This window comes from Pseudomonas sp. PvP027 (assembly GCF_017833005.1).
In the GTDB taxonomy this organism is placed as follows: Bacteria; Pseudomonadota; Gammaproteobacteria; order Pseudomonadales; family Pseudomonadaceae; genus Aquipseudomonas; species Aquipseudomonas congelans.
Map to the genome: position 1 here is coordinate 230,687 of NZ_JAFIBK010000001.1, position 461,373 is coordinate 692,059.

The following is a 461,373-nucleotide window of genomic DNA, read 5'->3' on the forward strand; positions in this document are numbered from 1 at the left end:
CACGAGCAACACCGGCACCGCCCACGTACAGCTCGCCGATCACGCCTGCCGGTACTGGTTCGCCTTGGGCGTCGAGCAGATAAAGCTGCAGGTCCGGGATGCGTTTGCCGATCGGGCTGGCACCGACGCGCTGGGCGTCTTCAGGCTGCAACGGGTAGTAGGTGACGTGCACGGTGGTTTCGGTGATGCCATACATGTTCACCAGTTGCGTGCCGGCATTCACGTTGCGGGCGTACCACGGCTTGAGCATCGCCGTTTCCAGCGCCTCACCACCAAAGATCACCTGGCGCAGCGAGTGTGCCTGGGTGTTTTCAGCCTGGGCAGCAATCAGTTGACGGAACGCACTTGGCGTCTGGTTGAGCACCGTCACCCCGGCACTGCACAGCAGGTTGTAGAAGTCTTCGGGCGAACGGCTGACCAGTTGCGGGACGATCAACAGACGGCCGCCGTGCAGCAACGCGCCCCAGATTTCCCACACAGAGAAGTCAAAAGCGAAGGAATGGAACAGCGCCCAGACATCCTGTTCATTGAAGCCGAACCAGTCTTCGGTGGCGGAAAACAGCCGTGCCACGTTGCGATGCTCGACCATCACGCCTTTGGGCAGGCCTGTGGAGCCGGAGGTGTAGATCACATAAGCCAGGTGGGTAGGCTTTACCGGCACCTGCGGATTGCAGACGGATTCGTCCTGCAAATCGGCATAGTCAAGACTGATCACCGGCACTTCGGATACCGGCAGGGCTTGCTGCACTGACTGCTGGCTCAACAACGCCACCGGGGCGCTGTCGCCGAGGGTATACGCCAGGCGCTCAAGCGGGTAAGCCGGGTCCAGCGGCACATAACCGGCCCCGGACTTGAGGATCCCCAGCAAGCCGATAATCATCGCCGGGCCGCGTTCGACGCAGATCGCCACCCGATCATCCGGACGAACGCCTTGTGCCAGCAGGCGGTGCGCGACCTGGTTGGCACGCGCGTTGAGTTCGCCGTAGCTCAGGGTCTGCTCTTCGAACACCAGCGCCACGGCGTCTGGCTGTTGTGCAGCGCGGGCTTCGAATTGCAGATGAATCGGTGTCTCGCTTGGGTAGGTATTGCCGGGCTGCTCGCACTGTTCAAGCAACTGCTCGCGCGCGCTGTCCGGCAGTATCGAAATGGCGTGCAACGGAGTCTGCGGTGCCTGCTCCAGCGCGTTGACCAGATTGCTCAAGGTTTGCTGCATGTAGGCGCAGATCCGAGCGGCGTCGATCAGCGGTACAGTCTGCACAGTCAACAGGAAGTCTTCGCCCCGGTCATCGACGTTGAGGGTCAGTGGATAGTTGGTGCGTTCTTCATCGCCCAGCGGCAGCGCATGTATGCCATTCCAGGCGGTCAGCGTCTCATCGGTCACGGCAACGCTGGTGTGGCGATAGTTGAGCAGCGCGCTGAACAACGGCGCTGGTGCGACCACGCCACTGCAACGCTGGGCCAGCGCCAGAGACGCGTGTTCATGCCCGAGTAATGCGGTCAACCGCCGGTGCGTGGCCTTGACCCCGTCACGCACGCCTTGGTCGCCCAGGCCCACACGCAGCGGCAAGGTGTTGATAAACACACCCAGCGCTCGGTCCGAGCCTTCGCCACCGTGCATCCGGCCCAGCAGCACGGTGCCGAACACTACGTCGTCACGCCCCGAGGTCTTGCTCAACAGCTGCGCCCAGGCCAGGTGGACAAGGCTTGCGGCACTGACTCCCAGTTGACGGGCCTGGGCCCGCAAACGACGGCTGAGCTCCAGATCCACCGCCAGACAGTCTTCTTCGATGCCATGACCGTCACCTTGCACTTCCTGCAAACCGAACGGCAGCGTCGCCTCGTCAACGTCACTCAACATGTCGCGGAAGAATACCTCATGTTCCTCCTGGCTCATGCCCAGGCGGACCTGAGCGACATAATTGCGATATGGCGCCGCCAAGCCCAGTTGAGCCCCCTGCCCCAGCAGATAGGCCTGCATCTCATAGCGCACTACGTCCAGCGTGGTATGGTCCATGACCAGATGATGGAACTGCAGCCAACCCAGCCAGCGCTGGTTGGGCTCATCCCAGGCGTGTACAAGACGCATCATCGGCGCCCGACGAATGTCCAGACGCTGGTGGCGGGAGTCGAAACGCTGGTGCAACTGTGCCGCGACGTCGCCGCCTTGCGGGTCTGGGTCAAAGCTTTCACGCAGCAGCAACGCCTGACGCCAGACCACTTGCATCGGTTCGTCCAGCCCCTCCCAGACCAGAGCCGTGCGCAGAATGTCATGGCGCTGGATCACGAACTGCAAGGCGCGGGCAAAGTCGTCGACATGCTTCTGGCTGTCGAAGGCGAACAGCGATTGCAGCAGATACGGATCACCGCGCTCAGCGCTGAGGTGGTGATAGAGGATGCCTTCCTGCAACGGCGCCAGCGGGTAGATGTCCTGCACATTCGCCACGCCGCCCGGCACGCTGGCGACCACCTGGTCGATCTGCGCCTGGGTCAGGTCGGCCAGCGGCAGCAAGTCCGGGGTGATGTGTTCGCAGTGCTCGGAAATCAGGTTTGCGGGCACCACGACTTCTGTGCCACCGCCGACCGCCGCTGCGAGTGCAGCCAGCGTCGGCTGGCCGAACAGCACGCGCACGTCCGAGCTCAAGCCCGACTGACGCATACGCCCGATCAGGCTGACCGCCAGCAGCGAATGACCGCCCAGCTCGAAGAAGTTGTCGTGTCGACCGACCTGGGCAACGCCCAGCAGGTCTTGCCAGATAGCCGCGATCTGCGCTTCGGTTTCGCCTTGTGGGGCTTCATAGCCACGGCTGACCAGTGCATCAATTTCGGGTGCTGGCAGGGCCTTGCGGTCCAGCTTGCCGTTCGGAGTCAGTGGCAGTGCATCCAGTAGCACATAAGCCACCGGGATCATGTAGGCCGGCAATTGTTCCTGCAGCCAGCCGCGCAGGCTGTCGATGTCTACCGGAGCATGTCCTGCGATCAGGGTGTAATAAGCCACCAGACGCTTGTCGCCCGGCACATCTTCGCGAGCTGTCACTACGGCTTCGTGGACGGCCGGGTGTTTGGCCAGGCGTGCATCGATCTCACCGAGCTCGATACGGAAACCGCGGATTTTCACCTGATCGTCGTTACGGCCCAGGTATTCGATATTGCCGTCTGGCAGGTAGCGGCCAAGGTCGCCGGTGCGGTACATGCGTGCCGCTGGGTTTTGGCTGAACGGGTCTTCGAGGAAGCGTTCGGCGGTCAGGTCGTCACGGTTCAGGTAGCCCCGCGCCACGCCGGCACCGCCGATGTAGATTTCACCCGCGACACCCATTGGTACAGGCTGCTGCTGTTCGTCCAGCAGGTAAAACTGCGTGTTGCCAACCGGCTTGCCGATGTGCGCTGCGAAGCCCTCTTCGCGGTCCATGGCCACCCAGCTTGAATAGGTGGTGGTTTCCGAAGGGCCATAGAGGTTGCACAGGCGCTGCACGCCGGTGTTCTCGAACAGGTTTTCCACCAGACTGCGTTTGAGCGCTTCACCGGCGACGTTTACGGTGTGAACCGATTCTGGCAGCCCATCTACGTCCAGCAGTGCTTTCAACGCCGACGGTACGGTGTTGATCAGGCCGATGTCGTGCTCGCCATGTTGCAGTTCCAGCACGTTCTTGACGACTTCGATGCTGCCGCCCGAGGTGAGCGGCGCAAAGCACTCATAGACTGCGAGGTCGAAGTTCAGTGAAGTGGAGAACAGGGTTTTTTCCAGTGCAGAGCCGTCGAAGGCCGTGTGCGCCCAGCTCAGGAAGTTCACGGTATTGCGGTGTTCGATCATCACGCCTTTCGGCAGACCGGTGGAGCCCGAGGTGTAGATCAGGTACGCCAGATGCGCCGAAGTCAGCCCCGCCACTCGCGGATTCTGGACGGATTCGTCCTGCCAGTTGCCCAGGTCAAGATTGATGACTGGCACCGAAACGTCGGCCAGCAAACCCTGGGTAGCGGTTTGAGCCAGAACGGCCGCCGGAGCGCTGTCCTGCAACATATAAGCGATGCGTTCTACCGGATACGCCGGATCCAGCGGCACATACCCGCCGCCTGCCTTGAGAATCGCCAGCAGACCGACGACCATCTCCACGCTGCGTTCTACACAGATACCGACCCGCGAATCCGGCTGCACGCCTTGTTTACGCAGGGCATGGGCCAGGCGGTTGGCCTGCTCGTTAAGCTCGCGATAGGTCAGGCGTTGTTCGCCATGGACGACTGCCACCCCTTCCGGCGTGCGCTCTACCTGCGCTTCGAACATCCCGTGAATGGTCTGTTCGTTGTCGTAATCCAGCGCGGTGTTGTTGAACGCCACCAGCAACTGCTCGCGCTCGGTCGCCGGCAGGATCGCCAAACCTTGCAACGATGTTTCTGGCGTCTGCTCCAGCGCCGTCAACAGGTTTTCCAGTGCCGTGTGCATATAGCCGCATACACGTTGGGCACCGATTGACGAAACCACCAAAGCCGTCAGGCTGAACCCGTCAGCCAGATCATCGACGTTCAAGGTCAGTGGATAGTTGGTGCGTTCTTCGCCGCTGAGGACCGCGATACCCTGCCAGGCCTGCATGGCCTCGTCGGATGCACTGCCGACCCCACTGTGACGATAGTTGAGCAGCGCGCTGAACAGCGGCGCGGGTGCAGCTACACCGCTGCAACGCTGGGCCAACGCCAGCGAAGCATGTTCGTGACCGAGCAAGGCCGTCAGGCGCTTGTGAGTGGCCTTGACCCCGTCGCGTACGCCCTGCTCGCCCACCGACACCCGCAGTGGCAAGGTGTTGATGAACATCCCCAGTGCCCGCTCGGCACCTTCGCCACTCTGCATCCGGCCCATCAGGACGGTGCCGAACACCACGTCCTGCTTGTTTGATACCTTGCCTAACACCTGAGCCCAGGCCAGGTGCACCAGGCTGGCGGCACTCACCCCCTGTTGCCGGGCCTGAGCACGCAGGCGCAGGTTGAGTTGAGGGTCAAGCGCCAGGCTGGCTTCCTCGATGTCGCGACCTTCACCCTGCACATCCAGCAGGCCGAACGGCAGCGTCGGCTCATCGATATCGCCGAGCATGTCGCGGAAAAACGTTTCGTGATCGGCCTGGCTGACACCCAGGCGTGCCTGGGCCACATAGTTGCGATACGGCACGGGCACCGACGCTGCCAGGCTGTCTGCCTCGCCCGCCAGCCAGGCCTGCATTTCATGCTTCACCACTTCCAGCGCCACGTGGTCCAGCGCCATGTGGTGGAACAACAGCAACGCGCAGATGCGCTGGTTGAGCGGGTCTTCGGCATAGGCCACACGCATCAGCGGTGCCTGGCCGACGTTCAGACGGTAATGGCGCGGATCGAAGCGGCTGTGCAGTTGCGCACCGATATCGCCCTCTGCCGGATCAAGCTCAAGCGCGTCAAGGTGCAACCGGGCCTGACGCCAGACCACTTGCACCGGTGAGTCCAGACCGTCCCATACCACGCTGGTGCGCAGAATGTCGTGGCGGTCGATGACCATCTGCAAGGCCTGAACGAAGGCGTTCAGGCGATCGCTGTCAGCGAAGGCGAACTGCGTCTGTAGCACATAGGGGTCACCGACTTCGGCGGCCAGATGGTGATAAAGGATGCCTGCCTGCAACGGCGCCAATGCGTAGATGTCCTGCACATTGGCTACGCCGCCCGGCACAGTTGCTACGACTTGATCGATCTGCGCCTGAGTCAGGTCGGCCAGTGGCAGCAGGTCAGGCGTAATGCGCTGACAGTCCTCGGTGATCAGGTTGGCTGGCACCACGATCTCGGTGCCGCCGCCCACGGCGGCGGCCAGCGCGGCCAGGGTGGGCTGGCTGAACAGCACGCGCACATCGGCACTCAGGCCCAACTGGCGCATACGCCCGGTGAGGCTGACGGCCAGCAGCGAGTGACCGCCGAGTTCGAAGAAGTTGTCGTGACGCCCGACCTGCTCGACGCCCAGCAGGTCTTGCCAGATAACCGCGATCTGCTCTTCGGTTTCGCCTTGCGGTGCTTCGTAGCCACGGCTGATCAGCGCGTCACTGTCCGGTGCTGGCAGCGCCTTGCGATCCAGCTTGCCGTTCGGCGTCAGTGGCATGGCCTCAAGCAGCACATAAATGGCCGGAACCATGTACTCCGGCAACTGTTGCTGCAGGTGACTGCGCAGGGTTTCGATATCGACAGCAGTGTGTTCGGCAGACTGCGTGTAGTAAGCCACAAGGCGTTTGTCACCGGGGATGTCTTCGCGAGCGGTGACCACCGCTTCGTGGACGGCCGGGTGTTTGGCCAACGCGGCCTCGACTTCACCGATTTCGATGCGCAGGCCGCGAATCTTCACCTGGAAGTCATTGCGGCCCAGGTACTCCAGCGCGCCATTGACCAGCCAGCGACCCACGTCGCCGGTTTTGTACAGGCGTGCCTGTGGGTCTTCGGAGAACGGGTCGGCGATGAAACGTTCGGCACTCAGCTCTGGCTGGTTCAGGTAACCCCGTGCCACGCCGATACCGCCAATGTGCAGTTCGCCCGCCACACCCAGCGGTCGCAACTGGCCCAGGGCATCCAGCACGTGCATCTGAATATTGGCAATCGGGCGACCGATGGGCACGCTGTCGCCAGGATCCGTCGGACGACATTCCCACGCAGTCACGTCGATGGCCGCTTCGGTCGGGCCATACAGGTTGTGCAATTCAACACCCTTGAGGTGTTGCTCGAAGCGGCGCTGCAACGCACGAGGCAAGGCCTCGCCGCTGCACAGCACGCGGCGCAGGTGCGGGAAGTCGCGATTCGAACGGTGTTCCAGGAATACATCGAGCATTGAAGGCACGAAGTGCAGCAGGGTAATGCCCGCGTCACTCATTACCTGCGCCAGGTAGTCCGGCTCCTGATGGCCGCCGGGACGTGCCATGACCAGTTCGGCACCGGCCAGCAGCGGCAGGAAAAACTCCCAGACCGACACGTCGAAACCGAAGGGAGTCTTTTGCAGCACGCGATCCTGACTGTTCACTTGATAGGCGTCGCGAGCCCAGAGCAGGCGGTTGACCACGCCCAGGTGTTCGTTCATCACGCCTTTGGGCTGCCCGGTGGAACCCGAGGTGTAGAGCACGTAGGCCAGATGATTCGGCTGCAGACCCAGGGCCCTGGCATCCGGGTTGCTGACCGGCTGTGCGGCAAGCTGGGCGCGGTCGTCACGACTGTCGAGCACCAGCACCGGAATGCCAAGGGCTGGCAGATCTGCCAGCAGATGCTGACTGGTCAGCACCGCATGGGGGGCGCTGTTTTCAAGCATGTAGGCCCGGCGAGCGCTGGGCAGATCCGGGTCGATCGGCACGTAGGCGCCACCGGCCTTGAGGATACCCAACAGCGCCACGACCATTTCCGGGCCGCGACGCAGGCTGACCGCGACACGCGCATCAGGCTCCACGCCCAGCTCGATCAGGCGATGGGCGAGCTGGTTGGCCTGTTGGTTGAGCTTGGCGTAAGTGAGCAACGGTCCGCTGTCGCCACTTACGGCGCAGGCATCCGGACGCTGGGCGGCCTGTTGTTCGATCAGTTGGTGGATCAGAACATCGCGCGGATAAGGATGGGCGGTGTCATTGAAGCCCGCCAGCAACAGCTCGCGCTCATCGTCCGGCAGTATCGCCAGGCTGTTCAGCGCTGCTTGCGGCGTGTGTTCCAGCGCTTCTACCAGGCTGCGCAGTGCAACCTGCATGTACTCGCCGATGCGCGTGGCACTGATTTGCTTGACGGCCTGAATGGTGAGCGTGAAGTCATCGCCCAGGTCATCGACGTTCAGGCACAGCGGATAGTTGGTCCGTTCCTCCATGCTCAGGGTCTGAATGCCCTGCCAGGCCGACAATGTGTCGGTCGAGGCCGCACCGCCGTTGCTGTGGCGGTAGTTGAGCAAGGTACTGAACAGCGGCAGCGAGCTCGGCACGCCGCTGCAGCGCTGGGCCAGCGACAGCGAGGCATGCTCATGCCCCAGCAGGGCCGACAGACGCTGGTGAGTGACCTTGACCGCCGCCAGAGCGCTCTGGCTGCCGACGCTGATGCGCAACGGCAAGGTGTTGATGAACATTCCCAGCGCCCGGTCGGCACCGCTGCCGCCCTGCATGCGGCCCATCAGTACGGTGCCGAACACCACTTCTTCACGGCCCGAGACCCGACCTGCCACCTGAGCCCATGCCAGGTGCGCCAGGCTTGCAGCGCTAACCCCCAACTGCCGCGCAATGCTGCGTATACGGCTGCTCAACTGGCTGTCGAGCACCTGATGCACTTCCTCGATACCGCTGCCATCACCCTGCACGTCCTGTAGGCCGTAAGCGAGGGTCGGTTCATCGATGTCGCCGAGCATGTCGCGGAAAAACGCTTCGTGCTCGGCCTGGCTGATCCCCAGACGCGCCTGTGCCACATGGTTGCGATAAGGCACCGGCGCCGGCAATTGTTCGATCTGCCCCTGCAGGCTGGCCTGCATTTCCTCCACCACTACTTCCAGCGAGGTGTGATCCAGCGCCAGATGGTGGAACAGCAACATGCCGACCAGACGCTGGTGGGTGTTGTCCTCGGCATAGGCGATGCGCATCAGCGGCGCCTGGCCGATGTCCAGGCGATAGTGACGCGGGTCAAAACGCTCGCGCAGTCGTGTCAGCACGTCACCGTCGAGCGGATCGATGGCCACCTCTTCCAGGCTCAGTTTCGCGTTGCGCCAGACCACCTGTACCGGCTGCTCAAGCCCTTCCCAGACCACGCCGGTGCGCAGAATGTCGTGGCGTTCGACCACGCTCTGCAAGGCCGCTGCGAATCCGGCCAGGCACTCGCGATCATCGAACGCGAGGAGCATCTGCAAGACATAGGGGTCACCTTCATCCGTCGCCAGATGGTGATACAGAATGCCTTCCTGCAAGGGGGCCAGGGCGTAGATGTCCTGGATGTTGGCCAGGCCGCCCGGCACGCTGGCGACGACCCGATCAATCGCTGCCTGATCCAGGTCAGCCAGCGGCAGCATTTCAGGGGTAATGCGCTCGCAGCCCGGCACAATCAGGTTATCCGGCACCTGCACGTCGGTGTACCCGCCCACTGCCGCAGCGAGCGCGGCAAGGGTCGGCTGGCTGAACAGCACCCGCACATCGGCCGACAGGTCGATCTGACGCATGCGCTCGATCAGTTTGACGGCCAGCAACGAATGCCCGCCCAGCTCGAAGAAATGATCGTGGCGGCCAACCTGTGGCACTTGCAGCAGAGACTGCCAGATCTGCGCGATGGCGATCTCGACATCGCCCTCGGGCGGCGCGTACTCACGCATTGCCAGTGCCTGCGCATCCGGTGCGGGCAACGCCTTTTGGTCGAGCTTACCGTTGGCGGTCAGCGGGAAACTGTCCATTGCCACAAAAGCACTGGGCACCATGTAGTCGGCCAGAGACAGCAGCAATCGTGCGCGCAAGTCAGCCGCGACGATCTCCTGGCCCGGCGCGGCGATCACATAGGCTACCAGGCGCTTGTCGCCCGGTTGATCCTCGCGGACCAGCACCAGCGCTTCGCGGACCGTGTCGCAAGCGGCCAGCGCAGCCTGGATTTCTCCCAGTTCGATACGGAAACCACGGATCTTGACCTGATCGTCGTTGCGGCCCAGGTAATCGAGACTGCCATCGTCCATCCAGCGACCCAGGTCGCCGGTTCGGTACAGGCGCGCCTGAGGATCCTTGCTGAACGGATTCGCCATGAAACGCTCGGCCGTCAACGCTTCACGATTCAAGTAGCCCCGCGCGACACCGGCGCCGCCGACATACAGCTCGCCGACCACACCCACCGGCACCGGCTCGCGGCGCGCGTCGAGCACATACAACTGCAAATCGGGAATGCGCACACCAATAGGGCTCACGCCCGCACGCTGCGCATCTGCCGCCACCAGGGGGTGATAGGTCACATGCACCGTGGTTTCGGTGATGCCATACATGTTCACCAACTGCGTACCGGCGTTGATCACCCTGGCGTACCACGGCTTGAGGATCCCGGTGTCCAGCGCTTCGCCACCAAAAATCAGCTGGCGCAAGGAGTGCCGCTGATCGCTCTCGCCCTGGGCACTGAGCAACTGGCGGAACGCGCTCGGGGTCTGGTTGAGCACCGTCACTTCGGCGCTGCACAACAGCGCGTAGCAGTCTTGCGGAGAGCGGCTGACCAACTGCGGCACGATCAGCAAACGCCCGCCGTGCAACAGCGCACCCCAGATTTCCCAGACCGAGAAGTCGAACGCGAATGAATGGAACAACGCCCAGACATCCTGCTCATTGAAGCCAAACCAGCTCTGGGTAGCCGAGAACAGCCGGGCCACGTTGCGGTGCTCGACCATTACGCCCTTGGGCAGGCCGGTCGAGCCGGAGGTGTAGATGACATACGCCAGGTGGCGCGAGCTGAGCCCGGTCAGCTGTGGATTGTTACCCGGTTGGGCCTGCAATGCCGGACTGTGCAAATCCACGCGTGGGCCGTCGAACGTGCCCAGCAGCGCCAGCCCCGCAGCATCGGCCAGCACCGCCACCGGGGCGCTGTCCTGCAACTGATAGGCAATACGCTCGGCCGGATAGGCCGGGTCAATCGGTACGTAGCCCGCACCGGACTTGAGCACTCCGAGCAGGCCGACAATCATTTCCAGGCTGCGCTCGACACAGATCGCCACCCGGTCATCCGGCTGCACGCCCAGGCCGATCAGACAATGGGCTACCTGATTGGCGCGGGTGTTCAGCTCGGCGTAGGTCAGTGTGCGGTCTTCATAATGCAGGGCCACGGTATTCGGCTGCGCCACCACCCAGGCTTCGAAGGTACGGTGGATCAGGGCGTCGTCGGCCTGCAGGGCATGCGGGGTGTTCCAGCTTTCCAGCAGCTGCTGGCGCTCGATCGCGGGCAGGATATTCAGCGCTCCCAGCGCAGCGTCCGGGGTCTGTTCCAGTGCTTGCACCAGGTTTTCCAGCACACAGTGCATGTAGGTACACACACGTTTGGCACCGATCTGCCCTTCGGCCATGATGGTCAGGGCGAAACCTTCGCCCAGATCATCCACGCACAGGGTCAGCGGGTAGTTGGTGCGTTCTTCGCCGTGCAGCGCCTGAATGCCTTCCCACGCGACCAGCGCCTGGTCGCTTGCACCGACATCACCGGTGTGGCGGAAGTTGAGCAGCGAGCTGAACAGTGGCGTCGAAGCGGGTACACCACTGCAACGTTGGGCCAGTACCAGCGAGGCATGTTCATGGGCCAGCAGGCCGCTGAGTCGTGCGTGGGTGGCTTTCAGGCCGCTGCGTACGCCCTGCTCGCCCAGCGTGACCCGCAGCGGCAAGGTGTTGATGAACATTCCCAGCGCCCGGTCAGACCCGGCACCACCCTGCAGGCGGCCGAGCAACACGGTGCCGAACACCACGTCATCCTTGCCTGACACTGCGCCCAGAACACGGGCCCAGGCCAGGTGATACAGGCTGGCGGAGCTGACCCCCAGCTGGCGAGCCTGTACGCGCAGGCGGCGACTCAGGTCCATGTCGACCAGCTGGCGCACTTCCTCGATACCGCTTCCGTCGCCCTGCACGTCCTGCAGGCCGAACGGCAGCGTCGGTTCATCGATGTCACCGAGCATGTCGCGGAAAAACGTCTCGTGCTCTTCACGGCTGACGCCGAGCATGGCTTGCGCCACGTAGTTGCGATAAGGCACGGACGGCGGCAGCGAGGCTTGCTGACCCAGCATATAGGCCTCGATTTCGCTGCTCAGAATACGCAGCGAGGTGGCATCGTCCACCAGGTGATGGAACAGCAGCATGCCCAGCCAGCGGTTGTTCACTTCGTCCTGTGCATAGCCGATACGCAGCATCGGCGCCTGACGGATGTCCAGGCGCGTGTGACGAGGGTCCAGGCGCTTGATCAGTTGTTCGGTGATATCGCCATCGGCCGGGTCCAGCAGCTGCTCATCCAGGCCCAGGGTCGCTTCACGCCAGACCACCTGGACGGGGGCGTCGAGACGCTCCCAAAGCACGGCGGTGCGCAGGATATCGTGCCGGGCGATCACGCCTTGCAGGGCCTGGGCAAAACTGTGCAGACGCTCGAGGCTGTCAAAGGCAAACAGGGCGTACTGCAGATAGGGGTCACCCTCGGCTGCGGCAAGGTGGTGATACAAAATCCCCTCCTGCAACGGCGCCAGGGCATAGATGTCCTGCACGTTGGCCAGACCGCCGGGCACATTTTCTACCACTCGGTCGATATCATCCTGGCTGAGCGACACCAGCGGCAGCATGTCCGGGGTGATGCGCTCACAGCCGGCGGGAATAAGGTTGGCGGGTACTTCCACTGCACCCTTGCCGCCCACCGCTGCCGCCAGTGCAGACAGGGTCGGCTGGCTGAACAGCACACGCACGTCGGCAACCAGATCGATCTGGCGCATGCGCTCGATCAGTTTCACGGCCAGCAGCGAGTGGCCGCCCAGTTCGAAGAAGTGGTCATGGCGACCGACCTGCTCCAGTTGCAGCAGGTCTTGCCAGATCCGCGCAATGGCCATCTCGGTGTCGCCTTCGGGCGCTTCATAGCCGCGACTGGCCACCGCCGAGCTGTCGGGTGCTGGCAACGCCTTGCGGTCGAGCTTGCCGTTGGCCGTCAACGGGAAACTTTCCAGGCTGACAAAGGCACTTGGCAGCATGTACTCGGCCAGCGACAGGCGCAGTTGCTCGCGCAATCGGCTAGCGTCCAGTTCGACGCCCGCTGTACCGATGACATAGGCCACCAGACGCTTGTCGCCCGGTTCGTCCTCGCGGACCAGCATCAGTGCATCCTGTACACCCTCACACGCGGCGAGTTGCGCTTCGATCTCGCCCAACTCGATGCGGAAGCCGCGAATCTTGACCTGTTCGTCGTTGCGGCCCAGGTACTCCAGGCTGCCATCAGCCAGCCAGCGTCCCAGGTCACCAGTGCGGTACAGGCGCGCACCCGGCGCCGTACTGAACGGGTTATCGATGAAACGCTCGGCCGTCAGTGCTTCTCGGTTCAGGTAGCCACGTGTCACACCGGCACCGCCCACATACAGCTCGCCGACCACCCCCACCGGCACCGGTTCGCCGCGGGCATCGAGGACATACAACTGCAAGTCAGGAATGCGCCTGCCTATCGGACTGGCGCCAAGACGCTGGGCATCTTCGGGCTGCAACGGGTAATAGGTCACATGCACGGTGGTTTCGGTAATGCCGTACATGTTTACCAGTTGTGTACCGGCATTCACGTTGCGGGCGTACCACGGCTTGAGCATCGCCGTTTCCAGCGCTTCACCACCGAAAATCACCTGGCGCAACGAATGTGCCTGCCCGTTCTCGCCTTGTGCAGCAATCAGTTGGCGGAACGCACTCGGCGTCTGGTTGAGCACCGTCACTCCGGCACTGCATACCAGGTTGTAGACGTCTTCGGGCGAACGGCTGACCAGTTGCGGGACGATCAACAGACGGCCGCCGTGCAGCAATGCGCCCCAGATTTCCCAGACCGAGAAGTCGAAGGCGAACGAATGGAACAGTGCCCAGACATCCTGTTCGCCAAACGCGAACCAGTCTGCGGTGGCCGAAAACAGCCGCGCCACGTTGCGATGCTCAACCATCACGCCTTTGGGCAGACCGGTTGAGCCGGAGGTGTAGATGACGTAGGCCAGACTCGCAGCCGTCAGACCCGGTACCTCGGGGTTGCAGACGGATTCGTCCTGCAAGTCGGGATCGTCGAGACTGATGACGGGTAATTCCGTCACCGGCAAGGCTTGCTGCACTGACTGCTGGCTCAACAAGGCCACCGGTGCGCTGTCGCCGAGGGTGTAGGCCAGGCGCTCAAGGGGGTACGCCGGGTCCAGCGGCACGTAACCGGCGCCGGATTTGAGAATACCCAGCAGGCCGATAATCATTGCCGGGCCACGTTCGACGCAGATCGCCACCCGATCATCCGGGCGAACGCCATGGGCCAGCAGGCGGTGGGCGACCTGGTTGGCGCGGGCGTTGAGTTCGCCGTAGCTCAGGGATTGCGCTTCGAACATCAACGCGACGGCGTCTGGTCGTTCCGCTGCACGGGCTTCGAATTGCAGATGGATCGGTATTTCGTCTGTATCGGTCCTGGCGGGCAGGTTCCAGTGTTCGAGCAACTGCGCACGCTCGCTGGGCGGCAGTATCGAAATGGTGTGCAGCGGGGTTTGCGGTGCCTGTTCCAGCGCATCCACCAGCCCCTCTACGGCCAGTTGCAAATAGTCACACACACGCTGTGCGCCGATGCTCGCCGTTACCAGCGAGGTGAATAGAAAACCTTCACTCGTATCGTCGACGTTGACCGTCAATGGGTAGTTGGTGCGTTCTTCATCGGCCAGCCCCAGCGACTGTATGCCACTCCACGCGGTCAGTGCCTCGTCGGTCACGGCAACGTTGCTGTGGCGATAATTGAGCAAGGCGCTGAACAGCGGGGTCGGTGCAACCACGCCACTGCAGCGCTGGGCCAGTGCAAGCGAGGCGTGTTCATGCCCGAGTAACCCGGTCAAGCGCCGGTGCGTGGCCTTGACCCCGTCACGCACGCCCTGCTCGCCCAGGTCTACCCGTAGCGGCAAGGTATTGATGAACATGCCAAGGGCTCGTTCGGCACCCTGACCGCTCTGCATCCGGCCCATCAGAATGGTGCCGAACACCACCTGTTCACGCCCGCTGAGGTGGCCCAGCATTTGCGCGAACGCCAGGTGGATCAGGCTTGCCGCACTGACCCCGAGTTGCCGCGCCTGAACTCTCAGGCGTTGGTTCAAAGCGCCGTCCAGCTGCAGACGGGCATGATCGAGAGCGCTGCCATCGCCTTGCACATCGTGCAGGCCGAACGGCAGCGTCGGCTCGTCGATGTCGCCGAGCATGTCCTGGAAGAACTGCTCGTGGTCCTGCTCGTTCAGGCCTAGTCGGGCCTGAGCGACATAATTGCGGTAGGGAATGGAGTCACCAAGTTGCCCGGCCTGACCGAGCAGGCAGGCCTGCATTTCATGCTGCACCTGATCCAGGGCGGTGTGGTCAAGGATCATGTGGTGGAACATCAAGGTTGCCAGCCAGCGTTCGTTGCCGCTGTCCAGGGCGCATACCAGGCGCATCAAGGGTGCCTGACGGATGTCCAGACGTACCTGGCTCGGGTCGAGGTGATCCTGCAACTGACGGGTTATCTCACCGAGGCCAGAGTCGAACTCAACCTCTTCGACGCTGAGCTCGACCTGGCGCCAGACCACCTGCAACGGCTCATCGAGGCTTTCCCAGTGCATGGACGTGCGCAGAATGTCATGGCGGTTGATGACCATTTGCAGCGCTTTGGCGAAGGTGTCCACGTGTGCCCGGCTGTCAAAGGCAAACTGCGCCTGCAGCACATAGGGGTCGCCCCGTTCGGCGCTGATGTGGTGATAGAGAATGCCTTCCTGCAACGGCGCCAACGGATAGATGTCCTGCACGTTCGCTGCGCCGCCGGGCACGCAGGCCACCACCTGGTCGATCTGCTCCTGACTGAGGTCGATCAACGGCAGCATTTCCGGAGTGATTCTCTGGCAATCCGCAGGAATGCCATTGGCCGGAATAACCAGATCGTCGACCGCGCCTGCCGCTGCGGCCAGTGCCGCCAGGGTCGGTTGACTGAACAGCGTACGCACGTTGGCACTCAGACCAGCCTGGCGCATGCGTTCGATCAGGCTCACCGCCAGCAACGAATGCCCGCCCAGTTCAAAGAAATGGTCGTGGCGACCGACACGCTCGAGCTTGAGCAAGTCGGCCCAAATCTTCGCCAGAGCGATTTCCACTGCGCCTTGTGGCTCCTCGTAGCCGCCACGGATCAGTGCATCGCCGTCCGGTGCCGGCAGGGCCTTGCGGTCGAGTTTGCCGTTCGGGGTCAGCGGCATTGCGTCGAGACGCACGTAGGCCACAGGGATCATGTAGGCCGGCAGTTGCTCCTGCAGCCAGTCGCGCAGGCTATCTATGTGCGGCTCAGTGTGCGCTGCCTGGATGGTGTAATAAGCCACCAGACGCTTGTCGCCCGGAATGTCCTCGCGCGCGGTGACTACCGCTTCATGGACCGCCGGGTGTTTGGCCAGGCGTGCATCGATCTCGCCCAGTTCGATACGGAAACCACGGATCTTCACCTGATCGTCGTTACGGCCCAGGTATTCGATATTGCCGTCTGGCAGATAGCGACCCAGGTCGCCAGTGCGGTACATACGTGCCGCAGGCTGCTGGCTGAACGGGTCTTTGAGGAAGCGCTCGGCGGTCAGGTCGTCACGGTTCAGGTAGCCACGGGCCACACCGGCGCCGCCGATGTAGATCTCGCCCACAACGCCCAGTGGAACGGGCTGTTGCTGTTCATTCAACAGGTAAAACTGTGTGTTGCCGACCGGTTTGCCGATGTGCGCAGCGAAGCCTTCTTCGCGATCCATCGCCACCCAGCTCGAATAGGTGGTGGTTTCCGAAGGGCCATAGAGGTTGCACAGGCGCTGCACGCTGGTTTTTTCGAAAAGGCTCTCCACCAGGCTGCGTTTCAGCGCTTCACCGGCCACGTTCACAGTGTGCACCGATGCCGGCAGGCCGTTAGCTTCCAGCAGCGCTTTCAGCGCCGACGGTACGGTGTTGATCAGGCCGATGTCGTGCTCGCCGTGTTGCAGCTCCAGCACGTTCTTGACGACTTCGATGCTGCCGCCCGACGTCAGCGGCGCAAAGCATTCGTAGACCGCGAGGTCGAAGTTCAGCGAGGTGGCGAACAGCGTCTTTTCCAGTGCAGAAGCGTCGAATGCACTGTGTGCCCAGCTCAGGAAGTTCACGGTGTTGCGGTGTTCGATCATCACGCCTTTCGGCAGGCCGGTGGAACCCGAGGTGTAGATCAGGTACGCCAGATGCGCCGAAGTCAGCTCCGCCACCTGCGGATTCCGGACGGATTCGTCCTGCCAATCGCTGAGGTCCAGATTGATCACAGGCACCGAAACGTCGGCCAGCAAACCCTGGGTAGCGGTTTGAGCCAGCACGGCCGCCGGCGCGCTGTCCTGCAACATATAAGCGATGCGTTCTACCGGATACGCCGGATCCAGCGGCACATACCCGCCGCCCGCCTTGAGGATAGCCAGCAGACCGACGACCATCTCGGCACTGCGCTCGACACAGATCCCGACGCGGGAATCCGGCTGCACGCCCTGCTTGCGCAAGGCATGGGCCAAGCGGTTGGCCTGCTCGTTAAGCTCGCGATAGGTCAGGCGCTGTTCGCCGTGAACCACCGCTACCGCATCCGGAGTGCGCTCGACCTGTGCTTCGAACAAGCCATGAATGGTCTGTTCGGGCGGGTAATCCAGCGCGGTGTCGTTGAACGCCACCAGCAACTGCTCACGCTCGGCAACAGGCAGGATCGGCAGGCTGTCGAGGGCCGAAGACGGTGACTGTTCCAGCGCATCCACCAGATGCTCCAGCACGGTCTGCATGTAACCGCAGACCCGTTTGGCACCCACGGCGCTGCTGACCAGTACGTTCAGGTTGAAGCCTTCACCGGAGTCATCGACGTTCAAGGTCAATGGATAGTTGGTGCGTTCTTCGCTGTTCAGCGTATGAATACCCTGCCAGGCCTGGGTAGCCCGCTCGGATACGCTGCCAGGCGTACCGTGGCGATAATTGAGCAGCGAACTGAACAGTGGCGTCGGTGCGGTAATGCCGCTGCAACGCTGAGCCAGCGCCAGCGAGGCATGCTCATGACCCAGCAAAGCGGTCAGGCGTTCATGAGTGGCCTTGACCCCGTCACGCACACTCTTGCCGCCCACCGAAACCCGCAGCGGCAAGGTGTTGATGAACATCCCCAATGCCCGCTCGGCGCCTTCGCCGGCCTGCATCCGGCCCATCAGCACGGTGCCGAACACCACGTCCTGCCGGTTTGAAACCTCGCTCAACACCTGAGCCCAGGCCAGGTGCACCAGACTGGCAGCGCTCACGCCCTGTTGTCGGGCCTGAGCGCGCAGTCTCAGGTTCAACCGAGGGGCCAGCGCAAGGTTGGCTTCCTCGATATCAAGGCCATCGCCCTGCACATTCATCAGACCGAACGGCAGCGTCGGTTCGTCCACGTCACCGAGCATGTCGCGGAAAAACGCTTCGTGCTCGGCCCGGCTGACGCCCAGGCGTGCCTGGGCCACATAATTGCGATACGGCACGGGTGCCGACAGGGTTTGCGCTTCGCCCAACAACCAGGCCTGCATTTCATGCTGCACCACGGCCATCGCCATGTTATCGAGGACCATGTGATGGAATAACAACATCGCGCAGATCCGCTCGCTCAGCGGGTCCTCGGCATAGGCCAGGCGCATCAGCGGTGCCTGAGTGACATCAAGACGATGATGACGCGGGTCGAAGCGACTGTGCAGTTGCGCGCCGATATCGCCGGCTGCCGTGTCGATGTGCAGCCTCTCTAGAGGCAACTGCGCGTGGCGCCAGACGACCTGCACAGGTGAGTCCAGACCTTTCCAGAGCATAGCGGTGCGCAGAATGTCGTGACGCTCGATGACTGCCTGCAAAGCCTGAACGAAGGCGTCCAGACTTGCGCGGTCATCGAAAGCGAAATGGGCCTGCAGTACGTAGGGATCGCCCTGCTCCGCAGCGATATGGTGATAGAGGATGCCTTCCTGCAAGGGGGCCAGCGGGTAGATGTCCTGCACATTCGCCACGCCGCCCGGTACGCTGGCGACCACTTGATCGATCTGTGCCTGGGTCAGGTCGGCCAGTGGCAGCAATTCAGGCGTGATGCGTTGGCAATCCTCGGTGATCAGATTGGCTGGCACCACGATGTCCGTGCTACCGCCGACTGCAGCAGCCAGTGCGGCCAGGGTCGGCTGACTGAACAGTACGCGTATATCGGTGCTCAGGCCCAACTGGCGCATACGCCCGATCAGACTCACCGCCAGCAGCGAATGGCCGCCGAGTTCGAAGAAGTTGTCGTGTCGACCGATCCGGGCAACGCCCAGCAGGTCTTGCCAGACAGCTGCAATCTGCGTTTCGATTTCGCCTTGTGGGGCTTCGTATTCGCGGTTAATCAGTGCATCACTGTCTGGTGCCGGCAGGGCCTTGCGGTCGAGTTTGCCGTTCGGTGTCAGCGGCATAGCCTCAAGCCGTACATAAATGGCCGGCACCATGTACTCAGGCAGTTTTTCCTGCAAATGCCTGCGCAGGCTGTCGATGTCGACCACGGCTTGCCCGACCGCCAGGGTGTAATAAGCCACCAGACGCTTGTCGCCCGGCACATCTTCGCGCGCGGTGACCACCGCTTCATGGACCGCCGGGTGTTTGGCAAGACGCGCATCGATCTCGCCGAGTTCGATACGGAAGCCACGGATCTTCACCTGATCATCGTTACGACCGAGGTATTCGATATTGCCATCCGGCAGGTAGCGGCCAAGGTCGCCGGTCCGGTACATGCGCGCCGCTGGGTTTTGGCTGAACGGGTCTTTGAGGAAGCGCTCGGCGGTCAGATCGTCGCGGTTCAGGTAACCACGGGCCACGCCGGCACCGCCAATGTAGATCTCACCGTCTACACCCAGTGGCACAGGCTGCTGTTGCTCGTCCAGCAAGTAAAACTGTGTATTGCCGACCGGCTTGCCGATGTGCGCTGCGAAGCCGTCTTCGCGATCCATGGCCACCCAGCTTGAGTAGGTGGTGGTTTCCGAAGGGCCGTAGAGGTTGCACAGGCGCTGCACACCAGTCTTCTCGAACAGCGACTCGACCAGGCTGCGCTTGAGCGCTTCACCGGCCACGTTCACGGTGTGAACCGATGCCGGCAGACCGTCAACGTCCAGCAGTGCCTTAAGTGCCGACGGTACGGTATTGATCAGGCCGATATCGTGCTCGCCGTGTTGCAGCTCCAGCACGTTCTTGACGACTTCGATACTGCCGCCCGAGGTGAGCGGCGCAAAGCATTCATAGACTGCGAGGTCGAAGTTGAGTGAGGTGGAGAACAGCGTTTTTTCCAGAGCAGAAGCATCGAAAGCACTGTGTGCCCAGCTCAGGAAGTTCACGGTGTTGCGGTGCTCGATCATCACGCCCTTTGGCAGACCGGTCGAGCCCGAGGTGTAGATCAGGTATGCCAGGTGCGCGGAAGTCAGCCCCTGCACCTGCGGATTCTGGACGGATTCGTCCTGCCAGTTGCCCAGGTCAAGATTGATGACTGGCACCGAAACGTCGGCCAATAATGCTTCAGTCGCCGACTGGGCCAGCACCGCTGCCGGAGCGCTGTCCTGCAGCATGTAGGCAATACGTTCTACCGGATACGCCGGATCCAGTGGTACATAACCGCCGCCCGCCTTGAGGATCGCCAGCAAGCCGACGACCATCTCCGCACCGCGCTCAACGCAGATCCCGACGCGGGAATCCGGCTGCACACCCTGTTTACGCAGGGCATGGGCCAGGCGGTTGGCCTGTTCGTTAAGCTCGCCATAGGTCAGGCGCTGTTCGCCGTGAACCACCGCTACCGCATCCGGAGTGCGCTCGACCTGTGCTTCGAACATCCCGTGGATGGTCTGCTGCTGCGGGTAATCCAGCGCGGTGTCGTTGAACGCCACCAGCAACTGCTCACGTTCGACCGCTGGCAGAATCGACAGACTTTGCAGCGACGCTTGTGGCATTAACTCAAGAGCATCCACCAGCTGTTCCAGTGCCGTGTGCATGTAGCCACACACGCGCTGCGCACCGACCGTGGTCGCCGCCAGTGCGGTCAGTTTGAAGCCGTCACCCACGTCATCGACGTTCAAGGTCAACGGATAGTTGGTGCGTTCTTCACTGTTCAGGGCTTGCATACCCTGCCAGGCCTGGGCAGTTCGTTCTGCAGCGCTGCCAACCGCACTGTGGCGGTAATTGAGCAGTGCGCTGAACAGTGGCGTCGGTGCGGCTACACCGCTGCAACGCTGGGCCAACGCCAGTGAGGCATGTTCATGAGCGAGCAACGCGGTAAGTTGCGCGTGTGTTGCCTTGACCCCGGCGCGTACCCCTTGCCCGCCTACGGCGACCCGCAGCGGCAAGGTGTTGATGAACATTCCCAGCGCCCTGTCAGCGCCCTCGCCGGCCTGCATACGGCCCAGCAGTACGGTGCCGAACACCACATCGCGACGATCGGAAACCTTGCCCAGCACCTGAGCCCAGGCCAGATGCACCAGACTCGCTGCACTCACGCCCTGTTGTCGGGCCTGAGCACGCAGGCGCAGGTTCAACTGGCTGTCCACTGCAAGCGCGGCTTCTTCGATATTACGGCCATCGCCCTGCACATCCTGCAGGCCGAAAGGCAGCGTCGGTTCGTCGATATCGCCGAGCATGTCGCGGAAAAACACTTCATGATCGGCCTGGCTGACACCCAGGCGTGCCTGAGCCACGTAATTGCGGTACGGCACAGGTGCCGACAAGGCTTCGGCCTCGCCCAGCAGCCAGGCCTGCATTTCATGCTTCACCACTTCCAGCGCCATATGGTCCAGGGCCATGTGATGGAACAGCAGCATCGCAGTGATTCGCTGGTTGCGCGGGTCCTCGGCATGGACCAGACGCATCAGCGGTGCCTGGCTCATATCGAGGCGATAGTGCCGCGGGTCGAAGCGGCGATGCAGTTGCGCGCCGATCTCACCGTCCGCCGGGTCAAGTTCAAGCCCCTCAAGGTGCAATTTCGCTTGACGCCAGACCACCTGCACGGGGGAGTCCAGACCGTCCCAGACCACACCGGTACGCAGAATATCGTGACGATCGATGACCATCTGCAAGGCCTGAACGAAGGCGTCCAGGCGCTCGAGGTTGTCAAAGGCGAACTGAGTCTGCAGGACATAGGGGTCGCCCTGCTCGGCTGCCATATGGTGATAGAGAATGCCTTCCTGCAACGGTGCCAGCGCGTAGATATCCTGCACATTGGCCACGCCGCCGGGTACGGTGGCGACCACTTGGTCGATCTGCACCTGGGTCAGATTCGCCAGTGGCAACAGTTCCGGGGTGATGCGCTCGCAGCCTTTACCTATCAGGTTGGACGGTACCTTGATGTCATGGCCTGCGCCGACAGCCGCGGCCAGTGCGGCCAGCGTAGGCTGGCTGAACAGCACGCGTACATCGGCGCTCAGACCCGCCTGACGCATGCGTTCGATCAGGCTGACGGCCAGCAGCGAATGCCCGCCGAGCTCAAAGAAGTGATCGTGACGGCCGACGCGTTCAACGTTGAGCAATTCGCACCATAAGCGCGCCAGGGTGACTTCCACTTCACCCTCGGGTGCCTCGAATTCACGGCTGGCGTAGGCGTCGGCGTCCGGTACTGGCAGGGCTCGGCGATCAAGCTTGCCGTTGGCGGTCAGCGGGAACGCATCCAGCACGACAAAAGCGCTCGGCACCATGTATTCGGCCAGCGAAGCTGCCAGTTCACGGCGCAGTCCGACCGCGGTCAAGGCGCTGCTGCCATCGCCGACGACATACGCCACCAGACGTTTTTGCCCAGACTCGTCCTGGCGGGCCAGCACCACGGCCTCTCTGACGCCGGGGCATTCAACCAGACGCGCTTCGATTTCACCCAGTTCGATACGGAAGCCACGGATTTTCACCTGGTCGTCGTTTCGGCCCAGGTACTCGATGACCCCGTCCGCGTTCCAGCGGCCAAGGTCACCGGTGCGGTACAACAGGGCTCCAGCGTCGTCGCTGAAAGGGTTGGCGACAAACTGCGTAGCGTTCAGCTCCGGGCGGTTCAGGTAACCCTTGGCCACGCCCTGCCCGCCGATGTAAAGCTCACCGACCACGCCCACCGCCACCGGTTGGCGCAGGGCGTCGAGCACATAAATCTGGCTGTTGCCAATCGGGCGGCCGACAGGAATACCGCCGTTGCCGACCGAGGTGATCTCATGGGTGGTGGAAAAGGTCGTCGCTTCGGTCGGGCCGTAGCCGTTGAGCAAGTGTCGCGGGGCGCCCTCTTTCAAGACCCGGCCGATCACCGCCGGGTCTAGCACATCACCACCAACGATCAGGTAGCGCAATCTGGCGAAAGCCTCCATCAGGCCGTCGGCGTATTGATGGAACAGGCCCGCAGTCATCCACAGCACGCTGACCGACTGGGACAGCAGCAGCGCGCGGAACTCATCCAGAGACAGCAACACCGACTGCGCCACCACGACCACGCAGCCGCCATTGAGCAGTGGCGCCCATACATCCAGGGTGCTGGCGTCGAAAGCCGGGTTTGAGGCGAACGCTACACGATCCTGCGCATTGAAATCAGCGTAACCGTTGTTGAGCACCAGGCGGCTGACAGCACGGTGCGGCACCAATACGCCTTTGGGCATACCGGTGGAGCCGGACGTATACATGATGTAGGCCGCCGACTCGGCGGACGCTGACGGTACCGGGTTCGGCGTATCGCCTGGCAGTTGCAGCAGGTCGAGGTCAATCCGCTGGATGCCTTCAGGGAGGTCATGGCGGGCCAGCGTCAAGACCTGCCGCGCCCCGCAGTCGTGCAGCATGAATGCCTGACGCTCGGCGGGGGCGTTGATGTCCAGCGGCACATAGGCCGCCCCGCATTTGACAATCGCCAACTGACCGACCAGCAGGTCAAGGGAGCGCTCCAGCAGCAACGCCACCCGCTCCCCCGGTTGCACGCCGAGGTCGGTCAAGTGACGGGCCAGCGCGTTGGCGCGACTGTTGAGTTCACGGTAGGTCAGTTGCTGGTCATCTTGTACAGCAGCCAGTGCATCGGGCTGCGCTGCCACTCGTTGCTCGAACAGCTCTTGCAGGCTGCTGTTGCGTGGGTAGTCGCGTGCCGTGTCATTGAAATCGTGCAGCACTTGCTGGCGTTCGGTTGACGAGAGGATGTTCAAACGCTGCAACGGGGTTTGCGGCTGCTGCTCCAGCGCCTCTACCAGCGCGCCGAGCGCCATCAACATATAGTGGCCGATGCGCTGTGCGCCGATCTGTGCCACGGCTTGAATTGTCAGGTTGAAGCCCTGGCCCAAGTCGTCGATCGACAGCGTGATCGGGTAAGTGCTGCGCATCTCGCTGCCCATGCTCTGCAAGCCTTGCCAGGCCTGGAGCGTCTCTGACGAGGCCACCGGTTCGCTGGCACTGTGGCGATAATTGAGCAGCGAATTGAACAACGGTGCCGGTGCGGATACGCCACTGCAACGCTGGGCCTGGGCCAGGGATGCGTGTTCGTGACCGAGCAAGGCGGTCAGCCGTGCGTGGGTAGTCCTGACCCCTTCGCGCACCGCATGCCCTTCCAGCTTGACCCGCAACGGCAACGTGTTGATGAACATACCCAACGCTCGATCGGCGCCGTCGCCGCCCTGCATCCGGCCCATCAGCACCGTACCGAAAACCACGTCCGACTTGCCTGACAGCGCACCCACCACCCGCGCCCATGCGAGGTGATGCAGGCTCGCGGCACTGACCCCCAGCTGTCGGGCCAGGGTCCGCAGGCGCGCGCTCACCGCGTCATCGACTTGCAGGCGCACATCTTCGATCAATGAGTCGCTGCCCGGCGTTCCGACCACGCCGAACGGCAGTGTTGGCTCATCGATATCGGCCAGCATTTCGCGAAAAAAACCTTCATGAGCATCAGCCCCGACACCCAGTCGGGCATGTGCCACGTAATTGCGATACGGCACTGTCTCAGGCAAGGTATGGCCTTCACCGAGCAGGAAGGCCTGCATCTCGTGTTTCACCAGGTCCATCGCCGCGTGGTCAATGGCAATGTGGTGGTACAGCAGGATAGCGACCCAGCGTGCATTGGCGGTATCTTCAACGCAGACCATGCGCATCAGCGGCGCTTTACGCAGGTCCAGACGGAAATGCCGGGTATCAAAATGCTCGCGCAACCGGGTTTCGATGTCACCGTCGGCGGCGTCCAGTGTCAGCTCATCCACTGCCAGCGTCGCCTCACGCAACACCACTTGCACCGGTTCGTCGAGACCTTCCCAGACCATCGCCGTGCGCAGGATGTCATGGCGTTCGATGACCGCCTGCAGTGCCTCGGCGAAGTCATCGAGACGTTCGCGACTCTCGGCCCCGAACAGCGCCTGCAATACATAGGGATCACCCTGCCCGGCCGTCAGGTGATGGTAGAGAATCCCTTCCTGCAACGGCGCCAGCGGGTAGATGTCCTGCACATTACCAGCCCCTCCCGGTACTGCGTCGACGATCCTGTCAATCGCCTCCTGACTCAGATTGGCCAGCGGCAGCATGTCCGTGGTAATGCGAAACGCCGGACTGAGCCAGTCACCGCCCATTCGAGCTACCAGCGTCAGCAGTTCTGCCTTGTGCACGCTCAGGCTTGCGAGCGTGGCACTGTCCAGCCCCTCGTCGTCTCCGAGAATCACCAGATCATCTTCTTCCTGTTGAAGACGGATCGGATGCGTGGAAAGAACTGCCATCAATTCGCTGAAGTGCATCGAATAACCTGCTGTTTATCATTTCGGAGAGGGTTGACGACTCCGGAACCCGGTGTCGCAAACAGTGTTTCGCACGATAAAAACGGAGGGGCTTCGAAACTCGAAGACAGAACGGGATCCGGGCGCAGGTACGATGGGAGCCGCCGCCATAAAGGGCTGCAGTCCTCTGACACATACACACGAAACGTCCCATTTGCCGTGCATCCCACACGTCGCAAAAATTAGAGCATCCATGGGCGACTGTATGTCGTGGGAAGCTGGGACAAGACTTGAGGGTGACGTCGACGCAGCGATGTGCGAGCGCCTGGCTGAGCAGGCTGGGAGGATGTTGCGAAGGCGCTGCCAAGAGCCTCAGGGTGGACAGCAACCGCCCGATCGTTTGCCGATCGGGCGGGCGATTACCGCAGCTTCAGATACGACGTTTGCGATTGAATGTCGGAATTTTAGTCTGCGGCACCTCCAGCCGCTTGACCTTGCCCACCGAGGCAGCCACCTGAATAAGCGTTGGATGACCGAACAGCACTCGCACATCCGCTTCGAGGTCCGCCTGGCGCATGCGCTCGATCAGGCTCACCGCCAGCAATGAATGCCCGCCCAGTTCGAAGAAATGGTCATGACGCCCGACCTTTTCGACATTGAGCAGATCCGCCCAGAGCGCTGCCAGCTTGATCTCGACGTCACCCACCGGGGCCTCGTAAGCGCGCGAGACAAGCGCGCTGCTGTCCGGCGCCGGCAGGGCCTTGCGATCCAGCTTGCCGTTCGGCGTCAGCGGCCAGGCATCAAGCAGCATATAGGCTGCCGGCAGCATGTAGTCTGGCAGCAGCTCTTGCAGGTGCGTGCGCAGTGCGCTGCTTTCCGGTAACCGTGCAGAATCGGACGCTGTGAAATACGCCACCAGACGGGTTTCGCCGGGTGCGCCCTCACAGGCGACAACCACTGCTTCCTGTACTTCCGGGTGTCTGGCCAGACACGTCTCGATCTCGCCCAGTTCGATACGGAAACCACGGATCTTCACCTGATCGTCGTTACGGCCCAGGTATTCGATGTTGCCATCTGGCAAGTAACGACCCAGGTCGCCGGTGCGGTACATGCGTGCCTCTGGCTGCTGGCTGAACGGGTCCTTGAGGAAACGCTCGGCGGTGAGGTCATCACGGTTCAGGTAGCCCCGCGCCACACCGGCGCCGCCGATGTAGATTTCACCCGCGACCCCCAGTGGTACAGGCTGCTGTTGCTCGTCCAGCAAGTAAAACTGCGTATTGCCGACCGGTTTGCCGATGTGCGCTGCGAAGCCATCTTTGCGGTCCATGGCCACCCAGCTTGAGTAGGTGGTGGTTTCCGAAGGGCCGTAGAGGTTGCACAGGCGCTGCACGCCGGTTTTCTCGAACAGCGATTCCACCAGGCTGCGTTTCAGCGCTTCGCCAGCAACGTTCACGGTGTGAACCGATGCCGGCAGACCGTCAACGTCCAGCAGTGCCTTAAGTGCCGACGGTACGGTATTGATCAGGCCGATATCGTGATCGCCGTGTTGCAGTTCAAGGACGTTTTTCACCATGTGGATGCTGCCGCCCGACGTCAGCGGCGCGAAGCATTCGTAGACCGCAAGATCGAAGTTCAACGAGGTGGAGAACAGCGTTTTCTCCAGGGCGCAGGCGCCGAAAGCGTTATGCGCCCAGGTCAGGAAGTTCACCGTATTGCGGTGCTCGATCATTACGCCTTTCGGCAGACCGGTGGAGCCCGAGGTGTAGATCAGGTACGCCAGGTGCGCCGAGGTCAGCCCCGCCACTTGCGGATTCTGGACGGATTCGACCTGCCAGTTGCTTGTATCAAGATTGATCACCGGCACCGAAACGTCGGCCAGCAAGCCCTGAGTAGCGGTTTGAGCCAGTACGGCAGCAGGTGCGCTGTCGTGCAGCATATAAGCGATGCGTTCCGCCGGGTAAGCCGGGTCGAGCGGCACATAACCGCCACCCGCCTTGAGGATCGCAAGCAAACCGACGACCATCTCCACGCCACGTTCAACACAGATCCCGACGCGGGAATCCGGCTGCACGCCCTGCTTGCGCAAGGCATGCGCCAGGCGGTTGGCCTGCTCGTTAAGCTCGCGATAGGTCAGGCGCTGTTCGCCATGAAGCACTGCCAAAGCATCCGGTGTGCGCGCGACCTGTGCTTCGAACAAGCCATGAATGGTCTGTTCGTGCGGGTAATCCAGCGCAGTGTCGTTGAATCCCACCAGCAACTGCTCGCGCTCGTCGGCAGGCAGGATCGGCAGACTGTCGAGGGCCGAGGACGGTGACTGTTCCAGCGCAACGAGCAGGCTTTCCAGCGCGGTCTGCATATACCCGCAGACTCGCCCGGCACCGATCTTGCCGGACACCAGCACAGACAACCTCAAACCGTCGCTCAGGTCATCGACGTTCAAGGTCAATGGATAGTTGGTGCGTTCTTCACTGTTCAGCGTATGAATGCCCTGCCAGGCCTGGGTAGCCCGCTCGGATATGCTGCCAGGCGCACTGTGCCGGTAATTGAGCAGTGCACTGAACAGTGGCGTCGATGCGGCAACCCCGCTGCAACGCTGAGCCAGGGCCAGCGAAGCATGTTCGTGACCGAGCAGTGCAGTGAGGCGGGCATGGGTCGCCTTGACCCCGTCCCGCACGCCCTGCCCTGCAAGATCAACGCGCAGCGGCAAGGTGTTGATGAACATCCCCAGTGCCCAGTTGGCGCCTTCGCCGACCTGCATCCGGCCCATCAGCACGGTGCCGAACACGACATCCTGGCGGTTTGAAACCCTGCCCAGCACCTGAGCCCAGGCCAGATGCACCAGACTGGCTGCGCTGACGCCCTCGCGTCGGGCCTGAGCACGCAGTCGCAGGTTCAACCGGCTGTCCACTACAAGAGCGGCTTCTTCGATATCACGGCCATCGCCCTGCACATCCTGCAGGCCGAAAGGCAGCGTCGGTTCGTCGATGTCGCCGAGCATGTCGCGGAAAAACACTTCGTGATCGGCCTGGCTGACGCCCAGACGCGCCTGAGCCACGTAATTGCGATAGGGCACGGGCGCCGACAAGGCTTCAGCCTCGCCCAGCAGCCAGGCCTGCATTTCATGCTGCACCACTTCCATAGCCATATGATCCAGGGCCATATGATGGAACAGCAGCATCGCAGTGATTCGCTGGTTGCGCGGATCCTCGGCATGGACCAGGTGCATCAGGGGCGCTTGAGTCATATCGAGGCGGTAGTGCCGCGGATCGAAACGGCTATGCAGTTGCGCGCCGATCTCACCGTCCGCCGGGTCAAGTTCAAGCCCCTCAAGGTGCATCTGCGCCTCGCGCCAAACCACCTGCACGGGTGATTCCAGGCCTTTCCAGACCACGCCTGTGCGCAGGATGTCATGACGCACGATGACCGCCTGCAACGCCTCGACGAAAGCGTCCAGACGCGCACGGTCATCGAAGGCGAACTGCACCTGCAGCACATAGGGGTCGCCCTGCTCGGCAGCAATATGGTGATAGAGAATACCTTCCTGCAAGGGGGCCAGCGGGTAGATATCCTGCACATTCGCTACGCCGCCTGGCACGCTGGCGACCACTTTATCGATCTGTTCCTGGTTCAGGTCGGCCAGTGGCAGCAGGTCCGGGGTGATGTGCTTGCAGTGCTCGGAAATCAGATTGGCGGGCACCACGATCTCGGTGCCGCCGCCGACGGCCGCTGCCAGCGCAGCCAGCGTTGGCTGACCAAACAGCACACGCACATCGACGCTCAGGCCCGACTGACGCATACGCCCGATCAGGCTGACGGCCAGCAGCGAATGACCGCCGAGTTCGAAGAAGTTGTCGTGACGACCAATCCGTTCAACGCCCAGCAGGTCTTGCCAGATAGCCGCGATCTGCATTTCGGTTTCGCCTTGTGGGGCTTCGTATTCGCGGTTGATCAGTGCATCACTGTCCGGTGCTGGCAGGGCCTTGCGGTCGAGTTTGCCGTTCGGGGTCAGGGGCAGCGCTTCGAGACGCACGTAAGCCACAGGGATCATGTAGGCCGGGAGTTGCTCCTGCAGCCAGTCGCGAAGACTGTCGATGCTCGGTTCAGTGTGGGCTGCCTGGACGGTGTAATAAGCCACCAGGCGTTTGTCGCCCGGGCTGTCCTCGCGGGCGGTGACCACCGCTTCATGGACGGTCGGGTGTTTGGCCAAACGTGCATCGATCTCGCCCAGCTCGATACGGAAGCCGCGGATCTTCACCTGATCATCGTTACGGCCCAGGTATTCGATATTGCCGTCAGGCAGGTAGCGGCCAAGGTCGCCGGTGCGGTACATGCGTGCCGCTGGCTGTTGGCTGAACGGGTCTTCGAGGAAGCGCTCGGCGGTCAGATCGTCACGGTTCAGGTAACCCCGTGCCACACCGGCACCGCCAATGTAGATCTCACCGGCAACACCCAGTGGCACAGGCTGCTGTTGCTCGTCCAGCAGGTAAAACTGTGTATTGCCGACCGGCTTGCCGATGTGCGCAGCGAAGCCGTCTTCGCGATCCATGGCCACCCAGCTTGAGTAAGTGGTGGTTTCCGAAGGGCCGTAGAGGTTGCACAGGCGCTGGACGCGAGTCTTCTCGAACAGGTTTTCTACCAGACTGCGTTTCAGCGCTTCACCGGCCACGTTCACGGTGTGCACCGATGCCGGCAGCCCATCAACATCCAACAGTGCTTTCAGCGCAGACGGTACGGTGTTGATCAGGCCGATATCGTGCTCGCCGTGTTGCAGTTCCAGAACATCCTTCACCACATTGATGCTGCCACCCGACGTCAGCGGCGCGAAGCACTCGTAGACCGCGAGGTCGAAGTTCAGCGAAGTGGAGAACAGCGTTTTTTCCAGTGCAGAGCTGTCGAAAGCCTTATGCGCCCAGGTCAGGAAGTTCACGGTGTTGCGGTGTTCGATCATCACGCCCTTTGGCAGACCGGTCGAACCCGAGGTGTAGATCAGGTACGCCAGATGCGCCGAAGTCAGCCCTTTGACCTGCGGATTCTGGACGGATTCGTCCTGCCAGTGGCTCAGATCAAGATTGATCACAGGCACCGAAACGTCGGCCAGCAAGCCCTGAGTAGCGGTTTGAACCAGCACCGCTGCCGGAGCGCTGTCCTGCAACATGTAGGCAATGCGTTCTGCCGGATACGCCGGGTCCAGCGGCACATAACCGCCACCTGCCTTGAGGATCGCCAGCAAACCGACGACCATCTCGGCACTGCGCTCAACACAGATCCCGACGCGGGAATCCGGCTGCACGCCCTGCTTGCGCAAGGCATGCGCCAGGCGGTTGGCCTGCTCGTTGAGCTCGCCATAGGTCAGGCGCTGCTCGCCATGAACCACTGCCAAAGCATCCGGCGTGCGCTCGACCTGTGCTTCAAACATCCCGTGAATGGTCTGCTGCTGCGGGTAATCCAGCACAGTGTCGTTGAACGCCACCAGCAACTGCTCGCACTCGGCCGCCGGCAGAATCGACAAACCGTGCAACGGCGTTTCTGGCGTCTGCTCCAGCGCCGTCAACAGGTTTTCCAGCGCCGTATGCATGTAGCCGCATACACGTTGTGCGCCGATTGACGAAACCACCAAAGCCGTCAGGCTGAACCCGTCGGCCAGATCATCGACGTTCAAGGTCAGCGGGTAGTTGGTGCGTTCCTCGTTGCTCAGGGCATGAATGCCCTGCCAGGCCTGCATGGCCTGCTCGGACACACTACCGACCCCACTGTGGCGATAATTGAGCAGTGCGTTGAACAGTGGTGTCTGTACGGCAACCCCGCTGCAACGCTGGGCCAACGCCAGTGAGGCATATTCGTGACCGAGCAAGGCAGTCAAGCATTTATGAGTGGCTCTGACTCCTTCACGCACGCCCTGCTCGCCCACCGACACCCGCAGCGGCAAGGTGTTGATGAACATTCCCAAAGCCCGATCGGCGCCTTCCCCTGCCTGCATCCGGCCCATCAGCACGGTGCCGAACACGACGTCCTGCCTGTTTGACACCTTGCCCAGAACCTGAGCCCAGGCCAAGTGCACCAGGCTGGCGGCACTCACCCCCTGTTGTCGGGCCTGAGCACGCAGGCGCAGATTGAGTTGAGGATCCAGCATCAGGCTGGCTTCTTCGATATCAAGGTCATCGCCCTGCGCATTCGTCAGGCCGAACGGCAGTGTCGGTTCGTCGATATCGCCGAGCATGTCGCGGAAAAACACTTCGTGATCCGCCTGGCTGACGCCCAGACGTGCCTGGGCCACATAATTGCGGTATGGCACGGGCGCCGACAAGGCTTCGACTTCGCCCAGCAGCCAGGCCTGCATTTCATGCTGCACCACTTCCATGGCCATATGGTCCAGGACCATGTGGTGGAACAGCAGCATCGCAGTGATTCGCTGGTTGCGCGGGTCCTCGGCATGGACCAGGCGCATCAGGGGCGCTTGAGTCATATCGAGACAGTAGTGACGCGGATCGAAGCGGCAGTGCAGTTGCGCGCCGATCTCACCGTCCGCCGGGTCAAGTTCAAGCCCTTCAAGGTGCAATTGCGCCTTGCGCCAAACCACCTGCACCGGCGAGTCCAGACCGTCCCATACCACGCTGGTGCGCAGAATGTCGTGACGATCAATAACCCTTTGCAAGGCCTGGACGAAGGCGTCCAGGCGCTGGCGGTTGTCAAAGGCGAACTGGGTCTGCAGCACATAAAGGTCGCCGGTCTCGGCTGCCATGTGGTGATAGAGAATGCCTTCCTGCAACGGTGCCAGCGCGTAGATATCCTGCACATTGGCCACGCCGCCCGGCACGGTGGCTACGACTTGATCGATCTGCGGCTGGGTCAGGTTGGCCAGTGGCAATAGCTCAGGCGTAATGCGCTGGCAATCCTCGGTGATCAGATTGGCCGGCACCACAATTTCGCTGCCACCCCCGACTGCTGCCGCCAGTGCCGTCAGCGTAGGCTGGCTGAACAGCACGCGTACATCGGCACTCAGGTCTGCCTGACGCATGCGCTCGATCAGGCTGACGGCCAGCAGCGAGTGCCCGCCGAGTTCAAAGAAGTGATCGTGACGGCCGACGCGTTCAACGTTGAGCAATTCGCACCATAAGCGCGCCAGGGCGATTTCCACTTCACCCTCGGGTGCCTCGAATTCACGGCTGGCATAGGCGTCGGCGTCCGGTACCGGCAGGGCTCGGCGATCAAGCTTGCCGTTGGCGGTCAGCGGCAACGCATCCAGCATGACAAAGGCGCTCGGCACCATGTAGTCGGCCAGCGACGCTGCCAGTTCACGGCGCAGTTCGACCGCTGACAAGGCGCTGCTGTCTTCGCCGACGACGTAAGCTACCAAGCGCTTTTGTCCAGGCTCGTCCTGGCGGGCCAGCACGACGGCCTCGCTGACGCCAGGGCATTCGACCAGACGCGCTTCGATTTCACCCGGTTCGATACGGAAACCACGGATTTTCATCTGGTCGTCGTTTCGGCCCAGATACTCGATGACCCCGTCCGCGTTCCAGCGGCCAAGGTCACCGGTGCGGTACAACAGGGCTCCAGCGTCGTCGCTGAAAGGGTTGGCGACAAACTGTGTAGCATTCAGCTCCGGGCGGTTCAGGTAACCCTTGGCCACGCCCTGCCCGCCGATGTAAAGCTCACCGACCACGCCCACCGCCACCGGTTGGCGCAGGGTATCGAGCACATAAACCTGGCTGTTGCCAATCGGGCGGCCGACAGGAATACCGCGGTTGCCGACCGAGGTGATCTCATGGGTCGTGGAAAAGGTCGTCGCTTCGGTCGGGCCGTAGCCGTTGAGCAAGTGTCGCGGGGCGCCTTCTTTCAAGACCCGGCCAATCACCGCCGGGTCCAGCACATCGCCGCCGACGATCAGGTAGCGCAGACGCGAAAAGGCTTCGCTCAGACCCGAAGCGTATTGATGGAACAACCCGGCGGTCATCCATAGCACAGTCACCGATTGTTCCAGCAGCAGGCGCTGGAACTCGCGCGGAGACAACACATCGGTCTGCCCGATCACCACCACGCAGCCGCCATTGAGCAACGGTGCCCAGACATCCAGCGTGCTGGCATCAAACGCAGGATTGGAAGCGAACGCTACACGATCCTGTGCATTGAAATCAGCGTAGCCGTTGTTGATCACCAGACGGCTGATGGCCCTGTGCGGCACCAGCACACCTTTCGGAACACCCGTCGAGCCAGAGGTATACATGATGTAGGCGACGCTTTCGCTGGACTGCGGCAGTGTCAGATCATCGCCACTCAAGCCATCCAGCGTCAGTTGCTCGAGGTCAACACGCTGCGCAGCGGTTGCCAGCGATAGGTGGCTGTGGGTCAGCAATACACGCGCCTGGCTGTCCTCAACCATGAACGCCTGACGTTCGGCCGGTGCATTGACGTCCAGCGGCACATACACCGCCGCGCACTTGAGCACCGCCAACTGGCTGGCGATCAGGTCGAGGCTGCGTTCCAGCAGAATCGCCACGCTGTCACCCGGCTGTACGCCGAGCCCCAGCAGATGCCGCGCCAGACGATTGGCCCGGGTGTTGAGTTGTGCATAGCTCACAGCAACATCGTCGTGGATTGCCGAGCAAGCCTCGGGGGACGAACGTACCTGAGTTTCAAACAGGCTATGCACAGTCTGCTGTTGAGGGTAGTCCAGTGCGGTGTCGTTGAACGCCACCAGCAACTGCTCACGTTCGGCAGCCGGCAGTATCGGCAGGCTGTCGAGGGCCGACGACGGTGACCGCTCCAGCGCATTCACCAGATGCTCCAGCACGGTCTGCATGTAGCCACAGACCCGTTTGGCGCCGATGGTGCTGCTGACCAGTACCGTCAGGTTGAAACCGTTGCCCACGTCATCGATATTCAGGGTCAGCGGGTAGTTGGTATGGTCTTTGGCGCCGAAAGACTCGATCCCGTCCCAGGCTGTGGCGGTTTCTGCGCAAACATCGCTCACCACACTGTGCCGATAGTTGAGCAACGCACTGAACAGTGGCGCCGGGGCATCCACGCCGCTGCAACGCTGGGCGAGTACCAGTGGCGCGTGTTCGTGGCCCAGCAAGGCCGTCAGTTGCCCGTGGGTCGCTTTCAATCCATCGACCACCGTTGTCGCGCCAATATCGACGCGCAGCGGCAAGGTGTTGATAAACATGCCCAACGAGTGGTCGGCACCCTCGCCGGCCTGCATACGGCCCAGCAGTACCGTGCCGAACACCACCTGTTCACGGGCCGATATACTGCCGAGCACCCGCGCCCAGGCCAGGTGCATCAGGCTCGCGGCGCTGACGCCCGCCTGTCGGGCCTGGGCCCGCAGACGCAGGTTCAGTTCAGCGGGCAGGCTCACGCTCGCCTCTTCGATGTCACCGCCGCCGTCCTGCACATCCTGCAAACCGAACGGCAGCGTCGGCTCGTCGATGTCGCCGAGCATCTCGCGGAAGAACGCTTCGTGCTGCGCCTCGCTGACACCCAGGCGGGCCTGGGCCACGTAGTTGCGATACGGCACGCTCTGACCCAGAGAAGCACCCTGACCAAGCAGGTGCGCCTGCATTTCGTGCAGCACCACGTACAGCGAGGTGGCGTCGTTGACCAGGTGATGGAACAGCAGCATCGCCAGCCAGCGATCGTTGAGCGGATCATGGCTAAAGACAATCTGCATCAAAGGCGCTTGACGCACATCGAGGCGGTAATGCCGGGGATCGAAGCGCTCGTGCAACTGTTCATCAATCGGGCCGTCTGCCGGGTCGAGGCACAACTCGGTGACGCGCATTTCAGCCTGACGCAGCACCACTTGCAGCGGTTCGTCGAGACCTTCCCACAGCACAGCGGTGCGCAGGATATCGTGACGATTGATCACCCCTTGCAAGGCGTGACTGAAATCGTCCAGTCGTGCGCGGTCGCGCAGACTGAACAGCGCTTTCAGGGTGTACGGGTCGCCCTGCTCGGCACTGATGTGGTGATAGAGAATACCTGCCTGCAAAGGCGCCAGCGGGTAAATGTCCTTTACGTTAGTGGCACCGCCTGGCACATGCTTTACCACGCGGTCGATCTGCGCCTGAGTCAGGCTGATCAGCGGCAGCAGGTCCGGGGTGATTTGTTCACAGCGTTCCGGAATCAGATTGGCCGGCACGACGACTTCCGTGCCACCGCCGACCGCTGTCGCCAGTGCCGCCAGCGTAGGCTGGCTGAACAGTACGCGCACATCGGCACTCAGGCCGACCTGACGCATGCGTTCGATCAATTTAACGGCGAGCAGCGAGTGGCCGCCCAGTTCGAAGAAGTGGTCATGGCGACCGACCTGTTCGACCTTGAGTACGTCAGCCCAGATCGATGCCAGCAGGGTCTCGACCTCGCCCTGTGGTGCTGCATAGCCACGACTGATCAGCGATTGCGCATCGGGCATTGGCAGGGCCTTGCGGTCGAGCTTGCCGTTGGCGGTCAGCGGCAGCGCATCGAGCTGTACATAAGCTACCGGCACCATGTAGTCCGGCAATGTACCTTGCAGATGGTTGCGCAGGTGTTCGATATCGAGCACGGTTTCAGGCTGCCGCGTCGTGACATAGGCCACCAGACGCTTCTCGTCAGGCACGTCCTGGCGGCACAGCACCACGGCTTCACGAACCTCGGCGTGTTCGGTCAGGCGCGCTTCGATTTCACCCAGCTCAACGCGTAAGCCGCGGATTTTCACCTGATCATCGTTACGCCCCAGGTAGTCGAGAGTGCCGTCGGCGTTCCAGCGTGCCAGGTCGCCGGTGCGGTACATCCGTGCATCGGCGTGGAACGGATCACGCAGGAAACGCTCGGCGGTCATCTCCGGCCGATTCAGGTAACCCCGCGCCACGCCCGCCCCGGCGACGTACAGCTCGCCCGCCACACCCAGCGGCACCAGTTGCTGATGCTCGTCGAGCAGGTACACGCGGGTATTGGCAATCGGTGTGCCGATGTCGAGGCTGCCGTCGGGCAACAAGCGCCCCGACGTGGCGACCACCGTGGCCTCGGTCGGGCCATAGTTGTTGATGACGGTGAAGCCCGGATCACGCTGGAACTGGCGCAGACGATCACCGCCGATCAATAGCGTACGCAAGGTGGGGTGAGTCAGGCCGCGGCTGAAGGCGTATTCGGCGACCGGCGTCGGCAGGAAAGCCACCTGCAGCGGCTGGGCGATCCACCAGTCGAGCAGCGCATCGATCTGTTCATTGCTCACGTCCGCAGGCGGCAGGTGCAGGGTCGCCCCGGTACACAGCGCCGGCCAGACTTCCCAGGCCATGGCGTCGAAGCCGAAGCCTGCGACGCTGGCGGTATGGCTGCCAGCCTGCAGATCGAAGGTCTGACAATGCCAGTCGATCAGGTTACCGAGGGTGCGGTGCTCGACCATCACGCCCTTTGGCTGACCCGTGGAGCCGGAGGTGTAGATCACGTACGCCAGATGCGTGGCGTTGAGCCCGGCCATCTGCGGGTTGTCCAGGCGTTGCGGCCATTCGGGACGGTCGAAGGCGATGACCGGTACAGCCGTTTCCGGCACGCGGCTCATCAGAGCCTGCTGGGTCAGCAGCACTTTGGGTGCGCTGTCGGCCAGCAGATAGGCAATGCGCTCGTCAGGGTGCGACGGATCGACCGGGACGTAGCCTGCACCAGCCTTGAGGACGGCGAGCATGGCCACCAGCGTGTCCAGCCCGCGACGGGCCATGACCGCCACGCGATCATCAACTCCTACGCCGAGACTGATCAGGTGATGGGCCAATGCGTTGGCGCGATGGTTCATCTCGCCGTAGTGCAGGCACTGCTCGCCCATCTGAGCCGCCACACTTTCAGGCGCGCTGGCCGCCCGGGCTTCGATCATGGCGTGCACGGTCTGCTGCCGCGGGTAGTCCTGCGCGGTGTCGTTGAATGCAAGCAGCAGTTGCTGCCGCTCGGCTTCCGGCACTACCGGCAGGTCGCACACGGCTGAATCCGGGGCGGATTCAAGGGCCTCGACCAGATGACTCAAGGCGGTCTGCATGTAGTCGCAGATGCGCCGCGCATCGATACCCGCCACCGCCTGTGCATTCAGGCTGAAACCGTCGCCAAAGTCATCGACGCTCAAGCTCAGTGGATAATTGGCACGTTCTTCACTGCTCAGAACATGAATACCTTGCCATGCCTGGACCGCCTGTTCGGAAACGCTGGCAGCTGCACTGTGGCGGTAGTTGAGCAAGGCGCTGAAAAGCGGCGTCGGTGCGGCAACGCCGCTGCAACGCTGGGCCAGGGCAAGGGATGCATGTTCGTGACCGAGTAACGCAGTCACGCGCTTATGGGTCGCCTTGACCTCGTCACGCACGCCCTGCTCACCTGCCGAAACCCGCAGCGGCAAGGTGTTGATGAACATGCCCAAAGCGCGTTCGGCGCCCTCACCGGCCTGCATCCGGCCCATCAACACCGTACCGAACACCACGTCGCGCTTGCCCGACACAGTGCCGAGCACCTGGCCCCAGGCCAGATGCACCAGGCTGGCGGCGCTCACGCCTTGCTGCCGGGCCTGAGCCCGCAGGCGCAGATTCAGTTGAGGGTTCAGCGTCAGGCTGGCTTCCTTGACGTGGCGGCCATCGCCCTGCACATCCAGCAGGCCGTACGGCAGGGTCGGCTCGTCGATATCGCCCAGCATGTCGCGGAAGAACGTTTCGTGATCAGCCTGGCTGACACCCTGGCGTGCCTGAACCACATAGTTGCGGTACGGCACGGGCACCGACGCTGCCAAGGCTTCGGCCTCGCCGAGCAAGCCGTTCTGTATTTCGTGCTTCACCACTTCCAGCGCCGTGTGGTCCAGGGCCATGTGGTGAAACAGCAACATCGCGCAAATCCGCTGGTTGCGCGGATCTTCGGCATAGGCCACACGCATCAACGGTGCCTGACCGATGTCCAGACGGTAGTGACGCGGGTCGAAGCGGCTGTGCAGTTGCACGCCGATATCACCGTTCACAGGATCCAGTTCGAGCGCTTCAAGGTGCAATTGCGCCTTACGCCAGACCACCTGCAGCGGGTTCTCAAGGCCTTGCCACACCACACTGGTGCGCAAAATATCGTGACGGTCGATAACCGTTTGCAGCGCTTGAACAAAGGCGTCCATGCGTTCGCGGTTATCAAAGGCTAACTGAGTCTGCAACACATAGGGATCGCCGATTTCGGCGGCCAGGTGGTGATAAAGAATACCTTCCTGCAACGGCGCCAGCGGATAGATGTCCTGCACATTCGCCACGCCACCCGGCACGGTTGCCACGACTTGATCGATCTGCACCTGGGTCAGATCGATCAGCGGCAGCAGCTCGGGTGTAATGCGTTTGCAATCCCCGGTGATCAGATTGGCCGGCACCACCACTCCCGTGCCACCACCGACGGCAGCCGCCAGTGCGGCCAGCGTCGGCTGGCCGAACAGCGCCCGCACATCGGCGCTCAGGCCCAGCTGACGCATATGCCCTATCAGGCTGACGGCCAACAACGAGTGTCCGCCCAGCTCGAAGAAGTTGTCATGTCTGCCGACCTGCTCAATGCCCAGCAAGTCTTGCCAGAGAGCCGCGATCTGCGTTTCGGTTTCACCTATCGGGGCTTCGTAGCCACGGCTGATCAGTGAGTCACTTTCCGGCGCTGGCAGCGCCTTGCGGTCGAGCTTGCCGTTCGGAGTCAGCGGCATTGCGTCGAGACGCACGTAGGCCACAGGGATCATGTAGGCCGGGAGTTGTTCCTGCAGCCAGCCGCGCAAGCTGTCGATGCCCGGTTCCGCTTGCGCGGGCTGGACGCTGTAATAAGCCACCAGACGCTTGTCGCCCGGCACATCTTCGCGCGCGGTGACTACCGCTTCATGGACTGCCGGGTGTTTGGCCAGACGTGCATCGATCTCGCCGAGTTCGATACGGAAGCCACGGATCTTCACCTGATCGTCGTTACGACCGAGGTATTCGATATTGCCATCCGGCAGGTAGCGGCCAAGGTCGCCGGTGCGGTACATGCGTGCCGCTGGGTTTTGGCTGAACGGGTCGTTGAGGAAGCGCTCGGCGGTCAGGTCGTCGCGGTTCAGGTAACCACGGGCCACACCGGCACCGCCAATGTAGATCTCACCGGCTACACCCAGTGGCACAGGCTGCTGTTGATCGTCCAGCAGGTAAAACTGCGTGTTGCCGACCGGTTTGCCGATGTGCGCAGCGAAGCCGTCTTCGCGATCCATGGCCACCCAGCTTGAATAGGTGGTGGTTTCCGAAGGGCCGTAGAGGTTGCACAGGCGCTGCACGCCGGTCTTCTCGAACAGCGACTCGACCAGACTGCGCTTCAGCGCTTCACCGGCCACGTTCACGGTGTGCACCGATGCCGGCAGCCCATCAACATCCAACAGTGCTTTCAGCGCCGACGGTACGGTGTTGATCAGGCCGATATCATGATCGCCGTGTTGCAGCTCCAGCACGTTCTTGACGACTTCGATACTTCCGCCTGAGGTGAGGGGCGCAAAGCATTCATAGACTGCGAGGTCGAAGTTCAATGACGTGGAGAACAGCGTTTTTTCCAGTGCCGAGTTGTCTGTGCCGGCCTCGAAAGCCTTATGCGCCCAGGTCAGGAAGTTCACGGTGTTGCGGTGCTCGATCATCACGCCTTTCGGCAGACCGGTCGAACCCGAGGTGTAGATCAGGTACGCCAGATGCGCGGAAGTCAGCCCCTGCACCTGCGGATTTCGGGCGGATTCGTCCTGCCAGTTGTTCAAATCAAGGTTGATCACTGGCACCGAAACGTCGGCCAGTAACGCCTCGGTCGCCGATTGCGCCAGCACCGCTGCCGGAGCGCTGTCCTGCAGCATATAAGCGATCCGTTCTGCCGGATAAGCTGGGTCCAGCGGCACATACCCGCCGCTTGCCTTGAGAATCGCCAGCAGACCGACGACCATCTCCACGCCGCGTTCAACACATATCCCGACCCGCGAATCCGGCTGCACGCCCTGCTTGCGCAGGGCATGGGCCAGACGGTTGGCCTGTTCGTTAAGCTCGCCATACGTCAGGCGTTGCTCGTCATGAACCACGGCCAGCGCCTGAGGCGTGCGCTCGACCTGTGCTTCGAACAGGCCATGAATGGTCTGCTGTTGCGGGTAATACAGCGCGGTGTCGTTGAAATCCACCAGCAACTGCTCACGCTCGTCGGTCGACAGGATCGGCAGGCTGTTCAACGGTGCCTGCGGCGTCTGCTCCAGTGCCTGGACCAGGCTTTCCAGCGCCGTCTGCACATAGCCGCAAACCCGCCGGGCACCGATACCGGCGACAGCCTGAACAGTCAGGCCGAATCCTTCGCCAAAATCGTCGAGGGATAAAATCAACGGGTAATTGGTGCGTTCTTCGCCGCCCCTCACCTCGATCCCTTCCCAGAGTTGAGCGGCCTGATCGGTCACTTCCTGATCGGGCGCCGCTTCAGCGGAACTGTGGCGATAGTTGAGCAGTGCGCTGAACAGTGGCGTCGGAGCCGATACACCGCTGCAACGCTGGGCCAACGCCAGCGAGGCGTGTTCGTGGCCGAGCAATGCTGTCAAGCGTGCATGGGTGGCCTTGACCCCGCTGCGCACATCCTGCTCACCCACGTCCACCCGCAGCGGCAAGGTATTGATAAACATCCCCAAGGCCCGGCGAACCCCCTCGCCGCCGCGCATACGGCCGATCAGCACCGTGCCGAACACGACATCGTTGCGCCCGCACAGGCGCCCGAGCACCTGTGCCCAGGCAAGGTGATGCAGGCTCGCCGCGCTGACCCCTTGCAGTCGGGCCTGATTTCGCAAGCGCCGACTCAGCGCTACAGGCAGGGTCTGATGCGCTTCTTCGATACCATGACCGTCGCCGCGCACATCGTGCAGGCCTAACGGCAATGTGGGTTCATCGACGTCGCCGAGCATCTCGCGGAAAAAACCTTCGTGCTGCTTGTTCGTGACGCCGAGCCGGGCCTGGGCCACGTAGTTGCGATAAGGCACCGGCTCGCCCAGGGTGTGGGCCTGACCGCCCAGGTGCGCATGGAGTTCATGATGGATCTGGTCCAGCGCCGCATGGTCGATGGCGATGTGGTGAAACAGCAGCATCGCCACCCAGCACTGGTTGGCGACGTCGTGGGTGAAGGCCAGCCGCAGCAAGGGTGCCTGGCTGATATCGAGGCGGTAATGCCGTGGGTCGAAGCGTTGTTGCAACTGCTCGCTGGCGGTGCCGGCGGCAGGCTCAAGGGTGATTTCGCTGAGCACCAGGTCAGCCTTGCGCCACACGACTTGAGCCGGCTCGTCCAGGCCTTCCCATACCACGCCGGTACGCAGGATGTCGTGGCGGTCGATGACCTGCTGCAAGGCCGTGGTGAACGCGTCGAAACGTTCCCGGCTGGCAATCGTAAACTGTGCCTGCAGTACGTAAGGATCGCCTTGTTCGGCGGCGATGTGGTGATAAAGAATGCCTTCCTGCAACGGCGCCAGCGGGTAGATGTCCTGCACATTGCGCACGCCGCCAGGGACGCGGGCAATGATGGTCTCGATGGCTGCCTGGTCGAGCTCGATCAACGGCAACATGTCCGGCGTAATGCGCTCGCAGCCCGGCGCAATCGCCTGGGCAGGAACGTCCACTTCATCGGCCTTGCCGCTGTAATACTCGCCGGCATTGATCAACTCGATCAACGCGGCCTTGTTCTCGCGCAACAGCGCCAGCACGGCTGGCTCCGTGAGGGACTGGCGCTTGCCGCTGACGATCAGTTGGTCGCCCTTGACGGCAAGCTGCACATCTTTCTCTTCCAGTAATGCCAACAGCTCGATCATGCTCACAGAACAATCTCCATTCTTTCCGTTGTTGCTGCGTATTCCATGAGGGTGGGGTGTTTGAACAGCGACTTGACTTCGGCCTCCAAACCTTCCTGACGCATGCGTTCCATCAGGCTGACAGCGAGCAGAGAGTGGCCGCCCAGCTCGAAAAAGTGGTCATGCCGTCCAACCTGCGTGACACCCAGCAAGTCTTGCCAGATCCCGGCGATCAGTATTTCCCTCTCGCCTTGCGGGGCTTCATAGCTACGGCTTGTCAACGCGCCCTCGCCCGGCTCAGGCAGCGCCTTGCGGTCGAGTTTGCCGTTGGGCGTGAGAGGCAATGCGTCGAGACGTACGTAAGCCACCGGGACCATGTAGGCTGGCAACTGCCCCAGCAGCCAGCCGCGCAGGCTGTCGATGACCGGCTCCGTTTGCGCGGACTGGACCGTGTAATACGCCACCAGACGTTTTTCACCGGGGACGTCTTCACGGGCGGTGACTACCGCATCCTGGACGGCAGGATGCCTGGCCAGACACGCGTCGATCTCGCCCAGTTCGATCCGGAAGCCGCGAATCTTCACCTGGTCGTCGTTACGGCCCAGGTATTCGATATTGCCGTCTGGCAGATAGCGGCCAAGGTCGCCGGTGCGGTACATGCGTGCCTGCGGTTGTTGGCTGAACGGATCCGCAAGGAAGCGTTCGGCAGTCAGGTCGTCACGGTTGAGGTAGCCACGCGCCACGCCCGCGCCGCCAATGTAGATCTCCCCCGCAATGCCCAGTGGAACGGGTTGCTGTTGGCTGTCCAGCAGGTAAAACCGGGTGTTGCCGACCGGTTTGCCGATGTGTGCGGCGAAGCCGTGTTCGCGATCCATCGCCACCCAGCTGGAGTAAGTGGTGGTTTCCGACGGGCCATAGAGGTTGCACAGGCGCTGCACGCCGGTCTTCTCGAACAGGTTTTCCACCAGACTGCGTTTGAGCGCTTCACCGGCGACGTTGACGGTATGCACCGACGCTGGCAGCGCGTTGATTTCCAGCAGCGCCTTGAGCGCCGACGGCACGGTGTTGATCAGGCCGATATCGTGCCCGCCGTATTGCAGTTCCAGCACGTTCCTGACCACCTCGATGCTGCCCCCTGAGGTGAGCGGCGCGAAGCACTCGTAGACCGCAAGGTCGAAGTTCAGTGAGGTGGAGAACAGGGTTTTTTCCAGTGCAGAGCCGTCGAATGCCGTGTGCGCCCAACTGAGGAAGTTCACCGTGTTGCGGTGCTCGATCATCACGCCTTTCGGCAAGCCGGTGGAGCCCGAGGTGTAGATCAGGTACGCCAGATGCGCGCAAGTCAGCCCGGGCACCTGTGGGTTCTGGATGGATTCGTCCTGCCAGTTGCCCAGGTCAAGGTTGATGACTGGCACCGAAACGTTGGCCAGTAACGCTTCAGTTGCCGACTGCGTCAGCACGGCAGCCGGTGCGCTGTCCTGCAACATGTAAGCAATACGTTCCGCTGGATAAGCCGGGTCCAGCGGCACGTAACCGCCACCCGCCTTGAGGATTGCCAGCAAGCCGACGACCATTTCCGCGCCGCGTTCTACACAGATCCCGACCCTGGAATCCGGCTGCACACCCTGCTTGCGCAAGGCATGCGCCAGGCGGTTGGCCTGCTCGTTAAGCTCGCGATAGGTCAGGCGCTGTTCGCCGTGGACCACTGCAAGCGCCTGCGGCGTGCGCTCGACCTGCGTTTCGAACAAGCCATGAATGGTCTGCTGCTGCGGGTAATCCATCTCGGTGGCGTTGAACTGCACCAGCAACTGCTCACGCTCGGCAACAGGCAGGATCGGCAGGCTTTCGAGCGCAGCGTCCGGTGACTGCTCCAGCGCAGTAAGCAGATTGTCCAGCGCGGTCTGCATATACCCGCAGACTCGTCCGGCACCGACCTTGCCGGTCACCAGCACTGACAATCTGAAACCGTCGCCCTGATCATCGACGTTCAAGGTCAGCGGGTAGTTGGTGCGTTCCTCGCCATTCTGTACGTCGATACCGCGCCAGGCCTCGATCGACTCGTCGGCGGGTTCTGCCACGCTGCTGTGGCGGTAGTTGAGCAGCGCGCTGAACAACGGCAACGGCGCCGCCACGCCGCTGCAACGCTGCGCCAGCACCAACGGCGCGTGTTCATGGCCGAGCAATGCGGTGAGTCGGGCATGGGTCGCGCGTACGCCGGCCCGTGCACCCTGCCCGGCCAGATCGACGCGCAGCGGCAAGGTATTGATGAACATGCCCAACGCCCGCTCGGCACCTTCGCCACTCTGCATGCGGCCCATCAACACGGTGCCGAATACCACGGTGTGCCTGCCCGATACCTGACTCAGTACCTGAGCCCACGCCAGGTGCATCAGACTCGCGGCGCTTACCCCCAACTGCCGAGCCTGGGCGCGCAGGCGCCTGTTCAACTGCCGGTCCAGTGTCAGGCTGCTTTCTTCAACGTCGCGGCCATCCCCTTGCACATCCAGCAGGCCGAACGGCAGCGTCGGTTCGTCAATGTCAGCGAGCAATTCGCGGAAAAACGCTTCGTGGGCCTCGCGGCTTACACCCAGTCGAGCCTGGGCCACATAGTTGCGATACGGAATGGCGGCTTCGAGTTGGTCAGTCTGTCCCAGCAGGTGCGCCTGCATGTCGTGGAGCACAATCTCCATCGCTGTATGGTCGAGGACCATGTGATGGAACAGCAGGATCGCCGCACAACGCTGGTTGTGCCGGTCTTCGGCGAAGATCAGCCGCAGAAGGGGTGCCTGGCTCATGTCCAGCCGCGAATGGCGAGGGTCGAAGCGCTGTTGCAGCTGCGCCATGATCGGCCCCTCGAGCGGGTCGAGTTCGACCTGTTCCGGCAACAGCCGAGCCTGACGACAGACCACCTGCACCGGCGTTTCCAGGCCTTGCCAAAGCACGGCAGTGCGCAGGATGTCGTGGCGATCAATCACGCTTTGCAGGGCATCGACAAAGGCGTTCAGACGTGTGCGGTCAGCAGTCTCGAATACTGTTTGCAGGACGTACGGGTCGCCTTGTTCGGCAGCCAGGTGGTGGTAGAGAATCCCCTCCTGCAGTGGCGCCAGCGGGTAGATATCCTGCACAGTCGCCACGCCGCCGGGCACATTGGCAACAATGAGGTCGATGGCGGCCTGATCGAGATCGGCCAGCGGCAGCAGCTCCGGCGTGATGCGCGTGCAGTTGTCCGGGATGGCATTTTCCGGAACTGTTATTTCATTTACGCCACCCACCGAAGCAGCCAGCGCGGCCAGCGTCGGCTGTGTGAACAGGGTGCGAATATCGGCATCGAGCCCCTGGCGGCGCATTTGCGCGATCAGGTTGACGGCCAGCAGCGAATGCCCGCCCAGCTCGAAGAAGTGGTCATGACGCCCCACCTGCTCGACGTGCAGCAATGAACTCCAGATCTCGGCCACGGCCGTTTCCACCGGCCCCTGGGGGGCCTCGTAGTCCCGATCCGGAAGCGCCTCGCGATCCGGCATGGGCAGGGCCTTGCGGTCAACCTTGCCATTGGCCGTCAGCGGCCAGGCGTCCAGACGCACAAAGGCGCTGGGCACCATGTAGCCCGGCAGCACTGCCAGCAAGGCAGTGCGCAGTTCGGACACCGGCGTCGACAGCGAAACGTCGCGCTCGATGAAATACGCCGCCAGCCTTGGCTGGCCCGGTTCGTCCTCTCGGGCCAGCACCAGCGCTTCTTCGATACCCGGCAACCGGCTTAGCTGCGCTTCGATCTCGCCCAGTTCGATCCGCGCGCCGCGAATCTTCACCTGATCATCGTTACGTCCCAGGTAGTCGAGAGTGCCGTCGGCGTTCCAGCGTGCCAGGTCGCCGGTGCGGTACATCCTGGCATCGGCGTGGAACGGATCACGCAGGAAACGCTCGGCGGTCATCTCCGGCCGATTCAGGTAACCCCGCGCCACGCCCTCTCCGGCGACGTACAGCTCGCCTGCCACGCCCAATGGCACCAGTTGCTGATGCTCGTCGAGCAGGTACACGCGGGTATTGGCAATCGGTGTGCCGATGTCGAGGCTGCCGTCGGGCAGCAAACGCCCCGACGTGGCGACCACCGTGGCCTCGGTCGGGCCATAGTTGTTGATGACGGCGAAGCCCGGATCGCGCTGGAACTGGCGCAGACGATCACCGCCGATCAACAGCGCGCGCAAGGTGGGGTGAGTCAGGCCGCGGCTGAAGGCGTACTCGGCAACCGGTGTCGGCAGGAAAGCCACCTGCAGCGGCTGGGCGATCCACCAGTCGAGCAGCGCATCGATCTGTTCATTGCTCACGTCCGCAGGCGGCAGGTGCAGGGTCGCCCCGGCACACAGCGCCGGCCAGACTTCCCAGGCCATGGCGTCGAAGCCGAAGCCTGCGACGCTGGCGGTATGGCTGCCAGCCTGGAGCTCGAAGGCCTGACAATGCCAGTCGATCAGGTTGCCTAGGGTGCGGTGCTCGACCATCACACCCTTTGGCTGGCCCGTGGAGCCTGATGTATAGATCACGTACGCCAGATGCGTGGGGTTGAGCCCTGCCACCTGCGGGTTGTCCAGGCGTTGCGGCCATTCGGGACGGTCGAAGGCGATAACCGGTACAGCCGTTTCCGGCACGCGGCTCATCAGGGCCTGCTGGGTCAGCAGCACTTTGGGTGCGCTGTCGGTCAGCAGATAGGCAATGCGCTCGTCAGGGTGCGACGGATCGACCGGGACGTAGCCGGCGCCTGCCTTGAGGACAGCGAGCATGGCCACCAGCGTGTCCAGCCCGCGACGGGCCATGACCGCCACGCGATCATCGACACCTACTCCGAGACTGATCAGGTGATGGGCCAGGGCGTTGGCGCGATGGTTCATTTCGCCGTAGTGCAGGCGATGCTCACCCACCTGAGCCGCGACACTTTCGGGTGCGCTGAATGCCCGGGCTTCGATCAAGGCGTGCACGGTCTGCTCGTCATTTACCTGCGCCAGCGTCGTCGTGTTAAGCGTTTCCAGCAGGTAACGGCGTTCCTCTTCGCCGACCAGCGTGATGCGATCGAGATGCGTCTGCTCATCAGTCGCCAGGGTTTCGAGGATTTGCAGGAAATAGCCGAGATACCGTTGCGCTGTGGTTTCGTCGAACAGCGCCGTGGCGTAGTCCAGCGTACCGACCAGCGTCTCGCTCTGCTCGCTCAGGTTCAGCGAAAGGTCGAATTTGGACACCTGATTGACCTGTTCGACCGGCTCCACTCGCAGGTCACCAAGCGAATCGGTGGCGTGTTGGCCCGGCATCCAGTTCAGCGTGGTCTGGAACAAAGGCGGATGGGCCAGGCTGCGAGTCGGGCGAACGACTTCTACAACCTGCTCGAACGGCAGGTCCTGATGCTCCTGTGCTTCCAGCACGCGGGCCTTGACCCGGGCCAGCAGCGCCTCGCCGCTCGGGCTGCCCGAGGTATCGATGCGCACCGCCAGGGTGTTGACGAACAGGCCGATCAGGTCTTCCAGCTCGGTACGGCCTCGCCCTGCCACCGGGCTGCCAATCACCACTTCGGCCTGACCCGAAAGACGCGTGAGTGTCGTTGCCCAGGCGGCCATCAGCGCCATGTACAGCGTGACGCCCTGGCGTTGTGCCAGTTGTCGCAAATCTGCCGCCAGGCGTGGGTTCAGTTGCACTGCAAGGCTGGCACCGGCGAAGTCCTGCTGCGCCGGACGTGGCCGGTCAGTCGGCAGCGTGAGCAGCGTCGGCGCGCCCTCCAGCGCCTGATGCCAGTAGGCCGCCTGATGTTGCAGGCGTTCACCGGACAGCCAGCGACGTTGCCATACTGCGTAATCGGCGTACTGGAGCGCCAGAGGCGGCAGTGGATCGGGCTGTCCCTGGCAGAACGCCGGGTACAGCGCCATCAGTTCCTGGCTCAGCACGCCCATCGACCAGCCATCGGCGACGATATGGTGCACAGTCATCAGCAGCACATGACGGTCGTCGGCCACTTGCAGCAAATGAGCGCGAATCAGCGGTCCCTCAGCCAGATCGAACGGTGCGACCGCCTCGGCCCGAATGCACTCTTCCAGGCGCTGGGGCGCATGACGAATGTCTTCGACAGACAACCCGACGTCTGCGCAGGAGGGCATGAACAGCACGTGCGCAGCGCCTTCGCGGGTGACGAATCGGCTGCGCAGGGTTTCATGGCGTTCGACGATACGCGCCAGGGCTCGCGTCAGGGCGGTGACGTCGAGCGCACCCCCGAGGCTCAGCGCCATCGGGATGTTATAGGCTTCGTTACCGCCGTCCATCTGTGCCAGGAACCACAACCTTTGCTGGGCGAAGGACAATGGCATCGGCTGATCACGCTTCACCGGCAGGATCGCTGTCAGTTCACTGCGGGCCACGCCATTCAGCGCTGCGGCCACCGCTGCCAGTTCACCGAGCGCAAACAGCTCGCCCAGCGGCAATTCCACGCCCAGTTGCTGGCGCACTTGAGACACCATGCGCATGGCCAGCAGGGAGTGCCCGCCCAGATCGAAAAAGTGATCGTTGCGGCCAACCCGCTCGACCTGCAGCACTTCAGCCCAGATCCCGGCCAGCGCCGCTTCGACCTCGCCTTGCGGTGCTTCGTAACCACGACTGATCAACGATTGCGCATCAGGCACTGGCAGGGCCTTGCGATCAAGCTTGCCGTTGGCGGTCAGCGGCAGCGCATCGAGCTGCACGTAGGCTGCCGGCACCATGTAGTCCGGCAATGTGACTTGCAGGTGGCTGCGCAGGTACTCAATGTCGAGCACGGTTTCGGGCTGCTGCGCCGTGAAATAGGCCACCAGACGCTTGTCTCCGGGCACATCCTGACGGCACAGCACCACGGCTTCGCGGACCTCGGTGTGCTCGGCCAGGCGTGCTTCGATCTCACCCAGTTCAACGCGGAAACCACGGATTTTCACCTGATCGTCATTGCGACCCAGATAGTCCAGATTACCGTCGGCACGCCAGCGAACCAGATCGCCGGTGCGGTACAAGCGCGCTTCAGGGTCGCTGTCGAACGGGTCGGCGACGAATTTCTCAAGGGTCAGTTCATCACGATTCAAATAGCCCCTGGCGACACCCTGTCCGCCGATATACAGCTCGCCGGGCACGCCCAACGGCACCGGCTGGCCTTGGCTGTCGAGCACATACAGGCGGCTGTTGCCCACCGGTTTGCCGATAGGCACCGAGCCATTGCCGGCCGAAGTAATCTCGTAGGTCGCGGAAAAGGTTGTGGCTTCGGTCGGGCCATAGCCGTTGAGCAGATGTTGCGGAGGACTGTTGGCCAACACCCGGCCTATGACGGCAGGGTCCAGCACATCGCCGCCGACAATCAGGTAGCGCAGGCGTGAAAAGGCTTCGCCCAGCCCCGAAGCATATTGATGGAACAACCCGGCGGTCATCCACAAGACAGTCACCGCCTGTTCCAGCAGCAGGCGCTGGAAATTCATCGGCGACAGCAAGTCGCTCTGCCCGATCACCACCACGCAACCGCCATTGAGCAACGGCGCCCAGACATCCAGCGTGCTGGCATCAAATGCCGGGTTGGAAGCGAACGCTACGCGATCCTGAGCATTGAAGTCGGCATAACCGTTGTTGATCACCAGCCGGGTGATGGCCCGATGCGGCACCAGTACACCTTTCGGAATGCCCGTCGAGCCAGAGGTGTACATGATGTAGGCGACGCTTTCGCTGGACTGCGGCAATGCCAGATCAGTGTCTTTCAGACCGTCCAGATCCAGCACGTCGAGATCGACACGCTGGGCAGTGGTTGTCAGTGATACGTGGCTATGGGTCAGCAGGACATGCGCCTGGCTGTCCTCGATCATGAACGCCTGACGTTCGACCGGTGCGTTGATGTCCAGCGGAACGTACACTGCCGCGCATTTGAGCACTGCCAGCTGACTGGCGAGCAAGTCATGGCTGCGCTCCAGCAGAATAGCCACGCTGTCGCCCGGCTGTACGCCAAGGCCCAGCAGATGCCGCGCCAGGCGATTGGCCCGGGCGTTGAGTTCGGCGTAACTCACGGCAACGCCGTCGTGAATCGCCGCGCAAGCTTCGGGGCAGGCCCTTACCCGGGCCTCGAACAGGCTGTGTACGGTCTGTTGCCGCGGGTAATCCCGCGCGGTGTCATTGAACGCTACCAGCAGTTGTCGTTGTTCGGTTTCCGGCACCACCGGCAGGTTGCAAACTGCTGAATCCGGTGCGGATTCAAGGGCCTCCACCAGATGGCTCAAGACGGTCTGCATATAAGCGCAGATCCGCTGGCCATCGAAGCCGGCGGCCACCTGCACGCTCAACAGGAAGCCGTCGCCTTGATCGTCCACCGACAGGCTCAAGGGGTAGTTGGTCCGTTCGCGTACGCCGAGCACCTGGGCACCCGCCCAACGATCGCCACCGCTGGCTTCACGTGCCGGGCTGTGGCGATAGTTGAGCAGCGCGCTGAACAGCGGCGACGCTGCGGACACCGCGCTGCAACGTTGAGCAAGCACCAAAGGCGCATGTTCGTGGCCGAGCAATGCGGTCAAACGGGCATGGGTGCGACGTACCGCCTGACGTACGGCGCAGGTACCGACATCGACCCGCAGCGGCAAGGTATTGATGAACATCCCCAGCGCGCGGTCGGCACCCATGCCGCTTTGCATACGCCCCAGCAACACGGTGCCGAAGACCACGTCTTCGCGTCCGCTGGCGCTGCCCAGCACTCGCGCCCAGGCCAGGTGGTGCAGGCTTGCTGCACTCACTCCCAGTTGCCGCGCCTGAGTGCGCAGACGCTGACACAGATCAGGCGCAAGCGCGTGGCGAACCTCCTTGATGCCCTGCCCGTCACCCTGCACCTCAAACAGACCGAACGGCAGGGTCGGTTCATCGACATCACCGAGCATCTCGCGGAAGAATGCTTCGTGTTGCTCGCCACTCACGCCCAGACGGGCCTGGCCCACGTAATTCCGGTAAGGCATCGCTGCCGGCAGTTGCGCCGCCGTGCCTTGCAAGTGGGCGAGCATTTCTGCGCTCATCACGTCCAGCGCGGTGTGGTCGAGGGCAATATGGTGGAACAGCAGGATCGCCACCCAGCGCTGGTTCTCCGAGTCCTCGGCAAAGGCCAGGTGAATCAGCGGGGCCCGACTGAGGTCGAGACGGCACACACGCGGATCAAAACGGCTTTGCAACTGAGCGACGATATCGCCGCCGTCCGGGGCCAGGGTGATCTGCTCCATCGACAGTTCCACCCGGCGCAAAGCCACTTGCAGCGGCTGTTCCAGGCCTTCCCAGACCAACGCTGTGCGCAGGATGTCATGGCGATCAATCATCGCCTGCAAGCCTTCGGCAAAGCGTCGTACGTGTGCCGGATCGCGCAGTGCGCAGGTCGCTTGCAGCAGATACGGGTCGCCCTGTTCGGCCGCGATATGGTGATAAAGAATGCCTTCCTGCAACGGCGCCAGCGGGTAGATGTCCTGCACGTTCGCCGCGCCACCGGGTACGCTGGCGACAATGCGCTCGATACTCGCCTGGTCCAGCGTGGTGAGCGTCAGCATCTCCGGAGTGATGTGTGTGCAACCCGCAGGAATGCCGTTGGCCGGAACCTCGATCTCGATGCCGCCGCCCACCGCCGCCGCCAGTGCGGCAAGGGTGGGCTGGCCGAACAGGACGCGGACATCGGCGCTCAGGCCAACCTGCCGCATGCGCTCGATCAGCTTCACCGCCAGCAGCGAATGACCGCCCAGCTCGAAGAAATGGTCCTGTCGACCGACCCGTTCCACACTCAGCACTTCGCACCAGAGCGCCGCCAGCGTGGTTTCGGTGTCGCCGCGCGGGGCCTGATAGTCGCGGCTGACGAAGGCATCGGCCGATGGTTGCGGCAACGCACGACGATCAAGCTTGCCATTGGGCGACACCGGCATTTTTTCCAGGTGCACATAGGCTGCCGGGACCATGTAGTCCGGCAGCAGTGCCTGTAAATGCACGCGTATCTGGTCGGCCTCGGGCACAACCTGGCCGGCCTGCACGCTGAAATAAGCCACCAGGCGCTTTTCACCGGGAACGTCTTCGCGGGCCAGCACTGCTGTATCGCGCAGCCCCGGATACTGACCGAGGCGTGCCTCGATTTCCCCCAGTTCGATACGAAAGCCACGAATCTTGATCTGATCGTCGTTACGGCCCAGGTAGACGATCCTGCCGTCCGCCTGCCAGCAGCCCAGGTCGCCGGTCTTGTACAGACGCGTGTATGGGTTGCCGACATCGCTGGCGGCAAACGGATCAGCGATGAAGCGTTCGGCGGTCAGGTCATCGCGGTTCAGGTAACAACGGGCGACGGATGCGCCGCCGATGTACAGTTCACCGGCGATACCCACCGGCACCGGGCGCATGTGTTCGTCAAGCAGGTAGATGCGGGTGTTGGCCACCGGCTGGCCGATGCTCGGCAAGGTCGGCCAGGTCTGAGGGTCGCCGTCGAGGGTCAGCGCCGTGACCACATGGGACTCGGTCGGGCCGTAGTGGTTGTGCAGGCGGGCGTCGCTCAGACGGGCAAAGAACTGCCGCATCGGTTCGGTAATTCGCAGTTGTTCGCCAGCAGTGATCACGTCCTGCAACAGGCACTCAGGCTGTTCGGTCTCGGCCGCCATGGCCTCGGCCAACGCTTGCAGGGCAATGCACGGCATATACAAGCGCTCGATGCGCTGTGCGCAGACATGCTTGAACAGGCGACGGAAATCCAGACGAATATCGCTGTGGATCAGTGACAGTTCGCCGCCTGCGCACAAGGTGCTGAAGATTTCCTGAAAGGCCACATCAAAACCCAGCGCCGCGAACTGCAAGGTGCGTTGCTTTGGGCGACGCTGCTCGACAGTCTGGGTGATCTGCCAATGCAGCAGGTTGACCAGCGGCGCATGGGGCATGGCCACGCCTTTGGGCTGGCCGGTAGAGCCGGAGGTGTAGATCAGGTACGCCAGGTGCTGTGCACCAAGCCCCGCGAGCTGCGGATTGGTTGCCGGCTCACTGTCGATACCGCTCTCGGCGCGGGCGTCAGCTTCCAGCAGGACGATCGGCATGGAAGCCTGCGCAAAGCGCTCGCGCAAGCCGCGCTGGGTCAACAGTATTTTCGGCGCGCTGTCTTCTAGCATGAAGGCCAGGCGTTCGGCAGGATAGGAAGGGTCAAGCGGCACATAGCCGGCACCGGCCTTGAGAATACCCACCAGGCCGGCGATCATTTCCAGACTGCGCTCCACGCAGATCGCCACACGGTCATCAGCGCCGACGCCTGCAGCGATCAACCGGTGGGCAATCTGATTGGCCCACTGATTGAGCTCGGCGTAGCTCAGCCGCTGGCCTTCGTAGGTGACCGCCACCGAATCCGGCTGCGCAGCCGCCTGGGCCTCGAACAGTTGGTGCAGCAAAAGGTCTTGCGGGTAGGCGCTATCGAACGCGTTGAAGTCTTCCAGCAATTGGCGACGCTCGTGCGCGGGCAACCAGTCGAGGCTGTGCAAGGGCGCATCGGGCCGGCTGTCCAGCGCGTCGGCCAGTTGCTCCAGCACGCTATGCATGTAACCGCAGATGCGCCGGGCATCGATTCCGGCCACCGCCTGAACGGTCAGGCCGAAGGATTCGCCGAGGTCGTCCACCGATATCGACAACGGGTAGTTGGTGCGCTCCTCACCGCCGAGTACCTCGACACCGCCCCAGAGTCTGGTCTGCCCCGTCTCTTGAGGTGTCCGGGCACCGACCGCGACATGGCGGTAGTTCATCAGTGCACTGAATAACGGTGTCGGTGCCGCCACGCCACTGCATCCCTGAGCCAGTGACAGCGGTGCATGCTCATGACTGACCAACGCCGCCAACCGTGCGTGGGTGGTTCGCACTGCAGCCTGAATGCCCTGCTCTCCGGCAGCGACGCGCAATGGCAAGGTATTGATAAACATGCCCAAGGCCCGCTCGGCGCCTTGACCACTGAGCAAGCGGCCCATCAGCACAGTACCGAAGACCACGTCCTGACGACCCGACAGGCGCCCGACCACCTGTGCCCACGCCAGGTGATGCAGGCTGGCATTACTGACGCCCAATCGCCGGGCATGGGCGCGCAGACGTCCGGCCAGCTCCGGTTCGACCGGCAGCAGGGCTTCATCGACTCCGCCACCGTCGCCTTGCACGTCTTGCAGGCCGAACGGCAGGGTCGGCTCGTCAACATCTGCGAGCATGTCGCGGAAAAACGCTTCGTGCTCTTCGCGGCTCACGCTCAGTCGCGCCTGCGCCACATGATTTCGGTACGGCACCGACGCGGGCAGATGTTCGCCGCGCCCTTGTCTGAACGCCTCGATCTCTGCGCCGAGCAAAGCCAGCGAGGTGGCGTCGTCGATCAGGTGATGGAACAGCAACACCGCAACCCAGCTCTGGTCGACGGGATCTTCGGCGTAGTGCAGGCGCATCATCGGAGCCTGATGCAGATCCATACGTATCCGCCGTGGATCGAACCGGGCCTGCAACTGGGCCGCGACATCACCCTGGTCCGGGTGCGGTAAAAACGCCTCGACCCGCAGCCGTGCTTCACGCCAGACCACCTGCACCGGCTCGTCGAGTTCTTCCCAGGCCACCGCCGTGCGCAGAATGTCGTGGCGATCGATGACCTGCTGCAAGGCTTCCGTGAAATCCAGCAACTGTTCGAAGCTATTGACCCGCAACAGGCCCCGCAACAGGTACGGATCACCCTCCTCACTCGTCAGATGGTGATAGAGGATGCCTTCCTGCAAAGGCACCAGCCCATAGATATCCTGCACATTGCTTACACCGCCCGGCACGGTGGCGACCACACGGTCGATCTGAGCCTGGGTGAGTCGGGCCAGAGGTAGCATGTCCGGGGTAATGTGCCGACAATCGGCGGAAATCCTGTTGGCGGGTGCTCCAACGTCTGTGGCCTTGCCGCTGGCGGCCGCCAGGGAGGCCAGGGTCGGCTGGCCGAACAGCACGCGGACGTCGGCATTCAGACCGACCTCGCGCATGCGTTCGATCAGTTTCACCGCCAACATCGAATGTCCGCCCAGTTCGAAGAACTGGTCATGACGGCCTACCTGCTCGACGCCCAGTAACTCGGTCCACAACCCGGCCAGCCGGGTTTCCGCCAGGCCTTGCGGTGCCTCGTACTGACGCCGGGCATAGGCCTCGGCAGCAGGCAGCGGCAATGCCTTGCGGTCGAGCTTGCCGTTGGCGGTCAGCGGGAAACGTTCCAGGCTGACAAAAGCGCCTGGCAGCATGTGCTCGGCCAGCGACAGACGCAGCTGTTCACGCAAGTAGGTGGCGTCCAGTTCCTGCCCCGCCGTGCCGATGACATAGGCCACCAGACGCTTATCGCCCGGTTCGTCTTCACGCACCACGACCACAGCGTCACGCACGCCTTCGCAGGCGCTCAATTGGGCCTCGATCTCGCCCAGCTCGATACGGAAACCGCGAATTTTTACCTGTTCATCATTACGGCCCAGGTATTCCAGGCTGCCGTCCGGCAACCAGCGACCCAGATCGCCGGAGCGGTACATTCGCGCGCCGGGCGCCGAGGCAAATGGATCGTCGAGAAAGCGCGTCGCGTTCAATTCATCGCGATTGAGGTAGCCACGGGCCACGCCTGCCCCGCCAACGTACAACTCGCCCACTGCACCCGGTGGCAGCGGATGGCCGTAGGCATCGAGAAGGTACAGCTGCAGGTCGGGAATGCGTTTGCCGATCGGGCTGGCACCAAGGCGCTGGGCGTCTTCGGGCTGCAACGGGTAATAGGTCACGTGCACGGTGGTTTCGGTGATGCCGTACATGTTTACCAGTTGTGTGTCGGCATTCACGTTGCGGGCGTTCCACGGCTTGAGCATCGCCGTTTCCAGCGCTTCACCGCCAAAGATCACCTGACGCAGCGAATGTGCCTGCTCATGCTCGCCCTGGGTCGCAATCAGTTGGCGGAACGCACTTGGCGTCTGGTTGAGCACCGTCACCCCGGCGCTGCATACCAGGTTGTAGAAGTCTTCGGGCGAACGGCTGACCAGTTGCGGGACGATCAACAGACGTCCGCCGTGCAGCAATGCGCCCCAGATTTCCCAGACCGAGAAGTCAAAGGCGAACGAATGGAACAGCGCCCAGACATCCTGTTCATTGAAGCCGAACCAGTCTGCGGTGGCCGAAAACAGCCGCGCCACGTTGCGATGCTCGACCATCACGCCTTTGGGCAGACCTGTGGAGCCGGAGGTGTAGATCACATATGCCAGGTTCGCGGCCGTCAGCCCCGGCACCTGCGGATTGCAGACGGATTCGTCCTGCAGATCGGTATCGTCGAGACTGATCACCGGCACTTCCGACACTGGCAGGGCTTGCCGCACTGACTGCTGGCTCAACAACGCCACCGGTGCGCTGTCGCCAAGGGTGTAGGCCAGACGTTCAAGGGGATACGCGGGATCCAGCGGCACGTAACCGGCGCCGGATTTGAGAATACCCAGCAGGCCGATAATCATTGCCGGGCCGCGTTCGACGCAGATCGCCACCCGATCATCCGGACGAACGCCATGGGCCAGCAGGCGGTGGGCAACCTGGTTGGCGCGGGCGTTGAGTTCGCCGTAGCTCAGGGTCTGCTCTTCGAACACCAGCGCGACGGCGTCCGGGCGCTCTGCGGCGCGGTCTTCGAACTGCTGGTGGATCGTCAGGTTCTCGGTGGAATGTGGCTGAGCGGCATTCCATGCCTGCATCTGGAGGTGGTCGCTCTTGCTGATCAGCGAGAACTCATGCACCGGCCGTTGTTCGTTCGCCAGGCCCTGCGCCATGACATGCTGCAAGCGCTCGGCAAGGGGGGCGATCTCGTCATGCTGAAAAAACGCCTCGTTGTAGATGAAGTGCAGCCACGATTCAGAGTCGCACGTGTTGGTGCGCAGGTGGATGGCCAACGGTGTCTGTTCGTGATTATTCGAACCCTTCACGACGCGGGCGGTTGCCTGGCCGAAGCGCAGCAGATGGTTTTGCCGCTCGTAGGAGAATGTCAGGTCGAACAATTGCGTACGCTCGGTACGGCGTAATTCCAGCAGCCGGTTGAGGTCGCTGACCGGAAACCGCTGGTTGCGGTAATCCTGCTTGACCGCCCGACCGATGCCCTGGACCAATTCGGCGAACGGCAGGTCGTGACTGAATTTAAGGCGTACCGAACTGAGTTGGGTAAAAAGGCCGAGGGTCTTCTTGTAACTGGCATTGGAGCGGTTGAGAATCGGCAAGCCGATGACCAGTTCATCACGCTGGTAGGTACGGGTGAAATACACGTAAAGCACGGCCAGAAAAACGTGGAAAGATGAGGCGTTCAGGCGCAGGGCCAGGTCTTCCATCTGCTGATCCAGCTCACGGGCCAGACCGTAACGGAGGTGGCCGCTGCGGCTCGGTAGCTGATTCTGATCCTCGGCCTGGCGCGGGCGTGGTACCAGCAAGGGCTCGGGGATGTCGCGGTACTTGTCCAGCCAGTAGGCCTGATCGAGGGTAAAACGTCGCGACCCGCGATACTGACAGTCGTCCTCTATGAAATCGATATAGGACGGCGCAGCCAGATCGGGCGTGTGCTGATCGCACAATGCGTTGTAAATATCACTGAGGGACTTGGAGACCCCGTCGATGCTCCAGCCGTCGAGCGCAATGTGATGGGCATAAAACACAAAATAAAAGCGCTGTGCTTCCAGCTTGAGAAAATGCATTCGGAACAGGGGCCCCCCCTCCAGCTTGAACGCTTGTTCAAGCTGAGCCTGGACCCAGTGTTCGGCGGCCTGATGCGGGTCGTCCTGCCCTTGCAAGTCCAGCGGTGTCACGGGCATAGGCATGCTCGTGGCAAAGGTTTGCAGCGGCACGCCCTCCTCGTCACGTTGATCGAGCAGGACCATGCGCAGCGCATCGTGCTTCTCGATCAACAGGCCCATGGCTTGCACGAACAGATCGGAGTCGAGGGGGCCATCGATCTCCATATAGCCGCCGATGTTGTATAACGGCGAGTCGCCCTGGGTCATCTGATCCAGCCAGATATTGCGTTGCGCAGCGGTCAGGGCAAATGCCATACATTTCTTCTCGCAAAGGGTCGGCCTGGCCGCACACAAAAGGCAGCGAAAACCGGTAGTCGGATCAAGGCAGGGAGCGATCTGCTTCATGCAGTTTTGTGAAGGATCGTCCCTGGAAAGTTGAACAGCGCTTCAGTTCAGGCGCGCTTGCCCTGGACCTCGCACTTCACGTCGGAGACGATGCAACCGTCGACCAACTTGATGATGCGATCGGCCAGCTGGAAGTACTGGTCATCGTGAGTGATGATCAGTACCGTCTTGCCGCGCCGTTTGAGGTCTGGCAGCAGTTCCTCGTAGAAGAAACGCTTGAATGGCGGGTCCTGGTCGGCGGCCCATTCGTCCAGCAGGTAAATCGGACGGTCTTCCAGATAGGCGCACACCAGGGCCAGGCGTTTCTGCTGGCCGTATGACAAGGCTTTGGTAGTCGAATAACCGTGTCCTTCGATCTTGACCTTGTCTTCCAGGCCCAGAGTCGACAGGTATTTCTGCGCCTGGTCGGTGCTGGCCTGTTCTTTCTCGTCAGGACCTATCAACCGGTTGAACAGGTGGAAGTCGGAGAACACCGCCGAAAACAGATCGCGATAGTTGCTGCGCGAGTCGTCGGTGATTACCGTACCGTCGAGCAGTAGCTGACCTTCTTTCGGGATGTACAGGCCGCAGAGCACTTTGGCCAGGGTACTTTTGCCACAACCATTGCCGCCGACAATGTAGATCAACTCGCCGGAACGGATTGTCAGGTCGATAGGTCCCAGGGCAAAACCGGAGTTGCTCAGTGGGTCCTTGTAGCTCATGTGTATGTTCTTCAGCTGGATACTGTCCCAGGGCTTCTTATGGTCGAGGAACAGCACATTGTCGGCGTCGCCGGTTTCCGGTTCCGGATGCGCTTCGTTAATGGAAAAACCGAAGTCCGCCAGGCGCGTGCAGGCAATACGTCCCTGGGCCAGCATGGGCATGGCGCTGACCAGCATCACCAGCGGGCCCATGATGTACAGCACTGCCAGCACACTGGCGCTCATGGTCTTGGCATCGATGACAGCGAACATCGGCGCTGCGAACAGCAGGCAACCGACCAGCAGCGACAGGCTCAGTTGGCCAACGTTGTCGGCGGCAGTGAACCAGAGCCGTTCAATGTAGTTGTACTTCGCGACCCGGGCCGAAGACTCCTGGATCGCCGAGCGGCTGAACCAGCGGCGGCGAATACCGTTGAGTTTCAGTTCCTTGAGTCCGAACACCAGCGCGTGCGTGTGTTCATTGAACGCCGTGAACTCGTCGCGCACCTTGTGGCTGAACTTCATGCCGCCCATGAAAAGCACCAGGTACAGTGCAACCCCCAGCATCATAAGAGCGACGGTGATCGCGAACACCACCCAGGACAGGTAGGCAAGGTAGGCAATACCGAACAGAAACACAGCCGACTCCACCAGGATCGTTGGCATCATCAACAACGTAGCGTTGAGTTGCGGAATATCGCTGGTGAGCATCGTCAGGACATTCGGCGCACCGCGGCGGTCGACTTCCTCAAGCGGTGTGCCGAGGATCTTGCGGCACAGGGCAATACGCAGGCGGGTCATGATGCGCATGCTGGCGTAGGCCGGAAACAGCGCCGCACCGTTGCGGAACAGCAGCGCCACCGCGCTCAGACCAACGAACCAGAACAGCGACTGACGCTGAAAGGTCTCCTCGTGAATCGCCTGGTTGATCACATTGACCACGGCAATGGACGCCACGCCGCTGATGAGCCCGGTAACCAGCGTAAAGAACGTCAGCCAGGGATGGCTGCTCCACAACAGACGCATGATCGAGCCCGGTCTGGTCTTCTTCTCTTGCTTGGTTTTCATTGGTTGCTGTCCTTGGATGCTTGGTCCGTGCGGGCGCTGGTGGTTGAAAGCCCTGACGGTATCAATGGATATCGATCATTCAGGCCGGTTGCCAGACATCGCCCCGAGCGGTCATTTCACCCATGGCCACAACGATCAGCCGCGGCTCTTCATAAGGATCACGGGCATGGGCGACGAGCATGTTGTCAAGCATCACCACATCGCCCTTGCGCCAGTCGAAGCGCACCGCGCAAGCCTCGTAGGCATCACCGATCAAGGCCATCACCGAATCTTCGATGGCTGAACCGTCGCCATAACTGACCAGCCGTGGCAGGCGGTCGGGGCCGAACATGTCGAGCAGGTCCTCGCGCAGTTCCTCGCCCATGCAATAGGGGTGATGCAACTGCACTTGATTGAAAAAGCAGCGCTCGCCGGTGAACGGGTGGCTGATCACCGCCGGGCAACGGGTGCGCAGCTGCAGCGTGTCGCCGTCAAGCCATTCGAAGTCTGTGCCCTGTTCGCGGCAACGCTGCTCGATGACGCTGCGCTCAGAGGTGCCGAAGAACGATTCCCAGCTTGGCTCGACTCCGGCAGTGAACGTGCGGCTGTAAAGCAGGCCTTTGCTTTCAAAGCGCTCGACCACCTCTTTGGGCAGGTAGGCAAGCACCTGGCGGATGTCCGCCAGCGGGGTCGCCCCGCCCACTTGCGATGGCTTCTCGCAGAAGAACCATTGCTTGCGAGGCCAGCTTTCCAGGTGCGAACTCTCATTGTGATACAGGATCATTTCGCGCTCGGGATATGGCGTTGAGCGATAGACATTGCGCCCGCCTTCCTTCTTCGGAAGATCGCCGTAGGTGCCGTGCAGGCCAGGCGACAGCGCCTCGGCAAATGCTTCGAAGGCGGCGACCGAAGGCAGGTCGAACCCGCGAAACAACACCGCGCCGTGACGACACAACAATGCCTCAATCGCTTCGCGTCGCGCGCTGGCCCACTGAACCGGGTCCAGTCCGTCAGCACATGGTTCGACGACCATCGGCAAACTGATGCCGGCAGCCAGCAGGGACAACCGCACCGAGCGGTCAGCGGCCCCGTCGGGCCACGTTGGCGCATCCGCTTGCTGTTGCTCAGCGAAAACGGGCGCAGTGTCAGCTTGAAGACTCATGAACAAACTCCTGGACCTCAGCCCTTCACATCCACGTTGTTTGGCGCCAGACCAACACGCTCCGGCACCGCGCAAGAATAAAAACACTGATGGCCCGGGGGCGTCTGTCACCGCAATCCGGGACAGCGGTCGCGCAGAGCGTCAATACGTACTCATTGCGTTCGGCAGGGCTTTGTCCCCATTTCCCTCGACAGACGCCGGCTGGCAGTCGGTGCTGAAATGCGCCAACTGCGGACCGTGCCGGCCCTTCGAACGGATCCTTCAGGCCGCAGGGATGTCTCGAGTGCAGCGGATCTGAACGCTGCACCTGGTTACTACACAGGAGCCTTGGTCATGCCGATTAAGAACACTGACGAATCGCCTTGCGCCGCGTCAGCCCCTCTCAAGCCCGGTGCTTTCCTGCACGAGATATTCAGTGACAGGGCACGTCAATTTCCTGAGCGCACCGCTGTCAGCGATGCGGCCCGGACGTTGAGCTACGCACAGCTCGACGCGCTCTCGACGAAGCTGGCTGCACGTTTACGCGATGAAGGTGTGACCTATGGCACGCGTGTGGGTATGTACCTGCCGCGCAGCGTCGATCTGGTCACCAGCTTGCTGGGTATTCTCAAGGCCGGTGGCACCTATGTGCCGGTCGACCCGCAATACCCCGGCAAACGCGTCGAGCACATCGTGCGCGACAGTGAGTTGAACCTGATCATCGGCGATGCCGCCAACCTGCCGAACATACCGTCTCTGCGTGTATTGGCACTCGACGAGTTGCTGTCCGCACCGGCGCTGCAACCGGCCGCTGAAGACACCCGTATCGACCCGAGCAATTCCACTGCCTACATCATCTACACCTCGGGATCCACCGGTGAGCCCAAGGGTGTGCAGGTTTCCCATGGCAACGTCAGTCGCCTGCTGGAAAGCACCCAGCGCGCCTTTGGCTTCAACGCCCAGGACGTCTGGTCGATGTTCCACTCCATCGGTTTTGACTTCTCGGTCTGGGAAATCTGGGGTGCCCTCGCCCACGGCGGCCAGGTGGCCGTTGTCCCGTATGACGTTTCGCGCTCGCCTGCCAGCCTGCGTCAATGGCTCGCCGATCAGCGCATCACCGTGCTCAGTCAGACGCCATCGGCCTTCCGTGGTCTTGATGAAGCCGACCGTGGCAACACTGCTCCTCTGGCGCTGCGCTACGTGGTGTTTGGTGGCGAAGCGTTGCCCGCCACTGTGCTGCGTCCCTGGGTCGAGCGGCATGGCGACCAGAAACCTGCGCTGATCAACATGTACGGCATCACCGAGGCCACCGTTCACACTACTTTCAAGCGAGTGTTGGCGCAGGACCTGGAGTCAGCGGCCATGGTTTCGCTGGGCAAGCCGCTGGACGGCTGGCGCCTGCACCTGCTTGACGCGAGTCAGGCCCCGGTCGCGCAAGGCACCACTGGCGAGCTGTACATCGAAGGTGCCGGTGTGGCTCAGGGCTATCTGAACCGTGAGGCGCTCAATGTCGAGCGATTCGTCGAATTGCCTGGTGCTGTACGCGCTTACCGTACTGGCGACCTGATGACCCTGGAAAGTAATGGCGAATATCGTTACGCCGGTCGCTGCGACGAGCAATTGAAAATCAGCGGGTTCCGCATCGAGCCCGGCGAGATCGAAGCCGCTCTGCAAGCCAGCCCGAATGTGGCTGCCGCGCATGTCGGTGTACATGATTACGGTGATGGCGACCTGCGCCTGGTGGCTTACGTGGTGCCAGGCCAGGGCGTCGATGCCTGGACCGAGCAGACCCGCAGCGAAGTTGCCGCATTGATGGCCGACAGTTTGCCGGAGTACATGCGCCCTTCGGTGTATGTGCCGCTGGCAGAGTTGCCGGTCACCCACCACGGCAAAATCGACAAGACACAACTGCCCTCGCCTGTCGCCGGGACGACGTCCTTGCGCGCAGCAGACGTCAAGGGCCTCAGTGAGCAGGAGCACTTCGTGCTCAAGGTCTGGAGCGAAGACCTGGGCCTGAAAAACATCGGCGTCAACGATGACTTTTTCGACTTCGGCGGCACTTCTTTGGCACTGATCCGTTCGCTGAGCAAGCTCAAGACGCATTACAAAATCAACCTCGACCCGGGAATCCTGGCGGATGGCGCAACGGCCAAAGTCCTGGCCGACCACATCTCTCGTAGCCTTGTTCAAGCCCATTGACCGAAAAGGAAAAGCTCATGAGCAAAAAATTCGCTTTAACTGCGGAACAGCGTGCCTCGTTCGAGAAAAACGGTTTTATCGGTCCGTTTGACGCCTATTCGCCGGAAGAAATGAAGGAAACCTGGAAGCGCACCCGTCTGCGCCTGCTCGATCGTAGCGCCGCGGCCTACCAGGATCTGGACGCCATTTCCGGTGGCACCAACATCGCCAACTACGACCGCCATCTGGATGATGACTTCCTGGCCAGCCACATCTGCCGCCCGGAAATCTGCGACCGTGTCGAAAGCATTCTGGGTCCTAATGTGCTTTGCTGGCGCACCGAGTTCTTTCCCAAATATCCGGGCGATGAAGGCACCGACTGGCATCAGGCCGATACGTTCGCCAACGCCTCCGGCAAGCCGCAGATCATCTGGCCGGAAAACGAAGAGTTTGGCGGCACCATCACCGTCTGGACCGCGTTCACCGACGCGAACATTGCCAATGGTTGCCTGCAGTTCATTCCGGGCACCCAGAACAGCATGAACTACGACGAAACCAAGCGCATGAGCTATGAACCCGACGCCAACAACTCGGTGGTCAAGGATGGCGTGCGTCGCGGTTTCTTCGGTTATGACTATCGCCAGTTGCAGATCGATGAGAACTGGAAGCCCGACGAGGCCTCTGCCGTGCCCATGCAGATGAAAGCCGGGCAGTTCATCATTTTCTGGTCAACGCTGATGCACGCCTCCTATCCGCACAGCGGCGAATCACCGGAAATGCGCATGGGTTTCGCGTCACGCTACGTACCGTCTTTCGTGCACATCTACCCGGACTCGGATCACATCGAAGAGTACGGCGGTCGCATCAGCCTGGAGAAATACGGCGCGGTGCAGGTGATCGGTGACGAAACACCTGAATACAACCGCCTCGTGACCCACACCACACGCGGCAAGAAATTCGAAGCCGTCTGACCCGCCTGCGGCAGACGACAGTAGCCTCGCGCAACGTACCTGAGAAAAGCGCCCAAAAAGAGTACAGATCCATGACTATTTCCTCCGACGCAGCGATGCGTCTGTGCGAGACGGTGAGGATGCTCAGGCACCTTGCCCTCAATTTGCCCGATCCTGTATGCCTGAGCTTTCTCGTCCGGGACAACGGCTCGCTGCCAGAGCCGGCATGCTCCAGCGTTAGAGCCACAGAGCGGGCGATTAATGCCGCGTTTGCGCGCATCGGTGTGCGCACCCTGCAGTACTTGCATGGTGGCGAGGCGCAACTGTCGTCGTTCGAATACTTTATAAGCCGCAAAATCTGTGAAGCGCTCGACTACAGCTACGAGCACTTCGACGATGCTGCAGACGTCACTGCCTTCAATCGACTGCTCAAGCATTTTGAATTCAGCGGTGCAGTGCCGCACATCGAGACACTGCACCTGACCACCCGTGACAATGCCCCCTTGCTGGTGCATGCCAGTGCCAACCGCGAGCTGCCTCCCGTGGTTCTGGCACTGCCCTGCGGCATTCCGTTCGATCTCTGTCGCGACTGGTTCAATGCCTTGAGCGAGCGTTTTTTTGTCGTGACCTGGGAAACCCGAGGGCTGTTCGGTGACTGCGAGGCATTCGACCAGATTGCGGTGGACACCGATGCCCAGGTCGCCGACATGATCAGCGTGATGAATCACTTCAGGTTGTCGACCGCCCACCTGATGGGCATTTGCGGCGGCGCGGTGATCGCCCTGAGCGCCGCTGCCGAACATGCCGACCGGGTCAACTCCCTGAGCTTGTGGCATGGTGATTACAACCTGGACGACAACGACCTGCGCACCGCCCATCAGCAAAACTTCGAGTGGCTGATGGAAAGCGCTGCTCAGGATCGTGGTGAGGCTGCTGACCTGCAAGCGATGTTCCTCGACCAGGCGACGCTGGCCACCACTCCTGAATCCATCGCCCATGTGGTGCTTTACCCCTACGTCAATCCCGAGTTGTTCTATCGCTATGCGCGCTTGAATGACGCGCTGAACAAGACCGAGCTGGCACCACGACTGACGCGCATCACCGCGCCAACCCTGGTAGTGGCGGGCGATGCCGATTCGACTACGCACATCGGCGGCTCACGGCATATTGCCGCGTCGATCAAGGACGCCACGCTGCACGTAGAGCGCGATGGCAGCCACCTCGCGTTCTTCGCCTCCACCCTGCAATCGAAACAAACCGCCTTCCGCTTCATCGAGGAAGTTCTTCAGCCCGCCGTCGCCTGACAGTCACTCGATACCTCACTGAATAAAAAATGGGGGCTTAGGCCCCCAACTTCGCTCTGCGCCTCGTTCGACAGGCCAATCGAATCGGTCAAGGCGTCTATACCGGCGCAGCCTTGAATCATTGATCCCCCAGCCCGCAAGGCTACCGCGCGCACTTGTCCCAGCTTCCCATGACAGACATCCCCAGGTGGATGCTCTATTTTTTTTTCAATGTTCTTAATCCTCCCGCCGACTGGCAGTCGTCCTGCGCCATGCCGCGCCGCCCTTCGACCGGAGACGAGCCAATTGATTTCGCAAACAGGTGCTTTGAGATGAATTCGTTGATCGACAATCTGTGCACGCAAGAGCAAGAGCCTCTTCCGTTGGCTTCGGTTCAGCAAGGTATCTGGCTTGATCAGCTCGCCTATCCGCACCTGCCTTATTACAACATCGGCATGACTCTGGAGATCAAGGGCGACATCGATATTGCACTGTTCGAGAACGCCATCCAGAGGGTCATCGACAGCCATGACGCGCTGCGTCTGAGTTTCAGTCACGAGAGCGGGATGGGCGGCCAGCGGGTGCTGTCCGAGGCGCCGTTCAAGCTTGAAGTGACCGACTTGCCTGAGGTCGACGGCAACGTCGAGCATGCCATTGCGCATCTGCGCGAGTCCTTCCGCCAACCCTTTGAGTCAATGACCGGACAACTCTGGGAGTCGCGTCTGGTTCGTTGCGGGCCGCAGCTCTATTACTGGTTCAATCGCTTGCACCACCTGGTTGCCGACGGCATCGGTGCAGTGCTGATCGCGCATGCCGTGGACGATGTCTACTCGGGCTTGCTGGAAGGCAAGGAAGTGCTTGTCGAGGGATCTTCTTACCTCTCGTTCCTTGAGGAAGACAAGGCCTACATGACGTCTTCTCGCTACGAGCGTGATCGACTGTTCTGGGAGCAGGCCTACGCGCAACTGCCGCCGGTTCTGCTGCAACGCAAGGCAGATTTCAAGGCGGGCCTTTCCAGCGTTCCAGCCCCCAGTGACCAGGTTCAAGCCATGTTGCCCCGCGCGCTTTATAACGCGCTGACTCGGTTTGCCAGCGAATGCAACTTGTCCGTGGCTCATGTACTGGTCGGCGTGATCAGCACCTATTTCTGCCGCACTGTAGGCGTCGATGAGATCGTTGTCGGTATGCCGGTGCATAACCGTACCAGTGCTCGTCAGAAGGCCACCATCGGCATGTTTTCTTCGGTCAGCCCGATTCGCGTGGGCTTCGACCCGCATGAAACGCTGGTCGACCTGATGAATAACATCGGCACGCAACTACGTCGCACTTACCGCCACCAGCGTTTCCCGATTGCCGAACTCAACCGTAGCCTGCGGCTGGCGCAAACCGGACGCCACCAGTTGTTCGATGTTTCACTGTCATTCGAAAGCTTCGATGGTGACGTCACGTTCGGCTGCGATGACCCTGCGCGGGTGCTGATGCTGGACAACGGTTACGAGCAGACGCCCATGGCGATCTTCGTACGCGATTACCATCCCTCTGAAGACGTCCACCTGGATTTCAACTTCAACACGGCTTACTTCACCTTCGAGGAAGCGCAACGCGTACAGCAGCGCATCTTCGCCATGCTTGAAGCTGTGCTGAATCAACACGACACGCCCTTGGCGCACTTTCCGCTGATGAGCAGGAACGAGCATCAGCAACTGGCCACTTTCAACGAAACCGCCCTCGCCTATCCCCGCGATGTTCTGATTCACCAATTGATCGAACAACAGGTCGCCCAGCGTCCGGATGCCTGCGCGGTGCGCAGCGACAGCGGTCCGTTGCTCACTTACGCCGAACTCAACCAACAGGCCAACCAGCTTGCCCATCGTCTGATCGAACTGGGCGTAGAGCCGGATACACGGGTCGCAGTGAGCCTGCGTCGCGGCCCGGAAATGGTCGTGGCGCTGCTGGGTATCCTCAAGGCTGGTGGCGCCTACGTGCCGATCGACCCTGACCTGCCCAGCGCCCGCCAGGCCTATATGCTTGAGGACAGCTCGCCGCAGGCGCTGCTGACCACTCAGGATCTGCACGACAACCTGCCGGCCCTGGACCTTCCGGTGCTGGTACTCGATGGTCGCGATGACAACGCGCAACTGACCGAGCAGCCAACCGGCAACCCGGATGCCAAGGCCCTGGGCCTGCAGCCGAATCATTTGGCCTACGTGCTCTACACCTCGGGTTCCACCGGGCAGCCCAAGGGCGTGATGAACGAACACCTGGGCGTGGTCAACCGCCTGCTTTGGGCCCGTGACGCCTATCACGTGGACAGCAATGATCGTGTGCTGCAAAAGACCCCGTTCGGCTTCGACGTGTCAGTCTGGGAGTTTTTCCTGCCATTGCTCGCCGGTGCCGAGCTGGTCATGGCACGTCCCGGTGGCCATCAGGAGCCGGATTACCTGGCGCAGGTAATGAGTGACGCGGGCATTACCCTGCTGCACTTTGTGCCCTCGATGCTTGATGTGTTTCTGGAACACCGTTCGAATCGCGACTTCCCGCAACTGCGCCGCGTATTGTGCAGTGGCGAGGCCTTGCCCCGCGCGTTGCAGCGCCGCTTCGAGCAACACCTGAAGGGCGTTGAACTGCACAACCTGTATGGCCCGACCGAAGCGGCCATCGACGTGACTGCCTGGGAGTGCCGTCCGACGGATCCTGGCGAAAGCGTGCCCATCGGCCGTCCGATTGCCAACATTCAGATGCACGTGCTGGATGCCCTGGGCCAGTTGCAACCGCTGGGCGTGGCCGGTGAGCTGCACATTGGCGGCATCGGCGTGGCGCGGGGTTACCTGAACCAGACAGAGTTGAGTGCCGAGCGTTTTATCGCCGACCCGTTTTCCAACGATCCGCAGGCACGTCTGTACAAAACCGGCGACGTGGGTCGCTGGCTGGCCAATGGCGCGCTGGAATACCTGGGCCGCAATGACTTTCAGGTGAAGATTCGCGGCTTGCGTATCGAGATCGGTGAAATCGAGGCCGCCCTGGCCTTGTGCGCCGGTGTGCGTGAAGTGGTAGTGGTTGCCCGCGCAGATGACCCTGCACATCCGGACGACAAGCGTCTGGTGGCCTACTTGTGTGGCGAACCGACACCCGCCGAAAACCTGCGTAAAGAGTTGCTTGAACACCTGCCCGAATACATGGTTCCCAGCGCTTTTGTGCAGATGGACAGCCTGCCCTTGACACCAAACGGCAAGCTGGATCGCAAGGCCCTGCCTGCTCCGGATACGCAATCGCTGATCAGCCGTGGTTACGAAGCGCCGCAAGGCGAAGTGGAAACCCTGCTGGCGTCGATCTGGGCCGACGTGCTCAAGGTCGAGCAGGTCGGTCGTCATGATCACTTCTTCGAACTGGGTGGCCACTCGCTGCTGGCGGTAAAGCTGATCCAACGCATGCGCCAGGTCGGCCTGAGTGCCGATGTGCATGTGCTGTTCGGCCAACCGACCGTGGCGGCATTGGCGGCAGCAGCCGGTGGTGACTCGGAAATCGTGGTGCCGGCCAACCTGATTCCCGAACGTTGCGACCGTATCACCCCGCAGATGTTGCCGCTGATCAACCTCTCTCAGGCGCAGATCGACCACGTGGTGCAGGACGTGCCCGGCGGTGCTGCCAACGTGCAGGACATCTACCCGCTGGCACCGTTGCAGGCGGGGATCCTTTACCACCATATCAGTGCCGAACAGGGCGACCCTTACACCCTGAAAGCACTGTTTGCGCTATCTGACCGGGCGCGACTGGACGATTTCAGCGGCGCTTTGCAAGACGTGATAAACCGCCACGATATCCTGCGCACCGCAGTGCTGTGGGAAGACCTCGACGAACCGGTGCAAGTCGTGCTGCGTCAAGCTGAACTGCAAGTCACCGAGTTGTGCCTCGACCCTGCAGACGGCCCGGTTGACGAGCAATTACACCAGCGCTTCGACCGTCGGCATTACCGCCTTGATGTGCGTAATGCGCCATTGATGCGCATTGTCGTTAGCCATGACCCGGTCAACGACCGCTGGCTGGCGATGTTGCTGTCCCATCACCTGGTCAGCGACGCCACTTCCCTGACCGTGGTACTGCATGAAATTCAGGCGCACCTGCTCGGTCAGGGTAATGCGTTGGGTGAGACAGTGCCGTATCGCAACTATGTCGCCCAGGCTCGCCTGGGTGTCAGCGAGGCACAGCACGAAGCGTTCTTCCGCGAGATGCTCGGCGACGTCGATGAGCCGACGCTGCCGTTCGGTTTGCAGAATGTGCAGGACGGCGGCCGCGACCTCGAAGAGGCCAGCGTGACCCTGGCGGCCGAACTGAACCTGCGTTTGCGGGCTCAGGCCCGGCAGGCAGGCGTCAGCGTCGCGAGCCTGATGCATTTGGCCTGGGCGCGGGTGCTGGGCAATGTCTCCGACCGTGAACAGGTGGTGTTCGGTACGGTACTGCTGGGCCGTATGCAGGCCGGTGATGGCGCCGACCGTGCGTTGGGCATGTTTATCAACACCTTGCCGCTACGCGTCAATATCGACGCGACGACAGTGGCCGAGGGATTGAAGGCGACCCACCAGCGGCTGACCTCTTTGCTCGGACATGAGCATGCTCCGCTGGTACTCGCCCAGCGTTGCAGCGGTGTGGCCGCACCAACGCCGCTATTCAGTGCATTGCTCAACTACCGGCACAGCGTCGTGAGCGATGTTTCGGCAGAAGCTGCCACCGCCTGGGAAGGGATCGAGTCCTTCGGCACCGAAGACCATACCAACTACCCGTTGACCCTGAACGTCGATGACCTGGGCGATGACTTCACGCTCACCATTCAGGCCGTCCAGCAAATTAATGCCCAGCGCATCGGCGAGTACATGCAGGTTGCACTGCGCAGCATCGTGGAAGCGCTGGAACATACGCCGCAAGCTGCGCTGAACAGCCTGTCGATACTGCCGGACGATGAGCGCGAGCTGTTGCTGGCGGGCCTCAATGACACCGCCCACCCTTATCCGCGCGATGTTCTGATCCACCAACTGATCGAACAACAGGTCGACCAGCGTCCGGATGCCTGCGCCGTAAGCGGCGACAGCGGTCCGCTGCTCACCTACGCCGAACTCAACCAACAGGCCAACCAGCTTGCCCATCGTCTGATCGAGCTGGGCGTTGAGCCGGATACGCGTGTCGCGGTCAGCCTGCGTCGCGGCCCGGAAATGGTCGTGGCGCTGTTGGGTATCCTCAAGGCCGGTGGCGCCTATGTGCCGATCGACCCTGACCTGCCGAGCGCCCGCCAGGCCTATATGCTTGAGGACAGCTCGCCGCAGGCGCTGCTGACCACTCAGGATCTGCAAGACAACCTGCCGGACATTACGCTGCCGATACTGGTCCTGAATGACCATCAGGAGAGCGCCCAGCTTGCCGCACAGTCGTCCGCTAACCCGGATGCCAGGGCCCTGGGCCTGCAGCCGAATCATCTGGCCTACGTGCTCTACACCTCGGGCTCAACCGGGCAGCCCAAGGGCGTGATGAATGAACACCTGGGCGTGGTCAACCGCCTGCTCTGGGCCCGTGACGCCTATCACGTGGACAGCAACGATCGTGTGCTGCAAAAGACCCCATTCGGCTTCGACGTTTCGGTCTGGGAGTTTTTCCTGCCGCTGTTGGCCGGTGCCGAGCTGGTCATGGCTCGTCCCGGTGGCCATCAGGACCCTGACTACCTGGCGCAGGTAATGAGTGACGCGGGTATTACCCTGCTGCACTTCGTGCCCTCGATGCTCGATGTGTTTCTGGGACACCGCTCAACCCGCGACTTCCCGCAACTGCGCCGCGTGCTGTGCAGCGGCGAGGCCTTGCCCCGTGCGTTGCAGCGCCGCTTCGAGCAACACCTCAAGGGCGTTGAGCTGCACAACCTGTATGGCCCGACCGAAGCGGCCATCGACGTGACTGCCTGGGAATGCCGTCCGACGGATCCTGGCGAAAGCGTGCCCATCGGCCGTCCGATTGCGAACATTCAGATGCACGTGCTGAATGCCCTGGGCCAGCTGCAACCGCTGGGCGTGGCGGGCGAGCTGCACATTGGCGGCATCGGCGTGGCACGGGGTTACCTGAACCAGCCGGAGCTAAGTGCCGAGCGTTTCATCGCCGACCCGTTTTCCAGCGATCCGCAGGCACGCCTGTACAAAACCGGCGACGTGGGTCGCTGGCTGGCCAATGGCGCGCTGGAATACCTGGGGCGCAATGACTTTCAGGTGAAGATTCGCGGCCTGCGTATCGAGATCGGCGAAATCGAGGCCGCTCTGGCCAAACACCCGGCGGTCCATGAAGCAGTGATCACTGCTCGTGAAGATGTGCCGGGCGATAAACGCCTGGTGGCTTATTACACCCTGATCGCAGAGCATGCTTCGGTAGACATCGACAGCCTGCGCGCCTGGTTGCAGGAACAACTGCCGGCCTACATGATCCCGACGGCCTATGTGCTGCTCGACTCAATGCCGCTGACGCCGAACGGCAAGCTGGATCGCAAGGCGCTGCCAGCCCCGGACGGTGATGCGCTGATCACCCGTGGCTACGAAGCCCCGCAAGGCGAGACCGAAGAGCAGATCGTGGCTATCTGGCAAGACCTGCTGGGTGTCGAGCAGGTCGGGCGTCACGACCATTTCTTCGAACTCGGTGGCCACTCACTGCTGGCCGTCTCTCTGATCGACCGTCTGCGCAAGCAGGGCCTGAATCTCAACGTAAACACTGTATTCACTGCGCCCAGCGTGCGTGAAATGGCCTTGGCCATCAGCCAGGACAAACAAGCCCTGTTCCAGGCTCCGGCCAACCGCATCCCGGCCGACTGCACGCAACTAACGCCAGACATGTTGCCGCTGGTGAAACTGAGCGTTGATGAGATTGAACTGATCACCTCCGCCGTTCCCGGCGGAGCCGCCAATGTCCAGGACATCTACCCGCTGGTGCCGCTTCAGGAAGGCATCCTGTTCCATTACCTGCTGAATCGTGAACGCGACGCCTATCTGGTGCGCTCGACGATCGAGTTCGACAGCCGTGCGCGTCTTGACGCCTTTCTCGAGGGCTTGCAAACGGTTATCGACCGCCATGATGTCCTGCGCAGTTCGGTGCATTGGGTCGGCCTGCCGCAAGCGGTGCAAGTGGTGCACCGCCAGGCGCAGTTGCCGGTACATACTCTCACCCTGACGCCGGATGAAGACGCACTCAGCCAGGTGGATCGTCTCAGTGATCCAGGCCGTCTGCGTATGGATTTGCAACAGGCACCGCTACTACAGGCCTACATTGCTGGCGACCCGAACTCGGAGCGTTGGCTACTGGCGCTGATTGATCACCACATGATCAGCGACCACACCACTCTGGAACTCATACTCGAAGAAATTCGCCTGCTGATGCGCGGCCAGAGCGCAGAACTGCTGCCACCGCAGCCTTATCGGGAGTTTGTCGCACAGACCCTCGCCAGCCCTGCAAGTGCCCATGAAGCCTACTTCACCCGCCGTCTGGCCGATGTTGATTCACCCACCGTGCCGTTCGAACTGGTGGAAGTTCAGGGCGACGGCAACGACGTCGAAGAAGCCGAGCTGGCATTGAGCAGTGACCTCTGCGCAGGTATCCGGACTCAGGCACGGGAACGCGGCATGTCCCCGGCGGTTCTGTTCCATGTCGCCTGGGCTCAGGTGCTGGCCCGTTGTACCGGTCGCGATGATGTGGTGTTCGGCACCGTGGTCACCGGCCGCCTGCAAGGCACGATAGGTGCCGAGCGGGCCATGGGCATGTTCATGAACACCCTGCCGGTTCGCGTGCAACTGGCCACGCAAGGCGCCCAGGAACTGGTCGCGGCCACCCACCGTGATCTCAGCGAGTTACTGAGCCATGAGCAGGCGTCATTGGCCCTGGCTCAGCGTTGCAGTGGCATGGCCACGGCGGTGCCGTTGTTCTCCAGCCTGCTCAACTACCGGCACCAGAGCGAGGACAGCCAGTTGCAATGGCCGGGCCTGCGCTTGCTCGACAGCTCCGAGCGCACCAACTACCCGTTGTGCTTGTCGGTCAACGATTACGGCAGTGACATCGGCCTGTTGATACACGGCGTGCAGCCTGCGGATCCGCAACGCCTGTGCGCCATGATGCAGTGTGCCTTGGAGCAACTGACCGACGTGCTGGCGCACACACCGCAGATGGCCGTTACGCAGCTGGATGTGCTGCCTACCGCCGAGCGCAACCGGCTGCTGGAGACCTTCAACCAGAACCATCAGGACTACCCGAAAGACCTGTGCATTCAGCACCTGTTTGAAGCACAGGCACGGACGCAACCTGATGCCATCGCCGTGGCTTTCCAGGCGCAGCGCTTGAGCTATGCCGAATTGAACCGTCAGGCCAACCGTCTGGCTCATCATCTGATCGGCCTGGGCATTGGCCCGGATGATCGAGTGGCGATCTGCGTCGAGCGCGGCGTGGAAATGATGGTCGGCCTGCTCGGTGTGCTCAAAGCCGGTGCTGCTTACGTGCCACTGGACCCGGCATATCCGGCCGATCGCCTGACTTACATGATCGAAGACAGTACGCCGTCGGCGGTGCTGACACAGCGTCACTTGCAGGAATGTCTGCCGACCCTGACCTTGCCACTGGTGTTGCTCGACAACGATCAGCGCAACACCTTTACCGAGCGCGACGATAACCCGGTGGTGGAAACCCTCGGCGTGCGCAACCTGGCATATGTGATCTACACCTCGGGCTCCACCGGTAATCCCAAAGGGGTGATGATCGAACATCGCGGTCTGGTCAACTACAGCGTCGATGCGGTACGGCTGTTTGCCCTGTCCCAGAGCGACACCGTGCTGCAACAGAACACCTTGAACTTCGATCTGTCTGTGGAGGAGATCTTCCCGGCCTTGCTGGCGGGTGCCACCCTGGCGCCGAGCCGCGAGGTCTTCGGCAGCGAAGGGACTGAAACTCACGGCATTCATCCGACCGTCCTGCACCTGACCGCTGCGCACTGGCATACGCTGGTGGCCGAATGGCACAAGCAGCCGCAGGTCGCTGAGCAACGTCTGCAGCATGTGCGCTTGATCAACGTCACAGGTGACGCACTGTCGGCGCAGAAACTCAAGCTCTGGGATGAGATTCGCCCGACGCATACTCGCCTGATCAATACCTATGGCCCTACCGAGGCCACCGTTTCCTGTACCGCCGCTTACGTCAGCCACGATGCTGTAGCCGGCAGCGAAGGCAGTGGCAACGCGACCATCGGCAAGCCGATGGCCAACACCCGCATCTACCTGCTTGATGGCCACCAGCAGCCGGTGCCGTATGGCGCGGCAGGTGAGATTTTCATCGGCGGCGACGGCGTGGCACGCGGTTACCTGAACCTTGCCGAGGTCAACGCCGAGCGTTTCCTCGCGGATCCGTTCAGCAACGCCCCTGACGCCAGGATGTACAAAACCGGTGATCTGGCGCGCTACATGGCCGACGGTCGGATCGAGTACCTGGGGCGTAACGACTTTCAGGTCAAGGTGCGCGGTTTCCGTATCGAACTGGGTGAAATCGAAGCCCGTCTGGGCAATTGCGCCGGGGTAAAAGAGGCGGTGGTGATCGCTCGGGAAGATAATCCGGGAGACAAACGCCTGGTAGCTTATGTGGTTGCCCAGCCGCAAAGCCAGCTTACAGCCGCTGAGCTGCGCGCCGAACTGGCACCGCAACTGGCCGAGTACATGCTGCCAAGCGCGTTCGTGCTGCTTGATGAACTGCCGTTGACGCCGAACCGCAAGCTTGATCGCAAGGCCTTGCCAGCCCCGGATGCTGATGCGCTGATCAGCCGTGGCTACGAAGCCCCGCAAGGCGAGACCGAAGAGCAGATCGTGGCTATCTGGCAAGACCTGTTGGATGTCGAGCAGGTCGGTCGTCACGATCATTTCTTTGAACTGGGTGGCCACTCACTGTTGGCCGTCTCTCTGATCGAACGTCTGCGCAAGCAGGGCCTGAATCTCAACGTAAAGACTGTATTCACTGCGCCTACCGTGCGTGAAATGGCCTTGGCCATCAGCCAAGACAAACAAACTCTGTTCCAGGCACCGGCCAACCGCATTCCGGCCAACTGCACGCAATTAACCCCAGACATGTTGCCGCTGGTGGAACTGAGCGCCGCTCATATTGAACTGATCACCTCGGCCGTTCCCGGTGGAGCCGCCAATATCCAGGACATCTACCCGCTGGCACCGCTCCAGGAAGGCATCCTGTTCCATTACCTGCTGAATCGTGAACGCGACGCCTACCTGATGCGCTCGATGATCGAGTTCGACTGCCGTGCGCGTCTCGATGCCTTTCTTGAGGGCCTGCAAACGGTTATCGACCGCCATGATGTCCTGCGTAGTTCGGTGCATTGGAACGGCCTGCCGCAAGCGGTGCAAGTGGTGCACCGCCAGGCGCAATTTTCGGTACATACCCTCACCCTGACGCCGGATGAAGACGCACTCAGCCAAGTGGATCGTCTAACTGATCCAAGTCATCTGCGCCTTGACCTGCGACAGGCACCGCTACTGCTGGCCTACGTTGCCGGCGACCCAAACTCGGATCGTTGGCTACTGGCGCTGCTTGATCACCACATGGTCAGCGACCACGTCACCCTGGAGCTCATACTCGAAGAAATTCGCCTGCTGATGCGCGGCCAGGGCGCAGACCTGCTGCCACCGCAGCCTTATCGGGAGTTTGTCGCACAGACCCTCGCCATCCCTTCAAGTGCCCACGAAGCTTACTTTACCCGCCGCCTGGCTGATGTCGACTCACCCACCGTCCCGTTCGACCTGGTGGAAGTTCAGGGCGACGGCAATGACGTCGAAGAGACAGAACTGGCATTGAGCAGTGACCTCTGCGCAGGTATCCGGACTCAGGCCCGGGAACGCGGCATGTCCCCGGCGGTTCTGTTCCATGTCGCCTGGGCTCAGGTGCTGGCCCGTTGCACCGGTCGCGATGATGTGGTGTTCGGCACCGTGGTCACTGGCCGCCTGCAAGGTACGGTCGGCGCCGAGCGGGCCATGGGCATGTTCATGAACACCCTGCCGGTTCGCGTGCAACTGGCCGCGCAAGGCGCGCACGAGCTGGTCATGGCCACCCACCGTGATCTCAGCGAGTTACTGAGCCACGAGCAGGCGTCATTGGCCCTGGCCCAGCGTTGCAGTAGCGTGTCCACGGCGGTGCCGTTGTTCTCCAGCCTGCTCAACTACCGGCACCAGGGTCAGGACAGCCAGTTGCAATGGCCGGGCCTGCGCCTGCTCGACAGCTCCGAGCGCACCAACTACCCGTTGTGCTTGTCGGTCAATGATTACGGTCGTGACCTCGATTTGGTGATACACGGCGTGCAGCCTGCGGATCCGCAACGCCTGTGCGCCATGATGCAGTGTGCCTTGGAACAACTGACCGACGCGCTGGCGCACACACCGCAAATGGCCGTTACGCAGCTGGATGTGCTGCCCGCCGCCGAGCGCAACCGGCTACTGGAGACTTTCAACCAGAACCGCCAGGACTACCCGACGGACCTGTGCATTCAACACCTGTTTGAAGCACAGGTACGGACGCAACCTGATGCCATCGCCGTGGCTTTCCAAGGGCAGCGCCTGAGCTATGCCGAATTGAACCACCAGGCCAACCGTCTGGCTCACCACCTCATCGGTCTGGGCATTGGCCCTGATGATCGGGTGGCGATCTGCGTCGAGCGCGGCGTGGAAATGATGATCGGCCTGCTTGGTGTGCTTAAAGCGGGCGCGGCTTACGTACCTCTTGACCCGGCCTACCCGGCCGAGCGCCTGGCTTACATGATCGAGGACAGTACGCCATCGGCGTTGCTCACTCAGTGTGATCTGCAGATGCGCTTGCCGACACTGAAATTGCCGCTGGTATTGCTCGACGAAGATCAACGCACCACCTTTACCGGGCGTGACGACGACCCGGTGGTGGAAGCCCTTGGCGTGCGCAACCTGGCGTATGTGATCTACACCTCGGGCTCCACCGGTAATCCCAAAGGGGTGATGATCGAACATCGCGGTCTGGTCAACTACAGCGTCGATGCGGTACGGCTGTTTGCCCTGTCCCAGAGCGACACCGTGCTGCAACAGAACACCTTGAACTTCGATCTGTCTGTGGAGGAGATCTTCCCGGCCTTGCTGGCGGGTGCCACCCTGGCGCCGAGCCGCGAGGTCTTCGGCAGCGAAGGGACTGAAACTCACGGCATTCATCCGACCGTCCTGCACCTGACCGCTGCGCACTGGCACACACTGGTGGCCGAATGGCACAAGCAACCGCAGTTGGCGGCTCAGAGCCTGCAACATGTGCGTCTGATCAACGTCACTGGCGATGCGCTGTCGGCACAGAAGCTCAAGCTCTGGGACGAAGTGCGCCCGGCGCACACTCGTCTGATCAATACTTACGGCCCTACCGAAGCGACGGTGTCCTGCACCGCCGCTTACGTCAGCCACGATGCTGTAGCCGGCAGCGAAGGCAGTGGCAACGCGACCATCGGCAAGCCGATGGCCAATACCCGCATCTACCTGCTTGATAGCCACCAGCAGCCGGTGCCGTATGGCGCGGCCGGTGAGATTTTCATCGGTGGCGACGGCGTGGCACGCGGTTACCTGAACCTTGCCGAAGTCAACGCCGAGCGTTTTCTCGCGGATCCGTTCAGCAACGACCCTGACGCCAGGATGTACAAAACCGGTGACCTGGCGCGCTACATGGCCGACGGCCGTATCGAGTACCTGGGCCGTAACGACTTCCAGGTCAAAGTGCGCGGGTTCCGCATCGAGCTGGGCGAAATCGAAGCACGCCTGGGCAATTGCGCCGGAGTCAAGGAGGCGGTGGTGGTCGCCCGTGAAGACAATCCGGGAGACAAACGCCTGGTGGCCTATGTGGTTGCCCAGCCGCAAAGCCAGCTTACAGCCGCTGAGCTGCGCGCCGAACTGGCACCGCAGCTGGCCGAGTACATGCTGCCAAGCGCGTTCGTGCTGCTTGATGAACTGCCGTTGACGCCGAACCGCAAGCTTGATCGCAACGCCTTGCCGGCTCCGCAAGCCAATGCCTATGCCAGCCGCGAACACGTGGAGCCGCAAGGTGAGACCGAGATTGCGCTGGCGCAGATCTGGCAAGACCTGCTCGATCTGGAACAGGTGGGCCGTCATGACCAGTTCTTCGAACTCGGCGGCCACTCCTTGCTGGCGATGCGTTTGATTTCCCAAGTGCGCCATCAATTGGGCGTTGAACTGGGTCTGGCCGCGCTATTCGCCCATCCCGAACTGAGCACCCTGGCCGTGGCCATTACCCAGGCCGGGCGCAGCAACTTGCCGGATATCGTGCCAGTGGCACGCGATCAGGCGTGGCCGTTGTCATTCGGCCAGCAACGTCTGTGGTTTCTTGCCCAGATGGAAGGCGCCAGCGCGGCCTACCACATGCCTGCCGGTCTCAGCCTGCATGGCAAACTGGATCTCGAAGCAATGCAACGGGCGCTGGAGCACCTCGTTGCGCGCCACGAAGGTTTACGCACCACCTTCATGCAGGGCGATGACGGACAGCCTCTGCAACGTATCAGCCCGGCAGATGTCGGCTTCAACCTGCACATCTACGATCTGCAAGGGCTGGCGGATGCCGAGGAAAAACTTCAGGCACTGGCCAGCGAAGAATCGCTGCAAGGCTTCGATCTGCAACAGGGCCCGTTGATTCGTGGCCGCCTGATGCGTATGGCCGAGGACCGTCACGTCCTGCTGCTGACCCTGCACCATATCGTTTCCGATGGCTGGTCGATTGGCGTGCTGACCCGCGAATTGTCCGCGCTCTATGCGGCATTCAGTCAGGGCCGGGACGACCCGCTGGCGCCGCTGGATCTGCAATACCTGGACTACGCAGTTTGGCAACGTCGCTGGCTCAGTGGCGATCTGCTGCAACAGCAAAGTCACTACTGGCAGCAAACCCTGGCAGACGCTCCGGCGCTGCTGATGTTGCCCACCGACCGTGCGCGTCCGGCGCTGCAGGACTATGCCGGCGCAGCACTGCCCATCGTTTTCGACAAAGACCTTACCCAAGGTCTCAAGGCATTGAGCCAACGCCGCGGCAGCACCCTGTTCATGACGGTCATGGCCGCGTGGGCCGGGCTGCTGGGACGCCTGGCGGGCCAGGACGAGGTGGTCATCGGTACGCCAGTGGCCAACCGTACTCGCAGCGAAGTCGAAGGGCTGGTGGGCCTGTTCGTCAACACCCTGGCGATCCGCGTCGACCTCAGTGGCAAGCCCACGGCAGAGACGCTGCTGGCGCGGGTCAAGCAGCAGACGCTGGATGCACAGGCGCATCAGGACTTGCCGTTCGAACAAGTGGTTGAAGTGATCAAGCCGGTACGCAGTCTGTCCCACAGCCCGGTTTTCCAGGCGATGTTGTCGTGGGAGAACAATGAGGCTTCTGATCTGACGCTCGGCGACATGACTCTGAAAAGCATCGAATTGGCCGCTGATACCGCTCAATTCGACCTGACGCTGGACATGGCCGAGGTGGATGAGCAACTGGTCGGCACGCTGGAGTACGCCACAGCGCTGTTCGATGAGAGCACCATGCGACGTTATCTGGGCTACTTCCAGCGTGTGCTGGAGGCCATGGTCGCCGACGACCAGCAGGTGCTGGAGCACGTCACCTTGCTGGGTGCCGACGAACGCGAGCATCTGCTGGCGGGCCTCAACGCAACAGAGGCGCCCTACCCGCAGGACTGCACGATTCATCAACTGTTCGAAGAAAGGGTTCAGGCGCAGCCCGACGCCATAGCCGTGTCCTTCGAGTCGCAACGCTTGAGCTATGCCGAATTGAACCGTCAGGCCAACCGTCTGGCTCATCATCTCATCAGCCTGGGCATCAGCCCGGACGATCGGGTGGCGATCTGCGTCGAACGTGGCGTGGAAATGATGATCGGCGTGCTCGGTGTGCTCAAGGCCGGTGCCGCCTATGTACCACTGGATCCGGCTTACCCGGCCGAGCGCCTGGCCTACATGATCGAAGACAGTGCGCCGTCGGCACTGCTGACCCAGCGTAATGTGCAGGCGCATTTGCCGACGCTGGACTTGCCGCGGGTGCTGCTCGATGACGATCAACGCGACACCTTCGTCGAACGCGACGACAACCCCGTGGTGGAAACCCTCGGCGCGCACAACCTGGCGTATGTGATCTACACCTCGGGCTCCACCGGCGTGCCGAAAGGCGTGATGGTCGAGCATCGCGGATTGCTCGCAGTCAGCGCGGCATGGGCGCAATTTTACGCACTGCACGCGCCACTCAATCACTTGCAGATGGCCGGGTTTTCCTTCGATGTATTCAGCGCCGACCTGATTCGCTCACTGGGTTTCGGCGGCACACTGGTGCTGTGCCCACGCGAGACCTTGATGGACCCGCCTGCGCTTTACCGTCTGATGCGCGAGGCGTCGATCGGTTTTGCGGATTTCGTGCCTGCCGTACTCAATTCGTTGCTGGCCTGGGTGGAAGAAGCGGGTCACGACCTGTCGTTCATGCGCACCGTGGTCTGTGGCTCGGATATCTGGACTGCGCACAGCGCCCGACAACTGCGCAAGCTTTGTGGCGATTACGTGCAGATCGTTCAGGCCTACGGTGTCACTGAGGCCAGCATCGACAGTACTTGTTTCGAGTTCGAGGCAACCAGCCAGGTCGACGGGGTCTTGCCGATTGGCCGGGCATTGGCCAACACGCGGATTTATCTGCTTGATGAGCTTGGCCAACCGGTTCCGCCGGGTGTTGTGGGCGAGCTATATATCGGCGGCGCAGGTATCGCACGCGGCTATCTGAATTTGCCGCAACTGACTGCCGAACGCTTCATGGACAGTCCTTTCGTGGCCGGCGAACGGCTGTACCGCAGCGGCGATATGGCTCGTTACCGGGCTGATGGCAATATCGAATTTCTCGGCCGCAACGACTCACAGGCCAAGCTGCGCGGGCTGCGTCTGGAACTGGGCGAAATCGAAGCACGTCTGGCCGAGGTCGCGGGCGTGCGCGAAAGCCTGGTTGTGATTCGCGAGGACAGCAGCGGAACGCCGAAACTGATCGCGTATCTTGTGGAAGATGCCGCCCGTGAATCTGCCAGCCCTGCCCTGACCCCACGCGCGCTGCGCCAGCAACTGCAACTCAACCTGCCGGAATACATGATCCCGGCAGCGTTCGTGCGCATGGCTGCCTTGCCGCTGAGCGCCAACGGCAAGCTGGATCGCAGAGCGTTGCCCGAGCCGGATGCCGAAGCCTTCGATCAGCATGATTTCGAAGCAGCCGATGGTCCGCTGGAGACGGCAATCGCCGCAATCTGGGCGGATGTGCTGGGCGTCGCACGCGTCGGCCGTCATGATGACTTTTTCGCGCTCGGCGGTCATTCATTGCTGGTCATGCGCGTGCTGGCTCAGGTCCGTCAGCAGTTGAATATGGAGGTTTCACCGTCAGCGTTTTTTGCAGCACCGGTGCTGCGGCAATTCGCCAAGCGGCTGGCCAATACGCAGGGCAACGCTGGTTTGGCGATCACACCTGTGCAACGTTCGGGTGCGCTACCGCTGTCGTTTGCCCAGCAGCGCCTGTGGTTTCTCGCGCAACTGGAAGGTGGCAGCGCCGCTTACCATATTCCGGTGGGACTGCGTCTGCGCGGCAGCCTTGATCAGGCGTCGCTGCAACGCGCACTGGACCGTATCGTGGCCCGCCATGAGGCGCTGCGCACGACCTTTGTAGAAGAGCAAGGACAGCCTCCGGAGCAGCGTATCTCTGCTCCTGAAACAGGTTTCAGACTGCAGTTGCAGGTACTGGCCGGGCAGAGCGATGCCGAAGAACTGTTGCTCGCCATCGCTGCACAAGAGGCCGGCGAGCACTTCGACCTTGTCAATGGACCGCTGGTGCGCGGGCGTCTGGTGCGCATGGCCGATGACGACCATGTGTTGCTGGTGACCATGCACCACATCGTCTCCGATGGCTGGTCAACCGGGATTTTGAACCGCGAGCTGGGCGCTCTCTATGAAGCCTTCCACCAGGGCGCCGAGGACCCATTGCCGGCCTTGCCAGTGCAATACGCCGACTACGCGCTGTGGCAGCGTGACTGGTTGAGTGGCGACGTGCTGCAACAACAGCGTCAGTACTGGCAGCAGGCCCTGGCCGGTGCGCCAGCCCTGCTGACCCTGCCGACCGACCGGCCACGTCCGGCGCAACAGGACTACAGCGGGCAGACGCTGGAACTGGTGCTCGACACACAATTGACCCATGGTCTCAAGGCGTTGAGCCAGCGCCATGGCAGCAGCCTGTTCATGACGGTCATGGCCGCCTGGGCCGCGCTGTTGGCACGTCTGTCCGGTCAGGATGACGTGGTGATCGGTACGCCGGTGGCCAACCGCATGAATGCCGAGGTGGAGAGCCTGATCGGGTTCTTCGTCAACACCCTTGCTGTACGGGTCGACCTCTCGGGCGCGCCGAGCGTCGAAGCGCTGGTGCAGCAAGTCAAACAGCAGACCCTGGCAGCACAGGCAAACCAGGACCTGCCGTTCGAACAAGTGGTTGAAGTGGTTCGCCCGCAACGCAGCCTGTCCCACAGCCCGATTTTTCAGGCGATGCTGTCCTGGCAAAACAACGAGGACACCGCTCTGGTGCTCGGCGACATGACCCTGCAAGGCGTCGCAGTGGCCGGTGATACGGCCAAATTCGACCTGGCGCTGGACATCGGCGAGATGGACGGGCAACTGATCGGCACGCTGGAGTACGCCACGGCGCTGTTCGACGAAAGCACCATGCGTCGTTATCTGGGTTACTTCCAGCGTTTGCTGGAAGCGATGGTGGCCGATGATCGGCAGGTGCTGGAGCAGGTGCCGTTGCTCGACACTGCGGAGCGCGAGTATCTGCTGAAGGATATCAATGCCACAGACCGCGCCTACCCTGCCGGTCAGTTGATGCATCGCTTGTTCGAGGCCCATGCCGAAACTGCACCGCAGGCAATTGCAGTCCGCCAGGGTGAGCGGACACTGACCTACGCCGAACTCGACAGCCGCGCCAACGCCCTGGCTCAGCACCTGCGTCAGCACGGTGTGATGCCTGGAACCCGGGTGGCGATTCTGCTGGATCGTTCGGTGGAATTGCTGGCCAGTATGCTGGCGACCCTCAAGTGCGGCGCGGCCTATCTGGCGCTGGATCGCCTGGCGCCTGAAGAGCGTCTGCGCTTCATGCTCGAGGACAGCGAAGCCATCATGCTGCTGACCCGTAGCGAGCTGACTGCACCTGAAATGACGCCGAGACTGGATCTGGACACACTGCAGCTGCCAGCGCTGAGCCAAGGGCCAGTCGTGCTTGCAGATCAAGTCGCAGGCGAGACCCCCGCGTGCATCATCTACACCTCCGGCTCCACCGGTCTGCCCAAGGGCGTGATCGTGACCCACAACGGCATTGTGCGGCTGGTCCAGGACAACGGCTACTACGAATTCTGCGCCGAGGACCGCGTGGCGTTTTCTTCCAACCCGGCGTTCGACGCCAGCACTCCGGAAATCTGGGGCGCGTTGCTCAATGGTGGCCAGTCGGTGATTATCGAGCCGCAGGTGCTGCTTGAGCCGGTGGCCTTCGCCGCTGTGCTCAAGCGCCACGAAGTGACAGCGATGATCAGCTCGACCGCCCTGTTCAACCTGTATGCAGGGTTGATTCCCGAGGCCCTGGCCGGCTTGCGCATGATCATGTGTGGCGGCGAGCGCGCTGATCCGGCGTCGTTCCGTCGAGTCCGTGAGCACTCGACCCAGGTGCGCCTGTTCAACGGCTATGGCCCGACCGAGGGCACCACTTGTGCCACCAGCTACGAAATCTTCGATGTACTGCCTGACACCCTGAGTCTGCCGATCGGCAAGCCCAACGCCAACGTGCGTGTCTATGTGCTGGACGCCCGGCGCGAGCCGGTGCCGATGGGTGTGGCCGGCGAGATCTACATCGGTGGCACAGGCGTCGCTCTCGGCTACCTGAACCGCCCGGAACTGACCGCCGAACGCTTCAGTGAAGACCCGTTCAGTCAGCAGCCCGGCGCGAGACTTTATCGCACCGGCGATCTGGCGCGCTGGTTGCCGGACGGCAACCTTGAATATCTGGCGCGTAACGATGGGCAGGTAAAGGTCCGCGGCTTCCGCGTCGAACTTGGCGAAATCGAAAGCGTCCTGCACTTGTGCGACGGCGTTCGCAACTCCGTGGTGGTGGCGCACGAAGCCAGCCCGGGTGACACCCGTCTGGTGGCTTATTACACCGTCCATGCAGATGCTGAAGCGCCTGATCCTGAGGACCTGCGTACACAATTGAGTGCCAACCTAGCGGAGTACATGGTTCCGAGTGTGTTCATGCGCCTGGATGCCTTGCCGCTGACGCTCAATGGCAAGGTTGATCAGAAGGCGCTGCCGGTCCCCGACCTGAATGCCATGTTCGAGCGAAGCTACGTTGCGCCGGAAGGCGCCACCGAACAGGCCCTGGCGGAAATATTCCAGGAACTGCTGGGCCTTGAACGAGTGGGTCGTCATGACGGCTTTTTCGAGCTTGGCGGTCACTCGCTGCTGGCTGCGCAACTGGTTTCCCGTGTGCGTCAGCAACTGAACGGCGACATGGCGCTGCGCCAGCTGTTCAATCACCCGACCGTGGCCGAACTGGCGAAGGTGGTCGACGGCCTGCAAGCGGTCGACACCGTCAGTATCGAACCCGTCGAGCGTAACGCGCCGTTGGCGCTGTCCTTCTCACAGCAACGCCTGTGGTTCCTCGACAGGCTCGACTCGGGTGCCAGCAGCGCCTACCACATGCCGATGTCGCTGCTGCTGCGTGGCGAGCTTGATCACCGCGCGCTCAAGGCTGCGCTCGACCGTCTGGTTGCGCGTCACGAAAGCTTGCGCACCACGTTCGAGTTGCACGGCGAACAGCCGGTGCAGGTCATCGCTGCGGCAGACAGCGGTTTCGCCCTGGCAGAGCAGGACTTGCGCTCGCAGCCTTATGAACAGGCCAGCCTCAGCGCTTCACGCATCGCCGACAGCGAGGTCGCTGCACCGTTTGACTTGCGTCAGGGCCCGCTGATTCGGGGCCGTCTGCTGCGCCTGGCGGATGATGTACACATGCTGCTGATCACTCAGCACCACATCATCTCCGACGGCTGGTCGGTAGGCGTGCTGGTCAAGGAATTTACCGCCCTCTACCAGGCGTTCAGTCAGCATCAGCCGGACCCGCTGCCGGCCCTGTCAATCCAGTATGCCGACTACGCCGCCTGGCAACGCCGCACCTTTACCGGCGAGCGCCTTGCCGAGCAGGCCAACTTCTGGCGTGAGCACCTGGGTGGTGCACCGACGCTGCTGTCGCTGCCCACCGACCGGCCGCGTCCGGCGGTGCAAAGCTACCGCGGCGGCGCTGTGCCAGTGACGATCGATGCAGCGCTTCGTCAGCGTCTGGAGCGCTTCTGCCAGACCCACAACGTCACCCTGTTCATGGGCCTGCTCAGTGCATGGTCGGTGCTTATGGCACGTCTGGGCAACGAGCAGGATGTGGTGATAGGCGTGCCGAGCGCCAACCGTGGCCGCACCGAAACCGAGAACCTGATCGGTTTCTTCGTCAACACCTTGGCCCTGCGCGTCGATCTGGCGCAGAACCCGAGCGTGGCGCAACTGCTGGAACAGGTCCGCCAGACCACGCTGGCGGCCCATGAGCGTCAGGATATTCCGTTCGAGCAAGTGATCGAGGCACTGCAGCCGCCACGCTCGATGAGCCATAGCCCGCTGTGTCAGGTCGCCCTGTCGCTGGATAACACCAGCATCGGTGGCGAGTTGCAGCTGCCGGGCCTTAGCCTGCATCCCGTATTACAAGCCCATGAAACCGCACAGTTCGACCTGATGCTGACCCTGGGTAGCGAAAACGGCGCTCTCACCGGGGTCATCGAGTACGCCAGCGACCTCTTCGACCGCTCCACCGTCGAGCGTTTTGCCCAGCATTTCCATACCCTGCTCGAAGCGATGCTCGAGGATGTCGCGCAACCTGTGCTCGGCCTGCCGTTGCTCAGCGCGGCGCAGCGTCTGGCCTCGCCAGCTCTGCTGCAGCCCAAGGCGGTATTCGCATCGGGCCTGATGGTGCATCAGCGCTTCGAACAGTTTGCGGCCGCCCATCCGCAGGGCATCGCACTGGTCTTTGCCGGGCATGAGGTGAGTTACCGGGCGCTCAACCGCCGTGCCAACCGTCTGGCCCGTGAACTGCTCGCCCAAGGCGTGCGTCCCGATGACCGGGTAGCGATCCTCGCAGAACGGGGCACACAGATGATCTGCGCGGTGCTGGCGGTACTCAAGGCCGGTGCGGCCTACGTCCCCCTTGACCCGGCTTACCCTGCCGAGCGTCTCGGCTACCTGCTGACAGACAGCGCGCCTGTGGCGTTACTGGCACAGTCTGCCTGCCTCGACGTGCTGCCAGCGCACAGCGTGCCGTTGCTGACCCTCGGCACGGACAATGACGATGCTGATTTGGCCGATGAATCGCTGGACTGCAACCCTGAGCCTGACGCTCTGGGTCTGTCCCGCGAGCATTTGGCGTATGTCATTTACACTTCCGGGTCCACAGGCCTGCCCAAAGGTGTCCTGGTGGAGCACGGCAACGTGGCACGCCTGTTCGACGCCACCGCCGGGCAATTCAACTTTGGCCGTGAGGATGTCTGGACGCTGTTCCACTCCTTCGCCTTCGATTTCTCCGTATGGGAAATCTGGGGGGCGCTGTGTTACGGCGGCAAACTGGTCATCGTCCCGAGTGAGGTGACGCGTTCGCCGGATGACTTCTATGCGCTGGTCTGCGAGCAGCAGGTCACCGTTCTGAACCAGACGCCAAGCGCTTTCCGCCAGTTCATCCAGGCCCGCGAACGCAGCCCGCAAGAGCATGCGCTGCGTGAAGTGGTGTTCGGTGGTGAAGCTTTGGACTTCCGCAGCCTGCAGCCCTGGACCGCACGCACACCGCTGTCCCGGACCCGTCTGGTGAACATGTACGGGATCACGGAAATCACCGTGCATGCCACTTACTACCCGATCAGCCAGGCGGAAATCGACACGGCCATGCCAAGTCTGATCGGCCCGGCGCTTGATGACCTATGCCTGCGCATTCTCGACGACTACCAGCAACCGGTACCGGTGGGCGTCAATGGCGAGATTTATATCGGCGGTGCCGGGGTCGCCCGGCACTACCTGAACCGCACGGAACTGAATGCCGAACGTTTTATTGCCGACCCTTATGCCGTGCACAGCGGCGCACGCCTCTATCGCACCGGCGACGTTGCGCACTACCGTAGCGACGGTGGCGTGGTCTACGTCGGCCGCAATGACTCGCAAATCAAGATTCGCGGCTTTCGTATCGAGCTGGGTGAGATCGAGGCGCAATTGCTCGCCTGCTCGGAGGTCCGTGAAGCGATGGTCATCGTGCGTGAGGATCGCCCCGGCGACAAACGCCTGGTCGCCTACCTGATTGCCGAGAGCGGCACTGCGCCCGAGTCAGCGCTTCTGCGCAGCCAACTGGCCAGCGTACTGGCTGAACACATGCTGCCAAGCGCCTTTGTGTCCCTTGAGGCCTGGCCGTTGACCACTAACGGCAAGCTGGACCGTGCGGCCCTGCCTGCGCCGGACCAGTTCGCTACAGTGAGTCGCGAATACGAAGCGCCGCTAGGCAGCCTCGAAATAACCCTGGCCGCTGCCTGGCAGGAATTGCTTGGAGTGGAACGTGTCGGTCGCCAGGATCACTTCTTCGAACTTGGCGGTCACTCCTTCCTCGTCATCAGCCTGATAGAGCGCTTGCGTCAGATCGGCTTGCTGCTGGATGTGGGCACGGTGTTCTCGGCGCCGACCCTGCAAGCCATGGCCGCGGTCCTGGCGGGCGGCACTACGGCGGAACGGGTCGCCCCGGCGAACCTGATTCCCGTCGATTGCACGGTGTTGACCCCGGACATGCTGCCGTTGGTGAAACTGACCCAGCAGGAACTGGAGCATATCGTTGCCGATGTGCCAGGCGGCGTCGCCAATGTTCAGGACATCTACCCACTGTCGTCGTTGCAGGAAGGCATCCTGTTTCACCATCTGTTGCAATCAGAAGGCGACGCCTACCTGATGCGCACCATAGCGACCTTCGACAGCCGTGCCTTGCTCGACAAATTCCTCGGCGCGCTGCAAGTGGTGATCAACCGCCACGACATCATGCGCAGCGCCCTGCGCTGGCAAGGTCTGTCGCAACCGGTGCAGGTGGTCCATCGTCACGCACAGCTGCCAGTCATTCAGCTCGACACCGCACCCGGTGAAGACGCCTTGCAGATGCTGCGCGAACGCACCGATACCTACCATATGCGCCTGGACCTGCAACAGGCACCGCTGATCGCCGCGTATATCACTTACGATACCCGGCAGGAAAAGTGGCTGATGGCGTTGCTGGACCATCACCTTATCAGCGACAACGTCACCCTGCGCCTGATCATGGGCGAGATCCAGGCAGTGATGGACGGACGCGCCGATGCCCTGCCGCCATCCCAGCCTTACCGCAACTTCATCGCCCGGGCCGCGTGTGTTTCCCAGGCCGAACATGAAGCCTACTTCCGTCAACTGCTGGGGGATGTCGATACCACCACTGCGCCCTACGGCGTGCTCGATGTGCGTGGCGGCGACGCGGCAATCCTGCGTTCGGTGCAGGATCTGAGCGACGATCTCAGCGCGCGGATCCACAGCAGCGCGCGGGCCCAGGGCGTGCCAACCTCGGTGCTGTTCCACGCGGCATGGGGTTTGGTGGTAGCGGCCACCAGCGGCCGCGACGACGGGATTTTCGGTACCGTGCTTTCGGGACGTTCCCAAGGCACCTCCGGCGCCAACCATGCGCTGGGGATGTTTATCAATACCTTGCCGATGCGTATTCGCCTGCAACAAAACAGCGTGCGCGATATCGTTCAGGACGCCTACCAACAGCTCAGCGGCCTGCTGACCCACGAGCAGGCGCCTCTGGCCCTGGCGCAGCGCTGCAGTGCAGTGGATGCATCGCTGCCGATGTTCACAGTGATCCTCAACTGCCGTCACGGTGATCTGGTGAACACGGCCGGGGAAAACATCGAGGACATGAGCGAGGAGCAGGAAGGTGTTCGTTTCCTGGGCTCCGAAACCCGTACCAACTACCCGATCGAAATTGCCGTAGCCAATGAGGCCAGTGGCTTTTCGCTGACCGCGCAGTCTATCGATGGCATCGACCCGCACCGGATTGCCGCATACCTCGGGCAGGCGGTTGCCGAGCTGGTCAACGCCCTTGAGCAGGATCCGCAGCGCCTGGCAAGCAGCCTGGAAGTGATCCCGCAGGCCGAGCGGCAACTGCTGCTCAACGACTTCAACGACACCGCCCGTGAATTCGCTCCGGCAGTGCCGATTCATGCCTTGTTCGAACACCAGGTCCGCTGCAATCCCGAGGCTGTGGCGCTGGTCTACGAAGACCGTCAACTGAGCTATCGCCAGCTCAATCGCCGCGCGAACCACGTGGCCCGGCAACTGCTGCACCTCGGTGTGCAGCCGGACGAGCGCGTGGCCATCTGCGCCGAACGCAGTCTGGACATGATTGTCGGCCTGCTGGGCGTGCTCAAGTCCGGTGCCGCCTACGTGCCGATCGACCCTGACCACCCGACTGACCGCATGGCCTTCATGCTGCAGGACAGCCAGCCGCGTGCGCTGCTGACCCAGAGCGCACTCAGTCTGCCGGTCGGCGACATACCGCTGATGCTGCTGGACAGCGCTGAATCGCTGCTGGCGGCGGATGATCAGGCGTTCGACGCCAATCCGGTGGTAGACGGCCTGACGGCGGAAAATCTGGCTTACGTAATCTACACCTCAGGCTCCACTGGCCAGTCGAAAGGTGTGATGGTCGAGCACCGTTCGGTGTTCAACTTCTGGAACGTGCTGACCCGCACGACCCATCAGCATTGCCCGACACCGGCCACCGTGGCGCTGAATGCCGGTTTCTTCTTCGACATGTCGATCAAAGGCATCTCGCAATTGTTCTCTGGCCACAAGCTGGTGATCATTCCGCAACTGCTGCGTGCCAACGGCAGCGAACTGCTGGACTTCCTGGAAGCTCATCAGGTTCATGCCTTCGACTCCACGCCGTCGCAGCTCGACACCCTGCTCTCGGCCGGCCTGCTGGAACGCAGCAGCTATCAGCCGGTCAGCGTGCTGCTGGGCGGTGAGGCGATCAACGCCAGCACCTGGGACAAGCTGCGTAACTGCCCGACCATCCGCTTCTACAACATGTATGGTCCGACCGAGTGCACAGTGGACGCGACCATCGATCTGATCCGCGATCTGGGTGAAAAACCAAGCATCGGCCGACCCATCGCCAACGTTCAGGTGCATGTTCTGGATGCGCGTGGCGAGCCGGCACCTCTGGGCGTCGTCGGTGAAATTCACATTGGCGGTCGTGGTGTGGCCCGTGGTTACCTCAACCGTGACGAGCTGAGTGCCGAACGTTTCATCGTCGACCGGTTCTCCGATGTCGCCAATGCGCGTCTTTACAAAACCGGCGACCTGGGTCGCTGGCTGGCAGACGGCACGCTGGAATACATGGGCCGCAACGACTTCCAGGTGAAGGTGCGTGGTTTCCGCATCGAGCTGGGTGAAATCGAAAACGTTCTGCTGGCCATACCCGGTATCCGCGAGGCGGTAGTGATTGCCCGCAACGATAGCCAGGGCGACTCGGAGAGCCAGCGCCTGGTCGCTTATGTCTGTGGCCAATTGGTGGCAGCCGAACACTTGCGCAGCGAATTGCTCAAGCATCTGCCGGAGTACATGGTGCCCAGCGCTTTCGTCCAGCTGGACACCCTGCCGCTGACCGCCAACGGCAAACTCGACCGCCGTGCGCTGCCCGCCCCCGGTCAGGATGCGTTGGCCAGCAAGGCTTACGAGGCGCCGCAAGGCGAAACCGAAGAGGCCATCGCCGAGATATGGAAAGCCTTGCTGCATCTGGATCAGGTGGGCCGCAACGACGGGTTCCTTGAACTGGGGGGGCATTCGTTGCTCGCTGTGCAGCTGCTGTCGCGACTGCGGCGCAAGCTCGGTACACGAATCACCTTGCGTGAACTGTTCGACGCCCCGACCGTGCGTGGCCTGGCTTCGCTGGTCAACGCCGCTGCGCCAGGTGAAGCACAGTCGATTCCGAGGGCCAATCGCTCGGGTCGCCTGCCTCTGTCCTTTTCCCAGCAGCGCCTGTGGTTCCTCGACCATCTGGATCACGCCGCGGGTGCGGCCTATCACCTGCCGATGGCGTTGCGCCTGACAGGGTCACTTGACACGGCTGCCCTGGAGGCAACGCTGGATCGCCTGGTGGCCCGCCACGAAACCCTGCGCACGCGTTTTGAACTGGTGGACGGTGAACCGGTGCAGAAGATCGCCCCGGCGGATAGCCGCTTTCCGCTGTTGAAACAGGATCTGCGTGACCTTTCCAGTGACGAGCGCACTTCAACCCTGGCCCGTCTGGGTCAGGAAAATGCCACGCAACTGTTCGATCTGACCAAGGGCCCGATGCTGCGCGGGCATTTGCTGCAGGTTGCGGATGCCGAGCATGTGCTGTTGATCACGCTGCATCACATCGTCTCCGACGGCTGGTCCAACAGTGTTCTTGCTCAGGAAGTGAGCGTGCTTTACGCCGCCTTCAGTCAAGGTCAAAAAGATCCGCTGCCCGCGCTGCCACTGCAATACGTGGACTACGCCGCCTGGCAGCGGCAATCCCTCGACGGCCCCGCGCTGCAGGCCCAGATCGATTTCTGGCGCAAGCATCTGGAAGGTGCGCCAAGCGTGTTGAATCTGCCACTGGACCGTCCGCGTCCAGCCATCCAGAGCTATACCGGCGGGATGGTCGAGCATGTGTTCTCGCCGGCATTGAGTGCCGACTTGCGTGCCTTCAGCCAGGCTCAGGGCAGCACGCCGTTCATGGTTCTGCTGGCAGGATGGTCGATGCTCATGAGCCACTTGAGCGGGCAGACCGATGTGGTGGTCGGTACGCCCGTTGCCAACCGCCAGCATCCCGAGCTTGAGCCGATGATCGGCTTCTTTGCCAATACGCTGGCATTGCGTGTGCCGACCGAGCGAGAGACGCGTGTGAACGACATGCTCGACCGGATCAAAGACCTCACGCTGGCTGCCTACAATCACCAGGACTTGCCGTTCGAGCAAGTGGTGAGTGCCTTGCAGCCAACCCGCAGCATGAGCCACAGCCCGTTGTTCCAGGTGATGCTGAGCCTGGATAACACGCCGCCTTCGCTGCTGCAATTGCCCGACCTGGAAGTCGAGTTGCTGGACAGCGAGCATCACACCACGCAGTTCGATCTGTCGTTGTCACTGGTGGACTCCAGCGAAAGCCTGAGCGGCGGCCTGCAATACTCCAGCGACCTGTTCGACAAAACCACCGCACAGGCCATCATGCAGCTGTTTGCCAGGGTTCTGGAAAATATGGTGCGCGACGCTCGGCAGTCGATCGGCCAGGTGCTGGACAACACGCCAGTGCTGCCGCATTCGACGCATACCGCGGCTATCGCCGCGACGGTCGAGGAAGAACAGCCTGAAGCCCTGCCTTACGAAGCGCCCGAAGGTGACACCGAGATCGCCCTCGCCAACCTCTGGAAAGAGTTGCTCAAGCTGGACAAGGTCAGTCGCCATGACGACTTCTTCAAGCTGGGCGGTATTTCCCTGATGGCGGTGCAAATGGCCTCGCGCTTGCGCAAGGTGCTCGGCAAACCGATCGCGGTCCGCGATCTGTTCATCGAGCCGACCATTGCCGGTTTTGCCAGAACCCTGGACGGCCAGGCACGCCCCGGCCAGCACAGCAACCTGGTGCCGGTCCGTCGCACAGGCTCGAAAAGACCGCTGTTTCTGGTCCACCCGCTGGGCGGCGAAGTGCAGTACGTTCGCGATCTGGCTGCGGCGATCGACCCGCAGGTTCCGCTCTATGGCTTGGCCGCCAGTGGCCTGGCGGCTGGAGAAACGCCGCTGTTTGAGGTGCCGGCCATGGCTGCGCGTTACCTGGCGGCGATTCGCCAGGTGCAACCGAAAGGACCTTACCGGATCGGCGGCTGGTCTGCGGGTGGGCTTATCGCTTATGAAATGGCCCGCCAGCTGCAGTCCAGCGGTGAACAGCTGGAGTTCCTCGGCATTATCGACACCTCCGCGCGTCTGGATCAGCAAGCGCCGGAGACACTGAGCGAAGGTCAATTCCTGATGGACTGGCTACCCGAGCAGATAGACCCCGAGGTATTCCGGCAGCTCACCGAGCTGGCCGGCTCGGATGACATCGCTGAAATGCTGGCACTGTGCATGGCGCACCAGCTGCTCCCGGAGGAACTGCCGCAGGACGTCGATGCCACCTTGTTACGCAGCCATCTTGCAGTCGCCCATGCGACCCATGTCGCGATCGGTGCCTATGTCACCCCGCCTGCTCCGCTTACGGTGACGCTGTTTACCGCCAGCGCCGAGGAGCGCGACGATCCGCTGCTGGGCTGGACGGCCCTGCTTGACTCTCCGGTGAGCGTTACCGAGCTTCCCGGCACCCACGAAACGCTGGTCAGGGCACCTCATGTCAGTGCGCTGGGCCAGGCAATCTCCCGGGCACTGAACAAGGAGCACGCCCACGAGACCCGCAGAGAAGAGGTTTCACGTTCGATAACAGCACCAGCTGAGTAGTAACCGCCAGGTTGCGCAGGATGTCCCGGTATCCCGTGACAGACTTTTCCTGCGCAACTCAGCTTAATTGGAGCCTAGAGCTGAATCGTTTTTTGTGAAGACGCTTACGCGTGATACCGGATTCGAGTGATGTTGCAGTGCGAAAGCGCTGAGCATCCGCAAGACGGAATTCACAGTCTGGGCGACAGAATTGCACGCAGCTTCTGTTCTGCAGGAATAGACATATGAACCGACAAGCGAACGCCAAAGATGAAGTGAAACCGCACATTTATCTGGAACTCGGAAAGCTGGTGTCCAGCGTCGGGGATGACATGTTCCTGAATAATATGCACCAGTTCATCAACACATCGCTGGCTGTCAGCCGAATCGAGCTGAGCGAGTGGACCGTTGACGACAATCAAACGGTGGTGACCGACGTGCGGTTGCTGGGCTATGCAGGCACTGAGTTGAATCCGCAGATGCAAACAGTGTGTCCGACCCGTGCCAGGCACCACAACGACCACCCACTGGTCAGGCGGGTGCTGGAGGTGGAAGACGGCCTGCTGATTCACCTGAACGCACGGATGAAAAACCAGAAGGGCAATGACGTTCTCGGGACTTCCCACCAGTGCAGCATGATTTCGCGCAAGGCCAATCGCCGTTGTGTGATCTCACTGCACCGCCCGCAAGCCGACAAGGATTACTCGCTGCAAGAACTGTCTTTTTTGAAGTACCTCTCGGAGACCCTGTTGCCGTTGTCGGAACGGCATGCCCGCATGCATCGCCAGTCCGGTAGGAAAAGCGCTGGCGGCACGCTGCCGCATGGTTCGGTTCCCATTGAGCACAAGTACCTGCAACGCGAGTTCAACGAACGCTTGCGTGCCTGCGACGTCTCGCTCTCGGCACGGGAAAAGGAGGCCTGTCTGGAATTTCTCGCGGGCGGCACAGTCCCTGAGATCGCAGAAAAACTCTGCGTCAAAAGCAGCTCCATCGAAACCTACCTCAAACGTTCCGCCGCCAAGCTGGGCATCAGCGGTCGACATGGACTGGCCAAATGGATGATAGGCGCAGAATGAACAGATCCATTGGCCCCTGGCTGTTTGCTGCACTGTCCTTGAGCGGCTGCTCATTGATTCCGGACTATCAGCGCCCGGCAGCCCCGGTCGCCGCACACTACCCACAATCTTCAGCCTATGCGCCAGCACTGCCTGGTCCGCTGGCGGCGGACATGGGCTGGCGTGACCTGTTCCGCGACCCGACACTGCAACAGCTTATCGAAAGCGCCCTGCTCAACAATCGTGACCTGCGCGTGGCAGCGCTTAACGTCGAGGCCTATCAAGCGCAATACCGCATTCAGCGTGCCGATCTGTTTCCCGCGATCAGCGCCACGGGCAGCGGTACCCGGCAGCGCCAGCCCGCCAGTATCACGCAGACCGGCGGTCCGGTGACCAGCGGTACTTATTCGGCGACGCTGGGTATCAGCTCCTACGAGCTGGATTTGTTCGGACGCATACGCAGCCTCAGCGATCAGGCCTCGCTCACCTATTTGTCCAGCGAAGAAGCCCGGCGCAGCACCCAACTCAGCCTGGTAGCGAGTGTCGCCACCGCCTACCTGACCTGGCGTGCCGACCAAGAGCTACTGGCGTTGACCCAGGACACACTGATGTCCTATGAAAAAAGCCTGAAGCTGACCACTCGCAGCCAGCAACTCGGCGCTTCTTCGTCACTGGACCTGGCCCAGTCGCGCACATCGGTGGAGAGCGCACGGGCAAGTCTGGCGACGTTTCAGCGCCAGGTCGCACAGGACCTCAATAATCTGACTTCACTGGTGGGCACGACGGTCTCTGACAGCGCGCCCGATCGCCCGTTGTCTTCGGACTGGCTCGCCGAAGTGCCGGCGGGACTGCCTTCTGACCTGCTGCAACGACGCCCGGACATTCTTGAAGCCGAATACCAGTTGCAGTCGGCCAACGCCAGCATCGGTGCTGCGCGAGCGGCATTTTTCCCGAGCATTACCCTGACGGCCAACGCCGGTACATCCAGCACCGAGCTGTCCGGCCTGTTTAAAGGTGGCTCGGGAGGCTGGGTGTTTTCACCGCAGATCAATATCCCGATTTTCAACGCCGGAAGCCTGCGGGCGAGCCTTGATTATTCGAAGATCCAGAAAGATATAAGCGTTTCAAAGTACGAAAAATCGATACAGACCGCCTTTCAGGAGGTATCCGATGGTCTGGCTGCGCGTCAGACCTACAAGCGTCAGTTGAAGGCGCAGAGCGATCTTGTACAGGCAAACCAGGAGTATTACCGCCTTGCCGAACGCCGCTACCGCATTGGCGTCGACAGCAGCCTGACATTCCTCGATGCGCAACGCTCTTTATTCAGCGCTCAACAAACCCTGATCACCGACCGACTGTCGCAGCTGACCGCCGAAGTCAATCTCTACAAGGCGCTAGGCGGCGGCTGGACGGAGCGTACATCAAAACCCTTGTGAGGAACTGAAGATGGGCACATTCGAATCTGGAGCACATGTACGCCTTCGCTCGGGCGGCAAAATCATGGTGGTCAAGCATGAACCCGCGATCATCCCTCTCCCGGACACTCTGCTGGTGATGTGCGAGTACCGGTCAAAGAATCGCCTGGTGCAGGGCTTTTATTCGCCGCGTGATCTGATCCGTGCGCGCCGCGAGCCAATGCCCAATCATGGCTGAGAGCAACCCGGCTTAGCGGGTCGCGTCGCATCAGGAACCACTTGCGCGTCGGTATTCAGTTAAGGGATTGCAGCCATGGCTGATACGGGCACTCAATGGCGCTGAGCATGCGACCCGGAGGCAATCCAGTGCAGTAAACGACATTGAGATAGGGGCTTGATCAGTTGCTCCTGCGCAATAACGCTCTGGCTGTGCAAGCTGCAGAGTCCGCCCCCGGCTTGGCTGGCCACAACAGAACATCAACGCCTTATCCGGGCGTTTCGGATATGCCCTCGCCACCCTTGCTGCATTTCTCTTCGACGTCCGAATCGCTGCGCAGTTTTGCTACGTTTGCCAGGTGTGGCCTTATGTTGTTGGCGGCCCATATGCGCTGGACGCTGGCCGGCGATATACCGACGAATTTCGCCATGCTTCGACAGCTCCAGCGAGCTTGGCCGATACACGGCTGAGTGACTTGATCGAGGGTTTTTTTCAACGCTTCGGCTGGCAGGGATGACTTGCGGCCTCTTCCAGGCAGATCCACCAGGCCTTGCAGACGCAGCTCGCGAAAACGCTTGCACCAGCGGGTGACCGAAACCACCGATAGCCCGGTCAACCTGGCAGTCTCGTTACGAGAATGCCCTTTTGCAGCGAGCAGAATCACCTGCGCCCGTCGGGCTTCTCTGGGACTTGTCGTGACTGATTTCAGGCGCTGGTTCAACTCGATTTCTTCTTCCTCACTGAGCACGATGTCACGATAGCTCACGTGAAGATTCCAATATTTATTAACCGCATAAGCACAATCAACGTCAGGTACATATTAAAGACAGGGTGTATGAGCGGGCCACTGCCAGGGTCTGTGGGGTCAGGCGAAGATCGCTGTTGCGGCCACGTTATACAACGTCATCACCGCGAACAGTCCGATGACCACTGAAACAAACCGGTTGATTCGATTGCCCGATATTCTCGAGGGTAGTTTTCGGCCGAAAAACGCCCCCAGCGCAGTCCACGCCACTCCGACAGGAATAACGACCAGCGAAAAAATGGCCATGAACGACAAATAACTATCCAGGTGTAAAAACGTTCCGGAGGGGGCTATTAGCGTAGCGAAGAACAGTCCTTTAGGATTATTGAGTGTCGCGAAAAACAACGCCGGGATCGAAATCGGAGAGGGCTTTCCATCGGGCTCCTGATGAATCGAAAACCACAGTTTCAGGGAGATGTAGAACAGAAACAGCACGGCCAGCACCTTGATCGTAATCACCACCCAACCGTAGTGTTCGATCAATGCATCGATGGACATACCCCACGCAGTAATCTGAATCAGATAAGCCGCCCATTCAGCAGCGACCAGCTTCAGCGAATATATGCCCAGCCCACGACTGATCCCGGACTGCAGCAGCAGTGAATTGGTCGGCCCTGGCACCAGCAGCACGGTGAGCATTGCAATTGCAACGTAATACATGGCCATGCCCTCTACTCCCAAACAGATGTGTTTTCCAATTTGCCTGGTTTTCAAATATGAAAACGACTGGCGCATGGGCAAACGCTTATACCTTCAGGAATGCCCTGAAGCTGGCATCGATTGTTAATCTACTGTTGACCTTGTTTCTGAACGTACGCCCACTTCATTCATCAGTCGCTTGCAACGTGCCCGTTAGCGATCTGACATCCGCTTACAACGGCCCTTGATGTCTTATTGTCCAGCACCTTTTAGCCATACCCTCAGACACCTTCCACACCGCCCCGCTCTCCGATGACAACCCTGTCGCCGGCTTTGAGCCCGGAAAGGACTTCGACCCTGACCTGATTATTGATACCCGGCCCTACGTAAGCTGTCCTGACCACGTTGCCTTCACCCAGAACTCTTACGCTGTAAGTACCGTCCTCCCGCCGATCACCAAGCGCGTCCACGGGAATCGTCAACACGCCCTCCTTCGCCTCAAGCACAATTCTGACGTCAGCGGTCATGTTGATATAGAAGCGATTCTCAAGGTTGGGCACATCGAAAAGAGCGTTGTAGAAGACAGCTTTGCTGTTTTCGCCTGTTGCGCCGGACTGGCTTGCAGCAGCCAGGGGGCCCGGCTCGATCGCCTTGAGGGTGGCGTTATAGCGCGTGTCAGGATCGCCCGGGACGCTGAAGTAAACCGCAAGACCGGGTTTGATCTTGAGCACATCGGCTTCGGAAACCTGCGCCTTCACGGTCATGGTGTCGAGTTGCGCCATCTTCAGAATGACCGGTGCCGTTTGGTCTGCGATGACGGTCTGGCCTTCCTGAGTGACAATGGCGAGCACCTGGCCATCCATTGGCGCGAAGATGCGTGTGTAGTCGAGTTTGATGCGTGCGGCTTCTTCCTTCACGTGGGCCGTGTGTAATTGTGCGGTGAGCGAAGCCAGGTTGGCGCGTTGGGACTCCAGCTCGAATCGGGCCTTGTCCTGATCCGCTTTGGAAACCGCTGTCGTGGAGCCCAGTGCCTGGTATCTGCGATCATTCGACTCGGCCAGTTTCAATTTATGCAGCGTCGCGTCCCGCTCGGCCGTGAGCTGTTCGATCCTGACAACGGCCTGCCGCAGAGCATTTCTGGCGGGCAATGGATCGATCTCTGCTAACAGCTGGTTTCTTTTGACCTTGTCACCTGGCTTGACTTTCAGGGACTGCAATTGCCCTGAAACCTGGGCCCCTACGTCCACCTGATTACGACCCTGGAGCACGCCTTGTGCCGTGACGGCGTATTCAATGTCCGCAACTTCCGCTGCAGCGGAGAGAAAAACAGTCTCCTCTTCCCCACTGGCGCCCCTGTAGAAGGCATAGGCAGCCAGCGAGACCATTAGATCGATCAAGACGATCCTCACAAGGACTTTGCGGAAATTCAATTTCCGGAAAAAGCCGACAATGCTCACTGTATTCCCCGCTCAATGGGCGTCACTGATCTCGGATGAATCAACTGCTCGATACTGGAATAAAGGGCGTACATGAGAATCTCTGTTTCGCCACTACAACTGCACTGCGAGGGAGGCGTTCATCCTGCAGCCATGCACTAATGGAAACATCAGGGCCGGTGTGCGTCTGTCCCCGCATTCCGGGACATTTTCGCGGAGACGTTGTCGAGTGCTGTATACGGGGTTCCGGGTATGGCACTGCGGAAGGGGCCGACCACTCGCCGTGCCTGAAACGCAAAAGCGAAATATTTTTTGAGCACACTGCAATGACGCCGGTGGCAATGCATTCGACGCTGTAAAGAACCTTATTTTAGAGGCAACTGGCTCGCGAGATTTTTCGTTATAAAGTCACACCTAGCTAGTTACAGCATGGCCATTTTCCGAAGAAAGCGGCCACTAAAAAAGATCCTTTATTCTGAGACATGGCACGGAATACCCCTCATGGTGTTCCCGGAAGCTATCAAACACTGTTGGACGTGATGAACTGACGTGTAGCGAGACGTTTGTCCCCCTTTTCCCCGACAGACTGGGAATAGCCCCAATGTGTACATTCCTTAATACGCTAGTAATATTGTCCTACAATCTGACATTATTCTCATTGCTAGCCATTGAGAGGGCTGCCCTGTATGCGAGGTTGCTTTTGGTTCGTCTGGAGACTAACGCCATGGGGGCGAATGTGTAATGGAAGCCAATCTACAAATGTCGGGAAATCAGTCGGCCTATTTTCTGGAGCTGGGAAAGTTAATCGCAAGCGTGGGTGATGCAGGATTCGCTTCGAACATGTACCAGATCATAGCCGCCACTGTCCCCATCGACTTCCTCGACCTGAGTGAATGGACGATCGACGAGAACGAAGGAAGCGTTATCAGCATCCAGCCCTTGGGGCGAGAAAACGCAGATCAGAAACCGATGAGTCTGACGGTCTCGCAGAACCAGGAGACGCTGCTCGCGCGAATGCTCAATGTGGACGACTTTCTGCTCGTTCATCTGAAACCACTCTGCAGTATTGGACAGGCGAGTTCTGGTCCGTCAGGTACGTATCACTGCAATCTCGTGTCGCGCAAGTCGAACAGGCGCTGTGTCATTTCCTTGCACCGCGATCATCACCAGCGTGATTTTTCCCTTCACGAATTATCCTTTTTGAAGAATTTCTCAGAGGCCCTGCTGCCCCTGCTGGAGCGACATGCCCAGACAACCCGCACCTTATGCTCTGCGCATGCTGACAACGAGGCCGTTACACAGGGCGGCCAGCAGCTTCAACGTGAATTCAACGAAAAGCTGAGCCAATCGGAGGTCCGGTTGTCATCGCGGGAAAAAGAAATATGCCTTGGCATATTGGCTGGCGCTACGGTTCCAGAACTGGCCGACAAGCTGCACGTCAAGAACAGCTCCATCGAGACCTACCTCAAGCGCGCCGGAGCAAAGCTTGGCGTGAGGGGGCGACACGGCTTGGTCAAGTGGATGACAGGCGTCTCTCAAACAGCCTGAGCCCATACCGCGCCGCTGCGCGTTGTTATCCGTTCGATCATCTCACCGGGCGGACGGCAGGCGTCAATCTGCACCAGGTGCTCGGCGATGCTGCCCGTGCTGCACCGTCAGCCAACCGGCCATCCATCGGCTAAACCGAGTGAGTCTGTGGTTGTGCAGCGAATAGAATTATAAGATACCTGTAGAGAAGCCATCAGAAAATAGATTAAAAACAAGCGGTCCTGGATGACGGGTGTTGTTATGCACACTTACTGTGTACTAACGTGCCAGCGAGTACTTATTCACTTGCTATCCAGCCCGATAACCAGTAAGACACAACCGACCGGAGCCTCCTGCGTTTCTCGGCTGCGCAGCATATCCAGTGATACTGCCTGGAACGACAACCCGGCGTTATAGGCCTTGTCATGTGAGCGCGCTCTTTGATTAAACTTTTTTCATTGCAATTCAGGCGTGAAAGATGAACTATATGGTTAGTATTCGGTCTTAACGGTCAGCTGGACTTTGTTCAAGTTCCTCGTGATCCATATGATCACCTTAATATAAACAAAGCGGTGCTGCACGACCCGTATCGCCACGCCCCGTGCGCGTACGTTGACAACATGGATAGGGATAGGAGTTGATCGTCATGCCAACGTTACTGGATGCTTTTACACGCCCGCTGCACACGGTGCGGCGACTGTCATCAGTCCATTCTCCAGTTATCCAGAGTGATTCGTATTTCCCCGCTCCGCCCACGGTACATAAGACTCAATAAAAATCGATAAAAAAGTTACCACTGTTAAAGAGTGCATTGCTGATGGTTAGCGTTCTCGCGGCTCGTAACATGATTGACTTTTTATTATTGCAAGCTTCCGGGCGCCGTTACCGCTTAACTTTCAGCCAACTGTTCAGTCCCCCTGAATGTTGTATGACGGTCTACATATAACCTGTTTGACCGCAGGATTCGAAGCACTACGAAACAGTTACTTATTCATATGCTGAATCAAGGCTGCGCCTTGGCGTGTCTCTTTATAAACGGAAAAAGGAACCCCGATGAACATGCAACAGCTTTTCCCGCATCTCGGCAAAGTGATCTCCGGTATCGGAAGTCGTCAGTTCGCCCGCTTGCTCCACGAGATGATTACCGCCTCGCTGCCCGTGGACGCTACCCATGTCATTCAGGGGCTCGGTCGATCTACAAGTGAAGTTGCCGGCCCTCATGCTGTTGGTGCATTTGGTGGAAACCTGCACCAAGTGCTCAACCCGGGTATCGATAGCAGACGCCTTGAGCCCGTTATGTTGAGCCCGACAGAGCTGGCAGATACACGTGTCGACAGATCCATCAGGTTTGAGTCCCCCGCGTACAACGCGCAGGAGAAGACAGGTGATCTGCACCCTCATGCATCTCTTCCACAGGTACACCTCGCCTACCCGGGCAAAGGGCAATATGTACTGTCGGTTTATCGATCACCCTCTGCCAAGGCATTCACCAGTCAGGAGCGCGCCCGGCTCAAGGATCTGTCCTGGGTGGTACTGCCCATCGTAAAGCAGCACATCGCGACCGTGACGCCTACTCTTGTTTCGACAAACCCTTCTCTTGTCGCAAAAAGCCTGAAAAACAAAGATGCCATGGAGGGCCTGCGCCAGCGTTTCCTTGGTCGCCTCGAGGCATCGGCGCTGAGCTTGTCTTCGCGCGAAACCGAAGTGTGCGTCGGGCTACTGGCCGGTCTCACGGTGCCTCAGCTGGCGGAAAGGCTTGATCTGAAAGTCAGCACGGTGGAAAGCTACTTCAAGCGTGCGGCGGTAAAAATGGGCATTGCCGGTCGCAGTGCGTTACTTCGTTGGCTGCATGCCGAGCAGCGCGTTCAGCATCCCATCCCGGTAGAGATGTTCCAGGCGGCTGTCTGAGCAGAGGGTCGTTTTATTGTTGTTACACGTTCAGGGATTTTCTCACCATGCAGCGGTACGGTCTGTAGATCGGTTGATAGCCGTCTCGACCGCGACCGCCGCGCCATCCGGGGCAGGCCGTAGATCATCAGCGCATAGGTTGAAAGATCAAATCCTGGGGTAACTGACTATTCTGTTCAGACATGTGCGCATCGCCCCCTTTCTTGCGCCCATAAAAAAACCCGCCGAAGCGGGTCGTTTTTCTATCAATACCATTCCAACATCCTGTCAGCAGCCATCCCGGCAATGGTGATCATCCTTGACCTCCGAAGCGCTTCCTGCGCAACGGTTGATGGGTATAGATTGCTACTTCGCGAACATGCCGTACAGGGCTGATCCACCCCGGCACGTGTAAGCCTTTCGCTATACCTTCAATATGCCGCCCGTGCCTCAGCCCTGATCAAACTCGATCAATACCTTGCCGATGTGCTGTGCAGCGGCGAAATACGCGTAGGCTTCGGGGGCGTCGGCGAATTTGAATGTTTTCGCGACTACCGTTTCAATTCCATTGGCCTCGATGGCCCGAACAAGGTCGACAAACATCTCGCGGCTGCCATTGGCAATGCCTCTGATTGTGACGTTTTTGAGGATCAGCGACAGGTAGTCGGGAATCGGCGAGTGCTGACCTGGCGTCACGCCTATCACGGCAATACGTCCGTTGACGGCAGCCGCCGCGATCGATTGACCCAGAGTGTCCTGGCCCCCGGTCTCGATAATGATGTCGGCACCGGCGTTATCACTGAGTGCCATGACTTGCGCGGCCCAATCCGGATGCGTGCGGTAGTTGATCGTGATATCGGCGCCAAGCTGACGCGCGATATCCAGCTTCTCGTCACTTGATGAGGTGATCGCCACACGAGCGCCGTGAAGCCTGGCCAGTTTCAATGCGGCCAGCGCCACTCCGCCGGTTCCCAGGCACAGGACGAGTTCACCTGGCTTGACCTTGCACACCTCCATCAGCGCGTTCCAGGCGGTCAGGCCTGCAGATGCCAGCGCGGCGACGTCCTTGTCAGCCAATGCGTCCGGTACGTGAATCAAGGCAGCAGCGGGCAGTACGACCTTTTCAGCCAGCCAGCCGTCATGGGTAACACCCACATCGTGGGCGAACACGCTGGTGTGAAATTCGCCTTGCAGCCAATTGGGAAAGTGGCCGCAGATGACCCGGTCGCCCGGTTTGACCTGGCTGACGCCCTCACCTACCGCGATGACTTCACCCACGCCTTCGGACATGGGAATACGTTCCGATAACTGTTTGGGGCCGTAGGTGCCACGCAGGATTTGCACATCCCGGCTGATGAGGCTCACCAGGCGCGGCGCGACGATGGCCTGCCCCGGCCCGGCGATCGGCTCGGGCCGCGTGGTCGCGGTCAGAGCGTCCAGGCCTTGTTGAGATCCGATCTGAAAAGCTTTCATGAAAATAATCCTTGTGCCGTCAGCGCGAAGAGGTCGCTGTATCGCGCCTTGAACAATATCGTGTGGCCCTGTTAGAGCCGCGTGTTTTTCAACGTGTCGCCTACACGATACCTGCTCAGCGCTGAGCATCAAGTCCGGCACTCACACCCCGGCCGCCATTTTCAGCTGCCTGGCACGGGCGTGACGACACGGCGCAGCGTTGCGCCACGGCCGTGCTCACGCCAGGGACACCGAGTTACTGTGGTAGCAGGCACCCTTTTTTCTTCAAGGATTCCAGGACCCAGGAGCGATCGTTTTCTCCTCTGGCGATCTGTTCCAGTTGCTGTTGTTCGGCGTGGTGCTTGGCTGAGGCGCGATCATAGACGTCGGCGACATGCTCGTAGGGTACGCACAGCAAGCCATCCTCATCGCCTATGACCAGATCACCCGGTTCGATCACCATCCCGTCGATCGCAATGGCCACGTTGATCTCACCCGGTCCGTCCTTGTAGGGGCCACGGTGGGAAATGCCCGCTGCGAACATCGGGAATGTTCCGGCAGCAATGCTCCCTGCATCCCGAATCGCGCCGTTGATGACGATGCCTGCCACGCCACGCTTCACTGCATAAGCCACCATCATCTCGCCGATGAGCGCGTTGCTCAGATCTCCCCCCGCATCCACCACGATCACATCGCCAGGCTCGGCGATATCAATGGCGTAATGGAGCATGAGGTTGTCACCGGGCCGGGCTTTCACGGTCAGTGCGGGTCCTGCCAGCACACCTTCACGGTGCATCGGCCGCAGGCGAGCGCCGCCTGCAGTCATTCGATTCATCGAATCGCTGACGTTTGCTACGGGGACGTCGCGATAGCGTGACACCCACTCGGCGCTGACTTTACGGGCTGCTTCGAGGACTCGGAATCCAATCGTCATGGGGCATTTCTCTCTTGAAATTATGGGTTGCCGCCGAAAGGCTGGGTTTTTCTATTTTCAGAATCACATTTCATTTTGGATCAATCAAGAGGTAAAAAAGAATTCACGCACCTTTTTACATCGATAAAAATCTATATAGTGAAATGGCATTTCATTATGGTAGTGTTCGGGCATCGGGTTGAAACTGATGCCCGGCCGCACACCAAACGCGAACGCAAATAAGAACAAGGTACGCATCCATGACCCGCAAGATTTTGCTGACAGGCCCCGCCCTGGCACACGACGCGATGAGCTATGCGAATGATCTGGGCATTCAGATTTTCCCCACCACCCCCTACCTGCCGGCTGAAGAACTCACCGCGCTTATCCGCGATGTGCAGCCCGACGCGATCATCGTCAGGCAAGGCAAGCTGACGCGCGAAATGATCGAAGCGTCGTCCAGGCTCAAGGCGGTCGCCAAGCACGGGGTCGGCTACGACACCATCGATATTCAGGCGGCGGCAGAGAGAGGTGTTCCTGTCATGATCGCCCTCGGGGCGAATGCGCAATCGGTAGCCGAACATGCTTTTGCACTCATGTTCAGCGTGGCTCGGCAAATTGCCTGGCTGGATGCACGTACACGCCAGGGACATTGGGACAAGGCCACCGCCAACGGTATCGAGCTGTTTGGCAAGACATTGGGGCTGGTTGGCCTTGGGGCGATCGGCAGCATCCTGATGGATCTGGTTGCGCCTTTGCAGATGAAGGTCAAGGTGTTCGACCCTTACCTCAAAACGCTACCCGAACGTCCACACGTCGAGCGCGAAACCGATTTTGACCGCCTCATCGAATCCAGCGATATCATCAGTCTGCATTGCCCGCTGACCGACGAAAACCGCAACCTGATCGGTACCGCGCAACTGAACCGCATGCGCTCCAACTGCATCCTGATCAATACTGCCCGTGGCGAACTGGTCGATACCCCGGCGCTTGTTCAGGCGCTGCAAACCAACAGAATCGCAGGCGCGGGACTGGACACGTTCAATCCGGAGCCGCCTTCTGCCGACAGTCCGCTGTGGCAACTGCCGAATCTTGTTGCCACCCCGCATACGGGTGCCAATACCACCGAATCCCGTGATCGCGTCGGGCTGCTGGCTGTTCAACAGATCGTCAAAGTGTGGGACGGCGACGCGCTTGACCCCCGCTGCGTCGTGAATCGCCAATTGCTCGATGGCTGATCCAGCTTTTGCCCCGCTACCGACATGGCGGGGCGAACATCTACCGTTTCTCCACAAAAATAAGCACAGGAGAGCACCATGGCCCGCACCCAACCGACTCAACCGGTCACCGAACTCGAACGCACCACCATGCGCCGAGTTGCATGGCGACTGCTTCCCTTCCTTATCCTTTGTTACCTGATCGCGATCATCGACCGTGGCAATATCGGCATGGCGTCGCTGCAGATGAATCATGACCTGGGCCTTAGCCCGGCGATCTTCGGTTTCGCGAGCAGCCTGTTCTTTGTCTCGTACTTTCTGGTCGAGGTGCCGAGCAACCTGGCCCTGCAGAAATTCGGCGCGCGCATCTGGATTGCACGCATCATGATCACCTGGGGGATCATTTCCGCAGGGACGGCTTTTGTGCAGGGCGCCAACTCGCTGTACGTCATGCGCTTTCTGCTGGGTGCTGCCGAGGCGGGTTTCTTCCCGGGCGTGCTGCTTTACATGACTTACTGGCTGCCGTCGGCCTATCGCGCACGCATGGTGGCGATCTTTATGGTCGCTATTCCAGGTGCAAACTTTCTAGGCTCACCGCTTTCGGGCTACCTGCTGACCCTGGACGGCTGGATGGGCATGAGGGGCTGGCACTGGCTGTTCATTCTTGAGGGTATCCCCGCCGTACTGCTGGGAATCGCCTGCCTTTTCATTCTGACCGATCGCCCGGCTCAGGCTCGTTGGCTGGATGATGAACAACGCACCTGGCTGGTCGACAAACTGGATGAAGAGCGCAAGCTCAAGACCAACATCGGCCATATCTCGCTATGGAAGCTGCTCAAGCACAAGGACATATGGGTCATGGCGCTTATCTATTCAGGCGCGTCTGCGGCAGGCAGCACCATGAGCGTGTGGGCACCCCAGCTGTTGAAAAGCTTTGGCCTGAGCAATCTGGAGATCGGCTTCGTCAATGCCATTCCCTACGGCATTGCATCGGTTGCGATGATCATCTGGGGGCGCAGTTCGGACCGCAGCAATGAACGTCGCTGGCACACCTCCGCCACCTTGTTTTTGATCACTGCGGGTCTGCTGCTGGCACTGGTCACGTCCTCTCTGCCCGCAACTGTCGTGATGCTGACCATGGTGCTCATCGGCGCCTACTCAATGAAAGGTCCGTTCTGGGCACTGGTGTCCAACTGGCTTTCGAGCAGTACGGCCGCCGCCGGACTGGCAGCCATCGGCGCCCTGGCGAATCTGATCGGAGGCGGGATCATGGTCAACGCTTATGGCGCCATCCATCAGGCCACGGGAAGTTATGCGATTGCTCTGCTGCCTCTGGCGGCGCTGTGCACGGCCGGTGCAATCGCCGTGCTTGTCATGGGCAGAAGCCGCAAGCGTGAAGCGCTTGAGGACGCCAAATCTGTAGAGGTCAGCTGAGGCGCGGCAATAACGATTTGAAACGCTGCCTGGCGCAGCGCTTCAAATCGGCTGTTTCTGGAAGTGGGCATGTCTGACTCAGACCGCTTCGTCGACCACCGGGGCGCGGTGTGCGCCCTTCTCCTCGCCGAAGCTTTTCCCTCCAAGGCTGCGCGTCAGGTCGTCAGCCACCTCGATGAAGATAGAGCGGATCGCTTTTGCATAGTCAGCGGTCAGCCGCATGGCCGGGCCCGAAAGCACCAACGCTCCGATGTTTTCATGAAGCGGGCCAAAAATGGGCAACGCCATCGAGGCAGCATGCGGATCGGTCGCACCGCTCGAGTAAAAAGGCTCCAGCCCATCCTTTGCACGGGCATACGGGGTACGTAATGCTTCGGCACTCGCCGCACCGTCCATGGGGCGCATGTCCCCGGGCTGCATATGCAATCGCAGCCGGTGAGGAGAATTTACGCGGTACTGGCACAACCGATAGGCGCCGTGTTTCACATAGAAAGAGGCCGTCTCGCCGGTTTCCCCCGTCAGTTTGTGCAGCCTTGGCAACACATGCCGCTCAAGATCCAGGGCATCCTGGTACACCGCATTAAGGCGCATGACCTCGCTCGCGAGCATATAGCGGCCGTCTGCAAGGCGATTGACAAAGCCATAGGTTTCCAGGGAGACCATCAGACGCATGATCGTGCTTTTGATCAGGCCGGTGCGCTCGACCAGTTCCACAAGGCTCAAGGCCGAGTCCCCTATCTGAAACGAAGACAGAACGGTGAGCACCCTATCCGCTGATGCGACTCCATTCACGGCGGGACGTGGACGCGTTTTGACCATCATTAACTCCTGTGCGGCAGATTGCAGCATGAACCTCGAACTCGCCGCATTATCCGTTAGCTGAAAACGGATAGCCATGAAACCCTTGGTATTCGCCGCGTTGCCCAGGACAAAAAACGCGCCACCGGCTCAACGTCAGGTTTACTGCTTCAAACGCCAGACGCCCTCCACCTGGTGCGCCAGACCTCGCTCGCCCAGCGATTCGATGTATTTCTGCATGCCCTTTTCGCCACGTTTTTGCAGCAGGCGGATGGCTCGTGGCAACAGATTGGGGAACAGCATCGCCAGACTGGACGCCCAGGATTCGCTGGGTTTCGGTGTTCGCTCCAGGCAGGGCTTGTCGAGCATCAGCAACACCTGACGTGCGACATCATCCGGCGACTGCGGCGGCGCGATGAACTGCAAGGCATTGCCGCCTTCGATGGCTTCCTTGCGCAACATTTGTGTGTCTGTCGCAGTGGGCAGGATCGAGCCGACCTTGATGCCCTTCTCTGCCAGATCCAGCCCGATCGACAGCATCGCACCACGCAGGCCGAACTTGCTGGCGCAATAGATGGGAGATTCCGGCGTGGGAAATACACCGCCCAGCGAAACCGTGGATATGATCCGGGCGTCGGCCGAGCGCTTTAGCAATGGGATGGCGAGACGCGTGAGAATCAAGGGTGCAACGAGATTGATATTCAGCTCTCGGCTGATGCTGTCCACCGAGCGTGTATCGAACGCCTCGACCACCGCGATGGCGGCATTATTGATCAGCACGTCCAGTCGGCCAAACTCTGCTTCTATATAAGCCATCAACTGAGCGAGGCTTTGCTGATCGGTCAGATCAACCACATAGGGATGAGCGTCTTCGCCGAGTTTTTCTGCCAGCGAACGCAACTGTTTTTCATCGATATCCGCCATGACCAGCTGCATCCCCCGGCGGATCAGTTGGGCGCAGATTGCCTGGCCTATGCCACCGGCCGCACCGGTGATCAGGACAACCGTTTTCATGAGCACGTCTCCTGAAGGGTGGCCGGTTGCGGGTGCAGCGGCGCAGCCACATATCCGGCGCCTTTACGCAGGCTGCTGTAGTAGCCTTCCTCGACCACTGGCCAGCCCAACTCATGAGACAGCTTGCGCAAGTATTTCTTGAGCGCATGAGCCTCCAGGTACACCTCATGACGTTGGGATTTGACGAACTGGATGCCCCCGGAAAGATCCGGGTCGTCAGACGCAATCAACCGATCAAATTGACCAGCCCTGGTTTTCTGCTGCAATTGGTCGCGCAAGTAACAGGCCACTGCGTGGGCCTCGCTGTCGAACAGTTTGTAGGCACTGGAGTTGGTTTCAACGTACCCGATGCCAAACAGGTTGTAGTGCTCGCGACTGAAAATCGACAGGTACAAACGGGGCCGGCCGCCCTTCCACTCGAAATAGTTCGCGGCGTATTTGCAGCTCCATTTATAACCGGTGGCATAAAGCACCAGATCCAGCGCCTCGCGCGTGCCATCCTTGAACACCACGTGCTGCCCCTCATAGTGCGAGACATCCGGTTTGACCTGAATATCACCGTGCTGCAAACAGTGCAGCAACTGGGTATTGAGCAACGGGTGGCTTTCAAACAGCCTGTGGTCAGGTCTGGGCAAGCCAAAACGGCGTGTGTCGCCATTGATCACGCGCAGAATCGCCTGAAAAATCGGACGCGCGAGCCACATGGGAAGTTGTGGCCCCTTTTCACCGAACTCATCAACCGGCATGCCGAACAGATGCTTGGGGATGAAGTGATAGCCGCGGCGCATGCTGATAAAGGCTTTATCCGCATGCCTGGCGGCGTCACAGGCGATATCTGCACCGGAGTTGCCCGCACCGATGACCATCACCCGTTTGCCCTTGAATTCGTCGGCATGCTTGTAGGTTACCGAGTGCCTGATGGTGCCTTCGAACTGACCTTTCACCTCGGGCATGTTCGGGTCCCAGTTGCATCCAGTGGCGCACACTACTGCGCGATAGCGGCGTCGTTCACCGTTGGCCAGTGTCACCAGCCAGCGTCCGTTTTCTTCCTTTTCGACATCCTCGACGGCGGTGTTGAAGCGGATGTTGCCGTACAGGTCGAACGCCCTCGCGAAGGAGCGAACGTACTCGAAAATCTGGCGATTGCTCGGGTAGTCGGGAAAGTGCGCGGGCATGGGGTAGTCGATGAAGCCTGACTGATCGCGCGAGGAGATAAAGTGCGCCGACTGGTACATCGGCGTTCCGGGGTTATTGATATCCCAGACACCACCCACTTCGCTGTGTCGCTCGAACTGCTCGTAATCGAGTCCCTGGCGCTTGAGTGCCCTGGCCATACAAAGCCCGCCAGGCCCGCTTCCGATAATGCATACCGCGTCGGCGCAATCGTGGATCTTGTTGTCGTTGCTCACTTTGTGTTCCTCGGGTTCTACAGCGAGAACCCTAAGTTAGCCAAGGAGTCGTAGCGCAAGCAGGGGATGCATGGACGTTAAAGGGGGTGATAACGGACTTGTTCGACAGGCACTTCAGGCCGGTGAAAAATGAGCGACCCGAGGGATGTTTCAACTGTTTTTTCAGGCATGCTGTGACTCGATAGAACAAAAATACCTGCATGTGAAAGGTCCGGATCAACATGAAACTCATTGCCGACCCACTGTTCTCCGAAGCCTCTGCCCCACCGCAGGTATCACGCATGCTCCTGCAGTACGCGACCGAGCGTGGCGTCAATACCCAGTGGCTGTGCCGTGGCCTGGGTTTCGCCCCCGATGACTTGAAAAAATCAGGCTATTTGCTGTCGCATCGGCAAAGCAACCTGCTGGTGCGGCGGACCATCTCCGAGCTGGGTGATGGTGGCTTGGGCTTGTCGGTCGGCGAGCGCCAGACGGCAGTCTCATGGGGTATTGTCGGGCTGGGCATGCAAGCCAGCCCGACGCTGGGCGATGCGCTCAATCTGGCGATCCGTTATCAGAAACACACCGGCGCCCTGCTCTCCCATCGTATGGAGTTTCACGAGGGACGCTGCCTGACGTATATCGTGCCGCAGTTCTTTGACCCCGATGTAATCGGTTTCTATCTGGAAGAGGCATTCGCCAGCGAGATGGCGATCGTTCGTCACCTGAGTGGTCGTCATGATCTGGTTCCCAGCCGGGTCGAACTCGAATACCCGGAGCCCGAACACGCGCATCGGTACAGGGAAGTGTTCCGCTGTCCGGTAGTGTTCGCCGGTGCGCATAATCTGATCGAGTTCGACGCCCGGTGGCTGGAAACGCCATTAGTCACGCGTGATGATTTCGTCGCAGCCGAAGTGGCCGAGTTGCTGGACAGCGCGAACTGGGAAGACAAAGGCACGTCTGATCTTGTCGAAACCGTGCAACGTGAAATACGCAAGCGGCTCTGCGCGCCGCCGTCGCTCAATGAACTTGCGCAACAACTCAATATAGGCGAGCGCACCTTGAGACGGCGCCTGGGTGAAGCCGGACAGTCTTATCAAGGCGTCATCGATTCACTGCGCAGGGCAAGGGCACTGTCACTCCTGAGTCACCGCGAAACGAAGCTGATCGACGTGGCCAGCGAGACTGGATTCAGCGATATTCGTGACTTTCGCCGGGCATTCAAGCGCTGGACCGGGGTCACGCCGCGAGAGGCCAGGCATGAGATGCAGCAGTTCCGCAAGGATATCCAGCGGCCGTGATAGCTACGTTCAAGCATGGCTCGACAATCGCCGCGCGTTACAAGAAACTTGGCGGCACCGGTCTGCTCTCGAAGGAGTCCTGCATCGGCACGCAGACCTCCAGCACTCCTGCCCCTCAACACGCTGCAACAGGCGGCGTTCAGCAGGACAAGTTCGAACTCATTACTGCCCGTGCCCTTGACGCAGTTATTCACCTCATCAATATGGTCAACGGAGCACGTTAATGTTTCACGTTATGTTCAGCCTGCCCTGCCTGTACGTCATCGCCCGTTTTCTATGGCCGATGCCTTGGGCGTTATCGGCGAAAATCGCCGTTGCCGTACTGCTTGTCCTTGCCTCGCAATATCATCTGTATTGCCGGTTTTCTTCCGGCAGCGTGTTTTCGCCGGAATTTCCACGCTACGTCGTGATGCTGTTCAACTGGGCGTTCGGCGCAATCCTGTTGCTCGCGGTACTGCAAATCATCGTCGACATCGGCACAGTGCTGACGATGCTGGTACGCCGGCAGACGCTGAGCATTCCGGCCAATCTGCGCTACATCATCGGTGTGGCGGCCCTGGTGCTGGCGGCCATAGGCGTCCAGCAGGCCGTGCGCGTGCCGCCGGTGAAAGACATCCAGATCGCGATTAAAAACCTGCCCCCACAATTCGAGGGCTACAAGGTATTGCAACTGACCGACATGCACATCAGCCGCCTGTTCGACGCGCCCTGGACCCGGGCGGTGGTACAGCAGTCCAATGCGCTGGGGGTGGACCTGATCGTCATCACCGGCGATCTTATTGATGGCTCGCTGAGCGACCGGAAACAGGATATTGAGGCCCTGCGCGATTTGCGTGCGCCGGACGGCGTGTACGTTATCCCCGGCAACCATGAGTACTTTTTCGATAACCAGGCATGGATGCAGCACTTCGTCTCTCTGGGCATGATCCCTCTCGCCAACAGCCACACGATGATCGAGCACGACGGTGCACGCATCGCTCTGGCCGGCGTCACCGACGTCACGGCACCCAAAACCGGCTTTCCCGCCCCAGACGTGCAAAAAGCCATAGCAGGTATCGCGAAAGACACACCGATCATCCTGCTCGACCATCAACCCAGAAACGCCGAGGAAACAGCGACCCACGGCGTAGCGCTGCAACTCTCCGGGCATACCCATGGCGGCATGATCTTCGGTCTTCACCGGCTGCTGGCCCTGGCCAACGGCGGATTTGTGTCGGGGCTTTATGACGTGGGCGGGATGCAACTGTACGTCAACAACGGCACTGCACTCTGGCCAGGGTTTGCCATTCGTCTTGGCAAACCTTCGGAATTGACCCGGATCACGCTCCGGCGGGCGCTTTAGCGGCCCATCAGCACGGCTCAGGCCCTGACCGGCCCCTCAGCCTCCCTCATTGCCAGCAGCTCTCTCACATGGGCCGACGGCAAGGGCCTTCCGAACAGGTAGCCCTGGGCAAAGTCGCACTCATGGGTGGCCAGCCAGTCTGCCAGTTGTTCGTGCTCAACGCCCTCGGCGGTGATTTTCATGCGCAGGCTTTTACCCAGAGCGAGGATGGCCTTGACCATCTCGTTCTGGTTTTCAAGTTTCGTGTCGAAGAACGATCTGTCGATCTTGATCTTGTCGATGGCAAGCTTGGTCAGGTGATACAGCCCTGAATAGCCGGTACCGAAATCGTCTAGAGCGACGCTCACGCCCATCGCGCGCAGACGTTCGAGGTTCAGGCGGGCACTGTCGACATTGGCGACCAGGGCATTTTCCGTCACTTCTACTTCCAGCCGACTCAGCGGGAATCCTCCTTCGCTGGCCAACTGTTCCAGCCAGTCAGGAAAGTCGGGGCTTTCGATCATCAGCGAGGTGACGTTGATCGCCAGCGTGAAGTCGCTAGGCCAATCGCGTGCCTGATCGAAGGCTTGAAGCAAAAGGGTCGCGGTGAGTGGCTTGATCAGCCCCAACTGTTCTGCAGCGGGTATGAAGTCAAGCGGCAGGATGATTCCACGCTCGGGATGCAGCCATCGCGCAAGCAGTTCGAACCCTGCCAGACGCTGCTCGGGAAGGCTGACGATAGGCTGATAGAACGGTTGAATATCTTTCTCTTCGATAGCCAGGGTGAGTTCCCGCGCGAACTGTTCCTGCAGGCGCTGTTCGCGTTCGAAGCTGACTTCATAGAAATGAAACGTCGCTCGGCCACCGGTTTTACCGCGGTACATGGCGCTGTCCGCACGTTGCAGCAAGATGTCGGGGTCTGAGCCGTCCATTGGAGCAACGGCAACGCCGAGGGTCGCGCTAAAGGCCACACCCGGCAAGCCAACGCTGGATGCTGCGATTTTGGCCAGAATGCTTTCGGCGAGCGGCGCCAGTTCGGCGTGACTGAAGTCGCCGCTGACTGCCAGGCCGAACTCGTCGCCACCCAGTCGAGCCACCGAAGCCTGCCACCCGACGGTGGCGTCGCGCAGGCTTTCAGCAACGGCGCAAATAGCCGCGTCTCCTGCCGCATGCCCGTGGGTATCGTTGATCAACTTGAATTTATCCAGGTCGATCAGGAAGACCGCGGTCTGTATCGCTGGCTGCTGCAGGCGCGCAACCAGTTGCTCGTGAAACACACGGCGATTGAGCAAACCGGACAATGGATCGTGACGGGCCAGAGATTCGCTGAGCGCCTGGGACTCGAGCAAGTCGTTGTAGCTGCGGTGGAGTCGTTGCATCAGGCGTTTCAGAAGAACGAACGGAACGATCATCGACAGCACTGCAAAGCCGGTCGAAGTCAGTACAAAACGCCAACGCTCGGCACTTTCGAAGTCCTGATCATAGGGCAAGCCCATCGCGGCCATGGCGAAGGATTCAAGTTCGAATTCCCACGCGACTGCGAACAGGAAAATAGAGAACACATAAAACCACAACAACGTGTAAAGGTACTTACGAACCATGTGTGGGGTGCGCAGAAAAGGCATAGTAAAGAGGCTCGAAAGGACGGCGAGTGCAACGCTTATAAACAGGGTATCGGTAGCCGGATATCAGTCTTGAGGCAGTAAGGCCGTGATGACGATAGTGTGTGACTTGCGCGAGTGCTGTCCCATGGATTTAATAAAACACGCTCATTTAAAACGTCTATAAGCCGGTGGCCCCTGCGAATATCGCTAAACGCTCTTTCCTGTTCACCTGCGCAATGAGTGACTCAGGGCCGTACACCTTTAGTGTCCCCTGAGTCGACCCGACTGTTTGCGCTTAACTGGAGCGTTGGTCCACAAACCGGCTGACTGCCCGCACTACGGTGTTTGCGCCGTGCTGGATTTCCTGAATCACGCGGTCTGCGTCGTTGGCCAATACCAGCGCCTCGGAAGCCTGTTCGGTGCTGCGCACAATTACGCTTACCGCGTCTGAAGCCAGGCTCTGGTTGGTCTTCACGACGTTTACAATTTCTTCCGCCGCTTATGTCGTGCGCGAGGCCAGTTGGCGAACTTCATCGGCCACTACCGCAAACCCCCTGCCCTGTTCACCGGCCCTGGCGGCTTCAATCGCTGCGTTCAGCGCGAGCAGGTTGGTTTGTTCGGCGATGCCGCTAATGGTTTTAATGATGGTTCCAATCACCTGACTTTGCGAGTCCAGTGCTTCGATGCCTCGTGTGGCCTCTTCCATCGAAATGGTCAGTTGGCCAAGCATTTGCAGCGTGTCCTTGATGACTTTGCGGCCCTGCTGTGCGCTGCTGTCAGTATCGATAGACGTTTGATAAGCCATTTCCGATGCTTCAGCGACCGCTTTCTCGCGCTCGACCTGTTCAGTGATAACCGTTGCGAACTTGGCAATTTTATAGAGTTTGCCGTTGGCATCGGTAATAGGGTTGTAAGACGCCTCCAGCCATACATCACGACCGCCTTTATCAACCCGGCGAAAACGATCGACGATAAATTCACCCCGGCGCAGTCTTTCCCAGAATTGGGTATACGCTTCAGAGGTGGACTCTTCAGGCAGACAGAACATCTTGTGATGTTTGCCCTTTATCTGATTCAACTCGTAACCCATTGCCCTCAGAAAGTTTTCATTGGCGCCGATGACAATGCCATCGAGGGTGAAATCGATAACGGCGGTGGAACGTTGCAGCGCATTGACCAGCGCCTCGTTCTCGCGGGAGGCTTCAATCGTTCGCGTCAGAACACTCGAATACAGGGTGATCTGCTCGACGCCGCCGGTTTCATTTTTATAAGGGACGACAATGGTTCTCAGCCACACCCTCGACCCGGTCTTGCTGACCAGACGCAACGTGCCGCTGAAATGCTTGCCATCGCGAATCGCGGTCAATGCGCGTTTCTGGTGAACGTCGCCGCTCAGTTCCGGCGGGCTCAGTTCGGACAGACTGCGTCCGACCAGCTCTGCTTGCGAGTAACTCATCTCCGTCTCGAACAACGCGTTGACGGTCTGTACTTTGCCCGTGCCATCCAGCACAACGGCAACTGTCTCCAGATTGAGGATTTGCCCTGCTTGCTCAAGCATGGCGAGGCGGCGCTCCAATGCCTTATTGGTGTTTTTCAAATGCGAATTGAACATTGCGGCTATCCGGGACAGTTTAGGTTTGCAATCTGCATCGGTCATGGAACCGCAATCTTGAGCGGTGCAAGCGAACTTAATACGAAATGAGCCTGCCTGTTGTCTGATTGCGCCTATGGGATCCAAAAGTTATAACTATTGATCCGTTGGCAGTGGTTATATTCATGAATCAAATCGGCGCACTGTTTCAGACTTTATTGTCACTGCTGACTTCTGCTGCCAGGATTTTCCCCATTCAATCTGTCGAGAAACTCTTTCCTTCTTTTTCTGTCCGCACTCTCTTTGCCAAGCAACTCGGGTAACAGTTCGTTCGCCTGTTGCGGACTCAAAATAAATACCCCGTCATCATCCGCGATGGCGATGTCCCCTGGCTTCACCTCCACATCGCTTATATTGATCAGTCCGTTGAGCTCGCCGCTTTCGCCGAGACTGCGTGTCGTCATTGCGCTGACTCCACGGCTGAACACGGGCAGACGATGTTCGCGCAAGGCGGCGACGTCGGTAACCGCACCCGAGATGATGACGCCGGCAAGGCCCTTGATGAGACCGGCCAGGGTGCGCAGTTCGCCCCAGCAGGCACAATGCTCGTCGCCGACACATTCAATCACCAGCACATCGCCGGGCAGGCTGTTCAGCAGTGCATCGCGCAGAATGCTGCCGTCGGGCAGTTGTAGTTTCACCGTGACAACGTTGCCGACCAGTCTGGCCCCCTCGAACAGCGGTCTGATCCCGCGCAGGTAACCCACGTCGGTCAGGTGGCCGATGGTTGAAGCGGCAATGTCACGGTATTGCTCTATGACGGCGTCGCTGAGCTGTTGCTGGCGGTGTGCGATCTGCTTGTTCATCGACATTTCCTGGGTCTCAGTAACGGACAGGTCGAGCAATACTCGACGGGGTTGCTGGCGTCGTAATAGAAGCAGCAGGTGCGCCGAAAACGGATGCTTTTGCCTTCGGCTTCCAGCACAACCGGTGGGCGGCGGAAGTGTTTGAGCGGGTTGTAGGTCAGGCCGAACAGCGCAGGATCGGCCTGATGCAGCAGCCAGTCGAAATCGGCTTCACAGCGCTGCCGGATCGCCGGGTCTTCAATCTTGTCCATGCGCTTGTCGTACAGCGAATAGACACGTACCGCGGTGTTCTCCCACAGAATGCGTCGGGAAATACCCGTGACACGGTTGAAGGTTTCCCACAATGGCTGAAGCAGGTCGCGGAACAGCGTGCTGACGATCTCATCACGCCATGCATCGCGAGCCCCCGGTGCGTAACCCACAGGAGTTGTATCGAGCAAGGGCATTGAAGAGGTCCAAAGGCCGTCATCGTGCGCGTATTCGATCACGCTGTTGTCCAGCGACAGGGCCAGGCCCTTGTCGTAGACCGACATCGCGTACAGGCAGGCACCGGTGCTCAGGAAGGAAAAGCGCTTGGCCAGCAATGATGCAGTGATTGCTTGGGTCGGAGAACCGATCACCGGCCCCAACACGCCAAGCAATTGCTCGCAGACTGTATCGTCCAGCAGTGCGCGTGCCGGCAGTGCGCGGGGATCTTGCTCACCTGCCGGCCTGAGCCGCAGCACCCCGGAGAGCAACGCCCATTCGGACTCGTTGAACGCCTGCGCCAGACTCATTGCGGCAGTTCCCGGCCAAAGGGAATGCACAACGGCGTACCAAAGAACGGATCGGCGATGATCCGGCAGTTGAGGCCGAAGACCTGCTTGACCAGTGCCTCGCTGAGGATATCGGCCGGACGCCCCTGGGCGAAGGCGCTGCGTTCGTGGACAGCAACCATGTGATCGGCGTAACGGCAGGCCAGATTCAGGTCATGCAGGACCATCACGATGGTCTTGCCCTCTTGCCGATTCAGATCGCGCAACAGGTCCAGCACTTCGATCTGATGAGCCAGATCGAGAAAGGTCGTCGGTTCGTCCAGCAATACGATGTCGGTATCCTGCGCCAGGGTCATGGCGATCCACGCGCGCTGGCGCTGGCCGCCTGACAGGGCATCGACGGGCCTGTCCGCCAGCTCGTGCATGCCGGTCTGCGCCAGAGCCCTTGCGACCATGGCTTCATCCTCGGCGGACCATTGCTGCATCCAGTTCTGATAGGGATAACGCCCCAGCGCAACCAATTGCCGCACGCTGATGCCTTCCGGTGCGCTGGGCATCTGCGGCAGAATCGCCAGTTCACGCGCAACGGTGGCGGTGGACTTCTGATGGATGTCGGCACCGTTGAGCACTACGGTGCCCTGCTGGGGTTTGAGCAGGCGCGCCAGGGATTTGAGCAAGGTGCTTTTGCCGCAACCGTTACTGCCGATCAGCACGGTCACCTGGCCTGCGGGTAACTGCAGATCAAGGCTGTCGATGATCACCTGCCGCTGGTAGCTCAGGGTCAGGTCGTGGGTTGCGATTGACGCCATCCGTAATTCCTTAATGCCGCTGGTTGATCAATAGATACAGAAAGAACGGTGTGCCCAGCACCGCAACAAAAATCCCTGCGGGCAGATCCAGCGGCAGGAACAGCGTGCGTCCGGCCAGATCGGCAAGCATCACCAGATTGGCACCGATCAGCGCCGCCATCAGTGCCTGACCGACGAACCCCGGCGGCGTCAGCCGTTTGGCTATATGCGGCGCAATCAGCCCGACAAAGGCAATCGCCCCGCCCCAGGCAACCGCCAGCCCGGCCAGCGCGACGCTCACCAGCAGCAAACCGGCGCGCAGCCATTGCACGCGCACGCCGATGCCCTGGGCCAGCGCGTCATCCAGTTGCTGCATGCGCACCTGACGGGCGAGCAGCGCCAACAGCGGCAACGTCATCAGCAGCCAGCCGGCCAGCGCGCGTGGCTCCGGCCAACTGGCACCATACACGCTCCCGGTCAGCCAGACGTAAGCCGACAAGGTGGTGGTCAGCGGGCTGAACACCAGAATGAACGTGGTGACCGCAGCCAGCAGGGCCGACACCCCTACCCCGATCAACACCATGCGCAAGGGTGAAGCGCCCTGATTCCAGGCCAGCAGATAAATGACCAGTGCCGCGAGGCCTGCGCCAGAGATCGCCGCCAGGGGCAGAAACTGCGCGCCCAGTGCAGCCGAGAAGAATGACAGGTACAACACGGCTGCCGCGCTGGCACCGCTGGTGATGCCTAACAGATCCGGTGAGGCCAGCGGGTTGCGAATGATGCTTTGCAGGATCAGCCCGGACACCGCCAGGGCCGCGCCGACCAATGCGGCCAGAGCCAGCCGTGGCATGCGCAGTTGTTCGACGATGAATACCAGGCTGGCGTCCGCCTGACCGGCAAAAATACTCAGCAGGGTCGCCGGCGACAGATTGATCTTGCCCAATGCCAGCGAGCTCAGCGCAACCAGCAGCGTCAGCGCCAGTCCCGTAAGCAGGCGCGTGAATACCGTCAGGCTGAACTGCCGGGAAAAACGCCGGTAGCGCACGGTGAAATGCTTATCCATAGCGCGCCCCCCGCCGAACCAGTGCAATAAAGAACGGCGCACCGAACAACGCAGTCATAACACCCACCGGGACTTCCTGAGGGACAATCACCACTCGCGTCAGCGTGTCGGCCAGCAATAACAGCGTCGCGCCCAGCACTGCGCAGCCGGGCAGCAGCCAGCGATGATCAATGGACAGCGTCTTGCGCACCATGTGTGGCACCAGCAGGCCGATGAAGCCGATACTGCCTGCCAGCGCCACGGCACTGCCCGCCAGGGCAATGATCACCACGCTCATCATCAGGCGAATCAGCCCCGTACGCTGGCCCAGAGCCGTCGCGATGGCTTCCCCGGTGTTGAGCACGTTGACCTGCCCCGCCAGCAGCAGAGCTCCGACCAGCCCCACGACCACGCAGACGAGCAACGGCGCGGCGGTGCTCAGTTCGCGCTCCGACAGGGAGCCGGCCAGCCAGAACAGCACGGTGTCCAGCCCGTCCTGATTGACCACCAGCAAGGCCTGACTGAATGCGGTAAACAAGGCGGTGATCGCGGCACCGGCCAACACGATGCGCAATGGATTGAGGCTGCCCTGCCCCCGGTTGCCGATGACCCAGACAATCGTACCCGCCACCGCAGCCCCGATGAACGCGCACCACAGCCATTGGCTCATGGACGACAGCGTGAGCAGCGACGAACAGGCAATAATGGCAAACGTCGCGCCGGCATTGATGCCGAACAGGCCAGGCGACGCCAGCGGATTGCGCGTCAGCGCCTGCATCAGGGCACCGGCCACTGCCAGACTCGAACCCACCGCGACGGCCATCAGGGTACGTGTCAACCGTGTGTCGAGCAGCACATGCTCGATAGCGCTCAGCACATCAGGCTGCCAGACACTTCGCACAATGGCAGCAGGCGATATCCAAGTGGCCCCGGTGGCCAGACTCAATCCCATGCTCGCAACCAGTAGCAACAGCCCCAGGCCCAGTTTTGCCGCAGCCGTCATGAGGCGCGATCCGCCAGCGCCACGCGAGCGATCTCATCGAGCATGCGGTTGGCGCCCAGAATGCCGCCGGACAGGCTCCAGGCGACGGCATCGACGCGCCATACCTGACTGTCCCGTACTGCCCGCAACTGTTGCCAGAACGGGTTCTGCACCAGTTTGTCGTAGGTGTGCTGCGCGGCGTTGCTGTCCGCGCGCTGAAAAACAAAGAACAGGTCGGCATCGACCACAGGCAAACTCTCTTTACTGCTGAGTTTAAGGGACACGCCCGTGGCTTCGCGGGCCGCAGGCGTCCAGGCAAAGCCCAGTTCACTGAGCACCGAGCCGGCAAAGCTGGCCGGCAGATAGCTACGGATATGGTCTTCGCGAATGTCGAGCACCGACACGGTGATCGGCCAGCGCCCGGCGAACTTCGCCTGCAACTGGCCGCGCAGCGCCGCCACACGTTGTTGCCATTGTCCGAGCAGGTCGATGGCCAGCTGTTGACGCTGCATGGCCGCGCCCATCATTGCCAGGGTACGCTTGAACTCGAACACCTCTTCAAGCATAAGCACCGTGCTGATCTGCTCCAGCAGCGGCGCGATGCGTTGATGACGAAAGCGTGAGGCGACGATCAGATCCGGCTTGAGCAGCACGATATCTTCCAGGCTCGGCTGGGTTTCCAGACCGACATGCGGGACCGCCGCCAGCGCCGGGCGCAGGTAGCGGTACATCGGTTTTTCGCTCCACGAATCCACCACGCCGCAAGGCGTCACCCCCAGGGCCACGGCACTGTCGGACGCCCCCTGAAACAGGGTGACGACTCTTAGCGGCGCTGCCCGGGCAATGCCAGGCAGCGCCAGTAAGCCCAGCGAAAGGCGCAACAGGGTGCGCCGCGAAGGATGCAGGGTTCGGTCAGGTTGCACGGCGCAACCTGTGGAACGGGTTGACCACTTCGCCCTTGCCGAACGGCATGCTGCCCGGACCGCCAGCGCGCTCGATCATGGGCGTCAGCAGAAGTTTCTGCGGCCAGTTGGGGGCTTCGAACAGTTGGTGCCTGATCATGCCACGCGCCTCGTCGTCAAATTCGATGGTTGTGATCAGATTATCCAGAACATCGCGCAGTACGGTCCACAGCGCAGTGACCGGCACGTCGTACACCTGCGCCAGAGTATCCATGATTGCCCGCACGTTTACCTGAATACCCAGTGTCTGCAGCCAGAACAGCAAGTCCTCGGGGCGCTCATGATAAAGCGTATTGGCATGACCTTTCTTGATTCGATACTCCGGGTCGTGCATGCCGTTGCGCTCCAGCCAGGGCACGAAAATACGCAACGAGTCGTGGTCACGCAACAGCAGTCCTTGCGCCTGTCCGGCTTTCCAGACCATGACCGCGTTCTGGCCATGCACTTCGCCGAGCATGCCCAGGCGGAACATGCGCAGGTTGATGTCGAAGAAACTGTGGCTCAGCTCGCGAAACAGTGTCAGCACCGAAGCCTGATTGCGCGGCAGGTCGCGGTAGTCCATCCACTCGTCGAAGAAATGCCGATTGCTCCCCGGTAGCGGTGTACCCAGTGCCGCCATCGGCAGCAGGCGGCACTCCGGATCATCCAGCAAGGCTGCCGGATAGCCGCGCACCATCGCCGAAAGATGCCGCGGCCCTTCGTCGAACAGCGTGGCGTGTGGCGGCATGAACGCCCACCATTTGCGTTCGTCGCACAGGTGCAGCGAACGACTCAGGGCTTCATCCTTGTCGACCACCTGACGCAGCAGTTTTTCGCTCAGCCCGCCGTTGATCATTTTGACCGCTGGCAGGTAGCGCGAAGCGCCGAGCGAATAAATGGCCATGGGCAGCTTCAGGTAGTCAGCGCTGTTGAAGCACGGTGTCATCGAACGCAGCGACGAAGTGGCATGGACCTGCGCCTGATTGAAGTCAAGCCGCTGGCAATCACCCTTGGCGAATGCATCACCCAGCTGGACCTGCAGAACATGCTCGAACTGCCACGGGTGAACCGGCAGCGCAACGTGGCTGGCGGCAATGCCACGCGCCTGCATCTCCTGGTCAAGCTCCGCTTGCAGGTTTTCAGGCAGCAGATAGCGGGCTGGAAAGGATGCGTTCAAGTCTCCCACTCCGTCGCCGCATTGCAGCAAGGTCTTGTCGACAGCCACCCAGTTCAGCGCCACCGGCTGGGCGAACTCGGCCTGGTACTGCAGGTATTCCTGCTCGTTCAAGCCTTGTTTGGCCTTGGCCAGCGGGTGATACGGGCGATCACGCAGCGACGCCCACTGCTCCATGGTTCTGAAGAACGTCGCGCCGTCCTGGGCCATCAGGTTCTGCTCGTCGACCTTGTGGTCCAGCGACAGCGCGGTCTGCCAGACACTGATGCGCAACACCTCCAGAAACAGCGCGATACCCTTTTCGTTGTCCTGACGCTCGCTGTCCTGAAGCAGCGTCGCCTTGCCGGCAAACACCCACTTCATGAAGTCTTCCGGTGACAACTGCGTCCAGCGTTCGTCCTGCCGGCCCAGTACCGGCGTACCGGGCACTTTTTCCCATTGCTGGGTAATACCGGGGCGCAACGCGATGCTGATGAAGCGTTGCTCCGAATCATCGCAGCACCATTCCCAGATTTGCTCCGCGCTGCTCTGCTCTACCAGTTGCGGAGCCTGTGGATGACGCAGCTGCCATTGGCTGCTGTCCTGCAGGCGCAACGGCTCGCGACCAAAGAAATCTTCAGCCAGCAGGCAATCGACCAAATCCTGCATGACCAGGTCAGCGGCGAGTGAAGTGAAGTTCATGGTTTATTTTCCTTCTGCTGAATGTTGAGCCAGGCGGGCCTGAAGCGCGCGAAAGGCAATGCCGCGCTCATCCCCGAGGACAAAGGTGTTGACCCCGCGAGCCTGCCAGCGGGCAGCGTCACCGGGTTGACGAGGAATCGCGCAATAGGCGACGCCCGCCGCGTGGGCGGCTTGCCAGGTTGCAAGCAGCGCGTTTTGTACTTCTGGTTGATCGATCTGCCAGGGCATGCCCAGTGACTGCGACAGGTCTGCCGCGCCTTCAAGAATCATGTCCAGCCCCGGCACACCGGCGATCTCGGCGGCGCGTCGCACGCCTTCGGCGCTTTCGATCATCGCCACCACCATGATCTGCTGATTGGCGGCCTCCACGTACTGCGCCAGGATGTGCTTGCCGAACGAGCCGGGACGTCCGGCATTTAGGCTGCGGCGACCCAGCGGGTGGTACTTGCAGGCGGCAATCGCATCCGCCAGCTGCTCGGGGCTCTCGATCATCGGCAAGACAATGCCCTGCGCGCCGCCATCGAGTAGGCGCAGCAGGGTTTTCGGGTTGAGATCGGCGACCCGCACCAGTGGCGTGAGGTTGTAGCTCTCTGCCACGCGGATCATGTTTTCCACGGTTTCCGGGTTGATCAGGACGTGTTCCATGTCGATGATCACGAAGTCGAACCCGGCTTCGGCGATCAACTCGATGGCGGCCGGAGCCGGGATCGAACTGATCACCCCGTGCGCCGGCTGTCCGTCGGCAATTCTGCTTTTGAGTGCATTGGTCCTCAGCATCATTGCGGCCTGTAGGTGTGCAGCGGGTTAGGCACCGAGCGAAAGCGACGCTCGCCATCACCCAGCAGGCGACGTTTGGTCAGTTCTTCCACTTCATACGACGGCGCAAACACGTCAAACAGGCCGAAGCGGTCGCGATGCTGCGGGTGAGCCCGCTGATAATCGAGAATGACGTCGGCGGTCATCTGCCAGAACAGCGCTTCGTCCAGCTGGTATTGCTGGCGCAGGAAAATCGCCATCTCGGCCAGGCAGATGAAGAAGAAGCAGTCACAGGAGAAGTCGCGTACCGCGTTGACGTCATCGGTGACGATGAACGAGTTACGGTTGAGTTTCGCGTGGCTGGCCGGCAGCGGCACCAGCTCCGGGCACAGCTCGGGCCGCCCGAGGTGCGCGGGTGAATAACGCACGCCGTCATGGAAGTCCTTGAGGGCGATGCGCTGCGGCCAGCCCTGCTTGACGATCAGCACGATGTTCTGGCCGTGGGACTCCATGCCGATGCCTTCGGCATAGAGCATGTGAATGATCGGCGGCACCGTGACCTGCAGCAGTTGCCGGGTCCACTCCTTGAGCCCGTACTGGCTGACCCACGCGTCTATGAACGGCGTCTGCTGGCCATCACCGTAACGATTTTCCACATGGCTGAGGCCGTTGAATGGCACCGCCTGCTCGTCGTCCCGGAGGTATTGATGCAGGCTTTCCCGCCAGATGGCACCCAGCGTGCCGTAGGTCTGCGCTGAACGCGATTCCGGCAGATGGCTGTAATCGAAGCTCACCCCCGCCACCTCACCGAGAATCACGAAATCCAGCGCGCGAGCGGTGCTGTCGGTTGCGATCAACCGGTGCAGCCAATCGGTAATGATCGGGCCGTTCAATACCGTGTGACGCGCCAGAATGCGGGTGCTGGAGGTATTGGTCATGCTCATCGCCAGCTTGACGTATGGCCGCTGAGGCTGACTGGCGTTGGCCAGCGTGCGAATCGACTGCTGAGCCTTGTAGCTATCGGTCGAGGTGCCCAGGTAAATCAGCTCGCCGCTGGCCAGTTCCGGGTAGAAGGTCGACACCGTGACGTTGTCCCACTGCCACGGATGCACCGGCATCAGTTGATAGTCGTCGATGGACTTGCCCTGCGCGGCCAGGTCTCGAGTTATTTCCTGCCAGCGTTGCGTACCCAGCTCCTGACGAATGAACGCCTGAAAATCCATGCTTCGCGAATGGCCGACCGAGGCGCTTGATTTCGCCACGGCCAGCCAGACCACCGCGAAAGGCGTGGCGAATTCTGGCCCGTAGTGGCGGTTGTCAGCCAGGGAAAAGCCGATCCGCGACTTGTAACATGGGTGATAGCTGTGGGCATCCATGAAGTGCTGCTCCAGCGCATCGACATCCAGCTGATGCGCTGGCCGTATAGGTTGATAGCCCTGATTGCGGGCCTGCAGATCCTTGAGCTGGGTCTGCTCGATTTCCTGGATAAAGCGCGCCAGGTGCGGGCTGTCCTTGAACGGGCTGAGCAGCTCGGTCAACGCCAGATGCAGATCCGGCACGCTGCGTTCGCCGGCATTATCCACCCGTTCAAGCGTGGCGTGATCCAGGCGGATCAGCTCGAAGCTGGTGCTCAGCAGCCCCTCGCAGCGGTATTCCACGCCGTCGCTGACGGCCACTGCAAAACGATGCCGATGATCATCCAGCGGCTCACAGCGGTAAGGGAGTGCCGCCTCGTACAGCAAGGTTTGCAGCAGTTGGCCGATCACGCGGCGTTGTACTTGCGCATAGCGCTCGGCACTGACGTCGGCGAGCCAGGCACCAGTCCCTGTCGTTGTCGTTGTCGGCGCGGCGTTGCGTTGCAGCGGTAAAGGGGTAGCCATGTTCATACCTCGAACGAAAAATTATCGGGGTTCGACCGCGTCGGGCTGGGCCTCGGCGCGCTCGTCGTTAAGGGGGAAACGCCAGGCACAGGGCAGTGCCAGCAGGATCAGCAGACCGGTGGCGATGAACACTTCGCTGATGGCCGAGGGCGTTGCGGCCGGTCCCGCGGTGTTGAGGCGGAACTCCAGCCACAGCGACGCGATGACGATGGCCAGCGACGCGACCAGACGGCGGGAAATGTTGTTCATCGCAGCGCCCTGAGTGACCATCGGCTCGGGCAAGGCATTGAGCCCCGCGGTGGTCACCGGCATGTAGGAGAGCCCGAGGCCGGCGCCACGAACCATCATCAGGACGAACACCACGCCGATCGCGGCATCGGCCTTGAGCATGCCCAGCGCCAGGGTCGAAACGCCGGTCAACAGCAGGCCGACGGCGACGACGGTGCGCGGACCATGGCGGTCCAGCGCCTTGCCGCCCCACTGGCCGCACAGGCTCGCGAAGCTGGCGGTACACAGCAGCGCCAGGCCGGTCCAGATCGGGTTGTAGCCCAGCACGCTCTGCACCAGCAGCGGCAACAGCACCAGGCACTCGAACATGCCGACCGATTGCACCACGGCGATGATCACGCTCAGGCGATAGCCGCGCAGGTTGAACAGGCGCAGATTGAGCAGCGGTGCCTGGCGATTCAACTCGACCTTGACGAACGCCACCAGGCAGGCCACTGCGATCAGTACCATGGCCTGATTGACCGGGTCGAGCAGCGCCTGAGCATGATGCATACGGCTGATGGCGATCATCAGCAAACCGATGCCCGACGCCACCAGCAGGTAGCCGATCAGGTCGAAAGGCTTGCGCTCGGCAGGCTCGGAGTCCGGCAGCACGCCGACGCCCAGCAACAGTGCCAGCAGGCCGATGGGCACATTCATCAGGAACAGCGAGCGCCAGCTGAACCACTCCAGCATCAGGCTGCCACACAGCGGACCAAGCGCCGGCGCGAGCATTACTGCTGCGCTCCAGAGCCCGGTCACCCTGCCCCGTTCATGCTTTTCATACACCGAGAAGATGATCGCCAGCGACAAGGGGATCATCAGCCCGCTGGCAACGCCCTGCACCATCCGTGCGGTGATCACCAGCGCAATGGAGTCGGCCAGCGCGCCCAGCAGCGAACCGCCGATGAACAGCGCCACACCCCACAGGTACAGGCGTTTGCGTCCGATGCGCTGACTGAGGAAACTGGTCAGCGGCATGGTCATGCCCATGCTGGTCATGAACCCGGCGACGATCCAGGTGGCCAGCAACGGCCCGATCCTGAACGCTTCCATGAAGGTAGGCAGCGCCGGGTTGAGCGAACTGTTGCTCAGGCTGACCGTCAGCGTACCGAGCAGCACGTTGAACACCACCCAGCGGCGTGGGACGTTGAAACTCATTGGCGAACCCGTTCGCCGTTGCGCACAAAGTGCTGTGACGGTCTTGGATGGCAGAGAAAGTCGGCGTGGGAGATGTTGTAGCCATACGCCCCCGCCAGCGGCAGTACCAGCAGATCACCAATGTTTACACCCTTGAGTGGCTGGCGGCGGCTCAGTACATCCTTGGGCGTGCACAGCTGCCCGACAATGGTGTACGCCTGTTCTGACGAGGCAGCGTTCTGCGGCGTATTCGGCAGGTGGATAACCGGATGGTCATGGCTTTGCGCAACCGGCAGGCGAAACTGATGAGTACCGCCCCGGCAGACCAGAAAATGCTCGCCGTGGCTGGTTTTGCTGTCCAGCACCTCGATGGCGTAATAGCCGCAATAGGCGCTGATGAAGCGTCCCGGCTCGAAGCGCAGGATCGGCGCGTCGTGCTGCTCGCCCAGGCGCTTTTCCAGATAACGGCACAGCCGCTGCCAGTCGAACTGCTGACTGTTCAGGTAATCGACGCCAATGCCGCCGCCGACGTTGAAATGGGTCAGCTGGCTCGGGTTGCGGGCCAGTGCTTTCCATTCCTGCCAGCGTTGCAGGTAGAAATCGAGCAACTGCTCATGCCGTTCTACCGACATCTGATGCGACATGGCGTGTACATGGAAGCCCTTGAGCGTCAGATGGCTGGCGTTGTCCACGCGTCTGACCGAATCGGCCAGATCGGCTTCGTCAATGCCGAACGGTGTCGCTGTTCCGGCCATCGCCAGCCTGCTCGACTGCGCAGCGGGCAGTTGCGGGTTGATGCGCAGGAACACCGGCTGCACGCGGCCCGCCTGTTCTGCGAGCTGTTGCAGACGCGCGATTTCGTTGAGGCTTTCCAGGTGGATGGCTTCAACCTTGTTCAGCAACGCCGAGCGCAGATCGGAATCGAGTTTGCCCGGGCCCGAGAACACGTAGGGCTTGCGTGTCGGACAGGCCATCACCCGCTCGATCTCGCCCCCGGAGGAAATCTCAAAGCCACTGACCAGGGGGGCCAGGGTTTCCAGCATCAGCGCTTCACTGTTGGCCTTGATCGCGTAATACAGCTCGACACCGGCAGGCAGCGCCGCCATGACTTCACTGACATGCTGCTGCAACGCGTCCAGGTCGTAGACAAAGGCCGCGAGCGGATCGGTTTCCAGCGCCCGAGCCTCTTTGATGGCCGCCAGTACGGTTTCCGGCACCTTATGCATAACGTGCCTCCGTGGCCCACGGCGACGCAAGACGCACGTAGTTGGCTTCGCGATCGGCCTTGGCAGCGAGCCGGACCTTGAGGTTGGTCTTGCAGGCAATCGACTGGCCTGCGATCAACGCGTCCAGCTCGGGCGCAGGCAGTACCAGTTCGTCACGGATGCGCTGCAATTGCCGCTCGACGCGCTGCCACATCAGCGGTGCCAGGTGCGGGCGCTCCCAGCTCAAGGCCAGCACGGCCTCGGACAGGTTGTTGATCAGCAGGCAATAGGTAATGCGGTTCCAGCCCTGTTCACGGGTGTAAAGCAAAGACTGGCGAATTCTCGGGTGCAGCCCCACCTGAATCGCCTTGATGCCCAGTTCTTCGGTCAGCTTGACGCCTTCAAAGTCGCGCAACAGCAGCTGTTGCGGGCGTCCGTTGTCGTGAATCAGCACCGCGTTCTGCAAATGCGGCTCCATGACGATGCCATGATTGAAGAACAGTGCCATGACCGGGCTCAGCAGCAAGGCCTGGTACTCATCGAACCAGTTCAGCAGGTGCTGATCCTCGAGCTCCCCGCCATTGAAACGCTGGAGGAAGTCGTGCACCAATGGACGTGAACGCAGATCACGAGCGAACAGTGTGCCTGCCATCACGCTGCAATCGGCGCCAGAGCGGCGGCAGAAGTTTTCCCGCAGAATGGCGCCGGTCTGCTCGCGAAACCAGTGGCCATCCGTCTCGCTCGCGCCTTTGGGAGCCCAGCTCATCGAACCGGGTTCGGCGACGGTGGACAGGCCGCCGAGGGTTTCCGGGCGGGTTTGCTGCAGACGCTGGAACAGCTCGTCGATGATCAGCGTGCTTTCCAGTTCATACCACGCGTTTTTCCTCACACAGTTGGTGATGCGCACATTCAGCGAGCCCTTGATGAAGTAGTCGTGCCCCTCGATGTACCAGGTGCGCATCGACGCCGTCGGGCTGGCCAGCAGGCCGCTGGCACCCATGTCCGAGATGTCCCCCAGTTCGAGCAGACGTTGCACGCGACGGTCCTGCATGAACAACTGCGCCTGTACCGGATGCATGCAGATCAGCGCATGCCCGGTGCGTGCCCGCGACTGGTCAGCGAACCCGGACATCACTTCTGCTTCGCTCAAGCCATTGGAGGTGATTCGCAACCCTTCCAGCGGTACTTCGAACAGGTGCAGCGCGGTCTGCGCCTGAAACTCCGGGGCGTAGGTCTCCTGCGCCAGATGCTCGGGCCACAGCCGCGCCTTGGGTGCCGGATGATTGGGATGGCCGAACCACAAACCCTGCTCACTGGCCAGATAGCCGCTGAGTGGCTCCGGGTGCTGGCCGGTCATGTTGTGGGCAACGATGGCGGCAGTCAGGTGCTGACTTTGCAGGACCTGATCCAGCAATTCGTCGTTGCTGGCACGGGTCATGTGCTCACAGGCGGTCAGCAGTTGCCGGGCGAATTCGGCAAATGCCAGGCAGCGCCAGGTGCCCTGCCCCTGACGTGCATACACATCGGAAAGGTAGCGATGGCTGCCCAGGTGGTCGCGGCGGTCCACCAGGACAAAGAACTGTTGCTGATTGGGCAGGCTGATGGTGAGCGGAATGCCCTTCCATTGCCCGCCGTCCACGAAACTGCCAGGCGCTATTCCCTGCATGCCTTCAGGCCAGGTGTAATGCAGGCACTCTTGCGGCAGTGCGAATTCCTTGATCAGGCAATTGAGTAACGCACGAGTGGTTGCCAACTCGCTCACCATGTTTGATAAGACGGTGCGATCGGTATTAGTCATGTCTGCTCCACAGTCGCCTTTGCGCTGACCGTTTAAATGACGTCGCAACAAACGTTGATGTATCGCTTGCGGCACAACCGCCGAGCGGTCGAGGCGTGATAAGTTCGCCCAGCCAGACGTTGTGTGCGAGTGTTGTTTCAATCGTGATGTCAATGTCACGGATGACTTGCTGTTTATGCCCTGCTTATTACAGAACTTTCATTTACGCAGCTGAGCCAGTGCCGCCTTGAGGGCCTGTTCAAAACGCTGAATTACCAATTGGCATTGCTCTTCGGTAATGATCAACGGCGGCAATAAACGAATGACGTTGCCATTGCGACCACCCCGTTCAAGTAACAGCCCCTGTTTGAAACAATGCTGTTGAATGGCAACCGCCAGATCCGGGTCCATCGGCAGGCTGCCGAGGCGGTCCGCCGGTTTGCGCTCATCGACAATCTCGATGCCCAGCATCAGTCCGCGGCCCCGCACATTGCCAATCGCCGGATAGCGTTGCTGCAGCAGACCAAGCTGTTCCTTGAGCCAGTCGCCACGTTTTGCCGCCTGGCCAGCAAGGTTCTGTCGTTGCAGCACTTCAAGGGTCGCCAAGCCGGTGGCCATGGCCATCTGGTTGCCACGAAAGGTGCCTGCATGATTGCCCGGAGACCAGGCGTCGAACTCGCGTTTGAAGCCCAGCACCGCCAACGGCAGACCGCCGCCGACCGCCTTGGACATGACGATGATGTCGGGTTCGATTGCCGCATGTTCGAAGGCAAACATCTTGCCGGTACGGCCAAAGCCGGCCTGCACTTCATCCAGAATCAGCAGAATGCCATGCTTGCGGGTGACTTCGCGAATCTGTTGCAGCCAGGCGGCAGGCGCTGGATTGACACCGCCCTCGCCCTGCACCGCTTCCAGAATCACCGCCGCCGGGAGCGAGACGCCGCTTTCCACGTCTTCGATGAACTGGGTGAAGTAGTAACTCAGCGCTTCGGTACCGGCCTCGCCGCCAATGCCCAGCGGGCAGCGGTATTCATGGGGATACGGCAGGAACTGCACACCGGGCATCAGATTGGCGACGGCGTTTTTTGGCGCGGTGTTGCCGGTCAGCGCCAGGGCACCGTGGGTCATGCCGTGGTACGCACCGGAAAAGCTGATGATGTTATGGCGACCGGTGGCGGTCTTGGCCAGTTTGATCGCGGCTTCTACAGCATCTGCCCCGGACGGACCGCAGAACTGCAGGCAGTAATCGCGTCCCTGTCCAGGCAGCAGACTCAGCAGCGTCTCGCTGAAGGCGTCCTTGACCGCGGTGGTCAGGTCAAGGGTGTGCATGGGCATGCCCGAGGTCAGGAAGCTGTCGAGACTGGCCATGATGGCTTCGTGATTATGACCCAGCGCCAATGTTCCGGCTCCGGCCAGACAGTCCAGGTACGTGGTGCCCTCGACATCCGTGACCCACACGCCATGTGCCTTGGCGATCGCCAATGGCAACTTGCGTGGGTAACTCCTTACATTCGATTCAAACTTGCTCTGCCTGTCCAGATAGTTGGCATTGGTTTTCTGCGACGTAGTAGAGTGCAATAAGCCATTATTCAACATCTGTAAGTCCTCGCTGGATTTCCGGATGCAAATTATTATCATTTACCTGAAAGTGCAACCCATTGTTTCGAAAAAAAAGATGAAATTTAAATGAAGACGATTGCTGGCCCAATAATAAAAAAGGCACGCAGTTATACCGATAGGATTAATCGGTATAACTCAATGTGCCACCATTCAACGTGTGCACTTTTATTCTGGCGACAGGGCAAAAGAGCCTGTTTAAATAACAGACGCTTGTGTCGCCGTATTGAGGTTAATTATTTAATACTGCACACAGGTTATCCCTCGATGAGGACTGCCAGTCGTTCGATATACACGTGAGCCCCTCCCTGGGCGTCACGTATCGACTCAGAAACCGATAGTGGCCGACAACAGATAGGTGCGCGGTGTCGACAGGGTCAGCCCCGGCTCGCTGTCATCCGACGCGCCGGCCGAACTCCAGTAATACTTGTTCATCACGTTCTCGACATTGGCCCGCAAGGTGATGTCCTTCTGATCGACCTTGAAGGCATACCGCGCCCCTACGTCGAAACGCTCCGATGAATCGATGCTTTTGCTGTTCGCCTGATCCAGATACTGCGAACCGGTGTAGATGCCCCGTCCAGTCAGGGTCAGGCCGTTGACGCCCGGGACGTCCCATTCGGCGCCCAGATTGACGTTGTACTTGGGCGTTGCCGGTGCGCGGTTGCCGTCGAATGTGCCGTTGACGGTATTGGTCAGTTCGCTGTCGATGTACATCACCCCGCCGAGCAGACGGAAACCCTTCATCGGCTCACCGAACATGGTCAGTTCGACACCGTCGTTACGGCGCTTGCCGTTGGGGCCGAATACACGCGAGGCGGTATTGGTCTCGTAGGCTGGTTGCTTGATACGGAATACGCTGGCGGTGAAAGCGAATGACCCCAGGTCATACTTGGCGCCGACCTCGACCTGACGGCTGACGAACGGCGGGAAGATCTGGTCTTCGTTCACCGAGGTAGACGGAGCGATCTTGCCCTGACTCAGGCCTTCCATGTAGTTGGCGTACACCGAAAAATCATCGGTGACCTTGTACAGAATGCCGCCTGATGGTGAGACCTTTTCCTCGTCGTACGCGGTGTCGCCCTTCACGTTATCGGTCCAGTCATCAACCTTGACACGCTGCCAGCGCGCGCCGAGTGTCAGCAGCAGGCGGTCCTCGAAGAATCCCAGCGTGTCGGTCAGCGCCACACCGCTGAAGCGGTTCTCGGTATAGACCTTGGAGTCGGCCCGCGTGGGGTTCGAGGGTGTCGGCGTGTCGACCGGGTTGTAGAGATTGCTTGGCGCGGCCGCGTAGCGCGCACCACCGTTTTCAAAGTCCATGTAGAAGTAGCTGGCAGCCAGATTGACCTCGTGGCTGACCGGTCCGGTGTTGAACCAGCTGCGTGCACCGGCAGTGGCTGTGCGAACATTTTCGTCACGGGTGAAATCTCGCGGCTGAACGCTGAAGTCGCCTGCGTCGTTGGTGACCGATACCGCATGGCGCAGGAACTCATGGTTACTTTTACGCGCGCCGACACCGCCGTAGAGCATCACCGAGTCGCTGAGGTCGTATTCGGCATTCACTGCACCGAAAGTATCCTTGGTACGCGCCTTGCTCCAGGACTGCGCATAGTTGTCGCGCACATCGTTGGCGTTGGGCACCTTCGCGTTGGCACCGACCTGCACGCGTTCCTGCGGAGCATCGGTGTCGCGTTCGGTGTGCCCGATGTCCGTCGAAAGACGCAGCCGGTCGCCGCGGAAATCCAGGCCCAGCACAGCCATGTCGCGATCGACGCTCTGGTGATCCCACTCAGTGTCGCCGGACTGCTTCACACCGTTGAAGCGGATCCCGAACTTGTCGTCCTCGCCAAACCGACGGGCGACATCGACTGCGGCACCCACCTGCCCCTTGGAGGCATAGCTGGTAGTGAGCTCGGTGATCGGTTTGTCCGTCGCGCGTTTGGGGACCACGTTGATCCCGCCACCGACACTGCCTCGCGGCGAAATGCCGTTGATCAACTGGCTCGGCCCCTTGAGGATGTCCACCCGTTCGGCCATTTCCATGTCGATCGTGTAAGTGGGCAGGATGCCGTACAGGCCGTTGTAGGAAACGTCACTGTTGAACAGGCTGAAACCGCGAATGGTGAACTGCTCGTAACGTCCACCTGCAGGGTTGGTGGCGCGCACCGACGGGTCACTGGCGATCAGATCGCCAAGGGTGCGGGCCTGCTGGTTCTTCACCGCGTCCTTGGTGTAGGTGGTCATGCTGAATGGTGTTTCCATGAAGTCCCGCGAACCCAGCATGCCTTGCGAGCCTTTGCGCGCTACCTGACCGCCCGCGTATTCCTGACCGTCCGTGAACCCGCTGTCACCAACGATCGACGTGGGCGCGAGTTGCAAACCTGCACTGGCGCTTTCAGGTGCCGGGATCAGCGTGTAAGCCTGCTCTCCGACGGGCATCAGCTGCAGGCCGGAACCTTGCAGCAGGCGCGCAAAACCTTCTTCGACCGCAAATTCGCCGGACAGCCCCGAACTGTTTCGACCGTTCACCAGCGCAGGGTCTACCGACAGATTGACCCCGGCCTGTCCGGCAAAGCGGGTGAGCGCGGCACTCAGGCTGCCGGCCGGCACCTCATAGGCGCGTCTGCCCGCCGTGTCGGCCCAACTGGTCGAGATGAACAACGGGCTGGAACTCAGCGTCAGCAACAGGCTGAAATGCAAAAGTGGACGCAAACGGTAGGAAGACACTGCGGACATAGAGGGAAGCTCTCGTATTTTTTGTGCACTTACCTGGAATGACCAGCGAGACAAAAAAAAGGGACAGCGTTACGCACTATTTTTTGTCGAAATATTTTTTCGAGGCACCAGGGTCACCCAATAGCGGGTGCGCATCTGCACCTCCACCGGCAGACTGGCCGCCAGCAACGACAGCACGCGGTCGGTATTGTCGAGCCTGAAACTGCCGGTCACCCGAAGGTTTTCCAGCGCCGGTTCCCAGCGCAGCAGGCCCGGACGGTAACGACCCAGCTCGCGAAGGAAATCGCCCAACGACTGGTTCTGTGCGGTCAGTACATCGTCGCGCCAGCCAGGCAGCAAGGCGTCGAAGGCACTCACGGGACTGACGCCGCTCTGCTGCAGAGTGACCTGCTGCTGAGCATTCAAGGTCAGCACCGGCCCACGCAAGGGATAAAGCTGCACCGTGCCGCTGACCACCGAGACCCGGCAGTCGCTGGCGTTGAGACGCACACAGACTTCGCTCCGACCGACCACGATGCGCCCGTAAGGACCGTTGATGGTCAGCGGTGCGCTGCCAGGCACCTTGAGGGCTATTTCGCCCCGTACAAGGGTGACTTGCCGCGCGCCCATATCGACGTTCACCGCGCTGTCGGTATTGAGTTGCAAAGTGCTGCCATCGGCCAGCGACAGGCGCTTGTGCTCGCCGACGGCGGTTTGCAGGTCGGCACGCCAGACATCCAGCGGCAACTGACGCCCCAGCAGCCAGACAGCAGGGACGAGTGTCACGGCGCCCAGCGCTCTTTTCAGCGTCGCGCGCCTGGCCTTGTCAGGACGATCCAGCGTCGCCATGGCCAGGTTGGCAGGCAGACCGAAAAAACGCTGACGCAGCTGTTGGGCCTTTTGCCAGGCGCGTTCATGGCTGGCGGAGCTGTCACGCCAGTGTTGCAGCATGGCGTGATCTTCATCGCTGGCACCGCCGGACTCGAGAAGCGCCAGCCACTGCGCCGCTTTGCGTACGACCTCGCGTTCTTCGTTCGAAGGTGCCGGACGAATCACCAGTCCACCAGCAGACAGTGTTCGTAGGCTTGCGCCATATAGCGTTTGACGGTGCGTTCGGAAACGCTCAGGCGTTCGGCGATTTCCCGATAGCCCAGCCCCTCGAGCTGACTCCAGAGAAACGCCCGCCGCACCACTGCCGACAAGCCATCGAGCAGTTCGTCCAGCGCCTGCAGGGTCTCCAGCAGCAGCCAGCGCTGCTCCGGGGACGGCACGCTTTCTTCAGGCAACTGCGCCAGGGCTTCCAGGTAAGCCTGTTCAAGGCTGCGGCGTGTGTAGAAGTTACTGAGCAGGCGCTTGCCCACTGTCAGCAGATAGGCACGCGGCTCCTGCATGTCGGCGATCTGCTGGGAGCTGGAGAGCACGCGCAGGAACGTATCCTGACTCAGGTCCGCAGCATCCCAGGCATTGCCCATGCGTCTGCGCAGCCAGCTTTCCAGCCAGCCATGATGATCGCGGTACAGGGAATGCAAGGTCTGCTGTGATAGCGTCGCTGCTTCAGTCATGTCAAAAGCCTTGAGCGATGGGATGCGCCAAATGAGACTGATTCTAATTAGTGTTATATCCCGAGTCCACGCTCTTTTTTTCAAAAAGCCCATCGCCACTGCGTGAAATCGGGGTTATCAGCCCGCAACACGTTGATCCGCGCTGCATCCGGGTGATTCACCTGGACGGCAAATGAGCGCTGAAAAGGCGCCCTGCGTGTCCTGTTTGTACGTTTTCCGAGACAAAGCCTGCCAGCATCGGAGACGTTACTGTGACGTACACCGCCAATCAAACCCCGCCCACAACCCCAACCCTTCTATCAACTGCCCGCCGGTGCAGCAGCGCGATCAGGCACAAGGCCGTTACCGACAGCCAGACGCTGACCAGCAGCACCGGTTGAGCGTTGTCGCCCGATACCCACTGCGACGCCAGCAGCGGTCCGAAGGCGCAGCCCAGCAGTTGCATGCCCGGAATGAGCCCTGCGATGCGTCCCGATGGATCGATTTGCAGCGCGATGCGCACCTGAAACGGCGTGAGCATCAGGTAGATCAGGGCAAACAATGCGCACAGGCCCAGGAATACGGTTACCCCCTGATCGGCTGTTATGTACATGCCCAATGCAATGCCGGCCAGGAGAAACGCGGCAGCGGCCAACATCGAGTAATCAGGCACCCTGCGTACCAGCAGAATGCCCAGGCAGCCGCCCAGCACCTGCATGAACAACATTGCGGACACCAGCAACTGAGCGGCATGAGCGCCCAGCCCCGCGTGAATACCCAGCGGTTCCAGATACGCCCACAGCCCGCCGACGGCCGAGAGCTGCATGAACACCAGCACCAACAGCAGCACTTGCTTCAGATTCCATTTGAACCCCGTTGTCTCCGGCTGCCTGTCAGGCTGCTGCGGCAAGCGTCCGGGTAACCAGGCAACGAACAGCACTGAGCTTGCGGTCAGTATTCCCAGAAACACGAATCCTGCATGGACACTCCGATCAGGCAGTATCAGGTACGCGAGCGCTGCGGCCATCAGTGCCTGGGCCAGAGTCTGGATGACCATGAACACACCTGCCACCCGGTCTGGCGCAGGCCCTTGAACGATAAGGCTGACGGCGCCCCATAACAGCAGGCCCTCGGCCAGCCCCGCCAGCGCACGTGCGGCGGTCAACGGCCCGTCGCCGCTGACAGTGGCCGTGACCAGATCCATTCCGGCCGCGCACAGGATGGCGATGACCGTCAGCAGGCGCAGGTTGAGCATCGATCGCAGCAGGTCACCCAGCACCACTCCGAGCCCCAACGCGACAATTTCACCCATCGCGACCAGCCCGACACCTTCCAGCGATACGTGGTCTTGCGCCAGTAACTCGCCAAGAAGCAATGGTTGCAGCCCTACCATCAGCACCGCGACAGAGCCCAGTGCCAAGGCGGCACTCAGGTGCCTGCGGGTTACAGCGGACGACGTTTGCATGGCATGCGCCTCTTCGGAAGTTTCAGTAACCGCGGGTTTCGGGTGGAATCCGGCCTTCGGCAAAACAGAGCGCCGCCCGCTTCTCGTCTTTCATCAGCCTTCCGTTGGCCACCAGCACCACCCACCAAGGCAGTAGCGTGAGGTGCGTACCGCATGCCTTGGCCAGCGTGTAGGCCTTGGCGCATTTCTCGAACAACTCTGCGTTGAGGACCATTCGCGCTCCTGTAGTGCCCATGACCACCGGGGTGCTGTCGATCACCGCAGCATTGCCTCCGCGCTTCAACAGGCGCGGCAACGGTTGCACAGAACTGGCGGGCGCAGCCATATGGCCTATATGGCGTGCCTGCTCATCAAATAGAATCGGCAGGACTCCGCCAAAATCCACCAGGCTTTTGGCAAAGGCACCGCCGCCGAGCAGGATGGCGCCGACGTCAGCACGGGCCCGGTAGATCGCCGCGTGCGTCTGGCCATCGCCCGCTGCCGCGTGGTTGCAATCCACAATCTGCGGCGCCAGGTCGTCGAGTTTGCCCAGCCACATGCTCTGCTCGCCCGGCAAGCGCAACGAAACACTGCTGTGCGAGTCCACCTGACCCATCAGGCGTTCACGCAGATCAAACCACTGCTGTCGAAGTGAATCGCGCATGCTGCTCACCTCACACCAGTTGGAAGACAGTGTCGAAGCGTTCGAGCGCATCGTCGATGACGTCGTCGGTGTCAGCCAGGCTGGTGTACAAACGGCTGCCAGCCAGCGTGATCAGACCGTGAGCGGTATACGCGGCGCCCATCTCTTCCATCATGTGCTTGCGGGTCTTGGCTTCATTGCGCGCCCTCAGCAGCTTGAGCGGGTTGCCGGTATCGAGCAGCAGGACGCCGGACGTCTGCAGATGAACAATTGAGCCCATGTTGTAAGCCACATAGGGCAAGCCGCGTCGATTGATGATCTCTTCCAGGCCAGCGCGCATGCGGTCGCCCGCCCTGCCCGCCAGCGCCGGCGCGTTCAGGCGGCGGGCTTCGATCAGCGCGTAATAACCGGCGACGCATGACAACGGATTGGCCGACAGCGTGCCGCCGACGAACGCCCGTCGCGAAGAGGTGCCGATGCCACCGGCAAGCAATTGCATCACGTCCCGGCGGCCGCCAATGGCACCCGCCATGGGATAGCCCCCGGTCAGGCATTTACCCAGTACCGTAATGTCCGGCATGACATTGAAATACGCCTGCGCGCCGCCAAGACCGGCGCGAAACCCGGTCACCACTTCGTCAAAGATAAGCAGGGCATCGAATTCGTTGCACAGCGCCCGCAGTTGCCGGTTGAAGTCCGCGTGTACCGGACGCGTGCCGCTTTCCGGGCCAAAAGGTTCGACCATAATGGCTGCGGTGCCACCACGCAGGCGATTGATTTGCAGCCTGCGGCGCAATGCATCGAGATTGTTGGGCGGGCTCTCCTGAGTGTTCGCGGTGGCGCCTCGCGGGATTCCCACCGCTTCCATGCGGCCGGTACCCGGCAAACGCATGCCATAGACAAGCTGGTCGCTCCAGCCGTGATAGGCGCCGCCGATTTTGATCACCCATTTCTTGCGGGTGTAGGCACGGGCCAGGCGAACCGCGGCCATGACCGCCTCGGTGCCCGAGCCCAGCAAGCGCAGCATGTCGACACCCGGCATCAATTCGCAGACCAGTTCCGCCAGTTTGACCTCGTACTCGTGCAGCAAGCCGGTCACCGGCCCGCATTCATCGAGAATCCGGTCAACCTGTTCGCGAATGGCCGGGTGATTGGAGCCCAGCAACGTCGGGCCACCTGCCTGTAGAAAGTCGGTGTAGCGATTGCCATCGACATCGGTCAGGTGCGCACCGTGGGCCTGGGCGAAGGCCAGCGGAAACGGATAGTTGAACGCCAGGTTGTGTTGCACGCCTCCCGGTATGACCTTTTTGGCAGCCTCGGAAAGCCGCTTCGAGCCCTGGCAGCGCTCGTCGAAATAGCCCATGACCTTGTTCATCGCATCGCGCTTGATCGGGCGAATCGGCTGTTTTACCAGTTCATCGAAGCGGCGATAGAGTGAATCGACATCGGGCCATTGCGATACGGCCGACGCGGGAATGTCAGGGAGGTTGGCAGGATCGAGAGGTCTGTTCATGATTGAGTCTCTGTAAAAGTCTGAGGGCTGAGGGCGTGCGAGCCGGCACTGGTCAACGCGTCGATCAGGCGTGCTATCGCAACGCGTGATTCGGGTTTGCCACGGCTGTTGGCTTTGATCTGGTTGAGAAGATGGTCACGGCAGAATGTTTCCAGGTCTTCCAGGCGCTTCAGGGTGGCTTCTATGTCCGCCCCACAGCAAAGAACGCCGTGATTGCGCATCAGGTAGGCGTTTTGGTCAGGCCGGATGGCCTTTTCCAGCTTGCCCGCCAGCCAGCCGGAACCGGACGGCGCATAACCCACCAACTGAATCCGCCGCCCCAGCGATTGCCATAGCGGCGGGTAAGGTACGTCCAGCGATTTGCCGAACAATGTGCAGGCGCTGGCCAGTGGTTGATGGGTATGGATGCTGCAATTGACGTCCGGGCGACTGCGCAGGACTTTCGCGTGCAGCTCGCTTTCAACCGAGGGCGAACGTTCGCCCGACAGCTGCTTGAGGTCCTTGAGTCGCAATACGCAGACGTCCTCTGGCCGCATGCTGAAGTAGTCGGTGGCCGACGGAGTGACCGCGATGTGCAACGCGTCGATACGCAGCGCAAGGTTGCCGCCGGTTGCGGCAAAGAAGCCGCGGCGTGACAGATGCCGCGACAGGTCGACGATCTGCTGTTGAACATTGCTCATGGTGTCGTCTCCTGCGATGGGTTCAACCTGCGATAGAGCGGCGCCAGGCGTTTGCGGACTTCCTTGAACGTGGCAAAGCGGTCGTCATACAGGTTGCGGGTGGATTCAGAGGGTTCGTACAGCCGATGCTGCCGTTGCAGGGCCGGCAGATCGTTGAACTGCAGTTTTTCGAGGGCTACTGCGGCAATGAAGGCGGCGCCGCGTGCATTGGTCTGAATCGGGTTATGCGGTTGCTGAATGACCCGCCCGCAGACATCAGCCATGATCTGGCACCACACATCCGATTGCGCTCCGCCGCCCGTGGCGACGATGGCTCCGCGCGACTGGCCGATAAACTGCGAGAACGGTTCCAGCATCCAGCGCGTGTTATGCGCAACGCCCTCCATGAACGCCCGGATGATGTCTTCCCGCGAATGCTCGAGTTTCAGGTTGATCAGGCCGGCACGCAGGCTCGGATCACCTACCGGAGAGCGCTCGCCACACAGCCATGGCGTGTAGATCAGCCCCCGCGACCCCGGTGGCACTCGGGCGGCGATGCGGTCCAGCAAGGCATACACATCCGGTTGCTGCTCATCGCTCAACAGCTCGTCCGGGTGATACAGCACCTTGTCGCGCAGAAACGACAGATTGGCGCCCGCAGCCGATTGCATTGCCATCGCCAGATAGCGGCCCTTGACCGCACTGGGTACCGCAGCGATGTGATGACGGACACTGGATTTCTTGAACGGCACGTGAGCGCCGACCCACGACGAGGTGCCCAGATAAAGATGCGGAGCGAAGTCGCGTACGGTGGCACCAACGGCCACGGCCGAGGTGTCCACGGCACCCGCGACCACAGGTGTGGATCGAAGCAGCCCCAGGGCATCGGCGAGCTCGGGCTTCAAGGTGCCGATGACGTCTGTCGAGCCCACCAGTTCAGGCAGTTTGCCTGCGTCGATACCCAGTGCCCTGATCAGGCTGTCGTCGTAACGGATGTGATGAGGATCGCGATTGTCGGTCACCCAGGCGGTCAGCATCGAGTCACCCGTGGCGCAGAAACGCCCCGACAAGCGCATGTTCATATAGTCGAGCACATTCAGAAACTTGTGCGTCTTGTCATACCTTGCCGGGTCGTGGTCAAGGATGTAGGCCATGTGCCCGGCCGAGTCCATGCCGGACAGTGACGCTACACCGCCGGTCAGTCGCAGCGATTTCCAGAGTTTGAGCGGCCCGTAGCCACCCAGATTGCACCAGCCTCCGCCCATGCGTTTTTTGATCGAGTCGGCGCCGCGTTTATCCAGCCACAGCAGCGCCCGGCCGATCGCGGCCCCCTCGCGGTCGACACAGACTGTGCCTTCGCTTTGCGTCGAACAACACACGGCCACGACCTGACGACGCCTGAGCGGGTCGGCTGCCAGCAATTCGTGGGCACCGAGCAGAAACGCGTTCCACCAGTCCTCGGGTTCCTGCTCGGCACTCAGACCACTGACGTGCAACGGCACACCGTGAAACGCCCAGGCGCGGATGTCGCCCTCCATGGAGACCAGAGCGCACTTGCAGCCGGACGTTCCCAGGTCGATCGCGAGGACGAGTTGCTCCAGACCGGTAGCCGCCTCAGGCGTCCGGGAAATGAAAAGCGAAGTCATAAAGGTCTACTCAGAATGTGCGGGAAATCGACGCTACCCAGCGGCTGCCGTCCGTAGTGCGCACATGTCCGTCGTCCTCGGCCATATACAGCTCGCGCGCCCTGGTCCTGGTCGTTACCCAGTCGAGCCCCCAGTCGAAACCCCACCAGTGATGGACCAGACCTGCGCCATAATCGGCAAAGTCGGCCTCGGAGAAGTTTTCGATCTGTTGGTAGCCGGCGTGCAGCTTCAAGTTGGTGTTGATGCCCAGCGCGTATTTGTAGTCGAGGTCATAGAGCATGCTGCCCCGGGAGTTGCGGTCACCCTTGGCATAACAATCGAGGCCTTTGGTCGGGTCATCGCGGAACTGCAGTTGCGCGCCACATACCCCGCCGCTGTTGGCACCCCGATAGTTTTTCGAGAGCACCCGGGCGATTCGCCCTTCGAGCGCGCCGTAACCGATTTCAAGCACGGCGAATTGACTGTTGTAATTTGTCGAGTGCTCTTCACCTGGCGTGAACGTCTCGAAATCGAACCGGTTCGGTGCCTTGAACTGAGCCCCCGGAAACATCTCGGCCGCAAGCCCGACGCCGTAGTGCCAGGCATCCGGATCGCCGAAGCGATAGCCGCCAGCCAGCAGTACACCTGCGCCGTCGCCATCGAGAAACTGCTTCTTGCTGACCGTGGTAAATTCGGCCAGCGCCACCAGGCCTGTTTCATGGGCGACCTGAATGGTCACTTTGGCCCCGGGCCGATTCAGCGAATCGGAAATCCCGCGGGTACGAATGTCCGAGCTGACCTTGGCGGTAACATCCACGGCGTAGCTCGACATTTCATCGGCGATGGCCAGCGTCGGGCCTGCTGCGGAGCACAGGGCTGCAGCCATTACATAACAGGTCGTATAAGTGCGCATGATTCTCTCCCACGCTAAAGGGCCGGATTTACGATTTGCAAACCGGGGCAGGAGGCAGTGTTGCGATTCGCTCGAATTGCTCTGTCTTGCCGAGAACTTCGGTGCCGACAAAAGCCCTTACATTGAGGCGTCCATCCTTGACTCGAACGGCGCCCTTATATTTTTTCTGATCACGGGGGTCGTACACCCAGCCATCGCGCCAGGCGTCCTGGTCGTAGCGGGTCAACTGCAGAATCTGTACGCCGCAGTCACTCGATGTCGAGGCCGCATCCTTGACCCAGACAATCTGCCCGCAGATAGCGCCGGCCTTGTCTGCGCAGTCGTCAAGCCTGACCACTGCATCCTTTTCCGCCGTCAGCCAGAGCCCCTTGGCCTCAAGCGGACCGGCAGCAGCATGAATGCCGGTGGAGCACATTAGAACCGAAGAGAGGAAAAACCACTGCCGTACGTTCATCGCGTCACCTTTTTTATTTTTTTGTTTTGACAGACCGTCACAATAACGACGCTTCAGTTATGATAGTCATCGCTACACGATAGTTATAGCTATCATTTTATCGTGCGGCAACTGTTTTTTTGATCGTCATGCTGGCGCCCCACTCTTCCCGAAAGGTACTTATGGCCAGGCTGAAAACCGACATCCACCCCGAGCAGAGCGCCGGGAAAAGCGGTGAACGCAAGAAGCTGCCCGCGCAGCAACGCGCTACCGAAACCTACGAACGCATTCTGGTCGCCACGGCAAACACTTTGTGCGAGGTCGGCATAGAGCGCTTGTCGACCAACCTGGTATGCGAACGGGCCGGCCTTACGCCGCCCGCGCTGTATCGCTATTTCCCCAACAAGTACGCGTTGCTGACGGTGCTGGGTGAACGCCTGCTCGAGAAACAGAACGAGCGGATCGATCACTGGATCACCCCCGAGCTGATTGCAGGCACGCCGCAGGCGCTGGAACAGGCGCTTGCCGAGCTGATCCTGGATACATACCGGGTCACTGACGCCACACTGGGTGGCATGTGGACGCTCAAGGCGCTGAGGGCGGTTCCCGCTCTGGAACATGTGCGGCTCGACTCGCACCGCAGGGTTTCCCAAGCCCAGGCTGCAATTATTGGCAGTGCTTTTCCGGACGCGGATCCCGAACGCATCGCCATGGTTGCCCGCGTCGCGGTGGAAATGATTCACGCGACCATCGAGTTGTTGTTCGACGAACCGCTGGAGCCAGCGAAAACCTGTGCGATGGTGGCGGCGATGATTGTCAGTCATCTGGATCGTCTGGCGTCCGAGCCCGAGCATGGCGAGCAATGATCGCCATGCAGGTTGACCGTTCTGGCCACTTTAACCGGCCGGATCACCCCTCCATCGGTCGGTCAGAGTGCTATACGGTGACGTGAGCCAGGAAATAGACACACCACTGCTGAAGCGCCTGCTCTTATGGCAGGTTCCATTGCTGTCATGCAGCCACTATAAAAAACAACGCAGCCACAGGAGCAGCGTCATGAATCAACCCGCCAGGGTTCCGCCAGATACGACGTTACACGCTGCCGGGCTAATCGAGCTGTTCGAGGCGCAGCAGGCTGCATTCCGTGCTCAAGGCGCGCCTTCCTACGATCAGCGAATCGCAGACCTCAACGCCGTGCTGCGTATGGTCAGCGATAATCAGGACAGGTTGCTCGAGGCGGTCAGCGCAGACTTCGGCAACCGCTCGTTCGACGAAACCCGGCTCGGTGAATTGATGCCGGTGATCAACGGCATCAAGCACATTCGCTCGCACCTCAAGGCATGGATGCGCCCCTCCCGGCGCAAGGCGGGTATGGTTTTCAGGCCCGCCACGGCGCGGGTGGTTTATCAGCCGCTGGGCGTCGTCGGCATTCTGGCTCCGTGGAACTATCCGCTGACGCTGACGCTGGTGCCCTTGATAGAGGCGCTGGCTGCGGGTAACCGGGTGATGATCAAGCCTTCGGAACTGACACCCCGGACCTCCGGGCTGCTCAAGCAGTTGCTGGGCGAAACGTTCCCCGCCAAGCAGGTTGTCGTGGTCACTGGCGACGCCTCGCTGGCGAGCCAGTTCAGTGAGCTGCCTTTTGATCATCTGCTGTTTACCGGTTCAACCCACGTAGGTCGCCAAGTGATGGCGGCGGCCGCACGCAATCTGACACCGGTCACACTGGAGCTGGGCGGCAAGTCGCCAGTGGTAGTGTGCGACGACTTTTCGATCACCAAAGCCGCGCGGATGATCGCTATCGGCAAACTGTTCAACGCCGGTCAGACCTGCGTAGCGCCTGACTATGTCCTCGTCCCGCGCGAACAGGTGGACAGCTTCGCCAGCGAGTGGCTGGCTGCGGCAAAAAAACTTTACCCGACCCTCGATGGCAATCCGGACTACACCTCGATTATCTCCCAACGCCACTATGACCGGCTTATGGCGATGGCCAGTCAGGCCGTCGCGACGGGGGCCAAGGCGTGGCAACACAATGCGCCTGCAACGGTGGGCGAACGCAAGATCGCACCGATGGCATTCACTCAGGTGTCCCTGAAAGCAGATGTCATGTGCGAAGAGATTTTCGGGCCATTGCTGCCGATCCTCGCGTATGACTCTCTGGATGAAGCCATCGCCTTTATCAACGCTCGTCCGGCACCGCTGGCCCTGTATTGCTTTTCCAACGATCAGCCGTCTGTGGACCGGTTGCTGAACCGCACGCAATCCGGCGGCGTGACCATCAATGGCACCATGCTGCATGCGACTCAGGATGACCTGCCCTTCGGTGGCGTCGGCGACAGCGGCACCGGGGCCTATCACGGCTACGAGGGCTTCGTTCGTCTGTCCCACGCCCGCGGTGTTCTCAAACTTGGTCGTTTCAACATGTCCGACAAGGTCTCAGCACCTTACGGACGGCTTACGCGTCTGGTCACCCGGTTCATGATCGGAAAATAGACGCTATCCGAACAGTATTCCCCGCCATGTCGCGACTTTTACAGGCACATGCGCGGGGATCTTGTTCACTCCTACTTCCCGTAACAACATCAGACAGCACCCCATTAACACTGTTAAGCCTGCCCCCTTCTCCAACCTCCTTGCCCGTCGTCCGACCAACGATAATCACTCTTTCTGATAGTGAAGTATTTAGGTAACCTCAGGACGATACTCTTTGCTGTACTCCACTAGAGATGCTCTAGCGGGCATCTAACGCTGCGCTCGCACCGGACACGCCAACGACCAAGTTGATGTGACCGCGCCGTGCTTACAGCGTCTATGACATTGTCAGCAGTTTTAAACTCATGGATGACTAAATGCCTCATACACTACTTCCGCAGATTGGCAGGGCCATAGCCAGCATCGGTAGCGGGAATTTTTCCAGCATGTTCCACAAGCTCATCGACACTCAGCTTGCGGTAGATGCCACGCACCTTTCCTCCCTGCCACAGCCCTGGCAAAGCCCGCCTGTCTCTGCACCAACGGTCTTTAACGAGACCGTGACGTCTTCACGGGGCACGCTGTTGCTCAGTGACTCGATTCATCTTTACCCTGATCGGGCCTCGGAAAGCTTTAGTTGTAAAATAACCGTATTTCGGGCGCTCCCCGCGCATGAATTTTCAGAAAAGGAACGCCGACAGCTAGGCGACATTTCCCCATTACTGTTTTCGATACTTGAAAAACACGTCAACGCCTTGCAATTGTCAATGCCCGGTATCGAGCATAAAAAGCCGGAAAGCATTGAAAAGCGCTTTCAGGAACGGCTGCGCGAAACAGGACTGACGTTGTCCGAACGCGAAACCCAGGTCTGCGTAGGACTGCTCGCCGGGCATACCGCGCTTGAGCAGGCCGAGCGGCTCGCACTCAAGGTCAATACCGTTGGCAGTTACCAGCGCCGTGCGGCGATCAAACTGGGCATCAGCGGTCGGAATTCACTGATGCGCTGGATGTATGGCTCATCGGTGGGCGTTTTTTCAACCTGCTGACCGCCAGTCGATGCAACGGACGGGGCGATGCTAATCGCCCCTCCCGGATATGCCCTCACCGCCTCCTGTGCAAGACCTCCCCCCGCCTGCAATAACGCTTGATCAAGATCCCCCGACTCATTGCGTCTCCCCCACACCCACTGCCAATCCGTCGTACCACCAGGCCGCGAGACTGTAGACGTCTGGAGCTTTCAGGACGCTGAAGTGGTTGCCAGGCCCCTGCCAGAGCGAAAGTTGCGGCAGCAAATGCTGCCACTGACTTGCACACGCGGCATGTTCTAGTTGATTGTCCAGCGCATCCAGTTGCGGGTCATTCACCAGTACCAGGCTTGCCCTGCCGCTGTAGCCTCCCGGCTCAGGTCGATAGACCGTGCGCAAGGCGCTGGCAAACGTGCGGACAATCCCTTGCAGGGCCTGTGCCGCCAGACGTGGAGGCAATAACCCGGCACGCACCATGGCCTGCTGAAGCAGATGCATTTGCGTGACCGTATCGCTGGCGGCAAATGCCAGCGGATCGAGCTCAAAACTTTTTCCGCTGGACAACTGCAGCGCCTCGATCAGGCGTTCCAGTACGGCGGTGGCGGTATAAGGCTTGCTGCTCAAGCCATCGCCGCCGGGCGCTTCGCTATCGATCAAGGTTAACGAGACAACCTCGCGGCCACGGGCCTGAAGCCGGACCGCCATGGCGTGCGCCGCCCAGCCCCCGAACGAATGCCCGACCAGATGTAAAGGACCGTGCGGATACAGCGCTTCAATAGCCTGCACATGGCTCTGCGCTGCCGCTTCCACGCGGCTGTGCGGAACACTGCGACCGTCCAGGCCGCGCGGTTGCAGACCGTGGATCGGCCAGTCCGGACCCAGTGCCTCGGCCAGGCCGATGAAGCTGGTGACGCTGTCACCGGCACCCGGTACGCAAAACACTGGCGCATGCCCGTCCCGCCCGCTCTGGATGGCCAGCAGTGACTGATGAACCGGTGCTGGCGGTGGCGTGGCAGGCACGCTGTGCAAAGCCTGAACGATGCTCACACCGAGCACGGCCACGTGCGGTGCCTGCATCATCGTCATGTGGTCACCCGGGACATCGACGCACAGCAGTTGATCTCTGGAGAGAATCTCACCCCAGCCGAGGGTCGAACTGCTTCCGATTGGCGCCATTGGACGCTGTTCGGCGCGGAACAGATGAATCGGCAGGTTAAGCGGTTCCAACTGGTAATGTGCCAGGGCCTGACCATGCGCGACTTCCCGGTCCAGGTAATGGTGCAATTGCTGATCGCTCGCCAGCGCCAGTTCCTCGTACAACAGGCCTTCGTCACGGCACAGTTGCAACAGCGTCGCGAAGTCCGGCAGCGGCGCTTGCTCGCTCAATGAGGTCAGACGGGCCAACCTGGCAGCGCCCTCACCCGCCTGGGCTTGCCAGTGCGCAGTGCAATGCGAGAGCAATTGCCGCTCAAGCAAGTCAGGTCCCTGCCAGCGTGCCTTGCCCTGATCCGTCAGGCGTGGCACATAGCTGTCGATCAGGCCGAGGAATGTCACGGCCTCGTCCATGCCCAGCAGTTGGGTGGCCACCTCATAAGCCAGAACCCCGCCGAACGACCAGCCGGCCAACCGATACGGGCCACGCGGCTGGACCTGCCGAATGCGCTCGATCATCCGCGCAGCCAGGCACTCCATGGTGCGCAATTGCTGCTGCCCAAGGCCAATGCCTGGCAAGCCGTAAATCGGAAAGTCACCCTGCAGATGTTGCCCTAGCACTGGGAAATAAGCGTCCAGCCCTGTGAAATCGTGAAGCAGAAACAAGGGTGACTCGCTGCCGCCGGCGCGCACCGTGATCACCTCGCGAGCCTCGTCCGGCGATCCTGGACGCTGATCGAGCAACCCGGCCAGCGCTGCGACGCTGGGGTGCTGGAACAGCTCGGCCAGCGTCAGTGACACGCCTGCCTTTTGCAGCAGGCTGACCAGACGAATGGCCGACAGCGAATGGCCGCCCAGTTCGAAGAAGCTGTCGTGCCTGCCGATTTTTCCGACCTCGAGAACCTCGGCCCACAAGTCTGCCAAACGCTCTTCCAGCGCCGTTGAAGGCGCCTGGTAGGCGAGGTTCGCCAGTGCGGCCAGGTCCGGCGCAGGCAACGCCTTGCGGTCGACCTTGCCATTCTGGGTCAATGGCAGCGCATCAAGGCCTACAAACACCGCAGGCACCATGTATTCCGGGAGCAGTCCCAACAGGTGCGCACGCAAGGCGGCACTGTCGAGCGACGCATCGCGTCGGGTGAAGTAGCCCACCAGACGCAACGAGCCATCGTCCAGACGCTGGGTGGTCACCACCGCTTCGCCGACACCCGGGCATTGCGCCAGGTGTTGTTCGATCTCGCCCGGCTCGATGCGCACGCCACGGATCTTCACCTGATCATCGTTGCGGCCCAGGTATTCAAGCGTCCCGTCGGACAGCCAGCGCACCAGATCGCCGGAGCGATACATACGGGCACCAGGGCTGTCGCTGAACGGATCGTCAAGGAAACGTTCTGCGGTCAGGTCCGCACGGTTCAGGTAGCCGCGAGCCACGCCTGCGCCGCCGATATACAACTCGCCGGGCACTCCGAGTGGCACGGGCTGACCCCGCGAATCCAGTACATACAGTCGGGCATGGGTAACCGGCTTGCCGATGTGCAGCACCTTGCCTGGCTGCATCCGGCCGGAGCTGGCCACCACCGTGGTCTCTGTCGGGCCGTAGTTGTTGACCACGGCGAAACCCGGATCACGGTTGAAATGGCGCAAGCGATCACCACCAATCAACAGGGTCTGCAGCGTCGGATGGTGCAGTTCACGGCTGAAGGCGTATTCGGCCACCGGGGTCGGCAGGAACGCCACCTGCAGCGGCTGGGCCAGCCACCAGTCGAGCAGCACGTCGAGCTGTTCGTTGCCAATCTCCGCAGGCGGCAGGTGCAACACCGCGCCAGCACACAGCGCAGGCCAGACTTCCCAGGCCATGGCGTCGAAACCAAACCCTGCAACGCTGGCGGTGTGACTGCCGGCACGCAGATTGAACGCTTCACAGTGCCAATCCACCAGATTGTTCAGCGTGCGGTGCTCGACCATCACGCCCTTGGGCAGCCCGGTGGACCCCGAGGTGTAAATCACATAAGCCAGATGCTGCGTGGTCATTTCCGGCACGTTTGGGTTGTCCGCGTGCTGCGGCCAGTCCCGGCGGTCAAGCGCGATCACCGGCACCTGCAGTTCGGGCAGACGTGTCAGCAGGTCGAATTGCGCCAACACCACCACGGGTTCACTGTTCTCCAGCAGGTAGCTGATGCGTTCATCCGGGTGTGCCGGATCGACCGGTACGTAGCTCGCCCCGGCTTTCAGCACTGCCAGCAGGCCAGCCAGCGTTTCCAGCCCGCGTCGCGCGACGACCGCCACCCGGTCGTCCGGACGTACGCCCAGTCCGATCAGGTGATGGGCCAGTGCGTTGGCACGGGCATTCAACTCGCCGTAGCTCAAATGCTGGTCGCCCGCCTGTGCGGCCATGGCGTCCGGTTGCTCAAACGCCTGCTGTTCGATACGCCGATGAACGGGCAGCGGGCACTCTGCGGTGAGGCGATCGGCATTGAAGCTGTCGAGCAGCTCAGTTCGCTCGGCACCGGGCAGAATATTCAGTGCTTGAATCGGTTCCGAAGGTGCCTGCTCAAGGGTGTTGACCAGCCCTTCCACGGCGCAGGAGAGATACGCGCAAATACGTCGGGCATCGATGCCTGTCGAGGTCAGCGCCGTTAGGTCGAATGCCTCGCCCAGATCATCGACGCTGAGCGTCAATGGGTAGCTGCTGCGCTCGCCGCTGTGCAACAGCTCGATGCCCTGCCAGGCTTTCCCGGCAGCCTCGTTTGCTGCACCGGGCGCGGAGCTGTGGCGGTAATTCAGCAGCGCACTGAACAACGGTGCGCCCGCAGGCAAGGCGCTGCAGCGCTGAGCGAGTGCCAGAGAAGCGTGTTCGTGGGCAAGCAATCCTGTCAGGCGCCGGTGGGTCTGGGACAGCGCATCGCGTGCAGTCTGATCGGCCAGGTCGATGCGCAGCGGCAAGGTGTTGATGAACACCCCGAGTGTGCGTTCGGCGCCCTCGCTGCCGTTCAAGCGACCCAGCAGTACGGTGCCGAACACCACGCTGTCTCGTCCGGACAATCGGCCCAGTACCTGAGCCCAGGCCAGGTGCATCAGGCTGGCGGGGCTGACACCCAGCTGCCGCACCTGATGGCGTAACCGTCTGCTCAGGTCTGCGTCCAGACGCAGTCGAGCCTCGCCTGCCACCTCCGGCCCTGGCAACCAGGTCTGGGCGTAGGCCAGGGTCGGCTCATCCAGATCGCCCAACTGCTCGCGGAAGAACGTTTCATGCGCGTCGTCACCCGCACCCAGCAAGGTCTGCGCGATGTAGTTGCGGTAAGGCACTGGCTCAGGCAGTTGCGCTGCCTGATCAAGCAGTATCGCCTGCAATTCCTGGCTCAACAGGTCCAGCGCAACGTGGTCCATGATCAGGTGATGGAACAGCAGGACCGCGACGATCCGCCCGTTTTCCGGGTCATCGGCGTGAACCAGACGCAGCAGCGGTGCACGCACAAGTGCCAGCGGTTCGGGATCATCCAGCGCCGCCAGCGGTACCTCGACCACCGGCAGATCGGCATGCCGCCAGACCACTTGGACCGGCGTTTCCAGGCCTTCCCAGCACAGTGAAGTGCGCAAAACGTCGTTACGGGCGATGACCTGCTGCAGCGCCTGGCTGAAAGCCTCCAGCCGCGAGCGGTCGGCAAAGGCAAAGCGTGCCTGCAAGCGATAGGGATCATCCTCAGCGGCGGACAGGTAGTGATAGAAAATACCTGCCTGCAGAGGCCCCAGTGGGTAGATGTCCTGAATATTGCACACACCGCCGGTAACGCTGGCGACAACGCGATCGATCCCTGCCTGGTCCAGTTTCACCAGCGGCAACAGGTCCGGAGTGATTGAAGTGCAATCCGCACCGATCAGGTTGGCCGGAATCTTCACCTGAGCGCCGCTGCCAATGGAGCGCGCCAGAGCGGCCAGGGTCGGCTGGGCAAACAACACGCGAATATCGGCATCCAGGCCACGGCGACGCATGCGAGCGATCAGGGTAACGGCGAGCAGCGAATGGCCGCCGAGTTCGAAGAAGTGATCGTTGCGCCCTACTTGCTCGACTTGCAGCAAGTCGCTCCAGATGTCGGCAAGGGCCATTTCCAGCTCGCCTTGCGGCGGCTCGTATTCACGTCCTGGCAGGGCGTCGCGATCCGGCACCGGCAAGGCACGTCGATCGACCTTGCCATTGGCGGTCAACGGCCAGGCATCAAGGCGCACGAACGCACTCGGCACCATGTAGCCCGGCAGTCGGTCCAGCATGTCGGCACGCAGCCTGGCGATATCAAGCGCCGAGCGCGGGCCTTGTTCGATGAAGTAGGCCACCAGACGTGACTGTCCAGGTTCGTCTTCACGCGCCACAACCAGCGATTCCTCGATACCCGGCAACGAGGTCAGTTGCGCCTCGATTTCGCCCAGTTCGATGCGCATACCGCGGATTTTCACCTGATCGTCGTTACGCCCCAGATAGTCCAGCGTGCCATCGGCATTCCAGCGTGCCAGATCGCCGGTGCGGTACATGCGCGCCTGCGGGTTCTCGCAGAAAGGGTCACTGAGGAAGCGTTCGGCAGTGAGTTGCGGCTGGTTCAGATAACCCCGTGCCACGCCTTCACCGCCGATGTACAACTCGCCGGCAACACCGGTCGGCACCAGTTGCTGCTGCTCATCCAGCAGGTACACGCGGGTGTTGGCGATCGGCTTGCCGATGTCGAGGCTGTCGTCAGGCAAAAGACGGCCGGAGGTGGCGACCACCGTGGTTTCGGTCGGACCATAGTTGTTGATCACGGCAAAACCCGGCTCGCGGTGGAACTGCCGCAGGCGATCGCCCCCGATCAGCAGCGTGTGCAGCGTCGGGTGATACAGCTCGCGGCTGAATGCATATTCGGCCACCGGTGTCGGCAGAAACGCCACGTGCAGCGGCTGCGTGAGCCACCAGTCGAGCAGCAGGTCGAGCTGTTCGTTACTGATCTCGGCTGGCGGGATGTGCAGCGTCGCCCCCGCACACAGGGCGGGCCAGATTTCCCAGGCCATCGCGTCAAAGCCGAAGCCGGCCACAGTGGCCGTATGACTGCCGGCGTGCAGAGCGAACGCCTGGCAATGCCAATGGACGAGATTGGCCAGCGTGCGGTGTTCGACCATCACGCCTTTCGGTTGGCCGGTCGAGCCGGAGGTGTAAATCACATACGCCAGATCGCCAGGCGTCTGGCCCGACACCAGCGGATTTGCCGGTTGCTCAGGCCATTGAGGTCGATCGAGCGCGAGCAGCGGCACCGTCAGTGCAGGCAGGCGCGCCATGAACGCCTGTTCAGCAAGCACCACCACCGGCGTGCTGTCGGTCAACAGATAGTTTATGCGCTCATCGGGGTGCGCCGGATCCACCGGCACATAGCAGGCACCGGACTTGAGCACGGCCAGCAGGCTCACCAGCGTGTCCAGCCCACGGCGCGCGACGACCGCGACACGATCATCCGGGCGCACGCCCAGGCTGATCAGATGATGGGCAAGGCTGTTGGCCTGACGGTTCATCTGCGCGTAGCTCAGTGACTGCTCGCCGACCTTGGCGGCGACGGCTTCGGGCATGCCTTCGGCGCGTGCTTCTATCAGCGCATGAATGGTCTGACCGTGCGGCAGGCTCACCGCGCTGGCGTTGAGGCTTTCGAGCAGATACTCGCGCTCCTGCAGGCCCACCAGCGGAATATCCGCGAGCAGCGCCTGCTGGTTATTCACCAGCGCGCGCAGCAACTGTTCGAAATAACCGCAATAGCGCTGCACCGTCGCCTCATCGAACAGCGCAGTGGCGTAATCCAGCGTACCGAACAAGGCATCACCCTGTTCGCCGAGGTTGAGCGACAGATCAAACTTGGAGACCTGACTCTGCTGCTCGACCGTTGCCAGCGACAGACCGTCCATCTCCGGTAACGTAGTTTCCCCGGCCAGCCAGTTGAGCGTCGTCTGGAACAACGGGCCGTGGGCCAGGCTGCGTGTCGGGCGGACGATTTCCACCACCTGCTCGAACGGCAGGTCCTGGTGATCCTGAGCCTCCAGTACCCGAGTCCTGACCTGCGCCAGCAACGCGTCACCGGTGGGTGCCGATGCCGTGTCGATGCGTATGGCCAGCGTATTGACGAACAAACCGATCAGCCCTTCCAACTCGGCGCGACCACGGCCCGCGATCGGGCTGCCGACCACCACCTCGGCCTGACCGGAAAGACGCGTCAGCAGTGCGCCCCACGCAGTCAGCAAGGTCATGTACAGGGTGACGCCTTGCCGCTGCGCCAGCGCGCGCAGTCCGGCGGTCAGTTGACCATCCAGTCGCACGTTGAGACTTGCACCGGCAAAATCCTGCTGCGCCGGACGCGGCCGGTCGGCAGGCAGTGTCAGCAGTGTCGGTGCGCCTTCCAGCGTCTGCCGCCAATAGGCAGCCTGGTGTTGCAGACGCTCGCCGCTCATCCAGCCCTGCTGCCAGACCGCATAGTCGGCGTATTGAATGCTCAGCGCTGGCAGTGGATCGGCCTCGCCGCTTCGTAGCGCCGGGTACAGCGCAAGCAATTCGCGGGTCAGGACCCCCATCGACCAACCGTCGGAGACGATGTGGTGCACGGTCAGCAACAACACGTGCCGCTCGTTTTCCACCTGCAGCAGGCAGCCGCGGATCAGCGGGCCACGCGTCAGATCGAACGCTGCGGTGGCTTCTGCTGCAACGCGTTCGGCCAGGGTTTGCGGGTTTTGACGCAGGTCTTCGATGTGCAGGAACGACATGGCCGTGGGCGGTGTGAACACGACTTCAGCACCCTCCTCGCGGGCGATGAAGCGGCTGCGCAAGGTTTCATGGCGCTCGACGATCCGCGCTAGCGCGGCTGTCAACGCAGGCACATCCAGCGTTCCTCGCAGACTGAGGGCCAGCGGGATGTTGTAGGCCTGATTGCCGCCCTCCATTTGTGCCAGAAACCACAAGCGCTGCTGGGCGAACGACAGCGGTAACGACTGATCACGCGGCGCAGGCAGGATCAGTGACAGTTCACTGCGTCCAGCACCGGCCAGCGCACTGGCAACGGCTGCCAGCTCGCCCAGTGCAAAGAGTTCGCCCAATGGCAACTCCATGCCCATCTGCTGACGCACCTGCGACACCATGCGCATGGCCAGCAGGGAATGCCCGCCCAGATCGAAAAAGTGATCGTGACGACCGACACGCTCGAGCTGCAGCACTTCAGCCCAGATCTGCGCCAGAGCGATTTCAATCTCGCCCTGCGGTGGCTCATAGGCCAGCCCCAACAGCGACGAGTGATCCGGTTTGGGCAGCGCACGGCTGTCCAGCTTGCCGTTGGCCGTCAACGGCAAAGCGGTCAGCTCGACAAAGGCCCCGGGCACCATGTATTCCGGCAGGTTGGCCTGCAGGTGAGCACGCATGTGCTCCGGTGCAGGTGCCTCGGCGTCGAGTCGGCTGGTGAAATAGGCGACCAGACGCACATGGCCCGACTCATCCTCGCGCGCCAGAACTACAGCTTCCCTGATGCCCGGCAACTGGTGCAGGCAATTGACGATCTCGCCCAGTTCGATACGGAAACCGCGTATTTTGACTTGATCGTCGTTGCGGCCCAGACACTCCAGCTGGCCGTCCTCCAGCCAGCGGCCCAGATCGCCGGTGCGGTACATCATCGCGCCGGGCTGATCGCTGAACGGGTCGGCAATGAACTTCTCTGCAGTCAGGTCCGGGCGATTCAGATACCCCAGCGCCACACCGTCGCCGCCAATATAAAGCTCGCCAATCGCCCCCAACGGCGTCAGGTGCTGATGAGCATCGAGTACATAGACCGTCGTGTTACCGATAGGTGTGCCGATCGGTACCGACTCGGCGTGATCGGCCAGTGCTCGCGCATCACTGGCCGTGGCGAAGGTGGTCGTTTCAGTAGGGCCATACACGTTCAACAGGTGCAGGCCCGGAGCCTGGGCAAGCAGCGTGCGGAAGCTTGCCGTATCGGCGCGCTCACCGCCGGAAAGCAACAGCCGAAGGCCGCTGAGTGCCTCGGGAATCAGTTGCACGTACTGATTGAACAGCGCGCTGGTCAAAAACAGCACGCTGACATTGCCGTGACGCAGGGCTGCGCTGAAACGCATCGGGTCGATCAGCGTGGTGTGCTCGATCACCAACAACTGCCCGCCGTTGAGCAGGGCACCCCAGACTTCCATGGTGCTGGCATCGAACGCCGGGTTGGAAGCAAAGGCGATGCGGTCCTGCTCGTTGAAGTCGGCATAACCGTTGTTCAACACCAGCCTGGCAATGCCGCGATGGGCAACGCGTACGCCTTTCGGGGCGCCCGTCGAACCGGAGGTATACATGACGTAAGCCGCTGTGTCGGACGCCTGTGGCAGGCCCGGGTCGTGCGCAGGCTGGTCATCAAGGTTCAACTGGTCCAGATCGATGCGCTGCACTGTCGAGCCAATCGAGGTGGCGCTCTGTGTCAGCACGCATTTCGCCTGGCAATCATCGAGCATGTAATGCTGGCGTTCGGCAGGCGCGTTGACGTCCAGCGGCACATAGGTCGCTGCACATTTGCCGACCGCCAACTGGCTGATCAGCAGTTCCAGTGAGCGCGGCAGCAGAATCGCCACGTGCTCGTTCGGTCGCACACCTTGTCCCAGCAGGTAGTGAGCCAAGTGGTTGGCGCGTTCGTTCAACTCGCCATACGTGAGTGAGCGACGGCCATGCACGGCCGCCACGGCATGCGGGTGAAGTGCGGCGCGGCGCTCGAACAGCCGGTGCGCGGGCTGCCCGCGTGGGTAGTCACGGCGGGTATCGTTGAACGAGACCAACAGACGCTCGCGTTCTGCCTCCGGCACCACCGACGAGCCAATCAGGGCTGCTGCCGACTGCTGCTCCAGGGCCTGCACCAGATGGACAAGGGCTTGTTGCACGTAGGCGCAAATTCGTTGCGGATCAATACCCGGCGCAGCCTGGGCTGTCAGGCTGAAAGCATCGCCGAAGTCATCGATACTCAAGGTCAGCGGGTAGTTGCTGCGCTCCTCTGCGTGTACAACCTCAATCCCTTGCCATGCGGTGTTGTTCGCTTGGTCATCGACCTCAGGCACAGCGCTGTGGCGGTAATTGAGCAGCGTATTGAACAGTGGCGCGCCAGCCGGCAAGGCACTGCAGCGCTGGGTCAGAGCCAACTGAGCGTGCTCGTGGGCGAGCATCCCGACCAGACGACCATGCAGGTCAAGCACTGCACTGCGCGCGCAATGCCCATTCAGGTCCATGCGCAATGGCAAGGTATTGATGAACACACCCAAGGCGCGTTCGCCCCCTTCACCGCCGCGCAACCGTCCAAGCAGCACGGTGCCGAATACCACGCTGTCACGCCCGGACAACTGCCCCAGTACCTTCGCCCAGGCCAGGTGCATCAACGTGGCTGCGCTGACACTCAACTGCCTTGCCTGATCGCGGATCTGTCGGCACAGGTCGCTGTTCAGCGTGAGTCGGGCCTCGCCGGGAATCTGATCTGCGGATGCCAGTGCCAGGCCGTAAGGCAAGGTCGGCTCATCGATATCGCCCAACTGCTCGCGGAAGAACGCTTCATGGGCTTCATCGCCAGGCCCCTGCACAACGTGGGCGATGTAGTTTCGGTAAGGCACGGGCGCTGCGAGCTGAGCTTCGTTGTCCAGCAGTATGGCCTGCAACTCATGACTCAATACATCAAGGGCGATGTGGTCCATGATCACATGGTGATAGCGCAGCACCGCTGCGATCCTCTTATTGGCCGGATCTTGGGCATAGACCAGCTGCAGCAGCGGCGCCTGAGTCAGGTCCACGCGTGGCGCATTGAACAGGTCCTGCAAGGCGACCTCTTCAACCCGCAGCGGCGCCTGACGCCAGACCACCTGCACCGGCGCTTGCAAACCTTCCCAGAACAACCCGGTGCGCAGAATATCGTTGCGCTCGATCACTCTCTGCAAGGCATGGCAAAAAGCGTTGAGACGCGAGGCGTCGGCGAAGGCGAACTGCGGCTGCAACAGATAAGGATCACTGTCCCCGGCTGTCAGGTGGTGATAAAGAATGCCGGTCTGCAACGGGCCCAGCGGATAGATATCCTGCACATTCGCAGCACCGCCCGGCACCCGCGCCACGATACGATCAATGGCGGGCTGATCCAGCGCTACCAGAGGCAGCAATTCGGGAGTGATGTGCTGGCAGTACGCATCGATCAGGTTGGCCGGCACATTGATTTCAGTGTCGCGGCCGACGGCTTCGGCCAGCGCCGCCAGCGTTGGCTGGACAAACAGAACGCGAATGTCCGCCCGCATGTCCAGACGACGCATACGCGCAATCAGAGTCACGGCCAGCAACGAGTGGCCGCCCAGTTCAAAGAAATTATCCTGACGACCGACCTGCTCCACATGCAGCAGCTCGGCCCACAGGCTGGCCAGGGCGATTTCGGTCGCACCTTGCGGCGCTTCATAGGCCCGGCTGGCGATGCTGTCGCGATCCGGTGCCGGCAGGCTCTTGCGGTCCAGTTTGCCGTTCGCCGTCACCGGCAGGCTGGCCAGCCGTACATAGGCCGCAGGCACCATGTATTCGGGCAGCAGTCCCGACAGCCAGGCACGCAACTGTTCGATATCCAGCCCGGGGTTATCTCCCGCCGAGGTGTAATAGCCAACCAGTCGCTTGTCACCTGGCACATCCTCGCGTGCCACTACCACAGCGTCGAGAACATCTGGGTGATCATTCAGGCGAGCCGCGATCTCACCCAGTTCGATACGGAAACCGCGAATCTTGACCTGTTCGTCGTTACGGCCCATGTATTCCAGACTGCCGTCGGCCATCCAGCGGCCCAGGTCACCGGTACGGTACATCCGCGCATCCGCTGCGTGGCTGAACGGGTTGTCGAGGAACCGTTCGGCCGTCAGTGCTTCACGGTTCAGGTAGCCGCGTGCTACGCCGGCGCCGCCGACATACAGCTCGCCGACCACACCCACCGGCACCGGTTCGCCGCGGGCATCGAGGACATACAGCTGCAAGTCGGGAATGCGCCTGCCGATCGGACTGGCGCCGAGACGCTGGGCATCTTCGGGCTGCAACGGGTAATAGGTCACATGCACCGTGGTTTCAGTGATGCCATACATGTTCACCAGTTGTGTGCCGGCATTCACGTTGCGGGCATACCACGGCTTGAGTATCACTGTGTCCAGCGCTTCACCGCCGAAAATCACCTTGCGCAACGAATGCGCCTGCCCGTTCTCGCCCTGTGCAGCAATCAGTTGACGGAACGCACTCGGCGTCTGGTTGAGCACCGTCACTCCGGCACTGCATACCAGGTTGTAGAAGTCTTCGGGGGAGCGGCTGACCAGTTGCGGCACGATCACCAAATGCCCGCCGTGCAGCAACGCGCCCCAGATTTCCCAGACCGAAAAGTCGAAGGCAAACGAATGGAACAGCGCCCAGACATCCTGCTGGTTGAAACCGAACCATTCTTCGGTGGCCGAGAACAGCCGCGCAACGTTGCGGTGTTCGATCATCACGCCTTTAGGCTTGCCGGTGGAACCCGAGGTGTAGATCACATAGGCCAGGTTGCCGGGTTTCACCGGCACCTGCGGATTGCAGACGGATTCGTCCTGCAAGTCGTCATCGAGACTGATCACCGGCACTTTCGAGACCGGCAAGGTGCCCTGCACTGACCGCTGACTCAACAACGCCACCGGTGCGCTGTCGTCGAGGGTATAAGCCAGACGTTCAAGAGGATAAGCCGGGTCCAGCGGCACGTAGGCGGCACCGGCCTTGAGAATCCCCAGCAGGCCGGCGATCATCTGCAGGCCGCGAGGCGTGCAGATGGCGACACGGTCGTCCGCACCGATGCCCATGCCAATCAGGCGATGTGCGATCCTGTTGGCCTGGGCGTTGAGTGTCGCGTAGCTCCACGACTCCTCTTCATAGCTCACGGCAATCGCATCCGGCGTGCGCTGCGCTTGCGCTTCGAACTGACTGTGCAGCGTCTGCTCTTGCGGATAAACCGCATCGGGTGCATTGAAACCGTCGGTCAACTGCCGACGCTCGGCCTCCGACAACAGCGGAATGTGGCTCACCACCGTCTGGCTGTCAGCAACCATGGCACGCAGGATCGCCTTCAGGTAACCCAGATGGCGTTCGATGGTGCTGTGGTCAAACAGCGCTGTGGCATATTCCACGATGCAGCGGAAATGATCGGGGCCATCGCTGACGCTCAACGCCAGGTCGAATTTCGCAAACGCGGCCTGTTCATCCAACGGCTCAAGCTGCATATCGCCCAGTTGCAGTTCCAGCCCCTGGCTGCCGTCCCAGGTCAGTGATGCCTGGAATAAAGGGCTGTGCGCCAGGCTGCGCGGCGGCCGCAGGCGCTCCACCACTTGTTCGAAAGGCAGGTCCTGATGGTCCTGCGCTTCCACCACGCGGGCCTTGATGCGCTCCAGCAGCGTCACGACGTCCGGCTCGCCCGACGTATCGACCCGCACGGCCAGGGTATTGACGAACAGCCCGATCAAACCTTCGATTTCAGCACGACGGCGGTTGGCAACCGGCATGCCGACGACCACCTCGTCCTGTCCGGACAACCGCGCCAGCAATACCGCCCATGCGCCCATGAACAGCATGAACGGTGTCACCGACTGCGCCTGGCAGAAGGCTCTGATGTCGGTGCTCAGACGCGGATCGAGATCCAGCGCAACGCTGGCCCCGGTGTAGTCCTGATGCGCAGGACGTGGTCGGTCAGTGGGCAAGGTCAGCAATACCGGCGCCCCGGTCAGGGTCTGCTGCCAGTAATCGGCCTGATGGCTCAATCGTTCATCGTCCAGCCAGTTGCGTTGCCACACGGCGTAATCGCCATATTGCAGCGCCAGCGCGGGCAGTGGATCCTCCTGCCCTTGACTGAACGCCTGGTAGAGCGCGGTCAGTTCGCGGGTCAGCACGCCCAGCGACCAGCCGTCGGCAACGATGTGATGCACGGTCAGCAGCAATACGTGACGGTTTTCAGCCAGACACAGCAAACGGCCGCGAATCGGCAGTTCATGCTGCAAGTCGAAGGGCTGAGCCGCCTCTTCCCTGATCACTGCCTGCAGTGCTTGCGGATCCTGATCACGTAAATCCTGCCAGCAGATGCGCGGCACTTCAGTCACAGACGCTGCCTGTACCCAGGCGTTGTCGTCTTCCTGGCTGAAGCGGCTGCGCAGGCTGTCGTGGCGGGCCACGATCCGCTCCAGTGCACGGGTCAAGGCACGGCTGTCCAGCGGACCGCTCAGTTTCAGGCCCAACGAGATGTTGTAGGCGCTGTTGGCATCTTCCATTTGCGCCATGAACCAGATGCGCTGCTGAGCGGAAGACAAGGGTACCGGGCCGTTGCGTGGCTGTACGTCGATGGCCGGCAACTGACTGCGCGCCGCAGCGCTCAGGCAGTGTGCGACCGCGATCAGCGAACTGTCGGCGAAAAGGTCGCCAAGAACCAGCTCCAGTGACAGGCGCTGACGCACCTGAGAAACCATGCGCATGGCCAGCAACGAGTGACCGCCCAGCTCAAAGAAACGGTCATGACGCCCTACTCGCTCGACCTGCAGCAATTCGCTCCAGATCAGCGCCAGTGCGGTTTCCAGATCGCCTTGCGGTGCCTGGTATTCGCCGGTCGACAGCGCGGTGCGGTCGGGTACCGGCAATGCACGGCGGTCGACCTTGCCATTGGCCGTCAGTGGCCAGCTGTCCAGGCGCACCAAGGCGCCGGGCACCATATAACCCGGCAGACGGGCCAGCAGCGCGGTACGCAATTGCTCCACGCTGCTGGCGGCAGCGCCTGCCCGCTCGGTGAAGTAGCCCACCAGCCGTGGTTGCCCCGGTTCGTCTTCACGAGCCAGTACCAGAGCTTCCTCGATACCCGGCAATTGGCTGAACTGGTTTTCGATTTCTCCCAGCTCGATGCGCACCCCGCGAATTTTCACCTGATCGTCGTTACGACCCAGGTATTCCAGGGTGCCATCGGCATTCCAGCGCGCCAGATCCCCGGTGCGGTACATGCGCGCCCGGGGTTGCGCGGCGAACGGGTCATGCACAAAACGCTCTGCCGTCAGTTGCGGCTGATTCAGGTAACCACGGGCCACACTGTCGCCGCCGATATACAGTTCGCCCGGCACCCCGAGCGGAACCAGCTGTTGCCGCTCATCAAGCAGGTAAATCGAGGTGTTGGCGATCGGTTTACCGATGTCCAGGCTGCCATTGGCTAATAAGCGGCCGGAGGTGGCAACCACCGTGGTTTCGGTGGGGCCATAGTTGTTGATCACCGCAAAACCCGGATCGCGATGGAACTGGCGTAGCCGGTCACCACCGATCAGCAGTGTGTGCAGGGTTGGATGACGCAGATCGCGGCTAAAGGCGTATTCGGCCACCGGTGTCGGTAGAAAAGCGACCTGCAATGGCTGGGCGATCCACCAGTCGAGCAGCGCATCGAGCTGCTCATTGCCGATCTCGGCCGGTGGCAGGTGCAGCGTCGCCCCGGCGCACAAGGCCGGCCAGACTTCCCAGGCCATGGCGTCGAAACCGAAGCCCGCGACACTGGCGGTATGACTGCCCGCGTGCAGGTCGAAAGCCTCTCGGTGCCAGTCGATCAGATTGTTCAGCGTGCGGTGTTCGACCATCACGCCCTTGGGCTGGCCGGTCGAGCCCGAGGTGTAGATCACGTAGGCGAGATGGGTCGAATCGAGCGCGTCGATGTGAGGATTGTCTTGCTGCTCCGGCCAGTTGGCCAGATCCAGTTCGATCAGCGGTGTGTTCAAGCCCGGCAAGCCCAACCCTTGCAGGCGTGCGACGAATTCCGGTTGAGTCAACACGGCAACCGGGGCGCTGTCGCCCAGCAGATAGGCAATGCGCTCGTCCGGGTGTGCCGGATCGACCGGTACGTAGCCCGCACCGGCCTTGAGCACCGCCAGCAAGCCGACCAGCGTCTCCAGGCTGCGTCGTGCCACCACCGCCACGCGGTCATCGGGTTGTACGCCAAGACTGATCAGATGATGGGCGAGTGCGTTGGCGCGCGCGTTCAGCTCACGGTAGCTCAGGTGTTGGGCGCCCACCTGTGCGGCAATAGCATCAGGCTGCTGCTCTGCCAACTGCTCGATGCGCTGATGAATCGTCAGCCTGCGTTCGTAGTCGGCACGTTGGTCATTGAAGCCCAGCAACATTTGCGCACGCTCGCTGGCGGGCACGATATCGAGCTGATCGACCGGCATCTGGGGCGCCTGCTCCAGCGCGTCGACCACGCTTTCCATGGTCCATTGCATGTAGGCACAAATGCTTTGCGGGTCGATGCCTGCGGCGGTTTGTGCCGTCAAGCCAAAGGCCTCACCCAAATCATCGACGCTCAGCACCAGCGGATAATTGCTGCGCTCCTGAGCCTGCAGCACTTCGATGCCTTGCCATGTCTCACCGGACGCTTGCGCCGGCGCACTGTGGCGGTAGTTGAGCAACGCGTTGAACAGCGGCGTCGGCGCTTTTACCCCACTGCAGCGCTGCGCCAGTGCCAGCGGTGCGTGTTCGTGGCGCATCAGCGCGGTCAGGCGCTGGTGAGTGGCGCGCACTGCGGCCTGCACGCCCTGCTCGTCCAGATCAAGGCGCAGCGGCAATGTGTTGATGAAGATGCCCAGCGCTCGCTCTGTGGCTTCGGCACCCAGCAAACGCCCCATCAGCACAGTGCCGAATACCACCCGCGATTGCCCGGCAAGGCCTGCCAGCACCCGTGCCCAGCCCAAGTGGAACAGGCTGGCGACACTGATACCGAGGGTTCGCGCCTGAGCACGCAGGCGCTGACACAGCTGCTGATCAAGCGTGACGCTGTGCTCTTCGATCGCGTCGCCCTCACCGCTCAAATCCTGCAGGCCGTAGGCCAGTGTCGGTTCGTCGAGATCACTCAGCATCTCGCGGAAAAACGTTTCATGCTGAGCTTCGCTGACGCCCAGCAGCGCTTGTCCGACATAGTTGCGAAACGGCACCGGTACGCCCAGCAATTCGGCTTGCCCGGACAGACAGGCCTGTATTTCATGGCGCACGACCTCAAGGGCACTGTGGTCCATGGCAATGTGGTGAAACAGCAGCGTAGCCTCGACCCTCTGACCTGCAACAGGTGCATGGCAGACCAGGCGCATCAGCGGTGCCTGGCCCAGATCCATCGTCAGGTCTGCCGCGAGCGGCGAGCTGTCGACCTTGAGTTCAGCGTGGCGCCAGACCACCTGCACCGGGGTTTCCAGCCCCTTCCAGTGTATTGAGGTGCGCAGAATGTCATGCCGGGTGATGACGGTTTGCAGTGCCTCGGCGAACGCATTCAGACGCGCCTGATCAGAAAAGGCGAATTGCACCTGCATGACATAGGGATCGCCGTGGGTGGCGGTAACGTGGTGGTAAAGAATGCCTTGCTGCAGCGGGGCCAGCGGGTAGATGTCCTGGACATTCGCGGCGCCTCCCGGTATCGCGTCCATCAACAGGTCGATAGCCACCTGATCAAGGTCCGCCAGCGTCAACATTCCGGGGGTGATTCGCTCGCAACCCTGTTCGATGCCATTGGCTGGCAATACCGGTGCGCCGCGCTGGCCGTTCTCATAATCGCCCTGCTCGATGAGCTCGATCAGCGCCGGCTTATGCTCACGCAGATGCTCCAGCAGGCCGTTATCAGTCAATGCACGGCGATTGCCCTGCACCACCAATTGACCGTCCTTGACCGTCAGGTGGATATTGTGAGCTTTGAGTGTCGCCAAAAGTTCGTTGATGCTCACAGGGTAATCTCCATGTTCTCTGTGATGGCTGCGTAGCCCGCCAGCGTAGGTTGTTCGAAAAGCGCCCGGACATCGGCCTCGATGCCTTCCTGGCGCAGGCGCGCAGTCAGGCTCACCGCCAGCAGCGAATGACCGCCCAGCTCGAAAAAGTTGTCGTGACGGCCTACCTGCCCGACCCCGAGCAGTTCGCTCCAGAGCCTGGCCAGCAGGGCTTCGGTTTCGCCTTGCGGTGCTTCATAAGGACGGGTCAGGAGCGCATCCTGCCCTGGCGCAGGCAGCGCCTTGCGATCCAGCTTGCCGTTGGGGCTCAGGGGCATGGCGTCCAGGTGCACGAACAGTGCAGGCACCATGTAATCCGGCAACTGCGCACGCAGTACCTCACGCAAGGCCTCGACCGATAACTGTGTGCCGGTGTAATAGGCCACCAGCCGCTGCCCGCCAGGTTGCTCGTCGCGCACCAGAACGATTGCCTGTTCGATACCCGGATGGCTGATCAGGCAGGCCTGGATATCGCCCGGTTCGATTCGTAATCCGTGGATCTTCACCTGATCGTCATTGCGGCCAAGAAACTCGAGGTTGCCGTCTGCCCGCTGGCGTACCAGATCGCCGCTGCGGTACAGGCGGTCGCCTGCAACGAAAGGGCTGTCGATAAAACGTTCGGCATCGGTCTTTGGCAGGTTCAGATAGCCACGCGTCACCCCGGCACCGCCGATATGCAGATGACCGATAACACCTTGAGGTACGGGCTGGTCATGGGCATCGAGCACGTAAAGCCGCGTATTGCTGATCGGGCGTCCGATAGGCAAGGCGCTGTCCGGCACGGCTTCGTCGGGGCGCAGTGTCCAGACGCTGCAATCGACTGTGGTTTCGGTCGGGCCATACACGTTGTGCAGGCGCGCCCCTGGCAAACGTTTGCGTAGCTGTGCGGCCATATCCACGGTCAGCTCACCACCCCCGCAGACAACGTCGGTCAGGCTGCTGCACGCGCTGCTCTGCGGCAGATCGAGGAACTGCTGCAACAGCGCCGGAACGAACTGCACGATGCTGACCTGACGCTCCTGAATCACCTGCGCCAGGTAGGCAGGATCACGCTGGCCATCAGGACGCGCCAGCACCAGCGCAATACCGCTGCTCAGGGGCCAGAAAATCTCCCAGACCGAGGCGTCGAAGCTGATCGGGGTCTTTTGCAGCATGACAGCGCCCGAGGCAGGTGGGCACAACACCGAGCTCCACTGCACCAGGTTGCTGACGTTACGGTGCTCGACCATCACCCCTTTCGGCGTGCCAGTGGAGCCCGAGGTGTAAATCACATACGCCAGATGCTCCGCCGTCAGGCCGGGAACGCGCGGATTCTCATCGCGCTGCGCGTCCCAGGTCACGCTGTCCAGATCGATCCGCAGGGCATGTTCGTCGTCAAGCAGATCGCGGGTGCCTGCCTGTACCAGCAAGGCGACCGGCGTGCTGTCCTTGACCATGTACTGCAAACGCTCGCGCGGGTAGCTCGGATCCAGTGGTACGTAAGCGCCACCGGCCTTGAGGATCGCCAGCAGACCGATCACCATCGACAGGCCGCGCTCGACGCAGATCGCTACCCGTTGATCAGGCCGCACGCCCAGATCGATCAGGTGATGAGCCAGGCAGTTGGCCTGTTCGTTGAGCTGGCGATAGCTCAATTGCGAGCGCCCGGCTCGCAGGGCAATCGCCTGCGGTGTGCGTACCGCCTGGGCTTCGAACAGCCCGTGCAGGGTTTGCTGAAGATCGTGATGGATCGCCGTGGCGTTGAAGTCGACCAGCGAGCGTTGCCGCTCTTCAGCGCCGAGTACCGACAGATGCTGCACCGGCAGATCCGGCTGGCCTTCAAGGGCGTCAAGCATGGCCACCAGCGTCTGCTGCACGTAAGCGCAGATACGTTGCGCCCCTACTCTGGGTGGCACGGTAACGCTCAGGCGCAGGCTGTCGCCCAGATCGTCGACGTTGAGGCTCAACGGGTAGTTGGTGTGCTTCTCGCTGGTCAGAATCTCCAGGCCTTGCCATGCATCAAGCTGCGCATCCTGTCGCGCCTGGCCTGCTGCGTGTCGATAGTTGAGGATTGCACTGAACAACGGCAATGGCGCTGCTACCCCGCTCCAGCGCTGTGCCTGAGCCAGGGATGCGTGCTCATGGCCAAGCAGTGCCGCCAGTCGGGCATGCGTGGCGCGTGCGCCGTCGCGCACGCTGATGTTGTCCAGATCGACGCGCAACGGCAGCGTATTGATGAACATGCCCATGCCACGGTCGGCACCCGCACCGCCCTGCAAGCGCCCCAGCAGCACAGTACCGAATACCACACGGTCATTGCCGGTGGCCGCGCCCAGAACCCGTGCCCACGCCAGATGCAACAGGCTGGCGACACTGATCCCCAGTTGCCGCGCCTGACTGCGCAGACGCTGCAGCAAGGCATCGGGCAGCACCTGCTGTGCTTCCTCGATACAACGGCCGTCCCCCTGCACATCGCGCAGCTCAAACGGCAACGTCGGCTCGTCTATATCGCCCAGTTGCTCGCGGAAATACGCCTCATGCTCTGCTTCGCTGACACCCAGACGTGCCTGGGCCACATAGTTGCGATATGGCACGGCGGGCTGCGTCGGACCCGGCTCGCCGCGCAGATGGGCGAGCATTTCTTCGCGCATCACTTCGAGCGCGGTGGCGTCCACCACAATGTGATGGAAGCGCAGCGTTGCCGACAGGCCCGGGCCAGTAGGGTCCGGACAGTAGGCCAGACGAATCAGCGGCGCACAGCTCAAGTCCATGCTTGCCGAGCCCGCCGGGGTGTCGATCTGCGCCAGCGGCACACGTTCGACAACCAGATCCGCCTGACGCCAGACGACCTGTTGCGGTGTTTCCAGCCCTTCCCAGACGATCGCCGTGCGCAGACTGTCATGCCGGGCAATGACTTTGCGCAAGGCAGCGGCTACCGCCTGCAGACGCTCCGGGCTGTCGACGTTCATGCGCAATTGCAGCAAGTACGGATCGCCCTGCTCGGCAGTCAGGTGGTGATAGAGGATGCCTTCCTGCAGGGGCGCCAGCGGGTAGATTTCCTGAACGTTGGCGGCTCCGCCAGGCACCGTGGCGACAATGCGCTCGATGGTCGGCTGGTCGAGCTGTGACAGGCTCAGCAGGTCCGGCGTGATGTGTGTACAGCCAGCAGGAACGCGATTGAGCGGCGTCGTGATTTCACGCCCCTTGCCCACCGATGCGGCCAGCGCGGCGACAGTCGGCTGGCCGAGCAGGACGCGCACATCGACGCTGAGTCCGGCGTTGCGCAGGCGCTCGACCAGACTGACCGCCAGCAGCGAATGGCCGCCCAGTTCAAAAAAGTTGTCATGACGGCCGACTTTTTCCAAGCCAAGCACGTGCGCCCAGAGATCCGCCATGAGGGCCTCCGTTGCACCCACGGGTGCCTCGTAGGCCTGACTGGTCAGCGCTTCCAGCGCCGGGTCCGGCAAGGCACGGCGGTCAAGCTTGCCATGGCTGGTCAGCGGCAGCGCGTCCAGACGTGTGAAGGCCAGCGGCACCATGTGCGCGGGAAGACGTGCACGCAACGCCTCGCGCAGCGCTTCGGGTTCGACGGGAGCGTTTTCGGTGAACCAGGCCAGCAGACGTTCACCGCGCACCAGCACCACGGCATCCTGCACCTCGGCCTGACTGGCCAGGGCCGACTCGATTTCGCCCAGCTCGATACGCATGCCGCGAATTTTTACCTGGTCGTCATTGCGTCCCAGGTAGTCCAGGCTGCAATCGTCATTCCAGCGCACCAGATCGCCGCTGCGATACAGGCGCGCCTGCGTCGTGGCGCTGAACGGGTCGGCGATAAAACGCTCTTCGGTCATTTGCGGACGATTCAGATACCCGCGGGCAACCCCCGCGCCACCGATATACAGCTCGCCGACGACACCCACCGGCACTGGCTGCAACTGCTCGTCCAGTACGTACACGCGGGTGTTGGCGATCGGGCCGCCGATATGCAACGGCCCGCCTGGCTGCATGGCTCCAGAGGTCGCTACCACGGTGGTTTCAGTCGGACCATAGTTGTTGATCACCGCGAAGCCAGGGTCGCTGTCGAACTGACGCAAGCGGTCGCCGCCGACCAGCAGCGTGCGCAGCGTCGGGTGCTGGCGCGGGCGTCTGAAGGCTTGTTCGGCCACCGGGGTCGGCAGGAAACCGACCTGAAGTGGCTGCTCCAGCCACCAGTCGAGCAGTTCATCGACGTGCTCGTTGCCGACCTCGGCCGGTGGCAGGTGCAGTACCGCACCGGCACACAGCGCCGGCCACACTTCCCAGGCCATTGCGTCGAAGCCGAAACCGGCCACGCTCGCTGTATGACTGCCGGCCTGCAGAGCGAACGCTTGACAATGCCAATGCACCAGATTGACCAGCGTGCGGTGTTCGACCATGACGCCTTTGGGCTGGCCGGTGGAGCCGGAGGTGTAAATGACGTACGCCAGTTTTTGCGCATCAAGGCCCGCAACACAGGGGTTATTGCCGGAGGAAGCAAGCCAGTCCGCCTGCTCGATGTTCACCCGGGCAGTGTCGCTGGCCAGATCGTGGGTCGAGTTTTCAGTCAGAACCACACGCGGCGCACTGTCCTGCAGCAGATAGGCAATACGCTCCGCAGGATAGACCGGGTCTACCGGCACGTAGGCCGCACCGGCCTTGAGCACCGCCAACATGGCAATCAGGCGTTCGGGACCACGGTGCAGGCACAGGGCAATGCGTTCATCGGCTTTGACGCCCAGGCCGATCAAATGATGGGCCAGGCGATTGGCGCGCTCGTTGAGCTGAGCATAGGTCAGGACGTCGCTACCCTGAATCACCGCAGGGCTGTGCGGCTGGCTGGCGGCCTGCGCTTCGATCAACGCATTGACGGTGCAGTCCTGCGGGAACGGCTGTTCAGTGCGATTGAAATCGAGCAACAGATGGTTGCGTTCTGCCGCGTCGAGAATCGGAACGTTTTCCAGCCGCAATGGCAGCGCCTGTTCCAGGGTTTCCAGCAGATGCGCCAGCGTGTTGAGCACCCAGCCAGCGATACGCTCGGCCCCCATACCCTGCTGCGCGAGCACATGCAAGTCGAAGCCTTCGCCCAGATCGTCCACGCAGAGGGTCAACGGATAGTTGCTGCGCACATCACCACCGAGCACCCGCACGCCTTGCCAGAGCCCTTCGCCGTCCAGCGGTTTTACCTCGGCACTGTGGCGATAATTGAGCAAGGCACTGAACAGCGGCGACCCCGAAGCCACCGCACTGCAGCCCTGAGCGAGTACCAGAGAAGCCTGCTCGTGAGCGATCAGCGCAGACAGCTTCGCGTGGACCGCCTTGACTGCCGGACGGGTCTCCAGCGCCGTATCCACACGCAGCGGCAAGGTATTGATAAATACACCGAGTGCCCGATCAGCACCCTCACCGCCCATGCGTCCCAGCAACACAGTGCCGAACACCACGTCGCGACGATTGGATAGCACGCCCAGAACCCGCGCCCACACAACGTGCATCAGGCTTGCAGCGCTCACCCCGAGCTGGCGTGCCTGCTCACGCAGCCGCAGGGCCAGGTCCGGGTCGAGGGCCCGTCGCTCCTCTTCGATACCACTGCCGTCGGCGTGCACGTCTTGTATGCCAAAAGGCAGGGTTGGCTCATCGACGTCACCGAGCATTTCAGTGAAAAACGCTGTGTGGCTTGCGTCGTCATTGGCCAGGCGTACTTGCGCGACGTAGTTGCGATACGGCACCGGCGTCTTCAGGTCATAGCGGTGGCCGAACAGCAACGCTTGCATCTCGCGGCTGACGATCTCCATCGCAGTGTTATCCAGCACCAGGTGATGAAACAGCAGAATCGCGACGGTTTCGCCGCTCGACGACTGCTGGGCATGCACCAGACGCATCAAGGGTGCCTGGGTCAGATCCAGTCGATGATGACGGGCGTCGAACTGGTGTTGCAGACGGTCGATGACGGCATATTCGGAGTCTTCGGCCTCGAACTCGATGGCCTGTACCGTCAGCTCGGCAGTACGCCAGACCACCTGTTGCGGACTTTCCAGACCTTGCCACACCACCGAGGTGCGCAGGATATCGTGGCGGTCGATGACTTCCTGCAAGGCTGCGGCCCAGCTGTACAGACGCTCCGGCGTGTCGAACGCCAGACGCCATTGCAGCAGATAGGGATCGCCCTGTTCTGCGGTCAGGTGGTGGTAGAGAATGCCTTCCTGCAACGGTGCCAGCGGGTAGATCTCCTGCACATTGGCAGCACCGCCCGGCACGCTGGCGACTATACGATCAATGGCTGACTGTTCGAGCGACACCAGACTCAACATGCCCGGAGTGATCTGCTTGCAGCCTGCCGGAATAAGGTTTGCCGGCACCTTGAAGGTGCTGACGTCCGTCTGGCTTGCGGCCAGAGCGGCCAGTGTCGGCTGGCTGAGCAGCACATGCACATCGGCCTTGAGTCCGGCCTTGCGCAGTTGCTCCACCAGACTGACGGCCAGCAGGGAATGGCCGCCCAGCTCGAAAAAGTTGTCATGCCGCCCTACGCGCTCGATGCCCAGCACCTGCGCCCAGATGGATGCCATGGCGATTTCCACTGCGCCCAGCGGTGCTTCGTAAGCATTCCCGAGCAGGTACGTCGGGTCCGGATCGGGCAGCGCACGGCGGTCAAGTTTGCCGTTGGCCGTCAACGGCAGTGCCGTCAGTCGGGTAAAGGCACGCGGCACCATGTAGCCCGGCAGGCGTGCGCGCATTGCCGGTGCCAGCGTGTCGATGTGGACCGTCGAGTGCTCAGTGAACCAGGCCAGCAGATGCAGATCGCGAACCAGCACGACTGCGTCTTTCACGCCGTCCAGACTGGACAGCACCGCCTCGATTTCGCCCAGTTCGATGCGCATGCCACGAATTTTCACCTGGTCGTCGTTACGGCCCAGGTAATCCAGAGTCCCGTCGCCATTCCAGCGCACCAGATCACCGCTGCGGTACATGCGTGCCTGCGCGACCTCGCTGAACGGGTCGGCAACAAAGCGCTCCTCGGTCAGTTGCGGCTGATTCAGGTAGCCCCGCGCGACCCCCTCACCGCCAATGTAAAGCTCACCGGGCACACCGACAGGCATCGCTTGCAAGTGCTCATCCAGTACGTAGACACGAGTGTTGGCGATGGGGCCGCCAATGTGCAGCGAGCCGTTGCCCAGCACCTGACCGGAGGTGGCGACAACGGTGGTTTCGGTCGGGCCATAGTTGTTGACCACGGCATAACGGCGGTTATGAGCGAACTGCCGCAGGCGGTCGCCGCCGATCAGCAGCGTACGCAAAGTCGGATGGTCCTGGCTCTGGCTGAACGCGTACTCGGCCACCGGGGTGGGAAGAAAGCTGACGTCCAGCGGTTGGGCGCGCCACCAGTCGAGCATGGCTTCAATGTCCTCGCCACCGTCCTGGACCGGCGCCACATGCAAGGTCGCGCCAGCGCACAGGGTCGGCCAGACCTCCCAGGCCATCGCATCGAAACCGAAGCCGGCCAGGCATGAGGCATGACTGCCCGCCTTCACATCGAAAGCCTGGCAGTGCCAGTCAACCAGATTGGCCAGGGTTCGATGCTCCACCATCACGCCTTTGGGCTGGCCGGTGGAGCCGGAGGTGTAAATCACGTAGACCAGATTGTCGCTGCCCAATCCCGCTACCTGCGGATTGTTCTCAGCGCCCTGACCGTCGGTGCAATGGTCCAGTTCGATCAGCGGCACTGCCAGCGGCGGCAGACGCTCGATCAGCGAAGACAGGGTCAGCACCACCACCGGCGCGCTGTCACTGAGCAGATAGTGCAGGCGTTCGCGCGGGTGCGACGGATCAATGGGCACATAAGCCGCCCCCGCCTTGAGAATGGCCAGCAGCCCTACCAGGGTTTCCAGACCACGGCGCGAAACGATCGCCACGCGATCGTCAGGGCATACGCCCTGGTAGATCAGACGCTGAGCCAGGGCGTTGGCCTGACGGTTGAGTTGCGCGTAGGTCAGGTGTTGCCCTTGAAAAATCGCCGCCACGGCATAGGGCCGAGTACGGGCCTGCTGTTCGATGCGTCGATGAATCAGTTGCTCGTCGCCAACAGCCGTCTCAGTTTGATTCCAGGCCTGTAGCTGCAATTGCTCGGCGGGTGCTGACAGGTGGAAGTCCTGAATCCTCAGTGCCGGGGTTTCCAGCCCCTGCTCGAGAATGTGCAGCAAACGCCCGGCAATCGCCGGGGCTTCGGCATCTTCGATCCAGGCACGGTGGTGAACCAGGTGCAGGGAGGCATCGTCGTTGCAACTGTTGCTGCGCAAGTGCACGGCCAGCGGCGTCGCCTCGTAGCCATTGGACACCTTTACCGTCTGCGCCTGCGCATCGGCGTAGCAGTAACCATGGTCTTCCAGCTCGTAGGACACCGACACTTCGAACAGTTGCGCCCTTCCCTCACGTGATAATTCGAGGCTGCGATTGAGCTCGCTCAAGGGGAAGCGCTGATGACGGAAGTCACGTTTCAGCGCGTCGCGCACCTCGACTACCAAGGCGGCGAAATCCAGCCCGTCGTCGAAGGCCATACGCACGGCACTGACCTGAGCGAAGTGGCCAAGCGTCGCCTTGAAGCGCGCGCCACTGCGATTGAGCAGCGGCAGCCCGACAATCCACTCGTTGCGTTGCGCAGTACGCGTGAAATAGACATGCAGAACGGCCAGCAATACATGAAACGCAGATGCGTTGTGGCGCTCGGCAAATTGTTTCATGCGCGCATGCAATGTGCCGGGAAGTGGCTGCACCCAGGCGTGGGACGGCGCCGGGTCAGTCGCCCGGCGGTTGTGATAGCGCGACACCAGCAACGGCTCCGGCAAATCGCGGTATTTTTCCAGCCAATAAGCCCTGCCCTGCGAATAGCGTTGCGACGCCTGATACCGGGCGTCATCTGCAATGAAGTTGCTGTACCCCGGTGCAAGCAGTTCGAGGTCTTTACCTGCCACCAACGCGCTATAAAGCTCGCCCAGGGACTTGAACAACTGTCCGAAGCCCCAGCCATCCAGAATCAGATGGTGGGCCTGACCTGCCAGCCAGTGCTGATCGCCTGCCAGGCGGATGAGGCAGAAGTCGAGCAATGGGCTGCCATCGAGCACGTAGGGGCGGCGCATGTTGTCATTGAGTAGTGCCCGCGCTGCCTGCTCGGGCTCGGGATGATCGCTGAAGTCATGCAACGGCAAGGACACCGGCAGGCAAGCCGCGTACGACTGAAGCGGCATGCCATCCGCTCCGGCACCGGGAATCAGGACTGTGCGCAGCGCTTCATGTGCGCAAACCAGTTGCTCCAGCGCCTTGTGCAGGGTCGCCGGGTCGACCGCTCCGGACAGTTGCAGGTAGCCGCCGATGTTATAAAGCGGAGAGTCACCGCGACTGATCTGATCAAGCCAGACGTCGCGCTGAGCAGCGGTCAGTGGGTAGGTTGCGGCGCTGGAGGGGAGCATGGCTCAAGGTCCTTCTTGGCGGGTAGGCAGCGGATTAAGCACTGCCGTCCCAGCTGTGTATGGCCCCTTAAACCCGGACAGTGCCTTACGGCCAAATGCCACTGCAGATCCACTTTCGGCGGATTGCAATCCTGTCCCTGTTTTTTGTTACAGACGCAGGATGAAAGCTTAGGCTGAATACCCGGAGACCAAGTGCCATCATCAGGCTTATCAGTAAGTGCAATCAGTAGTTGCCGCGCAGCAGTCGACATGGTCCGTTTTTGCGCGGTCGGAATCAGGAAAGCTCAAGATGAACACGGCGCAACATTTCGAGTACAACGACGACCCACGCTTCTATCTGCAACTGGCCAAGCTGGTTTCCAGTACGGGTGACGACACCTTTGCCGGGCACATGTTGCAATTGGTGGATTCGCTGGTGCCCATTCACGGGCTTGGCCTCAGTGAATGGACGCTGGACCTGCGCGAGAGCAGTATCAGTCGCATCAATCTGCTCGGCGGTGCCGGCCTGCAGCATGATCCTCCCGGCAGCGAGACCACCGACCATCCTCTGCTATCAAGCATTCTGAACATGCAGGACCCGTTGTTGATCCAGCTCAAGACCCCGCTGAGCGCGCAACATCCCCAGCAAAACACCCACCAGTGCAATCTGGTGTCCAGCCACGGCGAACGTCGACTGATCATCTGTTTTTATCGGCTGACCGCGCTGCGGGCGTTCTCCCTGACAGAATTGTCCTTGCTCAAGAGCCTCTCCGACACGTTGCTGCCGCTGGTCGAGCATCACGCGCAGAGCCTTGCTCAGTCCAGCAGCAATGCCACGCGGCTCGAGCTTGAGCCGGGCTCGCTGGATCAGGCGTTCAGTGGCAGGCTCGCCCAGGACTCGGTCACACTTTCAGCACGCGAGCAGGAAGTCTGCCTGGGCTTGCTGACCGGTGGCACCGTGGCTGAAATGGCGCAGCGCCTCAAGGTCAAGAACAGCTCGGTGGAAACCTACCTCAAGCGCGCCACCGCCAAACTGGGCGTCAGCGGACGACATGGGCTGGCGCGCTGGATGGCGGGTGATTGAAGTTCGTACGCCCGGCTAAATGAACTGCAGCGATACGCGCCCGGAAAAAAGGGCCCCTAAAGGCCCTCCTCGCACAGACGCTGCTGCCGTCAATCAACCCGGAAGGCAATCACGCTGTCGCCCAATGTCGTACCGAGCGATCCGTGACCGCCGGCAGCGATGACCACGTACTGTTTGCCGTCGTTGCCGGTATACGTCGAAGGAATGGATTGGCCACCCGCGGGCAATTCATGTTCCCAGAGCACTTCGCCGTTAGTGACGTCATAGGCACGGAAAAAGTTATCCGCCGTCGCGCCGTGAAAGGCCAATCCGCCTGCCGTCACCATCGGACCGCCATGGGCGACCATGCCCATGGGAAAACCGACCGGAAAACGTTCCTGCATGAAGCTGGTCTTGAGGTTTTTGGTGGTGCCGACACGGCGCATCCATTGGGTCTTGCCGGTCGTCAGATCGACCCCGGCCATGGTTCCCCAAGGTGGCGCCGTGCAAGGGATGCCAAGGCTTGAGGCGAATCTGGAAATACGGATGGCATAGTCACCGTCGAAGTTCTCGTTCCAGTAGGGCTTGCCTTCCTGAGTGAACAGGCGTTTTTCCTGGGCCTGCTCGGGTCGTTTGATCAGGTTGTAGATATACGCCAGACGCACCGGCGCGGCGATCAGCAACTGGCGGTCAGGGTCCACGGCCACCGAGCCCCAGTTGAACACGCCTATATTGCCGGGATAGATCAGCGATCCTGACTCGGTCGCCGGTGTCCAGGGATTGCCGTCATAACGAACTGTGTTGTAAGTGATCCGGCAAGCCATCTGGTCAAAAGGCGTCACGCCCCACATGGACTTCTCGGTCAGCACGGGAGGGATGAAGTTAAGTCGCGACACCGGCTGGGTGGGTGCAAAGCGCTCGCCTTCGACACCGCCCTCGGTGCGCACACTGACCTGATCGACAGGGATGATGGGCTCCCCGGTCAGACGGTCAAGCACGAAAATGTTGCCGACCTTGGTCGGCAACACCACGGCAGGCTGGCGGTTGCCGTCTTTTCCCAGATCAAGCAGTGAGGGCTGCGATGGGTTGTCGCGATCCCAGAGGTCGTTGTTCGAAGTCTGGAATTTCCAGCGCAGCGCACCTGTTTTCAGGTCGAGAGCCACCAGCGCATCGCGAAACTTCTCGGTGTTGCTGTCGGGGTTACGCCGGGTGCCGGTTTCGTCGGGCGAAGCATTGCCGAACGGGACGTACACCAGACCGTTTTTGACATCGGCGCTCAGGGTTGCCCAGGCGACCGGCGTGTCCTGCGGATAGCTCTGATCAGCCGCGATGGGTTGGGTGCTGTCCGGGTTTTGCGGATCGAAATTCCACACCAGCCTGCCGGTGATGACGTCGTAGGCGCGAATCACCCCGGACGGGTTTCCATCGTTATAACCGTTATCCATGATCGAACTGCCGATCACGATCAGTTCGCCGGCAATAAGTGGCGCGGAGGTCTGCATGAGCGCGTGCGGGCGGATGGTGCCCATGTTGACGCTCAAGTCGATCACCCCGCCGCTGCCGAAGTCGCTGCACAGGTTCCCGGTGTCGGCATCCAGCGCTACCAGCCTGGCGTCTGCAGTCGCGGTGACGATGCGTTTCGCGCATTGAGCCGGCTGTTGCGGCTGGCCAGTCGAACTGGAGGCAGAGGAATAGTAGCTGACGCCGCGGCACGTCTGGTGCTGCTGCAGGTACGAGCGCTTTTTCTCGGGGGTGTATTTCCAGGCCAGTTGCCCGGTCTGCGGGTTCAGTGCATGCACTTCGTTATGAGGCGTGCACACATACACCCGGTTGTTGACCTTGAGGGGCGTCGCTTCGAAGGTGTACTCGCCGGCGTCCTTGTCCTCATCACGCAGGTCGCCGGTATGGTATTCCCAGGCCACCGACAGCTTGGCGACGTTGTCCGGGGTGATCTGATCGAGGCTGGAGAAACGCTGGCCGGCGTTGCTTGCGCCATACGCGGCCCAGTCACTGCCCGCCGAGTCGGCGTTGCGGGTGGTCGTCATGTTGTCAATCCGCCCCTGCTGCGGGTACGGATCGTGAAACATCAGCGCAATCACGATCAGCAGCATTATGCCAAGCGTACCGCCGAGCAACGGATGAAAACGACGATTATCGGAACTTGATTGCGCCTGATAAAGCGGGCGTACCACCCAGGGCATGGCCAGCCACAGGCCGATCAGGGCAAACAGATCACCGCGAGGGATCCACTGCCATTTGTCGAGGCCGGCTTCATAGATGATCCAGACCAGAATCCCCCACATCATTACTGCATACAGGGTAACCGCCGATTTCCTTTTCAGGAATACCAGGGTTGCTGTGGCCAGCAAACCCAGGGCAATCACCGAGTAGGCCGGTGAGCCGCCGGCAGCCACCAGTTGTGCGCCCATGAACAGCAGAATGAGGCTGAGTATCGCGATGACGATACCGGTCACTTTGAGAATCATCTTCCTTGCCCTTTATTGTTATCCAATCTTGCGCCGCGACGCGTTCGACCACGGATTTCGCCCGTAGTGTCAGTTTTTGCGCGTCGCGTCATCCAGGGCAAGGATGGTGTGGGCGTTGGTGACGGTGGTTGCCAGGGTATTGATCACGCCTGAGCGCAAGGCACCCAGCGTGGCGGCCGCCTTGGTGTTTTCACTGGCGATGGCCACTACGTCCGGGATACGAAACAATTCCTGTACGGTAAGACCGATCACCCGGCCCTGTATGGCATTGACGGCAGGCTGGCCGTGAATGTCGATGAAGTCATAGCCCATCATGTCGCCCACCGTGCCGGACAGCCTGGCCTGGGCGATTTCCTGCGGAGAGAACCAGCCCATGCGCACCATGTTGCTGTTCTCGCTCATGTCACCAATACCGATCAGCGCCATGTCGGCACGCCGCGCACGATCAAGCGTCGAGCGCACGGTGTCGTTGCTGATCAGAATACTGCGCAGTTCAGGGTTGGCAACCAGTGCCGGGGCGTACAGGCTCTCGCTTTCGCCACCGAAGCGCAGCGCCAGACGGCGACAGATGTGGTCGGGGTTCATGTACTCGCCCGCCTTGAGCGAGCCACCGATGGCACAGACAAATGTGCAGTTGCGCGTCACCGGCAGGAACACGTTGTCCGCCACTGCCCCCACATTGCGCCCCATGCCCACGGCGACGATCATGCCGTCACCCAGGGTCTTGTTCAGGTAGTTGGCAACCAGACTGGCCACCGCCGAGCGCTGAGTATCCGGGTCGCTGTGGTCGACTGCAATCAACGCCCTGTCCAGCTGAAAGCGCTCGACCAGCGCCAGTTCCAGCTCGTTGTTCATCGCCGGGTGCTGCAGCACCCGTACTTCGACAATCCCTTCATCGCGTGCGCGTTTGAGCAGTCGGCTGACTTTTGCGCGCGACAGGTCAAAGCGTTTGGCGATGGCTTCCTGAGTGACGTTCTCAAGGTAATAGAGCATCGCGACTTCAGTCATCAGATCGATGTCGCTGGCCATGCGCTGGGTACTGTCACTCATGTGGACGGGCTTCCGTTTCGGCGTCAAAGGCACATTCTCCCTACTCCCGCCCTGTCCCGTCCACTGACTAATGATGCCCGTCACGCTCTATCGCGTTGATGCGTTCGACCTTGGCACCGGAGCGCGCGGCTTCGAACTCCGACTCCAGAAACGATTTGACGATGCTTTTTGCCAGTTCCGTGCCGATCACCCGTGCACCGACAGAAAGAATTTGCGCATCGTTGCTCTTGCGCGCCCGCTCAGCCGAATAGGTGTCGTGGGCCTGGGCCGCACGAATGCCAAAGACTTTGTTGGCGGAGATGGCCATGCCTATTCCGGTCCCGCAGACCAGCACGCCAAGCCGCTGCTGCCCGGCGTTGATCGCCGTGGCAACGGCCAGAGCGATGTCCGGGTAAAGCACCGGTGCCGTGGAGTGCGTACCGAAATCGGTCACTGGATAACCCAGCGACTCGATATGGCGCTTCAACAATTCCTTGAGTTCATAACCCGCTTCATCACATCCGATAGCCACCGGGAAAGGTGTGTTCATGGCATCAGGCTCCACTGCCGGGGTCTTATTATCTGACCAAATGTTCAATCGGTGAAATTCCGATCAATCATTTCTGAAACATTCGCCCTCTTCTGTCAAGCAAGTTTTCCAGCGAATACTGAAAAAAAGCTCAAGACCGCCGCAGGACTGCCTCTAAGGCGACACTCCAAAACTTTTATATGAAACAGATTGACTGATCAGAATTTCATTTGATACACATATGCTCACTGAGCAACGCATCAGCACCTAATAAGAATTCACAGCACGAGGACACGCCAATGGCCACGCCATTACTGCTCCAGGCTGAACACGTCACCAAGGCTTACGCTGGCATCCCCGCCCTGCGTGACGGGCGTCTCTCATTGCGAGCCGGGAGCGTGCACGCCCTGTGTGGCGGCAATGGTGCGGGCAAGTCCACTTTCCTGAGCATTCTGATGGGCATCACCCAACGCGATGCCGGGACCATCCTGCTCAATGGTGAGCCAGTGCAGTTCAGCCGTCCCGGCGATGCCCTGGCGGCCGGGATTGCGATGATCACCCAAGAGCTGGAACCCATCCCCTTCATGACCGTCGCCGAGAACATCTGGCTGGGCCGCGAGCCACGCCGGGCCGGGTGCATTGTCGACAGCAAGGAACTGAATCGACGCACACGCGCACTGCTGGACGAGCTGGAATTCGATGTTGACGCCACCAGCCCCATGCATTTGCTGAGTGTGGCGCAGATACAACTGGTGGAAATTGCCAAGGCTTTCAGCCATGACTGTTCGGTGATGATCATGGATGAGCCCACCTCGGCCATCGGCGAGCGTGAGGCGCAAACCCTGTTCAAGGCCATCCGCCGGCTTGCCGCCCGGGGTGCTGGCATCATCTACGTCTCCCACCGCCTCAGCGAGCTGGCGCAGATTGCCGACGATTACAGCATTTTTCGCGACGGCGCCTTTGTCGAAAGCGGACGCATGGCTGATATAGACCGGGCACACCTGGTGCGCGGCATTGTCGGCCAGGAGTTGCAGCGTATCGATCACAAGGTCGGCCAGGAGTTGCAGCGTATCGATCACAAGGTCGGCCGCGAATGCGCGGTCGAATGCTGCCTGAATGTCGAGGGCCTGAGCCGTAACGGCGAATTCGAAGACATCAGCCTGCACGTGCGTCATGGTGAAATTCTTGGCATTTACGGGTTGATGGGCTCGGGTCGCAGCGAGTTCCTCAACTGTCTGTACGGCCTGACCATCCCGGACGCCGGCAGCATCACCCTGCAAGGCAAACCGCTGCCGGTCGGTCTGCCCAAGGCCACCATCCGCGCGGGCGTTTCACTGGTCACCGAAGACCGTAAGGACAGCGGCCTGGTACTCAGTGGCAGCATTCTGTCCAACATCGCGCTGTCGGCTTACCGGCAGTTGTCGAACTGGTCGCTGATCGACGCCCGCAAGGAGCACAAGCTGGCCGAAGACATGGTCAAGCGCCTGCAGATCAAGACGACGTCGCTGGATCTGCCCGTCGCGTCGATGAGCGGCGGCAACCAACAGAAGGTCGTCCTCGCCAAATGCCTCTCCACCGAACCGGTGTGCCTGCTCTGCGACGAGCCGACCCGGGGCATCGACGAGGGTGCCAAGCAGGAAATCTATCACCTGCTGGATCAGTTCGTACGCGCTGGCGGGGCCGCCATCGTGGTCTCTTCGGAGGCGCCGGAGCTGCTGCGCCTCAGTGACCGAATCGCCGTGTTCAAAGGTGGCAAGCTGGTGACCATCAGCAGCGATGCCGATCTTTCCCAGGAAGTCCTGTTGAGTCTTGCCTCATGAATGTCAAAACCATTATTGCCCCAGCCTCCGCGTCTCCACGCAGCCGCTTGCGCCTGTCTCTCGACCGTTTCGGCCTGCCGCTGGTGTTCATTCTGTTGTGCCTGGTACTGGCTTTTGCCAGCGAATATTTCATGACCTGGCGCAACTGGATGGACATCCTGCGCCAGACCTCGATCAACGGCATTCTCGCGGTCGGCATGACCTACGTGATCCTGACCAAGGGCATCGACCTTTCTGTCGGCTCGATTCTGGCGTTCGCCGGGTTGTGCAGCGCACTGGTCGCGACGCAAGGCTATGGCCTGCTGGCGGCGGTCAGCGCGGGCATGTTTGCCGGCGCCATGCTTGGCGTGGTCAATGGCTTCATGGTTGCCAATCTGTCGATTCCGCCGTTTGTCGCCACGCTGGGCATGCTCAGTATCGCCCGCGGCATGACCTTCATCCTCAACGACGGCAGCCCGGTGACCGACCTGCCCGAAGAATACCTGGCGCTGGGCATCGGCCGGGTCGGCCCGATTGGTGTGCCGATCATTATCTTCGCGGTGGTCGCGCTGATTTTCTGGATGGTCCTGCGCTACACCACCTACGGCCGTTACGTGTACGCCGTCGGCGGCAATGAAAAGAGCGCACGCACCTCCGGTATCGGCGTACGCAAGGTGATGTTTTCGGTGTACGTGGTTTCCGGGCTGCTCGCCGGACTGGCAGGCGTCGTGCTGTCCGCCAGAACCACCTCCGCCCTGCCCCAGGCCGGCATGTCCTACGAACTGGATGCCATCGCAGCAGTGGTTATCGGCGGCACCAGCCTGTCGGGAGGCACCGGCAGCATCGTCGGCACGCTGTTTGGCGCGCTGCTGATCGGGGTGATCAACAACGGCCTGAACCTGCTCGGCGTGTCCTCTTATTACCAGCAGGTCGCCAAGGGCCTGATCATCGTGTTCGCAGTGTTGATTGATGTGTGGCGCAAGAAAAAACGCTAAACCGGCATGAACGACTGACTACAACAATAACGAGGTTCTCATCATGAAATTCGGTACATCCCTGGCCGCTGTCGCGGCGTTCTCCCTGCTCGCCAGCAGTATCTCCATGGCCGCCGATGGCAAGACCTACAAGATAGGCGCGGCGGTGTATGGCCTCAAGGGTCAGTTCATGCAGAACTGGGTGCGTGAGCTCAAGGAGCATCCGGCGGTCAAGGACGGCACCGTGAAAATCACCGTGTTCGACGGTAACTACGATGCGCTGACCCAGAACAATCAGATAGAGACCATGATTACCCAGCACTACGATGCGATCATTTTCGTGCCCATCGACACCAAGGCCGGCGTCGGCACTGTGGCCAGGGCGATGGAAAACGACATTCCGGTGATCGCATCGAACACCCGGGTTGCCGGCAACAAGGTGCCTTACGTCGGCAACGACGATGTCGAGGGCGGTCGCCTGCAGGCGCAGGCCATGGTCGACAAGCTCAAGGGCAAAGGCAATGTGGTGATCATCCAGGGGCCGATTGGCCAGTCGGCGCAAATCGATCGGGAAAAAGGCGAACTGGAAGTCCTGAGCAAGCACCCGGACATCAAGATCATCGAGAAGAAGACCGCCAACTGGTCAAGGGCCGAAGCCCAGACCCTGACCGAAGACTGGCTCAATGCGCATCAGAACGGCGGCATCTCGGGGATCATTTCGCAGAACGACGACATGGCGCTCGGTGCCCTGCAAGCGGTGAAGTCGCGCAACCTGAAGCCTGCCGATGTGCCGATCACCTCCATCGACGGCATGCCTGACGCCATCCAGGCGGCGAAGAAAAACGAAATCACCACCTTCCTGCAGGACGCCCAGGCCCAATCCCAGGGAGCCCTGGATGTAGCCCTTCGCGCCCTGGCCGGTAAGGATTACAAGCCGCAGTCGGTGATCTGGGAGCGCTACGCCAAGGACGTCAAATGGGGCGACGGCACGGACAAGAACTACATCCTGCCCTGGGTGCCGGTCACCGATGCCAACGCCGATGCGCTGTACAAACAGGTCAGCGGCGGCAAGTAACCGGGGGATTATCGCTACCGCGCTCATGGTTACACATAAGTTCTGACACTCGCGATTCTGCCCGCAGGGCGTGGGAGCGAACCGGGCGACGCTTCGCTTGTTCGCGAAGACGGTATTTCAGACGACGCATTTTCGGCGATCGTACAGGCCCTTTCGCGAACAAGTTCGCTCCCACGGCCTTCGGCCAGAATCAACGACAGAATTGTGTACGAGGCAGCGCGCTCCAGCGTGGTAGCGCCGCTCTGGAAGCGCTGCGTGACGAATCATCAATCAACCAGCGCTACAGCTACAGGAGTCATATTCATGTCTGAATTCTGGAACAAGGCGTTCGATCTCAATGGCCGTTGTGCGGTCATCACCGGCGGCGCAGCGGGGATTGGCTTTGCCTGTGCCAGCCTGCTGGTCGCGCGCGGCGCGCGGGTCGCACTGCTGGACCGTGACCAGGCAGTGGCCGAGGTCGCCGCCGGCCTGGGCAGCGGGCACCTCGGTATTGCGGTCGACCTGCGCCGGGTCGATCAGGTCAACAGTGCCATTGATACCGTCTTCGAGCATTTCAAGCGCATCGACTATCTGGTCAACAGTGCCGGGGTCGCCGTGCTGGACAAGGCTGTCGACGTCAGCGAAGAGGCCTGGGACACGACGCTGGAGATCAACCTCAAGGCCAGTTTCTTCGTCGCCCAGGCCTGCGCGCGACACATGCTCGGTCAAGGCAGCGGACGTATCGTCAACCTGGCCTCGCAGGCCGCGGTCATTGGCCTGGACAGGCACGTCGCCTACTGCGCGAGCAAGGCCGCAGTGGTCGGCATGACCAAAGTGCTGGCCATGGAGTGGGCACCGCATATCAACGTCAACGCCATCTCGCCCACCATCGTCGAGACCGCGCTGGGCAAAAAAGCCTGGGCGGGCGAAGTCGGAGAACGGGCCAAAACGCAGATCCCGGCAGGTCGCTTCGCCCAGCCGGAAGAAATAGCCGGGCTGGCCCTGTACCTGCTCAGCGACGCCGCCAGCATGATCACCGGCGAAAACGTAGTGATCGACGGCGGCTACAGCATCCAGTAACTCATTTTCTGTCGTGAGGTTCATCGTCATGTCCACCGTCACCGAACGCACTGCCGAACAACTTTCACCGGTTATACCGAAAACCATGCAGGCCGTGGTCTGCCACGGTCCGGAAGACTACCGGCTGGAAACCGTGGATGTGCCGACCCCCGGCCCCGACGAAATCCTCACCAAGGTCGAGCTGTGTGGCATCTGCATGGGCGACATCAAGACCTATCGCGGTGCCCCCTCGTTCTGGGGCGATGCCGAGCAGCCGCGCTACGTCAAACCACCGATGATTCCAGGCCATGAATTCGTCTGTCGCGTGGTGGCGCTCGGCCCTGGTGCCGAAAAGCGTGGCGTGAAGATCGGCGACCGGGTGATCTCCGAGCAGATCGTGCCGTGCTGGGGCTGCCGCTTCTGCAACCACGGACAGTACTGGATGTGCCAGAAGCACGACCTTTACGGCTTCCAGAACAACGTGCAGGGGGCCATGGCCCAGTACATGATTTTTACCAAGGAAGGCATCATTCACAAGGTGCCCGATTCGATTGCCCCGGACGAAGCCATTCTCATCGAACCACTGGCCTGCTCGCTGCACGCAGCCGAACGGGCCGATGTCGATTTCGACGACATTGTGGTCGTCGCCGGTGCCGGCACACTGGGCCTCGGGATCATTGGCGCGGTGCGCATGCGTAACCCGAAAAAACTCATCGTTCTCGACATGAAGCCCGAGCGCGCCGCCCTCGCCCTGCGCATGGGTGCCGACGAGGTGTGGAACCCGGCCGAGGTGGACGTGCTGACGAAAATCCGCGAAATAACCGACGGCTACGGTTGCGACATCTATATAGAAGCCACCGGACACCACAAGGCTGTCAATCAGGGCCTGGCGATGCTGCGCAAACTCGGACGCTTTGTGGAGTTCAGCGTATTCAACGATGAGGCCACGGTGGACTGGTCGATCATCGGTGACCGTAAGGAGCTGGACGTGCTCGGCTCTCACCTCGGCCCCTACATGTACCCGCGCGCCATCGATTTTATCGGCAACCGCAAGATCGACATGCGCGACGTCGTCACGCACAAATTCCCCCTGGCGGAGTTCAAGGAGGCGTTTGCCGTCATGGAGCGAGGCGATAAATCATTGAAGGTGGTTCTGGAACCCTGATCCGCCCGATCCTTATAAAAAGAACACAGGAAATCGCGTTATGAACCGAGTGATAAACGATCCGGACCAGGTGGTCGAGGACATGCTGCGCGGCATTCTGGTAGCGCATCCTGAACTGGCGCAAAGTGAAGGTAACCCGCGGGTCATCAGTAAAACCCGACCCTCTGATCAAGGGCGCGTCGGGATCGTCACTGGCGGCGGCTCGGGTCACGAACCGGCCTTTCTCGGCTATGTCGGGCCTGGACTGGTGGATGCTGTAGCGGTCGGCGAGATTTTTTCCTCGCCCACGGCCAAGAGCTTTTTCGACGCTTTCCGCGCGGCCGATCACGGTGCAGGCATCGCCTGCCTATACGGCAACTACGCGGGCGACAACATGAACGTGAAGCTGGCGATGAAAATGGCCGCCAGCAAAGACCTGCAAGTGCGCACCGTGGTGGCCAACGACGATGTGGCCTCGGCACCGAAAGCCGATATCGCCAAGCGGCGCGGAGTGGCCGGGGAAATTTTCATGTGGAAGGTCGGCGGCGCTGCGGCGGCACAGGGTTACGATCTCGACGGCGTGATCCGCGTCGCGCAGAAGGCCGTGGATCACTGTCGATCCATCGGCATCGGCCTGACGCCCTGCACCATCGCGGCGGTCGGCAAGCCCAACTTTCAGATACCCGACGGCAAAATGGAGCTGGGCATCGGCCACCATGGCGAACCGGGTATCGAAGTCATCGACATCGAGTCTGCGGCGGCCATGGCAGAACGCATGCTGGCGCCGATTCTGGCCGACCGGGATTTCAGCCTCGACGACAGCGTAGTCGTGCTGGTTTCAGGCCTCGGTGCGACGCCGGTGATGGAGCTCTACGTGTTCTACGCCGAAGTGGAGCGCCTGCTCAAGGCCCGGGGCATGAGAATCCATCGCTGCTACGTGGGCAATTACTTCACGTCGCTGGAAATGATGGGGGTCACCCTGACGCTGCTGGGCCTGGACGCCGAACTGAAAACCCTGATCGACCACCCTTGCCGTTCCATCGGCATGACCCAGGCGGAGTGAACCATGAGCGCACATCTTTCTACGCATCTCCCTGCGCAACAGGGCACGCCTATCGTTGCCGACCTGGTGAGCGTGATCGTCGCCAACCGCGAATACCTCAGCGAAGTGGATGGCGCGATCGGTGACGGCGACCATGGCATCAACATGGCCAAGGGCTTCGCCCACTGCGGTCGTACCATCGAAGGCCGCCAACTGAGCCTCGCCGAGGCGCTGGATGAGCTGACCCTCAGCCTGATGGAAGGCATCGGCGGTTCCATGGGCCCACTGTATGGCAGCCTGTTTATCGGCATGGCCGATCAGGTGCGCAGCTGCGAGCAGATCGACGCCGCTGCCTTCGCCAGCCTGCTGCGCGGCGGTCTCACCTCGCTGCAGGACATCACCGAAGCCGGAGTCGGCGACAAGTGCCTGATGGATACGCTGATTCCGGCCGTCGAAGCCTTCGAGCAGGCCCACGCCCGGGGTGAATCATTCAGCGCAGCCCTCGATGCGATGAAAAGCGCAGCATCACGAGGGCGCGATTCAACTCGTGATCTGGTGGCGAAGATAGGCCGGGCGAGTCGCCTGGGCGAACGTTCGCTCGGCGTACTGGATGCAGGCGCGGTGTCGTGCTGCCTGATACTGACGCAACTGGCGGATTCAGTGCAGCCGAGGCTGAAAGACAGTTAAAGCACTGCGTCATCAAAGCTCGAATCGAATCCGCCGTTCGCGGCGCTGTGCTTCCGGCAGCGCCTCGCCGCGCCGGACCGCAGCAAGCAGTTGCTCGACGCCCACATGGATCGCATCGGCAGGCACATTGCACGGTTTGAAACCAGCCGCGTTGTCGAGCCCTTCGCGATGCGCCCGAATGATTTTGACGTCCTGCTGAATCACGATGTGCGTGTACAGATGGATGAAAGGACGCAATATCCTCAGCACCCAGGCCGGCATCGGAAAACGATAGGCAATGTAGGTGTAGACGCGCGACTGGCGATCATCGACAGGCGTGATCTGACTCACTATCAGGAAGCCTGAGCGTGCCCCCCAGAGGTAGTCGCAAAAAGTCACATTAGGCGCCAGAAAACGATCCGTATGCACGAGCGGCTCGGCGTCCGGGTTGGTCAACCATTGCATCATCCCGATCTCGTCGACTTCGTCGTGATAGACAACCTCGATGCTCTGCGCCTTGCAGGAGAGCGTCGCTTCCATGACTCGACCGCTGCTTGAGCGAAAAATACCCTCGTGAACGAATACCGTGTGCGGCACATCCAAAAAGTTCTGCACCAGGCTACCGACATCGGCGTCGAACGTGTTGATCATGAAATAGGATTGCCACGGGCGCTCGCCATAGGCAGGCAGCCGGAAAATAGGTGTTTCGCGAGCATCGCGCATGCCGGTGTAAACCCAGACCAGGCCATCCTGTTCGCAGACGGCGAAATGGCGCTGTCTGTAACGATACTCAGGCGACTTCGCTGCGCCCTGCCTGGCGTCTACGCTGGGAATTTGCACCACCTGACCGTTCGCGTCATAGCGCCAGCCATGATATGGGCATACCAGACAATCATCGGTGATTTTGCCAGCTGACAGTCTCGTGCCACGGTGCACACACTGGTCCAGCAGCGCAGCCGGCTGCCCGTTGCGCTGACGAAACAGAACGATATTCAGGCTGAGTATCCTGGCTCGGTATGGCTTGCCTTTGCGCAACTGCTTCTGCGTGCATGCCACATACCACTGCTCAAGCGTGCCGTCGTCATGGCTATCGGTTTCACTGATCAAGGTTGCGGGCATTCAGATTCTTCCGTGATTGCAAGGAGCGCTTCAGCCGTGTCCAGACGGCTGATCAATGCACGTGGCTTGACGTCGCCCGCACGAATGCCGGTCGATTCTGCAGCGCGCTGCAGCAATTCTGCGAGTTTTTGCGCCCCTCCACAGACAAAACGCATACGCACCGGGCCCAACTGACCCAGCGTGCGCGCATGTGCATAGTGAAAGGAGCGCTGCAGGGCCATTTCAATATCGTTGGCCAACGCATTGCGGCAAATGCTTGCCAGTGTCGTTGTTGATGTACACAACAGCAGCACATAATGCGGCAGTGTGCTGTTGGCGTCGGGTATGAGGCATGCGCTGTCGGCTGCGCCTATGCATTGCGCAAGAGCTCGCTCGACCAGTTGCTCATCGAGCTTCTCGCCCACAAGGTCACAGGCGCCGGCGCAGCGCCCGACAAACTCCACTCGCGGCGTCCCGGCGACCTTACCGACTACGCGCACCTGATCACCCAGTGCATACCGGTAAAGACCTGCACCGGTGGTCAGCAGCACTTGCGCGGTTTCACCCATGCGAAGGGAGTGAGCTTCTTTTGGCAGCTGGTCTTCACCAATGAACTCCAGATAATGACTGCCTATCGCCAACGGGCAGCCAGGCCCTTCGCCAAACGGGAGGCTGACCACGCCTTCGGTCGCGAACAATCCTTTGGGTAACCAGCGCGCCTGAGGGAAACGCGCAGCCAGTTGCTGGGCGTATACGCGACTCGGCCCGTCCATCCAGCAACTTACCGCCGCCAGACGAGGCCACAACTCGGTGAATACTCCGTGAGTACGGGCGTGACGCAAGGATTTCTGGCGAGTTGCCGGCAACCTTTCTTCGAGCCAGGCAACTATCTGCCGACTTTCAGGCGATTCAGTGTCGAGCAGTGGCTGTAGCAGGCTGGTCAGAAACGTCGGGCTCCACACGCTGATAAAGCTCAACCCGGCATCTGCAATCAGGGCGAGCAGCGTTCGCCTGCGCCAGTGCGCTACGTCGCTGGCCAGTTCAGGAATCAGCAATGTGCCGGCCAGCCCGGCGATTGCACTGCCTTGCAGATATTGCAGATCGCTGACACTGCCGATCGGTATGCCATTGGCCGTCATTGCCGGCTGCTGCAAGGGAGGCGACATGGACCAATACCCGCTGCCATGGCTGATTTCCGGGACCTGTCGGTACATGTCCGCCAGCCATACCGTCAGGGAACCCTGCAATTGGCCAAGGAATTGCTGCGTATAGGGGATGTGTTTCTGCAGTGCACTATTGCCACTGCTGCGCTCGAAGAACAACGGCGGAATGGCGGTCAGTATCGGCCCTTGTTCATGCTGCGCACGCTCGATCCAGGGTTGCAGCTGGGCATAGGTATGTATCGGTATCCGCTGGCGAAACTCTGCGGCATCGCGGATTCCGGCAAAATCATGGGCTTGTCCGAAGGCGCAGTCACGGTTGGCCGACAGCATACGCAGCAGTAAACGCTGCTGAGATTGCTCGGGTTGCTCGAACAGACTCTGCCAGTGATCAAGCGTGGCGTGAGCACTGTCCATGAACGAACGCCACAAGGCCCTTTTCACATCATCACCCGCCTGCATCAAAAGTAGGTTTTGTCGAGCTGGGTCAGGTCATCGGGCAGTCGCTGCGGAGGCATGAACACCTGCAGCCAGCCGAACCATAGCGGTCGGGTTTCCTTCGGGTTGGATGCCACATGCATATGCTGCCAATGCATCTGTGAATGGCGGTGGTGAGTCAGGTTGTAATTGAAATTGAGGAATGCCCAGCGGACTACGCGCGGCGCGCGCATGTTGTAGGCACCTTCAACGACATCTATCGGGGTGCGCATGTGATAGACCCATTGCAGCGATGACCAGGAAAAACCGAATGCAATATAAGCGATCAGTACCACTTCCCAGGACCAGCCAAACAGGTAGGCACAAATCAGCCAGACGGCAAGGCCTGTGATGACTTCCTTGCGGATGCGCCGAAAGTCGCTGATCGAGAAATCCTTGAATGCCGCTGCGTAAGTGTTGACCTCACCGCTCCGCGACCATCGATCCGCTATACGTGGCGGCAGCAAAGGCAGCAGCAGGCTGCCGACGAACGCCGCCAGCCAGATACCGCCGAGTACCGCAAAGTAGTATTCCAGCCGTTTACGCAGCAGGGACTCACCCGGCATCGCGAAATCGGCAAGCTCGGCACGTGTACGGTTTCGCGAGTGGTGCCCGAGGTGATTGATGTGGATCAGCGTCGCGGACGCCCCGAACAGGGTCGAGGCCCACCACATCATCAGGTAATTGACTGTTTTGTCGCTGTGCGCAAGGCTGTGAAATGCCTCGTGCATCATCGAGAAGACACCCTGCATGACCAGACAGAACGGAATCAGGATCAGCCATTTCCATGGACCTGCGCCGGTGTCGGACAGCCAGGTAAGCGTAGCGCTCCAAAGCAGCGTCTGGAGCGCCAGCACAGCCAGGTTGGCATTGTCGAAACGGCGTGCCGGGTAAATATCCATATATAACTGCGCCTGAATGACCACATTCGAAAGCCCGGAAGTATACCTGCCCGAGCGCCAGTATGGTTATTCGGCAGTTTCAAGACTGCCGGAGTCTGGCACACTATGCACCTTGATATCACGGTAAGCCGAGCACCATGTCGTTCTTCAAACGCATCCTGTCCAGCCGCTCGGCGACCATGCTCTCCCCGCAGGCAATCCCGCATCGTTCAATACGCTTTACCTTCGATGACAGTATCCCGCGCTACTGGCATGACGGCCGGACGCACACCACGCGTTTTTTCGACTGCCTGTCGTTCATGTTTCCCCAGGGAGAAAAAATCTTCATCGAGAGTGTGGTGCACTTTCGCCACAAGATCGACAAAGGCAGCGCTCTGGAGAAGGCCGTCGACGATTTCGTCTATCAGGAAGCGTCGCACATCCGCGAGCACCGCGCCTATAACCTGCTTCTGGGCGCACAAGGCGCGCCGGTCGAAAAACTGGAACGCATGTTGTTGCGGCGTAGAAAGGAAAGCGAGCGATTACCGGCCAGCTTTCGTCTGGCACTGACGGCCAGCCTTGAACACATCACCGCAATACTGTCCGAGCAGATTTTGCGAAACCCGGCATTCATGGCGGGCGCCGACCCGACGATGGCTCGCCTGTGGCGCTGGCACGCAATGGAGGAGATCGAACACAAGGCTGTGGCCTATGATGTGCTGTGCAAGGTAGAACGTAACCCGCTAAGGCGTTACCTGCTTCGCTGGGTGGCGATGACGAGCCTTTCGGTGTACTTCACTTTCGACCTTACTTACTTCACCTATCACCTCGTGCGCGGGGACCGGCAACACCGCAACTGGCGAGAATGGCTGCGCCTGCAGTGGTGGCTGTTCGTCAATCCCGGCCTGCTTTCGCGCATCGTGCCTGCCGGGCTATTCTGGTTCGTGCCTGGCTTCCATCCCGACCGAATCGACACACGCGAGCTGCTAGACAACGCTCGTCAGGCACTTGATGAACAGCGCTGAAGGCAGCTTTCGGGGCCGAATCGCATGAAGACCATCTGGACACCTGATGGCTTCGAGCAGTGGCAAAGACATTTCCCGGCTACCGCTTTCGTACGTCACTCTGCAGAGCTGGACTGGACCGATCTGTTCCTGCAGCGCTGGCAAACGCCCTTGCCCGCCCTGCCAAAGGACATGCTGGTCGTGCTGGTTGCAGGCCTTTACTCGGAATTCATCCTCTACTGCAATCGCGCCTGTGCCCGGTCCCTGACCTCCGCGGGCCACGATGTCCTGCGCATGCCGGTGCGCTCCTCGCGCGGTGTGATTGCGCAAGGCAGGCACATTGCGACTATGCTCGACAGCCGACTCAAGCCAGGGCAGCGTTTTGTGGTGCTGGCCCATAGCAAGGGTGGCCTGGATACGCTGGCGGCGCTGTCACATAACAAGCACCTGCTCGACGCCTGTGACGGCATCGCTCTGGTACAGCCGCCCGCCGGACCATCGCCGATCATCGATGAGTTGCTGAGCCACGGCGCCGCTAATGCTGGCCAAGGTTATCGAATGGACAGGTTCCGCCAGGCGATGATCAACAGCGCACCGCTGGCCGCGGGCACCCGAGACATCAGCAGCCGCCGCGACCCACAGGTTGCTAAAATGCTCTCCGCCCTGCCCGACACCCTGCACTGTCTACATGTCGTCAGTTGGTCCGCTGCGCGGCGCTCACACTTCGATACTCACCATCAGCGCCTGAATGCCTTGCGTCCCGGACATGCACATGACGGTCAGTTCTACATGGAACACCTGGCATTGCCAGGCGTCCCGCAGATCTGCCTGCCGGATCTGGATCATGGTCAGCCGATACTGGGCGGCGCCGGCTTTGACCCGGCGAGATTCTGGCGGACACTGCTCGACGTGCTGCACCAGACACGTGCGCCAGAACGCTACACCAGATAGATTTCGAAGCCTGGAATACTCGCCGCACAAGCCTCTGTAAACTCGACTGCGTGGCTGCCGCAGGGTGCGGTGTAAAGATCCATTGGTAAGGAAAAGGCGTGATAACGATGCATTGCCTTCCACAGCGGGTCTTGGTCGTACAGGCATAATTGCATCAGCGAGTAGTCCTTGCGTACCTGCTTCCAGGCAACATCCAGCAGTGCACAAAACACCTCTGGGTCACGATGGCGAACCTGCAGGTGGGTCAGGTAGATATCCCGTATTGCCTGGCCAGGCGCGGCGATCCCCGGTCGGCCTGCCAAAGGTGCGAACGCATTGTAGCCAAGGCGCACTAACTGCTGCGTAAAGGGCATTTGTTCGACGACGATGCGTTTTATCTTCCCGGCGTCCCAGGGCGCTACGCAGCCGAGCAGGTTGTCGCGGTCATCGACAGCCAGCAGAAAAGAGTCAATGCCGAAATTCGGCCACTGGCTGAGTCTGCGCTCAAATTCCGCCTCGCTGAACACGCAGCCGAACGATTGCCGCGACGATTCGCTGTCGAGAAACGCCCTCAACGCATCCAGATATCGGGGGGATGCCCGTACAATTCTCACCTTGGCGCTCGTGCGGGGAACGCTACTCAAGCCTCGCTGACCGTAAACCGAGACATTACTGTAGCCACGCCAGTGTGCGAATTTCAGCGGGTTTGCTCGTCGTCGCCCCAGCAGCGACTGGGTCGCCAGAGCGTTATTGCGGATGATGCAGCAATAGGCATGCTGTGCGCCTGTTTCACGGGAAAGATCTGCCAGACGTGCCTGCACCTCGGCCATCCATGACCGGGACAGCCTGCGATCGGGCGTCAGTCGCAGATCGCCCAGATACGCGACCGGCTCGATACGACCGTGGAGGTAGCCATCACGTACCACCAGACTGGCCGAGCCGCGTAGTTCACCTTCCGGGCCTTCGGCGATCCAGGTTCGCTGATCGCTGGCATGACAGCGATGCAGGGCGAAGTAGTCCGGGCTACGATCAAAACGCAGCGGCATGCTCCCGCGCATCGTGTGCCGCCGTTGAAAGTCGAGAAGTTGCGAATTGTCCGCCGCACCGGCCTGACGAATCAGCACGTCGAATACTGCTCGGTCATAAACAGCCGTCGAGCCAGCGGTCGCAGGTTTTCGGGGGTAAGACGACACAGGCAGACCAGTTCGTCGCCCTCGGCGTAACCAGGGTTCTTTTGCAGGAAGTACTCGACTTCCGGCAGCTTTGCGTGATTTTCCGAGATCAGTGCAAGCTCCGCGCTGAGGCGCCCCTGCGGCGTCTTGAATGACAGCACGCCGGTGGCCGGGTCGTAGGCATCGCCAAAACGCGTATGTGCCAGGTGATCCATCAAGGCCTGGACACGAGGCGCTGTCGAATGACCCGCACGCGGTGCGTAATCCAGTACCATTGCCCGCAGATAGCGATAGGTTCGATGCCCCTTGCAGATCAGAAACCAGTAAAAGGGAACATCGGGAGCCTGACGCCACAGGTCGCCCACCAGTCGTGACCAGGCGAAGGCGAGTTGCTGGCTGCCCCAGTGTTCAGGGGTGATGATAGTGTCACCGGAAAAAATGAATTTGCAGGGCTGATTATCCCAGTTCATTTCAAACAGTTTCAGCGTTGTGAAGCCCATGATCGTGTCATGGGTGTCGCGCAGAACAACACAATGCGTCTTGTCGTCAAGGTCCTGCTCGAATCGAGCCCGACAGGTATCCTGATAGCAGGCAGAATAAATCTCGAACATCCGATCGATATCGACTGATCGTAAATCGGGGCGCCCAACGGCGGTCGCGCACAAACTCATGGAGGCCTTCGATGTATGGAAACACAATGACCGGATTCTGAATTGCCGGGCCGCCGAGGGCAATCAGTCTCTCGGCACAATGTCCCGATTCTTCTGCAATCATCGCTGCGCACAGTCTGGCCCGCCCGGGTGTTCGCTTGTGCACGTAACGAATGAACCAGGCTTCGCACCCATGCATCCTAATCAATGCGCCACGTCCAGTACTGATCGTCCCGTCACGTGGCTGTTGGCCTACCTGCTGGTCACCGGCCTGCTGTACTTTCTGGTGACACACGTTCCAATGGGCCCAGCAAGGCTCGTCGAGCCAGGTATCGTCGACGCTCATATGCCCTTGCTGCCGTTCACGCTGCCGCTGTATCTCAGCTATACGCTGGTGATGCCGGTGCTCGTTTACATGGGGCGTCAGTCCTCTTGGCTGCTGCCGGTATTTTTCGCCGGCGCCTTGGCCGCCGGGCTGTGCCTGGTCAGCCACCTGTTCTGGCCGACCATGATCCTGCGTCCTGAAAGCGGTTCCGCGTGGCTCGACTGGCTGTACCGGCTCGATGCGCCACTGGCGGCATCACCCAGCGGGCATGTGGCGTTACCCGTTGCAATCAGTGTCGTCATGGGCGGTTTGCGGCTGAGATCGGCCTGGGTATTTGCCCTCTGGAGCGCAGTGCTCATGCTGACGGTGATGACCACCGGGCAGCATGTCTTCACCGACATGGCCTCTGGCGTGTTCATCGGCCTCGCCTGCGGCCTGACGACTTTGGTACTCAGGCGCTGTGCGGTGGACATGCGCACCCTATCGGCTCTGCTACTCGAATGGCTGTGCATACTGGTCACGATTCGTGTCGCGATTTACCTCGCAGACTGGCGCTTTTATCTGCTGGCCGTGCTCATCGTGGCAGCCAAGCAGCACGCGTTGTTCGTGCTGTATCACGATGCAACCCATTACCACCTGACTCGACAGCGCAGTACCAATGACTTCCTGATCAATCTGGCTATCGGTGTTCCAGGCCTGGTGCCGATCGAATTCTACCGCCCTCTGCACCTGGACCATCACCAGCACGCGGGTACCGAACAGGACCCGGAACGACGCTTCCTCTATTACCGCCAGCCCTGGCAGTTCCGACCGTTAACCGCGAAGCTGCTGGCCAGGCAACTGCTGGGAGACTTGCTGCTGATCAATACGCTGCGCAACATTGCCGCCTACAAGGGCGCAGGGGGGAAACCGCCAGCGATCACTCGCCCACTGATTGCGGCAGCGTTGGTCTGGCTGCTGATTGTCGCCGCACTCATCTGGCAATGCTCGGCGCAAACGCTCGGTTTGGTGGCGATGCTGTGGTTCCTGCCTCTGGTTACGGTCGGCACCCTGCTGCAGAAAATTCGCAGCATGGCCGAGCACAGCGGCGGCCCCGGCGTTACACCTGGCTGGCAAGAATGGACATACGCCTGGCGCGTCGGCTGGCTGGGGCGGTTTTTCATCTGGCCCTACAACATCAACCTGCATTTACAGCATCACAGAACCGCCAGCATACCGTGGCATGCCCTGCCCGCTGCAGTTCGAACCGAGGAGCGACTCATGGCATCCCGCTCGCTCGCCTCGCTGCTTTGGTCGAGGCTCAAGCAGAAATACTGATACCTGTGCGATGCGGTCCCAGAATAGTCATTCGCCATTATTGGCCGCGCGGTGGTCACCGACCCTTGCCGGCTTCCACCTCTACTACCCGAGCAGACACCGCGCAGCTCCGCAACAACCGTTCACTGCGCCTGCGCACGCAACCTGGCGGGCTCGCCGTTCTTCTCGGCGTAATGGCGCGCGCGCCGCAAGACATGCTGGGTGGCTCTGCGCGCCTCCTCCTTGTTGAGTTCGACATGGGCTTCCAGCAATTGCTGAGCCTGTCGCGGCCGACGTTGCAGGAGGGCCTTCAGAATGCTGCCGTGCTCTTCGTACGTTGCATCGACTCTGGAGGCGCTGAATTCGAGACGCCGGATGGTTCGGGTCTTCTCGGTGACCTCGTAATGCAGCCTGGCCATTTCCCGGTTACCCACGGCCTCGACCAACGCGCAATGGAACCGTTCGCCCAGCCCGGCGAGGATATCGGTGTCCCTCAATCGCTCGTTTTTCGGCACCAGCCAGGTGCGTATGAGCTCATCGATCAGCGGCTCGACGCTCAGATCCATCAAGCCCAGCCTGGCGAGCGCCGCCAGCTCGAGCACCACCCTAACGTCATACAGCTCCTCGAAGTGACGAGGGTCGAAGGGCCGCACCTGCCAGCCGCTTCGGTAATAAACCTCCACATACCCTTCCTGCTCCAGCCGGAACAATGCCTGCCTGACCGGTGTACGACTGGCCTGAACGCGTTCAGCCACTTCACCTTCAGTAAATCGCTCGCCGGGTAACAGACGAAATTCGGAAATGTCTTCTTTGATCCGGGCGTAAATCCGCTCGGCTATGTTTTCCGGGCGTTCTTTCGACTTTTTGGCACATGCTGTCTGCATGGGTGATTCGTCCTTGTAATCCAGTTACTTAACCTTGGCGCAGGTGATCTGCGGCACTGCCGGACATCCACCAGCGTGGAAAGTCTGCAATCCCTTCAATCACCCCATCCACGTTTTGCCGATGGGCCTCGAACAGCCTCGGATCATATTTTCCGGTACGCACCAGCAGGCTGCTGGCACCAACGGCTTTCGCTCCTGCGCAGTCAGTCAGAACGTCATCGCCCACTACCAGAGTGCGGCTCGCGCAGGTATCGAGTTTGCGCAAGGCAGCCTCGAAGAACATCGGCGACGGCTTGCCCATGACCAGGGCCTGCACCTGCGCTGCGGCCTCAAGCCCGACGATGAAGGCGCCGCAATCGAGACGCTCACCGTCACGATCAAACCAGAACAGGTTTTTTTGCAATGCGATGAGACGAGCACCGCCTCGCAACATACGGAAGCAGCGATTCAGCGTGGCGTAATCGAAGGCGTCGCCGATATCGCTGATGACGACTACGTCCGGGGTCGTATCGTCTGTAACGATGCCGCTGAACGCTGGCCGTATCGAATCGGGGACCAGCAAATGGCACTTGAGGTGCGGATGTTGCTGCAGATAGCCCAGACACGCTGTGGTGGCGGTCTGAATTTCCTCGGGGACGACCTCGATTCCAACGTGGCAAAGCTCCTCTGCCAACGCCTCCGGCATCTTCGCCGTGGTATTGGTCAGCAATTGCAGCTTTAACCCTTGGGTACGCGCGAAACTCAATGCATCGGCGGCGCCAGGCAGAGGCTGCCCCTTGAGCATGAGTGTGCCGTCAATATCGAAAAGCAGGCTGTCAAAGCGCATGGATAAGCTCCCTGTGGCTGAAAAATTATCGACTCAGGTGTCAGGATGTGGTGGCTGTCAGCCAATGGCGAATCGCGGGCAATGTCACTTCAGCGTCGGCAGGACGTGGCAATGGCGTGCTGCTGGCGTCCAGCAACACGCCACGCAACCACGGGTCAGTGGCACATACCGTGTGGTCGCCACCTTTTCGGCTGAGGCGAACCGCTTGTTCTGAACGGGCGGCCAGCAGTCGGGTGCCGCGTGGGGCCTGCCAGTAGCAGCCGCCTGTCCAGCCTTCGGAAAAGACCTGCCCTTCGGAGCATTCGAACATCGTCCATTCATCGCGAAACGGCTGTGCGAGGCTTTTGCGCCAGGCGTCGGTGACTGAGCCAGGGTCGTGTCCGGACAGCGCAAGTCGCGCCGTGTTGAACAGCACCAGACCGTTGTCGGCCGGATGAAAGAGCGCCGCGCTTTTTTGCATATCCGCTATGCCTGACGCGTCATAGACCAGCCAGCCCTGCTGCTCGAAAAAACTGTTGGGATAAAGATCGTGATGGACAGGTGCCATGCCGTGATCAGAGTGGGCGACGCAGCGTACCTCTCCTCCCGCCGCATCGACGCAGCGCAGGATCAGCTCATCGACCCACTCCGATATCTCGTCGAACAGGCGTTGCCCAACCTCCTGCATCAATTCGCTGGCCCATTCTGGCGCGAGGTACTTGAGCAAATGATGTGACAGCAGATCCACTACCGGGTAATAACCGATGACGCGCTGTGCATCACCGGCCCTGACGGCGCCGACAATGTCGTCGCAAAAGCTTTCATGCATCTCCCGCATCAGTTCCAGCAGCAGCCATTCCGCCGCGCCCTGCCCGCCCTCATCCAGCCGCTTGCCCAACTGCCCGGTGCGATACAGCACCGTCAGATCATTGGCCACGTAAGCCTTGCCGGCGTCGCCCTGCAGATCAAGCGCCTGGACCTCGCGGTAACCGAAGCTGATCACACAGACGCGTTTTTCGATGTGCACTGCGCGCAGTGCAATCGCCTTGCACACATTGCCCGGGACCTGCTCCGACAACGGCACATGCACCGTGCTGCCCAGCGGCAATGGGTACGGAGCACGGCCCTGATCCTCTGGCCAGTCGAGCACTGCACCGCCCTGTTGCACGCTGACCCTGGCAACTACATCCAGAGCCTCGATACACAGGCAGCCATCGTTTTCGATGACCTCGGGACGCAGCGAAAAACCCTGATAGACGCAGCTTTGCCCAAGCAATGCGTCACCCAGCCTGTCGGGCTGGACAAAGGGCACGGCACACAGGCGAAAAGTGATGCCCTGGCGCGCCCATTCATCCCAGACCATATCGATGTGGCGCGGCCAGACCTGAAAGGCATCCGCCACCGCCAGGCAGTCCTGCGGCGTCGGCGCAGGCACGAGATAGCCCGTCAAGCCGTGCTCGCTGACCGGTGCGCCGCTGAAGATCGACAACAGCGAGGGCGGGGTCTGGCAATTGGGCGACAGTGGCAGCAAGGGGTAACATGGCCATCCTGCCGAAGGCCGTCCAGGCTGTCGTGCCCGATAACGCTTGACCAGCTCCCACGACAACCCGTCGATCAACAGCCATACCAACGGATCAGCGCCCTTCATGAAGCGATCCGGCGTTGAGAATCGTCCATCGCCCACCGGGCCACCACGGCAACACGCTGCTTCAGCTGCTCGAGCGAACCGCTGTTGGGCAGTACATAATCCGCTTCGATCCGGCGCATCTGCAGATCCAGCGCGCTGTTTTCCACCACACTGATGTCGCCTCGCTGCCCCAGGCGTGTTTGTCTCACGGAAGAATCGGCAAGCACCTTGATCACTTGAAAGCGTTGCGCCTGAAGGTACGGCCAGTCGACGGTGTCGTCGCGCAAGTCATCATTGATGACCACCTGCGCGCAGGACAGGGTCAATCGTCGGGCGAAGTTTGTGACCAGCGACTGGCTGTCCAGATCCCTCAGCTCGCGTGCGATGCACTCCAGCAAACGCTGATTCTGACGGCCGCTCGGTACTTGCACCCCGGCCTGCTCATAGAACATGCCTTGTAACTCATACAGGGGCTGGGCGAGCTTGATGACCTCGACCGACAGCCCGGCCACTTCGAAATACTCACGCAGCAACTCGGCGGTTGTACTCTTCCCGGAACCGCTGGGGGCCACCAGCGCCAGACGCAATTGGGGAGCGTGGTTCATAGGATCTCCTTATCAGGCGCTGATCAGCTCGCGCGTCACACCCACACGGCTTTGCCACTGCACACCGAGCAGCCCGCGGACGATCTGCGGCGGTACGCTGTCGGTAAGCGAACCGGCATCCAGCAAGCCGTGCCAGGTTGAGGTAACGAAACGATGCGGCCACTCGAAGAGTGTGGGTGAGTGGATCTGTTCCAGAATCGCATCGCGGCCCAGTGCCTCGACCCGCAATTTGCCCCGCGCTGCCACGTTGGGCAGGATGACGGTCTCCAGCCAGCCACAGCCTTCCGGGCTGGCCTTGAGTGCGGCGCGCATGGCTTCGGGCTTGCACAGGCGTTTTTCGGTATGCGCAATCGACAAGTCATCGGCCACCGCGGCCAGATCGAGGCGCTTTGCCAGTTCTGGATGTGTACGTAATGTGCCTACACCGACATGCGGATAATCCGGCCAGCCGCGGGCGCGAATCCGGCCGTCGACGCTGTCCAGAAGCAGCTTGTCCCCGGAAAAGTACAGGTACTCATCGGACAGCACCAGGTCGAGCATGGTGGTGGTCTTGCCCGCCCCCTTCGCTCCGCCGATAGCAACGATCCCGCCGTCCGGCCCGACCACCGCCGAGGCATGCATGATCACACTGCCTTTGGCTTGTTCGACCAGCAGCCCGTAATAACGCACCAGCTCGATCAAGTGGATGAAGGCATTTTCGTCGCCATGAAAATCAACCGTGTGACGCGCCCGGTCAATCCGGTAACCGACCCGCGTATCGGCATCCCAGGCGTAGTCGAGCCCAGTCTCCGGGTCATGGCCACGCAACACCCGCAGGGTAAAGCCGGGGGCGTAGGTTTCGCGGATGATGTCGGGCGTCACGCAGAGCCCCATCCACTCCGCGTTGAACGCCGCACTGTCGTGTAGCCGCAGCCTCAGGTCCACGGTGGTCTGACTGTCATCGTTCACTTCGGTAAAGTAAGGCGCGAGGAACACCCGCAGCCGCTGGGCCAGTGCCGAGCCCGAGGTCTGATCGTCCAGTTCAAATCGATAGCGTCCATTGCAAAGATAGCGGCTCATGAGTGCAAGCTCTCCGGGGTGGTGATGAAAGGCGATGGCGAATGCAGAAAGGCAAATCGGTCCGTCAGGGGCCAGCACTCCTGGCGGCGTTCGCTCAGAAATGCCTGCAGGTGCTCCATCAGCCTGCGCAGATCGGATTTGATCGACTGAGGGTCTATCGCCCCGCGGCATTTGAGAAAACGCACTTCACCGCGCGTCGTACTCCCCGCCTGCGAATCAAGCGGCATGCAGGTCTCGAAGGTGATCGCGAAGAGGTTGCCGCTGTCCACGGATTCGCAAGGGGCGCTGAACGCATAACGTCGATATTCACCAAGCGCCTGCAGCGTGCTGTCAATGTTCATGGCCATGGCCTCCAGCGTCGGGGAGCCCAGCGACAGGTGCCTTACGGTGCCGGACAGCTTGCCCGGCGCGCTGCGAAACAGCTGCACGATGGGTTCATTGACCGCCAGTTTGCGTTTGCGGCTGCAGTGCTCGACCCATACATAACCACCGTCTTCCGCCCTGGCGGCGGTTACCTGATGGTCCCAGACCTGAAATTCGTCACCGCACTGACTGGTGAACGGCGCCATTGCCGGGCTGAAACTGGCGTCGAACCAGGCCTCGCCGAGCATTCGGGCATGGCAGTCAGGCGCCAGTTCGAAGGACTCTACGTAGGTCTGTTCGCTGGTGGCGTAGCGACATTCCCAATTGTTGATCGCCAGATGGTTGCGCTCGAACGCATTACGCAGTGCGATCAACAGGTTTTGCGGGACGGCAGGCTGCTCGATTTCAAGCGGCGGCTGTACGAAAAGCGAACGATGTACATCGATGCGATTGAGCAAGTGGCTGATATGCACCTGGTCAGACTGCAAGCGGATGATCGCCAACGGAATGGCGGCACCGGACAGGTTGTGACAGCTTTCATCGCCCAGCGCGCCGTGCGAATCCTCAAGGAGCATCGCCCCGTCTGCGTCCCAGCGGGCCAGCACCCGGTGGCGGCCTCGCAGGTCAGCGACGGCAGTCAGCTCACCCAGCAACGCCGTGTCCGCAGCAATGGCATACAACGTGTGGTCATCACTGCCGAACGGCTCCTGATGGCGGATTTTCCAGCTACCAAAGACAATAGCCGTCTGCGTGATCGTGGATTGCGGCATGGTCATCTCCCCGGCAAAGTGAATTCAGAGCCGACTCGCCTCACGGGCAAAGTCGAGTTTCGAATAGAGATCCTGCTGAAACGGCAGGCGTTGCTCGGCCAGAAAATCGCGCATCACGTTGGATACGGTTTCAAAGTCCTCCTCCACCTCACGCAGCGTATGCAGGGTCCTGCTGCGGCAATATTCGACTTCGACCTGGGCAAACTCGGCGCTTCCGTCGACCATGCGGCAGACATCGAAGTACGCCCCGAAGCCATTACCGGTCCTCAGCGATTCGAAATTGATGTCGATCCGGGTGCGCCTGAACGGCTTGAGCCGACGCAGGTTTGCCGAGGTCATCGAGCGGGCGTGCGTTTCGATATCGGCAAACGCCACCGGCTGATCGGTGTTGAAGTCCTCTCGACGCAATTCCGCATTCTCGAGAAACCATTTGCGCTTGACCGCCATCAGTCCGTCGGCCTGGGGAATGAACGAGATGTAACCGGCTTCGAGGGGGTCGCCAGTCACTTCGAAGATATGCGATTCATAGTCGTAGGTTTGAAAATCGCGGTCGATTTCCAGCACCAGATCCTTGAAAGCGCCCTCTGCGAACGCCTTGTGCATCGCCGTGGACAACTGCCACATGTCGGGTATCTGAAACGAGGTGAATTTACGTTCCAGTTCCATCTCCGGACGCCAGCGCACGTACCAGCAGTCATCGCTAAGCATCGGTTGCGAAACGGCCACACGCGCAGCAGCGGATCTGGCCAAACGTTGCCAGGCCCTCCATGAAGCACGTTCGACCGGTTCGACATCCATCAAATGCAGGAACAAGGCCCCGGCTTCGCCCTCATGGACATAGTGATAGATGCTGCATTTATCGGCGTGATGCATCACCGCCAGGGTGGCCATCAACGCCTGATCGGACGGCCGACGATTGAGCGTCGGATCCAGCATGTGCATGCGCGAACGGCTGTCCTGTGTGCGCTTGCGTTGCCCGGCATTGAAGACCTGAAAGTCGAAGTCCTTCATGGGCATCGGCACATGGGTGTGATGGGCATTGGAAAGCCACTGCGCATGCAGCGTGCCGCTGGGGATGAACAGACCGTTGTCCGAGTGACGGGCTCGCGCGGCCTCGGTGTCGACAATGGCGACCAGCGCACAATCGAGGCTGCCATTGAGGGTGTGCGGATCGAAAAACAACAGTGAAATATCCGTAGTCATTGTAGCTCCCGTACTTCGTTGACAGCGTGAGGCAGCGCCTTCGGGCTCTGGCTGAACGTGATCCGTTGTCCGGCAAGCCCCTGCTGATACAGCGCCTCGGACTCCACGGCGGGAATGCCGTGTTCACGCAGCAGAATGGAAAGATGGCAAAGCATGGACGCCTGCTCGAAGACAAAACCGCGCGCGAACGGCAGCAATGCCGCCAGGGCTGCGTAAGGACGCGGCGAAACCACAATCGCCTGCCCGTCGTGAACACGCAGTTGCCGCTCAAGCTCTTCCAGTTCGGCACCCAGCGAGCTGGAGGAAGGGATCGAATTGATCGACACGGTGGCCGAGATACTCAGTTCTTCCAGTTGTCGACCCGCCGTGACCAGCACCACCGGCCCGTCGGCATAACCTGGCGAAATCAGGCGGATTTCGGTTGAATCCTGCACCTGCACGAACGTCGACAACGGCGAAAAATCGATCAGGTGCAACTGCTGCCCTGCCCTTACCCATTCCAGTTGCACCGAGCCCAGCAGCTCGCCAGCCGCATGCGTGATGCTGTGCAGTTGCTGTGCATCGGCGGGGCCGCCCGGGTCGTTCGTCGCCAGGCGCGCGCGTTGAGTGCCGGCAATGCCGCGATTGATCGCCAGCAAACCTTCCGATGACCACTCACAGGTCGTCGAGCCGTCATCACACGCTTGGGTGATCAGCCCGGTTTCACCTTTCAGAAACTCGCGCAGCACGAAACACACCACCCGCTCATCGCTGAGTTCAAGCAGCCGTTCACGCAGTGCGCCACGCTCGAGGATCTGCTGGCGAACCTGATCGGAAAAGTCCAGTACCACTTGATTGGTCTTGAGCCTGTCCAGCAGAGCCTGGCTCATGGCCGGTTCGAGCAGCCCCTGGCGATTGGCCTTTATCAGCAATGCCTGGCCTGCCGAGACGTCGTGGGTTTGCGCGAACAAGGCCAGCGGACGGCGCTTGCTTCGAAAATACTGCGCAAAGGCAGGCAATGGACGGAAGTCCGTCAGTGCATCGTCACTGGCAAGGTAGAGTTCAGTCCACTCCAGCACCGGCTCCAGGCTGCGCGCCTCGCGCAGGCTGGTGACGGGTCTGGCCTGCAGCAGCCAGAGCTGCCCTTCATCCACCGCCCATTCGATGTCGGCAGGCATCCCCAACGCCGCAGATGCCCTGGAGGCCAGCGCAGCCACCTCCAGCAGCAACGCCGTATGCGGTTCCAACGCAGGGTCACAGTCCAGCAATTGCTGGTCACCTATCCGCGCCGACATGCCTTTCTGCACACCGGAAACCATCGCTTCACCCAGCGATGCGACCGTTTCGATCAGCGTCACGGCCTCGCCAGTCAGCGGATCATGGCTGAACGCAACGCCTGCGAAGCGAGCCTTGACCATGCGCTGCATGATCACCGTCATCTCGACCGGTGTTTCCAGCATCGACGCTCGCAAGCGTTCCAGGATGGCCTGACGGGAAACCCCGGAGCGCCATACATCCAGAATCGCTGCTTTGAGCGCAGGCAACCCGTTGACCGACAGATGCGTGCTGAAGATTCCGGCGAAACTGTGTTGGTTACCGTCCTCGATATTCGCCGAAGAGCGCACGGCAAGTTCGCTGTCGGCGTCAAAGCCTGCCTGCTCGAGCAACGTCTGAAGATGGCTGTCGGCAGCGTCACTCCATTGGAACTCGGCCAGCCGGGCAATTCTGTCCATGTGCTCGTCAAGGAAGGCACCGGCGGTGATCCGCACGGTTTTCAGCATGTCCTCGATGGCCTGTTTGCGGCTGGCAAAGTCCTGCCATAACACGCGGTAATCTGCATCTTGCAGCGCGCTCAGGGCGGGCACCGGCAGATCACCGGCAAGCTGTTTCAAAGTCGAGTATTTACTGGACACGACGGCCTCCTGCTATCAGTGGAATATCGGTGGCCATTCGCCCGGACCTGACCGCCAGCGCATCGGGTGCCGCATCGACCTCTTCCTGGGCTGCTACAACGGGGAATGGCGCGAGGGTGGGCAGCAGCGGCTGCGGACGCGGCGTTTTTTCGAAATCCATGAAGATGCGTGACGCGAAGGCTTCGGTCGCGCCCTGATATTTTCCGGAGTACAGCTCGATATCGCCCTTGACGTTCCAGAACATCATTTGACCGATGTTCATGCCGGGGTAAACCCGAATGCGGTTGAGCGCATACAGCTGCAAGGTCCAGCGCCCGACAAAGCCGATGTCGCCCAGCGGTGCCGACAGATTGATGAACATGCCCAGCCTTGCGATCGAGGACCGAGCCGCATAGGTAGGTACGAAATGGGTGCTGCCCATGGTTTCTATGGTCGAGGCCAGATACAGCTTCATGGGCTGCAATTCATAGCCTTCCGGACCGATTTCGATGGTTCGGGTCGACGCCTCGGCGCGCACATCGATCACATCGTCTTCATAGACCTTCATCTGGTCATGCAGGCGGAAGTTATAGCTGTTGGGATTGACGTTCTCATGGGAAAACGGACTGATGACGATTTCACCCGAACGCACGCGATTTTCGATTTCACTACCGGTCAATATCATGGTCAATCCAGAATGATTTTCGAGGGCACGGTGCTCTTGGAGCCCAAGTAGCGTCCCGCGTAGCAGGTGGTCATGCCGAAGTTCGCCCAGAAGCAGACCTTGGCCACTTTGGTGCCGGCATAAACCCGCACCGGTTGAGTCACAACGATTTCCAGAGTCCAGCTGAAGGCCGCGCCGGTATGACCGAGCGGCGCACTGGTCTGGATGAAAACGCCACAGGACGCCGTGGACACATTGGCGTAAAGCTCGCTGGCAAAATCGATACCGCCGATCTGCTCGGCAGTGGCGCCCAGGTAAAAACGGTTGGGGTACAGCACGAAGCCTTCGGGCGGAATATGGTGCTCGACCACCTCCAGCTCACCGTGAGGATCGATGCGGTCGCTGCGGTACTCCAGAAGCAGATCAGCCAGGTGACAGCCATATGAGTTGACCTCGACATGTACGGGGTCGAACGGCTCGATGACGACACTGCCGACCTCGCGCATCTTCACTATTTCAGAACCGGTCAGCATCATGGGTTCAAGCCTCCTGATCCAGAGAGGCCACGGCACGCGCCCGGCCGTTGGCACCATATAACTCGGCGCGCATGCTGCGTTCCCCCAAGAGATAACCCTGGGTGTTGCAGGCGGCTGCCGAGCCAGGCAGGCGTTGCGCCAGACGTCGGGACAAGGTGCCCAGGTGATAGCTGGGTATCTGTTGAAAAAGGTGATGCTCCCAGTGCCGGTTGATATTGCACGGCGCAAACAGCCCTCGTTCCAGCCAGCCCGGACTGACACTGCGTGCATCGCGCTTCACGCTCTGTGTCGAAAGACCTGCGTGCTCCGACAGGCTGCGAATGCGCAGAATCGGCGGCAGGAAGAACACCAGCGGCGCCAGCCAGTACAGCAGCACACCCGGCCAGGCCTGCAAAGCAGTGATGAGCAGCGCGGCGCAGGCATAGAAGGCCATTGCCTGATAACGCTCGATACGGGTCGACGGCGCGGGGTGAGTGAACAGTCCGATCACGCTGAAGCTGTCCATCGTGCGTAGCGATTGCAGGGTCGACAGCCCACTGATGTCGCGCAGCAGAGCCTGCCAGAACAGTCCGGAACTGGCGGGTGCGAAGGCATCGGCGTAGTCCGGATCGTCCAGCGTGTTGAGGTGCTTGTGGTGGGCAATGTGGTGGGCCCGATAGCGTGACGTGCTCAACGTCAGCGGGAACGTCAGGAACACGTTGGAAATCAGATCGTTGCGCCGCCTGTCACGGCTGATCAGCAAATGCGCCGCATCGTGCATGAGTACCAGCAACGCGTGCTGTCGCGTCGCAATGACCAGTGCCGCGATCAGACACACCAGCATCGAGTCGCTGGCTTCAGCCAGCGTGACTGCGGCGGCGATCACCGCCCACTGCACGCCGATCTGCAAGGCCTGCCGCCAGTTGCTGAGTTGCTTGAGATCTGCGGTCAGTGACAGGTTGTCGCGTGCCAGCATGGCGCGCTCGGAGCGTCGGTCGTAAGCGCCACTGTCCATCGTGTCGAGTTCGATTGTGTCTATCATGTTCCATCTCCCGTTCAATCGTTGAAAGGGCCTGCTAACCGTGCATTGCCGCCGATTTGGCGACGAGCTTGTCCAGGCTGATCCGCGCCTCGGGCGCATGAGCCAGCCAGTAATCCACCGCTTTGGGTAAAAACACTTCCGCGCCGGGTGCCGGGCGCCGCACATTCAACGGTGGCCTGACCAGATCGCTTTCGGCGTACACGCCATAGATTTGCAACAGGCGCTCGAAATAGCGGAAATCCCGGGTCGAAATACCTTCGGGGCGCCATGCGACCAGCGATCGCTTGAGGAACGCCCATTGCCGGCTGCGCAGGATCGGTGCCGGGGTCAAGGGCTCAATACCCGCTTGCTGCCGGGCATGATCGATGCGCGACTCGATGATGCGGATTACCTGCTCATAAGGCAGGCGTGCATCCCCCGCCGAGGCGACGACCTCGCGCGCTTCGCCACCGGCCACGCAATGACTGACCAGGTGGATCAATTCGTCCACCACCCAATCGATAGGCACCAGATCGAACAGCCCCTGGCGATTGCCGACAAGAAACGGCGGTGCAAAGGAATTGATGAAGCGAATCAACGGGTACAGGCCGTGAAAGCGACTGATTGCACCATCGCTGGTAGCGCCGATGACCAGGCTGCAACTGAACACGGAAATCGGCATCTGCGCGCCGAAGGTCTCACGCAAGCCACGCTCTGCCGCTGCCTTGCTTTCCTCGTAACCGTTGCGATAGGTCCAGCTTTCACAACGGGTGAACGCTGTCGACACGTAAATGAAATGAGGCTTGCGCACCAGCTTCTGAACAAAGCCGCAGAACAGCTGCGCACCCTCGACATTCAACTCGTGCATCTCTTCGAAGGTCTTGTCCCAGGCCACATCGGCAGCCAGATGGACTGCCGTGGCGCACTCGATAGCGGGCAGCGTGGCAGCCAGCGTATTCAGTGAGTCGGCGTCTGTGAGGTCGGCAATCCGGCATTCGAGCCGCGAGCGGCTGTGCGCAGGCAAATCCTGCAGGCAGCGGCTGGCCGCCTGTGAAGATCGGAACAAGGCAATCACATGCGAGTCCGGATGCTGACTGAGCCAGTCGCGCACGAACCAGGAGCCCAGCGCACCACTGGCGCCGGTGACGATCAGTGTCGAGCGCATATCAGCAGCCCCCTGCCGCAACCCGCTGATGACGGCGAGCGAGCAGCTGATTGCGTATCCCGTCCAGCATCTGGATGTTGTTGGCGCGAATCGCCCGTTCACCGATCGGGTGCAGGACTTCGGCCAGCGACGGGATGCCGAGGTCGAAGGTGACATTCAGGTCCACGTGCAAGCCGTCTTCGCGCTGGACCAGCAGCCACTCGCCGTACCAGACCTCAAGGTCGCCATCGATTTGCTTGAACTCGATGCGCTCGTCCGTCACCAGCCAATCCTGCTCGGTCCAGGTCAGCTCGCTGCCATTGATCAATACGCGCCACGTACTGGAAACGTATTCACTCTGCCGGGGGTGAACGATCACCTCCAGCACATCGCTCATGAAGTCGGGGTAGCGCGCGAAGTCCGAGAGAATCGGCCAGACCTCGCCAGGCTCGAAATCACCGAGAAGAACACTGGTTGATACATCAGGCATAGGAACTCTCCGTCATTGAATGGAACGATAAGCCGCATCGACGGCATCACAGAAACTGTTGAGGCCTTGTTCGAGGTGGTCTCGGGAGATGGTCGCGTCGGGATAAACCCGCAGCACCCGGGTTGCGCTAAGGCAGAAAGCCAGCAGCACGTTGCGCTGCGCGGCTTCGATCAGGGTCTGCGCCACATAGTTGCTGGAGGTGAACTCCACCCCGATCATCAGGCCGCTGCCTCGCACTTCAGCCACGGCGGGACAGTCCTTTAAACGCTCACGCAGGATGCTCATGGCCACCTGCCCCAGCTGGTTGACGCGCTGGCAGAATGCGGGATCGCTGACCACGTCGAGCACAGCGTTGACCACGGCTCCCGCCAGCGCGCTGCCGGCATAGGACGAGGCATGTACGACTGGATCACGCGCCGGTGCGCCGAACCGGCTGCTGTCGTAAATGGCTGCGGCTACCGGAAACACACCGCCGCCCAGGGTTTTGCCGAACACTATGATGTCGGCAGGCGCGCCGCAGACCAGCGCTCCGCTACGCCCCAGGCCGGATTGAATCTCATCGTGAATCATGAACGCGCCATGCTCGCGACACAGACCTGCCAGTTCGCCCAGAAAACCCAGGTCGACCGGCCTGATTCCGCCCTCTCCCTGAACCGGCTCGGCGATCACTGCGGCAATATCGCCCTCTGCCAGTGCCTGGCGTGCAGCGGCAAGATCACCGGCGGCAATGAACACGACATCTTCGGCGTGCATCAGCGTGGCGTGCCCGCGATAGCCATAGCTGACCGCCAGCGCGCCACTGGTCCGCCCATGGTAGGCGTGGGTCAATGCGATGATTCGCCGCCGGCCGGTCTGCATGCGCACCAGCTTGAGGGCTGCTTCGATGACCTCCGAACCGCTGTTGCCGTAAAGCACACCGTTGCCCGGACGACCGACACACGTCACGAGCCGCTCGGCGGCGCTCAGGCTGGATTCGTTGGCCAGTATCCGGCTGGAAAGGCCCAGCGATGTGACCTGGCGCGTCAGCGCAGCCACGACTTCAGGGTGGCGATGGCCCAGCAGGTGCAGCCCGAAGGAGCCGAAGTCCAGCCAGCGGCGGCCGGTGTCATCGGTTATCCACGAACCTTGCGCCGAGTGCTCGGCTGCGGTCAGCCCGGCCATGCGCAACATAAGACCTTGCTCACGGCCAAACACCGCTCCGTAACGTTCGACGAATGAGGATTTGCGCGCTGGTACGCTCGCCGGCGCGGTCAGGACATGACTGTTCATAGAGACCTCATCAAAGGTGCCAGGAAGGCAGCGTCGCCACCTGCCAGACGGCAGGAGCGGTCCCAGTCACGCAGGGTTCGCAGGACCTGACCCTGAGTGCCAGGCAGCAAGGGGTTGAACAATTTCCCGGGAAAGGCGTCCAGCAGCTCCCTGAACACTTCGATCAGCCACTCGGCTTCATTGTCCTGACCTGCAGCGCTGTCAGCGGGAATGCCCAGCCATTCCACGGCGACGGGGCCTGTGTGGGCAATGACGTCGGTAAGACCGTACTCGCTGAACAGTGCGAACTGGTGCAGCTCGTTCGGGGTGTCGGCACCGGCGAGTCGGCAGTCGATGTCGACCATCAACTCAGCCAGTTTGATTCTCAACGCATCCACCACCAGGGGCTCGTCCGCCGCGCCGTCCAGGTCTTCCAGATACGCCTCAAGCTCGGTCATGAGCAACCAGGCCACCGATATGAGCTTTTGCGCGTAGGGGCCGGCCGGGTATATGTAGCCGCCACCGAGCCGGGGGAACCATTGGCGAACGGCGGCTTGTGTATTGGCAATCATGCGTGTGCTCCCTGCATCGAATGTGAGTCCTTGAGTGAAAAAATGACCAGCCCGGCGCGTGCGGCACGCAGAAAACACGCAGCCACTTCGCGGGATTGCTCGGCCAGGTCGATCGGGCGGGTGCTGTGCAATTCCGGCACATCCAGCTGCGTCAACAGGGTCGCCTGCTGATTATCGGTGAGCACGAAGTCGACCCCCGGCAAAAATCTGCTGGCAGCTGAGCGCTCGATAACCGGTTTCAACTCGGCGTAGGCGGCTTCGCAGGCGAACGTCTGCTCGGCGAGTTGAGTCAGTTCACACAGGTGCATGAGCTCCGCGCCCTGCAATCCACTTCGGCAGGCCGGATAGGCGCATTGCCACAGCTGCCCGATGGCTCGGGCAAGGCCGTCGTCAGTCAGCATGCCGAGCCTGTTCAGCGCCCGGTCCCAGCGCAACAGCGTCCACTTGCGATTGGAGTTGACCCAGCCGTGGCTGGCCAGCGTCGCGCTCATCAGGAACAGTGCGGCGTTGCAGGCATAGGCGGCGGCCGCGCGGTATTCGCCACTGCGCCAGGCCAGCACCGAGAAACAGGCACTTTGACGAAAGTCATCGAACGCCGCAGCGGACCAGATCGAGCTCAAGTCCTTCTGACTGTCCAGATAAGGAAGCGACTGATCGGTCGACACCGCGCAGACCAGACGTTCCAGATACTTTCGCGATACCGCTTGCTGTTTGTCCCACTGTTTGAACGCAACGATTTTCTGTGCAGTGGTTTTGTGTGCGTCCGTCGCCAGTTGGGAGAACGCGTTGTGAACTTCTTCGCGGGCAAATGCCACCACTTCAATATGGTGTTCATTGTGGTAGATCTGCGAGGCCATCGATTGATCGGACTGCCGATCATCGGTCACACATAGCAGATCTATATCACTGGCCGCGTTAGCGATGCCATGTACTGGAGAACTGCTGATCAAGGCCAGATGCGCATCGGCGTACTGGCGTTTTACAACCTCTTCCAGTTCGGAAAAAGCAAGTTGGCGCGTGGCCAGAAACTGCTGGGCGTTGCCTGAATAAAAAGCACGAAAGTCCATGTATCCTTCCCACTCGATAACGGTGACTTCATCGGGGCTGCTCCTCGGCTTGCCGAGCAACCCCCTGCCTGATCCATGACCATGAATTACTTCGTCGTCGTTAACGCGAGCGCTGACGCAATGGAACAAGTTCCCATTACTTCACGATTCAGTACCCAGCAAGCGGCGTGCCACCGCTCTTGATCATCGCGCATTAGCAAGGTGTCAGATAATCGCCATCACTGGCCAGAAGCGTAACCGAGGTTAGCCAACCCTATAAATTTGCTAACTTTTTCTCGATTAAATTTAATGTATTATTACTTTAATATATGTATCAAATTATTTAAAGGTCACTTTTTAAAATAGCAAAGTGCTATCTATCTTTATAGTTTCAGACCGTACACTCAACTGCACCACACCGATTCGGATGCTTAAAAATCGCACTGTTTTGGCTGACCATCTTGTATACATGTTTATTAAATCGTTCTCGTTAAGTTGTTCAGCGCCCCCATAAAGCACTGGCACGAAGTTTGCTCAAACCTGAACACACTTCGAAGCCAGGGAAGTTCAACGTGGACACACTTTTTGCGCAATTAGCCGATGACACCAACGACACCTTCTATACCGTTGACCCGCACTGGATCACCCGGAATGCACAGCAATTCAGTGGCTGTTTTCCAGGTACCGTGCTGTATGCAATGAAGGCCAATCCACTCCCGCAGGTGCTGGAAGCCTTGAGCCAGGGCGGTATCAACCATTTTGACGTGGCGTCGCTTGCCGAGGTGCAGACGGTACACAACACGCTGCCCAACGCAGTTCAATACCTGATGAACCCAGTGAAATCCCGCCACTGCCTGCACGAGGCCTACTACCGATATGGCGTGCGTTCATTTGTGCTCGACAGTGAGGAGGAACTCTTGAAGTTGCGGGACGTATTGCCCGAACGCGACAGCACGATCAGCCTGTTCGTGCGCTACGCGCCCTCCGAGTCGACGGCGGTTTACGATCTCAGAGGCAAATTCGGCGCAAGCCCGGCGTTGGCGACGCAACTGGTGCATCAAGTGGCGTCCAGCACTGACTGGTCACTTGGGCTGTCATTCCATGTCGGCTCACAAGCCATTGAAGAAGGCCCGTGGCTCGCGGCCCTCGATGACGCCGATGCCATTGTGCGCGACACCGCCCAGCACGTCAGGCATCTGGATATCGGCGGCGGGTTTCCGGGTAATTACCTGAACTCCATGGGTAACACCCCGGACCTGGTCGGCAGAGTCTGCGAGCACATTCAGACCAGCCCGACACTGAAGGATCTGAACCTGATCTGCGAAGCGGGTCGTGGCCTGGTGTACGGCGGCATGTCGCTGTTTGCACGGGTGCTTTCAAGACGCGAACACAGCGTTTTCTGCGGTGCCGGTATTTTTGGCGGTTTGCTATCAGCCCAGCAGTGGCTGCAATTTCCCGCACGCGTGTGGCGGGACGCGGCCCCTTACACCGGTGCAGCGGAAAACACTTTCAATATCTTCGGCCCTACATGCGACAGCATGGATCGCCTGGCCTTCCCCTACACGCTCGCCAGCGATATCAGGGAGGGCGACTGGCTGGAGTTTCAATCGACCGGCGCTTACTCGGTGTCCTTGCGCACCCCGTTCAACGGGTTTTATGCCGACCGCATCATCTCTCTCCCTTCCTGAATGCCTGAAAAGCGATCTGCCGTCATGCTCATAAAAGCCTATTTTTTCCTGCTCGCAGGTATCGTCGCTGAAACGGTAGCGACCATTGCACTCAAAGAAAGCAACGGCTTCACCCGCTGGGTTCCGGTGATTGCCTCGATAGCAGGCTATGGCCTTGGCATTGTGTGTCTGGGGTATGCGCAAAGGGACTTGCCCATGTCACTGATCACGTCCATGTGGTCAGGTCTGGGCATTACCCTGATCACCGTCATTGCAGCGTTTCGCTATCAGCAGGTGCCCACATTGATGGCAATTGGCGGCATCAGCCTGATCATCGCGGGCATCATTCTGGTCAATCTGGCCAAGGAGCAGGCGACCTGACAGCCTGCGCTGTCAGGGTCATTCCCGTTCAGGCGAAGTCAAAAGGCCCTTCGAAACGACCTATCGGCACCCAATGGGTAATAAGGCCCGTGTCGGCTTTCCAGTGATGCAGCAGCAATGCCGGCGGTTCGACATAAGAGGCGTCGACAGCCTCGGGGTGCAGTCGCAAGGCGATGGCCGTCGTCGTGCTCGGCGCCGTACACATCAGCGTGCCGCCGAAGCGCAGCTGCATGAAACGATGAATATGCCCGCAGACGATGCGCTCGATGGCCGGGTATCTGCAGACAACCTCCGCCAGCCGCTCGCCTCTTTCACAGCGATACGCATCGATGTAGGGAATGCCACTTGAAAACGGCGGCTGATGCATCATGATCAGCGTCGGCTTGTGCGGCTCCTGCGCCAGTGTGCGATCCAGCCACTGGGTCGCGGTGTCGGTCATATCGCCGTGATGCTGCTCCGGGACGCTGATATCCAGACCGATGATGCGCAGCGGCGCAGAACCCGAATAGACGAAACTGCAATCCTGGTCATTGATGAAGTAATCGTGCTCGGGAAAGGCGTCGCGCAGGTTCTGCCGATGATCATGGTTGCCCGGTATCATCAGCAGTTTTTGCCGTAGCGGTTGCAGCAACTCCCGGGCCATCGCGTACTCTTCGGGCCGCCCCTCGTCCACCAGATCACCGCTGAACAAAATCAGATCGGGTGCCGGGTCGAGGGCGTTTATCGTGTCGACGGCAGCGGCCAGCATGGCGTTGGAGTCCACCACGCCTTGATAGAGTTGCCCTCTGGGCCGTACATGTGTGTCCGAAATGTGTGCTATCAGCATTCCATTACCTCAATCGTGTCCGGGTCGCTTGTTCACCCATGCAGTGAACCTGCAACGACCGGGCCAGACTGCATTTGAAGTGCCGAGCCGGGCCACTGCCGCGATCACACCTCGGGAAACACCGGCTCCCCCAGGTTGAGCATGAGCCGGTTCGCCCAGGCGAATATCGAGATGGCGTGAATCAGGTCCAGCACCTGAGTCTCGTCCAGCCCCTGCTCGTACAGCGCCTGGATATGCCCGGCGTTGAGCGAAGCCGGTTCAAGCGTCAGGTCGATGGCGAACTGCACGATCGCTTTTTCACGCGCCGTGGTACCTGCCGTTGCGGGGTCGGCAAACACCTGGGCGATGACGTCATTGCGTTTGGCCAGTTGTTCGAAGCGTTGCGCATGCACCGACGCGCAATACACGCAGCGGTTGATACGCGACACCACCGTGCTTGCCAGCTCCCGCTCGGCGCGCGACAGGCCGCCGGGTGCGTACATGATCGCGTTGAACGCCTGAGAGCGCTGGCGAAGAATGTCCGGATGATGGGCCAGCGTCAGGTAGTAATCCGAGGTCTTGGCCTGCGGGTGGCTATCTTCAAGCACAGCGATCTGCTCGGCGCTCGCGCTGTCGAGGTCAACGGTGGGCAACCAGGCTTTCCAGCCCAGCACCTGATTGGTGAAACCTTCAATTTCCATGAGTTCGCTCATCAGGCTGCTCCGGCAGATTTTAAAGCACCCAGCCCTGCGGCCAGGCGCACCTGGTAGGACAGAAAGGCGATCAGTTGTGCCAGTACCACGATTTCAGCGGTGCTCAGGCCCTGGTGTTGCAGCGCCTGCAATGCGCTTTGATCGCCGTGTACCGGAGACTCGATCAAGGTTCGCGTAAAGCGCAGGATCGCCGCCAGGCGCTGGTCATCCAACAGATCAATTCGGCTGGCGTCCACATCGGCCAACACGTTTGCCGCGACGCCAGCCGCCTGCAACTGCGCCAGGTAATACCCGCTCAGGGTCGGCTGCGCGCTCAACACCGTGGCGTAATACGCCACCCAGAGGCGTTCGCTCAATGACAGGTTGTGCGCCAGTGCCGGGTCAAAAAACAAGTCCTGACTGCCCTGGGTTGCCTGGGCCACCTTGTCCCGTGCATGACGAACCGCGTGCAGCGGGCTGCCCAGCGCGATGTCCAGCAGGCTGTCGAGCACGTCAGGTGTCGTTGAATGTTCAGTGGTCGATGTCATGAAAGGTCCTGCGATGCTGTGGTTGCATGCGCGCCGCCGCTTGCAGAAGCGGCGCGTTGATGGAAGAAATCAAGGTTGCTCGGTGACCATGGTCGCTGCAGTGCGGTCGCTGACCAGTGGCTCGACCTTGAGGCCTTTGCGCGCTGCCCAGATGTTCTGGTAATGGAACAGCGGGATGATGCCGACGTCATCGCTGACAATCTGCACCGAGTCCTGGAGAATCTTGCGCCGCTTGGCCTCGTCGAATTCAGCGGTCGAATCAGCCAGTGCCTTGTCCACCAGCGGATTGCTGTAATGGCCCCAGTTGGAAGCGCCCTGCCCTTTGCTGCTATCGACCGTGGTCAGAATATTGGTCAGGGCATACGCCGCTTCGCCGGTGCCATTGCCCCAGGCAATCACGCTGATCGCCAGTTCATTCTTGTTGGCCTTGCCCGCGTACACCGCCCACGGCAATACCTCCAGCTGAACCTTGACGCCGATCCGCGTCCAGAACTGCGCCACCGCCTGCATGACCTCCGGTGCCTGCGGATAACGGTCGCCCGGCACATGCACAGTCAGTTGGAAGCCTTCGGGGAAGCCGGCCTGCGCCAGCAGATCCTTGGCCTGCTTGACGTCATAGGGGATGTTCTTGATCTGCGGGTTGTAACCGAACGTGTTGGCCGGCATCCATTGATTGGCTTCGGTTACGGTGCCTTGCATGATGCGCTCGTCGATGGCCGGACGATTGATCGCCAGGGACAGCGCCTTGCGCACCCGTACGTCCAGCAGCGGGTTTTCGGCCAGCGGCTTGCCCGCATTGTCGCGAATGAATTCGTTCGGGCCTGCTCGGAAACTTGGCTGAATGATCAGCGCACGCAGTCCCTGATAGGCGAAGACATTGACGTTCGGTGTTTTGCGCAGGCGCGCCACATCGGTAGGCGATACCTTGTCGATCACGTCGACATCGCCCGCCAGCAAGGCCGCAGTACGGTTGGCGGCATTGGCAATGAAGCGGAAATCAACCTTGTCCCAGGTCGGTCTGCCACCCCAGTAATTGTCATTGCGCGCGAATACCGTGCGATCGCCCGGCACGAACGAGACAAACCGGTAAGGACCGGTGCCGATCATCGCCTTGCCCGAGTTGTAATCGGCGCTGCTGGCTGCCGCACCGGCATGGCGACTGACGATGTAGATCGAATCGATGTCCGGCAGCAGGTTGGCATTGGGCGAACGGGTCTTGATGACCAGCGTGTGATCGTCCTTGGCCTTGATCGATTCAACGGTACGCATGGCACCTGCATAAGAGGCCACGCTGCCGGGTACGTTGCGCGCGCGCTCGAAGGAGAAGACCAGGTCATCAGCGGTCAGCGGCGTGCCATCCTGCCATTTGACATCATCACGCAGGGCGAACTCCCACGTGGTGTCGTCCACGACCTTCCAGCTCTTGGCCAGACCTGGCAGGGTTTTGTCATCACGGCGGCTGACCAGCGATTCGAAGGCATGCAAAGCCACCGAGCGGTCTCCGGCATAGTTATTGAGCTGTGGATCGAGGGAAGAGACCGGGTCGGCGTAACCGATGCGCAAGTCCTGTGCCGTGACACTGCCGGCAGCCAGCACGAGGGCCGACGCTAACAACGAACGAACGAGTGGTTTCATGGGTGATTCCTTGTACGCAATGGCAGAGGGTGACGGGCTTGAGGTGCCCGTTCAGCGTTGGTCATTCAGGTGACAGGCGCTCTGGTGATTCGGCGAAACCTCCCGCAGCGCTGGAACTTCCTCGCGACAGCGCGCCATGGCGTGCGGGCAGCGAGGGTGGAAATGACACCCGGCAGGCGGGTTCAGCGGGCTGGGGATTTCCCCTTGGATCGCGTCATAACGGGTACTGCGAATATCGAAGCGCGGGATCTGCGCCAGCAGCGCCTGGGTGTACGGATGATTGGCCCGCGCAAACAGGTCGTCGACCGACGCCGTCTCGACCACGCGGCCCAGGTACATCACGATGACCCGATCGCAGAGATGCTCGACGACGCCCAGGTCATGGCTGATAAACAGATAGGTCAGGCCCAGCTCGTCGCGCAGGTCCATGAACAGGTTGAGGATCTGTGCCTGAATCGACACGTCCAGCGCCGCCACCGACTCGTCGCACACCAGCAGTTCCGGTTGCACCGCCAGCGCACGGGCAATGCCGATGCGCTGGCGCTGGCCACCGCTGAACTGATGCGGATAGCGCTGGCGCAATTGCGGGCTGAGCCCGGCACGCTGCAATTGCGCACTGACGTAATCATCTGCGCCCTTGCGGTCGGTCAGGCCGTGCAACAGCGCACCTTCGCCGACGATCCGGTCGACTCGCAGACGCGGGTTGAGGCTTGACGAAGGGTCCTGAAAAATCATCTGCACTTTCAGGCGCAACGCCTTGCGCTCCTGCGTGGTAAGGCTATCCAGCGGTTTGCCGTCCACCAATGTGGTGCCTGAGGAGACCGGCAGCAGCCCGGCAACCATGCGCCCCAGGGTCGACTTGCCACAGCCCGACTCGCCCACCAGCCCGACCACTTCACCGCGCGCGATGCGCAGATCGACACGATCCACCGCATGGGTCACCGGTTTTGCACGGGTAAGGTGCAGCCGTTGCATAAGCCCCTGAAGAGAGCGCTCATCCACGGGTTTGCCGAAGGTCTTGCTGACCTGATGCAGCTCGATGAGGGGAATCTGATCACTGGGCATCGACCGCTCCTGGGTGAAAACAGCGAACCATCTGGCCCGGTCGCGCCTCGTGGGGTTGAGGCTCCTGCGCACAGATCTGCGAAGCTCGGGGACAGCGCGCCGCGAAAGCACAACCGACCGGCATCGACAGCAGGTCGGGTGCCATGCCCGGAATCTGCCGCAGGCGCTGGCCGCGCTGGTTGCGACTTGGCAGGCTGTCGATCAGCCCTTGGGTGTAGGGGTGCTGCGGACGATCCAGTACATCGGCGACCGGACCCTGCTCGACGATGCGTCCGGCGTACATCACCGCCACATCGTCAGCCAGCCCCGCGATCACGGAAAGATCATGGGTGATCCAGATCAGCGAAGTGCCCTGCTCGCGCACCAGCTTCTGCACTTCACTGAGAATCTGCGCCTGAATGGTCACGTCCAGCGCCGTGGTCGGCTCATCGGCGATGATCAGGTCCGGTGCATGCAGCAGTGCGATGGCAATCGCCACCCGCTGGCGCATACCGCCGGACAACTGATGCGGATAGGCGCGCAGACGTTCTTCAGGGCTGGCGATGCCCATCAGCGCCAGCGTGCGACTGGCGTGTTCGCGGGCCTCGCGCTTGCTCATCGGGCTGTGTGCCCGCACCGCCTCGATCATTTGTGTATCGACCCGCAGCACCGGGTTGAGGGTCATCATCGGGTCCTGAAAGATCATCGCTACCCGGTTGCCCTGAATGTCACGCAGTTGCGAGGCAGACAGTCTGGTCAGATCGCGGCCCTTGAACAGCACCTCGCCACCGCTGATGCGCCCAGGCTCATCGACAAGGCCGAGGATCGAAAAACCGGTGACCGACTTGCCCGAACCGGACTCACCGACCAGACCCAGAATGCGTCCCGGCTCTACGCGCAGTGACACATCGCGCACCGCCGGCAACACTCCGGCGCGGGTATGAAACGAGGTGCACAGGCCCCGCACATCCAGAGTCGGCTGTCGGACGGTAGTGGGCGCCAATGGCGCGTCGGGCAGGCTCATCGCTGCAGCCTCGGGTTGAGAACATCACGCAGCCGGTCACCGACAAGGTTGATGGCCACAATAGTGATCAACAGCGCCAGGCCCGGAAACAGACTGATCCAGTATTCATTGCTGAGCATGTATTGAAAGCCGTTGGCAATCAGCAGCCCCAGCGACGGCTCGGTGACCGGCACGCCCAGGCCCAGGAACGACAGGGTCGCTTCCAGAGTGATGGCGCGGGCGATCTGCAAGGCGCCGATCACGATCAGCGGGGGCAGGCAGTTGGGCAGAATGTGACCAACTACAATTCGCAGCGGACCTATGCCCTGCCCGCGCGCCGCATCGACGTATTCACGGCGGCTTTCGGTCAGCGCCTGACCGCGTGCGGTACGCGCGTAATAGGCCCATTCGAGCAATATCAGGGTCAGCATCACGTTGCCGACGCCCTTGCCCAGCCAGGCCAGAATCATCAGCGCCATCAGAATCACCGGAAACGACAGCAACAGGTCGACCAGACGCATCAGCAAGGCATCGAGCCAGCCACCGACATACGCAGACACCAGCCCGAGCAGCGTACCGAGCACTGCCGCAATCAACGCCGAGCCGATGCCGACCCACAGGCTGATGCGCAGACCGTAGATGATCGCCGAAACCAGATCGCGGCCCTGACCGTCAGTGCCCAGCCAATAGGTGTAACCGCTGTCCACATTGAGGCTGCTAGGCGGCATGCGCGCGTCCATGACGTTGAGCTGCATCAGGTCGTAGGGGTTCTGCACCACAATCCACGGCGCCAGGGCTGCAACCAGGACAATGATCAGCAGGACCACCAGGCCCGTCACCGCCGTGGGCGAACTGAAGAACTCGGTCAACACTCGTCGCCAGGGCGACTGGGCCTGCAGCAGCGTGCTGCCGATCGGGGCTTTTTCAATGACATTCATCGGGATGCCTCGATGCGTACGCGTGGGTCGAGCAGGTAATACAAGCCGTCGACGATCAGGTTGAGCACCACGAAAATCACTACGACCACCATCAGGTAAGCGACCACCACCGGGCGGTCGAGCATGTTGATGCTGTCGAGGATCAGCTTGCCGGCACCCGGCCAGGCGAAAATGCTTTCAGTCACTACGGCATAGGCGATGGTCGAGCCCAGTTCCATGGCCAGCACCGTCACCACCGGAATCATGGTGTTGCGCATGACGTGCATACACATCACGCGCATCGGTGACAGACCCTTGGCCCGGGCGAATTTGACGAATTCCTGGGGCAGCACTTCGCGCACACCCGCACGGGTCAGACGCAGCACCAGCGAAATCTTGAACAGCGCCAGGTTCAGCGCTGGCAACAACAGGTGCTGCAAACCGTCCAGCGTCAGCCATGACCATTGCACGCCCAGCCACTCACGGGTTTCGCCGCGGCCGCTGGCCGGCAGCCAGCCCAGGGAGATGGAGAACAGCATGATCATCATCAATGCCACCCAGAACGCAGGCAGCGAAAAGCCGACAATGCTGGCGGCCATCATCAGTCGGGACAGCGGATGCTCGGGGTACATACCGGCAAACATGCCCAGCGGCACACCGATGACCACCGCCAGAAACAGAGCACTGAACGCCAGCTCGAACGTGGCGGGCAAGCGCTGCAGGATCAGGCGCATGGCGTCCTCGTGATACACGAAGCTTTGCCCCAGATTGCCGTGAACCGCACCCTTGAGAAAAATCAGGTACTGCTGCCACAGAGGCTGGTCCAGGCCCAAATGCGCGATGGCCTGCAGACGCTCGGCCTGATTGAGGTCTTCACCGACCAGAATGTCCATCGGGTTGCCGATGGCATTGAGGCCGACGAACACCACCAGCGTCATCAACAGGATGACCAGCAACGATTGAGTCAGCCGACGCAGCGCCCAGCCGATCATTGGCGCAGCTCTGCGGCGCTTGGCTGGCTGACCACCCACTCATCGCCCAGCAGTTCTGGCTCGGCGTAATCGAGCATGGTGTCGAAATGCAGGGCGATGTCCTCGTTGAACAACTGCCCGACCAAGGCATGGGCCAGACGTTTGGAACCTTCGCTGATGGCAGGAATATCCCCGGACACCGCGCCATAGCTCAACGCTGCCGGATAACTGAAGCAGTGAATGTGGTTCAGCCCCGGGCAGGCGCCTGGAATCTTTTCCTGAAATTCAAAGCAGTTGCCCAGATCCGGCAGTACAGCCAGCTCAGCATCGGTTTCGCCGCTCGGCGCTTCGAAGCGATCCTGCCAGACACGGATCTGCGAAGAGAATGGCGCAAATTCCGGGCGCTGCCGGAAGTCGGTGCGAAACCCGGTGGCAAATACCACGAAGTCTGCCTCGATACGGGCCTTCGGCGTATTCAGCCAGACGCCTCCAGCAGCGCTCTCTTCGACGGAAAGCACCGGGCTGTCGAGCATGAACCGCGCCTTGCCGGAAGCGGACACTCTGAGCGTACTCCCGCGAGGTGGTGGCACTTGTTGGGTATTGAGGTAGTGGCGAATGCGCCATTTCCAGATGTCCGGCAGGCGCCAGTAGCCATGCACCATGCCAGGATTGCCGACGCCCTTGCCTTTGTTGACACGCGGCAGCTCGGCGCGCCGGATCAGCAGATCGACCCGCGTCGCGCCAGCCTCCAGCGCCGTGGCGGCGCTGTCCATCGCCGAGGCGCCACCGCCAATGACCGCAACGCGCTTGCCGGCGAACCAGCTGTCCTGCAGACCCGCCGCCGAATGCGTCCACAAATGCTCCGGCAGCTGCCGGGCAAAATCCGGCACCCAAGGACCTCCCAGGCCGTCACGGCCCGTGGCGAGTACCACATGGCGGGCCAGTAGGAATCGTGTCTGTACCGGCGTGACAACGTCCAGTTCAATCAGGCCGTCCGCTCTGGGCGCTACCCGGCTTATACGGTGCTCGTTGCGTACGTCCAGTGCCAGTACCTTGCGATACCAGCGCAGGTACTCGGCCCATTGCAAACGAGGAATCTTGTCCAGCAACGCCCAGCCATCGACGCCGAATTGCGCTTCGTACCAGGCGCGAAACGTCAGCGCCGGCAAGCCAAGCGCCGGTCCGGTCAACTGCTTTGGCGAACGCAGGGTCTGCATCCGCGCAGTGGTGGCCCAAGGGCCTTCGAAACCTGCTGGTGACTGATCGAAAATGACCGCCGCTACGCCGAGATTGCGCAGCTCGGCGGACAGGGCAAGACCGGCCATGCCTCCACCGATAATCGCCACGTCGAGCACGGCCTGCCCTGCGCTGATCCTGGGCTTGACCCATGGCTTGGCGGGCAGATCCAGCCAGGCCAGATCCTGCTGCAAGCGAGCTTCCAGGGCGGCCAGGCCAGCGGGTGCGTTCACATCGGACATTGATCGGTACTCGAAAAAATGATCGGGCCACAAGCCCGAGCCTTGATTCAAAGCACTTCAAGAATCATTCCAATATTGTGCTAAATGAATTCTTAAAGGCTTTGAATGCTTAATTCGAATAGTAAAAGCCGATTTTTATTCTCGCAACGCGCAAAAAAGCATATTTATATTCCCAAATGGAATTTAAGCAAATTTTGAAGGGTGTGAAACGAGGCGTTATCCAGGGTATTCATGGGCGCGCTGCGTCCGATCTTCAGTCTTGCGCGCACGACGACAGGCGTTACCGATGCCTGGGGCTGAATGCTGCCAGCATTGCCCACTCACTCGGCATAAATGCTCTGTAACAGGGCATCATGCGCGCTGGCTTCGTGCATGATCATTTCCGGCAAGAGGATTTTTGCGCTGTCGGCAATTTCATTGATCAGCGCGCTCGCCACGTCCGACAACGGGCTGGCGAAGGCTGAAATCAGTCCGAAGAAAAACGGAATGTTGCAGGCGATCGGCCTGACCACCACGCCCTGCACCGGCACCCCCATCGCCGTGAACGGATCGACCAGTGCAATGCCCAGCCCGACCCTGGCCATCTGCATGGCAATCAGCGACGTATTGGTGTCCAGCATACGCGGCGGCTGACCACCCGCAGCCTGAAACGCCTTGTCGATGCGTCGACGAAAGCGATACGGGTTGGCCATGGTGATCAGCGTGTGCTGACGCAGCAGCTCCATCGACAGCACCTCATGCGCGGCCAGCGCCGAATCGGCGGGCAATACCGCCACACAAGGCGCCTCGCCGATCCAGTGGATTTCCAGACCACGATGCTCCAGCGGCAGGCTGACCGCTCCCAGATCCATGGTTTTCGACAGGACAGCCTGAACCACATTCTCCGGGGACATGCTCTGTAGCTGAATCTGTTGCGGACGCAGATGCTCGGGCAGGCGCGACAAGGCCGCAGGCAACAGACCGGCTGCCAGGGCCGAGATCGCCACCAGCTTGATCTGGTGGTTCTCCTCCTGGGCAATGTGCTGCGCACGCTGGTGGATGTTGCGCACCCCCAGCAGCGCACTTTCCACTTCGCCATACATCATGAACGCCTTGTGGGTAGGCGTGACCTTCGGCCCGCTGCGTTCGAACAACGCAAAGCCCAGTTCCTGCTCAAGTTCCTGAATGGCCCGGGTGACCGAGGGCTGAGATCGGCCGAGCATTTTCCCTGCCGCCGTGACACTGCCTGCCGACATGACCGCCGCGAAGGCTTCGAGCTGACGCAAATCCATAAGCATGCCTTGATCGATACACCGCCAATGAGGACGCACGACACAGTGCTCCCCGGTTCAAAGCGCGAAAGTCTACACGCTGGTAGCGTCTGGCGTGAGCAAGCAGCTCATCCGGCGATCATTACCCGGTTTCGGCCCTGCTGTTTGCCCATGTACAGCGACGTGTCGGCACGATTGAGGGCCAGCTGAAACGCCTCGCCGGTGGCGATGGTCGCCACAGCGACTGTGGCGCTGACGGCAATGACGCGCTCATTGATCCGCCCGGCCTCCTCGGCGATACGCCGCCAGATACGTTCGGCCGCGCGCAGCGCATCTTCGGGCGAGGTGTCAGGCATGAGCACCAGAAACTCCTCGCCGCCCCAACGCGCCGCCATATCGCTGCTGCGCACGCTTGAACCGATGATCTCGGCCACACGTTGCAGAACCACATCGCCGGTTTCATGCCCGTGGACATCATTGATCTGTTTGAAATGATCGATGTCGAGCAGGATCAACGAAGCCGACAGCCCCTGCCGCCTGGCTTCCAGCTCGCGTATGCGATGCAGCACTCGTCTGCGCGTGTAGAGATTGGTCAGGCTGTCGCGGTTGGCGATATGAAACAGGCTCAGTTGCATCGACGAGGTGAAACGTACCGACAATGCAGTGGCGTAAATCGACAGTGTGGTTGCTGTGAGTACGTTGACAATACCGAACGCATTGAGCACGTTCTGGCTTAGACCGGATCCCTGCCCCGTGTATCGGCGAAAGGCGAAGCAGCCCACCAGCGACAGCAGGATCGCCACGCTGTAGACAATGCGTCTGACGACGTTCAGTTGAAAGGTGAAGGCGATGATGGGAATCACACAGAATATGTAAAAGCTGAAGTTGCTTTCCCAGCCCAGTTGCCATGTCGCGAGCACGGCATGGCCGATGATCTCCAGGCACATCAGCTGTCCGGCCTGCCGATGCCGACGCCTGCGGATCAGGTGAATGCAACTGACGTAAACCAGTGTGCTGACGATGTTTGCCACCCACATGATCTTCATGCCCAGCCCCAGGAACACTGTCAGCAACACACAGTGAATGCCCAGAGCGACATAGACGATCGGGGTGATGTGGTTCCAGAACTGGATAGCCGTGTCCTTGAACAGCTGGGTGCGGTCTTCCGTCGGAAGGCTCATCATCACGTTATCTCGAAAAGCAGGTGGAATATGACCATCAGCGTAGGGTTGAGATCATGATGTATTGTCGGCGCGAGCCGACGCCGCTTTATGCAGCGACTGGATAATATGCTTGTCTACGGCGCCCGAACACCGTGAATGCCGTAAGGAGTCAAATGGACATCATCGAGCCCGGGTAGTGCAATCCGATGCCTGATTTTTTCCTGTTCCGCTGGCCGTCGGCAGCGACCGACAACGTGCAGTCGTTTGCACCCACTCGCAGTGGATGGCGGTTTTTCGTCGTTTTACAGTAGCGATCCCGATTCGCCGGAAATACTATCGGGGCCGGACATGATGTTGATCACGCATTGCCCGTCAGCCCGCCAAGATGCAGGCAGCCCTGAATGATTCGGAAGGAAGCGTACCGATGGAACGTCTCACCGCAAAAGACTTTGCTCCTGAACTGCTTGAGCTTTATGACTACTACGCACACGGCAGGATCAATCGGCGCGAGTTTCTCGATCGTGCAGCGCTGTTTACCTTTGGCGGCCTTACCGCCAGTGCGCTGCTTGCCTCGCTGAGCCCCAACTACGCGCTCGCCGAACAGGTTGAATTCACCGACCCGGACATTATTGCCGAGTACGTTTCCTACCCATCGCCCAAGGGACATGGTCAGGTTCGCGGCTATCTGGTACGGCCGGCCAAAGCGGCCGGAAAAGTACCGGCAGTGGTTGTGGCACATGAGAATCGCGGCTTGAACCCCTACATCGAAGACGTGGCGCGCCGCGTTGCCAAAGCCGGTTTCATTGCGCTGGCACCTGATGGACTGTCATCGGTCGGCGGCTATCCGGGCAACGATGACAAGGGCCGTGAGCTGCAGCAGACGGTCAACCCGGAAAAGCTCATGAACGACTTCTTTGCCGCCATCGAGTGGCTGATGAAGCATGACGCGACCACCGGCAAGGTCGGCATCACCGGTTTCTGCTACGGCGGCGGTGTGGCCAATGCCGCGGCGGTTGCGTATCCGGAGCTGGGCGCAGCGGTGTCGTTCTACGGGCGTCAGCCCAATGCCGAAGACGTGGTGAAGATCAAGGCGCCAATGATGATTCACTACGGCGAACTGGATACTCGTATCAACGAAGGCTGGCCAGCCTATGAAAAAGCCTTGAAAGCTGCGGGCAAAACGTACGAAACGTACATTTATCCGGGCGCCAATCATGGTTTTCACAACGACTCCACCCCACGTTACGACGAAGCAGCGGCGAAACTGGCCTGGGACCGCACATTGGGGTGGTTCAACAAGTATCTGGTTTAAGTTCTGACCGAACGGCGCGGCACAGATCGGTGACGCAGAGCGTCACGCAAGGCATTCCCACGCTGGAGCGTGAGGAACGATCATCCACTATCGTGCGACGCTCCGCGTCCTCATGCCGTTCTGGACGCTCCGCGTTCTCCTTGTGATGCGGAGCGTCGCCCACTGCGTCCCCACGCTTGAGCGTGCGGCACGATCAGCCACTATCGTGCGACGCTCCGCGTCGTCATGCCGTTCTGGACGCTCCGCGTCCTCCTTGTGATGCGGAGCGTCGCTCACTGCGTCCCCACGCTTGGGCGTGCGGCACGATAGTCTCAACTATCACAGCGCCCGCGCACCCTCTCCAGCAGCACCTGCAATGGATGCTGCACCACTTTGCCGTCCTGGCGCTTGACCTGGCTGCGGCATGAGTAGCCATCAGCGACCAGCCGGCCGTCACCGCCATGCCGGGCTACCAGTGGCTGCCAGGACTGACGGTAGATGGTGTCGCTGGTTTTCGCGTTTCGGGTTTCATGCCCATAGGTGCCGGACATCCCGCAGCAACCGCTGGCCAGCACCTCCAGCTTGAGCCCGGCGCGGGCGAAGGCTTTCTGCCAGAGGCCGACACTGGCAGGCTCGTTGGTCTTCTCAGTGCAATGCGGCAGGAAGTAGTACGTTTCTGCCGACGCTCCATCGCGACCTTCCTCGACCGTAGACGCCAGCCATTCCTGCGGCAGCATGACCTCGGGCACATTCTCACTGCCCAATGTCTTGCTGTACTCCTGGCGATAGACCAGGGTCATGGCCGGGTCCAGACCGATCAACGGGATACCGTACCCGGCCAGCTTGCCAAGCGACTGGCTGTTGAAAGCGGCAGCCTTCTCGAACGCCTGCAGAAAACCCTGCACCTGCAGCGGCTTGCCATTGGGCGCAAACGGCGCGAGGTAGACCTGATAACCGAGACGCGAAATCAGCTCCAGCCAGTCTGCCGCCAGCGGGGTTTCGAAGTATCGGGTGAATGCATCCTGAACCAGCACCACCGTGCGCTTGCGCTCCTCCTCGCTCAGAGCGGCCAGACGCTGCGGCGTGGCAATGCCCACATTCCAGCGGGCGCAGGCCGCGCGGAAGTCGGTCAGACTCAATAACGGGCTGTCGACCATACCGGCTACATGCTCAAGCAGGTAACGCACTGGCTTTGCGCCCATGATCGCGTTGTACAGCTTCGGAAAGCGCGCCAGGTGCGGGATGCTGAACTCCAGCGAGCCAATCAGGTAATCCTTGATCGGGCGCAGGTAGCGGCTGTGATACAGCTCGAGAAAGCGCGAACGGAACTCGGGCACGTTGACCTTCACCGGGCATTGTCCCGCGCAGGACTTGCAGGCCAGGCAACCGGCCATGGCGTCGTAGACTTCGTGGGAGAAATCCTTCTGCCCCGTCACCCTGGCTACGCTGTTGACGGTTCGCTCGGCAAGACTTTTCAGCACATTGGCACTGCGCGCCCTGGCGCTGGCGGTGAGCACATCGACGTCCTGCTCACCTTGCAGGCGCAGCCATTCCCTGACCAGCGAAGCGCGGCCCTTGGGTGAGTGAATGCGGTCACGGGTGGCTTTCCAGGACGGGCACATGGCGTCATCGGTGTCATAGTTGTAACAGGCGCCATTGCCATTGCAGTGCAGCGCGCTGTCGTAGCTTTGCCAGACCCGTTCGTCGATCGTGCGATCCAGATCGCCGCGCAACGTCACCTCATCCACCAGCGTCAGGCGCGCTTCCGGCACGCTGGCAGGCGTGGCGATCTTGCCGGGGTTGAGCTGGTTGAACGGGTCGCAGGCGGCCTTGAGGGCCTGCAACGCGGGATACAGCTCGCCGAAATATTCAGGCACGTATTGCGAACGCAGGCCCTTGCCATGCTCGCCCCACAGCAGCCCGCCGTAGCGCTTTGTCAGCGCGGCGACGGCGTCGGAGATTGGCCGAATCAGCGCAGCCTGCGCGGGGTCCTTCATGTCCAGAATCGGCCGCACGTGCAGCACGCCGGCATCCACATGACCAAACATGCCGTATTGCAGCCCGTAGCTGTCCAGCAGCGCACGGAACTCCTGAATGTAATCGGCGAGATTTTCCGGTGGCACGGCAGTGTCTTCGACAAACGGCTGTGGTCGCGCTTCACCCTTGACGTTGCCGAGCAACCCCACCGAGCGCTTGCGCATGGTGTACACGCGGTTCACTGCCGCGCTGCCAGCCGCCAGCGTGTGGCCGAGGCGCACCACCGACGTGTCGGTCTGCAGGTGCGCAACGAACGCATGAACGCGCTGCTCGACTTCACTCAACTCATCGCCGCTGAATTCGATCAGGTTGATGCCCAGCGTCGGCGTCGCAGGGTCTTGGGGGAAATACTCGGCCACGCCATGCCAGACGATATCCTGCATGGCCAGCATCAGCACCTTGGAGTCCACGGTCTCGATGGACAGCGGTTTGTGCGCCATCAACGCCTTGGCGTCGCGCAGGGCGTCCATGAAACCGGCATAGCGAACGTTGACCAGAATCGAATGTTTGGGGATCGGCAGGACATTGAGCCGGGCCTCGACGATAAACCCCAGCGAACCTTCAGAACCGCAGAGCACGCTGTTGAGGTTGAAACGGCCGTCTTCCTCGCGCAGGTGCGCCAGATCGTAGCCGGTCAGGCAGCGGTTTAGCGGCGGAAAGACCTCCTTGATCAATTGTGCCTGCGTATCGGCAATCTCCTGCGCGCAGCGATAGACGTCGCCGGCGCGGTCGACGCGTGCCTGTTCGCTGGCCAGCTGCCCGGCACTCAATGCATGGCTGTTGACGTACGAACCGCCCAGCAACACCGTGGACAGCTCAAGGACGTGATCACGGGTCTTGCCGTAGGTGCAACTGCCCTGCCCGCTGGCATCGGTGTTGATCATGCCGCCAATCGTGGCGCGGTTGGAGGTCGACAGTTCCGGCGCGAAAAACAGCCCGTGCGGCTTGAGCGCGGCATTGAGCTGGTCCTTGACCACACCGGTCTGCACGCGCACCCAACGTTCCTCGACGTTGATCTCGAGAATCGCGTTCATGTGCCGCGACAGGTCGACCACCACACCATCGGTCAGCGATTGCCCGTTGGTCCCGGTGCCGCCGCCCCGCGGGGTCAACACTACCTGTTTGTGCTCGGGCCGCGCTGCCAGCCGGGCGACGATTGCGACGTCATGGCTGTCCATCGGGAACACGGCGGCCTGTGGCAGGCGCTGGTAGATGGAGTTATCAGTGGCCAGCACTGTGCGCGAACCATGGTCACGGGCTATTTCGCCACGAAAGCCGCCCTCCGCCAAGGCATTGAGGAAACGGTCATAGTGACCGACCTGCTCGGAAGTCGGTTTCAACAGCGCAATCATGGTGGTCTTCCTCGCTAGGCGTTTTATATGCAAAGCACGTATGCTTCGAAACGCTCGAATGCATGGCGTTATCAACGGTTAGCGTGATTCTCCGGCCTGTCATGCTTCGGTGCAAACGTAAAACCTGCCGTTTTTCCATGAGTTTTATGAATGAACACCCGAAGACTGACGCCCTCGATGTCGCTGCTGCTCGCCTTCGAGGCGGCCGCCCGGCATGGCAGCTTTACCAAGGCCGCAGACGAACTGGCCCTGACCCAGAGCGCCGTCAGCCGGCAGGTACAGGCGCTGGAGGCGCAGCTGGAAGTCGAGCTGTTCAAGCGTGACGGCAGGCGCATCGAGCTGACCACCGCAGGCGCGCTGTATCAGCATGAGCTGGCTGCCGCGCTGGGCCGCATCCGCAGTGCAACTCTGCAAACCATCGCGCACAAGGCCGAAGGCGGCACTCTGCACCTGGCCGTGCTGCCCACCTTCGGTTCGAAGTGGCTGCTGCCGCGGATGAATGACTTTTACACCCGGCATCCGGGCTATGTGGTGCATATCCATTCACGCATCGTGCATGCCGACCTGACGCCCGCCGCCAGCGAAATGAACGCGATCATTTGTGCCGGCAACGGCAACTGGCCCGGTTACATCGCCCATCCGCTGGTCAGTGAAAAACTGGTGGTCATTGCCAGCCCGGCTGCCCTTGCCGGCTACCAGTCGATGACCCCGACGCAGGTGGCCCAGCATTCGTTGCTGAGCGTGGTGTCCCGACCCAATGCCTGGTCGGACTGGTTCGACAGTAATCGCCTGGATCACCACATCATGCGCCCCGGCCCGAGTTTCGAACTGACCTCGCACCTGATCCAGGCCGTCGCGGCCGGCATTGGTATCGCACTGGTACCGCGCATTCTGGTGCAGGACGAAATCCACAGCGGCGAACTGGTCACCCTGTTCGAGCCTCTGGACAGCGGACGCAATTACTACCTGGCCTACGCCACGCGCTTTCAGAACCTGCCATCGCTGTGCGTGTTCAGGGACTGGCTGCTGTCGACGCCGTTTCCCGACCCTTTGTAAAACCTGCCCGCAACAGGAGCCACTGTGCGTATCGAGCCCCTTCCGCCGCTGCAGAACCTGATCGCTTTCGAAGCCGCCGTCCGGCATGGCAGTTTCACCCGTGCCGCCACCGAACTGAACCTGACCCAAAGCGCGATCAGCCGTCAGGTCGCGCAACTGGAGGAGTTTCTCGGCCGCGCGCTGTTTCGTCGTGAACACAAGCGCATTCATCTGACGGTCGCCGGGCAGATTTACGCCGAGCAGATCCAGCGCGTACTGACCCTGTGCGCCGAGGCCACCGCCCAGGTGATCACTCACAGCGGCGATCAGCAACTGACCCTGGCCTGCTCCAGTGGCGTGGCGGCGTTGTGGCTGGGGCCTTTGCTGGGACGTTATCGCGATGCCTTCCCGGCCGTGGATATCCGCCTGCGCGTGGTCGACGGGCTGGATTCGCTGATTCGCGCCGAATTCGATCTGGCGTTGTATTTTCTGCGCGAAGTCTCACCGGCGGGTCTCGACAGCCGTCTGCTGTTCGCCGAATCGGTCAACGCCTACTGCTCGCCCGACTACCTGGACGGGCGTCTGCTGGAGCCCGCGCAACTGCTGGAACATTGCCTGCTGATGCTCGAAGACGGCCAGCGTCAATGGCTGTCGTGGGGTGACTGGTTCGGCCGCCAGGGTGTCGATGCGTCGCTGATCCGCAAGCGCATGACCGTCAACCTGTATCCGGTGCTGGTCGACCTGGCCGTCGCCGGGCACGGCATCGTGCTCGGCTGGCAGCCGATGATCGATCGTCACGTGCGGTCCGGCGCGCTGGTGCCGGCCTGCCGCAAGAGCGTTGGTGCGGTAGGCGGCTATTACTTGCTGACACCCAGCGGCAAGACGCCGCGGCGTGCCGCACGCGCCTTCGAGAAATGGCTGGCAGACGAAATAGCCACACTGGTTCCACCGCTCTGAAACCTGCATGCGCCTGGCGCATGCAAATCTGCGTAATAAGCGTTTTCTTAAAATCGGTCCAGCGCCTACTCTCGACTGAAACGGGCAAAAAGACCTGACTCAGCCGCACTCACACCCACCCTGCCCCTCAATCAATGCAGCCGATGCAGGGGGCTTCCCTGCGTGTATCGCATGCAGGAGCTTATCCAGTGAGCACACCACAATCCTCTGCTTCACGCACCCATGAACAAAAGGCACGCCGCGCGGTGATCGCCACTGTCATCGGCAATGGCCTTGAATGGTTCGACTTCACGGTCTACAGCTTCTTCTCGGTGATCATCGCCAAGGTGTTCTTCCCCACTGGCAGCGAACTGACTTCTTACCTGCTGGCGCTGGCAACCTTCGGGGTGGGCTTTTTCATGCGCCCGGTGGGCGGCATTGTGCTGGGCATCTACAGCGACAAGCGCGGGCGCAAGGCGGCATTGTCGCTGACCATCCTGCTGATGGCGCTGGGTACGCTGATCATCGGGCTGACGCCCAGCTTTGCGCAGATCGGTTATCTGGCACCGCTGCTGATTGTCCTGGCGCGCCTGCTGCAAGGGTTCTCTGCCGGTGGCGAGATGGGCAGCGCCACGGCGTTTCTCACCGAGCATGCGCCTGAGGGCAGAAAAGCCTTCTACTCCAGCTGGATTCAGGCCAGCATCGGCGTCGCGGTGCTGCTGGGTTCCGCGCTGGGCGCGGTGCTCTCCAGTCACCTGACCCAGGCTCAGCTCGAAAGCTGGGGCTGGAGGGTGCCGTTTCTGATCGGCACGCTGATCGGGCCGGTCGGCTTCTATATTCGCAGCCGGGTTGACGAGACACCTGCCTACAAGGCTGCAAAACCGGTCGAGTCGCCGCTGCGTGAACTGATCAAGACCTACCCGCGACAGACCCTGATCAGCTTTTCGCTGGTCGTGCTCTGGACCGTCTGCACCTATGCCATCCTGTTTTACATCCCGTCCTACGCCCAGCGCGTGCTCGGCCTGCCGTCATGGATGGGCTTCAGCGCGGGCATGATGGGCGGCGCGGTGCTGATCGTCGCCACGCCGATTGTCGGCGCCCTGGCCGACCGCAGCGGGCATCGCCCCTGGCTGCTGGGCTCGGCCATTGCCATCTTCCTCAGCGCCTACCCGATGTTTCTGTTCATCAATCAGATGCCGGGGCTGTTTTCACTGCTGGTCTTCGAGCTGGTGCTCGGCCTGCTGATTTCCGCTTACATCGGCTCGATCCTCGCAGCCTTCGGTGAATTGCTGCCAACCCACGTGCTGTCCACCGGACTTTCGGTGGCCTACAACTTCGCCGTCACGATCTTCGGCGGTTTCGCCACCTTCACCATCACCTGGCTGATTGCCTCGACCGGCAGCAACCTGGCGCCGGCCTTCTACATCATGTTCGCCGCCATCGTCAGCGGTATTGGCGCACTGCTTTATCACGACCGTGCGCCTGCGGCCCATCAACCTTTGTCTGGAGCTTACCAATGAGTACCACTGAATCCACACGCCTGATCCTGCGCAACGGCCGCCTGCTGGACGTGCAACAAGGGCAATTGATTTCGGGCCAGGAGGTCGTGATCGAGGGTGAGCGCATTGTCGAGGTGCACGCCGAGGGTGAACCGGCCCCGGCTGGCGCTCAGGTCATCGATCTGGGTGGCAAAACTTTGATGCCCGGTCTGATCGACTGCCATGTGCATGTGCTGGCTTCCAACGCCAATCTGGGCATGAACGCCCTGCAACCCAACGCAATCATCATGTACCGCGCCTTGCCGATTCTGGCGGCGATGCTCGACCGTGGTTTTACCACCGTGCGCGATGCCGGCGGCGCTGACTGGGCGCTGGCCCGTTCGATTCAGATGGGGCTGATTCCCGGCCCGCGCATCTTCGCATCGGGCAAGGCGCTGTCGCAGACCGGCGGCCATGGCGACATGCGTGCGCGCGGCGAACTGCTGCTCAACGAGCCCTGCTCCTGCTGCTTCCGTGCCGGGGCCATTGCCCGCGTGGTGGATGGCGTCGACAACGTGCGCCTGGCGGTGCGCGAAGAGCTGCAGCAAGGCGCCAACCAGATCAAGATCATGGCCTCGGGCGGTGTGTCCTCGCCAACCGACCCGATTGCCAATACCCAATACAGCGAAGCTGAAATCCGCGCCATCGTCGACGAGGCCGCCGCCGCGAACACGTACGTCATGGCCCACGCCTACACCGCCCGGGCGATTCGCCGCGCCATCGAATGCGGCGTCAGAACCATCGAACATGGCAACCTGGTCGATGCCGACACCGCGCGGCTGATGGCCGAAAAAGGCGCATTCGCGGTGCCCACCCAGGTCACTTACGAAATGCTCGCCGAATATGGCGAACGCTTCGGCCTGCCTGCAGACTCGGTCGCCAAGATCGAGGATGTGCGTCAGGCCGGGCGCAATGCCCTGCTGCTGTTCGCCGAAGCGGGCGTACCGATGGGCTATGGCTCGGATTTACTGGGGGAAATGCACGAGTACCAGACTCATGAGTTGAAGATTCGCGCCGAACTGCTGGGTAATCTGGCAGCGTTGCGCAGTGCCACAAGTGTCGCGGCGCAGATCCTTCAGCGTGAAGGCGAACTGGGCTGTATAGCCGTCGGCGCGATGGCCGATCTGCTGGTGGTGGATGGCGACCCGCTGAGCGACATCAGTTGCCTGGTCGGTCAGGGCGAGCGCCTGGCGATGATTATCCAGGGCGGTCAGGTGCGCAAGAACACCCTGGCCTGACGCGTGGTCGTAGTCGTGGTCAGTGAGCGTTGCGGTCCCAGATCCAGTTCCACACACCGGGCAAGCTGACAGGCTCGCCCGCTCCCTTGACCGTTCGGGCCAGTGCCGCGCGCTGCAACTGCGCGCTGTCGTCATAGAACGGCTTGTCGGCGAGCCGCACGCCGGTCTGCGCGGCACTGTCGACCAGAATCTGCAGGTACTCCCGCGCATGCCGCGCGGTGTAGCGGTTCAGGTCATGGAAGGTCACCACTACCGGAGTCACGCCATCAACCGTAGGCAGTTCTCCGGCGGCAATCCGCTCGCGCACCTGCGAGAGCTGGCTGACCATGTTGGAGCGGCGACGCAGGCTGAAGTTATAGCCCCAGATCTTGCCGTCATTGGCACTCAGGTCAGTGAGCAGTACCTGCAGATGGTGGCGCTGATAGGCGCTGAACGTGCGCTTGTCATAGTTCCAGAACGGCGGACGCAGCAAGGTGGTCGGCACGCCCGTGATCGAGGCAATGATCGCGCAGCCCTGGGTCAGGGATTGCTCCAGCGCCTCATCACTCAGCGAACGGTGGTTGGTGTGATGCGGCGTGGCGGTGTGAAAGCCCAGCAGGTGCCCTTCTTCATACTGACGGCGCATGATCGCCCGGCCCTGATCGCTGTTACCCGCACCGGTTGCGCCAGTCTGCACGAAGAAAACCGCCTTGATGCCCGGCTGCAGCGGGTTGTCGGCCAGGCTGTCGAGCACGGTAATGCTGGGGTTGTAGAACGTTGAGGCGCTCGGGCCATCGTCGAAGGTCAGCAGAAAGCGCACCGGTGGCTGTTGCTGCAGCTGCGCGGTGGTTTTCGCGGTCAGGGGGATCGGCGCACTGATGCAGGCCGACAGGCTCGCAGCGATGGCCAGTACGCAAAAAGCCTTGAGCACGAACTTGATCACGGTAGGGAATCCTGTGGCCGATCTGCTGAAGCGCACGCATGATCAGCCACAGGCGCGGCAAACACAATCACTGCCGCCCGAAGTTTATCGGCACCGAAACAACTCATGCGGTTGAAGTCTGCATGGCTTACCGGCATATGCTGGCAGTCGATGGCCTGCCGATGCAGGCTGTGATCGATATCAGGATCGTGCAGGTAGACAAAATCGCTGTCGCAGTCGGTGACCATCACCCAGTGCGGTGCCTTGGAGCGTGTCAGGCGGTAACTGCTGATCAGCACCAGCGGCTTGCCGCCGTCTGCCAGCAGGCCTGGCAGGTTCAGCGAGCGATTGGGCAGTGTCTGCACACCGGCGGTTTGCAGCGCATCACAGAACTGCTCGTGAACCAGGCGAATCACCTGTTTCTTGTTGTCACTGCGTACGCCGCCGAGAAACAACGGGCCTGAGACCGACACCAGCAGCTTCACCGCAAAGCCCCGTCGAAGAACCGCCAGCGCAAGCCCCTGAGGACTGCAGCCGCCGTGGCCGGAGGTCATGAACACCGTGGTCGCCTCGCGCCAGATCTGCAATTCTTCGGCACGCCCCATCGAGCGCGCAGGTTGCAGGGCTTTCATGGCCATCAACAGACAGGCAGGGCCACACGTGAACTCCAGAGTCTGCTGGTAGTAAGGCACTGAGCGGCTGTCCAGCCGGGCGTGTTCAACGATGCGCTTCTGGTAACGCAATGCCGGGGCATGGTCCTGGTAATAGTCGTCGACCTGAGCGAAACGCCGATAACCGCTGCGCTCGTAAAGCCCGATGGCCGCGCCGTTATCGGGGCGCACCTCGAGGCGCAGGTAAGCGCAGTCGCGGCCCACGGCCTGCTGCTCGGCACGTTGCAACAACTGCCTGCCCAGCCCCTTGCCCCGCGCTGCATCGGCAATCGCCAGCGAATACAAACGCCCCAGCGAGGTGCCCCGATGAAACAGTACCAGCGCGTAGCCGGTGAGCTGTCCGGCCTGCTCGGCGACGATCAGGCTGGCATTGGCGCGACGGATCATCCAGTGAAAGCTGCGCGCGGTCAGACGGTCGCCGTCAAAACACTGGTTCTCCAGAAGCAGCAAGTCGTCGACATCGGTTTCAACTGCATCTCGAAATATAAAGTCCATCTCCACCGCCGTAAAAGTTGTGTAACGAAACGGGACATTTCAAAAAGCACATGCTTAATAGAAAGGACTTGTTTCCCATCGGATCGATTACACATGTCAGCGGCACAGGTGAAGATGAACGAAGTATCTGCGCAACTTGCGCTTTCAGCAACAACCAGACGTGCAGACCCCACAACACTCTTTGCAGCGCAGAGGCAACTGGTGATTATTGTCGAACGGCTCGAAGACTGGGCATCTTACTTCCCCAGCGAAGACTTGATCAGCGCCCAGGACTATCTGGAAAAACCGCTGAAAGCCACGGCAGGCAGGCGTGTGCAAGTCATCAACCTGTGCCGCAGCTACAAATACCTGGGCCACGGTTATTACTGTTCCCTGCTGGCCGAAGCGCGCCAACACAATGTCATTCCCTCGGTAAAGACCATCAGCGAGTTGACCCGCAAGTCACTCTACGGCCTGGCCCTCGATGACCTGGACAAGTTGCTGGAGACCGCACTTGAGGATCATCCCTATGACGACACCGAAGGGTTTACCCTGACACTGTACTTCGGCCAGACCACACTTGAGCCGTTGAAGGATCTTGCCCGTCAGTTGTTTGAAGTTTTCCCCTGTCCGATTCTGATGGTGGAGTTTCGCAAGCGCGACAACTGGCACATTGCAGGTATCAAGGCCGGTGCTCTACCGCGCTTGCGTGAGGATCAGCAGGATGAGTTCGCCACGGCGCTGGAAGGCTTCAGCCGCAACGTCTGGCGCCAGCCGAGTTCGCGGCGCATGGCCCGCTACGACCTGGCGATTCTGCATGACCCGCAGGAACAGCTGCCGCCTTCCAACCCTCAGGCGCTGGCCAATTTCATTCGCGTCGGTCAGCGCCTGGGCATCGATGTCGAGCTGATCGAAAAGAAAGACTACGCCCGCCTGGCCGAATACGACGCGCTGCTGATTCGCGAAACCACCAGCGTCGACAACCACACCTACCGGTTTGCCAAGAAAGCCGAAAGCGAGGGGCTGGTGGTCATGGATGACTCCACCTCGATTCTGCGCTGCACCAACAAGGTGTACCTGACCGACCTGCTCAAAAGCCATGATCTGGGCATGCCGCGGACGGAAATTCTCTACAAGGACCGCCCCGAAGAACTGCAGCACGTGGCTACACGCCTGGGCTTCCCGCTGGTATTGAAGATTCCCGACGGCTGCTTTTCCAGAGGTGTAATCAAGGTCAGCACGCCCGAGGAAATGCATACGGCGACGACCCAGCTGTTCGAGCACTCGGTATTGCTGCTGGCTCAGGAGTTTTTCTACACCGAGTACGATTGGCGCATCGGCATTCTCAATCGCAAACCGATATTCGCCTGCCAGTACTTCATGTCCAAGGGCCATTGGCAGATCTACAACCACAAGGCGATCGGTGCCGAGGTGATTGGCGAATGCCGCACGCTGGCGGTACACGAAGCGCCGCGCGCCGTGGTCGAACTGGCGCTCAAGACCGCCAACCTGATTGGTGACGGCTTGTATGGCGTGGATTTGAAACAGTCAGGCGATCAAGTGGTGGTGATCGAGGTCAACGACAACCCGAACCTGGATGCTGGCATCGAAGACGCTTATCTGCAGGATGATCTGTACAGCCTGGTGCTGGAAGAGTTTGTCCGTCGTCTGGAGCTCAAACGCCTCGGTCAGGCATGGTGAAACGATGATTCAGGGCCTGAAACTCGACAACAACCAGTTGCTGGCATGTGATCCGCAAAAGGCTCAGGTGCTGTGGTTCAGCAAACCTGATGCCGGAGAACGCAGATTATTGCTTGAGCGATTCCACCTTGATGAGCACGCCGTTGCCTCGGCACTCGACCCGGACGAAATTTCGCGCATCGAGTTTCACCCTGATGCGTTGTTCGTTATCTGGAAACGTCCCGAAAACTATTCGGGCAAGGACAGTTTCTCGTTCGACGTTTCATCCTTTGGCGTGCTGCTGGGCCGGGACCATCTGGTGCTGATCTGTGATGACGAGCAACCCTTGAGCGCGCTGGGGGCTCACCGTCCGTTGAACCAGCCGCTCGATATCCTTCTGGAGCTGCTGTTCAACAACATTCATCACTATCTGGGCCATTTGAAAGTCATCAAGATGGTCGCCCGGGAATTGCAGCAGAAATTCAACTCCTCACTGGAAAACCGCCATTTGCTGCAGATGTTCAACCTCAGCGAAAGTCTGGTGTATTACATCAACGCCATCCACAGCAACGGTGCGGTGCTGACGCGTCTGCGCAATCATGCGCAAGGCAGGCAATACGCCGCCGACAGCCTGGCGTTGATCGACGACATGATCATCGAGAACGACCAGTGCTACAAACAGGCGGAGATCTATTCCACGGTATTCGCCGGTCTGATGGATGCGCGCGGCAATCTGGTCAATAACAGCACCAACACCCTGCTGCGCAAACTGACGTTGATCAATGTGGTGTTTCTGCCGTTGAACCTGATTGCCGGGATCGGTGGCATGTCGGAATTCAGCATGATGACCGCCCCGCTGCACTGGTGGGTGGCTTACCCGGCACTGCTGCTGGCCATGCTCGGGATGGGGGCGGTGATGGTCTGGGGGCTGCGCAGAATGGCTCGCGCGGCCTGAGCGGCTATTGCTCCCAATCGGCTTTGGCAATCTGCAGACCATGCAAGCCGTTGTAAGCCGCGCGCTCGGGGGACTGCCAGCCGTCAAGCAGCGACGCGTCAAGACTATAGATTTCCACGCCTAGCGGCCGGCAAACGCTCAACGGGTCCTGCGCATCTGGCCCCCACATCGGCAGTGACAGGTCGCCACCGGGACAGGTCGACAAGGCACATAGCAGGTCGATTTCCGCGAAGAACTCCAGATAGTCGCCCTTCTGCGCCGGACAGGCTTTCATGAAATACAGGTCGTCATGGTTCAGGCCGGTGCACTGGAAGATGTTCAGTACATCGTGCACATCGAACTCGGTCAGCCCGTGCGGCAACACTGCGCGGGTCAGGTTGGAATGGCAGTGATGGTGAAAGTCTTCGCCGGTCAGCATCTTGTTGACGTAGGGATCACAGCGCGTGCCGAGCAGGTCATGCAGGCGGCCGCCATGCTCGTCAGTTCCGTAACTGGCCAGACTGTCATCGGTGATGGTTACCATTGGCCGCAAAAACGGCAGGTTCGACCACAACCGGTCATTGGTGCTGACATGCGCGCCCTGCAACTGCCGCGTGCGCGCAGCCCACAGCCGCTCGCGGGGATCGTTGGCGTTCCAGACATTGAAATCGCCGACTTGCGGGCCAACCGGTGTGGTGACCCGAAACACCTGGCCGGCCTTGACCTTCCAGGCCCGCCCGGTACGAATCGGCACTTCGAACTGTTCGACAAGGGTGCGTTGTTGCGCATTCGTGCGGATGCGTTCATAAAAGGCAGTGTCCACTTGCAGCGCCGCGCCTTTGCTGACCTGGTAAGCGGCTGGATAGTCTTTGTACATACTGGGCTTCTCGATGGCAGGATGTGCCGATTGATACTGCAAATTGCAGGCCCGATTATTGGAAGTCCCGGCTGCGCACATCCAGTCCGGTGAGCAACGGCGTCAGGTCGTACAGGCGCTGGGCAATCAGGTGCCGCACCCCGCTTTTCGATTCCAGTCGCCCGAACACCTGCAGCAATTGCGAGCCCACCAGCACCTTGCGCTGACGCTCGGCCAGGTCGCGCCAGACCACCACATTGACCATGCCGAACTCATCTTCAAGGGTGACGAAGGTCACGCCACTCGCAGTGCCCGGTCGTTGACGGCCAATGACCAGCCCCGCCACGCTGAGGGTCCGGTCGTTTTCCAGGTGTAACAAGTCCTGTGAGCTGCGAAAGCGCTTGGCAGCCAGTTGCCTGCGCAGCAAGGCCAGCGGGTGTGGACCCAAGGTAGTACCCAGCGTTGTGTAGTCGGCCACCAGGTCTTCGGCCACGGTCGGCAGCGGCAAGATCACCTGGGTTTCTTCGCTGGGCAGGTCGTCGAACAGCGGGCGCTGGGCCTCAACCCCGGCCACTTCCCAGCGCGCCCGGTGCCGATGGCCGATCAGGCCGCGCAAGGCACCGGAATCCGCCAGTGCTTCGGCGGCGCGCGAGTCCAGCTCGGCGCGCACCGTCAGGTCCGTGGCATCGACAAACGGCCGTTTCGCGCGCGCGGCTTCGATGCGCAAGGCATCTTCTTCACGAAAGCTGCGAACCATGCGCAGCCCGAGACGAATCGCCAGATTGCGCGTGCTGTCAGAATGATCGAGCGGCTCCAGCGAACAATCCCAGTCGCTGTAGCGCACATCCACCGGGCGGATTTCGATGTGATGACGGCGCGCGTCCTGCAACAACTGATCCGGGCTATAGAACCCCATCGGCCAGCTGTTGATCAGCGCGCAGGTGAACGCTGCCGGTTCGTGGCATTTGAGCCAGCAACTGGCGTAGGTCAGCAAGGCGAAACTGGCAGCATGCGACTCGGGAAACCCATAACTGCCAAAGCCCTTGATCTGTTCGAAGATCCGGTCGGCAAAGTCCGCTTCGTAACCGTTTTTCAGCATGCCCGTGCGCAGCCGTTCGCGATGCGGCTCCAGCCCGCCGTGACGTTTCCACGCGGCCATTGCGCGACGCAACTCGTCCGCTTCGCCCGGCGTGTAGTCGGCAGCCAGAATGGCCACTTCCATTACCTGCTCCTGAAACAGCGGCACCCCCAGGGTCCGCTTGAACACCGATTCAAGCTTGGGCGGATAGGTGACTGCCTCTTCGCGATTGCGCCGCCGCAGGTACGGGTGAACCATATCGCCCTGGATCGGCCCTGGCCGGACAATGGCGACCTCGATGACCAGGTCGTAGAATTTTTCCGGCCTGAGGCGCGGCAGCATGGCCATCTGCGCACGAGACTCGATCTGAAACACGCCAATGGTGTCGGCACGGCTGATCATTTCGTAGGTTTTCCGGTCGTCGCCCGGAAGAGTCGCCAGGGTCCATCGTTGGCCACGGTGCAAATGCACCAGATCGAACGTGCGGCGCAAGGCACTGAGCATGCCCAGTGCAAGAATGTCGACTTTCAGCAGGCCGACCAGGTCCAGATCGTCCTTGTCCCACTGGATGATGGTGCGATCGGCCATTGCGGCGTTCTCGACCGGCACCAGTGTGTCCAGCGGGTGTTCGGAAATCACGAATCCCCCCGGGTGTTGCGACAGGTGCCGGGGAAAACCGATCAATTCGCCGGTCAGCGCCAGCACGCGCTTGAGGATCGGCGTGTCGGCATCGAAGCCGTATTCGCGCAAGCGTTCAGGCGACGGCAGTGAATCGCTCCAGCGGCTGAAGGCTTCTGCCAGAGCATTGATCTGATCTGGCGGCAAGCCCAGCACCTTGGCCACGTCACGCATTGCGCCGGAACCGTGATAAGTGCTGGCTACGGCAGTCAGTGCTGCCCTGCCCCGGCCATAGCGCCGGAAGATGTACTGAATGACTTCTTCGCGGCGGTCATGCTCGAAATCTACGTCGATGTCCGGCGGCTCGTTGCGCTCTCTGGAAATGAAGCGCTCGAACAGCAGATTGCTCTTTTCCGGGTTCAGTTCGGTGATCCCCAGCGCATAACATACTGCCGAGTTGGCCGCCGAGCCGCGTCCCTGGCAAAGAATGTGCTGGCTGCGGGCAAACTCGACGATGTCATGCACGGTCAGAAAGTAGCTGTCGAACTTCTTTTCCGCGATCAGCGCCAGTTCCTTCTCGACCTGCGCACGGGTGGCCGGTGTCAGGCCACCCGGCCAGCGCCGGCGAACACCGCGCTCGGTCAGTTCACGTAGCCAGGACGTGGGGGTCTGGCCCTTGGGGACCAGTTCATGCGGGTATTCATATTTCAAATCGCCCAGGTCGAACGTGCAGCGCCGGGCAATACGCACCGACTCTGCCAGCAACCAGTCTGGATAATGCTCGCTGAGCACATCCAGAGGCCGCAGGTGGCGCTCGCCATTGGCAAACAACAGGTGGCCTGCCTCGGCCACTGTGGTGTGGTGGCGGATAGCAGTCATGGTGTCCTGCAGAGCGCGCCGGCCACGCGCGTGCATGTGCACATCACCGCTGGCCACTGCCGGGATACCCAGCGATTGCGCCAGCGCCAGCAGGTCGGCCAGCCGCTGCTCGTCATCCGGGCCACGGTGCAGCCCGACACCCAGCCACAGGCGTTCGGCAAATCGCTCACGCAACCAGCGTCCGCCTGCCAGACAGGCTTGAGCATCACCGTCGAGGTCCGGCAGCCAGAGGGCCAGCAACCCGTCAGGCGCAGGCTCGAAGTCTTCGCGCAACAAGCGGTATTCACCTTTTTTGGCCCTGCGGCGCGCGACCGTGATCAATTTGCACAGCGCCTCATAGCCTGTCTGGTTTTCCACCAGCAAGACGACTTTCGGGCCGTTTTCGATGTGCATTTCGCTGCCGACGATCAACGGCAGACCGGTGCTTGTGGACGCCTGCCAGGCGCGTACGATGCCGGCCAGGGTGCATTCGTCAGTGATTGCCAGCGCCTTGTAGCCATGACGCAACGCCCGTTCGAACAACTCGCGTGCGCTCGAGGCACCCCGCTGAAAGCTGAAGTTGGACAGGCAATGCAGCTCGGCGTATTCGCTGGTCATGCGAACCAGCCATGCAGCAGCAGTTCACCCTGCTCGCCAACCGCGCGATACGCCCAGGCGCGTTGACCACTGGCCGTTTCGACCAGGTAATAGTCGCGGCGCACATCGCCGCCGTCCCACCACCCGGATTCGATTCGCTCGGGCCCGGCCACGATGCGGGTCGCCTGCACCGGCAGCGGCTGAGGCTCGCGCAGCAGCCAGCCCGGACGCGTAAAGCCTCTGGCCGGCAGGACCGGTTTACTGCTGCTATGCGCTTGCCAGGCACATTCGGGACGATAATCGGCCTGGGCGCGCAAACCATTGACCGACTCGTCGCCCAGACGCGCCCGCAAACGCTCGCGCAATTGCTCCCAGGGCAAGGTCTGCTGCACGCGCTCATCGAACAACTGACGGTGCGCCGGGACGAAATCCGGCAAGTCTCGCGCCAGCAGGCGCACGGCACGTACCGGCGACGCTACCAGCACCTGTTCCAGCCTGCCGCGGGCCAGTTCGAAGAGCATCGACGCATCGCGCTCGGCGCTCAGCAGCCCGACTGGCACGACAGTCTCCGGCACGACGGTCTCCAGCCCTGGCACATGCTCGAGGTGCAGGGAAAATCGCTGCACGCCGCTGTCGCGTCCGGCCAGGAACAAAGCCAGATCGGCGATCAGCCGCTTGAGCGGAAACAGCAGGGCCTGATGGGACTCGACATCGAAATTCAGCTCGATGCGTACATCGAAGAAGTCCGGCGGCGTGTAGCACTCCAGCGCCACGGGGCGCTCGCCGAGCAAGGTATCGAGGTGCTGCAGCACGCTGGCCGGAAACCGCCGGGCCAGCGTCTCGCGTGGCAGCGCCAGCACCTGCCGCACACTGCGCAGCCCCATGCGTGTCAGGGCGGTAGCGATTTCGCGGCTCAGGCCGATGCGTTCCAGCGGCATCTGCTCCAGACGGCGGCGCAATTCATGCGGACAGTCGATGCTCAGCCCGTCATGCATGTTGGCCAGCATCCGTGCGGCTATCGGGTTGGGCGCGACCACGATGCGATGGCGGAAACCCTGCGTGGTCAGCTCTTCACGCAAACGCGCCTCGAACACCGGCCAGGGGCCGAACAGCTTGAGGCTGGATTCGATTTCCATCAGCAGCACCCGCGGGTACTTGAGGCTGACATTGGAACTGAAACCGTAGGCCCAGGCCGCAAGCAGTTGCTGCAAGCGCTCGATATCGGCCGGGTCATGCTCGATCGTGGTGAAATTCGGCACCAGTGCCTGTGCTGCCGTCAGCGACTGCCCGGCTTTCAGACCCAACGCACGCGCAGCCGGATTGACGCTCTGCAACACGCGACGTTGAGCACTGCCGCTAATCAGCGCCAGCGGTTCATCGCGGTCGACGTGACGACGCATGACGCCGTCCAGCGCCAGTTGCGGCAGCAAGACACAGGCCCAGAGCATAAGAACCTCAAGCGTCGGTCGGGAACGGAATGGGAAAAGGCGGCGCAAGTCCGCCCCGGCATTTGAGTACCCGCAACTGTGCAGGACGGGTATCGATCGATATGCGCAGGGCCGCAGGTGAAGGGTTGGCGGCGGCCTGCTGCGGACGACAGGCAAAGGCAAGGGTCTGCCCGGTTTCGGCAGCCACCTGCAAGCGGCGCAGCGCACGGTCATCGACCATGCCGGGCCAGCACACCACCGCGCCACAGCTGCCGGAGCGCAGGCATTGCTCGGCGGCCCACAAGGCATCGCGGGTAGTCGCCTCGATCACCACCAACTGGCGCAGATCGACGCCGGCGGCCAGCCAGGCCTGTGGGTACGGAATATAGGGCGGTGCGACCAGCACAATGCGCTCACCGAGTGCGGAAAGCCGGGCCAGACTCGGCCACAGCAGGCGCAGTTCGCCACTGCCATTGGCCGCGATGAGGATTTCAGTCAGGGCCGCAGCAGGCCAGCCGCCGGAGGGCAAGGCAGCGTCCAGCAGCGCATGGCCACTGGGCTGCTGGCTGATCTGTGGCGCGCTCTGCTGACGCCCTTTCCAGACCCTGCGCTCATCCAGCAAGGCGTCCAGGCTGACCACCGCGCCCATCATTCGCGGCGCACCAGCCCGCAGAACACACCTTCGATGGCGAAGTCCTGATCGGGCGTGACGATGATCGGTTCGTAGGCCGGGTTGCGCGGCAACAGGCGCACCTGGTCGGCGCGGCGTTGCAGGCGTTTGATGGTCACCTCGCCGTCCAGACGGGCAACCACGATCTGCCCGTCACTGGCCTGTGGGTTACGATGCACGCCAACCAGATCACCATCGAGAATACCGTCCTCGATCATCGAGTCGCCCTGCACGCGCAGCAGGTAGTCCGGCACACGGGTAAAGGTGCTGCGGTCCAGATGCAGCGTGGTGTGCATATCGAGATCAGGCCCGATAGGTGCGCCCGCCGCCACGCGCCCCAGCACCGGAATTTCCAGCAATTCGGGCCGCGGCTCACTGTTCAGCAGGCGAATCCCCCGGGCCTGATGCGGTACCACTTCGATCAGCCCGGCTTCAGTGAGGGCCACAATGTGTTTGCGCGCCACGCTGCGCGAAGCAAAACCGAAGGCCTCGGAAATTTCCGCCAGGCTCGGTGATTGCCCCTGCTGCGCGATGCGATCGCGGATGAAGGTAAGGATGGCGCTGCGTCGAGGAGATAATGTGCTCATGGAGTACATTTGTACTCCATTCGGTATTGTGTGGCTAGCGCGCTTTGTCGGATTGGAGCGTAGGGATTATGAGCTCAGGGGCAGACGCACAGAGGGCATAACGTTCAAATACAACCATTGCGTCACACAGTGGTTCTGCGAGGTAGCTGGATCGTAAAGGGGTAAGCAAGCGTTGACCAACAGCTTGCAACACCGCTCGATACAGGACTTGTCACACCCGAGGGCGCATCAAAACTCCTCATCCAGAGGCGCACGACAGATACCCACGCAGGCTTGACAAGGAATATTGGTGAACACAGAGCTGATGAGAGTTCGCTCACAGTGGGGTCATTCCGACTTTTCTACCTGATTCTCAGGGCACTTCGCGAAAATTAAGACTCCTCCTACAGACCGTCTTTCACGTTCTCGATAGCCTCCCATGCGTCAACTAAACGCTGGTTATTGTCTACGGATCAAAGACGCAAGGACGGCCTGCAATGATTTCTTCAGCTCGATTGGGCGACAGGCACGCCTGCCCATTGCCGGGTCACGGTACAACGCCTATCGCTTCTGCATCCGGTGATGCCAACATCAACGGCATGGGCGCGGCACGTGTGGGTGATTCCTGCGGGTGCGGGGCGGTCATCACTTCAGGTTTCCCCTCTATTCAAGTGAATGGCCGTCCTATGGCCCATTTAGGAAGCCCAACCAGTCACGGCGGGACAATCATCACGGGCTCAGGCAATGTTGGTGGCGGCTTCGTCATGGGTGATGCTGGTGGCGCGACCATTATTAACTTCATGGCGCTGGGGGCCTTCCGGCCAGACGGTTCCGTGGACGACGAGAAGATGGCGATCTTGTTGTCTGACCCGAAGCTCACAGAGAAAGCCTTGGCGGCGAACGCTTTGGTAGCTCCAAATGCGGCCCGTGAACAGCCTGAAGAGGAAGCTGTACCAAATGATGGACCTGAAGGCTGCACGCATCCGAACATGATGGAGAAGCTGGCGGCCTACATCGCAGACGAGATGAATAATAATATCCACCACTCCTCCGTCTTGAAGATAAAAGAACTGCTCAGCTATGACGTTGCGGAAGAGACTCGTAAAAGAATGGACCTGCCCTGGTACGCCCAAATAGGGAACACCAACCCTCAAGCTATCGGCGCTTCAAATGTGGTGGCAGCCATGGCCCTTTGGACTGAGCGAGTAGGCCAAGGTCGTGACTGGGACCACAAATCGAAGATCCACGCGAAGTTTGGCATGTATCGCCACAGGCAAGGCAAGTACGACTACTACTACGATATCTGGTCCAACATTCATTACGGTTATGTGGGTATGGCCGGAGGACTCAGTGAGAGCGCCCTTTTAGACGGCGCTGGTGTCGAGCAGATTGCTTCAGATCAATTACGCCGGTGGGGAGAGCAGATATTCGAAGCCAAAGAAGATCAGAGGCTCAAAGGGCCTCATGCCACTGAGGGTGTAGAAGGGCTGCGCGCATGGGATGACGTCCCGGATCGGATTTCTATTAGCATTGGCGTGAAACTCTTCCATGAGAATCCAACCGGAGGCGTCACGGCAAGGATGATCATGGACGAAGTACTCGCGGTCACACCGTCAGAATGGGGAGATGGCGCCAGTGTCCATGTCTGTGAAACATATTAAGGCTCGGTATTTTATTGGGGCATGCATAATTCTTCCAGCGCTGTTCTGGTACGTGGCGACTCCTGTCGTTCGTGTCCATTATTCTAAAGAAGCTACAGACGAGCTTCGTGTAATCTGGAACACCCAGCACAACATTCATAAAGAAGGAATGCTTCCGGGTCAGGGCACATACGATACCGGGCATATTTTTCCCAATGAGAAATTCTTTATGAGCTTCGATTGGTGGAATGAAAAGAGTCTGCGCAGGTGTATCGAAATTACGCCAAAATGGGGCGGCGCGATAGACATCTACCTCGATGGCAGAGGCCGCATCGAAACTGCTAAAACTGGCCCTGGCGTTATTGCTCGCTTAAAGCGATGTGAGGGTGACGCTGATCCTTTCCGGCCTTAAGGTGCCCAATCAGCCACCCAGGAATGGGGAGCAGGTGTCATTGAGCACACATGCAAAGAAAATCAAGCATCGACATCACGCCTGAATGGGGCAGTACGATAGACATCTATCTTGATGATATCGGCAGGATCGACACAACCAAAACGGTGCCTGACGTTATTGCTCGTCTAAAACAGTGTCCGGGGCGATCGGCCCCCTTCAGACCTTAACCGGCACTTCATTAGTCCCCTCTCCGTTTCCGGCCCGACTTCGTCGGGTTCCTTCGCGATCAAAAAGCATATCTAAAGCATTTATGGGGTCCCTCGCCGCGAATACTATTATTCGGAATTTCCCAACAGTGAAATCACAATCACCCGGTTTATTGCGCCAACCAAAGAGCAGAGACTTGACCGCTCTTTAAAACGTCAGGAGAACTCATTGTGATGACGCGCCAACTGGGTAACCACGGTCCGCACGTATCAGCCCTCGGGCTGGGCTGCATGGGAATGTCGGACTTCTACACCACCGGTATCGACGAAAAGGAATCCATCGCCACCTTGCACCGCGCGCTGGAGCTGGGTGTAACCTTTTTCGATACGGCGGACATGTACGGCCCGTACACTAACGAAGCCTTGCTTGGCCGTGCCCTCGAGGGCAAGCGTGAAGGTATTTACCTGGCCAGCAAGTTCGGCATCGTGCGTGGCGACGACCCGCATGCACGTGGCGTCAATGGCAGCCCGGCGTACATTCGCCAGTCCATCGACGCCAGTCTGAAGCGGCTGAACACCGATTACCTTGATCTCTATTATCAGCACCGTGTCGACCCCAAGGTGCCCATCGAGGACACCATTGGCGCCATGGCCGAACTGGTAAAGGCCGGCAAGGTGCGCCACATAGGTATCTGCGAAGCCAGTGCAGCGACCATCGAAAAGGCCCACGCGGTGCACCCGCTGGCGGCCGTGCAGAGCGAGTACTCACTCTGGTCACGCGATCCGGAACAGGATGGCGTGCTTGCCACCTGCCGTCGCCTGGGTATTGCCTTCGTGGCGTACAGCCCGCTGGGCCGGGGGTTTCTGACCGGTGAATTGCGCACCCCGGACGATTTCGCGGCCGATGACTACCGTCGCTTCACCCCACGGTTTCAGGGCGAAAACTTCAATCGCAATCTGCACTTGGTCGAGAAGGTCAAGGCACTGGCTACGGCCAGGGGCATCAGCGCATCGCAACTGGCGCTGGCCTGGGTGCTTGCCCAGGGAGATGACATCATTCCGATCCCTGGCACCAAACAGCGCAAGTACCTGGAAAGCAACGTGGCAGCGGCTTCATTGACGCTCAGTAGCGATGACATTGCCCAGCTGGAGACGATTTTTCCGGCTCAGGGGTCGGCATCCGGCGAGCGTTATAACGCGGCGTCGATGAAGTCGCTCAACGGCTGAAAGGCCGTTGCGGCTCGACATCAGGTCGCTTCAGGGCAGGTTTGGGTGCCGTTGTTGAGGCCCTGCTTTTGATTCTTGTAATCGAGCGTGGCTTTGCCATCGACCCATTTCAAGGTGACGACAATCACCGAGTCGAAATCGTCGTTTGTCCAGTCATCCAGCAGATTGGTGCTCTTGCCGGACGCTTCTTCAGCAACCTTGTTGATCAGCTCCGGCAGATAGCCATGCGACCACGCGGTGTAGATGACTGCGTTGTGGTACTTGTCCCGCATCAGTTCATCGGCCAGGTCTGCGGTGTCGTTGGCACCGAAGTCGAGGTTGACGGGCAGGCCCAGTTTGATTGCGCTGGGCCCTACCGTCATCAGCGGACGAACATAGCTGTAGGACAAGTCGCCCTCACCCTCTTCCACGTGTCGACTCGGGTTGGCAGCGAAAATGAAATCAGCCTTGCCGAACTCCCTGGGCAGGACTTCCGACAATTCTATCGCCCGGTTGAGCCCCTGGCAGTTCAGTTGCCCCAACCCCATGGCCGGTTTTTCGGCATGCCGGAGGAACACCAGTGTCTGGGTACCATTCTTGGGTTCTGCATGGACGCCTTTGCCCATGGTGAACAGGACCAGGGCAGAAGCCACCAGCACGGAGGGGAAGAAGCACCACGCGAGACGGCGCTGAAGACGGGTGATGGAAGGCATTTTCGGCATATTCATTATTTTCTGAGTCCGGTGCGCATTTGAAAGGGGACAGCCGTCTGGCTGGTGCGAATACGCAGGCTTGTGCAGCTCGCCCTGGAAATTTCGGCGGATCAGTCAAACAGAGTCACGCGCGAATCTTAGTGCGCACATGTTTCGAAATTAAGAATGTGGACGATTAAGAGTGTCAAAAAACGATTCTGTTGCAGTACCGGCGAAAAAAACCGTCTGACAGACAGGGGAAATGTCAAAAAATCGTCAAGAGATGAGTTACCAAACCCGACTGTCTGCCTGGCAACAGCTATTCAACAGGCTGCTGTCAGATCAACATCAAGGACGCTGGAAAACCACGTAAAGCCCCCGGGATTTCAGCACTCTGGTCTTTGGCATAGAGCGTGCAATATTCCTTTTCCGAATTTCACGCCCTGCGAACTGCCTGTTTTGGAATATACCAACCGGTCGCTGCAGCTCTGTTTTCCTGACCTGGATGCCACTATGCCACAACCCCCCGTTTCTTTTCGGTTGTTGTCTCCCCGCGCGCTGATTCGCTGGATGGCGAGCACCTGTGTATTGGCGTTGAGCCTCAACGGCGCGGTGCAGGCCGCCGAGACCGCGCCTGCCGAAATCCGCCTGGACTACGCCTACTATTCGCCGGTCAGCCTGGCGCTCAAGCATTTTGGCTGGCTGGAGAAAGCCCTGCCGGAGGCGAAAGTCACCTGGGTGTTAAGTCAGGGCAGCAACCGCTCGCTGGAGTACCTGAACAGCGGCAGCGTCGACTTCGCTTCGTCGGCCAGCCTGTCTGCGGTGCTGGCCCGGGCCAACGGCAGCCCGATCAAGTCGGTGTATGTTTACAGCCGGGCAGAATGGACGGCTCTGGTGGTGCGCAAGGATTCTCCCCTGAAGTCGGTTGCCGAACTCAAAGGCAAGAAAATAGCCGCCACCAAAGGCACCGATCCTTATCTGTTCACCTTGCGCGCGCTGCAGAAGGCCGGGCTGAACAAGGATGATGTCGAGCTGCTGCACCTGCAGCATCCCGATGGGCGAACAGCCCTCGAAAAAGGTGACGTAGATGCTTGGGCAGGCCTTGACCCGCACATGGCGGCCAGTGAAATCCAGTCCGGCTCGCGCCTGCTTTACCGCAACAAGGACTTCAACAGCTATGGCGTACTGAGCGTCACGGAAACCTACGCCAGAGAACATCCACAAGCGATCAGGACAGTATTGAGCGCTTATGAACAGGCTCGGGAATGGGCAGTGAATAACCCTGATGAGCTGGCCAGACTGCTGGCGACCGAGTCGGGCCTGCCGCTGGAAGTCGCCAGGCTGCAATTGACCCGCACAGACCTGAGCAGCCCGCAACTGAGCGCGAAAGACGTCGAGGCGTCCAAGGCCGCAGCGCCGATTCTGGTCGCGGAGGATCTGGTGCGCAAAGGCGTCAATGTCGAACAGGTCATCGATCAACTGATCACACCTGAATTCTCCAAAGCCGTGATCGCCACTCCATGACCAGCCGGGACAAAGCGTTGCCTGCCTCAGCGCAGACAACATTGCCGGACAAGGGGCAACCTACGCTTTGGCTGCGCTACAGAACGCCACTCAAGGGGCTGGTGGTGCCGGCGGTGATCATCGTCCTGCTGGAAATTATCGTACGCATCGGCTGGCTGCCTGCCTACCAGATGCCAGCGCCCAGCGAGATCGTGCTGACCCTGCGCGACCTGGCGGACGGTGCGTTGTGGAAACACATCAGTACCAGTCTGTTGCGTGTGCTCAGCGGCTTTGTGATCGGCGCGAGCCTGGCCCTGGTGTTTGCTGCGTGGGTGGGGCTCAGTCGGGAGGCAGAGGCGTATCTGGAGCCGACATTCGCCGGGCTTCGCTCCATTCCGAGTCTGGCGTGGGTGCCGCTTCTGCTGTTGTGGCTGGGCATTGGCGAAACATCGAAAATCGTGCTGATTGCCATTGGTGCGTTCTTTCCGGTCTACCTCAACGGCGTGGCCGCAATTAGAGGCATTGACCGAAAGCTGGTAGAAGTCGGCCAGATGTATGGCTTGAGCCGCTATCGTCTGACCCGGCGCATTCTTCTGCCCGCCGCCCTGCCCGGCCTGTTTACCGGTTTGCGTAGCGGCATGAGCCTGTCCTGGATGTTTCTGGTGGCCGCCGAACTGATCGCGGCCACCAAAGGCTTGGGCTACCTGCTCAGTGACGGACGCGAAACCTCACGTCCGGACATCGTGCTGGCGGCCATCATCGTCCTGGCGACACTGGGCAAACTCAGCGACGGCCTGTTGGCACGCCTGGAAAAGCGCTTCCTGGCCTGGCGGGATACATTCAACGGGCAAAGCCGCGAGGGTTGATACATGTCGCAATCACTGATGGACATACGCGTCGAGCACAAGGAGTTCGCGGGCAATACCGTGCTGCACGGCATCGATTTGTCGCTGCAATCAGGTGAAATCGTCAGCCTGCTGGGCCCCAGCGGCTGTGGCAAAAGCACGCTGCTGAGGATTGTCGCCGGCCTGGAGCAGGACTTTCGTGGTTCGGTGCAGCGTATTCAGGGCGAAGTGGCATTCGTGTTTCAAGAGCCGCGCTTGATGCCCTGGCTGACCGTCGCACAGAATATCGGTTTCAGTGAAGATGACCGCTACGACCGCGGCTGGGTCGGTCAATTGATCGAAGAAGTGGGCCTGTCCGGTTTTGCCGACGCCTTGCCCAAAGCATTGTCAGGGGGCATGGCGCAACGCGTGGCCATCGCGCGCGGCCTTTACTCGCACCCGGCGGTGTTGCTGCTGGATGAGCCTTTCAGCGCAGTCGATGCGTTTACCCGGATGAAGCTTCAGGACCTGCTGTTGCAACTGGCCGCGCGCCATGCCATCACCCTGTTGCTGGTAACTCATGATGTCGACGAGGCGTTGTACCTGAGCGACCGCGTGCTGGTGATGGGCAGCCGTCCCGGCACAATCACCCATGAATTGCCGGTCGGGCTGCAGACGCCAAGGGATCGTCGCGATCCGCTGCTGGCCCGGTTGAAGGCTCAGGCGCTGACCGAACTGCAGCAGGCTCATGTCATCTGAGCAGCGTTACCTGTCAGCTTTGAATGTGCCCCAGAGCTTCTCGCGCAACGCATCGGTAGTGTCCGAAACCTGAGACATCACGAACAGGCGGCTCAACATGTCGGCGTCCGGGTACACCGTGGTATCGGTCCACAGGCCGGGACCTATCAGCGCGTCTGCCTTTTCATTACCGTTGGCGTAATGCACGGTATTGGTGATATTGGCGATCACCTCGGGGCGCAGCAGGTAATTCAGGAACGCGTAGGCACCCTTGGTATCGGTGACGTCAGCCGGGATGGCGGCCATATCGAACCACATGGGCGCGCCCTCCTTCGGAACGACATAATCGATGGTGAAGCCATTGCCATCTTTCTGCGCCTGTTCCTGAGCCTGGGAAATATCCCCGGAATAGCCCACAGCGACACAAATCCTGCCCTTGGCGAGGTCGGCGATGTAATCGGCAGAACTGAAATTGCGCACGTACGGCCGCACGCTGTCCAGTACCGCCTTCGCCTGGCGGTAGTCGTCAGGCACTTCGCTGTGTGGCGGCAAGCCAAGGTAATTGAGGGTGATCGGCAAAAGAGCCGGTGCGCTATCCAGAAATACAACACCACATTGGGCGAGCTTTTTCATGTTTTCCGGCTTGAGTACCAGATCCCAGGAATCGAGCGGTGCATCCTTGCCGAGGATGGCCTTGACCTTGACTGAGTCATAGCCGATGCCGGTGCTGCCCCACAGATAAGGAAAACCATGCTGATTACCGGGATCACTGCTCTCAAGGGCCTTGAGCAGGACCGGATTGAGGTTTTTCCAGTTGGGTAACTGCCGCTTGTCGAGGGTTTTAAGCAGTCCGCTCTGGATTTGTCGCCCCATGAAATGAATGGACGGAAAAACCACATCGTGGCCGGAGTGGCCAGCCAGCAGCTTTGCGTTCAGGGCCTCATTGGTTTCAAAGGTTTCGTAAGTGGTCTTGAAGCCGGTGGCGGCTTCGAAGTTCTTCAGGGTGTCCGGCGCTATATAGTCCGTCCAGTTATAGATATTGACCGTCTCCGCCGCGTGACTGGTCGAGGCCAGCAACACCAGTGCGGCAAGGGATTTTTTCAGCATGTGCAGTTCCTCGGGTCAATAGCGACAGCTTGCCCCAGACCCGGCACGAAAACCATCTTCGTCACAGCAAATTCATTCCATTGAAAGGACTTGCGGTAGCGGCTCTGCAAATGCATGGAGCGTGCCCATTAATACCTTCTAATGACAACGCTCATATAATTGATTTTTTTGTGCTGCGTCATAAAAAATTTTTCCAGAACGGCGCTGGCAAGTGCTATTTTCAGTCTTCGTCAGACCGCTCAGCGATCCTGCTGGAAAGCAGCTTGACCGACCGATGATCTTTCCGCTGGTCATCGTCCCGTCATCATGGCTTTACCGGACGCATTCTGGCTGTCTGCCTACCCATTGGAGCAAGGAAGTGCTCGATTGATTCAGGTGGGCCATCGTCATGACTAAAGTCACATTCCCCAATGCATGCCAACTGATGCGCTGGCACTTCCACCCCGTGGGCTTTGAAGCCTCGATGGATGCACCAGGGAGCATGATTGCGCGACTTTTCGACCGTGCCAGCGGTGAAACAGTGGTCGCCATTGCCGGCCTGCCCTGTTCTACCGTGATGAATGCCGCAGATGTGGAGCGCATCATCGAAGCCATCGAGGATGAGCTGGAATTATTCGGCACTCACACGCAACGACAGATCGCCGGTTTTATCTGACATGAACGCCTCAGCCGACACGAACGCTATTGCGCAGGTCTTCGAAGAAAGGCTTGTCCCGGGCAATCCTGTCTGACGCTTTAGGCATCTGAACAGCGTCTGCTGAACTGGCGCTTTCATCGATATACCAATAACAGTGCCGCGCCGAACGAGTAATGGCGACGTAGGCCAGACGCAAGACTTCATCCTTCTGTGCCGTATCGAATGGCTGAAGATCACTCGCATCCCCCAGTCCTGCCAACCGGTAAACCTGATTCTTGTAGGGCGAGACGGTCAGATGCTGACAATCGCCCAGCAAAAATACGGCATCCGCCTGCAAGCCCTTGGAACTGTGATAAGTCAGCGTTCTGATACGGCGATTCTGCGCGCCATTTGCCGAATCGGCGTCGATCAATGCCTGCAGACGCGCCGAGAAGCGCGCCTTCTCACTGCCCTTGCGGTACAGCAGCAGGATCGAGTCGCCATCGTGATAATGCTCGGCGACCCGCTCGGCAAGTTCGTCCTCGTCGCGATCCAGTACCTTGACCGGCAGCAGCTCCTGAAGCAGGCCACTGGCGCGTGCCTTCTTGCCCGGAATGGCCGGGGCCGCCCGCACGATATGCTCGGCGGCGTCGATGATGTGCTGATGACTGCGGAAGTTGTCACTGAGCATGACCCTGGTTGTCGCCGGGGAGGAAAACTCCTTGGCGAATTCCATGAAGTACTTCGGCGAACTGCCGCGCCAGCCGTAGATCGACTGCCAATCGTCACCGACACACAGCAGCGATGAATGCTGAGCGATACGGCCGGTGTGCAATGCCGGACCACGACGCCTGATTTCGCGCAGGCTGGCGCGTAGCCATGAAACGATCTGCGGCGACACGTCCTGAAACTCGTCGATCATCAAATGCGCCAAGGGTCTGAGCATCGGATCACTGACGTGCTTGAGGTTCTCCGGCGACGTTTCGCCGAACAAGGCAAACATGCGGTTGTAGGTCATGATCGGTGGCGATTGAGCCAGCAGGTGCGTTTCGAAGGCTTTCCAGAACAGGCTGAGTGCTTCGAAGAAGAAGCGGTCCGGGTCATCGCTGGCAAAACTCATCTCGGACACGGCGCTCGGCACATCCAGCCCGAGGTTCTCGATGAAGCTGGCAGCCGTGACAAAACAGTCCAGCAAGGGTGCCGCACCGAGTTCGCCCTTGACCCGGTAATCGAACCCGGGCCCCGCGACGGCATCGCCTGCCAATGATCGCAAAACCTCGTTGGCAGACTGGTAGTTATCCATCCATATCAATGGCTTACTGCAGAAAGCTTGAAACAGGGTGCGCTTTATGACGCCTTCCGCCCAGACCGGCAGTTTGGCGCCCGGCCGCTTGAGTTGCTGGTCCTCACTGGCGTCCAGGCCCAGCACGACCCAGGCATCCAGCTCGGCGATATAGCCGTGGAAAGAAAACGGAAAACCATTTATTTCAACAGCTTGGCGCATAGGCTCAATGCCTTTTATAGGCCAGGCTCCGGCGCGGATCCACAAGTCTTCAACGGTGTCGCACCACTCTTCATCGCGTTTCGACGACAGCTCGGTCACTGCGACTCGTTTCTGCACATCCGGGTGATCGCGGTCCAGTTCCTTGAGCTGCAGGGCATGGCGATACAGCGGCGCCATGACTTCGCGAAAACGCTCATTGCCGGCGTACAGATCGCGGTAGCAGAGATTGAGTTGCTGGCGCTGCGCGTCGTTGATCCGCAAGTCGAAGGGGTTGCTGTCCGCCTCTTCCAGACCGGACGACTGGCTGCTAAGGTTCTCGAACGCGCGCAGCTGCTCAAAACCGGGCAGGCTGCGCACCAGCGGCAGAATGCGCGAATGGAAAGTGCGCACCAGCTCACGCGCCTGCTTTTGTTCCAGCGCATGCCCCCACAGGGCCATGACATCGATCAGTTTGCTGATGAAGTCCTTGCGTGACTCTCGGGTGAAGGTCACCACCGTCATGGCGTTCAGTTCGAAGCCCAGGTAGTGATGCAGCAGCAGAATCCGCAGGACCAGCGACGTGGATTTACCCGCGCCCGCCCCGGCAATCACGTAGGTAGACGGTGTATCGCTGAAGATCATCTTCCACTGTGCCGCACTGGGCTGGGCATGTGCGGGGAGTTTTTCAGCGACATCGGCCTTGATGCGTTTTTTCAGCTCAGGAGTAAGCGCCAGCCGCCAGTCATCGAACAGATGATCGTCGACCTTGGGGCCACGATGCCGGGCTGGCCGGGTATCGCTGATGACCAGCACCTGACGGCCTGACTCCTGACCATCCAGATAACCCTCTTCATAGCCTTCACGCACTCCTTCGATGTGGCCATTCAGATAACCGTCGGCATGCCCCTGCGACCATGAAGGCGCGTGCTGCGAGCGCAGTCCGGTAAGACCACGCCCTAACAGCCGCGCCAACAGGCGTCGAAACAACGGCAATTGCCGGGGCGGTAAAAGGTCGACATCCAGGTCATGAGGAAGCGCAGAAGGCAGGTCGTCAGGCACGCAGACTCCGGTGGTGGGCTCGCAGGCGAAAAGGTCGCCTATGGTGGCCGGATTTTCGCGCAGGTTCCAGCGAAATGCTTGCCTGTCAGTGTGTTAGCCGATCAACTGCATGTTCCTTGGCAAGTGCTATCAGACTGGCATGACCGACTTGGGTACCAACGCGCCTGGGTGCTGGATCACGATACTGGCCAGACGATGCCCTGCTTCCGCCGCCTGCAACGGGTGTTCACCCATGAGCCGGGCCGCGAGATAGCCGGCACTGAAGGAATCACCCGCAGCCGTGGTATCGACCACACGCTCGACCTTCTGCGCTGCGATTTCGAAACGTTCGCCGCCGGCTTCGACGAGACAACTCTGCGCGCCACGCTTGACGACGATTTCACCGATGCCGCGCCCGCGATAGGCGGCGAGCAGCTGTTCGCTGTCGGCATAGCCATAAAGTGCCTGCTCGTCGTCTTCGGTCAGCAAGGCCAGGTCCACGTGCTGCAGACACGCTCGGTAGGCTTCGCGGGCCTGCTCGACACTGGCCCACAGCCGCGGACGATAGTTGTTGTCGAAGGCGACCCTGACACCGCGCTGACGCGCGCACGCCAGTGCCTCCATCAGCTTGGCACGCCCCTGCTCGCCAAGCACTGCCAGGGTGATGCCACTGAAATACAGCACGTCATAGCTGGCCAGCGCTGCCAGGATCGGCTCCGCCGCCGGGGTCATGATGCAGTCCCGCACGGCAGCTTCGTTGCGCCAGTAGAGAAAACGCCGCTCACCATTGGCGTCGGTCTGGATGCAATAGAGCCCCGGCAAGCGTCCGGGCAGGCGCTGCACCTTGCCCAGACCGATGCCCTCGTCCGCCCAGATCCTGCACATCGCATCGCTGAAGCTGTCGTCACCCAGTGCCGTGACGTAGTCGACCTTGGCACGCTCACCCAGCAATCGGGAGAGGTAGACCGCCGTATTGAGCGTGTCGCCGCCAAAGCTCTGGCGCAGACTGCCATCGGCATGCTGTTGCAGTTCGATCATGCATTCGCCGATAAGGGCGACCCGTGGAAGGCTCATGTGACGATACTCCTGCAAATACTTATCTAGAAATATGTACTGAAAGGTTCTATCACCCGTAGGTCATTATCCACCAGGCAACCTGAACGCCACTTGTCGAACGTCAGACACGGGTGCGAGGTGCCGAAGGAAATGATATCGCCGACCTTCAACTCGCATCCGGGTGCGACAGTCATGAATGCGTGCTGGTCCATGACGGCCGTCACCTTGCAGGCGCTCACATCGTCCCCAGCCGAATGCACGCCCGCCTTGTAACGCAGCAGCGGGTTGGGCAACCCGGCGTCGTAGGCAACATCGCGCTTGCCCATGGCAATCACTGCAAAGCCCGGTTCAGGCATGGATTGCACATGCGCCCAGACTTCCAGGGCTGGCCGCAGCGCTTCGCTCAATTCGGCACGCCGGTCCAGCACGCAGCACTGCGCGTCCTTGTAGATGCCGTGGTCATGCACCACATAGCTGCCGGGCCGCAGCACGCTGAGGAAGCGTTCGCGAACAGCCTGGGCGTCGAATGCTTCGGCGATCAGGTCATACCAGGCCGAGCCGGATGCAGTGACGATCGGGCGATCCAGAGCGAAGGCGCCCTTGTCCTGCAGGTCGACAGCCAGGCGCACCAGCGACGCGGCAAAGGCCTTGATGCCCTGGATGGCGTGGTCACCGTGGATGACGCCCTCGTACCCTTCGATGCCGGTCAATGCCAGCGCCGGTTGTGCCAGAACAGCGTCGGCCAGCGCCAACACCTGCTCTTCGCTACGGCAGCCGCAACGGCCTCCGGGTACGCCGTATTCGATCATCACGTTCAAACGCAGGCCACGCGCAGCGAAAAACTCGCCCAGCGCAGCGACATTGTCCGGATGGTCGACCATGCAGTGAAACTCGAACATGGGGTCGGCCAGCATGTCGGCGACGATAGCCATGTTCGGCGCACCGACCAACTGGTTGGCCATCAGCACCCGGCGCACGCCATGCGCATACGCAGCCTGCGTCTGGACTGCCGTGGCCAGGGTCATGCCCCATGCGCCCGCGTCCAGTTGCCGGCGAAACAGCGCGGGCACCATGCTGGTCTTGCCGTGCGGAGCCAACTCTGCACCGCTGTCGCTGACAAACTGCTGCATCCAGCGAATATTGTGTTGCAGCGCCTGATTGTGAATCACCAGTGCGGGCAGGCTGACATCACTGACCAGGCTGTCACCCGGCTGCGCAATACCCTTGTCCATGACGGCGGTGCTCATCGGTAATCTCCTGCTGTTATTCATTGATACGGCGAGCCAGGCCATTGGCGCTGTCGATCAGCACCCGCCGATAGTCGTCGTAGTGGGTCTTGGCGTCGGCACGCGGCGCGACGATGCACAGCGTGGCGATGCACTGACCGTGTTCGTTGTTTACGGGGGCGGCGAAGCAATGGGTGAAGGTGTCAGCCACGCTATTGAAGGAAAAGAAGCCCTCCTCGCCGGCTTTGCGGATTTCCCGAAGAAAGGTCTCCAGCGGCAGACGTTCGCCACCCGGCAGAATGAAGTCGTCGGGGTCGATCAGGTCGATGATCTGCTGATCGCTCAGGTGACTGAGCAACAGACGCCCGGACGCCGTCCATGGAATGGGCGCGTTTTCGCCGATGTCCGAAGAAATCCTGAAATGACGCTCGCCCTCCTTCATCAGCGCCACGGTGTATTTGCGGCCATTGAGCAGGCACATCTGCGCCGTTTCCCGCGTCTGGCTGACGATCTCGCACAGGCAGGCTTCGGCTTCGCGAGTGAAATCGAAGTGCCGCAAGTGCGCCTGCCCCAGGAAATACAACTGACGGCCAAGGTAGACATGCCCGTCCTTGCCCACTGTCTCCAGAATCCGCCGCTCCAGCAGCGATGCCACCAGCTCGTACACCGTCGATTTGGGGCTGCCGATCCCGCTGGCAATCTCATTGGGGCGCATGGGCCTGGCCTTTTCCTTGAGAAAATCCAGGATATCGAACGCCCGGTCCAGTCCGCGTGCCCGGCGCTTGATAGTGTCTTCGGTCATGAGAGTCGGTCCTTGGGAAAGCAGCAAGCCAAAAGCCTCATGTGATCGGACCTCCGGCTTGCAACGTGTAGCTGCACGCCTGCTACTTGCGCTTGTAGGCGATGCAGTCGATTTCGACCTTGCAGTCGACCATCATGCTGGCCTGAACGCAAGCGCGTGCCGGTGCATGCTCGGGGGTGAAGTACTCACCGAACACCTTGTTGAAACTCCAGAAGTCGCGCGGGTCCTCCAGCCACACGCCGACCCGGATCACATCCTTGAGCGCATAACCGGCCTCTTCAAGAATCGCGATCAGGTTACGCATGGTCTGGTGCGTCTGCTCGACGATGCCGCCGACGATGATCTCGCCATCCTGCGCAGGTACCTGGCCGGAAACGTGCAGCCAGCCGTCAGCCTCGACTGCGCGGGCGAATGGGCGTGGCTGGCCGCCCCCTGCTGTGCTGCCTGCGCCATAACGGGTAATAGTCATGAGTTGTTCCTTGTCTTGAAGCATTGGACGTGGTGAACGTTTAAAAACGGATGTTCTTGAGAAATTCGCTCAAGCGCGCCGACTTCGGCTGCTCGAACAACGCCTTGGGAGGCCCCTGCTCTTCGATGCGGCCCTGATTCATGAACACGATCTGGTCTGACACTTCGTAGGCAAAACGCATTTCGTGCGTCACCAGCAGCATGGTCATGCCCTCCTCGGCCAGGTCCTTGATGACGCTCAGCACTTCGCCCACCAGTTCCGGATCGAGTGCCGAAGTGACTTCGTCAAACAACATCAGACTGGGGTTCATGGCAATGGCGCGGGCAATCGCCACACGCTGTTGCTGACCACCGGACAACTGGCCGGGGAAGTGATTGCGCCGCTCCAGCAGGCCGACCCGGTCCAGCCACTTTTCGGCCAGCGCAACGGCTTGATCCTTGGGCATCTTCTTGACCTTGAGCAAGCCCAGGGTGACGTTCTGCAAGGCGCTGAGGTGCGGAAACAGGTTGAATTGCTGAAAGGCCATGCCGGTCATTGCCCGGTGTTGCGCGATCAGACGCTCCGGATGGCGGGTGCGCTTGCCGTCTACGTTGCTGTAACCGATGTCCTGCCCCTCAAGACGGATATGCCCGCCCTGAAACTCTTCCAGCAGGTTGACGCAGCGCAGCAAGGTGGTCTTGCCAGAGCCGCTGGAACCGATCAGGGTCACTACATTGCCTTTCTGCATGCGCAGATCGACACCCTTGAGCACTTCCACCGGGCCGTAGGATTTATGCAGGCCTTCGATGCTGAGCAGCGCCGGGCCGGGGTTATGAGTCTGTGTCATGGCAATGCCACCTGCTTTTCGATTTGCCGCCCAAGAAGTTCGATGGCGTAGTTGATGAGAAAGAACAGGAAACCTGCAAACAGGTAGAACTCCAGGGTCATGAACGTGCGCGCGATCACCTGTTGGGTGCTGAGCAGCAGTTCAGCCACACCGATCACTGAAAGCAGCGTCGACGCCTTGACGATCTCGGTCGAGGAGTTGACCCAGGTCGGCAGGATCTGGCGCATGGCCTGAGGCAGCAACACGTAGCGCAGCGATTGACCGAAGCGCAGACCGATGGCCTTGCCGGCTTCCAGTTGGCCGCGGGGAATGGCCTGCAGAGCGCCGCGTACGATTTCCGAAACGTGAGAGCCGCAGAACAGCGTCAGGCCTATTGCACCGGCCTGAAACGCGCTGATCTGCCAACCCAGTGCCGGCACCATGTAAAAGACCGCCAGCACCAGCACGAACACCGGGGTGCCGCGAATCAGATCTACGTAGAGCCTGATGGGCAAGCGGGCGAAAAAGCCGCCGTAAGTCAGCACCAGACCGGCCAGCATGCCGATCAGCGTGCCTGCGGCAATCGCCAGCGCCGAGCACTGGATACTGGTCAGAAAGCCGGACCAGAGCACTTCACGCGCATTCCACAATTCCTGCAACCAGCCAGGGGGTTGATACATGACAGCCTCCTAGCGGCGAATCGCCAGACGTTGTTCGAGGGTGCGCAAAAGCAGAGCGATCACGTAGCAGGCCACCACATAGAGTGCAGTGGTCACCAGCCAGGTTTCGATCACCCGGTAGCTTTCGACGTTGATCTTGCGCGCGTAATAGGTCAGCTCCGGCACGGCAATGGCGGCCGCCAGGGAGGTGTCCTTGAACAGCGAAATGAAGTTGTTGGAGAGTGCTGGCAATACATTGCGCAACATGACCGGCACGATGATGTAAGCCCGTACCTGCCACTCGCCCAGACCGATCGCCAGCCCCGCTTCGCGCTGCCCCTTGTGGATGCTCAGCAGTCCGGCACGGAACACTTCGGTCAGATAGGCACCGGCGTACAGCGACAACGTGACGATGAATGACGCCAGCTTGTCGAGTCGAATGCCGAGCCCGGGCAACGCGAAGTAGATCAGCAGGATCAACACCAGAATCGGCGTGTTGCGCACCACCGTTACGTAGATCGACGCGACGATGCGCAACGCCTTGTAACGTGACAACAGTGCAAATGCATTCGCCAGTCCGATCACACAGCCAATCGCGATCGAGATCAGGGCCAGTTCCAGACCAAGGCCCAACCCCGCCAGAAGACTGGGGAAGTCGCGCCACACGGCATCAAAATTCAATTGGTAATTCATGCTTGCCCATACCTGGCAGGGACAGCCCGAAGGCCTGCCCTGCCGCTGAAGGTCAGAGTGGACTTATTTGTATTCCATCGGAAAACCGATAGCAGGGACTGGCAGATCGACACCGAACCATTGCTTGAAAGACGCCGCGTAAGCCGGGAACTCGACACCGGTCATGGCTTCATGCAACGCGGTGTTGACGAAGTTCAGCCAGTCCTGATCGCCACGCTTGACCGCGCAGGCATAGGTTTGCGGGCTCCAGGCAAAGGCAGGCGAACGGTAGCGGCCAGGGTTCTGCACCATCAGGTACTTGACCGAGGACTGATCGGTGGCCGCTGTATCGGCACGCCCGGAGTTGATCGCCTGGTACATCAGGTCGACGCTGTCGTACTGGTCGACCTTGGCTTTTGGCAGTGCCTGATGCACCAGTTCCTCGGCGTACACGTTTTGCAGTACGGCAACGGTCACATCGTCACCCGCCGCCTTCAGGTCGTCGATTTCCTTGTACTTGCTATTGGCAGGTAACAGCAGGGCCACACCCTCGCGGTAATACGGCAGGGTAAATGCCACCTGCTGTGCGCGGCTGGCGGTAACGGTGATGAACTGGCAGCTGATATCGACCTTGTCGGTCAGCAGGTTGGGAATACGCGCATCCGAGGACTGCACGACAAATTCCACCTTGCTCGGGTCATTGAACAGGCCCTTGGCGATGATTCTGCCAATGTCGATATCGAAGCCCTGCAACTTGCCGTCCGCGCCCTGGAAGTGCCACGGGGCATTGGTACTGCCCGTCCCTACCACCAGATTTCCACGTTTCAATACTGCATCCAGCTTACTGCCTTCGGCTGCCTGCACCGTATTGGCCAGCATGAATGAGGCTGAAAGAACAAAGGCACAAGCTTTCACAAAGGAAGGTCCGCGATGCATGACTTAAACTCCGCCGAAGTATTCGTTATTCCGCTATAGCGGATACAGGTATGTAACAACGGAATAGACAGCAGAAAGTGTGCCACAGAGGACATGCGGAGAACAGCACATGAAAAAACCGAGGCAAATCAACAGACTGGAATTCAGGCTTGAAGAACAGAAGTGAAGAAAAATTACGGGGATAATGCTACTGATCGTCACACTCGAGTGGTCAGGCCCCACTCTTGTGCGCGCGCGCTGTTATTGGGCGTGCCGTATTGACTTGGACAAAGCGGATGGATGGGCGCAAAAAACCAGCAGGCACTTGGACGCAGAGCGTCCGGAACGGCGTTCCCACGCCGAAGCGTGGCAACGAGAAGCGTCCGGGAGCGTGCGCGGCGGGGAACAGACTTAAAGACAGGTCGCGATGGCCGCAGAGCGCAACGCGGCCTGGGCATCGCCTTGCGGGGCATAGAACTCAACGGCAGTGTTCGGACCTTTGCCGCGCACGTCGGCGAAATAGGTCGATTCGGTGGTAAACACAGTGAAGCCACCGCCTGACAGGTCATGCAGAAATACGTCAGAAGACGTGCCGAACATGGCTTCGTTCTGCCAGGTCACCTGAATGCACTGGGCCACAGCCGCATCCTGCTTGGCGCTCGACAGGACCTTGTAGGGTCCTGCGGCACGTGCGGAACTGGAAGGCGCTGCACACCCGGTCAATACGGTTGCAGCAATCACCGTCGCGCTCGTCAGAAACAGAAACTTCATGTCATGCCTTCGCTGATAAAAAGTCGATTCTAACACTGCACCGCGCTATCAACCTTCAGCCAATTGCTCTTCGTATTCCTTTACGTATTCGCCAGCAAGGCTCTGTTTCTGCTTTTCGTCGAGCAATTTGCCCGCCATCTGGAAGAACTTCTGCTCTTCTTCCTTCAGGTGGTGGTGCACTTTTTCCGACAGCTTTTTCGCGGTAGCCAGCCAGGCCGGACTCGACATCTCGGTTTCATCGAGCTCTTCCATCATCTCGTCCATCTCGTGATGCTCGGAAATGGCGTGACGGCTGAGGTCCACGCCATTGTCGTGAGCCATCAGGGGGATGTAGAAAAACCGTTCTTCGGCCGTTTCGTGGGCCTGCAGTTCTTCCTTGAGCTGTTTGTAGGCCTTCTCGCGTTCAGCGCTGTCGCCACTGGTCTGGATCAGGGCATCAGCGTAGCTGCGTTGACGGTCGTGGCTTTCACGCAGGGCTTCGAAAATATTCAAGGTCATGTCTCCAGGTCGGCTTCCGGGAGCTGGAAGCATCGTGGACTAGACCCCTGGCGAAGATCAGCAGTTCCAACAAATACGGGCAAATGCCTATCGTGCAATGGCCACAGACTCAAGCCAGCTCGAAAACCACGTCCTGAGCGCCTTCCCAGAGCGTCTTCACGCCCAGTTTGCGCAAGTTTTCCTTACCCTGGGTAATGGTCAGAAAATGGTTGCCCGCCAACTGCCCCATCTTGCTGGCGAAACAGCACGAGCCGTAGGCAAGGATAATCTCGGTTTCGCTGTAACCGCCCGGATAGAAAAGAATGTCGCCCACCGAAGGATGGCTGGTTGCGTTCTCGAAGCCGATCAATGTGTCATCCAGCTTCAACTGATAATCATCCAGCGGCACCCAGCAGCCCTCTCCGCTCCAGCGCACATGGATGAATTTCTGCCGATAGGGCAGCAGCTTGAGAAACGCTTCCACCGTTTGCGGTGCATCCGGATGGGTTTCGGCGAGAAACTCGTATCCGCCCGCGGTAATTTTGATGCTGGTCACTTCGACGACTCCTTAACAGGCAACAGGACTCACAATGGTGCCCAAGGATAAACGCGAGCCCGACAAGCCGTCACGGAGTTCCGTTGCGCCCGTACAGGAGGTAGCCGGAACGGTGGCTCAGGCGTTCGTAATACGCATTGACGGCGGGCAGATCAGGATGCTCGAGAGGCGTCTCAAACCAGCGATTGACTGAAAGACCGATGGGGATATCAGCCAGGGTAAAACGCTCGCCGCATACATAGGCGCCGGTCTTTTCCAGCTGCCTGTCGAGTATCTGCATATGCCTGGCCCACTGAGCACAGGACGCGGCTATGGCGGCAGGGTCCTGATGTTCGGTCGAGCGCCGCACCAGTGACATGAAGGCATAACTCCATGATCGGTTCAGATCCGAGCCTTGCCAGTCGATCCACTGATCGGTCTGCGCCCTGCCACGTGGATCCAGCGGATAAACGGAGTCGCCAGCATAACGGTTGGCCAGATAGCGAACGATGCTGTTGGACTCCCAAAGTACGAAGTCATCATCGACGATAACCGGCACCATGGCATTCGGGTTGAGCGCGACAAACTCATCCGTGTCCGCAGGTTTGAAGCCTGACCCCCAGTCTTCCTGAGTAAAGGGTATCTTCAGTTCCTCACACGTCCAGAGTACTTTTCGTACGTTGATCGATGAGGTCTTGCCCAGTATGCGCAGCATTCAGCGTCCTTGTTGCACAGCAACGTCGTGTCAGTCAGTAGTCATCAGCGGTTTGGCAAACAGGTGGTTCTCATGTGTCTCGCCCTGAAACAAATAGTGCGGCGTACCTTTCAGCTCATAGCCTTGACGAGGGTAAAACGCCAGCGCGCGCGTGTTGCCAACCCAGACCGTCGCCCATAATAGCGAGGCGTGAGCAATTGTTGCACGCTGTTCGGCGGCTTCAAGTAACAGCCGCCCCGCTCCACGCCCTGTGAAACGCTCCTGCACATAAAGGCGTTGCAACTCGGCAGCGGTCGATACACCGAGCATTGCGTGGTCTGTGCGCAATGCAACCTGAGCAAAACCAATCAAATGCCCTTGCGACTCCGCCACGACGATGAACGTTGTCGGTTCGATGAGCAATTGCGCAAAGTTCACAGGCGAAAAGGCCTCCAGCGCCTCGCGGGCGATGGATTGTCGAATGCCCTGCGTTGCGTAGGTGTCGAGAAAAACCTGCGTGCCGAGCGCCGCGAGGCATAGCGCATCCGCAGAGGAAGCATCACGCAGGGTAATGGTCATTGAAGGAGGGGTGATCATCAGGCGGTTGATTCTCGGCGTCAGGCAGACAGATGGCCGAATCATACCTGAGACAAGGACCGGCCCGGCACAGGGCCGGGCCGGCACTTCAGGTGCAGCTGCTCGATATCAGCGGCCGGTCATCAGCGATTGCAGTTTGGACTGGGCTTGTTGAGCATTCTTGCCCTGCTCGTTCAGCTCTTGCAGCAGTTTGTTGAGCTCGGTCTGGACCACAGGATCCTTGACGGTGATCGTCGAACCGGAGATATCGATCTGCGATTTGTGCGCGTCCACATAATCGGCAACCTTCAGGCCACTGGAAAAGGTGCCCTTTATCTGCGGCAGCACTTCGCGGAAGGTGTTGGCGGGTACGCTGACAGTCCGGTCGTAGGCCTTGTCGTAAACCACCTTCAAGTCTTCCGGCTGCTTGAGTTTCGCGCGTGCGGCGTCCGCCTTGCCCTGCTCGATGGTCAGCTTCTCGCCCACTTCATCAAGGCCCGTCTGCACGGCAGCCAGGTCGGCGCGGCGTTGAATGACATCGCTTACCGAATGAAAAGAACCTTTCTGCATCAAGCCGGCGAGCGGCTGTACCGCCGAGTCCATACCCGCGCCGAAGTCGGAGATGACCGCATAGTGCGAGGTGTAATCACCAAAGGCTTTCTTCTCATCATCTGTCAGCTTGGGAACATGCACGCCTGGCTTGTCGACAATTCGGGTTTGCAGAAACTGAGTGAACGCAGTGCGCTGCTCGGGCTCCTTGTCTCCGCAGCCAGCCAGGAACAGGGGTAAAGCGACAGCCAGCAACAAAGCTGGACGGAAAAGGGACTTCATGTCAGTAACCTCCGGGATCATGAGAATGCACATTCACAGGCCACGCCTGCTGAACGCGAGCGTGCTTATAGTCTCGTCATGGCGTCATCTAGTTCCGCGACGGCGCTGAAGATACTTTTCGGCCTGCCGTAACCTGGCAACGTCAGCGCTCGATCCGAATGGTTCTGCGGAGCAAAACCGGGGGTCTGCGCGAAACCGTGACGGGATCTGCCCGGCACACCGCTCGCTCTGAAAGCCGCTTCGAGAAAGTTCCTTAACATTTCTTCATGAGGTGAAACGTTTCAGCGGCTAGTCTTCAACGGACCGACACAGTGACAACAGGAGTCAATCACTATGTTTGCACACGAAGGCCTGGGTCTGATCCTTGTCTCCATCGTCTTTCTGCTTGGAGCGATTGCGATGTTCATCCACCCTTTCCATGCATTGGGAAGCTGGTTCAGGAGGAAAAAGCAGGAAAGGAAATCCGACTAACCGTCAACACGCACCAGAAATGGCAGGCCCGGTAATCACCGGGCCTTGCAGAACAAGCCTCCAGTGACTGCCTTCGCCCACCTCGCCCCAAGCAAATGTATCGCCCTGATACCTGTTTCCGAGCTTGCTGCTGCGCATCTGATTTACCGAAGCTTTTGCCGTGAACAGGATCAAATCCGGCTGCCAGCAAACAGTGGCCAATCAATATTATATCAATATCACCTATCTGAGCTTACATCCGAAAACCATCTAGCGAGAAGCACATTCCGGGAAGCAGGCGCCTCACTCTGTAGCGATTTGTGTCCAGTGTGATACTCTTTTTAAATCCTTTGATATTGAATTAATGGCAACTAGCCAATAATATTGCGTGCACAATTCCCCAACTAATTCGCCACTAGTGCTTACAGGGTAGTCATGACTGGTCAATCAATTAATTCGACACGCCATCTACGTAACTCTGTTGACGAGCACACTCCCGCACCGACGCACGTGCTTGATTTCGGCAAATGCAGGGGCACCCGAAAAGGACCGGTCTTCCTGATCGGCTCGGGAAAATCAGCCAGGGATTTCCCGATCAAAGAGTTCTCGCACATCCCCATGATCACCATGAACGGCGCGTTCTCGATGTTCGCAGACACGAACATAAAACCGTTGTTCTACGTGTGCTCCGACAGGGATTTCCCCAACCAGCAGCCTGAGCTATTCGCCGCTGCCATGCGCTCCAGCGAAAATGTAGGCCTCTGGGAAGATCAGTTTCACGGCGACATTCCCAGACCCTCAGGAAGCGCTTATGCATTGAAGAAATCGGCGAGACTGTCGACAGTTGCCGCACTCTGCTCGCGAGAAGATGCACTGGTCAGGAAACTCTCGTTATGGAGTAGCCGAAGCAGGGATATCGGATTCAGCAAGAATCTGGAACTTGGTTTTTTCGACGCCAGAACTGTCATGTACCTGGCTCTGCAATTGTCCTATCACCTTGGTTTCAGCCAGGTATTTCTGGTCGGCTTCGATATGAATCAGTCCGTGGGCCGATTCTATGAATCATCTAGCGACAAGTGCTCACCCTGTGGTCTGGACCAGCATTACGAATCGAGAATTCTGCCCTCGCTGGAGCTGATGTCGAAACAGGTCGTCGGGAGTGACTTCCAGGTATTCAATGTGTCCGACAGCTCGCGAGTACCGCACGAGGTCATTCCCAAGTTGAGCCTTGATGAAGTTCGATATAAGGTCAGCGACGCGCTTCAGCGATAGTATTCAAAGGATTGCGCAGCTACACGCTGCGAAGGGCGCTGAAAAACAGGCGCCAGCCCTGCCCCGCCCCGTTAAACTCGGCAATCCTCTGCCGTCCACCATGTCACTGCCGCCCGACCTATGCGACAATGTGCGCCAATGTCTGGCGTGAACCCCCACATTCATATCCCGGCAACGCAGTCGTGGCAGGCTGCAGTTGCTGTAGACGTATGCCCGTTGGGTCAGCTCATGCTCGGACGGAGCGGACTGAACAGCTTCGGTGGGGTTCTGAATACCACACCCGCTGACGCCAGCGCTCCCCCCGGTTATTGCCCAAGTTATTGATAGGTAAAGTAATTGATCTCCACAGCTAACATCACGATGCAGTTCGGCCCCAAACCCTTGTTCGAGAATGTCTCGGTCAAGTTTGGCGCTGGTAACCGTTACGGCCTGATTGGCGCAAACGGCTGCGGCAAGTCCACGTTCATGAAAATCCTCGGTGGCGACCTCGAGCCCTCGGGTGGCCAGGTGATGCTGGAGCCGAACGTGCGTCTGGGTAAGCTGCGCCAGGATCAATTCGCCTATGAAGAGTTCACGGTGCTCGACACCGTGATCATGGGTCACGAAGAGCTGTGGAAGGTCAAGGCCGAGCGCGATCGCATCTATTCGCTGCCGGAAATGAGTGAAGACGACGGCATGGCCGTTGCCGAACTGGAAACCGAGTTTGCGGAAATGGACGGCTATACCGCCGAATCCCGCGCGGGTGAATTGCTGCTGGGTCTGGGCATCGGCATCGAACAGCACAACGGTCCGATGAGCGAAGTATCGCCGGGCTGGAAGCTGCGCGTTCTGCTGGCGCAGGCACTGTTCTCCGATCCGGAAGTGCTGCTGCTCGACGAACCGACCAACCACCTGGACATCAACACCATTCGCTGGCTGGAAAACATCCTGACACAGCGTAACAGCCTGATGATCATCATCTCCCACGACCGTCACTTCCTGAACAGCGTGTGCACGCACATGGCCGACCTGGATTACGGCGAGTTGCGTCTGTTCCCGGGCAACTATGACGAGTACATGACCGTGGCGACCCAGTCCCGCGAGCAGTTGCTGTCCGACAACGCCAAGAAGAAAGCTCAGATTTCCGAACTGCAATCGTTCGTCAGCCGCTTCTCGGCCAACGCCTCGAAAGCCAAGCAGGCCACTTCCCGAGCCAAGGCGATCGACAAGATCCAGCTGGCCGAGGTCAAGCCATCCAGCCGTGTCAGCCCGTTCATTCGTTTCGAGCAGACCAAGAAGCTGCACCGTCAGGCGGTCATCGTCGATCGCATGGCCAAAGGCTTCGACGGCAAGACCCTGTTCAAGGACTTCAGCTTCCAGGTCGAAGCCGGCGAACGTGTGGCCATCATCGGCCCGAACGGCATCGGCAAGACCACCCTGCTGCGCACCCTGGTCAACGAGTTGCAACCGGATGCAGGCACGGTCAAGTGGACCGATGCAGCGGAAATCGGCTACTACGCTCAGGACCACGCCCACGATTTCGAGGATGACTCCACCCTGTTCGACTGGATGGGTCAGTGGACCCAGGGCGGCGAGCAAATCGTGCGTGGCACCCTGGGCCGTATGCTGTTCTCCAACGACGAGATCCTCAAGTCGGTGAAGGTGATTTCCGGTGGTGAACAGGGCCGTATGCTGTTCGGCAAGCTGATCCTGCAAAAGCCCAACGTGCTGGTGATGGACGAACCGACCAACCACCTGGACATGGAATCCATCGAATCGCTGAACCTGGCGCTGGAAAACTATCCAGGCACACTGATCTTCGTCAGTCACGACCGCGAGTTCGTGTCATCGCTGGCGACCCGCATCATCGAACTCAGCCCAAGCGGTGTGATCGACTTCAGCGGCACTTATGACGATTACCTGCGTAGCCAGGGCGTTTCGTTCTAAGCCTTTCAGCCAGCGATAGCAAAAAGCCCTGTCTTGTGACAGGGCTTTTTATTTTCAGAACGCTTATTCGCTCGGCTGGCTGAGCACTTCAATCCACAACGCACCCTTGCCCGAGGGCGCTTCGCTGACCCGTTGCAAGGCTCCCTTCTCGCCGATGGCGTAACTGCCGACCTTGTCGCTTTTCTCGCCACTTACCAGCAACCAGCGCCCGTTGGGCGACACCGCGATGTTGCGCGGCTGCTTTTCCTGAACGGGGTAATTTTCAACGAACGTCACCTTGCCACTGGCGGGGTCAACCTTGAACACCGACACGCTGCTGGTGGTGCGCTCGCTGATGAACAGCCATTTGCCGTTCGGCGCGATGCGAATATCCGCGGCCCAGATACGCGGCGTCGGATCATCCTTGAGATCGTTGTTGCGCGCATCGCGGGCCTGTCCCGGTGCCAGCTTCAAGCGCTTGGGAATACCGTCTGCCTGACTGATCTGCTTCAACGCACCGGTTTTCTGATTGATCGCGAAGGCCGTGACGGTGCCACTCATTTCACCGACGACATACAGAAACTTGCCGTCGGACGAGAATGCCAGGTGACGCGGACCGGTATTGCCGGGAACGGCGACATAGCCCTCGCCGATGGGGACAAGCTTGCCGTCCTTGGGCTCCAGGCGGTATTGCAGCACACGATCGACTCCCAGGTTGCCGGCGTACACAAACCGGTTGCTCGGATCGGTGCGTACCGAGTGCGCGTGCATGCCGGTCTTGTAAGTCTGAATGCTGTCGCTGGGGCGGTGCTGCGCATCGATGGGCTGGACGCTGAGCAAGTCGGCACCATAGGAAGCGCCGAACAGGAAGCGTCCGCTGCGATCAGTAGACAGGTAAGCCAGACTCTCGGCCAGCGGTGCTTGGCTCAGCGGTTTGAGGTGTCCTGTTCCAGGCTCGATGCTGAAACTCAGCACTTGATACGGCTTGGCACGCAACGCCGCGAATAGCGCCTTGCCATCCGGCGTGATGGCCATCGGATTGACCTGATCGCCCGCTTTGGTTTGCTCGACCAGGCTGAGCGCTCCGCTTTTTTCATCCAGACGGTATTGGGAGATGAGCCCGTCGGTGGGGCTGGAAATGTAGGCGAAGGTGGCTGCCTGGGCACTCAGGCCGAATGAACAACCGACTGCGGCGGCCAGCAACAGGATATTTTTCATGACGAACCTTTTTATTATTGTGATGTGATCAGTCATCCTATGACCATATTCTCACAACGGCAACTGTCCGATAAGCAGCCCGCATAATACCGTTAGCCTGCTTTCATTTATCCACGACGCACGCCATGATGAGGCACTCCCACCGCCTGCCAGCGAAGAGCCCAATGCCTGCCGCACGTCCCGGTTCCATGACGATTACCCTGCAGATCGTCTCCATCGTCTTTTACACGTTCATTGCCTTCCTGTGCATCGGCCTGCCTATTGCGGTATTGCCCGGCTATGTTCATGACCAGCTGGGTTTCAGCCCGTTGATTGCCGGCCTGACCATCGCCTCGCAGTACCTCGCCACCCTGCTCAGCCGACCTTTCGCCGGCCGTGCGACAGATACACTGGGCAGCAAGCGCTCTATTGTGTTCGGACTGTGGGGCATCGTCATCAGCGGCAGCATGACCTTGCTGGCAACACTGCTGCACGAGTTTGCCACGCTGAGCCTGTCGATTCTCATCGTCGCACGGCTGTTCCTTGGCGTCTCTCAGGGGCTTATCGGGGTCGGCACCATCAGTTGGTGCATCGGCAAGGTCGGCCCGGAACACACTGCCCGCTCAATCTCGTGGAACGGTATTGCGTCCTATGGTGCGATTGCCATCGGTGCACCGCTGGGCGTGGTGGTCATCGACAGCATTGGCTTCAACAGCCTGGGTGTCGCCCTGATGGTGATGGCGGGTCTGGCACTGAGGCTGATTCGCGACAAGCCGTCGGTACCCATCATTGTCGGTGAGCGCCTGCCCTACTGGTCGGTATTCGGCCGGATCGCACCCTATGGCCTGGGACTGACGCTATCGTCGATCGGCTATGGCACGCTGACCACTTTCATCACCCTGTTCTATCTGAATCGTGGCTGGGAAGGGGCAGCCTATTGCCTGAGCATGTTTGGTGTGTGCTTTATCCTCGCCCGCCTGCTGTTCATCGGCGCCATCAATCGGCTGGGCGGCTACAACGCAGCCATTGTGTGCATGGCGGTAGAAATCTGCGGGCTACTGATGCTCTGGCTCTCGCCGAGCAGCGCCGTTGCCCTTGCAGGGGCCGGACTGACCGGCGTTGGGCTGTCGCTGGTCTACCCGGCACTCGGCGTGGAGGCCATCAAGCGCGTGCCTACCCCCAGCCGCGGCGCGGGTCTGAGCGCCTACGCGGTGTTCTTCGATCTGGCACTGGCAATCGCAGGTCCGGTGATGGGGGCAATTGCCCTGGGCCAGGGCTATGACTGGATATTTTTCTACGCTGCCCTGCTGTCGGTTTGCGCGCTGGCCCTGACAATCTGGCTGTCGCGGCGTGCCGCTGCAGCAGAATGAATCGGCCTCGACAGTGACTTTCCTGCATAAGCTTTTCGCTTGTAGTTCCAATAGTTAGTAGATAAAGCTGAAATTACGCCATCGGTCGGTCAACTTCTTGACGCAACCGGCAACGACTTCTTGACTTGATACTGCGAGCCTCGAAACAGGCTTGCGAAGTGATCGACACCCATCTTGGCGTGACGTCGCTTTGCGTAGCAGTCTGGCGCCTCGGTCCCTCTCGATTGCCCCCCCTGCTGCCTGGCCGGGAGAGCTGTGATGAAAATCCGTCGTGTTCATCAGTACCAGACCTGCAACGTGCTGCCCGTGGTGATACTGGCAATCATCCCTTCCTGGGCCGAAGGTGCCTGCACACTTTCCTCCCTGGCAGCGGCGGGTGTTCAGGTCTGTGATAGCGGCAGCAGCGGGCCTTTTAGCGCCCTGAGTGGCGACCACGTGCTGATATTTCCGGTGGGCGGGACGGGCACCGTATCCGGCAATATCCTTTTTGGTCCGGGAATGGACAGCGTGGACATGCAGTCGGGGCGCATTCTGGGCAGCGTGACCCAAGGAGCCGGGATTGACCGCTTCACACTTTTTGCGGGTCAGGTCAGCGGCGATCTGAACCAGGGCGATGATCCCGACGATTTTGTCATGAGTGGTGGCACGCTGGGCTCCCTGGCCCAGGGCGATGGGCGGGATACCTTTCTGATGACGGGTGGCACCATCACTCGCGCGTTCGAGGATGGCGACGTGGCGGTGATGACCGCTGGCAGCATCGGTCGCGTGGACATGAAGCTGGACAACAATGTATTCGAGATGTCCGGTGGCACAATCATCAACAACCTGGTCACCGGCTTTGGCAGGGACACGATCACCCTGTCGGGCGGCCTTGTTGGCGGCAATGTCAGTGTCAGTGGCGGCGACGACCGGATCACCCTAAGTGGCGGTGAGATTAGTGGCGAAGTTCGTACCAGCGTTGGCAGTGACAGCTTCAACTGGCTGAACGGCGGTTATGCACGCAGCAACGTGTTGATGGCGGACGGCAACGATACGGCAGTTCTGTACAACCTGAGCGAATACTACCTGAGCGCCAACCCGCTGCTCGACGGCGGCCCGGGCAACGACGTGTTGACCTTCGACAACACCGCATCGTCGCAGCCGGGTCGCTATGCCAACTGGGAAACAGTCAACGTGAGCAATGGCTCGCAGCTGAATCTGGCCGGCACGCTGGTACTCGGCGACAACGTGAGTGACACCGGCGTTCTGAACATCGATTCCACCAGCAAGCTGCTCTCGACCTCGGGCAGTATTGTGCCCTTCAGCGCCGGATCCCTTGCCTCACTGGAGAATGCCGGAACGCTGGACCTGAGCGATGCAGGCCGTTCACTCACTGGCACATTGACGGTGGCCGGCAATTACACCGGCCAGAACGGGCGACTGCTGTTGCTCTCGGCGCTGGGCGACGATGCATCTGCCAGCAACCGACTGGTGGTGACACAAGGACGTATCAGTGGGTCTACGCGCATGTTGGTCAGCAACGCGGGCGGCCTAGGCGCCCTGACCCGTGGCAATGGCATCGAAGTGGTGCAGGCCATCAACGGCGCAACCAGCGACAACACGGCCTTCTCGTTACAAAATCCGCTGGCGGCAGGTGCTTATCAGTACTATCTGTTCAAGGGCGGCGCCACTGCCGGCTCTGAGAACAGCTGGTTTCTGCGCTCTGCGGTGATTGCTCCGCCAACACCAGCGCCGCCCCCTGTCGAGCCCGCCCCCGAACCTGCACAACCACCTCCACTGCCCACACCTGTTCCTGTCCCCGAACCTACACCTACACCTACACCTACACCTACACCACAGCCTGCGCCTGATCCCGAACCTGAGCCAACACCGCAGCCTGTCCCTGTCCCGCCCCAAAACCCTGAGCCCGAGCCGACCAGCCCCACCCCTGTCCTGCCAGCAGCCACACTGCCAGTGCCCGCAATCGGAACCCCGCCGCTGCCGGAACCCGTTCGCGGAGCCGCGCCCATCGCGCTGTACCGACCCGAGGTCGCCAATTACTCCGTCGTAGCACCGACTGCTGCGGTCCTGGCCCTGAGTTCACTGGGCACCTTTCATGAGCGCCAGGGTGATCAAGCCTTGTTGACGCAAAACGGCACGACGTCGGCAGGTTGGGCACGCGTGTTCGGCAGTGACTTCAGGCAACGCTGGTCCGGAGATGTGAGCCCTGGCCTGGACGCTTCATTCAAGGGTTATCAGATAGGCCATGACGTGTATGCCTGGCAACAGGACAACGGGCAGACTCAGCGTGTCGGCCTGTTCGTGGCGCATAACCGCCTGGACGGCAAGGTGAAGGGGTTCGCAGAGGGCTTCAGCGACTACCAGACAGGTCGTCTGAAACTGGAGGGCGAGAGCCTGGGCGCCTACTGGACGCTGACTACACCGAGTGGAGGATACATCGACGCAGTAGCGATGGGCACACGCCTGGATGGCCGCAGTCGCTCTGTCAGGGGCATCGGTGTCGACACTGAAGGCCATGTGATGAGCCTGTCTGTCGAGGCAGGGTACGCGCTGCCGCTCTCACAGCGCTGGGTTGCAGAGCCTCAGGTACAGATCATCTATCAACGCGTAGACCTGCAGGATCAGGATGACGGCATTGCCCGTCTCGGGTTCGACAGTCAGGCTTACACCACAGGGCGCATCGGCATGCGCTTCAAGGGACGCTATCAATTGAGCAGCGTACCGATAGAGCCTTATCTGCGCGTCAACCTCTGGCACACCAAAGACGGCCATGACACGCTGACCTTCGATCACGCAGAGCAGATAAGAACCGCGCATCGATCAACGACGGGCAGTATTGGCGCAGGGATGATAGCGACATTGAGCAGCAACGCCAGTCTGTACTGGAGCGCTGATTACCTCAGTGATCTGGACGAGCATGGAACGGAGGGAGTGAACACCAGCCTGGGGTTCAGGCTGGTGTGGTAATGCGACCGTTGGCGCGGGGACGCGCCTTGATCAGTCTTTCTTCGGTTTGAAGATCAGCACCGCGAGTGGTGGCAGATTCAGCACCAGCGAATCCTCCATCCCATGCGCCGGCGCGGCTTCAGTCAGGACCTCGCCACCGTTGCCAAAGTTGGAGCCTGCGTAGGTTTCTGCGTCACTGTTCAACAGCTCCGTCCAGGCACCTCGCATCGGCGCGCCGAGACGGTAGTCCAGGCGCGGCACCGGGGTCATGTTGGCGACCACCAGCAACGGTTCGCCGTCTTTGCTCCAGCGCAGGTACGCAAACACGCTGTTGGCACTGTCATCGCCAACCAGCCACTGGAAGCCGGCAGGGTCTGCATCGCGCTCGTGCAGCGCCTTTTCCTCTCGATAGAGGCGGTTCAGGTCGCCGACCAGGTTCTTCACGCCCACGTGCTCGGCGTATTGCATCAAGTACCAGTCCAGTTCCCTGTCGTGATTCCACTCGCGCCATTGGCCGAATTCGCAGCCCATGAACAGCAGCTTCTTGCCTGGGTGCGTCCACATGAATGACAGATAGGCACGCAGGTTAGCGAATTTCTGCCAGCGGTCACCCGGCATCTTGTCGATCAGCGAATGTTTGCCGTGCACCACTTCGTCGTGGGAAATAGGCAGTACAAAACGCTCGGACCACGCATACACCAGACTGAAGCTCAGCTTGCCATGGTGATGCCCGCGGTTGATCGGGTCCTCTTCCATGTACTGCAGCGAGTCATGCATCCAGCCCATGTTCCACTTGTAGTTGAAGCCAAGCCCGCCCTGCTGGGTCGGCTCGCTGACACCCGGCCACGCGGTCGACTCTTCGGCAATCACCATGGTCCCGGGGGCTTCCAGCGCAACCACGTCGTTCAAGTGACGCAGAAAGTCGATAGCCTCAAGGTTTTCGCGGCCGCCATAACGATTCGTCACCCATTCGCCGGCATTACGCGAATAGTCGCGGTACAGCATCGACGCCACCGCATCCACGCGCAGACCGTCGATGTGGTAATGCTTGAGCCAGTGCAGTGCAGAGGCCAGCATGAAGCCATGAACCTCGGTGCGTCCCAGGTTGTAGATCAGGGTGTTCCAGTCCTGATGGAAGCCTTCCTTGGGGTCAGCGTACTCATACAGACAAGTACCGTCGAATTGCGCCAGACCATGGGTATCGGTTGGAAAATGCGCCGGAACCCAGTCAAGAATGACGCCGATTTCAGCCCGGTGGCAGGCATCGACGAAGAACGCGAAATCTTCCGGCGAACCGTAACGGGCAGTTGGCGCGAACTGGGCCAGCAACTGATAGCCCCATGAACCACCGAACGGGTGCTCCATGATCGGCATCAGCTCGATGTGCGTGAAGCCAAGTTCCTTGACGTAGGGAATCAGGCGGTCAGCCAGTTCACGCCAGTTGTACTGCCGCCATTGATTGTCGTCGACCTGCTCCATTTGCCAGGAGCCTGCGTGCAACTCGTAGATCGACAAGGGCGCGTTGACCTCGTGACGGCCTGCCCTTGATTGCAGCCACTCCTGGTCATTCCACTCGAATTGCAATGGCGCAGCGATCTTCGACGCGGTATCGGGCGGCAATGTGGTGGACAAGGCCATCGGATCGCTTTTCAGCGGCAGAATCCCGTGAGCACCGAGAATTTCATACTTGTAGACCTCACCGGGCTGCAGGCGCGGGACAAAAATTTCCCAGACGCCGGTCGGGTGGCGCATGCGCATCGGATGGCGACGGCCATCCCAACTGTTGAAGCTGCCAACCACAGAAACACGACGCGCATTGGGCGCCCAGACCGCAAAACGGACACCGTCCACGCCATCGACGCTGGTGACTTGCGCGCCCAGACAGCTGCTCAGGTCGCGATGATTACCCTCGGCAAACAGGTAGAGGTCCATCTCGCCCAGCAGCGGGCCAAAGCTGTAGGGGTCTTCGGTGATCTGTTCACCGCCGGCCCAGTTGATTTTCAGCAGGTAAGGCTGCGGGTGCTCGAGGTGACCGACGAAAAACCCCGGCACTTCGCTCATTTCCATCTCGCCCAGTTCGCGACCGTCATCCCTGGCCAGCAGGCGGACACTCAAGGCCGCGGGCAGATAGGCGCGGACATACTGCCCGCTGCCGCCATCGCCATGCGGGCCGAGGATAGAGAACGGGTCATGGTGTTCAGCACGGATCAGCGCGTCGAGGTCCACAGCAGCGGGAATCGCGCGGCGGCGCGTGCCGGTTTTGTCAGGCGCATTCATATTGACTCTCCATCAGACGGTTGCAGCAGCCCACGCAAGCCTTGCAAGGGAACGGCCAGCCAGGCTGGACGGTTCTCGGCTTCGTAGATCACTTCATAAGCAGCTTTTTCAAGGGTGAACAGCTCGAGTGCAGCGTCCTCCCCTTTTGCATCTTTCCAGGCATGGGCCATGCCGGTGGTCGCCGAACGATAACCTTCGATGAAGGTTTCCCGCGCCTGCGCCAGGTAGGTATCGGCCACACGTTTGCGCGCGCCGGCTGCCTCGGGAGACGTGTCGACGCTCTGCGCACTGCGTACAGCCATGGCCGCAGCGTAATCGAAGGAGCGCAGAACACCGCTGACATCCTTGAACGGGCTGTGCTTGGCACGGCGCTCTTCAAGTGCGCGGGCCGGCTCACCCTCGAAATCGATCAGGTAGGCATCGCCCTTGACCACCAGTACTTGCCCCAGATGCAGATCGCCGTGCACACGAATGCGCAGGCCACCGGCCGAGCGCTTGGCCAGGCCCTCGATGCGCTGACGGATCTGCTTGCGCTGCGCGAGCAAGTCTTTGACCAGTTGCTGATCGTCCTGCTCCAGCTCGCCCATGCGCTGTTCCAGCAGCTGCAAGGCGCGCTCGAGCTGAGCGTTGACGCTGGCTCCGGAGGCCTTGCTGTCCTGGCTGCTGGTGACTTCAACGGCAAAATCCGCATTGTCGGTGGGCGACGCGAGGATCTGATGCATCTCACCCAGGCGCTGGCCAAGACTGCGCGAAAAGTCCGCGAGTTCGAGCAACGCGTTGTAATGCTGTTCCTGACCGGAAACACCATGGGCCAGCTCGTCACGTACTGCACGCTCGAGATTGTTCTGGGTCCACTCCCACGCATCACCCTGATTGCTCAGATACCCCTGGGCGATCATCAGCAGACTGGACTGGCCGTCCTTGCCGACACGTACCAGTGAGCCCAGCAGCGGAGAAATGTTCTTGAAGCCGGCATGGGTCAGGAATGCCCCCATTTCCAGCTCTGGGTGCGTCCCGGCGCTGACTTTGCGAATCAGCTTGAGCACCAGACTGCTGCCGACCACCACCGAACTGTTCGATTGCTCGGCAGACAGGTAGCGCACTTCCGACTCGGCGGTCAGGCCAAGGGGGGCCAGCTGCGAGCTTTGCTCGAAGCGCAACTCGCCGTCGGCACAGGGGATGACCGTGTCCGACTGCATGCCCTGAATCACTGCACGGATGAAGGTTTCCAGGGTGAATGCGTCAGTGATCAACCCGACATCGCGGCTGCGACGCACTCGGGCCAGTGCCAGTTGCTGCGGCAATGCACTGCTGATGTCGTCTTCGGCCAGCAAGCCGAACGGCAATTGATAGCGATCGGTCTGGCCGCCTGCGGTGACTTCGATTTCGCTGAGCAATACCGGGTGCGCTTCATCGCCGAAGCGCACGGCGTAGGCAATGCTGACCTTCTCGATCGCCTTGTCCTTGCCCGCAAACCAGCGCCGCTTGGGCAGGTAGACCGCCAGCGAGGTGTTTTCCATGGTGCTGCGCAGTGGCTCTTCGAGCAACTCTTCCAGACGCTTCTTGAGCACCAGAGTCGGGAAGTCCGGCATGCTCTGCGCGGGTTCAACGTGCCAACTGGGCATTTGATTCTCCGAAGCCAGTAAAAACCAGTAAAAACCGTACGGCGGCAGTGTCAGCAGGTAGCTTAACTGGCCGATGGGCGGGAAAGCGCTGCCGCCGAGCATTTCCACCGGCACCGTGCCTGCATAGGCAGACAACTCAAGCTCTGCAGCCTGGGCGGCGCTGGAAACGTTGGCGACACACAACACCACTTCACTGTGTCCGTCAGGTGCTGTGTATTCGCGGGTATAGGCAAGAATGCGGCGGTTCGATGGCGAAAGCATTTTCAGCGTGCCACGCCCGAATGCCTTCTGCTGTTTGCGCACGGCGAGCATGCGCCGGTTCCAGTTCAGCAGCGAATGTGGGTCGCGTTCCTGGATTTCGACGTTGACCGACTGAAAGCCATACATCGGGTCCATGATCGGTGGCAACACCAGACTGGCCGGGTCGGCGCGCGAAAAGCCGCCGTTGCGGTCGATGGACCATTGCATGGGCGTGCGCACCCCGTCCCGGTCGCCCAGGTAGATGTTGTCGCCCATGCCGATCTCGTCGCCGTAATACAGCGTCGGTGTGCCGGGCATCGACAGCAGCATGCTGTTGAGCAACTCGACCCTGCGACGATCGCGATCCACCAGCGGTGCCAAACGCCGACGGATACCCAGGTTGATCCGTGCACGACGGTCGGCTGCGTAGTAATTCCACAGATAGTCACGCTCACGATCGGTGACCATTTCCAGGGTCAGTTCATCGTGGTTGCGCAGGAAAATGGCCCATTGGCAGTTCTCCGGAATTTCCGGCGTCTGCCGCAAAATATCGGTGATCGGAAAACGATCTTCCTGGGCCAGCGCCATGTACATGCGTGGCATCAACGGAAAGTGAAAAGCCATGTGGCATTCATCGCCATCCGGGCCTTTGCTGTCACCAAAATACAGCTGGGTGTCTTCCGGCCATTGATTGGCCTCGGCCAGCAGCATGCGGTCCGGATAGTTCGCGTCGATCTCGGCACGAATGCGCTTGAGCACCTGATGGGTTTCCGGCAGGTTCTCGTTGTTGGTGCCGTCCCGCTCGATGAGGTACGGAATGGCATCCAGACGCAGACCGTCGATGCCCAGATCCAGCCAGAAGCGCATGACTTCGAGGACCGCATCCAACACGTGCGGGTTGTCGAAATTCAGGTCCGGCTGGTGGGAGTAGAAACGGTGCCAGAAGTACTGGCCGGCAACCGGGTCCCAGGTCCAGTTGGACGTCTCGGTATCGAGAAAGATGATCCGTGTACCGTCGTACTTCTGATCAGTGTCCGACCACACATAGAAATCCCGCGCCTTGGAACCGGGCTTGGCGTTGCGGGCTTTCTGGAACCACGGGTGCTGGTCGGAAGTATGATTGATGACCAGTTCGCTGATCACTCGCAGGCCACGCTTGTGAGCCTGGGCGATGAAACGCTTGGCATCGGCCATGGTGCCGTAGTCGCTGTGCACATCGCGGTATTCGGAAATGTCGTAACCATCGTCCCGGCGCGGCGACGGATAAAACGGCAACAACCAGATGGTGTTGACGCCCAGCGCGGCAATGTAGTCGAGCTTTTCGATCAAGCCCGCAAAATCGCCGATTCCGTCGTTATTGGAATCAAAGAACGATTTCACGTGAACCTGATAAATCACCGCATCCTTGTACCAGAGCGGGTCTTTGATAAATGTCGCGTCACCGGGCTTTTTGGCCATTATTGACTCCTCGGGAGTGTTATTGCGCGGCCTGGATACGCCAGATTCCAAACGGTTGAGCTGGATCGAGACGCGTGTGCTGATACTTGCCGTACCAAGTCCAGCGGTGCCCGGTCATCAGGTCTTCACCCGACGTAGCGGCGTCATCCGGCAGGCCCATTTCCCACAGCGGCAACTCGAAATCCGCTTCCTGTGCGTTGTACGGGTCGAGGTTGACGGCAACCAGAATGAAGTTGCTGCCATCCGCCGAGCGCTTGCCGAAATACAGGATGTTGTCGTTCCACGCGTTGTACAGCTTCAGACCCAGGTGCGTTTGCAGCGCAGGGTTCTGCCGACGAATGCGGTTGAGTTGAGCAATCTCGGCGATGATGTTGCCCGGCGCCGCGTAATCGCGAACCCGAATCTCGTACTTCTCAGAGTCCAGATACTCTTCCTTGCCGGGAATCGGTGCCGCTTCGCAGAGCTCGAACCCCGAATACATACCCCACAGCCCGGACCCCATAGTGGCCAGTGCCGCCCGGATCAGAAAGCCGGTACGCCCGGACTCGTGCAGGAAGCGCGGGTTGATGTCAGGCGTGTTGACGAAGAAATTCGGACGATAACAGTCGCGCCATGGGACTTCATTGAGCTGGGTGAAATACTCGGACAGCTCCGCCTTGGTGTTGCGCCAGGTGAAATAGGTGTAGCTCTGGCTGTACCCGACTTTGCCCAGTCGCGCCATCATTGCCGGCTTGGTGAAGGCTTCGGCCAGGAACATCACCTCAGGGTGCTGACTGCGCACCTCGCCGATCATCCACTGCCAGAACGGCAGCGGCTTGGTGTGCGGGTTGTCGACGCGGAAGATTTTCACGCCCTCGTTGACCCAGCCCAGCACGATATCGCGCAACTCCGTCCACAGGCCGGGGATGGCGTCTGGTGCGTAGAAGTCGACGTTGACGATGTCCTGATATTTCTTCGGCGGGTTTTCCGCATAACGGATCGTGCCGTCCGGACGCCACGAGAACCAGCCCGGATGCTGCTTGAGCCACGGGTGATCCTGGGAGCACTGGATGGCGAAGTCCAACGCGATTTCCAGACCATGATCGGCGGCAGCTTTTACCAGATTACGGAAATCTTCACGACTGCCCAGCTGCGGATGGATGGCTTCATGGCCCCCATCCTCGCTGCCGATTGCATACGGGCTGCCCGGATCATCAGGGCCTGCGGTCAGAGAGTTGTTCGGCCCCTTGCGGTGGGCACGGCCGATAGGATGAATCGGCGGGAAATACAGCACGTCGAAGCCCATGTCGCGAATGATCGGCAGACGCGAGTGGACATCGTTGAACGTACCGTGGCGTGCCGGATCGTCGGTCACCGAACGGGGAAACAGCTCGTACCAACTGGCGAACTGCGCCAGCTCACGCTCGACATCCAGCGGGAACTCGACGCTGCGGCTCAGGAAGGCCTGATTGTCGGCCAGCTTCATCAGGCTGGCGGTTTCGCTGTGCAACAGCAGCGCGACCTTCTCGTCTTTATCGCCCTGCTCAAGCTGGCCCAGCAGACTTTCGATCTGCTGACGCTGCTCGTTCTGGCTGCGCTCGGCGGCGTGCACCAGATGAATGCGGCCCTCTTCCAGTTCCAGATCGACAGGAACGCCCGCGCCGAACTTCTTCTCCAGCTCATAACGATAGCTGCCGAACTGATCGATCCAGGCTTCGAGGCGAAACACATGACGGCTGACAGAGGTCGGGGTGAATTCACCGACCCAGCTGTCATTGCCCAGCTCGCGCATTGGCGCGCTGTGCCAGTGCTCTTCGTCGGCAGCACGCCAGCGGATATTGACCGCCATCTTGTCGTGCCCATCGGCATAGACCTTGCTGGTCACGGTAACCGGTTGCCCGATGATCGCCTTGGCCGCAAACAAGCCACCGTCAATCACCGGCAACGTGTCTTCAATCACGATGCGGGGTAATTGCAGCGCCTGGGTCAGTGACAGCGGAAGGGTTGCTTGCGGGACATCGGTGGCCAGGGAATCCGGACCGTATGGCTGTTCATTCATCGAGCATCACTCCTCACGCCCCAGGGACGCTCCTGTGCATTCCATGCAATGGAAAAATTGACGGTATGGCAGCGTACGATCGCACTGTGCTGGCGACTCGTCTATTTCCGCTGCCTAGGTTCCGAGCGGTCAACGAGGGTAAAGTTCAAAGGTTTTGAGGATGTTTACGGGTCGTGCCGAGAGATGGAGCAACGAAGGAGCGGGTCAACGGGGCAACTGTCGCGGGAGGCAAATCAATTGAATCATCACCAATGCAGGGCGGTCGTAAACAGTGTCGACAAGGAGGCTGCAACCATGATCCTACCCAATCCGGTAGAAGTACCCGATCCAAACATCGATGACCCTGCCCTGCCCGAGCCAGTGCCCGAACAGGATCCGCCGCCATCCACGCCACCACCCAATGAAACGCCAGTCGGCGACCCGCCCGCCAATGCGCCACCGGTCACGGTGTGACGAGTCAGTAAGCGGGGTCTGAAGGCGCCTGCCCGACCATGGACGCCTTCAGCGCCCTCCCGCCACATCGATGAACGTTCCTGTGGCGTAAGACGCATTGTCCGACAGCAACCAGAGAATGGCCTCGGCCACTTCTTCGGCGGTACCGCCACGGCCCATTGGCAATGCCCCCTCAAGCTTGCTGACGCGAAACGGATCGCCGCTCAAGGCGTGAAAGTCGGTGAAGATGAAGCCCGGACGTACCGCGTTGACGCGAACGTTTTCCGCTGCGACCTCTTTGGACAGGCCGATGGTGAAGGTGTCCAGCGCACCTTTCGATGCCGCATAGTCGACGTACTCACCTGCCGAGCCCAGGCGTGCCGCGAGTGACGATACGTTGACGATGCTGCCGCCGTGCCCTCCGTGAGCTGGCAACATGCGCAACAAGGCGTGTTTGCTGCACAGCATCGGGCCGACGACGTTGTTCATCATCATCTTCAACATGCGGAATTCCGACATGTCCTCGACTCTGGAAGCCTGCGCCAGGGTGCCCGCATTATTTACCAGATGGGTGACACGACCGAGTTCGGAGTCGACCCTGGCAAACAGCCGCATGATCTCGTCTTCGTTGCTGACGTCGGCCTGCACGGTGATCGCTTTGGCGCCCATCGCCCTCACCTGGCCTGCCGTCTTTTCGGCCGCGGCATGATCCGACAGGTAGTTGATGCAGATCCGATAACCCTGTGAGGCGGCCAGACGCGCTGTGGCAGCGCCGATACCGCGCGAACCACCGGTGATAATGAGGACTTTTTCCATGGAGTGTCTCGTTTTTTCAAAGGCCGACATCAGGATCCAGCCAACCCTCGCAGGTTAACCAGCCGGTTCGGATCGTGACAGCCTTTACCGTCCAGCGCCATCTGCACGCTTCAGAAAGCCGCTTGCCCGGTATCGGACGCATCCACTGCAGCTTTCGTTTCGGCGGCGCGGATTTCTTCGAGAAACTGCTGGGCTGGCAACGGATAACCCAGCAGAAAGCCTTGCAGCGAGTGGCATCCCAAGTGAGTCAGGAAGCGCTGCTGAACGGCGGTTTCGACGCCTTCGGCAACTATCCGCAGATTCAACGCCTGCCCTACCGCGACGATGGCCGAGACGATGGCGGCGTCGTCGGTGTCATGCTCAAGGTCGCGGACGAAGCCCCGATCAATCTTGATTTCATTGGCAGGCAGTCGCTTCAGGTACATCAGGCTGGAGTAACCGGTGCCAAAATCATCGATCGACAGGTCCACGCCCATTTCCGAAAGCCTTCTCAACACCGCCAGGCTGGCATCCGCATCATGCATGGCAGTGGTTTCGGTGATTTCCAGGGTCAGGCAGTTGGCCGGCAACTGGTGCCGGGCCAGTGTGTCGGCTACTGCCGTGACCAACCCGGAATGACAGAACTGCAAGGCCGACAGATTGACTGCAATGCGCCAGTGCGAGTACCCCTGCGTGTACCACTCACGCATTTGTCGACAGGCTTCGTCCAGTACCCACTCGCCGATCTGAATGATCAGGCCGGTTTTCTCCGCCATGGAAATGAACAGGTCGGGCCCCAGGATTCCCTGCTCCGGATGATTCCAGCGCAACAACGCTTCTGCGCCCACCGGCAGCCCGGTCATGGCGTCGAACTTGGGCTGGTAATAGATACAGAACTGCCGGTGCTTGATCGCCTTGTGCAAATCCTGCGACATCTGCAGCTGATTGCGGGCGTTACTGTTCATCGATGCATCGAAAAAGCTGTAGCCGTTCTTGCCGGCAGCCTTGGTGTGGTACATGGCCGCGTCGGCATTGATCAGAAGCTCATGCTGGGTGCTGCCATTGCCCGGGTACATGCAGATGCCGATGCTCAGGGAAATCTGCAACTGATGTTCGCCAATGTTGAACGGGTTGCCGACTTCGCTGACCTGTCGTCTGGCAACGGTCAATGCATCCTCGGGGTTTTGAAGCTCCACCAGCAGAACGAACTCATCGCCGCCGACTCTTGCCAGGGTGTCGCGTCGATGCAGGCTGTTGCGCAGACGCAAGGCGACCTGTCGTAACAGCAGGTCGCCAGTGTGATGGCCGAACGCATCATTGACTGGCTTGAAACCATCGAGGTCCATGAACATCAGCGCAAAGCAACCACCTGACTCAGTGGCCCTCTTCATCGCCTGATCGATGCGCTCCGTCAACAACGCCCGGTTTGGCAAGCCGGTCAGGTTGTCATGCAGGGCCAGGTGGGTCAGTTCCAGATTGGCTTCAGTCAGGGAATCGGCCAACACGGCGGTACGTGTTTCCAGGTGGGAATCGAGAATACAGCTGAACAGCGCAATCCCCAGAATCGACAGGCTGGTGACCAGCACCATCCTGTCCAGCCCGTTACTGCTCAGCCCCTGGGGCAGCGCACCGCAAAAGCTGCCATCGGCAAAATTCGCAGCGGCCATGCCGGTGTAATGCATGCCGATGACAGCCAGCCCCAGCAACAGCGCCGCCGAGGCGCGTAGCAGGTAGACCCTGGGGCGCTGCTGGCGAAGATGGAAGGCTATGCGCAATGCTGCCGCAGACGCAGCGATAGCAATGACCACAGAAAGCACGAACAGCCACGGCGTATATTGAATGCCAGGCTGCATGCGCATTGCAGCCATACCGGTGTAGTGCATGGCGCTGATGCCAAGCCCCAGCAACACCGCACCCAGGCTAAGTTGCAGCGCGGGCAATCGTGGCTGGGTGGCGAGCCACAGGGCGAACCCTGAAAAGCCGATGGAGATCAACAGCGAAAGCAGCACCAGTGGCACGTCGTAGCCCAGGTCGATGGGTAATACGAACGCCAGCATACCGATGAAATGTGTCGACCAGGTGCCAACGCCCATCGCGATAGCGCCGCCCGCAGTCCATAAGTGGACAGCACGGCCCCTGGCCGAAACGATGCGGCCAACCAGATCGAGGGCCGTATACGCGGCAAGAATAGCGACGAGGATCGACATGACGACGAGTGAAGGGATGTAGCTGCCAATCAACATAAACGCACCTGGAAACCAATGAGCGCGTCCATGCCGATCTTGTGCGGGTGATTGTACGCATTAGCGGCCAAATGTCGCGGCAGCCGGTCGAAAAGATGGCGAGTAGCTATTATTTTTTCGATTAATGCGAACAGTTCACTGGAAAACTGCTTTTTAAACCCGAAATACTCATTCCTGGAGCGTCAAACCTGTCTCGGCATTCCAGCCTCCGCCCAGTGCGGCGATCAATTGAACGCTGGCAATCAACCTGCTTTGCAGCACGCTGAGCACACTGCGCTCGTTACTCAATGCGGTGGCCTGAACATTGACGACGTCCAGGTAACCAATCAGCCCGGCCTTGTATTGATTGTTGGTCAGGCGCAGCGAATCACGAGCCGAGACCAGCGCCTCCTGGCGCACCGCAGCTTCCTGCTCGTACACCTTGAGCTGAACCAGATAGTTCTCGACCTCCTGAAAACCGTTCAGCACGGTCTGCCGGTACTGGGCGACAGTCTGGTCATACACGGCCTCGGTACGATCAACCTCGGCCGAACGCCTGCCGCCGTCGAACAGGGTCAGCGCCAGCTGCGGGCCCACCGACCAGAAGCGATTGGGCAGGCTGATCCAGTTGGCAAAGGTACTGCTGCTGTAACCGCCGCTCATGCTCAGCGTGAAGTCCGGATAGTAAGCGGCCTTGGCCACGCCGATGTTGGCATTGGCACCCATGACCGAGCGCTCGGCGGCGGCAATGTCAGGGCGGCGTTCGAGTAACTGCGAAGGCAGGCCTGGCGGAATCTGCGGCAACTGCGGAATCGAGGTGGTGGCGGGCAGACTGAAGTCTGCCGGCGCCATCCCCATCAGTACGGCGATGGCATTCTCATACTGCGCACGCTGCCAAGCCAGATCGATCAGGTCGGCCTGGGTACTTTTCAACTGCGTCTGCGCCTGCGCGACAGCGTCACTTCCGGAAATACCGGCGCGGTACTGGTTCTGCGTCAGGGTCAGGGAGCGCTGATAGGCATCCACCGTGGATTCCAGCAGGCGCTTCTGTTCATCGATCACGCGCAGTTGCAGGTAATTCTGCACCAGCTCCGATTGCAGGCTCAGACGCATCGCGGCCAGGTCGGCAAGACTCGCCTGAGCATTGGCGGTGTCGGCCTCCAGCCCGCGACGCAGCTTGCCCCAGACGTCGGCCTCCCAACTTACGCCCAGTTGCGCGTTATAGCTGTTGCGAATTCCCGAGACACTCGTGCCGCTATTCGAGGTGCCAGTGCCCTGCCCCGAGCGGGTCTTGCCGGTCGTCAGGTCGAGGGTCGGCAGAAATGCACCCCGGGAGCTGCGCACCAGTGTTTGTGCCTGTCGATACTGCGCGTCGTATTGGGCGACGGTCTGGTTGGAGGTGTTGAGGCGCTCGACCAAGGCGTTCAGTTGCGGGTCCTTGTACACCTCCCACCATGCACCTTTGGCCATCCCGTCACTTGGCGTGGCCGCACGCCAGCCCTGCGCAGCCTTGAACTGAGCGGGTGCGGCCATGGACGGTTTCTGGTAATCCGGGCCCACAGCGCAGGCGCTGAGCAGCACGACGCAAAGCCCCAGCGCGAATGGACGAATCAACCCTGTCGGGCGGGAGGTGAATGCCAGGCGTTCGGTCATAGCGGAGTTTCCAGAGCAGCATCGGTGCGCACGCCACGCCATTTGTTGTAACGATGGCGCAGACGGTCGAGATAAAGGTAAACCACCGGGGTGGTATAGAGGGTCAGGACCTGGCTGAAGATCAGGCCACCAATGATGGTCAAGCCCAGCGGCTTGCGCATTTCAGCGCCTTCGGCGGTGCTCAGCAGCAGCGGCAAGGCGCCCAGGATGGCGGCCATCGTGGTCATCAGAATGGGCCGCAGGCGCTGCAGGCAGGCGCTGCGGATCGACTCTTGCGGTGTCATTCCCTGCTCGCGCTCCAGATGCAGGGCAAGGTCGATCATCATAATCGCGTTTTTCTTGACCACACCAATCAGCAGGAACAGCCCCAACAATGAAATCAGACTGAATTCGCTGCCCAGCACATAGATCGTCAGCAATGCGCCAACCCCTGCGGAAGGAAGCGTCGAGAGGATGGTCAGCGGATGAATGTAGCTTTCATAGAGGATCCCCAGCACCAGGTACACCGCCAGCAAGGCACCGAGGATCATCCACGGCTGACTTTTCTGCGTAGAGGCGAAGGCATTGGCAGTCCCGGCCATTTTGGAAATGATGTCGGAAGGCAGCCCGATGGCGGCAATCGCCCGCTCTATCGCCACGGTGGCCTTGTCGAGGCTGGCCCCTTCGGCCAGATCGAAGGAGATGTTTTCGGCAGCGAACTGACCGTCATGCGATACCCGGTCATTGGCCAGACTGCGCTCGTAATGGGCGATGCTCGACAGCGGTACGCGCTGCCCGTCTGCAGTAATGACCTGGACCTGCTCCAGCGTCACCGGGTCCTGCGCGTATTTGGGATTGACCTCCATCACCACCTTGTACTGGTTGAGGCTGTCATAGATGGTCGATACCTGGCGCTGGCTGTAGGCGTTGTTGAGCACCGCCGTAACCATGTTCATATCGATACCCAGCCGCTTGGCCGTGTCACGGTTGACCACCAGGGTCACCTGCTGTGCGCCGCGCCCTTCCCGTGCGTCGATGGCGGTCAGCTCGGGGATCGACTTGAGCGCTGCGACGATCTTCGGATACCACAGACGCAGGCTGCCCAGATCAGCGCTCTGCACGATGTATTGATACTGCGAACTGGTCTGCTCGCGACCGCCGCCCAGTTGCAGGTCCTGATCCGGAGCCAGGAACAGCCTGCCGCCCGGCACATGCGGCATGTTCTTGCGCAGGCGCTCGACCACTTTCTCGGCAGACAGCTTGCGCTCGGCAATCGGCTTGAGGCGCACGATCATGAAGGCGTTATTGGTGCCACCGCTGCCACCGATAAAACCGGCCACGCTTTCCACCGCAGGGTCAGCGAGAATCGACAGGCGGAAGGTCTCCATTTTCGGCTGCATGACGGAAAACGAAAGGCCGTCGTCACCGCGCACGAAGCCCATCAGTTGCCCGGTGTCCTGTTGCGGCAGAAAGGTCTTGGGCACCACCACGTACAGCGCGATATTGACCACCACCGTGACCAGCAGACTGAGCAGCGTCAGCCGTCGATGCCGCATCACCCAGCCCAGCGAGCGGTCGTAACCTGCAACCATTCGATCGTTGACTCGCTCGCTCCAGCGCTGAAAGGCGTTTTCCCCATGGGCTTCGCGTGGCTTCAACCAGCGCGCGCACAACATCGGCGTCAGGGTCAGGGATACGATCAGCGAGACGATGATCGACACCGACAAGGTGATGGAAAACTCGCGAAACAGACTTTCGACCAGGCCGCCCATGAACAGGATGGAAATGAACACCGCAACCAGCGAGACGTTCATCGACAGCAAGGTGAACCCCACCTCCTTGGCGCCCAGAAAAGCCGCTTTCATGGGGTCGAGGCCGTTGTGAATATGCCGGGATATGTTTTCCAGCACGACGATGGCATCGTCCACCACCAGACCCGTAGCGAGGATCAACGCCATCAGTGACAGGTTGTTCAGGGAGAAACCGAACAGGTGCATGATCGCAAAGGTGCCGACCAGCGACACCGGAACCGCCAGGGTGGGAATCAGCGAGGCGCGAAAACTGCCGAGAAACAGGAACACCACCATCACCACCAGCACCACGGCAATCAGCAGGGTCATTTCGGCCTCGTGCAGCGTCGCCTTGATCACCGGTGAGCGATCCATCGCGATATTGAGACTTACACTGGCCGGCAGCACCGCGCGCAGCGCCGGCAACTGCGCCTTGATCTGTGCCACGGTTTCAATGATGTTGGCGCCCGCCTGACGGTTGACGACCAGCAGCACGGCACGGTCATTGTTGTAGAAACCGCTGTTGTAACGGTCCTCCACGGCGTCGCTGACTTTGGCCACGTCCTTCAGGCGCAAGGTCGCTCCGTCCTTGTAGCGAATGATCAGCGGCGCATAATCCTCGGCGGTTTCCAGCTGGTCGTTGGCCTGCACCTGCCAGTTGTGCTGGTCGTCCTCCACAAAGCCCTTCGGCCGTCTTACGTTGGTGCTGGTGATCGCAGTGCGCACGTCGTCGAGCGATACACCGTACTGGGAGAGCATCTGCGGCTCCAGCTCGATACGCACGGCAGGCAGCGAGCTGCCGCCGATCTGCACTTCGCCGACCCCGGAAACCTGTGACAGGCTCTGCGACAGGATGGTGGACGCCAGGTCGTACAGCTGGCCCTTTTCCAGAACCGTCGAAGTCATCGACAACACCATGATCGGCGCCTGGGACGGGTTGACCTTCTTGTAGGTCGGCATGCTGCGCATCCCGCTGGGCAGCAGGTTGCGTGAGGCATTGATAGCCGCTTGCACTTCCCGGGCAGCGCCATTGATGTCGCGATTCAGATCGAACTGCAGAATGATCCGTGTCGTGCCCTGGCTTGAATTGCTGGTCATGGTGTTGATGCCGGCGATACTGCCCAGCGAACGCTCCAGCGGCGTTGCCACCGTGGACGCCATCACCTCCGGACTGGCACCGGCGAGACTGGCCGAGACCACAATCACCGGAAAATCCATGTTCGGCAACGGCGCCACCGGCAACAGGCGAAAGCTCACTGCGCCGAGCAGCATGATCGCCAGGCTCAGCAGAACGGTCGCCACGGGGCGGCGGATGAACGGCGCTGAGAGGTTCATGCGTCAGCCCGTTCCAGACGGTCCGGATCGGCAGGTTTGCGACTCCAGCGACGTCCAAGGCGGTCGAAATACAGGTAGATGACCGGCGTGGTGAACAGTGTCAGGACCTGACTGAGCAACAGCCCGCCGACCATCACCAAACCCAGTGGCTGCCGCAGTTCGGCGCCGGAACCGCTGGCGAGCATCAGCGGGATGGCACCGAACAACGCTGCCAGGGTGGTCATGAGAATCGGCCGGAAGCGCAACAGCGCCGCGTCGTAGATCGCCTTTTCAGGCGCAACACCGCGATTGCGTTCCGCGTCGAGCGCGAAGTCGATCATCATGATCGCGTTCTTCTTGACGATGCCGATCAGCAGAATGATGCCGATGATCGCGATCATCCCCAGATCGTTGCCGCTGATCAGCAGGGCCAGCAAAGCCCCCACCGCTGCCGACGGCAGGGTCGAAAGGATGGTGATCGGGTGAATGTAGCTCTCGTAGAGGACACCCAGCACGATGTACATGGTGACCACCGCCGCCAGAATCAGCAGCAACGTGCTGGACAGCGAAGCCTGAAACGCTTCGGCAGCGCCCTGAAACTGGGTCTGCACGCCAATCGGCATGCCGATCTCCTGTTCCACCTGTTCGATTACCTTCACCGCATTGCCGAGGGCAATATCGGGCGCCAGGTTGAACGACATCATCACGGCCGGAAACTGCCCAAGGTGCGCAATGGCCAACTGTGCCTGGCGCTGCTCGACACGCGCCAGGCTCGACAGCTTCACCTGTGCGCCATCGGTGGTCTTGACGTGGATCTGCTCGAGCGCCGCCGGGCCTAGCTCACTGCCCGACGCAGCCTGCAGCACCACGCGGTACTGGCTGGCCTGCGTGTAGATGGTGGATATCTGGCGCTGACCGAATGCGTCGTACAGTGCATCGGTAATGTTCGCAACGGTGACCCCGACCCGGCTGGCCGCATCACGATCGATGTTCAGGTACACCTGCAAACCTTTGTCTTGCAGGTCGCTGGCCACATCCCTCAGTTCGGGCCGCTTGCCAAGCGCGTCCACCAGTTTTTCGCTCCACAGCGTCAGCAGTTCGGCGTCGGGCGACGACATGCTGAATTGATACTGGGTGCGACTGACCCGATCTTCGATGGTCAGGTCCTGCACCGGCTGCATGAAAAGGCGGATATCAGACAGCTTGTCGACCTCGGGCTGCAAGCGCTGGATCACCTCGGACGCGGTCAGGTCCCGTGCTCCGTGGGGCTTGAGGTTGATCAGCAGACGCCCGCTGTTGAGCGTTGCATTGTCACCGTCGACGCCGATGTAGGACGACAGGCTGACCACTGCGGGGTCCTTGAGAATGATGTCGGCGAGTGCTTGCTGACGCTTGCTCATCGCCGCGAACGAGACCGACTGTGGCGCTTCCGAAATACCCTGGATCACCCCGGTGTCCTGCACCGGGAAGAAGCCCTTGGGCACCACGATGTACAGCAGCACCGTCAATGCCAGGGTGGCCAGGGCAACCAGCAGGGTCAGTGGCTGATGCTTGAGCACCCAGCGCAGCCTGCCCGCGTAGATGTCGATCAGCCAGTCGATCCAGGCTCCGCTGGCCCGGTAAAAACGGCTCTGCTCTTCTTCCTTGGGCTCGCGCTTGAGCAAGCGCGCGCACATCATCGGTGTGAGGGTCAGCGATACCACCAGCGATATCAATATCGCGACCGCCAGGGTAATCGCGAACTCGCGAAACAGCCGCCCTACCACGTCGGCCATGAACAACAGCGGGATCAATACCGCAATCAGTGACAGGGTCAGGGAAATCAGGGTGAAACCGATCTGCTTCGCGCCCTTGAGTGCTGCTTGCAAGGGCGTCTCGCCCTCTTCGATATGCCGGGAGATGTTTTCCAGCATGACGATGGCGTCATCGACGACGAAACCGGTCGCAATGGTCATGGCCATCAGCGTCAGGTTGTTGACCGAGAAACCCGCCAGGTACATCACGCCGAACGTACCTACCAGCGAGAGAGGAACGGCAATCGAGGGGATGATCGTCGCGCTGAAACGACGCAGAAACAGGAACGTTACCAGCACCACCAGGATGATCGCGATCAGCAGCTCGTGCTGAACATCGGTCACCGAAGCACGAATCGTCTGCGTGCGGTCCGTCAGGACCACGACATCAAGGCCGGCCGGAAGGTTTTCGGTGATCGACGGCAGCAACGCCTTGATCCGGTCGACCACCTCGATCACGTTGGCGCCCGGCTGGCGCTGAATGTTCAGCAGCACTGCCTGGCTCCGATTGGCCCAGGCCGCGAGTCGCTCGTTTTCGGCACCATCGACGATTTCGGCCACATCCTTCAGGCGCAAGGGTGCGCCATCCTTGTAGGCCAGAATCAGGTTGGCGTACTCCTCGGGAGACTTCAGCTGATCGTTGGCATCCAGCATCGAAACCCGGGTTGGCCCGTCGAAGTTGCCCTTCGGCTGGTTGACGTTGGAGGCGCTGATCAGGGTACGCACATCGGACAGGTTGAGGCTGTTGGCGGCCAGCGCCTCCGGGTTGACCTTGATCCGTACCGCCTGACGCTGCCCGCCGGCAATGCTGACCATGCCCACGCCGCTGATCTGCGAGATCTTCTGCGCCATGCGCGTATCGACCAGATCATTGAGCTTGGGCAACAACATGGTTTTCGAGGTGATCGCCAGGGTCAGGACCGGTGTGTCGGCCGGGTTGACCTTGTTGTAGACCGGAGGCGCCGGCAGATCGGTCGGCAGCAGGTTGGTGGCCGCGTTGATCGCCGCCTGCACCTGCTGTTCGGCGACATCCATATTGATTTCGAGGCTGAAGCGCAACGTAATGACCGACGCACCGCCCGAGCTGGTCGAGGCCATCTGGGTCAGGCCGGGCATCTGTCCGAACTGACGTTCCAGAGGCGCGGTCACAGAGCTGGTCATCACCTGCGGGCTGGCGCCCGGGTACAGGGTCATCACCCTGATGGTCGGGTAGTCGACCTGGGGCAACGCCGAAACCGGCAGCAAGGTATAGGCGATCAGACCGGCCAGGACGATTGCCAACATACTCAGTGTGGTGGCAACCGGGCGCAGGATGAACAGGCGCGACATGTTCATACGTTTGGTTTTTCCACCTTGCCGAGCGCCGCCGACTTGTCGGTCTTGCTGTCAGGCTTGCCTTGCAGCTTCTGAGCCGGGCCAGCCGGTACTTCCTTGCTGTCGTTGACGACCTCGACTTCGGCACCGTCGCGCAGGCGGTCGGTGCCTTCTAGCACCACCCGCTCGCCAGCTGCCAGACCTTCGGTAATCACCGTGGATGTCTCGTCGCTCGGCCCGGTCTTCAGCAGCTTGAGTTTGACCTTCTTGTCACCGTCCAGCACATAGACAAAGGTCCCGTCGGTGCCGAACTGCACGGCCGCGGTCGGTACGAGCGTGACGTTTTTCAGCGTGTCGGCGCGCAGCCGCACGTTGACGAACTGATTGGGAAACAGGACCTCGTCGCTGTTATCGAAACGCGCCTTGAACTTCAGTGTGCCGGTGGCCACGTCGATCTGGTTGTCGAGGCTGGCCAGTACGCCGGAGGCCTGCATCTTCGTATCGCCACGGTCCCAGGCTTCAACGGGCAGCTTGTCGCCAGTGCGATAGCGGGAAATGACTTTCGACAGGTCTTTTTCAGGCAGCGTGAACGCCACGGAAATAGGCTGGGTCTGGGTTATCACCACCAGTGCGGTGGTGTCATTGGCGGCAACCAGATTGCCCACATCCAGCTGTTTAAGGCCGACACGCCCGGCAATCGGGGCCCGGATGCGGCTGAAGTCCAGGCTCAGTTTTGCGTCAGCCACGGCAGCCTGATTGGTCTTGATCGTGCCCTTGTATTGATTGACCAGCGACTCGGCAGTGTCGAGGGTCTGCTTGGCGATGCTGTCCTCGGCAAACAACCCGCGGTAACGCTGCACGTCGAGCTGGGCATTTTTGAGCAGCGCCTGATTGGTGGCCAGCGTACCTTCGGCCTGCTGCAACGCCACTTGATAGCTGCGCGGATCGATTTCTGCCAGCAGATCGCCAGCCTTGACCATCTGCCCTTCCTGGAAATAAAGCTTGACCAGCTCCCCCGCCACTCGGCTGCGCACATTGATGGTGTTCATCGCCGTCACGGTGCCAAGCGCCTTGTAGTAAATCGGAAAATCCCCTTCGGTGGCCGGGGCCACACGCACCGGGACAGCCACAGCCGAGCCGCCGAAGCCGGGCCGTGCCATGCCGCTTGCAGCAGGCTTCTTGTTGCTCTCGGCCCCCTTGCCGGAAGTGGACGCAGGCCAGAACCACCAGCACAAGGCAACAATGACCAGCAGGACCAACAAACTGATCAACCAGCGACGGGATTTACGGGAGCCAGACGATTGCATGAATAAATCAACCATTACAGGTGGGGGTTTGTTCAGAAGGCTGAACAATAAGCACAGTTACGTTACAAGCAAAGCGCCTTTACCAAGCGCTTACTTTGGATAAACGTATGAAGCACAAACAAAAAAAACGGCCTGAGCGGATTCAGGCCGTCTATAGCTAGCGGAAAGTTACTTCAGCACAGCCAATGCAGCGTCGTAGTTAGGCTCGCTACCGATCTCGGCAACCAGTTCGCTGTGCAGCACCTTGTCGTTCTCGTCCAGAACGACCACGGCGCGCGCAGTCAGACCCGCGAGCGGGCCGTCTGCAATGGCAACACCATAATTCTGAGCAAAATCGGCACTGCGGAACGAGGACAGGTTCTGGACATTCTCCAGACCTTCGGAGCCACAGAACCGGGCCTGGGCAAACGGCAGGTCAGCCGAGATGCACAGAACCACGGCGTTGTTCAGGTCATTGGCCTGGGTGTTGAATTTACGTACCGAGGTGGCACAGGTCGGCGTATCGACACTCGGGAAGATGTTCAATACCTTGCGCTTGCCAGAGAAGGAAGCCAGGGTTTTATCGGCAAGACCTGCGCCGACCAGCGTGAAATCGTGTGCCTTGCTACCGACTTCAGGCAGGTTGCCACTGACCTGGACGGGGCTGCCTTTGAGGGTCACTTGAGCCATGAAACACGTTCCTTTTCAAAATGGATGAAAGAGCCGGAAGTTAAACACGAAAGTGTGCCGCGGCCTATATGGGATAATTCTGAATTTTTTTCAGGAAACCAGTCTGTCCCTGATATCTGTGTGGGCACACAATTCCACCAGCCAATCAACGAATACTCTGACCCGTCGTGACAACTGTCGATGCGGAGGGTAAAGCGCCGTCAGTGGCAGTGGTGGCGGACGATGCAATCGCAGTACCTCTACCAGCACACCGCTGCGCAATTGCGTGGCCACATGGTAGCGCGGCACCTGAATCAGGCCGAAACCCGCTTCGCACGCCGCGACATAGCCATCGGCACTGTTGACCGCGATCGAGCAGGCCGAGGCGTGTTCAACGTCCATGCCATCGGCCATGAACTCCAGGCCATAACGCTTGCCGGTACTGGTCGAAAAATATTCGATTACCTGATGTTGCGCGAGCTCCTGCAGGCTCAATGGCGTGCCGTGTTGCTGCAGGTACTCGCGACTGGCACAGGTAATCTGGGTCAGACTGCCAAGCGGCCTGGCAACCAGCGTTTCATCGAGTGCCGCTCCGGCACGCAATACGCAGTCCACGCCTTCGCGAATCAGATCGACCGGCCTGTCACTCATGCCGACCTCCAGACGGATCTGCGGGTAGCGCCGGCTGAATTCAGGCAACGCCGGGATGATGATCATACGGCCCAGACTGACCGGCAGATCGACACGCAACAGCCCCTTGGGCTCGGCCCCCGTCGCCGAGAACGATGCTTCGGCATCCTCCAGATCGGCCAGCAGGCTGACGCAACGCTGGTAATAGGCCTTGCCGTCCGGCGTGGCGCTGACCTGGCGCGTCGTACGCTGCAAAAGCTGTACGCCCAGGTGCGCTTCGAGTTGCTTGATCAGGATCGTCACCGAGGCACGGGGCATGTGCAGACTCTCGGCCGCCCTGGCGAAACCGCCCAGCTCGACAATGCGGGTGAACACGCGCATGGCGTTGAATCGATCCATGATGACCGGCAACCTGAAGGTAGATGACGAGTGAAGGGACTTGCAGTTGCAAGAGGGAGATCCTGGAAAGGCCAGGCGGCTGAACGCGGGGCCGGGCCATTACCGCCATTGGCCCTCGCTCAGAAGTCCCTTTTATAGAAAATATCCAGCGAGCTGGCAACACCGCTCGCGGCCTCGAGGTAGACCCGCTTGCTGAGCAGATAGCGCAACGCAATGGTATTGGCCGGTTCAAACACGCCTACGCCATAGCGCAGACTGAGCTTGTCGGTGATCTTGCCGCTGGCAACCACGTTGGTCTTGTCGCCGGTTCCAGAGGTGTCCAGTTCGAAGTCCTTGATACCCAGATTGTCCGCGAGCTTGCCGGTGGTCGATGAGCTGCCTGCCACCCCCAGCGCCAGCGCAGCCTGAGCGACCATGTTGTTGTCTTCGCCGGAAGTGCTGAGCGGTCTGCCCATGACCAGATAGGACAGCGCCTGCTCCTGGCTCATCGCAGGCTCGGAGAACACTTCGGTAGTGGGCTGCTCGGCACTGCCGGTCAGACGGATACCGGCAATCACGTCGTCGGTCTGCCGAATCGCCTCGATGTCCAGATAAGGCTGGTCGACCGGGCCGGCAAACAGCAGGCGTGCCTTGCGGATGGTCAGCCGCTGCCCGTAGGCACGATAACGACCATCGTTCAGGTTCAGTTCGCCACGGGTGTCCAGATTGTCACCAATGTGCACATGCCCGACCAGATTGGCGGTGAGCCCGAAGCCGCTGAAGCTGAGCTTTTCCTGGCCGACTTCCACATCGACATCCATCGCCACGGCCAGCGGCGGAGCGCCCTCCTCGGTCTGCTGTCCGACGATCACCGTGTCGCCGGAGAGCTTAACAGTGGAAGGCGGCAACTCGCGTACGGTAATCGCGCCCTTGGGCACCAGCACCTTGCCGGAGATGGCCAGTCGCTCACCCTGCATGGAGATTTTCAGGTCAGGCGCGGCCTCTACCGCCGCATAGGGTTCGACATTGATCGGCAGGCGCGAGCCCTTTAGGCTCACATCGACGTTCAGGCTCTGCCCCCATGCCACCTGACCGCCTATGCTGCCCTGTCCGGTGCTACCACTTTTCCAGCCGCCGTTGAGCTGGACGCTTTCTCCGGCAATCAACGCCTGGACCTTGAGGTCGTGCAGTTCCATGGGCAGTTCTGCACCCGCCACTTCTCCGCCTTCAAGCGTCACATTGCCGTTGACCAGTGGTGCCAGCAACGTGCCTGACAACCGGCCATTGCCATTCAGACGCCCATTGAGTTTCTGCACCATCGGCGCGAAAGGACGTGCCACCGAGATGTCCAGCCCCGAGAGGGTGAAATCGCCTGCCAGGGTCTTGTCCTTGGCCAGCGGGTCGATCTGCGCGTTGAGCAGCAGCCTGCCCAGCTTGCCGCCGTCGAAGTCCAGACGCGTGTCGATGCGTTTGGGCGCCAGCGTGGTGGCCAGTTTCAGCGTCTGATAAGGGAAGTCCAGCCACTGATTGTTGTTGCGCACCCGCAGCGTTCCGCCTCCGGCATCAATCGTGACCTTGCCACTTGGGCCGGCTGCAGGAATGTCGAGCTGCACATCTGCGTTCAGCGCACCCTTCCAGGCAAAATCCTTGGGCATCCATTGCGCCAGGCTGTCCAGCGGGAAACTCTTGAGTTGATAACGTAGACGTGGCTCCGGCATCAGCCGCTGATCACCGCCACACAGGCTGGCGGCCCCGGACAGCCAGCAATGCGCGCCGAAGTTGAGGCGGCCATCGGCCAGACGCTCGATCTTCGCCGGCTGCTGCAAACGCCAGTTCTGCCCGCCGCTTTGCACAGTACCGCTGGCCAGCCGGCCTCGCCAGTCACCCTTGTCCAGACCACCGTCAAGGCCAATGGCAAGCTTGAGCAGAGGTCCTTGCAGGTCCAGCTTCAGTTGCTGGTTCTTGAGGGTACCCTGACCGTCCAACAGCAAGGTGCCCAGCTGGGTATCGCCAGCCTGAATACCAGCACCTTTCAGATTGATGACTGCGCGCTGCACCTGATCCAGTCTGGCGTTGAGCGTCAGGGTTTGCAGACGATTGTCCTGCAAGGCGAGCTGGCTACCCTGCAAGGCCAATTGCCCCTGGGGCGCCTGCAGCGTTCCGGCCAGGTCCAGCCGGCCTTTGACTTGCCCCTGCAAACGTGGCCAAAGCTGAGCCAGACGCGGCAGATCCAGGTCCAACTGCCCCTTGAGGCGCTCCTGCAGGCTGCCTGTCCCATGAATACGGTTATCGCCAAGGCGGATGCTCAGGCTACTGACATTCCATTGCTGATCACGGCCGTCGGCCTTGGCTTGCAGCAGCGCAGGCTGACCCCGCAGGCGTCCTTTCAAATCGAGGTCGGCGCTGAGTTCGAGCTTTTCGTTGCGCAACTGGCCTTTGCTGCGCAACGGGCCAGCCAGTGTGCCGGGCAGTTCGGCAACCCAGAATGAAGGGTCCAGCGCACTCAGGTCCAGGGCTGTATCCCAGCCGATGCCGTCAGCAAATTGCAGGTTCAGAAAACCGCTGGCCTTGCCCTGCCCCGCGACCAGTTCCAGTTGCGGCAGATGGATCTCTTGAAGATTGCCGCTGAACGGGCTGACCAGCGTGAACGCACCGGCAGGTCCTTTGAGGCTGGCGTTGAAATTGCCGAGGTAATTGCCATCGGTATAGGAAATATCACCCTTGAAGGCATGCAATGCCACCTGAGGCTCTGACGCCAGTGGATACAGGCGCTGCCAGGGGAAATCCAGCCAGTCGACGCTCGCCTCAGCAGCAAAACCGCTCTGCCAGTTCATCTTGCCGGTGATGGCCAGACGCTGCTGATCATCTGCGGCCAGATCGAGCCCGGCAATGTTTGCCCCGTTGGCATCCACACGTCCTTTCAATGACAACGCAACAGGGCCTTTCTCGGCAGGAAGACTGGCGCTGCCGTCTATCAGGTAGCCCGAGTCAAGATTGCCCTCGGCAGTCAGCAGCAACTGGTCGAGCTGTAAAGTGTCAGGCAATGCAGCGCTGGGTTTGAAGTGTTCGGCAGTCAGCTTGATCCGTGCAGGAAGGTGCTCGGTCAGGGGTTGCAACTCGCCGGTCAGCAATCCCGGCAGATAACCGCTGCTGTCCGCCTTGAGTTGCAGCGTCTTCAACAGGTCGCCCTGGATATCCAGCGCCAGCATCCACGGCTGACCGTCCTGCGGCGGAAGTTGCAGTTGACCTTGCACGTTGAGGGGCCAGTCGCCCTCGGGTTTCAGCAGCCCATTAAGGTCCAGAACCAGCGCATCACGTTGCAGGTGCGCGCTGTCGATCTTCAAGCCTTCAGCTGTCCAGTGCGCTGCCAGCTTGAGATCGCGCAACTGTTCGACGCCATCCAGCTGCAGACCGCCTACCTGTATATCGCCCAGTTGCAGTGCGAGCGGCAACTTGAGCGTCGGTAGCTGGATCGGGCCATCGCTGCTGGGTGTATCTCCAGGGGGGAAATGCATCAGCACCTGCTGCGCATGCAGACGGTCGATGCACAGCGTCATCTTCAACAGGCAGGCAGGCGTCCAGGCAAAATCGACGGATTGGACCTCGACGCGGTCTGCGCCCTGCTGCCACACCAGACGCTCGGCGCTCCACTGGCCGCCCAGTCTTCCCTGAAAGTTTTCCAGCTGTACACCAGGCACCCGAGCCAGGGCCAGGGCCCACTGGCTGCCGGTATGGGTACCCAGCAGCAGCGCGACACTGATGATCATCAGCAGCAGTAATGCGAAAACTCCCAGCCCGACGACCCTGGCGCCGCGGGCCACATTTACCTTGTTCAAAGCTCCGGCCCCATCGAAAAGTGCAGACGGATTCCGCCTTCATCGTCCAGCGCATGGGCCAGATCGAGACGCAACGGGCCTACTGGAGACACCCAGCGCACGCCGAAACCAACACCGGTTTTCAGGTCTGGCTTGTCCAGGCTGTTGAACGAGTTGCCCTGATCGACGAAGGTCGCCAGGCGCCATTTGTCAGCAATGGAATATTGGTATTCGACGCTACCGGCAAACATGTATCGTCCGCCGATGCGGTCGCCGTCGGAATTGGTCGGTGACAGCTTCTGATAGTCATAGCCGCGCACGCTCTGATCACCGCCGGCAAAAAAGCGCAGCGATGGAGGTATCGAGGTGTAACCGTCCGTGAGGTTGCCGCTAAACTGCACACGACCGAGAAAACGGTGATTTTGCGCAACTGTCGTCAACCCTTTGAGCAGCACATTGGCATGCACCAGGTTGGCGTCAGACAACAGGCCCTCCTTGGCCACCTGCGTGTCGAATTGCAGGCGGTAACCCTGGTGCGGATCGATGCGGTTGTCACTGCGCAGGTACGAGTAGCTGATACCGGGCATCAGCAGCGTGCTGAGGCCGGCGTCATCGCCCAGGCGATATTCTTCGCGCTGCCATTTCAGGGATATGACCCGCTCCCAACCGCTGGGCAGCTTGCTGTGCCATTCAGGTCCGGCAGTCAGCAACTTGCTGAGGCTGTCGGTTCCGGCGATCTCTTCGTACTGATACCCGCCGGCGTAACGCAATTTGTCGGTCAGCGGCGGGTCGAGCGGTACGTCGTACCACAGGCCGATATTCTGCCGTGGCGCGGAGATCTCGGATTCGAACCCATAGCTGTGGCCCTGCGGGTTGGCCCAGTGCCGGGTCCAGTTGGCTTTGCCACGCGGGCCGACGTCGGTCGAATAGCCCAGGCCCAGCCCCATGGTGCGAGGTTTGCGGGTTTCGAGCTGGACAGTCACGGGGATAACCTGATTTTCCGCCGCAGTGGGCGCCGCATCGACCCGGACGCCCTCGAAATAGCCGCTGCCCTGCATGGCCTGGGTCAGTTCGGCAATCAGTTGGGAGTCATAAGGCGTGTTTTCCTTGAACGGCACCATACGCTTGAGCAGATCGTCATCGAATGGCGCGTCGCCGCTGAACATGACCTTGCCGAGCGTGTAGCGCGGCCCGCTTTCGTAGACCAGTTCAATATCGGCCACACCGGCGCGCGGATCGATGGCCAGGCGCTGGCTAATGAAGTGACCGCTGAAAAATCCGTAACGCGACGCCTGATTCTGGATCAGACGCTTGGCGTCTTCATAATTGCCGTGATTCAACACTGCGCCGCTTTTCAGAGCGTCGCTGCTTGGCACACGAAAGGCCTTCATTGCCGTCGCCGGCCCTTCGACCCGGATCACCACGTTGCGCAGGTGAATGGGTTCGCCCGGTTGGATATTGATCACCAGGCTGGGCTGCTCTCCGTCCTTGATCTCACTGTCGATCTGCGCCTGGTAATAGCCCAGCGCCTGAGCGGCCTTTTCCGCCTGTTGCTCGGCACCCAGACTGAAGTTGCGCAATGCCTGGGCATCACGCTCGCCCAGGTCACCGACATATCCTTCGACGTTCGCCTTGAGTTGCGGATTGGCAGGCTTGATCCTGACATCGAGGCGGGCCTGGGCAAGCGACGCCGCACTCATGGTCATCAGAAACACGCTGCTGAATAGTCTGAAAAGCTTCATGGGCGTAGATGCTACCACGATCGACAGGCTGCACTGGAAGCCCACGAATTGTCGGATATTCAGGCCATTACGTCAGGGACCGGCAGTGATACCTGAGGGTTTGGATGAAAAAATACATGCTCTCGGACAGGGCCTACAGCAATTTCTCCGATTTCCTCATAGCCTTGTCGCTTGTAGAACTCCAGATAACGCGGATTGCCCGTATCGACCACGATACCCTGAGAGTGTTCATCCACTGCGCACCAGTCGTGCAGCGCCGCCAGCAGTTGCTCGCTCAGGTCCTGACCCAGCTTCTGCCCCTGGAACTCCGGATCGAGGCCAATCAATGGCAGCACATGCACGGTTTCCGACGGCACGCAGGCAAGTACCGCGTTGTAATACGCCAGATAGCGCTGGGTGCAGCCCAGGCCCGTGTCCATCACCATGCGCAGGCGCCAGGCCCAGCTTTCGGTGACACCCAGGCGGCGCTGTGGCGGCGCGATCAGCGCTACACCGACCAGGCGGTCCTGCAGAAACAGGCCCAGCGCAGGCTGGTTTTGCAGAAAGTGTTGTTTGACCAGTTGGCGAATGGTCGCCAACACGCGTTGCTCGTATCCCTCACGCTCGGCGTTGAACAGATAGGCAAATGTCGGATCGTGCCGGTAGGCCCTGAACAGCAAGGAACGGGTTTCGCGGGAATAACCACTGTCGAGTTGGCGAATTTCACCCGTGATGGCAGCAGGTAGGGACATAAAGGGCCTCGTGTTAACGGAACTGCGTCTGGCGCAGCGGTTTTTGCAAGCAGGCTTTCGAGTGATGGCCATTGATAACAGTTCCAATGAATTATCCAGACACGCCTCGGCCTGCGCTTCCGACACGGCACTGGTCCTGAAACCGCAGGTCGGCTAGCATCGCCGTTTGTTTTTGCTCAGGACCGCTGTTTTATGAAAATCGTCTCGTTCAACATCAATGGTCTGCGCGCTCGACCGCATCAGCTGGCGGCGCTGATCGACAAACATCAACCTGACGTGATCGGTCTTCAGGAAACCAAGGTTTCGGACGAGCAATTCCCCCAGGCTGAAGTCGAAGCGCTGGGTTATCACGTGCATTTCCACGGCCAGAAAGGCCATTACGGTGTGGCCCTGCTGTCGCGCAATGCGCCGCTGGCCCTGCACAAGGGTTTCGAAGGGGACGACGAGGACTCCCAGAAGCGTTTCATCTGGGGTACTTACGCCGACAGCAACGGCCAGCCGGTAACCATCATGAATGGCTACTTTCCACAGGGCGAGAGCCGTGATCACCCGACCAAATTCCCGGCCAAACAGCGCTTTTACGAAAATCTGCAAACGCTGCTCGAGAGCCAATTCCGCAACGATCAGCCGCTGATCGTCATGGGCGATGTGAATATTTCTCCGCAGGACTGCGATATCGGCATCGGCGCCGACAACGCCAAGCGCTGGCTGAAAACCGGCAAGTGCAGCTTTCTACCTGAAGAGCGAGAGTGGATGGAGCGCCTGAAAAGCTGGGGCCTGGTGGACACCTTTCGACACCTGTACCCGGAAGTCGTCGACCGCTTCAGCTGGTTCGACTATCGCAGCCGTGGCTTTGAAGACGAGCCCAAACGCGGCCTGCGCATTGACCTGATCATGACCTCTACCGGCTTGCAGCCACGCATCAAGGAAGCCGGCGTGGATTACGATTTGCGCGGAATGGAAAAACCGTCGGACCACGCGCCGATCTGGCTGGAACTGAGCTGACTGAGCGGCTCCTGCGCCCTTCCTGCGCGGTCCTTCCTTAATAAGGTCGGGCCGCGCGGAAACATGTACACCTACTGAAGCTGTCATATTCCAGCAATCTCTCTGACTTATTCTCCCGGCACCCTCCCGTGATTCATGGTGACGCCGATGCTGCGCGCTTTGCTTACGGCGCTCATCCTTTCGAGCGCCACCCTGGCCGCTTTCGCGCAGGCCGCACTGCCGTTGCCTGCTGGCGATATACCTGCCTTGCGCATTCAAGGCTCCAACACCATCAATGCCCAACTGGGACCTGCGCTGGTCGAAGGATTGATGCGCCAGCAAGGTCTGCAATCGGTACAGACCCTTCCCGGCAACACCCTCAATGAACAGCGCGTCGTCGGAACCACAGCTGCAGGACAACCCGTCAGTGTCGAAATCGCCGCGCATGGCTCAGGCACCGGTTTTACCGCACTGAAGGCAGGTAACACGGATGTCGCTGCCTCTTCCCGACCGATCAAGGATCAGGAGGCCAAAGATCTGGCCAGCTTGGGTGACCTGAAAAGCGCAGCCAGCGAGCAGACCATTGCCATCGACGGCGTTGCAGTGATCCTGCATCCCGGCAATCCGGTGAGACAGCTGGATACCCTTCAACTGGCACGCATTTTCAGTGGCGAAGTCAAAAACTGGAGTGAAGTTGGCGGCAATCCAGGCGCCATCCATCTCTATGTGCGCGATGAAAAGTCCGGCACCTACGAGACATTCAAGGACCTTGTGCTAACCAAGTACGGCAAGAGCCTGCTTGGCACCGCTGCGCGCTTTGAGTCCAGCGAACAGCTCTCCGACGAAGTCAGCAAGGACATCAATGGCATCGGCTTCATCGGCCTGCCTTCCATCCGGCGTGCCAAAGCCGTGGCGATAGCCGACGGCGATTCCAGACCCATGCTGCCGACCGTCAGCCTGGTTGCCACCGAAGACTACCCGTTGTCGCGACGCCTGTACTTTTATGTGCCTACATCAGCCCATCAGCGCTGGGCGCAGGCGCTGATCCGTTTCGCGCAGAGTGCCGAAGGCCAGGAGATTGTCGCGCAAAGCGGTTTTGTCGCACAGACCGTGCAGGTGCTCAAGGTGCAGCCTACCGCGCAGATGCCCGCCGACTATCAGGCGCTGGCACGCAAGGCCGAACGCCTGTCCGTCAACTTCCGCTTTGCCCAGGGCAGCGCGCGTCTGGACAACAAGGCACAGCAGGACCTCAAGCGGGTCGCGGACTACCTGAAATCCAGCGACAAACTGGATCGGCACGTGACGCTGGTCGGCTTCGGCGACGCCAAGAGCGACCCAGAGCGTGCCGCCCTGCTCTCCAGATTGCGTGCCATGGCCGTGCGCCGGGAACTGCTGAAAAGTGGCGTGACGTTCCGCGATATCGTTGGCATGGGTGACGAAATGCCGGTGGCCACCAATGATATCGACGACGGACGGATCAAGAACCGCCGCGTCGAGGTCTGGGTGCAGTGATCGACCGCTAGCTAGGCTCTGTACGAAAAGTCGGCGAGCGAAGGTCAGGCGAGACAAAAACAGGCGAGGAACGGCCGGGGTCGCGTTCGACTCTACGTGTTGTAAATGAGCATTCCGATTGGACTCGCATCCGAGCCTGTTTTTAACGAAGCATCATCGAGCGCAGCCACTTTTCGTACAGAGCCTAGGACCTGCTGTGCGTCGGATTTTCCGGCATATATTTGCCCAGTTCATACTTGCCGATGGCAGCGCGATGCACTTCATCCGGGCCGTCAGCCAGACGCAGCGTACGCTGCATGGCATACATGTAGGCCAGCGGGAAATCACTGGAAACCCCGGCGCCACCGTGCATCTGGATCGCCCGGTCGATGACCTTCAGCGCCACATTGGGCGCTACCACCTTGATCTGCGCGATTTCGCTCCTGGCGACCTTGTTACCGGCGGTGTCCATCATGTAGGCCGCTTTCAGGTTAAGCAGGCGGGCCATGTCGATCTCCATGCGGGAGTCGGCGATCAGGTCGATATTGCCGCCCAGCCTGGCCAACGGCTTGCCGAATGCGACCCGGTCAATGGAACGCCTGCACATCAGTTCCAGCGCCCGTTCCGCCATGCCGATCGAGCGCATGCAGTGATGTATACGCCCAGGCCCGAGCCTTCCCTGAGCGATTTCGAACCCTCGTCCCTCGCCGAGCAGAACGTTCCCGAAAGGGACCCTGACGTTCTCGAACAGCACTTCGGCATGGCCGTGGGGCGCATCGTCATAGCCGAACACCGGCAGTGGCCGCACGATCTTTACGCCGGGCGTATCGACCGGTACCAGAATCATCGAGTGCTGCTGGTGGCGCGGCCCTTCAGGATTGGTCAGCCCCATGAATATCAGGATTTTGCAGCGCGGGTCGCAGGCACCTGAGGTCCACCACTTGCGACCGTTGATGACCCACTGGTCACCGTCACGTTCGGCGCGTGCGGCCATATTGGTGGCGTCCGAGGAAGCCACGTCCGGCTCGGTCATCGCAAAGGCAGAGCGAATCTCACCGCGCAGCAGCGGCTCGAGCCAGCGGGCTTTCTGTTCCTCGCTGGCATAGCGGACCAGTACCTCCATGTTGCCGGTGTCGGGCGCCGAGCAATTGAAGGGCTCGGGGCCGAGCAGTGAGCGGCCCATGATTTCCGCCAGCGGTGCGTACTCCAGATTGCTCAGGCCGGCGCCCAGCCCGGAATCCGGCAGGAACAGATTCCACAACCCTTCAGACCTGGCGCGGGCCTTGAGCTCTTCCATGATTGCCGTGGGCTGCCAGCGATCCCCTTCGGCCACTTGCCGCTCGAAAACCGGCTCGGCCGGATAAACGTATGCATCCATGAACGCCGTGACGCGTTCACGCAGGGCCTGCACCTTCGGGGAATACGCAAAATCCATGGGGTCGCCACCGTGTCGATCAGGTTGTCGAAGTCATGAACGCGATGCTAGAGAAACGCTGTACATTTATCTAATCTATTCTCAGCGTGTATAAACATTCATAACCGATATATGATCCCTCACCATTGCGGCACTACCACCCTCTAAACAGCCCATCACAATAACAGCACGAGGCGCCCCATCAATGAACCTGAACAAGGTCGATCTCAACCTTTTCATTGTCTTCGACGCCATCTACACCGAAGCCAATCTGACCCGCGCCGGACAGATTGTCGGCATTACCCAGCCTGCGGTCTCCAACGCACTGGCGCGGTTGCGCGAGACCTTCAACGACCCGCTGTTCGTGCGCACGGCACAAGGCATGGTGCCGACACCGATGGCACAGAACATCATCGGCCCGGTGCGCAACGCGCTTTCATTGCTCAGGGTATCGGTGCAGGAGAGCCGCATCTTCAATCCGTTGCAGGCCAACAAGAACTACCGCATCAGCATGACTGACCTGACCGAGGCAGTCATCCTGCCAGCGCTGTTCCAGCGACTGCGACGCCTGGCACCTGCGGTGACCATCGAAAGCTTTCTGTCCAAACGCCGGGAAACCACCAAGGAACTGGCCGCCGGACGCCTCGACTTCGCCGTGGACGCGCCGCTCAACACTGACCCGCAGGTGCGGCATGTGAAGCTCATGGAGGACCGTTATGTGTGTGGCATGCGCAAGGGGCATCCATTGGCGAACAAGGCTGCGCTGACCCTCGACGATTACCTGAGCCAGGCGCATATCCATATCTCCAGCCGCCGCAGCGGGCTGGGTCATGTGGACCTGGCGCTCGGCAAGATGGGCATCCAGCGCAGAATCGCGTTGCGCTCGCAGCACTACATGATGGCAACCCAGGTGCTGCAGCAGACCGACATGGTCATGACCGTACCCGAACGCTTTGCCCGTCGTAACGACTTGCACTATGTCTACTTGCCAGTCAGCGACGTCCCCTCGGTCGAGACCCACCTGTACTGGCATGAAAGCACCGACCAGGATCCGGCCAACCGCTGGATGCGTGAACAGATCATCGAACTTTCACAGCGGGTTGTGGCGCAGGAACAAAGCCTAGAAAAGACATGAAATATTAAGCTTAACTTATTGATTTAAAATAATTTAAGTCGCTTAGTTAATGTGGTTTCTAAGTACCGGAGCGCGACTTTTCAAACTCTGGCGTCGTCTCTGCTGCTTGACGTATACGTAAAGCAGCCCTTAGTTTTGCGGCTGTATATCTCGTCGAGCCACGCCATGAGCAGTCACACCTACAGCATTTCCGAGCTCGCTCGCGAGCTGGACATCACCACCCGCGCCATACGCTTTTATGAAGAGCAAGGCATGATCAGCCCTGAACGCAAGGGCCTGGAACGCATTTATACGGCTCGTGACAAGGTCACCCTGAAACTCATCCTGCGTGGCAAACGCATCGGTTTTTCCCTGGCTGAGTGCAAGGAACTGATCTCGTTGTACGACCCTGCCGGCGGCAATCAGAAGCAGCTGCAAACCATGTTGGGCAAGATCGCCGAACGCCGTGATCAGTTGGAGCAGCAGTTGCTGGACATCCACCAGATGCAACTGGAGCTGGACACCGCCGAGGAGCGCTGCCGAGCGGCACTCGATAAAACCGTTGCCGCCCCCCTCTGACCCCCTCGCACTGACTACAAAGGCGCTGCCATGTCCATCCCGCAAAAGGTGAATCTCGTTGAAGTCGGCCCGCGTGACGGCCTGCAGAATGAAGCACAATCCATCAGTGTCGACGACAAGGTGCGACTGGTGGATGACCTGACGGCAGCCGGGCTGGGCCATATCGAGGTCGGCAGCTTTGTCTCTGCCAAATGGGTCCCGCAAATGGCCGGCTCCGCTCAGGTGTTCGAGCGGATACAGCGCCGTCAAGGCGTCATCTACTCGGCTCTGGCACCGAACCTGCGCGGTTTCGAAGACGCATTGGCTGCCGGGGTCAGAGAAGTCGCGGTGTTCGCGGCGGCGACCGAAGGGTTCTCGCAGCGCAACCTCAACTGCTCGATCAGCGAAAGCCTGAAGCGCTTCGCGCCTGTCATGGAAGCCGCACGGATGCATGGCGTGCGGGTTCGAGGGTATGTGTCGTGCGTGTTGGGCTGCCCTTACGAGGGCACCGTTTCGCCCGAACAGGTCGCGACGGTCGCCAACGAACTGCACGCGATGGGCTGCTATGAAATTTCCCTGGGCGACACCATCGGAACCGGCACGCCGCGTGCCACACGGGCGTTGTTCAACGCCGTGGCTGCGCAGATACCGCGCGGCAAGCTGGCCGGCCACTTTCATGAGACTTATGGCCAGGCGCTGGTAAATATCTATGCAAGCCTGGAGGAAGGCATCCAGGTCTTCGACAGCTCCGTGGCCGGCCTCGGTGGCTGCCCCTATGCCAAGGGTGCCAGCGGCAACGTGGCCACCGAGGACGTGCTGTACATGTTGCAGGGGCTGGGTATCGAAACCGGCGTCGATCTGGATCAGGTCATCGCGGCGGGCCAGCGCATCTGCGATGTACTGCAACGCGGCAATGGCTCTCGCGTGGCAAAAGCCAGGCTGTCTGCATAGCGCGGTCGCTTGTCGGTAACAGGGTGCGACAACTTGCCACAGAGTGTTACTCTGCCCCGCGCCAAGCCGAGACAAACGGGTAACACGGAAACACTCGGTTGCAGAATCAAACGGCCCGGTGCCGGAAAAACAAGGTCATCCCCCGGTATTACGGGGGTTTTGAAAACCTGGCACGGGTCCTGCTATATCCTTTGTACAACAAAAATAAAAACACGCAGCAACCCAATAAAAACAATACGTACCGGCTCTGACATAACAAGAACAACACGGACAGAGACGTAGCTAACAGATTTTTTTGGAGTGGATAGCTTTTCTGAACCGCTTGCCTCGCAAGTCGTTCGCAGCCAGACAAAGAACAATAAAACTGCCTCGAGGCAGCTGACGAACTGGTTGGATCACTACGATGAAAGTGTCATCAGCGCTCAAAAAAATACGTTTGCTCTTGGTCCCGCATGTGGACCGCTCAAAAAAGATGTGAAGGGTAAGGTCGCCAAAAACAACAACAGGCCTCCCGAAAAACAAAAAAGAGCATAGCAACATACCTTGAAGGGGAGCCCAGGCTCCCCTTCGTGCTTTCCGGCGTTCCGCCCCTCCTCCCTCATGACTGAAAAATACAGGCTGATCACTCTTCGTCGGCATCGGCAACGACATTGACAGCAAAACCCTAGAGGTTTACGTTAACGTAAAGGTCATGGCTGGTAGACGCTATGGCCGCATCCAGAAAGACGCGCCATCCCGCACAAGGCGCCACTCAAGAACAAAAAAAGGAACGCCCCATGAGTTACCCCAGCCTGAACTTCGCCCTGGGCGAAACCATCGACATGCTGCGTGATCAGTTGCAATCCTTTGTCGCCGCAGAGCTTGCCCCGCGCGCAGCGCAGATCGACAAGGACAACCTGTTCCCCGCCGATATGTGGCGCAAGTTCGGTGAAATGGGCGTATTGGGGATCACTGTCAGCGAAGAATACGGTGGCGCGGGCCTGGGTTATCTGGCGCACGTCGTGGCGATGGAAGAAATCAGCCGTGGTTCGGCATCCGTTGCGCTGTCCTATGGCGCCCATTCCAATCTGTGCGTTAACCAGATCAACCGCAATGGCAGCCCGGCGCAAAAGGCCCGATACCTGCCGAAGCTGATCAGCGGCGAACACGTTGGCGCGCTGGCCATGAGCGAACCCAATGCAGGCTCGGACGTGGTGTCGATGAAACTGCGCGCCGACAAGCGCGGTGATCGCTATGTGCTCAATGGCAGCAAGACCTGGATCACCAACGGCCCGGATGCCAACACCTATGTGATCTACGCCAAGACCGATCTGGAAAAGGCAGCCCACGGCATCAGTGCGTTTATCGTCGAACGCGACTGGAAAGGCTTCTCGCGCGGCAGCAAGTTCGACAAGCTGGGCATGCGCGGTTCCAACACCTGCGAACTGTTTTTCGATGATGTCGAGGTGCCCGAGGAGAACCTGCTGGGCGTGCTTGATGGCGGAGTCAGGGTGCTGATGAGCGGCCTCGATTACGAACGCGTCGTGCTCTCCGGCGGACCGACCGGGATCATGCAGGCGTGCATGGACGTGGTGGTGCCGTACATTCACGACCGCAAACAGTTCGGCCAGAGCATCGGCGAGTTTCAGCTGATTCAGGGCAAGGTCGCAGACATGTACACCCAGCTCAATGCCAGCCGGGCCTATCTGTATGCGGTCGCCCAGGCCTGTGACCGCGGCGAGACCACTCGCAAGGACGCTGCAGGGGTGATCCTGTACAGCGCCGAGCGGGCCACGCAGATGGCGCTGGAGGCCATCCAGATTCTGGGCGGCAATGGCTACATCAACGAGTTTCCGGCGGGCCGACTGTTGCGCGACGCCAAACTCTACGAGATCGGCGCAGGCACCAGTGAAATCCGGCGCATGCTCATCGGTCGCGAACTGTTCAACGAAACCCGTTGATTGCGGAGCCACCATGACCATCCTGCAGACCCGAATCAACACCCGCTCGCCTGAATTCATCCTCAACCGCGACGCACTGCTCAAGCAGGTCGAAGCGCTGCGCTTGCTGTTGAGCAACGTCCAGCAAGGTGGCGGCCCCAAGGCCCAGGAGCGACACACATCACGCGGCAAGTTGCTGCCGCGCGAGCGTATCAACCGTTTGCTGGACACCGGTTCGCCGTTTCTGGAAATCGGCCAACTGGCTGCACATGAGGTGTACGGCGAAGACGTCCCGGCCGCTGGGGTGATCGCCGGAATCGGCCGGGTCGAGGGCGTCGAATGCATGATCATCGCCAACGATGCCACGGTCAAAGGCGGCTCCTATTACCCGCTGACCGTCAAAAAACATTTGCGCGCACAGACGATCGCCCAGCAGAACCGCCTGCCGTGCATCTATCTGGTGGATTCCGGCGGCGCCAACCTGCCGCGTCAGGATGAGGTGTTTCCGGATCGCGAACATTTCGGGCGGATCTTCTTCAACCAGGCCAACATGAGCGCTCAGGGGATCGCCCAGATCGCGGTGGTCATGGGCTCCTGTACCGCAGGTGGCGCGTACGTACCGGCCATGGCCGACGAGGCGATCATGGTTCGCCAGCAGGCGACGATCTTCCTGGCCGGCCCGCCACTGGTCAAGGCGGCAACCGGCGAAGTGGTCAGCGCCGAAGAGCTGGGCGGTGCCGATGTGCACTGCCGCACATCCGGTGTGGCCGACCACTATGCCGACAACGACGATCACGCGCTCGCACTGGCGCGACGCAGCATCGCCAATCTGAACTGGCGCAAGCAGGGTCAACTGAACACAGTCGCGCCCATTGCACCGCTGTACGCCAGCGACGACCTGTACGGCATCATCCCCGCCGACACCAAACAGCCATTCGATGTGAGAGAAGTCATCGCACGGCTGGTGGATGGCTCGGTACTCGACGAATTCAAGGCTCTGTTCGGCACTACGCTGGTGTGTGGCTTTGCACGTCTGCATGGCTACCCGATCGCGATCCTCGCCAATAACGGCATTCTCTTCGCAGAAGCGGCACAGAAAGGCGCGCACTTCATCGAGCTGGCCTGCCAGAGAGGGATCCCGCTGCTGTTCCTGCAAAACATCACCGGCTTCATGGTCGGGCAGAAGTATGAAGCGGGTGGCATCGCCAAGCATGGTGCCAAGCTGGTGACCGCCGTGGCCTGTGCCAGGGTGCCGAAATTCACGGTGATCATCGGCGGCAGTTTTGGCGCGGGGAATTACGGCATGTGTGGCCGCGCTTACGATCCGCGCTTTCTATGGATGTGGCCCAACGCGCGGATCGGCGTCATGGGCGGCGAACAGGCTGCCGGCGTACTGGTGCAGGTCAAGTGCGAGCAGGCCGAGCGGGCCGGCCAGGCGTTCAGCGCCGAACAGCAGGCCGAGCTTAAACAGCCGATTCTCGATCAGTACGAGCATCAGGGCCATCCTTACTATTCCAGCGCTCGCCTGTGGGACGACGGGGTCATCGACCCGGCGCAAACCCGCGACATTCTCGCGCTTGCCCTCTCCGCCTCGCTCAACGCGCCCATCGAACCTACCACCTTCGGCCTGTTCCGAATGTGAGCCGGGAAATGATCATGACTTCGACCTCCTTCGCAACCATAGAGCTGATCAACGACCCACGTGGCTTTGCCACGCTGTGGCTGAATCGACCGGACAAAAACAACGCCTTCAACGCGCAGATGATCCGCGAGCTGATTATCGCGCTGGACCAGGTACAAGGCGATGCCAGCCTGCGCTTTCTGCTGTTGCGTGGGCGTGGCCGGCATTTCAGTGCTGGTGCCGACCTGGCATGGATGCAGCAGGCAGCAGATCTGGATTACAACACCAATCTGGACGACGCCCGCGAACTGGCGGAATTGATGTACAACCTCGCCAGGCTGAAAATCCCGACGCTCGCCGTGGTACAGGGTGCAGCATTCGGCGGTGCGCTGGGCCTGATCAGTTGCTGTGACATGGCCATCGCAGCGGCGGATGCGCAGTTCTGCCTGTCCGAAGTGCGCATTGGCCTGGCGCCGGCCGTCATCAGCCCATTCGTGGTACAGGCCATCGGCGAACGCGCCACGCGACGCTACACCCTGACGGCCGAGCGCTTCGATGGCCAGCGGGCGCAGCAGATTGGTCTGGTTGCCGAGTGCTACCCGGCTGCAGAGTTGCAAGACCGAACGCAACACTGGGTCGACAACCTGTTGCTCAACAGCCCCCAGGCCATGCGCGTCAGCAAGGAACTGCTGCGCGAAGTCGGCTGCGGTGAGCTGACCCCTGCGCTACGCCGCTACTGCGAAAGCGCCATCGCGCGCATCCGCACCAGCGCCGAAGGACAGGAAGGCCTGCGCGCTTTCCTGCAAAAACGCACGCCCGGCTGGCAGCCAGTCAAGGATCAGCCACCTGGCGATCCCGCTCCAGCAGCCTCGGCAGACCGGCAACCACAGAAGGATTCGCAATCATGAGCATGCCCGAGCTGACCACGCTGTTGATTGCCAACCGCGGCGAGATTGCCTGCCGCATCATGCGCACTGCGAAAAACATGGGCCTCACTACGGTCGCCGTGCACAGTGCCATTGACCGTGACGCACGCCATAGCCGCGAAGCCGATATTTGTGTAGACCTTGGGGGCAGCAAGGCCGCAGAGAGTTATCTGGCAATCGAAAAACTTATCGAAGCAGCCAAAACCAGTGGCGCGCACGCGATCCACCCCGGCTACGGTTTCCTGTCTGAGAATGCCGACTTTGCGCGTGCCATCGAAGACGCTGGCCTGATTTTCCTCGGTCCACCTGCCTCGGCTATCGATGCAATGGGCAGCAAATCCGCCGCCAAGGCCCTGATGGAGCAGGCAGGCGTGCCCTTGGTGCCTGGCTATCACGGCGAAGCACAGGACATCGAGACGTTCCGCACCGCAGCCGAGCGCATCGGCTATCCGGTGCTGTTGAAAGCCACCGCTGGCGGCGGCGGCAAAGGCATGAAAGTGGTCGAGCACACTGGCGAACTGGCCGAAGCGCTGGCTTCCGCGCAACGCGAGGCGCTGTCCTCTTTCGGTGACGCGAGGATGCTGGTAGAGAAATATGTGCTCGCCCCACGCCACGTCGAAATCCAGGTGTTTGCCGACCGGCGTGGCCACTGCCTGTATCTCAATGAGCGCGATTGCTCTATTCAGCGCCGACACCAGAAGGTCGTCGAGGAAGCGCCAGCCCCCGGCCTGACAGGCCCATTGCGCAAAGCCATGGGCGAAGCAGCGGTGAAAGCCGCACAAGCTATCGGCTACGTGGGTGCAGGTACGGTCGAGTTCCTGCTGGACGCACGTGGCGAGTTTTTCTTCATGGAAATGAATACCCGCCTGCAGGTAGAACACCCGGTCACCGAATACATCACCGGGCTGGACCTGGTGGAATGGCAGATCCGTGTCGCCAGAGGCGAATCGCTGCCCATCACCCAGGAGCAGGTGCCCCTGACCGGCCATGCCATTGAAGTCCGTTTGTATGCCGAAGACCCGGCCAACGACTTTCTTCCGGCCACCGGCACGCTGGAACTCTACAGAGAGCCTGCCCCCGGCCCCGGCAGGCGGGTGGACAGCGGCGTTGCCGAGGGCGACAGCATCTCGCCCTTCTACGACCCGATGCTTGGCAAGCTGATTGCCTGGGGCGAAGACCGCGAGCAAGCCCGTCTGCGCCTGCTGTCCATGCTCAACGAATTTGCCGTGGGCGGAGTCAGGACCAACCTGGCCTTTCTGCGGCGGATCATCGCGCATCCAGCGTTCGCCGCCGCGCAGCTTGATACCGGCTTCATTCCCCGCTATCAGGCGCAACTGCTGCCGCAAACCGACGAACCGGACGAGAGATTTTGGCAGGCTGCTGCCGAAGCCTTCAGTCAGAGCGAACCGGCCCGCATCGATCAAGCCGATCCGTATTCGCCCTGGGCAGTTACCAGCGGCTTTCGCGCTGGCCTGCCCGCCGAGACGGATCTGCGACTGAGCTGCAACGGTCAGACGCGAAATGCTTGCCTGCGCCACAGCAGCCCCTCGTTATTCACACTGAGTGGCGAGCATCTACAGATCGAGCACAACAGTGTCCGTCAGCGGCACATGGCGATACGACGCGGCAACACGCTCTATCTGGAATGGCAAGGCGAGCTGCACACCGTCACCCGGCTGGACGCCATCGCTCAGGCCGGCGTCGGAGAGGGTCAGCACGGAGGCCTGACAGCACCGATGAATGGCAGCATCGTAAGGGTATTGGTTGAAGTGGGTCAGGCTGTCGAGTCTGGCGCGCAACTGGTGGTGCTGGAAGCCATGAAGATGGAGCACAGCATCCGTGCCGCCAGCGCCGGAGTGATTACAGCGCTCTACTGCAACGAGGGAGAGATGGTCAACGAAGGCGCGGTACTGGTGGAGCTGGACTGACGCTCGCCAATCTCCGCACATGAAAACGCCCTGAACAGTCAGGGCGTTTTCGTGCAGCAACTTTCGTGTAGCAAATTCCGTGCAGAAAATAGACGCTTAGTAGTAGGCGTTTTCTTTCTGCGTATGGTCGGTAACATCACGAACGCCCGACAGCTCGGGAATACGCTCAAGCAGTGTGCGCTCGATACCTTCCTTCAGCGTGACATCGGCCTGACCACAGCCCTGGCAACCGCCACCGAACTGCAGCACGGCGATGTTCTTCGCCTCTTCCTCAACCACATCGATCAGCGTGACCTGACCGCCATGGCTGGCCAGGCCCGGATTGATCTCGGTTTGCAGGTAGTAATTGATGCGCTCGTTGATCGGACTGTCGGCATTGACCATCGGCACTTTGGCGTTCGGTGCCTTGATGGTCAGCTGGCCGCCCATCCGGTCGGTGGCGTAGTCGACCACTGCATCGTCCAGAAAGGCCTCGCTGAAGCCGTCGATCCAGGCCGTGAAGCTCTTCAGACCGATGGCCTTGTCTTCCGGTTTTTCTTCGCCCGGCTTGCAGTAGGCAATGCAGGTTTCGGCGTACTGGGTGCCGGGCTGGGTGATAAATACGCGGATGCCAATGCCCGGGGTATTCTGCTTTTCCAGCAGATCGGCCAGATAATCGTGGGCGGCATCGGTAATAGTGATAGCGGTCATGAAAATTCCTCGCAGACGTGCTGGCAGTTTACGCCAATCGGCCGCGTCACACAAAGTCCCAGTATTTTTGTCAGGTTAATGCTTGTGCCTGACTGAGCGCCCGGCGTCCATCCAGCCAGCCTTTCATCCGGCGATAGAGGCCCTTCTCGATCCACTCATAACTGACCCAGGCACCGATGGCGATGATCGGTACGCAGAATGCAAAGACCACATAAGGACTGAGGCCGAAGCGCTGGGCCATCAGCAAGCCGCCGTACAGCACCAGAACGTGCAGCAAGTACACCGAATACGAACAGTCACCCAGCACCTTGAGCAGTCGATTGCCCTGAAAATACGGTTCCAGCGAGATGCACGACAGCACAATCAAGGCACTCGGCAGGCCCCAGTTGAGCAGGCGCTGCTCGTTGCTCAAGTTGTTGATTGCATACAGGCCGACCGCAATGCCTGCCAACGGCAGCCATAGCGCCTGTCTGATCCAGCCCCGGCGATAGATGATGCCGATACCGATCCCCAGCAGGAATTCGTAAATGATGTCGTTGCCGTAGAAGCGGCTGATCAGCCCGGCACGGGCCAGAACCTCACTGACCGCAAACAGCGCTGCGGCAATGATCAGCGGCCGGTGGCGCTGTTTGAAGAGGAATACCATCGAAAACAGCAGGTAGAAGAACATCTCATAGTTCAGCGTCCAGCCAACGTTGAGCGTCGGATAAAGACCATAACCACCAGGGTTTTCGGAAGGAATGAACACCAGTGACAAGAGGAAATTCTGCCAGCCGATGACCTGGTGCGGAAGCATCGGCGCTGCAATCAGCAGCAACAACGCCATGGCGGCGGTGTATAGCCAGTAGGCCGGAACGATGCGAATCAGGCGATGCAGAATGAAGCGCCGTGCCGGCATGTCGCTGTTCTGCGTAGACAAAAAGATCACCAGACCGCTGATGACGAAGAAGATATCGACGCCGACCGCGCCCTTTGACACAAAGAACTGCCCTACCGGCCCGCTGGCCTTGAAATCGAAAAAAATCTGCATGAAGTGATGACACACCACGACCCACGCTGCGAACGCCCGTAGGGCCTGAACTGAAATCAACATCACGAAAAACCTCTACTACCTGACTTTCAATCATGGGCCGCTGAATGAACCGGCCTATGACGCGCACCATTTCGGACCACCTTTTTGAAAAAAAGATCGCGCAAGATACATTTCGTTCAGGAAGTAAAGATGGCCGCAGGCCATGTTGCACAAGGGCCTGCGGCGTGAAGCCCCCGTTTTTCAGAGGTTCTCGTAGCGATTCATGTCCAGCACACCCGCTTCGCGTGGTTCAGTTTCCTGAACGTAGCGATTCAGATCGTGGAAGTAGCTCCAGAACAGCGGATGAGTACGTCGGATGCCCCAGCGCTGGACGATCCGCTCGAAGCTCGCCTGATCCTTGCTCTGCTGCATGGCATCGACAAAGGCCGGCACTTGTGCGACCGGAATATTGAAGATGAAATTCGGGTAACTGCTGAGCACGCCCGGGTAGACGGTCAAGGTGTCCAGGCCCGGAATATAGCGGTATGACTCGCCCAGCAGAAACGCGACATTACTGTGCGCGCGATTGCGCAGCATGCTGTAGATAACGCGCTTGCCGTTGCTGCCCTCGATGCGCAGCATGCTCGCTTCCGGCAACTGATCGATAACCTTCAGACCCGCCGCAGGACGCGACGTCAATCGGCTCAGCGCCTGTTCTGCCTGAGCGAAGCTGCTGTCGAGACCAGGCCGCGAGCAATACGCCCCGGTGCAGCGGTTGATCGGATCAGGCGCGGCATTCAGGGTACCGAAGCGCTCGATCAGTCTGGAGGCAAAGTCACGCTGCGCGGCCTTTTCATCGAGCTTGATGCCTGTCGGCGTATCGTCGTCGATCTTCTGGTAATCCAGCCACATCTTGATTTTGCCGCCCTCCTGATAAAGATCACTGAGCATGTCTTCACGCAGATCGGCAGGCATCAGGCGCAGGAAGTTGATCTCGGCGCCGTTGCGGATCAAGTCGAAATACAGCCGCGTCTGGGCCTGATGTGCAACATTGCCATAGACATCGAAGTTCACCGCCAACTGGTAATAGGTGCGCTCCAGCAACGGGTAGTCGAACAGCCACATGGAATGCGGCACGTCGCCAATCAGTCCTTTATTGACCGATGCACTGTCGAAATGGCGGAAAACGGTCAGCAAGGCATTGTCATTGCCTGCCCACAGCGTGCTCCAGCCCGGCGCAGGCATTTTCGTGTAACTGTCGCGGCGCAGGTCTTCGTACTCATTGCGCCGGTCGCGGTAGGACAGCCACAAGCTCAGCACGCTGCCCACGTCATCGTTCTGCCCCGGCATGGCCAGCAATGGGGTGGCCTCCCCGCGATACGTCGCATCGGTGATGTAACGATCGTGGGACGGATCCTGGAACAGCACCCAGAACTGATCGCGAATCACGTCTGTGGCGATCTGCCCGCGACAGACCGGCCCGCGAATGAAGGTTCGGACGAAATACTCGGCGTTGTCGAGCATGAACTGATAGCGCGCCGCCGCCGGGATGGCTTCGAAGGTCAGAAACGGATTGGCACGATGGCCAGGGCCGTAACCCGGCAACGCGCTGACTTTCCAGTCGGCCCCGTAGAACAACTGCCTGAACCGCGCCAACTTCTGCGGGCTCATGGCGTAGGTGATGTGGGTCTTGTGCACGATCACGCCTTGCACGGGAATCAGCCGGTAATAAAAGTCGCTGCCCGGATCGTCGTCGGGACGACGCGTGGCGATTAGGTCTACAGGTTTGCCGCGCGGGGTTCGCGAGCGCACCCACTGGAAGAAGTGCCCTGCTTCACCGCCTTCAAAATAGATGTGCGCCAGAAACAGATGCTCGAACAGCCAGCGACCGACCAGCGCCTGATTCGCGCCAGGTTCGTTTAGCTGCGCCTCCCAGGCATTGATCTGCGCCGCCTCGGTGACACTCGGGGTAATGGCCTGCTGCTCGACCGGCGCACCGGTGGCCAGCCAACGCTGCAGGGTCTGGTATTCGGCATCGGTCAGACCGGCCACCGCGAGCGGCATGCCCTGTTGCGCGTGGGCAGCCGCATAGGCATTGAATTCGCCAGGCAGCGGGCAGACGTTTTCGCGATTGATGCCCAGCGCGATGTCATCCGGAATCTTGCTGTTGGCTGCCAAGGGTGCACTGCGCCCCAGGTCAAGCATGCGCGTCATCAACGCCGCCTGACTGCCCTGGGCCTCCAACACTGAATAGAAACCCTTGCCGCGCCACGCGTCGGTGTCACGCGCATCATAAAACAGACGCGTCGGCGCCACCGCCTCGCTGCGTTCGCCCTGATAGACCGGGACTTTGCTCGCGCCACGGCTCACGCCTTCCCCGCTGCCCAGGTTCAACTGGCAGGGAGCGTCATTGCAGGCGTGGCAGGCAACGCACTTCTCGGTGAGGATCGGCTGGATATCCTTCACGTAGGAAATCGCCGGGGATGCCGGTGTGGCGCGGGGTGTGGAAGTCTGGGCCTGGGCAGCACAGCAGATAAAAAGCAAGGCGACGCTTGCCAACAAACGGTGCGGCATATCCCGAGGGCTCTGATATTAAAATGACACAATTCTACAAGGGCACCCTCGACTCAAACATGAATGATTTTCATGCAAAAGGCACAACAACACTAAAACCGTTCCGGTTTGCTATCATCCCGTTCTTTAAAGAATCGACCTTCTCAAGGTAGCCCCCATGTCTGACCGCAGCGCCCGCCATCAAGCCTTTCTCACTGCTCTGAAACAGAGGATCCTGATCCTCGATGGCGGCATGGGCACTATGATCCAGAGCTACAGGCTCGAAGAACAGGATTATCGCGGCAAGCGCTTTGCCGACTGGCCCAGCGATGTCAAAGGCAACAACGACCTGTTGATCCTGACCCGTCCTGACGTGATCGGCGCCATTGAGAAGGCTTATCTGGATGCTGGCGCCGACATTCTCGAGACCAACACATTCAACGCCACGCAGGTGTCCCAGGCCGACTACGGCATGGAATCGATCGTCTACGAACTGAACGTCGAAGGTGCACGCCTGGCACGCAAGGTCGCAGACGCCAAGACGCTGGAAACCCCGGACAAGCCGCGCTTCGTTGCGGGCGTTCTGGGCCCTACCAGCCGCACCTGCTCGCTGTCCCCGGACGTCAACAACCCCGGCTATCGCAACGTGACGTTCGACGAACTGGTCGAGAACTACACCGAAGCGACCAAGGGGTTGATCGAAGGCGGTGCCGACCTGATCCTCATCGAGACCATTTTCGACACGCTCAATGCCAAGGCGGCGATCTTTGCTGTACAGGGTGTGTTCGAAGAAGTGGGCTTCGAGCTGCCGATCATGATTTCCGGGACCATCACCGATGCCTCGGGGCGCACCCTGTCCGGCCAGACCACCGAAGCGTTCTGGAACTCGATCAGCCATGCCAAACCGATCTCGGTCGGTTTGAACTGCGCACTGGGCGCCAGCGAACTGCGCCCTTACCTGCAAGAGCTGGCCAATAAAGCCAACACCCATGTCTCCGCGCACCCCAATGCCGGCTTGCCGAATGCATTTGGCGAATACGACGAACTGCCGAGCCAGACGGCGAAGATCATCGAAGAATTCGCCCAAAGCGGTTTCCTGAACATCGTCGGCGGCTGCTGCGGTACTACCCCGGCCCACATCAAGGCGATTGCCGAGGCTGTTTCGGGTTACGCGCCCAGGGAAATTCCGGACATTCCCAAGGCCTGCCGCCTGTCGGGCCTCGAACCGTTCACCATTGATCGCCAGTCGCTGTTCGTCAACGTTGGCGAGCGTACCAACATTACCGGCTCCGCGCGCTTTGCCCGCCTGATCCGTGAAGACAATTACACCGAAGCGCTGGAAGTCGCCCTGCAGCAGGTCGAAGCCGGCGCTCAGGTGATCGATATCAACATGGACGAAGGGATGCTTGACTCGAAGAAGGCCATGGTGACCTTCCTCAACCTGATCGCAGGCGAGCCGGACATCTCCCGCGTACCGATCATGATCGACTCCTCGAAGTGGGAAGTGATCGAGGCCGGCCTCAAGTGCATTCAGGGCAAGGGCATCGTCAACTCCATCAGCATGAAAGAAGGCGTCGAGCAGTTCATTCATCACGCACGGCTGTGCAAGCGATACGGCGCGGCCGTGGTGGTCATGGCCTTCGACGAACAGGGTCAGGCCGATACCGAGGCGCGCAAGAAGGAAATCTGCAAGCGTTCCTACGACATTCTGGTCAACGAAGTGGGCTTCCCGCCGGAAGACATCATTTTCGACCCGAACATCTTCGCCATCGCCACCGGTATCGAAGAACACAACAACTATGCCGTGGACTTCATCAACGCGTGCGCCTACATCCGTGACGAGCTGCCATATGCGCTGACGTCGGGCGGCGTGTCCAACGTGTCGTTCTCGTTCCGCGGCAACAACCCGGTGCGTGAAGCGATCCACTCGGTGTTCCTGCTGCATGCGATCCGCAATGGCCTGAGCATGGGCATCGTCAACGCCGGTCAGCTGGAAATCTACGACCAGATCCCCGCTGAACTGCGCGACTGCGTCGAAGACGTGGTGCTCAACCGCAATCCGGAGGGTACCGACGCGTTGCTGGCGATGGCCGACAAGTTCAAGGGTGATGGCAGCGTCAAGGAAGCCGAAACCGAAGAATGGCGCAGCTGGCCGGTCAATCAGCGTCTGGAACACGCGCTGGTCAAGGGCATCACCACCCACATCGTCCAGGACACCGAAGAGTCGCGCCTGGGGTTCGCGCGGCCCATCGAAGTGATCGAGGGCCCGCTGATGGCGGGCATGAACGTGGTCGGCGACCTGTTTGGCGCAGGCAAGATGTTCCTGCCCCAGGTGGTCAAGTCCGCACGCGTGATGAAGCAGGCGGTGGCGCACCTGATTCCGTTCATCGAGCTGGAAAAGGGCGACAAGCCGGAAGCCAAGGGTAAGATCCTGATGGCGACGGTCAAGGGCGACGTGCACGACATCGGCAAGAACATCGTCGGCGTTGTGCTGGGCTGTAACGGCTACGACATCGTCGACCTAGGCGTGATGGTGCCTGCCGAAAAAATCCTGCAAGTGGCCCGCGACGAGAAATGCGACATTATCGGCCTATCCGGCCTGATCACCCCGTCACTGGACGAAATGGTGCATGTCGCCCGGGAAATGCAGCGCCAGGACTTTCACCTGCCGCTGATGATCGGCGGCGCTACCACGTCCAAGGCGCACACGGCGGTAAAGATCGAGCCCAAATACAGCAATGACGCAGTGATCTACGTCACCGATGCTTCCCGAGCAGTCGGCGTCGCGACCCAGCTGCTGTCGAAAGAGCTGAAGCCGGCCTTCATTGAAAAGACCCGACTCGAATACATCGAAGTGCGTGAGCGCACCTCGGCACGCAGCGCGCGCACTGAACGCCTGAGCTACGGTGCTGCAGTGGCTAAAAAGCCACAGTTCGACTGGGAAAACTACACCCCTGCTCAGCCGACGTTCACCGGTACCCGGGTGCTGGAGGATATCGACCTGAACGTGCTGGCCGAGTACATCGACTGGACGCCGTTCTTCATTTCCTGGGACCTGGCTGGCAAGTACCCGCGCATCCTCAACGACGAAGTGGTCGGTGAAGCAGCCACCGCGCTGTACGCCGACGCCACACAGATGCTGCGCAAGCTGATCGACGAGAAGCTGATCAGCGCCCGCGCGGTCTTCGGCTTCTGGCCGGCCAATCAGGTCAATGACGATGATCTGGAAGTCTATGGCGACGACGGCAAGCCGCTGGCCAGGTTGCATCACCTGCGCCAGCAGACCATCAAGCCTGACGGCAAGCCGAATTTCTCGCTGGCCGACTTCGTTGCGCCAAAGGACAGTGGCCTGACCGACTACATCGGCGGGTTCATCACTACTGCCGGCATTGGCGCCGAGGAAGTTGCCAAGGCGTATCAGGACAAGGGCGACGATTACAACTCGATCATGGTCAAGGCGCTTGCCGACCGTCTCGCCGAAGCTTGCGCAGAATGGCTGCACCAGCAGGTGCGCAAGGAGTACTGGGGTTATGCGAAGGACGAAGCACTGGATAACGAGGCGCTGATCAAGGAGCAATACATGGGCATACGCCCGGCGCCCGGTTACCCAGCGTGCCCCGATCACACGGAAAAGGGCACCCTGTTCGCCCTGCTCGATCCACTGCCGGAAGGCAGCGCCGAACACACCGCAGGCAAGAGCGGTGTGTTCCTGACCGAGCACTACGCGATGTTCCCGGCTGCAGCGGTCAGCGGCTGGTACTTCGCCCATCCTCAGGCGCAATACTTCGCCGTGGGCAAGGTCGACAAGGATCAGGTCGAAAGCTACACCGCCCGCAAGGGCCAGGACCTCAGTGTCACCGAGCGCTGGCTGGCCCCGAACCTGGGCTACGACGAGTAACGCCTGACCGGTTATCGCCGCTTGAGTGATCAGGCGGCAACATCCCTTTCAGGGAAAATGGCGACGCTTCGCCAGAAGCTTGCACATTGAATGCCTGAATATCGAGCCGGTAATGCTCGCCCCTGGCTGCATTCAGAAAGCGTTGCGCATCCTGCGGCTCGACGACGTGAACCACATCAATGATGCGTGCGCCGATCTGTTGCCGCGCCTGCCTTTGGGCAGTGTCATAGCGGTGCAAGAGAATGATCGCCCACCCGCCCAGGGTGAAATGCCCTGAAGCCACAACGCTCAGACTGCCATTGAGCTGAGCCTGCAGCGAAAGTGACGTGCCGTTGATAGCACTGAACAATACGTCCTGCCCCGGCTTGCCGCCTCTCTCGCGCAATGCATCCATCGCACCGAACGCCATTTGCTCGTTGGCAGCCCATACCAGGCGTGTCTGCGGGTAACGCTTGAACAGCACGCGAGCCTGCTCGAGCGCGCGATCACGGCGCCAGCCACCCAGCACAATCTGCCGTAGATGCACCTCCGGATGCTCGGCCAGGGCGCGCAGCATGCCTTTTTCACGCAACAGGGAAACGGGCGTGGTGTTGGTCCCGGAAAATGCCAGCATGTCGATGACCTGACCATCCGTGACAGGAGCCGCGAGACTGATAAGCCGTTTTGCTGTCAGATAACCGCCCTCTTCATCGTTACCCACCAGGCTGCCGATGAAACTCGGATAGCGCGATGGCAGGTCACCGAGAATCCGGATCTGGTCAGGGGTCAGCGTATTGTTGACGGCAAACAGCTTGACCCCGCTGCCCACGGACATACGCAGGACTTCAGGGGCGATATTCAGCTCATTGGAAAACAACAGGTAATCCGGGCGCTCGTCCCCCTGCAGCGTCGCTCGCGCCAGATCGAGCAACTTGCGGGTGTCGCGCTCGGTAAAAAGTATTTTCAGCGACATGCCGGTGGTGTCGGCAGCCGTCTGCATGACCCGGGAATAACTCTGCCAATAATTATCGGATGCTGCACCGGGGCTCAGAAATACTACCGAGGCGGCGTGTGTCGTCCCAGCCCACAGACAACTGCACAGCATCAGCCAGCCAGCATATAACGCCTTCATATCAACGAACCTTGAAGCAGCAGGGATTTATCGCTACGAGCGAGTTATCGGCTGCGGCAGCAAGGTTCTGGAGACCTCGGCAGATTCTTTATCAGCCTGTCACTGGCTGCTGGCCCAGAACATCGCGGCGCCTACCGCCAGAATGACAATGAATAAAATGGCCCAGGTATCCACGGATCTGGCTGGCTTGGCTATTTTTGGGTGCTTGCTCATCGCATCGCCTCTTGTCGGTCTTGTGGGTGATTGCACATGAATAGGAGTGTCCCGACACCTGTTCGGCATCGGTCAGCGTTCAGTTAAGTCGAGTCTTGCCCACACGGCAAGCAGGGATATGAACAGTCGCCCTTTTGTTTATCGCTTTTAGTGATTTGCATATATATAAACATCACTTTTATCGATAACTGCAAACTGCTATCGTCGCCTTCGCTCCCCGGGGAGTGCGCGGCCGTGCGCGCAGAATTGACCAGATGAAGCAGGAAACAACGAGCAGCGGGCTTTTTCCAGACTGACGCCACTGCCCTGCTTCATGACGAAGCCTGAGAACAGGACCTATATGTACGTATACGACGATTACGATCAGAAGATCATCGAGGACCGCGTCAAGCAGTTCCGGGATCAGACCCGACGCTACCTGGCCGGGGAACTGAGCGAAGAAGAGTTTCGACCGTTGCGCCTGCAAAACGGTCTTTATGTTCAGCGCTTCGCGCCAATGTTGCGCGTCGCCGTTCCCTACGGTCAGCTGACCTCTCGCCAGGCGCGCATGATGGCGAAAATCGCGCGTGACTACGATAAAGGCTACGCGCACATCAGCACCCGCCAGAATGTACAGTTCAACTGGCCTGCGCTTGAAGATGTTCCCGATATTCTCGCTGAACTGGCGACCGTGCAGATGCACGCTATCCAGACCAGTGGCAACTGCCTGCGCAACGTCACCACCGACCAGTTTGCCGGTGTGGCGGCAGACGAACTGGTAGACCCGCGTCCATGGTGCGAGATCGTCCGTCAGTGGACCACGTTCCACCCTGAATTCGCTTACCTGCCGCGCAAGTTCAAGATCGCGATCAACGGCTCGACCAGCGACCGCGCAGCCATCGAAGTGCATGACATCGGCCTCGAGCCATTGCGTAACGAAGCTGGCGAACTGGGCTTCCGCGTTCTGGTCGGTGGCGGCCTTGGCCGTACGCCTGTCGTCGGTGCCTTCATCAATGAGTTCCTGCCGTGGCAGGACCTGCTGAGCTATCTCGACGCCATCCTGCGGGTTTACAACCGCTATGGCCGTCGCGACAACAAGTACAAGGCGCGAATCAAGATTCTGGTCAAGGCGCTGACCCCTGAAGTGTTCGCCGCCAAGGTCGAGGCTGAAATGGCTCACCTGCGTGGCGGTCAGACCACCCTGACCGAAGCCGAAGTGCAGCGCGTTTCCCGGCACTTCGTTGACCCGCAATACAAGGCTCTCAGCGATCAGCACGCCGAACTGGCAGCGCTGGACGCCCAACACCCAGGTTTCGCTCGCTGGCGTCAACGCAATGTGCTGGCGCACAAGAAGCCTGGCTACATTGCCGTGACCCTGTCGCTCAAGCCAACCGGCGTCGCCCCTGGCGATGTGACCGACAAGCAACTGGACGCCATTGCCGACCTGGCCGATCGCTATAGCTTCGGTCAACTGCGCACCTCTCACGAGCAGAACATCATCCTCGCCGATGTTGAGCAGAGTGAGCTGTTCAGCCTGTGGAACGAGCTGCGCGACAATGGTTTCGCGACGCCGAACATTGGCCTTCTGACCGACATCATCTGCTGCCCGGGCGGTGATTTCTGCTCACTGGCCAATGCCAAGTCGATCCCGATTGCCGAATCCATCCAGCGTCGTTTCGACGATCTGGACTACCTGTTCGATATCGGCGAGCTGGACCTGAACATCTCCGGCTGCATGAACGCCTGCGGCCACCACCATGTCGGCCATATCGGCGTGCTGGGCGTGGACAAGAAAGGTGAAGAGTTCTATCAGGTTTCGCTCGGCGGCAGTGCCAGCCGTGACGCAAGCCTGGGCAAGATTCTCGGCCCTTCCTTTGCCCAGGAGGCGATGCCGGACGTGATCGAGAAGCTGATCGACGTCTACGTTGAAAAACGTACCGAAGACGAGCGTTTCATCGACACCTACCAACGTATTGGCATTGACCCTTTCAAGGAGCGCGTCTATGCAGCGAATCATTAAGAACAACGAAGTCATCGATGAAACCTGGCACCTGCTGCCCAAGGACACCACGTTTGACAGCCTGTCGAACTGCGACGACCTGATCGTGCCGCTGGCGCTATGGCGCGAACACGCGCACGCCCTCAAGGCACGCGATGGTGGTCTGGGTGTGTGGCTGGACAGCGATGAGGAAGCCGAGGAAATCGGCGAGGACGTTGACCAGTTTCAGGTCATCGCCCTGAATTTCCCGGCCTTCACTGATGGTCGCAGCTTCTCGAATGCGCGCCTGTTGCGCGATCGTTATGGCTACAAGGGTGAGTTGCGCGCCATCGGCGACGTGCTGCGCGATCAGTTGTTCTACATGCGCCGCTGTGGCTTCGATGCGTTTGCGGTGCGTGCCGACAAGGATCCGTATGAGGCGCTGGAAGGCTTGAAGGACTTCTCGGTCACCTATCAGGCTGCGACCGACGAGCCGCTGCCGCTGTTCCGGCGCCGCTGATTCAGGCGTCTCGGCGTCTCGTCCCGGTGCTCAATTAAGATAACTATTGTGCCTACGCTTCGCGCAGGCACGCAGTTCGTGACGCTCTGCGTCACACGGCGATTCTGCGATGTCAGGTGGATTGGCGTTCGGCTCAAGTCACCTTTTCGCCCCTCAGCGACTCACTTTGAGGGACCAAAGTGAGCAAAGTCCCAAGCTCCGTTTCCGGCCCGACTTCGTCGGGTTCCTTCGCCCTGTCACTGATCCGGGGGTCGCCGCAACGGGCCATCCATGGCCCGGTGCGGCTAGCATGGCGTCCTGCCAGGCTAGCCCTGGATCAGCGCCAGGACTCAGCCGTCACTTACGTCGTACTCTGCGTCGTCAGTGCCATCGCGGTTGAAAAGCACTTTAAAACAGTTTGGTTAAGAGCACGGCTCGGGATCTGACGACTATCGTTCCCATGCTCCGCGTGGGAATGCAGTTCGTGACGCTCCGCGTCGCAAAGCGGTTCTGCGCCATCAGGTGACTTGGATTCGACTCAGGTCACCTTTTCACGCACTCCTACCAAAACCGCTGCTGAGTCAAACGTCCCCACCATTTGGTGGCCAATTGATCCGCAGAGGTGGCAGCCGCCATGCCCATGCGCTCCTGCAGGCTCTTGCGTTGCACGTAGTGCAGGTGGAACACGTCTGCGTCCTTGGCTCGCTCAGCCAGGTACTCGTCACTGGTCTTGAGCTCATCGACCAGCAGCTTGTCGACCGCTGCCATGCCCAGCCATACCTCACCCGTTGCCACTTCGTCGATGGACAATTGCGGGCGATAGCTGGCAACGAAGTTCTTGAACAGGTCGTGGGTGATGTCCAGATCCTGCTGGAATTTCTCGCGGCCCTTTTCGGTGTTTTCGCCAAACACGGTCAGGGTGCGCTTGTACTCACCTGCGGTCAGCACTTCGAAATCGATGTCGTGCTTCTTCAACAGGCGATTGACGTTGGGCAGCTGTGCCACAACGCCAATGGACCCGAGGATGGCGAACGGCGCGCTGATGATCTTGTTGCCGATGCACGCCATCATGTAGCCGCCACTGGCCGCGACCTTGTCGATGCACACCGTCAACGGGATGCCCGCCTGACGAATGCGCGCCAGTTGCGACGACGCCAGGCCATAGCTGTGGACCATGCCGCCGCCGCTTTCCAGACGCAGTACCACTTCATCCTTGTCAGTGGCCAGGGTCAGCAGTGCGGTGATTTCATGACGCATGCTTTCAGTGGCCGAGGCCTTGATATCCCCGTCGAAATCCAGCACATAGACACGGGCCTTGGGCTCGGCCTGCTTTTTCTCTTTCTTCAGCGCCTTGCCCTGCTCCTTGCGCAACGTCTTGAGGCGCTCCTTGTCGAGCAATGACTGCTCAAGCCGTTCGCGCAGGCCTTTATAGAAATCATTGAGCCGGGTGACCTGCAATTGTCCGGACGACTTGCGACGGCCCTTGCCACGCATGGACGCAATGGCAACCAGCACCACAACGATGGCGATCACCAGCGTCACGGTCTTGGCCAGAAAACTTGCGTAATCGACAACGAAATCCACGAATATCCCTCATTAGTGTCAGGCCCTTACCAATCAAGGACTGTGATGAATGCAGCATACCGACGCCCTGAGCGGCGCACCAGCCAATGACCCGTTACAAACCATTAAAACGATGATTTCAAACGAGCGTATGTTTTTTCATTGACAGTCCCCCGGCATCCCTCATAACCTCGGTGCACCTTCGGCGTACCGAGAAGAAACGGACGTGGGCAGCATCTACCTGATACGACATGGCCAGGCCTCATTTGGTGCAGACAATTACGACGTGCTGTCGCCCGTGGGTATTCGTCAGTCCCAGGTGCTGGGTGCCTACCTTGCCGAGCAGGGCCTGAGCTTTGATCGCTGTGTGTCCGGTGAGCTGATGCGCCAGAAAGATACCGCCCGGCATATGCTGGGCCAGTACGCCGAAGCGGGCCTTGATACGCCTGATGTGCAGCTGGACAGCGCGTTCGATGAATTCGATGCCGAAGGCGTGATCAGGGCGTTGATACCGGCGATGCTCGAAGACGAACCGCAAGCGCTGGAGATTCTGCGCGACGCCGCCGCAAATCCTGCTGGATTCCAGCGCCTGTTCAACCTGATTACCGGGCGCTGGCTGAGTGGCAATCACGACACGCCAGGGCTGCAAAGCTGGCAGGCGTTCGTTGCGCGCGTCGAAGCAGGCCTGAAGCGGATTCTCCAGGCTGCCGGCCCGCACGAGCGTATCGCGGTATTCACCTCCGGCGGCACCATTACCGCCCTGCTGCATCTCATTACCGGAATGCCTGCATCAAAGGCACTGGAGCTTCACTGGCACATCGTCAATACGTCGTTGCACCAGCTTAAATTCAAAGGCGACGACGTTACCCTGGCTTCCTTCAACGGTTACACACATTTGCAACTGCTGAAGGCGCCGGAGCTCATCACCTATCGCTGAGCCCGGCCAATCGCGTCTTGTTGGACGCTGGCACTCACTCAAAAAGGATCACCACATGACCTCAGTAGCAGACGCCGTACAGACCATGAAAAACAAGTTCAACCCAGCTGCTGCTGCCGGTCTGGACCTGGTCTTCGGTTTCAATATCACCGACGAAGACAAGCAATACGCTCTGATCGTCAAGGACGGCACCTGCGACCTGCAGGAAGGCGAAAACCCGGATGCCAACGTGACTCTGGTCATGGACAGCGAGACCCTCAAGGGCATCGTAAGCGGCGAGACCGATGGCATGCAGGCCTTCATGGGCGGCAAGCTGCGTGCCGAAGGCGACATGATGCTGGCCATGAAGCTCAGCGAGCTGTTCCCGGTATAAACCTGCCGCGCTGCAGGCCGTACTACCTGAAAACCGAAGCCCTGGCGGCTTCGGTTTTTTGTGCGTGCATCTTTCTACAAACCGCAATCAGAGCCACTGATTGTTCGGCAACACGCTAGCCTATAAAGCGCTCATGCGCTTGATCACGAACCGGACGATCATTAGATTAGTCAATAGTTTGCGCTGACCATAATAAACACAAGGGATACGTATGGCACTGACTGACCAGTCCACCGAGATTCGCACAGGCGAAGAACTGGACGCCTCCCTAATCGACGTGTACCTGAAGGCGCACATGCCGGATCTTCACGGCATGCCGACGATCAGTCAGTTTCCGGGCGGCGCATCGAACCTGACCTACCTGCTTCAGTACCCTGAGCGGGAACTGGTGCTGCGTCGTCCACCCTTCGGACACAAGGCGCGTTCGGCGCATGACATGGGTCGCGAGTACCGCATTCTCAATCAGCTCAAGGAAGCCTTTCCCTACTGTCCCGAGGCGTATATGCACTGCACGGACGAGTCGCTGATCGGCTCGGAGTTCTACGTGATGCAGCGCGTCAAGGGGATCATCCTGCGCTCTGACCTGCCGCCGGAACTGGCGCTGGATGCACGACAGACCGAACAGCTGTGCAAAAACTTCATCGACAAACTGGTGGACCTGCATCGCGTCGATTACCAGGCCTGTGGCCTGGGTGACCTCGGCAAGCCGCAGGGCTATGTACAGCGGCAGATTTCCGGCTGGTGCGAGCGCTACGAGAAGGCAATGACCCCGGACGCTCCGGCCTGGGAGCAGGTCCGGCAGTGGCTGGTAGCCAAAATGCCTGCCGACTCACCCACCTCGAGCATCGTGCACAACGACTACCGTTTCGACAATGTGATCCTCGACCCCGCCAACCCGATGCACATCATCGGCGTGCTGGACTGGGAGCTGACCACGCTGGGCGACCCCCTCATGGACCTGGGCAACACCCTCGCCTACTGGATACAGGCTGACGACCCGGCCCCTGTTCAATTGATGCGTCGCCAGCCGAGCAATGCTCCGGGGATGCTGACCCGCCAGGCATTTGTCGACTATTACGCCGAGCGCGCCGGCGTGCGCATAGACAATTTCGATTTCTATTACACCTATGGCCTGTTCCGTCTGGCCGGTATCGTGCAACAGATCTACTACCGCTTTTTTCATGGCCAGACCCAGGACAAACGCTTTGCCCAATTCATTCACATGAACAGGCTGCTGGAGCAGATGAGCCTGAGTGTGATCGAAAAATCCAGCCTCTGACAGCCAGCGCCAAGACAAGGAAATGACATGTCCAGAACCCAGCTTTTCGACCTTGATGGCAAGGTTGCCTTCGTTTCAGGCGCCAGCCGAGGAATCGGTGAAGCCATCGCCAGGCTGCTTGCCCAGCAAGGCGCGCACGTTATCGCCTCGAGCCGCCGGATCGAGGGTTGCCAGGCAGTGGCGGACGCCATCGTCAGCGAGGGTGGCAAGGCAACAGCCATTGCCTGCCACATTGGTGAGCTGGAACAGATAACCCATGCATTCGCGCAGATCCGTCAGCAGTTCGGGCGTCTGGACGTTCTGGTCAATAACGCCGCCACCAACCCGCAGTTCTGCAATGTGCTGGACACCGATCCAGGAGCATTCCAGAAGACGGTCGACGTCAACATTCGCGGCTACTTTTTCATGTCCGTGGAAGCGGGCAAGCTGATGCGCGAAAACGGCGGCGGCAGCATCATCAACGTGGCGTCCATCAACGCGGTATCGCCGGGCGCCTATCAAGGTGTCTATTCGATGACCAAGGCAGCCGTGGTCAACATGACCAAGGTGTTTGCCAAGGAGTGCGCTGAATTCGGCATCCGTTGCAACGCCCTGCTTCCCGGCCTGACAGATACCAAATTCGCATCGGCACTGGTCAAGAACGACGCGATCCTCAACATGGCGCTGTCGCAGATCCCGCTGAAACGCGTTGCCGCCCCCAGCGAGATGGCCGGAGCAGTGCTTTACCTAGCAAGCGAGGCCTCCAGCTATACCACCGGCGTGGCGTTGAACGTCGATGGAGGCTTTCTATCCTGAGAACCGCCTGACTGGCACAAAGAAAGTGAATTAATTTTCCATGGTTAGAATATATGGAATATATTTTCCGCATAACAACAATCCTTTCTGGAGAATGTCATGCGGGAATCCCTTTCCACATCGCCTGCGCAACTGGGTATCGGACTGATCGGCACAGGCTTCATGGGCCGCGCTCATGCGCTAGCGTTCGGCAATGCCAACGCTGCGCTCGACCTGCCTGCGCGCATACGGCTCAGCGCGCTGGCGGATGCCGACAGTGCTCGCGCCGAGCAGTGCGCAAGTGCCTGGGGGTTCGACCGCAGCCACGCTGACTGGCAGCAGTTGATCGATGATCCGCACGTACAGATCGTGGCAATTACCACCCCTAATCATCTGCACTTCCCGATGGCAATGGCCGCTATCGCCGCAGGCAAGGCGGTATATTGCGAAAAACCGCTGGCCGTGAACCTCACCCAGGCCGATGAGATGCGCCGCAGTGCCAAGGCTGCGGGTGTCGTCACCCAGGTCGGCTACAACTACCAGCACAACCCAATGATCGGGCTCGCCAGGGAAATGCTCGAAGCCGGCGAACTGGGCGAGATCGTCAGCTTTCAGGGCGAGTTCAGCGAGGATTTCATGGGCGATCCGGCGTCACCCTGGTCGTGGCGTTGTGAAGCAGCGCATGCGGGCGGTGCGCTGGCCGACCTGGGCAGCCATTTGCTGGCAATGGCTCGTCATTTGCTGGGCGACATCGAAGCAGTCTGCGCCGACGCCAGCACCGTACACCGTGAACGCCCGGCGAGCATCGGCAGCGACCAGATGCGCGCCATTGCAGTGGACGACCAGACCCACGCGCTACTGCGCTTTGCCAACGGAGCACGCGGAACCTTCAGCAGCAGCTGGCTCAAACACGGCTACAAAAACCACCTGAGTTTCGAGATCAGCGGCACCAAGGGCACGCTTTCGTTCGATCAGGAGCGGCTCAACGAACTGCGCCTGTACCGTACAGGCGCGGCGGGACGCGACGGTTTTCAACGTCTGCTGGCCGGCCCTGCACAACCGGGTTACGCCGCATTCTGCCCGGCTCCCGGCCACCAACTGGGCTACAACGAGCTCAAGGCGCTCGAAGTACAGGCGCTCATCCAGGCCGTATGCGGTCAGCGCAGCCGTGGCCCGGACTTCGAAGAAGCGTGGCAGATCGAGCGCCTGGCAACAGCGATACGTGTGGCTGCAGCCGAACAGCGCTGGGTCGCGCTCACCGACATCTGACTTCCTGCAAGCGTTGCACAAGGGGTAGAATGCGCCACGTTCGGGCAGCCATTCTGCCCCCCTGCCGTCCTCGCCATAAGCCCTCTGCCCCATGCCCTTTGAACTCAGCGTTGACCTGACCACCCTCGCCATTCTTGGCGTGGTTGCTTTCATAGCGGGATTCATAGACGCCATCGCCGGTGGCGGCGGACTGCTCACCACCCCTGCGCTGATGACCGCCGGCCTGCCGCCGCACCTGGTGCTGGGCACCAACAAGCTCAGTTCGACCTTTGGTTCAGCGACTGCCAGCTTCACGTTCTACCGTCGCAAGCTGTTTGATCCGCGCCAATGGCTGCATGCAGTGGCCGGCACTGCAGTCGGTGCTGCGCTTGGCGCGGTGATCGCCCATTACCTGCCAGCCGAATGGCTGAACCAGATGTTGCCGGTGATCGTGTTCGGCTGCGGGCTGTACTTGTTATTTGGCGGCACGCCCAAGGCGCCGCTGGACAGCAACGCACCGATCAAAAGGAAATGGCAGTTGCCGCAAGGACTGGGCCTGGGTTTCTACGACGGTGTTGCCGGACCGGGTACCGGTGCTTTCTGGACAGTCAGCACCCTGCTGCTCTACCCGGTGGACCTGGTCAAGGCCAGCGGCGTGGCACGCAGCATGAACTTCGTCAGTAATGCCGTGGCATTGTCGGTATTCATCTTTTCCGGCCAGGTGGACTACATCATCGGCCTGAGCATGGGCCTTGCGGTGATGCTCGGTGCCTACTTCGGTGCGGGCACCGCGATCAAGGGCGGTGCCAAATTCATCCGCCCGGTGTTCATCACTGTGGTTCTGGGCCTGACCGTGCGCCTAGCCTGGCAGCACTGGTTCGGGGGCGCCTGAGCGCTCGGCCAGATACGCCTCGATAAGGTAACGGGCAATCGACCGATTGGCCGGTAACGGCGGCAGGTCATCGACATGAAACCAGCGTGCGTCTTCGATTTCTTCTGCCTGGGGCACGATTTCCCCGCTTTCATATTCGGCATGAAACCCGAGCATCATCGAGTGAGGGAACGGCCAGCACTGGCTGCCCCGGTACTTCAGGTTCTTGATGCGTACCTGCACCTCCTCCATCACCTCGCGATGTACACAGTCTTCGGCAGACTCACCCGGCTCTACGAACCCGGCCAGTGCGCTGTACATACCGGTGACAAAACGCGGTGAACGGGCCAGCAGGATTTCATCACCCCGGGTAACCAGCACGATCATGCTTGGCGAAATGCGCGGGTAAAGCCGCAGGTTGTCGTGCTCGCAGAACATCGCCCGCTCGCCGCGAATCTGCACCGTCGGACGACCACAGGCGCCGCAGAAACGATGCTCCCTGGCCCATGTGCTGACTTGTGCGGCGTAGCCGAGCATCTGAAAAACAGCAAAATCGCCTTCCAGCATGAACTGACGCAGGCCTTGCCAGGCGCAGCCCTCGACGGCAACCGAGCGCTCAAGCACCAGCAGGTAGACCGGCTCCCCGTCAAAATGGCCGATGCCGTGCTCGCTCTGCACCGGCAAGTCCAGCCCGGCCAACCAGCCTCTGGGAAACATCACCCCGTTGGCATCCAGCAGAAAACCCTGATCACACTGGACCACAGCCAAACCGCCAGGGGCCTCGACATCCAGAACTGCAGTTGTCCAACGCTCCGGGCGCGACATGGGAAACTCCTTCGCTCAAACTCGAGCCTTGTCATTTATCAATTATCGAAAACCGGCTTCTGCTTGCTCATCTGCGCAGCCATCGCCAACTTCAGGTCAGGTGATTGCAGCATGGCTGCGTTCCAGATGGCAACGTGTTCGAGACCGTCTTCCACTCTGTGATCACGCATGTAGCTGATCATTTGCTTGGTGCCTTCAATGGCAATGGGCGACTTGCCTGCTATTTCCCGAGCCACCGCCAGGACACCCTGCAACAGACCTTCCGCGTCATCGAAGGTGCGATTGACCAGCCCGATCCGTTGCGCCTCTTCCGCACCGACGGTACGCCCGGTGTAGGCCAGTTCGCGCAGCACACCGTTACCGATGATCCTGGGCAGGCGTTGCAATGTGCCGACATCAGCCGCCATGCCCATGTCGATCTCGCGAATGGCGAACTGCGCGTCGGCCGCTGCATAACGCATGTCACACGCGGAAATCAGGTCGATGGCGCCGCCCAGACAGTAGCCCTGAATCGCGGCAAGAACCGGTTTGCGGCAATTGTCCACGGCAGTGAACGAGGCCTGCATGTCGCGGATCTTGCGCCGCAACAGACGGGCATTACGCCCTGCATCCTTGCTCATCTGACTGGCGACCGAGGCCAGCAATGCCAGATCGATGCCTGACGAAAAGTGTTTGCCCGCCCCGCTGAGCACCACGACGCGAATCTCGTCATTACGCTCTATCCAGTCAAAAATGCCGATTATCTCCGTCCAGAACGACTCGTTCATTGCGTTCAGTTTCTCGGGCCGGTTGATTTGTACGTGAGCAATGTTGTCGGCCAGCTCGACCCGGAAACTTTGATAATCAGTCACGGCGTGATCCTCAGACAGGTTGGGGTGTTCAGGCGCAGGACTATAACAACAGCAACAGATACATCGTAACCGGACTGAAGTGACATTTGCCGGACCCGCAAACCACCCGCCCGGCTATATTGGATATCGCTGCCCCCCTCAAATAGGGGGAACGGTCGCATTACCTGAAGGTCCAGTAATAAGTAATGACAAAACCTGTACGGTTATCAGAGGGCGATACTTGAATACGTCAAAAGCGGCAACCGGCATTGAAGGCCTGGATGACATCCTTGCAGGGGGTCTTTCACGCAGTCATGTGTTTCTTCTCGAGGGGGAACCCGGAACCGGCAAGACAACTGTGGCCCTGCAATTCCTGCAGGCCGGAGCGGCAGCGGGCGAAATATCCCTGTACATCACCTTGTCCGAGACTGAAAGCGAGCTTCGCTCGGGTGCAGCCTCGCACGGTTGGGAGCTCGACGAACATATCAATATCTTCGAACTGACGCCGCCTGAAAGCCTGCTCGATGCCGATCATCACCAAAGCCTGCTGTACTCCTCGGACCTGGAGCTGGGTGAAGCGACCCGGCAAATATTCGAGGTGGTCGAGCGCGTCAAACCTACTCGCGTGGTGATCGACAGCCTCTCGGAAATCCGTCTTCTGGCGCAGAGCTCGTTGCGCTACAGGCGCCAGATTCTGGCCATCAAGCATTATTTCACTCGCTACAACGCGACGGTCCTGCTGCTCGATGACCTGACCACCGAGGCACTGGACAAGACCGTGCACAGCGTTGCCCACGGCGTGATTCGTCTGGAGTCACTGACACCTACTTACGGTGCCGAGCGCAGACGCCTGAAAATCGTCAAGTACCGTGGCCAGAAATACCGTGGTGGTTTTCATGACTTCAACATTGCCGAGGACGGCATCCAAGTATTTCCGCGTCTGGTGGCTGCCGAGCATCGTTCCAACTATGCGCGCACTCAATTGAGCAGCGGCATCAAGGAACTGGACGATCTGCTGGGCGGCGGCATCGAAGGCGGCTCCAGCACTCTGATTCTCGGCCCGGCCGGGACCGGGAAATCGCTCATTTCGCTGGTGTTCGCAGCGCAGGCGGTCGCGCGCGGCGAGCGTGTGGGCCTGTTCATATTCGATGAGGAAATGGGCCTGCTGTTCGAGCGCATGCTCAAACTGGGGATCGACCTGCGTGCGCTGCAGGAAACCGGCAATCTGGTGGTCGAACAGATCGACGCGGCAGAGCTGTCCCCAGGCGAATTCGCACACCGGGTACGGCGCGCAGTCGATAAGAAGCAGATAAAGACCGTCGTCATCGACAGTATCAACGGCTACCAGGCTGCAATGCCGGAAGAAAGCGCGCTGGTTCTGCACATGCACGAGCTGCTGCTCTACCTCAACCGCCAGGGCGCCTCGACCTTCATGACCGTTGCGCAGCACGGGCTGGTGGGTGACATGCGCTCGCCGGTGGACATTACCTACCTGGCCGACAGCGTGATTCTGTTGCGCTATTTCGAAGCGCTGGGTCAGGTACGCCGTGCGATATCGATCATCAAGAAACGTACCGGCACTCACGAGTCCACTATCCGTGAGTACCGCATAAGCTCCAGCGGTTTGAGAATCGGCGAACCGCTGGCGGCATTCCAGGGCGTACTGCGCGGTGTGCCGTCGTACATGGGCGACAAGACACCGCTGCTGGAGGATGACGACCTGTGAGTATTCCAGGTCTGTTGTCAGAGCGCGCGATCATTCTCGCCCCACGCGGGCGGGACAGCCAGATCGCCACGCGTATTCTCGATGAAGCGGGCTACCCGGCAACGGTGGCCCGTGACGTGCCCGAGCTGGTCGGAGAGCTGAGCGCAGGTGCCGGCCTGGCGATAATCGCCGACGAGGCACTGCGTAATGCAGACATGACCCCGCTACTGGAACTCCTCAGCCGCCAGCCAGCCTGGTCGGACCTGCCCATCGTCTTGCTGACCCATCACGGCGGACCGGATCACAATCCGTCCGCGCGCATGGGCAATCTGCTGGGCAACGTGACCTTCCTCGAACGCCCTTTCCATCCCGCGACCCTGGTCAGTCTGGTAATGACGGCGGTGCGCGGTCGAAGACGTCAGTACGAAGCCAGGGCGCGCATGGAGGACCTGCACGAAAGTGAAGGCCGCCTGCAGAATGCCTTGAAGGCCGGCAGGCTGGGCTCATGGGTGCTGGACGCGGAATACCTGAAACTGACCTGTTCGGACATCACCAAAAGTCACTATGGTCGCGACGAGCAGAACACTTTCGATTACGACGACTGGCTCGCCGCCGTGTATTTCGAAGACCAGCCCAGAATGCAATCGGCGTTGCAGCGCAGTCTGGACACCGGTGTCGATTTGATCATCGAATACCGTAACGTCTGGCCGGACGGGTCATTGAACTGGGTGGATGTACGCGCCCGCGCCACTCGCAGCAAGAACGGCCTGGTCGGCTCACTGGCAGGCGTGACTTCCGACATCACCGAGCGCAAACAGGCCGAGTCGCAATTGCGCCGCCTCAATGAAACGCTCGAACAACAGGTTGAAGAGCGAACCTCGCAGCTGCGTCACAAAGAAGAGATTCTCCGTCAGTCGCAGAAAATGGAAGCGGTCGGCCAATTGACTGGCGGGATCGCCCATGACTTCAACAACATGCTGACCGGGATCATCGGCAGCCTGGAGTTGATAAGACGCCGTCTGGCGCGCGGTCGCATCGAGGACCTGAACGGCCTGATCGATCTGGGGGTGACGTCGGCAAACCGCGCGGCCGCCCTGACCCATCGCCTGCTGGCATTCTCGCGGCGGCAGTCGCTGGACTCCAAACCAGTCGAAATGAATCATCTGGTCAATGCAATGGACGAACTGCTGCAACGCAGTGTCAACGAAAGCATTCACCTGCAATTGCGCCTGGCACACGATCTGTGGACCGCAGAAGCCGATCCTAATCAGCTGGAGAGCGCTCTTCTCAACCTGGTACTCAATGCCCGCGATGCCATGCCTGATGGCGGTACGCTGGTGGTCGAGACCTCCAATCAGCAACTGGACAGATCCTTCACCAACGCCTACGAGAACCTGCTGCCAGGCGACTATGTCGTACTGAGTGTCAGCGACAACGGCTGCGGCATGCCTGAAACCGTGATCAGCCGAGCGTTCGATCCCTTCTTCACCACCAAACCCATCGGCCAAGGCACCGGCCTCGGTCTCTCGATGATTTACGGCTTCAGCAAGCAATCGCATGGCCACGTCATGATCAAGAGCGAGGTCGGCGTCGGCACCACCGTACAGCTGTTTTTGCCGCGCTTTAAGGGGCTTGCGGATGAGACCGAGCAGAGTTTCCAGAGCAATGCGATTTATGCCGAGAATGGCGAGACCGTGTTGATCGTCGAAGATGATCCTGCCGTACGGGCGCTGGTCAGTGAGGTGCTCGGTGAGCTGGGCTACACCTTCATAGAGGCCGGAGAAGCGTTGGATGCGGTGCCGATACTGGAATCAGGGCAGCGTATCGATCTGTTGATCAGCGATGTCGGGCTGCCAGGCATGAACGGCAGGCAACTGGCAGAAATTGCCAGGCAACTGCGACCGGAACTCAAGGTACTGTTCATCACCGGGTATGCAGAACATGCAGCGGTGCGCGGAGGTTTTCTGGACACCGGGATGCAGTTGATCACCAAACCCTTTGCGTTCGATCACCTGACCTCGAAAGTACGGGAAATGATAGAAGCCTGAGCAATCCTCAGGCTTCAGGCAGCGCAGGTTCATCCAGTCGACCGCTCTCGGGGCAGACGGGCCGGCGGCTCAGGCCAGCAGTTTCTGAATCTGGGTGTGCAAGGTGTCCATGGTAAAGGGCTTGGCAAGAATCGGTGCCTTCAGCGCGATGGGGCTGCCCGAATCGAGTATCTCCGCCGGGTAACCGCTGATGAAAATCACCTTCAACTCAGGCCGCAGCATGATCGCAGGTTCGGCAATCTGGACGCCCGAGACACCGCCCGGCAGCCGATAATCAGTGATCATCAGGTCGAGATGGGGTTTGGTCGCCAGAATCTCGAAAGCCTGCTCGCCGTTCTCGGCTTTCAGGACACGATAGCCCTCCCCCGACAGATAATCGGCCAGAAGCATCAGGATCAGGGGCTCGTCTTCGACGATTAGTACGACGTTTTCTGCATCAGCGCTCATTGAACTGCCTTTGATCTTATAAATAGCTGCCATTACGACCACGGCACGCGTGGGAGGTTGCGCCTGCCTGCGATTAAACCTGACTGCCGGTGGCGGCGACCTTACAGAGGCAGACAGATGCGAAACACCGAACCCTTGCCCTCTTCGCTTTCCACCTCGATGCGACCGCCGTGAGCCATGACGATCTGATCGGAAATGAACAGCCCAAGCCCCAGTCCGGCAACAGCGTGATTGCTCGACACCCGCTCGAACTGCTGAAAGATGCGCTTCTGGTTTTCGGCCGTAATGCCAATACCTTGATCCCTGACTTCGATGAAAGCCTCGCTGTCCTTGCTGTACACATGCACTTCAATCGGCTTTCGCGCACCGTAGCGCAGCGCGTTGGTCAGCAGATTGGCAATCACCTGCTCAATGCGGAACTCATCCCAGACGCCGATTACCGGCTGTTCGGCAAACTGGGTGATGCTGGAGCCGGCGGCAGCGATCTGTGCGGCAAAGCTTTCCAGCAGTTGCGTGACCAGTTCGCTCAGGTCGAACGGACTCGGTCTGATCGACAGCTTGCCGGTGCGGATCCTTGATACGTCGAGCATGTCTTCGATCAGGCGGATAAGGCTCTGAATCTGTCGCTCATCGCGATCGACCATCGCGCGCAGCTTCTCCATGGTAAACGCGGCGGCGTTGTCCTTGGCCAGGTGCAGCTTGCGCAGCTGGGTTTCCAGAATCAGCCCGTTGAGCGGCGTGCGTACCTCGTGGGACACGATGGACATGAAGTCATCACGCATGCGAATCGCGTGTTCCAGTTCACCCTGGGTCGACTGCAGGCGCTGGAGCAAGGCTTCCTGCTCCTGGCGACTGCGCTCAAGCTCCTCGACCTGTATTTTCATGGCCTTGCGCTGTCGGTAGAGATCGACGAACACGTTGACCTTGCTCTTCACCGCGTGAATATCCAGCGGCTTGTGCAGGAAGTCCACGGCGCCGCTTTCATAGCCCTTGAAGGCGTAATTCAGCTCGCGCCCGGCAGCACTGACGAAGACGATGGGAATGCTTTTGGTCTTTTCCGTGCTGCGCATCATCTCGGCCAGCTCGAAGCCGTTCATCCCGGGCATCTGAACGTCGAGGATGGCCATGGCGAATTCGTGCTGCAGCAGCAGCGATAGCGCTTCGTCCGCAGACAGCGCCTTGTAGACGATCCGATCACCGCGCTTGATGAGCGCTTCCAGCGCCAGCAGGTTTTCCGGCAAATCATCGACGATGAGCAGTTTTGCCTGAATTTCACTTAACATGCGGTTCGTTCCAGCTCGACCAGCAAGCGGCCAATATCGTTCAGGGAAAGGAGGTAATCGGGCGAGTGCAGCGCCAGGCCGGCTTCAGGCATGGTCGACGCCTGAGCCTGCGCGGGGTCCTGAATCACCGTGAAACCACCGTACTTCTTGATCTGCAGCAACCCGTTCGCGCCATCGTTATTGGCACCGGTCAACAGCACGCCAGCCAGTCGCGACCCATAGGCATCAGCAGCGGAACCGAACAGGATGTCGATACTGGGCCTTGAATAAAACACCTTGTCCTCCTGACTCAATGACAAGGAAAAGTCGGACTCCACGGAGACGTGATAGCCCGCTGGCGCAACGTACAACGTGCCGGGCACTATGCTCTCCTTGTCGTCGGCTTCCTTGACCGGAATTGCCAGACGGTTCTGAAACACATTGGCCAACTGGCTATGCCGATCATCAGGCAGATGCAGAACCATCAGGATAGGCAATGAAAAACCCTTGCGCAGGCCGCTGAATATTTTCAGCAGGGCTTCCACGCCGCCCGCCGATGCACCGACCACAATGGCATCCACTACAGGCAGAGAGTGGCTGGGCGCGTCAGCGCCAAACGTGGTTTTCATGATTTGCGGTAAATCCGCTCGGGTTTCACCAGCGCTTCGAAAGCGCCACCATAGGCGGAGAACTCCAGCGTTTCCTTGCTGCCCAGCGCCAGAAAGCCACGATGACACAACGAATCATGGAACAGCCCGAACGCTCGATCCTGAAGCTTTTTGTTGAAATAAATCAGTACGTTACGGCAAGAAATAAATTGCGTTTCGGAGAATACACTATCTGTGGCCAGACTGTGATCGGCAAACGTGACGTTCTCGCACAGCGTCTTGTCGAAGATCGCGTAGTCATAGGCAGACGTGTAGTACTCGGCAAAATCGCGCTGCCCTCCTGCTTTCCGATAGTTCTCGGCGTAGGTCCGCACATTGTCCATGGAGAAGATGCCCTGCTTGGCCTTTTCCAGCGAGCTGGGGTTGATATCGGTCGCATAGATGATGGTCCGCTCCAACAGCCCCTCCTCGCGCAACAGAATAGCCGTGGAGTAGACCTCTTCGCCCGTGCTGCAACCGGCAATCCATACCTTGAGTGATGGATAGGTGCGCAGTACCGGCACCACTTCGTTGCGGATTGCCAGAAAGTGCGAGGGATCACGGAACATCTCACTGACCGGAATCGTGAGAATCTGCAGCAGTTGCATGAACGCTGCAGGATCGTGAAGCACACGCTCCTGCAAGGCGGAGATGGTCGCACAATCGAACTGACGCAGCGCATGGATCACGCGCCGCTTGACCGACGCACCGGAGTAGTCACGAAAGTCGTAGCTGTACTGAAGGTAAATCGCCTCGATCAGCAGCCGCAGTTCGATATCCATGCTTCGATCAATGGGCATGGTACCGCCCGGGCTTGCCATTGCAGACGCCCCTCCATTGAAGCCTCATTCAGATACGCTCCATCTTTGGCAGCCAGACGCGGATCAGCGAAAACAGGCGATCCAGATCGATGGGTTTGGCCAGGTAATCGTTGGAACCCGCCTGCAGACAACGTTCCTGATCGTCCTTCATGGCCTTGGCCGTGACGGCAATGATCGGCAGCTTGCGCCAGCGCGGATCCTTGCGGATCTCGATGGTCGCTTCAAAACCATCCATTTCAGGCATCATCACGTCCATCAGGACCAGATCGATGTCTTCCACCTCATTGAGCTTCGCAATCGCCTCCAGACCATTGCGGGCGATTTCCACCACCGCGCCTTTATGTTCAAGAGCACTGGTCAGGGCGAAGATGTTACGCACATCGTCGTCGACCACGAGGATCTTGCGCGCCTCGAAGACCTTGTCACGGCTACGCGCGGTCTTGAGCATCTTCTGCCGCTCGTTGGACAGCTGCGATTCGACCTTGTGCAGGAACAGCGTCACCTCATCGAGCAGCCGCTCAGGCGAGCGCGCGCCCTTGATGATGATCGAACGCGAATACTTCATCAGCTCGGCTTCTTCATCGCGGGTCATGTTGCGGCCGGTGTAAACGATCACTGGCGGGAAGGCACAAATGTCTTCCATCGACATGCGCTTGAGCAACTCGTTGCCGAGCATGTCCGGCAGTTTCAGGTCGATGATCATGCAGTCGTAGACGTGATCGCGCAGCAGGTCCAGCGCCTCCTGGGCGAAGCCTACCGCAGTGATTTCAATATCATCGTCACCGATCAGGCGCGCGATGCTGTCACGCTGCAGCGCGTCGTCCTCGACCAGCAGGATACGTTTGACCTTCTGCGTCAGCTTGGCTTCCAGCTTGGCGAACACGTCCTTGAGTTCTTCGCGCGTGGTCGGCTTGACCGCGTAGCCAATGGCGCCCATATGCAAGGCGGCTTCCTGGCGATCCTCGACTGAAATCACGTGCACGGGAATGTGCCGGGTAGGCGCCAGCTCCTTGAGACGCTGCAGCACGGTGAGGCCCGAGTGGTCCGGCAGGCGCATGTCCAGCAGGATCGCATCCGGCGTATAGCGCGACGCCAGATTGAAGCCATCGTCGGCAGCATGCGCTACCAGACAGTCGTAGCCCAGTTCGTGGGCCAGATCGTAGAGAATCTGGGCGAATCGAACTTCATCTTCGATCACCAGAATGCAGCGCCGCTGGAAAGGCGCCTTGTCACGATCGTCGGCAAATACCGGCACCGGCGTATCCATCGGCGCGGGTACCGGGACCGGCTGTGGCATGACCGCAAGCGTCGGAACAGGTGGCTGTAGTGCAGGAGGCGCCGACACGATCGGCAAATCGCTGCCCGGCTCGCGACCGTCTTGCTCGACGTAATGCTCCGGCAGCACCAGGCTGAAAATACTGCCCTGCCCCGGTGCGCTGGTCACGCTGATCGATCCACCCAGCAATGCCGCCAGATCACGCGAAATCGACAGCCCCAGCCCGGTGCCGCCATAACGCCGGTTGGTGGTGCCATCTGCCTGACGGAACGCTTCGAAAATACCCTGTTGATGCTCCTCGGCAATACCGATGCCCGAGTCACGCACGATGAACGCGATACCCGCGCCCGGCTGACGCGAGACGACCATGCTGACCGAGCCGGCTTCCGTGAACTTGATCGCGTTGGACAGCAGGTTCTTGAGGATCTGCTCAAGACGCTGGCGATCCGTGAACAGCATGGTAGGCGCACCGGCCTGGATATCGACGGTAAACGCGAGTTTCTTCTCGGCAGCCAGCGGCTGGAAGAGCGTGCGCAGACCTTCGACCAGTCGGGGAACACTGCTGTTTTCCGGGCGCACTTCCAGTTTGCCGGCCTCGACCTTGGAAATATCCAGAATGTCGTTGATCAGATTCAGCAGGTCATTACCCGCTGAGTAAATCGACTCGGCAAACTTGACCTGTTCGGCGGTGAGGTTTTCACCCGGGTTCTCGGCCAGCAGTTTGGCGAGGATCAGTGAGCTGTTGAGCGGCGTGCGCAGCTCATGGGACATGTTGGCGAGGAACTCGGACTTGTATTTGCTGGCGCGCTGCAGCTCGTCTGCCCGCGCCTGCAACTCGGCCTGGGCAATATTCAGTTCTTCGTTGTTCCGATCCAGCGCATCGCGCTGATCGGCCAACGCCTGACTCTGGTCGGCCAACTGCTCGTTGGTCTGTTCCAGCTCGGCCTGCTGGGTCTCCAGATGGGCCTGGGATTCCTTGAGGATGCGCGACTGCTCCTCCAGCTCTTCATTGGCGGTGCGCAGTTCTTCCTGCTGCACCTGCAGCTCTTCATTGAGCTGCTGGGTCTCGGCCAGCACCTCCTGTAGACGCTGGCGATAGCGGGCGGCTTCGATGGACGTGCCGATGTTGTCCGCCACCAGCTCAAGAAACTCGGTATCCCGCTCGGTCAGGGCGCGCAGAAAGCCCAGTTCGATCACGCCATTGACCTGATCGTCATTGCTGGTCGGCACCACCACTACGCTGCGTGGCGAGCCGTCGCCAAGGCCGGAAGCAACCTTGAAGTAATTGTCCGGCAGTTCATCCAGCGTAATGATGCGGTCCTGCAGGGCGGCCTGCCCGACAATGCCTTCATCACTGTGAATGGTCTGATCCTGCTGCTCCTGTTCGCGAGAGAAGCCATACGAGGCGACCCGTGTCAGACCGCCGTGGTCCTGGCGAATGTAGACAGCCGCCACCGACGCGCCCAGGTATTGGGTCAAAAACTTGAGGATATTGCGGCCCAGCATGTTCAGCGTCAGTTGCCCAAGAACCTGCTCGGCCAGATCGCTCTGGCCATTGCGCAGCCAGGCCACCTTCTGCAGGCGCTCTGCATTGATTTCCTGGAGCCTGAGGTTTTCGCTGTACGTATTGGACAGCGACAGCAGATCCCTGCGGCCGATATAGGCCAGAATTCCGCTGACGATCACTACGAATATCAGATAAAGAGTGACGGAAAGAATGGTACTGCGGGTGACTTCCGCATTACGGTTCAGGCGCAGTTGCTGCTCCATTTCCACGGCCTGATCATATTCGGTGCGGATCTGGTCGGTGATGCGCTTGCCACGTCCGGCCAGCACCGGCGTCTGATAATCGCCGTTGTTGCGCCGTAACGTGATCATCTCCTGGGCGAACGCATTCCACTCCTGCTGCAGCGTGGACAGACGTCTGAACCGGTCCAGTTGCGTGGGATTGTCGTCTACCAGCTTCTCCAGGCCCTGCAGCTCGGCAAGCAAGAGCGGCTTGGCGACCTCATAGGGGTCGAGAAAATGCTGATCACCCGTCAACAGATAACCGCGCATGCCGGTTTCCATGTCTATCGACAATTTCATTGAGCGGTTGGTGTTGTTGATCACCCGATCAGTGTGCTCGACCCACTGAATTGCAGTGAGCAGATAACTGATCAGCAGAATGAAGAAAACTGCGCTCAGTACACCGACACCCAATGGCAAGCCAACGTTACGCCCCAGCAATTTTCGAAAGCGTTGTTCATCGACAACAGACGTCCGATTCATGAAATATCCCTGACGAGTGGATCAAAACCGTAGAGTTTGCCGCAAACCTACGAAAAACACTCTTATTTCCGACATAGAGGATTGAAATTTCACACATAAATGGGCGATAAGCTCACGCCTGTATTCATTAATGACGCCAACCCGTGAACCCTCCTCTCGATTTACGGTATTTGTGCCTCGATTGAACTTCCACCCGGTTTTTATTTACTGATACTGGGACTGTATCAACAGCGGACAGGCCCTCGCTCGGTTACCCTGAGTTCAAGGGAAAGGATTCTCGACATTCCACATTGTCTGCGCCATTGCCATTTTCAGGTTTAAGGAGTCAACCATGCCCGACACAGCCCGCACCATTCTCGTGGTCGAAGACGACGCCATTGTGCGCATGCTGATTGTCGACGTGCTCGAAGAGCTGGAATACAAGGTACTGGAAGCCGAGGACGCTACGTCGGCACTGACCTTTGTTGCAGACGATTCCAATCACATCGACCTGTTGATGACTGACCAGGGGTTGCCTGATATGAAAGGCACCGCACTGGCCAAAAAGGTCATCGAATATCGCCCGCAATTGCCGGTGTTGTTCGCCAGCGGTTATTCCGAAAATATCGACGTGCCGCCAGGCATGCACTCGATCGGCAAGCCTTTCTCCATCGACCAGTTGCGTGACAAGGTAAAAAGCATTCTTGGAAACAGCCTTGACTGACATCGACGCTGCCTTCAACGGCACTGAAAAGCCTCTCAGCACCCGCCTACTGATCATCGGCTACGTGTGGCCCGAACCACGCTCTTCGGCCGCCAGCGGGCACATGATGCAACTGATTCAATGCTTTCTGGAGCAGAACTGGCAGATCACGTTTGCCAGCCCTGCCACCGAAGGCGAACACCGCGCCGATCTGCTCAGCCTGGGCATCCGCGAAGTGCACATCGCGCTCAACGACAGCAGTTTTGACGCGTTCGTCAGCGAATTGCAGCCCGACGTCGTGCTCTTCGATCAGTTCATGATCGAGGAACAGTTCGGCTGGCGCGTCGAGCAGCAATGCCCTGACGCGCTGCGGATTCTGGAGACCTCGGATTTCCAGAGCCTGCGCCATGCCCGTCATCAGTTGTTGAAGGACTCGCTGAACAGCGATTGCGCCGAGGTTGCGGCGGGCAGTTGCGACGTTTCAACGCCGCACCTTTTCCGGCAGATCGCCTCCAGTGACCTGGCGCAGCGCGAAATCGCTTCGTTGTATCGCTGCGACCTCAGCCTGATGACATCCGATGTCGAAATTTCGCTGTTGAGCGGCCCTTTCGGTCTGCCCGCCGCGCTGCTGCACTGGTGCCCGTTGATGATCGACGGCGTTCCCGACAGCTTCCGGCCTTTTGCGCAGCGCGCGCACTTCCTCAGCATCGGCAACTTTCGCCATGCGCCCAACTGGGACGCGGTGCTGTGGATGAAAACAGCTATCTGGCCGCTGATCCGCCAGCAACTGCCTGACGCTCAGTTGTACATCTACGGCGCCTATACGCCACCCAAGGCTGCGGCGCTGCACAATGCCTCGCAGGGTTTTCATGTGAAGCACTGGGCCGAGGATGCCCTGGAGGTCATGTCCAATGCACGGGTGTGCCTGGCGCCATTGCGTTTCGGGGCTGGCATCAAAGGCAAGCTGATGGACGCGATGCTCTGCGGAACGCCGTCAGTCACCACCCCGATGGGTGCGGAAGCCATGAGCGGCGGGCTGCCGTGGCCCGGCATCATTGCCGATAACCCCACCGACATCGCTGACGCTGCGGTCAGGCTTTATCAAGACCAGAACCTCTGGCTTGAAGCGCAACAAGCGGGCCAGGCGTTACTGCAGACGCGCTTTCAGCATCGCCAGCACTGTGCGAGCCTGATCGAGCGCATCGAGACCCTTCGCAATGGACTGGCGGAGCATCGCCTGGCGAACTTCACCGGCGCCATGCTGCGGCATCATCACCACAAGAGCACCAAATACATGGCGCAGTGGATCGAAGCGAAGAACCGCAACAAGGATGAAAAACCGGCTTAAGCAGGTTTGCGTAACAGATAGGTATCCATGATCCACCCCTTGCGCTCGCGTGCCTCGCTGCGCAGCCGCTTGATCTGCTCGCAGACATCATCAAGCCTGCCCGCCACCAGTATCTCGTCCGGCGTGCCCAGGTACGCGCCCCAATAGATATCCAGCCCCTGCCCGACATAGCGCTCGAATGTGCAGTGTGCGTCGAGCATCACCACGACATTGCCGGGCGGCTCCAGTGGAGCTGTCGCCATACGTCGGCCGGTGGTGATATGAATTGACTCGCCGATACGATTGAGCGGAATACGGTGCCGCGCGACCAGGCTCTGGACGCTGGTGATGCCGGGAATCACCTGATACTCGAAGGCTTCCTTGCCCCGCGCCAGGACCTGGTCGAGGATGCGCATCGTGCTGTCGTAGAGCGACGGATCGCCCCAGACCAGAAACGCGCCGACCTGATCCACGCCAAGTTCATCGGTCAATAACCGCTCGAACAGTACCGCGCGCTGTTCGTGCCACCCTTCAATGCCGCGCTCGTAGGCATGCGGATCATCTTCACGCCGAGGATCCTGGACTTGCACCAGACGGTAGCGTTCATGAGTGATATAGCGCTGACAGAGCTCTTTGCGCAGCCTCAGCAACTGATCGTCGACGTAGCCCTTGTCGAGGATAAAGATCACCGCTACACGGTTCAGTGCCGCAACGGCCTGCAGGGTGATCTGCTCGGGATCACCGGCCCCCATACCGATCAGCAGGATCTGTTTCATCGGTCAACGCCTCCACTATGCAGAGGCCTGATCGTAGGCGATTTTTGCCAACGACCGGGCATTGAACTGAAAAATCAGGCACATTACTCTTTTGGCAACAGATGAACATGACATCGCCAATGAATAAAACAACAAGAATCGCAGACCCTTCCTACGAATTGATGGACGACCACAACGGTCTGTCGATCATCTATCGCGAACATGGTTTCCCCTGCCCGCTGGTACGCTGGCACTTCCACAAGGAATATGAGCTGCACCTGATTGTCGCCAGCTCCGGCAAGGTATTTGTCGGCGACTACATCGGCAATTTCAATCCTGCCAGCCTGTTCCTCACCGGCCCCAACCTGCCGCATAACTGGATCAGCCAGATCGACGACGGCGAAGAGGTGCCCAAGCGCGACATGCTGGTCAACTTTACCGATGAGCTGCTGGAAAGCGGCAATCAGGTGTTTGCCGAACTCAAGACCCTGACGCCGTTATTGGAGCGCGCCCGCTACGGCATCGAGTTTCGCTGCAAACGCACGATTCGTCAGGCCATGAAGCAGATGCAGAAGATCGCCGACTCGCGAGGCATTACTCGTCTGGGCCACTTTTTCATCCTGCTCGAGCTGCTGGCCGCCAGCGACGACTACCAGTTGCTGTCAGGCACGGCGGTTGCGCACACGGCGGACGAGCACAGCGTGGATCGCACCAACCGGGCGGTGGATTATATCTTCGCCCACTATGGCCGCGAGCTGCCGCTGGAGGAAGTCGCCGAGTATCTGGGCATGAAGCCGACCTATTTTTCCCGGGTGTTCAAACAGGCTACGGGGCGCAGCTTCGTGGAGTTCGTCAATCGGCTGCGTATCAGCAAATCGTGCGAACTGCTCGCCGACGGCAAAAAGCCGGTCACCGATGTGTGCTTCGAGTCCGGATTCAACAATATTTCCAACTTCAATCGGCGCTTTCAGCAACTCAAGGGCATGACCCCGTCGCACTACCGCCGCCTCGCCGTTCAGCGTCTGACCGAACAAAACCTGTACTGATTCGCCCTGCTCTCACCCTCATCGTCTACGCTGGAGTTGCGCCGAAGCCGCCCTATGGGCGATTCGGCGCTGTTGCCTTTTGCTACCCGAGTGCAAAAAAGTATCAGTCAGAGTGCGGCGCAGGATTTGTCTTTCAGACCGAACGCCGGTGTAATCAATGCACATCTTCCTCACCTCCGGAAGAGAAAAAAACAATAACCATCCTTCTACAGTCCTCTGGGCGTGGAAGAGGAGTGATCAATGAAGAACTCAGCAAAACTTCTGCTCGCCAGTTCCGTCCTCAGCACCTGTTTCGTGTTCAGTGGCAGTGCCACAGCGGGGACCGTGACCATCGCCACGGTCAACAACAGTGACATGATTCGCATGCAACGCCTCTCCAAGACCTTCGAAGAAAAGCACCCCGACATCAAGCTCAACTGGGTCGTGCTGGAAGAGAACGTCCTGCGTCAACGCCTGACCACCGACATCGCCACCAAGGGTGGCCAGTTCGACGTGCTGACCATCGGCATGTACGAAGCCTCACTCTGGGGTCAGAAAGGCTGGTTGCAGGAAATGAAAGACCTGCCTGCCAGTTACGCGCTGGACGATGTATTCCCTTCCGTGCGTGACGGCCTGTCGGTGGACGGCAAACTGTTCGCCCTGCCGTTCTACGCTGAAGCATCGATCACTTACTATCGCACCGACCTGTTCAAGGCCGCCGGCCTGACTATGCCCGAGCGCCCTACCTGGACCCAGATCGCCGAGTTCGCCGGCAAACTGACCGACAAGTCCAAGGAGCAGTACGGCCTCTGCCTGCGCGGAAAGGCTGGCTGGGGCGAGAACATGGCGCTGATCACTACGCTGGCCAACGCCTATGGCGGACGCTGGTTCGATGAGAAGTGGACGCCACAGTTCGATCAGCCAGAGTGGAAGAATGCGCTGAATTACTACGTCAACACAATGAAGCAGTCCGGCCCGCCGGGCGCCTCCAGCAACGGCTTCAACGAGAACCTTGCGCTGTTCAACAGCGGCAAGTGCGCCATCTGGGTCGACGCCAGCGTTGCCGGTTCGTTCGTGACCGACAAGAAGCAGAGCAAAGTGGCCGACAGCGTCGGCTTCACCTACGCCCCGCACGAAGTGACCGACAAGGGCTCATCGTGGCTGTACTCGTGGTCGCTGGCGATCCCGACCAGCGCCAAGAACACCAAGGACGCTGCCGAGTTCACCCAGTGGGCCACCTCGAAGGAGTACGCCAAACTGGTTGCCGATACCGACGGTGTGTCCAACGTGCCGCCTGGCACTCGCGCCTCGACCTACACCGACGAGTACAAAAAGGCAGCACCGTTTGCCAATGTCACGCTTGAGTCGCTGAAGAAGGCCGATCCCAAGTTGCCAACGCTCAAACCCGTGCCTTACGTCGGCATTCAACTGGTCACCATTCCCGAGTTCCAGGCCATCGGCACCAGCGTCGGCCAGCAGTTCTCCGCAGCTCTCATAGGTCAGGCCACTGTGGATCAGGCCTTGCAGAATGCGCAAACCGCTACCACGCGCGACATGAAACGAGCGGGTTACCCGAAAAAGTAACCGTCACGCACCAGGGCGAAAGCCGATGCTTTCGCCCTGCCGCTCAACTGCGCAACAACTCTGGTGCAATCCGGTTCGGAGCTCCCCATGAATACCTCAGCCTCCCTTGAACGCACGGACCTGTCCGGCGAACAGCAACCGCTCAAAAGCCGTCGATTCAAGCCGGGCTGGTTTCTGGTCAGTCCTTCGGTGGCGCTTCTGCTGGTGTGGATGATCGTGCCGCTGGGCATGACCATTTACTTCTCGCTGATCCGCTACAACCTGCTGTCCCCTGGCGAAAACGAATTCGTCGGCCTGGAAAACTTCCAGTATTTCGTGACCGACAGCGGCTTTTTGCCGGGTGCCGGCAATACCTTACTGCTGGTCGGCAGTGTGCTGGCGATCAGTGTGATCTTCGGCGTGCTGATTTCCGCGCTGCTGGAAGCCAGCGAGTTTTTCGGTCGCGGCATCGTTCGCGTACTGCTTATCTCGCCGTTCTTCATCATGCCCACGGTCAGCGCGCTGATCTGGAAAAACCTGATCTTTCATCCGGTGTCCGGCGTACTCGCAGCGGTGTGGAAGTTCTTCGGCGCCGAACCGATTGACTGGTTCGCCCATTACCCGATGCTGTCGATCATCATCATTGTGTCGTGGCAGTGGCTGCCCTTCGCGATTCTGATCCTGATGACCGCCATGCAGTCACTCGATCAGGAGCAGAAAGAAGCGGCGCGGCTGGACGGCGCAGGTCCACTGGCGATCTTCTGGCACCTGACCCTGCCGCATCTGGCGCGTCCGATTGCCGTGGTGGTGATGATCGAAACGATCTTCCTGCTCTCGGTATTCGCTGAAATCTTCACCACCACCAACGGCGGGCCGGGCTTTGCCTCGACCAACCTGGCGTACCTGATCTACATACAGGCGCTGCTGCAGTTCGACGTCGGCATGGCCTCGGCGGGCGGGCTGATTGCCGTGGTCATAGCCAACATCGCGGCGATCATCCTGATCCGGATGATCGGCAAAAACCTCACCGACAAGTCATGAGGACCTTGCCATGATGACCCTCAAACAATCACGCCGTCTGCAAAGCCTGCTGCTCGGGGCCCTGTCCTGGATCATCGCTGCGCTGGTGTTCTTTCCGATCTTCTGGATGGTCCTGACCAGCTTCAAGACCGAGATCGATGCGTTCGCGACACCGCCACAGCTGTTCTTTACCCCGACGCTGGAAAATTACCTGCACATCCAGGAGCGCAGCGATTACTTCCACTTTGCCTGGAACTCGGTACTGATTTCCTTCAGCGCCACGGTGCTGGCGATGCTGATTGCGATCCCTGCGGCGTATTCCATGGCGTTTTTCGAGACCAAGCGCACCAAAGGCACCCTGCTGTGGATGCTCTCGACCAAGATGCTGCCGCCGGTGGGCGTGCTGATGCCGATCTATCTGCTGGCCAAGACCTTTGGCCTGCTCGATTCGCGACTGGCGCTGATCATCATCTATACGCTGATCAACCTGCCGATCGTGGTCTGGATGATTTACACCTACTTCAAGGATATCCCCGGCGAGATCCTCGAGGCCTCCCGGCTGGACGGGGCCAGCACCCGCCAGGAGATCTTTCGCGTGCTGATGCCGATCTGCAAGGGCGGCCTGGCTTCCACCGCACTGCTGTCGCTGATCCTCTGCTGGAACGAAGCATTCTGGTCGCTGAACCTCACCTCGTCCGCCGCTGCGCCGTTGACTGCCTTGATCGCGTCCTATTCCAGCCCCGAAGGGTTGTTCTGGGCCAAGCTGTCGGCGGTATCCACTCTGGCCTGTGCGCCCATTCTGATTTTCGGCTGGATCAGTCAGAAACAACTGGTTCGCGGCCTGTCGTTCGGCGCTGTCAAATAGCCCGGCCCAAAGAACAAGAAGGAATCCAACATGGCTAACCTGAGCATCCGCAATCTGCAAAAAGGCTTTGACGGTCACCAGATCATCAAGGGTATCGACCTGGATGTGAAAGACCGCGAGTTCGTGGTCTTCGTGGGGCCTTCGGGCTGCGGCAAATCCACCCTGCTGCGGCTGATCGCCGGGCTTGAGGAAGTGACGTCGGGCACTATCGAGCTCGATGGCCGGGACATCACTCAGGTCACTCCGGCCAAGCGCGACCTGGCCATGGTGTTCCAGACCTATGCGCTGTATCCGCACATGACCGTTGGCAAGAACCTGTCGTTTGCGCTGGACCTGGCGGGCGGTGACAAGGCCGAGATCAAGAAGAAGGTCGATGAAGCCGCACGCATTCTGGAGCTCGGACCGCTGCTGGAGCGCAAGCCTAAACAGCTGTCCGGCGGGCAACGCCAGCGTGTCGCGATTGGCCGGGCCATTGTGCGCAACCCGAAGATTTTCCTGTTCGACGAGCCGCTGTCCAACCTCGACGCTGCGCTGCGCGTGCAGACCCGCCTGGAATTGTCGCGCCTGCACAAGGAGCTGCAGGCCACCATGATCTACGTGACCCACGATCAGGTGGAAGCCATGACCCTGGCCGACAAGGTTGTCGTGCTCAATGGCGGCAAGGTCGAACAGGTCGGCTCGCCGCTCGAGCTGTACCACCATCCGGCCAACCTGTTCGTTGCCGGCTTTCTCGGCACGCCGAAAATGGGCTTCCTCAAGGGCAGGATCAGCCGGGTGGACAGCACCAGCTGCGAAGTCGAGCTGGATGCCGGAACGCGCATCAGCCTGCCGGTCAATGGCGCAGGACAGAACGTCGGTGCCGCAGTGACGCTGGGCATCCGCCCGGAACACCTGAACCTTGCCCAAGGGGACGATTGCCAGCTGCAGGTGATTGCCGACGTCAGCGAACGTCTTGGCAGTGACACATACTGTCACGTGCGCACCCGTTCGGGCGAGGCGCTGACCATGCGTATTCGAGGTGACCTGGCCAGCCAGTACGGCGAGACGCTGAACCTGCATCTCGACAGTGCCCAATGCCACCTGTTCGACGCTCAAGGTCTGGTGATCGCCAAAGCCTTGCAGACTGCCGCAGCCTGAGTTCCGGAGAGCCCTTCATGAAACTGAACAAAAACAATCTGTCCCGACTGGGCGCCGACATTGCCCTGCCCGCCTACACCGTCGACAGCACTCGCCAGGGCATTGCCCACATTGGCGTCGGCGGCTTCCACCGGGCGCATCAGGCGTTTTACACCGATGCGCTGATGAACAGCGGCGAAGGCTTTGAATGGAGTATCTGCGGCGTGGGCCTGCGCCCCGAAGACAAGGCCGTGCGCGATGCACTGGCACAACAGGACTACCTGTACACGCTCTATGAACTGGGTGACACACCCGATACCCAAACCCGCATCATTGCCTCGATCAGCGGCATGCTCCTGGCCGATGACAGCCCGCAGGCGCTGATCGACAAACTGGCCAGCCCGGACATCCGCATCGTCTCGCTGACGATCACCGAAGGCGGTTACTGCATCGACGACAGCAACGGTCAGTTCATGGCCCACCTGCCGCAGATCCAGCACGATCTGGCTAATCCGGATCAGCCAAAGACGGTATTCGGCTTCCTCTGCGCAGCGCTGGCTCAGCGCCGGGCGCAAGGCACACCGGCCTTTACCCTGATGTCCTGCGATAACCTGCCACACAACGGCGCAGTCACTCGCAAGGCACTGCTGGCATTTGCCACGTTGCGCGATGCCGACCTGCACGACTGGATCAAGGAAAACGTCAGCTTCCCCAATGCGATGGTGGATCGCATCACGCCGATGACCAGCGCAGCTCACCGACTGCAACTGGCGGACGACAAGCACATCGACGACGCCTGGCCGGTGGTCTGCGAACCGTTCGTGCAGTGGGTGCTGGAAGACAAGTTCGTCAATGGTCGCCCGTCGTGGGAAAAAGTCGGTGTGCAGTTCACCGACGACGTGACCCCTTATGAAGAGATGAAGATCAAACTGCTCAACGGCAGTCATCTTGCGCTGACCTATCTGGGCTTCCTCAAGGGTTATCGTTTTGTGCACGAGACCATGAATGACCCGCAATTTGTGAGCTATATCCGCGCCTACATGGACCTGGACGTCACCCCGCAACTGGCGTCGGTGCCAGGCATCGACCTGGAAGGTTACAAGGACACCCTGATCGAGCGCTTCTCCAATCAGGCGATTGCCGATCAGCTGGAACGGGTCTGCTCGGACGGATCGTCGAAATTTCCCAAGTTCACCATTCCGACGATCAATCGCCTGATCGTCGATCAGGGTAATCTCGCACGCGCCTCACTGGTGGTCGCCGCGTGGGCGTTGTATCTGAAAGGTGTCGACGAAAACGGCACGACCTACACAATTCCTGACCCGCGAGCCGAGTTCTGCCAGGCGCTGGTGGCTGATGACGCACTCATTACAGACCGTTTGTTGGCGGTAGAAGAAATCTTCGGCTCGGCCATTCCGCAATCCGCAGCCTTCGTGGCGGCCTTCAAGCAGAACCTCGATGATCTCCGCACACTGGGTGTGAGTGGCACACTGGAAAAGCTTTTGGCCGCCAGGGCCTGAGGGAATTCCCATGTTTCTTGGAATCGATTGCGGGACCCAGGGCACCAAGGTGCTGGTGCTCGATACCGAAAGCGGCAACGTGCTGGGCGAAGGCTCGGCGCCGCACAGCCTGATCAGCGACCATAACGGCCGCCGTGAACAGGACGTGCAGCAATGGCTGGACGCGCTGCAACAAGCGACGCGCGAGGCATTGGCAGCGTCGGGCGTTTCCGGCCAGCAGATTCAGGGCATCGGAGTCTCGGGCCAGCAACATGGCCTGGTGCTGCTTGATGCTCAGGGCGAGGTACTGCGCCCGGCCAAGCTGTGGTGTGACACCGAGTCGGCACCGGAAAACCAGCGCCTGCTGGACTACCTGGGTGGCGCGCAGGGCTCGCTGCAACGCCTTGGCCTGGTCATCGCCCCAGGCTATACCGTGTCAAAACTGTTGTGGACCAAGGAGCAATACCCGCAGCTGTTCGAGCGGATCGATAAGGTGCTGCTACCCCACGACTACCTCAACTACTGGCTGACCGGTCGCTGTTGCACCGAGTTTGGCGACGCATCGGGCACCGGTTACTTCAACGTGCGCACTCGCGAATGGGACCTGCCATTGCTCGCGCACATTGACCCGGCCGGTCGTCTGGGCAAGGCACTTCCACAGCTGTTGCAAGCGCACGAATCGGTGGGCGCACTGCGTCCCGAGGTCGCTGGACTGCTGGGCCTGAACCCTGACGCGCTGGTCTCCAGTGGCGGCGGCGACAACATGATGGGCGCGATCGGCACAGGCAATATCCAGCCAGGGCTGATTACCATGAGCCTGGGCTCTTCGGGCACGGTGTATGCCTACGCCGATGAGGCGCGGGTCAGCGAGCATGAGTCGGTCGCGACCTTCTGCTCATCCTCCGGCGGCTGGCTGCCGCTGATCTGCACCATGAACCTGACCAACGCGACGACTGCCATTCGCGAGTTGTTTGCCCTCGACATCGCCGGCTTCAACCAGGCAGTCGCCCAGGCTCCGATTGGCGCCGAAGGCGTACTGATGCTGCCCTTTCTGAACGGCGAACGCGTACCCGCCCTGCCCGACGCTACAGGCAGCATCGTCGGGCTGGACAGCACCAATCTGACCCAGGCCAACCTCGCCCGTGCCGTAGTCGAAGGCACGACCTTCGGCCTTCGCTACGGGCTGGACCTGCTGCGCGATAGCGGTATCAAAAGCGAAAAGATCCGTCTGATCGGCGGTGGCTCCAAAAGTGCCGTGTGGCGGCAGATCGTGGCCGACATCATGAACACACCGGTGATCTGCACCGACCACTCTGAAGCCGCTGCACTGGGCGCTGCCATTCAGGCGGCCTGGTGCTGGTCGCGCGCCAACGGCAAGACTGAGGACCTGCAGCAACTCTGCGAACGCTGCGTGAGTCTCGATCAAAGCAGTGAGACCCACCCTGTGGTGCATAATGTGGCCGCCTATCAGCAGGTCTATCAGCGCTATCAGGCGCAATTGCGCAAGGTTTGAAGCGTTTTTTCATGGAGCACTTATGTTTCTGGTTTGTGGCGAAGCACTGTTCGATATTTTCACCCGCGCGGATGACAGCGGTTCCCTGAACAGGTTGGGGTTTGATGCGATTGCCGGCGGCTCTCCGTTCAACGTTGCGATCGGTTTGCGCCGTCTGGGTGTGGAAGCAGGCTTCCTTGCCGGGCTGTCCACCGATTACCTGGGCCGCCGTCTGCGTGCTGTGCTGGAAAAGGAAACGGTCAATACCGATCACCTGATCGAATTCGACGCGCCCACCACACTGGCCATGGTCGCCGTGGGCAGCGATGGTTCGCCGACTTACAGCTTCCGGGGCGAAGGCTGCGCGGACCGTCAGTTGCGCCTGGAGCACCTACCGGAACTCGGCGGAAAGGTACGCGGCATTCACGTCGGCTCGTTTTCACTGGTGGTGCAGCCGATTGCCGACACACTGTTGGCGCTGGTCGCCCGTGAAAGCAGCGCACGCCTGATCTCGCTGGACCCCAACGTGCGCCTCAACCCGGCACCGGACATTCAGCGCTGGCGCAGCCAGGTCGCAGCGTTCGCCGAGCATGCGCACCTGATCAAGGTCAGCGACGAAGACCTGCACCTGTTGTACCCGGACAGCGACCCACAAAAGATCGCCGAAGGCTGGCTCGGCAAACGTACCCAACTGGTCATCGTCACCCGCGGCACGCAAGGCGCCAGCGTCTTCACCCGCCAGCACGGCACCTGGTCGGTGCCCGCAAAAACCGTGGTCACCGCCGATACCGTCGGAGCCGGGGATACTTTTCAGGCGGCGCTGCTGACTTTCCTCAGCGAACGCCAGCTCGATACGCCACAAGGCCTGTCGACGCTGTCACGGGAAACACTGGACGAAATGCTGAATTTTGCCGTCGGCGCAGCCGCGCTGACCTGCACAAAGGTCGGCCCGGATCTGCCGTATCGGCATCAGTTGGGGCGAGAGGCTTAAACACTACCTCCATACACCCGCATGAACTGCGGTGTATGGACGATAGTCTTCGTGAGCAGGCTCACTCCCACCTATTAGTGGGAGTGAGCCGGGCGACGCTTCGCTTGCTCACGAAAAGGCCATCAAAGTCGTCGAGCAAACATCAGGCCACCATACCGGCCTTGATGCCTCTGATGCGGGTGTTGATGTCATCCGCAACGTCGTTCTGCTTGTCCTTGAGCGCGTCCTGAACCTTCTGGTCAATCGCCAGTTGGTCCTGAGGTGCCATGGCGTCGTAGTCTTTCTGGGTGATGCCAGTCAGCTTTTCGCGCACTTTCTCTTCGGCTGTCTGCTTCAGAGAGTCCATGAATTTCTGTTCTACCGAATCCGTCGATGCCGTGCCAGTGGTGCTGGTGGTGCCAGCCACTGAACCGATGACACCGTTGTCACGGTCAGCCGTCTTTTCCGACAGTGACGAATCACCGGCGGACTTCAGATTGATCATCATCCGTGCAAAGGATTCGTTGTAGCCGCTGTTGTCCTGCTTGCTGTCCTGCGATGTCGAACTGCTGGTCTGCGCGGTAACCGGTGCCGAACCTGATGTCAGGCCAGCGGCAGCGACCGAGCTGAAGGCGTCCTGGGACACCTCATCCACGGTCTTGCGCCCGACAACTGCCCGGGAAACAAGCTGCTCAAGCGCACTCGTGCCAATAATCATCTTTCACCTCCTGATGAACCTGTTGCGCAGGTTCAACAGCAAGTCCGATGCCAACTGTCGTATAAATCAACAACCTTTTGATTTTTAAGGATTAAGTTAAATACAGACAAATCGACCGCGTCAAAGAACGGATACATCCTGCCGTCTGCGGCAAGCGCTGGCCGAGTGTCAGCCTGCCGCACGACCGGTGTTGATATCCAGCAGTTCAATCGGTAGCGGCTCGGAAAAGTAGTAGCCCTGCGCCTGTGTGGCGCCGATCTCGCGCAGCAGCTCAAGCGTTTCACGGTCCTCGACCCCTTCGGCAACCACGGTCAGATCGAGGGATTCGGCCATGCGCACGATGGCACGCACAATAGCGCGGCTGCGCACACTGGAGGCCAGGCCGAAAATAAACGACTTGTCGATTTTCAATCCGCTGAAATGGTACTGGTGCACGTAGCTGAGCGAAGAGAAGCCCGCGCCGAAATCGTCCAGCATGACTGACATGCCGTGCTCGGCCAGGAGTTTCATTGACAGACGTGCCTGTTCGGGGTCGGCCACCATTGCACCTTCGGTGAGCTCCAGACACAGACGTTCAGGCGCAACATTGTGTTCGGCAAGCAGCGCCAGCACTTCCGCAGCAAATGCCGGACGGGTGATGCTGTAGCTCGAACAGTTCACATGCACGGGTGGCCAATGACCGTTCTCGGGTTGCGCTAGAATGGCAACCACACGCTTGAGCATGTAGAAATCCAGGCGGCCAATCAGGCGCAGTCCCTCGAGCGCAGGCAGAAAGCTCTCTGGCCCGACGATCCGTCCATCCGGCATACACCAGCGGATCAGCGCCTCGAACGCCAGCAGCTTTCCGCTATTGACGCAGATCACTGGCTGAAAATAGGGAATCAGCTGATCCGTACGTTTTAGCGCAGTGCGCAACGCACCCTCCTGCTCGACCTGATCCGACACCTCGCGACGCAACGCCTGATTGAACACCGCGAAGCTGTCCCGCCCACCGTTCTTGACCCGGTACATGGCGGTGTCGGCATCACGCAGCAGGTCAGCCGGCTCCTGATGGAAGCGGCTGTCGGCGCCCACCACACCGATACTGCAGGAAGAGAAAACGGTGTGATCATCGATCACGAACGGCTGCTCGAATGCAGTCAGTATGCGTTGGGCGATCTCCGTACCCGTCTGCAGCGGCGTGTCGATGCTCAACACTGCGAACTCGTCACCGCCAAGCCGCGCCAGAAGGTCCCGCTCGCGCATGCAACTGCGCAGGCGCTCGGCGGCCTGTACCAGAAGGATGTCACCGCAGTGATGGCCAAGGCTGTCATTGATCATCTTGAAGCGATCCAGATCGATGAACATGACGATCACTTGCTGGCCATTGCTGCAGAAGTCCTGCCATGCCTGCCGCAGACGATGTTGCAGATGGCTGCGATTGGGCAGCCCGGTCAGTGAGTCATGGGAGTTTTCGTGCTGCAGCCTGGCATTGGCCTGGTCCAGCTCCCGGGTCCGGTCTCGAACCCTGGCTTCAAGCAGAACATTGGCGGTGTGGATTGCCTCCGCCGCGCTGCGCCGGGACAGTGCCGTATCGATGTGGCGAGAAACGAAGGTCAGCAGCTCTTGATCGCGCAAGGTATAGCTGACGTCCTTGGAATAACTCTGCACCACCAGCACGCCGCGAACCTGTCCGCCGTCGAACAGCGGAATGCCCAGCCATGAAGAGCAACGACCGGATTGTCGCTGCACCTCGATCTCGCCAAGGCCTTCCAGCCTGCGGGCTTCCTCGTAATCGATCAGGCACGGTCGCCGCTGGCCTATCACATACTCGGTAAATCCCCGCTGCCCGCGTCGTGAGCGCGGCGGCGCCGGCTTGAACTCGTCAATGTAGTACGGAAAGGTCACTTCGCCCGTCGCACTGTCGTAAAGCGCGATGTAGAAATTGAGCGCCACCAGCAGCTCGCCGACGATCATGTGCAGGCTGCGGAAAAGCTCGTTCATGTCACCGGGCCGACTGGAAAGCTCGGCAATCTGGAACAGGGCATTCTGCAAATGCTCGGCGCGCTCGCGATCCCTGACCTCCTGACGCAACGCGTCGTTGGCTGCAGAAAGCTGTTGCGTGCGCAGGGCCACCACCTGCTCCAGGTCAGTTCGGCGCAGCTGCCGGTCCAGCGCCATCGCCACATGGCGCGACACGACGGCGAACAATGCACGATCCTGGGCACTGTAGACACGAGACACGTCGTAGACCTGCATCGCGACCATGCCGAACACTTGGTCCGATGCATTTTTCAAGGGCGCGCCCATCCAGAACTCGGGCCGACGTCCGACGCAGTAAAACCGGTTTTCGGCTTTGGCCAGTTCGATACAGCCGGCATCGAGAAACAAAGGCTGACCGCTGCTCAAGACATATCCGGTGAGCGACATTCGATCAGCGTCGATAAACTCGAACGCTTCCTGCGCCATTGCTTCGTCATCGAAACGATCGATGTAATAAGGGTAGGTGATCTTGCCGCTTTGCCGGTCATACAGCGCAACGTAGAAGTTTTCGGCATCGATCAGGGTCCCGAGTTGCTCATGAATGCCTTGCAGAAAAGGACCGCGGTCCAGCGTAGAGCTGGCCAGCAGGCTGATTTCATAGAGCACCCGCTGAGTGTTCTGCGCCCGGATCAACGCCGCAGTCTGCAACAGCGAGCCCAGCCTGACGGCCAGATCCACCAGCAAGGGGTGGTCTTTTTCCGTCATCGGTGCCAACACCCAACCCAGCACGCCCTCGCCCTGCCCCGCGACCCGGCAATGCAGCTGCAGTTGAGCGCAATAAGCCTCGAAATCCTCAGCCGCGATATGTACCGGCCAGACAACGCTGTCGTCGCCCTGCCCGAGCAGGCATTTCTGCTCCCCAGCGGCGTATGCGGCCCAGGCAATGGCTCCTGTCTGCTCTTTTACGGCGTTGATGAGTGCTTCTATGGAGACGTGACAGGAGAATCGGTCGCGATTGGCTGGCAACGCGCTGCCGGGGGTACGCGAGGTGCAGGCTACGCTTGGGCAAAGGCCCTTGGCCAGAAGTGAGACTGTCATGGAAACACCCAGATGCATGAGCCAACGGCGGTCATCCTTAAAACCATGACCAAAGATTACAAGCGTGACCGGGCATTGTTGCAAAGTTCATACCTTTTTGGCAGACCCTGCGACTTCCCGATGACGCTTGTGTGACGCAGGGCACTACACGGCGGCCACATGTGTCAGATTCAGGTGCACTGCCAGACAGCAAGGCCAATGAGCGAGGCTCGGCTATGCTGTCGTACGGCGTTACACTTATCCCCATTGAACAGGTGACAGTAATGGTCAAGACATACAGCTACGCAGCGCAATCGGCTCAGGACATTCTCAAGCCGCATGAATTCGAACGCCGCTCGCCCGGGGCTGACGACGTCCAGATCGATATCCTTTACTGCGGTGTGTGCCACTCGGATCTGCATACTGCGCGCAATGAATGGCACAACACTCTCTATCCTTCTGTCCCGGGTCACGAAATCGTCGGTCGGGTGACGGCGGTAGGCTCCGACGTCAAGCAGTTCAAGGTCGGCGACCTGGCTGGCGTCGGCTGCATGGTCGACAGCTGCCAGCAATGTACCTCATGCGCCGAGGGCGACGAGCAATATTGCGAGAGTGGCTTCACCGGCACCTACAATGGCCCGGTATTCGGCGGCGAGAACACATTCGGCGGCTACTCCGACAAGATCGTGGTCAAGGAAAAGTTCGTCTTGCGCATCTCTCATGATGCCAACCTGGCCGCCGTGGCGCCGCTGTTGTGTGCAGGCATCACCACCTATTCCCCCTTGCGCCACTGGAAGGTCGGCCCCGGCAAGAAAGTGGGCATTGTCGGGCTTGGCGGTCTCGGCCACATGGGCGTCAAGATCGCCCACGCCATGGGTGCCCATGTGGTGCTGTTCACCACCTCCCCCAACAAGCGCGAAGATGGCTTGCGTCTGGGCGCCGATGAAGTGGTCGTATCCAGGGACGCGGCACAAATGGCCGCTCAGGCCAACAGCCTGGACTTTATCCTCAATACAGTGGCAGCGCCGCATGACCTGGACGCCTTTCTGTCTCTTCTCAAGCGCGACGGCACCATGACGCTGGTCGGCGCGCCAGCAGAGCCACACCCGTCACCGGCGGTGTTCAACCTGATCTTCAAGCGCCGCAGCCTGGCTGGCTCGTTGATCGGAGGCATCCAGGAAACCCAGGAAATGCTGGATTTCTGCGCCGAGCACGGCATCGTTTCCGACATCGAAATGATCAACATGCAGGACATCAACGAGGCTTACGAGCGGATGCTCAAGGGCGACGTCAAGTATCGCTTCGTCATCGACATGGACAGCCTCAAGCAAGAAGCGGCTGCCGACTCGAACGCTGCCTGATGCGCACCCGGCCAAGGATGGCTGCGACGCCCGGATATGCCGTACGTCGCCCCCGGTGAACCGATCGCCATCAATCCCTCACTGATGTCCATACTTCAGTAGCAGGACGCTGGTTGCAGACATCGGCACTGCCACCTGCTGTGCAACTCGCTCAGACCGTTTCACTCTGCGGTCTGAGCATCGCGCCCTTAAAGATGAACTATTTATTACATTTTGGTGACTACTACTGACTATCTTTGAGTCTCAAGTTCACGCAGTCCTTGCAGATACTCATGTCAACGGACGTTTAACAGGTGAACGGATTATGAAACAACGAGCGACAGTCATCTGCAAACGGGACGGCCAGGTCCTCTACGTGCGCAAACCGAAATCACGCTGGGCGCTGCCCGGCGGCAAGATTGAAGCAGGTGAAACGCCCTTCCAGGCCGCAGTGCGTGAACTGTGCGAGGAAACCGGACTTACTGACCTTGATCTTCTTTACCTCGACGTGTACGAGAAGGATCAAGTAGCTCATTACGTTTTCACCGCTCAGGTTCCGGCCTCCAGCGAGCCATCGCCGCAAAACGAAATTGCCGCCTGCAAATGGCTTGCGCCGCAGAAACTGGACGACCTCAAGGCCAGCACTGCGACCAAGACCATCGTCAAGTCCTATGCCAACTCGCCCGAAGACATTTCCAGCGCCCGGAGCCAAATCGCGTGGTAATCGGAGGCAATAGGGTTGAACGGTATGGCCTGATTCTGTTCTGAGACAGCAGACGGTTCATTACTTTCTTCCCCGTCTCAGGAGACCCTTATGACTCAGACCGCCCTGGTTGTTGGCGCAAGTGGCATTGTCGGCAGCGCAATCACGCAGTTGTTGCTGGAAAACGATTGGCAGGTTGCCGCCCTATCCCGTAGCCCTTCAGCGCGGCCCGGCGTGATTCCGGTCGCTGCAGACCTGCAGAACCCGGAGTCCGTGCGTGCGGCTCTGGCTGATTTGAAGCCCACTCACGTTTTCATCACTACATGGTCGCGTCAGGCCACTGAAGCAGAAAATATCCGCGTCAATGCTGCGATGGTGCGCAATGTGCTGGACGCTGTGCGTCCTGCCGGCAGCGTTCAGCATGTCGCACTGGTGACCGGCCTCAAACATTACCTTGGCCCGTTTGAAGCGTATGGCAAAGGCACCCTGCCGCAAACGCCGTTCAGGGAATCGCAGGCCCGCCTGGATATCGAGAACTTCTACTACGCCCAGGAAGACGAAGTCTTCGCTGCCGCGGAGAAGGACGGCTTTACCTGGAGCGTCCATCGCCCGCATACCGTGACCGGTGTCGCCGTCGGCAACGCGATGAACATGGCGACGACCCTGGCGGTCTACGCTTCGATCTGTAAAGCCACCGGCCGACCTTTCGTATTCCCCGGTTCACGCGTGCAGTGGGACAGCCTGACCGACATGACCGATGCGCGTCAGTTGGCCCGCCAGCAACTGTGGGCCGCGACCACACCTGCAGCCGCCAATCAGGCGTTCAACATCACCAACGGCGATGTTTTTCGCTGGAGCTGGATGTGGGGACAGATCGCTGAATACTTCGGCTTGCAGCCAGCCGACTTCCCGAGCGAGCCAGCCCCGCTGGAAACGCAGATGGCCAACGATCAGGCAATCTGGAGTGATATCGTTCGCGAGCATCAGCTCAAGGAAAGTGACATCAACAGGCTGATTTCGCCATGGCACAGCGATGCCGACCTCGGCCGTCCGATCGAGGTGGTCACTGACATGTCAAAAAGTCGCAAACTGGGCTTCACCGCGTTTCAGGCCAGTGACGATGCGTTCTTCGACGTGTTTGAAAAGCTGCGTCGTGACCGCCTGATTCCCTGAGGCAATTGCCCTCTCGTGCCAATGCTTGCGTTGGCACGAGAGCTGGCACAGGCTACGGGTAAAGCGAGCACAACAAAAAAGGGTCAACCTCTCGGTTGACCCTTTTTTTACCGCCCAGCAGAGCGGATTTTGTTTGGTAGGCGCGATTGGACTCGAACCAACGACCCCCACCATGTCAAGGTGGTGCTCTAACCAACTGAGCTACGTGCCTGCTGTGGGTCGGCATTCTACGGATATTCGAATGCCTGTCAAATTCTTTTTTGCAGTAACTCTATGAATACGCGAATTTTTTACCCGAAGGTTCGACGCGCAAACAAAAAAGGGCCAGCCTCTCGGCTGACCCTTTTCTTACCGCCCAGCAGAGCGGATTTTGTCTGGTAGGCGCGATTGGACTCGAACCAACGACCCCCACCATGTCAAGGTGGTGCTCTAACCAACTGAGCTACGTGCCTGCTGTGGGTCGGCATTCTACGGATATGCGAATACCTGTCAATCTGTTTTTTTGCTAACCCTATGAAATACAGCGTTTTTTGCCAATCGACGGGCAATGACTCTTTGCGCCTGCTGCTGGCAGAGCCTTTATATCTCGGGTACGATTGCCGCCATCGTCAAGAATATTAAACGGAGTCTCAGGATGGCAAACACGCCCTACCCGCAGTCCTATTATGCGGCTTCAGCCAATGCTGCCCCGGAACGTCCGGCGTTGCAGGGTGAAGTCGAAACTGACGTGTGTGTCATCGGAGCCGGTTACACAGGCTTGTCCAGCGCTCTGTTCCTGCTGGAAAACGGATTTCGGGTCACGGTGCTGGAGGCGGCCAAGGTCGGCTTCGGCGCATCGGGGCGTAATGGCGGGCAGATCGTCAACAGCTACAGCCGCGACATTGATGTCATCGAGAGAACCGTGGGACCACGCCAGGCGCAATTGCTCGGGCAGATGGCCTTCGAAGGCGCCTCCATCATTCGCGATCGGGTTTCCCGTTACGGCATTCAGTGCGATCTGAAAGACGGCGGTGTATTTGCTGCGCTGACCAGCAAGCAACTGGCGCATCTTGAGGCCCAGCAGCGGCTCTGGGAGCGCTACGGGCATACCGGCCTCGAGCTGATGGACAAGCGCCGGATCAATGAAGTCGTGGCCTGTGATCAGTACATCGGCGGCTTGCTGGACATGACCGGCGGGCATATTCATCCACTTAACCTCGCACTGGGTGAAGCCGCGGCCGTTGAAACGCTGGGCGGAACCATTTACGAGCAGTCAGCGGCGATTCGCATCGAACGCGGGGCAAATCCTGTGGTGCATACGGCGCAAGGCAGGGTCCGGGCCAAGTTCATTATCGTGGCCGGCAATGCCTATCTGGGCAATCTGGTCCCGGAGCTGGCGGCCAAGTCGATGCCGTGCGGCACTCAGGTCATCACCACCGAGCCGTTGAGCGATGAACTGGCCAAGACACTTCTGCCGCAGGATTACTGTGTCGAAGACTGTAATTACCTGCTGGATTACTACCGTCTCAGCGCCGACAAGCGCCTGATCTTCGGCGGCGGTGTGGTGTACGGTGCCAGAGATCCCGCCAATATCGAAGCCATCATCCGGCCGAAAATGCTCAAGGCGTTTCCGCAGCTCAAGGACGTGAAAATCGACTATGCGTGGACCGGCAACTTCCTGCTGACCCTGTCTCGTCTGCCCCAGGTTGGACGACTGGGCGATAACATATATTACTCGCAGGGCTGCAGCGGACACGGTGTGACCTACACCCACCTGGCCGGCAAGGTACTGGCTGAGGCGCTGCGCGGTCAGGCAGAACGTTTCGATGCGTTTGCCGATCTGCCCCACTACCCGTTCCCCGGCGGACAGATGCTGCGCACACCGTTGACTGCGCTGGGCGCGTGGTATTACAGCCTGCGTGACCGACTCGGTTTCTAAGTCGGCTGAACGTAAAACGGCACCTTATCGGTGCCGTTTTTGTTCCTGCCGCGTTGATTTCATTTAACGCCGCGTGCCAGCGTTCTTTTCGCCTCACCCGCCGCCTGCTCCTGCCCTGATGTCGATAACGCTTCGGCCGCCTGCAACCAGCGCTGCGCATCGACGTTGGCCGGCAACTGCCGGGGCGACTGAATCAGTACCGCCCAACTGCCCGCGTCTTTCCAGGCCGACGCGAAGCTGCTGAAGCTCATTGAGTAGCGACGATCCATGCCTGCGCTGAGCAGCACGGTCTCTTTGATCCGGTTATAGCCGATCAACACCGCATAACGCGGCCCTTTCCACAGTGCAGAGCCCTGGGCAAAACGCAGCATCACCGGATAGCCCGCCGAGACCTGAGTCAGCAGGTCCTGTAGCTGGCCATCAAGCGGGTACACCATGAAACCGTATTCACGCGCGACCTCCTGCATGTTCTGCTCGAGCCGCTCCTCGGCACCCGGCAGTTGCAACGGCTTGTCGAGCAAACCGGGCGTCGTCTGCACCTGCTGGTTGGCTAGCATGCTTGCCAGCACCATCGGCCCGCTTTGATAGGCATTACCCCGGAAGAACGGTACCGACGTCAGCTCGACCCGGTCCGGAAGGCGTTTGATCTCCGGCGTAACCATCGACGAACAACCGGCAAGGCTCATCAGCAAGGCCGCAATCAGCCCTGAACGCAGCGTACCGGGAATACCGGTAAAGAAAGAAACCGACAGCATGTGCACCCACTTCAACTGTTGTCGGGCTACCCGCGACCCGACCTGAACAGCGATGATAGAGCCGACAGGGTTTCGGGTATAGCTGCGCGGCGCCTCGACCAGCGGGATGGCGAAAATAATTCATAGCCCGATGCCACTGGTCAATTAACCGAAACATGCCCCGTACTAGACTGTCAGTTATCAAGACCGCAACAAAAAGCAGGATGTGGAGGCACTTATGAGCCTGGAATTGACAATAGTGATGCTGATCGCCTCGTGGCTCGCCGTCGCCAGCGCGATGCTGTGGGGGGTGATGCGCGTATCCCGTCGCCATCATCAGCCGCGCAGCGTCGAGCCGCGTGCGGCACAACAGGCTGTACTTGCAAAGCACATCAAGCCCCCCGCTGTAGCAGCCAGCTGATTTATAGGGGTATGAGCAGCGTGTAGCTGATCTGCCCTCCTCAGCACATTTGCCAGCACCGTGAATGCAAAAGGTCGACCCTGTTGCCAGGGTCGACCTTTTTTACAACTTCGCCAGTTATCAGTGCGTGGACACCTGGGTAACGGCTTTCTTGCGTCTTGCCCTGCGTACCAGCATGTTCAAGGCTTCAACGGCTGCCGAGAAGGCCATCGCCGCGTAGATGTAACCCTTGGGCACATGGGCGCCGAAACCTTCGGCGATCAGCGTCATACCGATCATGATCAGGAAGCCCAGTGCCAGCATGACCACCGTCGGGTTGTCGTTGATGAACTTCGCCAACGGGTTGGCTGCGACAAGCATCACCACGACAGCAGAGATTACCGCGATGACCATGATCGGCAGGTGTTCGGTCATACCCACGGCAGTAATGATACTGTCGATGGAGAACACCAGGTCCAGCATCAGGATCTGTACGATCGCCGCACTCATGCTCAACATCACCACCGAACCCAGGGCTTTCTCTTCCTCGGTCTTGATGTCCATGCTGTGGTGAATTTCCGTGGTTGCCTTCCAGACCAGGAACAGGCCACCGGCAATCAGGATCATGTCCTTCCATGAGAACGCCTGACCGAACACCTCGAAAACCGGCTCTGTCAGTTGCACGATGTACGCAACGGTACTAAGCAGGCCCAGGCGCATCACCAGCGCCATGCCGATACCCAGCTTGCGAGCCTTCTCGCGCTGATGCTCAGGCAGCTTGTTGGTGAGAATCGAGATGAAAATCAGGTTATCGATGCCCAGTACGACTTCCATCACCACCAGTGTCGCCAGCGCGATCCAGGCTGCCGGACTTGTCGCGAGTTCCAATAGGTATTCCATAGATCACTGCCCTGCCTGCGCCAATAGTTGTAAGTCAGATTTCTTTATCAGACGTGTTTTCGGTTTCAGCCGAGTTTGGTGGTGGTTCCTGCAACGAAAGTTCCTGCCTGGCCTCGTCCAGTGCCTGGGTCGCGGCTTTATGAGTGTCATCGACCACCTGTTTTGCACTGTCAGCGGCGGCGTTCACCACATGCTTGGTGGAAGACTCTAGCTGATCGCATCCCGTCACCACCAGCAGCGAACCGCTCAGTAATACAGCGTAAAGGACTTTGTTCATGGGCTCCTCAATCAGTGAAACCGGGCGGCATGTTCAGCCCGGCGTTGGAGCGGATTCTAGACATCTTGAAACATAAGGAAAATTCGATTTTATAAGGCATATACTTCGGTTTTACCGAATCGGCAGAAAATATGCTCAATTACCGCCAGCTTCACTACTTCTGGGTCGTGGCCAAGACCGGCAGCATCGTGCGCGCCTGCGAACAGCTGAATCTGACCGCGCAGACCGTCAGCGGGCAGATCAGCCTGCTGGAGGCGTCACTGGGGGTCGATCTGTTCCAGCGCGTCGGTCGGCAATTGGAAATGACTGAAGCAGGTCGCCTCGCCCTGCCCTACGCCGAACAAATGTTCCAGCTCGGCAATGACCTGGAAAACCTGCTGCGCTCACAGCCGGATGAACAGCAATTGCTGTTGCGCATCGGCGTGGCCGACGTGGTGCCCAAATCCATCGTCTACCGCCTGATCGCTCCGACCATGACGCTGGATGAGTCCATTCGCATCACCTGTCGCGAGGACAAACTGGAACGACTTCTGGCAGACCTGGCAATCCAGCGTCTGGATCTGGTGATTTCCGACAGCCCCATGCCGCCACACCTGGACATCAAAGGCTATAGCCAGAAGCTGGGAGAATGCGGGGTCAGTTTTTTCGCCACGCGTGAAATGGCGGAGCGTATCGGCACGGATTTTCCACAGTGCATGCACGGCGCCCCCCTGCTGATTCCGGGTCAGGAAACCGTGGTTCGCGGCAGACTGATGCGCTGGTTTGCCGAACAGAGCATTCAGCCGCGCATCATTGGCGAATTCGATGACAGCGCGCTGATGAAGGCGTTTGGCAAATCCGGCAGCGGCGTGTTCGTGGCACCCAGCGTGATCGCCGACGAAGTGGAGGACCAGTATGGCGTACAAGTGATTGGTCATACGGATGCGGTGACCGAATCGTTCTACGCCATTACCGTCGAGCGCAAGGTCAGGCACCCCGGCGTTGTCGCCATTGCCGAAAGTGCCCGGAATCAACTATTTACCGATGCAGGCTAAGCCGGGAGCGGACCCGGATCACGCTTGATCAACAGCAGTGCCAGCACAATCGCAAGCACGATGATGCCTGCGGCGGCAAAACCGACGTTGCCCAGCCCCAGGTTATCGATGACCCTGCCGCCGATCACCGCGCCGATGCCGATGCCGAGGTTGGCACCGGCGATGTTCAGTGACGCCGCGAACGCTGGCGCTTGCGGCGCGGCCTTGATCAACCGTACATGACTGACGAGGAACAAGGCCGCCTGGGTGATCCCCCAGACCGCCAGCGCGAGAGGCAAGGCCACCACCGAGTTGATGCTCGGCACCACCGCGACCATGCCGACCACCATGAATGCGCAGAACACCAGGCTGGCAATCAACGGATGGCGATCGACCATGCGCCCACCCAGGGAGTTGCCCAGCAAGCCGACAGCGCCAAAGCCCATCAGGCACCAGCCCACCAGTGTGCCGTCGAAACCGGCAAGACGTTCGAGCATGTCCGCCAGGTAGGTATATGCCGTGAACATGCCGCTGAACACCAGCACCGAGAGCAGCACGTGCCCCTGCATCATCCGGCAGCGCAAGATGCCGAACTGTTTGAGAATCGATACCGGGTTCTTCTTGGCAGCCGTCTTCGGCAGATAGACCGTCAGCAACAGCGCCTTGGCGAACGCCAGAACGGCCAGCACCAGAAAGGCCGTGCGCCAGCCGAATGCGTCGGAGATCAGGGTACCGATGGGAATGCCGAACACCGTAGCGCAAACGATCCCGAATCCGATCCTGGCAATCGCCCGGCCCGCAAACTGCGGACCGACAATGTCCACGGCGGTCTCGCTGGCCAGCGCCCAGAACACCGGCAACCCCAACGCGGGAATCAGCCGGGCGATACCCATCACGGCGATATTGGGCGCCAGCGCTGCCAAAACATTCGAAAAACCGAACAGCACCAGGATGCTGACAAACAGGCGCTTGCGCTCGAAGCGCGAAAAATAGGCGGTCAGAAAAGGACCAAAGGCGGCGACGGTGAACGCAAACAGCGTCACCAGCAGCCCTGCCTGGGAGACCGTGACATTCAGGTCGCGGGCAACGGCAGGCAAAAGACCGACGATAACGAACTCTGTGGTCAGCACGGTAAACCCGGCGGCTGACAGCAGAAGGATGGGCAACAACATGAATACTCCAGAACAACAGCAATACAGCCCGCTGCAACAGCGCGGCCTGCGGTAGGAAAATTAAAGCGGCATAAAGATGACTGTCACGCCAATGCTGCGCATTGGCATGCAGTTCGTGAGGCTCTGCGTCGAAACCTCTCAGTTCGGCAAGGCAGTAACACCCTGTACGACCCGAAGCTCGCGCCAAAGCTCCGTGAAAGCGTAACGAACTGCACGCACACGCTTAGCACGCGTCGGTATACACCAGTCCGCTTTTGATCCTGGCCGAAGGCCGTAGGAGCGAGCTTGCTCGCGAAGAGGCCGGTACAGCCCCCAGGAAAGAAGGCGCTCGATGCATCGACTTCGTGAGCAATACGGATCGCCGCCCCGGTCACTCCCACGCCCTTCGGGCAGAAGCCTGTAAGCCCTATATTCCGGGCGCTTTAGAACTTGCCCATGAAATCACGCTTGCCGATTTCAACGCCGTTATGGCGCAGCAGATCGTAGGCCGTCGTGACGTGGAAGAAGAACTGCGGCAAGGCGTAGCTGAGCAGATAGGCCTGACCGTTCAGGCGTTTCTCTTTTTCAGTGCCGGGACGCAGAACGATTTCGATGCCTTCCTTGCCGTCGACCTGATCAGGGGTGATGCTGCCGATGAACGCGAGTGTCTTGGCAAGCAGTGCCTGCAACTCGGCAAAGGTGGTTTCAGTGTCATCGTATTGCGGGATCTCGACGCCTGCCAGTCGCGCCGAGGCACCCTTGGCAAAATCGACAGCGATCTGCACCTGACGGGTAAACGGCAACATGTCCGGGAACAGACGCGCCTGCAGCAAGGCTGGCGGCTGAATTTTCTTCTCGGTCGCGTAGGCTTCGGCTTTGGTCAGAACGTCGCTCAGCGCGTTGAGCATCTGCTGAAAGACAGGAATGGAAGCGGCGTACAGGGAAATAGACATGACATATCCTGATTGAGAAAGGCGCAATTATAGACCCACATGACGCCAAACGCCGTGACACTTTTCAGCGCCTCTGCAGATGAGTGCAGCAGACACTGGCAATAATTTCCGCCACGCCCTACGCTGATCCACCGCCATCACTCAGGGAAGCGTCATGTCCATCGAATCGTCCTCCACCGAATCCTCCCCGAATGCCGAGGCGTTACAACTCAACGGCACCGAAGTGCGCATTCTGGGCTGCCTGATCGAGAAACAGGCAACCAACCCGGAAACCTACCCGCTGACCCTCAACGCACTGGTGACCGCCTGCAACCAGAAGACCAGTCGCGACCCGGTCATGAACCTCACCCAAGGCCAGGTCGGTCAGAGCCTGCGAGCCCTGGAAGGCCGCGGTCTGACACGGCTGGTCATGGGCAGTCGCGCCGATCGCTGGGAGCACAGGGTCGACAAGGGACTCGAGCTGGTCCCGGCGCAGGTGATACTCACTGGCCTGTTGCTGCTGCGCGGGCCGCAGACCGTCAACGAGCTGCTGACCCGCAGTAACCGCATGCACGATTTCGAGGACAGCGAGCAGGTCGTCCACCAGCTGGAACGTCTGATCGCCAGAGGCCTGGCGATGCTCGTGCCGCGCCAGCCGGGTCAGCGCGAAGACCGTTACATGCACCTGCTGGGCGACCCGGAATCCCTGCAGGAGTTGCTTGCCGCTCGCCAGCAGGCACCGGAGCGACATTCGGCAAGCCCGGCGGCCAGCCAGCGTATCGATGAGCTGGAGGCACGTGTCGCGGCCCTTGAAGAACGCCTGGCCAGGCTGGAGCACACCGAGGACTAACGTGCCCCGCCCGACCAGCCGGGCTAGCCGGCTCTGGCAAAGGCTGCCGCCTGCTGATACTGCTCGTCGGTCGGGCGCACCCCGGTATAGAGCACAAACTGCTCCAGTGCCTGGATCGCCGCCACTTCATCACCACTCACCACGCGCTTGCCCAGGCGACGTGCAGCCTGGATCAGCGGCGTGTCGGCGGGGGTAGCCACCACGTCGAAAATTGTTTCAGCGGCGTCGATGGCTTGCAGATCAAACGACAGCTCGTCAGCTTGTGCACCCTGCATGCCCAACGGCGTGACGTTGACCAGCAAGGGTGGCCGCGCTTCGCCCAGTTCCGCCTGCCAGCGAAAGCCGCACGCCTCTGCCAGACGCCGACCGGCCTGCTCGTTGCGGGCCACGATCAGACCCTCGGTGAAACCCGCATCACGCAGCGCGAACGCAACCGCCTTGGCCATCCCCCCGCTTCCACGCAGTGCAAATGCGCTGCGCGGTACCGCGTGGCTCTCCATCAGTTGAGCGACGGCGATGTAATCGGTGTTGAACGCCTTCAGATGCCCGTCGGTATTGACGATGGTATTGATCGACTGGATAGCGGCAGCCGAGGCGTCCAGCTCGTCGACCAGTTCGATGCAGGCCTCCTTGAAAGGCATCGAAACCGCGCTACCACGAATCCCCAGCGAGCGTATGCCAGCCACTGCGCCGGCAAGGTCATTGGGCGCAAAAGTCTTGTAATAGAAGTTCAAGCCCAACTGCTGGTAAAGATGATTATGGAAGCGCACACCAAAGTTGCCGGGACGGGCGGCCATGGACATGCACAATAATGTCTCCCTGTTAGCAGTGACGGGCATCGGTGTTTCCTCCAGACGGTAATGGCTTGAATCTTCGACAAAAGCGTATGCTACGCACCAGTGAACGCGAGGACATACGCCGCACACCTTACATAAAATTTACTCAGCACTTTCGCAGATTCTTACAATTTCGATGTCATAGTGTTATCCCGTGGCAGTGCTTGAGAATGATGCAGGCGCGCGACAACGGGTTGAGAGCGAGGAACAGTCATGATTCGTCAAATCCCCAAGATCGCCTTGTTTGTAGGTGCCCTGGCCCTTGCTGGCCAGGCGAATGCTGACCGTGGCTGGGGTGGCCCTGCCGTGGTAGGTGCTATCGTTGGCGCTGCCGTTGTCGGGGCGGCGGTATCTTCAGGTCGCGACAGAACGGTGTACGTCGAGCGCGAGCCGGTGTATGTGCAGCAGCGCCCGGTCTACTACGCGCCGCCACCGGTCTATTACCAGCCGGCCCCGGTCTATCAGGTCGTCGAGCGCTATCCACCGCCTCCACCGCCTGGCTACTACCATCATTATTACGGGCCACCACCAGGCCCTGGCTATTACTACGGTCCGCCACGCGGCCGCTGGTAACAGAACAAAAAACCCGCCTTTTCAGGCGGGTTTTTCGTTGGTGTGCTCACACTATGGGCTGCCAATGCAATGCGCCAAACCCTCGTTGTTATCAATGACCACTATTGAGAGCGTCGATTTCTGCCTTGCCCGCCTGCCCTCTACAGTAGCGCCATGGATTGAGGAGGCACTTATGACCAAGGTACACATCATGTCCGTCGTCGGCAGCGCTGTTCCAGCCCCGCTCAGAGAGCGCGGCCTGTTGGCCTGCTGGTACCTGATTCAGGATGGCGAACCCGTCAGCGGCCCGCTCGCGTCATTGCCTGTTGCAGAGGCCCTGTCGCGGCAAATGCAGTGCCAGCCCCTCAACAGCTGACTTCTTCTGCAAACCTCGTGCGTTGCTCCGCACATCCCTTGCCCGCCTCATTGTAGGCGGGCTTTTTTTGGCGCGGAAGAAGCCGGTGACGAGACTCAGCCGCGCTCGGCCATGGCTGCGTTGACCTGACAGCGATGGGTCAGTTTCTGCAGGCGCTTCTCCAGCGCCATGAATACCACTCGATCGGTACGGCCACTGTCGAGTTCATCGATCAGGTCATTGGCGACCTGACGCAACTCGTAAGCCAGTACCACGCGGTCATCGTTCAGGTCCTGTTTATGCGACTCGAACAGGCGATGCAGGTAATCCTGCAAGGTGTATTTCAGACTATGCCGGTCACTGGCCCGCAGATGGGTCAGGTTGAGGCTGATGCGGCCCTGCAGTTCGCTCAGCTCGCCGCACAGGTACTGCATGCGCCGCGCGTAGCCCACTTCCCGGTCACGTATCTGCTTGTGCGCCAGTTCCGCTTCCTGCTTGCGCTGGATGGCCGGTACTGCCACGGCGGCCATCAGTCCGACAATCAGACCAATCGCCTGCATCCAGCCTGCCCAGTCACTCGGACGTGAGGTAAAGCCGACACCCAGCAGCAGAATGACAATCAATGACGCGATGATCACCAGTACTGCGTAATCCTTGCTGACAAACCCCTTGAGCATTGCATGACTCCTGAATCAGTGACCTGAATGGCATGGAATGCTAATCGGTGCGGGCCTTGCGCACCACGAATATTCAATTGGGATGCGGTTTTTGGCAGGTTCAAGAGCAGAAAGCGACTTAACAGCAACTTAATGAACCATCGATTGCGTCATTTATTGCTCAAACGCCCAGCCCAGCCCATCGACATACAGCAAAGTCTGCTCATAAAATGCAGCGTTTTGACGCGATCCCTTCCATTTACCACCTTTTATCGAGTGAGCCTTGCTCTTGAAAATCCGTCTGTCTCTTTTGGGCCTATTATTTGTACTTACCGGCCCGGTGCTTTCTACCCCTACGCTGGCAAACGAACCTTCGGTTCTGAACCGTGATCCTTCCAACCTGCACCTCGCCTCAGGCAGCGCAATGGTCATCGACCTGCAGACCGACAAGGTGCTGTACTCCAGCAACCCGGATGTGATTGTGCCGATTGCCTCGGTCACCAAGCTGATGACCGCGATGGTCGTGCTGGATGCCAAGCAGCCGATGGACGAAGTCATTCCGGTGAACATTTCCCAGACACCGGAAATGAAAGGCGTGTTCTCCCGAGTCAAACTCGGCAGTGAAATGAACCGCCGCGACATGTTGCTGATCACCCTGATGTCGTCGGAAAACCGCGCGGCAGCCAGTCTGGCGCACAGCTATCCGGGCGGCTATCCGGCGTTCATTCTGGCGATGAACGCCAAGGCCAAGGCGCTGGGCATGAAGCACACGGCTTACGTCGAACCTACCGGTCTGTCGGTGTACAACGTATCGACTGCGCGTGACCTCACCAAGCTGGTGATGGCAGCGCGCAAATACCCGCTGCTCAGTGAACTGAGCACCACCGAGCAGAAGACCGTGACCTTCCGCAAACCGACCTACACCCTCGGTTTCAGCAACACCGATCATCTGGTGCGCAAGGACAATTGGGACATCAAGCTGACCAAGACCGGCTTTACCAATCAGGCCGGTCACTGCCTGGTGCTGCTGACCAGTATGGCCAACCGCCCGGTTTCAGTGGTGATTCTCGATGCTTTCGGCAAATACACGCACTTCGCCGATGCCAGCCGCATACGCAAGTGGATGGAAACCGGCCAGAGTGGCCCGGCCCCGGAAGTGGCTCTGCAGTACAAGAAGGAAAAGAATCTGGTCATGAGACAGACCGGTATTCAAGCCAAAGACTGATTGACGCAGGCAACGAGAAACGGTCGCGATGCTTGCACATCGCGACCGTTTTTATTTACCCGCGCGACACTCAGTTGTATTGAGTGACCAGCTTGGTATTCAGGTAGGCCTCAATGGCCTCGGTGCCGCCTTCGGAGCCGTAACCGGAATCCTTGATACCGCCGAACGGCACTTCCGGCAAGCCGATGCCCTGATGGTTGATCGACAGCATGCCCGCTTCGATATAGGTGCTCAGTGCCTGAGTGGTCTTCATCGACGTGGTGAATGCGTAGGATGCCAGCCCGAACGGCACTCGGTTGGATTCGGCAATCGCCTCCTCTACCGTGTCGAACGGAACCAGCAGCGCGACAGGGCCGAAAGGCTCCTCATTCATGATGCGCATTTGCGGTTTCAGACCGCTCAACACGGTCGGTTCGAAGAAATAGCCCGGCCCTTCGACAGACTTGCCGCCGGCAGCCAGTGTCGCGCCGCCACGCACTGCGTCATCGATCAGATCGACCAGCGCAGGAATACGTCGATCATTGGCCACCGGGCCCATGGTGGTGCCCGCCTCCAGACCATTGCCGACCTTGATCTCGCGGGTCAGACCGACGAATTTCTCGGTGAACGCATCCAGTACTTTGCGCTGCACCAGAATCCGCGTGGGCGACACGCAGACCTGCCCGGCGTTACGGAACTTGGCGGTGGCCAGTACGCGAGCGGCGAGGTCGATATCCGCATCGTCGAACACCAGCGCCGGTGCATGACCACCCAATTCCATGGTCGCCCGCTTCATGTGCTTGCCAGCCAGTGCGGCCAGTTGTTTGCCGACCGGGGTGGAGCCGGTGAACGTGACCTTGCGAATGACCGGATGCGGAATCAGGTAACCGGAGATTTCTGCCGGATCACCGTAAACCAGGCCAATGACGCCGGCTGGAACACCGGCATCGGCGAAGGCGCGAATCAATTCGGCAGGCGACGCTGGCGTTTCTTCCGGGGCCTTGACGATGATCGAGCAGCCCGCAGCCAGCGCCGAGGACAACTTGCGCACCACCTGGTTGATCGGGAAATTCCACGGTGTGAATGCGGCGACCGGGCCGACCGGCTCCTTGATGACTTTCTGCTCGATGGACACGCCACGCGATGGCACGATACGGCCATAGCTGCGACGCCCTTCCTCAGCCAGCCAGTCGATGATGTCAGCCGCCGACAGGGTTTCCATGCGCGCTTCGGCGAGTGGCTTGCCCTGCTCCTGCGTCATGATTCGAGCGATGCTGTCCGCGCGCTCACGAATCAGGTTCGCCGCTTTCTGCATCAGCTTGTAGCGATCATAAGCCGAGGTCGCGCGCCAGGTGGCAAAGCCACGCTCGGCCGCCGCCAGCGCTTCGTCAAGGTCGGCAATACCGGCATGCGCCACAGTGCCCAGCGCCTCGCCCGTCGCCGGGTTGATGACCGACAGGGTGCGATTGTCGCGGCTCGAGCGCCACTGGCCATCGATATAAAGCTGTACGTCTGGATACATGAAAGTTTTCTCCATAAGTCGCTGAAAGGAACGCTGTGGCCGATGCATCAGACTCGCTGATCAGCGCCAGCCATCGGCAAAGGTGCGTCGAGATCGTGATTGCCGCCCATGGCCTCGTACTTCTTGCGCAAGGCCCTGAGGTCTTTTTGAGTGAAGTCGTCGAGGTTCAGCAACGAGTTCTGCGCATCCTTGGTGACGCGCAATAGCTCGTCGATTTTCAGGTGCAAAACATCGTTGTCGCGGTTCTGCGTATTCTGGATCAGAAAGACCATCAGGAAGGTAATGATGGTCGTCGAGGTATTGATGATCAACTGCCAGGTATCGTTATAGTGAAACCATGGGCCTGTGAAAGCCCAGAGGCAGATCAGTACGACGGCTGATGCAAAGGTGGACGGGCTGCCTGCCCATTTTGAAAGAGACTGTGAAAACCTGGAGAACTTCATTAATGACTGCCTGAACACGGGGTGTGTTACATGGACACCGGCAGCGCCTTGAAATTTCTTGCAACAGTTTGGTCTGTCCAGCCCGACGACAGTTTCAAGGCCATAGCGGTGCACCGGAAAGAGCGTGCAAAACACAAACGGCGCCTGTGAGGGCGCCGTTTCGGCTGCACAAGACTGCGTTTACAGAATCGGCTTGCCGCCGGTCACGGCATAGCGCGAGCCGGAGATGTAACTGGCTTCGTCCGAGGCCAGCAGCACATAGATCGGCGAAACTTCCACAGGCTGCCCTGGGCGCCCCAGCGGTGTCTCGCTGCCGAAGCTTTTCACGTCTTCGTCGGTCATGGTCGCCGGGATCAGCGGCGTCCAGATCGGACCGGGAGCAACGCTGTTGACGCGGATGCCCTTGTCGCCCAACAACTGCGCCAGACCGCCGGTGAAGTTGGCAATCGCACCCTTGGTGGTCGCATACGCCAGCAGCGTCGGCTTGGGCATGTCCGAATTGACCGAACTGGTATTGATGATCGAGCCGCCCCGCGGCATATGTGGAACCGCAGCCTTGCAGATACGAAACATCGCCGTGATGTTGATATCGAAAGTCTTGACCCACTCTTCGTCGGAGATGTCGTCCAGCGTTTCATGGGTCATCTGGAATGCAGCGTTGTTGACCAGCACATCGATGCGACCAAATTCTGCAACGGTCTTGCTCACGATGTCTTCGCATTGCTGCTTCTGCGCCAGGTCGCCCGGCAACAGCAGGCATTTGCGACCCGCCTCCTCGACCCAGCGCTTGGTTTCTTGCGCGTCCTCATGCTCGTTCAAGTATGAGATCGCGACCTGCGCGCCTTCACGTGCGAAGGCGATCGCGACGGCGCGGCCGATGCCGCTGTCAGCGCCGGTGATCAGAGCAATCTTGCCCTGCAGACGTCCGGAGCCCTTGTAGCTTTTTTCACCGCAATCGGGATAGGGATCCATCTTGCCCTGCATGCCTGGAACGTCCTGCGGCTGACTGGCAAATGGCGGCTTTGGGTATTCTTCGTTCATTTGAATAAATCTCGCTGAATAAAATGTTCTGCCTGAAGCGCTTACGCCCTTATCGATCGCCTGTGGCAAATACGACAAGGGCTGTCAGGCAAGGGGCCTGGTCAATTGCGCTGATCACGCACCTGGCTTGAGCACGACCTTGGTCCAGCCTTCATCACGCGCGTCGAAATGCTTGTAGGCGTCAGGGCCTTCTTCAAGCTTCAGACGATGGGAAATGATCTGCGACGGCTTGGCGCGCCCGTGGTGGATCAGTTCGGCGAGGCGACGGTTGTAAGCCTTGACGTTGGCCTGGCCAGTGCGGATCTGCTGGCCCTTGAACCAGAACGAACCGAAGTCGAAGGCCATCTTGCCTTCCTTCGCGAGGTCGCTTTTGGCACCCGGATCCTGTGGCACGAAAACGCCCACGACACCGATGCCGCCAGTCGCCTTGGTCGAAGCAACCAGGTTGTTCATGGTGACGTGGTTGGCCTCGTGACCATGACGGTCGCAGCACTGATAACCGACGCACTCGCAGCCTCGGTCGGTGCCTTTGCCATCGGTCAGGTTGAGGATCTGATCCACTGCGCCCTGCTCGAGCGAGTTGATCGGCGTCGCGCCCATCTTCGCAGCGAGTGCCAGACGATCAGGATGATTGTCGACCACGAACACTTGCGAGGCGCCCTTGATCATCGCCGAGTGGGCAGCCATCAGGCCGACCGGGCCGGCGCCATAGATGGCAACGCTTTCGCCAGGAAGCAGACCGGCCAGCTCGGTGGCATGCCAACCGGTAGGAAAGATGTCCGAGAGCATGACGTAATCTTCTTCACGCTCGGCGGCATCTTCAGGCAACAACAGGCAGTTGAAGTCGGCATACGGCACGCGCAACAGTTCAGCCTGGCCGCCTTCATGATCGCCCATGTCGGCAAAACCGTAGGCCGCGCCCGCGCTGCCAGGGTTGGCGGTCAGGCAATAACCGGTCAGGCCCTTCTCACAGTTTTCGCAGAAACCGCAGCCAATGTTGAACGGCAGGCACACCCAGTCACCCACTTTGATGCGGTCGACGCCGGCACCGACTTCAATCACCTGGCCGAGATTCTCATGACCGAAAATGCGCCCGGTCTCGAAGGACGTGCGGCCTTCGTACATGTGCAGGTCCGAGCCACAGATATTGGTGGAGGTCACTCGGACAAGCGCATCTGTCGGCTTCTGAATCTTCGCATCCGGTACGTTTTTGACACTGACGTCACGCGGACCGCTATAGACGATGGCTTTCATGTTCGGAGTCTCCTCAGTAAAAAATTCGATAGGGCCTTTCAGGGCTCACCGAATATCTGTCACAACCAGAGGACGCCTGTTCAAAGCGATTGCCTTCGCACCTGACGAATGGTCATCAATGAGCGCGAGCCAGAGCTGTGCGTGCGCATCGATCCAGGGAAATAAGGTGAACCCAGGGCGCGATATTCGCCGCAAATAAAGGATTTGCATGCATGATCTTATGGTATACCATCAGACGAAATACAAAAGCACTTGCTCCGGGAGTCGTTCATGAGCTTTGAAATTCGCAAGATCGTCACGTACACCGAAGAAACCTTTATCGAGGGCGGCAAGGCTACCGACAAGCCGGTCACCATGATCGGGCTGGCCGCAGTGATCAAGAACCCCTGGCTGGGCCGTGGTTTCGTCGAGGATCTGAAACCGGAGATTCGTGCCAGCTGCTCCGCACTGGGCGAGCTGATGGTCAAACGCCTTACCGACGCGATTGGCGGCGCGGATAAAATCGAGGCCTACGGCAAGGCTGCCGTGGTCGGGGCGGAAGGCGAAATCGAACACGCTTCGGCAGTCATCCATACCCTGCGCTTTGGCAACCACTACCGTGAGGCAGTCAAGGCCAAGAGCTACCTGAGCTTCACCAACAAACGCGGCGGCCCGGGTACGTCGATCCAGATTCCGATGATGCACAAGGACGATGAAGGGTTGCGCTCGCACTACATCACCTTGGAAATGCACATCGAAGATTCGCCCCGTGCCGACGAAATCATCGTAGTCCTTGGTGCCGCCAATGGTGGACGCCTGCACCCGCGAATCGGCAATCGTTACATCGACCTGGAAGAGCTGGCTGCCGAACAGGCTCAGTAACTTGTGAAGGGCCCGTTGCCCGACCACCTTTGTCATCTGCGCAGGAGCGATCCATGATTCAGCTCACCGCTGAACACACCCCGGCGGGTACCAGCTATCTGGCTACCGGCCAAGGTCACCCCGTGGTGTTGATTCACGGGGTGGGCCTGAACAAGGAAATGTGGGGCGGCCAGATCGTCGGGCTGGCTGCGCATTACCAGGTCATCGCCTACGACATGCTCGGCCACGGTGCCAGCCCCCGCCCCGACCCGGACACGGGACTGCCGGGCTATGCCGAACAGTTGCACGAGTTACTGACGCATCTGCAACTGCCACAGGCGGCGGTCGTCGGTTTCTCGATGGGCGGCCTGGTGGCGCGTGCATTCGCGCTGGAGTTCCCCCAGCAGCTATCGGGGCTGGTAGTGCTTAACAGTGTCTTCAATCGCAGCGCGGAACAGCGTGCAAGCGTGATTGCGCGTACCAGTCAGGCTGCCGAGCATGGCCCGGACGCCAACGCTGGCGAAGCGCTGTCACGCTGGTTCAGCCGTGAGTATCAGGCAGCCAATCCGGCGCAGATTGCGGCCATTCGACACAACCTGGCCAGCAATGATCCGCAGGGTTACCTGACCACGTACAAGCTGTTCGCCACTCAGGATATGTACCGCGCCGACGATCTGGGCGATATTCGCGCACCGACGTTGATCGCCACGGGCGAACTCGATCCAGGATCGACGCCCGGAATGGCCAGGGAACTGGCTGCGCGCATCCCCGGTGCCGATGTCGCGATATTGCTCGATCAACGCCATATGATGCCGGTTGAATCGCCACGTCTGGTCAACCAGATGTTGCTCGGTTTCTTCGAAAAGATCGGCCTCGACAAACCGGCGTCCGGTCACCATTCGATCAAGGGGATTGTTGCATGAGCCTTACCCGCTTTCAGATGTGCATCGACGGCCAGTGGGTCGATGCGCTGTCCGGCAAGACTTTCGACAGCCTCGACCCGGCGCTGGCCGAACCCTGGGCGCAACTGCCGGATGCAGACGAAGCCGATGTCGAACGGGCGGTTCAGGCCGCCCAGAAAGCGTTCGAGGGTCAGGCCTGGCGTGGCCTTACTGCCACGGCACGCGGCAAGCTGCTGCGCAAGCTGGGCGACCTGATTGCAGAAAACAAAGAGCAACTGGCGCAGCTGGAAAGCCGCGACAACGGCAAACTGATCCGCGAGACTCGCGGCCAGGTCGGCTATCTGCCGGAGTTCTTTCATTACACCGCAGGGCTCGCTGACAAACTCGAAGGCGGCACCCTGCCCCTCGACAAGCCGGACCTGTTCGCCTACACCGTGCACGAACCGATGGGCGTGGTGGCCGGGATCATTCCCTGGAACAGCCCGTTGTACCTGACCGCCATCAAGCTGGCCCCGGCACTGGCGGCTGGTAACACCATCGTCCTCAAACCCTCGGAACACGCCTCGGCCACGGTGCTCGAACTGGCGCGTCTGGCACTTGAAGCCGGCATTCCGCCCGGCGTGGTCAACGTCATCACCGGCTACGGCCCCACCACTGGCGCAGCCCTCACCCGCCATCCGCTGGTGCGCAAGATAGCCTTCACCGGTGGCGTGGCCACTGCGCGTCATGTGGTGCGCAGCAGTGCGGAGAACTTTGCCAAACTGTCGCTGGAACTGGGCGGCAAATCACCGAATATCATCTTCGCCGACGCCGACCTGGACAGCGCCATCAATGGCGCCGTCGCCGGCATCTATGCGGCGTCCGGGCAAAGCTGTGTTTCCGGCTCGCGACTGCTGGTGCAGGACGAAATCTATGACCAGTTCGTCGAACGCCTGGCCGAGCGCGCCAGCCGGATCCGCATCGGCAATCCGCAGGATGAAGACACCGAAATGGGCCCGATGGCCACCGCCCAGCAACTGGCCGTGGTAGAAGGCCTGGTGGCCGACGCGCTGGCCGAAGGTGCACGCCTGCGTCTGGGCGGCAAGCGTCCGGTACTGGACAGCAAAGGCTGGTTCTATGAACCTACGTTGTTCGAGTGCGACCACAATTCGATGAAGATCATGCAGGAAGAAGTGTTCGGCCCGGTCGCATCGGTAATTCGTTTCAAGGACGAAGCCGAAGCGCTGGCCATCGCCAACGACTCCCAGTTCGGTCTCGCCGCCGGAATCTGGACCCGCGACCTTGGCCGCGCGCACCGGCTGGCGCGGGATATTCGCTCAGGTATCATCTGGGTCAATACGTATCGAGCCGTGTCGGCCATGGCGCCTATCGGCGGTTTCAAAAATAGCGGCTACGGTCGCGAGAGCGGGATAGACTCCGTGCTGGCCTACACCGAGCTGAAAACGGTGTGGATCAACCTTTCGCAGGCGCCCATGCCTGATCCATTTGTCATGCGTTAAAGAGGCCGCTGCGATGATAGAACCCGGTATTTACAAAGAAGTCATGGCGTCATTCCCTTCGGGCGTGACGATCGTCACCACCCTGGACCCGGAGGGCAATCTGGTCGGAATCACCGCCAGCGCATTCAGTGCGCTGTCCATCGACCCGGCACTGGTGCTGTTCTGCCCCAACTATGCATCGGACACTTATCCGGTGTTGCGTGACAGCAAAAAGTTCGCGATTCACCTGCTGTCTGCCGATCAGCAGACAGAAGCCTATGCCTTCGCCAGCAAGGGCAAGGACAAGACCAAGGGCATCGAGTGGCAGTTGAGCGAGCTGGGCAACCCGCTGCTGAGCAACGCTACGGCGATCATCGAGTGTGAGCTGTGGCGCGAATACGACGGCGGCGATCACGCGATCATTGTCGGCGAGGTGAAAAACCTGATCCTGCCCGCGACACCGGTCACACCAATGGTCTATCACCGCGGCAAGATGGGCGCACTGCCGGCCATCGTCTGAGGCTGCGCAGGGCGGTTTTGGTGGTTGCAGGCATGGGCGTGATAAACTCGGCCGCGACCCGGGTTCATCCGTCCGGGCCATGCAGCAGCCCGCACAGTTTGCGGGCTGCCGACATGAGCGAGACTTTATTTCCAGTCACGTTTTTACTTTGACAGCCCCATTCCGAGCACACCCGATGAAACGCCTGCCTCTCGACGACACCTTCAAGGTCAACCGCAACCCCGTCACGCTGCGCGAGATCGTGCTGGACAAGCTGCGCAGCGCAATCATGAACTTTCAGCTGCTGCCGGGGGATCGTCTGGTCGAGCGTGATCTGTGTGACCGCCTCGGCGTGAGCCGTACCTCGGTGCGCGAAGCCCTGCGCCATCTGGAATCCGAAGGTCTGGTCGAGTTCGCCGATGCCAAGGGCCCGCGTGTTGCAATCATCACGCTGGCTGACGCATGTGACATCTACGAACTGCGTTGCGTGCTGGAAGGCCTGATCGTTCAGCTGTTCACCCTGCGGGCCAAACCCAAGGACATTCGCGCACTGGAAAAAGCCCTGGAGGAAAATCGTCAGGCGCTCAAGGAAGGCGAGCTGCAGCAGGTGATCGACTCGGTCCAGGGTTTCTACGATGTATTGCTGGAAGGCTCGGGCAATCATGTGGCCGCGACCCAGCTACGCCAGTTGCAGGCGCGCATCAGCTACCTGCGCGCCACCTCGGTATCCCAGGAAAACCGCCGCGGTGCCAGCAACAAGGAAATGGAGCTTATGGTCGAAGCCATCAAGAGCGGCGACCCGCTGGCCGCACACCAGGCATCGGTCGATCACGTACGCAACGCCGCACGCGTGGCGCTGGAATACCTCAAATCCAAACAGGACGAAGACAGCAAAGTCCGCGACATCGTCGCCCCCGTCGCCCTTAAAGAACCTCGCATAGGTCGCTGAAATGACCACGCCGCGCTTCTGCCCACAATGCGGTAGCGCTGATCTGGCTCAGCGTGTCCCGTCGGGCGATACGCACCTGCGGCTGGTCTGTGGCGGCTGTCAGTACATTCACTACGTCAACCCGAAGATCATCGCGGGTTGCATCATCGAACAGGAAGGCAGGTACCTGCTCTGCCAGCGCGCCATCCCGCCGCGCCCAGGCACCTGGACACTGCCCGCCGGTTTCATGGAAAGCGGCGAAACCACCGAGCAGGCGGCGCTGCGTGAAGTCTGGGAAGAAACCGGTGTGCGCGCCGAGATCCTTTCGCCCTACTCCATTTTCAGCGTGCCGCGTATCAGCGAAGTCTACATCGTGTTCCGCGCCATCGCGCTGGAGGTCACCGGCCAGTTCGGCCCGGAAACCCTGGACTACAGATTCTTCGCTCCCGAAGACATCCCGTGGGACAGCATCTATTACCCCGCCATCCGCCAGATACTGGAACGCTATATCGAAGAGCGTCAGGCGGGTGTCTACGGCATTTATATCGGCAACGACGACACCGGCAAGGTGCACTTTATCCGCTGAAAGCAGTTAGCGAGCCGCAAACGAAGCAGTCACAGGCGTGGTGGATTCCGCTTCTGGCTTGATCAAGCGAACGCTTAAAACTGCCCCTCGACGATCACGATCTCGGCTTCCGAAGCGCCCTGCCTGTGGCTCATCGCATGCTGATACTCGGTCGACCGATAACAGGCCACCGCCTTTTCGTAGGATTCAAATTCGATAATCACCGTGCGTTGCGGCGTGTCACGCCCTTCCAGCGCCTCGGAACGCCCTCCGCGCGCGAGGAACCTGCCACCGAACAGCTCGAAAGCCGCAGGGGCGCGCTGGGTGTATTCGCTGTACTGCTGGGGGTCGGTCACATCAACGTGTGCAATCCAATAGGCTTTCATCGCGATCTCACTGTTTCATTGATAGGCAATCTGTGAAATATTCTGTCTTATGGTATACCACGATTCATCCACCCATAAAACCGGGAACTGACTATGGCGTTCGATCGCATCGAAGACATCATTGAAGACTACCGCCAGGGCAAGATGGTGTTGCTGGTCGACGATGAAGACCGGGAAAACGAAGGGGACTTGCTGCTGGCCGCCGACTGCTGTTCGCCACAGGCAATCAGCTTCATGGCCCGCGAGGCGCGCGGTCTGATCTGCCTGACGTTGACCGACGAGCACTGTCAGCGTCTGGGCCTGGAGCAGATGGTGCCCAGTAACGGCAGTGTATTCGCCACCGCGTTCACGGTGTCCATCGAAGCGACCACGGGGGTGACGACGGGCATCAGCGCGGCAGATCGTGCGCGTACCGTTCAGGCCGCCGTCAACCCGCAGGCAGTACCGGAAGATCTGGTGCAGCCGGGCCATATCTTTCCACTGCGCGCCCGTGACGGCGGCGTGCTGACCCGCGCCGGGCATACCGAAGCGGGCTGCGACCTGGCCCGGCTGGCCGGCTTCACGCCAGCGTCGGTCATCGTTGAAGTCATGAATGATGACGGCAGCATGGCCAGAAGACCCGACCTGGAAGTGTTCGCCAAAAAGCACGGCATTCGTATCGGCACCATCGCCGACCTGATCCATTACCGCCTGAGCACCGAACACACCATCGTCAGAATTGGCGAGCGTGAACTGCCGACCGTGCACGGCACCTTCCGTCTGTTCAGCTACGAAGACCGCATCGAAGGTGGCGTGCACATGGCCATGGTGATGGGCGACATCCGTCGCGACGCCGCCACACTGGTGCGCGTGCATGTTGTCGACCCGCTGCGCGACCTGGTCGGTGCCGAATACAACGGCCCTGCAAACTGGACGCTCTGGGCTGCCCTGCAACGTGTCGCGCAGGAAGGTCACGGTGTGGTGGTGGTGCTGGCCAATCACGAATCGTCCCAGGCGCTGCTGGAGCGCATTCCGCAGCTCACCCAGCCGCCCCGCCAATACACCCGCTCGCAATCACGCATTTATTCGGAGGTCGGTACGGGCGCACAGATCTTGCAGGACCTGGGCGTCGGCAAGCTACGTCACCTCGGCCCGCCGCTGAAATACGCAGGGCTGACCGGCTACGATCTGGAAGTGATTGAAAGTATTCCGTTTACCGGCTGACCAGGCAAACGCTCAGCGCGCGAGCCCGGTAATCCGCCGCCTGCACCCACAGGCGCTGACCAGAAAACCCACCGTGAAGGCGTTTTGACAGGGCAAAACGCTTGCAGAAAGTTTGGAATACCATAATATGACATTCCATAAATACAAGAATTGGTCAGACGCGCCCTACAAGGGACAGCACTAATAACAGCACCTGACCTGTACAAGGTTTCAAGGCCCATTGGACCTACTGCTCCCGATTACGCGGGCAAGAAAAGCCCGCTCAAAACACAACAAATGAGGGCGTAAAAATGGTGTTGAACAAACGTGCAACAGCAGTCCTGGCGGCCGGCGTGCTGGCTTTTTCGAGTGTCGCCGCCATTGCCGCCGAGAGCGTCAATTTCGTCAGCTGGGGCGGCTCCACGCAAGACTTCCAGAAGGAGGCCTGGGCGGCTCCATTCAGCAAGGCCAGCGGCATCACCGTCGTGCAGGACGGTCCTACCGACTACGGCAAACTCAAGGCTATGGTCGAAAGCGGTAACGTGCAGTGGGACGTTGTCGATGTCGAAGCCGACTTCGCCCTGCGCGCCGCCAGCGAAGGCCTGCTGGAGCCTCTGGACTTCACCGCCATCAAACGCGACGAGATCGACAAACGCTTCGTGACTGACCACGGCGCCGGTTCGTTCTTCTTCTCCTTCGTGCTCGGCTACAACGAAAGCAAAGTGGGCGCCAAGGCGCCTGTGGACTGGTCCGCGATGTTCGACACCAAGACCTACCCGGGCAAACGCGCGCTGTACAAGTGGCCAAGCCCCGGCGTGCTGGAACTGGCCCTGCTGGCCGATGGTGTAGCGCCCGACAAGCTTTACCCGCTGGACCTCGACCGCGCCTTCAAGAAACTCGACACCATCAAGAAGGACATTGTCTGGTGGGGCGGCGGTGCGCAGTCCCAGCAACTGCTGGCTTCCGGCGAAGTATCGATGGGGCAGATGTGGAACGGGCGGGTCTACGCCCTGCAACAGGATGGCGCCCCAGTGGGGGTGAGCTGGAAGCAGAACCTGGTCATGGCTGATTTTCTGGTCGTCCCCAAGGGCGCGAAAAACAAGGACGCCGCGATGAAATTCATCGCCAACGCGACCAGCGCCAAAGGTCAGGCAGACTTCTCCAACCTCAGTGCCTATGCCCCGGTCAATACCCAGAGCGTTGCGCGCCTGGACTCTACGCTGGCACCTAACCTGCCGACCGCTCACGTTGCCGATCAAATCACTCTCGACTTCGCATACTGGGCCAAGAACGGCGCTGATATCGCGACACGGTGGAACGAATGGCTGGTCAAGTAAAAATGACAGCGGTTGCTCCTCGTCAATCCATGCCGGCCGGGGGTGCTTCCAGCACCGCTGGCGCGGCCAGCCAGAAGGCGCCGGGCATGCAGCCATCCCCTTCCCTCGCACAGCGCTGGCGCTGCAGCCGTAATCTGCTTCCGGCCCTGATCTTCCTCGGACTGTTCTTCTTCGCGCCGCTGATCGCCCTGCTGCTGCGCGGCGTGCTTGAACCGGTGCCGGGCCTTGGCAACTATGAGCAACTGTTTGCCAACTCGGCCTACTCGCGGGTGCTGCTCAATACCTTTTCCGTAGCCGGTCTGGTGACGCTGTTCAGCCTGCTGCTGGGCTTCCCGCTCGCCTGGGTGATCACCCTGGTGCCGCGCGGCTGGGGACGCTGGATTCTCAATATCGTGCTGCTGTCGATGTGGACCAGCCTGCTGGCCAGAACCTATTCCTGGCTGGTGCTGTTGCAGGCCTCCGGAGTTGTCAACAAGGCCTTGATGGCCATGGGCATCATCGATCAGCCGCTGGAAATGGTGCATAACCTGACCGGTGTGGTAATCGGCATGAGCTACATCATGATTCCGTTCATCGTCCTGCCGTTGCAGGCGACCATGCAGGCCATCGATCCCATGGTGCTGCAGGCGGGTTCGATCTGCGGGGCCAGCCCGTGGAGCAATTTCTTCAGAGTGTTTCTGCCACTGTGCCGCCCGGGGCTGTTTTCCGGAGGCCTGATGGTGTTTGTCATGTCGCTCGGTTACTACGTCACCCCGGCCCTGCTCGGTGGCGCGCAGAACATGATGCTGCCCGAATTCATCGTCCAGCAGGTGCAGTCGTTCCTCAACTGGGGGCTGGCCAGTGCCGCCGCTGCGTTGCTGGTGCTGATCACGCTGGTGCTGTTCTACTTCTACCTGAAGCTCCAGCCGGAATCACCGGTCGGCGCCAGCAACGCGAGGTAAACCGCCATGCTCCTGACACCCAATGCCATGAGCTCCGGCTTGCGTACGGGCCTGTACCTGACCACCGGCCTGATCGCGCTGTTCCTGTTGCTGCCGATCCTGTTCATCGTCCTTCTGTCGTTCGGTTCGTCGCAGTGGCTGGTGTTTCCACCGCCCGGCTGGACGCTGAAGTGGTATCAGCAGTTTTTTTCCAACCCGGACTGGATGGCTGCGGCCATGTCCAGCTTCAAGGTCGCGATCCTGACCACCCTCGCCTCGGTGGCGCTGGGCCTGCCCACTGCGTTCGCACTGGTGCGCGGCCGGTTCCCGGGGCGTGACTTTCTGTATGGCGTATTCACACTGCCGATGATCGTGCCGCTGGTGATCATCGCCGTCGCGGTCTACGCGCTGTTTCTCAAGCTCGGTTACACCGGCACGCTGTTTTCCTTCGTCGTCAGCCATGTGATTGTCGCCTTGCCGTTCACCATCATCTCGATCATCAATTCGCTGAAGCTGTTCGATCAGTCCATCGAGGACGCCGCGGTCATCTGCGGCGCTTCTCGCTTGCAGGCCATCTACAAGGTGACCTTTCCCGGCATCCGCCCGGGCATGATGGCCGGTGCGCTGTTCGCGTTCCTGGTGTCGTGGGACGAAGTGGTGTTGAGCGTGATGATGGCCAGCCCGACCCTGCAAACCCTTCCCGTGAAAATGTGGACCACCCTGCGTCAGGACCTGACGCCGGTCATCGCCGTCGCCTCAACGCTGCTGATCGCCCTGTCGGTGCTGATCATGTTCATCGCCGCGACCCTGCGTCGCCGCAACGAAGCCAGGAGTACTTCATGAGTGCCGTGATCAAAGACCCCGCCCATCAGCAACAGAACACACTGGTCAGCCTGTGTAATCTGAACAAGCACTACGGAAATTTCGCCGCCGTCGACGACATTTCCCTGGACATCCAGGACGGCGAATTCCTGACCTTCCTGGGCTCCAGCGGCTCGGGGAAAAGCACTACGCTGTCGATGCTTGCCGGCTTCGAAACACCCAGCTCGGGCGAGATTCTGGTGGGCGGCAAATCGCTGGTGAATGTACCGCCGCACAAGCGTGACATCGGCATGGTGTTCCAGCGCTACTCGCTGTTCCCGCACCTGTCGGTACGCGACAACATTGCCTTCCCGCTGGCGATCCGCAAATTGCCTGCGGCCGAGCGCGAGAAGAAAGTCGATGCGATGCTCAAGCTGGTTCAGCTGGAAGCCTTCGCTCATCGTCGCCCGTCGCAACTGTCAGGCGGCCAGCAGCAGCGGGTTGCCATCGCCAGGGCACTGGTTTACGAGCCGCGCATCCTGCTGATGGACGAGCCGCTGGGCGCACTGGACAAGAAACTGCGCGAAGACCTGCAGGACGAACTGCGCCAGTTGCATCGCCGACTGGGCATCACCATCGTCTACGTGACCCACGACCAGGAAGAAGCCATGCGCCTGTCACAGCGCATCGCCATCTTCAGCCATGGCAAGATCGTCGGTCTGGGCTCGGGCTATGACCTGTATCAGGACCCGCCGAATGCCTTCGTCGCCTCGTTTCTCGGCAACTCGAACTTCCTCAGGCTCAAGGCCCAGGGCAATGCCGTGGCGACGTTCGAAGGCAGCACACTGGCGATTCGCCTGACCGCAGGGCTGAAGACCGATCAGGACGTGCTGCTGATGGTGCGCCCGGAGAAAGCCCAGGCACTGAGCGTGTCCCAGGCAGCGGCCATGCCGCTCGAAGCAGGCTGGAACGAGGTCAACGCCACGGTCCATGAAGTGCTTTTCCTCGGCGAGAGCCAGACGTGCTCGGTGGTTACTGCAGGAGGCACTGCCATGACCGTCAAAGCGCTTTCCGCGAACGGCATGTCGCTCAAGGTGGGCGACCCGATGCGCGTGCGCTGGGCCGCTGCCGACGCCTGCATCTACACCGAGTGGACAGACAGCGACCTGAACAAGGCAGCTGGCACCCACTGACGGCGCATTGCGTGCCTCAGTGGTTGACGGGCGAAGGATGCAGGGCAAGGTAGTCGCGCAGAAACTCCACCGTGACGCGGACCTTGGCCGAACTCATCAGCGGTGACGTATGCACCGCCCAGATGTCTGCATCCTGACGGTAATCCGGCAACACCTGAACCAGCCGGCCCTCGGCCAGGTCAGTGCGCACATCCCACAGCGAACGCAGTAACACCCCGCGCCCGTCCAGGCACCACTGGCGGGCGATTTCGCCGTGGTTGGTGGACAGGCTGCCGGTCACCTTGACGGTTTCGGCACCCTGCGGCCCGTTGAGGTGCCAGATGCCGAACGGCCGGTCGCGCTCCTTGATCACCAGGCAATCATGATTGGCCAGCTCGCCAAGATTAAGCGGCGTGCCATGACGGTTGAGGTAGACGGGGCTCGCGCACAGAACACGCCAGTTGCTGGCCAGATGCCTGGCGCGCAGCTGCGGGGCGATTTCGTTGCCGACGCGGATATCCAGATCGACGCCCTCCTCGACCAGATCGACCAACCGGTCCTGAATGTCCAGACGGATATCCAGCTTCGGATAACGCGCGGCCAGTTCCGACAACGCAGGCGCGACGAAACGGCGGCCAAAGCCCTGGCTGCTGACGACCCGCAACAAGCCACTCGGCTCGCCATGCAGGGCAGCCACTTCGTCGCCCATCTGCTGCACTGAATCAAGCATGCCTCTGGCCCACTCGTAGACGCGCTCGCCATCTTCGGTAATCGACACCTGCCGGGTCGAGCGGTGCAGCAACACCACACCCATGCCCTGCTCCAGCAAACGGATGCGCTTGCTGACATAGGCAGCGGACATGCCCAGCTCGTCCGCAGCCCCGACGAAACTTGAACGCCGGGCCACATGAACGAACACATTCAAATCATCGAGGCTGGGGTATTTATTCACGATTCGTGTTTTCTCAGTCCATTAATCAGCTGATTATCTTTATATCGTGCGCTTATAGCATGGATGGCCTGTGCAACTCATTCATCGCCCATCCGTAATGGATGGATTCATAGAGAGCGCCGCCATGAACAACAAGAAACTGCGTATTGCTGCCATCGCTGGTGACGGCATCGGCCTGGAAGTGCTGCCTGAAGGTGTACGCGTGGTGCAGGCCGCCGCCGCACGGCACGGGCTGGAACTGGAGTTCGAATACTTCGAATGGGCCAGCTGCGATTACTACCTGAAACACGGCAAGATGATGCCGGACGACTGGTTCGAACAGCTCAAAGGCTTTGACTCGATCTTCTTCGGCGCCGTCGGCTGGCCGGAAAAGGTCCCGGATCACATCTCGCTGTGGGGCTCGCTGCTCAAGTTTCGCCGCGAATTCGACCAGTACGCGAATATCCGTCCGGTGCGGCTGTTTCCCGGCGTCCCCTGCCCGCTGGCCAATCGCGAACCGGGCGACATCGACTTTGTCGTGGTCCGGGAAAACACCGAAGGTGAATACTCGTCGCTGGGCGGGATCATGTTCGAAAACACTGAGAACGAATTCGTGTTGCAGGAATCGGTGTTCACCCGTCGCGGTGTCGATCGCATTCTCAAGTTCGCCTTCGAGATGGCCAGCAAACGCGAGCGCAAGCACGTGACCTCGGCGACCAAATCCAATGGCATGGCCATCAGCATGCCGTACTGGGACAAGCGCACCGAAGCGATGGCCAGCCAGTACCCCGGCATCAGTTGGGACAAGCAACACATCGACATTCTCTGCGCCCGTTTCGTGCTGCAACCAGAACGCTTCGACGTGGTAGTGGCGTCCAACCTGTTCGGCGACATCCTCAGCGACCTCGGCCCGGCCTGCGCAGGCACCATCGGCATTGCGCCGTCAGCCAACCTCAATCCCGAGCGCCACTTCCCGTCGCTGTTCGAACCGGTTCACGGCTCGGCCCCGGACATCTTCGGCAAGAACATCGCCAACCCGATCGCCATGATCTGGTCGGGTGCACTCATGCTCGAATTCCTCGGCCAGGGCGACCAACGCTTCACCGCGGCCCATGACGAGATTATCACGGCCATCGAGCAAGTGATCGCCAACGGCGACGTCACACCGGATCTGGGCGGCATGCTTTCGACTCAGCAAGTCGGTGCGGCGATTGCCGAGCGGGTTTCTGCAGTCCGTTAAGTGTTTTACTCAACGTTCGCTGGCTCGCTGCGCTGTTCCAGCAACTCGACAAAGCGAGTCAGGCTGCGCGACACCGTGCCGCGTCGCCAGATCAGCCAGGTGTGCAGATAGCGAAACTTCTCGGACAGCGGCCAGATACTGACGGTGGCACAGCCGGGCATACTTTCCAGCATGCTGCGCGGCATCAGCGCCAGCCCGGCACCGGCGCTGACGCAGGCGAGCATGCCGTGGTAGGACTCCATTTCGTGGATCTTGCCCGGCACTGCCGCGTCTTCAGTGAACCAGCGTTCAAAGTGATGGCGGTACGAGCAGTTGGCACGAAACGCATAGATACTCTCTCCGCTGACATCGCGCCCGCGCTTGACCGGCGCATGATTGAGCGGCGCGATGATGACCATTTCTTCTTCGAAGACTGGCACACCCTCGAGCGATGGATGCTGCACCGGCCCGTCGACGAAGGCAGCGACCAGCCGACCGGCCAGCACGCCGTCGATCATGGTTCCGGACGGGCCGGTGGAAAGGTCCAGTTCGACCTTGGCGTTCTGCTGGTTGTAGGCGGCCAGCAGCGCAGGAATTCTGACCGCAGCCGTGCTTTCCAGCGATCCCAAGGCAAAAGGTCCCTGTGGCTCCTCGCCGGAAACGGCCGAGCGCGCTTCCTGCACCAGATCCAGGATACGTCGAGTGTAGTCGAGAAAATTCCAGCCGGCGGGAGACAGGCGCAAGCGGTGCTTCTCGCGAATGAACAGGTCGACGCCCAGGTCCTGCTCCAGTTGCTTGATGCGCGTGGTCAGGTTCGAGGGCACTCGATGGATGTGCTGAGCGGCGACGCTGATGCTGCCGTGTTCAGCCACCGCCTTGAAGATCTCCAGCTGAACCAGATCCATATCATTCTCCAAACATGAACGTTACGATCATTATTATTCAGTTTTAGAAAGCATTGCACGCCTATATTCTGGTGCCACTTCCACCTCAACAGGATGGCGCAATGACTACTGTCACCAGCAACACCCATGCAATCTCGATCAACCCTGCCACCGGCGAGCAGATCGGCCACTACGCGTTCGAATCCGCCGCTGCGCTGGATCACAGCCTGTCGCGAGCGGCTGCCGGTTTTGCAGGCTGGAAGCGCACACCGGTTCAGCAACGTGCACAACTGATCGTCGCCATGGGTCAGGCCCTGCGCGATGACGTCGAAAACATCGCACGCATGATCAGCCAGGAAATGGGCAAGCCCGTCACCCAGGCCAAAGGCGAGGTCGAAAAATGCGCGCAGTTGTGCGACTGGTACGCGGCGCAAGGCCCGGCGATGCTGGCGGCCGAAGCGACGCAGGTCGAGAATGACAAGGCGCGTATCGAGTACCGTCCGCTGGGCCCCGTTCTCGCGGTAATGCCATGGAATTTCCCGATCTGGCAAGTGCTGCGCGGCGCGATTCCGACCCTACTGGCTGGCAATACCTACGTGCTCAAGCACGCGCCCAACGTAATGGGTTGCGCTTACCTGATGCTCGACGCGTTCAAGCGTGCCGGCTTCCCGGAGGGTGTGTTCGAAGTCATCAACGTGACCCCGGAAGGCGTTTCAAACGCCATTGCCGACCCGCGCATCGCAGCGGTCACCCTGACCGGCAGCGTGCGTGCCGGCCAGGCCATCGGCGCGCAGGCCGGTGCGGCACTGAAGAAGTGCGTGCTGGAACTGGGCGGCTCCGACCCGTTCATCGTGCTCAATGACGCAGATCTGGATCAGGCTGTGAAGGCAGCGGTGATTGGCCGCTTCCAGAACACCGGGCAGGTCTGCGCAGCGGCCAAGCGGCTGATCATCGAGCAAGGTGTGGTCGAGGAGTTCACCCGCCGGTTCGTCGAGCAAACGCGTCGACTGGTGACGGGCGATCCCCTCTCCAGCGAAACCTACATTGGCCCCATGGCGCGCTTCGATCTGCGCGACGAGCTGGATACTCAAGTGCAGGACACGCTCGCCGAAGGCGCCACCCTACTGCTAGGCGGCAAAAAGGCGGAAGGCCAGGGCAATTATTATCAACCGACCGTGCTCGGTGACGTTACCGACCGGATGACCTCGTTCAGGCAGGAGCTGTTCGGGCCGGTTGCGTCGATCATCACCGCACGCGACGCGCAGCACGCCCTGGAGCTGGCCAATGACAGTGACTTCGGCCTGACCGCGACGATTTATACCCGCGACCTGCAACTGGCCGAGCGCATGACCGAGGAACTGGAAACAGGTGGTGTGTTCATCAACGGCTACAGCGCTTCAGACCCGCGCGTAACCTTCGGCGGTGTGAAGAAAAGCGGCTTTGGCCGTGAGCTGTCGCACTTCGGTGTACGCGAGTTCTGCAATGCGCAGACCGTGTGGCGGGATCGTCACTGAGGGTCCAGCAGGTAAACAGCCGTTGCAGGACTGACCAGCGCTGCGATCCGCATTGCTCACGAAGAGGCTGGTGCAGCCGCTGGATATCTGCTGATCAGTCAATCTGCCTTCGCGAGCACGCTCGCTCACGCGGGAGCAATGTGTATGCAGTGAGTGAGCTTGCTCAGAAGAGATTGGTGCAGCCTCTGGGTATCTGCTGATCAGTCAGTCCGCCTTCGCGAGCAAGCTCGCTCCCACAAGAGCCATGTGTATAGGAGTGAGTGAGCTTGCTCAGAAGAGATTGGTGCAGCCGCTGGGTATTTGCTGGTCAGTCAGTCTGCCTTCGCGAGCAAGCTCGCTCCCACGTGAGCGGTGTGTGGGAGTGAGTGAGTGAGCTGGCATCCACGGGAGCCGGTGTGTATCGGGGAGTGGGAGTGAGCTTGCTCACGAAGAGGCCCGTACGGTCGGCGAAGATCGTCAGAGTCAGACATCGCGATTATTCGTCGCCCGTTTCCACCACCGCAGGCTCACCGATCGTGTAGAAATGCCCACCCGCGACGTAATGCAGGCTGCGCCATTTCGGATCGGCTTTTTCAAATTCCCAGTGCCCGTCTTTGAACACACGGGTATCGGCCCAGGCGCCGACGACTTCGCCGATGAACAGGTCGTAGGTCTGCTGATTGTGCGGCTCGGGAATGACTTTGCAGATCAGCCACGCCGAGCAGCCTGCGACCAGCGGCGAGTCGTGACCGTCGATGCGGAACAGGTCCACGTTGGCCTTGTCCAGCTTGTCCGGGGTGAAGACCTTGCTCTGGGTGCCGACGTCGAAGGTCATCTGTAATTGATCCAGATTGGGCACCTGCAAGGCAAAGTAGCCGCTTTTCTCCACCAGCCCACGGGTCTTGGTCATCTTGTCGATCACCAGCGTCACCTTCGGTGGCGAGAAATCCAGCGCGCAGGCCCAGGCCGCAGCCATGACGTTGTGCGTGCCCTCGTGGCTGGATGAGACCAGCACAGTCGGCCCGTGGTTGAGCAAACGGTAGGCTTTTTCCAGCTCGACAGGACGAATATGATTGTCCACTTGAAACCCTCGAAAACATGATTCGTGCCGCTACCGGCAAGGCAGCGAAATAAGGCATTGTGCGTACATCAGCAGAACTGCAGGTTGCGCCAAGCAAGCCGCGCGCGTCCTCTCCTTTCACCCACTCATAAGGTTTCGGATTGAGCAGGATAGACAGCCAGATACCCGAAGTGTTCGCCCTGGTCCTCGCAGCGGGCCGCAGCAGGCGCTTTGCCGGTGACAAACGGCAGGCGCTTCTGCCCTGCGGGCGGACCCTGCTGACTGCAAGCCTGGAAAACGCGCAAAACGCATTTGGCAAAACCGCTGTGGTATTGCGCCCTGATGACCAAGCGGATGCATTGGGGATTGCCTCGAACGTCATGATTATCCGCAGTGAACACGCCGAACTGGGCATGGGCCATAGCCTGGCCAGCGCGGTTGCGGCAGTGATGGACTCCTCTGCCGATGCGCTTGCCATTGTCCTCGCGGACATGCCCTGGATACAGCCGCAGACCCTGCATGAACTGGCCGGAATGGCCGATCCTCAGCGCATCGCCCTGCTCATGTATGAGGGCCAGCGCGGCCACCCGGTGATCATCGGCAGACAATTCTGGCCAGCGCTGCTGAAGCTGGAAGGCGATCAGGGCGCGAAGGCCCTGATCATCGACAACCCGGAGGCGTGTGACGTACTGCATTGCGATGACCCTGGCATCCTGCGCGACGCAGACACCCCGTCAGCGCTGGCAGAAGCCTGCCGGCAACACCTCACACTTCGGCGCGACTGACACCATTGGCCACCCGCAGGATGTCAGCCATCACCGCAATGGCGATCTCGGAAGGAGTCTTGCTGCCCAGATTCAGGCCGATGGGCGCATGAATCCGGTCCAGTACCTGAGCGTCGAGCCCGCCAATCCGCCCCAGACGCTCCAGACGTTTACTGCTGGTGCGCATCGAGCCCATCGCGCCTATGTAGAACGCCTCGGTACGTACCGCCTCGAGCATGCTCAGATCGTCAAGCTTCGGATCGTGCGTCAGCGCCAGTACGGCCGTCGAACTGTGGCAGCCGCCCTCGGCAATAAACACCGCAGGCAGCACGCCGCGCACCTCGACACCCGGCATTGAAAACCCTGAGGTGACCTCGACACGAGGGTCACAGACGATGACCTCATAGCCCATCGCAACGGCAAAACTGGCGCAGAACTCTGCTACCGGCGACAGCCCGGCAAGCAGCACGCGATACACAGCGCCCATGCGGATGCTGATGCGCTCGCCATCGATCTGCACCCGCGACTCGCCCATCGTCGCAGTCCCGATCTCTCTCTGCACACCGCCCAGGTGCACCTGCCTGCTGACCAGTTCGCGCCCGGCCAGCGCCTGCTCGATGGCGGCCAGATGTGCATCGGCTTCAGGGCCTGACGCGATGAACTCAATCAACACATCCAGCACACCGCCGCACGGTAGGGCCCGCGTTGGCGCGAAGCCGCCGTCGCCGTAGCGAACCACCTGATTGACTGGCTCGAACTGCCCCGCAGCGACGCGCTCTAGAAAATCCTCTTCCACGCAACCACCGGACAGAGAGCCGCGATGCTCGCCGCTGCCCAGCGCCACCAGCATCGCTCCCGGCCCGCGCGGGGCCGAGCCGAATGTGGAAAGAACCGTGCACAGCCAGACGGGCTTGCCGCTGGCCAGCCAGTCACGCGCCTGTTGTACAACCTGCAAATCAAGCTGTTTCATGACTACAACCCTGCCATCAGTTTTTCCTTGCTGATCGGCAGGCTGCGCACGCGTTTGCCCGTCGCGTGATACACCGCGTTGGCCACCGCAGCGGCCAGCCCGGTTACACCGATCTCGCCGATGCCTCGTGCGCCGAATTCACCCAGGTTGTAGTCCGGATAATCGAGCAACAGGACGTCGATGTCCGGTTGATCGGCATGCACCGGCACCACGTACTCGGCGTAATTGTTATTGACCGGCATGCCGCTGCGAGGATCGTATTCACCGGCCTCGAACAAGGCCATGCCGATGCCCATCACAATCGCGCCTTCCACCTGATTGCGTGCCGCCAGCGGGTTGACCACTTTGCCCACATCAATGGCGCTGACCACCCGCGAGACGCGCAGGCTGGAAATACCAGGATCCCAGCGCACCTCGACAAAATGCACACCGAACGAGCGGAATGAGTACTTGCCCGATTCAGGCATGCCGCTCTGGAAAGTGCCCTCGGCACGCGACAGACGTTGACCGTTCAGCACATCGACGAAGCTCGCACGCTGCTCGCCCATGACCAGTTGACCGTTCTCGACCTTGATCGCTTCGGCGTCCTGTCCGGCGAACACTGCATCCTTGCTGACGGCGTACTGGCGCAGCTTCTGCAAAGCTTCGCGGGTGGCGCCGGCAATCGCCGGCATCACGCTGGCGGTGACCCAGGAGCCACCGGACACCGGGCCTGCCGGGAAGGAAGAGCTGCCCAGTTCCACTTCAACACGCTCCATGGGAATGCCGGTCAACTGGCTGACGGTCTGCGCGACGATGGTGTAGGTGCCGGTGCCGATGTCCTGCAAGCCGCACTGAGCCAGCGCCGTGCCGTCGGAACGCAGAATAACCCGCGCATCGGTGGGCACCTGATAGGCTTCCCAGTTGCAGGCGCCCATGCCGTAGCCAATGATTTCATCGCCTTCGCGCATCGAACCGACGTCGGCCTTGCGCGCGTGCCAGCCAAACCGCTCGGCTGCCTTGTCGATGGCTTCAGGCAAGTGATTGCTGGACCACGGCAGGCCTGCGCTCTGATCCTTGTCAGAGAGGTTCAGCTTGCGGAATGCCAAAGGGTCCATGCCACTGGCCAAGGCCATTTCATCAATGGCCGACTCCAGTGCAAACAGGCCCGGTGCCGCACCCGGCGCACGCATGGAGGTCGGCGTGCCGCGGTTGATGGGGCTGATCTTGTGGCTGACCAGCACGTTATCGCAGGCATACAGACTCTTGGTCACGCCACCGCAGTTTTCGGTGTAGTCATCGAGCATCGAGGTGTTGTTGAACGACTCGTGACGAATCGACACCAGCTTGCCGCTCGCATCAGTGGCCAGACGCAGGCGCTGGCGAGTTTCCGGGCGGTGGCCGACGGTGGTGAACATCTGCGCACGCGGCAACACCAGTTGCACCGGGCGCCCGGTGACTTTGGCAGCGGCGCAGGCTGCGACCGAATGCGGCCACGGCCACAGCTTGCCGCCAAAGCCCGAGCCAATGAAGGGCGCGCGCACTTCCACACGGTCGGGGGAAAGGTCAAAGACGTTGGCCAACAGGTTGCGGTGGTTGACCACGCCCTGGGTGCTTTCATAGACAAACAGCTTGCCGTCCTGCCACCACGCGGTACTGGCGTGCATTTCCATCGGGTTGTGCACTTCAACCGGTGTGGTGTAGGTCTGATCGACTTTCACTTTTGCGCCGACGAAGGCGCTGTCCGGGTTGCCTCGATTGTGCCCTGCACCGCCATCGCGGGCGCCATTGACACGCATACCCTCGTCAAGGTCCTTGACCGCCGGACGCTCGTCGTAATCAACCGTCACGCGATAGGCCGCCGCCCTCGCCTGCTCGAAGCTCTCGGCCACCACCAGGGCCACGAACTGGCCTGGGTAGTAGACACGGTCATCCTCGAACGGCAGGCGATGCTCGTCTGCCTTGCTGGCCGAGAGCATCTTGGCAAAGCTCAGCTTGGTGTTCGGAGTACGGTGCAACGAGGGGAAGTTGTCATGATGAAAGATATCGACCACGCCAGGCATCGCCTTGGCCTGCTGATCCTTTATCGCCACTACACGCCCGTTGGCGATAGTGCTGTAGACGCCATAGGCGTAAAGCATCTTGCCCATCGGATGGTCTGCGGCATAGCGCGCCTGACCACTGACTTTCTTGCCGCCGTCGATACGACGCTGCGGCACACCAATGATGTTTTCGCTCATGAGATATTCCTAGGCCGTAAGGTCACGAAGGTTGCGGACGATGACCTGCTGACCCAGCGGGATCTTGAAGGCGTTGTGTTCATAAGCCCGCGAGCCCTTCATCGCCAGCGCTGCGACCTGCGCGAAGGTGTCGAGGTCGGCACGTTGACCGATCAGCGCACGTTCGGCTTCCAGGGCACGCCATGGCTTGGTGCCCACGCCGCCCAGCGCAATGCGCGCATCGGCAATGCGTTTGCCGTCCATCACCAGAATCACGGCACTGGACGCCAGGGCGAACTGGTAAGAAGTACGGTCTCGCAGCTTCAGGTAAGACGAGCGGCTGCCTGATAGCGGCGCGTCGAGGGTCACATGAGTAATGAGCTCATGGGGCGCCAGGGCATGTTCGCGCTCTGGCGTATCGCCGGGCAGCAAATGAAAGTCAGCGAACGGGATATCACGCGAGCCATTGGCGCCCTGGACGGTAACCTGCCCGCCGATGGCCGCCATGCCGACACACATGTCTGACGGATGCGTGGCAATGCAGTGATCGCTGGTGCCCAGCACCGCGTGCACACTGCGGTTCATCCCGCCGATGGCTGCACAGCCGGAGCCCGGTTGGCGCTTGTTACAGGCTGAAATACCGTCACGGAAATACGGGCAGCGCACACGCTGCATGAGATTGCCGGCGGTGGTCGCCTTGTTGCGCAACTGGGTCGAAGCACCGGCAAGAATCGCTTCGGACAACACCGGGTAGCGCTGCTGCACCAGCGAGTGGCTGGCCAGGTCGGTATTGCTGACCAACGCACCGACGCGCAGGCGCCCATCAGGCAGCGACTCGACCTGTTTCAACGCCAGATGATTGATGTCCACCAGCTGCTGCGGCTGCATCACGTCGAGCTTGACCAGATCCAGCAGCGTGGTGCCACCGGCGAGGTAGAAGCGTTGCCCGTCACCGGAGGCTGTGTTGAAAGCCTGCGCGGGCGAAGCGGCGCGAGCGTAATCGAAAGTTCGCATCAGGCGGCGCCTCCCATTTTCGAGCGCGCAGACTGCACGGCAGACAGAATGTTCTTGTAGGCACCGCAACGGCAGATATTGCCGCTCATGGCCTCCCTGACGCTGGCGTCGTCGGACGCAATGTTCGGGTCCTTGAGAATTGCGACCGCGCTCATGATCTGTCCTGAGGTGCAATAACCACACTGGTAGGCGTCGTGTTCCCAGAACGCTTCCTGTACCGGGTGCAGCTTGCCGTTCTCGGCCAGCCCTTCGATGGTGGTAATGCTGTCGCCCTGATGCTGAACGGCGATCGACAGACAGGAGTTGATCGCCAGGCCGTTGACCAACAGCGTGCAGGCGCCGCACTGACCATGATCGCAGCCCTTCTTGGTGCCCGTCAGTTGCAGGCGGTCACGCAGCACATCGAGCAGAACCGCATTGGCCGGCACGTTCAGGGTATGAACCTGGCCATTGACCTTCAACTGAATGCGCTGCTCACCCGCTGCGGGTGCGTCGCTGTCTTCGACCACGGGGGCCGCAGGTGCCAAAGGCGCCGCCTGCAGCATGCCGTCGGAAGGTATCCAGGTAGACAGCGTGGCCGCTGCAATGCCGGACGCACCGAACTTCAGAAAGTTTCGGCGTGAGGGCTGCACGGCACTGCTGTCGACAGCAGTTTCCTTGTGCTTCTTGGGTTCGGTCATCAGGATCACTCGGTAATAGCCGTCGCTGCTGTAAAGCGACGGGCGTTATGGTGTAGTCAGCGGCGTGGGCGTACTCCTGCTCACTGACGTGCTGCCTGTATTTCAGGGGGGTGATCAAAGCCAAAACGCTATCACCCGTTATAAGTGTTTAACTGGTCTGCGCTTCTAAAGTTCCAACTGTTTGACGGACGCCTGTATCCGAACATTGCAACCACGGACGTGGCGGCCGTATACGGACCCTAACAGGAGGTCGGCGCGCTGATTAGTCAGGCAAATGCACACGTCGTTATGAGCCTGGCTCATGAATGCACAAGAGCCGGATGAGCGTGCTATTCGGGAGATGTCTGGATCGAGCGTGGATCGAGCGGCAGCGATATACGCCAGGCGGCTAAAGACCCGGAGGAAAATGACGATACAGATAGGCAGTGGAAGGCCGTGAAGTGTCTAAATCAAGCCATTCGTGGCCAATTTGATGATGGCACCTCGCAACGGGGGTGCACATTATGCGAAAATACCGCGTCTTTGCCGGTATGCCACCGAGGGTGTGTCGCAGTACGCGTCGATAAAATTGCGCGTCAAGCGTGCCTCCATGCTCCGATGCGGCGTCTCAGACTCCGTGAACAGGCTGACCAGGTGTGTCTCGCAAGTAGCTCAGGGAGGAAGACTCTCGGGCATCGCAGCACACCAACAGAGCAAATGTCACTCATGACGCTGAATCCAATGATGATAAGAAGTCAGCGCAGCAGGACATAAATTGAGGTCTCGAGCGGTATTATATTGGCCTTGTATGTCCACCTCTAGTCCCCGTGGGTGCGAGTGTTTGTCGCAGGCTTCGCTGCATGTGACAGGCCGTTTCCCCAGGAGTAGTCGGCGGATGGCGTTTATCAGATGGATGACAGAATGTTTAAGAAAGTGAACACGGCCCTCCTGGGTCTGGCCATTTCCATGGGCCTGATGCCCGTGCAGGCGGCTGAAACCAAGAAAGTCGACGTACTCCTCGTCGGCGGCGGCATCATGAGTGCCACCCTCGCCGTCTGGCTCAACGAGCTGGAGCCGAGCTGGTCGATGGAAATGGTCGAGCGCCTCGACGGCGTCGCCGAAGAAAGCTCCAACGGCTGGAACAACGCCGGTACCGGTCACTCGGCGCTCGCCGAACTGAACTACACCCCTGAAGACAAGAACGGCAACGTCGACATCTCCAAGGCCATCGAGATCAACGAAGCGTTCCAGATCTCCCGTCAGTTCTGGTCCTGGCAGGTCAAGACCGGCGTTCTGAAAGACCCGCGCTCGTTCATCAACTCCACGCCGCATATGAGCTTCGTGTGGGGCGACAACAACATCCAGTTCCTGCGCAAGCGTTACGCAGCATTGCAAGCCAGCCCGCTGTTCAGCGGCATGCAGTACTCCGAGGACCACGAGCAGATCAAGAAGTGGGTCCCGCTGATGATGGAAGGTCGTGACCCGGCACAGAAGCTGGCCGTGACCTGGAGCCCGATCGGCACCGACGTCAACTTCGGCGAGATCACCCGTCAGTTCGTCTCCAATCTGAAAGCCAAGCAGAATTTCAATCTGCAGTTGTCGAGCGAAGTCCAGGACATCAATCACAACGACGACGGCACCTGGCGCGTCAAGTACAAGAACCTGAAAGACGGTACCGTTACCGAGACCGACACCAAGTTCCTGTTCATTGGTGCCGGCGGTGCAGCTCTGCATCTGCTGCAGGAATCCGGTATTCCGGAAGCCAAGGAATACGGCGGCTTCCCGGTCGGCGGTTCGTGGCTTGTCACTGACAACCAGACCCTGGCCATGCAGCACATGGGCAAGGCCTACGGTATCGCGTCCACTGGCGCGCCACCCATGTCGGTTCCGCACCTGGACACCCGTGTTCTGGACGGCAAGCGCGTGATCCTGTTTGGCCCATTCGCGACCTTCTCGACCAAGTTCCTGAAAAACGGTTCCTACTTCGACCTGCTGACCAGCACCACCACGCATAACGTGTGGCCGATGACCCGCGTCGGTATCGAACAGTACCCGCTGATCGAATACCTCGCCGGTCAGGTGATGATGTCTGACGACGATCGCTTCGCTGCTCTGAAAGAATACTTCCCGAACGCCAAAAAAGAAGACTGGCGCCTGATGCAAGCCGGTCAGCGCGTACAGATCATCAAGCGCGACGAAGAGAAAGGCGGCGTTCTGAAGCTGGGTACCGAAATCGTTGCTTCCAAGGACGGCAGCATTGCCGGTCTGCTGGGTGCTTCGCCAGGTGCTTCGACTGCAGCGCCGATCATGCTGGGCGTGCTTGAGAAAGTCTTCAAGGACAAGGTAGCGACTCCGGAATGGCAGGCAAAACTGCACCAGATCGTGCCTAGCTACGGCACCAAGCTGAATAACAATCCGGACCGTGTTGCTGAGGAATGGGCTTACACATCCGAAGTCCTGCAGCTGACTCCGCCACCGCCGGTGAACAAGACAGGTAATGCTCCAACACCTGCACCTGCTGCCCAGCCAGCGAAAAGCAATCCAGCCAGTGACATGGCGCTCTAAGGCTTTCACAGCTTGAGCAAAGCCCCGCCAGACCCTGTCTGGCGGGGCTTTTTTTTGCACGCCGTTGCACAAGCAAACCCTGCCGACATGAAAACACGTCGAACTCTTCGCTGCGTTCATTCCTCCAATCAGGACGACACACAGAGAGGAACTGCAATGAGCAAGCATACTGACAAGCCTTACAGCTACACGCCTGAACAGTCCGCGCCAACGACAGACCAGTCCGGCAAGCCGGTTGATGTGGTGCGCAAGGACATTGCGCAGGAGACCCCAGAAACCGAAGGCGTGGACAAGGTCATCACCCCGACGTCCATCAAGGAAAAAGAGCAGGATGCCGAAACGCTTCGCGCTAAAAATCGTGAGCTCGAGCGCAAGTTGAACGGCCAGGGCTGATTGCCCAGCGGGTCCATAGCAACCCACCCTTGCCGATAATTCGCTAAAAACGGCAGGCAGGGCCTTAAAAGCCCATACCTGCCAACTGGCAGGCATTTCCCCTCATAGTCAGTTAAAACCACGCGTCCAACGGGCACCTGTTATGGTGACCCACTTCCTTCTATCTCTGGCTTGTATAAGCAGAGCGCATCATCCAGGTCTCCACGCCGCACTTTCGCGGCAACCTCGCATTTTCTTGCGCTGTCCATCCGGGCCGCTGGCCGCCCAAATTTCCGTTGCGGCCGACAAAAAATCATCTGAATCGCGTTCAGCGTCGAACGACTGCGCTTCGTCCCAAGCAGCGGCTGGCTGTTCCCGGCTGAAACACCCTGTGGAGTTCACGCAATTGATCAAGGACATGCTGGATGCAACGCCTGACGCAGCGCTTGAAGCTGCGCTTACCGAATGTGCCCGAGAGCCGATCCGTGTTCCTGGCGCGATTCAGCCGCATGGCGTATTGCTCAGCGTTGCAGGCGATCCCCTTTGCATTGAACAGGTCAGCGCCAATTGCGCGACAGAACTCGGAATGGCCGCTGACGAGTTGCTGGGCAAGCCTTTGTCATGGCTGCTGGCGTCCGAACAGTCGGCCCTCGTCGACCATGCGTACAGCCACCCCGCTGCCCCAAACCTGGACCCGATAAAACTGACGATCGGAACGGCCCACTACAGCGCCTCGCTGCAGCGTACCGACGACGTGCTGATTATCGAGCTGGAGCCTTTCGTGGAAACCGGTCATGGGCAGTCCAGAATCATTACCAGGGTGTTGCGCAACCTGCAGGCCGCCACCACGCTGGAAACGCTGTTCGATATCAGTGTGCACGAGATTCAGGCGCTTACCGGCTATGACCGGGTGATGATTTACCGGTTCGAGCCCGAGGGTCATGGCAAAGTCGTTGCGCAAGCTCTGACCGGGCCACTGCCCAGCTACAGCGGCTTGAACTTCCCCGGTTCGGACATTCCCGCCCAGGCGCGAGAGCTGTATCGGCTGAACTGGATCCGGGTGATTCCGGACGCTACCTACGTTCCCGTGCCCCTGATACCGACCCTGCGCCCGACGACAGGGGAACCGCTCGACCTGGGCTTCTCGACGCTGCGCAGTGTGTCTCCGGTGCATTGCGAATACCTCAAGAACATGGGCGTGCGCTCGTCGATGAGCATATCGCTGCTGGATGGCGGCGAGCTCTGGGGCCTGGTTGCCTGCGGTCACCCCGAACCGTTGTTGGTCTCCAGAGAGCTGCGCGATGCCTGCGCGATGATCGGTCAGTTACTGTCGGTGAAAATTTCTGCCATTGTCGCGACTAATATCCAGCGCGAGCGGGAAGAGAAAGTTGTCCTGCTCGGGCAACTGGCAGACGCCATGAGTCGTGCCAATCACGAAGTGCTCGACGGGCTGGTGAGCCGGCCCGAACTTCTCATGTCGCTGACACTGGCAGACGGTGCGGCTGTGCTGATTGACGAACAGGTTCACCTGTTTGGCACCTGCCCTTCAATCGAACAGGTGCGTGAGCTGTACACCTGGATACGCGACACCGGCCTGGCACATCAACGGACCAGACTGCGGGCGACGGGCTTGCAGGGGTTGGGGGTTTTCCACACCAACTCCATGCAGAGGGAGCTTGCCAACAGCGCCGCTTACAGAGACGTCGCGAGCGGCGTCATCGCGTTCACGCTGCCCAAGCCGATTGATAACGCAGTGATGTGGTTTCGTGCCCAACTCACCTCGACGATGAACTGGAGCGGCAACCCGACCCACCATGTCAGCACCAGCCTGGAGAGTTCCGCGAGCCATCGCCTGCACCCAAGGCAGTCTTTCGATATCTGGGAGCAGGAGGTTACCGGCATTGCCAGCCCGTGGTCGCGCGCAGATCTGTATGGCGCTGAAGACATTCGTCGTTCAGCTCTGGAGAGCGACCTGGAACGTCAGGTGCAGCGCGAACAGGAGGCGGTTCGTTTGCGTGATGAGCTGGTCGCCGTGGTCTCCCATGACCTGCGCAACCCGATGTCGATCATCATCATGCAGTGCGGCATGATGCAACGCTGGGCGGTGGGCGACACGCACTTTGAAAATCGCAATATCCGGCGTGCGCTGGGCACCATCGAGAAAGCCACGACCCGCATGAACAGCCTGCTGGAAGACCTGCTCGACACCGCGCAGATCGAAGCCGGCCGTTATCAGCTCTCGCGCCTGCCGCTGAGTGTCACCAGCCTGCTGGAAGAAGCCTGCAGCCTGCTGGTGATGCTGACCACCGAAAAGAACATCGAGCTCAACTGCACCGCCGCGCAAGGCCTGGTGATCGATGCGGACCCGGAGCGAATCTTTCAGGTGCTTTCCAACCTGGTCGGTAACGCCATCAAGTTCACCCCGAAAGGTGGCCGAATCAACATCGACGCGGTCGCCGATCAGAACGAAGTGCTGTTCAGGGTCAGTGATGACGGAATCGGCATCCCGGTCGAACACCTGCCTTTCATTTTCCAGCGCTACTGGTCCGTCAAAGAGGGCAACCCACGCGGCAACGGCCTTGGCTTGTATATATGCCAAGGCATCATCACTGCCCACGGCGGCCGTCTGTGGGCCGACAGTTCAGTAGATTCGGGAAGCGTATTTTCCTTCACACTACCCGTGCATCAGGGGCTGGACGGTGTTGGCGAAACGACATTTCTAAAGCAGAGCGGTACGACTCATCGGCTGGCGCAATCGATCTCCAGCAAGCTCGAACGCCAGCAACTGGAAGATCGTCTGACCCGCGCCGGTTTGCTGAACGAACTGAACCACCGGGTGAAAAACACCCTGGCGACCGTCCAGGCCATAGCTTCTCTCACCGTCAATAGCTCTGCGTCGCTGGGCTCCTTTCACAAGAGCTTCGATGCGCGCCTGTTTGCCCTGAGCCAGGCGCACGATGCACTGGCGCGTGCAGAATGGATTTCCACCGAACTGGTCGACCTGATAGAGCAGTTGCAGGAGGTAGACGCGGGGGTACACAGGATCAGTTTCGAAGGCGATCCGGTGACCCTGGAACCGCGTTTTTCACTGACACTTTCCATGGTGCTCCATGAGCTGATGGCCAATGCAGTGCAACACGGTGCACTTTCTTCTGCGGCAGGCCAGGTGACGGTGACCTCTACGCTGACGGCCGAACACACTCCCCCCACGCTGAAGATCGAATGGAAAGAAACAGGCGGCCCGCCGGTCGTCGCAACCACTGTGAAAGGCTTTGGCTTGCGCTTGATACGCCGCAGCATCGAGCGAGAACTCAAAGGCCAGGCCGACATGCAGTTCGCCCGTACTGGGATCATCTGGTCAATGCTGATCCCTTGGCCAGACAAACCGGAAAGTAGCTTATGAGTTCAGAATCAGACGATCAGACCTCGCTCCCCAAAGTGCTGTTGGTGGAAGACGAGACCATGCTCGCGATGTTGATGGAAATGATGCTCGAGGACTTGGGTTTCGCGACCGCCTACCACGCAAGCACGCTGAACGACGGCGTTGAATATGCGCGTCACGGCGAGTACGACCTGGCCATCCTGGATATCAACATTATCGGCGGCAACTCGTTCCCGATAGCCGCCGCCATTGCCGACCGCGGCATACCCTTCATGTTTTGTTCCGGGTACGGGCGGCTGGGGATCCCCGACACGTGGATTGACCGGCGCTGCGTCGCCAAGCCGTTTAGCGCCGAGCAACTGAACGAAGCATTGCATGAGCTGCTTCAGGTCTGAACACCACGGCCGTTGGCGACCGTCACCTGGCCCTAAGGTGTGCAACGATTGACTGCAGCGTGAGCGCGTCCCGGACAGCGGCTCCGCTGGCCGTGTTGTCGAAGATGCACCAGGTGTCGATTCCCGCCGCCACAGCAGTCGACATCTGCCCAGCCAGACCGTCCAGACGCTCGACCGAATAGGCGCTGTGATAAATTTTCGGCGCACCGTGCAGGCGCCAATAGTGAGCCCCCTGCCAGCCACCGGGCAGGTGTCCTTCACTGATAACGCCAGGATCGGCAGCCACCTGCGCAATGCGATGCTCGATCAGCAGCGCCTGAGCCTGCCGCCAGGATTCATGGCGCGGTTCCAATACCACCCTCCCGGCGTACTGACTGCGTAATGCTCTGAAAAACTCGTCAGCTATTGGTGGTGCGTATTCCAGTGAGGGCGGAAGCTGGACCAACAGACAGCCCAACTTGTCACCCAGCGCAGTACATTGAGAAAGAAACGTGGTCAGCGCGACCTCGCATCCTCGCAGGCGGTGTTCGTGAGTGATGAGTTTCGGCACCTTGACCGAGAAGCGAAACCCGGCGGGCACCGCCTGCGCCCAGTGTGCGTAGGTCTGAGCGCGGTGAGGGCGATAGAACGAGCTGTTGATCTCGACCGCGTTGAAGCGCGAGGCATAGCGTTGCAAGTGGCTGCCTTCGTCAGGGAAGTCGGGCCAGTGCTCACGCGCCAGGCTCCAGCCTGCACAGCCGATATAAAGTCCCGGCATCATCAATACAGCACCTTGCCGGCCTCACGCATGAAGATTTCAACGGTCTTGGGACCGACACCGGCGAACTCGCACAGTCGCTTCTCGAAGTGCGCCCGGTCCTCACTCACTTCGCGGATTCGGCCTATCTTGCCCGCGTAATCGTCATTGAGCTTGGCGCACAGCGCAGACAATCGATACGCCGTTGACTCGTCGTAGCGCACGTAATGGGCCTGCCCGAGCATGGCGACCAGCTCTCGGTGAGTGCCGTGAGCAAGCTTGCGCGGGGTGTCGCGCTGGTGTTTTTCGACGATAACGCGGTAGGCCTCGCAGGCTATGTCGGCCTGAATGCGCTTGCCCATCAGGAAGCTGGCGACAAACCACTTGAACAAGGCCTTTTCGAGGTCCTCGCTGAAACAGATATTCAACTCTGCAGCATCAATGGTTCGTTTCATGACGTCTGTTACACCTCGCTGCTGCAGCCACCGGACGCGCCGTTCGAGCACGGTCCTTGTGGTACAACCGACCGCTCCTCATCAGCAGGGGTTTTCAAATAACGTCGAACGGGCGACAGACGGTATTCGGCTTGACTGCCAAGTGAACAAAGTCGCTGCGGTGCTGGCTGCCGGTCAGGGCGCTCCGAACAGCATGGTCCAGTACACGCCGTAGTCAGCGTTGGTAGCTGTCGCATAAGCTGCGCCGACTTCGGTAAACATCGGGTTCATCAGGTTGGCGCAATGCCCCGGGCTGGCCAGCCAGCTCGCCATGGCCTTGCTGGCCGTGCTCTGCCCTGCGGCGATGTTTTCACCGATCTGCCGTCCGCCGTAACCGGCAGCACGCGCGCGATCCGCTGGCGAGTCATTATCAAAACCGCGGTGGGTAAAGTAATTCTCGCTGGCCATCGACTGGCTGTGCCCCTGCGCGGCAGTTTCCAGTGTGGTATTCCAGCTCAACGGCCGAGCCGACGGAAAAGGCCGCTTGCCACACAGGCGTGGCTCGGCACGCGCGGCATTGACCTGCGCCAGCAGCGCCTGTGCAGCCGAGCGCGCATCTTCAAGGCTCTCGTCGATCAACGGCTTGGCCAGCACCACGCGCCAGTCACCACCCTGCCGGGTGATGCCGATGTCAGCGTATTGCGGATCGAGCAACGCGCCGCAATAGCGGCTCCTGAGCATGTCGAAGGCTGCACCGGCGCTTTGCGCGCCGGCCAGTCGCAAGGTCCGCACAGTGACCGCCTGATAGCCGGATGCCTTGAGTGAATCACGTAAATTACCGCTGAAGCCGATCGGCAATGCCACGCTGGAATTGAGCGCCAAGGCTCTGGAGATGTTTGTGGTCCGCGCTTCGCAACGCTGCGGTTGGCCCCGGAAATCGTTGATCGCCTGGACCAGTTGTCGCTCTTCGGCAGCGCTGACAGAGCCCGCGTACAGGGGCAGCAACGGGACCAGGTACAACCAGGTGCGCCAGGAAAAATGGGGCAATGCGGGCATGAGAACGGACTCGAAGAGGAAAGGCGTGGCATGCATTTCAGCGTCGAAATAAGACCCGGAAAATCGCTTATGGTTCACGCTGCCCGCTTGAGGACGGCAACGCCATGCGCTACAGCTTGCCGATCTCTCCAGTGGCCTCACCAATGCTGGCAAGCGTTACTTCCATATCATCGATAGCCTGTTCAAGTGCCGCGAACGATTGTTGAATGGCCTCCCTGTCGTCCACTGTCTGATGGCCGCGCAGGCTGTCGGCACGCTCGAGTTCACTGAGTTGCAGATCACCCACTTGCTCGCGCAACGATTGCAGGGTTGCGCAGACTGACCTGAACTGCTGCTGGCTGCTATTACTCATGTTCGCCTCTTGGCTGATCCAACAGATGTCTCATTGAGACCCCTCCTCCACGCAATGCTCCATCTTTTTTGCAGAAAGTGTTTATTGCAGCTTCAAGCCGCTAACAGCGCCGCCGGTCCAGTCCAGTCCCGATCGTTTTGAATTTACCTGCCGCGCGACGCTCTGCTGTTGATACCTGCACCTGTAGAGAAAGGAATCCTTGACCATGGCCACTGCCGAGACTTCATCGCTGCGCCGGGCCATCACGGCGCCCATGCTGACCCTGTTCATCCTTGGCGACGTGCTGGGGGCCGGCGTTTACGCGTTGGCAGGCACGATCGCCGGACGCGTCGGCGGAGCCATCTGGGCGCCCTTGCTGATCGCCCTGTGCTTTGCATTGCTGACCGCGGCGTCCTACGCCGAACTGGTGACCAAATACCCGCGTGCAGGCGGAGCCGCGGTGTACGCCGAAAAAGCCTTCGGCAAACCGCTGCTATCGTTTCTGGTTGGCTTTTCCATGGTTGCGGCAGGCGTTACCAGCGCCGCCGGGCTGGCCGTGGCGTTTGCCGGCGATTACTTCCAGGCGCTGCTCGACTGGCCTGCGCAGTGGGTCTGTGTGGCATTTCTGGTCATCGTCGGCCTGCTCAATGCACGCGGTATCAAGGAATCGCTTTCAGCCAATCTGGTCATGACGGTCATCGAGCTGAGCGGCCTGCTGATGGTGATCGCAGCGGCAGTATGGTTCGTCAGCCAGGGGCAAGGCGTGCCACAACGGGTGTTCGAACTGGATACCGCCTCACCTGCTACAGCGATCCTCGGCGCATCGCTGCTGGCGTTCTATTCGTTCGTGGGCTTTGAAACTTCGGCCAATCTTGCCGAAGAGATCAAGGATGTGCGCAGGGTCTATCCACGCGCCCTGTTCGGCGCGCTGCTGGCCGCTGGCGCGGTCTACATGCTGGTCGGCGTGGGTGCAGCGATGGTCCTGCCCGTCGAGCAGTTGAAGGATTCGCAAGCGCCACTGATGGACGTGGTCAGTGCCTCGGGCCTCGGCATACCTGCGCCCTGGTTTGCGGTCATTGCATTGATTGCTGTCGCCAACGGCGCGCTGCTGACCATGATCATGGCCAGCCGCCTGACCTTCGGCATGGCTCGCGAAGGCCTGTTACCTGCGGTGATGGGGTCGGTTCTGCCCAAGCGCCGCACGCCGGGGCTGGCGATTCTGGCGACCACGCTGGTAGCCATTGCCCTGTCCTTCACCAGCACCCTGACCATCCTCGCCGAAACCGTCGTGCTATTGCTGCTCTTTGTGTTTCTCAGCGTGAACGTCGCCGTGCTGGTACTCAAGCGCGACAAGGTCGAAGCCGGGCACTTTCAGGTCCACTGGGTTATTCCGCTGCTGGGCATTCTTTCGTGCCTGTTGCTGCTCACCCAGCAAGGTCCTGGAACCTGGCTGCGGGCAGGCATCATGCTGGCGGTTGGTGCTGCGCTTTACGGACTGACCCGGCTGGGCAGCTCGGCGCTCGCTTCGCATTCCCGCTGAAACGCGACAGGCACGAATCAAGAGCGCATGCAGGAGAGGTTTGCTATTTCAACTACCACAGTAGTGACACTTTTGGCGGTTGATGAAGCGTAACAAGGGACTGAATCCGGTATGAAACCGCGGCGCTGATTCATTAGAACCAGCGCCCTGTTCAAGTCAGCGACGCTTCATCCGGTCAATGATCACCGCCAGCAGCAAGATCGTGCCGCGAATGACGTACTGGTAGAAGGTGTCGATGTTCTTGAGGTTCATCGCATTCTCGATGATCGCCAGAATCAGTACACCGGCGATCACATGACGGATCATGCCGATACCGCCACTCAGCGAAACACCACCCAACACGCAGGCAGAAATGATCGTCAGCTCGAAGCCCTGCCCGATCATCGGCTGTCCCGAGGTCATGCGTGAGGCCAGCACCACACCCGCCAGCGCACCGACCAGGCCGTGGACGGCGAAAATGATTATCTTGGTGCGGTCTACGTGTACACCCGCCAGCAGCGCGGCTTCCTGATTGCCGCCGATGGCCATGGTGTTGCGCCCGTAAGTGGTGTAATTGAGCAACCAGCCGAAAAATATGAAGCAGGCAATGGTGATCAAAATCGGTACCGGCACGCCGTATACCTGGCCGTTGCCAAAGATGAAGAAATCCTCGTTGGAAACGCCGACGGCCTTGCCGTTGGAGAAAATGTACGCCAGGCCGCGCACGATCTGCATCGTTGCCAGGGTGGTGATCAGGGCGTTGATGCGCAGCTTGGCGATCACGATGCCGTTGATCAGGCCTACTACCAGGCCGAGTGCCAGGGCTGCCGAGACACCCAGAAACACACTGTCGGTGTCGCGGATGACGATACTGGCGATAACCCCGGAACAGGCCAGCACCGAACCGACCGAAAGGTCGAAGTGCCCGGACGCCAGGCAGAAGAGCATGGTGCAGGCAGCGATACCTACAGTGGAAATCGCCAGGCCCAGGCCGCGCATATTCAAAGGCGACATGAAGTTATCGATGAACACGGCACACAGCAAGAAGATCCCCACGGCAGCCAGGAGCATCACCCAGTCATCGGCAAAACGACGCAGGTTCATGCCCTGACGGGGAGCCTGCAGGCTGGATTCGGTAGACATACGCACCTCTTTTTTATTGTTCATGGTCAGGGACCGATTGTCAGCCGCGCGTGCGAGGCAGAGCCAATTGCAGGAGTCGCGACTCGTCAGCCTCGTCGCGATTGAGTTCGCCGGTGATGGCGCCTTCGCTCATCACCAGAATACGGTCAGAAATGCCCATCACTTCCATCAGATCGCTGGAGACCACGATCACCGCAATACCGTCCGCGGCCAGGTTGTGAATGATCTCGTAAATCTCGGACTTGGCCCCGACGTCGATCCCGCGAGTCGGCTCGTCCAGCAGCAGGACTTTCATGGGCATCGACAACCAGCGACCGAGGATCGCCTTCTGTTGATTGCCGCCGGAGAGGTACATGATCTGCTGCTCGGGCGACGGCGTCTTGACGTTCATCGACTTGATCTGGCTGCGCGCGTTGTCACGCTCCCAGCGGCCCTGAATCAGGCAGCCAAGGTTCACGTGCCGGGGGCGCGCACCGATGTTGATGTTCTCCGCAACGCTGGACAGCGGCACGATGCCTTCCTTCTTGCGGTCCTCGGGGCAAAGCAGAATTCCGGCTTCGATGGCATCACGCGGTGACTTTAGTGTCAGCGGTTTGCCGTCCAGTTGCAGGGTGCCTGCAGAGCTGCGGGTAAGCCCCGAGAGCAACCGGAACAGCTCGGTACGCCCGGCGCCGACCAGGCCGAAGAAGCCCAGCACTTCGCCCTTCTGCACGGCAAAGGTGACCGGCTCATGCAAGCCGGGCCCCAGCAGGCCGGTCACGCGCAGGCTTGGCCCCTGATGCTGGCGCGGACGGTAGTTGTAGATGTTCTGGATATCGCGACCGACCATGCAGGTCACCAGTCGGTCATGGTCGAGATCGGCCATTTGCTCGAACGTTTTGACAAAGCGCCCGTCCTTGAACACCGTCACCGCATCGCAGACACGGAAGATTTCTTCCATGCGATGCGACACGTAAAGAATCACTCGGCCCTCGTCGCGCAGGCGCACGATGATTGCCATCAGTCGGTCGATCTCACGCGCCGACAGGCTACTGGTGGGCTCGTCGAAGGCAATGACATGGGCATTGCGCGACATGGCCTTGGCGATCTCGACCAATTGCCGCTGGCCCAGCGAAAGGTCGCCCAGGCGTGTACGCGGGTCAATCTCGTCAGCGAGGCCCTTGAGCAGTTCGCCGGCACGACGGTACATCGCACCGCGATTGATCAGACCGAAACGATTGGGCATGTGCCCGAGCAGCAGGTTCTCGGCAACGGTCATTTCCGGCACCAGATGCAATTCCTGGTGAATCACCGCCACACCCGCCGCAATGCTCTCGGCGGTGGACTTGAACTGATAGCTCTGCTCGCCGATCTGCAAGGTGCCGCTACTGGGCTGATAAGAGCCGCCGAGCACCTTCAGCAGCGTGGATTTACCGGCACCGTTTTCACCCATCAATGCGTGGACGCTGCCAGGACGCGCTTCGAAACTGATATCCGAAAGCGCCTTGACGCCGGGAAAGACCTTGCCGATGCCGTTGAAGCGCAAGGCACCACCTGTGGCGTGTTGCTCGATAGCCTGTTGCATGAACCAATCTCCTCGCACGTGTGAGGGGCCTGAACATCAGGCCCCTCGTTCAGCTCACTTCCACAGACCGATTTTGGTCAGCACTTCCTGGAAGTTTTCGCGAGTGATCAATGTCACATCATCCATAGCGGTGTACTTGGGCGGCTCGACCCCCTTGGTGACCCAATTGAACACGTATTCGGCCGTGCGGTAGCCTTCCTTGTCAGGGCTAGGCAGCATCGAACCAAAGAAGCCGCTTTCTTTTTTCTTCAATTCATCGATGGCATCGGTGCCATTGATCCCGATCCCTATCACGTTTGTGGCAGCGAAGCCGGCGCCCGAAGTGGCACGTACGCCGCCCAGTACGGTGTTGTCGTTCATGCCACCGATGATGAGGTTCTTGGCTTCGCGTGGCAGCTTCGGCAGAGCCGAGTTGGTAGCGTCCATGCCTCCAGGAACATCAAGTGTCTTTTGCGGAGAAAACAGAATGTGGTCGGCTGGCAAGCCTGCTTTTTTCAACGCATCCACCGAGCCGTCAGTGCGTTTCTTGCCGGTATCGAGTTCGCTGTAGGTGTTGATGATCGCGTAGGTGTTTTTCCAGTCGCCCTCATCCCACTTGCGATTCTTCGCTTCAGTGGCCATGGCGGCGCCCTGTTTCTGGCCCACTTCGAAAGCCGCCATACCGAGATACGGCACATCCTCCATCGGTTTACCCTTCGCATCGACGAAGCGGTCGTCCACGGCCATGACCTTCATGCCATTAGCTTTGGCCTTGGCGACGATGGCAGGGCCCAGCGAAACGTCAGGTGGGCAGATCACGAAACCTTTGACGCCGTTGGCAGCCAGGTTGTCGATCGCGGACAGGGTCTTCTCGCCGTCGGGAACGGCAATCTTGATGACGGTGAAGCCAAGCTCTTTCCCGGCTTTTTCGGCGAATTGCCACTCGGTCTGGAACCAGGGTTCTTCAGCCTGCTTGACCAGAAAGCCGATTTTGACTTCTTCAGCAGCGGATGTGATGCCACTCATGCCCAGAATGGCAGTAGTGACGGCGGCACAGCACAGGGAACGAATCCCGTGACGACTCAACATAGCTAACTCCTTATTTTTATTGAATAGCTACAGCGACCAGCGAGGTGGCGATTGCAAACGCCGAAGCGTCCAGAACCGATCAAATAGTCATACCATATAACGAGTGACCGCTATGTAACCTAATGTCACCCTTGCCTCAAGCATCATGCTGGCGTCGCAAAAAAGACGCCGGCGCGACATTTTTCTCACCCGTTCATCCGGCGAAACGCTGACACGGCGTGCCCTTTACGCCGACCTGCGCCATTAGCAGCGCGCCGTCAAAGCGACCATTCGCATCGGAAGGTGCGGCACTGGTGACGTACAGCGTCTGCAGGTCAGGACCGCCGAATACACAACTGGTGGGATGGCTGACCGGCAGCTCGATAACGCGGTCAACGCTGCCATCCGGGGCAAAACGGATCAGGCAATTGCCACCCCAGCGCGCATTCCAGACATACCCTTCGGCATCCATCGCCGAGCCGTCGGGTGAGCCTCGATCGTGTTTTGCCGCCCATACCTTGCGTGGCCCCAGAGCACCGTCTGCAAGCACCGGATAGTGATAAATGACGTCGTCCAGGGTATCGGCGCTGTACAGCACGCTACCCTCTTCATTCCATAGCAGGGTGTTGACGATGCCCTGCCCGTCCAGCAAACGGGTCACGCGAGCATCAGGTTCAACGCGGAACAACCCGCCGGAACGACGCACTAAAGGCACGTCGCCGCCCTCGGCATCGATGTTGTTCTGCATGCTGCCAAGCCAGAGATGGCCGCGCGCATCGCACCGGGCTTCGTTGGCGCGATTGCCGGGGGTGGGGTCTGCCACGCAGAACGGCAGCAAAGACGTCTTGTCGGATTCCAGGTCCAGGCGATAGACGCCGCTGGCCAGTGTCACCAGTGCATCGCCCTGTTCGGTCGGAATAAATGCAGAGACCGGCTCGGGCATGCGCCATTGACGGATTTGACCGGCGACCAGCCGACACACCAGAAATCCGGAAATGTCGACCCAATACAAAGCCTGCTCGGCGGCATCCCAGAAGGCGCCTTCGGCCAGCTTGAAACGGTGCTCGGAAACGGGCAGCCAGTTCATGAAAAATGTCCTTTGTTATTGTTGTAAAGGCACTTTTGGATATTTGTGTCGCGCTCTTGTCCAACCTCTGCCAGCGCCGAGCCGTTGCATGGCGCGGGCTGCCTGACAAAAAAAATCGGCAGATCGGCTAAGGTGGCTCAGAAGCCTTCAGCGACGATGGCACTACTAAATAGTATTACAATTTATTTTTCAAGCTCCATTTTATAGGCTATACATCCATGCATCGGCTTGAATCCGATCAAATAGTCTTACCAATAACAATAAAAGCAGGCAGATCAGATGAAAAAACATGCGCTCCTCAGCACCCTTGGACTGTCCTTGATGATCAGCACCCTGACCGCACAGGCCGCCGCACTCTCCAGCGAACACAGCACGTTCGGCCAACTGCCCGACGGCTCGGCCGTCGAAAAATACACTCTGCGCAACAGTCACGGCGTGCAGGCCAGCATCATCACCTATGGCGCGACGCTGCAATCGCTGCTGGTACCTGACAAGGCCGGAAAGGTCGAAGACATCGTCCTCGGTTTCGACGATGTTCAGGGCTATCAGAACAACGGGACGGTGTATTTCGGCGCGACCATCGGCCGTTTCGGCAATCGGCTGGCTGGCGGCAAATTCAGTCTGGATGGCAAAACCTATCAGGTCCCGCTCAACGACAAGACCAACGCGCTGCACGGCGGCACGCAGGGTTTTGACAAGCGACTTTGGAAGGCAGAAGAAACCAAGACTGGTGATTCGGTCGGCGTGAAACTGACCTATCTGTCGCCGGACGGCGAGATGGGTTTTCCGGGGGCCTTGCTGACTGAAGTGACCTACAGCCTGAATGAAAAAAACGAGCTGAAGATCGACTATCGCGCCACCACCGACAAACCGACGGTGCTGAACCTGACCAACCACAGTTATTTCAACCTCGCCGGCGCTGGCAGTGGTGATGTGCTCAAACAGGTCGCCACCCTGCACGCCTCGCACTACACCCCGGTCAACGACAAGCTGATCCCGACCGGTGAATTGCCTGCTGTGGCTGGCACGCCCATGGATTTCCTCAAGCCCACCGCGTTCGGCAAACACATCAAGGATGATCATCAACAGCTGAAATACGCCGAACCCAAGCAAGGCGGGTTTGATTTCAACTGGGTGCTCGACACCAAAGGTGACGTGAAGAAACTGGCCGCCGAGGTCAGCGATCCGCAGTCAGGCCGCAGACTGCAACTGTTCACCACAGAGCCCGGCGTGCAGCTGTACACCGGCAACTTCCTGGATGGCAGCATTCACGGCAAGGCTGGCAAGGTTTACCCGCACTGGGGTGCCTTTACGCTGGAGACGCAGCACTATCCCGACGCGCCCAACCAGCCGAAATTCCCCAGCACCCGACTGGATCCTGGCAAGGCCTACACCCAGACGACTGTGTTCAAATTCCTCAACGACTAAAGCATTGAGCTGCCTGGCGCCTGCAATCAGGGCGCCGGGCAGCTTCAGGCTTACTGATTGCGCTTCATTGCCGCAGTCAGGGTATCGACGTTGTAACGGAACATCTTCGCGTAGGTTGACGCCGGGCCGTCGGCTGGCGACAAGGATTCCACGTACAGTTCACCCCCTGGTTGAGCGCCACTGGCTTCGGCTATCTGCTTGACCAGACGCGGGTCGCTGGAGTTTTCGAAGAAGTAGGCACTGACATGTTCGGTCTTGATCTGACGAATCAGTTTCGACACATCGGCGGCCGACGCTTCCGATTCGGTAGACAAGCCCAGCGGCGACAGGAAGGTCACCCCGTAGGCATCGCCGAAGTAGCCAAACGCATCATGAGAGGTAAGGATCTTGCGTCTGGCAGCCGGAATCGAACGGATCTGATCGCGAGCGTAGGTATCCAGTTGCTGCAGCTCGGCCATGTAGCGATCACCATTGGCCTGATACACGCTGGCCCCTTCCGGATCGGCTTTCTTCAGCGCTGCGATAATGTTGCGCACATAAATCACGCCATTGGCCGCGCTGTTCCAGGCATGCGGGTCGACAATGCGCTTGCCGTCCTCATCCATGCTGCGGGTCTTGATGCCTTCGGACAGCACCACCGGCTGCCCCTTGTAGCCTGAAGCCTTGATGAGACGATCCATCCAGCCCTCCAGATGCAGGCCGCTGACAAACGCAAGATCGGCGTTTTTCAACGCCTGGGCGTCACTGGGTGTCGGCTCGTAGACGTGTGGATCGCCATTCGGACCGATCAGCGATCGAACGTGCACACGATCACCGCCTACCGTACTGACCATGTCGGCAATGACCGTAAACGAGGCAACGGCTTCCAGCGGTTTGGCCTGGGCCAGGCTGGCGAATGCCGACAGCGCCAGTGCAGCCAGGGAACTCAACATCATCAATCGTTTCATGACGTACCTTTTCAGTGAGCCAGGTGAGGTTTGGGAAACAGCCGACGCACGATGCCCGTGCGCCCGAACAACAGGGAGGTGCCGTAGAACGCACTGGCCGTGAGCACGATGGCCGGCCCCGAGGCGACGCCAAGATGGTAGGAAACGATCAGCCCGATCAGCCCGGACAAGGTCGCCAGCAGCGTTGAAATGACCATCAGACCACTCAACGAGTTGGTCCAGAAACGAGCGGCGGTTGCCGGGAGCATCATCATGCCCACCGCCATCAGCGTGCCCAGCGCCTGAAAGCCTGCGACCAGGTTGAGCACCACCAGCAGCAGAAACAGAACGTGGTACAGCGAACCACGCCCGCCGACTGCACGCAGAAAGCCCGGATCAAAGCACTCCAGCACCAGCGGGCGATAAATGATCGCCAGCAGAATCAGGGTGAAGGAGGCAATGCTGCCGACCATGTAGATCGCCGTGTCATCAATGGCCAGAATGGTGCCGAACAGCACGTGCAGCAGATCGACGCTGGAACCATGCAGCGAGACGATCAGCACCCCGGCGGCCAATGAGGTCAGATAGAAGCTGGCAAAGCTGGCGTCTTCACGAAGCGACGTCAGTCGACTCACCAGACCGGACAGCAAAGCCACCGCCAGCCCGGCGATCAGGCCACCGAAACCCATTGCCGGCAACGACAGCCCGGCGACCATGAAACCCACCGCCGCGCCCGGCAGCACCGCATGGCTCATGGCATCGCCCACCAGGCTCATGCGCCGCAACATCAACAGCACGCCGACCGGCCCCGAGCCGATGCCCAGCGCCAGACACGCCACCAGCGCGCGACGCATGAAACCGAATTCGATAAACGGCTCGACCACCAGGCTATAGAGCATCATGCGTCCTCGTCCTCGGCATCACACAACAAGGCATCCGGGCTCCAGTACTCGGCCATGTTGCGCGCCTTGCGCAGGTTGGCAACGCTGAGCACCTGCGAAGTCTCGCCCCAGGCGATGGCTTCGCGAGCCATCAGCAAGGTTTGCGGAAAGTGCTGACGGACCTGTTCGATATCGTGCAGTACCGCAATCACCGTGCGCCCCTGCCCGTGCCAGGCACGCACCAGTTGCAGCAGATCACGCGTGGTGCGCGCGTCGATGGCAGTGAACGGCTCATCCAGGAGGATCACCGAGGCGTCCTGCAACAGCAGCCGGGCGAACAATACTCGCTGAAACTGACCCGACGACAGCGAGCCCACGCTACGCCCTTCAAAACCCTCAAGGCCGACGGTCATCAGCGCCTCGCCGGTCAGACGCGCATGATTGCGAGTGAGACTGCGAAACGGGCCGATGCTGTGCCAGGCGCCCATCGACACCGTATCGGCAACACTCAGTGGAAAGCTGCGATCGATTTCTGCGGCCTGCGGCAGATAGCCAATCGTGCGGGTTGCCAGACGCCCCCGGTCAACGCGCCCCTGAGCGGGCTTCATGGTTCCGGCGATGGCCTTGATCAGCGTCGATTTGCCCGCACCGTTGGGCCCGACGATAGCGGTCAGGCTACCTGCCTCGAAGCGCCCGCTGATGTGGTGCACTGCAGGACGGCGCTCGTACGCCACCGTGAGGTTTTCCAGAGCGATGGCTGCACTCATGGAATTGCCACCGACCAGCCAATGGCCAGCCAGAGCAATATCAGTATCGCCAGGGAAAACAGGACCCGCTTCCAGGCCGACTGGGCCAGCACAGAGCCCGCTATCGAAGCGCTTGCTGTCGAAGCGTCAGAAGAATTTTTCAAGTAAAAGTAACCTGCAACTATTTGTTACAGTATTACATACCGATCTCGCAAGTGTTATTAAATAACATTCATGCTGGCACCTTGCTTTCCAGTCATGCCGATAAACACCTGCGCGAATCCGGTTCGGCATCGCTACGCAGAACTCCGCCGTGCGGTACTTGTGACAGCGCACGTGCCTCTATACTGTATATACAAACAGTCAAGGGGCACTTCATGCAGCTTATCGACAAGCTCAGCATTCTGGCAGACGCCGCCAAATACGATGCGTCCTGCGCCAGCAGTGGAGCACCCAAGCGCAGCTCGCAGGACAAGTCCGGGCTCGGCTCTACCAATGGCATGGGCATCTGCCACAGCTACACGCCGGATGGGCGTTGCGTGTCGTTGCTGAAAATCCTGCTGACCAACTTCTGTCTTTACGACTGCCAGTACTGCGTCAACCGTCGCTCCAGCGATGTGCCCCGTGCGCGCTTCACGCCCGAAGAAGTGGTCACCCTGACCCTGGACTTCTATCGCCGCAATTGCGTGAGCGGGCTGTTCTTGAGTTCCGGGATCATCCGCTCTGCGGACTACACCATGGAGCAACTGGTCGAAGTCGCCCGCCTATTGCGCGAAGTACATGAGTTTCGTGGCTACATCCACCTCAAAACCATCCCTGACGCCGATCCTGCGCTGATCGAAAAGGCTGGCCGCTACGCCGACCGCCTCAGCGTCAATATCGAACTGCCGACCGACCTGAGCCTGCAGACCCTCGCCCCGGAAAAAGACGTCGCGTCGATCAAGCAGGCCATGCAGACGATTTACACCGGCGAGCAGACGGTCCGCAACGAGCCTCGCTCGCCGCGCTTTGCGCCTGCCGGGCAGAGCACACAAATGATTGTCGGTGCCGATGCCACCGACGACAGCACCATCCTGCACAGTGCGCAGTCGCTGTACAGCAACTTCAAGCTGCGCCGGGTCTACTATTCTGCGTTCAGCCCGATCCCCAACAGCCCCAACAGCGTTCCCCTGGCAGCACCGCCCCTGATGCGCGAGCATCGCCTGTATCAGGCTGACTTTCTGCTGCGCGGCTATGGTTTCACCGCAGGTGAACTGCTCGACGGCCCCGGTGACCTGGCGCTGGACATCGACCCCAAGCTGGCCTGGGCGCTGGGCAACCGGCAGGTATTCCCGCTGGACCTGAACCAGGCCGACCCGGCGCTGATCGCCAGGGTGCCGGGCATTGGCATCCGCACCACACAGCGGCTGGTCGAGCTGCGCAGACAGCGGCGCATCCGCTACGAAGACCTCACCCGCATGCGCTGCATACTGGCCAAAGCCAAGCCATTCATCATCACCAGTGATTACCACCCGCCGCATGCGGAAACCACCAGTGAGTTCCTGCATCATCAGTTGCGCGACCGGCCTCAGCCTCAGCAGATGGGGCTGTGGGGATGATCTGCCTCGACTGCGACGACCTGTTCGACACCTGGCGGCAACAGGCTCGCTGGCTGTTGAGCCATGAAATCGACCCCAGCCAGGTCAGCTGGAAATCACCGGATGCCGCCGACCTGTTTGGCAGTGAAGAAGAGTACCCCAAGGAAGCCGGGCCGTTTCAGGCAAGGGTTCCGCTGGAGCTGGTGCAGTTGCTGGAAAGCGCCTCGCGTTACCGGGGCGATCAGCGCTGGAGCCTGCTGTACGAAGTGTTGTGGCGCGTAACCCACGGTGATCGCACGGCCATGATGGCCGGCGACAAGCTCGGCAGCGAGTTGCATCGCCGCTTGAAATCGGTAAGGCGCGAAGCCCACCACCTGCATGCGTTCCTGCGGTTTGTCGCGCTGCCATCTGTGGCTGACGACGAAGCGCTAATGCGCCCGCAGTACGTGGCGTGGCACGAACCGGCTCACGATATTCTGCGCAGTGCCAGCGAGCATTTCATCGGCCGCATGGGTCAGCACCGCTGGATGATCGCCACACCTCAGGACGGTGTGTATTACGACGGCCAGCAACTGATTCATGAGCGACGCTGCCCGCACGCCTGGCAAACCATGGCGAAGCAGGTGGAAGACCCGCATGGCGAACTGTGGCTGACCTACTACAGCCACATCTTCAATCCTGCACGCTTGAACCCGAAGGTCATGGAAGGCCACTTCCCTTCGCGCTTCTGGAAAAACCTGCCAGAAGGCCCGCTGATCCCGGCCCTCATTACCCAGGCCCGCACCGGCAAGCAGCGTGACGGCCAGGCCAGCGACATCGCCGCCAGACGCGGCAAGAAGATTGCGCTGAAGGATTGAGAACGAGGGACGGGAGCCCGATGGTGTTCATACGGGACTTCCAGCCCGATCTTCTAAAGCGTAACCCGCCCATCAATGCAGGTCACGGTCGAGCCGCCTACCCAGATATCCTCACCTGCACGCTGAACGGACACCCGCCCCTTGCGTCCAAGCGCCGTGCCCTGACTGACGACGTAGCGGTCCGGTGCCAGGCCTTCTTCCAGAAACCAGCGAGCGATGCCGGCATTGAGACTGCCGGTCACCGGGTCTTCAGCCATACCGTCGCCGGGAACAAATGCGCGCACCTCGAACTGAGCGTCAGTGCCATCCACATCAGCGTCCCACGCCCCGATAACGCCGATTTTCAAGCCATCCAGTTGAACGTAGTCAGGCTGCAGAGCAAGAACGGTCGCACGGTCTTTCAGGTGCAGTGCGACCCAACCCGGGCCGTTATCCACCCAACGGGCGTCCACAATGCTCTCGGAAGCCAGCTTCAGACCGAGGCGAATCCGCTCGACAAACTCGGCATCCACGGCACCTGAGCGCAACAGCGGCGGCGCGGTAAACGCCAGCCCGGCATTATCCTTGCGGATGCGCACCAGGCCGATGCCGCATTCCTGAATGATTTCCTCACCACGAGGTACGCCACCGCTTTCCAGCCAGGCGTGGCAACTGCCCAGAGTGGGATGGCCGGCGAACGGCAGCTCTTCAAGGGTGGTGAAAATGCGCACGCGATAGTCGGCACGCGGGTCTGTCGGTTCGAGCAGAAACGTGGTTTCGCTCAGGTTGGTCCAGCGGGCAAAGGCGGCCATCTGCTCGTCACTGAGCCCGTCAGCGCCCAGCACCACGGCCAGTGGATTGCCGAGCAGAGGCTGATCAGTGAAGACATCCAGTTGTTTGAAATCGAACGAGCGCATCAGGCTTCCTTTCCGGTATAAAAAAATCAGATTGCCACGTCCGCCGCCGGTTGAACAACGGGATATTGAACCCACCTCAGCCAAAGCGGCTCACAGCTGTAGCAGCCGCCACGCTACCTGCACGCCAGATGATAATGTGTCCAGTCACAAGAGGCAGGCCACCCGAGGTTCAAACATGCTCGACAGCGCAACCCGAGATCTGCTCGACACGCTATGCCAGGCGATGGCCGACAAACCGTTTCTGGTGGTGACCGGCGCGGGCATCAGCACCGCATCCGGCATTCCGGACTACCGCGACAAGGACGGCGTGCGGCGCGGCAAACAGCCGATGATGTATCAGGAATTCCTCGGCAACCCGGTAGCGCGCCAGCGCTACTGGGCACGCGCCATGCTCGGCTGGCCGCGGATCCGCGCGGCACAGGCCAATGCCGCGCATCAGGCACTGGCTGCGCTGCAGGCAGAAAACGCCATTACCGGACTGATCACCCAGAACGTCGATGCGCTGCACACGCAGGCCGGAAGCCGGGACGTCATCGAACTGCACGGCAGTCTGCACCGGGTGCTGTGCCTGGATTGCCAGCAGCGCAGCGACCGGGCAGTCATTCAAGAGCAGCTGCTGGAGCACAACCCTTATCTGATCGGCGTCCACGCGACACAGGCCCCGGACGGCGACACCCTGCTCGACCCGGCTTTCGAAGCCAGCTTCAAGGTGCCCCGCTGCCCGCACTGTGAAGGCGACAGGCTCAAGCCGGACGTCGTATTCTTCGGCGAAAACGTCGCCGCGCAGACCGCTGCCAGGACTACACAGAGTGTCGAGGAGGCCGAAGGTCTGCTGGTGGTCGGCACGTCACTGATGGCCTGGTCGGCGTTCCGCCTTTGCAAGGCCATGGCCGAACAGGGCAAGCCGGTCATCGCCATCAACCATGGCAAGACCCGGGCGGACGAACTGCTTGCAATGAAGATCGAAGCGTCCTGCGAGCAGGTATTGCCGTGGCTGGCCGAGCAACTGGTTTCGCGTTAGAACAGCCCCAATTGCCCGCCGATCAGGGTGCTGAAATCGTCGTCCACGAACGGCAGGATCGCGTCAGCCAGCGGTTGCAACTGACGAGTCACGTAGTGATCGTAGTCGATCGGGGCGTGACGAATTTCCAGCGGCTCCGGCCCAGCGGTAGTCATCACGTAGCTGATCCAGCCGCCACTTTGATACTGACGCGGTCGCCCCTGCTGGTCGTTGTATTCGTCGGCCAGCCGCGCGGCGCGCACATGGGGCGGCACATTGCGCTGGTAGTCATCGAGCTTGCGACGCAGGCGCTTGCGGTAGATCAACAGGTCATCCAACTCGCCTGACAGGGTGCGCTGCACGTAGTCACGCACGTAATCCTGATACGGCTGACGCTTGAAGATCCGCAGGTACAGCTCCTGCTGAAACTGCTGAGCCAGTGGCGACCAGTCGGTGCGCACGGTTTCAAGGCCCTTGTAGACCATCTCCTCGGCCCCGTCAGCACGGGTCACCAGACCGGCATAACGCTTCTTGCTGCCCTCCTCCGCACCGCGCACGGTGGGCATCAGGAAGCGTCGAAAATGCGTTTCGTATTGCAGCTCAAGGGCGCTGTGCAAGCCATATTCAGTATGCAAGTGCTCGCGCCACCACTGGTTGACCTGCTGCACCAGCGCCTTGCCGATGCTTGCCGCCTCTTCCTGCCCGTGAGGACGGCCCAGCCAGACGAATGTCGAGTCGGTATCGCCATAGATCACGGTGTAGCCCTGCGCCTGAATGAGGTCGCGGGTCTTGAGCATGATTTCATGCCCGCGCAGGGTGATCGATGAGGCCAGGCGCGGATCGAAAAAGCGGCAGCCGCTCGAACCCAGCACACCGTAGAAGGCATTCATGATGATTTTCAGCGCCTGGGACAACGGGGCGTTCTGCTCGCGCTTGGCGGCTTCCCGACCTTGCCACACACGCTCGACAATGGCTGGCAGGCTGTGACGGGTGCGCGAAAAGCGCGCGCCGCGAAAGCCTGGTACCGACTCGCTGTCCGCTGGGTGCCGAAGGCCTTCGATCAAGCCCACCGGATCAATCAGAAAGGTACGAATGATCGACGGATATAGGCTCTTGTAGTCCAGCACCAGCACCGACTCATACAACCCTGGCTGGGAATCCATGACAAAACCGCCGGGGCTGGCCTCCGGCAGGCGCTCGCCCAGGTTGGGCGCAACGAAACCCTGGCGATGCATCAGCGGGATATACAGATGGCAGAACGCCGCAACCGAACCACCGCTGCGATCGGCAGGCAGACCGGTGACCGTGGCGCGCTCGAGCAGAAAGGTCAGCAGTTGCGTCTTGGCAAAGATGCGCGTCACCAATTCGCAGTCCTTGATGTTGTAACGCGCCAGCGCCGGCTTGTCCTCAGCGAACATGCGGTTGATTTCGTCCATGCGCTGATAAGGTGTGTCGATGGCCTTGCCTTCGCCCAGCAGGGTCTGCGCGACGTATTCGAGGCTGAACGATGGAAAACTCCAGGTCGCCGAGCGCAATGCCTCGATCCCGTCGATGATCAGCCGCCCGCTCACTTCGGCAAAAAAGTGGTTGTTGCGACTGCCGTGCTCACGCCAGCCCATTGCTTCACCGCCACGCCCAAGCTTCAGCGGCACTTGCAGGCGCTGGGCATGCTCATGCAGAACGCGTAAATCGAACTGGATAACGTTCCAGCCGATAATTGCGTCAGGGTCATGCAGCGCCAGCCAGTCGTTCAGACGCTCGAGCAACTGTGCGCGGGTATCGCAATAGTCGAGTTGAAAATCCAGCGCCTCGTCGCCACCATTGGCCGGCCCCAGCATGTAGACCTGGCGCTGACCACAGCCCTCCAGTGCAATCGAATACAGCTCGCCGCGTGCGGTGGTTTCGATATCCAGCGAGACCAGTTTCAGGTTGGGACGGTAATCGGGCGATGGCTTGATCTGCGCGTCGCAGAGCACGCCATCGGCATCCGGCGTGCCGCCAAACTGCACCGGCGCGGTGATGAAGCGCTCCATCAGGTAGCGTTCGGGCGGGCGAATGTCCGCTTCGTAGACGTCAACATTGCCTCTGCGCAGCAGCTTTTCGATGTTCATCAACTGGCGGTGCTGCTGGCAATACACACCCAGCACCGGGCGGTGACGGAAATCACAGAGTTCCAGAGGACGCAGCTCGACGCCACGCTCGGTGCGCAACAACGATCGGGCTCGCTCACCCTGCTCGGCGGGAATAAAGGCGACCGAGGGCTGGCAAGGCAGGCGGATATGGCGCGGGCCCTGATCGGTGGCCAGCCAGAAGTCGACCTCGGTCCCGGCGGGCGTATCTTTCCAGTGCCGACTCAGGATGAAGCCCTGCTGAACATCCAACGCTGTTACCTCGTCCGCCCGGTTAAACAGATGATTCTACTTGGCTATGAGGCTAAAGGCGCGCCCGGCAGGCGAATTAGCGGCACATTGAAGGCGCGGATAATTGATTCCTCCTATTCCCGTTATCCTTATTTACTGCTTGCTCGATTCTGCCCGCTGGATGATTCTGTAGTGGTTCTGGCAATGCACTACAGCCATCCAGATCCCGATCACGGAGAGCCCCATGAAAACCGTCGCCCAGTTACTGAAATTGAAAGACCTGCAGAACCAGCAAGTGCATACCATCGGGCCTGATCAGATGGTGCTCGACGCACTGAAGTTAATGGCTGAAAAGAACATCGGTGCGCTGCCGGTGGTCGAGGGCAGCGTGGTGGTCGGGGTCATCAGCGAACGCGACTATGCGCGCAAGGTGGTCCTCAAGGGACGCTCGTCGGTGGGCACACCAGTGAGGGACATCATGAGCAGTAAGGTGATTACGGTCGACTCGCAACGCAGCGTCGATGCGTGCATGGGCATCATGACCGACAGCCATTTGCGCCACCTGCCGGTGGTGGAAGGCGGAAAGTTGCTGGGCCTGCTGTCCATCGGTGACCTGGTGAAGGAGGCCATTGCAGAACAGGCGAGTCTTATTCAACAGCTCGAGCAATACATTCGCGGCGAATGAACGGAGCAGCGCATAGACGCAGCGCGCGATTGCCGCGCGCCACGCCGTTCACTCAGTCGTCCAGCGTCTTGCCGGTCGCTCCGCCCTTGACCGGCTTGGCCGGTTTCTCGGCAGGCGCGGGTTTGGCCGGCGGCTCGGGAGCAGGCGCTGCGGCTTCCTGCTCGCGCATCGGCATCTGATCGATGGTGGCGAAGATCTCCTTGGGATCTATCGATTCCGACTTTTCGACAGTCTTATCAATCTTCTTCTCGCCGTCCTTGCCCACCAGAATGACCTTGGTCCCCACGCCTGCCCCCAGCTTCAGCTCGCGGATCAATGCCATGGTCGACTGCGGGTCCATGCTTTTGCCGTCGCGTTCCCCCATGGTGTTGACCACCGTGAACAGCACCATATTGCGCTGCGCAAAGGCCTCACGGTTGGCAGGCTCGTCCAGTGACTTCCTGAGCTTGACCAGCACCGGATCGATGGTGCTTGGGGCGATGATGATCAAGGGACGCGACTTGCCGCGCTCCTGTGCCAGAGGGCCGTCGCTGTCAGCAGCAAGCGCTGTACCGGCAGCGACAAGCAGGGTGGCGAGGGTCAGGGACCGGATTAACATGGTGGGCTCCTTTCAAATCCATTGGGTAGCCATCGCGTACAGACCGACGCGATGCCGGTCTGTTCTACCGCATATGGGTCATCCCGGTACAGCCCGATGTGGTCCTTTTCAGTAATCCGTTATGTCAGGCGGAGCCTGCAAACGACCGATAACAAGCGCTCTCGATGCTTGCAGTCAGGCCCTGGACAATCTGCGCCACGTCAGCGGTGTCCAGCACCAAGGGTGGCAACAGGCGGATGATTTTGCCGCGGGTGACATTGATCAACAGGCCGTGTTCCTCGGCGGCAATCCGTGTCAGTTCAGGTATCGCCTGGCGCAATTCGATCCCTATCATCAGCCCCTGGCCACGCACTTCCAGCACGTGCGGGTGAGTACCCAGCGCATTGCGCAACCCGTCCAGCAACTGCCGGCCTTGCAGCGCGGCGTTTTCCATCAATGCCTGCTGTTCGATGATGTCGATCACCGTGCAGCCGACCCGGCAGGCCAGCGGATTACCGCCGAAGGTACTGCCGTGGCTACCGGGTGTAAACAGGTGCGCCGCCCTGCCCCGCGCCAGGCAGGCACCAATCGGTATACCGTTGCCCAGCCCTTTGGCCAGGGTCATGACGTCCGGGACGATGCCTTCATGCTGAAAGGCAAACCACTTGCCGGTCCGGCCCATCCCGGTCTGGATTTCGTCGAGCATCAACAGCCAGTCGCGCCGCGTGCAACGCTCTCTCAAAGCCTTGAGGTACCCGGCCGGGGCCATCTGCGCGCCGCCCTCGCCCTGAATCGGCTCGACCAGCACGGCGCAGATCCGGTGCCCATAGGTCGTGCAAACCTGGTCGAACGCCCCCAGATCGCCAAATGGCACCTTGATGTAATCGCCCGGCAAGGTACTGAAACCCAGGCGTACGGCCGGCCCGTCGCTGGCCGACAGCGTGCCAAGCGTGCGACCGTGAAAGGCGTTTTCCATGACCACGACCAGAGGCCGTTCGATGTATTTGTGCCAGCCATGCAGGCGCGCCAGCTTGAGCGCAGTCTCGTTGGCCTCGGCACCGGAATTGTTGAAAAACACCGCGTCCAGCCCCGACAAGGCCGTCAGTTTCTGTGCCAGGCACTGCTGCCAGTCGACGGTGTACAGATTGGAGGTGTGCAACAGCAGACCCGCCTGATCACGAATTGCCTCGACCAGCAGTGGGTGCGAGTGCCCCACGTTGGTCACTGCCACGCCTGCCACGGCGTCGAGGTACTCGCGCCCGCTCTGGTCCCACAGACGTGTGCCCAGGCCATGAGTGAAACTCAGGGCCAGAGGTTGGTAAGTGCTCATCAGGCAGGTGGCGGTCATGAGGTGAAGCTCCTTGGGTATGTTTCGGTTTTTGCAGTATCGTTAACAAGCCCAGATGGATAAACAGCGAAATACTTCAATCATTTTAAAGCCAGGATTGATAATGGATTTGTTTCAGGCAATGCGGGTGTACGTGAAAGTGGTCGAAGCAGGCAGCCTCACGGCAGCAGCGCAAGCGTGTTCGATTTCCACCACGATGGTGAGCAATCACTTGCGCGCACTGGAAGAGCGCCTGGGCGTCAGCCTGTTGCAGCGCACCACACGCCGCCAGCGACTGACGGAATTCGGTACCGCGTATTACGAGCGTTGCCTCGAGGTACTGGGGTTGGTGGCCGAGTCCGAACAGCTGGCCGAGCAGGCTCAGGGCGATCCCACAGGCACGCTGCGCATCACCGCGCCACTGACCTTCGGTTCGGAAGTGCTGGCGCCAGCGCTCGTCGAATTCTCTCGGCGCTTTCCTGAGGTCAGGCTCGACCTGGTACTGACTAACCAGCGTCTCGATATGATCGACAATGGTTTTGACGTCGCCATTCGCCTGGGCAACATTCCAGAATCCTCGCCCCTGATCGCGCGCGCCCTGCAGGATTACACCTTGACCATCTGCGCCGCGCCGGACTATCTCGCCCGCCACGGTACGCCGACCCATCCAGAGGATCTTCGCGCGCATAACTGCCTGGCGTTTGCCTACCCGGCGGGAGACGAATGGCGCACTGCCGGGACGCAGTGGCGTATGACCGGCGCCGAAGGCGAAGTGCTGGTGGAGGTGAGCGGTTCGATGGTTGCCAACACTTCCGCCGGTCTTTATCAGGCGGCCCGGGCTGGCCTGGGGATCGTGATGCTTCCGGATGCGCTGGTACAGCGAGACCTGCAGGACGGCCGGCTGGTTGCACTGTTCCCCGACTACCATTTGCCCAGACGACCGACGCACCTGCTGTACGTGCAGGACCGTTATCGATTGCCCAAGCTGAGAAGTTTTGTGGAGTACGCGACGGGGCTCTGGGGGCGGTAAGGACTTAACGCCGGAGGGGCACCGGTTCGACTCCGGCGCGCAGCCTTTGCAGCGCGCGCCGGAGTTTACCGGGAATGAACGTCAGACCCGGAATCGACTGACCAGGCTCTGCAGATGCACGCCCAGACGAGCGAGCTCTACACTCGACGCTGCCGTCTCTTCACTGGCAGAAGCCGTCTGTTCGGAGATGTCTCGCACATTCAGGACACTGCGATTGATCTCTTCGGCAACGGCGCTCTGCTCTTCGGCGGCAGCGGCGATCTGGTGGTTCATCGTCTCGATCGTCGAGATCGCCTGAGTCATGTTATTGATGGAAACACCCGCATTGCGCGTCAGTTCGACACTGTTTGCCGTCAGTGCCTGACTGTTATCGAGGATCGTTGCCACCTGCGCAGTGCGGGTATGCAGACCGCTGATCAACGCCGCAATCTCTTCGGTCGATGTCTGAGTGCGCTGGGCCAGGCTTCTCACTTCGTCAGCCACCACCGCAAAGCCTCGACCGGCTTCGCCCGCACGCGCCGCTTCGATTGCAGCATTGAGCGCCAGCAGATTGGTCTGCTCGGCAACGGCTTTGATGACATCGAGCACGCCGCCAATCTTGTTGCTTTCGTTCTTGAGCTCGTCCATCGCGGACTTGGAGTGGGTGACTTCAGTCGCGAGCTTCTCGATCTGGGCAACGGCCTTGGAAACCACACCGTCTCCTTCGCGAGCTTCTTTCGATGCGTTGACCGCGGCATGTGAAGCCTGCTCTGCGTTGCGTGCGACTTCCTGAACAGTCGCAGACATTTCGTGCATCGCAGTGGCGACCTGATCGGTTTCGTTCTTCTGGCTGTTGACGCCGGCGCTGGTCTGCTCGGTGACGGCCGACAACTGTTCGGCGGCGCTGGCGATTTGTGTCACGCCATCGCGCAGGCCACCAATCAGCTCGCGCAGGTTGCTGGTCATGCGCATCATGCTGCCCTGCAGCAGGCCCAGTTCATCCTTGCGGGTGACCACCTGATTGTGCGTCAGATCACCATCAGCGACACGCTCGGCCAGCTTCAGTGTTTCAAGCAGCGGGCCTACGATAAGGTTGGTAATGACCCATGCCGCCAGGGCGCTCATGATCAATGCTGCAATCAGCCAGACAGAGAGCAGCATCTTGGCCTGACTCACATCTTCCACTCTCAGGTTGACCTGGTTCTCGGACAGCTTGTCAGCACATTCGAACAGGATGCCGATGTCTTTGGTGATGCCTGCCTGAGCCTGGTCAATCCTGGCCTGCGCCGCGGTGAACTGATTCAGCGTGTTCTGATAGCTGAGCATAGAGTCCACAAGGTGCTTGATGATTGCCGACTGGCCATCGAAACCCTGCAGATTTCTGACAAACTCGATAACCGTGTTCATCGATGTTTCCGCTGGGGCACGGTTTTCCGGCTTCAGCGAATAGGTGTAGCCACGCAAATCGAAGCGCATTTTCTGGAACAGCGTCATCGCCTGCACGATGGCGTCGCGCTGCGCAGCAGTGCCGTCATCGGATCGGGCAACGGCGTTGAGCTTTTGCAAATCGTCAGCGCCTGCATCGGCGTACTGGCCAAACACCGAACGGGTCGCCTCACGGGCAGCGGTTGCCTGCATGAGGTTGTCGTAGTGGATGCGGTAGTCCTTCAAGGCATCTGCGGCAGTATTCACCAGCGGTACGTTCAACGGCGAGTCGAACACCTTCTGCGCGTACTTCACGTGACTTTCGAGACTTTCGAATGCTTTCAGCCAGTTGCTGGCGCGCTCGGCGTCATAGTTGACCGAATAGGCCAGCCGCGCTATTCGGACATCCCGTGTGAGGGTGCTGAGCTTGCCGATGTCGGAAATCCGCTCGCTTCGTTCACTCAGCGAGGTGATGCCTGTCCAGCCTGTCAGCGCAATCAGCACCGTCAGTACGATGACCAAAGCAAACCCGAGCACAAGCTTGGACCTGACAGAAATATTGCGCAGAGTGTTTATCACAGGGAGTCGCTCTTTCGTTGGTCATCAGTGGAGTACAAGAGGCCTGTCCTTGCCAGCTAGCTATACAATCCACAGATGTCGGCAGCGAGGCTTCAAACTTTAAAACTGGCGTCAATATTTCGCTTGAAAATAAATCCTCGCAGGCGCGACCAACCCCGATGGCATTTTCATTCCAGTCAGTTAGCATGGGCCGTTACCCACACCTGGGTATTCTGGAGAAGTGCATGAGTCTGGAATTGATCGCCTCAAAAAGCAGCTTGTTGACCATCGAGGAGCGCGCTGCGATTGCCGAGATCGAGGCCACGACCAATGTGCTGCGACTTGTCACTCGCCTGACAGGCATGCGCTTCGCTGGTATCGCCAAATTTACCGACGCAGACTGGATCGCCTGTTCTGTCTATGACCCCACTGACCTTGGTATGGACGACGGCGATGTGTTCGAACTCGAGACCACGCTCTGTAACGAGTTTTGTACCAATCCCCAGGCACTGTTCGTGCCGCAGATCAGCACGAACGGCCGGTATGCGAACCTGCCAGTTGTGAAGCGCTACGCCATCGAAAGCTATGCTGGCGTGCCGATCTACCTTCCCGACGGCCAGCTATATGGTGCGTTGTGCGCTCTGGACTCCAGAACGACGCTGTTTGACGACCCCGATCTGGCGGAAACCCTGACCCTGTTCGCCCGATTGATCGGGTGCATTTTCTTCGCCAACATCAACGAAGGTAGCTGACCCGAGCTCACGGGCTGCCGGGCGGCTCTGCCAGCGCGTACAAGGGCATCGACTCAAGCAAAGCGCTGCTGAACTGGCCTTCGTCGAGTTGCATACGATGTCGGGGCAGCGCAGGTGTAGCCGGGTGATCACCGTCCAGCAAGGCTTCGACAGGCAGATCAATCCCGAAATGAGGAAATGGCTCCTGAGCCACCCAACCGCCAGCGGCCAGGACCAACAATAGAAAAATACCCGCAATGGGTTCTTTGGGTCTGCACATTCTCGTTTCTCCAATCCGGCAAAACGATTCGGCTCACGATGAGCCACTCAGTATAAAAGCCAGAGCGTCGCCCTGCTCTCGCGGTTGGCGCATCAGGCGAAGGATTCTTCGCCCTGCAACTTGGTGCGGTGCATCATCCGCCCGCACTCGGGGTCATACGCTTCCGCCCGGTGCAGGGTGCCTGTGTTGTCCCATATCACCAGATCACCGACCTGCCACGCATGGCTGTAACTGAACGCCTCGGACGTGGCCCACTCGCGAAGACCGACCAGAATCCGCGCACTTTGCGCCAGGCTGACGCCAACGACTTGCTGCGCAGTACAGCCCAGAATCAGCGACTTGCGACCGGTTCGGTGCTTCCAGACCAGCGGCAACTCCTTCTCGCCGATAGCCTGCATGGCCTCGAGCATCGCAAGGCCAGGCTCGGGATTGTAATAGAGTAACGATGCCCATGGCGCATGAATGACGCGCAGGCTGTCGTAATGTTGTCGGTCAGCGCTCGATAACTCCTCATACGCCGCGTAAGTGTTACAGAAACCCGTGTTGCCTCCCCAACTGGCGGGCACCTTGCAGGACAACAGCGAAGCCAGAATGGGGGAATCGCTGCTCGTACCGTCGATATGCCAGTAGAGCGAACCTTTGAGAAACTCCGCACCTGCGGGATTCTCTTTCACATCAAGGCTGATTCGGGTGATGTTTTGCCCATCGCCCGGCTCAGGGCAGAACGTACCCAGCGTGCGGGTGAAGGCAATCTGTTCTGCATCTGAAAAATGAATCTGCGGAAACACCAGCCCCCCTCGCTGCTCCAGCAGCTCCCGAATCTCTCCAGCGAATCGACCCGACAGCAATTCCTGCTTGCTGTTGAAAATACGCGTGCCGATACCTGGCTTGATGGGCTCCTGTGACAGTTGAATGCGCGAAGTGGCTAACATGGTGCGACCCTCTTCATAAGTGAACACAACGGTACACTTATGAAGAAATGGAAGCAATAGCCTGGGGCGCAAGACGCTTTAACGGGACTGCAGGTAATTGCCCAAGTGATCGTGCAGGAGAAACGCAAGCAACAGTTGTTCACTGGTGGTATCGCAGCATCTGAGTGCTCAGGCAGGAGTCTGGCGACGAAATTGCAACTCCCGGCGAGGGTTTAGCGATGAGTTGCTCAATACCGCCCGCTTGCGGCGAGGATAATCCGCTGCCAAAGTGCCTAGAACGAACGTCTGAAAATTGATACGGGCGTGCCTCAACCGGAGCATAAATGAAATACGACGACGCCTCCTGGCACTATAACGGCAACTTTCCCAGCGACCTTCCACACACCGCCGGAGCAACGCACATTGGTATGTTTCTGGCCTGGATGCTGCTGAACGAACTGGCCAGTGAAGAGCTGCTCGATGATGCAGAAAGCGAGCTGAATGCGCTGGAAAAACGCGAGCTTACGGGCGGTGCCTTCGTTATATCAATGCTCGACGAAAAGCTTACCGACCAGGAGTTCAACGACGTAGGCAATGCGTTCGCAATAGCCTATTACGAGGGACTTAACAACGACAGCCGCTATGTGGACGATTACGTGCTCGCCTTTGGTGTCACCCAGGATGCGGTCTACAGCGTTGAAGACACCTGGGCCAATTACGACAAACTGTCCCCGTTGATAGATGCCCGTTTTGCAGAATGGCAAGCGATGGGCAAACCCGAATATATTGTCTGATCCGTATGACGTGGCGACAGCTACGCCACAATCATGGCCCTTCAGCCCGACCGCCAATATGCAATTCAAGGAACGAATCAACGTGCACGCCCCTGCCCCGCAAATCCTCATCCAGCGTATGGCCGACATTCACCTCGAAGGTGTCACTGCACTCTATAACGAGCCTGCGGTGTGCCGTCAGGTGCTGCAGATGCCTTATCAGTCCATCGAAGTCTGGCGCAAACGCCTGGCTGCCAGTACCGAGCGACACGTGAAACTGGTCGCGCTCAACGGTAACGAGGTGATTGGCAGCATTGGCCTGGAGCAGTATTCGCGCAGTCGGCAAAGCCATGTCGGCGCTATCGGCATGGGCGTGGCGTCGGCCTGGCAGAGCAAAGGCGTCGGCTCGAAGTTGCTGGCAACAGCACTGGACATCGCAGACAACTGGATGAACCTGCACCGCGTGGAATTGACCGTGTATGTCGACAACGAAGCGGCCCAGGGTCTGTATCGAAAATTCGGGTTCGAAACAGAAGGTCGGCTGCGCAACTACGCGGTGCGCGATGGCCTGTTTGTCGATGCCTTGAGCATGGCGCGGCTCAGATAAACCGTGTCCGTCAACACCGCTACTTGAGCGATGCGTCAAAGCATGCAAGGATCAGCCATGAATCAATTCCCCCAAAGCAACCGACATCATCACCACAGCCCGCTTCAAGGTGCTGCGGTTGCTTGTGCTCATCGATTGGCCAGATATAGATTCACATTCTGACCCATCAATGAAACCGACCAAGGCGCCCATGGCGCCTTTTTTATTGCCTGAAAAAACTGGAGATCATCCCCCATGACCATGCTACGCGGAACCCGCATCGTGACCGGAACAGAAGCCGCAACCCTGCGTGACACAGAAAACCGTTTCCGGAGCTATCTTCATCGAAGCCGGAGCTGAGGAAGCGATAGTGCCGGCCTTATGGGGTCAGGACACCTTTATCGAAAAAGCCGGCGGCAGCGAAATCATCGGCCAGATGTGGGCCTTCGAGGACAAGGCCGGACGCCCCTGTTGCCTGATACCCGAAGCCACGGCGCTGTTTCAGGAGCGCAGCGAAGCGCTGCTTGAGGGGCGACGTGAAGCGCTGTTTTTCTACGTGGCACGCTGTTATCGCTACGAGCGCCCGCAAGCCGGGCGCTACCGCGAATTCACCCAACTGGGGCTGGAGATCCTTGGCCCGTCGCCGCAGCAAGCGTTGCTGCGCAGCCAGGCCATCTGCACGGGCTTTCTGGATTCGCTGGGCCTGGACTATGAACTCAATACCGCCGTGAAACGGGGCCTGAGCTACTACCTGGAAGGCAACGGCTTCGAGGTACGTTGTTCGCGCCTGGGTGCGCAGCAACAAGTGGTCGGCGGCGGCGCCTATCGAGAGGGTGCCGGGTTTGGCATCGGACTGGAGCGGCTGGTATTGGCGCTTGGGTGCGGCCAATAACGCCCATCCTGTAACTGGCCGTAGAAGCGCAACGCGTTACACTGCGCTTCTACCCTGCCCCCGACCCGAGGCCCCTGTATGAAAGTTGGTGTGATTTCCGACACCCACGGACTGCTCCGTCCTGAAGCCATCGCTGCGCTACAGGGCTGCGCACAGATCATCCATGCCGGTGACATCGGCAGCCAGGACATCGTCGAGCAACTGACCGCCATCGCCCCCCTGCACATCGTGCGCGGCAACAACGACATGGATGCAGACTGGGCAACACACATTGCCGATCATCTGCGCTTCGACATCGAAGGCTGGCAAGTCCTGCTGGTGCACGACATCGCCGACGTTCCAGCGCTATTGGATGACAGCGTGAAACTGGTCGTGACCGGCCATTCACACAAACCCCTCATCGACTGGCGCGGCGACACGCTGTATCTGAATCCGGGCAGCGCCGGGCGGCGGCGTTTCAAACTGCCGGTGAGCCTGGCGCTGCTTGAGGTGAGTCCGGATGCGATTGAGCCGAGTCTGGTGCAGTTGGTCGACTGACAACCGGACTAACGCTGAGTATTTCTTCAGCAAGGAAACGGAGTTTCGAGCAATGATTATCGTCCCCGCGCTCCGCGTGGGAATGCAGTTCGTGACGCTCCGCGTCACCCTGAACGCATGACTCATCCCTGTATCGGTAAGCGACCCAAGTGCCGATGCAACACAGGACCTCTAAAGATCCTGCGACATCAGATAATGCTCCTTGCCCCACGCCTCAAGACGCTCCAATACCCGCCAACCGCGCTTGGCGTAGAAGCTGTGCTGATCATGGGTATGCAGATACAACGTGGTGATACCGACAGCCCTTGCATGGCTACAAATGCCGTCGATCAACTGCCCTGCAATGCCCCTGCCTCGTGCTTCCGGTTTTACCAGAACACACGCCAGCCAAGGCCCCAGATCCGGACGTTCAGCCAGATCGTCGCTGGCCAGCGCGGCACCGCCCAGCAACTCACCATCCTCCATGGCAATCAGGCACTTCCAATGACCATTTGCCTGTCCTTGAGAAAAGTCCAGTTGCCAGTCAGCGAGTGATTGCGATGCAAACTCGTAATCGAACTGCTGATGAAGCCACAGCGCCATCGTGTCGCTGTGATGCATGTGGTTGCTGAGCCAATCCAGGTTGAGCATGTTCAGTCCTTCAGGATTTCAATCGTTGGTCAGCGCCATCAAACCTTCATATCCATACGCAGCATGCAGAGGTTGAGGGTGCAGAGCCCGAGCATTAATTAATGACCTCACACAACTTGCGGCACAGCAATAGACAAGTACCATTCCCAAAAAGTACGACGTAATTTTGGATCACCATCCTCAGATAATCCGCCTGCAAAGGCTGACGCAACAAGGTAGCTAGATTCGAATCCTTCGGGATCCAAGTCGCGATCCGTACGATGGTCGTATGGCTCAAATTGAAAATCATCAACAGCTGTTGCAATTGTATTAGCAGCAGCATGCCCAACAAACATTGCCGGATACTCTTCTGCCGCATACTCTTGATCTTCAACTATTGAAACATAGAATTCATCCCTAAGACCAAGTGCTTTCGCCTCATCAAATTTTCCCTCAGCAGTTTCAAGAGCGACATTCAGAATGTAATTTACCGGCTCATTATCTCCGAATTTCTTTATCCAAAAATTTACACCCTGTCTAACACACATCACATCTAAAGCAGTCAGAATAATTTTCTTATTTGCCGCTGTCTCATCTTCAGTAATGGTATTCCACAAAAGTTTTCTGAGAGGAAGTATCAATTCACCTTCTGGCGACTTCGCAACCTCAAGAAGAAGCTTTTCAATCAACACTTTACTTTTGTTATTCATTCCGACCTCATAATTGTCTCAACAGAACCATCGGTCTTAAAAATACGTATCGCTTTAGGATCTGCTACTGTCTGCTCAACCTTACTATACTTAGCCAACTGAGAAAAGTAGCCCTGACAATCAGTACACATAGGCTTCGAAACACCCAAAGGATGATTTGGGCTTGCGATTGACATTTGTTTCTCTGCATGAGATGAAAAGTACTGTCCTTTGTAATCTCTGTCGTATGGGTGTGACTTCACCTCATGCCCAATTTCTTCAGACTTAGCCTTGACCTGCTCCGCAGAAATCCTCTCATAACCTTCGGGCTTTTTATTACCCCAACCGCTTAATGTTTTCTTATCATTGGATGAGACAGTTTTTACCTTCAACTCTTTACTTTGCGGAAGATCAGCTCTGGCCTGTGATGCACGACCAAGTGCAGCTTCGGACTCCGCAATATTTGAGACCTTTACAGCCCCTTTCGGAGTGATCTTCAAATTGCCAAAATTCGACCCCACACCTTGTACTTTTATGTCATAGCGAGTGTCAAACCATTTGCCTCCTTTTGCACCCAGACCGCCGCCCAATAAAGCACCGCTGAATGCCATTAATTTTTGTCCGTCGCTCCCCTCACCAAATAACTGCGCCCCGCCCAAACTTCCGACAGTGCCTCCAGCAACACCTCCGACTAGACCAGCGATCACAATGACAGGGCTTGCGAGGACAAAAGCACTAGCCAGACCAACGAGCAATATACCTCTCTCTAACAACTCAGGAACTTCGGGATTGATAGGATCAGTAGTCTCAGTTCCTCCCCCAATAAATACGTTACTCGAGCCAACTACAATCTTGGCATCACATGCAGTGCGATCTCCGACTCGGGCAGCAGGATGGCCATTAATGTAGACATTGCTACTACCTTGAGCGATAACTTGCGGCCTGGAACTATGCTCATCGCATTTTGCCTGATCAACGTGAGCTCTGGCCGCAGGCTCACCATTGATATACACATTACTCGAGCCACTTACAATTTGGCCAGTTTGGTGATTGCAAAACGATAGGCTTCCGATCAACTGGCCTACACCAGCCCCGGTCGCAGCAGACGCACCTACTATAGCAACAGCAGCCAAGCCACCTGTCCCCACAACCAGCGCAGCACCAATTGCGCCAATCGCAAGCCCAGCAAGCAGTCCTGTCAGTGAGCCCGTATGCTCAATTGGATCATTAACGCGAGCTGCGCCGCTCATGCCCGATCTACCGCCTGATCCAAACCAGGATAAAGACGCAACTTCAGAGTGTCTACCAACAGATAAAAGGCGGTCTTTTCCTCAATATTCATACCGCCTGGATCGTTACTAGTCCCGGTTACCTGAATAAGAACTGGATGTTGTTGTTCATCGTGATGCAGAAAAATAAATTGAACCTGATGAACAGGAGTTCCTTGCTGCCTCCACCTGAACTCAGCACGCCTTCCCTCTACTCCCGCGATTTCCACGGGAACAAGAGGTTCGATCCACTCCAGATGCGAAAGCGCTTTTTTTAAATCAGCTATTAGCAGCTGAGATAAGTATTCCAATTCTTTATCACCTTCAACAGGCGTGCGCCCTATCACCACAGATAGCGGGCTAGCCCCAATGTCTGTAAGCGTAAACACATGAAATGTCTTGTCTTTAAAACCCTGAGGACGAATAAAACTTAGCTCATTTGTATGAAACCGTTCAGGCACAGGAATAGCATCAATAATCGCTTGCGCCAAACGCTCCTCCTCCAAACGCTGCTGCTCACGAATACGCGCTTCGGAGATACGGTCGTACATACTTATTCTTTGCATTAGGCCATCCCCTGTACGGCAGCTAATTTATAAATTCAATTGTCTTTATTGAGATTGATTTTCGTCTTGCCTTCCACGTTCACCGTGATGCCCGAGAGGGTAATAGCCCCATCCTTGTTCATTACCAATTTGCTAGCCCCCACTTCAAGTGTAATCGACTCAGCAGACTTTAATTTCACCTCTCCTTTATCTACAGTAACAAAGTACGATCCTTCCTCAACAGCGATGCTTGTCTCTAACTTGATAGTTTCTGAGTGCTTTCCTTTGACCGTGATTGTCCGATCACCTCCAACAGTATGGCTTTCGTCTACTTCAACATCAGTATCCAAATTGCGCTCAGCATGCAGACTAACTTGCTCGGCTCCTGGTTTATCCTCGAAACGGAAAAAATTGGCGTTAGAGGCCCGGCCTTTGATTGAGCGTGTAAGAAACCCGCTTTGCGTCTTGTTTGCCGGCAAAGACCATGGTGGGATGTTACGGCTGTTATATAAGCTTCCCATAACCAAAGGCCTATCTGGATTTCCATCAAGAAAGACTACAACTACCTCATCGTCAACCCGAGGAATCTGAATGCTACCGAAACCGCTGCTTGCACCGGACTGAGCCACACGGACCCAGCAAGAGCTCTTATCGTCTTGATTGCCCTCTCGATCCCAGTGGAACTGGACTTTTATTCGGCCGAGACGATCGGTGAATATCTCTTCTCCCGGTGCCCCCACGACTATGGCTGTCTGCGGTCCGCAAATAGTCGGGCGTGGAGTAACGGATTGTGGGCGAAAAACAATTTTTCTTCTAACGCAAGAAAATGTATTGAAATAGCTCGCTGGCTGACCATTTGAGTAATTATTATGACCTTCACTGCGGACGCTCATGAGCAGAAATTGCCTATCTTCTGCTGGACCATAATCGTGATTATAATGTTGCAACAGTTCAAATGTGTAACCGGGCTGCATGGCGCGGCAGTTACTGGCGCCTTGAAAAGTTTTACCTCTAAGTTCAAGCGCTTCAACTCGTATGCGTAATAAAGTCCCACCTTCGTCATAGGTACTATGACTGAACTGACCTGGATAATCGTAAATCTCGAAGTTTTCTACATCGCCCTGCATATTCATACTGTTAATTGTCACGGGCAGACGATTGCGCGGTTGAGAATAGTCAAAGGTCTGGACTGATATTCTGGAGGCCTGAAGCTGACGATTACTCTGCCAATCAGTTATTGAATCAGCGGTCTCAGTAACTGACGCAGTGTGGAAGCGAATCTTTGGTTGCTTAGGCAACGACTCCAGCCTCGTAGAGTCATCGCAGATGATCATCGTGTGACCTTCTGAGGTGTGTTCAAAGTAATAGAACATCCCCTCTTGCTCGAGCAAACGCTGGACAAAGTTAAAGTCTGACTCTCGATACTGAGTGATGTAGCCATAGCGCTTTGCCGGTTTGCTGAGGCGAAACTCATGGCGCGAATAAGCAGAGCACGACGCAAAAACCTGGGCAACGACCTCTTCTACAGTCTTGTCCTGAAATATTCTGCTATCGAAACGGTTTTCAAGCATTGAAAACCAAGGGTTCAGCGTCGCGGTGTAGCGAGCGATACCACCATCGCTGCCAATACTGGCAAAACGCGTGATGTAACCGGCGACATGACGTGCAGATCCATCGGCCAGCTCGATCTCAATAACTGAGTGTTGACCCATCATCGACTTAAGCTTGATCCCGGAATCTTGGCATAACAGCGTTAGCTCGAAGCTATAGGCGTACGAAAGCCCCTCCGTTCCGCTGAAAGACTCCAGCAAAAGGTCCTGCTTAGGATTGGCAAGATTTCTAAATTTGAACAGACGCCGATTTTGTGGCGAAAACATTGCAGCGAGGTCCATCAACATTTGAATCTCCTTGGAAAAAGCGAGAGGCGGTGTCGCGATCAACGGCTAAGATCGCAACCCGGTGAACAGATCCGGTCTGATGCAACAGTGTCAATCATTCTGAACCTTGATAGGAGGCCAGCGGCTGACAAACTCAGCTGGATAAATCTGAAAAAATCGTAGGCTCCGAACTACAGACAAAGGCGACTCTCTCAAGATCGCCGCACAGAGACCAAAAAAAAACGCGAAGGTGCCATGACCTATGGCGGACTATGATGGGTAAGCCTGACATCGTGGGTGCACTATCTTGGCTAATCTGGATGGCTCCTAGTAGAGGGTGCAGGCCAGACGGTTGCACCTATACCACTACCCAGATGCACTGTTAGGGATGCTCCGATCAACTTGCTGCGCAGCGGCGGCGAGTCGCAATTTGCCCGGCACCCAGCGCTATTTGCTGAAAATGGCCTGATGCAGCGCGCGTTGAGGGCGTTTCCGCCCGGTTTTCCGTGTTAAACGCGCAACTCACCCATACCCATCAGCTGTTTTCGAGCCATCCACAGATTCGACAGGGCGAACAGCGTGGTCAGCTGAGCTGTGTTTTTCATCAGCCCACGAAAGCGCACTTTCACGTAGCCAAACTGACGCTTGATTACGCGAAACGGATGCTCGACCTTGGCCCGTGTCTGAGCTTTGCAGTACTCGATCTTGCGCTTGGCCTTGTAGAGCACGCTGCGTTTATTGAGCCTGGAATACGTGCTGCGCCGCGCAGCGATTTGCCAGATGACCTCACGATTTTCATGCTCTTCACGCTTCTCGACACCGGTGTATCCCGCGTCTGCATACACCGCGTTTTCTTCGCCGTGGAGCAGTTCGGCGACCTGCGTGACATCGGCCACATTGGCCGCAGTGCCATGAACATGATGAACCAGGCCCGACTCCGCATCGGCGCCGATATGCGCCTTCATCCCGAAGAAGTATTGGTTACCTTTCTTCGTCTGATGCATCTCGGGATCACGCTTTCCTTCCTCGTTCTTGGTCGAGCAAGGGGCATGAATGATGGTGGCATCGACGATGGTGCCCTGGCGCAGGGACAGGCCTTTCTCTTGCAGATAACCGTTGATGACCGCGAGGATCGCAGGGGCCAGTTGATGCTTTTCCAGCAGGTGCCGGAAGTTCATGATCGTGGTGTCTTCAGGTATCGGGGCGCTCAAGGTCAGGCGTGCAAACTGGCGCATGGGCGTGATTTCGTAGAGCGCTTCTTCCATGGCCGGGTCGCTCAGGGAGAACCAGTTCTGCAGCAGATGAATGCGCAGCATGGTTTCCAGAGGATAAGGTTTTCTGCCTCCGCCGGCCTTGGGGTAGAACGGTTCGATCAGGCCCAGTAGACCTGTCCAGGGCACGACCTGATCCATCTCGGCGAGGAAGCGTTCGCGGCGTGTCTGCTTGCGCTTACCGGCATATTCGAAATCGGAAAAGCTCATCTGGCTCATGGGCGGCTCGGATCAGGTGGTCAGGCGTATTTCAGCACATTTGAAGACTTGTTCGGAGATTCCTTAGGATATTTGTCACCCGACGAAACCGTAGACCTAAAGATTTACTGGGCTCCATCGGTAGCCAGCGTGGACTCAATATCTCAAAAAGGATTCGCGCAGTTGGCAGTCAAAACTAGTATTCTTTCACCTATCGGCCACATCGTAGGGCCTGAGAAGGTGCAAAGGACTGATGAACATCTTAAATTTCCAAAGCGAGAACCCGTCTGAACGCGATGCATTCAAGGGTGAGAGCCACGATAGAGTCGCGCAGGCCATCCATGACTACATCGACAGTGGAAAAAATCACCGGGTAATTGGCCTTGACGGTGAGTTCGGCTCCGGAAAAAGCTCCATACTCCAGATGCTCGAAAGAAAGATAAAAGAAAAAAGCTCGAAATCCGTGCTGTGGATATTCGATTGCGAGCAGAACTACCAAGGCTCTATAAAGAGCAATTTTATCGAATTATTTACCGACCAGATCACTTCTCTTCTCACAAAAACAGGAGACAAAGCTGCAGTTCAAGAAGTTCTAAAAACTCGTGATATTGCTCTGGGCCGACACTTTAGCTATACGAAGGACACAAGAAGTCACATAAGCGTCTGGGCTGTATTACTGATCGCAAGTGGCGTACTTAGCCCTACCTTCATTAGAGACTATCTGCGACAGCTTAGGGGAGTCATAGAGCTACCTTGGTGGCAACATTTATCCTACCTAAGTACAAGTCTCGCTCCGCTAATCATTCTGATTCTCGCGTATTTCTTCAATGGAAAAGAACAAGTCGGCAAAAAGCGGTGGAATATCAGCAGTCTCTTGAAAGGAAGTTCGGATGACCAAATTACCGAAACGATAGAAATCAGCAAAGAAGTCAGTCCTTTAGACTTAAAGAGAGCACTGAGAAACCACCTTCACGCGGTGAGAGATCATCACTTCATAATTGTCATCGACAACCTCGACCGACTACCTCGGGACGTTTTACGTTCGGTCTGGAGTGACCTTGAAATATTCACATCGGTAACGGGCTCCGAAAATTTGAGCGTAATTGTACCTTTTTGCTCAACGAAAGTTTCGCAGTACCTAAACGGAGACTCTGAGCAAAGCTACGACTCAAGGGATTTCATCGCAAAAAAATTTCCAGTTGTATTTCGCACACCCCCTATCATTACCTCTGGATGGAAAGATGCATTCAGAACACTTTGGGCCGAAACTTTTGGCCCAGAGAGCCGGAGCGACGCGGATACTTGCAGCATAATCTTGCAACGCCACAGTCCCATGGCAGCCGGTTTAGTTACACCTCGACTACAAAAGAGGTTTATTAATGATATCGCCACGACAATGCTGGTCACGGCTGGACAACCAAGTTTGGTTTGCATTGCAGCATACATCGCCATCTGCAAGTACAATAACATCTCCATAGAATCATTGCTTAAGGAACCCGCTGGGCCATCAACAGAAGATGCCACTTCTACTGATAAACCCGGTGAAAAAGAACAAAGTGAAAAAAACAGCGCCAATTTAGCCAGAACAAAACGCACTCTTCAAACTTTATTGGGAGAGGATATGGATCATGGCTGGCCCATTCAAATCCTTCAGATACACTTCCAAACATCTCCAGATATCGCCATTGCTGAGTTAATAGATCAACCCTTGGCTACAGCCATTGAATCTCAAGACGGAAGACAATTTGCTTCACTAGCAGGATACTTTGGATTCACCGATTCATTTTTGAGAGAGTTGGAAGGTGAAGTTTCACCTAACAATCTTTTCCTGACGCTTCATGAAGCCGTCACCTCAGAAAACTGTGACATTAGTACATTAATTCATCACATAAACAAAAAGTTTACAGAGAGTCTTCTACTGACAGCTCATGCTCCCGAAACTAGATATTTTGAGGCGACAAAAGGATTGGTTAGCCTCGGACTCAGCAAGGCTATATTCGATAAAGAACTGAGATCCGCGCAAGGCACATTCCTGCATATGACTAGGCAAATATATGACCCAGACGCAAAGAATGTTTATCAAGAAATTGTGTATATGTATGACAGCTATCTGGATGCGTTGAATGAGCCGTTCCCGGAAGTCACCGTGGATAGCTCAGAAATTCTCTTTCACATCTTAATTCCGAACCCTGATCTCCGCGTAATCGATGTGAATCGCATCGTGCTTAGTCAGAAAGGGTATGTCGATGGAGTGAGACAGATTGTCTCGAATGATACGATCGCATTCGGCATGACCCCTTTACCTCAAGACGAGTGGGTACACTGCCTTGATAAATATTTCGGGCACATTAAGCTGTCGTCTAAAGAGCTAGACTATCAGTTCGGCGATGAGCGAATAACGGAAATCATAGCTGCGATCAATTATGATCCCACCGAAGAAAGATCTTGGGTTGGCCTAGCTTTTTTCAAAACATACTCCAACTCTATAGTCGGACCAATCAAAATCCATCTACCCTCTGTAAAGTCAAATCGCATAAAAGTTGCCATAGCAATTATATATATGCGACTAGGAATGGGGGTTGAGCTCGCCGAAATTCCAGAAATCGAATTTGCGTTCGCTCAGGAGCCTGAACTCCTAACCTCTCTGACCAGAGCATTAATCAATAGCGGAAACCTTTTCGCCCTGACTATAACAGACGAATCAAAGTCGATAGTCGCTCCGATCCTTGCAAATGTAATTAAAGAGCATCTTGTAACTAAATTATATGTTACTGATGTTTTTCGGCACTATACTGAGCTCTGTGAAGCATTGGCGGACCAGGGATTAGCAGAAAGTGAATTTCTAACATGGCTTATTTCTTTTCCTTCTCTCACCAAACATCTTCCAACATTAGACGAGATAGATCCGAATTTCTTCGATGCAATACTAACAGGATTAGATAACTCAATATTACCACTCAGAGCGTACATCTTGGATAGGGAGTTTGGCTCTGAGATTGACGCGACTAGTTGGCTAGCTATTTTTAACAGCCCGAACCCCAGGGTAGCTAATGCACTGGATCGCATGGTTGAAGGGAAGCTGGATTTTAAAGGTGAAAAAAATGCTCACGCTGCATTCTCTACGTATATCTCAGCCTTGATAAAAAAATCACCTTTTTTAGATCCACCCGATATGGCAATGGCCAATATTAAGAATGTGCTAGAGCTTTTCGACAAGGACACTCTATTTATAATCGGTACTGAACTCAGGACCTGCGCTTATGATTCCACAGCGCCTGTTGAGTCTTCTATTTTCATCTTGTCCAAATTAAATTTCCTACTCCCAAGTGTAACTCCTCGAAACAAAGTTGAAGAAGAACGTTTACTCCAGATACTTTTGTTCATTCACCGTAACCCAGAGTCTACATCCCGAGTTTCAGACTTCCTCGACCACCAATGGGAGCAGCTTGCAGACTGGTCGATTTCTAAGGATAACAAGGATACCTATGCATCTTATGTGACAAAGCTCAGAGATCGGCTACCCAACGTTTATGCAGACCTTTCGAACAAAACAGGCTTCAAGGCCAGAATGAAGAAATTCGCGAGCGCCTTGATGGCCCGGCCGACTGACAGCGAGGATTGAAGTTTGAACCGAGAAAGCCATCAGAGGAAACGAGCACTGGTCACCACGTATAAATCTTCGGAAGCATGCGTCCGGCAAAGTCATCTATGGCTATGAATCTGATAGCGGGTACATGTAAATAGGCATGGATTGAAATGCCTTCCTTAGCAACACTTTTATGCCTCTACCGACGCAATGCGCGCTTGGGGGCTTGCTTTTGCCACGGCATAAGTGGGTGCCCGCTTACCGATTCAAGAGGTATTCGCTGAACGTATACCCACTCGGATCAGCGAGGCAGAAACTTTCAAACGCTCTGTTAATAGGTTTTGCACGAAAAGTCGGACTCTGTGGACCCTGTATTAGGTTGCTGCCTAGCTTGATCTGCCGGGAAGCTTTGGACGTTGGTCGACGGTGTATCAGCGATTTCGGAACTGGAGCGACGCCGGTACGTTCGACCGAATGGTTCAACAAGTACCTGAATTTTCTCCACACCGTGCTCCCCTCCACTGCCGAGTTCACCGAAAAAGCCTGGAAGTGGTAGCACACCCAAGCTAACGTACACGCCGGAATTCAAGCCATACCCATCAAGGCCTCACCATGATCCAGATTCGCCCCATGACACCGGAAGATTTCGAGCGCTTCTGGCCGACCTTTCAGGCTGTAGTCATCGCTCAGGAAACCTATGCCTACGACCCTGCCCTCACTCAAGAGCATGGCCGCGATCTGTGGATGACGGCGCCATTGCACACGTTGATTGCCGAGGAAGATGGCCAGCTGTTGGGCAGTTATTACCTGAAGGCCAATGCGGCAGGCCCGGGTAATCATGTTTGCAACTGTGGCTACATGGTGACGGATGCGGCGCGGGGTCGCGGTGTGGCGCGGTTGATGTGTGAGCACTCGCAGCAACTGGCGCGCGACAGCGGGTTCCTGGCGATGCAGTTCAATTCGGTGGTCGCCAGCAATGAGGTGGCGGTCGGGTTGTGGAGCAAGCTGGGTTTCGAAACGGTTGGGCGGTTGCCCAAGGCTTATCGTCACGCCCGATTGGGCTTGGTGGATTGTCTGGTGATGTTCAAGTGGCTGGCTGATGAGCCGGTGGCCAAAGAGCCTGCGCAGCCCAAACTGATCGGCCGCAAGAATATCGAATCCGTGGTGTCGCGTCCGCGTCGAAAATAAGCATGACGCGCGCATGAAAACGGGGCCTGCTCACCATGAGCAGGCCCCGTGTTGCATTACAGCTCGGTGCTTATTTGCCAGCCCCCATGTCGGGCTGCTTCTGCAGCAACACCCGAGTCACGCGGCGCTCTTCCACACCGACGACGTGCAGGTTCCAGCCCTGCCAGCTGAGGCTGTCGCCGGTAGACGGCAGGCGATCCAGCAAGCTCATGACCAGTCCGGCCAGGGTCTGATAATCCTCGGTCGCCTTGGCCTGGAAGCCCGTGCGCTCGCGAATCAGGCTCAGGTTCAAGGCTCCCGATACCACGAAGTCCTCGCCCTGCTCGACGATGTCCGGGCCTTCCACTTCGCTGGCGTCAGGCAGCTGGCCAGCGATGGACTCGAGAATGTCGGTCATGCTCAACACGCCGATGAAGTCACCAAACTCGTTGACCACAAAGGCGATGTGCGTCGATTCCTTGCGCATCTGTTCCAGGGCATTGAGGATGGTGAAGCTTTCCAGCAGGTTGATGGCCTTGCGCGACATCAGCTTCAAGTCGGGCTCGTTGCCGGACAACAGCTCCTTGAACAACTCTTTCTTGTGCACGAAGCCCAGCGGCTCATCGATACCGCGCTCGCCAATCAGCGGCAGACGCGAGTAGGACGAGTGCATCAGTTTCAAACGGATCTTCTCGGCGCTGTCGTTCAGGTCGATACAGTCGACTTCCGCCCTCGGCGTCATCACCGTGCGAATCGGCCGCTCTGCCAACTGCAGTACGCCGCTGATCATCACGCGCTCACGACGGTCAAACACCGGCTCGCTGCTTTCACCATCCAGCATGTCGGTGATTTCCTCATCGACGTCACCAGACTCCAGCTTGCGACCGCCCAACAGGCGCATCACCGCGTGTGCTGCTCGCTCGCGGCGCGGCAGGTGACCATGGGCCGACTTCTTGCTGCGCTTGCGGGCGATCTGGTTGAACACCTCGATAAGGATCGAGAAGCCGATGGCCGCATACAGATAGCCCTTGGGAATATGGAACCCCAGGCCTTCGGCGGTCAGGCTGAAACCGATCATCATCAGGAAGCCCAGACACAGCATGATCACCGTCGGGCGGCTGTTGACGAATTTGGTCAGCGGCTTGCTGGCAATCATCATCAGGCCGATGGAGAAGATCACCGCGATCATCATCACCGACAGGTGCTCGACCATGCCGACGGCGGTAATCACCGCATCCAGCGAGAACACGGCGTCCAGTACGACGATCTGCGCAACGATAGGCCAGAACAACGCATAGCCCGCATTACCGGCGCGCTGGGCGACATGGCCTTCCAGCCGCTCGTGCAGTTCCATGGTGGCCTTGAACAGCAGGAACACACCACCAAACAGCATGATCAGGTCGCGACCGGAGAACGTCTTGCCGAACACCTCGAACAACGGCTCGGTCAGGGTCACCATCCACGAGATGCTCGCCAGCAGGCCAAGGCGCATGATCAACGCCAGCGACAGGCCGATGACGCGCGCCTTGTCACGTTGTTCAGGAGGCAGTTTGTCCGCCAGGATGGCGATGAACACCAGGTTGTCGATGCCCAGCACCAGTTCCAGCACGATAAGGGTCAGCAGGCCAAGCCATGCCGTGGGATCAGCGATCCATTCCATGGTTTATGCAGCCTCACGATAAAAATGGCAGGGGTTGGTATTGGTCACTGTAGACCAGACGCCATGGCTGAACGTCAGGCATGGCGTTGCAGCGTCAGGACGCGAGGGTCTGCCGGAATCCATGCAGTGCAAGAGGTCAAGTAGAGATACGTGCGAATGAAGCGGTCTGCTAGGCAACGGTGAAATCGCCGGCCAGCCATCAGCGATGGGAGGACAACTCGGAGGCTCCTGAAGGGTATTCATACAGTCCTGAAAATTAATACGGGCGTTGATCCTACAATACCCATAGATGTTTCGTACGATGGCAAAGTATTACAAGACTTGACCAATGATCAGACTCCTTACTGCTCGGCAAATAAACGCAGAGCGACGTTTTGTCACACCTCCAGGCACTACCAGTTGTCTGACAACAGAATGGCGCGGGTAGATGCGCCCATTCATTTGTTTTAAAATGTTTCCATAACGTCATGCATGCGCAGTGCCTCTCGCGATCCGTTTCACGTCGCCCTTCACTGCTCGCCTGAACAGAATCATAAAAAGAAAGCCCGTCATAGACGGGCTTTTTTCGTTTTCAGCTTTTGCATCCGATGCCCCTGAGGGCATCCCGGCAACCCGTTTTCTTAACCTTTGAGGTGATTTACCCATGTTGCGCATCGTTGTTGTTCATTTGTTCCAGTGGCTCAAGCGTCTGTCGTCCGCGCTGTTCTTCCGTAGCGCAGAGGACAACTATTCGCGCAGCTTCACCCGTGAAAACGATGACGAAGGCCGCTGGACCTTTGTTTCGATCGTCATCGTTCTGACCCTCAGCCTTTATTGTCTGGCGGGCCTGGGCTACTACGCCAAGACCAATATCTGGGACGGCTTCACTCAGGAGCAGAAAGAGAATATCGCGCAGGCCATGGTGGTCAGCTCGCAGAATCTCTGACAGGCACCGGGTTCGACTGAACGGGGGAAGCGAAAGCTTCCTCCGTTTTCGTTTCCACCGGTTTGCCATGAGGCGGCTTGTCATGAAGCGGCTTTTCTGCGAGAAAGCCCGCTCGCGCCAATGACAGAGCGCTCAGCAACCGGAAGCATCGCAATGAGCAAAGAATTACAGATTACCGACCTGCACCCCGGCGAGGGCAAGGCAGTGGTAAAGGGTGCGCTGATCACCACGCAGTACACCGGGACCCTGGAAGACGGCACCGTGTTCGATTCCTCTCACCAGCGCGGCAAGCCGTTTCAGTGCGTGATCGGCACAGGACGTGTCATCAAGGGCTGGGATCAGGGCCTGATGGGCATGAAAGTCGGCGGCAAGCGTCAATTGTTCGTCCCCGCCCATCTGGCGTACGGCGACAGAAGCATGGGCGCACACATCAAGCCCGGTGCCGACCTGACATTCGAAATAGAACTGCTGGAAGTGCTGACCCGCGACGATTGAGCACCTTGCCTTGCAGATCAGCCTGAATCGGCCGATACCCTGACGCACAGGTATAAGCCTGATTGCTTGTTATCGCAGAAAAAGCCATGCTCCGGGTATGGAATTCAAGGTCTTGGCACAGGAACACGTATGGCGCTCAATAAGTCGACTCAGGAGCTGAAGCGACACCTGAAAGGGACAGCAACCAACCTGGAAAACACGGCGGAAGAAATTCTCAAACTCGCCTCACAAATGAACGATGTGGATGTCACCGCAGTGCTGCAGATGGTCAACCGTCTTTATAGCGATGCCGACCAGCTCAAAGCCTATGCTGATGAGGTCAAGGCCAAGCGGATCGTGCGCGCCAAGCCGCTGTAAATCGCCGCACCCAAGTTAAGACGCGCTTTCTTCGGTCCAGAGGACCTTCGATGCTGCCACAGCCCGCCACTTCCAGCGTCAGCCCCAGGCATCTGAGCCTGCAGAAATGGCGTGGCCGGGTCGGCATGGGCCTGGTTGCAAGCCTGTCTGTTCTGGCCGGCATGACCGATGCCATCGGCTTCATGGCGACCGGCGATTTCGTTTCGTTCATGAGTGGCAACACCACCCGGCTCGCAGTCGCCATCAGTGATGGCGACCTGAGCGTGACGGTGCGTCTGACCCTCGCAATCCTGGCTTTCATTGCCGGCAACGCACTGGGCGTAGTGGTTGCGCGCCTTAGCGGGCGGCGCGCCCTTCCCTTGCTGCTGGGCATCGCCACGCTGCTCTGTGCGGCTGCCGCATGGCCACTGGAAAGCAACATGCTCGCGCTGATCTGGGCCATTCTGGCAATGGGCATGCTCAACGCCGCCGTTGAGCAGGTCAACGGGCTGCCGGTCGGCCTGACTTACGTGACCGGCGCGCTGTCGCGTTTCGGTCGTGGCCTGGGTCGCTGGATGCTGGGGGAACGACGAGACGGCTGGCGCGTGCAGCTGGTCCCTTGGGTCGGCATGTTCATCGGGGCCGTGATAGGCGCGCTACTCGAGCACCGCCTGGGTCTCAACGCCCTGCTGATCAGCGGCAGCCTGTCAGCATTGCTGGGGCTGGTTTCGCTGAAAATCCCGCACCGCTGGCAACGTCAATACATGCCACGCTGAACCCTGCGATGCCTATCTGCCGAAATACGTTTACCATACGCCGCTTTTCCTGACCGACCTGCGCCATGACTCCTGAAGCACTCGCGATTCTGCAACAGCACCTGATCGACGCGTTGAACAACGTCCCGAATGAAACCCGCCGCCTGTTTCACGGCCGTGGTCGCGTATGGCCGGGGCTGGAGCACATCACCGTCGACTGGATGCAGGGCGTGGTGCTGGTCTCGGTGTTCAAGGAGCCTCTCGAGTCCGAGCTGGCAGCATTGACGCAGCTGTTGCACGCGTTGACCGACACGCCCCAGTGGCAGCAGAGCCAGGCTCACACGCTGCTGCTGCAACACCGCTATCTGCCACAGAGCACCACACAATGGCTGACCGGCGAGGTCGTGGATGAATGGGTGATCACCGAAAACGGCCTGCGCTACAAAGTCGATTTCGGCAAAAAGCAGAACAGCGGGCTGTTTCTGGACATGCGCTACGGCCGTGAATGGGTGCAGGCTCAGGCCAAGGGCAAGCGCATCCTCAACCTCTTCGCCTACACCTGCGGCTTCTCGGTCGCCGCCCTTGCCGGTGGAGCCGACCACGTCGTGAATCTGGACATGGCCCGTGCCGCGTTGAATCGCGGCCGCGAGAATCATCGCCTCAATGATCAGGACCTCAGCCGCGTGACCTTTCTGGGCCATGACCTGTTCAAATCCTGGGCCAAGGTCACCCGCTGCGGCCCTTATGACCTGATCATCATTGACCCGCCATCCTTCCAGAAAGGCAGTTTCATGCTCGACAAGGACTACCAGCGTGTCCTGCGTCGCCTGCCGGAGTTGCTGGATGAAGAAGGTTCGGTACTGGTGTGCATGAACGACCCCGCGCTGGGACCGGACTTTCTGATTCAGCACACCGCAATCGAAGCACCTTGCCTGCGCTTCGAACAACGTCTGGAAAACCCGCCGGAGTTCCCCGACGCTCGCGCCGAGGGTGGCTTGAAGGCGCTGGTGTTCAAGGCAGAAGGCTTGAGCCGCAGCGGA

Annotated in this window: 301 protein-coding genes, 2 tRNA genes and 4 pseudogenes (2 of these 307 only partly in view); 128 read left to right on the forward strand and 179 right to left on the reverse strand. The window is 60.0% G+C overall.

Features of this window, described 5'->3' with window-relative positions:
* From sypC to JOE33_RS01050, 5 genes are all read right to left on the reverse strand, one after another.
* Positions 1 to 25,399, reverse strand: the 5' portion of a protein-coding gene (gene sypC, locus JOE33_RS01030; RefSeq protein WP_209924017.1) for a syringopeptin non-ribosomal peptide synthetase SypC. Its footprint begins 15,203 nt before the window's first position; only the first 25,399 of its 40,602 coding nucleotides appear in the window; it begins with the start codon at positions 25,397 to 25,399; its stop codon lies beyond the left edge, outside the window.
* A 409-nt stretch (positions 25,400 to 25,808) separates the two neighbouring features.
* On the reverse strand, positions 25,809 to 42,182 hold the full coding sequence (locus JOE33_RS01035; RefSeq protein ID WP_209924018.1) for a non-ribosomal peptide synthetase: 16,374 nt from the start codon (positions 42,180 to 42,182) through the stop codon (positions 25,809 to 25,811).
* Entirely contained in the window at positions 42,179 to 58,213 is a 16,035-nt protein-coding gene (locus JOE33_RS01040) for a non-ribosomal peptide synthetase (RefSeq protein WP_209924019.1), read from the reverse strand. Before JOE33_RS01040 ends, JOE33_RS01035 begins: the two co-directional genes overlap by 4 nt.
* Positions 58,214 to 58,350: 137 nt before the next feature.
* The gene (locus tag JOE33_RS01045) at positions 58,351 to 60,051 is read right to left on the reverse strand and encodes a cyclic peptide export ABC transporter (RefSeq protein ID WP_010438132.1); all 1,701 of its coding nucleotides are present in this window, start codon (positions 60,049 to 60,051) and stop codon (positions 58,351 to 58,353) included.
* A 79-nt stretch (positions 60,052 to 60,130) separates the two neighbouring features.
* Positions 60,131 to 61,192: a TauD/TfdA family dioxygenase gene (locus JOE33_RS01050; protein WP_010438135.1), complete on the reverse strand. Its 1,062-nt coding sequence runs from the start codon at positions 61,190 to 61,192 to the stop codon at positions 60,131 to 60,133.
* Between the two features lie 333 nt (positions 61,193 to 61,525).
* On the opposite strand from JOE33_RS01050, the gene syrB1 reads away from it, so the two are divergent.
* From syrB1 to JOE33_RS01085, 7 genes are all read left to right on the forward strand, one after another.
* Positions 61,526 to 63,370 carry a syringomycin E biosynthesis L-threonine--[L-threonyl-carrier protein] ligase SyrB1 gene (syrB1, locus tag JOE33_RS01055; protein ID WP_054994099.1) on the forward strand — a complete coding sequence of 615 codons (1,845 nt, stop codon included), beginning with the start codon at positions 61,526 to 61,528 and terminating at the stop codon, positions 63,368 to 63,370.
* A 17-nt stretch (positions 63,371 to 63,387) separates the two neighbouring features.
* Positions 63,388 to 64,320, forward strand: a complete 933-nt coding sequence (gene syrB2 / locus JOE33_RS01060; protein ID WP_010438141.1) for a syringomycin E biosynthesis L-threonyl-[L-threonyl-carrier protein] 4-chlorinase SyrB2 — start codon at positions 63,388 to 63,390, stop codon at positions 64,318 to 64,320.
* A gap of 71 nt (positions 64,321 to 64,391) precedes the next feature.
* On the forward strand, positions 64,392 to 65,603 hold the full coding sequence (gene syrC, locus JOE33_RS01065) for a syringomycin E biosynthesis aminoacyltransferase SyrC (RefSeq protein WP_010438145.1): 1,212 nt from the start codon (positions 64,392 to 64,394) through the stop codon (positions 65,601 to 65,603).
* Between the two features lie 311 nt (positions 65,604 to 65,914).
* Positions 65,915 to 94,285 (forward strand): syringomycin E biosynthesis non-ribosomal peptide synthetase SyrE, encoded by a 28,371-nt coding sequence (gene syrE, locus JOE33_RS01070; RefSeq protein ID WP_209924020.1) that lies wholly within the window; start codon positions 65,915 to 65,917, stop codon positions 94,283 to 94,285.
* A 224-nt stretch (positions 94,286 to 94,509) separates the two neighbouring features.
* A complete protein-coding gene (locus JOE33_RS01075; RefSeq protein ID WP_010437015.1) occupies positions 94,510 to 95,340 on the forward strand; it encodes a helix-turn-helix transcriptional regulator in 831 nt (276 codons plus the stop codon).
* A complete protein-coding gene (locus JOE33_RS01080; RefSeq protein ID WP_143482039.1) occupies positions 95,337 to 96,755 on the forward strand; it encodes an AdeC/AdeK/OprM family multidrug efflux complex outer membrane factor in 1,419 nt (472 codons plus the stop codon). Before JOE33_RS01075 ends, JOE33_RS01080 begins: the two co-directional genes overlap by 4 nt.
* Positions 96,756 to 96,765: 10 nt before the next feature.
* Positions 96,766 to 96,972, forward strand: a complete 207-nt coding sequence (locus JOE33_RS01085; protein ID WP_010437018.1) for a hypothetical protein — start codon at positions 96,766 to 96,768, stop codon at positions 96,970 to 96,972.
* Between the two features lie 198 nt (positions 96,973 to 97,170).
* Here the strand turns inward: JOE33_RS01085 and JOE33_RS01090 are convergent.
* The 3 genes and pseudogenes from JOE33_RS01090 to JOE33_RS01100 form a co-directional block, all read right to left on the reverse strand.
* Positions 97,171 to 97,717 (reverse strand): annotated as a pseudogene (locus JOE33_RS01090) (helix-turn-helix domain-containing protein); the annotation flags it as partial.
* Positions 97,718 to 97,816: 99 nt separating this feature from the next.
* The gene (locus JOE33_RS01095) at positions 97,817 to 98,422 is read right to left on the reverse strand and encodes a LysE family transporter (protein ID WP_187626020.1); all 606 of its coding nucleotides are present in this window, start codon (positions 98,420 to 98,422) and stop codon (positions 97,817 to 97,819) included.
* A gap of 254 nt (positions 98,423 to 98,676) precedes the next feature.
* Positions 98,677 to 99,852: an efflux RND transporter periplasmic adaptor subunit gene (locus tag JOE33_RS01100; RefSeq protein ID WP_187626021.1), complete on the reverse strand. Its 1,176-nt coding sequence runs from the start codon at positions 99,850 to 99,852 to the stop codon at positions 98,677 to 98,679.
* 720 nt (positions 99,853 to 100,572) lie between these two features.
* Between JOE33_RS01100 and JOE33_RS01105 the strand changes: the two genes are divergently transcribed.
* Positions 100,573 to 101,379, forward strand: coding sequence for a helix-turn-helix transcriptional regulator (locus tag JOE33_RS01105; protein ID WP_074594417.1), 807 nt, complete (start codon positions 100,573 to 100,575; stop codon positions 101,377 to 101,379).
* 1,032 nt (positions 101,380 to 102,411) lie between these two features.
* Entirely contained in the window at positions 102,412 to 103,266 is an 855-nt protein-coding gene (locus tag JOE33_RS01110; protein WP_010437032.1) for a helix-turn-helix transcriptional regulator, read from the forward strand.
* A gap of 429 nt (positions 103,267 to 103,695) precedes the next feature.
* Here the strand turns inward: JOE33_RS01110 and JOE33_RS01115 are convergent, their stop codons facing one another.
* Positions 103,696 to 104,718, reverse strand: a complete 1,023-nt coding sequence (locus JOE33_RS01115; RefSeq protein WP_010437035.1) for an NAD(P)-dependent alcohol dehydrogenase — start codon at positions 104,716 to 104,718, stop codon at positions 103,696 to 103,698.
* Positions 104,719 to 104,953: 235 nt separating this feature from the next.
* A complete protein-coding gene (locus JOE33_RS01120; RefSeq protein ID WP_187626022.1) occupies positions 104,954 to 105,631 on the reverse strand; it encodes an RraA family protein in 678 nt (225 codons plus the stop codon).
* Between the two features lie 239 nt (positions 105,632 to 105,870).
* Between JOE33_RS01120 and JOE33_RS01125 the strand changes: the two genes are divergently transcribed.
* The gene (locus JOE33_RS01125; protein WP_187626023.1) at positions 105,871 to 106,848 is read left to right on the forward strand and encodes a hydroxyacid dehydrogenase; all 978 of its coding nucleotides are present in this window, start codon (positions 105,871 to 105,873) and stop codon (positions 106,846 to 106,848) included.
* Between the two features lie 78 nt (positions 106,849 to 106,926).
* Positions 106,927 to 108,261, forward strand: a complete 1,335-nt coding sequence (locus tag JOE33_RS01130; protein ID WP_010429150.1) for an MFS transporter — start codon at positions 106,927 to 106,929, stop codon at positions 108,259 to 108,261.
* 78 nt (positions 108,262 to 108,339) lie between these two features.
* Here the strand turns inward: JOE33_RS01130 and JOE33_RS01135 are convergent, their stop codons facing one another.
* The 3 genes from JOE33_RS01135 to JOE33_RS01145 form a co-directional block, all read right to left on the reverse strand.
* Complete coding sequence (locus JOE33_RS01135) at positions 108,340 to 109,080, reverse strand: helix-turn-helix domain-containing protein (RefSeq protein ID WP_096102113.1); 741 nt, start codon at positions 109,078 to 109,080, stop codon at positions 108,340 to 108,342.
* 141 nt (positions 109,081 to 109,221) lie between these two features.
* Positions 109,222 to 110,073 carry an SDR family oxidoreductase gene (locus JOE33_RS01140; RefSeq protein WP_054994093.1) on the reverse strand — a complete coding sequence of 284 codons (852 nt, stop codon included), beginning with the start codon at positions 110,071 to 110,073 and terminating at the stop codon, positions 109,222 to 109,224.
* On the reverse strand, positions 110,070 to 111,482 hold the full coding sequence (locus JOE33_RS01145; protein ID WP_010429156.1) for an NAD(P)-binding domain-containing protein: 1,413 nt from the start codon (positions 111,480 to 111,482) through the stop codon (positions 110,070 to 110,072). The genes JOE33_RS01140 and JOE33_RS01145 overlap by 4 nt, the downstream gene beginning before the upstream one ends.
* Before the next feature lie 221 nt (positions 111,483 to 111,703).
* On the opposite strand from JOE33_RS01145, the gene JOE33_RS01150 reads away from it, so the two are divergent.
* From JOE33_RS01150 to JOE33_RS01160, 3 genes are read left to right on the forward strand one after another with little or no spacing between them, the layout of a single operon-like run.
* Positions 111,704 to 112,762 (forward strand): AraC family transcriptional regulator, encoded by a 1,059-nt coding sequence (locus tag JOE33_RS01150; RefSeq protein WP_010429158.1) that lies wholly within the window; start codon positions 111,704 to 111,706, stop codon positions 112,760 to 112,762.
* On the forward strand, positions 112,759 to 112,986 hold the full coding sequence (locus JOE33_RS01155) for a hypothetical protein (protein ID WP_010429160.1): 228 nt from the start codon (positions 112,759 to 112,761) through the stop codon (positions 112,984 to 112,986). The genes JOE33_RS01150 and JOE33_RS01155 overlap by 4 nt, the downstream gene beginning before the upstream one ends.
* Positions 112,986 to 114,104, forward strand: a complete 1,119-nt coding sequence (locus JOE33_RS01160; protein ID WP_187626024.1) for a metallophosphoesterase — start codon at positions 112,986 to 112,988, stop codon at positions 114,102 to 114,104. The genes JOE33_RS01155 and JOE33_RS01160 overlap by 1 nt, the downstream gene beginning before the upstream one ends.
* Positions 114,105 to 114,121: 17 nt before the next feature.
* Here the strand turns inward: JOE33_RS01160 and JOE33_RS01165 are convergent, their stop codons facing one another.
* The 25 genes and pseudogenes from JOE33_RS01165 to JOE33_RS01285 all read right to left on the reverse strand — a co-directional run bounded on the left by JOE33_RS01165 (position 114,122) and on the right by JOE33_RS01285 (position 144,656).
* Positions 114,122 to 115,708, reverse strand: a complete 1,587-nt coding sequence (locus tag JOE33_RS01165; RefSeq protein WP_187626025.1) for an EAL domain-containing protein — start codon at positions 115,706 to 115,708, stop codon at positions 114,122 to 114,124.
* Positions 115,709 to 115,982: 274 nt separating this feature from the next.
* Positions 115,983 to 117,344, reverse strand: a pseudogene (locus JOE33_RS25960) (PAS domain-containing methyl-accepting chemotaxis protein).
* A 155-nt stretch (positions 117,345 to 117,499) separates the two neighbouring features.
* Entirely contained in the window at positions 117,500 to 118,150 is a 651-nt protein-coding gene (locus JOE33_RS01175) for an RraA family protein (RefSeq protein ID WP_054994087.1), read from the reverse strand.
* Entirely contained in the window at positions 118,141 to 118,920 is a 780-nt protein-coding gene (locus tag JOE33_RS01180; protein ID WP_096125860.1) for an IucA/IucC family C-terminal-domain containing protein, read from the reverse strand. Before JOE33_RS01180 ends, JOE33_RS01175 begins: the two co-directional genes overlap by 10 nt.
* The gene (locus JOE33_RS01185) at positions 118,917 to 119,708 is read right to left on the reverse strand and encodes an ABC transporter ATP-binding protein (RefSeq protein WP_096102105.1); all 792 of its coding nucleotides are present in this window, start codon (positions 119,706 to 119,708) and stop codon (positions 118,917 to 118,919) included. The genes JOE33_RS01180 and JOE33_RS01185 overlap by 4 nt, the downstream gene beginning before the upstream one ends.
* A gap of 10 nt (positions 119,709 to 119,718) precedes the next feature.
* On the reverse strand, positions 119,719 to 120,750 hold the full coding sequence (locus tag JOE33_RS01190; protein WP_010429195.1) for an iron ABC transporter permease: 1,032 nt from the start codon (positions 120,748 to 120,750) through the stop codon (positions 119,719 to 119,721).
* Positions 120,743 to 121,732 (reverse strand): iron ABC transporter permease, encoded by a 990-nt coding sequence (locus JOE33_RS01195; RefSeq protein WP_010429198.1) that lies wholly within the window; start codon positions 121,730 to 121,732, stop codon positions 120,743 to 120,745. The genes JOE33_RS01190 and JOE33_RS01195 overlap by 8 nt, the downstream gene beginning before the upstream one ends.
* Positions 121,729 to 122,634 (reverse strand): iron-siderophore ABC transporter substrate-binding protein, encoded by a 906-nt coding sequence (locus tag JOE33_RS01200; protein WP_010429201.1) that lies wholly within the window; start codon positions 122,632 to 122,634, stop codon positions 121,729 to 121,731. Before JOE33_RS01200 ends, JOE33_RS01195 begins: the two co-directional genes overlap by 4 nt.
* Complete coding sequence (locus tag JOE33_RS01205; protein WP_187626027.1) at positions 122,624 to 124,507, reverse strand: IucA/IucC family protein; 1,884 nt, start codon at positions 124,505 to 124,507, stop codon at positions 122,624 to 122,626. Before JOE33_RS01205 ends, JOE33_RS01200 begins: the two co-directional genes overlap by 11 nt.
* Positions 124,508 to 124,510: 3 nt before the next feature.
* Positions 124,511 to 125,284: an aldolase/citrate lyase family protein gene (locus tag JOE33_RS01210; RefSeq protein WP_187626028.1), complete on the reverse strand. Its 774-nt coding sequence runs from the start codon at positions 125,282 to 125,284 to the stop codon at positions 124,511 to 124,513.
* Positions 125,284 to 127,143 carry an IucA/IucC family protein gene (locus JOE33_RS01215; RefSeq protein WP_209924021.1) on the reverse strand — a complete coding sequence of 620 codons (1,860 nt, stop codon included), beginning with the start codon at positions 127,141 to 127,143 and terminating at the stop codon, positions 125,284 to 125,286. The genes JOE33_RS01210 and JOE33_RS01215 overlap by 1 nt, the downstream gene beginning before the upstream one ends.
* 21 nt (positions 127,144 to 127,164) lie before the next feature.
* On the reverse strand, positions 127,165 to 128,571 hold the full coding sequence (locus JOE33_RS01220) for a DHA2 family efflux MFS transporter permease subunit (RefSeq protein ID WP_187626030.1): 1,407 nt from the start codon (positions 128,569 to 128,571) through the stop codon (positions 127,165 to 127,167).
* A complete protein-coding gene (locus JOE33_RS01225) occupies positions 128,568 to 129,776 on the reverse strand; it encodes a type III PLP-dependent enzyme (protein ID WP_187626031.1) in 1,209 nt (402 codons plus the stop codon). Before JOE33_RS01225 ends, JOE33_RS01220 begins: the two co-directional genes overlap by 4 nt.
* Positions 129,769 to 131,553 (reverse strand): IucA/IucC family protein, encoded by a 1,785-nt coding sequence (locus tag JOE33_RS01230; RefSeq protein WP_187626032.1) that lies wholly within the window; start codon positions 131,551 to 131,553, stop codon positions 129,769 to 129,771. Before JOE33_RS01230 ends, JOE33_RS01225 begins: the two co-directional genes overlap by 8 nt.
* 198 nt (positions 131,554 to 131,751) lie before the next feature.
* Positions 131,752 to 133,128 (reverse strand): diaminobutyrate--2-oxoglutarate transaminase, encoded by a 1,377-nt coding sequence (locus tag JOE33_RS01235; protein ID WP_187626033.1) that lies wholly within the window; start codon positions 133,126 to 133,128, stop codon positions 131,752 to 131,754.
* Between the two features lie 348 nt (positions 133,129 to 133,476).
* Positions 133,477 to 135,885: a TonB-dependent receptor gene (locus tag JOE33_RS01240; RefSeq protein ID WP_187626034.1), complete on the reverse strand. Its 2,409-nt coding sequence runs from the start codon at positions 135,883 to 135,885 to the stop codon at positions 133,477 to 133,479.
* A gap of 69 nt (positions 135,886 to 135,954) precedes the next feature.
* Positions 135,955 to 136,920 carry a FecR family protein gene (locus JOE33_RS01245; protein WP_096102093.1) on the reverse strand — a complete coding sequence of 322 codons (966 nt, stop codon included), beginning with the start codon at positions 136,918 to 136,920 and terminating at the stop codon, positions 135,955 to 135,957.
* Entirely contained in the window at positions 136,917 to 137,426 is a 510-nt protein-coding gene (locus JOE33_RS01250; protein WP_010429232.1) for a sigma-70 family RNA polymerase sigma factor, read from the reverse strand. The genes JOE33_RS01245 and JOE33_RS01250 overlap by 4 nt, the downstream gene beginning before the upstream one ends.
* A gap of 268 nt (positions 137,427 to 137,694) precedes the next feature.
* Positions 137,695 to 138,870 (reverse strand): MFS transporter, encoded by a 1,176-nt coding sequence (locus JOE33_RS01255; RefSeq protein ID WP_096125913.1) that lies wholly within the window; start codon positions 138,868 to 138,870, stop codon positions 137,695 to 137,697.
* Between the two features lie 22 nt (positions 138,871 to 138,892).
* On the reverse strand, positions 138,893 to 139,513 hold the full coding sequence (locus tag JOE33_RS01260; protein WP_096125912.1) for a hypothetical protein: 621 nt from the start codon (positions 139,511 to 139,513) through the stop codon (positions 138,893 to 138,895).
* Between the two features lie 10 nt (positions 139,514 to 139,523).
* Positions 139,524 to 141,005, reverse strand: a complete 1,482-nt coding sequence (locus tag JOE33_RS01265) for an aminotransferase class III-fold pyridoxal phosphate-dependent enzyme (RefSeq protein ID WP_096125911.1) — start codon at positions 141,003 to 141,005, stop codon at positions 139,524 to 139,526.
* The gene (locus JOE33_RS01270; RefSeq protein WP_010429244.1) at positions 141,002 to 141,685 is read right to left on the reverse strand and encodes a class II aldolase/adducin family protein; all 684 of its coding nucleotides are present in this window, start codon (positions 141,683 to 141,685) and stop codon (positions 141,002 to 141,004) included. The genes JOE33_RS01265 and JOE33_RS01270 overlap by 4 nt, the downstream gene beginning before the upstream one ends.
* Positions 141,682 to 143,310 (reverse strand): FGGY-family carbohydrate kinase, encoded by a 1,629-nt coding sequence (locus JOE33_RS01275; protein WP_187626035.1) that lies wholly within the window; start codon positions 143,308 to 143,310, stop codon positions 141,682 to 141,684. The genes JOE33_RS01270 and JOE33_RS01275 overlap by 4 nt, the downstream gene beginning before the upstream one ends.
* A gap of 10 nt (positions 143,311 to 143,320) precedes the next feature.
* Positions 143,321 to 144,202: a TorF family putative porin gene (locus JOE33_RS01280; protein WP_010429249.1), complete on the reverse strand. Its 882-nt coding sequence runs from the start codon at positions 144,200 to 144,202 to the stop codon at positions 143,321 to 143,323.
* Between the two features lie 28 nt (positions 144,203 to 144,230).
* Positions 144,231 to 144,656 carry a DUF2147 domain-containing protein gene (locus JOE33_RS01285; protein ID WP_010429252.1) on the reverse strand — a complete coding sequence of 142 codons (426 nt, stop codon included), beginning with the start codon at positions 144,654 to 144,656 and terminating at the stop codon, positions 144,231 to 144,233.
* Positions 144,657 to 144,817: 161 nt separating this feature from the next.
* Here JOE33_RS01285 and JOE33_RS01290 point away from each other — a divergent pair, with 161 nt between their 5' ends.
* The 3 genes from JOE33_RS01290 to JOE33_RS01300 all read left to right on the forward strand — a co-directional run bounded on the left by JOE33_RS01290 (position 144,818) and on the right by JOE33_RS01300 (position 148,153).
* On the forward strand, positions 144,818 to 145,501 hold the full coding sequence (locus JOE33_RS01290; RefSeq protein WP_010429254.1) for a TetR/AcrR family transcriptional regulator: 684 nt from the start codon (positions 144,818 to 144,820) through the stop codon (positions 145,499 to 145,501).
* Positions 145,502 to 145,691: 190 nt separating this feature from the next.
* On the forward strand, positions 145,692 to 147,128 hold the full coding sequence (locus JOE33_RS01295) for a coniferyl aldehyde dehydrogenase (RefSeq protein WP_187626036.1): 1,437 nt from the start codon (positions 145,692 to 145,694) through the stop codon (positions 147,126 to 147,128).
* Positions 147,129 to 147,484: 356 nt separating this feature from the next.
* Positions 147,485 to 148,153, forward strand: coding sequence for a LuxR C-terminal-related transcriptional regulator (locus JOE33_RS01300; RefSeq protein WP_187626037.1), 669 nt, complete (start codon positions 147,485 to 147,487; stop codon positions 148,151 to 148,153).
* A 117-nt stretch (positions 148,154 to 148,270) separates the two neighbouring features.
* On the opposite strand, the gene JOE33_RS01305 is transcribed toward JOE33_RS01300, so the two are convergent.
* Together JOE33_RS01305 and JOE33_RS01310 are read right to left on the reverse strand one after the other, a co-directional pair.
* On the reverse strand, positions 148,271 to 166,051 hold the full coding sequence (locus tag JOE33_RS01305) for a non-ribosomal peptide synthetase (protein ID WP_209924022.1): 17,781 nt from the start codon (positions 166,049 to 166,051) through the stop codon (positions 148,271 to 148,273).
* Complete coding sequence (locus tag JOE33_RS01310; RefSeq protein ID WP_187625568.1) at positions 166,048 to 175,545, reverse strand: non-ribosomal peptide synthetase; 9,498 nt, start codon at positions 175,543 to 175,545, stop codon at positions 166,048 to 166,050. The genes JOE33_RS01305 and JOE33_RS01310 overlap by 4 nt, the downstream gene beginning before the upstream one ends.
* Positions 175,546 to 175,834: 289 nt before the next feature.
* Here JOE33_RS01310 and JOE33_RS01315 point away from each other — a divergent pair, with 289 nt between their 5' ends.
* Positions 175,835 to 176,608: a helix-turn-helix transcriptional regulator gene (locus JOE33_RS01315; protein ID WP_096102087.1), complete on the forward strand. Its 774-nt coding sequence runs from the start codon at positions 175,835 to 175,837 to the stop codon at positions 176,606 to 176,608.
* Between the two features lie 89 nt (positions 176,609 to 176,697).
* Here the strand turns inward: JOE33_RS01315 and JOE33_RS01320 are convergent, their stop codons facing one another.
* The 3 genes from JOE33_RS01320 to rpiB all read right to left on the reverse strand — a co-directional run bounded on the left by JOE33_RS01320 (position 176,698) and on the right by rpiB (position 180,652).
* A complete protein-coding gene (locus tag JOE33_RS01320) occupies positions 176,698 to 179,073 on the reverse strand; it encodes a glucose/quinate/shikimate family membrane-bound PQQ-dependent dehydrogenase (RefSeq protein ID WP_209924023.1) in 2,376 nt (791 codons plus the stop codon).
* A gap of 69 nt (positions 179,074 to 179,142) precedes the next feature.
* Positions 179,143 to 180,123, reverse strand: coding sequence for a sugar-binding transcriptional regulator (locus JOE33_RS01325; protein ID WP_003369595.1), 981 nt, complete (start codon positions 180,121 to 180,123; stop codon positions 179,143 to 179,145).
* Between the two features lie 67 nt (positions 180,124 to 180,190).
* Positions 180,191 to 180,652 carry a ribose 5-phosphate isomerase B gene (gene rpiB / locus JOE33_RS01330; RefSeq protein ID WP_187625569.1) on the reverse strand — a complete coding sequence of 154 codons (462 nt, stop codon included), beginning with the start codon at positions 180,650 to 180,652 and terminating at the stop codon, positions 180,191 to 180,193.
* 278 nt (positions 180,653 to 180,930) lie between these two features.
* Between rpiB and JOE33_RS01335 the strand changes: the two genes are divergently transcribed.
* The 7 genes from JOE33_RS01335 (at position 180,931) to dhaL (ending at position 188,390) form a co-directional block, all read left to right on the forward strand.
* Positions 180,931 to 182,451, forward strand: coding sequence for a sugar ABC transporter ATP-binding protein (locus JOE33_RS01335; protein WP_187625570.1), 1,521 nt, complete (start codon positions 180,931 to 180,933; stop codon positions 182,449 to 182,451).
* Complete coding sequence (locus JOE33_RS01340; RefSeq protein ID WP_096126382.1) at positions 182,448 to 183,425, forward strand: ABC transporter permease; 978 nt, start codon at positions 182,448 to 182,450, stop codon at positions 183,423 to 183,425. The genes JOE33_RS01335 and JOE33_RS01340 overlap by 4 nt, the downstream gene beginning before the upstream one ends.
* 43 nt (positions 183,426 to 183,468) lie before the next feature.
* Complete coding sequence (locus tag JOE33_RS01345; RefSeq protein WP_010435151.1) at positions 183,469 to 184,479, forward strand: substrate-binding domain-containing protein; 1,011 nt, start codon at positions 183,469 to 183,471, stop codon at positions 184,477 to 184,479.
* A gap of 303 nt (positions 184,480 to 184,782) precedes the next feature.
* Entirely contained in the window at positions 184,783 to 185,538 is a 756-nt protein-coding gene (locus JOE33_RS01350) for an SDR family oxidoreductase (RefSeq protein ID WP_054993608.1), read from the forward strand.
* Positions 185,539 to 185,566: 28 nt separating this feature from the next.
* The gene (locus JOE33_RS01355; protein ID WP_122589361.1) at positions 185,567 to 186,682 is read left to right on the forward strand and encodes an alcohol dehydrogenase catalytic domain-containing protein; all 1,116 of its coding nucleotides are present in this window, start codon (positions 185,567 to 185,569) and stop codon (positions 186,680 to 186,682) included.
* Positions 186,683 to 186,722: 40 nt separating this feature from the next.
* The gene (locus tag JOE33_RS01360; RefSeq protein WP_096243510.1) at positions 186,723 to 187,724 is read left to right on the forward strand and encodes a dihydroxyacetone kinase subunit DhaK; all 1,002 of its coding nucleotides are present in this window, start codon (positions 186,723 to 186,725) and stop codon (positions 187,722 to 187,724) included.
* Between the two features lie 3 nt (positions 187,725 to 187,727).
* Positions 187,728 to 188,390 (forward strand): dihydroxyacetone kinase subunit DhaL, encoded by a 663-nt coding sequence (dhaL, locus tag JOE33_RS01365; RefSeq protein WP_010435304.1) that lies wholly within the window; start codon positions 187,728 to 187,730, stop codon positions 188,388 to 188,390.
* 12 nt (positions 188,391 to 188,402) lie between these two features.
* Here the strand turns inward: dhaL and JOE33_RS01370 are convergent, their stop codons facing one another.
* Genes JOE33_RS01370 through JOE33_RS01380 form a run of 3 tightly spaced genes read right to left on the reverse strand, consistent with a single transcriptional unit; the run spans position 188,403 to position 192,006 of the window.
* Positions 188,403 to 189,488: an aromatic ring-hydroxylating dioxygenase subunit alpha gene (locus JOE33_RS01370; protein ID WP_187625571.1), complete on the reverse strand. Its 1,086-nt coding sequence runs from the start codon at positions 189,486 to 189,488 to the stop codon at positions 188,403 to 188,405.
* Positions 189,473 to 191,089, reverse strand: a complete 1,617-nt coding sequence (locus JOE33_RS01375; RefSeq protein WP_187625572.1) for a GH3 auxin-responsive promoter family protein — start codon at positions 191,087 to 191,089, stop codon at positions 189,473 to 189,475. Before JOE33_RS01375 ends, JOE33_RS01370 begins: the two co-directional genes overlap by 16 nt.
* On the reverse strand, positions 191,089 to 192,006 hold the full coding sequence (locus JOE33_RS01380) for a fatty acid desaturase (RefSeq protein ID WP_096131105.1): 918 nt from the start codon (positions 192,004 to 192,006) through the stop codon (positions 191,089 to 191,091). The genes JOE33_RS01375 and JOE33_RS01380 overlap by 1 nt, the downstream gene beginning before the upstream one ends.
* A 137-nt stretch (positions 192,007 to 192,143) precedes the next feature.
* Here JOE33_RS01380 and JOE33_RS01385 point away from each other — a divergent pair, with 137 nt between their 5' ends.
* Together JOE33_RS01385 and JOE33_RS01390 are read left to right on the forward strand one after the other, a co-directional pair.
* Positions 192,144 to 193,010, forward strand: coding sequence for a metal-dependent hydrolase (locus JOE33_RS01385; protein WP_187625573.1), 867 nt, complete (start codon positions 192,144 to 192,146; stop codon positions 193,008 to 193,010).
* Between the two features lie 24 nt (positions 193,011 to 193,034).
* Positions 193,035 to 193,940, forward strand: a complete 906-nt coding sequence (locus tag JOE33_RS01390) for a hypothetical protein (protein WP_122694023.1) — start codon at positions 193,035 to 193,037, stop codon at positions 193,938 to 193,940.
* On the opposite strand, the gene JOE33_RS01395 is transcribed toward JOE33_RS01390, so the two are convergent.
* Positions 193,928 to 195,043, reverse strand: a complete 1,116-nt coding sequence (locus JOE33_RS01395) for a hypothetical protein (protein WP_187625574.1) — start codon at positions 195,041 to 195,043, stop codon at positions 193,928 to 193,930. The two genes, JOE33_RS01390 and JOE33_RS01395, sit on opposite strands and share 13 nt — an antisense overlap.
* The gene (locus JOE33_RS01400) at positions 195,037 to 195,702 is read right to left on the reverse strand and encodes a hypothetical protein (RefSeq protein ID WP_163009548.1); all 666 of its coding nucleotides are present in this window, start codon (positions 195,700 to 195,702) and stop codon (positions 195,037 to 195,039) included. Before JOE33_RS01400 ends, JOE33_RS01395 begins: the two co-directional genes overlap by 7 nt.
* 232 nt (positions 195,703 to 195,934) lie before the next feature.
* Here JOE33_RS01400 and JOE33_RS01405 point away from each other — a divergent pair, with 232 nt between their 5' ends.
* Positions 195,935 to 197,383 (forward strand): fatty acid desaturase, encoded by a 1,449-nt coding sequence (locus tag JOE33_RS01405; protein ID WP_187625575.1) that lies wholly within the window; start codon positions 195,935 to 195,937, stop codon positions 197,381 to 197,383.
* Positions 197,384 to 197,505: 122 nt separating this feature from the next.
* Here JOE33_RS01405 and JOE33_RS01410 read toward each other — a convergent pair whose 3' ends face one another.
* Genes JOE33_RS01410 through JOE33_RS01485 form a run of 16 tightly spaced genes read right to left on the reverse strand, consistent with a single transcriptional unit; the run spans position 197,506 to position 213,270 of the window.
* Positions 197,506 to 198,246, reverse strand: coding sequence for a GntR family transcriptional regulator (locus tag JOE33_RS01410; protein WP_010435277.1), 741 nt, complete (start codon positions 198,244 to 198,246; stop codon positions 197,506 to 197,508).
* Between the two features lie 28 nt (positions 198,247 to 198,274).
* Positions 198,275 to 199,072 carry an HAD-IIA family hydrolase gene (locus JOE33_RS01415; protein WP_187625576.1) on the reverse strand — a complete coding sequence of 266 codons (798 nt, stop codon included), beginning with the start codon at positions 199,070 to 199,072 and terminating at the stop codon, positions 198,275 to 198,277.
* 40 nt (positions 199,073 to 199,112) lie between these two features.
* Positions 199,113 to 200,699 carry an alkaline phosphatase family protein gene (locus JOE33_RS01420; RefSeq protein WP_209924024.1) on the reverse strand — a complete coding sequence of 529 codons (1,587 nt, stop codon included), beginning with the start codon at positions 200,697 to 200,699 and terminating at the stop codon, positions 199,113 to 199,115.
* Positions 200,696 to 201,283, reverse strand: coding sequence for a dephospho-CoA kinase (locus tag JOE33_RS01425; RefSeq protein ID WP_187625578.1), 588 nt, complete (start codon positions 201,281 to 201,283; stop codon positions 200,696 to 200,698). The genes JOE33_RS01420 and JOE33_RS01425 overlap by 4 nt, the downstream gene beginning before the upstream one ends.
* A gap of 12 nt (positions 201,284 to 201,295) precedes the next feature.
* A complete protein-coding gene (locus JOE33_RS01430; protein ID WP_054993621.1) occupies positions 201,296 to 202,342 on the reverse strand; it encodes a hypothetical protein in 1,047 nt (348 codons plus the stop codon).
* Positions 202,339 to 203,475, reverse strand: a complete 1,137-nt coding sequence (locus tag JOE33_RS01435) for a hypothetical protein (protein WP_187625579.1) — start codon at positions 203,473 to 203,475, stop codon at positions 202,339 to 202,341. Before JOE33_RS01435 ends, JOE33_RS01430 begins: the two co-directional genes overlap by 4 nt.
* 24 nt (positions 203,476 to 203,499) lie before the next feature.
* Positions 203,500 to 204,678: a hypothetical protein gene (locus tag JOE33_RS01440; RefSeq protein WP_122578319.1), complete on the reverse strand. Its 1,179-nt coding sequence runs from the start codon at positions 204,676 to 204,678 to the stop codon at positions 203,500 to 203,502.
* Positions 204,675 to 206,570, reverse strand: a complete 1,896-nt coding sequence (locus JOE33_RS01445; protein ID WP_187625580.1) for a PEP/pyruvate-binding domain-containing protein — start codon at positions 206,568 to 206,570, stop codon at positions 204,675 to 204,677. The genes JOE33_RS01440 and JOE33_RS01445 overlap by 4 nt, the downstream gene beginning before the upstream one ends.
* A complete protein-coding gene (gene dcd / locus JOE33_RS01450; protein ID WP_122694010.1) occupies positions 206,560 to 207,234 on the reverse strand; it encodes a dCTP deaminase in 675 nt (224 codons plus the stop codon). The genes JOE33_RS01445 and dcd overlap by 11 nt, the downstream gene beginning before the upstream one ends.
* A 2-nt stretch (positions 207,235 to 207,236) precedes the next feature.
* Complete coding sequence (locus JOE33_RS01455) at positions 207,237 to 207,749, reverse strand: deoxycytidine triphosphate deaminase (RefSeq protein WP_187625581.1); 513 nt, start codon at positions 207,747 to 207,749, stop codon at positions 207,237 to 207,239.
* Positions 207,750 to 207,753: 4 nt separating this feature from the next.
* Entirely contained in the window at positions 207,754 to 208,770 is a 1,017-nt protein-coding gene (locus JOE33_RS01460) for a fatty acid desaturase family protein (RefSeq protein WP_054993624.1), read from the reverse strand.
* 34 nt (positions 208,771 to 208,804) lie between these two features.
* Entirely contained in the window at positions 208,805 to 209,914 is a 1,110-nt protein-coding gene (locus JOE33_RS01465; RefSeq protein WP_187625582.1) for an SDR family oxidoreductase, read from the reverse strand.
* A gap of 1 nt (position 209,915) precedes the next feature.
* The gene (locus JOE33_RS01470; RefSeq protein ID WP_187625583.1) at positions 209,916 to 210,383 is read right to left on the reverse strand and encodes an SRPBCC family protein; all 468 of its coding nucleotides are present in this window, start codon (positions 210,381 to 210,383) and stop codon (positions 209,916 to 209,918) included.
* A gap of 12 nt (positions 210,384 to 210,395) precedes the next feature.
* Entirely contained in the window at positions 210,396 to 211,652 is a 1,257-nt protein-coding gene (locus JOE33_RS01475) for an aminotransferase class III-fold pyridoxal phosphate-dependent enzyme (RefSeq protein WP_187625584.1), read from the reverse strand.
* Entirely contained in the window at positions 211,649 to 212,203 is a 555-nt protein-coding gene (locus tag JOE33_RS01480; protein WP_187625585.1) for a DUF6031 family protein, read from the reverse strand. Before JOE33_RS01480 ends, JOE33_RS01475 begins: the two co-directional genes overlap by 4 nt.
* Positions 212,200 to 213,270, reverse strand: coding sequence for a DUF6001 family protein (locus tag JOE33_RS01485; protein ID WP_187625586.1), 1,071 nt, complete (start codon positions 213,268 to 213,270; stop codon positions 212,200 to 212,202). The genes JOE33_RS01480 and JOE33_RS01485 overlap by 4 nt, the downstream gene beginning before the upstream one ends.
* Before the next feature lie 551 nt (positions 213,271 to 213,821).
* Between JOE33_RS01485 and JOE33_RS01490 the strand changes: the two genes are divergently transcribed.
* On the forward strand, positions 213,822 to 214,937 hold the full coding sequence (locus tag JOE33_RS01490; protein ID WP_054993630.1) for a type III PLP-dependent enzyme: 1,116 nt from the start codon (positions 213,822 to 213,824) through the stop codon (positions 214,935 to 214,937).
* Positions 214,938 to 214,961: 24 nt separating this feature from the next.
* Positions 214,962 to 215,297 (forward strand): multidrug efflux SMR transporter, encoded by a 336-nt coding sequence (locus JOE33_RS01495; protein ID WP_010428624.1) that lies wholly within the window; start codon positions 214,962 to 214,964, stop codon positions 215,295 to 215,297.
* A gap of 28 nt (positions 215,298 to 215,325) precedes the next feature.
* On the opposite strand, the gene JOE33_RS01500 is transcribed toward JOE33_RS01495, so the two are convergent.
* From JOE33_RS01500 to JOE33_RS01550, 11 genes are all read right to left on the reverse strand, one after another.
* Positions 215,326 to 216,123, reverse strand: coding sequence for a phosphodiesterase (locus JOE33_RS01500; RefSeq protein WP_187625587.1), 798 nt, complete (start codon positions 216,121 to 216,123; stop codon positions 215,326 to 215,328).
* A 104-nt stretch (positions 216,124 to 216,227) separates the two neighbouring features.
* Positions 216,228 to 216,815 (reverse strand): peroxidase-related enzyme, encoded by a 588-nt coding sequence (locus JOE33_RS01505; RefSeq protein WP_209924025.1) that lies wholly within the window; start codon positions 216,813 to 216,815, stop codon positions 216,228 to 216,230.
* Positions 216,815 to 217,342, reverse strand: coding sequence for a CMD domain protein (locus JOE33_RS01510; protein WP_187625588.1), 528 nt, complete (start codon positions 217,340 to 217,342; stop codon positions 216,815 to 216,817). Before JOE33_RS01510 ends, JOE33_RS01505 begins: the two co-directional genes overlap by 1 nt.
* Positions 217,343 to 217,411: 69 nt before the next feature.
* A complete protein-coding gene (locus tag JOE33_RS01515; RefSeq protein ID WP_122578326.1) occupies positions 217,412 to 218,977 on the reverse strand; it encodes an ABC transporter substrate-binding protein in 1,566 nt (521 codons plus the stop codon).
* Positions 218,978 to 219,028: 51 nt separating this feature from the next.
* A complete protein-coding gene (locus JOE33_RS01520) occupies positions 219,029 to 220,042 on the reverse strand; it encodes an ABC transporter ATP-binding protein (protein ID WP_122529053.1) in 1,014 nt (337 codons plus the stop codon).
* Positions 220,032 to 221,045, reverse strand: coding sequence for an ABC transporter ATP-binding protein (locus tag JOE33_RS01525; protein WP_187625589.1), 1,014 nt, complete (start codon positions 221,043 to 221,045; stop codon positions 220,032 to 220,034). Before JOE33_RS01525 ends, JOE33_RS01520 begins: the two co-directional genes overlap by 11 nt.
* A complete protein-coding gene (locus JOE33_RS01530) occupies positions 221,042 to 221,962 on the reverse strand; it encodes an ABC transporter permease (RefSeq protein ID WP_187625590.1) in 921 nt (306 codons plus the stop codon). Before JOE33_RS01530 ends, JOE33_RS01525 begins: the two co-directional genes overlap by 4 nt.
* The gene (locus JOE33_RS01535; RefSeq protein WP_054993636.1) at positions 221,959 to 222,933 is read right to left on the reverse strand and encodes an ABC transporter permease; all 975 of its coding nucleotides are present in this window, start codon (positions 222,931 to 222,933) and stop codon (positions 221,959 to 221,961) included. Before JOE33_RS01535 ends, JOE33_RS01530 begins: the two co-directional genes overlap by 4 nt.
* On the reverse strand, positions 222,930 to 224,390 hold the full coding sequence (locus tag JOE33_RS01540) for an NAD(P)/FAD-dependent oxidoreductase (protein ID WP_187625591.1): 1,461 nt from the start codon (positions 224,388 to 224,390) through the stop codon (positions 222,930 to 222,932). The genes JOE33_RS01535 and JOE33_RS01540 overlap by 4 nt, the downstream gene beginning before the upstream one ends.
* Positions 224,391 to 224,710: 320 nt before the next feature.
* A complete protein-coding gene (locus JOE33_RS01545; RefSeq protein WP_010433016.1) occupies positions 224,711 to 225,661 on the reverse strand; it encodes a LysR family transcriptional regulator in 951 nt (316 codons plus the stop codon).
* Positions 225,662 to 225,768: 107 nt separating this feature from the next.
* Entirely contained in the window at positions 225,769 to 226,824 is a 1,056-nt protein-coding gene (locus JOE33_RS01550) for a GGDEF domain-containing protein (RefSeq protein ID WP_054993639.1), read from the reverse strand.
* A 403-nt stretch (positions 226,825 to 227,227) separates the two neighbouring features.
* Between JOE33_RS01550 and yghX the strand changes: the two genes are divergently transcribed.
* Positions 227,228 to 228,115, forward strand: coding sequence for a YghX family hydrolase (gene yghX, locus JOE33_RS01555; RefSeq protein ID WP_187625592.1), 888 nt, complete (start codon positions 227,228 to 227,230; stop codon positions 228,113 to 228,115).
* 311 nt (positions 228,116 to 228,426) lie between these two features.
* On the opposite strand, the gene JOE33_RS01560 is transcribed toward yghX, so the two are convergent.
* Positions 228,427 to 231,483, reverse strand: a complete 3,057-nt coding sequence (locus tag JOE33_RS01560) for an FAD-binding and (Fe-S)-binding domain-containing protein (RefSeq protein ID WP_187625593.1) — start codon at positions 231,481 to 231,483, stop codon at positions 228,427 to 228,429.
* Positions 231,484 to 231,633: 150 nt separating this feature from the next.
* Here JOE33_RS01560 and JOE33_RS01565 point away from each other — a divergent pair, with 150 nt between their 5' ends.
* The 4 genes from JOE33_RS01565 to JOE33_RS01580 all read left to right on the forward strand — a co-directional run bounded on the left by JOE33_RS01565 (position 231,634) and on the right by JOE33_RS01580 (position 236,230).
* Positions 231,634 to 232,539, forward strand: coding sequence for a LysR substrate-binding domain-containing protein (locus tag JOE33_RS01565; protein ID WP_096102064.1), 906 nt, complete (start codon positions 231,634 to 231,636; stop codon positions 232,537 to 232,539).
* Between the two features lie 24 nt (positions 232,540 to 232,563).
* Positions 232,564 to 233,475: a LysR substrate-binding domain-containing protein gene (locus JOE33_RS01570; RefSeq protein WP_010433974.1), complete on the forward strand. Its 912-nt coding sequence runs from the start codon at positions 232,564 to 232,566 to the stop codon at positions 233,473 to 233,475.
* A gap of 188 nt (positions 233,476 to 233,663) precedes the next feature.
* Positions 233,664 to 234,974 carry an MFS transporter gene (locus JOE33_RS01575; protein ID WP_187625594.1) on the forward strand — a complete coding sequence of 437 codons (1,311 nt, stop codon included), beginning with the start codon at positions 233,664 to 233,666 and terminating at the stop codon, positions 234,972 to 234,974.
* Positions 234,971 to 236,230, forward strand: a complete 1,260-nt coding sequence (locus JOE33_RS01580) for an amidohydrolase family protein (RefSeq protein WP_209924026.1) — start codon at positions 234,971 to 234,973, stop codon at positions 236,228 to 236,230. Before JOE33_RS01575 ends, JOE33_RS01580 begins: the two co-directional genes overlap by 4 nt.
* Before the next feature lie 19 nt (positions 236,231 to 236,249).
* Here JOE33_RS01580 and JOE33_RS01585 read toward each other — a convergent pair whose 3' ends face one another.
* A complete protein-coding gene (locus JOE33_RS01585) occupies positions 236,250 to 237,152 on the reverse strand; it encodes a polysaccharide deacetylase family protein (protein WP_187625596.1) in 903 nt (300 codons plus the stop codon).
* Positions 237,149 to 238,297, reverse strand: a complete 1,149-nt coding sequence (locus tag JOE33_RS01590; RefSeq protein WP_187625597.1) for a GNAT family N-acetyltransferase/peptidase C39 family protein — start codon at positions 238,295 to 238,297, stop codon at positions 237,149 to 237,151. The genes JOE33_RS01585 and JOE33_RS01590 overlap by 4 nt, the downstream gene beginning before the upstream one ends.
* 93 nt (positions 238,298 to 238,390) lie before the next feature.
* On the opposite strand from JOE33_RS01590, the gene JOE33_RS01595 reads away from it, so the two are divergent.
* Together JOE33_RS01595 and JOE33_RS01600 are read left to right on the forward strand one after the other, a co-directional pair.
* Positions 238,391 to 239,977 carry a RimK family alpha-L-glutamate ligase gene (locus JOE33_RS01595; RefSeq protein ID WP_010433988.1) on the forward strand — a complete coding sequence of 529 codons (1,587 nt, stop codon included), beginning with the start codon at positions 238,391 to 238,393 and terminating at the stop codon, positions 239,975 to 239,977.
* A 4-nt stretch (positions 239,978 to 239,981) separates the two neighbouring features.
* Positions 239,982 to 240,911 (forward strand): magnesium transporter CorA family protein, encoded by a 930-nt coding sequence (locus JOE33_RS01600; protein ID WP_096131132.1) that lies wholly within the window; start codon positions 239,982 to 239,984, stop codon positions 240,909 to 240,911.
* Between the two features lie 4 nt (positions 240,912 to 240,915).
* On the opposite strand, the gene JOE33_RS01605 is transcribed toward JOE33_RS01600, so the two are convergent.
* Genes JOE33_RS01605 through lexA form a run of 5 tightly spaced genes read right to left on the reverse strand, consistent with a single transcriptional unit; the run spans position 240,916 to position 247,590 of the window.
* Positions 240,916 to 241,767: a DUF1989 domain-containing protein gene (locus JOE33_RS01605; protein ID WP_187625598.1), complete on the reverse strand. Its 852-nt coding sequence runs from the start codon at positions 241,765 to 241,767 to the stop codon at positions 240,916 to 240,918.
* A 55-nt stretch (positions 241,768 to 241,822) separates the two neighbouring features.
* Entirely contained in the window at positions 241,823 to 244,918 is a 3,096-nt protein-coding gene (locus tag JOE33_RS01610) for an error-prone DNA polymerase (RefSeq protein ID WP_187625599.1), read from the reverse strand.
* Positions 244,915 to 246,345 carry a DNA polymerase Y family protein gene (locus JOE33_RS01615; protein WP_187625600.1) on the reverse strand — a complete coding sequence of 477 codons (1,431 nt, stop codon included), beginning with the start codon at positions 246,343 to 246,345 and terminating at the stop codon, positions 244,915 to 244,917. Before JOE33_RS01615 ends, JOE33_RS01610 begins: the two co-directional genes overlap by 4 nt.
* Before the next feature lie 7 nt (positions 246,346 to 246,352).
* Entirely contained in the window at positions 246,353 to 246,973 is a 621-nt protein-coding gene (imuA, locus tag JOE33_RS01620; RefSeq protein WP_163031774.1) for a translesion DNA synthesis-associated protein ImuA, read from the reverse strand.
* Positions 246,973 to 247,590, reverse strand: a complete 618-nt coding sequence (gene lexA, locus JOE33_RS01625) for a transcriptional repressor LexA (protein ID WP_122693987.1) — start codon at positions 247,588 to 247,590, stop codon at positions 246,973 to 246,975. The genes imuA and lexA overlap by 1 nt, the downstream gene beginning before the upstream one ends.
* A 467-nt stretch (positions 247,591 to 248,057) precedes the next feature.
* On the opposite strand from lexA, the gene JOE33_RS01630 reads away from it, so the two are divergent.
* The 3 genes from JOE33_RS01630 (at position 248,058) to JOE33_RS01640 (ending at position 251,027) form a co-directional block, all read left to right on the forward strand.
* Positions 248,058 to 249,221, forward strand: a complete 1,164-nt coding sequence (locus tag JOE33_RS01630; RefSeq protein ID WP_054993647.1) for a polymorphic toxin type 44 domain-containing protein — start codon at positions 248,058 to 248,060, stop codon at positions 249,219 to 249,221.
* A complete protein-coding gene (locus JOE33_RS01635; RefSeq protein ID WP_054993648.1) occupies positions 249,202 to 249,612 on the forward strand; it encodes a hypothetical protein in 411 nt (136 codons plus the stop codon). The genes JOE33_RS01630 and JOE33_RS01635 overlap by 20 nt, the downstream gene beginning before the upstream one ends.
* A 419-nt stretch (positions 249,613 to 250,031) precedes the next feature.
* Positions 250,032 to 251,027, forward strand: a complete 996-nt coding sequence (locus JOE33_RS01640) for an aldo/keto reductase (RefSeq protein WP_187625601.1) — start codon at positions 250,032 to 250,034, stop codon at positions 251,025 to 251,027.
* A gap of 20 nt (positions 251,028 to 251,047) precedes the next feature.
* Here JOE33_RS01640 and JOE33_RS01645 read toward each other — a convergent pair whose 3' ends face one another.
* Positions 251,048 to 251,734, reverse strand: a complete 687-nt coding sequence (locus JOE33_RS01645; RefSeq protein WP_096101573.1) for a hypothetical protein — start codon at positions 251,732 to 251,734, stop codon at positions 251,048 to 251,050.
* Positions 251,735 to 252,211: 477 nt separating this feature from the next.
* Between JOE33_RS01645 and JOE33_RS01650 the strand changes: the two genes are divergently transcribed.
* From JOE33_RS01650 to JOE33_RS01660, 3 genes are read left to right on the forward strand one after another with little or no spacing between them, the layout of a single operon-like run.
* On the forward strand, positions 252,212 to 253,222 hold the full coding sequence (locus JOE33_RS01650) for an aliphatic sulfonate ABC transporter substrate-binding protein (protein WP_096131137.1): 1,011 nt from the start codon (positions 252,212 to 252,214) through the stop codon (positions 253,220 to 253,222).
* A complete protein-coding gene (locus JOE33_RS01655) occupies positions 253,219 to 254,067 on the forward strand; it encodes an ABC transporter permease (protein ID WP_122693982.1) in 849 nt (282 codons plus the stop codon). The genes JOE33_RS01650 and JOE33_RS01655 overlap by 4 nt, the downstream gene beginning before the upstream one ends.
* Before the next feature lie 3 nt (positions 254,068 to 254,070).
* The gene (locus tag JOE33_RS01660; protein ID WP_187625602.1) at positions 254,071 to 254,784 is read left to right on the forward strand and encodes an ABC transporter ATP-binding protein; all 714 of its coding nucleotides are present in this window, start codon (positions 254,071 to 254,073) and stop codon (positions 254,782 to 254,784) included.
* 6 nt (positions 254,785 to 254,790) lie between these two features.
* Here JOE33_RS01660 and JOE33_RS01665 read toward each other — a convergent pair whose 3' ends face one another.
* Positions 254,791 to 255,870 (reverse strand): polyamine ABC transporter substrate-binding protein, encoded by a 1,080-nt coding sequence (locus JOE33_RS01665; protein ID WP_010429584.1) that lies wholly within the window; start codon positions 255,868 to 255,870, stop codon positions 254,791 to 254,793.
* A 388-nt stretch (positions 255,871 to 256,258) separates the two neighbouring features.
* On the opposite strand from JOE33_RS01665, the gene JOE33_RS01670 reads away from it, so the two are divergent.
* The gene (locus JOE33_RS01670; RefSeq protein WP_003319126.1) at positions 256,259 to 256,525 is read left to right on the forward strand and encodes a DUF1652 domain-containing protein; all 267 of its coding nucleotides are present in this window, start codon (positions 256,259 to 256,261) and stop codon (positions 256,523 to 256,525) included.
* Positions 256,526 to 256,535: 10 nt separating this feature from the next.
* Here the strand turns inward: JOE33_RS01670 and JOE33_RS01675 are convergent, their stop codons facing one another.
* From JOE33_RS01675 to JOE33_RS01745, 15 genes are all read right to left on the reverse strand, one after another.
* The gene (locus JOE33_RS01675) at positions 256,536 to 259,028 is read right to left on the reverse strand and encodes a UvrD-helicase domain-containing protein (protein ID WP_187625603.1); all 2,493 of its coding nucleotides are present in this window, start codon (positions 259,026 to 259,028) and stop codon (positions 256,536 to 256,538) included.
* A gap of 129 nt (positions 259,029 to 259,157) precedes the next feature.
* Positions 259,158 to 260,081, reverse strand: coding sequence for a sugar kinase (locus tag JOE33_RS01680; RefSeq protein WP_209924027.1), 924 nt, complete (start codon positions 260,079 to 260,081; stop codon positions 259,158 to 259,160).
* 26 nt (positions 260,082 to 260,107) lie between these two features.
* Complete coding sequence (locus JOE33_RS01685; RefSeq protein WP_187625604.1) at positions 260,108 to 261,310, reverse strand: amino acid deaminase; 1,203 nt, start codon at positions 261,308 to 261,310, stop codon at positions 260,108 to 260,110.
* Between the two features lie 16 nt (positions 261,311 to 261,326).
* Positions 261,327 to 262,091, reverse strand: coding sequence for an IclR family transcriptional regulator (locus tag JOE33_RS01690; protein ID WP_003317643.1), 765 nt, complete (start codon positions 262,089 to 262,091; stop codon positions 261,327 to 261,329).
* A gap of 82 nt (positions 262,092 to 262,173) precedes the next feature.
* Entirely contained in the window at positions 262,174 to 262,560 is a 387-nt protein-coding gene (locus JOE33_RS01695) for a RidA family protein (protein ID WP_003317642.1), read from the reverse strand.
* Between the two features lie 40 nt (positions 262,561 to 262,600).
* Positions 262,601 to 263,386: an amino acid ABC transporter ATP-binding protein gene (locus tag JOE33_RS01700; RefSeq protein ID WP_010429566.1), complete on the reverse strand. Its 786-nt coding sequence runs from the start codon at positions 263,384 to 263,386 to the stop codon at positions 262,601 to 262,603.
* Positions 263,383 to 264,045, reverse strand: a complete 663-nt coding sequence (locus JOE33_RS01705) for an amino acid ABC transporter permease (RefSeq protein WP_122578344.1) — start codon at positions 264,043 to 264,045, stop codon at positions 263,383 to 263,385. The genes JOE33_RS01700 and JOE33_RS01705 overlap by 4 nt, the downstream gene beginning before the upstream one ends.
* A gap of 9 nt (positions 264,046 to 264,054) precedes the next feature.
* On the reverse strand, positions 264,055 to 264,717 hold the full coding sequence (locus JOE33_RS01710) for an amino acid ABC transporter permease (RefSeq protein WP_003345502.1): 663 nt from the start codon (positions 264,715 to 264,717) through the stop codon (positions 264,055 to 264,057).
* A 63-nt stretch (positions 264,718 to 264,780) separates the two neighbouring features.
* Positions 264,781 to 265,632, reverse strand: a complete 852-nt coding sequence (locus tag JOE33_RS01715) for a transporter substrate-binding domain-containing protein (RefSeq protein WP_003416527.1) — start codon at positions 265,630 to 265,632, stop codon at positions 264,781 to 264,783.
* 390 nt (positions 265,633 to 266,022) lie between these two features.
* Entirely contained in the window at positions 266,023 to 266,382 is a 360-nt protein-coding gene (locus JOE33_RS25705) for a hypothetical protein (RefSeq protein ID WP_032614025.1), read from the reverse strand.
* Between the two features lie 48 nt (positions 266,383 to 266,430).
* Positions 266,431 to 266,874 carry a hemerythrin domain-containing protein gene (locus tag JOE33_RS01725; protein ID WP_003369485.1) on the reverse strand — a complete coding sequence of 148 codons (444 nt, stop codon included), beginning with the start codon at positions 266,872 to 266,874 and terminating at the stop codon, positions 266,431 to 266,433.
* A 115-nt stretch (positions 266,875 to 266,989) separates the two neighbouring features.
* Positions 266,990 to 267,415 (reverse strand): DUF3830 family protein, encoded by a 426-nt coding sequence (locus JOE33_RS01730; protein WP_010429546.1) that lies wholly within the window; start codon positions 267,413 to 267,415, stop codon positions 266,990 to 266,992.
* Between the two features lie 70 nt (positions 267,416 to 267,485).
* A complete protein-coding gene (locus tag JOE33_RS01735) occupies positions 267,486 to 268,109 on the reverse strand; it encodes a glutathione S-transferase (RefSeq protein ID WP_010429543.1) in 624 nt (207 codons plus the stop codon).
* A gap of 30 nt (positions 268,110 to 268,139) precedes the next feature.
* A complete protein-coding gene (locus JOE33_RS01740) occupies positions 268,140 to 268,685 on the reverse strand; it encodes a GNAT family N-acetyltransferase (protein ID WP_096125448.1) in 546 nt (181 codons plus the stop codon).
* Between the two features lie 108 nt (positions 268,686 to 268,793).
* Positions 268,794 to 269,495, reverse strand: coding sequence for a DUF3053 domain-containing protein (locus JOE33_RS01745; RefSeq protein WP_010429537.1), 702 nt, complete (start codon positions 269,493 to 269,495; stop codon positions 268,794 to 268,796).
* An 885-nt stretch (positions 269,496 to 270,380) separates the two neighbouring features.
* On the opposite strand from JOE33_RS01745, the gene JOE33_RS01750 reads away from it, so the two are divergent.
* Together JOE33_RS01750 and JOE33_RS01755 are read left to right on the forward strand one after the other, a co-directional pair.
* Positions 270,381 to 271,217 (forward strand): lipopolysaccharide biosynthesis protein, encoded by an 837-nt coding sequence (locus JOE33_RS01750; RefSeq protein WP_122693974.1) that lies wholly within the window; start codon positions 270,381 to 270,383, stop codon positions 271,215 to 271,217.
* Between the two features lie 336 nt (positions 271,218 to 271,553).
* Entirely contained in the window at positions 271,554 to 273,143 is a 1,590-nt protein-coding gene (locus JOE33_RS01755; RefSeq protein ID WP_025990880.1) for an ABC-F family ATPase, read from the forward strand.
* A gap of 63 nt (positions 273,144 to 273,206) precedes the next feature.
* On the opposite strand, the gene JOE33_RS01760 is transcribed toward JOE33_RS01755, so the two are convergent.
* On the reverse strand, positions 273,207 to 274,340 hold the full coding sequence (locus tag JOE33_RS01760; protein ID WP_010429524.1) for a lactonase family protein: 1,134 nt from the start codon (positions 274,338 to 274,340) through the stop codon (positions 273,207 to 273,209).
* A 164-nt stretch (positions 274,341 to 274,504) separates the two neighbouring features.
* On the opposite strand from JOE33_RS01760, the gene JOE33_RS01765 reads away from it, so the two are divergent.
* Both JOE33_RS01765 and JOE33_RS01770 read left to right on the forward strand, forming a co-directional pair.
* A complete protein-coding gene (locus JOE33_RS01765) occupies positions 274,505 to 275,689 on the forward strand; it encodes an MFS transporter (RefSeq protein WP_163009721.1) in 1,185 nt (394 codons plus the stop codon).
* Positions 275,690 to 275,947: 258 nt separating this feature from the next.
* The gene (locus JOE33_RS01770; protein ID WP_209924028.1) at positions 275,948 to 278,656 is read left to right on the forward strand and encodes an autotransporter outer membrane beta-barrel domain-containing protein; all 2,709 of its coding nucleotides are present in this window, start codon (positions 275,948 to 275,950) and stop codon (positions 278,654 to 278,656) included.
* Between the two features lie 30 nt (positions 278,657 to 278,686).
* Here the strand turns inward: JOE33_RS01770 and glgB are convergent, their stop codons facing one another.
* Genes glgB through JOE33_RS01785 form a run of 3 tightly spaced genes read right to left on the reverse strand, consistent with a single transcriptional unit; the run spans position 278,687 to position 286,273 of the window.
* A complete protein-coding gene (gene glgB, locus JOE33_RS01775; RefSeq protein ID WP_187625606.1) occupies positions 278,687 to 280,912 on the reverse strand; it encodes a 1,4-alpha-glucan branching protein GlgB in 2,226 nt (741 codons plus the stop codon).
* Positions 280,909 to 284,235 carry a maltose alpha-D-glucosyltransferase gene (gene treS / locus JOE33_RS01780; protein WP_122529033.1) on the reverse strand — a complete coding sequence of 1,109 codons (3,327 nt, stop codon included), beginning with the start codon at positions 284,233 to 284,235 and terminating at the stop codon, positions 280,909 to 280,911. Before treS ends, glgB begins: the two co-directional genes overlap by 4 nt.
* A gap of 19 nt (positions 284,236 to 284,254) precedes the next feature.
* Positions 284,255 to 286,273 carry an alpha-1,4-glucan--maltose-1-phosphate maltosyltransferase gene (locus tag JOE33_RS01785; RefSeq protein ID WP_187625607.1) on the reverse strand — a complete coding sequence of 673 codons (2,019 nt, stop codon included), beginning with the start codon at positions 286,271 to 286,273 and terminating at the stop codon, positions 284,255 to 284,257.
* Between the two features lie 294 nt (positions 286,274 to 286,567).
* Between JOE33_RS01785 and JOE33_RS01790 the strand changes: the two genes are divergently transcribed.
* The gene (locus JOE33_RS01790) at positions 286,568 to 286,726 is read left to right on the forward strand and encodes a hypothetical protein (protein WP_080288792.1); all 159 of its coding nucleotides are present in this window, start codon (positions 286,568 to 286,570) and stop codon (positions 286,724 to 286,726) included.
* 48 nt (positions 286,727 to 286,774) lie between these two features.
* On the opposite strand, the gene JOE33_RS01795 is transcribed toward JOE33_RS01790, so the two are convergent.
* From JOE33_RS01795 to JOE33_RS01845, 11 genes are all read right to left on the reverse strand, one after another.
* Entirely contained in the window at positions 286,775 to 287,521 is a 747-nt protein-coding gene (locus JOE33_RS01795; protein WP_054993665.1) for an SDR family oxidoreductase, read from the reverse strand.
* Positions 287,522 to 287,631: 110 nt separating this feature from the next.
* The gene (locus tag JOE33_RS01800) at positions 287,632 to 289,743 is read right to left on the reverse strand and encodes a bifunctional diguanylate cyclase/phosphodiesterase (RefSeq protein WP_032614015.1); all 2,112 of its coding nucleotides are present in this window, start codon (positions 289,741 to 289,743) and stop codon (positions 287,632 to 287,634) included.
* Positions 289,744 to 289,911: 168 nt separating this feature from the next.
* Complete coding sequence (locus JOE33_RS01805) at positions 289,912 to 291,375, reverse strand: efflux transporter outer membrane subunit (RefSeq protein WP_032614014.1); 1,464 nt, start codon at positions 291,373 to 291,375, stop codon at positions 289,912 to 289,914.
* Positions 291,372 to 294,479 carry an efflux RND transporter permease subunit gene (locus JOE33_RS01810; protein ID WP_010429496.1) on the reverse strand — a complete coding sequence of 1,036 codons (3,108 nt, stop codon included), beginning with the start codon at positions 294,477 to 294,479 and terminating at the stop codon, positions 291,372 to 291,374. The genes JOE33_RS01805 and JOE33_RS01810 overlap by 4 nt, the downstream gene beginning before the upstream one ends.
* Entirely contained in the window at positions 294,476 to 297,586 is a 3,111-nt protein-coding gene (locus JOE33_RS01815; protein ID WP_096126033.1) for an MdtB/MuxB family multidrug efflux RND transporter permease subunit, read from the reverse strand. The genes JOE33_RS01810 and JOE33_RS01815 overlap by 4 nt, the downstream gene beginning before the upstream one ends.
* Positions 297,583 to 298,887, reverse strand: coding sequence for an MdtA/MuxA family multidrug efflux RND transporter periplasmic adaptor subunit (locus JOE33_RS01820; RefSeq protein ID WP_122529030.1), 1,305 nt, complete (start codon positions 298,885 to 298,887; stop codon positions 297,583 to 297,585). Before JOE33_RS01820 ends, JOE33_RS01815 begins: the two co-directional genes overlap by 4 nt.
* A gap of 153 nt (positions 298,888 to 299,040) precedes the next feature.
* Positions 299,041 to 299,541, reverse strand: a complete 501-nt coding sequence (gene tpx / locus JOE33_RS01825; protein WP_010429489.1) for a thiol peroxidase — start codon at positions 299,539 to 299,541, stop codon at positions 299,041 to 299,043.
* Between the two features lie 90 nt (positions 299,542 to 299,631).
* Complete coding sequence (locus JOE33_RS01830) at positions 299,632 to 300,549, reverse strand: LysR family transcriptional regulator (RefSeq protein ID WP_122590786.1); 918 nt, start codon at positions 300,547 to 300,549, stop codon at positions 299,632 to 299,634.
* Between the two features lie 119 nt (positions 300,550 to 300,668).
* Positions 300,669 to 304,295, reverse strand: a complete 3,627-nt coding sequence (locus tag JOE33_RS01835) for a translocation/assembly module TamB domain-containing protein (protein WP_209924145.1) — start codon at positions 304,293 to 304,295, stop codon at positions 300,669 to 300,671.
* Positions 304,296 to 304,360: 65 nt separating this feature from the next.
* Positions 304,361 to 306,085, reverse strand: a complete 1,725-nt coding sequence (locus tag JOE33_RS01840; RefSeq protein WP_187625608.1) for an autotransporter assembly complex family protein — start codon at positions 306,083 to 306,085, stop codon at positions 304,361 to 304,363.
* A 59-nt stretch (positions 306,086 to 306,144) separates the two neighbouring features.
* A complete protein-coding gene (locus JOE33_RS01845) occupies positions 306,145 to 306,816 on the reverse strand; it encodes a GNAT family N-acetyltransferase (protein WP_003345438.1) in 672 nt (223 codons plus the stop codon).
* A 192-nt stretch (positions 306,817 to 307,008) separates the two neighbouring features.
* Here JOE33_RS01845 and xthA point away from each other — a divergent pair, with 192 nt between their 5' ends.
* On the forward strand, positions 307,009 to 307,821 hold the full coding sequence (xthA, locus tag JOE33_RS01850) for an exodeoxyribonuclease III (RefSeq protein ID WP_010429481.1): 813 nt from the start codon (positions 307,009 to 307,011) through the stop codon (positions 307,819 to 307,821).
* A 147-nt stretch (positions 307,822 to 307,968) separates the two neighbouring features.
* A complete protein-coding gene (locus JOE33_RS01855) occupies positions 307,969 to 309,312 on the forward strand; it encodes a phosphate ABC transporter substrate-binding/OmpA family protein (protein ID WP_187625609.1) in 1,344 nt (447 codons plus the stop codon).
* Positions 309,313 to 309,496: 184 nt separating this feature from the next.
* On the opposite strand, the gene JOE33_RS01860 is transcribed toward JOE33_RS01855, so the two are convergent.
* Positions 309,497 to 310,726 (reverse strand): acyl-CoA dehydrogenase, encoded by a 1,230-nt coding sequence (locus JOE33_RS01860; protein ID WP_187625610.1) that lies wholly within the window; start codon positions 310,724 to 310,726, stop codon positions 309,497 to 309,499.
* Positions 310,727 to 310,910: 184 nt separating this feature from the next.
* On the opposite strand from JOE33_RS01860, the gene JOE33_RS01865 reads away from it, so the two are divergent.
* The 3 genes from JOE33_RS01865 (at position 310,911) to JOE33_RS01875 (ending at position 313,328) form a co-directional block, all read left to right on the forward strand.
* Positions 310,911 to 311,840 (forward strand): LysR family transcriptional regulator, encoded by a 930-nt coding sequence (locus JOE33_RS01865; RefSeq protein ID WP_187625611.1) that lies wholly within the window; start codon positions 310,911 to 310,913, stop codon positions 311,838 to 311,840.
* Between the two features lie 165 nt (positions 311,841 to 312,005).
* Entirely contained in the window at positions 312,006 to 312,398 is a 393-nt protein-coding gene (locus JOE33_RS01870) for a MerR family DNA-binding transcriptional regulator (RefSeq protein WP_010429471.1), read from the forward strand.
* Between the two features lie 30 nt (positions 312,399 to 312,428).
* Positions 312,429 to 313,328 (forward strand): hydroxymethylglutaryl-CoA lyase, encoded by a 900-nt coding sequence (locus tag JOE33_RS01875; protein ID WP_187625612.1) that lies wholly within the window; start codon positions 312,429 to 312,431, stop codon positions 313,326 to 313,328.
* A 282-nt stretch (positions 313,329 to 313,610) separates the two neighbouring features.
* Here JOE33_RS01875 and JOE33_RS01880 read toward each other — a convergent pair whose 3' ends face one another.
* Complete coding sequence (locus tag JOE33_RS01880; RefSeq protein WP_025990875.1) at positions 313,611 to 313,868, reverse strand: hypothetical protein; 258 nt, start codon at positions 313,866 to 313,868, stop codon at positions 313,611 to 313,613.
* 236 nt (positions 313,869 to 314,104) lie between these two features.
* Here JOE33_RS01880 and JOE33_RS01885 point away from each other — a divergent pair, with 236 nt between their 5' ends.
* The 4 genes from JOE33_RS01885 to JOE33_RS01900 are packed head-to-tail and all read left to right on the forward strand — an operon-like array spanning position 314,105 to position 319,722.
* On the forward strand, positions 314,105 to 315,268 hold the full coding sequence (locus JOE33_RS01885) for an isovaleryl-CoA dehydrogenase (RefSeq protein ID WP_003434122.1): 1,164 nt from the start codon (positions 314,105 to 314,107) through the stop codon (positions 315,266 to 315,268).
* Positions 315,269 to 315,281: 13 nt separating this feature from the next.
* On the forward strand, positions 315,282 to 316,889 hold the full coding sequence (locus JOE33_RS01890) for a carboxyl transferase domain-containing protein (RefSeq protein WP_010429460.1): 1,608 nt from the start codon (positions 315,282 to 315,284) through the stop codon (positions 316,887 to 316,889).
* A 14-nt stretch (positions 316,890 to 316,903) separates the two neighbouring features.
* Positions 316,904 to 317,776 carry a gamma-carboxygeranoyl-CoA hydratase gene (locus JOE33_RS01895; protein WP_122589735.1) on the forward strand — a complete coding sequence of 291 codons (873 nt, stop codon included), beginning with the start codon at positions 316,904 to 316,906 and terminating at the stop codon, positions 317,774 to 317,776.
* A complete protein-coding gene (locus JOE33_RS01900) occupies positions 317,773 to 319,722 on the forward strand; it encodes an acetyl/propionyl/methylcrotonyl-CoA carboxylase subunit alpha (protein ID WP_187625613.1) in 1,950 nt (649 codons plus the stop codon). Before JOE33_RS01895 ends, JOE33_RS01900 begins: the two co-directional genes overlap by 4 nt.
* A gap of 96 nt (positions 319,723 to 319,818) precedes the next feature.
* Here JOE33_RS01900 and nfuA read toward each other — a convergent pair whose 3' ends face one another.
* The 3 genes from nfuA to JOE33_RS01915 all read right to left on the reverse strand — a co-directional run bounded on the left by nfuA (position 319,819) and on the right by JOE33_RS01915 (position 323,998).
* Positions 319,819 to 320,412 (reverse strand): Fe-S biogenesis protein NfuA, encoded by a 594-nt coding sequence (gene nfuA, locus JOE33_RS01905; protein ID WP_002553665.1) that lies wholly within the window; start codon positions 320,410 to 320,412, stop codon positions 319,819 to 319,821.
* A gap of 70 nt (positions 320,413 to 320,482) precedes the next feature.
* Complete coding sequence (locus tag JOE33_RS01910) at positions 320,483 to 321,505, reverse strand: acyltransferase (RefSeq protein WP_010429432.1); 1,023 nt, start codon at positions 321,503 to 321,505, stop codon at positions 320,483 to 320,485.
* 180 nt (positions 321,506 to 321,685) lie between these two features.
* A complete protein-coding gene (locus JOE33_RS01915) occupies positions 321,686 to 323,998 on the reverse strand; it encodes a fatty acid cis/trans isomerase (protein WP_187625614.1) in 2,313 nt (770 codons plus the stop codon).
* 157 nt (positions 323,999 to 324,155) lie between these two features.
* Between JOE33_RS01915 and metH the strand changes: the two genes are divergently transcribed.
* The gene (gene metH, locus JOE33_RS01920; protein ID WP_209924029.1) at positions 324,156 to 327,875 is read left to right on the forward strand and encodes a methionine synthase; all 3,720 of its coding nucleotides are present in this window, start codon (positions 324,156 to 324,158) and stop codon (positions 327,873 to 327,875) included.
* Here the strand turns inward: metH and JOE33_RS01925 are convergent.
* Positions 327,832 to 328,986 (reverse strand): ABC transporter substrate-binding protein, encoded by a 1,155-nt coding sequence (locus JOE33_RS01925; RefSeq protein WP_010429428.1) that lies wholly within the window; start codon positions 328,984 to 328,986, stop codon positions 327,832 to 327,834. The two genes, metH and JOE33_RS01925, sit on opposite strands and share 44 nt — an antisense overlap.
* A gap of 553 nt (positions 328,987 to 329,539) precedes the next feature.
* On the opposite strand from JOE33_RS01925, the gene JOE33_RS01930 reads away from it, so the two are divergent.
* Together JOE33_RS01930 and JOE33_RS01935 are read left to right on the forward strand one after the other, a co-directional pair.
* Positions 329,540 to 331,198 carry a nitrite/sulfite reductase gene (locus tag JOE33_RS01930; RefSeq protein ID WP_010429423.1) on the forward strand — a complete coding sequence of 553 codons (1,659 nt, stop codon included), beginning with the start codon at positions 329,540 to 329,542 and terminating at the stop codon, positions 331,196 to 331,198.
* Complete coding sequence (locus JOE33_RS01935) at positions 331,182 to 331,676, forward strand: DUF934 domain-containing protein (protein WP_010429422.1); 495 nt, start codon at positions 331,182 to 331,184, stop codon at positions 331,674 to 331,676. Before JOE33_RS01930 ends, JOE33_RS01935 begins: the two co-directional genes overlap by 17 nt.
* Before the next feature lie 540 nt (positions 331,677 to 332,216).
* Here JOE33_RS01935 and sohB read toward each other — a convergent pair.
* Positions 332,217 to 333,239 (reverse strand): protease SohB, encoded by a 1,023-nt coding sequence (sohB, locus tag JOE33_RS01940; RefSeq protein WP_003369385.1) that lies wholly within the window; start codon positions 333,237 to 333,239, stop codon positions 332,217 to 332,219.
* A 205-nt stretch (positions 333,240 to 333,444) separates the two neighbouring features.
* On the opposite strand from sohB, the gene JOE33_RS01945 reads away from it, so the two are divergent.
* The 6 genes from JOE33_RS01945 (at position 333,445) to JOE33_RS01970 (ending at position 338,721) form a co-directional block, all read left to right on the forward strand.
* Positions 333,445 to 334,155 (forward strand): histidine phosphatase family protein, encoded by a 711-nt coding sequence (locus JOE33_RS01945; RefSeq protein ID WP_122529019.1) that lies wholly within the window; start codon positions 333,445 to 333,447, stop codon positions 334,153 to 334,155.
* A 55-nt stretch (positions 334,156 to 334,210) separates the two neighbouring features.
* The gene (locus tag JOE33_RS01950; protein ID WP_010433839.1) at positions 334,211 to 334,528 is read left to right on the forward strand and encodes an SCP2 sterol-binding domain-containing protein; all 318 of its coding nucleotides are present in this window, start codon (positions 334,211 to 334,213) and stop codon (positions 334,526 to 334,528) included.
* Positions 334,529 to 334,739: 211 nt separating this feature from the next.
* On the forward strand, positions 334,740 to 335,807 hold the full coding sequence (locus tag JOE33_RS01955) for a phosphotransferase family protein (RefSeq protein ID WP_010433835.1): 1,068 nt from the start codon (positions 334,740 to 334,742) through the stop codon (positions 335,805 to 335,807).
* 27 nt (positions 335,808 to 335,834) lie between these two features.
* Positions 335,835 to 336,602, forward strand: coding sequence for an SDR family oxidoreductase (locus JOE33_RS01960; protein WP_032613997.1), 768 nt, complete (start codon positions 335,835 to 335,837; stop codon positions 336,600 to 336,602).
* Positions 336,603 to 336,701: 99 nt separating this feature from the next.
* Positions 336,702 to 337,850 carry a Gfo/Idh/MocA family oxidoreductase gene (locus tag JOE33_RS01965; protein ID WP_010433830.1) on the forward strand — a complete coding sequence of 383 codons (1,149 nt, stop codon included), beginning with the start codon at positions 336,702 to 336,704 and terminating at the stop codon, positions 337,848 to 337,850.
* A 91-nt stretch (positions 337,851 to 337,941) separates the two neighbouring features.
* Positions 337,942 to 338,721, forward strand: coding sequence for a TSUP family transporter (locus tag JOE33_RS01970; RefSeq protein WP_209924030.1), 780 nt, complete (start codon positions 337,942 to 337,944; stop codon positions 338,719 to 338,721).
* Here JOE33_RS01970 and nudC read toward each other — a convergent pair.
* Together nudC and JOE33_RS01980 are read right to left on the reverse strand one after the other, a co-directional pair.
* The gene (gene nudC / locus JOE33_RS01975) at positions 338,689 to 339,525 is read right to left on the reverse strand and encodes an NAD(+) diphosphatase (protein WP_054992850.1); all 837 of its coding nucleotides are present in this window, start codon (positions 339,523 to 339,525) and stop codon (positions 338,689 to 338,691) included. The two genes, JOE33_RS01970 and nudC, sit on opposite strands and share 33 nt — an antisense overlap.
* A gap of 38 nt (positions 339,526 to 339,563) precedes the next feature.
* Positions 339,564 to 340,376, reverse strand: a complete 813-nt coding sequence (locus tag JOE33_RS01980; protein ID WP_187625893.1) for a crotonase/enoyl-CoA hydratase family protein — start codon at positions 340,374 to 340,376, stop codon at positions 339,564 to 339,566.
* A 220-nt stretch (positions 340,377 to 340,596) separates the two neighbouring features.
* On the opposite strand from JOE33_RS01980, the gene JOE33_RS01985 reads away from it, so the two are divergent.
* Positions 340,597 to 342,081: an ATPase domain-containing protein gene (locus tag JOE33_RS01985; RefSeq protein WP_187625892.1), complete on the forward strand. Its 1,485-nt coding sequence runs from the start codon at positions 340,597 to 340,599 to the stop codon at positions 342,079 to 342,081.
* A complete protein-coding gene (locus tag JOE33_RS01990; protein WP_187625891.1) occupies positions 342,078 to 344,108 on the forward strand; it encodes a response regulator in 2,031 nt (676 codons plus the stop codon). The genes JOE33_RS01985 and JOE33_RS01990 overlap by 4 nt, the downstream gene beginning before the upstream one ends.
* 69 nt (positions 344,109 to 344,177) lie before the next feature.
* Here the strand turns inward: JOE33_RS01990 and JOE33_RS01995 are convergent, their stop codons facing one another.
* The 5 genes from JOE33_RS01995 to JOE33_RS02015 form a co-directional block, all read right to left on the reverse strand.
* The gene (locus JOE33_RS01995) at positions 344,178 to 344,555 is read right to left on the reverse strand and encodes a response regulator (RefSeq protein WP_003318062.1); all 378 of its coding nucleotides are present in this window, start codon (positions 344,553 to 344,555) and stop codon (positions 344,178 to 344,180) included.
* Positions 344,556 to 344,656: 101 nt separating this feature from the next.
* The gene (locus JOE33_RS02000) at positions 344,657 to 345,838 is read right to left on the reverse strand and encodes a hybrid sensor histidine kinase/response regulator (RefSeq protein WP_010433814.1); all 1,182 of its coding nucleotides are present in this window, start codon (positions 345,836 to 345,838) and stop codon (positions 344,657 to 344,659) included.
* Positions 345,832 to 346,446, reverse strand: coding sequence for a chemotaxis protein CheB (locus tag JOE33_RS02005; protein ID WP_122589707.1), 615 nt, complete (start codon positions 346,444 to 346,446; stop codon positions 345,832 to 345,834). Before JOE33_RS02005 ends, JOE33_RS02000 begins: the two co-directional genes overlap by 7 nt.
* Positions 346,443 to 347,264 (reverse strand): CheR family methyltransferase, encoded by an 822-nt coding sequence (locus tag JOE33_RS02010; protein ID WP_025991008.1) that lies wholly within the window; start codon positions 347,262 to 347,264, stop codon positions 346,443 to 346,445. Before JOE33_RS02010 ends, JOE33_RS02005 begins: the two co-directional genes overlap by 4 nt.
* 49 nt (positions 347,265 to 347,313) lie before the next feature.
* Positions 347,314 to 350,832: a response regulator gene (locus JOE33_RS02015; RefSeq protein WP_187625890.1), complete on the reverse strand. Its 3,519-nt coding sequence runs from the start codon at positions 350,830 to 350,832 to the stop codon at positions 347,314 to 347,316.
* A gap of 331 nt (positions 350,833 to 351,163) precedes the next feature.
* Between JOE33_RS02015 and JOE33_RS02020 the strand changes: the two genes are divergently transcribed.
* Both JOE33_RS02020 and JOE33_RS02025 read left to right on the forward strand, forming a co-directional pair.
* Complete coding sequence (locus tag JOE33_RS02020; RefSeq protein ID WP_010433803.1) at positions 351,164 to 351,535, forward strand: response regulator; 372 nt, start codon at positions 351,164 to 351,166, stop codon at positions 351,533 to 351,535.
* A complete protein-coding gene (locus JOE33_RS02025; protein WP_187625889.1) occupies positions 351,528 to 352,862 on the forward strand; it encodes a glycosyltransferase family 4 protein in 1,335 nt (444 codons plus the stop codon). Before JOE33_RS02020 ends, JOE33_RS02025 begins: the two co-directional genes overlap by 8 nt.
* Here JOE33_RS02025 and cobF read toward each other — a convergent pair.
* On the reverse strand, positions 352,859 to 353,617 hold the full coding sequence (gene cobF, locus JOE33_RS02030) for a precorrin-6A synthase (deacetylating) (protein WP_010433798.1): 759 nt from the start codon (positions 353,615 to 353,617) through the stop codon (positions 352,859 to 352,861). The genes JOE33_RS02025 and cobF overlap by 4 nt on opposite strands.
* A gap of 119 nt (positions 353,618 to 353,736) precedes the next feature.
* On the opposite strand from cobF, the gene JOE33_RS02035 reads away from it, so the two are divergent.
* The 8 genes from JOE33_RS02035 to JOE33_RS02070 all read left to right on the forward strand — a co-directional run bounded on the left by JOE33_RS02035 (position 353,737) and on the right by JOE33_RS02070 (position 363,167).
* Complete coding sequence (locus JOE33_RS02035; protein ID WP_010433795.1) at positions 353,737 to 354,642, forward strand: AraC family transcriptional regulator; 906 nt, start codon at positions 353,737 to 353,739, stop codon at positions 354,640 to 354,642.
* 240 nt (positions 354,643 to 354,882) lie between these two features.
* Positions 354,883 to 356,205: a sugar ABC transporter substrate-binding protein gene (locus tag JOE33_RS02040; RefSeq protein ID WP_010433791.1), complete on the forward strand. Its 1,323-nt coding sequence runs from the start codon at positions 354,883 to 354,885 to the stop codon at positions 356,203 to 356,205.
* A gap of 87 nt (positions 356,206 to 356,292) precedes the next feature.
* The gene (locus tag JOE33_RS02045; RefSeq protein WP_187625888.1) at positions 356,293 to 357,225 is read left to right on the forward strand and encodes a sugar ABC transporter permease; all 933 of its coding nucleotides are present in this window, start codon (positions 356,293 to 356,295) and stop codon (positions 357,223 to 357,225) included.
* Between the two features lie 10 nt (positions 357,226 to 357,235).
* Positions 357,236 to 358,069 carry a carbohydrate ABC transporter permease gene (locus JOE33_RS02050; protein ID WP_003369336.1) on the forward strand — a complete coding sequence of 278 codons (834 nt, stop codon included), beginning with the start codon at positions 357,236 to 357,238 and terminating at the stop codon, positions 358,067 to 358,069.
* A 30-nt stretch (positions 358,070 to 358,099) separates the two neighbouring features.
* Positions 358,100 to 359,206 carry a sn-glycerol-3-phosphate ABC transporter ATP-binding protein UgpC gene (gene ugpC / locus JOE33_RS02055; protein ID WP_187625887.1) on the forward strand — a complete coding sequence of 369 codons (1,107 nt, stop codon included), beginning with the start codon at positions 358,100 to 358,102 and terminating at the stop codon, positions 359,204 to 359,206.
* A 17-nt stretch (positions 359,207 to 359,223) separates the two neighbouring features.
* Positions 359,224 to 360,705, forward strand: a complete 1,482-nt coding sequence (locus tag JOE33_RS02060; RefSeq protein WP_187625886.1) for a mannitol dehydrogenase family protein — start codon at positions 359,224 to 359,226, stop codon at positions 360,703 to 360,705.
* A gap of 10 nt (positions 360,706 to 360,715) precedes the next feature.
* A complete protein-coding gene (gene xylB, locus JOE33_RS02065) occupies positions 360,716 to 362,197 on the forward strand; it encodes a xylulokinase (RefSeq protein ID WP_096103013.1) in 1,482 nt (493 codons plus the stop codon).
* Positions 362,198 to 362,219: 22 nt separating this feature from the next.
* On the forward strand, positions 362,220 to 363,167 hold the full coding sequence (locus JOE33_RS02070) for a carbohydrate kinase (protein WP_010433774.1): 948 nt from the start codon (positions 362,220 to 362,222) through the stop codon (positions 363,165 to 363,167).
* 142 nt (positions 363,168 to 363,309) lie between these two features.
* Here JOE33_RS02070 and JOE33_RS02075 read toward each other — a convergent pair whose 3' ends face one another.
* Both JOE33_RS02075 and JOE33_RS02080 read right to left on the reverse strand, forming a co-directional pair.
* A complete protein-coding gene (locus JOE33_RS02075; RefSeq protein ID WP_010433772.1) occupies positions 363,310 to 363,864 on the reverse strand; it encodes a hypothetical protein in 555 nt (184 codons plus the stop codon).
* A gap of 168 nt (positions 363,865 to 364,032) precedes the next feature.
* Complete coding sequence (locus JOE33_RS02080) at positions 364,033 to 366,942, reverse strand: EAL domain-containing protein (protein ID WP_032613981.1); 2,910 nt, start codon at positions 366,940 to 366,942, stop codon at positions 364,033 to 364,035.
* 245 nt (positions 366,943 to 367,187) lie between these two features.
* On the opposite strand from JOE33_RS02080, the gene JOE33_RS02085 reads away from it, so the two are divergent.
* The 3 genes from JOE33_RS02085 to JOE33_RS02095 all read left to right on the forward strand — a co-directional run bounded on the left by JOE33_RS02085 (position 367,188) and on the right by JOE33_RS02095 (position 370,119).
* Positions 367,188 to 368,264 (forward strand): NAD(P)-dependent alcohol dehydrogenase, encoded by a 1,077-nt coding sequence (locus JOE33_RS02085; RefSeq protein WP_010433767.1) that lies wholly within the window; start codon positions 367,188 to 367,190, stop codon positions 368,262 to 368,264.
* A gap of 304 nt (positions 368,265 to 368,568) precedes the next feature.
* Complete coding sequence (locus JOE33_RS02090; protein ID WP_187625885.1) at positions 368,569 to 368,967, forward strand: NUDIX hydrolase; 399 nt, start codon at positions 368,569 to 368,571, stop codon at positions 368,965 to 368,967.
* Between the two features lie 90 nt (positions 368,968 to 369,057).
* Positions 369,058 to 370,119, forward strand: a complete 1,062-nt coding sequence (locus tag JOE33_RS02095) for an SDR family oxidoreductase (protein WP_187625884.1) — start codon at positions 369,058 to 369,060, stop codon at positions 370,117 to 370,119.
* A gap of 134 nt (positions 370,120 to 370,253) precedes the next feature.
* Here JOE33_RS02095 and JOE33_RS02100 read toward each other — a convergent pair.
* Positions 370,254 to 370,330: transfer RNA gene (locus tag JOE33_RS02100), tRNA-Val, on the reverse strand.
* A 164-nt stretch (positions 370,331 to 370,494) separates the two neighbouring features.
* A tRNA-Val gene (locus JOE33_RS02105) sits at positions 370,495 to 370,571 on the reverse strand.
* 182 nt (positions 370,572 to 370,753) lie between these two features.
* Here JOE33_RS02105 and JOE33_RS02110 point away from each other — a divergent pair.
* Positions 370,754 to 372,037, forward strand: coding sequence for an FAD-binding oxidoreductase (locus tag JOE33_RS02110; RefSeq protein ID WP_010429996.1), 1,284 nt, complete (start codon positions 370,754 to 370,756; stop codon positions 372,035 to 372,037).
* A 59-nt stretch (positions 372,038 to 372,096) separates the two neighbouring features.
* Here JOE33_RS02110 and JOE33_RS02115 read toward each other — a convergent pair whose 3' ends face one another.
* On the reverse strand, positions 372,097 to 372,723 hold the full coding sequence (locus JOE33_RS02115) for a peptidase C39 family protein (protein ID WP_240009406.1): 627 nt from the start codon (positions 372,721 to 372,723) through the stop codon (positions 372,097 to 372,099).
* Positions 372,724 to 373,009: 286 nt separating this feature from the next.
* Here JOE33_RS02115 and JOE33_RS02120 point away from each other — a divergent pair, with 286 nt between their 5' ends.
* The gene (locus JOE33_RS02120) at positions 373,010 to 373,192 is read left to right on the forward strand and encodes a hypothetical protein (RefSeq protein WP_010429991.1); all 183 of its coding nucleotides are present in this window, start codon (positions 373,010 to 373,012) and stop codon (positions 373,190 to 373,192) included.
* Positions 373,193 to 373,312: 120 nt separating this feature from the next.
* Here JOE33_RS02120 and JOE33_RS02125 read toward each other — a convergent pair whose 3' ends face one another.
* Positions 373,313 to 374,071, reverse strand: a complete 759-nt coding sequence (locus tag JOE33_RS02125; RefSeq protein WP_010429990.1) for a TerC family protein — start codon at positions 374,069 to 374,071, stop codon at positions 373,313 to 373,315.
* A 34-nt stretch (positions 374,072 to 374,105) separates the two neighbouring features.
* Positions 374,106 to 374,348, reverse strand: a complete 243-nt coding sequence (locus JOE33_RS02130) for a hypothetical protein (protein ID WP_010429988.1) — start codon at positions 374,346 to 374,348, stop codon at positions 374,106 to 374,108.
* A gap of 131 nt (positions 374,349 to 374,479) precedes the next feature.
* On the opposite strand from JOE33_RS02130, the gene nhaR reads away from it, so the two are divergent.
* Positions 374,480 to 375,382 (forward strand): transcriptional activator NhaR, encoded by a 903-nt coding sequence (gene nhaR / locus JOE33_RS02135; RefSeq protein WP_032613976.1) that lies wholly within the window; start codon positions 374,480 to 374,482, stop codon positions 375,380 to 375,382.
* Here the strand turns inward: nhaR and JOE33_RS02140 are convergent.
* Together JOE33_RS02140 and JOE33_RS02145 are read right to left on the reverse strand one after the other, a co-directional pair.
* Positions 375,379 to 376,533 (reverse strand): MFS transporter, encoded by a 1,155-nt coding sequence (locus tag JOE33_RS02140; RefSeq protein ID WP_187625883.1) that lies wholly within the window; start codon positions 376,531 to 376,533, stop codon positions 375,379 to 375,381. The two genes, nhaR and JOE33_RS02140, sit on opposite strands and share 4 nt — an antisense overlap.
* 422 nt (positions 376,534 to 376,955) lie before the next feature.
* Positions 376,956 to 377,465, reverse strand: coding sequence for a DUF1993 domain-containing protein (locus JOE33_RS02145; RefSeq protein WP_003369297.1), 510 nt, complete (start codon positions 377,463 to 377,465; stop codon positions 376,956 to 376,958).
* Between the two features lie 154 nt (positions 377,466 to 377,619).
* Between JOE33_RS02145 and JOE33_RS02150 the strand changes: the two genes are divergently transcribed.
* A complete protein-coding gene (locus tag JOE33_RS02150) occupies positions 377,620 to 378,294 on the forward strand; it encodes a DUF480 domain-containing protein (RefSeq protein WP_122693930.1) in 675 nt (224 codons plus the stop codon).
* 23 nt (positions 378,295 to 378,317) lie between these two features.
* Here JOE33_RS02150 and JOE33_RS02155 read toward each other — a convergent pair whose 3' ends face one another.
* Positions 378,318 to 379,133 carry a shikimate 5-dehydrogenase gene (locus JOE33_RS02155; protein ID WP_096139157.1) on the reverse strand — a complete coding sequence of 272 codons (816 nt, stop codon included), beginning with the start codon at positions 379,131 to 379,133 and terminating at the stop codon, positions 378,318 to 378,320.
* Positions 379,134 to 379,343: 210 nt separating this feature from the next.
* Here JOE33_RS02155 and JOE33_RS02160 point away from each other — a divergent pair, with 210 nt between their 5' ends.
* Both JOE33_RS02160 and JOE33_RS02165 read left to right on the forward strand, forming a co-directional pair.
* Positions 379,344 to 379,703, forward strand: a complete 360-nt coding sequence (locus JOE33_RS02160; protein WP_003318019.1) for a hypothetical protein — start codon at positions 379,344 to 379,346, stop codon at positions 379,701 to 379,703.
* A 172-nt stretch (positions 379,704 to 379,875) separates the two neighbouring features.
* A complete protein-coding gene (locus JOE33_RS02165) occupies positions 379,876 to 380,058 on the forward strand; it encodes a hypothetical protein (RefSeq protein WP_016982074.1) in 183 nt (60 codons plus the stop codon).
* 95 nt (positions 380,059 to 380,153) lie between these two features.
* On the opposite strand, the gene JOE33_RS02170 is transcribed toward JOE33_RS02165, so the two are convergent.
* Positions 380,154 to 380,714: a hypothetical protein gene (locus tag JOE33_RS02170; RefSeq protein ID WP_010429975.1), complete on the reverse strand. Its 561-nt coding sequence runs from the start codon at positions 380,712 to 380,714 to the stop codon at positions 380,154 to 380,156.
* A gap of 262 nt (positions 380,715 to 380,976) precedes the next feature.
* Here JOE33_RS02170 and pbpG point away from each other — a divergent pair, with 262 nt between their 5' ends.
* On the forward strand, positions 380,977 to 381,918 hold the full coding sequence (gene pbpG / locus JOE33_RS02175; protein ID WP_025990908.1) for a D-alanyl-D-alanine endopeptidase: 942 nt from the start codon (positions 380,977 to 380,979) through the stop codon (positions 381,916 to 381,918).
* Positions 381,919 to 381,988: 70 nt separating this feature from the next.
* Here the strand turns inward: pbpG and JOE33_RS02180 are convergent, their stop codons facing one another.
* The 4 genes from JOE33_RS02180 to JOE33_RS02195 all read right to left on the reverse strand — a co-directional run bounded on the left by JOE33_RS02180 (position 381,989) and on the right by JOE33_RS02195 (position 386,157).
* Entirely contained in the window at positions 381,989 to 383,419 is a 1,431-nt protein-coding gene (locus JOE33_RS02180) for an NAD-dependent succinate-semialdehyde dehydrogenase (protein ID WP_187625882.1), read from the reverse strand.
* A 47-nt stretch (positions 383,420 to 383,466) separates the two neighbouring features.
* Entirely contained in the window at positions 383,467 to 383,862 is a 396-nt protein-coding gene (locus JOE33_RS02185) for a low affinity iron permease family protein (RefSeq protein ID WP_010429972.1), read from the reverse strand.
* Positions 383,863 to 384,042: 180 nt separating this feature from the next.
* Positions 384,043 to 384,903, reverse strand: coding sequence for an SDR family oxidoreductase (locus JOE33_RS02190; protein WP_010429971.1), 861 nt, complete (start codon positions 384,901 to 384,903; stop codon positions 384,043 to 384,045).
* Positions 384,904 to 385,017: 114 nt separating this feature from the next.
* The gene (locus tag JOE33_RS02195) at positions 385,018 to 386,157 is read right to left on the reverse strand and encodes a glutathione-independent formaldehyde dehydrogenase (protein ID WP_003405501.1); all 1,140 of its coding nucleotides are present in this window, start codon (positions 386,155 to 386,157) and stop codon (positions 385,018 to 385,020) included.
* A gap of 270 nt (positions 386,158 to 386,427) precedes the next feature.
* Between JOE33_RS02195 and JOE33_RS02200 the strand changes: the two genes are divergently transcribed.
* The 6 genes from JOE33_RS02200 to JOE33_RS02225 all read left to right on the forward strand — a co-directional run bounded on the left by JOE33_RS02200 (position 386,428) and on the right by JOE33_RS02225 (position 391,390).
* Complete coding sequence (locus JOE33_RS02200; protein WP_032613966.1) at positions 386,428 to 387,018, forward strand: amino acid synthesis family protein; 591 nt, start codon at positions 386,428 to 386,430, stop codon at positions 387,016 to 387,018.
* 53 nt (positions 387,019 to 387,071) lie between these two features.
* Entirely contained in the window at positions 387,072 to 387,920 is an 849-nt protein-coding gene (locus tag JOE33_RS02205) for an alpha/beta fold hydrolase (RefSeq protein WP_054992863.1), read from the forward strand.
* Positions 387,917 to 389,398, forward strand: a complete 1,482-nt coding sequence (locus tag JOE33_RS02210; protein WP_122693926.1) for an aldehyde dehydrogenase — start codon at positions 387,917 to 387,919, stop codon at positions 389,396 to 389,398. The genes JOE33_RS02205 and JOE33_RS02210 overlap by 4 nt, the downstream gene beginning before the upstream one ends.
* 13 nt (positions 389,399 to 389,411) lie before the next feature.
* Positions 389,412 to 389,897, forward strand: coding sequence for a flavin reductase family protein (locus tag JOE33_RS02215; protein WP_010429960.1), 486 nt, complete (start codon positions 389,412 to 389,414; stop codon positions 389,895 to 389,897).
* Positions 389,898 to 390,072: 175 nt separating this feature from the next.
* Positions 390,073 to 390,825 (forward strand): GntR family transcriptional regulator, encoded by a 753-nt coding sequence (locus tag JOE33_RS02220; RefSeq protein ID WP_003410157.1) that lies wholly within the window; start codon positions 390,073 to 390,075, stop codon positions 390,823 to 390,825.
* A 1-nt stretch (position 390,826) separates the two neighbouring features.
* Positions 390,827 to 391,390 carry an NUDIX hydrolase gene (locus tag JOE33_RS02225; RefSeq protein ID WP_122693925.1) on the forward strand — a complete coding sequence of 188 codons (564 nt, stop codon included), beginning with the start codon at positions 390,827 to 390,829 and terminating at the stop codon, positions 391,388 to 391,390.
* Positions 391,391 to 391,464: 74 nt separating this feature from the next.
* On the opposite strand, the gene JOE33_RS02230 is transcribed toward JOE33_RS02225, so the two are convergent.
* Complete coding sequence (locus JOE33_RS02230) at positions 391,465 to 391,755, reverse strand: DUF1330 domain-containing protein (RefSeq protein ID WP_010429955.1); 291 nt, start codon at positions 391,753 to 391,755, stop codon at positions 391,465 to 391,467.
* Positions 391,756 to 391,848: 93 nt separating this feature from the next.
* Between JOE33_RS02230 and ribBA the strand changes: the two genes are divergently transcribed.
* From ribBA to JOE33_RS02255, 5 genes are all read left to right on the forward strand, one after another.
* Positions 391,849 to 392,958 (forward strand): bifunctional 3,4-dihydroxy-2-butanone-4-phosphate synthase/GTP cyclohydrolase II, encoded by a 1,110-nt coding sequence (gene ribBA / locus JOE33_RS02235; RefSeq protein ID WP_122578376.1) that lies wholly within the window; start codon positions 391,849 to 391,851, stop codon positions 392,956 to 392,958.
* Positions 392,959 to 393,248: 290 nt separating this feature from the next.
* Entirely contained in the window at positions 393,249 to 394,274 is a 1,026-nt protein-coding gene (locus JOE33_RS02240) for an ABC transporter substrate-binding protein (RefSeq protein ID WP_032613960.1), read from the forward strand.
* Entirely contained in the window at positions 394,259 to 395,215 is a 957-nt protein-coding gene (locus JOE33_RS02245; RefSeq protein ID WP_187625881.1) for an ABC transporter permease, read from the forward strand. Before JOE33_RS02240 ends, JOE33_RS02245 begins: the two co-directional genes overlap by 16 nt.
* A gap of 6 nt (positions 395,216 to 395,221) precedes the next feature.
* The gene (locus tag JOE33_RS02250; RefSeq protein WP_187625880.1) at positions 395,222 to 396,037 is read left to right on the forward strand and encodes an ABC transporter permease; all 816 of its coding nucleotides are present in this window, start codon (positions 395,222 to 395,224) and stop codon (positions 396,035 to 396,037) included.
* Entirely contained in the window at positions 396,034 to 397,188 is a 1,155-nt protein-coding gene (locus JOE33_RS02255; protein ID WP_187625879.1) for an ABC transporter ATP-binding protein, read from the forward strand. Before JOE33_RS02250 ends, JOE33_RS02255 begins: the two co-directional genes overlap by 4 nt.
* Positions 397,189 to 397,204: 16 nt before the next feature.
* Here the strand turns inward: JOE33_RS02255 and JOE33_RS02260 are convergent, their stop codons facing one another.
* Entirely contained in the window at positions 397,205 to 398,119 is a 915-nt protein-coding gene (locus JOE33_RS02260; RefSeq protein ID WP_054992869.1) for a LysR substrate-binding domain-containing protein, read from the reverse strand.
* Positions 398,120 to 398,243: 124 nt separating this feature from the next.
* On the opposite strand from JOE33_RS02260, the gene JOE33_RS02265 reads away from it, so the two are divergent.
* Positions 398,244 to 399,338 carry a tartrate dehydrogenase gene (locus JOE33_RS02265; RefSeq protein WP_163023532.1) on the forward strand — a complete coding sequence of 365 codons (1,095 nt, stop codon included), beginning with the start codon at positions 398,244 to 398,246 and terminating at the stop codon, positions 399,336 to 399,338.
* Positions 399,339 to 399,343: 5 nt separating this feature from the next.
* Here JOE33_RS02265 and JOE33_RS02270 read toward each other — a convergent pair whose 3' ends face one another.
* On the reverse strand, positions 399,344 to 400,222 hold the full coding sequence (locus JOE33_RS02270) for a LysR family transcriptional regulator (RefSeq protein WP_032613950.1): 879 nt from the start codon (positions 400,220 to 400,222) through the stop codon (positions 399,344 to 399,346).
* Positions 400,223 to 400,323: 101 nt separating this feature from the next.
* Between JOE33_RS02270 and JOE33_RS02275 the strand changes: the two genes are divergently transcribed.
* Complete coding sequence (locus JOE33_RS02275; protein ID WP_187625878.1) at positions 400,324 to 401,715, forward strand: aldehyde dehydrogenase family protein; 1,392 nt, start codon at positions 400,324 to 400,326, stop codon at positions 401,713 to 401,715.
* Between the two features lie 475 nt (positions 401,716 to 402,190).
* On the opposite strand, the gene JOE33_RS02280 is transcribed toward JOE33_RS02275, so the two are convergent.
* On the reverse strand, positions 402,191 to 402,775 hold the full coding sequence (locus JOE33_RS02280) for a flavin reductase family protein (protein ID WP_003410134.1): 585 nt from the start codon (positions 402,773 to 402,775) through the stop codon (positions 402,191 to 402,193).
* Positions 402,776 to 402,915: 140 nt separating this feature from the next.
* Between JOE33_RS02280 and JOE33_RS02285 the strand changes: the two genes are divergently transcribed.
* Positions 402,916 to 403,539, forward strand: coding sequence for a nucleotidyltransferase family protein (locus tag JOE33_RS02285; protein WP_187625877.1), 624 nt, complete (start codon positions 402,916 to 402,918; stop codon positions 403,537 to 403,539).
* Here the strand turns inward: JOE33_RS02285 and JOE33_RS02290 are convergent.
* From JOE33_RS02290 to JOE33_RS02305, 4 genes are read right to left on the reverse strand one after another with little or no spacing between them, the layout of a single operon-like run.
* Positions 403,520 to 404,488 carry an XdhC family protein gene (locus tag JOE33_RS02290; RefSeq protein WP_187625876.1) on the reverse strand — a complete coding sequence of 323 codons (969 nt, stop codon included), beginning with the start codon at positions 404,486 to 404,488 and terminating at the stop codon, positions 403,520 to 403,522. The genes JOE33_RS02285 and JOE33_RS02290 overlap by 20 nt on opposite strands.
* 2 nt (positions 404,489 to 404,490) lie before the next feature.
* The gene (locus JOE33_RS02295) at positions 404,491 to 406,707 is read right to left on the reverse strand and encodes a xanthine dehydrogenase family protein molybdopterin-binding subunit (protein WP_187625875.1); all 2,217 of its coding nucleotides are present in this window, start codon (positions 406,705 to 406,707) and stop codon (positions 404,491 to 404,493) included.
* A 9-nt stretch (positions 406,708 to 406,716) separates the two neighbouring features.
* Positions 406,717 to 407,700, reverse strand: coding sequence for a xanthine dehydrogenase family protein subunit M (locus tag JOE33_RS02300; protein WP_187625874.1), 984 nt, complete (start codon positions 407,698 to 407,700; stop codon positions 406,717 to 406,719).
* Complete coding sequence (locus JOE33_RS02305; protein ID WP_010429931.1) at positions 407,700 to 408,380, reverse strand: (2Fe-2S)-binding protein; 681 nt, start codon at positions 408,378 to 408,380, stop codon at positions 407,700 to 407,702. The genes JOE33_RS02300 and JOE33_RS02305 overlap by 1 nt, the downstream gene beginning before the upstream one ends.
* 900 nt (positions 408,381 to 409,280) lie before the next feature.
* On the opposite strand from JOE33_RS02305, the gene mqo reads away from it, so the two are divergent.
* From mqo to JOE33_RS02325, 4 genes are all read left to right on the forward strand, one after another.
* Positions 409,281 to 410,924 carry a malate dehydrogenase (quinone) gene (mqo, locus tag JOE33_RS02310; protein ID WP_010429929.1) on the forward strand — a complete coding sequence of 548 codons (1,644 nt, stop codon included), beginning with the start codon at positions 409,281 to 409,283 and terminating at the stop codon, positions 410,922 to 410,924.
* A gap of 156 nt (positions 410,925 to 411,080) precedes the next feature.
* Positions 411,081 to 411,317, forward strand: a complete 237-nt coding sequence (locus JOE33_RS02315) for a hypothetical protein (protein ID WP_010429928.1) — start codon at positions 411,081 to 411,083, stop codon at positions 411,315 to 411,317.
* Positions 411,318 to 411,714: 397 nt separating this feature from the next.
* A complete protein-coding gene (locus JOE33_RS02320; RefSeq protein WP_187625895.1) occupies positions 411,715 to 414,699 on the forward strand; it encodes an ATP-binding protein in 2,985 nt (994 codons plus the stop codon).
* Positions 414,696 to 415,073, forward strand: coding sequence for a response regulator (locus tag JOE33_RS02325; protein ID WP_010429923.1), 378 nt, complete (start codon positions 414,696 to 414,698; stop codon positions 415,071 to 415,073). The genes JOE33_RS02320 and JOE33_RS02325 overlap by 4 nt, the downstream gene beginning before the upstream one ends.
* A 22-nt stretch (positions 415,074 to 415,095) precedes the next feature.
* Here the strand turns inward: JOE33_RS02325 and JOE33_RS02330 are convergent, their stop codons facing one another.
* The 4 genes from JOE33_RS02330 to JOE33_RS02345 form a co-directional block, all read right to left on the reverse strand.
* Entirely contained in the window at positions 415,096 to 415,833 is a 738-nt protein-coding gene (locus JOE33_RS02330; RefSeq protein ID WP_187625873.1) for a DUF72 domain-containing protein, read from the reverse strand.
* Positions 415,833 to 416,264 (reverse strand): DNA methylase, encoded by a 432-nt coding sequence (locus JOE33_RS02335; RefSeq protein WP_187625872.1) that lies wholly within the window; start codon positions 416,262 to 416,264, stop codon positions 415,833 to 415,835. The genes JOE33_RS02330 and JOE33_RS02335 overlap by 1 nt, the downstream gene beginning before the upstream one ends.
* Positions 416,265 to 416,438: 174 nt before the next feature.
* The gene (locus JOE33_RS02340) at positions 416,439 to 417,299 is read right to left on the reverse strand and encodes a CAP domain-containing protein (RefSeq protein ID WP_010429915.1); all 861 of its coding nucleotides are present in this window, start codon (positions 417,297 to 417,299) and stop codon (positions 416,439 to 416,441) included.
* 109 nt (positions 417,300 to 417,408) lie between these two features.
* On the reverse strand, positions 417,409 to 417,651 hold the full coding sequence (locus JOE33_RS02345) for a hypothetical protein (protein ID WP_187625871.1): 243 nt from the start codon (positions 417,649 to 417,651) through the stop codon (positions 417,409 to 417,411).
* A 205-nt stretch (positions 417,652 to 417,856) separates the two neighbouring features.
* Here JOE33_RS02345 and JOE33_RS02350 point away from each other — a divergent pair, with 205 nt between their 5' ends.
* The gene (locus JOE33_RS02350) at positions 417,857 to 419,170 is read left to right on the forward strand and encodes an APC family permease (protein ID WP_187625870.1); all 1,314 of its coding nucleotides are present in this window, start codon (positions 417,857 to 417,859) and stop codon (positions 419,168 to 419,170) included.
* A 156-nt stretch (positions 419,171 to 419,326) separates the two neighbouring features.
* Here JOE33_RS02350 and araH read toward each other — a convergent pair whose 3' ends face one another.
* From araH to JOE33_RS02370, 4 genes are all read right to left on the reverse strand, one after another.
* A complete protein-coding gene (araH, locus tag JOE33_RS02355; protein WP_003405587.1) occupies positions 419,327 to 420,292 on the reverse strand; it encodes an L-arabinose ABC transporter permease AraH in 966 nt (321 codons plus the stop codon).
* A gap of 40 nt (positions 420,293 to 420,332) precedes the next feature.
* Positions 420,333 to 421,856 (reverse strand): L-arabinose ABC transporter ATP-binding protein AraG, encoded by a 1,524-nt coding sequence (gene araG / locus JOE33_RS02360; RefSeq protein ID WP_010429909.1) that lies wholly within the window; start codon positions 421,854 to 421,856, stop codon positions 420,333 to 420,335.
* A gap of 54 nt (positions 421,857 to 421,910) precedes the next feature.
* Positions 421,911 to 422,924 (reverse strand): substrate-binding domain-containing protein, encoded by a 1,014-nt coding sequence (locus JOE33_RS02365; RefSeq protein ID WP_032613931.1) that lies wholly within the window; start codon positions 422,922 to 422,924, stop codon positions 421,911 to 421,913.
* Positions 422,925 to 423,117: 193 nt separating this feature from the next.
* Entirely contained in the window at positions 423,118 to 423,990 is an 873-nt protein-coding gene (locus tag JOE33_RS02370) for an SMP-30/gluconolactonase/LRE family protein (protein WP_122693905.1), read from the reverse strand.
* A 279-nt stretch (positions 423,991 to 424,269) separates the two neighbouring features.
* Here JOE33_RS02370 and JOE33_RS02375 point away from each other — a divergent pair, with 279 nt between their 5' ends.
* Positions 424,270 to 425,418 (forward strand): aldose epimerase family protein, encoded by a 1,149-nt coding sequence (locus JOE33_RS02375; RefSeq protein WP_003420913.1) that lies wholly within the window; start codon positions 424,270 to 424,272, stop codon positions 425,416 to 425,418.
* Positions 425,419 to 425,468: 50 nt separating this feature from the next.
* Here JOE33_RS02375 and JOE33_RS02380 read toward each other — a convergent pair whose 3' ends face one another.
* The 4 genes from JOE33_RS02380 to JOE33_RS02395 are packed head-to-tail and all read right to left on the reverse strand — an operon-like array spanning position 425,469 to position 428,135.
* Positions 425,469 to 426,365: a metal ABC transporter substrate-binding protein gene (locus JOE33_RS02380; RefSeq protein WP_025990903.1), complete on the reverse strand. Its 897-nt coding sequence runs from the start codon at positions 426,363 to 426,365 to the stop codon at positions 425,469 to 425,471.
* 11 nt (positions 426,366 to 426,376) lie between these two features.
* On the reverse strand, positions 426,377 to 427,246 hold the full coding sequence (locus tag JOE33_RS02385) for a metal ABC transporter permease (protein WP_010429897.1): 870 nt from the start codon (positions 427,244 to 427,246) through the stop codon (positions 426,377 to 426,379).
* Positions 427,243 to 427,992 carry a zinc ABC transporter ATP-binding protein AztA gene (gene aztA / locus JOE33_RS02390; RefSeq protein ID WP_010429896.1) on the reverse strand — a complete coding sequence of 250 codons (750 nt, stop codon included), beginning with the start codon at positions 427,990 to 427,992 and terminating at the stop codon, positions 427,243 to 427,245. The genes JOE33_RS02385 and aztA overlap by 4 nt, the downstream gene beginning before the upstream one ends.
* Positions 427,989 to 428,135 carry a hypothetical protein gene (locus tag JOE33_RS02395; protein WP_156357947.1) on the reverse strand — a complete coding sequence of 49 codons (147 nt, stop codon included), beginning with the start codon at positions 428,133 to 428,135 and terminating at the stop codon, positions 427,989 to 427,991. Before JOE33_RS02395 ends, aztA begins: the two co-directional genes overlap by 4 nt.
* A gap of 213 nt (positions 428,136 to 428,348) precedes the next feature.
* Here JOE33_RS02395 and JOE33_RS02400 point away from each other — a divergent pair, with 213 nt between their 5' ends.
* Both JOE33_RS02400 and JOE33_RS02405 read left to right on the forward strand, forming a co-directional pair.
* Positions 428,349 to 429,569, forward strand: a complete 1,221-nt coding sequence (locus JOE33_RS02400; protein ID WP_003405604.1) for a putative DNA modification/repair radical SAM protein — start codon at positions 428,349 to 428,351, stop codon at positions 429,567 to 429,569.
* Positions 429,566 to 430,405 carry a TIGR03915 family putative DNA repair protein gene (locus tag JOE33_RS02405; RefSeq protein ID WP_010429893.1) on the forward strand — a complete coding sequence of 280 codons (840 nt, stop codon included), beginning with the start codon at positions 429,566 to 429,568 and terminating at the stop codon, positions 430,403 to 430,405. The genes JOE33_RS02400 and JOE33_RS02405 overlap by 4 nt, the downstream gene beginning before the upstream one ends.
* 53 nt (positions 430,406 to 430,458) lie before the next feature.
* On the opposite strand, the gene JOE33_RS02410 is transcribed toward JOE33_RS02405, so the two are convergent.
* The gene (locus tag JOE33_RS02410; RefSeq protein ID WP_010429890.1) at positions 430,459 to 431,301 is read right to left on the reverse strand and encodes a PhzF family phenazine biosynthesis protein; all 843 of its coding nucleotides are present in this window, start codon (positions 431,299 to 431,301) and stop codon (positions 430,459 to 430,461) included.
* A gap of 175 nt (positions 431,302 to 431,476) precedes the next feature.
* Here JOE33_RS02410 and JOE33_RS02415 point away from each other — a divergent pair, with 175 nt between their 5' ends.
* Positions 431,477 to 432,322 carry an NAD-dependent protein deacetylase gene (locus tag JOE33_RS02415; protein WP_187625869.1) on the forward strand — a complete coding sequence of 282 codons (846 nt, stop codon included), beginning with the start codon at positions 431,477 to 431,479 and terminating at the stop codon, positions 432,320 to 432,322.
* On the opposite strand, the gene JOE33_RS02420 is transcribed toward JOE33_RS02415, so the two are convergent.
* Positions 432,319 to 434,682, reverse strand: coding sequence for a DNA polymerase II (locus tag JOE33_RS02420; RefSeq protein ID WP_122528992.1), 2,364 nt, complete (start codon positions 434,680 to 434,682; stop codon positions 432,319 to 432,321). The genes JOE33_RS02415 and JOE33_RS02420 overlap by 4 nt on opposite strands.
* 223 nt (positions 434,683 to 434,905) lie before the next feature.
* Here JOE33_RS02420 and JOE33_RS02425 point away from each other — a divergent pair, with 223 nt between their 5' ends.
* The gene (locus JOE33_RS02425) at positions 434,906 to 435,346 is read left to right on the forward strand and encodes a CBS domain-containing protein (protein WP_010429884.1); all 441 of its coding nucleotides are present in this window, start codon (positions 434,906 to 434,908) and stop codon (positions 435,344 to 435,346) included.
* Between the two features lie 52 nt (positions 435,347 to 435,398).
* On the opposite strand, the gene JOE33_RS02430 is transcribed toward JOE33_RS02425, so the two are convergent.
* Together JOE33_RS02430 and JOE33_RS02435 are read right to left on the reverse strand one after the other, a co-directional pair.
* Positions 435,399 to 435,944 carry a DUF4174 domain-containing protein gene (locus JOE33_RS02430; RefSeq protein WP_187625992.1) on the reverse strand — a complete coding sequence of 182 codons (546 nt, stop codon included), beginning with the start codon at positions 435,942 to 435,944 and terminating at the stop codon, positions 435,399 to 435,401.
* A 124-nt stretch (positions 435,945 to 436,068) separates the two neighbouring features.
* On the reverse strand, positions 436,069 to 437,271 hold the full coding sequence (locus JOE33_RS02435; RefSeq protein WP_187625993.1) for an aspartate aminotransferase family protein: 1,203 nt from the start codon (positions 437,269 to 437,271) through the stop codon (positions 436,069 to 436,071).
* Between the two features lie 103 nt (positions 437,272 to 437,374).
* Here JOE33_RS02435 and JOE33_RS02440 point away from each other — a divergent pair, with 103 nt between their 5' ends.
* The gene (locus JOE33_RS02440) at positions 437,375 to 438,280 is read left to right on the forward strand and encodes a LysR family transcriptional regulator (protein ID WP_187625994.1); all 906 of its coding nucleotides are present in this window, start codon (positions 437,375 to 437,377) and stop codon (positions 438,278 to 438,280) included.
* A gap of 81 nt (positions 438,281 to 438,361) precedes the next feature.
* On the opposite strand, the gene JOE33_RS02445 is transcribed toward JOE33_RS02440, so the two are convergent.
* On the reverse strand, positions 438,362 to 440,263 hold the full coding sequence (locus tag JOE33_RS02445; RefSeq protein WP_010429876.1) for a methyl-accepting chemotaxis protein: 1,902 nt from the start codon (positions 440,261 to 440,263) through the stop codon (positions 438,362 to 438,364).
* 224 nt (positions 440,264 to 440,487) lie between these two features.
* On the opposite strand from JOE33_RS02445, the gene JOE33_RS02450 reads away from it, so the two are divergent.
* Positions 440,488 to 440,994, forward strand: a complete 507-nt coding sequence (locus JOE33_RS02450) for a GAF domain-containing protein (protein ID WP_003318374.1) — start codon at positions 440,488 to 440,490, stop codon at positions 440,992 to 440,994.
* 7 nt (positions 440,995 to 441,001) lie between these two features.
* Here JOE33_RS02450 and JOE33_RS02455 read toward each other — a convergent pair whose 3' ends face one another.
* Both JOE33_RS02455 and JOE33_RS02460 read right to left on the reverse strand, forming a co-directional pair.
* Positions 441,002 to 441,253, reverse strand: coding sequence for a hypothetical protein (locus tag JOE33_RS02455; RefSeq protein WP_010429868.1), 252 nt, complete (start codon positions 441,251 to 441,253; stop codon positions 441,002 to 441,004).
* Between the two features lie 92 nt (positions 441,254 to 441,345).
* On the reverse strand, positions 441,346 to 442,185 hold the full coding sequence (locus tag JOE33_RS02460) for a TauD/TfdA family dioxygenase (protein ID WP_187625995.1): 840 nt from the start codon (positions 442,183 to 442,185) through the stop codon (positions 441,346 to 441,348).
* A 323-nt stretch (positions 442,186 to 442,508) separates the two neighbouring features.
* On the opposite strand from JOE33_RS02460, the gene JOE33_RS02465 reads away from it, so the two are divergent.
* The 4 genes from JOE33_RS02465 to JOE33_RS02480 all read left to right on the forward strand — a co-directional run bounded on the left by JOE33_RS02465 (position 442,509) and on the right by JOE33_RS02480 (position 444,952).
* The gene (locus JOE33_RS02465; RefSeq protein ID WP_187625996.1) at positions 442,509 to 442,958 is read left to right on the forward strand and encodes a hypothetical protein; all 450 of its coding nucleotides are present in this window, start codon (positions 442,509 to 442,511) and stop codon (positions 442,956 to 442,958) included.
* Between the two features lie 82 nt (positions 442,959 to 443,040).
* Positions 443,041 to 443,544: a GNAT family N-acetyltransferase gene (locus JOE33_RS02470; protein WP_024638845.1), complete on the forward strand. Its 504-nt coding sequence runs from the start codon at positions 443,041 to 443,043 to the stop codon at positions 443,542 to 443,544.
* Between the two features lie 289 nt (positions 443,545 to 443,833).
* Complete coding sequence (locus JOE33_RS02475; protein ID WP_044312919.1) at positions 443,834 to 444,415, forward strand: ATP phosphoribosyltransferase regulatory subunit; 582 nt, start codon at positions 443,834 to 443,836, stop codon at positions 444,413 to 444,415.
* Positions 444,416 to 444,493: 78 nt separating this feature from the next.
* Entirely contained in the window at positions 444,494 to 444,952 is a 459-nt protein-coding gene (locus JOE33_RS02480) for a metallophosphoesterase family protein (protein WP_032613913.1), read from the forward strand.
* Positions 444,953 to 445,123: 171 nt separating this feature from the next.
* Here JOE33_RS02480 and JOE33_RS02485 read toward each other — a convergent pair whose 3' ends face one another.
* The 6 genes from JOE33_RS02485 to JOE33_RS02510 all read right to left on the reverse strand — a co-directional run bounded on the left by JOE33_RS02485 (position 445,124) and on the right by JOE33_RS02510 (position 451,430).
* Positions 445,124 to 445,582, reverse strand: a complete 459-nt coding sequence (locus tag JOE33_RS02485) for a GNAT family N-acetyltransferase (protein ID WP_032613912.1) — start codon at positions 445,580 to 445,582, stop codon at positions 445,124 to 445,126.
* Positions 445,583 to 445,689: 107 nt separating this feature from the next.
* Positions 445,690 to 446,271: an Imm5 family immunity protein gene (locus tag JOE33_RS02490; RefSeq protein WP_032613910.1), complete on the reverse strand. Its 582-nt coding sequence runs from the start codon at positions 446,269 to 446,271 to the stop codon at positions 445,690 to 445,692.
* The gene (locus JOE33_RS02495; RefSeq protein ID WP_096139810.1) at positions 446,268 to 447,500 is read right to left on the reverse strand and encodes a PAAR domain-containing protein; all 1,233 of its coding nucleotides are present in this window, start codon (positions 447,498 to 447,500) and stop codon (positions 446,268 to 446,270) included. Before JOE33_RS02495 ends, JOE33_RS02490 begins: the two co-directional genes overlap by 4 nt.
* On the reverse strand, positions 447,497 to 448,084 hold the full coding sequence (locus JOE33_RS02500; RefSeq protein ID WP_032613906.1) for a DcrB-related protein: 588 nt from the start codon (positions 448,082 to 448,084) through the stop codon (positions 447,497 to 447,499). Before JOE33_RS02500 ends, JOE33_RS02495 begins: the two co-directional genes overlap by 4 nt.
* Positions 448,085 to 448,119: 35 nt before the next feature.
* Complete coding sequence (gene tssI, locus JOE33_RS02505; protein WP_032613904.1) at positions 448,120 to 449,961, reverse strand: type VI secretion system tip protein TssI/VgrG; 1,842 nt, start codon at positions 449,959 to 449,961, stop codon at positions 448,120 to 448,122.
* A gap of 488 nt (positions 449,962 to 450,449) precedes the next feature.
* Positions 450,450 to 451,430 (reverse strand): IS5 family transposase, encoded by a 981-nt coding sequence (locus tag JOE33_RS02510; RefSeq protein ID WP_105223850.1) that lies wholly within the window; start codon positions 451,428 to 451,430, stop codon positions 450,450 to 450,452.
* A gap of 232 nt (positions 451,431 to 451,662) precedes the next feature.
* On the opposite strand from JOE33_RS02510, the gene JOE33_RS02515 reads away from it, so the two are divergent.
* The 4 genes and pseudogenes from JOE33_RS02515 (at position 451,663) to JOE33_RS02525 (ending at position 456,183) form a co-directional block, all read left to right on the forward strand.
* Entirely contained in the window at positions 451,663 to 455,031 is a 3,369-nt protein-coding gene (locus JOE33_RS02515; protein WP_050549165.1) for a P-loop NTPase fold protein, read from the forward strand.
* A 345-nt stretch (positions 455,032 to 455,376) separates the two neighbouring features.
* Positions 455,377 to 455,481, forward strand: a pseudogene (locus JOE33_RS25710) (transposase); the annotation flags it as partial.
* Positions 455,474 to 455,551 (forward strand): annotated as a pseudogene (locus JOE33_RS25715) (permease); the annotation flags it as partial. The pseudogenes JOE33_RS25710 and JOE33_RS25715, both read left to right, overlap by 8 nt.
* A gap of 56 nt (positions 455,552 to 455,607) precedes the next feature.
* Complete coding sequence (locus JOE33_RS02525) at positions 455,608 to 456,183, forward strand: N-acetyltransferase (RefSeq protein WP_054992893.1); 576 nt, start codon at positions 455,608 to 455,610, stop codon at positions 456,181 to 456,183.
* A gap of 70 nt (positions 456,184 to 456,253) precedes the next feature.
* On the opposite strand, the gene JOE33_RS02530 is transcribed toward JOE33_RS02525, so the two are convergent.
* The gene (locus JOE33_RS02530) at positions 456,254 to 457,822 is read right to left on the reverse strand and encodes a TerC family protein (protein ID WP_004417974.1); all 1,569 of its coding nucleotides are present in this window, start codon (positions 457,820 to 457,822) and stop codon (positions 456,254 to 456,256) included.
* 643 nt (positions 457,823 to 458,465) lie between these two features.
* Between JOE33_RS02530 and JOE33_RS02535 the strand changes: the two genes are divergently transcribed.
* From JOE33_RS02535 to JOE33_RS02555, 5 genes are all read left to right on the forward strand, one after another.
* Positions 458,466 to 458,747: a hypothetical protein gene (locus tag JOE33_RS02535; RefSeq protein WP_002553776.1), complete on the forward strand. Its 282-nt coding sequence runs from the start codon at positions 458,466 to 458,468 to the stop codon at positions 458,745 to 458,747.
* Between the two features lie 153 nt (positions 458,748 to 458,900).
* Positions 458,901 to 459,242, forward strand: coding sequence for an FKBP-type peptidyl-prolyl cis-trans isomerase (locus JOE33_RS02540; protein WP_010432624.1), 342 nt, complete (start codon positions 458,901 to 458,903; stop codon positions 459,240 to 459,242).
* 129 nt (positions 459,243 to 459,371) lie between these two features.
* Positions 459,372 to 459,599, forward strand: a complete 228-nt coding sequence (locus JOE33_RS02545; protein ID WP_003317903.1) for a hypothetical protein — start codon at positions 459,372 to 459,374, stop codon at positions 459,597 to 459,599.
* A gap of 50 nt (positions 459,600 to 459,649) precedes the next feature.
* Positions 459,650 to 460,354 carry a YoaK family protein gene (locus JOE33_RS02550; RefSeq protein ID WP_032613897.1) on the forward strand — a complete coding sequence of 235 codons (705 nt, stop codon included), beginning with the start codon at positions 459,650 to 459,652 and terminating at the stop codon, positions 460,352 to 460,354.
* Between the two features lie 65 nt (positions 460,355 to 460,419).
* On the forward strand, positions 460,420 to 461,373 hold the 5' portion of the coding sequence (locus tag JOE33_RS02555; RefSeq protein WP_187625997.1) for a class I SAM-dependent methyltransferase. It continues 9 nt past the right edge of the window; 954 of the gene's 963 nt are visible here — the first part of the coding sequence; its start codon is at positions 460,420 to 460,422; its stop codon lies beyond the right edge, outside the window.

Bases quoted from the DNA above. Each gene is read 5' to 3' on its own strand.
- JOE33_RS01040 (WP_209924019.1), bottom strand. From the start codon at position 58,213: ATGGCATTTGCCCTGACCGCTGCGCAACGCAATATCTGGCTGGATCAG.
- JOE33_RS01045 (WP_010438132.1), bottom strand. From the start codon at position 60,051: ATGAAAACCAAGCAAGAGAAGAAGACCAGACCGGGCTCGATCATGCGT.
- JOE33_RS01050 (WP_010438135.1), bottom strand. From the start codon at position 61,192: ATGAGTCTTCAAGCTGACACTGCGCCCGTTTTCGCTGAGCAACAGCAA.
- syrB1 (WP_054994099.1), top strand. From the start codon at position 61,526: ATGCCGATTAAGAACACTGACGAATCGCCTTGCGCCGCGTCAGCCCCT.
- syrB2 (WP_010438141.1), top strand. From the start codon at position 63,388: ATGAGCAAAAAATTCGCTTTAACTGCGGAACAGCGTGCCTCGTTCGAG.
- syrC (WP_010438145.1), top strand. From the start codon at position 64,392: ATGACTATTTCCTCCGACGCAGCGATGCGTCTGTGCGAGACGGTGAGG.
- syrE (WP_209924020.1), top strand. From the start codon at position 65,915: ATGAATTCGTTGATCGACAATCTGTGCACGCAAGAGCAAGAGCCTCTT.
- JOE33_RS01075 (WP_010437015.1), top strand. From the start codon at position 94,510: ATGAACCGACAAGCGAACGCCAAAGATGAAGTGAAACCGCACATTTAT.
- JOE33_RS01080 (WP_143482039.1), top strand. From the start codon at position 95,337: ATGAACAGATCCATTGGCCCCTGGCTGTTTGCTGCACTGTCCTTGAGC.
- JOE33_RS01085 (WP_010437018.1), top strand. From the start codon at position 96,766: ATGGGCACATTCGAATCTGGAGCACATGTACGCCTTCGCTCGGGCGGC.
- JOE33_RS01095 (WP_187626020.1), bottom strand. From the start codon at position 98,422: ATGGCCATGTATTACGTTGCAATTGCAATGCTCACCGTGCTGCTGGTG.
- JOE33_RS01105 (WP_074594417.1), top strand. From the start codon at position 100,573: ATGGAAGCCAATCTACAAATGTCGGGAAATCAGTCGGCCTATTTTCTG.
- JOE33_RS01110 (WP_010437032.1), top strand. From the start codon at position 102,412: ATGAACATGCAACAGCTTTTCCCGCATCTCGGCAAAGTGATCTCCGGT.
- JOE33_RS01115 (WP_010437035.1), bottom strand. From the start codon at position 104,718: ATGAAAGCTTTTCAGATCGGATCTCAACAAGGCCTGGACGCTCTGACC.
- JOE33_RS01120 (WP_187626022.1), bottom strand. From the start codon at position 105,631: ATGACGATTGGATTCCGAGTCCTCGAAGCAGCCCGTAAAGTCAGCGCC.
- JOE33_RS01125 (WP_187626023.1), top strand. From the start codon at position 105,871: ATGACCCGCAAGATTTTGCTGACAGGCCCCGCCCTGGCACACGACGCG.
- JOE33_RS01130 (WP_010429150.1), top strand. From the start codon at position 106,927: ATGGCCCGCACCCAACCGACTCAACCGGTCACCGAACTCGAACGCACC.
- JOE33_RS01135 (WP_096102113.1), bottom strand. From the start codon at position 109,080: ATGGTCAAAACGCGTCCACGTCCCGCCGTGAATGGAGTCGCATCAGCG.
- JOE33_RS01140 (WP_054994093.1), bottom strand. From the start codon at position 110,073: ATGAAAACGGTTGTCCTGATCACCGGTGCGGCCGGTGGCATAGGCCAG.
- JOE33_RS01150 (WP_010429158.1), top strand. From the start codon at position 111,704: ATGAAACTCATTGCCGACCCACTGTTCTCCGAAGCCTCTGCCCCACCG.
- JOE33_RS01160 (WP_187626024.1), top strand. From the start codon at position 112,986: ATGTTTCACGTTATGTTCAGCCTGCCCTGCCTGTACGTCATCGCCCGT.
- JOE33_RS01165 (WP_187626025.1), bottom strand. From the start codon at position 115,708: ATGCCTTTTCTGCGCACCCCACACATGGTTCGTAAGTACCTTTACACG.
- JOE33_RS01175 (WP_054994087.1), bottom strand. From the start codon at position 118,150: ATGTCGATGAACAAGCAGATCGCACACCGCCAGCAACAGCTCAGCGAC.
- JOE33_RS01180 (WP_096125860.1), bottom strand. From the start codon at position 118,920: ATGAGTCTGGCGCAGGCGTTCAACGAGTCCGAATGGGCGTTGCTCTCC.
- JOE33_RS01185 (WP_096102105.1), bottom strand. From the start codon at position 119,708: ATGGCGTCAATCGCAACCCACGACCTGACCCTGAGCTACCAGCGGCAG.
- JOE33_RS01190 (WP_010429195.1), bottom strand. From the start codon at position 120,750: ATGGATAAGCATTTCACCGTGCGCTACCGGCGTTTTTCCCGGCAGTTC.
- JOE33_RS01195 (WP_010429198.1), bottom strand. From the start codon at position 121,732: ATGACGGCTGCGGCAAAACTGGGCCTGGGGCTGTTGCTACTGGTTGCG.
- JOE33_RS01205 (WP_187626027.1), bottom strand. From the start codon at position 124,507: ATGAACTTCACTTCACTCGCCGCTGACCTGGTCATGCAGGATTTGGTC.
- JOE33_RS01210 (WP_187626028.1), bottom strand. From the start codon at position 125,284: ATGCTGAGGACCAATGCACTCAAAAGCAGAATTGCCGACGGACAGCCG.
- JOE33_RS01215 (WP_209924021.1), bottom strand. From the start codon at position 127,143: ATGGCTACCCCTTTACCGCTGCAACGCAACGCCGCGCCGACAACGACA.
- JOE33_RS01220 (WP_187626030.1), bottom strand. From the start codon at position 128,571: ATGAGTTTCAACGTCCCACGCCGCTGGGTGGTGTTCAACGTGCTGCTC.
- JOE33_RS01225 (WP_187626031.1), bottom strand. From the start codon at position 129,776: ATGCATAAGGTGCCGGAAACCGTACTGGCGGCCATCAAAGAGGCTCGG.
- JOE33_RS01230 (WP_187626032.1), bottom strand. From the start codon at position 131,553: ATGACTAATACCGATCGCACCGTCTTATCAAACATGGTGAGCGAGTTG.
- JOE33_RS01235 (WP_187626033.1), bottom strand. From the start codon at position 133,128: ATGTTGAATAATGGCTTATTGCACTCTACTACGTCGCAGAAAACCAAT.
- JOE33_RS01240 (WP_187626034.1), bottom strand. From the start codon at position 135,885: ATGTCCGCAGTGTCTTCCTACCGTTTGCGTCCACTTTTGCATTTCAGC.
- JOE33_RS01250 (WP_010429232.1), bottom strand. From the start codon at position 137,426: ATGACTGAAGCAGCGACGCTATCACAGCAGACCTTGCATTCCCTGTAC.
- JOE33_RS01255 (WP_096125913.1), bottom strand. From the start codon at position 138,870: ATGCAAACGTCGTCCGCTGTAACCCGCAGGCACCTGAGTGCCGCCTTG.
- JOE33_RS01260 (WP_096125912.1), bottom strand. From the start codon at position 139,513: ATGCGCGATTCACTTCGACAGCAGTGGTTTGATCTGCGTGAACGCCTG.
- JOE33_RS01265 (WP_096125911.1), bottom strand. From the start codon at position 141,005: ATGAACAGACCTCTCGATCCTGCCAACCTCCCTGACATTCCCGCGTCG.
- JOE33_RS01270 (WP_010429244.1), bottom strand. From the start codon at position 141,685: ATGAGCAATGTTCAACAGCAGATCGTCGACCTGTCGCGGCATCTGTCA.
- JOE33_RS01275 (WP_187626035.1), bottom strand. From the start codon at position 143,310: ATGACTTCGCTTTTCATTTCCCGGACGCCTGAGGCGGCTACCGGTCTG.
- JOE33_RS01280 (WP_010429249.1), bottom strand. From the start codon at position 144,202: ATGCGCACTTATACGACCTGTTATGTAATGGCTGCAGCCCTGTGCTCC.
- JOE33_RS01285 (WP_010429252.1), bottom strand. From the start codon at position 144,656: ATGAACGTACGGCAGTGGTTTTTCCTCTCTTCGGTTCTAATGTGCTCC.
- JOE33_RS01290 (WP_010429254.1), top strand. From the start codon at position 144,818: ATGGCCAGGCTGAAAACCGACATCCACCCCGAGCAGAGCGCCGGGAAA.
- JOE33_RS01295 (WP_187626036.1), top strand. From the start codon at position 145,692: ATGAATCAACCCGCCAGGGTTCCGCCAGATACGACGTTACACGCTGCC.
- JOE33_RS01300 (WP_187626037.1), top strand. From the start codon at position 147,485: ATGCCTCATACACTACTTCCGCAGATTGGCAGGGCCATAGCCAGCATC.
- JOE33_RS01310 (WP_187625568.1), bottom strand. From the start codon at position 175,545: ATGCTCCCCTCCAGCGCCGCAACCTACCCACTGACCGCTGCTCAGCGC.
- JOE33_RS01315 (WP_096102087.1), top strand. From the start codon at position 175,835: ATGAACACGGCGCAACATTTCGAGTACAACGACGACCCACGCTTCTAT.
- JOE33_RS01320 (WP_209924023.1), bottom strand. From the start codon at position 179,073: ATGATTCTCAAAGTGACCGGTATCGTCATCGCGATACTCAGCCTCATT.
- JOE33_RS01325 (WP_003369595.1), bottom strand. From the start codon at position 180,123: ATGAGTGACAGTACCCAGCGCATGGCCAGCGACATCGATCTGATGACT.
- rpiB (WP_187625569.1), bottom strand. From the start codon at position 180,652: ATGAACACACCTTTCCCGGTGGCTATCGGATGTGATGAAGCGGGTTAT.
- JOE33_RS01335 (WP_187625570.1), top strand. From the start codon at position 180,931: ATGGCCACGCCATTACTGCTCCAGGCTGAACACGTCACCAAGGCTTAC.
- JOE33_RS01340 (WP_096126382.1), top strand. From the start codon at position 182,448: ATGAATGTCAAAACCATTATTGCCCCAGCCTCCGCGTCTCCACGCAGC.
- JOE33_RS01345 (WP_010435151.1), top strand. From the start codon at position 183,469: ATGAAATTCGGTACATCCCTGGCCGCTGTCGCGGCGTTCTCCCTGCTC.
- JOE33_RS01350 (WP_054993608.1), top strand. From the start codon at position 184,783: ATGTCTGAATTCTGGAACAAGGCGTTCGATCTCAATGGCCGTTGTGCG.
- JOE33_RS01355 (WP_122589361.1), top strand. From the start codon at position 185,567: ATGTCCACCGTCACCGAACGCACTGCCGAACAACTTTCACCGGTTATA.
- JOE33_RS01360 (WP_096243510.1), top strand. From the start codon at position 186,723: ATGAACCGAGTGATAAACGATCCGGACCAGGTGGTCGAGGACATGCTG.
- dhaL (WP_010435304.1), top strand. From the start codon at position 187,728: ATGAGCGCACATCTTTCTACGCATCTCCCTGCGCAACAGGGCACGCCT.
- JOE33_RS01370 (WP_187625571.1), bottom strand. From the start codon at position 189,488: ATGCCCGCAACCTTGATCAGTGAAACCGATAGCCATGACGACGGCACG.
- JOE33_RS01375 (WP_187625572.1), bottom strand. From the start codon at position 191,089: ATGCAGGCGGGTGATGATGTGAAAAGGGCCTTGTGGCGTTCGTTCATG.
- JOE33_RS01380 (WP_096131105.1), bottom strand. From the start codon at position 192,006: ATGGATATTTACCCGGCACGCCGTTTCGACAATGCCAACCTGGCTGTG.
- JOE33_RS01385 (WP_187625573.1), top strand. From the start codon at position 192,144: ATGTCGTTCTTCAAACGCATCCTGTCCAGCCGCTCGGCGACCATGCTC.
- JOE33_RS01390 (WP_122694023.1), top strand. From the start codon at position 193,035: ATGAAGACCATCTGGACACCTGATGGCTTCGAGCAGTGGCAAAGACAT.
- JOE33_RS01400 (WP_163009548.1), bottom strand. From the start codon at position 195,702: ATGTTCGAGATTTATTCTGCCTGCTATCAGGATACCTGTCGGGCTCGA.
- JOE33_RS01405 (WP_187625575.1), top strand. From the start codon at position 195,935: ATGCATCCTAATCAATGCGCCACGTCCAGTACTGATCGTCCCGTCACG.
- JOE33_RS01410 (WP_010435277.1), bottom strand. From the start codon at position 198,246: ATGCAGACAGCATGTGCCAAAAAGTCGAAAGAACGCCCGGAAAACATA.
- JOE33_RS01415 (WP_187625576.1), bottom strand. From the start codon at position 199,072: ATGCGCTTTGACAGCCTGCTTTTCGATATTGACGGCACACTCATGCTC.
- JOE33_RS01420 (WP_209924024.1), bottom strand. From the start codon at position 200,699: ATGAAGGGCGCTGATCCGTTGGTATGGCTGTTGATCGACGGGTTGTCG.
- JOE33_RS01425 (WP_187625578.1), bottom strand. From the start codon at position 201,283: ATGAACCACGCTCCCCAATTGCGTCTGGCGCTGGTGGCCCCCAGCGGT.
- JOE33_RS01430 (WP_054993621.1), bottom strand. From the start codon at position 202,342: ATGAGCCGCTATCTTTGCAATGGACGCTATCGATTTGAACTGGACGAT.
- JOE33_RS01435 (WP_187625579.1), bottom strand. From the start codon at position 203,475: ATGCCGCAATCCACGATCACGCAGACGGCTATTGTCTTTGGTAGCTGG.
- JOE33_RS01440 (WP_122578319.1), bottom strand. From the start codon at position 204,678: ATGACTACGGATATTTCACTGTTGTTTTTCGATCCGCACACCCTCAAT.
- dcd (WP_122694010.1), bottom strand. From the start codon at position 207,234: ATGATATTGACCGGTAGTGAAATCGAAAATCGCGTGCGTTCGGGTGAA.
- JOE33_RS01455 (WP_187625581.1), bottom strand. From the start codon at position 207,749: ATGATGCTGACCGGTTCTGAAATAGTGAAGATGCGCGAGGTCGGCAGT.
- JOE33_RS01460 (WP_054993624.1), bottom strand. From the start codon at position 208,770: ATGATAGACACAATCGAACTCGACACGATGGACAGTGGCGCTTACGAC.
- JOE33_RS01465 (WP_187625582.1), bottom strand. From the start codon at position 209,914: ATGCGCTCGACACTGATCGTCACCGGCGCCAGTGGTGCGCTGGGCTCC.
- JOE33_RS01470 (WP_187625583.1), bottom strand. From the start codon at position 210,383: ATGCCTGATGTATCAACCAGTGTTCTTCTCGGTGATTTCGAGCCTGGC.
- JOE33_RS01475 (WP_187625584.1), bottom strand. From the start codon at position 211,652: ATGAACAGTCATGTCCTGACCGCGCCGGCGAGCGTACCAGCGCGCAAA.
- JOE33_RS01480 (WP_187625585.1), bottom strand. From the start codon at position 212,203: ATGATTGCCAATACACAAGCCGCCGTTCGCCAATGGTTCCCCCGGCTC.
- JOE33_RS01485 (WP_187625586.1), bottom strand. From the start codon at position 213,270: ATGGACTTTCGTGCTTTTTATTCAGGCAACGCCCAGCAGTTTCTGGCC.
- JOE33_RS01495 (WP_010428624.1), top strand. From the start codon at position 214,962: ATGCTCATAAAAGCCTATTTTTTCCTGCTCGCAGGTATCGTCGCTGAA.
- JOE33_RS01500 (WP_187625587.1), bottom strand. From the start codon at position 216,123: ATGCTGATAGCACACATTTCGGACACACATGTACGGCCCAGAGGGCAA.
- JOE33_RS01505 (WP_209924025.1), bottom strand. From the start codon at position 216,815: ATGAGCGAACTCATGGAAATTGAAGGTTTCACCAATCAGGTGCTGGGC.
- JOE33_RS01510 (WP_187625588.1), bottom strand. From the start codon at position 217,342: ATGACATCGACCACTGAACATTCAACGACACCTGACGTGCTCGACAGC.
- JOE33_RS01515 (WP_122578326.1), bottom strand. From the start codon at position 218,977: ATGAAACCACTCGTTCGTTCGTTGTTAGCGTCGGCCCTCGTGCTGGCT.
- JOE33_RS01520 (WP_122529053.1), bottom strand. From the start codon at position 220,042: ATGCCCAGTGATCAGATTCCCCTCATCGAGCTGCATCAGGTCAGCAAG.
- JOE33_RS01525 (WP_187625589.1), bottom strand. From the start codon at position 221,045: ATGAGCCTGCCCGACGCGCCATTGGCGCCCACTACCGTCCGACAGCCG.
- JOE33_RS01530 (WP_187625590.1), bottom strand. From the start codon at position 221,962: ATGAATGTCATTGAAAAAGCCCCGATCGGCAGCACGCTGCTGCAGGCC.
- JOE33_RS01535 (WP_054993636.1), bottom strand. From the start codon at position 222,933: ATGATCGGCTGGGCGCTGCGTCGGCTGACTCAATCGTTGCTGGTCATC.
- JOE33_RS01540 (WP_187625591.1), bottom strand. From the start codon at position 224,390: ATGTCCGATGTGAACGCACCCGCTGGCCTGGCCGCCCTGGAAGCTCGC.
- JOE33_RS01545 (WP_010433016.1), bottom strand. From the start codon at position 225,661: ATGGATTTGCGTCAGCTCGAAGCCTTCGCGGCGGTCATGTCGGCAGGC.
- JOE33_RS01550 (WP_054993639.1), bottom strand. From the start codon at position 226,824: ATGATGAGCCTTCCGACGGAAGACCGCACCCAGCTGTTCAAGGACACG.
- yghX (WP_187625592.1), top strand. From the start codon at position 227,228: ATGGAACGTCTCACCGCAAAAGACTTTGCTCCTGAACTGCTTGAGCTT.
- JOE33_RS01560 (WP_187625593.1), bottom strand. From the start codon at position 231,483: ATGATTGCGCTGTTGAAACCGACTTCCGAGCAGGTCGGTCACTATGAC.
- JOE33_RS01565 (WP_096102064.1), top strand. From the start codon at position 231,634: ATGAACACCCGAAGACTGACGCCCTCGATGTCGCTGCTGCTCGCCTTC.
- JOE33_RS01580 (WP_209924026.1), top strand. From the start codon at position 234,971: ATGAGTACCACTGAATCCACACGCCTGATCCTGCGCAACGGCCGCCTG.
- JOE33_RS01590 (WP_187625597.1), bottom strand. From the start codon at position 238,297: ATGGACTTTATATTTCGAGATGCAGTTGAAACCGATGTCGACGACTTG.
- JOE33_RS01595 (WP_010433988.1), top strand. From the start codon at position 238,391: ATGTCAGCGGCACAGGTGAAGATGAACGAAGTATCTGCGCAACTTGCG.
- JOE33_RS01600 (WP_096131132.1), top strand. From the start codon at position 239,982: ATGATTCAGGGCCTGAAACTCGACAACAACCAGTTGCTGGCATGTGAT.
- JOE33_RS01605 (WP_187625598.1), bottom strand. From the start codon at position 241,767: ATGTACAAAGACTATCCAGCCGCTTACCAGGTCAGCAAAGGCGCGGCG.
- JOE33_RS01610 (WP_187625599.1), bottom strand. From the start codon at position 244,918: ATGACCAGCGAATACGCCGAGCTGCATTGCCTGTCCAACTTCAGCTTT.
- JOE33_RS01615 (WP_187625600.1), bottom strand. From the start codon at position 246,345: ATGCTCTGGGCCTGTGTCTTGCTGCCGCAACTGGCGCTGGACGGCGTC.
- imuA (WP_163031774.1), bottom strand. From the start codon at position 246,973: ATGGGCGCGGTGGTCAGCCTGGACGCCTTGCTGGATGAGCGCAGGGTC.
- lexA (WP_122693987.1), bottom strand. From the start codon at position 247,590: ATGTACTCCATGAGCACATTATCTCCTCGACGCAGCGCCATCCTTACC.
- JOE33_RS01630 (WP_054993647.1), top strand. From the start codon at position 248,058: ATGATTTCTTCAGCTCGATTGGGCGACAGGCACGCCTGCCCATTGCCG.
- JOE33_RS01635 (WP_054993648.1), top strand. From the start codon at position 249,202: ATGTCTGTGAAACATATTAAGGCTCGGTATTTTATTGGGGCATGCATA.
- JOE33_RS01645 (WP_096101573.1), bottom strand. From the start codon at position 251,734: ATGAATATGCCGAAAATGCCTTCCATCACCCGTCTTCAGCGCCGTCTC.
- JOE33_RS01650 (WP_096131137.1), top strand. From the start codon at position 252,212: ATGCCACAACCCCCCGTTTCTTTTCGGTTGTTGTCTCCCCGCGCGCTG.
- JOE33_RS01655 (WP_122693982.1), top strand. From the start codon at position 253,219: ATGACCAGCCGGGACAAAGCGTTGCCTGCCTCAGCGCAGACAACATTG.
- JOE33_RS01660 (WP_187625602.1), top strand. From the start codon at position 254,071: ATGTCGCAATCACTGATGGACATACGCGTCGAGCACAAGGAGTTCGCG.
- JOE33_RS01665 (WP_010429584.1), bottom strand. From the start codon at position 255,870: ATGCTGAAAAAATCCCTTGCCGCACTGGTGTTGCTGGCCTCGACCAGT.
- JOE33_RS01670 (WP_003319126.1), top strand. From the start codon at position 256,259: ATGACTAAAGTCACATTCCCCAATGCATGCCAACTGATGCGCTGGCAC.
- JOE33_RS01680 (WP_209924027.1), bottom strand. From the start codon at position 260,081: ATGAGCCTTCCACGGGTCGCCCTTATCGGCGAATGCATGATCGAACTG.
- JOE33_RS01685 (WP_187625604.1), bottom strand. From the start codon at position 261,310: ATGAGCACCGCCGTCATGGACAAGGGTATTGCGCAGCCGGGTGACAGC.
- JOE33_RS01690 (WP_003317643.1), bottom strand. From the start codon at position 262,091: ATGACCGAAGACACTATCAAGCGCCGGGCACGCGGACTGGACCGGGCG.
- JOE33_RS01695 (WP_003317642.1), bottom strand. From the start codon at position 262,560: ATGACTATTACCCGTTATGGCGCAGGCAGCACAGCAGGGGGCGGCCAG.
- JOE33_RS01700 (WP_010429566.1), bottom strand. From the start codon at position 263,386: ATGACACAGACTCATAACCCCGGCCCGGCGCTGCTCAGCATCGAAGGC.
- JOE33_RS01705 (WP_122578344.1), bottom strand. From the start codon at position 264,045: ATGTATCAACCCCCTGGCTGGTTGCAGGAATTGTGGAATGCGCGTGAA.
- JOE33_RS01710 (WP_003345502.1), bottom strand. From the start codon at position 264,717: ATGAATTACCAATTGAATTTTGATGCCGTGTGGCGCGACTTCCCCAGT.
- JOE33_RS01715 (WP_003416527.1), bottom strand. From the start codon at position 265,632: ATGCATCGCGGACCTTCCTTTGTGAAAGCTTGTGCCTTTGTTCTTTCA.
- JOE33_RS25705 (WP_032614025.1), bottom strand. From the start codon at position 266,382: ATGAAGTTTCTGTTTCTGACGAGCGCGACGGTGATTGCTGCAACCGTA.
- JOE33_RS01735 (WP_010429543.1), bottom strand. From the start codon at position 268,109: ATGCTGCGCATACTGGGCAAGACCTCATCGATCAACGTACGAAAAGTA.
- JOE33_RS01740 (WP_096125448.1), bottom strand. From the start codon at position 268,685: ATGATCACCCCTCCTTCAATGACCATTACCCTGCGTGATGCTTCCTCT.
- JOE33_RS01745 (WP_010429537.1), bottom strand. From the start codon at position 269,495: ATGAAGTCCCTTTTCCGTCCAGCTTTGTTGCTGGCTGTCGCTTTACCC.
- JOE33_RS01750 (WP_122693974.1), top strand. From the start codon at position 270,381: ATGACTGGTCAATCAATTAATTCGACACGCCATCTACGTAACTCTGTT.
- JOE33_RS01760 (WP_010429524.1), bottom strand. From the start codon at position 274,340: ATGAAAAATATCCTGTTGCTGGCCGCCGCAGTCGGTTGTTCATTCGGC.
- JOE33_RS01765 (WP_163009721.1), top strand. From the start codon at position 274,505: ATGCCTGCCGCACGTCCCGGTTCCATGACGATTACCCTGCAGATCGTC.
- JOE33_RS01770 (WP_209924028.1), top strand. From the start codon at position 275,948: ATGAAAATCCGTCGTGTTCATCAGTACCAGACCTGCAACGTGCTGCCC.
- glgB (WP_187625606.1), bottom strand. From the start codon at position 280,912: ATGAATGCGCCTGACAAAACCGGCACGCGCCGCCGCGCGATTCCCGCT.
- treS (WP_122529033.1), bottom strand. From the start codon at position 284,235: ATGGCCAAAAAGCCCGGTGACGCGACATTTATCAAAGACCCGCTCTGG.
- JOE33_RS01785 (WP_187625607.1), bottom strand. From the start codon at position 286,273: ATGAATGAACAGCCATACGGTCCGGATTCCCTGGCCACCGATGTCCCG.
- JOE33_RS01790 (WP_080288792.1), top strand. From the start codon at position 286,568: ATGATCCTACCCAATCCGGTAGAAGTACCCGATCCAAACATCGATGAC.
- JOE33_RS01795 (WP_054993665.1), bottom strand. From the start codon at position 287,521: ATGGAAAAAGTCCTCATTATCACCGGTGGTTCGCGCGGTATCGGCGCT.
- JOE33_RS01800 (WP_032614015.1), bottom strand. From the start codon at position 289,743: ATGTTGATTGGCAGCTACATCCCTTCACTCGTCGTCATGTCGATCCTC.
- JOE33_RS01805 (WP_032614014.1), bottom strand. From the start codon at position 291,375: ATGACCGAACGCCTGGCATTCACCTCCCGCCCGACAGGGTTGATTCGT.
- JOE33_RS01810 (WP_010429496.1), bottom strand. From the start codon at position 294,479: ATGAACCTCTCAGCGCCGTTCATCCGCCGCCCCGTGGCGACCGTTCTG.
- JOE33_RS01815 (WP_096126033.1), bottom strand. From the start codon at position 297,586: ATGAACATGTCGCGCCTGTTCATCCTGCGCCCGGTTGCCACCACACTG.
- JOE33_RS01820 (WP_122529030.1), bottom strand. From the start codon at position 298,887: ATGGTTGATTTATTCATGCAATCGTCTGGCTCCCGTAAATCCCGTCGC.
- tpx (WP_010429489.1), bottom strand. From the start codon at position 299,541: ATGGCTCAAGTGACCCTCAAAGGCAGCCCCGTCCAGGTCAGTGGCAAC.
- JOE33_RS01830 (WP_122590786.1), bottom strand. From the start codon at position 300,549: ATGGATCGATTCAACGCCATGCGCGTGTTCACCCGCATTGTCGAGCTG.
- JOE33_RS01835 (WP_209924145.1), bottom strand. From the start codon at position 304,295: ATGATCATCAGTGTCGCGCTGCTGCTGGGTACCCATACCGGCAGCCAG.
- JOE33_RS01840 (WP_187625608.1), bottom strand. From the start codon at position 306,085: ATGAAGCTTTTCAGACTATTCAGCAGCGTGTTTCTGATGACCATGAGT.
- JOE33_RS01845 (WP_003345438.1), bottom strand. From the start codon at position 306,816: ATGTCCCTACCTGCTGCCATCACGGGTGAAATTCGCCAACTCGACAGT.
- xthA (WP_010429481.1), top strand. From the start codon at position 307,009: ATGAAAATCGTCTCGTTCAACATCAATGGTCTGCGCGCTCGACCGCAT.
- JOE33_RS01855 (WP_187625609.1), top strand. From the start codon at position 307,969: ATGCTGCGCGCTTTGCTTACGGCGCTCATCCTTTCGAGCGCCACCCTG.
- JOE33_RS01860 (WP_187625610.1), bottom strand. From the start codon at position 310,726: ATGGATTTTGCGTATTCCCCGAAGGTGCAGGCCCTGCGTGAACGCGTC.
- JOE33_RS01865 (WP_187625611.1), top strand. From the start codon at position 310,911: ATGAACCTGAACAAGGTCGATCTCAACCTTTTCATTGTCTTCGACGCC.
- JOE33_RS01870 (WP_010429471.1), top strand. From the start codon at position 312,006: ATGAGCAGTCACACCTACAGCATTTCCGAGCTCGCTCGCGAGCTGGAC.
- JOE33_RS01875 (WP_187625612.1), top strand. From the start codon at position 312,429: ATGTCCATCCCGCAAAAGGTGAATCTCGTTGAAGTCGGCCCGCGTGAC.
- JOE33_RS01880 (WP_025990875.1), bottom strand. From the start codon at position 313,868: ATGTTGCTATGCTCTTTTTTGTTTTTCGGGAGGCCTGTTGTTGTTTTT.
- JOE33_RS01885 (WP_003434122.1), top strand. From the start codon at position 314,105: ATGAGTTACCCCAGCCTGAACTTCGCCCTGGGCGAAACCATCGACATG.
- JOE33_RS01890 (WP_010429460.1), top strand. From the start codon at position 315,282: ATGACCATCCTGCAGACCCGAATCAACACCCGCTCGCCTGAATTCATC.
- JOE33_RS01895 (WP_122589735.1), top strand. From the start codon at position 316,904: ATGACTTCGACCTCCTTCGCAACCATAGAGCTGATCAACGACCCACGT.
- JOE33_RS01900 (WP_187625613.1), top strand. From the start codon at position 317,773: ATGAGCATGCCCGAGCTGACCACGCTGTTGATTGCCAACCGCGGCGAG.
- nfuA (WP_002553665.1), bottom strand. From the start codon at position 320,412: ATGACCGCTATCACTATTACCGATGCCGCCCACGATTATCTGGCCGAT.
- JOE33_RS01910 (WP_010429432.1), bottom strand. From the start codon at position 321,505: ATGTTGATTTCAGTTCAGGCCCTACGGGCGTTCGCAGCGTGGGTCGTG.
- JOE33_RS01915 (WP_187625614.1), bottom strand. From the start codon at position 323,998: ATGCCGCACCGTTTGTTGGCAAGCGTCGCCTTGCTTTTTATCTGCTGT.
- metH (WP_209924029.1), top strand. From the start codon at position 324,156: ATGTCTGACCGCAGCGCCCGCCATCAAGCCTTTCTCACTGCTCTGAAA.
- JOE33_RS01925 (WP_010429428.1), bottom strand. From the start codon at position 328,986: ATGAAGGCGTTATATGCTGGCTGGCTGATGCTGTGCAGTTGTCTGTGG.
- JOE33_RS01930 (WP_010429423.1), top strand. From the start codon at position 329,540: ATGTACGTATACGACGATTACGATCAGAAGATCATCGAGGACCGCGTC.
- JOE33_RS01935 (WP_010429422.1), top strand. From the start codon at position 331,182: ATGCAGCGAATCATTAAGAACAACGAAGTCATCGATGAAACCTGGCAC.
- JOE33_RS01950 (WP_010433839.1), top strand. From the start codon at position 334,211: ATGACCTCAGTAGCAGACGCCGTACAGACCATGAAAAACAAGTTCAAC.
- JOE33_RS01955 (WP_010433835.1), top strand. From the start codon at position 334,740: ATGGCACTGACTGACCAGTCCACCGAGATTCGCACAGGCGAAGAACTG.
- JOE33_RS01960 (WP_032613997.1), top strand. From the start codon at position 335,835: ATGTCCAGAACCCAGCTTTTCGACCTTGATGGCAAGGTTGCCTTCGTT.
- JOE33_RS01965 (WP_010433830.1), top strand. From the start codon at position 336,702: ATGCGGGAATCCCTTTCCACATCGCCTGCGCAACTGGGTATCGGACTG.
- JOE33_RS01970 (WP_209924030.1), top strand. From the start codon at position 337,942: ATGCCCTTTGAACTCAGCGTTGACCTGACCACCCTCGCCATTCTTGGC.
- nudC (WP_054992850.1), bottom strand. From the start codon at position 339,525: ATGTCGCGCCCGGAGCGTTGGACAACTGCAGTTCTGGATGTCGAGGCC.
- JOE33_RS01995 (WP_003318062.1), bottom strand. From the start codon at position 344,555: ATGAGCGCTGATGCAGAAAACGTCGTACTAATCGTCGAAGACGAGCCC.
- JOE33_RS02000 (WP_010433814.1), bottom strand. From the start codon at position 345,838: ATGTTAAGTGAAATTCAGGCAAAACTGCTCATCGTCGATGATTTGCCG.
- JOE33_RS02005 (WP_122589707.1), bottom strand. From the start codon at position 346,446: ATGAAAACCACGTTTGGCGCTGACGCGCCCAGCCACTCTCTGCCTGTA.
- JOE33_RS02010 (WP_025991008.1), bottom strand. From the start codon at position 347,264: ATGCCCATTGATCGAAGCATGGATATCGAACTGCGGCTGCTGATCGAG.
- JOE33_RS02015 (WP_187625890.1), bottom strand. From the start codon at position 350,832: ATGAATCGGACGTCTGTTGTCGATGAACAACGCTTTCGAAAATTGCTG.
- JOE33_RS02020 (WP_010433803.1), top strand. From the start codon at position 351,164: ATGCCCGACACAGCCCGCACCATTCTCGTGGTCGAAGACGACGCCATT.
- cobF (WP_010433798.1), bottom strand. From the start codon at position 353,617: ATGAAACAGATCCTGCTGATCGGTATGGGGGCCGGTGATCCCGAGCAG.
- JOE33_RS02035 (WP_010433795.1), top strand. From the start codon at position 353,737: ATGAATAAAACAACAAGAATCGCAGACCCTTCCTACGAATTGATGGAC.
- JOE33_RS02040 (WP_010433791.1), top strand. From the start codon at position 354,883: ATGAAGAACTCAGCAAAACTTCTGCTCGCCAGTTCCGTCCTCAGCACC.
- JOE33_RS02045 (WP_187625888.1), top strand. From the start codon at position 356,293: ATGAATACCTCAGCCTCCCTTGAACGCACGGACCTGTCCGGCGAACAG.
- JOE33_RS02050 (WP_003369336.1), top strand. From the start codon at position 357,236: ATGATGACCCTCAAACAATCACGCCGTCTGCAAAGCCTGCTGCTCGGG.
- ugpC (WP_187625887.1), top strand. From the start codon at position 358,100: ATGGCTAACCTGAGCATCCGCAATCTGCAAAAAGGCTTTGACGGTCAC.
- JOE33_RS02060 (WP_187625886.1), top strand. From the start codon at position 359,224: ATGAAACTGAACAAAAACAATCTGTCCCGACTGGGCGCCGACATTGCC.
- xylB (WP_096103013.1), top strand. From the start codon at position 360,716: ATGTTTCTTGGAATCGATTGCGGGACCCAGGGCACCAAGGTGCTGGTG.
- JOE33_RS02070 (WP_010433774.1), top strand. From the start codon at position 362,220: ATGTTTCTGGTTTGTGGCGAAGCACTGTTCGATATTTTCACCCGCGCG.
- JOE33_RS02075 (WP_010433772.1), bottom strand. From the start codon at position 363,864: ATGATTATTGGCACGAGTGCGCTTGAGCAGCTTGTTTCCCGGGCAGTT.
- JOE33_RS02080 (WP_032613981.1), bottom strand. From the start codon at position 366,942: ATGCATCTGGGTGTTTCCATGACAGTCTCACTTCTGGCCAAGGGCCTT.
- JOE33_RS02085 (WP_010433767.1), top strand. From the start codon at position 367,188: ATGGTCAAGACATACAGCTACGCAGCGCAATCGGCTCAGGACATTCTC.
- JOE33_RS02090 (WP_187625885.1), top strand. From the start codon at position 368,569: ATGAAACAACGAGCGACAGTCATCTGCAAACGGGACGGCCAGGTCCTC.
- JOE33_RS02095 (WP_187625884.1), top strand. From the start codon at position 369,058: ATGACTCAGACCGCCCTGGTTGTTGGCGCAAGTGGCATTGTCGGCAGC.
- JOE33_RS02110 (WP_010429996.1), top strand. From the start codon at position 370,754: ATGGCAAACACGCCCTACCCGCAGTCCTATTATGCGGCTTCAGCCAAT.
- JOE33_RS02115 (WP_240009406.1), bottom strand. From the start codon at position 372,723: ATGAGCCTTGCCGGTTGTTCGTCGATGGTTACGCCGGAGATCAAACGC.
- JOE33_RS02120 (WP_010429991.1), top strand. From the start codon at position 373,010: ATGAGCCTGGAATTGACAATAGTGATGCTGATCGCCTCGTGGCTCGCC.
- JOE33_RS02125 (WP_010429990.1), bottom strand. From the start codon at position 374,071: ATGGAATACCTATTGGAACTCGCGACAAGTCCGGCAGCCTGGATCGCG.
- JOE33_RS02130 (WP_010429988.1), bottom strand. From the start codon at position 374,348: ATGAACAAAGTCCTTTACGCTGTATTACTGAGCGGTTCGCTGCTGGTG.
- nhaR (WP_032613976.1), top strand. From the start codon at position 374,480: ATGCTCAATTACCGCCAGCTTCACTACTTCTGGGTCGTGGCCAAGACC.
- JOE33_RS02140 (WP_187625883.1), bottom strand. From the start codon at position 376,533: ATGTTGTTGCCCATCCTTCTGCTGTCAGCCGCCGGGTTTACCGTGCTG.
- JOE33_RS02145 (WP_003369297.1), bottom strand. From the start codon at position 377,465: ATGTCTATTTCCCTGTACGCCGCTTCCATTCCTGTCTTTCAGCAGATG.
- JOE33_RS02150 (WP_122693930.1), top strand. From the start codon at position 377,620: ATGTCCATCGAATCGTCCTCCACCGAATCCTCCCCGAATGCCGAGGCG.
- JOE33_RS02155 (WP_096139157.1), bottom strand. From the start codon at position 379,133: ATGCCCGTCACTGCTAACAGGGAGACATTATTGTGCATGTCCATGGCC.
- JOE33_RS02160 (WP_003318019.1), top strand. From the start codon at position 379,344: ATGATTCGTCAAATCCCCAAGATCGCCTTGTTTGTAGGTGCCCTGGCC.
- JOE33_RS02165 (WP_016982074.1), top strand. From the start codon at position 379,876: ATGACCAAGGTACACATCATGTCCGTCGTCGGCAGCGCTGTTCCAGCC.
- JOE33_RS02170 (WP_010429975.1), bottom strand. From the start codon at position 380,714: ATGCTCAAGGGGTTTGTCAGCAAGGATTACGCAGTACTGGTGATCATC.
- JOE33_RS02180 (WP_187625882.1), bottom strand. From the start codon at position 383,419: ATGTATCCAGACGTACAGCTTTATATCGATGGCCAGTGGCGCTCGAGC.
- JOE33_RS02185 (WP_010429972.1), bottom strand. From the start codon at position 383,862: ATGAAGTTCTCCAGGTTTTCACAGTCTCTTTCAAAATGGGCAGGCAGC.
- JOE33_RS02190 (WP_010429971.1), bottom strand. From the start codon at position 384,903: ATGAACGAAGAATACCCAAAGCCGCCATTTGCCAGTCAGCCGCAGGAC.
- JOE33_RS02195 (WP_003405501.1), bottom strand. From the start codon at position 386,157: ATGAAAGCCATCGTCTATAGCGGTCCGCGTGACGTCAGTGTCAAAAAC.
- JOE33_RS02200 (WP_032613966.1), top strand. From the start codon at position 386,428: ATGAGCTTTGAAATTCGCAAGATCGTCACGTACACCGAAGAAACCTTT.
- JOE33_RS02205 (WP_054992863.1), top strand. From the start codon at position 387,072: ATGATTCAGCTCACCGCTGAACACACCCCGGCGGGTACCAGCTATCTG.
- JOE33_RS02210 (WP_122693926.1), top strand. From the start codon at position 387,917: ATGAGCCTTACCCGCTTTCAGATGTGCATCGACGGCCAGTGGGTCGAT.
- JOE33_RS02215 (WP_010429960.1), top strand. From the start codon at position 389,412: ATGATAGAACCCGGTATTTACAAAGAAGTCATGGCGTCATTCCCTTCG.
- JOE33_RS02220 (WP_003410157.1), top strand. From the start codon at position 390,073: ATGAAACGCCTGCCTCTCGACGACACCTTCAAGGTCAACCGCAACCCC.
- JOE33_RS02225 (WP_122693925.1), top strand. From the start codon at position 390,827: ATGACCACGCCGCGCTTCTGCCCACAATGCGGTAGCGCTGATCTGGCT.
- JOE33_RS02230 (WP_010429955.1), bottom strand. From the start codon at position 391,755: ATGAAAGCCTATTGGATTGCACACGTTGATGTGACCGACCCCCAGCAG.
- ribBA (WP_122578376.1), top strand. From the start codon at position 391,849: ATGGCGTTCGATCGCATCGAAGACATCATTGAAGACTACCGCCAGGGC.
- JOE33_RS02240 (WP_032613960.1), top strand. From the start codon at position 393,249: ATGGTGTTGAACAAACGTGCAACAGCAGTCCTGGCGGCCGGCGTGCTG.
- JOE33_RS02245 (WP_187625881.1), top strand. From the start codon at position 394,259: ATGGCTGGTCAAGTAAAAATGACAGCGGTTGCTCCTCGTCAATCCATG.
- JOE33_RS02250 (WP_187625880.1), top strand. From the start codon at position 395,222: ATGCTCCTGACACCCAATGCCATGAGCTCCGGCTTGCGTACGGGCCTG.
- JOE33_RS02255 (WP_187625879.1), top strand. From the start codon at position 396,034: ATGAGTGCCGTGATCAAAGACCCCGCCCATCAGCAACAGAACACACTG.
- JOE33_RS02265 (WP_163023532.1), top strand. From the start codon at position 398,244: ATGAACAACAAGAAACTGCGTATTGCTGCCATCGCTGGTGACGGCATC.
- JOE33_RS02270 (WP_032613950.1), bottom strand. From the start codon at position 400,222: ATGGATCTGGTTCAGCTGGAGATCTTCAAGGCGGTGGCTGAACACGGC.
- JOE33_RS02275 (WP_187625878.1), top strand. From the start codon at position 400,324: ATGACTACTGTCACCAGCAACACCCATGCAATCTCGATCAACCCTGCC.
- JOE33_RS02290 (WP_187625876.1), bottom strand. From the start codon at position 404,488: ATGAAACAGCTTGATTTGCAGGTTGTACAACAGGCGCGTGACTGGCTG.
- JOE33_RS02295 (WP_187625875.1), bottom strand. From the start codon at position 406,707: ATGAGCGAAAACATCATTGGTGTGCCGCAGCGTCGTATCGACGGCGGC.
- JOE33_RS02300 (WP_187625874.1), bottom strand. From the start codon at position 407,700: ATGCGAACTTTCGATTACGCTCGCGCCGCTTCGCCCGCGCAGGCTTTC.
- JOE33_RS02305 (WP_010429931.1), bottom strand. From the start codon at position 408,380: ATGACCGAACCCAAGAAGCACAAGGAAACTGCTGTCGACAGCAGTGCC.
- mqo (WP_010429929.1), top strand. From the start codon at position 409,281: ATGTTTAAGAAAGTGAACACGGCCCTCCTGGGTCTGGCCATTTCCATG.
- JOE33_RS02315 (WP_010429928.1), top strand. From the start codon at position 411,081: ATGAGCAAGCATACTGACAAGCCTTACAGCTACACGCCTGAACAGTCC.
- JOE33_RS02320 (WP_187625895.1), top strand. From the start codon at position 411,715: ATGCTGGATGCAACGCCTGACGCAGCGCTTGAAGCTGCGCTTACCGAA.
- JOE33_RS02325 (WP_010429923.1), top strand. From the start codon at position 414,696: ATGAGTTCAGAATCAGACGATCAGACCTCGCTCCCCAAAGTGCTGTTG.
- JOE33_RS02330 (WP_187625873.1), bottom strand. From the start codon at position 415,833: ATGATGCCGGGACTTTATATCGGCTGTGCAGGCTGGAGCCTGGCGCGT.
- JOE33_RS02335 (WP_187625872.1), bottom strand. From the start codon at position 416,264: ATGAAACGAACCATTGATGCTGCAGAGTTGAATATCTGTTTCAGCGAG.
- JOE33_RS02340 (WP_010429915.1), bottom strand. From the start codon at position 417,299: ATGCCCGCATTGCCCCATTTTTCCTGGCGCACCTGGTTGTACCTGGTC.
- JOE33_RS02345 (WP_187625871.1), bottom strand. From the start codon at position 417,651: ATGAGTAATAGCAGCCAGCAGCAGTTCAGGTCAGTCTGCGCAACCCTG.
- JOE33_RS02350 (WP_187625870.1), top strand. From the start codon at position 417,857: ATGGCCACTGCCGAGACTTCATCGCTGCGCCGGGCCATCACGGCGCCC.
- araH (WP_003405587.1), bottom strand. From the start codon at position 420,292: ATGTCTACCGAATCCAGCCTGCAGGCTCCCCGTCAGGGCATGAACCTG.
- araG (WP_010429909.1), bottom strand. From the start codon at position 421,856: ATGCAACAGGCTATCGAGCAACACGCCACAGGTGGTGCCTTGCGCTTC.
- JOE33_RS02365 (WP_032613931.1), bottom strand. From the start codon at position 422,924: ATGTTGAGTCGTCACGGGATTCGTTCCCTGTGCTGTGCCGCCGTCACT.
- JOE33_RS02370 (WP_122693905.1), bottom strand. From the start codon at position 423,990: ATGAACTGGCTGCCCGTTTCCGAGCACCGTTTCAAGCTGGCCGAAGGC.
- JOE33_RS02375 (WP_003420913.1), top strand. From the start codon at position 424,270: ATGAAAAAACATGCGCTCCTCAGCACCCTTGGACTGTCCTTGATGATC.
- JOE33_RS02380 (WP_025990903.1), bottom strand. From the start codon at position 426,365: ATGAAACGATTGATGATGTTGAGTTCCCTGGCTGCACTGGCGCTGTCG.
- JOE33_RS02385 (WP_010429897.1), bottom strand. From the start codon at position 427,246: ATGATGCTCTATAGCCTGGTGGTCGAGCCGTTTATCGAATTCGGTTTC.
- aztA (WP_010429896.1), bottom strand. From the start codon at position 427,992: ATGAGTGCAGCCATCGCTCTGGAAAACCTCACGGTGGCGTACGAGCGC.
- JOE33_RS02400 (WP_003405604.1), top strand. From the start codon at position 428,349: ATGCAGCTTATCGACAAGCTCAGCATTCTGGCAGACGCCGCCAAATAC.
- JOE33_RS02405 (WP_010429893.1), top strand. From the start codon at position 429,566: ATGATCTGCCTCGACTGCGACGACCTGTTCGACACCTGGCGGCAACAG.
- JOE33_RS02410 (WP_010429890.1), bottom strand. From the start codon at position 431,301: ATGCGCTCGTTCGATTTCAAACAACTGGATGTCTTCACTGATCAGCCT.
- JOE33_RS02415 (WP_187625869.1), top strand. From the start codon at position 431,477: ATGCTCGACAGCGCAACCCGAGATCTGCTCGACACGCTATGCCAGGCG.
- JOE33_RS02425 (WP_010429884.1), top strand. From the start codon at position 434,906: ATGAAAACCGTCGCCCAGTTACTGAAATTGAAAGACCTGCAGAACCAG.
- JOE33_RS02430 (WP_187625992.1), bottom strand. From the start codon at position 435,944: ATGTTAATCCGGTCCCTGACCCTCGCCACCCTGCTTGTCGCTGCCGGT.
- JOE33_RS02435 (WP_187625993.1), bottom strand. From the start codon at position 437,271: ATGACCGCCACCTGCCTGATGAGCACTTACCAACCTCTGGCCCTGAGT.
- JOE33_RS02440 (WP_187625994.1), top strand. From the start codon at position 437,375: ATGGATTTGTTTCAGGCAATGCGGGTGTACGTGAAAGTGGTCGAAGCA.
- JOE33_RS02450 (WP_003318374.1), top strand. From the start codon at position 440,488: ATGAGTCTGGAATTGATCGCCTCAAAAAGCAGCTTGTTGACCATCGAG.
- JOE33_RS02455 (WP_010429868.1), bottom strand. From the start codon at position 441,253: ATGTGCAGACCCAAAGAACCCATTGCGGGTATTTTTCTATTGTTGGTC.
- JOE33_RS02460 (WP_187625995.1), bottom strand. From the start codon at position 442,185: ATGTTAGCCACTTCGCGCATTCAACTGTCACAGGAGCCCATCAAGCCA.
- JOE33_RS02465 (WP_187625996.1), top strand. From the start codon at position 442,509: ATGAAATACGACGACGCCTCCTGGCACTATAACGGCAACTTTCCCAGC.
- JOE33_RS02480 (WP_032613913.1), top strand. From the start codon at position 444,494: ATGAAAGTTGGTGTGATTTCCGACACCCACGGACTGCTCCGTCCTGAA.
- JOE33_RS02485 (WP_032613912.1), bottom strand. From the start codon at position 445,582: ATGCTCAACCTGGATTGGCTCAGCAACCACATGCATCACAGCGACACG.
- JOE33_RS02490 (WP_032613910.1), bottom strand. From the start codon at position 446,271: ATGAATAACAAAAGTAAAGTGTTGATTGAAAAGCTTCTTCTTGAGGTT.
- JOE33_RS02495 (WP_096139810.1), bottom strand. From the start codon at position 447,500: ATGAGCGGCGCAGCTCGCGTTAATGATCCAATTGAGCATACGGGCTCA.
- JOE33_RS02500 (WP_032613906.1), bottom strand. From the start codon at position 448,084: ATGCAAAGAATAAGTATGTACGACCGTATCTCCGAAGCGCGTATTCGT.
- tssI (WP_032613904.1), bottom strand. From the start codon at position 449,961: ATGTTGATGGACCTCGCTGCAATGTTTTCGCCACAAAATCGGCGTCTG.
- JOE33_RS02510 (WP_105223850.1), bottom strand. From the start codon at position 451,430: ATGAGCCAGATGAGCTTTTCCGATTTCGAATATGCCGGTAAGCGCAAG.
- JOE33_RS02515 (WP_050549165.1), top strand. From the start codon at position 451,663: ATGAACATCTTAAATTTCCAAAGCGAGAACCCGTCTGAACGCGATGCA.
- JOE33_RS02525 (WP_054992893.1), top strand. From the start codon at position 455,608: ATGATCCAGATTCGCCCCATGACACCGGAAGATTTCGAGCGCTTCTGG.
- JOE33_RS02530 (WP_004417974.1), bottom strand. From the start codon at position 457,822: ATGGAATGGATCGCTGATCCCACGGCATGGCTTGGCCTGCTGACCCTT.
- JOE33_RS02535 (WP_002553776.1), top strand. From the start codon at position 458,466: ATGTTGCGCATCGTTGTTGTTCATTTGTTCCAGTGGCTCAAGCGTCTG.
- JOE33_RS02540 (WP_010432624.1), top strand. From the start codon at position 458,901: ATGAGCAAAGAATTACAGATTACCGACCTGCACCCCGGCGAGGGCAAG.
- JOE33_RS02545 (WP_003317903.1), top strand. From the start codon at position 459,372: ATGGCGCTCAATAAGTCGACTCAGGAGCTGAAGCGACACCTGAAAGGG.
- JOE33_RS02550 (WP_032613897.1), top strand. From the start codon at position 459,650: ATGCTGCCACAGCCCGCCACTTCCAGCGTCAGCCCCAGGCATCTGAGC.